Source organism: Duganella caerulea, assembly GCF_040362985.1.
Lineage (GTDB): Bacteria > Pseudomonadota > Gammaproteobacteria > Burkholderiales > Burkholderiaceae_D > Rugamonas > Rugamonas vulcania.
The window spans coordinates 56,481-506,364 of record NZ_BPWJ01000002.1 but is presented as its reverse complement, the minus strand read 5'-3'; the positions used below and the strand labels follow the sequence as shown (position 1 = coordinate 506,364).

416 protein-coding genes, 5 tRNA genes, 1 pseudogene and 1 riboswitch (2 of these 423 only partly in view) are annotated in these 449,884 nt (G+C 64.4%); of the genes and pseudogenes, 124 read left to right on the top strand and 298 right to left on the bottom strand.

Going from position 1 to position 449,884, the window contains the following annotated elements:
* Together selB and ACUJB0_RS07120 are read left to right on the top strand one after the other, a co-directional pair.
* On the top strand, positions 1–215 hold the final stretch of the coding sequence (gene selB / locus ACUJB0_RS07125) for a selenocysteine-specific translation elongation factor (protein WP_444844615.1). The gene continues 1,687 nt to the left of window position 1, outside the view; the window shows 215 of its 1,902 coding nt (coding positions 1,688–1,902); its start codon lies off the left edge, out of view; the stop codon is at positions 213–215.
* Between the two features lie 6 nt (positions 216–221).
* Positions 222–317: transfer RNA gene (locus tag ACUJB0_RS07120), tRNA-Sec, on the top strand.
* Here the strand turns inward: ACUJB0_RS07120 and ACUJB0_RS07115 are convergent.
* The 3 genes from ACUJB0_RS07115 to bla form a co-directional block, all read right to left on the bottom strand.
* Positions 302–565 carry a HigA family addiction module antitoxin gene (locus ACUJB0_RS07115; RefSeq protein WP_161082256.1) on the bottom strand — a complete coding sequence of 88 codons (264 nt, stop codon included), beginning with the start codon at positions 563–565 and terminating at the stop codon, positions 302–304. The genes ACUJB0_RS07120 and ACUJB0_RS07115 overlap by 16 nt on opposite strands.
* 119 nt (positions 566–684) lie before the next feature.
* A complete protein-coding gene (locus tag ACUJB0_RS07110; protein WP_444844614.1) occupies positions 685–1,380 on the bottom strand; it encodes an alpha/beta fold hydrolase in 696 nt (231 codons plus the stop codon).
* Positions 1,377–2,225, bottom strand: a complete 849-nt coding sequence (gene bla / locus ACUJB0_RS07105; RefSeq protein WP_444844613.1) for a subclass B3 metallo-beta-lactamase — start codon at positions 2,223–2,225, stop codon at positions 1,377–1,379. The genes ACUJB0_RS07110 and bla overlap by 4 nt, the downstream gene beginning before the upstream one ends.
* Positions 2,226–2,341: 116 nt before the next feature.
* Here bla and ACUJB0_RS07100 point away from each other — a divergent pair, with 116 nt between their 5' ends.
* Positions 2,342–3,760 carry a PQQ-dependent sugar dehydrogenase gene (locus ACUJB0_RS07100; protein ID WP_444844612.1) on the top strand — a complete coding sequence of 473 codons (1,419 nt, stop codon included), beginning with the start codon at positions 2,342–2,344 and terminating at the stop codon, positions 3,758–3,760.
* Here the strand turns inward: ACUJB0_RS07100 and ACUJB0_RS07095 are convergent.
* From ACUJB0_RS07095 to rpsO, 11 genes are all read right to left on the bottom strand, one after another.
* Complete coding sequence (locus ACUJB0_RS07095) at positions 3,745–4,176, bottom strand: DUF29 domain-containing protein (RefSeq protein ID WP_444844611.1); 432 nt, start codon at positions 4,174–4,176, stop codon at positions 3,745–3,747. The two genes, ACUJB0_RS07100 and ACUJB0_RS07095, sit on opposite strands and share 16 nt — an antisense overlap.
* 84 nt (positions 4,177–4,260) lie before the next feature.
* Entirely contained in the window at positions 4,261–4,797 is a 537-nt protein-coding gene (locus ACUJB0_RS07090; RefSeq protein ID WP_444844610.1) for a hypothetical protein, read from the bottom strand.
* Positions 4,798–4,898: 101 nt separating this feature from the next.
* Positions 4,899–5,918, bottom strand: a complete 1,020-nt coding sequence (locus ACUJB0_RS07085; protein ID WP_444844609.1) for an AAA family ATPase — start codon at positions 5,916–5,918, stop codon at positions 4,899–4,901.
* Positions 5,915–7,282 (bottom strand): AMP-binding protein, encoded by a 1,368-nt coding sequence (locus ACUJB0_RS07080; protein ID WP_444844608.1) that lies wholly within the window; start codon positions 7,280–7,282, stop codon positions 5,915–5,917. Before ACUJB0_RS07080 ends, ACUJB0_RS07085 begins: the two co-directional genes overlap by 4 nt.
* Entirely contained in the window at positions 7,267–7,854 is a 588-nt protein-coding gene (locus ACUJB0_RS07075) for a hypothetical protein (RefSeq protein ID WP_444844607.1), read from the bottom strand. The genes ACUJB0_RS07080 and ACUJB0_RS07075 overlap by 16 nt, the downstream gene beginning before the upstream one ends.
* Entirely contained in the window at positions 7,851–9,632 is a 1,782-nt protein-coding gene (locus ACUJB0_RS07070; RefSeq protein ID WP_444844606.1) for a vWA domain-containing protein, read from the bottom strand. The genes ACUJB0_RS07075 and ACUJB0_RS07070 overlap by 4 nt, the downstream gene beginning before the upstream one ends.
* On the bottom strand, positions 9,629–10,612 hold the full coding sequence (locus ACUJB0_RS07065) for a hypothetical protein (RefSeq protein ID WP_444844605.1): 984 nt from the start codon (positions 10,610–10,612) through the stop codon (positions 9,629–9,631). Before ACUJB0_RS07065 ends, ACUJB0_RS07070 begins: the two co-directional genes overlap by 4 nt.
* Before the next feature lies 1 nt (position 10,613).
* Positions 10,614–12,194 (bottom strand): AAA family ATPase, encoded by a 1,581-nt coding sequence (locus ACUJB0_RS07060; protein ID WP_444844604.1) that lies wholly within the window; start codon positions 12,192–12,194, stop codon positions 10,614–10,616.
* Positions 12,195–12,263: 69 nt separating this feature from the next.
* Positions 12,264–12,695, bottom strand: coding sequence for a DUF29 domain-containing protein (locus ACUJB0_RS07055; protein WP_444844603.1), 432 nt, complete (start codon positions 12,693–12,695; stop codon positions 12,264–12,266).
* Positions 12,696–12,785: 90 nt separating this feature from the next.
* Positions 12,786–14,909: a polyribonucleotide nucleotidyltransferase gene (gene pnp, locus ACUJB0_RS07050; RefSeq protein WP_444844602.1), complete on the bottom strand. Its 2,124-nt coding sequence runs from the start codon at positions 14,907–14,909 to the stop codon at positions 12,786–12,788.
* A gap of 218 nt (positions 14,910–15,127) precedes the next feature.
* On the bottom strand, positions 15,128–15,397 hold the full coding sequence (gene rpsO, locus ACUJB0_RS07045) for a 30S ribosomal protein S15 (protein ID WP_008450438.1): 270 nt from the start codon (positions 15,395–15,397) through the stop codon (positions 15,128–15,130).
* A 168-nt stretch (positions 15,398–15,565) separates the two neighbouring features.
* On the opposite strand from rpsO, the gene ACUJB0_RS07040 reads away from it, so the two are divergent.
* The 3 genes from ACUJB0_RS07040 to ACUJB0_RS07030 all read left to right on the top strand — a co-directional run bounded on the left by ACUJB0_RS07040 (position 15,566) and on the right by ACUJB0_RS07030 (position 18,418).
* Positions 15,566–16,051 carry a putative periplasmic lipoprotein gene (locus ACUJB0_RS07040; RefSeq protein WP_161082269.1) on the top strand — a complete coding sequence of 162 codons (486 nt, stop codon included), beginning with the start codon at positions 15,566–15,568 and terminating at the stop codon, positions 16,049–16,051.
* A 109-nt stretch (positions 16,052–16,160) separates the two neighbouring features.
* Positions 16,161–17,507, top strand: a complete 1,347-nt coding sequence (locus ACUJB0_RS07035) for an MFS transporter (protein WP_444844601.1) — start codon at positions 16,161–16,163, stop codon at positions 17,505–17,507.
* Between the two features lie 98 nt (positions 17,508–17,605).
* Positions 17,606–18,418 carry a porin family protein gene (locus tag ACUJB0_RS07030; protein WP_444844600.1) on the top strand — a complete coding sequence of 271 codons (813 nt, stop codon included), beginning with the start codon at positions 17,606–17,608 and terminating at the stop codon, positions 18,416–18,418.
* On the opposite strand, the gene ACUJB0_RS07025 is transcribed toward ACUJB0_RS07030, so the two are convergent.
* The 4 genes from ACUJB0_RS07025 to ACUJB0_RS07010 form a co-directional block, all read right to left on the bottom strand.
* Positions 18,402–19,100 carry an ArsR/SmtB family transcription factor gene (locus ACUJB0_RS07025; RefSeq protein WP_444844599.1) on the bottom strand — a complete coding sequence of 233 codons (699 nt, stop codon included), beginning with the start codon at positions 19,098–19,100 and terminating at the stop codon, positions 18,402–18,404. The two genes, ACUJB0_RS07030 and ACUJB0_RS07025, sit on opposite strands and share 17 nt — an antisense overlap.
* The gene (locus ACUJB0_RS07020; RefSeq protein ID WP_444844598.1) at positions 19,097–19,444 is read right to left on the bottom strand and encodes an antibiotic biosynthesis monooxygenase family protein; all 348 of its coding nucleotides are present in this window, start codon (positions 19,442–19,444) and stop codon (positions 19,097–19,099) included. The genes ACUJB0_RS07025 and ACUJB0_RS07020 overlap by 4 nt, the downstream gene beginning before the upstream one ends.
* The gene (locus ACUJB0_RS07015; RefSeq protein ID WP_444844597.1) at positions 19,441–20,349 is read right to left on the bottom strand and encodes an alpha/beta fold hydrolase; all 909 of its coding nucleotides are present in this window, start codon (positions 20,347–20,349) and stop codon (positions 19,441–19,443) included. Before ACUJB0_RS07015 ends, ACUJB0_RS07020 begins: the two co-directional genes overlap by 4 nt.
* A gap of 71 nt (positions 20,350–20,420) precedes the next feature.
* Positions 20,421–20,798, bottom strand: coding sequence for a VOC family protein (locus ACUJB0_RS07010; RefSeq protein ID WP_444844596.1), 378 nt, complete (start codon positions 20,796–20,798; stop codon positions 20,421–20,423).
* Between the two features lie 54 nt (positions 20,799–20,852).
* On the opposite strand from ACUJB0_RS07010, the gene ACUJB0_RS07005 reads away from it, so the two are divergent.
* Entirely contained in the window at positions 20,853–21,299 is a 447-nt protein-coding gene (locus ACUJB0_RS07005) for a MarR family winged helix-turn-helix transcriptional regulator (protein WP_444844595.1), read from the top strand.
* Between the two features lie 9 nt (positions 21,300–21,308).
* Here the strand turns inward: ACUJB0_RS07005 and ACUJB0_RS07000 are convergent, their stop codons facing one another.
* The 6 genes from ACUJB0_RS07000 to ACUJB0_RS06975 form a co-directional block, all read right to left on the bottom strand.
* Positions 21,309–21,851 carry a DUF488 domain-containing protein gene (locus ACUJB0_RS07000; protein ID WP_444844594.1) on the bottom strand — a complete coding sequence of 181 codons (543 nt, stop codon included), beginning with the start codon at positions 21,849–21,851 and terminating at the stop codon, positions 21,309–21,311.
* Positions 21,852–22,025: 174 nt separating this feature from the next.
* Complete coding sequence (locus ACUJB0_RS06995; protein ID WP_444844593.1) at positions 22,026–22,430, bottom strand: hypothetical protein; 405 nt, start codon at positions 22,428–22,430, stop codon at positions 22,026–22,028.
* A gap of 6 nt (positions 22,431–22,436) precedes the next feature.
* Positions 22,437–23,984: a 2-isopropylmalate synthase gene (locus ACUJB0_RS06990; RefSeq protein ID WP_444844592.1), complete on the bottom strand. Its 1,548-nt coding sequence runs from the start codon at positions 23,982–23,984 to the stop codon at positions 22,437–22,439.
* A 60-nt stretch (positions 23,985–24,044) separates the two neighbouring features.
* Positions 24,045–24,917, bottom strand: a complete 873-nt coding sequence (pssA, locus tag ACUJB0_RS06985) for a CDP-diacylglycerol--serine O-phosphatidyltransferase (RefSeq protein ID WP_117013442.1) — start codon at positions 24,915–24,917, stop codon at positions 24,045–24,047.
* Between the two features lie 106 nt (positions 24,918–25,023).
* On the bottom strand, positions 25,024–25,791 hold the full coding sequence (locus tag ACUJB0_RS06980; protein WP_444844591.1) for an SIMPL domain-containing protein: 768 nt from the start codon (positions 25,789–25,791) through the stop codon (positions 25,024–25,026).
* 69 nt (positions 25,792–25,860) lie between these two features.
* Positions 25,861–26,625 carry an SIMPL domain-containing protein gene (locus ACUJB0_RS06975; RefSeq protein WP_444844590.1) on the bottom strand — a complete coding sequence of 255 codons (765 nt, stop codon included), beginning with the start codon at positions 26,623–26,625 and terminating at the stop codon, positions 25,861–25,863.
* A gap of 148 nt (positions 26,626–26,773) precedes the next feature.
* On the opposite strand from ACUJB0_RS06975, the gene ACUJB0_RS06970 reads away from it, so the two are divergent.
* Positions 26,774–27,661 carry a prolipoprotein diacylglyceryl transferase gene (locus tag ACUJB0_RS06970; protein WP_444844589.1) on the top strand — a complete coding sequence of 296 codons (888 nt, stop codon included), beginning with the start codon at positions 26,774–26,776 and terminating at the stop codon, positions 27,659–27,661.
* Between the two features lie 97 nt (positions 27,662–27,758).
* Here the strand turns inward: ACUJB0_RS06970 and ACUJB0_RS06965 are convergent, their stop codons facing one another.
* From ACUJB0_RS06965 to ACUJB0_RS06940, 6 genes are all read right to left on the bottom strand, one after another.
* Positions 27,759–28,043: a CopG family ribbon-helix-helix protein gene (locus tag ACUJB0_RS06965; RefSeq protein WP_444844588.1), complete on the bottom strand. Its 285-nt coding sequence runs from the start codon at positions 28,041–28,043 to the stop codon at positions 27,759–27,761.
* A gap of 39 nt (positions 28,044–28,082) precedes the next feature.
* Positions 28,083–28,502: a hypothetical protein gene (locus tag ACUJB0_RS06960; protein ID WP_444844587.1), complete on the bottom strand. Its 420-nt coding sequence runs from the start codon at positions 28,500–28,502 to the stop codon at positions 28,083–28,085.
* A complete protein-coding gene (locus ACUJB0_RS06955) occupies positions 28,495–28,887 on the bottom strand; it encodes a hypothetical protein (protein WP_444844586.1) in 393 nt (130 codons plus the stop codon). The genes ACUJB0_RS06960 and ACUJB0_RS06955 overlap by 8 nt, the downstream gene beginning before the upstream one ends.
* Before the next feature lie 136 nt (positions 28,888–29,023).
* Positions 29,024–30,040: a ketol-acid reductoisomerase gene (gene ilvC / locus ACUJB0_RS06950; RefSeq protein WP_117013435.1), complete on the bottom strand. Its 1,017-nt coding sequence runs from the start codon at positions 30,038–30,040 to the stop codon at positions 29,024–29,026.
* 31 nt (positions 30,041–30,071) lie between these two features.
* Positions 30,072–30,563, bottom strand: coding sequence for an acetolactate synthase small subunit (ilvN, locus tag ACUJB0_RS06945; RefSeq protein ID WP_005666354.1), 492 nt, complete (start codon positions 30,561–30,563; stop codon positions 30,072–30,074).
* A gap of 1 nt (position 30,564) precedes the next feature.
* A complete protein-coding gene (locus ACUJB0_RS06940) occupies positions 30,565–32,307 on the bottom strand; it encodes an acetolactate synthase 3 catalytic subunit (protein WP_444844585.1) in 1,743 nt (580 codons plus the stop codon).
* 510 nt (positions 32,308–32,817) lie between these two features.
* On the opposite strand from ACUJB0_RS06940, the gene ACUJB0_RS06935 reads away from it, so the two are divergent.
* The 6 genes from ACUJB0_RS06935 to ACUJB0_RS06910 are packed head-to-tail and all read left to right on the top strand — an operon-like array spanning position 32,818 to position 36,687.
* Positions 32,818–33,387 carry an RNA polymerase sigma factor gene (locus tag ACUJB0_RS06935; protein ID WP_444844584.1) on the top strand — a complete coding sequence of 190 codons (570 nt, stop codon included), beginning with the start codon at positions 32,818–32,820 and terminating at the stop codon, positions 33,385–33,387.
* A complete protein-coding gene (locus ACUJB0_RS06930; protein ID WP_117013432.1) occupies positions 33,384–33,785 on the top strand; it encodes a DUF3619 family protein in 402 nt (133 codons plus the stop codon). Before ACUJB0_RS06935 ends, ACUJB0_RS06930 begins: the two co-directional genes overlap by 4 nt.
* A 59-nt stretch (positions 33,786–33,844) precedes the next feature.
* Positions 33,845–34,561, top strand: a complete 717-nt coding sequence (locus ACUJB0_RS06925) for a DUF3106 domain-containing protein (protein WP_444844961.1) — start codon at positions 33,845–33,847, stop codon at positions 34,559–34,561.
* Complete coding sequence (locus ACUJB0_RS06920; protein WP_444844583.1) at positions 34,551–35,078, top strand: RDD family protein; 528 nt, start codon at positions 34,551–34,553, stop codon at positions 35,076–35,078. The genes ACUJB0_RS06925 and ACUJB0_RS06920 overlap by 11 nt, the downstream gene beginning before the upstream one ends.
* 50 nt (positions 35,079–35,128) lie before the next feature.
* Complete coding sequence (locus ACUJB0_RS06915) at positions 35,129–35,548, top strand: hypothetical protein (RefSeq protein ID WP_444844582.1); 420 nt, start codon at positions 35,129–35,131, stop codon at positions 35,546–35,548.
* A gap of 44 nt (positions 35,549–35,592) precedes the next feature.
* On the top strand, positions 35,593–36,687 hold the full coding sequence (locus ACUJB0_RS06910; RefSeq protein ID WP_444844581.1) for a prolyl oligopeptidase family serine peptidase: 1,095 nt from the start codon (positions 35,593–35,595) through the stop codon (positions 36,685–36,687).
* Here the strand turns inward: ACUJB0_RS06910 and ACUJB0_RS06905 are convergent, their stop codons facing one another.
* From ACUJB0_RS06905 to ACUJB0_RS06840, 14 genes are all read right to left on the bottom strand, one after another.
* Entirely contained in the window at positions 36,688–37,431 is a 744-nt protein-coding gene (locus ACUJB0_RS06905) for an rRNA pseudouridine synthase (protein WP_444844580.1), read from the bottom strand.
* On the bottom strand, positions 37,428–38,450 hold the full coding sequence (ltaE, locus tag ACUJB0_RS06900; protein ID WP_444844579.1) for a low-specificity L-threonine aldolase: 1,023 nt from the start codon (positions 38,448–38,450) through the stop codon (positions 37,428–37,430). The genes ACUJB0_RS06905 and ltaE overlap by 4 nt, the downstream gene beginning before the upstream one ends.
* 21 nt (positions 38,451–38,471) lie before the next feature.
* On the bottom strand, positions 38,472–39,362 hold the full coding sequence (locus tag ACUJB0_RS06895) for a class I SAM-dependent methyltransferase (protein WP_444844578.1): 891 nt from the start codon (positions 39,360–39,362) through the stop codon (positions 38,472–38,474).
* The gene (gene iscX / locus ACUJB0_RS06890; RefSeq protein ID WP_444844577.1) at positions 39,349–39,543 is read right to left on the bottom strand and encodes a Fe-S cluster assembly protein IscX; all 195 of its coding nucleotides are present in this window, start codon (positions 39,541–39,543) and stop codon (positions 39,349–39,351) included. The genes ACUJB0_RS06895 and iscX overlap by 14 nt, the downstream gene beginning before the upstream one ends.
* Position 39,544: 1 nt before the next feature.
* Positions 39,545–39,886 carry an ISC system 2Fe-2S type ferredoxin gene (gene fdx, locus ACUJB0_RS06885; protein WP_117013424.1) on the bottom strand — a complete coding sequence of 114 codons (342 nt, stop codon included), beginning with the start codon at positions 39,884–39,886 and terminating at the stop codon, positions 39,545–39,547.
* A gap of 19 nt (positions 39,887–39,905) precedes the next feature.
* Positions 39,906–41,786 carry a Fe-S protein assembly chaperone HscA gene (hscA, locus tag ACUJB0_RS06880; protein ID WP_444844576.1) on the bottom strand — a complete coding sequence of 627 codons (1,881 nt, stop codon included), beginning with the start codon at positions 41,784–41,786 and terminating at the stop codon, positions 39,906–39,908.
* Between the two features lie 53 nt (positions 41,787–41,839).
* Positions 41,840–42,355 (bottom strand): Fe-S protein assembly co-chaperone HscB, encoded by a 516-nt coding sequence (hscB, locus tag ACUJB0_RS06875; protein ID WP_444844575.1) that lies wholly within the window; start codon positions 42,353–42,355, stop codon positions 41,840–41,842.
* A gap of 6 nt (positions 42,356–42,361) precedes the next feature.
* Positions 42,362–42,685, bottom strand: coding sequence for an iron-sulfur cluster assembly protein IscA (iscA, locus tag ACUJB0_RS06870; protein WP_117013419.1), 324 nt, complete (start codon positions 42,683–42,685; stop codon positions 42,362–42,364).
* Positions 42,686–42,733: 48 nt separating this feature from the next.
* A complete protein-coding gene (gene iscU, locus ACUJB0_RS06865; RefSeq protein WP_008450509.1) occupies positions 42,734–43,123 on the bottom strand; it encodes a Fe-S cluster assembly scaffold IscU in 390 nt (129 codons plus the stop codon).
* A gap of 24 nt (positions 43,124–43,147) precedes the next feature.
* The gene (locus ACUJB0_RS06860; RefSeq protein ID WP_444844574.1) at positions 43,148–44,404 is read right to left on the bottom strand and encodes an IscS subfamily cysteine desulfurase; all 1,257 of its coding nucleotides are present in this window, start codon (positions 44,402–44,404) and stop codon (positions 43,148–43,150) included.
* Between the two features lie 26 nt (positions 44,405–44,430).
* A complete protein-coding gene (iscR, locus tag ACUJB0_RS06855) occupies positions 44,431–44,907 on the bottom strand; it encodes a Fe-S cluster assembly transcriptional regulator IscR (protein WP_008450513.1) in 477 nt (158 codons plus the stop codon).
* A 143-nt stretch (positions 44,908–45,050) separates the two neighbouring features.
* Positions 45,051–45,827 (bottom strand): uracil-DNA glycosylase, encoded by a 777-nt coding sequence (locus ACUJB0_RS06850; protein WP_444844573.1) that lies wholly within the window; start codon positions 45,825–45,827, stop codon positions 45,051–45,053.
* Between the two features lie 61 nt (positions 45,828–45,888).
* Positions 45,889–46,497, bottom strand: a complete 609-nt coding sequence (locus ACUJB0_RS06845; protein ID WP_444844572.1) for a DUF2306 domain-containing protein — start codon at positions 46,495–46,497, stop codon at positions 45,889–45,891.
* 187 nt (positions 46,498–46,684) lie between these two features.
* Positions 46,685–48,013 (bottom strand): glucoamylase family protein, encoded by a 1,329-nt coding sequence (locus ACUJB0_RS06840; RefSeq protein ID WP_444844960.1) that lies wholly within the window; start codon positions 48,011–48,013, stop codon positions 46,685–46,687.
* 215 nt (positions 48,014–48,228) lie between these two features.
* On the opposite strand from ACUJB0_RS06840, the gene ACUJB0_RS06835 reads away from it, so the two are divergent.
* From ACUJB0_RS06835 to ACUJB0_RS06810, 6 genes are all read left to right on the top strand, one after another.
* Entirely contained in the window at positions 48,229–49,449 is a 1,221-nt protein-coding gene (locus tag ACUJB0_RS06835) for an efflux RND transporter periplasmic adaptor subunit (RefSeq protein WP_444844571.1), read from the top strand.
* A gap of 13 nt (positions 49,450–49,462) precedes the next feature.
* Positions 49,463–50,161, top strand: coding sequence for an ABC transporter ATP-binding protein (locus tag ACUJB0_RS06830; RefSeq protein ID WP_444844570.1), 699 nt, complete (start codon positions 49,463–49,465; stop codon positions 50,159–50,161).
* A 4-nt stretch (positions 50,162–50,165) separates the two neighbouring features.
* Complete coding sequence (locus tag ACUJB0_RS06825) at positions 50,166–51,323, top strand: ABC transporter permease (RefSeq protein WP_444844569.1); 1,158 nt, start codon at positions 50,166–50,168, stop codon at positions 51,321–51,323.
* A gap of 10 nt (positions 51,324–51,333) precedes the next feature.
* Entirely contained in the window at positions 51,334–52,500 is a 1,167-nt protein-coding gene (locus tag ACUJB0_RS06820; RefSeq protein ID WP_444844568.1) for an ABC transporter permease, read from the top strand.
* 74 nt (positions 52,501–52,574) lie between these two features.
* Positions 52,575–54,320: a diguanylate cyclase gene (locus tag ACUJB0_RS06815; protein ID WP_444844567.1), complete on the top strand. Its 1,746-nt coding sequence runs from the start codon at positions 52,575–52,577 to the stop codon at positions 54,318–54,320.
* Positions 54,321–54,439: 119 nt separating this feature from the next.
* Positions 54,440–56,470, top strand: a complete 2,031-nt coding sequence (locus ACUJB0_RS06810) for a TonB-dependent receptor (RefSeq protein ID WP_444844566.1) — start codon at positions 54,440–54,442, stop codon at positions 56,468–56,470.
* 11 nt (positions 56,471–56,481) lie between these two features.
* On the opposite strand, the gene maiA is transcribed toward ACUJB0_RS06810, so the two are convergent.
* From maiA to ACUJB0_RS06790, 4 genes are read right to left on the bottom strand one after another with little or no spacing between them, the layout of a single operon-like run.
* Entirely contained in the window at positions 56,482–57,126 is a 645-nt protein-coding gene (maiA, locus tag ACUJB0_RS06805; protein WP_444844565.1) for a maleylacetoacetate isomerase, read from the bottom strand.
* Positions 57,123–58,460 carry an MFS transporter gene (locus ACUJB0_RS06800; RefSeq protein ID WP_444844564.1) on the bottom strand — a complete coding sequence of 446 codons (1,338 nt, stop codon included), beginning with the start codon at positions 58,458–58,460 and terminating at the stop codon, positions 57,123–57,125. Before ACUJB0_RS06800 ends, maiA begins: the two co-directional genes overlap by 4 nt.
* Before the next feature lie 28 nt (positions 58,461–58,488).
* Positions 58,489–59,511: a fumarylacetoacetate hydrolase family protein gene (locus ACUJB0_RS06795; protein WP_444844563.1), complete on the bottom strand. Its 1,023-nt coding sequence runs from the start codon at positions 59,509–59,511 to the stop codon at positions 58,489–58,491.
* Positions 59,508–60,044 carry a VOC family protein gene (locus tag ACUJB0_RS06790; RefSeq protein ID WP_444844562.1) on the bottom strand — a complete coding sequence of 179 codons (537 nt, stop codon included), beginning with the start codon at positions 60,042–60,044 and terminating at the stop codon, positions 59,508–59,510. Before ACUJB0_RS06790 ends, ACUJB0_RS06795 begins: the two co-directional genes overlap by 4 nt.
* An 89-nt stretch (positions 60,045–60,133) precedes the next feature.
* On the opposite strand from ACUJB0_RS06790, the gene ACUJB0_RS06785 reads away from it, so the two are divergent.
* From ACUJB0_RS06785 to ACUJB0_RS06775, 3 genes are read left to right on the top strand one after another with little or no spacing between them, the layout of a single operon-like run.
* On the top strand, positions 60,134–61,048 hold the full coding sequence (locus tag ACUJB0_RS06785; RefSeq protein WP_444844561.1) for a LysR family transcriptional regulator: 915 nt from the start codon (positions 60,134–60,136) through the stop codon (positions 61,046–61,048).
* 7 nt (positions 61,049–61,055) lie between these two features.
* Positions 61,056–61,631, top strand: coding sequence for a gamma-glutamylcyclotransferase (locus tag ACUJB0_RS06780; protein WP_444844560.1), 576 nt, complete (start codon positions 61,056–61,058; stop codon positions 61,629–61,631).
* 21 nt (positions 61,632–61,652) lie between these two features.
* Positions 61,653–63,872: an alpha-galactosidase gene (locus ACUJB0_RS06775; RefSeq protein WP_444844559.1), complete on the top strand. Its 2,220-nt coding sequence runs from the start codon at positions 61,653–61,655 to the stop codon at positions 63,870–63,872.
* Position 63,873: 1 nt separating this feature from the next.
* Here ACUJB0_RS06775 and ACUJB0_RS06770 read toward each other — a convergent pair whose 3' ends face one another.
* On the bottom strand, positions 63,874–64,500 hold the full coding sequence (locus ACUJB0_RS06770) for a TetR/AcrR family transcriptional regulator (RefSeq protein WP_444844558.1): 627 nt from the start codon (positions 64,498–64,500) through the stop codon (positions 63,874–63,876).
* 79 nt (positions 64,501–64,579) lie between these two features.
* Here ACUJB0_RS06770 and ACUJB0_RS06765 point away from each other — a divergent pair, with 79 nt between their 5' ends.
* Positions 64,580–65,260: an O-methyltransferase gene (locus tag ACUJB0_RS06765; RefSeq protein ID WP_444844557.1), complete on the top strand. Its 681-nt coding sequence runs from the start codon at positions 64,580–64,582 to the stop codon at positions 65,258–65,260.
* Here the strand turns inward: ACUJB0_RS06765 and ACUJB0_RS06760 are convergent.
* A complete protein-coding gene (locus ACUJB0_RS06760; protein WP_444844556.1) occupies positions 65,252–66,412 on the bottom strand; it encodes a PA0069 family radical SAM protein in 1,161 nt (386 codons plus the stop codon). The two genes, ACUJB0_RS06765 and ACUJB0_RS06760, sit on opposite strands and share 9 nt — an antisense overlap.
* A 231-nt stretch (positions 66,413–66,643) precedes the next feature.
* Here ACUJB0_RS06760 and ACUJB0_RS06755 point away from each other — a divergent pair, with 231 nt between their 5' ends.
* The 3 genes from ACUJB0_RS06755 to ACUJB0_RS06745 are packed head-to-tail and all read left to right on the top strand — an operon-like array spanning position 66,644 to position 71,939.
* Positions 66,644–67,219 (top strand): DUF2760 domain-containing protein, encoded by a 576-nt coding sequence (locus tag ACUJB0_RS06755; protein WP_161082319.1) that lies wholly within the window; start codon positions 66,644–66,646, stop codon positions 67,217–67,219.
* Positions 67,216–69,069 (top strand): Hsp70 family protein, encoded by a 1,854-nt coding sequence (locus ACUJB0_RS06750; RefSeq protein WP_444844555.1) that lies wholly within the window; start codon positions 67,216–67,218, stop codon positions 69,067–69,069. The genes ACUJB0_RS06755 and ACUJB0_RS06750 overlap by 4 nt, the downstream gene beginning before the upstream one ends.
* A gap of 2 nt (positions 69,070–69,071) precedes the next feature.
* Positions 69,072–71,939 (top strand): Hsp70 family protein, encoded by a 2,868-nt coding sequence (locus ACUJB0_RS06745; protein WP_444844554.1) that lies wholly within the window; start codon positions 69,072–69,074, stop codon positions 71,937–71,939.
* Here the strand turns inward: ACUJB0_RS06745 and ACUJB0_RS06740 are convergent.
* The 9 genes from ACUJB0_RS06740 to ACUJB0_RS06700 all read right to left on the bottom strand — a co-directional run bounded on the left by ACUJB0_RS06740 (position 71,922) and on the right by ACUJB0_RS06700 (position 81,648).
* Positions 71,922–72,590 (bottom strand): tRNA-uridine aminocarboxypropyltransferase, encoded by a 669-nt coding sequence (locus ACUJB0_RS06740; RefSeq protein WP_444844553.1) that lies wholly within the window; start codon positions 72,588–72,590, stop codon positions 71,922–71,924. The two genes, ACUJB0_RS06745 and ACUJB0_RS06740, sit on opposite strands and share 18 nt — an antisense overlap.
* 36 nt (positions 72,591–72,626) lie before the next feature.
* Positions 72,627–74,333 carry a methyl-accepting chemotaxis protein gene (locus ACUJB0_RS06735; RefSeq protein WP_444844552.1) on the bottom strand — a complete coding sequence of 569 codons (1,707 nt, stop codon included), beginning with the start codon at positions 74,331–74,333 and terminating at the stop codon, positions 72,627–72,629.
* Between the two features lie 97 nt (positions 74,334–74,430).
* The gene (gene tssA, locus ACUJB0_RS06730; RefSeq protein ID WP_444844551.1) at positions 74,431–75,297 is read right to left on the bottom strand and encodes a type VI secretion system protein TssA; all 867 of its coding nucleotides are present in this window, start codon (positions 75,295–75,297) and stop codon (positions 74,431–74,433) included.
* Between the two features lie 15 nt (positions 75,298–75,312).
* A complete protein-coding gene (tssH, locus tag ACUJB0_RS06725; protein ID WP_444844550.1) occupies positions 75,313–77,913 on the bottom strand; it encodes a type VI secretion system ATPase TssH in 2,601 nt (866 codons plus the stop codon).
* Positions 77,914–77,915: 2 nt separating this feature from the next.
* Positions 77,916–78,389 (bottom strand): type VI secretion system baseplate subunit TssE, encoded by a 474-nt coding sequence (gene tssE / locus ACUJB0_RS06720; RefSeq protein ID WP_444844549.1) that lies wholly within the window; start codon positions 78,387–78,389, stop codon positions 77,916–77,918.
* A gap of 106 nt (positions 78,390–78,495) precedes the next feature.
* Positions 78,496–78,987, bottom strand: coding sequence for an Hcp family type VI secretion system effector (locus ACUJB0_RS06715; protein WP_161082327.1), 492 nt, complete (start codon positions 78,985–78,987; stop codon positions 78,496–78,498).
* Between the two features lie 31 nt (positions 78,988–79,018).
* Positions 79,019–80,506 carry a type VI secretion system contractile sheath large subunit gene (tssC, locus tag ACUJB0_RS06710; protein ID WP_444844548.1) on the bottom strand — a complete coding sequence of 496 codons (1,488 nt, stop codon included), beginning with the start codon at positions 80,504–80,506 and terminating at the stop codon, positions 79,019–79,021.
* A gap of 1 nt (position 80,507) precedes the next feature.
* On the bottom strand, positions 80,508–81,008 hold the full coding sequence (gene tssB / locus ACUJB0_RS06705; RefSeq protein ID WP_444844547.1) for a type VI secretion system contractile sheath small subunit: 501 nt from the start codon (positions 81,006–81,008) through the stop codon (positions 80,508–80,510).
* A gap of 37 nt (positions 81,009–81,045) precedes the next feature.
* On the bottom strand, positions 81,046–81,648 hold the full coding sequence (locus ACUJB0_RS06700; protein ID WP_444844546.1) for a tetratricopeptide repeat protein: 603 nt from the start codon (positions 81,646–81,648) through the stop codon (positions 81,046–81,048).
* Between the two features lie 165 nt (positions 81,649–81,813).
* Between ACUJB0_RS06700 and tssJ the strand changes: the two genes are divergently transcribed.
* From tssJ to icmH, 3 genes are read left to right on the top strand one after another with little or no spacing between them, the layout of a single operon-like run.
* Entirely contained in the window at positions 81,814–82,389 is a 576-nt protein-coding gene (gene tssJ / locus ACUJB0_RS06695) for a type VI secretion system lipoprotein TssJ (protein WP_444844545.1), read from the top strand.
* A gap of 13 nt (positions 82,390–82,402) precedes the next feature.
* Entirely contained in the window at positions 82,403–83,746 is a 1,344-nt protein-coding gene (gene tssK / locus ACUJB0_RS06690; protein WP_444844544.1) for a type VI secretion system baseplate subunit TssK, read from the top strand.
* On the top strand, positions 83,743–84,525 hold the full coding sequence (gene icmH / locus ACUJB0_RS06685; RefSeq protein WP_444844543.1) for a type IVB secretion system protein IcmH/DotU: 783 nt from the start codon (positions 83,743–83,745) through the stop codon (positions 84,523–84,525). The genes tssK and icmH overlap by 4 nt, the downstream gene beginning before the upstream one ends.
* A gap of 3 nt (positions 84,526–84,528) precedes the next feature.
* On the opposite strand, the gene ACUJB0_RS06680 is transcribed toward icmH, so the two are convergent.
* From ACUJB0_RS06680 to ACUJB0_RS06665, 4 genes are all read right to left on the bottom strand, one after another.
* Entirely contained in the window at positions 84,529–85,317 is a 789-nt protein-coding gene (locus ACUJB0_RS06680) for an OmpA family protein (protein ID WP_444844542.1), read from the bottom strand.
* 14 nt (positions 85,318–85,331) lie between these two features.
* A complete protein-coding gene (gene tagF, locus ACUJB0_RS06675) occupies positions 85,332–86,300 on the bottom strand; it encodes a type VI secretion system-associated protein TagF (RefSeq protein ID WP_444844541.1) in 969 nt (322 codons plus the stop codon).
* Positions 86,297–89,995: a type VI secretion system membrane subunit TssM gene (gene tssM / locus ACUJB0_RS06670; protein ID WP_444844959.1), complete on the bottom strand. Its 3,699-nt coding sequence runs from the start codon at positions 89,993–89,995 to the stop codon at positions 86,297–86,299. The genes tagF and tssM overlap by 4 nt, the downstream gene beginning before the upstream one ends.
* A 114-nt stretch (positions 89,996–90,109) precedes the next feature.
* A complete protein-coding gene (locus ACUJB0_RS06665; protein ID WP_444844540.1) occupies positions 90,110–90,949 on the bottom strand; it encodes a M15 family metallopeptidase in 840 nt (279 codons plus the stop codon).
* 118 nt (positions 90,950–91,067) lie between these two features.
* On the opposite strand from ACUJB0_RS06665, the gene ACUJB0_RS06660 reads away from it, so the two are divergent.
* Positions 91,068–91,853: a hypothetical protein gene (locus ACUJB0_RS06660; protein ID WP_444844539.1), complete on the top strand. Its 786-nt coding sequence runs from the start codon at positions 91,068–91,070 to the stop codon at positions 91,851–91,853.
* On the opposite strand, the gene ACUJB0_RS06655 is transcribed toward ACUJB0_RS06660, so the two are convergent.
* The gene (locus ACUJB0_RS06655) at positions 91,854–92,303 is read right to left on the bottom strand and encodes an Hsp20/alpha crystallin family protein (RefSeq protein ID WP_444844538.1); all 450 of its coding nucleotides are present in this window, start codon (positions 92,301–92,303) and stop codon (positions 91,854–91,856) included.
* Between the two features lie 66 nt (positions 92,304–92,369).
* A complete protein-coding gene (locus tag ACUJB0_RS06650) occupies positions 92,370–93,560 on the bottom strand; it encodes a hypothetical protein (RefSeq protein WP_444844537.1) in 1,191 nt (396 codons plus the stop codon).
* 187 nt (positions 93,561–93,747) lie between these two features.
* Between ACUJB0_RS06650 and ACUJB0_RS06645 the strand changes: the two genes are divergently transcribed.
* Positions 93,748–94,992, top strand: a complete 1,245-nt coding sequence (locus ACUJB0_RS06645; protein WP_444844536.1) for a hypothetical protein — start codon at positions 93,748–93,750, stop codon at positions 94,990–94,992.
* Between the two features lie 53 nt (positions 94,993–95,045).
* Here the strand turns inward: ACUJB0_RS06645 and ACUJB0_RS06640 are convergent.
* From ACUJB0_RS06640 to ACUJB0_RS06615, 6 genes are all read right to left on the bottom strand, one after another.
* Positions 95,046–95,121: transfer RNA gene (locus tag ACUJB0_RS06640), tRNA-Asn, on the bottom strand.
* A 64-nt stretch (positions 95,122–95,185) separates the two neighbouring features.
* Complete coding sequence (locus ACUJB0_RS06635; protein WP_444844535.1) at positions 95,186–97,372, bottom strand: TonB-dependent receptor; 2,187 nt, start codon at positions 97,370–97,372, stop codon at positions 95,186–95,188.
* A gap of 314 nt (positions 97,373–97,686) precedes the next feature.
* Positions 97,687–98,280 carry a methyl-accepting chemotaxis protein gene (locus tag ACUJB0_RS06630; RefSeq protein WP_444844534.1) on the bottom strand — a complete coding sequence of 198 codons (594 nt, stop codon included), beginning with the start codon at positions 98,278–98,280 and terminating at the stop codon, positions 97,687–97,689.
* Positions 98,229–99,707: a HAMP domain-containing protein gene (locus tag ACUJB0_RS06625; protein ID WP_444844533.1), complete on the bottom strand. Its 1,479-nt coding sequence runs from the start codon at positions 99,705–99,707 to the stop codon at positions 98,229–98,231. Before ACUJB0_RS06625 ends, ACUJB0_RS06630 begins: the two co-directional genes overlap by 52 nt.
* A 131-nt stretch (positions 99,708–99,838) precedes the next feature.
* Positions 99,839–100,534, bottom strand: coding sequence for a DUF3334 family protein (locus ACUJB0_RS06620; RefSeq protein WP_444844532.1), 696 nt, complete (start codon positions 100,532–100,534; stop codon positions 99,839–99,841).
* 9 nt (positions 100,535–100,543) lie between these two features.
* Entirely contained in the window at positions 100,544–100,840 is a 297-nt protein-coding gene (locus ACUJB0_RS06615; RefSeq protein ID WP_444844531.1) for a hypothetical protein, read from the bottom strand.
* 261 nt (positions 100,841–101,101) lie between these two features.
* On the opposite strand from ACUJB0_RS06615, the pseudogene ACUJB0_RS06610 reads away from it, so the two are divergent.
* Positions 101,102–102,260: pseudogene (locus ACUJB0_RS06610) on the top strand (sterol desaturase family protein).
* 57 nt (positions 102,261–102,317) lie between these two features.
* Here the strand turns inward: ACUJB0_RS06610 and ACUJB0_RS06605 are convergent.
* Together ACUJB0_RS06605 and ACUJB0_RS06600 are read right to left on the bottom strand one after the other, a co-directional pair.
* Positions 102,318–102,393 (bottom strand) — tRNA-Asn (locus ACUJB0_RS06605).
* Between the two features lie 93 nt (positions 102,394–102,486).
* The gene (locus ACUJB0_RS06600) at positions 102,487–103,821 is read right to left on the bottom strand and encodes a sensor histidine kinase (RefSeq protein WP_444844530.1); all 1,335 of its coding nucleotides are present in this window, start codon (positions 103,819–103,821) and stop codon (positions 102,487–102,489) included.
* A gap of 274 nt (positions 103,822–104,095) precedes the next feature.
* Between ACUJB0_RS06600 and ACUJB0_RS06595 the strand changes: the two genes are divergently transcribed.
* Positions 104,096–104,560 carry a cache domain-containing protein gene (locus ACUJB0_RS06595; protein ID WP_444844529.1) on the top strand — a complete coding sequence of 155 codons (465 nt, stop codon included), beginning with the start codon at positions 104,096–104,098 and terminating at the stop codon, positions 104,558–104,560.
* Between the two features lie 37 nt (positions 104,561–104,597).
* On the opposite strand, the gene ACUJB0_RS06590 is transcribed toward ACUJB0_RS06595, so the two are convergent.
* From ACUJB0_RS06590 to ACUJB0_RS06580, 3 genes are all read right to left on the bottom strand, one after another.
* Positions 104,598–105,908 carry a helix-turn-helix domain-containing protein gene (locus tag ACUJB0_RS06590; protein WP_444844528.1) on the bottom strand — a complete coding sequence of 437 codons (1,311 nt, stop codon included), beginning with the start codon at positions 105,906–105,908 and terminating at the stop codon, positions 104,598–104,600.
* A 163-nt stretch (positions 105,909–106,071) separates the two neighbouring features.
* Positions 106,072–106,147: transfer RNA gene (locus tag ACUJB0_RS06585), tRNA-Asn, on the bottom strand.
* A 114-nt stretch (positions 106,148–106,261) separates the two neighbouring features.
* Positions 106,262–107,464: an amino acid aminotransferase gene (locus tag ACUJB0_RS06580; protein WP_444844527.1), complete on the bottom strand. Its 1,203-nt coding sequence runs from the start codon at positions 107,462–107,464 to the stop codon at positions 106,262–106,264.
* A 113-nt stretch (positions 107,465–107,577) separates the two neighbouring features.
* Here ACUJB0_RS06580 and uvrB point away from each other — a divergent pair, with 113 nt between their 5' ends.
* Complete coding sequence (uvrB, locus tag ACUJB0_RS06575; protein ID WP_444844526.1) at positions 107,578–109,650, top strand: excinuclease ABC subunit UvrB; 2,073 nt, start codon at positions 107,578–107,580, stop codon at positions 109,648–109,650.
* A gap of 4 nt (positions 109,651–109,654) precedes the next feature.
* On the opposite strand, the gene ACUJB0_RS06570 is transcribed toward uvrB, so the two are convergent.
* The 13 genes from ACUJB0_RS06570 to ACUJB0_RS06510 form a co-directional block, all read right to left on the bottom strand.
* On the bottom strand, positions 109,655–110,599 hold the full coding sequence (locus tag ACUJB0_RS06570; RefSeq protein ID WP_444844525.1) for an alpha/beta hydrolase: 945 nt from the start codon (positions 110,597–110,599) through the stop codon (positions 109,655–109,657).
* 2 nt (positions 110,600–110,601) lie between these two features.
* Positions 110,602–111,249: an SdpI family protein gene (locus ACUJB0_RS06565; RefSeq protein WP_444844524.1), complete on the bottom strand. Its 648-nt coding sequence runs from the start codon at positions 111,247–111,249 to the stop codon at positions 110,602–110,604.
* Positions 111,246–111,533, bottom strand: coding sequence for an autorepressor SdpR family transcription factor (locus ACUJB0_RS06560; RefSeq protein WP_161083479.1), 288 nt, complete (start codon positions 111,531–111,533; stop codon positions 111,246–111,248). Before ACUJB0_RS06560 ends, ACUJB0_RS06565 begins: the two co-directional genes overlap by 4 nt.
* 90 nt (positions 111,534–111,623) lie before the next feature.
* On the bottom strand, positions 111,624–112,703 hold the full coding sequence (locus tag ACUJB0_RS06555; protein ID WP_444844523.1) for an ABC transporter ATP-binding protein: 1,080 nt from the start codon (positions 112,701–112,703) through the stop codon (positions 111,624–111,626).
* A gap of 12 nt (positions 112,704–112,715) precedes the next feature.
* Complete coding sequence (locus tag ACUJB0_RS06550) at positions 112,716–116,516, bottom strand: GH36-type glycosyl hydrolase domain-containing protein (RefSeq protein ID WP_444844522.1); 3,801 nt, start codon at positions 116,514–116,516, stop codon at positions 112,716–112,718.
* 4 nt (positions 116,517–116,520) lie between these two features.
* Entirely contained in the window at positions 116,521–117,879 is a 1,359-nt protein-coding gene (locus tag ACUJB0_RS06545) for a GH1 family beta-glucosidase (protein WP_444844521.1), read from the bottom strand.
* Positions 117,880–117,903: 24 nt separating this feature from the next.
* Positions 117,904–121,113: a discoidin domain-containing protein gene (locus tag ACUJB0_RS06540; RefSeq protein ID WP_444844520.1), complete on the bottom strand. Its 3,210-nt coding sequence runs from the start codon at positions 121,111–121,113 to the stop codon at positions 117,904–117,906.
* Entirely contained in the window at positions 121,110–121,940 is an 831-nt protein-coding gene (locus ACUJB0_RS06535; protein WP_444844519.1) for a carbohydrate ABC transporter permease, read from the bottom strand. Before ACUJB0_RS06535 ends, ACUJB0_RS06540 begins: the two co-directional genes overlap by 4 nt.
* Positions 121,937–122,812, bottom strand: a complete 876-nt coding sequence (locus tag ACUJB0_RS06530; RefSeq protein WP_444844518.1) for a carbohydrate ABC transporter permease — start codon at positions 122,810–122,812, stop codon at positions 121,937–121,939. The genes ACUJB0_RS06535 and ACUJB0_RS06530 overlap by 4 nt, the downstream gene beginning before the upstream one ends.
* Complete coding sequence (locus ACUJB0_RS06525) at positions 122,809–124,071, bottom strand: sugar ABC transporter substrate-binding protein (RefSeq protein ID WP_444844517.1); 1,263 nt, start codon at positions 124,069–124,071, stop codon at positions 122,809–122,811. The genes ACUJB0_RS06530 and ACUJB0_RS06525 overlap by 4 nt, the downstream gene beginning before the upstream one ends.
* 2 nt (positions 124,072–124,073) lie before the next feature.
* Positions 124,074–125,504 (bottom strand): glucoamylase family protein, encoded by a 1,431-nt coding sequence (locus ACUJB0_RS06520; RefSeq protein WP_444844516.1) that lies wholly within the window; start codon positions 125,502–125,504, stop codon positions 124,074–124,076.
* A gap of 99 nt (positions 125,505–125,603) precedes the next feature.
* Positions 125,604–128,459: a TonB-dependent receptor gene (locus ACUJB0_RS06515; protein ID WP_444844515.1), complete on the bottom strand. Its 2,856-nt coding sequence runs from the start codon at positions 128,457–128,459 to the stop codon at positions 125,604–125,606.
* A gap of 53 nt (positions 128,460–128,512) precedes the next feature.
* Positions 128,513–129,526 (bottom strand): LacI family DNA-binding transcriptional regulator, encoded by a 1,014-nt coding sequence (locus ACUJB0_RS06510; RefSeq protein WP_444844514.1) that lies wholly within the window; start codon positions 129,524–129,526, stop codon positions 128,513–128,515.
* Between the two features lie 190 nt (positions 129,527–129,716).
* Here ACUJB0_RS06510 and ACUJB0_RS06505 point away from each other — a divergent pair, with 190 nt between their 5' ends.
* Complete coding sequence (locus ACUJB0_RS06505; protein ID WP_444844513.1) at positions 129,717–131,204, top strand: S41 family peptidase; 1,488 nt, start codon at positions 129,717–129,719, stop codon at positions 131,202–131,204.
* A gap of 53 nt (positions 131,205–131,257) precedes the next feature.
* Here ACUJB0_RS06505 and ACUJB0_RS06500 read toward each other — a convergent pair whose 3' ends face one another.
* From ACUJB0_RS06500 to ndk, 19 genes are all read right to left on the bottom strand, one after another.
* Complete coding sequence (locus tag ACUJB0_RS06500) at positions 131,258–131,854, bottom strand: MarC family protein (protein ID WP_117013366.1); 597 nt, start codon at positions 131,852–131,854, stop codon at positions 131,258–131,260.
* Positions 131,855–131,923: 69 nt separating this feature from the next.
* Positions 131,924–132,571 (bottom strand): choice-of-anchor E domain-containing protein, encoded by a 648-nt coding sequence (locus tag ACUJB0_RS06495; protein WP_444844512.1) that lies wholly within the window; start codon positions 132,569–132,571, stop codon positions 131,924–131,926.
* A gap of 35 nt (positions 132,572–132,606) precedes the next feature.
* Complete coding sequence (locus ACUJB0_RS06490) at positions 132,607–133,275, bottom strand: choice-of-anchor E domain-containing protein (RefSeq protein WP_444844511.1); 669 nt, start codon at positions 133,273–133,275, stop codon at positions 132,607–132,609.
* Positions 133,276–133,490: 215 nt separating this feature from the next.
* Positions 133,491–134,039: a phosphoribosyltransferase gene (locus ACUJB0_RS06485; RefSeq protein ID WP_444844510.1), complete on the bottom strand. Its 549-nt coding sequence runs from the start codon at positions 134,037–134,039 to the stop codon at positions 133,491–133,493.
* Positions 134,040–134,055: 16 nt separating this feature from the next.
* On the bottom strand, positions 134,056–135,366 hold the full coding sequence (locus tag ACUJB0_RS06480; RefSeq protein ID WP_161083465.1) for an adenylosuccinate synthase: 1,311 nt from the start codon (positions 135,364–135,366) through the stop codon (positions 134,056–134,058).
* 4 nt (positions 135,367–135,370) lie between these two features.
* A complete protein-coding gene (locus ACUJB0_RS06475; RefSeq protein ID WP_161083464.1) occupies positions 135,371–136,531 on the bottom strand; it encodes an ATP phosphoribosyltransferase regulatory subunit in 1,161 nt (386 codons plus the stop codon).
* A gap of 153 nt (positions 136,532–136,684) precedes the next feature.
* Positions 136,685–137,596 carry a protease modulator HflC gene (hflC, locus tag ACUJB0_RS06470; RefSeq protein ID WP_444844509.1) on the bottom strand — a complete coding sequence of 304 codons (912 nt, stop codon included), beginning with the start codon at positions 137,594–137,596 and terminating at the stop codon, positions 136,685–136,687.
* Positions 137,596–138,888 carry an FtsH protease activity modulator HflK gene (gene hflK, locus ACUJB0_RS06465; protein WP_444844508.1) on the bottom strand — a complete coding sequence of 431 codons (1,293 nt, stop codon included), beginning with the start codon at positions 138,886–138,888 and terminating at the stop codon, positions 137,596–137,598. The genes hflC and hflK overlap by 1 nt, the downstream gene beginning before the upstream one ends.
* A 17-nt stretch (positions 138,889–138,905) precedes the next feature.
* Positions 138,906–140,090, bottom strand: a complete 1,185-nt coding sequence (hflX, locus tag ACUJB0_RS06460; protein WP_444844507.1) for a GTPase HflX — start codon at positions 140,088–140,090, stop codon at positions 138,906–138,908.
* Between the two features lie 48 nt (positions 140,091–140,138).
* A complete protein-coding gene (gene hfq, locus ACUJB0_RS06455) occupies positions 140,139–140,375 on the bottom strand; it encodes an RNA chaperone Hfq (protein WP_117013357.1) in 237 nt (78 codons plus the stop codon).
* Positions 140,376–140,558: 183 nt separating this feature from the next.
* Positions 140,559–141,905 carry a ribosome biogenesis GTPase Der gene (gene der / locus ACUJB0_RS06450; protein WP_117013356.1) on the bottom strand — a complete coding sequence of 449 codons (1,347 nt, stop codon included), beginning with the start codon at positions 141,903–141,905 and terminating at the stop codon, positions 140,559–140,561.
* 3 nt (positions 141,906–141,908) lie between these two features.
* Positions 141,909–143,045 (bottom strand): outer membrane protein assembly factor BamB, encoded by a 1,137-nt coding sequence (bamB, locus tag ACUJB0_RS06445; RefSeq protein WP_444844506.1) that lies wholly within the window; start codon positions 143,043–143,045, stop codon positions 141,909–141,911.
* A gap of 47 nt (positions 143,046–143,092) precedes the next feature.
* Positions 143,093–143,746, bottom strand: coding sequence for a YfgM family protein (locus ACUJB0_RS06440; protein WP_444844505.1), 654 nt, complete (start codon positions 143,744–143,746; stop codon positions 143,093–143,095).
* A 38-nt stretch (positions 143,747–143,784) separates the two neighbouring features.
* Positions 143,785–145,128, bottom strand: a complete 1,344-nt coding sequence (gene hisS / locus ACUJB0_RS06435; protein WP_444844504.1) for a histidine--tRNA ligase — start codon at positions 145,126–145,128, stop codon at positions 143,785–143,787.
* Entirely contained in the window at positions 145,121–146,386 is a 1,266-nt protein-coding gene (gene ispG, locus ACUJB0_RS06430; RefSeq protein ID WP_444844503.1) for a flavodoxin-dependent (E)-4-hydroxy-3-methylbut-2-enyl-diphosphate synthase, read from the bottom strand. The genes hisS and ispG overlap by 8 nt, the downstream gene beginning before the upstream one ends.
* A gap of 26 nt (positions 146,387–146,412) precedes the next feature.
* Positions 146,413–147,402, bottom strand: a complete 990-nt coding sequence (locus ACUJB0_RS06425) for a helix-turn-helix domain-containing protein (RefSeq protein WP_444844502.1) — start codon at positions 147,400–147,402, stop codon at positions 146,413–146,415.
* Positions 147,403–147,415: 13 nt separating this feature from the next.
* Positions 147,416–148,237, bottom strand: a complete 822-nt coding sequence (pilW, locus tag ACUJB0_RS06420) for a type IV pilus biogenesis/stability protein PilW (protein ID WP_444844501.1) — start codon at positions 148,235–148,237, stop codon at positions 147,416–147,418.
* Positions 148,237–149,409: a dual-specificity RNA methyltransferase RlmN gene (gene rlmN, locus ACUJB0_RS06415; protein WP_444844500.1), complete on the bottom strand. Its 1,173-nt coding sequence runs from the start codon at positions 149,407–149,409 to the stop codon at positions 148,237–148,239. The genes pilW and rlmN overlap by 1 nt, the downstream gene beginning before the upstream one ends.
* A gap of 85 nt (positions 149,410–149,494) precedes the next feature.
* The gene (ndk, locus tag ACUJB0_RS06410; RefSeq protein WP_090314593.1) at positions 149,495–149,902 is read right to left on the bottom strand and encodes a nucleoside-diphosphate kinase; all 408 of its coding nucleotides are present in this window, start codon (positions 149,900–149,902) and stop codon (positions 149,495–149,497) included.
* A gap of 270 nt (positions 149,903–150,172) precedes the next feature.
* Here ndk and ACUJB0_RS06405 point away from each other — a divergent pair, with 270 nt between their 5' ends.
* Positions 150,173–150,853, top strand: a complete 681-nt coding sequence (locus ACUJB0_RS06405; RefSeq protein WP_161091445.1) for a Bax inhibitor-1/YccA family protein — start codon at positions 150,173–150,175, stop codon at positions 150,851–150,853.
* Between the two features lie 65 nt (positions 150,854–150,918).
* On the opposite strand, the gene rlmD is transcribed toward ACUJB0_RS06405, so the two are convergent.
* The 7 genes from rlmD to ACUJB0_RS06370 form a co-directional block, all read right to left on the bottom strand.
* Positions 150,919–152,256 carry a 23S rRNA (uracil(1939)-C(5))-methyltransferase RlmD gene (rlmD, locus tag ACUJB0_RS06400; RefSeq protein ID WP_444844499.1) on the bottom strand — a complete coding sequence of 446 codons (1,338 nt, stop codon included), beginning with the start codon at positions 152,254–152,256 and terminating at the stop codon, positions 150,919–150,921.
* A 78-nt stretch (positions 152,257–152,334) separates the two neighbouring features.
* On the bottom strand, positions 152,335–153,342 hold the full coding sequence (gene rpoS, locus ACUJB0_RS06395; protein ID WP_444844498.1) for an RNA polymerase sigma factor RpoS: 1,008 nt from the start codon (positions 153,340–153,342) through the stop codon (positions 152,335–152,337).
* Positions 153,343–153,349: 7 nt separating this feature from the next.
* Positions 153,350–154,288, bottom strand: a complete 939-nt coding sequence (locus ACUJB0_RS06390) for a peptidoglycan DD-metalloendopeptidase family protein (RefSeq protein WP_444844497.1) — start codon at positions 154,286–154,288, stop codon at positions 153,350–153,352.
* 29 nt (positions 154,289–154,317) lie between these two features.
* Positions 154,318–155,193 (bottom strand): protein-L-isoaspartate(D-aspartate) O-methyltransferase, encoded by an 876-nt coding sequence (locus ACUJB0_RS06385; protein WP_444844496.1) that lies wholly within the window; start codon positions 155,191–155,193, stop codon positions 154,318–154,320.
* Positions 155,190–155,927, bottom strand: a complete 738-nt coding sequence (surE, locus tag ACUJB0_RS06380; RefSeq protein WP_444844495.1) for a 5'/3'-nucleotidase SurE — start codon at positions 155,925–155,927, stop codon at positions 155,190–155,192. Before surE ends, ACUJB0_RS06385 begins: the two co-directional genes overlap by 4 nt.
* A gap of 69 nt (positions 155,928–155,996) precedes the next feature.
* Positions 155,997–157,961, bottom strand: coding sequence for a KGGVGR-motif variant AAA ATPase (locus ACUJB0_RS06375; protein WP_444844494.1), 1,965 nt, complete (start codon positions 157,959–157,961; stop codon positions 155,997–155,999).
* 9 nt (positions 157,962–157,970) lie between these two features.
* Positions 157,971–158,576 (bottom strand): toll/interleukin-1 receptor domain-containing protein, encoded by a 606-nt coding sequence (locus ACUJB0_RS06370; RefSeq protein WP_161083447.1) that lies wholly within the window; start codon positions 158,574–158,576, stop codon positions 157,971–157,973.
* A gap of 177 nt (positions 158,577–158,753) precedes the next feature.
* Between ACUJB0_RS06370 and ACUJB0_RS06365 the strand changes: the two genes are divergently transcribed.
* A complete protein-coding gene (locus ACUJB0_RS06365) occupies positions 158,754–159,728 on the top strand; it encodes an NADPH:quinone oxidoreductase family protein (RefSeq protein ID WP_444844493.1) in 975 nt (324 codons plus the stop codon).
* 58 nt (positions 159,729–159,786) lie between these two features.
* Here the strand turns inward: ACUJB0_RS06365 and yoaA are convergent, their stop codons facing one another.
* Both yoaA and ACUJB0_RS06355 read right to left on the bottom strand, forming a co-directional pair.
* Complete coding sequence (yoaA, locus tag ACUJB0_RS06360; RefSeq protein ID WP_444844492.1) at positions 159,787–161,823, bottom strand: DNA repair helicase YoaA; 2,037 nt, start codon at positions 161,821–161,823, stop codon at positions 159,787–159,789.
* A gap of 30 nt (positions 161,824–161,853) precedes the next feature.
* Positions 161,854–162,054 (bottom strand): YdcH family protein, encoded by a 201-nt coding sequence (locus tag ACUJB0_RS06355; RefSeq protein ID WP_008450659.1) that lies wholly within the window; start codon positions 162,052–162,054, stop codon positions 161,854–161,856.
* Positions 162,055–162,203: 149 nt separating this feature from the next.
* Here ACUJB0_RS06355 and ACUJB0_RS06350 point away from each other — a divergent pair, with 149 nt between their 5' ends.
* Entirely contained in the window at positions 162,204–163,007 is an 804-nt protein-coding gene (locus tag ACUJB0_RS06350; protein WP_444844491.1) for a PP2C family protein-serine/threonine phosphatase, read from the top strand.
* Positions 163,008–163,020: 13 nt separating this feature from the next.
* On the opposite strand, the gene ACUJB0_RS06345 is transcribed toward ACUJB0_RS06350, so the two are convergent.
* From ACUJB0_RS06345 to ACUJB0_RS06320, 6 genes are all read right to left on the bottom strand, one after another.
* Positions 163,021–163,746, bottom strand: a complete 726-nt coding sequence (locus ACUJB0_RS06345; RefSeq protein WP_444844490.1) for a hypothetical protein — start codon at positions 163,744–163,746, stop codon at positions 163,021–163,023.
* Between the two features lie 23 nt (positions 163,747–163,769).
* Entirely contained in the window at positions 163,770–164,867 is a 1,098-nt protein-coding gene (gene zapE, locus ACUJB0_RS06340) for a cell division protein ZapE (RefSeq protein ID WP_444844489.1), read from the bottom strand.
* A 73-nt stretch (positions 164,868–164,940) separates the two neighbouring features.
* Complete coding sequence (lpdA, locus tag ACUJB0_RS06335; RefSeq protein WP_444844488.1) at positions 164,941–166,371, bottom strand: dihydrolipoyl dehydrogenase; 1,431 nt, start codon at positions 166,369–166,371, stop codon at positions 164,941–164,943.
* A gap of 14 nt (positions 166,372–166,385) precedes the next feature.
* Positions 166,386–166,697 carry a PspC domain-containing protein gene (locus tag ACUJB0_RS06330; protein WP_444844487.1) on the bottom strand — a complete coding sequence of 104 codons (312 nt, stop codon included), beginning with the start codon at positions 166,695–166,697 and terminating at the stop codon, positions 166,386–166,388.
* Positions 166,698–166,751: 54 nt separating this feature from the next.
* Positions 166,752–168,011, bottom strand: a complete 1,260-nt coding sequence (gene odhB / locus ACUJB0_RS06325; RefSeq protein WP_444844486.1) for a 2-oxoglutarate dehydrogenase complex dihydrolipoyllysine-residue succinyltransferase — start codon at positions 168,009–168,011, stop codon at positions 166,752–166,754.
* A 73-nt stretch (positions 168,012–168,084) separates the two neighbouring features.
* Positions 168,085–170,940 (bottom strand): 2-oxoglutarate dehydrogenase E1 component, encoded by a 2,856-nt coding sequence (locus tag ACUJB0_RS06320; RefSeq protein WP_444844485.1) that lies wholly within the window; start codon positions 170,938–170,940, stop codon positions 168,085–168,087.
* 330 nt (positions 170,941–171,270) lie between these two features.
* On the opposite strand from ACUJB0_RS06320, the gene ACUJB0_RS06315 reads away from it, so the two are divergent.
* Entirely contained in the window at positions 171,271–172,584 is a 1,314-nt protein-coding gene (locus ACUJB0_RS06315) for a leucine-rich repeat-containing protein kinase family protein (RefSeq protein ID WP_444844484.1), read from the top strand.
* A gap of 115 nt (positions 172,585–172,699) precedes the next feature.
* On the opposite strand, the gene ACUJB0_RS06310 is transcribed toward ACUJB0_RS06315, so the two are convergent.
* Complete coding sequence (locus ACUJB0_RS06310; RefSeq protein ID WP_444844483.1) at positions 172,700–173,617, bottom strand: LysR family transcriptional regulator; 918 nt, start codon at positions 173,615–173,617, stop codon at positions 172,700–172,702.
* A 104-nt stretch (positions 173,618–173,721) separates the two neighbouring features.
* Between ACUJB0_RS06310 and ACUJB0_RS06305 the strand changes: the two genes are divergently transcribed.
* Both ACUJB0_RS06305 and ACUJB0_RS06300 read left to right on the top strand, forming a co-directional pair.
* Positions 173,722–174,585 (top strand): MBL fold metallo-hydrolase, encoded by an 864-nt coding sequence (locus ACUJB0_RS06305; RefSeq protein ID WP_444844482.1) that lies wholly within the window; start codon positions 173,722–173,724, stop codon positions 174,583–174,585.
* A 70-nt stretch (positions 174,586–174,655) separates the two neighbouring features.
* On the top strand, positions 174,656–175,033 hold the full coding sequence (locus ACUJB0_RS06300) for a BlaI/MecI/CopY family transcriptional regulator (RefSeq protein ID WP_444844481.1): 378 nt from the start codon (positions 174,656–174,658) through the stop codon (positions 175,031–175,033).
* A 3-nt stretch (positions 175,034–175,036) separates the two neighbouring features.
* On the opposite strand, the gene ACUJB0_RS06295 is transcribed toward ACUJB0_RS06300, so the two are convergent.
* The gene (locus ACUJB0_RS06295; protein WP_444844480.1) at positions 175,037–175,456 is read right to left on the bottom strand and encodes a hypothetical protein; all 420 of its coding nucleotides are present in this window, start codon (positions 175,454–175,456) and stop codon (positions 175,037–175,039) included.
* 2 nt (positions 175,457–175,458) lie between these two features.
* The gene (locus ACUJB0_RS06290; protein ID WP_444844479.1) at positions 175,459–175,776 is read right to left on the bottom strand and encodes a hypothetical protein; all 318 of its coding nucleotides are present in this window, start codon (positions 175,774–175,776) and stop codon (positions 175,459–175,461) included.
* Positions 175,777–175,871: 95 nt separating this feature from the next.
* Between ACUJB0_RS06290 and ACUJB0_RS06285 the strand changes: the two genes are divergently transcribed.
* Positions 175,872–176,294, top strand: coding sequence for a hypothetical protein (locus ACUJB0_RS06285; protein ID WP_444844478.1), 423 nt, complete (start codon positions 175,872–175,874; stop codon positions 176,292–176,294).
* A gap of 48 nt (positions 176,295–176,342) precedes the next feature.
* Here ACUJB0_RS06285 and ACUJB0_RS06280 read toward each other — a convergent pair whose 3' ends face one another.
* From ACUJB0_RS06280 to ACUJB0_RS06250, 7 genes are all read right to left on the bottom strand, one after another.
* Positions 176,343–177,644 carry a citrate synthase gene (locus tag ACUJB0_RS06280; RefSeq protein ID WP_444844477.1) on the bottom strand — a complete coding sequence of 434 codons (1,302 nt, stop codon included), beginning with the start codon at positions 177,642–177,644 and terminating at the stop codon, positions 176,343–176,345.
* A 62-nt stretch (positions 177,645–177,706) separates the two neighbouring features.
* Positions 177,707–177,988, bottom strand: coding sequence for an FAD assembly factor SdhE (locus ACUJB0_RS06275; protein ID WP_161083432.1), 282 nt, complete (start codon positions 177,986–177,988; stop codon positions 177,707–177,709).
* Between the two features lie 58 nt (positions 177,989–178,046).
* Entirely contained in the window at positions 178,047–178,757 is a 711-nt protein-coding gene (locus ACUJB0_RS06270; RefSeq protein ID WP_090314620.1) for a succinate dehydrogenase iron-sulfur subunit, read from the bottom strand.
* 10 nt (positions 178,758–178,767) lie between these two features.
* Positions 178,768–180,546 carry a succinate dehydrogenase flavoprotein subunit gene (gene sdhA, locus ACUJB0_RS06265; RefSeq protein ID WP_444844476.1) on the bottom strand — a complete coding sequence of 593 codons (1,779 nt, stop codon included), beginning with the start codon at positions 180,544–180,546 and terminating at the stop codon, positions 178,768–178,770.
* A 2-nt stretch (positions 180,547–180,548) separates the two neighbouring features.
* On the bottom strand, positions 180,549–180,914 hold the full coding sequence (sdhD, locus tag ACUJB0_RS06260) for a succinate dehydrogenase, hydrophobic membrane anchor protein (RefSeq protein ID WP_444844475.1): 366 nt from the start codon (positions 180,912–180,914) through the stop codon (positions 180,549–180,551).
* Between the two features lies 1 nt (position 180,915).
* Entirely contained in the window at positions 180,916–181,338 is a 423-nt protein-coding gene (gene sdhC / locus ACUJB0_RS06255) for a succinate dehydrogenase, cytochrome b556 subunit (RefSeq protein WP_444844474.1), read from the bottom strand.
* A 228-nt stretch (positions 181,339–181,566) separates the two neighbouring features.
* Positions 181,567–182,376: a GntR family transcriptional regulator gene (locus ACUJB0_RS06250; protein ID WP_444844473.1), complete on the bottom strand. Its 810-nt coding sequence runs from the start codon at positions 182,374–182,376 to the stop codon at positions 181,567–181,569.
* Positions 182,377–182,612: 236 nt separating this feature from the next.
* On the opposite strand from ACUJB0_RS06250, the gene ACUJB0_RS06245 reads away from it, so the two are divergent.
* The 5 genes from ACUJB0_RS06245 to ACUJB0_RS06225 all read left to right on the top strand — a co-directional run bounded on the left by ACUJB0_RS06245 (position 182,613) and on the right by ACUJB0_RS06225 (position 189,470).
* Positions 182,613–183,605 carry a malate dehydrogenase gene (locus tag ACUJB0_RS06245; RefSeq protein WP_161083427.1) on the top strand — a complete coding sequence of 331 codons (993 nt, stop codon included), beginning with the start codon at positions 182,613–182,615 and terminating at the stop codon, positions 183,603–183,605.
* A gap of 102 nt (positions 183,606–183,707) precedes the next feature.
* Positions 183,708–184,712: an HpcH/HpaI aldolase/citrate lyase family protein gene (locus tag ACUJB0_RS06240; RefSeq protein ID WP_444844472.1), complete on the top strand. Its 1,005-nt coding sequence runs from the start codon at positions 183,708–183,710 to the stop codon at positions 184,710–184,712.
* A complete protein-coding gene (locus ACUJB0_RS06235) occupies positions 184,712–185,218 on the top strand; it encodes a hypothetical protein (protein ID WP_444844958.1) in 507 nt (168 codons plus the stop codon). Before ACUJB0_RS06240 ends, ACUJB0_RS06235 begins: the two co-directional genes overlap by 1 nt.
* Positions 185,219–185,316: 98 nt before the next feature.
* Positions 185,317–188,025: an aconitate hydratase AcnA gene (acnA, locus tag ACUJB0_RS06230; protein WP_444844471.1), complete on the top strand. Its 2,709-nt coding sequence runs from the start codon at positions 185,317–185,319 to the stop codon at positions 188,023–188,025.
* Between the two features lie 176 nt (positions 188,026–188,201).
* Positions 188,202–189,470: a DUF2863 family protein gene (locus ACUJB0_RS06225; protein ID WP_444844470.1), complete on the top strand. Its 1,269-nt coding sequence runs from the start codon at positions 188,202–188,204 to the stop codon at positions 189,468–189,470.
* Positions 189,471–189,496: 26 nt separating this feature from the next.
* Here the strand turns inward: ACUJB0_RS06225 and ACUJB0_RS06220 are convergent, their stop codons facing one another.
* Genes ACUJB0_RS06220 through scpC form a run of 4 tightly spaced genes read right to left on the bottom strand, consistent with a single transcriptional unit; the run spans position 189,497 to position 192,928 of the window.
* The gene (locus tag ACUJB0_RS06220) at positions 189,497–189,784 is read right to left on the bottom strand and encodes a hypothetical protein (RefSeq protein ID WP_444844469.1); all 288 of its coding nucleotides are present in this window, start codon (positions 189,782–189,784) and stop codon (positions 189,497–189,499) included.
* A 28-nt stretch (positions 189,785–189,812) separates the two neighbouring features.
* The gene (locus ACUJB0_RS06215; protein WP_444844468.1) at positions 189,813–190,277 is read right to left on the bottom strand and encodes a CYTH domain-containing protein; all 465 of its coding nucleotides are present in this window, start codon (positions 190,275–190,277) and stop codon (positions 189,813–189,815) included.
* Position 190,278: 1 nt separating this feature from the next.
* The gene (locus ACUJB0_RS06210) at positions 190,279–191,403 is read right to left on the bottom strand and encodes a M14 family metallopeptidase (protein WP_444844467.1); all 1,125 of its coding nucleotides are present in this window, start codon (positions 191,401–191,403) and stop codon (positions 190,279–190,281) included.
* A gap of 31 nt (positions 191,404–191,434) precedes the next feature.
* The gene (gene scpC / locus ACUJB0_RS06205) at positions 191,435–192,928 is read right to left on the bottom strand and encodes a succinyl-CoA:acetate CoA-transferase ScpC (protein ID WP_444844466.1); all 1,494 of its coding nucleotides are present in this window, start codon (positions 192,926–192,928) and stop codon (positions 191,435–191,437) included.
* A gap of 93 nt (positions 192,929–193,021) precedes the next feature.
* Here scpC and ACUJB0_RS06200 point away from each other — a divergent pair, with 93 nt between their 5' ends.
* On the top strand, positions 193,022–193,903 hold the full coding sequence (locus ACUJB0_RS06200) for a LysR family transcriptional regulator (protein ID WP_444844465.1): 882 nt from the start codon (positions 193,022–193,024) through the stop codon (positions 193,901–193,903).
* Between the two features lie 13 nt (positions 193,904–193,916).
* Here the strand turns inward: ACUJB0_RS06200 and ACUJB0_RS06195 are convergent, their stop codons facing one another.
* The 9 genes from ACUJB0_RS06195 to ACUJB0_RS06155 all read right to left on the bottom strand — a co-directional run bounded on the left by ACUJB0_RS06195 (position 193,917) and on the right by ACUJB0_RS06155 (position 209,763).
* Entirely contained in the window at positions 193,917–195,512 is a 1,596-nt protein-coding gene (locus tag ACUJB0_RS06195; RefSeq protein ID WP_444844464.1) for a sialidase family protein, read from the bottom strand.
* Positions 195,513–195,597: 85 nt separating this feature from the next.
* The gene (locus ACUJB0_RS06190) at positions 195,598–196,662 is read right to left on the bottom strand and encodes a patatin-like phospholipase family protein (RefSeq protein WP_444844957.1); all 1,065 of its coding nucleotides are present in this window, start codon (positions 196,660–196,662) and stop codon (positions 195,598–195,600) included.
* Between the two features lie 117 nt (positions 196,663–196,779).
* The gene (locus tag ACUJB0_RS06185) at positions 196,780–198,243 is read right to left on the bottom strand and encodes a catalase (protein WP_444844463.1); all 1,464 of its coding nucleotides are present in this window, start codon (positions 198,241–198,243) and stop codon (positions 196,780–196,782) included.
* A 155-nt stretch (positions 198,244–198,398) separates the two neighbouring features.
* On the bottom strand, positions 198,399–200,435 hold the full coding sequence (locus ACUJB0_RS06180; protein WP_444844462.1) for a T6SS phospholipase effector Tle1-like catalytic domain-containing protein: 2,037 nt from the start codon (positions 200,433–200,435) through the stop codon (positions 198,399–198,401).
* Entirely contained in the window at positions 200,432–201,082 is a 651-nt protein-coding gene (locus tag ACUJB0_RS06175; protein WP_444844461.1) for a DUF3304 domain-containing protein, read from the bottom strand. The genes ACUJB0_RS06180 and ACUJB0_RS06175 overlap by 4 nt, the downstream gene beginning before the upstream one ends.
* 23 nt (positions 201,083–201,105) lie before the next feature.
* The gene (locus ACUJB0_RS06170; RefSeq protein WP_444844460.1) at positions 201,106–201,966 is read right to left on the bottom strand and encodes a DUF4123 domain-containing protein; all 861 of its coding nucleotides are present in this window, start codon (positions 201,964–201,966) and stop codon (positions 201,106–201,108) included.
* Positions 201,967–201,973: 7 nt separating this feature from the next.
* Positions 201,974–204,850 (bottom strand): type VI secretion system Vgr family protein, encoded by a 2,877-nt coding sequence (locus tag ACUJB0_RS06165; RefSeq protein WP_444844956.1) that lies wholly within the window; start codon positions 204,848–204,850, stop codon positions 201,974–201,976.
* Positions 204,851–205,000: 150 nt separating this feature from the next.
* The gene (gene cphA, locus ACUJB0_RS06160) at positions 205,001–207,571 is read right to left on the bottom strand and encodes a cyanophycin synthetase (RefSeq protein WP_444844459.1); all 2,571 of its coding nucleotides are present in this window, start codon (positions 207,569–207,571) and stop codon (positions 205,001–205,003) included.
* A gap of 26 nt (positions 207,572–207,597) precedes the next feature.
* Positions 207,598–209,763, bottom strand: coding sequence for a cyanophycin synthetase (locus tag ACUJB0_RS06155; protein ID WP_444844458.1), 2,166 nt, complete (start codon positions 209,761–209,763; stop codon positions 207,598–207,600).
* A 262-nt stretch (positions 209,764–210,025) separates the two neighbouring features.
* Between ACUJB0_RS06155 and ACUJB0_RS06150 the strand changes: the two genes are divergently transcribed.
* The 3 genes from ACUJB0_RS06150 to ACUJB0_RS06140 all read left to right on the top strand — a co-directional run bounded on the left by ACUJB0_RS06150 (position 210,026) and on the right by ACUJB0_RS06140 (position 213,423).
* A complete protein-coding gene (locus ACUJB0_RS06150) occupies positions 210,026–212,299 on the top strand; it encodes a cyanophycin metabolism-associated ABC transporter (protein WP_444844457.1) in 2,274 nt (757 codons plus the stop codon).
* A gap of 12 nt (positions 212,300–212,311) precedes the next feature.
* Positions 212,312–212,779 carry a cyanophycin metabolism-associated DUF1854 family protein gene (locus ACUJB0_RS06145; RefSeq protein ID WP_444844456.1) on the top strand — a complete coding sequence of 156 codons (468 nt, stop codon included), beginning with the start codon at positions 212,312–212,314 and terminating at the stop codon, positions 212,777–212,779.
* 179 nt (positions 212,780–212,958) lie between these two features.
* On the top strand, positions 212,959–213,423 hold the full coding sequence (locus ACUJB0_RS06140; protein ID WP_161083413.1) for a hypothetical protein: 465 nt from the start codon (positions 212,959–212,961) through the stop codon (positions 213,421–213,423).
* 40 nt (positions 213,424–213,463) lie between these two features.
* Here ACUJB0_RS06140 and ACUJB0_RS06135 read toward each other — a convergent pair whose 3' ends face one another.
* From ACUJB0_RS06135 to ACUJB0_RS06100, 8 genes are all read right to left on the bottom strand, one after another.
* Positions 213,464–215,035, bottom strand: coding sequence for an oleate hydratase (locus tag ACUJB0_RS06135; RefSeq protein WP_444844455.1), 1,572 nt, complete (start codon positions 215,033–215,035; stop codon positions 213,464–213,466).
* Between the two features lie 269 nt (positions 215,036–215,304).
* Complete coding sequence (locus tag ACUJB0_RS06130; protein WP_444844454.1) at positions 215,305–215,487, bottom strand: hypothetical protein; 183 nt, start codon at positions 215,485–215,487, stop codon at positions 215,305–215,307.
* A gap of 160 nt (positions 215,488–215,647) precedes the next feature.
* Complete coding sequence (locus ACUJB0_RS06125; RefSeq protein WP_161083411.1) at positions 215,648–216,937, bottom strand: sugar MFS transporter; 1,290 nt, start codon at positions 216,935–216,937, stop codon at positions 215,648–215,650.
* A 20-nt stretch (positions 216,938–216,957) separates the two neighbouring features.
* Positions 216,958–219,504 (bottom strand): glycoside hydrolase family 3 protein, encoded by a 2,547-nt coding sequence (locus tag ACUJB0_RS06120; protein WP_444844453.1) that lies wholly within the window; start codon positions 219,502–219,504, stop codon positions 216,958–216,960.
* A 63-nt stretch (positions 219,505–219,567) separates the two neighbouring features.
* On the bottom strand, positions 219,568–220,932 hold the full coding sequence (locus ACUJB0_RS06115) for a GH1 family beta-glucosidase (RefSeq protein WP_444844452.1): 1,365 nt from the start codon (positions 220,930–220,932) through the stop codon (positions 219,568–219,570).
* Between the two features lie 87 nt (positions 220,933–221,019).
* Positions 221,020–222,030, bottom strand: a complete 1,011-nt coding sequence (locus ACUJB0_RS06110) for a LacI family DNA-binding transcriptional regulator (protein ID WP_444844451.1) — start codon at positions 222,028–222,030, stop codon at positions 221,020–221,022.
* A gap of 89 nt (positions 222,031–222,119) precedes the next feature.
* Positions 222,120–223,391 (bottom strand): ABC transporter substrate-binding protein, encoded by a 1,272-nt coding sequence (locus ACUJB0_RS06105; RefSeq protein ID WP_444844450.1) that lies wholly within the window; start codon positions 223,389–223,391, stop codon positions 222,120–222,122.
* 149 nt (positions 223,392–223,540) lie between these two features.
* Positions 223,541–223,912: a VOC family protein gene (locus ACUJB0_RS06100; RefSeq protein ID WP_444844449.1), complete on the bottom strand. Its 372-nt coding sequence runs from the start codon at positions 223,910–223,912 to the stop codon at positions 223,541–223,543.
* Between the two features lie 243 nt (positions 223,913–224,155).
* Here ACUJB0_RS06100 and ACUJB0_RS06095 point away from each other — a divergent pair, with 243 nt between their 5' ends.
* Positions 224,156–224,863: a substrate-binding periplasmic protein gene (locus tag ACUJB0_RS06095; RefSeq protein ID WP_444844448.1), complete on the top strand. Its 708-nt coding sequence runs from the start codon at positions 224,156–224,158 to the stop codon at positions 224,861–224,863.
* A 130-nt stretch (positions 224,864–224,993) separates the two neighbouring features.
* On the opposite strand, the gene ACUJB0_RS06090 is transcribed toward ACUJB0_RS06095, so the two are convergent.
* Together ACUJB0_RS06090 and ACUJB0_RS06085 are read right to left on the bottom strand one after the other, a co-directional pair.
* Positions 224,994–227,411 (bottom strand): ABC transporter permease, encoded by a 2,418-nt coding sequence (locus ACUJB0_RS06090; protein ID WP_444844447.1) that lies wholly within the window; start codon positions 227,409–227,411, stop codon positions 224,994–224,996.
* On the bottom strand, positions 227,404–228,213 hold the full coding sequence (locus tag ACUJB0_RS06085) for an ABC transporter ATP-binding protein (protein WP_444844446.1): 810 nt from the start codon (positions 228,211–228,213) through the stop codon (positions 227,404–227,406). The genes ACUJB0_RS06090 and ACUJB0_RS06085 overlap by 8 nt, the downstream gene beginning before the upstream one ends.
* Before the next feature lie 454 nt (positions 228,214–228,667).
* Here ACUJB0_RS06085 and ACUJB0_RS06080 point away from each other — a divergent pair, with 454 nt between their 5' ends.
* Entirely contained in the window at positions 228,668–229,942 is a 1,275-nt protein-coding gene (locus ACUJB0_RS06080) for a cytochrome C (RefSeq protein ID WP_444844445.1), read from the top strand.
* 30 nt (positions 229,943–229,972) lie between these two features.
* Positions 229,973–230,251, top strand: coding sequence for a high-potential iron-sulfur protein (locus tag ACUJB0_RS06075; protein ID WP_444844444.1), 279 nt, complete (start codon positions 229,973–229,975; stop codon positions 230,249–230,251).
* Positions 230,252–230,831: 580 nt separating this feature from the next.
* Here ACUJB0_RS06075 and ACUJB0_RS06070 read toward each other — a convergent pair.
* Positions 230,832–230,908 (bottom strand) — tRNA-Pro (locus ACUJB0_RS06070).
* A gap of 115 nt (positions 230,909–231,023) precedes the next feature.
* Here ACUJB0_RS06070 and ACUJB0_RS06065 point away from each other — a divergent pair.
* Positions 231,024–231,860: an SIR2 family NAD-dependent protein deacylase gene (locus tag ACUJB0_RS06065; protein WP_444844443.1), complete on the top strand. Its 837-nt coding sequence runs from the start codon at positions 231,024–231,026 to the stop codon at positions 231,858–231,860.
* 5 nt (positions 231,861–231,865) lie between these two features.
* Here the strand turns inward: ACUJB0_RS06065 and ACUJB0_RS06060 are convergent, their stop codons facing one another.
* From ACUJB0_RS06060 to ACUJB0_RS06040, 5 genes are all read right to left on the bottom strand, one after another.
* The gene (locus ACUJB0_RS06060; protein ID WP_444844442.1) at positions 231,866–232,573 is read right to left on the bottom strand and encodes a fumarylacetoacetate hydrolase family protein; all 708 of its coding nucleotides are present in this window, start codon (positions 232,571–232,573) and stop codon (positions 231,866–231,868) included.
* A gap of 85 nt (positions 232,574–232,658) precedes the next feature.
* Complete coding sequence (locus ACUJB0_RS06055; protein WP_444844441.1) at positions 232,659–233,273, bottom strand: TetR/AcrR family transcriptional regulator; 615 nt, start codon at positions 233,271–233,273, stop codon at positions 232,659–232,661.
* Positions 233,274–233,405: 132 nt separating this feature from the next.
* Positions 233,406–234,854 carry an AdeC/AdeK/OprM family multidrug efflux complex outer membrane factor gene (gene adeC / locus ACUJB0_RS06050; protein ID WP_444844440.1) on the bottom strand — a complete coding sequence of 483 codons (1,449 nt, stop codon included), beginning with the start codon at positions 234,852–234,854 and terminating at the stop codon, positions 233,406–233,408.
* A 2-nt stretch (positions 234,855–234,856) separates the two neighbouring features.
* Entirely contained in the window at positions 234,857–237,991 is a 3,135-nt protein-coding gene (locus tag ACUJB0_RS06045) for an efflux RND transporter permease subunit (protein WP_444844439.1), read from the bottom strand.
* A gap of 12 nt (positions 237,992–238,003) precedes the next feature.
* A complete protein-coding gene (locus ACUJB0_RS06040; RefSeq protein ID WP_444844438.1) occupies positions 238,004–239,191 on the bottom strand; it encodes an efflux RND transporter periplasmic adaptor subunit in 1,188 nt (395 codons plus the stop codon).
* A 199-nt stretch (positions 239,192–239,390) separates the two neighbouring features.
* Between ACUJB0_RS06040 and ACUJB0_RS06035 the strand changes: the two genes are divergently transcribed.
* From ACUJB0_RS06035 to ACUJB0_RS06025, 3 genes are all read left to right on the top strand, one after another.
* Positions 239,391–241,547 (top strand): diguanylate cyclase domain-containing protein, encoded by a 2,157-nt coding sequence (locus tag ACUJB0_RS06035; protein WP_444844437.1) that lies wholly within the window; start codon positions 239,391–239,393, stop codon positions 241,545–241,547.
* Between the two features lie 132 nt (positions 241,548–241,679).
* On the top strand, positions 241,680–243,167 hold the full coding sequence (locus ACUJB0_RS06030; protein ID WP_444844436.1) for an ATPase domain-containing protein: 1,488 nt from the start codon (positions 241,680–241,682) through the stop codon (positions 243,165–243,167).
* Positions 243,168–243,172: 5 nt separating this feature from the next.
* Complete coding sequence (locus tag ACUJB0_RS06025) at positions 243,173–244,699, top strand: hybrid sensor histidine kinase/response regulator (RefSeq protein ID WP_444844435.1); 1,527 nt, start codon at positions 243,173–243,175, stop codon at positions 244,697–244,699.
* Between the two features lie 6 nt (positions 244,700–244,705).
* Here ACUJB0_RS06025 and ACUJB0_RS06020 read toward each other — a convergent pair whose 3' ends face one another.
* From ACUJB0_RS06020 to ACUJB0_RS06000, 5 genes are all read right to left on the bottom strand, one after another.
* On the bottom strand, positions 244,706–246,598 hold the full coding sequence (locus ACUJB0_RS06020) for an MFS transporter (RefSeq protein WP_444844434.1): 1,893 nt from the start codon (positions 246,596–246,598) through the stop codon (positions 244,706–244,708).
* A gap of 103 nt (positions 246,599–246,701) precedes the next feature.
* Positions 246,702–247,271, bottom strand: a complete 570-nt coding sequence (locus ACUJB0_RS06015; RefSeq protein ID WP_444844433.1) for a PIN domain-containing protein — start codon at positions 247,269–247,271, stop codon at positions 246,702–246,704.
* Positions 247,268–247,495 carry a hypothetical protein gene (locus ACUJB0_RS06010; RefSeq protein ID WP_444844432.1) on the bottom strand — a complete coding sequence of 76 codons (228 nt, stop codon included), beginning with the start codon at positions 247,493–247,495 and terminating at the stop codon, positions 247,268–247,270. Before ACUJB0_RS06010 ends, ACUJB0_RS06015 begins: the two co-directional genes overlap by 4 nt.
* 47 nt (positions 247,496–247,542) lie before the next feature.
* Positions 247,543–248,817 (bottom strand): sensor histidine kinase, encoded by a 1,275-nt coding sequence (locus ACUJB0_RS06005; RefSeq protein ID WP_444844431.1) that lies wholly within the window; start codon positions 248,815–248,817, stop codon positions 247,543–247,545.
* Between the two features lie 3 nt (positions 248,818–248,820).
* Positions 248,821–249,459 carry a response regulator gene (locus ACUJB0_RS06000; RefSeq protein ID WP_444844430.1) on the bottom strand — a complete coding sequence of 213 codons (639 nt, stop codon included), beginning with the start codon at positions 249,457–249,459 and terminating at the stop codon, positions 248,821–248,823.
* A gap of 152 nt (positions 249,460–249,611) precedes the next feature.
* Between ACUJB0_RS06000 and ACUJB0_RS05995 the strand changes: the two genes are divergently transcribed.
* Positions 249,612–250,241 carry an energy transducer TonB gene (locus tag ACUJB0_RS05995; protein ID WP_444844429.1) on the top strand — a complete coding sequence of 210 codons (630 nt, stop codon included), beginning with the start codon at positions 249,612–249,614 and terminating at the stop codon, positions 250,239–250,241.
* Positions 250,242–250,249: 8 nt separating this feature from the next.
* Here the strand turns inward: ACUJB0_RS05995 and ACUJB0_RS05990 are convergent, their stop codons facing one another.
* The gene (locus tag ACUJB0_RS05990; protein ID WP_444844428.1) at positions 250,250–250,984 is read right to left on the bottom strand and encodes a class I SAM-dependent methyltransferase; all 735 of its coding nucleotides are present in this window, start codon (positions 250,982–250,984) and stop codon (positions 250,250–250,252) included.
* A gap of 105 nt (positions 250,985–251,089) precedes the next feature.
* Between ACUJB0_RS05990 and ACUJB0_RS05985 the strand changes: the two genes are divergently transcribed.
* Positions 251,090–251,947 (top strand): polysaccharide deacetylase family protein, encoded by an 858-nt coding sequence (locus tag ACUJB0_RS05985; protein WP_444844427.1) that lies wholly within the window; start codon positions 251,090–251,092, stop codon positions 251,945–251,947.
* Here the strand turns inward: ACUJB0_RS05985 and ACUJB0_RS05980 are convergent, their stop codons facing one another.
* The 21 genes from ACUJB0_RS05980 to ACUJB0_RS05880 are packed head-to-tail and all read right to left on the bottom strand — an operon-like array spanning position 251,948 to position 269,981.
* On the bottom strand, positions 251,948–252,562 hold the full coding sequence (locus ACUJB0_RS05980; protein WP_444844426.1) for a 4'-phosphopantetheinyl transferase family protein: 615 nt from the start codon (positions 252,560–252,562) through the stop codon (positions 251,948–251,950). It lies immediately after the preceding gene.
* Positions 252,562–253,146 (bottom strand): hypothetical protein, encoded by a 585-nt coding sequence (locus ACUJB0_RS05975; RefSeq protein WP_444844425.1) that lies wholly within the window; start codon positions 253,144–253,146, stop codon positions 252,562–252,564. Before ACUJB0_RS05975 ends, ACUJB0_RS05980 begins: the two co-directional genes overlap by 1 nt.
* 48 nt (positions 253,147–253,194) lie before the next feature.
* Positions 253,195–253,638: an excinuclease ATPase subunit gene (locus ACUJB0_RS05970; RefSeq protein ID WP_444844424.1), complete on the bottom strand. Its 444-nt coding sequence runs from the start codon at positions 253,636–253,638 to the stop codon at positions 253,195–253,197.
* Positions 253,639–253,648: 10 nt separating this feature from the next.
* Positions 253,649–254,881, bottom strand: a complete 1,233-nt coding sequence (locus tag ACUJB0_RS05965; RefSeq protein ID WP_444844423.1) for a beta-ketoacyl-ACP synthase — start codon at positions 254,879–254,881, stop codon at positions 253,649–253,651.
* Complete coding sequence (fabG, locus tag ACUJB0_RS05960) at positions 254,878–255,615, bottom strand: 3-oxoacyl-ACP reductase FabG (protein ID WP_444844422.1); 738 nt, start codon at positions 255,613–255,615, stop codon at positions 254,878–254,880. The genes ACUJB0_RS05965 and fabG overlap by 4 nt, the downstream gene beginning before the upstream one ends.
* Positions 255,612–256,073 (bottom strand): hotdog family protein, encoded by a 462-nt coding sequence (locus tag ACUJB0_RS05955; RefSeq protein ID WP_444844421.1) that lies wholly within the window; start codon positions 256,071–256,073, stop codon positions 255,612–255,614. The genes fabG and ACUJB0_RS05955 overlap by 4 nt, the downstream gene beginning before the upstream one ends.
* A complete protein-coding gene (locus tag ACUJB0_RS05950; RefSeq protein ID WP_444844420.1) occupies positions 256,070–257,254 on the bottom strand; it encodes a beta-ketoacyl-ACP synthase in 1,185 nt (394 codons plus the stop codon). The genes ACUJB0_RS05955 and ACUJB0_RS05950 overlap by 4 nt, the downstream gene beginning before the upstream one ends.
* A gap of 9 nt (positions 257,255–257,263) precedes the next feature.
* The gene (locus ACUJB0_RS05945; RefSeq protein WP_444844419.1) at positions 257,264–257,818 is read right to left on the bottom strand and encodes a DUF3261 domain-containing protein; all 555 of its coding nucleotides are present in this window, start codon (positions 257,816–257,818) and stop codon (positions 257,264–257,266) included.
* Positions 257,803–259,041, bottom strand: coding sequence for an NAD(P)/FAD-dependent oxidoreductase (locus tag ACUJB0_RS05940; protein WP_444844955.1), 1,239 nt, complete (start codon positions 259,039–259,041; stop codon positions 257,803–257,805). Before ACUJB0_RS05940 ends, ACUJB0_RS05945 begins: the two co-directional genes overlap by 16 nt.
* 4 nt (positions 259,042–259,045) lie before the next feature.
* The gene (locus tag ACUJB0_RS05935) at positions 259,046–261,397 is read right to left on the bottom strand and encodes an MMPL family transporter (protein ID WP_444844418.1); all 2,352 of its coding nucleotides are present in this window, start codon (positions 261,395–261,397) and stop codon (positions 259,046–259,048) included.
* Positions 261,394–261,993 carry an outer membrane lipoprotein carrier protein LolA gene (locus ACUJB0_RS05930; RefSeq protein ID WP_444844417.1) on the bottom strand — a complete coding sequence of 200 codons (600 nt, stop codon included), beginning with the start codon at positions 261,991–261,993 and terminating at the stop codon, positions 261,394–261,396. Before ACUJB0_RS05930 ends, ACUJB0_RS05935 begins: the two co-directional genes overlap by 4 nt.
* Positions 261,990–262,424, bottom strand: a complete 435-nt coding sequence (locus ACUJB0_RS05925; protein WP_444844416.1) for an acyl-CoA thioesterase — start codon at positions 262,422–262,424, stop codon at positions 261,990–261,992. The genes ACUJB0_RS05930 and ACUJB0_RS05925 overlap by 4 nt, the downstream gene beginning before the upstream one ends.
* Positions 262,411–263,982, bottom strand: coding sequence for an HAL/PAL/TAL family ammonia-lyase (locus ACUJB0_RS05920; protein ID WP_444844415.1), 1,572 nt, complete (start codon positions 263,980–263,982; stop codon positions 262,411–262,413). Before ACUJB0_RS05920 ends, ACUJB0_RS05925 begins: the two co-directional genes overlap by 14 nt.
* Positions 263,969–264,910 carry a lysophospholipid acyltransferase family protein gene (locus tag ACUJB0_RS05915; protein WP_444844414.1) on the bottom strand — a complete coding sequence of 314 codons (942 nt, stop codon included), beginning with the start codon at positions 264,908–264,910 and terminating at the stop codon, positions 263,969–263,971. The genes ACUJB0_RS05920 and ACUJB0_RS05915 overlap by 14 nt, the downstream gene beginning before the upstream one ends.
* A complete protein-coding gene (locus ACUJB0_RS05910) occupies positions 264,907–265,656 on the bottom strand; it encodes a glycosyltransferase family 2 protein (protein WP_444844413.1) in 750 nt (249 codons plus the stop codon). Before ACUJB0_RS05910 ends, ACUJB0_RS05915 begins: the two co-directional genes overlap by 4 nt.
* The gene (locus ACUJB0_RS05905; RefSeq protein ID WP_444844412.1) at positions 265,649–267,400 is read right to left on the bottom strand and encodes an ApeI family dehydratase; all 1,752 of its coding nucleotides are present in this window, start codon (positions 267,398–267,400) and stop codon (positions 265,649–265,651) included. The genes ACUJB0_RS05910 and ACUJB0_RS05905 overlap by 8 nt, the downstream gene beginning before the upstream one ends.
* Complete coding sequence (locus tag ACUJB0_RS05900; RefSeq protein ID WP_444844411.1) at positions 267,393–267,938, bottom strand: COG4648 family protein; 546 nt, start codon at positions 267,936–267,938, stop codon at positions 267,393–267,395. The genes ACUJB0_RS05905 and ACUJB0_RS05900 overlap by 8 nt, the downstream gene beginning before the upstream one ends.
* Positions 267,939–267,943: 5 nt before the next feature.
* Positions 267,944–268,213 carry an acyl carrier protein gene (locus ACUJB0_RS05895; protein WP_444844410.1) on the bottom strand — a complete coding sequence of 90 codons (270 nt, stop codon included), beginning with the start codon at positions 268,211–268,213 and terminating at the stop codon, positions 267,944–267,946.
* Between the two features lie 11 nt (positions 268,214–268,224).
* Positions 268,225–268,479: a phosphopantetheine-binding protein gene (locus ACUJB0_RS05890; protein WP_444844409.1), complete on the bottom strand. Its 255-nt coding sequence runs from the start codon at positions 268,477–268,479 to the stop codon at positions 268,225–268,227.
* Positions 268,472–269,257, bottom strand: a complete 786-nt coding sequence (locus tag ACUJB0_RS05885; protein WP_444844408.1) for a lysophospholipid acyltransferase family protein — start codon at positions 269,255–269,257, stop codon at positions 268,472–268,474. The genes ACUJB0_RS05890 and ACUJB0_RS05885 overlap by 8 nt, the downstream gene beginning before the upstream one ends.
* Positions 269,250–269,981: a beta-ketoacyl synthase chain length factor gene (locus ACUJB0_RS05880; RefSeq protein WP_444844407.1), complete on the bottom strand. Its 732-nt coding sequence runs from the start codon at positions 269,979–269,981 to the stop codon at positions 269,250–269,252. The genes ACUJB0_RS05885 and ACUJB0_RS05880 overlap by 8 nt, the downstream gene beginning before the upstream one ends.
* 382 nt (positions 269,982–270,363) lie before the next feature.
* On the opposite strand from ACUJB0_RS05880, the gene ACUJB0_RS05875 reads away from it, so the two are divergent.
* Positions 270,364–270,921, top strand: coding sequence for an outer membrane beta-barrel protein (locus ACUJB0_RS05875; RefSeq protein ID WP_444844406.1), 558 nt, complete (start codon positions 270,364–270,366; stop codon positions 270,919–270,921).
* Between the two features lie 81 nt (positions 270,922–271,002).
* On the opposite strand, the gene ACUJB0_RS05870 is transcribed toward ACUJB0_RS05875, so the two are convergent.
* From ACUJB0_RS05870 to ACUJB0_RS05850, 5 genes are all read right to left on the bottom strand, one after another.
* Positions 271,003–272,073: an ABC transporter ATP-binding protein gene (locus ACUJB0_RS05870; protein WP_444844954.1), complete on the bottom strand. Its 1,071-nt coding sequence runs from the start codon at positions 272,071–272,073 to the stop codon at positions 271,003–271,005.
* A 29-nt stretch (positions 272,074–272,102) separates the two neighbouring features.
* Complete coding sequence (locus tag ACUJB0_RS05865; protein ID WP_444844405.1) at positions 272,103–273,878, bottom strand: ABC transporter permease; 1,776 nt, start codon at positions 273,876–273,878, stop codon at positions 272,103–272,105.
* Positions 273,879–273,959: 81 nt separating this feature from the next.
* The gene (locus tag ACUJB0_RS05860) at positions 273,960–275,048 is read right to left on the bottom strand and encodes an ABC transporter substrate-binding protein (RefSeq protein ID WP_444844404.1); all 1,089 of its coding nucleotides are present in this window, start codon (positions 275,046–275,048) and stop codon (positions 273,960–273,962) included.
* A 32-nt stretch (positions 275,049–275,080) separates the two neighbouring features.
* A complete protein-coding gene (locus ACUJB0_RS05855; protein WP_444844403.1) occupies positions 275,081–276,052 on the bottom strand; it encodes a Bug family tripartite tricarboxylate transporter substrate binding protein in 972 nt (323 codons plus the stop codon).
* Positions 276,053–276,141: 89 nt separating this feature from the next.
* On the bottom strand, positions 276,142–277,209 hold the full coding sequence (locus ACUJB0_RS05850) for a porin (protein WP_444844402.1): 1,068 nt from the start codon (positions 277,207–277,209) through the stop codon (positions 276,142–276,144).
* 219 nt (positions 277,210–277,428) lie between these two features.
* Here ACUJB0_RS05850 and ACUJB0_RS05845 point away from each other — a divergent pair, with 219 nt between their 5' ends.
* The 4 genes from ACUJB0_RS05845 to ACUJB0_RS05830 all read left to right on the top strand — a co-directional run bounded on the left by ACUJB0_RS05845 (position 277,429) and on the right by ACUJB0_RS05830 (position 280,409).
* Positions 277,429–278,154, top strand: a complete 726-nt coding sequence (locus ACUJB0_RS05845; RefSeq protein ID WP_161085393.1) for a response regulator — start codon at positions 277,429–277,431, stop codon at positions 278,152–278,154.
* A gap of 2 nt (positions 278,155–278,156) precedes the next feature.
* Positions 278,157–279,656, top strand: coding sequence for a sensor histidine kinase (locus tag ACUJB0_RS05840; RefSeq protein WP_444844401.1), 1,500 nt, complete (start codon positions 278,157–278,159; stop codon positions 279,654–279,656).
* A gap of 74 nt (positions 279,657–279,730) precedes the next feature.
* Positions 279,731–280,063: a nucleotidyltransferase domain-containing protein gene (locus ACUJB0_RS05835; protein WP_444844400.1), complete on the top strand. Its 333-nt coding sequence runs from the start codon at positions 279,731–279,733 to the stop codon at positions 280,061–280,063.
* A 4-nt stretch (positions 280,064–280,067) separates the two neighbouring features.
* Complete coding sequence (locus ACUJB0_RS05830) at positions 280,068–280,409, top strand: ribonuclease E inhibitor RraB (protein WP_161085391.1); 342 nt, start codon at positions 280,068–280,070, stop codon at positions 280,407–280,409.
* Here ACUJB0_RS05830 and ACUJB0_RS05825 read toward each other — a convergent pair whose 3' ends face one another.
* Entirely contained in the window at positions 280,410–280,697 is a 288-nt protein-coding gene (locus ACUJB0_RS05825) for a YciI family protein (RefSeq protein WP_161085390.1), read from the bottom strand.
* Positions 280,698–280,878: 181 nt separating this feature from the next.
* On the opposite strand from ACUJB0_RS05825, the gene ACUJB0_RS05820 reads away from it, so the two are divergent.
* Positions 280,879–281,526, top strand: coding sequence for a glutathione S-transferase family protein (locus ACUJB0_RS05820; protein WP_444844399.1), 648 nt, complete (start codon positions 280,879–280,881; stop codon positions 281,524–281,526).
* Between the two features lie 14 nt (positions 281,527–281,540).
* Here the strand turns inward: ACUJB0_RS05820 and modA are convergent, their stop codons facing one another.
* The gene (gene modA, locus ACUJB0_RS05815; protein WP_444844398.1) at positions 281,541–282,332 is read right to left on the bottom strand and encodes a molybdate ABC transporter substrate-binding protein; all 792 of its coding nucleotides are present in this window, start codon (positions 282,330–282,332) and stop codon (positions 281,541–281,543) included.
* Between the two features lies 1 nt (position 282,333).
* Between modA and ACUJB0_RS05810 the strand changes: the two genes are divergently transcribed.
* Positions 282,334–283,092 (top strand): hypothetical protein, encoded by a 759-nt coding sequence (locus ACUJB0_RS05810; protein WP_444844397.1) that lies wholly within the window; start codon positions 282,334–282,336, stop codon positions 283,090–283,092.
* 111 nt (positions 283,093–283,203) lie between these two features.
* Here ACUJB0_RS05810 and ACUJB0_RS05805 read toward each other — a convergent pair whose 3' ends face one another.
* The 3 genes from ACUJB0_RS05805 to ACUJB0_RS05795 all read right to left on the bottom strand — a co-directional run bounded on the left by ACUJB0_RS05805 (position 283,204) and on the right by ACUJB0_RS05795 (position 285,460).
* Complete coding sequence (locus ACUJB0_RS05805; RefSeq protein WP_444844396.1) at positions 283,204–284,067, bottom strand: class I SAM-dependent methyltransferase; 864 nt, start codon at positions 284,065–284,067, stop codon at positions 283,204–283,206.
* Positions 284,068–284,130: 63 nt separating this feature from the next.
* On the bottom strand, positions 284,131–284,502 hold the full coding sequence (locus ACUJB0_RS05800) for an antibiotic biosynthesis monooxygenase family protein (protein ID WP_444844953.1): 372 nt from the start codon (positions 284,500–284,502) through the stop codon (positions 284,131–284,133).
* A gap of 64 nt (positions 284,503–284,566) precedes the next feature.
* Positions 284,567–285,460, bottom strand: a complete 894-nt coding sequence (locus tag ACUJB0_RS05795; RefSeq protein WP_444844395.1) for an NAD(P)/FAD-dependent oxidoreductase — start codon at positions 285,458–285,460, stop codon at positions 284,567–284,569.
* Between the two features lie 114 nt (positions 285,461–285,574).
* Here ACUJB0_RS05795 and ACUJB0_RS05790 point away from each other — a divergent pair, with 114 nt between their 5' ends.
* From ACUJB0_RS05790 to ACUJB0_RS05780, 3 genes are all read left to right on the top strand, one after another.
* Positions 285,575–286,231, top strand: coding sequence for a TetR/AcrR family transcriptional regulator (locus ACUJB0_RS05790; protein ID WP_444844394.1), 657 nt, complete (start codon positions 285,575–285,577; stop codon positions 286,229–286,231).
* Between the two features lie 111 nt (positions 286,232–286,342).
* On the top strand, positions 286,343–286,714 hold the full coding sequence (locus tag ACUJB0_RS05785; protein WP_444844393.1) for a DUF6713 family protein: 372 nt from the start codon (positions 286,343–286,345) through the stop codon (positions 286,712–286,714).
* Positions 286,711–287,265 (top strand): AAA family ATPase, encoded by a 555-nt coding sequence (locus ACUJB0_RS05780; protein WP_444844392.1) that lies wholly within the window; start codon positions 286,711–286,713, stop codon positions 287,263–287,265. The genes ACUJB0_RS05785 and ACUJB0_RS05780 overlap by 4 nt, the downstream gene beginning before the upstream one ends.
* Positions 287,266–287,272: 7 nt before the next feature.
* Here the strand turns inward: ACUJB0_RS05780 and ACUJB0_RS05775 are convergent, their stop codons facing one another.
* Entirely contained in the window at positions 287,273–289,183 is a 1,911-nt protein-coding gene (locus ACUJB0_RS05775) for a methyl-accepting chemotaxis protein (protein ID WP_444844391.1), read from the bottom strand.
* Between the two features lie 156 nt (positions 289,184–289,339).
* Between ACUJB0_RS05775 and ACUJB0_RS05770 the strand changes: the two genes are divergently transcribed.
* On the top strand, positions 289,340–290,797 hold the full coding sequence (locus tag ACUJB0_RS05770; protein ID WP_444844390.1) for a sensor histidine kinase: 1,458 nt from the start codon (positions 289,340–289,342) through the stop codon (positions 290,795–290,797).
* On the opposite strand, the gene ACUJB0_RS05765 is transcribed toward ACUJB0_RS05770, so the two are convergent.
* Positions 290,771–291,817 (bottom strand): RNA-guided endonuclease InsQ/TnpB family protein, encoded by a 1,047-nt coding sequence (locus ACUJB0_RS05765; RefSeq protein WP_444844389.1) that lies wholly within the window; start codon positions 291,815–291,817, stop codon positions 290,771–290,773. The two genes, ACUJB0_RS05770 and ACUJB0_RS05765, sit on opposite strands and share 27 nt — an antisense overlap.
* Before the next feature lie 119 nt (positions 291,818–291,936).
* Here ACUJB0_RS05765 and ACUJB0_RS05760 point away from each other — a divergent pair, with 119 nt between their 5' ends.
* The 3 genes from ACUJB0_RS05760 (at position 291,937) to ACUJB0_RS05750 (ending at position 294,640) form a co-directional block, all read left to right on the top strand.
* Positions 291,937–292,512, top strand: a complete 576-nt coding sequence (locus ACUJB0_RS05760) for a hypothetical protein (RefSeq protein WP_444844388.1) — start codon at positions 291,937–291,939, stop codon at positions 292,510–292,512.
* Entirely contained in the window at positions 292,509–294,080 is a 1,572-nt protein-coding gene (locus ACUJB0_RS05755) for a sigma 54-interacting transcriptional regulator (protein WP_444844387.1), read from the top strand. Before ACUJB0_RS05760 ends, ACUJB0_RS05755 begins: the two co-directional genes overlap by 4 nt.
* Before the next feature lie 227 nt (positions 294,081–294,307).
* Positions 294,308–294,640, top strand: a complete 333-nt coding sequence (locus ACUJB0_RS05750) for a BON domain-containing protein (protein WP_161092822.1) — start codon at positions 294,308–294,310, stop codon at positions 294,638–294,640.
* A gap of 74 nt (positions 294,641–294,714) precedes the next feature.
* On the opposite strand, the gene ACUJB0_RS05745 is transcribed toward ACUJB0_RS05750, so the two are convergent.
* Together ACUJB0_RS05745 and ACUJB0_RS05740 are read right to left on the bottom strand one after the other, a co-directional pair.
* A complete protein-coding gene (locus tag ACUJB0_RS05745) occupies positions 294,715–296,037 on the bottom strand; it encodes a homoserine dehydrogenase (protein WP_444844386.1) in 1,323 nt (440 codons plus the stop codon).
* Positions 296,038–296,058: 21 nt separating this feature from the next.
* Complete coding sequence (locus ACUJB0_RS05740) at positions 296,059–297,291, bottom strand: pyridoxal phosphate-dependent aminotransferase (protein WP_444844385.1); 1,233 nt, start codon at positions 297,289–297,291, stop codon at positions 296,059–296,061.
* A 196-nt stretch (positions 297,292–297,487) separates the two neighbouring features.
* Here ACUJB0_RS05740 and ACUJB0_RS05735 point away from each other — a divergent pair, with 196 nt between their 5' ends.
* From ACUJB0_RS05735 to ACUJB0_RS05690, 10 genes are all read left to right on the top strand, one after another.
* On the top strand, positions 297,488–297,880 hold the full coding sequence (locus ACUJB0_RS05735; protein ID WP_444844384.1) for an Mth938-like domain-containing protein: 393 nt from the start codon (positions 297,488–297,490) through the stop codon (positions 297,878–297,880).
* Entirely contained in the window at positions 297,880–299,541 is a 1,662-nt protein-coding gene (locus ACUJB0_RS05730) for a glycosyltransferase family 39 protein (protein WP_444844383.1), read from the top strand. Before ACUJB0_RS05735 ends, ACUJB0_RS05730 begins: the two co-directional genes overlap by 1 nt.
* A 28-nt stretch (positions 299,542–299,569) precedes the next feature.
* On the top strand, positions 299,570–299,941 hold the full coding sequence (locus ACUJB0_RS05725; RefSeq protein WP_161096086.1) for an SMR family transporter: 372 nt from the start codon (positions 299,570–299,572) through the stop codon (positions 299,939–299,941).
* A gap of 52 nt (positions 299,942–299,993) precedes the next feature.
* On the top strand, positions 299,994–301,133 hold the full coding sequence (locus ACUJB0_RS05720; RefSeq protein WP_161086902.1) for a DegT/DnrJ/EryC1/StrS family aminotransferase: 1,140 nt from the start codon (positions 299,994–299,996) through the stop codon (positions 301,131–301,133).
* An 11-nt stretch (positions 301,134–301,144) separates the two neighbouring features.
* Entirely contained in the window at positions 301,145–302,140 is a 996-nt protein-coding gene (locus ACUJB0_RS05715) for a glycosyltransferase (RefSeq protein ID WP_444844382.1), read from the top strand.
* Positions 302,133–303,077 (top strand): formyltransferase, encoded by a 945-nt coding sequence (locus ACUJB0_RS05710; RefSeq protein WP_444844381.1) that lies wholly within the window; start codon positions 302,133–302,135, stop codon positions 303,075–303,077. Before ACUJB0_RS05715 ends, ACUJB0_RS05710 begins: the two co-directional genes overlap by 8 nt.
* Before the next feature lie 22 nt (positions 303,078–303,099).
* Positions 303,100–304,152, top strand: coding sequence for a bifunctional UDP-4-keto-pentose/UDP-xylose synthase (locus ACUJB0_RS05705; protein WP_161086905.1), 1,053 nt, complete (start codon positions 303,100–303,102; stop codon positions 304,150–304,152).
* 36 nt (positions 304,153–304,188) lie between these two features.
* Complete coding sequence (locus ACUJB0_RS05700) at positions 304,189–305,133, top strand: polysaccharide deacetylase family protein (RefSeq protein ID WP_444844952.1); 945 nt, start codon at positions 304,189–304,191, stop codon at positions 305,131–305,133.
* 24 nt (positions 305,134–305,157) lie between these two features.
* Positions 305,158–305,622 (top strand): peroxiredoxin, encoded by a 465-nt coding sequence (locus tag ACUJB0_RS05695; protein WP_373924966.1) that lies wholly within the window; start codon positions 305,158–305,160, stop codon positions 305,620–305,622.
* Positions 305,623–305,895: 273 nt separating this feature from the next.
* Positions 305,896–307,737 carry a PhoH family protein gene (locus ACUJB0_RS05690; protein WP_444844380.1) on the top strand — a complete coding sequence of 614 codons (1,842 nt, stop codon included), beginning with the start codon at positions 305,896–305,898 and terminating at the stop codon, positions 307,735–307,737.
* Between the two features lie 68 nt (positions 307,738–307,805).
* Here ACUJB0_RS05690 and ACUJB0_RS05685 read toward each other — a convergent pair whose 3' ends face one another.
* Entirely contained in the window at positions 307,806–308,438 is a 633-nt protein-coding gene (locus tag ACUJB0_RS05685; protein WP_444844379.1) for a CCXG family PEP-CTERM protein, read from the bottom strand.
* Between the two features lie 273 nt (positions 308,439–308,711).
* Here ACUJB0_RS05685 and ACUJB0_RS05680 point away from each other — a divergent pair, with 273 nt between their 5' ends.
* From ACUJB0_RS05680 to ACUJB0_RS05665, 4 genes are all read left to right on the top strand, one after another.
* Positions 308,712–308,996 (top strand): type II toxin-antitoxin system HicB family antitoxin, encoded by a 285-nt coding sequence (locus ACUJB0_RS05680; RefSeq protein ID WP_444844378.1) that lies wholly within the window; start codon positions 308,712–308,714, stop codon positions 308,994–308,996.
* Between the two features lie 69 nt (positions 308,997–309,065).
* Positions 309,066–309,353 carry a helix-turn-helix domain-containing protein gene (locus ACUJB0_RS05675; RefSeq protein WP_117014932.1) on the top strand — a complete coding sequence of 96 codons (288 nt, stop codon included), beginning with the start codon at positions 309,066–309,068 and terminating at the stop codon, positions 309,351–309,353.
* Positions 309,350–310,657, top strand: a complete 1,308-nt coding sequence (locus ACUJB0_RS05670) for a type II toxin-antitoxin system HipA family toxin (protein ID WP_444844377.1) — start codon at positions 309,350–309,352, stop codon at positions 310,655–310,657. The genes ACUJB0_RS05675 and ACUJB0_RS05670 overlap by 4 nt, the downstream gene beginning before the upstream one ends.
* A gap of 66 nt (positions 310,658–310,723) precedes the next feature.
* Positions 310,724–310,924, top strand: coding sequence for a heavy-metal-associated domain-containing protein (locus tag ACUJB0_RS05665; protein ID WP_444844376.1), 201 nt, complete (start codon positions 310,724–310,726; stop codon positions 310,922–310,924).
* Here the strand turns inward: ACUJB0_RS05665 and ACUJB0_RS05660 are convergent, their stop codons facing one another.
* Positions 310,925–311,647, bottom strand: coding sequence for a glutathione S-transferase (locus ACUJB0_RS05660; RefSeq protein WP_444844375.1), 723 nt, complete (start codon positions 311,645–311,647; stop codon positions 310,925–310,927).
* Between the two features lie 97 nt (positions 311,648–311,744).
* Here ACUJB0_RS05660 and ACUJB0_RS05655 point away from each other — a divergent pair, with 97 nt between their 5' ends.
* Complete coding sequence (locus ACUJB0_RS05655; protein WP_161092838.1) at positions 311,745–312,509, top strand: sulfite exporter TauE/SafE family protein; 765 nt, start codon at positions 311,745–311,747, stop codon at positions 312,507–312,509.
* On the opposite strand, the gene ACUJB0_RS05650 is transcribed toward ACUJB0_RS05655, so the two are convergent.
* The 8 genes from ACUJB0_RS05650 to ACUJB0_RS05615 all read right to left on the bottom strand — a co-directional run bounded on the left by ACUJB0_RS05650 (position 312,499) and on the right by ACUJB0_RS05615 (position 331,300).
* The gene (locus tag ACUJB0_RS05650) at positions 312,499–314,535 is read right to left on the bottom strand and encodes a TonB-dependent receptor (RefSeq protein ID WP_444844374.1); all 2,037 of its coding nucleotides are present in this window, start codon (positions 314,533–314,535) and stop codon (positions 312,499–312,501) included. The genes ACUJB0_RS05655 and ACUJB0_RS05650 overlap by 11 nt on opposite strands.
* Positions 314,536–314,705: 170 nt before the next feature.
* Positions 314,706–314,925: riboswitch (cobalamin riboswitch) on the bottom strand.
* A gap of 1 nt (position 314,926) precedes the next feature.
* Positions 314,927–315,313 (bottom strand): Cu(I)-responsive transcriptional regulator, encoded by a 387-nt coding sequence (cueR, locus tag ACUJB0_RS05645; RefSeq protein ID WP_444844373.1) that lies wholly within the window; start codon positions 315,311–315,313, stop codon positions 314,927–314,929.
* The gene (locus ACUJB0_RS05640) at positions 315,310–317,634 is read right to left on the bottom strand and encodes a heavy metal translocating P-type ATPase (RefSeq protein ID WP_444844372.1); all 2,325 of its coding nucleotides are present in this window, start codon (positions 317,632–317,634) and stop codon (positions 315,310–315,312) included. Before ACUJB0_RS05640 ends, cueR begins: the two co-directional genes overlap by 4 nt.
* Before the next feature lie 77 nt (positions 317,635–317,711).
* Complete coding sequence (locus tag ACUJB0_RS05635) at positions 317,712–318,578, bottom strand: FecR family protein (RefSeq protein WP_444844371.1); 867 nt, start codon at positions 318,576–318,578, stop codon at positions 317,712–317,714.
* Positions 318,579–318,606: 28 nt separating this feature from the next.
* Positions 318,607–320,196 carry a ShlB/FhaC/HecB family hemolysin secretion/activation protein gene (locus ACUJB0_RS05630; RefSeq protein WP_444844370.1) on the bottom strand — a complete coding sequence of 530 codons (1,590 nt, stop codon included), beginning with the start codon at positions 320,194–320,196 and terminating at the stop codon, positions 318,607–318,609.
* A gap of 205 nt (positions 320,197–320,401) precedes the next feature.
* The gene (locus ACUJB0_RS05625; protein ID WP_444844369.1) at positions 320,402–327,145 is read right to left on the bottom strand and encodes a YDG domain-containing protein; all 6,744 of its coding nucleotides are present in this window, start codon (positions 327,143–327,145) and stop codon (positions 320,402–320,404) included.
* A gap of 246 nt (positions 327,146–327,391) precedes the next feature.
* Positions 327,392–329,671 (bottom strand): CHASE2 domain-containing protein, encoded by a 2,280-nt coding sequence (locus ACUJB0_RS05620; protein WP_444844368.1) that lies wholly within the window; start codon positions 329,669–329,671, stop codon positions 327,392–327,394.
* A gap of 9 nt (positions 329,672–329,680) precedes the next feature.
* Positions 329,681–331,300 (bottom strand): HD domain-containing phosphohydrolase, encoded by a 1,620-nt coding sequence (locus ACUJB0_RS05615; protein ID WP_444844367.1) that lies wholly within the window; start codon positions 331,298–331,300, stop codon positions 329,681–329,683.
* A 194-nt stretch (positions 331,301–331,494) separates the two neighbouring features.
* On the opposite strand from ACUJB0_RS05615, the gene ACUJB0_RS05610 reads away from it, so the two are divergent.
* Complete coding sequence (locus ACUJB0_RS05610; protein WP_444844366.1) at positions 331,495–332,391, top strand: MBL fold metallo-hydrolase; 897 nt, start codon at positions 331,495–331,497, stop codon at positions 332,389–332,391.
* A 10-nt stretch (positions 332,392–332,401) separates the two neighbouring features.
* Positions 332,402–334,759, top strand: a complete 2,358-nt coding sequence (locus ACUJB0_RS05605; RefSeq protein WP_444844365.1) for a GspE/PulE family protein — start codon at positions 332,402–332,404, stop codon at positions 334,757–334,759.
* Here the strand turns inward: ACUJB0_RS05605 and ACUJB0_RS05600 are convergent.
* The 6 genes from ACUJB0_RS05600 to ACUJB0_RS05575 form a co-directional block, all read right to left on the bottom strand.
* On the bottom strand, positions 334,642–335,235 hold the full coding sequence (locus tag ACUJB0_RS05600; protein ID WP_444844364.1) for a hypothetical protein: 594 nt from the start codon (positions 335,233–335,235) through the stop codon (positions 334,642–334,644). The two genes, ACUJB0_RS05605 and ACUJB0_RS05600, sit on opposite strands and share 118 nt — an antisense overlap.
* A 130-nt stretch (positions 335,236–335,365) precedes the next feature.
* The gene (locus tag ACUJB0_RS05595; RefSeq protein WP_444844363.1) at positions 335,366–335,824 is read right to left on the bottom strand and encodes a GNAT family N-acetyltransferase; all 459 of its coding nucleotides are present in this window, start codon (positions 335,822–335,824) and stop codon (positions 335,366–335,368) included.
* A 10-nt stretch (positions 335,825–335,834) separates the two neighbouring features.
* Positions 335,835–336,686 carry a metallophosphoesterase gene (locus ACUJB0_RS05590; RefSeq protein WP_444844362.1) on the bottom strand — a complete coding sequence of 284 codons (852 nt, stop codon included), beginning with the start codon at positions 336,684–336,686 and terminating at the stop codon, positions 335,835–335,837.
* Positions 336,687–336,758: 72 nt separating this feature from the next.
* Positions 336,759–339,254: an MASE4 domain-containing protein gene (locus ACUJB0_RS05585; RefSeq protein ID WP_444844361.1), complete on the bottom strand. Its 2,496-nt coding sequence runs from the start codon at positions 339,252–339,254 to the stop codon at positions 336,759–336,761.
* A gap of 79 nt (positions 339,255–339,333) precedes the next feature.
* A complete protein-coding gene (locus ACUJB0_RS05580; protein ID WP_444844360.1) occupies positions 339,334–340,113 on the bottom strand; it encodes a LytR/AlgR family response regulator transcription factor in 780 nt (259 codons plus the stop codon).
* The gene (locus tag ACUJB0_RS05575; RefSeq protein ID WP_444844359.1) at positions 340,110–341,192 is read right to left on the bottom strand and encodes a sensor histidine kinase; all 1,083 of its coding nucleotides are present in this window, start codon (positions 341,190–341,192) and stop codon (positions 340,110–340,112) included. The genes ACUJB0_RS05580 and ACUJB0_RS05575 overlap by 4 nt, the downstream gene beginning before the upstream one ends.
* Before the next feature lie 201 nt (positions 341,193–341,393).
* On the opposite strand from ACUJB0_RS05575, the gene ACUJB0_RS05570 reads away from it, so the two are divergent.
* The 3 genes from ACUJB0_RS05570 to ACUJB0_RS05560 all read left to right on the top strand — a co-directional run bounded on the left by ACUJB0_RS05570 (position 341,394) and on the right by ACUJB0_RS05560 (position 342,946).
* Entirely contained in the window at positions 341,394–342,242 is an 849-nt protein-coding gene (locus tag ACUJB0_RS05570; RefSeq protein ID WP_444844358.1) for a DUF2306 domain-containing protein, read from the top strand.
* A 148-nt stretch (positions 342,243–342,390) separates the two neighbouring features.
* Positions 342,391–342,609 carry a hypothetical protein gene (locus ACUJB0_RS05565; protein WP_444844357.1) on the top strand — a complete coding sequence of 73 codons (219 nt, stop codon included), beginning with the start codon at positions 342,391–342,393 and terminating at the stop codon, positions 342,607–342,609.
* Between the two features lie 16 nt (positions 342,610–342,625).
* Positions 342,626–342,946 (top strand): TetR-like C-terminal domain-containing protein, encoded by a 321-nt coding sequence (locus tag ACUJB0_RS05560; protein ID WP_444844356.1) that lies wholly within the window; start codon positions 342,626–342,628, stop codon positions 342,944–342,946.
* Here ACUJB0_RS05560 and ACUJB0_RS05555 read toward each other — a convergent pair.
* From ACUJB0_RS05555 to rpsF, 8 genes are all read right to left on the bottom strand, one after another.
* Positions 342,923–343,309, bottom strand: coding sequence for a hypothetical protein (locus tag ACUJB0_RS05555; protein WP_444844355.1), 387 nt, complete (start codon positions 343,307–343,309; stop codon positions 342,923–342,925). The two genes, ACUJB0_RS05560 and ACUJB0_RS05555, sit on opposite strands and share 24 nt — an antisense overlap.
* A gap of 67 nt (positions 343,310–343,376) precedes the next feature.
* Entirely contained in the window at positions 343,377–344,387 is a 1,011-nt protein-coding gene (locus ACUJB0_RS05550) for an inorganic phosphate transporter (RefSeq protein WP_161085826.1), read from the bottom strand.
* 28 nt (positions 344,388–344,415) lie between these two features.
* Positions 344,416–345,042 (bottom strand): DUF47 domain-containing protein, encoded by a 627-nt coding sequence (locus tag ACUJB0_RS05545; protein WP_028819630.1) that lies wholly within the window; start codon positions 345,040–345,042, stop codon positions 344,416–344,418.
* Between the two features lie 73 nt (positions 345,043–345,115).
* Complete coding sequence (locus tag ACUJB0_RS05540; protein ID WP_161085827.1) at positions 345,116–346,501, bottom strand: replicative DNA helicase; 1,386 nt, start codon at positions 346,499–346,501, stop codon at positions 345,116–345,118.
* Between the two features lie 122 nt (positions 346,502–346,623).
* Entirely contained in the window at positions 346,624–347,076 is a 453-nt protein-coding gene (rplI, locus tag ACUJB0_RS05535) for a 50S ribosomal protein L9 (protein ID WP_028819628.1), read from the bottom strand.
* Positions 347,077–347,110: 34 nt separating this feature from the next.
* Complete coding sequence (gene rpsR / locus ACUJB0_RS05530) at positions 347,111–347,401, bottom strand: 30S ribosomal protein S18 (RefSeq protein ID WP_008450941.1); 291 nt, start codon at positions 347,399–347,401, stop codon at positions 347,111–347,113.
* Between the two features lie 15 nt (positions 347,402–347,416).
* Positions 347,417–347,722 (bottom strand): primosomal replication protein N, encoded by a 306-nt coding sequence (gene priB / locus ACUJB0_RS05525; RefSeq protein ID WP_161085840.1) that lies wholly within the window; start codon positions 347,720–347,722, stop codon positions 347,417–347,419.
* An 18-nt stretch (positions 347,723–347,740) separates the two neighbouring features.
* Positions 347,741–348,127, bottom strand: coding sequence for a 30S ribosomal protein S6 (gene rpsF / locus ACUJB0_RS05520; RefSeq protein ID WP_028819549.1), 387 nt, complete (start codon positions 348,125–348,127; stop codon positions 347,741–347,743).
* 211 nt (positions 348,128–348,338) lie between these two features.
* Between rpsF and lexA the strand changes: the two genes are divergently transcribed.
* A complete protein-coding gene (lexA, locus tag ACUJB0_RS05515; protein ID WP_028819547.1) occupies positions 348,339–348,977 on the top strand; it encodes a transcriptional repressor LexA in 639 nt (212 codons plus the stop codon).
* 3 nt (positions 348,978–348,980) lie between these two features.
* On the opposite strand, the gene ACUJB0_RS05510 is transcribed toward lexA, so the two are convergent.
* From ACUJB0_RS05510 to ACUJB0_RS05415, 20 genes are all read right to left on the bottom strand, one after another.
* Positions 348,981–350,096, bottom strand: coding sequence for a serine hydrolase domain-containing protein (locus ACUJB0_RS05510; RefSeq protein ID WP_444844354.1), 1,116 nt, complete (start codon positions 350,094–350,096; stop codon positions 348,981–348,983).
* Between the two features lie 71 nt (positions 350,097–350,167).
* Positions 350,168–350,662, bottom strand: a complete 495-nt coding sequence (locus tag ACUJB0_RS05505) for a hypothetical protein (RefSeq protein WP_444844353.1) — start codon at positions 350,660–350,662, stop codon at positions 350,168–350,170.
* 57 nt (positions 350,663–350,719) lie between these two features.
* Positions 350,720–351,964, bottom strand: coding sequence for a cystathionine gamma-synthase family protein (locus ACUJB0_RS05500; protein WP_444844352.1), 1,245 nt, complete (start codon positions 351,962–351,964; stop codon positions 350,720–350,722).
* Positions 351,965–352,019: 55 nt separating this feature from the next.
* Entirely contained in the window at positions 352,020–353,543 is a 1,524-nt protein-coding gene (gene purF, locus ACUJB0_RS05495) for an amidophosphoribosyltransferase (RefSeq protein ID WP_444844351.1), read from the bottom strand.
* 39 nt (positions 353,544–353,582) lie between these two features.
* On the bottom strand, positions 353,583–354,071 hold the full coding sequence (locus tag ACUJB0_RS05490) for a CvpA family protein (RefSeq protein ID WP_444844350.1): 489 nt from the start codon (positions 354,069–354,071) through the stop codon (positions 353,583–353,585).
* Between the two features lie 17 nt (positions 354,072–354,088).
* Complete coding sequence (locus ACUJB0_RS05485; RefSeq protein WP_444844349.1) at positions 354,089–355,141, bottom strand: SPOR domain-containing protein; 1,053 nt, start codon at positions 355,139–355,141, stop codon at positions 354,089–354,091.
* 22 nt (positions 355,142–355,163) lie between these two features.
* The gene (gene folC / locus ACUJB0_RS05480) at positions 355,164–356,453 is read right to left on the bottom strand and encodes a bifunctional tetrahydrofolate synthase/dihydrofolate synthase (RefSeq protein ID WP_444844348.1); all 1,290 of its coding nucleotides are present in this window, start codon (positions 356,451–356,453) and stop codon (positions 355,164–355,166) included.
* A gap of 84 nt (positions 356,454–356,537) precedes the next feature.
* The gene (gene accD / locus ACUJB0_RS05475; protein ID WP_444844347.1) at positions 356,538–357,410 is read right to left on the bottom strand and encodes an acetyl-CoA carboxylase, carboxyltransferase subunit beta; all 873 of its coding nucleotides are present in this window, start codon (positions 357,408–357,410) and stop codon (positions 356,538–356,540) included.
* Positions 357,411–357,597: 187 nt separating this feature from the next.
* A complete protein-coding gene (gene trpA / locus ACUJB0_RS05470) occupies positions 357,598–358,395 on the bottom strand; it encodes a tryptophan synthase subunit alpha (RefSeq protein WP_444844346.1) in 798 nt (265 codons plus the stop codon).
* 10 nt (positions 358,396–358,405) lie between these two features.
* A complete protein-coding gene (trpB, locus tag ACUJB0_RS05465; protein ID WP_444844345.1) occupies positions 358,406–359,659 on the bottom strand; it encodes a tryptophan synthase subunit beta in 1,254 nt (417 codons plus the stop codon).
* Entirely contained in the window at positions 359,604–360,317 is a 714-nt protein-coding gene (locus ACUJB0_RS05460; protein ID WP_444844951.1) for a phosphoribosylanthranilate isomerase, read from the bottom strand. Before ACUJB0_RS05460 ends, trpB begins: the two co-directional genes overlap by 56 nt.
* Positions 360,318–360,323: 6 nt before the next feature.
* A complete protein-coding gene (gene truA, locus ACUJB0_RS05455; protein ID WP_444844344.1) occupies positions 360,324–361,127 on the bottom strand; it encodes a tRNA pseudouridine(38-40) synthase TruA in 804 nt (267 codons plus the stop codon).
* Between the two features lie 48 nt (positions 361,128–361,175).
* Positions 361,176–363,947, bottom strand: coding sequence for a motility hub landmark protein FimV (locus ACUJB0_RS05450; protein WP_444844343.1), 2,772 nt, complete (start codon positions 363,945–363,947; stop codon positions 361,176–361,178).
* Between the two features lie 216 nt (positions 363,948–364,163).
* Positions 364,164–365,291 (bottom strand): aspartate-semialdehyde dehydrogenase, encoded by a 1,128-nt coding sequence (gene asd, locus ACUJB0_RS05445; protein WP_117014891.1) that lies wholly within the window; start codon positions 365,289–365,291, stop codon positions 364,164–364,166.
* 28 nt (positions 365,292–365,319) lie between these two features.
* The gene (leuB, locus tag ACUJB0_RS05440; RefSeq protein ID WP_444844342.1) at positions 365,320–366,390 is read right to left on the bottom strand and encodes a 3-isopropylmalate dehydrogenase; all 1,071 of its coding nucleotides are present in this window, start codon (positions 366,388–366,390) and stop codon (positions 365,320–365,322) included.
* Between the two features lie 15 nt (positions 366,391–366,405).
* Entirely contained in the window at positions 366,406–367,053 is a 648-nt protein-coding gene (gene leuD / locus ACUJB0_RS05435; RefSeq protein WP_117014888.1) for a 3-isopropylmalate dehydratase small subunit, read from the bottom strand.
* A gap of 54 nt (positions 367,054–367,107) precedes the next feature.
* Positions 367,108–367,233, bottom strand: coding sequence for an entericidin A/B family lipoprotein (locus ACUJB0_RS05430; RefSeq protein WP_008450980.1), 126 nt, complete (start codon positions 367,231–367,233; stop codon positions 367,108–367,110).
* 42 nt (positions 367,234–367,275) lie between these two features.
* Positions 367,276–368,679, bottom strand: coding sequence for a 3-isopropylmalate dehydratase large subunit (gene leuC / locus ACUJB0_RS05425; RefSeq protein WP_444844341.1), 1,404 nt, complete (start codon positions 368,677–368,679; stop codon positions 367,276–367,278).
* Positions 368,680–368,919: 240 nt separating this feature from the next.
* Complete coding sequence (locus ACUJB0_RS05420; protein ID WP_444844340.1) at positions 368,920–370,815, bottom strand: chemotaxis protein CheA; 1,896 nt, start codon at positions 370,813–370,815, stop codon at positions 368,920–368,922.
* Positions 370,815–371,639, bottom strand: a complete 825-nt coding sequence (locus ACUJB0_RS05415; RefSeq protein WP_161090085.1) for a protein phosphatase CheZ — start codon at positions 371,637–371,639, stop codon at positions 370,815–370,817. The genes ACUJB0_RS05420 and ACUJB0_RS05415 overlap by 1 nt, the downstream gene beginning before the upstream one ends.
* 390 nt (positions 371,640–372,029) lie before the next feature.
* Between ACUJB0_RS05415 and ACUJB0_RS05410 the strand changes: the two genes are divergently transcribed.
* The 6 genes from ACUJB0_RS05410 to ACUJB0_RS05385 all read left to right on the top strand — a co-directional run bounded on the left by ACUJB0_RS05410 (position 372,030) and on the right by ACUJB0_RS05385 (position 376,414).
* Complete coding sequence (locus ACUJB0_RS05410; RefSeq protein WP_444844339.1) at positions 372,030–372,497, top strand: universal stress protein; 468 nt, start codon at positions 372,030–372,032, stop codon at positions 372,495–372,497.
* Between the two features lie 90 nt (positions 372,498–372,587).
* Complete coding sequence (locus ACUJB0_RS05405) at positions 372,588–373,232, top strand: response regulator (RefSeq protein ID WP_008450985.1); 645 nt, start codon at positions 372,588–372,590, stop codon at positions 373,230–373,232.
* Between the two features lie 302 nt (positions 373,233–373,534).
* Complete coding sequence (locus ACUJB0_RS05400) at positions 373,535–374,332, top strand: Crp/Fnr family transcriptional regulator (protein WP_444844950.1); 798 nt, start codon at positions 373,535–373,537, stop codon at positions 374,330–374,332.
* Between the two features lie 160 nt (positions 374,333–374,492).
* Complete coding sequence (hemP, locus tag ACUJB0_RS05395) at positions 374,493–374,684, top strand: hemin uptake protein HemP (RefSeq protein WP_161090084.1); 192 nt, start codon at positions 374,493–374,495, stop codon at positions 374,682–374,684.
* 106 nt (positions 374,685–374,790) lie between these two features.
* A complete protein-coding gene (locus tag ACUJB0_RS05390; RefSeq protein ID WP_161087078.1) occupies positions 374,791–375,123 on the top strand; it encodes a hypothetical protein in 333 nt (110 codons plus the stop codon).
* A 13-nt stretch (positions 375,124–375,136) separates the two neighbouring features.
* A complete protein-coding gene (locus ACUJB0_RS05385) occupies positions 375,137–376,414 on the top strand; it encodes a DUF2325 domain-containing protein (RefSeq protein WP_444844338.1) in 1,278 nt (425 codons plus the stop codon).
* A gap of 53 nt (positions 376,415–376,467) precedes the next feature.
* Here the strand turns inward: ACUJB0_RS05385 and ACUJB0_RS05380 are convergent, their stop codons facing one another.
* The 6 genes from ACUJB0_RS05380 to ACUJB0_RS05355 all read right to left on the bottom strand — a co-directional run bounded on the left by ACUJB0_RS05380 (position 376,468) and on the right by ACUJB0_RS05355 (position 384,049).
* A complete protein-coding gene (locus ACUJB0_RS05380; protein ID WP_444844337.1) occupies positions 376,468–379,212 on the bottom strand; it encodes a TonB-dependent receptor in 2,745 nt (914 codons plus the stop codon).
* A 316-nt stretch (positions 379,213–379,528) separates the two neighbouring features.
* Positions 379,529–380,893: a sulfite reductase subunit alpha gene (locus ACUJB0_RS05375; RefSeq protein ID WP_444844336.1), complete on the bottom strand. Its 1,365-nt coding sequence runs from the start codon at positions 380,891–380,893 to the stop codon at positions 379,529–379,531.
* Positions 380,890–382,020: an FAD:protein FMN transferase gene (locus ACUJB0_RS05370; RefSeq protein ID WP_444844335.1), complete on the bottom strand. Its 1,131-nt coding sequence runs from the start codon at positions 382,018–382,020 to the stop codon at positions 380,890–380,892. The genes ACUJB0_RS05375 and ACUJB0_RS05370 overlap by 4 nt, the downstream gene beginning before the upstream one ends.
* Before the next feature lie 16 nt (positions 382,021–382,036).
* Complete coding sequence (locus ACUJB0_RS05365) at positions 382,037–382,858, bottom strand: DUF4198 domain-containing protein (protein ID WP_444844334.1); 822 nt, start codon at positions 382,856–382,858, stop codon at positions 382,037–382,039.
* 9 nt (positions 382,859–382,867) lie between these two features.
* Positions 382,868–383,383, bottom strand: a complete 516-nt coding sequence (locus ACUJB0_RS05360) for a DUF2271 domain-containing protein (protein WP_444844333.1) — start codon at positions 383,381–383,383, stop codon at positions 382,868–382,870.
* Positions 383,384–383,401: 18 nt separating this feature from the next.
* A complete protein-coding gene (locus tag ACUJB0_RS05355; RefSeq protein ID WP_444844332.1) occupies positions 383,402–384,049 on the bottom strand; it encodes a PepSY-associated TM helix domain-containing protein in 648 nt (215 codons plus the stop codon).
* 165 nt (positions 384,050–384,214) lie between these two features.
* On the opposite strand from ACUJB0_RS05355, the gene ACUJB0_RS05350 reads away from it, so the two are divergent.
* Positions 384,215–384,712 carry a pyridoxamine 5'-phosphate oxidase family protein gene (locus ACUJB0_RS05350; RefSeq protein WP_444844331.1) on the top strand — a complete coding sequence of 166 codons (498 nt, stop codon included), beginning with the start codon at positions 384,215–384,217 and terminating at the stop codon, positions 384,710–384,712.
* A 97-nt stretch (positions 384,713–384,809) separates the two neighbouring features.
* Here the strand turns inward: ACUJB0_RS05350 and ACUJB0_RS05345 are convergent, their stop codons facing one another.
* The 3 genes from ACUJB0_RS05345 to ACUJB0_RS05335 form a co-directional block, all read right to left on the bottom strand.
* A complete protein-coding gene (locus ACUJB0_RS05345; protein WP_444844330.1) occupies positions 384,810–385,166 on the bottom strand; it encodes a KGG domain-containing protein in 357 nt (118 codons plus the stop codon).
* Positions 385,167–385,336: 170 nt separating this feature from the next.
* Entirely contained in the window at positions 385,337–385,543 is a 207-nt protein-coding gene (locus tag ACUJB0_RS05340; RefSeq protein ID WP_444844329.1) for a hypothetical protein, read from the bottom strand.
* A gap of 137 nt (positions 385,544–385,680) precedes the next feature.
* Positions 385,681–386,652: an aldo/keto reductase gene (locus ACUJB0_RS05335; protein WP_444844328.1), complete on the bottom strand. Its 972-nt coding sequence runs from the start codon at positions 386,650–386,652 to the stop codon at positions 385,681–385,683.
* 89 nt (positions 386,653–386,741) lie between these two features.
* Between ACUJB0_RS05335 and ACUJB0_RS05330 the strand changes: the two genes are divergently transcribed.
* The 4 genes from ACUJB0_RS05330 to ACUJB0_RS05315 all read left to right on the top strand — a co-directional run bounded on the left by ACUJB0_RS05330 (position 386,742) and on the right by ACUJB0_RS05315 (position 389,734).
* Positions 386,742–387,629, top strand: coding sequence for a LysR family transcriptional regulator (locus tag ACUJB0_RS05330; RefSeq protein ID WP_444844327.1), 888 nt, complete (start codon positions 386,742–386,744; stop codon positions 387,627–387,629).
* A 67-nt stretch (positions 387,630–387,696) separates the two neighbouring features.
* Positions 387,697–388,203: a free L-methionine (R)-S-oxide reductase MsrC gene (gene msrC, locus ACUJB0_RS05325; RefSeq protein ID WP_444844326.1), complete on the top strand. Its 507-nt coding sequence runs from the start codon at positions 387,697–387,699 to the stop codon at positions 388,201–388,203.
* Between the two features lie 74 nt (positions 388,204–388,277).
* Positions 388,278–388,868 carry a TetR/AcrR family transcriptional regulator gene (locus tag ACUJB0_RS05320; RefSeq protein WP_444844325.1) on the top strand — a complete coding sequence of 197 codons (591 nt, stop codon included), beginning with the start codon at positions 388,278–388,280 and terminating at the stop codon, positions 388,866–388,868.
* Positions 388,865–389,734, top strand: coding sequence for an alpha/beta hydrolase family protein (locus ACUJB0_RS05315; RefSeq protein WP_444844324.1), 870 nt, complete (start codon positions 388,865–388,867; stop codon positions 389,732–389,734). The genes ACUJB0_RS05320 and ACUJB0_RS05315 overlap by 4 nt, the downstream gene beginning before the upstream one ends.
* Here the strand turns inward: ACUJB0_RS05315 and ACUJB0_RS05310 are convergent.
* Positions 389,701–390,444 (bottom strand): GntR family transcriptional regulator, encoded by a 744-nt coding sequence (locus tag ACUJB0_RS05310; protein ID WP_444844323.1) that lies wholly within the window; start codon positions 390,442–390,444, stop codon positions 389,701–389,703. The genes ACUJB0_RS05315 and ACUJB0_RS05310 overlap by 34 nt on opposite strands.
* A 285-nt stretch (positions 390,445–390,729) precedes the next feature.
* Here ACUJB0_RS05310 and ACUJB0_RS05305 point away from each other — a divergent pair, with 285 nt between their 5' ends.
* On the top strand, positions 390,730–393,393 hold the full coding sequence (locus ACUJB0_RS05305; protein ID WP_444844322.1) for a TonB-dependent receptor: 2,664 nt from the start codon (positions 390,730–390,732) through the stop codon (positions 393,391–393,393).
* Between the two features lie 70 nt (positions 393,394–393,463).
* Here ACUJB0_RS05305 and ACUJB0_RS05300 read toward each other — a convergent pair whose 3' ends face one another.
* From ACUJB0_RS05300 to ACUJB0_RS05275, 6 genes are all read right to left on the bottom strand, one after another.
* Complete coding sequence (locus ACUJB0_RS05300) at positions 393,464–394,687, bottom strand: RNA polymerase sigma factor (protein ID WP_444844949.1); 1,224 nt, start codon at positions 394,685–394,687, stop codon at positions 393,464–393,466.
* A 31-nt stretch (positions 394,688–394,718) separates the two neighbouring features.
* A complete protein-coding gene (locus ACUJB0_RS05295; RefSeq protein WP_444844321.1) occupies positions 394,719–395,531 on the bottom strand; it encodes a YciI family protein in 813 nt (270 codons plus the stop codon).
* Between the two features lie 33 nt (positions 395,532–395,564).
* Entirely contained in the window at positions 395,565–395,978 is a 414-nt protein-coding gene (locus ACUJB0_RS05290; RefSeq protein WP_444844320.1) for a YciI family protein, read from the bottom strand.
* Positions 395,979–395,990: 12 nt separating this feature from the next.
* A complete protein-coding gene (locus tag ACUJB0_RS05285; protein ID WP_444844319.1) occupies positions 395,991–396,464 on the bottom strand; it encodes a VOC family protein in 474 nt (157 codons plus the stop codon).
* Positions 396,465–396,569: 105 nt separating this feature from the next.
* Positions 396,570–397,961, bottom strand: coding sequence for a heavy metal sensor histidine kinase (locus tag ACUJB0_RS05280; RefSeq protein WP_444844318.1), 1,392 nt, complete (start codon positions 397,959–397,961; stop codon positions 396,570–396,572).
* Positions 397,958–398,629: a heavy metal response regulator transcription factor gene (locus ACUJB0_RS05275; RefSeq protein WP_444844317.1), complete on the bottom strand. Its 672-nt coding sequence runs from the start codon at positions 398,627–398,629 to the stop codon at positions 397,958–397,960. Before ACUJB0_RS05275 ends, ACUJB0_RS05280 begins: the two co-directional genes overlap by 4 nt.
* Before the next feature lie 159 nt (positions 398,630–398,788).
* Here ACUJB0_RS05275 and ACUJB0_RS05270 point away from each other — a divergent pair, with 159 nt between their 5' ends.
* Entirely contained in the window at positions 398,789–399,193 is a 405-nt protein-coding gene (locus ACUJB0_RS05270; RefSeq protein ID WP_444844316.1) for a DUF305 domain-containing protein, read from the top strand.
* On the top strand, positions 399,190–400,554 hold the full coding sequence (locus ACUJB0_RS05265) for a YncE family protein (protein ID WP_444844315.1): 1,365 nt from the start codon (positions 399,190–399,192) through the stop codon (positions 400,552–400,554). The genes ACUJB0_RS05270 and ACUJB0_RS05265 overlap by 4 nt, the downstream gene beginning before the upstream one ends.
* Positions 400,555–400,598: 44 nt before the next feature.
* Here ACUJB0_RS05265 and ACUJB0_RS05260 read toward each other — a convergent pair whose 3' ends face one another.
* Positions 400,599–401,180, bottom strand: a complete 582-nt coding sequence (locus tag ACUJB0_RS05260) for a cohesin domain-containing protein (RefSeq protein ID WP_444844314.1) — start codon at positions 401,178–401,180, stop codon at positions 400,599–400,601.
* A gap of 43 nt (positions 401,181–401,223) precedes the next feature.
* The gene (locus ACUJB0_RS05255) at positions 401,224–404,115 is read right to left on the bottom strand and encodes a reprolysin-like metallopeptidase (RefSeq protein ID WP_444844313.1); all 2,892 of its coding nucleotides are present in this window, start codon (positions 404,113–404,115) and stop codon (positions 401,224–401,226) included.
* Between the two features lie 419 nt (positions 404,116–404,534).
* Here ACUJB0_RS05255 and ACUJB0_RS05250 point away from each other — a divergent pair, with 419 nt between their 5' ends.
* Both ACUJB0_RS05250 and ACUJB0_RS05245 read left to right on the top strand, forming a co-directional pair.
* Positions 404,535–405,296: a CPBP family intramembrane glutamic endopeptidase gene (locus ACUJB0_RS05250; protein ID WP_444844312.1), complete on the top strand. Its 762-nt coding sequence runs from the start codon at positions 404,535–404,537 to the stop codon at positions 405,294–405,296.
* 105 nt (positions 405,297–405,401) lie between these two features.
* On the top strand, positions 405,402–406,772 hold the full coding sequence (locus tag ACUJB0_RS05245) for an MFS transporter (protein WP_444844311.1): 1,371 nt from the start codon (positions 405,402–405,404) through the stop codon (positions 406,770–406,772).
* Here ACUJB0_RS05245 and ACUJB0_RS05240 read toward each other — a convergent pair.
* From ACUJB0_RS05240 to ACUJB0_RS05215, 6 genes are all read right to left on the bottom strand, one after another.
* Positions 406,744–407,646 (bottom strand): LysR family transcriptional regulator, encoded by a 903-nt coding sequence (locus tag ACUJB0_RS05240; RefSeq protein WP_444844310.1) that lies wholly within the window; start codon positions 407,644–407,646, stop codon positions 406,744–406,746. The genes ACUJB0_RS05245 and ACUJB0_RS05240 overlap by 29 nt on opposite strands.
* Before the next feature lie 575 nt (positions 407,647–408,221).
* A complete protein-coding gene (locus ACUJB0_RS05235) occupies positions 408,222–408,731 on the bottom strand; it encodes a cupredoxin domain-containing protein (protein ID WP_444844309.1) in 510 nt (169 codons plus the stop codon).
* 23 nt (positions 408,732–408,754) lie between these two features.
* Positions 408,755–409,123: a copper homeostasis periplasmic binding protein CopC gene (copC, locus tag ACUJB0_RS05230; RefSeq protein WP_444844308.1), complete on the bottom strand. Its 369-nt coding sequence runs from the start codon at positions 409,121–409,123 to the stop codon at positions 408,755–408,757.
* Positions 409,124–409,136: 13 nt separating this feature from the next.
* On the bottom strand, positions 409,137–409,481 hold the full coding sequence (locus ACUJB0_RS05225; RefSeq protein ID WP_444844307.1) for a CzcE family metal-binding protein: 345 nt from the start codon (positions 409,479–409,481) through the stop codon (positions 409,137–409,139).
* A gap of 88 nt (positions 409,482–409,569) precedes the next feature.
* Complete coding sequence (locus tag ACUJB0_RS05220) at positions 409,570–410,976, bottom strand: heavy metal sensor histidine kinase (protein WP_444844306.1); 1,407 nt, start codon at positions 410,974–410,976, stop codon at positions 409,570–409,572.
* Positions 410,973–411,644 (bottom strand): heavy metal response regulator transcription factor, encoded by a 672-nt coding sequence (locus ACUJB0_RS05215; protein WP_444844305.1) that lies wholly within the window; start codon positions 411,642–411,644, stop codon positions 410,973–410,975. Before ACUJB0_RS05215 ends, ACUJB0_RS05220 begins: the two co-directional genes overlap by 4 nt.
* A 249-nt stretch (positions 411,645–411,893) precedes the next feature.
* Here ACUJB0_RS05215 and mutS point away from each other — a divergent pair, with 249 nt between their 5' ends.
* Both mutS and ACUJB0_RS05205 read left to right on the top strand, forming a co-directional pair.
* Positions 411,894–414,584 (top strand): DNA mismatch repair protein MutS, encoded by a 2,691-nt coding sequence (mutS, locus tag ACUJB0_RS05210; protein ID WP_444844304.1) that lies wholly within the window; start codon positions 411,894–411,896, stop codon positions 414,582–414,584.
* An 80-nt stretch (positions 414,585–414,664) separates the two neighbouring features.
* Positions 414,665–415,639, top strand: a complete 975-nt coding sequence (locus tag ACUJB0_RS05205; protein WP_444844948.1) for a hypothetical protein — start codon at positions 414,665–414,667, stop codon at positions 415,637–415,639.
* A gap of 10 nt (positions 415,640–415,649) precedes the next feature.
* Here ACUJB0_RS05205 and ACUJB0_RS05200 read toward each other — a convergent pair whose 3' ends face one another.
* Positions 415,650–416,192 (bottom strand): FKBP-type peptidyl-prolyl cis-trans isomerase, encoded by a 543-nt coding sequence (locus tag ACUJB0_RS05200; RefSeq protein ID WP_444844303.1) that lies wholly within the window; start codon positions 416,190–416,192, stop codon positions 415,650–415,652.
* Positions 416,193–416,295: 103 nt separating this feature from the next.
* On the opposite strand from ACUJB0_RS05200, the gene ACUJB0_RS05195 reads away from it, so the two are divergent.
* The 3 genes from ACUJB0_RS05195 (at position 416,296) to ACUJB0_RS05185 (ending at position 418,448) form a co-directional block, all read left to right on the top strand.
* Positions 416,296–417,417, top strand: coding sequence for a JmjC domain-containing protein (locus ACUJB0_RS05195; RefSeq protein WP_444844302.1), 1,122 nt, complete (start codon positions 416,296–416,298; stop codon positions 417,415–417,417).
* Between the two features lie 15 nt (positions 417,418–417,432).
* A complete protein-coding gene (locus ACUJB0_RS05190) occupies positions 417,433–417,909 on the top strand; it encodes a DUF7931 domain-containing protein (RefSeq protein ID WP_444844301.1) in 477 nt (158 codons plus the stop codon).
* A 296-nt stretch (positions 417,910–418,205) separates the two neighbouring features.
* A complete protein-coding gene (locus ACUJB0_RS05185; protein ID WP_116990225.1) occupies positions 418,206–418,448 on the top strand; it encodes a hypothetical protein in 243 nt (80 codons plus the stop codon).
* Between the two features lie 176 nt (positions 418,449–418,624).
* Here ACUJB0_RS05185 and bamC read toward each other — a convergent pair whose 3' ends face one another.
* The 10 genes from bamC to ACUJB0_RS05135 form a co-directional block, all read right to left on the bottom strand.
* Positions 418,625–419,740 carry an NlpB/DapX family lipoprotein gene (bamC, locus tag ACUJB0_RS05180; RefSeq protein WP_444844300.1) on the bottom strand — a complete coding sequence of 372 codons (1,116 nt, stop codon included), beginning with the start codon at positions 419,738–419,740 and terminating at the stop codon, positions 418,625–418,627.
* A 138-nt stretch (positions 419,741–419,878) separates the two neighbouring features.
* Entirely contained in the window at positions 419,879–420,754 is an 876-nt protein-coding gene (gene dapA / locus ACUJB0_RS05175) for a 4-hydroxy-tetrahydrodipicolinate synthase (protein WP_161083660.1), read from the bottom strand.
* An 87-nt stretch (positions 420,755–420,841) separates the two neighbouring features.
* Complete coding sequence (locus tag ACUJB0_RS05170; RefSeq protein WP_444844299.1) at positions 420,842–421,390, bottom strand: class I SAM-dependent methyltransferase; 549 nt, start codon at positions 421,388–421,390, stop codon at positions 420,842–420,844.
* Complete coding sequence (locus tag ACUJB0_RS05165; protein ID WP_444844298.1) at positions 421,387–422,589, bottom strand: tryptophan--tRNA ligase; 1,203 nt, start codon at positions 422,587–422,589, stop codon at positions 421,387–421,389. Before ACUJB0_RS05165 ends, ACUJB0_RS05170 begins: the two co-directional genes overlap by 4 nt.
* A 6-nt stretch (positions 422,590–422,595) precedes the next feature.
* Entirely contained in the window at positions 422,596–423,273 is a 678-nt protein-coding gene (locus ACUJB0_RS05160) for a site-2 protease family protein (protein ID WP_444844297.1), read from the bottom strand.
* Positions 423,274–423,379: 106 nt separating this feature from the next.
* The gene (locus ACUJB0_RS05155; protein WP_444844296.1) at positions 423,380–424,003 is read right to left on the bottom strand and encodes an L-threonylcarbamoyladenylate synthase; all 624 of its coding nucleotides are present in this window, start codon (positions 424,001–424,003) and stop codon (positions 423,380–423,382) included.
* Positions 424,004–424,046: 43 nt separating this feature from the next.
* Complete coding sequence (htpX, locus tag ACUJB0_RS05150) at positions 424,047–424,931, bottom strand: protease HtpX (RefSeq protein WP_444844295.1); 885 nt, start codon at positions 424,929–424,931, stop codon at positions 424,047–424,049.
* A gap of 110 nt (positions 424,932–425,041) precedes the next feature.
* Positions 425,042–425,875, bottom strand: coding sequence for a 3',5'-nucleoside bisphosphate phosphatase (locus tag ACUJB0_RS05145; RefSeq protein WP_444844294.1), 834 nt, complete (start codon positions 425,873–425,875; stop codon positions 425,042–425,044).
* A 29-nt stretch (positions 425,876–425,904) separates the two neighbouring features.
* Complete coding sequence (locus ACUJB0_RS05140) at positions 425,905–426,945, bottom strand: threonine ammonia-lyase (protein ID WP_444844293.1); 1,041 nt, start codon at positions 426,943–426,945, stop codon at positions 425,905–425,907.
* Between the two features lie 252 nt (positions 426,946–427,197).
* Positions 427,198–428,082, bottom strand: coding sequence for an alpha/beta fold hydrolase (locus ACUJB0_RS05135; RefSeq protein WP_444844292.1), 885 nt, complete (start codon positions 428,080–428,082; stop codon positions 427,198–427,200).
* A 157-nt stretch (positions 428,083–428,239) separates the two neighbouring features.
* Here ACUJB0_RS05135 and ACUJB0_RS05130 point away from each other — a divergent pair, with 157 nt between their 5' ends.
* Positions 428,240–428,764: a gamma carbonic anhydrase family protein gene (locus tag ACUJB0_RS05130; RefSeq protein WP_116990244.1), complete on the top strand. Its 525-nt coding sequence runs from the start codon at positions 428,240–428,242 to the stop codon at positions 428,762–428,764.
* 3 nt (positions 428,765–428,767) lie between these two features.
* The gene (gene hslO, locus ACUJB0_RS05125) at positions 428,768–429,727 is read left to right on the top strand and encodes an Hsp33 family molecular chaperone HslO (protein ID WP_161083650.1); all 960 of its coding nucleotides are present in this window, start codon (positions 428,768–428,770) and stop codon (positions 429,725–429,727) included.
* Between the two features lie 61 nt (positions 429,728–429,788).
* On the opposite strand, the gene ACUJB0_RS05120 is transcribed toward hslO, so the two are convergent.
* The 3 genes from ACUJB0_RS05120 to ACUJB0_RS05110 form a co-directional block, all read right to left on the bottom strand.
* A complete protein-coding gene (locus tag ACUJB0_RS05120) occupies positions 429,789–430,277 on the bottom strand; it encodes an MgtC/SapB family protein (RefSeq protein ID WP_444844291.1) in 489 nt (162 codons plus the stop codon).
* Entirely contained in the window at positions 430,270–430,845 is a 576-nt protein-coding gene (locus ACUJB0_RS05115; RefSeq protein WP_444844290.1) for a GNAT family N-acetyltransferase, read from the bottom strand. The genes ACUJB0_RS05120 and ACUJB0_RS05115 overlap by 8 nt, the downstream gene beginning before the upstream one ends.
* 142 nt (positions 430,846–430,987) lie before the next feature.
* Positions 430,988–431,302 (bottom strand): hypothetical protein, encoded by a 315-nt coding sequence (locus ACUJB0_RS05110; protein WP_444844289.1) that lies wholly within the window; start codon positions 431,300–431,302, stop codon positions 430,988–430,990.
* 118 nt (positions 431,303–431,420) lie between these two features.
* Here ACUJB0_RS05110 and ACUJB0_RS05105 point away from each other — a divergent pair, with 118 nt between their 5' ends.
* Both ACUJB0_RS05105 and ACUJB0_RS05100 read left to right on the top strand, forming a co-directional pair.
* Positions 431,421–433,817, top strand: a complete 2,397-nt coding sequence (locus ACUJB0_RS05105) for a TonB-dependent receptor (protein WP_444844288.1) — start codon at positions 431,421–431,423, stop codon at positions 433,815–433,817.
* Positions 433,817–434,986 (top strand): glycerophosphodiester phosphodiesterase, encoded by a 1,170-nt coding sequence (locus ACUJB0_RS05100; protein WP_444844287.1) that lies wholly within the window; start codon positions 433,817–433,819, stop codon positions 434,984–434,986. The genes ACUJB0_RS05105 and ACUJB0_RS05100 overlap by 1 nt, the downstream gene beginning before the upstream one ends.
* Here ACUJB0_RS05100 and ACUJB0_RS05095 read toward each other — a convergent pair.
* The 4 genes from ACUJB0_RS05095 to ACUJB0_RS05080 form a co-directional block, all read right to left on the bottom strand.
* Positions 434,917–435,723, bottom strand: coding sequence for an SCO family protein (locus ACUJB0_RS05095; RefSeq protein WP_444844286.1), 807 nt, complete (start codon positions 435,721–435,723; stop codon positions 434,917–434,919). The genes ACUJB0_RS05100 and ACUJB0_RS05095 overlap by 70 nt on opposite strands.
* On the bottom strand, positions 435,704–436,990 hold the full coding sequence (mtoX, locus tag ACUJB0_RS05090) for a methanethiol oxidase (RefSeq protein WP_444844285.1): 1,287 nt from the start codon (positions 436,988–436,990) through the stop codon (positions 435,704–435,706). Before mtoX ends, ACUJB0_RS05095 begins: the two co-directional genes overlap by 20 nt.
* Before the next feature lie 112 nt (positions 436,991–437,102).
* Positions 437,103–437,855 (bottom strand): DUF4440 domain-containing protein, encoded by a 753-nt coding sequence (locus ACUJB0_RS05085; protein ID WP_444844284.1) that lies wholly within the window; start codon positions 437,853–437,855, stop codon positions 437,103–437,105.
* A 59-nt stretch (positions 437,856–437,914) separates the two neighbouring features.
* The gene (locus ACUJB0_RS05080; RefSeq protein WP_444844283.1) at positions 437,915–439,087 is read right to left on the bottom strand and encodes a hemin-degrading factor; all 1,173 of its coding nucleotides are present in this window, start codon (positions 439,085–439,087) and stop codon (positions 437,915–437,917) included.
* 119 nt (positions 439,088–439,206) lie between these two features.
* Between ACUJB0_RS05080 and ACUJB0_RS05075 the strand changes: the two genes are divergently transcribed.
* Positions 439,207–440,253: an RNA-guided endonuclease InsQ/TnpB family protein gene (locus ACUJB0_RS05075; RefSeq protein ID WP_444844282.1), complete on the top strand. Its 1,047-nt coding sequence runs from the start codon at positions 439,207–439,209 to the stop codon at positions 440,251–440,253.
* A 26-nt stretch (positions 440,254–440,279) separates the two neighbouring features.
* On the opposite strand, the gene ACUJB0_RS05070 is transcribed toward ACUJB0_RS05075, so the two are convergent.
* The gene (locus ACUJB0_RS05070; protein ID WP_444844281.1) at positions 440,280–442,580 is read right to left on the bottom strand and encodes a TonB-dependent receptor domain-containing protein; all 2,301 of its coding nucleotides are present in this window, start codon (positions 442,578–442,580) and stop codon (positions 440,280–440,282) included.
* A 240-nt stretch (positions 442,581–442,820) separates the two neighbouring features.
* Between ACUJB0_RS05070 and ACUJB0_RS05065 the strand changes: the two genes are divergently transcribed.
* Entirely contained in the window at positions 442,821–443,891 is a 1,071-nt protein-coding gene (locus ACUJB0_RS05065) for an extracellular catalytic domain type 2 short-chain-length polyhydroxyalkanoate depolymerase (protein ID WP_444844280.1), read from the top strand.
* Between the two features lie 22 nt (positions 443,892–443,913).
* A complete protein-coding gene (locus tag ACUJB0_RS05060) occupies positions 443,914–444,381 on the top strand; it encodes a hypothetical protein (protein WP_444844279.1) in 468 nt (155 codons plus the stop codon).
* 5 nt (positions 444,382–444,386) lie between these two features.
* Here the strand turns inward: ACUJB0_RS05060 and ACUJB0_RS05055 are convergent, their stop codons facing one another.
* The 8 genes from ACUJB0_RS05055 to ACUJB0_RS05020 all read right to left on the bottom strand — a co-directional run.
* Positions 444,387–444,917: a gamma carbonic anhydrase family protein gene (locus tag ACUJB0_RS05055; protein ID WP_444844278.1), complete on the bottom strand. Its 531-nt coding sequence runs from the start codon at positions 444,915–444,917 to the stop codon at positions 444,387–444,389.
* A gap of 20 nt (positions 444,918–444,937) precedes the next feature.
* Positions 444,938–445,558, bottom strand: a complete 621-nt coding sequence (locus ACUJB0_RS05050) for a glutathione S-transferase family protein (RefSeq protein WP_444844277.1) — start codon at positions 445,556–445,558, stop codon at positions 444,938–444,940.
* 15 nt (positions 445,559–445,573) lie between these two features.
* Complete coding sequence (locus ACUJB0_RS05045; RefSeq protein ID WP_444844276.1) at positions 445,574–446,266, bottom strand: aspartate/glutamate racemase family protein; 693 nt, start codon at positions 446,264–446,266, stop codon at positions 445,574–445,576.
* Positions 446,267–446,351: 85 nt separating this feature from the next.
* The gene (locus ACUJB0_RS05040; RefSeq protein ID WP_444844275.1) at positions 446,352–446,708 is read right to left on the bottom strand and encodes a VOC family protein; all 357 of its coding nucleotides are present in this window, start codon (positions 446,706–446,708) and stop codon (positions 446,352–446,354) included.
* A gap of 38 nt (positions 446,709–446,746) precedes the next feature.
* Entirely contained in the window at positions 446,747–447,793 is a 1,047-nt protein-coding gene (locus tag ACUJB0_RS05035; protein WP_444844274.1) for an RNA-guided endonuclease InsQ/TnpB family protein, read from the bottom strand.
* Positions 447,794–448,054: 261 nt separating this feature from the next.
* Positions 448,055–448,606: a hypothetical protein gene (locus tag ACUJB0_RS05030; RefSeq protein WP_444844273.1), complete on the bottom strand. Its 552-nt coding sequence runs from the start codon at positions 448,604–448,606 to the stop codon at positions 448,055–448,057.
* Positions 448,607–448,704: 98 nt separating this feature from the next.
* Positions 448,705–449,001 carry a hypothetical protein gene (locus tag ACUJB0_RS05025; RefSeq protein WP_444844272.1) on the bottom strand — a complete coding sequence of 99 codons (297 nt, stop codon included), beginning with the start codon at positions 448,999–449,001 and terminating at the stop codon, positions 448,705–448,707.
* A 554-nt stretch (positions 449,002–449,555) separates the two neighbouring features.
* A protein-coding gene (locus tag ACUJB0_RS05020; RefSeq protein ID WP_444844271.1) for a hypothetical protein crosses the window boundary here: on the bottom strand, positions 449,556–449,884 show its 3' portion. It continues 103 nt past the right edge of the window; only the last 329 of its 432 coding nucleotides appear in the window; the start codon falls outside the window, past its right edge; it ends in the stop codon at positions 449,556–449,558.

Sequence of the window (449,884 nt, the reverse complement as noted above, 5' to 3'; positions counted from 1 at the left end):
ACCTGTTCTACCATCCCAAGCGGCTGGCCGAACTGGCGGCGCTGGCGGCGGCGCTGCCCGAAGTACAGGCGTCGGCGTTCCGCGACGCGACCGGGCTGGGTCGAAAGCGGGCCATACAGATATTGGAGTTCTTCGATCGCGTCGGCTATACTCGGCGCGTAGGCAACATCCACATGATACGACCGAACGCGGTGTGGTCGTACAGTGGCGAGTAGTTCCACGGAAGGCATACTCATCCGGTGATGGGGCCGGGCTTCAAACCCGGTGGGGGGCGTCAGACGCTCCCCTGTAGGTTCGACTCCTACTGCCTTCCGCCATTTTCTTTCATGCCCGCATCGTACGCGGCCTGAAGATTCAGCCAGAACTGAACGCTGACTTTGAAATGAGCAGCCAACGCTCGGGCAAGATTCTGCGTTACCGGTCCCGTCTCGGCGATCAGCGCAATAATGTCTGCACTCGGCACATCAAGCACGGCAACCAGCTCGGCCTCCGACAAGCCTACGGGCTTCATAAATTCTTCCCGCAGTATCTCGCCCGGATGGATTTCCTGAAGATATGCGCTCATATCGTTCTCCTGATTCGTGCTGGCGAAGGAACGTATCATGGTCACGGTATCCTATCCGGGAACGTTTTACAAATGAGTTCCCTCGACAATGGAACGGCATCGCAACCAGCGGATTGATCTTACTTAAGCGTCTCCGCGACCATATCGACGGCGGCGGCGAAGGCGAGCGGGTCTTCTTCCAGCAACGACCAGAGGCGATTGTGTTCGGCGCCCTGTACGATGTGCAGCCGGCTCGATTGCGCGCGCGTCGCCGCGGCGACCAGGCGTTCCGGGATCTCCAGCGGGATCGTGGCGTCGTGTTCGGCCGCGATCACCAGCAGGCGGCCTTCGAAGCGCGACAGGATATCCCAGGCGTCGCTGTCGGACCAGCTGCGCTCGCGCCGTATCACGGCCGAGAATTCGGGGCCGAACGGCACTTCATACGCCGACGGCGTGTACACGCCAGGCACAATCAGCACCAGCGCATCGACACGATGGCTCTGCGTCATGCGGACGGCGTTGTAGGCCCCCATGCTGGCGCCGACGATCGCCAACGGCTCCGGCACGCCGCGCGCCGCCACCACCGTCTGCGCCTGGCGCGTGCGGCTGGCTACCGACGATTGCGCCATCAGGCCACCGGTGTCGCCGTGGCCGATGCAGTCGAAGCAGGTGCTGCCTATGCCGCGCTGCTGCAAGGCGCCGCGCAGCAGGCCATGGCCGCGACGGGTGCTGGCGCCGGCGCCGTGCAGGTACAGCACGCGATTGCTGTCGGCGCCGACGTATTGGTCGCCCTTCAGCACATGACCGTCATAGGCCACATCGAAGTCCACGATCATTTGCCCGCCTCCGATGCCAGACGCAGATTGAGCTTGTCGCGCGCTACCTTGACGTAGGCTTTGCAGCCCTCGCCGCCGTCCAGGAAGGCGTCCGGCTTGCCGCTTTTGCGCTTCTCCCACATGCCGGAGAATTCCGGATGAACGGCGACGATGATGTCGCACGGCGCCCGCTCCAGCGCAGCGTAGCTTTGTTCGAACTGCTTCACCACCTCCGGGTGCTCGGTGAACTTGTAGCCATCGCTGGAAATCGCATTGATGCTGTCCGCGTAGACGATGCTGGCGCAGCGGTCTTGTTCGCACGAGCGCCACGTCCAGCTGGTGCCGCCCTCCGTGTGGCCCGGCGTGAACATGGCGGTCACCGCCAGCGGCCCGACCTTGACGGTCTCTCCATCGCGCACCGTGCGTACCTTGCTCACCTTGGCAAACGGCGTGCTGCCGACGAACTGGGGATCATCCTTCGCCATGCTGCCGCGCTTGAGCCCTGCGGCGGTCGGCGGACTGGCTACCACCGTCGCTCCGGTCATGCGCTGCAGTTCGGCGATACCACCCACGTGGTCGAAGTGATCGTGCGAGCTCAGTATCAGCTTGATATCCCGCACGCGGAAACCCAGCTTGCGGACACTGGCGGCGATGCGCTGCGGCGAATCGGGATAGCCGCCGTCGAGCAGGATGTGGCCTTGAGGCGACGTCACCAGCACCGAGCTGAGGCTGCTCACGCCGACGTAATAGGTGTTGCCGTAAATCTGAAACGGTTCGACCGGTTTGTTCCAGTCGTCATCCGCGGCATGGGCGTCGGCGAAGACGGCAAGGCCACAGAACACTGCGGCCAGCAAGGGTTTGATCATGAAATAGAGGAAGCCAGGGTTGATAAAGAAGGAATATTGTACATCCGCCCACGCCGCCATGGTTATGGCCGGCAGAGACTGGCACAATACCGTGTCGCCATTCAAAGGAACCGTCCATGAAATATTCCGCACTCTGCGCCGCCACCGTGGCCTGCCTGGCCGTTGCCACCCTCGCCGCCCAAGCGGCCGAGCCGAAATCCGGCGCGGCCGAAAAGCTTTACCAGGCCAATTGCGCCGCCTGCCATGGCGTCAAGATGGAGGGCGCTGTCGGGCCGTCGCTGGGCGATCACGCCTGGCTGCACGGCGCGCCCACCAAGGCCAACCTCATCAAAATCATCAGCAAGGGCATGCCGGAAAAGGATATGCCGGCCTGGTCTCCCGCCCTGAGCGCGAGCCAGATCGCCATGCTCGCCGACCTGATCGCCGCCAATGCTGCCGCTACCGGCGCCGCCAAGCCGGCTGTTGCGCTGACGCCCGAGGCCAAGGCACAGCGCGATGTACCCGACCTGGCCGGCTTCAAGCTGCCCAAGGGCTTCCACATCAGCGTCTACGCCAACCAGGTCGCCGCCGCGCGCAGCATGGTGGTGTCGGACAGCGGCATCGTCTATGTCGGCTCGCGCAAGGCGGGCAAGGTGTACGCGCTGGTGCCGCGCGCCGACAAGCAGACGGCCGATGTCGTCACCGTGGCCGAAGGACTGGAAAACCCGATCGGCGTGACGCTGCTCAACGGCGCGCTGTACGTGGGCGAGATCAGCCGCGTGATCCGCTTCGACAATATCGACAAGCGCTATGCGCAGAAGCCTTCGTACGAGGTGGTCAAGGTCAGCCTGCCCAACGACAAATGGCATGGCGAGAAGGTGATCAAGGCCGGGCCGGACGGCAAGCTGTATATCCCGGTCGGCGCGCCGTGCAATGTGTGCGACGTCGAGGACACCAAGAGCGCGAAGATCTACCGCATGAACGCCGACGGCAGCCAGCTGGAGGAATACGCGCGCGGCGTGCGCAACACGGTGGGCTTCGCCTTCCATCCGGTCACCAAAGTGCTGTGGTTCACCGATAACGGCCGCGACGAGATGGGCGACAACACGCCGTCGTGCGAGCTGAACGTGGCGCCCAAGTCGGGCATGCATTTCGGCTTCCCCTACTGCCACGGAGGCGTGGTGCCAGACCCGGCCTTCGCCAAGGGCCGCAGCTGCGAGGAATTTGAGCCGCCGGCCGCCAAGCTGGGGCCGCACGTGGCGCCGCTGGGCTTGACCTTCTACACCGGCAAGCAGTTCCCCGAGGCCTATCGCAACAACGTCTACATCGCCGAGCACGGCTCGTGGAACCGCTCGACCAAGAGCGGCTACAGCGTGCGCTTGATCACGCTGTACAACAGCAAGGTCGTCACCGACACCGCCTTCATCGACGGCTTCCTGCGCGGCGAGGAAGTGGTCGGCCGGCCGGTGGATGTCGCCACGCTGCCGGACGGGTCGATGATCGTGTCGGACGACTACGGCGGCCGGGTGTACCGCGTCACCTACGACGGGAAATAATCGGCCGACAATATCTGCCCGAAGTCCCATTCGCGGGCTTTGGGCAGGCCGGTCAGGTTGGCTTCGCGGCCGGCAAGATCGACCGCATCGTCCCAGACTTCCTGATCCCATTCGGGATCTTCCAGCAAACGGCGCAAGCTGGGCATTTGTGTCAGCAGCTTGCCGATCTTGTCGCGCTGGTTGCGGATGGTGTTCTTCCAGCTGGCGCCGCGCCGGTCCGACTGGTACTTCCACTTCAACAGATGAGCCATCAATATCGCCAGCCGGTGCGCCAGTTGATGGCGGTGGCTGATATTCATGTCCTCGATTTCTTCGGCGATGTGGTCAATATCCAGCAAGCCCCATTGCCCGGCGCGCAGCAACGCCACTTGCTCCAGCGCCCATGCCGCCACGTCGTCTTCATATGCCGTTGTCATCGATACGCCCTCCTCTTACGATGAGACCATCGGCAGGCAGAAAAGTTCATGTCAGATTGGCGATGGGGACAGGACCAGCCTCAGTCAGGGTTTGGCGCAGTGCGCCGCGCGCGGAGGGGATTCGACGGAAAATATCACCGAGTTGATTTTCCAGCCATCCCTGGTATTGACCAACTGCCAGGCTTCTTTACCCAAGGCTTCCTTACAGCCCGAATTGTAGAAGTTGTAGTCGAACCAGACCTGGGCAACCTCGCCATCGGTATCGATGCGCACGTTCTCGAAGGTCTCTTCGATAGGCGCCTTGTCCCGGGCTACCCAATCAATATATTCTTGAGGATTGATGTCCGGGAGCAGTTTTTCCAGAGGCGGCGCCTTGGGATCGTTTCTGCTTGCGACCGCGAGCGCGAGGCTCTTGTCGGTAACCACGCCAATCCACGGTATATCCCGCTTGAGGAACAGCTTCATGAAAGTTGGCGCATCCTTTTTGATGATGGAATCTCGAAAGGTCGCGACAACGTTTTGAATCTGGTCACGATTCTCCTGAATGGTGGCGGCAAAAGAAGGCTGGCTGAAGGCGATGAATGCGCCAATAGCCAGCATTGCAGCGAGTTTGCGTTTCATAGTGTCCTTGGGATGATGGGAAGGACTCCTACATGTACCCGGATAATAAAAAAACAAGCCCCCGGCCTGCACCATGCCTTCAACAGGGTGTGGCGTGTCGCTCAGTGCGGGAAATGATCGGCCGATGACAGATGGGCGATGGCATCGGCCACGCGCCGCTCCAGCGGGCCGCTCAGCAAATGGCAGGAGAGATTGCGGCGGGACAGTTCGTCCTGATACCAGCGGTGCTGCTGCTGGCGGAAGTCCGCGTCGCGGCGGGTGCCGTCCTGGATGAAGTCGAAGTCCGGCGCGCACAGGAAGATGTGGTCGTACCGCGCTTCAGCCATCTCCTCCAGCGCGGGATCGGCGCGGCTGAACATTTCGCGTGAATAGAATAGCGTGGTGAGTGGCGAGGTATCGCAAACCAGGAAGCGCCGGGCCCGCGGACGCGCTTCCGCTTCGCGTTGCAGTTGAACGCCGCCTATACGAGCCATGTCCTCGTAGCGAAGCACGCCGTCCCGGGCTTCCCACAGTTCGCGGCCGTATTCGGGCACCCAGGCCGTATCGAGCCGTTCGGCCAGCGCGGCGGCCAGAGTGGTCTTGCCGCTGGATTCACCACCGAGCAGGCACACTTTCTCGACGAAGCTGGCGTACACGGGATCGGCCAGGAAGTGGCGATACGCATGCGGATCGCTGCGCACCAAGGTGCCGGACACCGGCACGATGCCCCGCGCCTGGTCCACCATCACATGCCGCACCGTCATCCGCCGTCCGGTGCGCGCGCTGAAGCAGCGGCCCAGCTCCTCGGCGAAGCCGTCGCCGTAATCCTCGCTGGTGAAGACCGCTTCCACCGTCGTCCCCAGCTTGTCCAGGCACAGGTTGGCGCAGAATCGGCGGTGTATCAATTCATCGTCGTCGTTGTGTGGCAGGCCGGCATCGACCACCAGCACTACCGCATCAGGAAAGCGCGCCCGCAGCCACAGCTCGCGTTTATGCGCCTCGCAGCCCGGCAGCTCCGGCAGCGAATAGCTGATGATGAAGGTGGCCTCGCACGCGTCCATGGCGCGCCGGATCAGCAGCTCATGGCCCAGGTGCAGTGGGCTGAATTTGCCGACCACCAGGCCGGTCTTGAATTGCTTCATGTATTGGCGCCGTCCAGTGCGGAAGTGTATTGAACGGTTTTGTCGTCGGCGGTCAGCACCTCCAGCAGCACATTGCCGGCGCCGAACAGCAGCTCCAGCGCGGCGCGCGCTTCGGTGCCCAACGCGCTCATCGCCTGCGCCAGCCGCAGCACCACGACGCCGTCCGCGCGCTGGTGCACGCAGAAGTGCGGTATCGGCAGGTGCTTCAAGGCGTGCGTCACGTCGATGTTGTTGATCCACTTGCCGGATGCGAGATAACGCACCGGCGAACGGCCGGACAGCCCGACCAGCACCGGCGCATCGGCGTGGAACGACAGCGATGCGTGGTCGCCGGTCCGGTAGCGCACCAGCGGCAGGCAAAAATTGAAGCCGCCTGTCAGCGTGATCTCGCCGCGTTGCCCCGGTGCGACCGGCCTGCCCTCCGGGTCCAGTATCTCGACGTAGAGCTGCGGCTGCAGCAGCACGTGGCCGCCCGCGTGCGAGTCGAACACCGCCACCGGACCGACTTCGTTGAGCGAGTAGATATCCAGCACCGGACAGGCGAAGCGCTGCTCCAGGCGCGCGCGCAGGGCCGGCAGCAACAGCATCGACACCGACAGCAGCGCGCGCGGCTTCATCGTCACCGGCAGTTCGAGCAGCGCGGCAAACGAAATCGGATCGCCCGCGACGACTTCCGGCGACAGCGCATCCAGGTAGCGCGCGCGGTCGTCGGGATGGCGCCATTCGTCCGGGTACAAATTGATCTTGGCCAGTCCCGACTCGCCCATCGTCGGCGTCACCGACACATAGGTGAAGCAGCGCTGCTGGTGGCCGAGCAGCACCACGCCCACCTGCCCGCTGCCGTGCCGCAGCTCGACGCCGAACCGCTTCAAGGCACGCTTGTGAAACGCCAGGTAGCGCGCGGCTACCACCGGATGCGACGCGATCAGCAAAGGATGGCCGGTGGTGCCGGTGGTGCGGAAGTTGATCATGCGTCCGATGTCGGCGGTGTCCGGCACGAAGGGCGTGATGTCGGCGGCGAAGTCGGCGCGGCTTTGCGTCGGCAGATCCTCGAAGGTCCTGGGCGGCGATCCAAGTTGGCGATAGTACGGCACCGTATCGAGCGTGGCGCGGATAAAGCCGTCCAGCCATTCGGGCTTGCCGCCCACAGGCCAGCCGACCGTGGCCTGCGCGATCTCCGCTTCGAACCGGCGCACCTGCTCCACCTCGTGCGCCAGCAGCTTGTTGCCGCTCTGGTTGCGATAGAACGGCGCCGCCGGATGCTCGCACAGGAAATCGAGCATGCGCCTGCCCCCCGGCGTCAACGTGGGGAAGCGAATCTCCTGTTCCGGCAATGGCGTCAACTCGCTCATTCGCGCGACCATTTGTCGGCCGACTCCTCGGCGGCCTTGCGTGCCAGGGCCTCGCGGATCTCGGCGGCGCGCCGCTCGGCCGCGCGGCTCGCTTCGAGCAGGCGCTTACGCTCCATGCCGCTGATGCCGGACAGACGATCCGTCGCCTGCGCCTCCGTTTCACCGGCGGGCCGATAGCCCAGCCGCGCCAAGACCACGCGCGCCAGCTCCTCGCGCCGTTCGGGATCATGGACGAAGCGGTGTGCCGCCGTGGCCTGCGCCAGTTCGCCGAGGGCGCCGTCGAGCAGCGCCAGCACCTGCTGCTGCGCCGGACGCGCCGACAGGAACCAGTCGTCGGCCAACAGCCAGACGGCGATCATCACCAGCGCCAGCCGGTTGCGGTCGCGCTTCGCGTCCGTGCCGACAAAGCGCTCCAGCGCGGCCGCAGGCGCGCGCCGGCCCTGCATGTGCAGCAGGTCGTTGACCAGCGCGGCCACATGCACCGTGCCGGCGATGCCGATGCGTGGCTCGTCGAGAAATTCGGCCGGCGTATCGGACAGGCGATGCGTCAGCGTTTCGAGGGCGGGACCGGGTTGTTCCATCATGCTTTCTTTTTCTGCTGCGGGGACTTGGGCGCGTAATGCCTGCGGCTGAAGGCCCTCGCGAATTCTACCAAGTCCTCGAACTGCGCGATGGCGTGGATCTCCCACTGCTGGCGCTCCTTTGCCTGCCGCAGCACTTTGTAGGCTTCGCGGCGCCAGTCGTTGTCGCCGGACTGCTCCCAGCCGGTGGGCAGGTTCAGCGCCATGGTGCCGCCGGCATCACCTACCGCCAGCGCGTGCGCGGCCACGTCCCAGCCGCTGTTGCCCCGCTCATCCTTCTCGAACATGGTGGTGATGCCGTCGTCGGAGATGTGCAGGATGTGGGTGCGGCGTGGCCTCGGGCGCTCGTAGGTGTGCCGCAAATGCGGAATCGGGAAGCAGGTCGCGCCGCCGAAGAATCCTGTCAGCACCTTTAGCACGCTGCTGTCGTCGCGCACAAAGCCCTTGGTGGTCATCACGTCGTCCTTGCCGCTCCATAGCGTGACCTGGACGCTTGAGCCGGCGCGCAGTGCGGACAAGGCGATGATGGCGCCGGCCAGCGTCAGGTAGGAGGTCTGCACGCGCGGATTGGGCATGGATCCCGAGCTGTCGACGTAGAGGTCAAGGTCGATGGGCTCGGGCTTGCGCAGCGGCGCGGCCTCGCGCCCGTAGGCGCGCTGCACGGTGGTGACGCCGGGGATCGGGCGCGGGCTCTGGATCACGCTTTGCAGCCAGTCGATCTGGTCGAGCGGGTCGCCGATCTGCCACGGCTCCAGCCCTTCCAGCTGCAGCTGGTCGGACTGCGGGGCCGGCGTCTTCGGGAAGGAGATCAGGTGCGGCAAGGCCCGCTCGCGATAGTAGCGCACCGCGATTTCCTCGTCGCTCAACTTGATGCCGGCGGCTTTGAGGATTTCGCCGTACTCGTACGGCTCGCGCGCCTGGCCGCCCGGGCTGGTCGCCACGGTATCCAGCGGTTGTTCGACGATGCCGTCAAGGCCGGAGATGCGGCTGTCATGCACGGGATGCACGGCCGCCTCCATTTCACCCGCTTCGATCTGCTGGCCGCCTGACGGCTCGCAACCTTCGGCGGCGTCGCGCGTGTCGAACATGCGGCGGAATTCGTCCTCCTGCTTCTGGCTGTCGACCAGGTAAGGCAGCAGCAGCGTGGAGAACTTGCCCGCGCCGTCCATCCAGTCCTTGGCGTAGACGCGGATCAGGCGCGCGCCCAGCCAGGCGTCGGTGTCCATCGCTTCGTCGGCGCCGGCGCCGCCCAGCGCGCCCTTGTTCAGCTGCCACAGGTTCTCGTAGATACGCATGTAGAGCAGCCACACCTTGCTGCGCGATGCCGGTTCGGAGGGCGGGCGGCCCGCCTCGAGGATGCGGTAGATGTCGGCCATGCGCAAGCCGGCCTGCCGTTGCAGGCGGTCGTTGATATACAGGTCGGTGTACAGGTTGGCCACCATGGCGGCGTGCTTTTCCAGCGTCGGCAAAGCGCGGCGGATGCGGGCCAGGAGCCGGAACTGGTCGGTGGCGCTGGCCGGGGCCAGCACATGATGGCCGATCTCGTGCGCCAGGATCTCGACCGCGTAGTCGTCCAGGCCCAGTTCCCGCACGGCCTGCATGTCCACCACCACGCTCTGGTCCATCAGCCGTATCATCGCGAAGCTGCCGCTCAGGCCTTCCCTCGCCGCTTCCACGGTGCTAGCGCACAGCCGGGCGTCGCGCAGGCGCGTGAAGCGGCTCCACGCTTCCAGCGCCTGCGGCCAGGCAGCTTGCCATCGCTCGATGAGTGCGGCCGTCATCGCAGCGGCACCAGCAGGATCGCGTGACTGTACGCCGACGTGACGGCGGCCGTGTGCTGGTTGGCCGTTACCGCGAGGCCTTGCGCCGGCAAGGTCAGTTCGATCTGGCGCTGGCCTATCGTCAGCCGCTGGCCGGACAAGCCGCATGCGCCGCGCGCGGCGGGCACCTGCAGCTGCTCGTACTCGTCGGGGGTGGAGCCGTGGAGCACGGCGCCGCAGGCATCGGCCACCAGCAGGTTGTAGCGATCGCCGCTGCGCACCCAGAAGCCATCTGCGGCCGGACGCACTTGCGGCGGCATCGCGAAGGCGCCGCCGAAACCACTGAAGCTGCCGAACTCCCGCCCTTGCTGCGCGCGCTGCCGTTCGGCTTCATCCGCCGTCCACCAGGGATCGGCCAGCAGCACGGTGCGCAACGCATTCCAGCTGCCCTGGCCGACGCCGAAAGCGGCCAGCGCCAGCGCTTCCGGCAAGGCATCGGCGGCCTCGATCGCGCCGGCGCGGAAGTGCGCCATGCCGGCCCGCCACGCGCAGATCTGTCCGACCACGGCCAGTTGCTGCCAGTCGCCGACCTGCGGGGCCAGCGCAGCCATCAATGCCAGCCATTGTGCGGGCCGCGCGGCGCCGCTGCGCTCCAGGTGCAGCGCGGCGTTGGTCAGCATGCCGAGCAGCCGCGCCGGCTGCGCCAGCAGCAGTGCCGGATAACAGGGCGCCAGCTCGCGCCAGACCCGCACCGCCAGCGGACCGCCCTGCCCTTGTCCGACCAGCTCCAATGCGACATCGTAAATCGCCATGGTCACGCCGCCGGCGCGGTCGGGCGCGCGTTCAAGCGCCAGCTGGACCAGGCCGTCGACGCAGTTTTCCAGCAGTCCGGTGAAGGCGGCCGCGTCGAAGTTGGGATAGCGGCGGCGCGCCTCGGCCGCGCGCCGGTTGAACTCAGGGCGGCCCGAGGCCAGCACTTGGGCAAAGGCGGATGAAATCATGTTATTGCGAACGCACCCAGCTCAGGTAGTTGGTGTAGCGCTGATGCAGATACTTGAGCTTGAGCAGGTCGTCGTACAGATGGCCGTACAGCTTGCGGCCCTTGAGCTGCTCGGCCACCAGCCGTTCGATCTTGGTCAGGCGCGCCAGCGCTTCGCGCTCGGTCAGGCCGTCCAGGCCCTTGGCGAATTCGGCGGCGAAGTCGCCCACCGGATCGCTGCGGTCCAAATCCAGCCGGTCGTAGTCGGCGTTGGAGAGGTCGAACAGCCGGCGCAGCCAGCTCAGGCGGTCGGTGCGGTAGGCGGCGTTTTCCGGCAGGCCGAAGAACGGCGCGTCCAGGTCCGGCTGCAGTTTGTCGTGCAGCACGAAGGGCAGCACCTGGCGCACGTCGTCCAGCTCGACTTCCACGTTGCCGCGGAAGTAGGCCAACGCCTTGGCGTAGATCAGCAGCGTCATCAGGTTGCGCACCGAGATGCCGTTGAGGGTCTGGCAGCCCAGGTCCTTCAGGCGGTCGCGTCCGCTATCGGCGGCCACCACCTGGCTCCAGTCGAAGCCGGACAGGCGCGCGGTGTCCTTGGTCATGTATTCGAACTGGCCGCCGGCCGTCTCCAGCAGCTCGAACTGGCTGGTGAAAAACTCCAGCCGGCGCCGCACCGGTTCCGGCACCAGGATCTCGCGCACCTCGACGCCGATGCGGTCGACCTGCTCCGGCGTGAAGATGATCTCCGGCGGCACCAGCTCCTCGGGCTTGAGGTTTTCCTCGATGCGCACCAGCAGGTCGCCGAGGAAGCGCGGGTTGAACGACAGCGCCTGCACGATCACGTCGATACGGTCGCGCAGCGCCTCGATCACCTCGTAGGTGCCGCCGCCCTGGTCGTCGTTGGCGGTCAGGTACCAGGCGGACTCGGGGCATTCGTAGACGTGGTTAAGCACTTCGGCGTAGTTGTCGCCCATCAGCGTCAACAGCGCGCTCTGGGTGCGAGTGGGGATGCGGTTGTATTCGTCGATGATCTTGACCCGCATGCCCAGCCACGAACGCCAGGCGATGCGGATGTCGTCCATGCTCTGCGCGTTGACCAGGTCGGCCGGCAGCGGATTGCCAAGCAGGTCGGCGATGGTCATCTGCGGATGGCCGTGCTGCATGCCGCGCTTGACCTCCTTGACGGTGGCGCCGGACAGCACGCCCATCAGGATGGCGCTGGCGGTCTTGCCGCGTCCGGGGCCGCCGACGAACAGGCATTTGCGGCGCGTGGCAAAGGTCAGCAGCGGCAGCAGCACGAAGCTGGAGTAGCTCTGCGCCGAGGGCAGGCTCAGCGTGCGTTTACTGTCGCCAACCGTGTACGACTGGGCCGGGCCGTGGTTGTATTCGATGTCGTAGTGCGGGCTGATGATGGCGTTGTTGACGATCCAAAAATACGCCTGCCGCAGCTTCTCGTCCAGCGACTGGGCCGGGGCATCCTCCCCAGCGCCGAGCTTGACCGGGCCCTGGTACAGGTCGGCGACGTCGAACTGGCGCGGCTTGGGCGCGGCCTTGGGATTGGTGGGCGCCTTGGAGACGCGCTGGAACAGATTGAAAGGGGACATCCGCGCTTTCCAGTTGGGAAATTGGCAATACGCAGAGTATAGCCGAGGCGAGTCGGCGTTGTCGGACGGCTAGTCGGGCCAGAAATCGAACGACAGGACTTGTTCCACCCGCCACGGCAGCTCGATGGGAAAGACATCCAGCTGGGTCTGCGCTTGGGCATCCCTTACGGCGCGGCGATAGGTCTTTTCCAGCCATTGAGGATCATCCAACAGCGTTTGCAAACTGGGACAGTCCTCCAATGCGTCATCAATCGCCACCCGCTGGGTGCGCATGGTCTGCACCCAACTTGGACCACGATGCGATGCCAGGAATTGCCACTTCAACAGATGAGCGAGCAATACGGTCAGCCGGCTGCGCAACTCCTTCTTTTCCCGATGGCCCACATCCTCGATCTCCCCGGCGATGTTGTCGTGATCCAGCAATTCCCAGCGGCCGGCGCGCAGCAAGGCCGCCTGTTGCTCGGACCAGGCAATGATGTCGTCGTCGTATAAAGTGCCCATGATCCGGTTAGACCGGGCCAGGCTCTAAAAGTTCGGGACAAAAAAAAGCCGCCGGGGCGCTCCGGCGGCTTTTCTTCAAACTAGCTCGACTTACTGTGCGGCGGCGGCAGCGGCTTCTTCAGCAGCGGCTTTCATCGACAGTTTCAGGCGGCCGCGGTCGTCGGTTTCCAGAACCTTGACGCGAACTGCCTGGCCTTCTTTCAGGTAGTCGGCAACGGCGTTGACGCGCTCGTTGGCGATTTGCGAGATGTGCAGCAGGCCATCCTTGCCTGGCATGACCTGAACGATCGCGCCGAAGTCCAGCAGCTTCAACACCACGCCGTCGTAGGTCTTGCCCACTTCGACCGATGCGGTCAGCTCTTCGATGCGGCGCTTGGCTTCCTGGCCGGCGGCTGCGTCGACGGAAGCGATGGTGACCACGCCTTCGTCGCTGATGTCGATCTGGGTGCCGGTCTCTTCGGTCAGCGCACGGATGACTGCGCCGCCCTTGCCGATCACGTCACGGATCTTCTCTGGATTGATCTTGATGGTGATCAGGCGCGGTGCGAAGTCCGACAGTTCGGTCTTCACGTGCGGCATGGCTTTTTGCATTTCGCCCAGGATGTGCTCGCGGCCTTCCTTGGCTTGCGCCAGTGCCACTTGCATGATTTCCTTGGTGATGCCCATGATCTTGATGTCCATCTGCAGCGCGGTGATACCGTTGCGGGTACCGGCGACCTTGAAGTCCATGTCGCCCAGGTGATCTTCATCGCCCAGGATGTCCGACAGCACGGCGAACTTGCCGCCTTCCTTGATCAGGCCCATCGCGATACCGGCGACGTGCTCTTTCATTGGAACGCCGGCGTCCATCAGCGCCAGGCAGCCGCCGCAGACCGAAGCCATCGACGACGAACCGTTCGACTCGGTGATTTCCGACACCAGGCGCACGGAGTAGCTGAACTCTTCCGGTGCTGGCAGCGCGGCGATCAGCGCGCGCTTGGCCAGGCGGCCGTGGCCGATTTCGCGGCGCTTAGGCGTGCCCACGCGGCCGGTTTCGCCGGTGGCGAACGGTGGCATGTTGTAGTGCAGCATGAAGGAGTCGGTGAACTCGCCCATCAGCGCGTCGATCTTCTGGCTGTCGCGTGCGGTGCCCAGGGTGGCAACCACCAGCGCCTGCGTTTCGCCGCGGGTGAACAGCGCCGAACCGTGGGTGCGTGGCAGCACCGAGGTGCGGATCGAGATCGGACGCACGGTGCGGGTGTCGCGGCCGTCGATGCGTGGCTCGCCGTCCAGGATCTGGGTACGGACGATCTTGGCTTCCATGTCGAACAGGATGTTGTTCACTTCGGCTGCGTCGATTGGCGCGGCGCCAGCGGCGGCGGCTTCAGCGGCCAGGTCGGCCAGCACTTCGCTGGTGGCGGCCTTCAGCTTGGCGGTACGCTCTTGCTTGTCCTTGGTCTGGTAGGCTTCGTTGATCTTGCCGGCGGCGAAATGCGCCACGCGGCCGATCAGCGCTTCGTTCTTCGCAGGCGGGACCCATTCGACTTCCGGCTTGCCGCCGTCGCGCACCAGCTCGTGGATCGCGTCGATGACTGCTTTCATCTGGGTGTGGCCGAACACCACGGCGCCCAGCATGACTTCTTCGGACAGCTGCTGCGCTTCCGATTCCACCATCAGCACGGCGGTTTCGGTACCGGCGACCACCAGATCCATCTGCGAGGTCTTCAGTTGTTCAACGGTAGGGTTCAGGATGTACTGGCCGTTGGCGTAGCCGACGCGCGCTGCGCCGACCGGGCCGTTGAACGGTACGCCCGACACGCACAGGGCGGCCGATGCGCCGATCATGGCGGCGATGTCTGGATCGATTTCCGGGTTGACCGACAGCACGTGAATGATCACTTGCACTTCGTTCAGATAGCCTTCTGGGAACAGAGGACGGATCGGACGGTCGATCAGGCGGGATGTCAGTGTTTCTTTTTCCGAAGGACGACCTTCACGCTTGAAGAAACCGCCCGGGATCTTACCGGCAGCATAGGTTTTCTCAACGTAATCGACGGTCAACGGGAAGAAGTCCTGGCCTGGCTTGGCGTCTTTGCGCGCCACGACAGTGGCCAGCACCACGGTATCTTCAATCGATACCATGACCGCGCCGGAGGCCTGGCGAGCGATCTCGCCAGTTTCCAGCGTCACGGTATGTTGACCGTACTGGAAGGTTTTCGTAACTTTATTAAACATGGGTAATCCCTTTCTATTTGCCGACAGATTTTCAGGGGCTGTCGTTCACCTCACCACAGACGGCATGCCGTCTTTACTGCAACTGCTAAAACCCAGGAATTCCATGTCGCACTGCCAAGACGCTATTCTGCTTGGCAAGTTTTTCGCGGCGAAAATGACAAAATGCCCGCGTCAGCAAACTGGCGCAGGCATTTCGATTAAGCCGGATGACGCAATAATTACTTACGCAGACCCAGTTTAGCGATCAGATCGCGGTAACGGGTAGCATCTTTGCCCTTCAGGTAGGACAGCAGGCTCTTACGACGGTTAACCATCATGATCAGACCACGACGCGAGTGGTGATCCTTGCTGTGTGCCTTGAAGTGGCCGTTCAATTCGTTGATGCGTGCGGTCAGCAGCGCAACTTGAACTTCTGGGGAGCCGGTGTCTTTTTGACCACGGGCGTTGTCCGCGATAATGGCGGCTTTGTTGATGTTTTCTACGGTCATGATATTTACCTTTAACATGCGGTGCGCGGAGTCTGAACCCTGCCCACCGTGAACTTCAAAAAAAACTGATCCGAAGACCAGACCCGGAAGTATAGCGGAAAATCTTCCACATGTATCCTGTGTTGGCTACAATTGTTCTATCTTTCCGGTCCTATAGAGGGGTTTGCGATGAAAAAACTGATATTTCTGGCAATCTTGCCAGCTGCGCTGAGCGCCTGTGCCAGCCTCAACACCCCTCCAGTGGCCGCCGGCGAGCCCGTCGATGCCGTCAAGGCCAAGCTGGGCCAGCCCACCGCCACCTATGCCAACGGCCAGGACATCATGCTGGAGTACGCCGGCGGCCCGTTCGGCCAGTACACCCACATGGCCCGCATCGGCCCGGACGGCAAGCTGATTTCCTTCGAGCAAGTACTCAGCAGCGAGAAGTTCGCCACCATCAAGCCGCGCAAGGATAGCAAGCAAACCGTGCTCAGCACGTTCGGCCGCCCGGCGCAGCAGGTGCACTACGCCAGCGTGGACGGCGATGTGTGGGTGTACCGCTACAAGGAGCAGAACGTGTGGGATTCCGTGATGCATGTGGAATTCGACCGCAACGGCATCGTCCAGGCCATGGTCAACGGGCCGGATCCGGAACGGGAATCGCGTCGCCGCTAAAATGTAGCGAAGATACAAAGGAATTACGCAGTTTTACGCAGGATCTCCGCATTTTGTAGCCAAACTACTTTTTCAAGTAGATAATACGGCGACAAAAACGGAGATCCTCATGCATGCAAACGTGAAATTGGCCGAAACCGGCGGCGCCACCGCGCCCACACCGAAGCCGAAGCTGTCGTTCTGGGCCATCTGGAACATGAGCTTTGGTTTTCTCGGCATCCAGGCCGGCTTCGCCCTCCAGCAAAGCAACGTCCCCCGCATCTTCCAGACCATGGGCGCCGAGCTCGACAAGATCGGCTTCCTGATGACCGCCGCGCCGCTGGCCGGCCTGCTGGTGCAACCCATCATCGGCTACCTGAGCGACCGCACCTGGGGCCGCTGGGGCCGTCGCCGGCCCTACTTCTTCCTCGGCGCCGTGCTCGCCACGCTGGCGATGCTGGGCCTGCCGAACGCCACCCTGCTGTGGACCGCCGCCGCCATGCTGCTGGTGCTCGATGTCGCGATCAATATTTCGATGGAACCGTTCCGCGCGTTTGTCGGCGACCTGCTGCCGAAGGAACAGCTGACCACCGGATATGCGGTGCAAACCTTCTTCATCGGCGTGGGCGCGGTGGGCGCCTCGGCCCTGCCCTGGGTGCTGACGCACTGGTTCGGCGTGGCCAACACCGCCGCCGCCGGCAAGACGCCGGACTCGGTGGTCTATGCCTTCTATATCGGCGGTGCGATCTACCTGGGTGCCGTGCTGTGGACCGTGCTGCGCACCCGCGAATACTCGCCCGAACAGCTGAGCCAGTTCCATCCCGAACAGGAAGCGGAGGCGCACGCGCCGACCGGCCTGCGCGGCTTCGTCAACGACTACCTCAACATGCCGAAGATCATGGTGCAGTTGTCGCTGGTGCAGTTCTTCACGTGGTTCACCTGGTTCTCGATGTGGACCTACGGCACCGCCACGCTGACGCAGCACATCTACCACGCCACCGATCCCACCTCCGCGCTGTACAACGAAGGCGCCAACTGGTGGGGCGTGTGCGGCGCCGTCTACAACGCCGCCTCGATCGCCTTCGCCTTCGTGCTGCCACTGATCGCGACGCGCACCAGCCGCAAGACCGCGCACGCGCTGGCACTGGTCGTCGGCGGACTCAGCTTCGTGTCGATCTACTTCATCACATCACCGATGGTGTTGCTGCTGTCGTTCGCCGGCGTCGGGCTGGCGTGGGCCAGCACCTTGTCGATGCCGTATGCCATCCTCGCCGGGAAGATTCCGGGGAAGAAAATGGGCATGTACATGGGCATGTTCAACACGTCGATCGTGATTCCCCAGGTGGTGTCCGGCGTCAGCCTGGGCTACTTGCTGACGCATGTCTTTCATGGCAGCGCCGTGATGATGCTGGTGTTCGGCGGCGTCTCCATGCTCATCGCGGCGGCGCTGGCCACGCGTATTGAAGAGGACGAGTAGGACCAGTCCCACGGCATACTTGGGAGTGCGCCGACGCTGAACACGGCGGCCGGTTGCTAAGATTCCGGGATTCAATCGCCAGATGATCGGAGTCTTAAATGATCTTACGCACGCCGCCGGCCCGCCATGCCATCTGCACCGCCGCCCTGCTCGCCCTGAGCACCACCACCGCAATTGCTTGGGCCGATCCATCCCCGGCACTGGACCGCGCCAGCGTATCGGTCGGCGCCTACTACGCCAATCCGCGCATCAATTTCGAAGGCGACACCAACTACGGCCACATCGACAGCGGCAGCTACAAGGCCGACCATGTCACGTTGCCGCGCGTGAGGGCGCAACTGCTGCTGGGCGATACGCAGGGCCTGGACTTCGATTACTACAACTACAGCAAGACCTACAACCCCAGCCTGAGCGGCACCACCAACCGCAACGGCATTCCGCTGACCGGCAACGGCAAGCTGGACGCCAAGCTGAAGCTGGACCTGGCCAACCTGGCCTACAAATGGTGGCTGGGCAGCGGCAACGACGTGTTCGGCATCGGCGTCGGCGCCGCCTACTACCGCGCGCGGCTCGACGGCACCGCGAGCGGCGTGCTGAACGGGATCGCCGGCAACGCCAGCTACTCGGAAAATGAAAGCGCCTTCGCCCCCTTGCTGGAGCTGGGCTGGCGCCACGCGTTCTCGCAGAACGTGCGCATGTATGTCGATGCCAATGGCATCAAGAAGAACGGCGGCAGCATCCAAGGCCATATCTACGGCGGCGCCATCGGCGTGGAATGGTATCCGACGCCCGCCGTCGGCGTGGTGGCCGAATACAGCGCGACCAAGATCAGCCTCAATCGCGACCGCGATGCGACCGATGTGAACGTGCGCCTGAACGGTCCGGCGGCCTACGTCAAGTTCCGCTTCTGAGCCACGCGGCCAGCGCGGCCTTGCCGCTGGCCGGCACTTCCAGCGCGCGCGTATCGTCGCCGCGCCGCAGCCAGCCGCGTTCGATGAAATTGTCGAGCAATGCGACCGCCAGCGGCCCGGCGAAATGGTCGCGGCGTTCGGACCAGTCGACGCAGCCATACAACTGGCGCTGCGCCGGCGCGCCCTCGGACAACCGAATGCCCAGCTGGCGCATCTGCGCTTCGCCGGCCGGGGTGAGCGGATATTCGTGGCCGTCGCCCTCCCCCGGCTTCACCCAGCCATTGTCGACAAAGCAGCGGCACAGGTCCACGCCCAGCACACCGGCCAGGTGGCCGTAGCAGCTGCGCGCATGCCGCAGGCCGCGCATGGCCGGCGCCTGCCAACGCGTGGTCTCGGGCAGCGCGCCGTCGGCCACGCGCAGCAGCGCTTCCAGCGCATGGGCGACATTGCCGTCGGCGAGCATGTAGTAGCGGTGGCGGCCTTGCGCGCGCACGCTTGCCAGCCGCTCCTCCACCAGCAGTTTCAGGTGCTGCGACGCGGTCGGCGCGGACACGCCGGCATGCTGCGCCAGATCGGTGGCGGTGTAGAAGCGGCCGTCGAGCAGGCGTGACAGCATCAGCGCGCGGGTCGGATCGCCGATCGCGGCGGCCACGCGGGCGAAGCGCGGTTGCGGGGTGCTCATCGCGCGGCCACCGGTGGATGGAATGGCGGGGCCTCGTCGCGCTCCATCAAACCGTAGTCGCGGATCACGCTAGCCACGCGCAGGCGATAGTTGTCGAACACGCCGGCGCGGCCGGCGCTTTGCGCCTCGCGATGCTGCTCCTGCTCGCGCCAGGCGCGCACCGCCTGCTCGTCCCGCCAGAACGACAGCGACAACAGCTTGCCCGGAGACTTCAGACTTTGAAAACGTTCGATGGAAATGAAGCCGTCCATCTTTTCCAGCAGCGGCGCCAGTTGGGCCGCACGGTCGAGATATTCGGCTCGGCCTTCGGTACTGGGGATGACTTCGAATATCACGGCGATCATGCGGCGCTCCTGAGCAAAAAGTCGTTGACGGCATTGTAAAGGAGCCCGCGCGATGACTCCAGATGCATCAGGTGCGTGGCGCGCGGGAAGGTCTCGCAGCGCTTGATGCCGCTGCCCAGGGCGGCAAGCAGATTGACGGCGTCCGCCTCGGAACATACGCTGTCCCATTTGCCGCGCACCAGCAGCGTGGGCAGGCGAATGCGCGCGGGATCGTACAAGGCCTGGCCGGACCAGAGCGCGCGTACGTCGGCTTGCGGCCCGGAAGGCGTGAGCACGGCAGGCGGAGTACGGGTCGCGGCCTCGGCGTCCGTGGCCAGGAAGGCGATGCTCCATTGCTGGAAGTGCGCCTCATCGAGAACCTGCGGATGGCCGCGCGGGACATCCTCAACGAAGCGCCGGTACTGCGCCCAGGCTGTCAGCGGATAGTGCGAGCCCATGGCGGCGGCCTGCGCCTGGGATGTGTTGGCGGTGCTGGCGCTGTCGCGCCTCACGACAGGCGCGAACAGTGCCAACGCACAGACCTCCTGCGGATGCTCGCCCGCATAACGCGCCGCCACCGAGCCGCCCCATGAATGCCCCAGCAGCATGACGGGCCTGCCGCCATTGCGCTCGCGAACGGCGCGGACCACGCGGTGCAGCTGCGCCTGCACGTCGCTCAGGCCGCCGACGAGAACGCCGTCGTGCGGCGCATAACGTTCGGACGCGCCGTAACCGGCAAAATCAAATCCCCACACATTGAAACCGGCGGCGTTCAATTCATCGGCCCAACTGCGGCCATCGAACGCAAAGAACACCGAAAGATCGGCGCCGAACGTCGAGCCATGCACGTAGATCACGTCGCCCAGATCCTCGGCGGCGCGGCGGACCTGCAGCGCCAGCATCGGCGTTTCCATCAGTTTGATCATAGAAGCCTCCTGTCATCGAATCGACAAGATAGCCGCTGGACATGGCGCTTGCTTCGGTGTGGAACGAAGCGTCAGCTGCGCGCCGTATGGAAGGTGATCGCATAGCCATCGGGATCGGCGGCGGCGAAGAAGCGGCCGAAGGGACCGTCCGCAAGCGGGCTGAGTATCGTGCCGCCCCGCTGGACAATGAGGTCGTGCAGCGCATCAGCGTCGGCGCACGCGATCCAGAGCGCCATCCCCACGCCGAGCGGCCCCGCTTCGGGTAGCGCATGCAGAGGCACCCGCAGCGCCAGCGGGATCGGCTCGGTCTTGAAAATCACCGCGCCGGGAGGACAATGCGACGAGGCTTCGAAACCGAAGACCTCAAGGTAGAACTTGCGGGAGGCGTCGAGATCGCGCACCTGCAAGGCGATGAAGTCGGGGCCGATTGGTGTGGTGATGGTTGTCATGCCGGATCCTTTCAAGTAATATCAGCACCCTGATACTAATGTAAGGCCCCTGATATGTCAACGGAGAATTCGGCGCCCCGCAACGGAACCGACTGGATCGGCTACAACCTGAAGATCACGCAGCATCGATTGCGGCAACGCCTGGATGCAGAACTCGCGCGGCTCGGCATCACGGCGCCCCAGAATGCGGTGCTGCTGGCCATCGCGGGCAATCCGCGCATCTCGAACGCCGACCTGGCCCGCTCGGCCTTTGTGACGCCGCAGACCATGCAGGGGATCCTCGTCAATCTCGAACGCGGGGGGCTGATTGTGCGGAATCCGCATCCGGAACATGGCAGGGTTATCATGACCGAGCTGACGAAGGCCGGCCAGAGGGCCGTGGCCGACGGCGCGAAAGCCGCCGACGCGGTGGAGCGGCAGATGCTATCCAGGCTGTCAGCCGACGAGGCGCGGCAGCTCTGCGACTTGCTCAAGCGTTGCGCCGCCGCTCTGGACGATTAATCGTACCGATCACTGCGGCGACTGCCCCTGCTCCGGTGGATAGGTGATGCGCAATCCGTCGACGCAGGCAAAGGGCGTCAGCTTGTGGGGGCGCCGCTGGCGAGCGTCGATGATCTCGTCGACACGAACGCCACGCACCAGCAAGGCGTCGGCCACCAGCGAGCGGTGGCAGCGCCAGGGCACGGCTTCCGCGCACATCAGCGCGCAGGCCTTGTTGCGGCCCAGCTCAACGACCGCATCGACATTGTCCGCAAACTCATCGGTCTGCATGTAGTCGGCGTACCCGCGAAACGACAGGTTGCGCCAACCACTGTTGGGGGAATCTTTAAGCGGGCGGCGCAGGCCGCCCAGGCCCGGCAGGTAGCGGTATTCGATGCCAACCTCGTCCAGCGAGCCCGCCAGCTGGTCCTGGCCGAATTGCGGGTTGTGGCGCGATTTCGGCACCGTCCGGATATCGAGCACGCAGCCGATACCGTTCTGCCGCAGCAGGTCGATGAAGTCCTCGATCGACCGGTTCGAATGGCCGATGGTGCAGACGAGTTCCGGTGGCATGCGCGTCTTTCACGATCACTGTGCGGCCATTCTGCCACGGACGCGCAGCGCATGGCGCACCGGCCGGCCATGCCGTGCGGATCACTGGGCCATGCATCAACGGTTGATGGCGCTCACCAGTTGATTCGCACGTTTCGCTGATGGCGCATCGTTCGCCGGAAGATGCAGCCCGAACTACAAGACCTTCGGCGGCATGCCGTCGGCCGTGAGGTTCAATTCGTAAAACACCGGCTGCCCATCGCTGGCGGTGGACGCGTACCGGAATTGAACAAACTTCCGCGCCGCGCCTTCATGCGCGGGCACTTCCAGCTTGATGCTCTTCCCGTCCGGCAGCGTCGCGACAGGATGCATCGTCGCAAACCCACCAAGGCTGTCGCCGGCGCGCTTCAAGGTGCGCTCGGCATTTTGCGTTGCCTCCGGCGTGAACATGGCCGCGGCCTCCTTGAAGCGCTGGTGCTGCAGCGCATCCACGAATTGGCCGGCGGCCCGGTCCGGGCTGACGCCGCCATTGGCGGCCGCATGGGAAACGGTCGAGGTGAAAAGCGCAAGCGCGGCCAGGCTGATAACTTTGAATCGCATATTTGCTCAGGGTTGTGGATTGACGCGCTCGATCTTCGAGTGCAGCTTGTTCAACGCCGACAGGTAGGCCTTGGCCGAGGCGACGATGATGTCCGGATCGGCGCCCACGCCGTTGACGATGCGGCCTTCCTTCGACAAGCGCATCGTCACCTCGCCCTGCGACTGGGTGCCGGTGCTGATCGCGTTGACCGAGAACAGCACCAGCTCGGCGCCGCTGCCCACTTCCGATTCGATGGCGTTGACCGTGGCGTCGACCGGACCATCGCCCTTGCCCTCGGAGACGTGTTCCTCGCCGTCGATCATGAACACCACTTTCGCGCTTGGCGTCTGGCCCGAGCTCGATTGCTGGGACAGCGAGACGAAGCGGTAATACTCGCGCTCCTGCGCCTGCTCCTCGTCCGACACCAGCGCCAGGATGTCCTCGTCGAAGATGTCGGCCTTGCGGTCGGCCAGCTCCTTGAAGCGGACGAAGGCGGCGTTGATTTCCGCTTCCGATTCCAGGTCGATGCCCAGCTCCTGCAAGCGCTGCTTGAAGGCGTTGCGGCCCGACAGCTTGCCCAGCACGATCTTGGTGGCGGTCCAGCCGACGTCTTCGGCGCGCATGATCTCGTAGGTCTCGCGCGACTTCAGCATGCCGTCCTGGTGGATGCCGGAAGCGTGCGCGAACGCGTTGGCGCCCACCACCGCCTTGTTGGGCTGCACGGCGAAGCCGGTGATCTGCGACACCATCTTGGAAGCGGCGACGATCTGCGTAGTGTCGATGCCGACGTCGAGGTTGTAGTAGCCCTTGCGCGTGCGCAGCGCCATCACCACTTCCTCCAGCGCAGTGTTGCCGGCGCGTTCGCCCAGGCCGTTGATGGTGCATTCGATCTGGCGCGCGCCGCCGATCATCACTCCGGCCAGCGAGTTGGCCACGGCCAGGCCCAGGTCGTTGTGGCAGTGCACCGACCAGATGGCCTTGTCGGAATTGGGGATGCGCTCGCGCAAGCGGCGGATGGTCTCGCCGAAAATCTCCGGCACCGCGTAGCCCACCGTGTCAGGGAAGTTGATGGTGGTCGCGCCCTCCTCGATCACGCCTTCCAGCACGCGGCACAGGAAATCCTCGTCCGAGCGGCTGCCGTCTTCCGGGCTGAATTCGATGTCGTCGGTGAACTGGCGGGCGAAGCGCACCGCGTTGCGGGCCTGCAGCAGCACCTGGTCGGGCAGCATGCGCAGCTTCATCTCCATGTGCAGCTTGGAGGTGGCGATGAAGGTGTGGATGCGTTTGCGCTCGGCCGGCGCCAGCGCTTCGGCCGCGCGCGAGATGTCGCGGTCGTTGGCGCGCGACAGCGAGCAGATGGTCGATTCGCGCACCACCGAGGCGATCGCCTTGATGGATTCGAAGTCCCCTTGCGAGGCGGCCGCGAAGCCCGCTTCGATGACGTCCACCCGCAGCCGTTCCAGCTGCTTGGCGATGCGGACTTTTTCGTCCCTGGTCATCGAGGCGCCGGGCGATTGCTCGCCGTCGCGCAGGGTGGTGTCAAAGATGATGAGGCGGTTGGATGAGTTACTCATGATGGCTCCGTGGCTGTTGCTTCGTTGCTTGAATTCTCAGGGCCTGCCGCCCCTTGCGGTTTAGCGCCGTTCGCTCGGATCGTTGCTGTCCTCGTCGATCTGGATCAGGCTGACCTTCTTGCCCTTGGCCAGACGCCATGCGGACACCACATAGCCCGACAGGCCGTAGGCGATAAAGATCGGGAACAGCACCTTCGGCGGATCGATCGACACCAGCGCGAACACCAGCGCGATCAGGAACACCGCGATGAACGGCACCGACTTGCGGAAGTTCACGTCCTTGAAACTGTAGAACGGCACATTGGTCACCATGGTCAGGCCGGCGAACACGGCGATGCTCCACGAGACCCAGCTCAACTGGAGGCCAGGCACTTCCTGGTCCACCATCAGCAACACGAAGCCGGCCACCAGCGCGGCGGCCGACGGCGACGGCAGGCCCTGGAAGAAGCGCTTGTCGACCACTTCGATGTTGGTGTTGAAGCGGGCCAGGCGCAGCGCGGCGCCGGCGCAATAGACGAAGGCGGCGATCCAGCCCAGCTTGCCCAGGCCGCGCAGCGACCATTCGTAGATCACCAGCGCCGGCGCGGCGCCGAAGGACACCATGTCCGACAGCGAATCGTACTGGGCGCCGAATTCGCTCTGGGTGTTGGTCAGGCGTGCGACGCGGCCATCGAGGCCGTCGAGCACCATGGCGATGAAGATGGCCCAGGCGGAGTGTTCGAATTTCTGGTTCATCGCCATGACGATGGCGTAGAAGCCGCAGAACAGGGCGGCGGTGGTGAAGGCGTTCGGCAGCAGGTAGATTCCGCGATGGCGCGGCCGGTCGAGGTCCTCGCCCCTGGCGCGGCGTGCGAAGCGGCTAAAGCGCGACATCTGGGGCGTTTTGGCTTGGGCTGCGCCATTCTTGACTCGGCGGCGGGGGAATTTGGCCATAGGGTTCCGTTTCTGTTTAACTGATGATGTTGCTCCGTCATTATAGAGGAGCCGACCACAAAAAAGGGGACGGCGCGCCGTCCGCCCTGTTCTGCCCCGGGTTTGCTTATTTGAAGCGCACCTTGCCGACCAGACGCATTTGCAGCGTGGTTTCGCCCGGCTCGAAGCTCGGTTCGGCCACTTCGCCGCCATAGGCCGGCGGCGCCGGCGCGGCCATCGCGCGCGATGAGCCGGTGACGGTGACGCGGTCGAGGTAGTTGCCCGAGCCTTCGAAATCGATAGTGTCGATCACCGCGTCGCCCACCTTGCGGCCCATCGCATGCGCGATCGAGTTGACGCGCTCGTTCAGGTTGGCGTAGGTGGCGGCGATGCGCTGGTCGTCGAGCTTGCGGGTGGTTTCCGGTGTCAGGCTGAAGTGCAGATTGTTCAGCGCCAGTACGCGCTGTGCGGCGGCGACGGTCTTCGGCAGCCCGGCCAGGTTGGTCGTGATCACCTGCAGGGACTGGCCCACGCGCCAGGCGGTCGGCACGCGCGGCTTGCGCGGCTGGCCGTTGACCGGCGCCGGCTCCTCGGGATACACCGGATAGGTGTAGTAGCCCTGGGTTTTCAGGCTGGCCTGGGGATCTTCCTGCTTGACGATGTCCAGGCCCTGCTTCATTTTCTGGTTGACGCGGGAGGCGGCGGCGGACTTGTCCTTGTCGACTTCCTCGACCGACAGCGTAATCGTGGCCTGGTCGTTGACATGGCGGACTTCGCCGAACGCGGGCACGACGACCAGTGCGCCGCTGGTCGGCAGGGATTCCAGCGGCGCGGCGTGCGCGGACAGCGCGACGGTGGCGGCAACGGCGGCGGCCAGGTGTTTCAGTACGGTCATCACGATCTCCAAAATTAATAGAAAGGCAATCGTAACTGTACCTCAAGGCGCGCCGCCGCGCAGCGGTCCTTACTTGAAGCGGACCTTGCCTACCAGGGTCATTTGCAGCGTGGTCTCGCCGGGTTCGAAGCTGGGTTCGGCCACGTCGGCGGATTCCATTTTGGCCGCGCGCATCATCATTGGCGCCGGGGCGCCAGCCATGCGGTCCTGGGCGTAGTTGCCCGAGCCTTCGAAGTCGACCGTGTCGAGCACGGCGTCGCCGACCTTGCGGCCCATCGCGCTGGCGATCGAGTTGATGCGCTCGTTCAGGTTCTTGTAGGTGGCGGCGATGCGCTGGTCATCAAGCTGACGGGTGGTTTCCGGCGTCAGGCCGAACTGCAGGCCGTTCAGGGTCAAAATCTTCTGGGCGGCGGCCACGGTCTTCGGCAGCTTTTCCAGGTTGGTGGTGGTCACCTGCAGGTACTGGCCCACGCGCCAGGAGGTCGGCACGCGCGGCTTGGATGGCTGGCCGTTGATCGATGGACGCTCTTCGGGATAGACCGGGTAGGTGTAGTAGCCCTGGGTTTTCAGGCTGGCGCTGGGGTCTTCGCGCTTGACGATGTCCAGGCCCTGCTTCATCTTCTGGTTGACGCGCGAGGCGGCGGCGGCCTTGTCCTTGTCCTGCTCTTCGATCGCCAGCGTGGCGATCGCTTGATCGTTGGCGTGCTTGACTTCGCCGAAGGCCGGCACCACGACCAGCGTGCCGGAGGTCGGCAGCGATTCAAGCGGGGCGGCATGCGCGGCGAGCGCGAAGGAGGCGGCAGCGGCTGCGGCGATAGATTTCATGACGGTCATTGCGGGCTCCAAAGTTAAAATTACAACAAGGCGAACTTTACCTGAAATTACCTGTAGTAAATGTAAGACATAGTGAGTGTTTGTAACAACCGCCCTTATGCTACAGTGCGCGAAGTATGCAAGCAGACTCCTCTTTTGAAAGCACTACATGTCGTATCCGTATTTGAGTGATGTGATCAAGGCCTGGACCGGTTACGAACTGCCGCTGCCGTTGGCGACCTTCGGCATGTTCGTGGCGCTGGCTGCGCTGGTGGCCGGCGCGCTGTTCCGGGCCGAGCTCAAACGCCTGTATGAGGCGGGACGGATCGGGCCGGCGCGCGTGCGCGGCGCCGACGTGCCGCCGCAGGACGTGGTCAGCGATTTCATGGTGGTGGTGATGGTGGCCGGCGTGTTCGGCGCGCGGCTGTTCCACATCCTCGAGCACACCGACCAGTTCGCCGCCGATCCGATGGGCATGATCTTCACACGCTCGGGCCTGAGCATCTTCGGCGGGCTGATCCTGGGGACGCTGGCCGGCATGGTGTGCGTGCGGCGCTGGCGTTTGCCGGTACGCCCGCTGCTGGACGCAGCGGCGCCGGCCATGATGCTGGGCTACGCCATCGGCCGCATCGGCTGCCAGGTGTCCGGCGACGGCGACTGGGGCATCGCGGCCAACATGGCGCTCAAGCCGGACTGGTTGCCGGCCTGGTTCTGGGCGCAGACCTACGACAACAACATCTACGGCGAGCTGATCGCCCTGCCCGGCGTGTATCCCACGCCGATGTACGAAACCGCGATGGCCGCGCTGTGCTTCGCGCTGCTGTGGGCGCTGCGCAAACATGCGTTCGGCATCGGCTGGTTGTTCTCGGTGTATCTGATGCTGGCCGGTGTGGAGCGCCTGCTGATCGAGCAGATCCGCGTGAATCCGGTGTTCAATGTGGCCGGCCTGCATGCCACGCAGGCGGAGATGATCGCTGTCGCGCTGATCCTGCTGGGCGCGGTCGGCACCGTGATACTAAGCCTGCGCCCATCGTCGCGCGCCATGTCGAAAGGCTGAGGCCGGAGAATAATTTATATCGTATAAACAGATTTACCGCGCGTAACCTGCTTCGCGCTGACTTCGGATACCGAGCACGTATCGACGCGCGTCATCCTTAATTCCCATTTTTCTTTGCTACAGGCCGCTTCGCCGGAATCCCTGCAACGCGCTCTTCAAGATATCCCCGCATGTCAGCCCAGGGAATGGACTTTCCGGTTTTAAGCAGCTTGGCAAAGCGGGCGTCGGCTTCGGCATCGAAGCTGGCGCGTTGCTCCTCCATCTCAGTCTTTTCGGCGATGGCTTCAAGAATAAAACTGTGGGGTGTCTTGCCTGCGCGCTCGGCGGCGCTGGCTATGCGCGCCTTCAACTCGTCCGGCAAACGTATCGTTGTGGTTGACATGGCGTCCTCCTTTTCAGGCACTAATGTAGCACATGTGTGCTACGCGCCAGCACGCCCCTGCTCCGCCGTGCCGCCGCCGGACTTGAATAGCAGCCAGCCCAGGATCGCAAACGCGGCAAGGACCGTGGCGCCGGCAAAATATGCGCCGAAGTTGGCGAAGGAATCGGGTGGCATCATCCGCCGGAACTCCTCGCTCATCCACATGCACGCCATCGAAAAAATGACGAATCCGTTGAACGCCGACATGGACAACAGCATCAGGCCGGTGTGCTTCTTCCAGTTGCGCAGACCCGTCAGCCCCAGCGCGATGGCAAGCGCGATGAAGGCCGGCACCGAGAATCCGGCCAGCATGGCCGCCTTGGCCAACACCGGAAGTCCGCTCATGAAGGCCAGCATGCTGACCATGTAGAGAAAGAAACCGGCAACGACCTGGCAGACGATACTGATTACTTTACGCATCGTTGGCCGCTACCTGTCCACCGAAGTAGGCATTGGCCTTCGGGCGGTACAGGAAGAAGGCGAAGATCGCCAGCAGGACGGCGCCCGGTATCATCGCCATCTTCATCGGCGACGTCGCCAGCCCGACCACCAGGCCCAATGCGCTCCACGCGAAATAGACCAGCCGTCCCCAGCCCAGCCCCTTCAACATGGCGACGCCGGTCGCCACGGTCACGAGCAGGCCCACAAACATCATGGCGTATTGAACGGAAAGCGGCAGCAGGCTCTTGGACATGAGCTCGCGCACCAGCGGATTGTCCATGCTGACGTAACTGGAAACCAAGGAGATGAGCGAGGTGACTATCAGGAACCAGGCGATGACGGTGACAGAGGTAGGACGTTTCATGGTTTGAAGAGGAAGTGTATTGTTCGTCAATAGTACCTGAAAGACACGCCGGAATATGCGCGCAAACTCACTGCGGTGCGGGCAGACGCAAAAAAGCCGGCAACCAGTGCCGGCTTTTTCGTGGCGAAGATAAAGCTTAGTTCTTCGACTGGTCGACCATCTTGTTCTTGGCGATCCAAGGCATCATGGCGCGCAGCTTGGCGCCGACTTCTTCGATCTGGTGCTCGGCGGTCAGGCGACGGCGCGAGATCAGGGTCGGAGCGCCTGCCTTGTTTTCCAGGATGAAGGACTTGGCGTACTCGCCGGTCTGGATGTCTTTCAGGCACTGACGCATCGCGTCCTTGGTGGCCGAGGTCACAACCTTGGGACCGGTCACGTACTCGCCGTATTCGGCGTTGTTCGAGATCGAGTAGTTCATGTTGGCGATGCCGCCTTCGTAGATCAGGTCGACGATCAGCTTCAGCTCGTGCAGGCATTCGAAGTAAGCCATTTCCGGAGCGTAGCCCGCTTCGGTCAGGGTTTCGAAGCCGGCCTTGATCAGCTCGACCGCGCCGCCGCACAGGACAGCCTGTTCGCCGAACAGGTCGGTTTCGGTCTCTTCGCGGAAGTTGGTTTCGATGATGCCGGCACGGCCGCCGCCGTTGGCCGAGGCGTACGACAGGGCGATGTCACGGGCGATGCCGGACTTGTCCTGGTACACGGCGATCAGGTGCGGCACGCCGCCACCCTGGGTGTAGGTGGCGCGCACGGTGTGGCCCGGGGCCTTCGGTGCGACCATGATCACGTCCAGGTCGGCGCGTGGCACGACTTGGCCGTAGTGCACGTTGAAGCCGTGGGCGAAGGCCAGCACCGCGCCCTGCTTGGCGTATGGCGCGACGTTTTCGTTGTAGACCTGGGCGATGTTCTCGTCCGGCAGCAGGATCATGATGACGTCGGCGGCCTTGACCGCGTCGTTCACTTCCGCCACTTTCAGGCCGGCCTTCTCGACCTTGCTCCACGAGGAGCCGCCCTTGCGCAGGCCGACGGTCACGTTGACGCCGGAGTCGCTCAGGTTTTGCGCGTGGGCGTGGCCCTGCGAGCCGTAGCCGATGATGGCTACGTTTTTGCCCTTGATCAGGGAGAGGTCAGCGTCTTTGTCGTAGAAAACTTTCATGGTATTTCCTTAGTAGTATTTTTGAATTTGATTAAACTTTGAGGATGCGTTCGCCGCGTCCGATGCCGGAACCGCCGGTACGTACCGTTTCCAGGATGGAAGCGCGGTCGATCGAATCGATGAACGCGTCGAGCTTGCTCTTGGCGCCGGTCAGTTCAATCGTGTAAGTCTTCTCGGTGACATCGATGATGCGGCCGCGGAAGATATCCGCCGTGCGCTTCATCTCTTCACGCTCCTTGCCCACCGCGCGCACCTTGATCAACATGAGTTCGCGCTCGATGTGCTGGCCTTCGGTCAGGTCCACCACCTTCACCACCTCGATCAGGCGGTTCAGGTGCTTGGTGATCTGTTCAATGATGTCGTCCGAACCGGAGGTGACGATGGTCATCCGCGACAAGGTCGCGTCTTCGGTCGGCGCCACGGTCAGCGTTTCAATGTTGTAGCCACGGGCCGAGAACAGGCCCACCACGCGCGACAGCGCGCCGGCTTCGTTTTCCAGCAAGACAGAGATAATGTGTCGCATGTTATAAGTCCTCCGAACCCAACAGCATTTCAGAGAGCCCTTTGCCCGCTTTCACCATCGGCCAGACGTTTTCCGATTGATCGGTAATGAAGTTCATGAAGACCAGCTTGTCCTTCATGGCGAAGGCGTCGCGCAGCGCGCCGTCGACGTCGCCCGGCTTCTCGATGCGCATGCCGACGTGGCCGTAGGCTTCCGCCAGCTTCTCGAAGTTCGGCAGCGAATCCATGTAGGACTCGGAATAGCGCGAACCGTAGTCGATCTGCTGCCACTGGCGAACCATGCCCAGGAAGCGGTTGTTCAGCATGATGATCTTCGGCGTCAGATGATATTGCTTGCAGGTCGCGAGCTCCTGGATGCACATCTGGATCGAGCCTTCGCCGGTGATGCAGGCGACGGTGGCGTCCGGGTTGGCCATCTGCACGCCCATGGCGTACGGCAGGCCCACGCCCATCGTGCCCAGGCCGCCCGAGTTGACCCAGCGCTTGGGCTTGTCGAACGGGTAGTACTGCGCAGCCCACATCTGGTGCTGGCCGACGTCGGAGGTGATGAAGGCGTCGCCCTTGGTCACTTCCCACAGCTTCTGCACCACGGCTTGCGGCTTGATCACCAGGTCCGAGGTCGGGAACTTGAGGCAGTCGCGGCCGCGCCATTCGCCGATCTGCTTCCACCAGTCCTTGAGCGCGGGCGCGTTCGGCTTGGCGTCCGCAGCGTCGAGCTGGGCCAGGAATTCGATCAGCACGTCCTTGACGTTGCCGACGATCGGGATGTCGACCTTCACGCGCTTGGAGATCGACGACGGATCGATGTCCACGTGGATGATCTTGCGCGGGTTGGAGGCGAAGTGTTTCGGGTTGCCGATCACGCGGTCGTCGAAGCGGGCGCCGATGGCGATCAGGACGTCGCAGTGCTGCATCGCCATGTTCGCTTCATAGGTGCCGTGCATGCCGGGCATGCCGACGAAGTTCTCGCTCGACGCTTTATAGGCGCCCAGGCCCATCAGCGTGTTGGTGACCGGGAAGCCCAGCTTGTCGACCAGCTTGTTCAGCTCGGGCGAGGCGTTGGCCAGGATCACGCCGCCGCCGGTGTAGATCATCGGACGTTCGGCTTGCAGCAGCAGCTGGACCGCCTTGCGGATCTGGCCGGAGTGGCCCTTGTCGACCGGCTTGTACGAACGCATCTCGACCTCTTTCGGGTACGAGTACGTCGTCTTGTGCATCGAGATATCCTTCGGGATGTCGACCAGCACGGGGCCTGGACGGCCGGTGCGGGCGATGAAGAAGGCTTTCTTGACGGTTTCCGCCAAATCCTTGACGTCTTTGACGAGGAAATTGTGCTTGACCACGGGGCGGGTGATGCCGACCGTGTCGCATTCCTGGAAGGCATCCTGGCCGATGGCGTGGCTAGGCACCTGGCCCGAGATCACGACCATGGGGATGGAATCCATGTAAGCGGTGGAAAGACCTGTCACGGCATTGGTGACGCCCGGACCGGACGTGACCAGCGCGACACCAACCTTGTTCGAGCTGCGCGAGTACGCATCGGCGGCATGCACTGCGGCCTGTTCGTGACGCACGAGGACGTGTTGGAATTTGTCTTGCTTGAAGATGGCGTCGTAGATATACAGTACGGCTCCGCCCGGATAGCCAAAGACGTGTTCGACGCCTTCCTCGGCCAGGCAGCGCACCAGTATTTCAGCGCCTGTGAGCGTGTTCGCTCCGGATGATGCGGTTGCTTCGGTATTCATGAAACATTCCTTTCAAGGTCCATAGGAGATTGATCGGATGCTCTTTCCTAACGAAGTAGGCCCACCTCTACAGCATTGCCCTGCTTCCCTTTTTTTCTGCAGTCACACCTGCCTCTTCCGTCAACCGTAGTGACGTGCAAAGCAGTGCTAGCTGCAAACTCTCGTTTGGCTGGATCTATCTGTAGCGGTTCTGCGTACCTCTCGCGCTTGTGGCACGGGTTAGAGCAAACTGCTGACATATGAAAGCGCGTCTTGTCGATTGCGGCGTTGTGTGCCTGCTGCGACCAGACCATAGAGCTTCGGGGTGTTCAAAGCGTCCCATACGGTACACCGGCGGCATATGTTTGGGCAAGGGAAATATCGCAAAATGCCGCGTTTCAGCGCATTTTTCATCGCCGGGGCTGCAAAAACACTGCAGAAATGGCTAATTTTTGCTAGCATGCGCTCAGTTCACGAGCCGCCATCAAGCGGCCCAGCGCCGGCTTTCCCGGCAGTACCCACACCCGACGCATGGCCACAGACAAAGAATTATCCGACTTTCTCGAAAACGTCGAGCGGCGTGCCTTTAAACAAGCCGTCTACGCAGTGCGCAAGGACGAATCCGCATTGGACATCGTGCAGGACGCGATGATCAAGCTCGCCGAGAAGTACGGCGACAAGCCGGCCGCCGAGCTGCCGATGCTGTTCCAGCGCATTTTGCAAACCACCATCCTCGACTATTTCCGCAGGGAAAAAGTTCGCAACACCTGGGTCAGCCTGTTCTCCGGCATGGGCCCCTCCGGCGACGACCATGAGGACTTCGACATCCTCGAATCCTACGCCGCCGAAGAGGGTTCTGCCGCCGCCGAGTCCAGCGCGGACCAGGTCGAGCGCCAGCAGATGCTGGCCCTGATCGATGCCGAAGTACAAAAGCTTCCAGCGCGTCAACGAGAAGCCTTCCTTATGCGTTATTGGCAGGACATGGATGTAGCTGAAACAGCCGAAGCGATGGGATGTTCCGAGGGGAGCGTGAAGACACATTGCTCACGTGCAACACACACGCTCGCCGAATCGCTCAAAGCCAAGGGAATCAAACTATGAATACCGACGATCTGAATTTCGCTTACAAGGTGCGCCACGCGCTCAACGAGCACCTGGACGATCTGCCCGCATCGACCACCGACCGCCTGGCGCAAGCGCGCAAGATGGCGCTCGCCCGCAAGAAAGCCCACGTGGAGGCGCCGCTGAAGGTGCGCGTGCGCAAGAACGCGCTGGCCGGCGCCGGCACCGGCTTCTTCTCGTTCAGCTGGATGACCCGCATGAGCGTGGCCCTGCCCCTGCTGGTGCTGGTGGGCGGCCTGGCCGGCATCTACCAGTACGAGCAGGAACAGCGCGTGGCCGACCTGGCCGAGCTCGACGCCGCCGTGCTGTCCGACGAATTGCCGCTGTCCGCCTACCTGGACCACGGTTTTAACGCCTATCTGGCTCAAAGCGAGTAAGCGGCATGGCATTGAGCGGTCACGCAACATGGGGCGCTAAAGCGGTAGCGGTATTGACGGTGGCAAGCGCGGCGCTGGTTGGCTGCGGCCGCTCGGACACGCCGGCGCAGCCTGCGGCGCAGAGCGCATCCGCCTCCGCCCCGCAGCCGGGCACGGCGGCGGGCAAGCACGCGCCGGCCAAGTCGGCCGACAAAACCATGTGGAAGGATTTGACGCCCGCGCAACAGCAGGCGCTGGAGCCGCTGGCCCCCGAGTGGGACCAGCTGGAGCCGATCCGCAAGCAAAAATGGCTGGGCATCGTCAAGCGCTACGCCTCGATGAAGCCGGACGAGCAGGCCCGCGTGCAGGAACGCATGCGCGAATGGGTCAAGATGACGCCGGAGGAACGCCGCCAGGTGCGCCAGAACTTCGCGCGCGCGCAGAAGATCGATCCGTCGCAGAAAACCACGCAGTGGGAATCCTACCAGCAGCTTTCCGAAGAACAGAAGAAGGCACTGGCGGCCAAGGCGGCGACCAAGAAGCAGGTCGCCAACCTGCCGACGCCGTCCCAGAGCAAGATGAAAACCGTGGCGCCGATCAAGCCGCCGGTGCCGACCGGCGCCAGCCCCGCCGCGACGCCGATAGTCATGCCTGCCGCCGTCCCGGCACCCGCACCCGCGCCCGGCATCGACCCGGTCACCGGCGCGCCCATTCCCAACGCCTCGAACGTCGCACCCGTGATCGCGCCCGCCGCGCCGGCATCCGTTCCGCCAGCACAGCCCGCCAATGTCAAATAAGCAGCCGCTCACCATCCCCACCGTCAAGCGCCGTCTGATTTCGATGGTCTATGAAACCCTGCTGGGGTTCGCGGTGCTGTTCCTGCCCTTCCTGGTCTTTGAAATCGCCACCCACGGCAGCCACACGCCGACCATGGAGCACATGCGCCAGGCGCTGGCCTTCCTGGTGCTGGGCGCCTACTTCATCCATCAGTGGAGCCGCGACGGCCAGACGCTGGCGATGAAGACCTGGCGCCTGAAACTCGTGCGTCCCGGCCACAGCCACCTGTCGCTGCAGACCGCCGCCGTGCGCTACCTGCTGAGCTGGATGTGGGTGCTGCCGGCGCTGCTGGCGGCGCTGGTGCTGGACCTGCACAAATGGCAGGCGCTGGGCGCGGTCGGCGCCGGCATCCTGTTGTGGTCGCTGACGGCCTTCCTCGACAAGGACCGCCAGTTCCTGCACGACAAACTGACCGGCACCCGCCTGGTCCAGCTGCCGCCGCCGGAAAAGAAAAAGAAGGCCGTGCCGGCGGTGTAATTTTTGCAATCTTCTGTGGCAGAATAAGTCTTTCGCCACAGGGGGTATAAATGACTAAAGTTGTTTGCATGATGTACGGGGCGGTCCTCGCCCTGTCAGTCTCGGCCGCGTTCGCGGCCGACATTCCCGCCGCGCCCGTTGCGCGGGTTGAACCCGTCAGCGACACCTACTTCGGCGAGGCCGTGGTGGACCGCTATCGCTGGATGGAAAACGACAAGGATCCCGAGTGGCTGCCCTACCTCAAGCAGCAGAACGCCCACGCCCGCGCCGTGCTCGACGCGCTGCCGAAACGCGACGTGCTGCTGGCCCGCATCCAGCAACTGTCCGGCGACGTGGCCACGCCGGCACGCGTGCAGAAGGCCGGCGCCCGCCTGTTCTACCAGCAGCGTCCGGCAGGCGCCAACAACTTCAAGCTGTTCGTGCGCGAGGGCGGCTTTCGACCAAGGACCACCCGCGCGGACGCCTGCTGAAAACCTCGGCCAGGGCGCCGTCGCTGGCCAAGGCCACCGAGGTGGTGGCCGAATCCAGGCTGGTCCTGCAAGGCATGGCGCGCGCCAAGGACGGCCTGTACCTGCGGGCGATGGACGGCGGCCCGAACGTGCTGCAACGCCTGGGCAACGACGGCAAGCTGACCACCATCGCCCTGCCCTTCGAAGGCACGCTGCGCGAGATCGAGGCCGATCCGAATACGGCGGGCGCGCTGGCCATGCTGACCGGCTGGCTGGAACCGGCCGGCATCTGGAGCGTGGGCGCCGACGGCAGGATGAGCGACACCGGCATCACGCCGAAACCGGCCATCGACACCAGCGCCTACACCACCGAGCGCCGCTACGCCACCGCAAAGGATGGCACGCAGATCCCGTATAGCCTGATCTACAAAAAGGGGCTGAAGATGGACGGTAAGAATCCGGCCTTCATCTCCGCCTACGGCAGCTATGGCTCGGCCGCGTACACGCCCTCGTTCGCGGGCCGCACGCTGGCACTGGCCGACCAGGGGGCCATCATCGGCTACGCCAATGTGCGCGGCGGCGGCGAGTTCGGACGCCAGTGGCACCGCGCCGGCCAGCTGGAAAACAAACCGAACACCTGGCGCGACCTGATCGCCGTGTGCGAGGACATGAACGCCAAGGGTTACACTTCGCCGGCCAGCATGGCGATCGGCGGCCGTTCGGCCGGCGGCATCACCATGGGCCGCGCGCTGGAGGAGCGGCCGGACTTGTTCGCGGCGGTGGTGTCGGGAGTGGGCTGGCACAATCCGCTGCGCTACGTGGCGGAGCAGAACGGCTATGGCGAGGAGCCTGAATGGGGAGCGATCGCCGATCCCGCCGGCTTCAAGGCGCTGAAGAGCATCGACAGCTATCAGCAGGTGGTGGATGGCACCAAATACCCGGCCATCATGCTGACCACCGGCGTGACCGATCCGCGCGTCGCGCCGTTCCATCCGGCGAAGATGGCGGCGCGCCTGCAGTCGGCGACGGCCAGCGGCAAGCCGGTGATACTGCGGGTGGACTTCGACGCCGGCCACGGCATGGGCTCGACCCGCGCGCAGCAGGATGTGGAAGCGGCCGATACCTACGCCTTCATCCTGTCGCAGACCACCGGGAAGTAATCAGAAGCGCTCGTGATCCTGCAGGTAGCGCCATTCGCCTACTGGCAGGCTCGCCATCGCGATGCGGCCGATGCGGATGCGCTTCATCGACACCACGGTCAGGCCGACCAGCTTGCACATATGTTCGATCTGGCCCGGCTTGGGATTCTTCGGCGCGAAGCGCAGGCGGTTCTCGTTCTGCCAGCTGACCTTCATCGGCGGCAGCGGCTTGCCGTTGAACGGCAGGCCGTGGTTCAGCAGCGCCAGGCCGTTTTCCGCAATGGTGCCGGTCACTTCGGCGATGATCTCGTGTTCGATCTTGGCAGCTTCGTCGACCAGCTTGCGGCTGACGCGGAAGTCCTGCGTGAACACCAGCAGGCCACTGGCCTTGGTCTCCAGCGGCGTGGTCAGGGTCAGGTTGGCCAGGTGGCGCTTGAGGAAGCGCTGGCCCGGCGCGGAGCGCGTCAGCGAGGCTGGATTCAGCAGATGCACGGCCGGGGAACCGTCCTTGCCGATGCCGCCGTTAGCGCCTACCGGTTTGTGTAGCAGGATCGTGACCGGCTGGATCTCCAGCAGCGTGGCGTCCGGCGCGACTTCGATCTGCTGATCCATCGTCACGCGGGCGCCCGCCTCCTCCACCACGACGCCGTCCACGCTGACGAAGCCGCCCTCGATATAGAGTTCGGCTTCGCGGCGCGAGCAGGGGCGCATCTCCGACAGGCGCTTGGCCAGGCGGACGGTGTTATCAGTGGTGCTATCGGTCATCCGAAAAAATCTCCAAAAACGGTAATGGCGCGGTCGATGTCCTCGCGCGATGCATCCATGTGCGTGACGATGCGCAGGTGCGGCGACATCGATACGCGGATGCGGGTCAGTTGCAGCACGTCGTTCAAGCCGCGGCAGGCATCGGCCGGGATATCAACGTAAAAGATATTGGTTTGCGGCGTGCTGACCTTGATGTTCTTCAGCTTGGCCAATTCACTCGCGAAGTAGGCGGCGTTGTCGTGGTCTTCCGCCAGCCGTTCGAAGTTGTGCTGCAGCGCGTACAAGCCGCCGGCCGCGATCATGCCGGCCTGGCGCATGCCCCCGCCCAGCATCTTGCGCCAGCGTTTGGCCTCGGCGATCAACGGCTTGCTGCCGCACAGGACGGAGCCGACCGGCGCGCCCAGTCCTTTCGACAGGCACACCGAGACGGAATCGAAGCCCGCCACCGCAGCGCGCGGGCTCACACCCAGCTTGACGGCGGCATTGCAGACGCGCGCGCCGTCGAGGTGCGTTGCCAGGCCGCGCTCGTGCGCCAGCGTGGTCGCCTGCTTCAGGTAGTCGAGGCCCAGCACGCGGCCGCCGATAGTGTTCTCCAGCGCCAGCAGCTCGGTGCGCGCGAAATGGAAATCGTCCGGCTTGATATAGGCTTCGATATCGGCCAGTGCGATGCTGCCATCCGGCTGGTTGATGATGGGCTGCGGCTGGATACTGCCCAGCACCGCCGCGCCGCCGCCTTCGTAGCGGTAGGTATGGGCTTCCTGCCCGACCAGGTATTCGTCACCACGGCCGCAGTGGGCCAGCAACGCCAGCAGGTTGCTCTGCGTGCCGGACGGCGCGAACAACGCGGCCTCGTAGCCGAACAAATCGGCCGTATATTCCTGCAGACGGTTGACGGTGGGATCATCGCCGTAGACATCGTCGCCGACGTCCGCCGCGTTCATCGCGGCGCGCATCGCCGCGCTGGGGCGGGTGACGGTGTCGCTGCGGAGGTCCAACCATTTTTCGTTCAGCTCACTCATCGTTCCCTGCCCCTTCCTGATTTACTGTTTTGCTACCTGCTCGGTGAAGAAGCGGTTGCCCATCTCCTCCAATCCCAATGTCTCCAGCACTTCCTGCAAACGCTCGGAAGGCCGCTGGCGTGGCAGGTTCTTGTACGTCGCGATGATCAGCTCATTCTTCATCGAGTGCTCCCAGCCCACCAGCTCCGTCACGTTGACCTGGTAGCCGTGGGCTTCCAGTTGCAGGCAGCGCAGCACGTTGGTGATCTGGCTGCCGAATTCGCGCGTGTGGATCGGGTGGCGCCAGATCTCGGTCAGCGCGGACTTGGCCAGCGACTTGCCCTTGTTCTTCTTCAGCACCGACGCGACCTCCGCCTGGCAGCAAGGCACCAGCACCATGTACTTGGCCTTCTTCTTCAGCGCGAAGTGGATGGCGTCGTCGGTCGCCGTGTTGCAGGCGTGGAGCGCGGTGACGACGTCGATCCGGTCCGGCAGCAGCTTCGATTCGGTGGACTCGGCCACCGACAGCGGCAGGAAGGACATGCCGGGGAAGTTGAACTGCTTGGCCAGTTCCTGCGAACGCGCCACCAGCTCTTCGCGGGTTTCGATGCCGTAGATGTGCGAGCTGTCGTTCAGCGCCTTGAAGAACAGGTCATAGATGATGAAGCCGAGGTAGGACTTGCCGGCGCCGTGGTCCACCAGCGACACGCTCTCCTTCTCGGCCAGCACTTCCTTCAGCAGCGGCTCGATGAACTGGTACAGGTGGTAGACCTGTTTCAGCTTGCGGCGGCTGTCCTGGTTCATCTTGCCGTCGCGGGTGAGGATGTGCAGCTCTTGCAGCAGCGCGACGGTTTGGCCTTCGCGGATTTCCGGCATATTGTCCGCGCCGGTGACGGTTGCGCCGATCTTGGCCACTTGCTTACTTGGCTTCATCGATCCACGCCTGCTGTATCGCCTCGAGGACTTTTTCACCACCGCGCGTGTGGTCGTCGTCGAACTCTTCGAGGTCGACGATCCAGTTGTGCAGATCGGTGAAGCGGATAGCCGCCGGATCGACGTCCGGGTGCTTATCGTAGAGCGCTTCCGCAATCGCGGTGATGTCGGTCCACTTCATCTCAGTGCCCGCCTTCGCTTGCGTGATTGATGGTGTATTTCGGGATCTCGACGACCAGGTCCTCGTCCGCCACCACGGCCTGGCACGACAGGCGCGACACGGCTTCCAGGCCCCAGGCCTTGTCCAGCAGGTCTTCCTCGGTCTCGGAGGCTTCGTTCAGCGAGTTGAAACCTTCGCGCACCAGCACGTGGCAGGTGGTGCAGGCGCAGGACTTCTCGCAGGCGTGCTCGATGTGGATGTCATTTTCGAGCATGACGTCGCACAGCGTCTTGCCGGCTTCGGCTTCGATGACGGCGCCGTCCGGGCACAGTTTTGCGTGGGGCAGGAATACGATTTGTGGCACTTGATACCTCTAGGTTTGTTTAAACTACCTGGTCCAGCGTCTTGCCGGCCAGTGCGCTGCGCACGCTGCGATCCATGCGGCGCGATGCGAATTCCTCGGTGCCGTTGGCCAGCGCTTCGACGGCGGACTTCACCGCCGCGTGATCGGCGGCGCCGGTCTGCGATTGCGCGACCACGTCGCGCACCTTGTTCATCAACGCGTCGACCGCCTTGCGCTCTTCGTCGCTCAGCAAGCCCGCGTCTTCATCCAGCGCCGATTGCGTGGCCAGCATGATGCGCTCGGCCTCGACCTGCTCTTCGCGCAGTGCGCGGGCGACCATGTCCACATCGGCCGACTTGTACGAATCCTGCAGCATGCGCGCGACGTCGTCATCACCCAGGCCATAGGCCGGCTTGACGACAATCGACGCTTCCACGCCGGAGCGCAGTTCGCGCGCGGACACCGACAGCAGGCCGTCCGCGTCCACCTGGTAGGTGATGCGGATGCGCGCCGCGCCGGCCACCATTGGCGGAATGCCGCGCAGCTCGAAGCGCGCCAGCGAGCGGCAGTCGGACACCAGCTCACGCTCGCCCTGCAGCACGTGCACCGCCAGCGCGGTCTGGCCATCCTTGAAGGTGGTGAATTCCTGAGCGCGGGCGCATGGGATGGTCGAATTGCGCGGGATGATCTTCTCTACCAGGCCGCCCATCGTCTCGATGCCCAGCGACAGCGGGATCACATCCAGCAGCAGCCAGTCGTCGCCCGGCGCGCGGTTGCCGGCCAACAGGTTGGCCTGCACCGCCGCACCCAGCGCCACCACCTTGTCCGGGTCGATGTTCGCGTGCGGGATGGTGTGGAAGTATTCGCTGACCGCGCGCTGCACGTGCGGCATGCGGGTCGCGCCGCCGACCATGACCACGCCATCGATATCGTCCGCATCGACGTTCGCGTCGCGCAGCGCTTTCTTGATGGCCTTCATGGTCTTCTCGATCAGGTGCTTGGTGATCTCCTGGAAGGTCTCGGCGGTGATCTTCAGATGCACTTCCTCGCCCGAGCCGAGCACCGCGTCCACGGTCACTTCGGACTTGGTCGACAGCAGTTCCTTCGCTTCGCGGGCCTTGACCATCAACACGGCGGTGTCCTCGTCCGACAGCGGCGCCAGTTTTTCCTGCTGGTGGATGTAGCAGAACAAGCGGTGGTCGAAATCGTCGCCGCCCAGCGCGGAGTCGCCGCCGGTGGACAGCACTTCGAACACGCCCTTGCTCAGCTTGAGGATGGAGATATCGAATGTGCCGCCGCCCAGATCGTAGACGGCGTACAGACCTTCCGAACCGTTATCCAGGCCGTAGGCGATGGCGGCGGCGGTCGGCTCGCTCAGCAGGCGCAGCACGTTGATGCCGGCCAGCTGCGCCGCATCCTTGGTGGCCTGGCGCTGCGCGTCATCGAAGTAAGCCGGCACGGTGATGACCGCGCCCACCAGATCGTCGCCCAGCGAATCTTCGGCGCGCTGGCGCAGCGTGGCCAGGATCTGCGCCGATACCTCGACCGGGCTCTTGATGCCGGCGATGGTCTTCAGCTGCACCATGCCAGGGGTGTCCTGGAAATCGTAGGGCATGTTTTCCGCGTAGGCGATATCGGCCAGGCCGCGGCCCATGAAGCGCTTGACGGAAACGATGGTGTTCTTCGGATCGATGGTCTGCGCGGCCTGCGCCTTGTAGCCGATGTTGGCATGGCCATTGGGCAGATAGCGCACCACGGAAGGCAGCAGCGGGCGGCCTTCCTCATCGCTGAGCACTTCTGGAATGCTGTTGCGCACCGTGGCGACCAGCGAATTGGTGGTGCCCAGGTCGATACCGACCGCCAGCCGATGCTGGTGCGGCGCGGTGGACATGCCTGGTTCGGAAATTTGCAGAAGTGCCATGGATGGACCTGTATTCTTATCTTGTCTGCCGAGGCGCGCGCGCGGCGCGGCGCTCAGGCTTCGATTGCTTCGAAGGCGAAGCGGACTTCTTCGCCGAATTTTTCAAGGAACATCAGCGCGCGCACGCCTTGCGCGGCCGCGTGGAAATCGCCGGCATCGATCTGTTTTTCGATCTCGGCCAGGCGCGCCTTGCGTTCGTTGCGCAGCTGCTTGTCCAGCGCTTCCAGCGCGTCGCTGTCCTTGGCGGCGCGGGCGTCGCCCAGCTCTTCGCGCCATTCCATCTGCTGCATCAGGAAGGCCATCGGCATCGCCGTATTCGACTCGGTCTGCAAATCGACGCCGTTCAACTCGCACATATACTGCGCGCGTTTCTGCGGATTCTTCAGGGTCTGGTAGGCTTCGTTGGCGCGCGTGGCCCACTGCATGGCGACGCGCTTTTCGGCGTCGGTGGCATTGACGAATTTGTCGGGATGGACGCGGCCCTGCACGTCGCGGTAGGCGCTGTCCAGCGCCCCCGCGTCCACGGCAAACTGCTGCGGCAGATTGAACAACTCAAAGTGATTTTGCATGGCTTATCAGATGCGGAAGCTTTCGCCGCAACCGCAAGCGTCTTTCTCGTTCGGGTTATGGAACTTGAAGCCTTCGTTCAAGCCTTCGCGCGCGAAATCGAGCTCGGTGCCGTCGATGTAGGGCAGGCTTTTCGGATCGACGAATACTTTGACGCCGTGCGATTCGAACACGCTGTCTTCCGGCGCGACTTCGTCCACGTATTCCAGCTTGTAGGCCAGGCCCGAGCAGCCGGTGGTGCGCACGCCAAAACGCAGGCCGACGCCCTTACCACGGCGTTCGATGTAGCGGTTGATATGCTTGGCTGCTTTTTCGGTCAGGGTGATTGCCATTTGATTCTCCGTGCCGGCGGCGATTGAACGCCGCCGGTTAAAACAGACTTAGGCCGCGACTGGGTGCTTGGTCTGGTAGTCCAGTACCGCTGCCTTGATGGCGTCTTCCGCCAGGATCGAGCAGTGGATTTTCACCGGCGGCAGCGCCAGCTCTTCAGCGATCTGGGTGTTCTTGATGGCCAGCGCCTGGTCCAGCGTCTTGCCCTTGACCCATTCGGTCACCAGCGAGCTCGATGCGATGGCCGAACCGCAGCCGTAGGTCTTGAACTTCGCGTCTTCGATCAGGCCATCGGCGCCGACCTTGATCTGCAGCTTCATCACGTCGCCGCAGGCCGGCGCGCCGACCATGCCGGTGCCGACGGTCTCGTCGCCCTTTTCGAACGCGCCCACGTTGCGTGGATTTTCGTAGTGGTCCAACACTTTTTCCGAGTAAGCCATTTTAATGCTCCTGTATCTGAATAATTAGTGGGCTGCCCATTGGATCGAGCTGATGTCGATGCCGTCTTTGAACATGTCCCACAGTGGCGACAGCTCACGCAGTTTGTGTACCTTGGACTTCATCAGGTTGATGGCGAAGTCGATGTCCTCTTCGGTCGTGAAGCGGCCGATGGTGAAACGGATCGAGCTGTGTGCCAGCTCGTCGCTGCGGCCCAGGGCGCGCAGCACGTACGATGGCTCCAGCGAGGCCGAGGTGCAGGCCGAACCGGACGACACGGCCAGGTCTTTCACGGCCATGATCAGCGACTCGCCTTCGACGTAGTTGAAGCTGACGTTCAGGTTGTGCGGCACGCGGTGTTCCATGTCGCCGTTGATGTAGGTTTCCTCGATCTCCTGCAGGCCCTTGGCCAGGCGGTCGCGCAGGCCCTTGATGCGGGTGATCTCGCTGTCCATTTCCACTTTCGCCAGGCGGAAGGCTTCGCCCATGCCGACGATCTGGTGGGTAGGCAGGGTGCCGGAGCGCAGGCCGCGCTCGTGGCCGCCGCCGTGCATTTGCGCTTCGATGCGCACGCGTGGCTTGCGGCAGACGTACAGCGCGCCGATACCCTTAGGACCGTAGGTCTTGTGAGCGGTGAAGGTCATCAGGTCGCACTTGGTCTTTTGCAGGTCGATCACCACCTTGCCGGTCGCTTGCGCGGCGTCGCAGTGGAAGATGATGCCTTTCGAGCGGCACAGCGCGCCGATCTCGTCGATCGGCTGGATCACGCCGATCTCGTTGTTGACCAGCATGACGGAGACCAGGATGGTGTCCGGGCGGATGGCCGCGGTCAGCTGCTCAATGGTGATCAGGCCGTTGTCCTGCGGTTCCAGGTAGGTCGCCTCGAAGCCCTGGCGTTCCAGTTCGCGCACCGTATCCAGCACTGCCTTGTGCTCGGTCTTGACGGTGATGATGTGCTTGCCCTTGGTCTTGTAGAACTGCGCCGCGCCCTTGATCGCCAGGTTGTTCGATTCGGTGGCGCCGGAGGTCCAGATGATCTCGCGCGGGTCGGCATTAACCAGCGCCGCGACGTGGCCGCGCGCCTCTTCCACCGCTTTCTCCGCGGTCCAGCCGTACATGTGGCTGCGCGAGGCCGGATTGCCGAACTGCTCGCGCAGGTAGGGAATCATCATGTCGGCGACGCGTGGATCGATCGGCGTGGTGGCCGAGTAGTCCATGTAGATCGGGAAATGCGGGGCGGTCTGGAACTTCACTGGCGCGATGTTTTTTTCAGGGGCGTTCATCTGGGTTACTCCGTTAACTAGTTCTCTTAACCAAGCGCGGCGTGGTTACGGTGCATCACGACCACGTTTTGTTCAGCATTCTTTTGCTTCTGTTGATCGACCAGATCCTGCAGGGACACGGAATCCAGGTAATCGACCATCTTTTCATTCAGCGTGGCCCACAGTTCGTGGGTCATGCAGCGTGCGCCGCTGGCGGCGTCCGCGCCGTGGCAATTTTCCTTGCCGCCGCATTGGGTCGCATCGAGCGGCTCATCGACGGCGATGATGATGTCGGCCACGGTGACCTTGTCGGCGCGGCGCGCCAGACTGTAGCCCCCGCCCGGACCACGGATCGATTCGACGATCTCGTGGCGGCGCAGCTTGCCGAACAACTGCTCCAGGTAGGACAGCGAGATGGCCTGGCGCTGGCTGATGCCGGAGAGCGTGACCGGGCCTTTGCCTTGGCGCAAAGCCAGATCGATCATCGCAGTCACAGCAAAACGGCCTTTGGTGGTCAGACGCATCACTACCTCGGTTCAACTAGGTTAAAATATCGACCTCAACGCTCTTCACGGTGTTTCAAAAGAGCTGATTAGTTGATCGATTTAGTCAAGTATACCAAACTTTAACAAAGTTTGCCCGGAGAGCCTTTTGCCAGAAGGGTTACTTACCGTTTCAACAACTGCATGGGCTGGAACAGCTGGTGCATGTCCTGGTTGCCGATGAAACTCAGGTTGTAGGGATGTTCCGCCACGATGCGCGGGAACTCCCGCATGACCGGCAGCTTGCTCAATAGTTCAGCGATTTTTCCCCACAACACCATCGTCGGCGTGGTGGACGCCTGCTCGGCCAGGCCAGCCATCACGGTCTCGAAGAACGGCAGCCAGGCCTTGGCGTCCTTGACGGGCGGCACGTGGCTGCGGAACACCAGCGAGGCGTTCAGCAGCAAAAACCCCTGTTGGATCAATTTCTGCTGCATCTCGGCCAGCGTCTGGATGTGGCTGCCCGACACATTGCGGGCGCGCGCGGCGACGGCGGCCATCGCTTCGCCGGCGGTATTGTCCGGCGCCAGCTGGCCGTCGGCCACCAACAGCATCTTCATGAAATTGCGCAGCGAGGTGGCCTTGTTGACCGGCTTGGACAGCCCGCCGCCCTGCTCGTCCGACCACAGGCTGCCGACCGCGCCGTCCATGAAGCAGACGCCGGTGGCGCTTTCCTCGCGCGGATACGGGCCTTCGCCGACCAATACATAACGCACATCCTGCAACGGCAAGGCAAAGGCCGCAAACAGGCGCTGCCCGGTCGGCAGGTACTGGTCCTGGGCCAGCTGCGGCAGGTAATCGGGGTAGGCCTTCATCATGGCCTCCAGTCCCTTGATCAGCAATGGGCGCCAGGAGGCGTCGGCGCGCGGCAGCGCATCGAGGATGGAAGTGGGGATCGTCATGGGCGGAAAGCGTTGAGGCAAAGGGGCGATTGTATCGCCGAATGCTCCCCGCCCCAATATGTCAGGCCAGGCTCCAGCCGGGTTTTTTCATGCTTGCCAGATCGGCCAGCACCAGCGCGGCCAACGAGGACATCAGGATAAAGCCGGAGTTGCCGCCCACGACGGGGCTGGGGTGGTAGTGCAATACGTCCATCGCCAACCGGCTGACGACGAAGGTGTAGGTCAGCGCGTAACTGCGCATGATCCAGGTCCGGTGCAGGTCGATCTTGCGTTGTATGGCGGCCGCCACCGCCACCAGCGTGGCATACAGCCAGCACCCGGCCTGCGCGCAGGTCATCCAGCGCTCGCTGCCGGGCAGGTGGTCAAGCGCGATCCAGATCGCCGTCGGCGCGCCGATGCAGATCGCCAGCAGGTAGGCGTAGCCGATCGGGCGGTGCAGCCGGCGCGCGCGCCGGTAAGTCAGCAACTGCAGCGGCGCGGCAAACAGCGCCACGCTGCCGGCGGTCGCATGGACATGCAACAGCAGCCGGTAGTCGCTGGTCTTCAGCTCCCAGGCCGGATTCCAGCCCAGCAACATCGGCAGTTCGACCTGCACCATCACCCAGGCCACCAGGCCACCCAGCACAAAAAAGATCATCCACAATTGACGTTGAGAGACCGTATCAAGCATGACACCCTCGATAAAAAAGTCGGCCCCACGTGCAGCAGCGAAGGGCCAAGGTTGGAGGAATCACACGACGATCCTATTTCGTCGATGTTGCCGCACGACAATTAACGCATCCAATCGGGGTGCGCGCGACAAAAAAGATGTAACAGTTGAGCCTGGTTAATTTAACAGACAATATTTCCCGGCTTTTTTACAACAGCCCGGCAACCCAGCCGCCGGTGAAGCCGGCCTTGCGCAAGCCATCCCGCAGATAAGTGTTTTGACGCAGCAGGCTCCAGGGGAAATCGTTCAGGTAATTTTCCACCATGACGACCGTCGGCCCCTCGTTGATGCCGAAGTGGTAAGGCGACACCCAGCGCCGGCAGCCGGCCTCGCACAGGTGGAAGATGGTCGAGAACGAGGCCTTGAAGCCGTAGGGATTGGCCTCGCACAGGTTCAGCCCCTGGAAGTGGGCGATGCTGGGCAGGACGATCTCCGGCGCGAACGGCAGGCTGGCCGCCACCGCCCACGGCGCCAGCGTGCCGTCGTCCGGGCCGTACGGCGCGCTCCGTGCCACGTAGTCATAAAACCTGCGCTGCACGCCGCCGATCTTCCGGCTGGCGGGACCTGGGCCGTCGCTGGCCGTGAAACCCCAGCACAGTTCGCCGTACTCCGGAAAGCCCAGCGGATTCTCGATCGCGTAGCGCTGCTGCACATAGGCGGCGCGGCGGCTGTTCTCGAAATAGTCCAGATCGTGCGCGCGCATGAAGTCGTCGCGGATGCCGCGCAGGTCCAGCCAGAGGTGCGACATCTGATGAATGAACAAGGGGCCGGCATACAGATAGTCGATGCCGTACACCGTCTTCCATTCGTAGGTGCTGGCCCATGCGTCATAGCTGTCGCGGCCGATCGGATGGGTCGGCGACCCGAGCGCCAGGATGTACAGGATCAGCGCCTCGTCGTAGCCTTCCCAGTGCCAGCGCAGGAAACCCTGCTCCGGCTTCCAGCCGTGGCAAAGCAAGCCGTTGCGGCCGCGCATCCATTGCCAGTCCACGCGCCGGTACAACATGTGCGCCAGTTCGCGGATCTCGCGCTCGCCCGGGGAGTCCTCGCTGAAATACGCGGCGGCCGTCAGCATGCCGGCGATCAGCAGCGCGGTGTCGATGCTGGACAGCTCGCACCGCCATGCGCGCGCCCCGCTTTCCATGTCCAGGAAGTGATAATAGAAGCCCTTGTATCCGGTGGCGTCCGGCGCGGTGCCCTGCTCGCTATTGGCAAAGAAGCGCAAGGTGGTCAGCGTGCGCAGCACGGCCTCGCCGCGCGACATGCAGCCGCGCTCGACGCCGATGGTGTAGACGGTCAGCGCCATGCCGACCGCGGCGATGCTGGCCGGCCAGCCCGGCTCGGTCTTGTCGCGGATCAAGCCGTTGGCCGGGTTGGTTTCGTGGATGAAGTACTCAAAGGAATTCCTTTGCATCTCCGTCAGCAGCTTGAGCTTCTCGGCGTCGATGGCGGGTGGAGGACGGTGCATATCAGGCATGGTGGTCATGGCGGGCCCAGCAAATACCAAAGCTCCATGTTGTCACAGCCTTCCGCCAGCGTATGTGGTTCAACGCACGAATGAGGCCCGAGCGGTGGCGCGTCTCCTCCGGCGCGGCCGGCATGTTATCGCGGACCGACTTGCCATGACCGCGATTTTCCCGCACTATTCGCGTGAACTTCTTGCTAATTTTTTGCTTTCTTTACGAGGCATTTGTGGCCACTCCCGACATCTCAAGGTTGAAAATAGAACGCGGCGCTCCCGCACAGGTTCAAGGGCAGCGGTCCAAGCGCCGCCGCTGGATCAAGATCGCGCTGGTGGTGATCGTGGCCGGCATAGGCGGCAAGGTCGCCATGGGCCAGTTCAGCGGCAAGAGCAGCGTGGAAACCGTCACCGTGGCCCAGACCTGGCCGTCGCAGAGCTATACCCTGCTCAACGCCACCGGCTACGTGGTGGCGCAGCGCAAGGCGGCGCTGTCGTCCAAGGCCACCGGCCGGCTGGAGTGGCTGGGCGTCCTTGAAGGCAGCAAGGTCAAGCAGGACGAGGTGATCGCGCGGCTGGAGAACCGCGACGTCAGCGCGACGCTGGGCCAGGCGCAGGCCAACGTCAAGGTGGCGCAGGCCAACCTGGAACAGGGCCAGGCCGAGCTGCTCGACGCCCAGGCCAACTTCAAGCGCACCGCCGAGCTGCTGAACCAGAAGTTCATCACCGCCTCCGCCTACGACACCGCGCAGGCGCGGCTGACCAAGGCCAAGGCCAATATCGCCGGCTACAACGCCGCCATCGCCGCCGCCAAGGCCAACGCGCAGGCGGCGCAGGTGGCGCTGGACCAGACGGTGATACGCGCGCCGTTCGACGGCGTGATCCTGACCAAGAGCGCCAACGTCGGCGACAACATCACGCCCTTCTCCTCCGCCGCCGACAGCAAGGGCGCGGTGGTCACCATCGCCGACATGGACACGCTGGAGGTGGAGGCCGACGTCTCCGAATCGAACCTCAGCAAGATCCGCGTCGACCAGCCGACCGAGATCCTGCTCGACGCCTTCCCCGAGCTGCACCTGGCCGGCAACGTCTCGCGCATGGTGCCGACCATGGACCGCAGCAAGGCCACCTTGCTGGTGAAGGTGCGCTTCGTCGACCACGACCCGCGCGTGCTGCCGGACATGAGCGCCAAGGTGGCCTTCCTGTCGAAACCCGTGCCGCCGGAGGACAGGCAGGCCGTGACCGCCGTGCAGCCGGCCGCCATCGCCACGCGCGACGGCAAGCCGGTGGTGTTCGTGCTCGATGGCGAGAAGGTGAAGCAGGTGCCCGTCACGCAGGGCCGCAAGATCGGCGACCTGACCGAGGTCAAAGGCGTCAAGCCCGGCGACAAGGTGGTGCTGGCGCCGGACGCCAAGCTGCACGACGGCGCCGCCGTCAGCCTGGCGAAAAAATGATCGGGGAACCAGCGTGAGCGAACCACTGGTACTGATCGAACACCTGGTCAAGTCCTACCGCCGCGGCGACCAGGTGGTGGAGGTGCTGCGCGATATCAGCCTGACGATACCGGCCGGCGATTTCACGGCGCTGATGGGCCCTTCCGGCTCCGGCAAGAGCACTCTGCTCAACCTCATCGCCGGCATCGACAAGCCCGATAGCGGCGTGCTGCGCATCGCGGGCCTGGACATCGCCGGCATGAGCGAGAGCGACCTGGCGCACTGGCGCTCGACCAACGTCGGCTTCATCTTCCAGTTCTACAATCTGATGCCGGTGCTGTCGGCGTTCGAGAACGTGGAACTGCCGCTGCTGCTCACGCCCCTGTCGCGGCGCGAACGGCGCGAGCGCGTGGAGCTGACGCTGGAGATGGTCAACCTGGCCGACCGCATGGACCACACGCCGAACGAACTGTCCGGCGGCCAGCAGCAGCGCGTGGCCATCGCCCGTGCCATCGTCACCGACCCGACGCTGATCGTGGCCGACGAGCCGACCGGCGACCTGGATCGCAACTCGGCGGCCGAGATCCTGGTGCTGCTGCAGCAGCTCAACCAGCAGCTGGGCAAGACCATCATCATGGTGACGCACGACGCCAACGCGGCGGCGCAGGCGCGCAACATGATCCACCTCGACAAGGGCGAACTGCTCGCCGGCGAACCGACTGTCCCGGCCTGACACCATGTACACGCTGCGGCTGATCTTCAAGAACGCCATGCGCCACAAGCTGCGCACCTCGCTGACGATACTCGGCCTGGTGGTGGCGATCTTTTCCTTCGGCCTGCTGCAGACCGTGGTCGACGCGTGGTACGCCGGCGCCGAGGGCGCGTCCAACACCACGCTGGTCACGCGCAACAAGACCTCGCTGGTATTCCCGCTGCCGCTGTCCTACCAGGCGCGCATCCGCGCGGTGCCCGGCGTGTCCGGGGTCGGCTTCGCCAACTGGTTCCAGGGCACGTACAAGGATCCGAAGAACTTCTTCGCGCAGTTCGCCGTCTCCGGTGAGAGCTACCTGAACATCTATCCCGACTACCTGCTGCCGCCCGAGCAGCGCGCGGACTTCCTCAAGGACCGCAAGGGCTGCATCGTTGGGCGCAAGCTGGCCGACCAGTATGGATTCAAGGTCGGCGACGTCATTCCGCTCAAGGGCACCATCTACCCCGGCAACTGGGAGCTGACGGTGCGCGGCATCTACGACGGCCGGCAAAGCACCACCAACACCGCCACCCTGTTCTTCCACTGGGACTATGTCAACGAGACGATGAAGAAAGTCATGCCGCGCCGCGCCAACCAGATCGGCGTGTACGTGGTGCAGATCGACCAGCCGGAGAACGCCGCCGCCATCTCCGCCGCCGTCGACAAGGAGTTCGCCAACTCGCTGGCCGAGACGCTGACCGAAACCGAGAAGGCCTTCCAGCTGGGCTTTGTGTCGATGTCGGAGGCGATCGTGGTGGCGATCCGCGTGGTGTCCTTCGTGGTGATCGTCATCATCGGCGCGGTGATGGCCAACACCATGGCCATGAGCGCGCGCGAGCGGCTGGGCGAGTACGCGACGCTTAAAGCGCTCGGCTTCGGCCCCGGCTTCCTGGCGCTGATGATCTTCGGCGAATCGCTGCTGCTGGCGGCGTTCGGCGCGGCCATTGGTATCGCCGTCCTGTTCCCGTTCGCCACTGTCCTCGGCAAGGTGATGGGCACCATGTTCCCGGTGTTCGAGGTGTCGCGGCTGACGGTGCTGCAGCAGGTGTTGGCGGCGCTGGTCATCGGCACCTTGGCCGCCATCGCGCCGACCATCCGCGCGGTGCGCATCAACATCGTCGACGGTTTGAGGAGCATAGGTTGACGCATCCATCATGAAGATCCCTCTCTCCTACGTGGCCCGCAACCTGTGGGCGCGCCGCCTGACCACCACGCTGACCGGCGCCGGCCTGGCGCTGGTGGTGTTCGTGTTCGCCACGGTGCTGATGCTCGACGAGGGCCTGCGCAACACCATGGTCACCACCGGCGAATACGACAACGTGATCCTGATACGCCGCTCGGCCGACACCGAGGTGCAGAGCGGCGTGGACCGCACCCAGGCCAGCATTGCCTCCAGCCATCCGTCCATCGCGCTCGGCGCCGACGGCCAGCCCTTGCTGTCGAAGGAAACGGTGGTGCTCATTTCGCTCAACAAGCGCGGCTCGGCCAAGCCGTCCAACGTGATCATCCGCGGCATCTCGCCGCGCGGCCTGACGCTGCGGCCGCAGGTGAAGCTGACGGCGGGCCGCATGTTCCGTCCTGGCGCTTCCGAGATCATCGCCGGCGCCAGCATCGCGCGCCGCTTCGAGGGCGCCGGCATCGGCGAGACGCTGCGCTTCGGCCAGCGCGAATGGACCGTGGTCGGCCTGTTCGACGCCGGCAACAGCGGCTTCGATTCCGAGATCTGGGGCGATGCCGACCAGCTGATGCCGGCCTTCCGCCGCAACGCCTATTCCGCCATGGTGCTGCGGCTGGCCGACACCTCGCTGTTCGACGGCTTCAAGAAGGACATCGAATCCGACCAGCGCCTGACGCTCGACGCCAAGCGCGAACAGACCTTCTACTCCGACCAGTCGAAGGCGCTGTCGACCTTCATCAGCGTGCTGGGGCTGATCCTGTCGATCATTTTCTCGATCGGCGCGATGATCGGCGCCACCATCACCATGTACGCCTCGGTCGCCAACCGCGTCGGCGAGATCGGCACCTTGCGCGCGCTGGGCTTCCAGCGCCGCAGCATCCTGGCCGCCTTCCTGGCCGAGTCGATGCTGCTGGCGGTGCTGGGCGGCGCGCTGGGCCTGGCCTGCGCCTCGCTGATGCAGTTCCTTTCCTTCTCGACCACCAATTTCCAGTCCTTCTCCGAGCTGGCGTTCGGCTTCCGCCTGACGCCCGCCATCGTGGTCAAAACGCTCATGTTTTCGCTGGCGATGGGCATGGTCGGCGGCTTCCTGCCGGCGCTGCGCGCGGCCCGCATGAAAATCGTCGACGCCTTGCGCGCAGCATGACCGTGTGACCACACAATGGCGCGGGAAAGCGTGCTAGACTTTCCTTAATGCAAACCTCGCCGTAGGCGCCAGTTTTGCCCCAGGACTCAACGCCGACCATGCCGCACAGGGATCATCCATTTGCCGCGCAAGGAATCGGGTCGCGCCAACTCTGGCGCCGGCTGCTGCTGGGCTGCGCGCTGCTGGCGTGGGCGCTGGCGGCGCTGGCCGGGCCGACGTGGGCCACCGGCGAGCGCAAGGTGCTGGTGCTATATTCGCTGGGTTCCGATTCCGCGTCGGCCTGGCAATCACTGATCCACAAGGGACTGTCGGCCGAACTGGCCGACCAACGGCAGACCTCCACGCTGGGCATTTTCGAAGAACGCTTCGACGCCGTGCGCGTCGGCGACGAGCAGGCGCAGGCCGGCATGGAGCAGTACCTGCGCACCAAGTACGCGCACATCCAGTTCGACGCCATCATCACCGAGAACTATGTGGCGGCGCGCTTCCTCAGCGACCGCCCCGACCTGTTCCGCGGCGTGCCGCGCCACTACGTGAACCACGGGCGCCTGAACTGGTCGCCGCACGACGGCATCGCCTATCAGGTACAGGCCAGCTTCGAGCGCGCCATCGGCGTGATCCCGCAGGTGGCGCCGGAGGTGCGGCATGTGGTGGTGATCGGCGACAGCACCGACCGCATGCAGGAATCGGTGAACGGCGTGCGCGCTGCGGCCGGCATCTACGCTCGGCAACTGCGCTTCGAATACTGGGACAGCCTGACCTACGCCGAGATCTTCCGCCGGGCCGCGCTGCTGCGGCCCGGCAGCGCCATCTTCCTGCTGCCCAGCTATCACGACAGCGCCGGGGAGCGCCGCCGGCCGGTGGACATCGCGCGCCAGCTGGTGGCCACCACCCAGGTGCCGATCTTCACCAACTGGGAGGCCATCGTGGTGCCCGGCGTGGTGGGCGGCTACGTGGTCAGCGCGGAACGCATCGGCCGCGCGATCGGCGCCATCCTGTTGCAGCGCAAGCCCGATATCGCCGGCATTCCCGGCTACCTGTTCGACCACGGCGCGGCGCAGCACTTCCACTTGCAGAATATTCCGCCGACGGCGCAATGGGTCAACCGTCCGCGCAGCGTGTTCGAGGAGTACCTTTGGCAGATACTGGCCGGCCTCACGCTGATCGTGCTGGAGGGCGTGTTGATCTCTGCGCTGATCTTCGCGCTGCGCGGCCGGCGCCAGACGCTGCTCGCGCTGCACGATGAGCGCAACCAGCTGGAGGCGCGGGTGACGCGGCGCACGCTGGAGCTGATGGTGGCCAACACCAAGCTCGAACAGCTGGCCACCACCGATCCGCTGACCGGCATCGGCAACCGCCGCCGCATGACGGAGCAGATCAACAAGGAGCTGGAACGCAGCCGGCGCTTCAAGCATTCGCTGTCGCTGCTGATGGTCGACATCGACCACTTCAAGGACGTCAACGACCTCTATGGCCACGAAGCGGGCGACCGCGCCATCGTGGCGGTGGCGCGCGCGCTGGAGGGCGGCATGCGCAATATCGACATGGCGTCGCGCTTCGGCGGCGAGGAGTTCGTGCTGCTGATGCCGGAGACCGGGATCGACGTCGCCAGCGGCGCCGCCGAGCGGCTGCGGGCCGATGTCGCCTTGCTGCGCATCGAGGGCGACAACGGCGAGCGGATCGCGCTCACGGTGAGCATCGGTGTGGCCTCGTCGACGCCGGAGGGGCCGCCGGACAGCGCCTCGTCGCTGATCTCGCGCGCCGACAAGGCGCTCTACCAGGCCAAGCACGAAGGGCGCGACCGGGTGGTCAGCGCCTGATACGGTAGTCTTTTTGACAGCAAACACGAATCATTATCATTTGCATTGACATTTACCTTTGTACAAGATAATGTTTCGCGTTCCTTCCCGGCTACCGCGATCAAACAATGAAAACAGTTTTGAAACCACTTCCCCTGCTGCTGGCAGGCTTCGTTTTTTCCGCGCAGGCGGACGACATCCAAACCATGCAGCAGGTGACCGTGACCGGCACCAGCGACGGCCTGGCCGCCGGCGCCAGCGGCACCAAAGCCCAGGGCAGCCTGCTCGACGCGCCGCAATCGGTCAGCGTGGTGACCCAGGAAAGCCTGCGCAACCGCGCCGCGCTCACCAGCAAGGACGCGCTGGACTACGTCAGCAGCGTGGTGGCCGGCCAGGGCGAAGGCCGCCGCGACGAGTTCTATATCCGCGGCTTCTACTCGCTGCGCGACACCAGCCTCGATGGCGTACGCGACGACACGCTGTATTCGCGCGACCTGGCGACGGTCGAGAAGATTGAAGTGATCAAGGGCGCGGCGGCGGCGCTGTACGGACGCGGCTCGGCCGGTGGCCTGATCAACCGCGTCAGCAAGCAGCCGCGCGCCAGGCAGGAAACCGAAGTCTCCGCCACGCTGGGGTCGGACAACGAACGGCGCGTGAGCGTCGATGCCGGCGGTGCGCTGAGCGATACCGTCAACGGCCGCCTGATCGCCGTGTACGACACCGGCGACAGCTATCGCGACTTGGTCGAACATACGCGCAAGCTGCTGGCGCCCTCGGTGAAGTTTGCGCTGTCGCCGGCCACCTCGCTGCTGCTGCAGGCCGAGGTGCAGCGCGAGGACCGCACGCCGGATCGCGGCGTGCCGTCGCTTGCTGGCCGGCCGGTGGCGGTACCGCCATCGACCTTCTACGGCGAGAGCTACGACTACACCAAGACCGACAGCGACATGGCGAAGGTCAAACTGGAACACCGCTTCAACGACCGGCTGAAGCTGGAGAACACCTTCCAGTACAGCCGCACGGAACTTGAAGGCGTGAACACCCGCAACCGCCGCGTCAACGCGGACAACACCGTGTCGCGCCAGATCACCTACTTCCCGCAGACGCAGCGCAACCTGATCAACCAGACCGAGTTGGCCTACACGCTGGACAAGCACGCGCTGCTGGCCGGTGTGGAGCTGTCGGACCAGAAGCGCGACGTCGTCACCGCGCAAACCGGCATCGGCTTGCCGGTGAACCTGTACGCGCCGTCGCATGTGCTGCCGGCGCCCAGCCTGGGCGCCCTGCCCGTCGCGCTGAACAACGGCTTCACGGCCAAGACGCAGGCGCTTTACCTGCAGGACCAGATCACCATCGCGCCGCAGTGGAAGGCGCTGGCGGGCGTGCGCTTCGACCGCTTCCAGCAGGAGCAGACCAATCGCCTGACCGAGGTGTTCAGCGAGCGCACCGACAATGTGGTCTCGCCGCGCGCGGGCGTGGTGTATCAGCCGCTTGAGGGACAATCGTGGTATCTGAACCTGAGCCGCTCGTCGCAGCCTGGCGGCGGCGACCTGCTTTACACCGGCAGCACGCCGCTATCGCAGGTCAAGCCGCTGCAGACGGATTTGCAGGAAGTGGGCTACAAGCAGGAGTGGCTGGGTGGACGTATCTCCACCACCGCCGCGCTGTTCCGCATCGAACAGCGCAACCAATTGACGCTGGACCCGACCGACCCGGCCGGCCTGCGCCAGCTTCAAGTCGGCAAGCAGCGCAATGAGGGCGTGGAGCTGGAGCTGCAAGGCGCGCTGTGGCAAGGCGGCCGCCTGAACGCGTCCTACACCTACAACCACGCGCGCATCGTGGCGTCCAACGATATCCCGAGCGGCAACCGGGCGGAGATGACGCCGCGCCAGCGCGCGTCGCTGTGGGTGGACCAGGAACTGGGCGGCGCGTGGAGCGCTGGCGTGGGCGCGATTCTCAGCGGCGACCAGTTCGCGCTGTCCGACAATACCGTGCGCCTGCCCGGCTACGTCCGCGTGGACGCGGCGCTCAGCTATCGCGCCAGGCAGTATGAGGTGCGCTTCAAGTTGAACAATGTGGGCAATGCGCGCTTCTACGAATCGGCCATCAACAACGTGCAGATCCAGCCGGGCGCGCCGCGCAACGCCAGCGTGACGCTGACCACCCGCTTCTGATCCTGCCGGCGCTATTCGGCGTCCGGCTGCTGCGACGGGTGCGCCTGCTGGAAGGCGGGCAGCTCGTTGCAGGCGGCATGGATGCGCATGACAGTCGGATATGGCGTCATGTCCACGCCGAAGCGCTGGGCGCTGAACACTTGCGGCACCAGGCAGCAATCGGCCAGCGTCGGCGTGTCGGCGTGGCAGTAGCGGCCGGTGCGCGGGTCGTCGGCCAGCATGCGCTCCAGCGTCGCCAGGCCTAGCTGCAGCCAGTGCTGCTGCCATTCCAGCTTGACCTCCTCGCTTACCTTCAACTGCCCCTTCAGGTACTTCAGCACACGCAGGTTGCCCAGCGGGTGAGTGTCGGCGGCCACCGTCAGCGCCAGCGCGCGCACGCGGGCGCGGTCGGCCGCGCCGGACGGCAGCAACGGCGCTTGCGGGCGCGTCTCCTCGAGATACTCGATGATGGCCAGCGACTGGCCGAGCACGCTGCCGTCGTCGTCCAGCGTCGGCAGCAGCGCCGACGGATTGAGCGCGCGGTAGCTGTCGGTGAGCTGTTCGCCGCCGTCGCGCAGCAGGTGGACAGGCACGGCATCGTAGGCCAGGCCTTTGAGGTTCAGCGCAATCCGCACGCGGTAGGCGGCGGAACTGCGGAAGTAGGTGTAAAGCTTCATGCGAAATCTCGTTCTAGAATTGCGGCCGGCCGCGGTGGCGCCATCAACCACAACATGACGGCCGACAGCAGCGCCGGCACGGCGGCGATCACGAAGATCGTGCTGTTCGGCCAATTCATGCGTATCAGCTCACCGCCCAGCACCGGCCCGATGATGGAGCCGACCCGGCCCACGCCGAGGCTCCAGCCGATGCCGGTGGAGCGCAGCGTGGTCGGATAGTAGTTGGCCGCCAGCGCGTTGACGGCTGGCTGGCCGCCGACGATGCAGAAGCCCGCCACCAGGATCGCCAGGCACAGGAAGGCCAGCGACGCTTCCGGACGGCCGATCAGTACAATCGCCACGCCAGCCACCAGGAAGCCCGGTATCAGCACGCTGCGGAAGCTGGAGCGGTCGATCATTCGCCCCATCATCAGCGTGCCGATGGTGCCGCCGACCGGCAGGATGGTGCCGGCCAATACCGCCATGCTGGTCGACAGGCCGGCGCCCTTGAGGATGGTCGGCAGCCAGTTCGATAAAAAGTACAGGTTGAGCAAATTGAGGAAGTTGACCAGCCAAAGCAGCACGGTGGTGCGCGCGCGACCTTCGCGGAACAGCTCCGCCACCGAGCCGCGTTTGCCGGACTTCTCGTGCACCAGGTAGCGGCTGTCCGCATGCACGGGGGCCGACGGATCGATGCGGCGCAGCCACTGCGCCACGCGCTCGACGCGCTTGCCGCTCAGGACCACGTACTGCATCGATTCGGGCAGCATGAAGATCATCAGCAGGCCAATCGCCAGCGGCATGGCGCCGCCGACGTAGAACACCGACTGCCAGCCGTACGACGGAATCAGCGCGGCCGAAGCCAGGCCGCCGACCACGGCGCCCACGGTGAAGCCGCAGGAGACCAGCATCATCAAGGTGACGCGGCTGCGCACCGGGCTGTACTCGCCGGCCAGCGCCATCACGTTGGGCATGATGGCGCCCAGGCCGATGCCGGTGACGAAGCGCAGCCATTGCAGCTGTTCGAGCGTGGTGCACGATGGCGTGAGCAGCATGCAGACCGAGAAGAACATGGTGGCGCCGATCAGCACCGGGCGGCGGCCGATTTTGTCGGCCATCACGCTGAACACCAGCGAGCCGGCCAGCATGCCAAACAGGCCGGCGCCGAACACCGGCCCGAGACTGGCTTTGCTGACATGCCATTCCTGGATGATGGCCGGCGCCACATAGCCCATCGCCTGCACGTCGAAGCCGTCCATCAGGATGCACAGGCCGCACAGCACATACACGCCGATCTGGAAGGCGCCGATCTTGCTCTTGTCGATGAGCGCGGGGATATCCACTAATTGTTCCATCTTTGTCTCCTCCTGTCTCGCCGGCGCTTTAGCTGCGCTCTTTGTAGTGCGTGACGGTTTGTTCGATGGCGCCGAAGATGCTGGCGCCCTGCTCGTCCTTCATCTCGATCCGCACGCTGTCGCCGAACTTGAGGAAGCCGGTTTGCGGCTTGCCGCTTTCGATGGTCTCGTACATGCGCACTTCGGCCAGGCAGCAGTAGCCCACGCCGCCGTTGGCGATGCTCGATCCATGCAGGCTGCCCTGCTTGTTCGACACGGTGCCGGAACCGATGATGGTGCCTGCCGCCAGTTCACGCGTGGCGGCGGCATGCGCCACCAGTTGCGCGAAGTTGAAGGTCATGTCCTCGCCGGCGTTCGGCTTGCCGAAGGGCTGCTGGTTCAGGTCGACCAGCAGCGGCAGGTGCAGCTTGGTGTCGGCCCAGTGCGCGCCCAGTTCGTCCGGCGTGACCGCCACCGGCGAGAAGGCGCTGGCGGCTTTCGACTGGAAGAAGCCGAAGCCCTTGGCCAGTTCGTTCGGAATCAGGTTGCGCAGCGAGACGTCGTTGACCAGCATGACCAGGCGGATCGCCTTGGCGCAGTCGGCGGCGCTGGCGCCCATGCGCACGTCGCCGGTGACGACGGCCACTTCGGCCTCCAGGTCGATGCCCCACTCTTCGGACAGCGCGAAGATCGGATCGCGCGGGCCGATGAAGCTGTCGGAGCCGCCCTGGTACATCAGCGGATCGGTGTAGAAGGAGGCCGGCACTTCGGCGTTGCGCGCCTTGCGCACCAGCTCAACGTGGTTGATGTAGGCCGAGCCGTCGGCCCATTGGTAGGCGCGCGGCAGCGGCGAGTGGCAGTACTGCTGGTCGAACGGGTGGGTGTCGACCGCGTCGCCGGTGTTGAGCGATGCGTAGACCTGCTCCAGCGCGGGCGACACCAGCTCCCAGTTGTCCAGCGCGTGCTGCAGCGTGGCGGAGATCTTCGGTACGTGCTGGTAGCGCGACAGGTCGCGGCTGACCACCACCAGGCGGCCATCGCGGCTGCCGTCCTTCAGGGTCGCGAGCTTCATTCCTTCACCTCCGGCGCGTGCATCCAGGCGGCGTGCTTGGGCGCCTTGCGGGTCTGCGACCACTCTTCCAGCATCTCCCATTTGACGGCGTCGAGGCGCTGCATCATCTCCGGCGTGCCGGTGTTGACGGCCAGTTCGAGGCGGTGGCCGTTCGGGTCGAAGAAGTAGATCGATTTGAAGATGGTGTGGTTGATCGGGCCGATCACGCTGATGCCGGCGGCCTCCAGGCGCTCCTTGGCGGCCAGCAGTTCTTCCATGCTCTCCACTTCCATCGCCAGGTGCTGGACCCAGGCCGGGGTGTTGTGGTCGCGGTCCATCGGCGCCTGGGTCGGCAGCTCGAAGAAGGCCAGTACGTTGCCATGGCCGGCGTCCAGGAACACGTGCATGTACGGGTCCGGCGCTTTGGTGGATGGGACTTCGTCTTCGGCGATGGCCAGCACGAAGTCCATGTTCAGGTGTTTGACGTACCACTCGACGGTCTGCTTGGCGTCGATGCAGCGGTAGGCCACGTGATGTATTTGCTTGATTTTCATGTTTGTCTCCAACAAGGGCATGGCACATTAAATGCGAATTTCAGATATCATACAAATCGTATTTTTCAGCTCACTTATCAGGTTTCCCAATGAATCCTAGCTTGCGCCAGATGCGCGCCCTGGTGGCGCTCGCCAAGACCGGCAGCTTTACGCTGGCCGCCGAACACCTCAATGTGACGCAATCCGCGCTCAGCGGGCAGATCAAGGAGCTGGAGCAGATGCTGGGGGTGCGCGTGGTCGAGCGTACCACCCGCAAGGCGCAGCTGTCCGAGATCGGCCGCGAGCTCACGCCGCTGTTCGAGAAGATGCTGCAGGACCTGGACCGCGCCATGGCCGACATCGCCAGCCGCAAGGCGCTCAAGCAGGGTTCGGTGCGGGTGGCGGCGCCGCAGATGCTGTCCTGCACGCTCATCCCGGAGGTGATCGCCGCCTACAAGGAGCGCTATCCGGACGTGCAGGTGTGGCTGGCCGACAGTCCGGTGGAGATGGTGTCGGCGCGCGTGTTCAGCGGCGAGGCGGACTTCGGCATCGGCCCGGACCGCGACACCACCGCAGAGATCGAGGCGCAGCCGCTGTTCGAGATGCCGTTCGTGGTGGTGTATCCGCCCGGCCATCCGCTGGAGCGGCGCAAGCGCATCACCTGGGCCGACGTCAACGAGTTTCCGGTGATCTCGCTGCAGGGCCAGTTCACCGAGCGGCTGTTGCGCGACATGCACGCCTCGTTCCGCGAGCAGTCGCTGAATCCGTACAACGAAGTGACTTTCATGACCACGGCGCTGGCCATGGTGCATGCGCGGCTGGGCATCACGGTCTGCCTGCCATACGCGGAAAAGATGGTGCAGCTGTATGGACTGCAGATGCGGACCCTGGAATCGCCAGCGCTGACGCGGCGCTTCTTCGTCTACACGCGCAGCGCGCGGGCGCTGTCCCCCGCCGCCGAGAGCTTTGTCGCCTTCCTGCAGGAGTTTGCCGCTTCGCATCACTGGAATGTGCCGCAGTTATAATTGATCTATGACAGCAGATACCATCGCCATCAATCAACAGATGGACCAATTCGACGGCCACCACAGCGTCTGGCTGTTCGGCTACGGCTCGCTGATTTACAAGGCCGACTTTCCTTATCTTGAACGCCGTCCGGCCAGCATCGCCAACTGGACGCGGCGCTTCTGGCAGGGCTCGCACGACCATCGCGGCACGCCGGAGGCGCCGGGCCGCGTCGTGACCATCATCGAAGAGCCTGGCGCTGTGTGCCACGGCATGGCCTACCTGGTCACGCCGGAAGTGTTCACCCACCTGGACCATCGCGAGAAGAATGGCTACCTGCGGCTGGCGATCCCGATCTCATTTGAGGACGGCAGCAGCGTGGAGGGCCTGGTCTATATCGCCACGCCGGACAACACGGCCTTCCTCGGCGAAGCTTCCGAGCAGGAGATCGCGCGCCACATCGCCCGCTCCGCCGGCCCCAGCGGGCCGAACAGCGACTATCTCAACCACCTGGCCAACGCGCTGCGCGAGCTGGGCCGGCATGACCAGCATGTGTTCGAAATCGAGCGGCATCTGGCCGCGCTGAAAAACCATCAACCGTAACAATAACGAGGGCAACACCATATGACCCAAGTCGACCAGCGCCGCCGCACCCTCTGCATGCAACTACTCGGCGGCCTCGCCGGCATCGCCGTCGACGGTTCGGTCATGGCCCGGCCCTCCGTGGACGAGGCCACCAAGGTCTTCCGGCTCGACGGCGAGGGTGTTACCTACGCCTTCGGCGTCAACAGCGATGGGCAGTTGCAGTCGATGTACTGGGGCAGCGGCTTGTCCAGCGGGGACAGGCTGCCGGCGCCAGTGCCGGTGCCGGAAAACTCCTCCAATGAAATGCCGGTCACGATCACGCCGTTCGAGTTCCCTGGCTTTGGCGGCGGCCTGACCGTGGAACCCGCGCTGAAAGTGACCTTCCCGGACGGCGTTCGCGACCTCGTCTTGCGCTACGTGAGCCACCAGCTCGACAAGGACCGGATCGTGGTGCGGGTGAAAGACGCCAGCCGCGCCGTGCACGTGACCCTGACATATGCCATGGATGCAAGCACCGGCATCCTGGCCCGCTCGGCCGTGGTGGAAAACCGCACGGCCAGCTGGATCCAGCTCGACCAGCTGGCGGCTGCGAGCATCAACCTGCCATACCGAGACGATTACCGCCTTTCCTACCTGACCGGACGCTGGGGTGGGGAGTTCGCCTTGCAGACGCGCCCGATAGAGCCGGGCTCCACGGTGATCGAAAGCCGCAAGGGCGTCACTTCCCACCAAGCCAATCCCTGGATCGCAATCAGCCAGGCCGGCACGGAAGAAGAATCCGGCCCCGTGTGGTTCGGTGCGCTGGGTTGGAGCGGCTCCTGGCGCATCCATGTCGATATGGATGCACTGGGCGGCGTCCGCGCGACCGCCGGCTATAACCCTTTCGACTTCGCCTATCGCCTGAAGCCGGGAGAGAGCCTGGCGTCGCCCGTGTTCCACGCGGGGTATTCGGCGGACGGTTTTGGCGGCGCGTCCCGCATATTCCACCGCTACCAGCGCGAGCGCATCCTGCCCGGCGCGCCGCAGCCGCGCTTGCGCCCTATTCTCTACAATTCATGGGAGGCGACCACTTTCGCCGTGGATGAGGCGGGACAGGTGGCGCTGGCCGAGAAGGCGGCAAGCATCGGCGTCGAACGTTTCGTTGTCGACGATGGCTGGTTCGGCGCGCGCAACAGCGACAAGGCAGGCCTGGGCGACTGGGTCGTCAACCGGCAGAAATTCCCGAACGGACTGGCGCCGCTGATCAAACGGGTCAATGCGCTCGGCATGGAGTTCGGGCTGTGGGTGGAACCGGAAATGGTCAATCCGGACAGCGATCTGTATCGCGCCCATCCGGACTGGGTCATCAACTTCAAGGGCCGGCCGCGCAGCGAGGCACGCAACCAGTTGGTGCTGAACCTGGCGCGCAAGGATGTGTACGATCACCTACTTACCGTGCTCGACAAGCTCCTCGCGGAGCATGACATCGCCTTCCTCAAGTGGGACCACAACCGCGCGTGGTCGGAGCCGGGCTGGCCGGAGGCGGCCGGCGATCAGCAGAGGCTGTATGTCAGCTACGTGGAAAACCTGTACAAGCTGCTGGCGGAACTGCGCCGGCGCCACCCGAAGCTGGAGATCGAATCCTGCGCCAGCGGCGGTGGTCGCGTGGATCTCGGCATCATGGCGCTGACCGACCAGGTGTGGACCTCCGACAATACCGATCCGTTCGACCGGCTGCTGATCCAGGACGGCTTCAGCCACGCCTACGCACCGGGGATCATGATGGCCTGGGTGACCGATGCGCCGAACTACCTCAACAAGCGCGTCACGTCGCTGGAATACCGCTTCCTGTCGTCGATGCAGGGTTCGCTGGGTATCGGCGCCAACCTGAATCACTGGCGGGAAGAGGATTTTGCCACGGCAAAGCGCCTGGTCGCGGAGTACAAGACGATCCGGTCGACGGTGCAGCGAGGGAAGCTGTACCGTCTCGTGTCGCCACAGCGCGGAGCGGCGCGCTCGGCCACGCTGTCCGTGGCGCAGGATGGCAAGCAGGCCGTGCTGTTCGCGTTCCTGCACTCCGGCGGCAGGCGCAATCCGCAGCCAGGCATCCAGCTGCGCGGGCTCGATCCGAAGCGGAATTATTCGCTCCGTGCGATTTCCGGCAGCGCGACGGCGCAGACTCCGCAAGTTGCCAGCGGCGCTTACTGGATGGGGCGCGGTATCGATGTCGTGCTGGAGGGGGACTTCCAGGCTGCCGCCTTTGTGCTGGAAGGCGCTTGAACTAGTTCAGGCTGGCGAGGTAGGCGCACAGCATGTCGGCCAGCGCTTCCGAGTAGGCGTGGATTTCTTTAGCCGTGCGCGGGGTTTCCGAAAACTGTTTGCCGACTGAGCTGAAGGTTGTCATCACGAGGTCGCCGGCCAACACGCGCACGCTGTCCGGCGACTTGGGCAGGGCTTCGCGCATGAATTGTTCGATGATGCGGTCGGCCGCCGCGCGCGTCTCATGCGCTTCGGGCGTGTCGCGGTAGAACGGGGCGGCGTCGTTGAGCGCGGTGCGGATCTCGGCCTCCTCGCACTCCGAGCGCAGGAAGGCGTGGACCAGCAGACGCAGCCGCTCCAGCGGCGGCTTGCGCATGTCCTGCAGGATGGTGATCAGCATCTCGGTCGTCTGCCGCCACTCGTCCGCCTGCAGCCTGAACAGGATGGACGCCTTGTTCGGAAAGTACTGGTACACCGATCCCACGCTCACGCCGGCACGCTCCGCCACCCGCGTGGTGGTAAAGCGGCGCACGCCCTCCTTCGCCAAAACCTGAATAGCCGCTTCGAGTATGGCCGAAACCAGGTCGGCCGAGCGCGCCTGTTTGGGCTTCCTGCGCGAGGAGATAGTGGCTTTTGCAGGTTCTGTCATGGGGTGGTTTCGGAATGCGAATATGAAATGTGAAGGATTATTCATATTATATCCGTACTTCTTTTGAAAGGAATCACCCATGACAACCCTGACCACCAATCCCGTCGCGCCGCTGCTCGACCGCCTGTTTGACGAAGCCGCCAAGGTGCAGATCTCCGCCATCCCGGCTGTCGCCGAATTGTCCAAGGACGAGCGCGACCGCCTGATGCACAGCAAGACGGAATACATCAACCTCTACCATCGGCTGAAGGACGTGCCGCTGCCGGTGTCGCGCCAGACCGGCGAACTGCTATACATGCTGGCGCGCAGCTGCAACGCCCGCAACGTGGTCGAGTTCGGTACGTCGTTCGGCATCTCGACCTTGTACCTGGCCGCCGCGCTGCGCGACAACGGCGGCGGCCATTTGATCACCAGCGAGTTCGAGCCGTCCAAGGTGGCGCGGGCGCGCGGCCATCTGCAGGAAGGCGGCCTGCTCGACCTGGTGGACATCCGCGCCGGCGACGCGCTGGAGACGCTCGCCACCAACCTGCCGGAGCAGATCGACCTGCTGCTGCTCGACGGCGCCAAGGCGCTCTACCCCGAGATCCTCGGCCTGGTGCGCAGCCGCTTGCGGCCGGGCGCGCTCATCATCGCGGACAACGCCGACATGAACCCGGATTATGTGGCGATGGTGCGCTCACCCGCGTCAGGCTATATGTCGCTGCCGTTCGGGGAGGATGTCGAGCTGTCCGTCCTCATTGGTGCGGCGGTCTCAGAATAAATCCATCTGCCCGGCAGCGGCGGCCGCCTTGGCGCGCGCGCCAAGCGGCGGCACCACCAGCGGACGCGTGAACTGTGACGCGTCCATGTTGTGGAAGCGGCTGCCGCGCCCGGTCAGGCCGAGGCGCTCGGTGGCGATCTTGAAGCGCTGCCGTATCAGCTCGGCCCAAACGCCCTCGCCTTTCATGCGGGCGCCAAAGGTGCTGTCGTAGTCTTTACCGCCGCGCATTTCACGCACGCGGTTCATCACGCGTTGTGCCCGCTCGGGGAAGTGCGCCTCCAGCCACTGGTGGAACAGCGGCGCCACTTCCCATGGCAGGCGCAGCACCGTGTAGTGGGCGCTGACGGCGCCGGCCTCCTTCACCGCTTCCAGGATGCGCTCCAGGTCGGGTTCGGTGACGAAGGGGATGATGGGCGCGACGCTGACCGCGACAGGAATGCCGGCGTCGGTCAGCGTGCGTATCGTGCGCAGGCGGCGGGCCGGCGCGGCCGCGCGCGGCTCCAGCGTGCGCGCGATGGCCGGGTCCAGCGTGGTCAGCGTGATGGCGACGCCGGCCTGCTCCTTGGCCGCCATCGCGGACAGGATGTCGATGTCGCGCTCGATCAGCGAGGACTTGGTGATCAAGCCCACCGGATGCTGGCATTCCTGTAGCACCTCCAGCACGCGGCGGGTGAGTTTGCGTTCACGCTCGCAGGGCTGGTAGGCGTCCGTGTTGACGCCGAGCGCGATCGAGGACGGCTCGTAGCTCGGCTTGGCCAGTTCACGCCGCAGCACTTCCGGCGCGTTGACCTTGGCGAAGATCTTGCTCTCGAAATCCATGCCCGGCGACAGGCCCAGATAGCTGTGCGTGGGCCGAGCGAAGCAGTAAATGCAGCCGTGCTCGCACCCACGATACGGATTGAGCGAGACGCTGAACGGCAAATCCGGCGAGGCGTTGCGGCTGAGGATGGACTTGCAGAGTTCGTCCGTGACCACCGTCTTCCACGGCGCTGCTTCCTCCTCCTCCTCGCGCTCCCAGCCGTCGTCGTACACCTCGCGGATGTTGACCTCGAAGCGGCCCTGCAGGTTTGACACCGCGCCACGGCCCTTCTGCGCCTTCAGCGAGGGCGGCGGCAGCATCACATGCTCTTGATTATTTTCATCGTGGGACATCGCGGCACCAAACTACTGTATATATAGACAGTATTCTATGCGCTTGAAATAGCGATATCAAGCTAAATATCAATCGCGCGGGGTTGCTGCCTTGGGGGCAACGTGGTCAAGCTGGTATCATGCAGGACTTCCGGGGGATGGAATTCCCCGCGCCTTGCGCGCCCCCAACCCACACCTCGCCAGGATGCCGCCGATGCGGCGCCCCGGCTCACCCGATACGAGCACACAAACATGAACAATTCGAGTCAACCATTGCCGTCTTTTTTTAGCAGGATATCGATCGCGATCGGCGCCTTTTTCCGCGCCCTGTCCGACGCCGACTACGCAGCGCGCCTGACGCGCATCGACGACGCGCCGCAACCGGCCGCCGCGCCGGTCGCAACGCCTGCTCCGAAGCCAGCGCCGGCCCCCGCGCCGCTGCGCGTGGCCACGCCGGATGCGGCCCTGCAGCTTCTGAGCCTGTTCCAGCGCGAGGCACGCCTGATCGACTTCACCCAGGAGAACCTGAGCGCTTATTCCGACGCCGACATCGGCGCCGCCGCGCGCGTGGTGCATGAAGGATGCAGCAAGGTGCTGCGCGAGCACTTCACCATCGAAGCTGTGCGCAGCGAGGCCGAAGGCAGCCGCATCGTGCTGGAAGAAGGCTTCGACGCCAGCGCCGTGCGCCTGACCGGCAATGTGGTCGGCAGCGCGCCGTTCCGCGGCGCCTTGAGCCATCGCGGCTGGCGCGCCTCCAACGTGCGCCTGCCGAAACTGGCGGAAGCGCATGACGCGTCCATCCTGGCGCCGGCGGAGGTGGAATTATGAGCGATCCACGCTACGCCATCGGCATCGACCTTGGCACCACGCACAGCGCGTTGTCCTATGTGGACCTGGGCGCCAGCGACGGCGAGAAAACCCAGCACGGCGTGCTGGCCATTCCTCAGCTGACCGCACCGGGCACGGTGGAAGAGCTGCCGCTGCTGCCCTCCTTCCTTTACCTGCCGCACGCGGACGAACTGGCGCCGGGCGAATTGAGCCTGCCATGGCCGCAGTCGCCGGAAGAGCAGACCAGCGTGGCCGGCGAGATGGCGCGCAGCCGTGGCGCCACCACGCCGATCCGCCTGGTCTCCAGCGCCAAGAGCTGGTTGAGCCATCCAGGCGTCGACCGCCGCTCCGCGCTGCTGCCGAACGACGCGCCGGAAGAAGTGTCGCGCGTCTCGCCGCTGGAGGCGTCCACGCGCTACCTGACGCACTTGCGCAAGGCATGGGAACAGGCCCACCCCGACGCGCCGTTCGGCGAGCAGGCGGTGACGGTGACGATCCCCGCCTCATTCGATCCAGGCGCGCGCGAACTGACGGCCGATGCGGCGCGCGCCGCCGGCTACACCAATCTGACTTTGCTGGAAGAGCCGCAAGCGGCCCTGTACAGCTGGATCCAGGGCAGCGAAGGCCGCTGGCGCAAGGAGGTTAAGCCGGGCGACATCATCCTGGTGGTGGACGTGGGCGGAGGCACCAGCGACTTTTCGCTGATCGCCGTGCTGGAACGCGACGGCGTGCTGGAACCGCACCGCATCGCGGTGGGCGACCATATCCTGCTGGGCGGCGACAATATGGACCTGGCGCTGGCGCACCTGGTGGCGCGCAAGCTGGCCGCCAATGGCACGCAGCTTGACGCGTGGCAGATGCGCGCGCTGACCTACGGCTGCCGCACCGCCAAGGAAAAGCTGCTGGCCGACGCCAGCGTGGATACCTGGCCTATCGTGGTGCCGAGCCGTGGCTCGAAACTGATCGGCGGTTCGATCCGCACCGAACTGACGCGCGACGAGGTGACCACCTTCATCCTCGACGGCTTCTTCCCGCAGGTGGATGCGGCGGCGCGTCCGGCGGTGCGCACGCGCGCGGGCCTGACGCAGCTTGGCCTGCCGTATGCGCAGGACGCGGGCATCACGCGCCACCTGGCGGCGTTCCTGGCGCGCCAGCTCGGCGCCACCAGCGAACTGGAAGGCTACGCCGGCAAGCAAAACGCCGACGCGACCTTCCTGCATCCGACTGCGGTGCTGTTCAACGGCGGCGTATTCAAGTCGGAGCTGCTGGCGCAGCGCATCATGGGCACCATCAATGACTGGCTGTACATGGAGGGCTCCGAGCCTGCGCGCATGCTGGGCGGCGCGGACTTGGACCTGGCGGTGGCGCGCGGCGCGGCCTACTACAGCTACGTGCGTCGCGGCAGCGGCGTGCGCATTCGCGGTGGTACGGCGCGTGCGTACTACGTGGCGATCGAATCGTCGATGCCGGCCATCCCCGGCATGGAGCCGCCGATCCAGGCGCTGTGCGTGGCGCCGTTCGGCATGGAGGAAGGCAGCGAGATTGAGCTGCCGAACCAGGAGTTCGGCCTGGTGGTCGGCGAGCCGGTGCAGTTCCGCTTCTTCGGGTCATCGGTGCGCCGGCAGGACCAGATCGGCGACCTGCTGGACTTCTGGAGCGCCGATGAACTGATCGAGTTGAACGAGATCCAGGCGACGCTGTCGACCGAAGGCCGCACCGTCAGCGACGTGGTGCAGGTGCGCCTGCATGCGATGGCGACCGAGTCCGGCACGCTGGAACTGCAGGCGGTGGCCAACGACGGCCAGCGCTGGAAGGTGGAGTTCGACGTGCGCGCGGGTGCCCAAGCCTGAGCATGAGCCAATACGTCGTCAGCATCGATCTCGGCACCACCAACACGGTGCTGGCTTATTCGGAACCAGGCAGCGCGCAGATACGCCTGTTCGAAATCGAGCAGTTGGTGGCGCCGGGCGAAGTCGGCGCCGGCGCGCTGCTGCCGTCGATGCGCTATCACCCGGCGCAGGGCGAGCTGGCGGACGGCGACCTGCAACTGCCGTGGCCCTCGGCCGATGTCGCGGGTCTGCCGCAAGTGGTGGTTGGCCGACTGGCGCGTACCTTGGGCGCGCAGGTGCCGGGGCGGCTGGTTTCCAGCGCCAAGAGCTGGCTGTCGCATCCCCAGGTGGACCGCATGGCGCAGATACTGCCGTGGGGCGCCGAGGCCGATGTGGCCAAGGTGTCGCCGGTGGCGGCCAGCGCTTCCTACCTCGCGCATGTGCGAGCGGCGTGGAATGCGCGCTTCCCTGCGCATCCATTGGAACATCAACAGCTGGTGCTGACGATCCCCGCGTCGTTCGACGAAGGCGCGCGGGCGTTGACGCTGGAGGCTGCGCGCATCGCCGGCCTGCCTGACCTGCGCTTGCTGGAGGAACCGCAGGCGGCCTTCTACGACTGGCTGTTCCTCCAGCGCGCCACGTTGGCTGCGGACCTCGCGGCCACGCGCCTGGTGCTGGTCTGCGACGTCGGCGGCGGCACGACCGACTTCAGTCTGATCAAAGTCGAAATAGTCGACGGCCAGCCGCGGATCAGCCGCATCGGCGTGGGCAACCACCTGATACTTGGCGGCGATAATATGGACCTGGCGCTGGCGCATCTGGTGGAGGCGCGCATGGCTGGCGGCGACGCCACGCAAGCACGCCTGTCGGCCAGCCGGCTTTCGCAGCTGGCGGAACGCTGCCGGGCCGCGAAGGAACTGCTGCTCGCGGCCGACGCGCCGGAGCGCACCACCGTCACCCTGCTCGGCTCCGGCTCGCGCCTGATCGGCAGCTCGCGCTCGGCCGAGCTGACGCGCGATGAAGTCGCGGCGCTGGTGGTGGATGGATTCTTCCCGCTCAACGCAGCGCGGGAACCGGCGCAGCGCGGCCGTGGCGCCATCGTCGAATTCGGCCTGCCCTATGCCAGCGATGCGGCCATCACGCGCCACCTGGCCAGCTTCCTGCGCCAGCACGCGGCCGCCGCGCGCGAGGCGCTGGGCATCGCTGCGGACGACTCCATCCCCGTTCCCGATACGCTGCTGCTCAACGGCGGCGTGTTCCGCGCCCACGCGCTGGCCGCGCGGCTTGAGGCCACGCTGGCCAATTGGCGCGGCCAGCCGCTGACCGTTCTGCACAACGACAATCCTGACGTGGCGGTGGCGCGCGGTGGCGTCGCCTACGCGCTGGGCCAGGCGGGGCAAGCGCCGGTGATCGGCGGCGGCTCACCGCGCAGCTACTTCCTGCTGCTGGACGACGAGGCGCGCCACGACAAGCCGCGCCGCGCCATCTGCATCCTGCCACGCGGCAGCGCGGAGAACCGCGAGATCCTGCTGGCCGACCGCACCTTCGCGCTGCGTCTGGGACGGCCGGTACGCTTCCATCTGGCCTCCTCGATTTCCGAAGCCGCGCCGCCGCAAGCGGGTGAGCTGGTCGAGCTGCAAGCCGACGAATACGTCCAGCTGCCGCCTATCGCCACCGTGCTGCGCGACAGCAGCGCCGCCGATGCCCGCAAGGAGATCCCGGTGCAGCTGGCCGCAACGCTGAGCGAGGTGGGCACGCTGGACGTGCATTGCGTCGCCATCGAAGGCGGCCAGCGCTGGCTGCTGGAGTTCCAGCTGCGCGGTGCGGCCGTCGAAGAGGACAGCGATACCGCAGCGCCGAAAGAAGCGCCCATGCCGGCAGGCTTCGACGCGGCCATCGACAAGATTGATCGCATCTTCGGCAGCCGCGCGCAGCAGGTCGACATCAAGGAAGTCAAACAACTGCGCACACAGCTCGAACATCTGCTGGGCAGCCGCGAAAGCTGGGCCACGCCGCTGCTGCGCCGCCTGTTCGACGCGCTGATGCAGCGCGCCAAAGGCCGCCGCCGCTCGTCCGAGCACGAACGCGCGTGGCTGAACCTGAGCGGCTATTGCTTGCGTCCCGGCTTCGGCTACACGCTGGACGAGTGGCGCATCGAGCAGCTGTGGGCCATGTTCGACACCGGTGTCCAGCACCACAAGGACAGCCAGGTCTGCGCGGAATGGTGGACGCTGTGGCGCCGCGTGGCCGGCGGCCTGAGTGTGGAGGCGCAGCTGCGCGTGCTGGACGATTTCGCCTTCAACGTGCAGGCCGACGACCAGGAACGCGGACGCCGTCCGCAGACGCTGGTCAACGGCAGCGAGGAAGACATGCTGCGCTTGGGCGCATCGCTGGAGCGCATCCCCGGCAACTACAAGGCCGAAATCGGCGCCTGGATGCTGGGCCGGCTGGAGGCGGCGACCAAGGCCGCGAGCAAGGCGGCAGCCAACAAGACCCGCAACGGCGCGGCCGATGCCGGCAAGGCCGAAGCGGCGCAGGCGCGCTTCCTGTGGGGTTTGAGCCGGGTCGGCGCGCGCCAGCCTTTCCACGGCAGCGCGCATGATGTGGTGGAGTCGGCGGTTGTCGAACAATGGCTGGCCGTTATCCTGTCGCTGGACTGGAAGAAGGTGGAGCCGGCCGGTTACGCGGCCACCCATCTGGCGCGCATGACGGGCGACCGTTCGCGCGATATCGGCGAAGCGCTGCGGGCGGAAATCCTGCGGCGCCTTGCCGCCGTTGGCGCGCCAGCCAGCTGGAGCGCGATGGTGCGCGAGGTGGTGCAGCTCGACCAGGCGGACGAAAAACGCATGCTGGGCGAGGCCCTGCCTCCTGGCTTAAAGCTGATCGCCTGACGGCGGCCGCGCCACGTAGCTTGCCTGCTGGGCGACGAAACCGTCGAAGGCGTCGATCAGCGGGTTGAATTTGTTTATATCGTTTTCCAGCTGGGCCAGCGCGTAGACCGTGGCCTCCAGCGTGGACAGCTGATCCGGCAGGTGCGCCTTGCGGATCAGGTAGTGCGACGGCGGTGTGTCGCGCAGAGGCAGGCGAGGCAGGCCTTGCAGCGCCGGATTCAGATACAGCATCTTGCGGCTTTTGCGCCAGGTCCCGTCCAGCACCACCAGGCGCAGGAGCTGCGGCTCGCGCAGCCAGTCCGCATCAAATGGCTGCGCGGGCGTCAGGCCCAGCGACTTGTCCTCGGCGGTGTCGGGGTACAGCAACACGCTGCGGCGCTCGGGCGACAACAGCGCCCGCAGGTGCTCCGGCGCGAACGTCTCCCCTACTTCCAGACGGCTATTGGCCAGGCTCAGATGCAGCAGGCGCGCGCTGCCCTTGGCGTTGTTCACTTCCATCGGGTGTTGAAGGATCAGCACCTCCACCGTGTTCGGCAAGCGCGCTACCCAGCGGCAGATGCAGGTCCGCTGCGGGCGCAGGCACGTGGCGCATTGCGCGCGCGTGGGTCGTGGAGTGGCTGGAGCGGCGTCGCCGCCGGTACTGGTCGTCATAGGCCGCCATTGTACCGAAGGCGTGGGCCGCGCTGTTTAGAACTCTTCCCAGTCGGATTCGCTGGAAGCCGCGGTCGTGCGTTTGGGCGCCACTGCCAGGGCTTTCCTGGGCGCGGCGGCCACCGCCGGCGCCGGACGCCGTGGTGGTGGCGCAACGCGCGGCCGCGCAGGCGGCAAGGCGCGCGCCTGCATCGCCATCTGCGAGGCATCCAGCTTGAACACGCCGACCGCCTCCGCCAGCTTGGCCGATTGCTCCTGCATCGATTCCGCCGCCGCCGCGGCCTCCTCCACCAGCGCCGCGTTCTGCTGCGTCACCTGGTCCATTTGCGTGATCGCGTCGTTCACCTGTGCGATGCCGAGGCTCTGCTCTTCGCTGGCGTGGCTGATCTGGCTCATGATCTGCGTGACGCGGCTGATGCTGGTGACGATTTCGCTCATCGTCTGGCCAGCCTTGTCGACCAGGTCAGAACCCAGCGCCACCTTCTGCACCGAATCGTCGATCAGGCCTTTGATGTCCTTGGCGGCTGCGGCCGAGCGCTGTGCGAGGTTGCGCACCTCGGACGCCACGACGGCGAAGCCGCGTCCCTGCTCGCCGGCGCGCGCTGCTTCCACCGCCGCATTCAGGGCCAGGATATTGGTCTGGAAGGCGATGCTGTCGATGACCGAAATGATGTCGACGATCTTGCGCGACGAGTCATTGATCGAGCCCATGGTACTGACCACTTCTCCCACCACGGCGCCGCCACGGCTGGCGATCTCGGAGGCGGTGACGGCCAGCTTGTTGGCCTCGCGGGCGTTTTCGGCGTTGAAGCGCACGGTCGATGTCAGCTCCTCCATCGAGGATGCGGTCTCCTGCAAGGAGCTGGCCTGCTGCTCCGTGCGCGAGGACAGGTCGTGGTTGCCGGCTGCGATCTCGGTCGACGCGGTGGCCATCAAATCGGTGCCGTTGCGTACCTGGGCGACGATGTTGACCAGGTTCGCGTTCATGGTCTTGAGGGCGTTCATCAGCTGGCCGGTTTCGTCGGCGCTGTTGACCTGGATGTCGCTGGTCAGATCGCCCGACGATACCGTCTCCGCCACCTTCACCGCCTCGTTGATCGGCGTCGTGATGGTGCGGGTGATCCACCAGGCGGCGACTACGCCCATCGCAATCGCGGCCAGTCCCAGTATCGTCAACAGCGTGCGGCCGCTGGCGTACTGCTGCTGGATTTCGAGCGCCGCCTTATCCAGCAAGGCGGTCTGCATGTCGGAGAATTTTTTCAGCGCGTCCAGATAGAGGATGCGGTTCCGCGTCATGTCGCCCTCGTAGAGGCTCTTGCCCTTCTCGAGATCACCGGCGCTCTTGGCGGCGAAGACGGCCTTGCGGACGTCTGTGTACGCCTTGCGCGTGTCCAGCACCTTCTTGAAGAGGGGTTTGAGTTCCTCGTCGTCGATGGCGGCGCCGATCTGGTCCTGGATCTGGGTCGCGCGGCCGGAGGATTCGGCCATCATGCCTTCGAGTTTTTTCTGGTCGGCCGGATCGGCCACCATCCACGCACCGGTGGTGCGCGCCGCGTTCACTTCGATGATCTTGCCCCACTCCGCGATCAGCCGCTCGTCGCGGATTTTCACGTTGATCATCTCATCGGTCATTGAGCTTGCACTGCTCAGGCGAAGAATGCCGATGATGGTCATCGCCGTCAGCATCAACAGGATGAGAGAAAAACCGAAACCCAGGCGTGTGCCGATCTTCAGATTGTTCATAGCTGTCCTCAAAGCGTGATGGGGGCCCTTCAGCCCATGCTAGCACTATCTGAGGTCAAACTATAGTCCGAAATGAAATATTTCACAACAGAAATATTCACTCTCCTGCGGGCTTTGCGTCCAGCAGTTCTTCGACGCTGGCGATGGCGGCGGGATCCTTGATGACGGCACGCAGCCAGACGTGCAGCGGCATGTCGCCCCAGCTGGCGGCTTTGTCGGCCAGGTAGGCCACGGGGCTGTGCGGTTCCGTGCGACGGAAGAAGTCCGCCACCATGCGCAACTGCGCCAGCGCCTGGCGGCGGTCCTGCAGCGGTCCAGTGGCGGCGGGCGTGGCCGGGCCGCCGGCCGCATCGCGGCCGGTGGGCGCCGCCTGCATCGAGCCTGCCGGCGCCAGGCTGCGGATGATGGTTTGCAGGCTGTCCTTGGCGGCGCTGAAGCCTGGCCCGTCGGCGCCGAGCCGCTGGTCGACGATGCGTTCCAATTCGGTCAGCGCGGCGAGGCAGTATTCGGCATCCGGCAGCGGCGAGGCGCCCTCCTTCAACGCCGCCTCCTTGACCAGGGCCGGCGTGCGGCTCAGGAGCCAGAACAGATTGCCGATGCGCTGCTCGTAGTCGCCATCCTCGGCGACCGGGTACATGTCGTCCCAGAAGCGTTCACACAAGCCGGTCAGCAGCGCGTAGCCTTCGCCGAGGCCGCGCAGGCCACTCGTTTTGGCGTGCGCCTCCGCCAGCCAGACGGCCAGCCGCATGTCCTTGCTGCGGGTCGCGATCATGCCGGCGCTGCGGCTGGCGACAAAGGGCCAGTCGGCCTCCTTCAGCGCGGCGATCCATTCGCCCTGGTCCAGCGTGGGATCGTCGTACACGCGCGCCTGCGCGATGCCGTCCACTTCCGCGCTGAAGGCGAGATCCTCGCCGCAAGGTTGGGCTGCGCTGATGGGCTGCAGCAGCTGAGCGATATCGAACATGGTCGGCCTCCCGTGCTATTTGATGGTGTATTTGAACTGGCCCTGCTTGCTGGCGCCGACCTTGATCTTGCCGATAACGGCGCCCTCAGACATCCGCTGCAGCACTGCTTCGGCGATTTCCGGCAGCAGGCTGCCATTGAGGATATGGTCGACGTTGCGGGCGCCGGAATCGACCTCGGTGCAGCGCGCCAGCACCGCTTCGACCAGCGCCTGGTCGTAGCTGAACTCCGCATGGTGGTGGTCGCGGATGCGCTGGCCGATGCGGTCGAGTTTTAGCGCGATGATCTGCGCCAGCACCGCGTCCGGTATCGGATAGTACGGCACCACTTTCAGGCGGCCCAGGAAGGCGGGTTTGAAATGCTTGACCAAGTGGGGTCGCAACAGTTCTTCAAGCTCCGCCTCGGCCGGCGGCGTTTCTTTGTTCAGGCAAGCTTGCATGATGGCGGCCGAACCGGCATTGGAGGTGGCGATGATGATGGTGTTGCGGAAGTCGATCTCGCGTCCCTCGGCGTCGTCCATCACGCCTTTGTCGAAGACCTGGAAAAACAGTTCGGTCACGTCGGGGTGCGCTTTTTCGATTTCGTCGAGCAGCACCACGCTGTAGGGATTGCGCCGCACCGCTTCGGTCAGCACCCCGCCCTGCCCGTAGCCGACGTAGCCCGGCGGCGAACCTTTCAGGCCGGAGACGCTGTGCGCTTCCTGGTATTCGCTCATGTTGATGGTCAGGAGCTTGCGTTCGCCGCCGTACAGCAGGTCGGCCAGGGCCAGCGCCGTTTCGGTCTTGCCGACGCCTGACGGGCCGACGAACAGGAATACGCCCTTCGGCTTGTTCGGGTCATCGAGGTTGGCGCGGGCGGTGCGCACGCGTTGGGCCACGGCGGCGATGGCGTGCGCCTGGCCGAGGATGCGGGTCTGCAGCGCGTCCTGCAGTTTGAGCACGGTGCGGATTTCGTCCTTGACCATTTTACCCAACGGGATACCGGTCCAGCCGGAGACGATGGCGGCGACGGTGGAGGCATCCACGTCCACCGGCACCATCGGCGTTTCGCCCTGCAGCGCCGCCAGCTCCTCGCGCAGCGCCTGGACTCTCGCGGCGCCGTCGTGCGCCGCGCGCTCACGGGCAATTGCGGCGACCAGGGATTGCTCGCGCTGCCAATGTTCGCTGTGCCGCGCATGCTCGGCCTGCAGCATGGCATGCGCTTCCTGCCTTTGCCGCAGCCGCGACGCGTGCACCTGCTGGTCCTCCTCGCGCCGCAGGGCGGCAATTTCGGTGCTCAGGCGTTCCATGGCCTTGGCGACGTTCTCCAGCAGCGCAGGCGTTCCGCTTTGCGCCAGTGCCACCCTCGCGCAGGCGGTATCGAGCACGCTGATCGCCTTGTCCGGCAACTGGCGGCCGCTGATGTAGCGATGCGACAGCCGCACCGCCTCGGTCACCGCTTCGTCGCGGATGCGGATGCCGAAGTGCCGTTCCATCAGCGGTGTCATGGCGCGCAGCATGGCGCTGGCGACTTCCTCGGTCGGCTCATCGACCTTGACGACCTGGAAGCGCCGCGCCAGCGCAGCGTCCTTTTCGAAGTACTTCTTGTATTCGCTCCAGGTGGTGGCGGCGATGGTGCGCAGTTCGCCCCGCGCCAGCGCGGGCTTGAGCAGGTTGGCGGCATCGTTCTGGCCGGCCTGGCCGCCCGCGCCTATCATCGTGTGGGCCTCGTCGATGAAAAGGATGATGGCGTGCGGGCTTTGCTTGACTTCGTCGATGACGTTCTTCAGGCGGTTTTCGAACTCGCCCTTGACGCTGGCGCCGGCCTGCAACAGGCCCATATCCAGCGTGCGGATCTCCACGCCTTTCAGCACATCCGGCACGTCGCCGGCGGCGATGCGCAAGGCCAGGCCTTCCACCACGGCGGTCTTGCCGACGCCCGCCTCGCCGGTCAGAATGGGATTGTTCTGCCGGCGGCGCATCAGGATGTCGATCGCCTGGCGTATCTCGGCTTCGCGGCCGATCACCGGATCGAGCTTGCCGTCGCGCGCCAGCTTGGTCAGGCTGGTGGTGTACTGATCGAGCGCCGGAGTGCGCGGGCCGCCTTGCGGCGCCATGTCGGCAAGCGGGGCGACGGGGGCAGCGTCGACTGCGGTCGTTTCTTCCTGCGAGCCATGGGTATATTTCTCCAGCTTGTGCTTGACCTCATCGATGGGAATCCGCGCGAACAGCGGCGAAGCACGCTGCGCCAACTGCGACAGGTCCGGCTCCGTCAGCAGCGCGACCAGCAGGTGTGCGCTGCGGATGCGGTGTGGCTGCGGCGTCGCCAATGAGGCGATCAGCCATGCGTGTTCCAGCAGCAGCGGCAGTTCGCGCGAGAACACCGGCGTGCGGGTGCTGCCGGTCTTGAACTGGCTGACTTCACGGTGCAGGTCCGCCTCCAGCGCCTCGGTGCTGACGCCGCACTGGCGGGCGATCAGCACCACATCGCATCGCTCCTGCTCCAGCAAGGCGAGGAACAGGTGCTCCACTTCCACTTCGTACTGGCCGAGCGCCACGCAGATGCTGGCCGCGCGCGTGGCGGCCAAGCGGGTGGTGTCATTCAGCTTGCCGATCAGGGTTTTCAGATTCAGGTTCATGCTCAGGCTCCGCGAGTGCTGCGGTTGATCGAATAGTGCAGCGATGAGGGTTGAAGGACGGCGTCGAAGCTGACCGCTTCGCGCATGGACGTTCCAGCCAGGGTCGCGCTGATGGCGAAGCTGACGCGGTTGATCGAACCGATCTCGCGCTCCAGGCTCGCACGCACATTGCTCAGCCGCGGCTCGTGGCGCTCGATGGCGGCCTTCAGGCAGGCGCAGATGCGGGTCCGGTCTTCGCTGCTGCTCAGGCACATGCCGGCGAAGTCGATCAGGCCGTAGTTGATGATGGAGTTTTCACATTCGGGATAGGCGCGCAGCAGTTCTTCGGATAGCGCGCAGCGGGTGTTGAGCAGGTCTTCAAGGTCGCGCGCCACCGCGTCCTTCCACTGCTCCAGCGACAGGCCGTTGCCGTTGCGGGCGTGGCCGTCCTGGGCGTCCAGCAGACGGTCGAACAGACCGGGAGTAAAACCGATCATCGCAGGCTCCCAAAAAAAGATGGCCAGGCCAGGCCGGCCTGGCCAGAAAAAGCGCACCGCGACGTATCGCCGCACAATCCGCAGCGGGCGCAGGGGGGAACCAGTTTTAGACGATGCGGTTGCTGGCCAGGTCCCAGCCACCGGAAGTGTTGCCGCCGGCGCCACCGCTGATTTTCTGTTGGGTGTACTTCCACTTGATCTTCGAGAACTTCAGCGCGACGTCCTCGCTCAGGATGTCGCCTTCTTCAACGGACGGAGAGACCGCCCCGATCAGGACATTTTCAATTTCGATTTCGAAGTACTTCACGCGCTCCCCCTGGGCGTCGGCGCGCATGAATTCGAACCTGGCCTTGGGAATGGTGCGCCCGGCGGAGCAGGTCTGCAGCAGGATAGGCGAAGACAAATCGGCCAGCTTGGAGAGCACGATGTCGCGATGCTCGCAGCGTTCCGCCGTGTGGCCGCCGCCGGTGGAGGCGGTGGCCGATTTCGGCTGGTCCACGCCAAAGCTGACCGATTTGCATTCGATCCAATCCTTGTGCCGGTCGTCGGCGGACTCGCCCTTGATACCATCAATGTACAGATAGACGTCGATTGCCATTGCATGCTCCTGTCTCAGGTTGTAGTGGACTTCAGTTATTGGTCGACTGCGGCAACTCCGCGACCAGTCGGAGGGAAACGGACAATTCATCCAACTGGAAGTGCGGCCGCAGGAAGGAGACGGCACGGTACACGCCGGGGCGGCCCGCCACCTCGTGCACCTGCACCGAGGCTTCGCGCAGCGGGAACTGTGCCTTTTGTTCCTGGCTGGCGTTATCGTCCAGCAGGACGTATTTCATCAGCCAGCGGTTGAGGAAGTCCTCGACGTTGGAAGCCGCCGCGAAGCTGCCGATTTTGTCGCGCATCATGGCCTTCATGTAGTGCGCGATGCGCGAGACGGCGAAGATGTATTGCAGCTGCGAGGACAGCACCGCGTTGGCGTTGGCAGCCTCCGAGTTGTACTTCTTGGCCTTCTGCGCCGACTGCGCGCCGAAGAAGGCGGCATAGGCGGTGTTCTTGCAATGGACCAGCGAGATGAAACCGAGGTCGCTCAACTCCTTCTCGCGACGGTCCGTGATGGCGACTTCGGTGGGACATTTGAGCGCCACCTCCCCTTCGTCGGTCTTGAAGGTGTGCGTGGGCAGGTCGTCCACCAGGCCGCCGCCTTCGACGCCGCGAATCGCCGCGCACCAGCCGAAATCGTCGAAGGCCTTGGTCAGCTTGGCGCCGAAGGCGTAGGCGGCGTTACACCACAGGTATTTCTGGTGGTCGGTGCCGTCCACTTCCTCGACGAAGTTGAAGCCTTCCACCGTGGTGCCGTCGACCGGATTGAAAGGCAGGCGCCCCAGGAAGCGCGGCAAGGCCAGGCCGACATAGCGCGAGTCTTCCGATTCGCGGAATGCCTTCCACTTCGCGTATTCCACGGTGTCGAAGACCTTGGACAGGTCGCGCGGCTTGCCAAGGTCGCCGTAGCTCTCCAAGCCAAACAGCTCGGGTGCGGCGGAGGCGATGAACGGCGCATGCGAGGCGGCGGCGACGTGAGACATCTGCTCGATGAAGTACATGTCTTCCGGCTGGCGGGAGATTTCAAAGTCGCCCAGCAGGGCGGCATAGGGCGCGCCGCCGAAGGTGCCGAATTCCTCTTCGTAGACCTTCTTGAACATCGAGCTCTGGTCGAACTCCAGCGCCGACTGGAAGTCCTTTACCAGTTCGCGCTTGGTGGCGTTGAGCATGCGGATTTTCAGGCCCTGGCCGGTGGCGGAGTTCTTGACCAGGTAATGCAGCCCGGTCCAGCTTTGCTCCAGCTTCTGGAAAGCCGGTGCGTGCATGATGGCGCTCAACTGGCTGGAGATCAGCTGGTCCAGTTCCGCCACGCGCGCATCCAGTGTGGCGGACAGACTGTTCGACATCACCACCGTCCCTTCCAGCACCTGGCTGACCAGCTCCGAGATGATGTCCTTGGCGCGCTCGTGCTCCACGTTGGACTTGGCGACCTTGCTTTGTTCGACGATCTGGTCCAGCAGGCTGGCGCCTTCCACAGCCGGTGCGGCTTCCTGCATCAAATTCGCTTGTGCGGACATGTCAGCCTCCCTTGGCCGGTTTCAAGCTGGCCAGCTTGTCGGTGTTGTTCAGGACTTCGCTCAGGATGTCCTCCAGCTTGTCGTTGCCAGCCAACTTGTTACGCAGGTCGGCGAGCTTGCTGCGCGCTTCCAGCAGTTTGCTGAGCGGCTCGACCTGCCGCACCACGGACTCCGGACGAAAATCCGACATCGCCTTGAAACGCAGCTCCACATTGAAGCTGGTGTCGTCGCCGCTGAGCTGATTGGGCACCTGGAAGCGCGCCACAGGTTCCACACCGCTCAGCACCTCGTCGAAATTATCGCTGTCGATGCCGACGAACTTGCGATCCTTCAGGCGCTTCTTTTCGGCGTCCGAGTTGCCACCGAAATCTCCCACTACGCCGACGACAAAGGGCAGCTCCTTGTTTTCCATCGCATCGCCGATCTCCACGTCATACGTCATCTGCACGCGCGGCGGACGTACCTTGGTCAGGCGCTTTTGTACACTGTCTCCGTTAGCCATACACACTCCATCGAAAAGGAAAACAAGGGCGGCGGACCTACTTCAATCCGCCGAAAGGATCGCTGCTGTTGGATTGGCTATTGGATTTGGCATGGTGCGCGGCCGGTGAGGAAGTCTTCCTGCCAGCGGCCGCCGTGGACGACCTATGTGCGCCGGCGTTCGACGTCGGCACCAATACCTCTTCGCCCAGGCTAGTGCGCAGCAGCTTGGCCAAGTCCTGCGCTTCCGACCGCAGCGATCCGTTCAGGTTATTTTGCTGGCTCAGGTCTGTCAGCGCCTTGGTCGACAGGCGCAAACCGCTGACGGCCACGATGCTGTTACCGAGTTTGTCGTTGGGGTCACGCTGCAGGGCCTCCAGCGCGTTCATGATCGCCTCGCCGTAGCTGGCGCGGTCGAATTTGATCTGCGCCATATGCAGCCAGGGTGTCTTGTCGGCCGGGTAGTTGGTCGCCGCGCCTTTCAGGATGCTCTGTGCTTTGTCGCTTTGACCGGATGCGAGGGCGGTGTCGGCATCCGCCAGCGCGCGCTCCAACGTCGACGCTTGCGGCTTGTCGCCGCGGACCGAGTCGCCGTCTGTCGCGCATGCGGTCAGCAACAGCAGACTCGCCATGCAGGGCAACCATGTTCTTGAGGTGACCATCAAAATCTCCTTTGCGTATGCGGACAAGAAGGGACCCATTATTCACGAACACCCAAGCCCGCCATTGCGCTTACTCAAGCACCGCATCGTTTTCGCATTGCTTGCGCCGCCTCAAATTTCCAACGCCTTCCTTTCGTTCTAATGGCGGAATCGCTTGGAGAAAATATGAACGCGCAGAAGACTATCGTGATTGTGGGACTGCTGGCGTTACAGGGCTGCGCCGCCGGTTCCATCGCCAGCGCGGCGATGGAAATCGCAGGCATCCGCAAACCACCCGAACTGCCGGATGCGCAAAAGCCTCCACGCAGTGTGGCGATCCGCTTGCATGCGAGCCAGAACCTCAACGCCGGTGCGGGTTCCCAGCCATTGGCGCTGGCAGCCCGCATCTACAAGCTGCGCCAAACGGCCGCGTTTCAGCAGATGCCGTTCGATGGATTCCTCAGTGCGCACGACGAGCGTGAGCTGCTCGGCAACGATCTGCTGGAGGTCAAGGAGGTGATGCTGATCCCCGGCCAGCGCTACGAGATCGTCGAAAAGGTCACGCGCGAGGCCTACTTCATCGGTGTGGTGGCGCTGTTCCGCTCACCGGCGGAGCAGCGCTGGCGGTTGGCCTTCCCCGCCGGCGACGCGGAAAAATCCGGCATCACAGTCGGCCTGCACGCCTGCGCGATGAGCGTGAGCGGCGGCGCGGCGGCTTCCAGCGAGGCCGCCAAGCCACTGGCCACCATTCGTTGTCCATAAAACTGGAGTCAGCATGAGCATTCCATCCAAAGTTCTTTGGGGTGAAGGATTTTTCCTGCGCCCGCAGCACTTCCAGCAGCAGGACCGGTACCACGAGGCGCGATTGCAGCAGACCGCTCAGGCGTTGCATCCGTATCTATGGGGCGTGCGCAAGCTCGAATGGGACCTCGACGCATTGAAGACCGACCGCCTGCGCCTGGTGTCGTTGTCGGCGATTTTCCATGACGGCGAAATTGTCGATGCTCCGGCCAGCGATCCGCTGCCTGTGGCTATCGATCTGTCCACGCTGCCGCCGGCCCTGCAGGAGCTGACCTTCTACGCTGCCTTGCCGACGATGTCACCAGGCGGTGGCAACGCCGCGACGGCGGACCAGCCAAACGGCGCGCGCTACTGCCAGACCAGCCGCGAAACCGCGGACCTTTACACGCAGGCGGTCGACACGGATGTCTGTTATCTGAAAAAATCGGCGCGGCTGGTGTCGGACCAGGAGCCGTTGGGCGCCTTCGATTGCATCCCTGTGGTCCGGCTGCGGCGCGTGGTCACGGGCGGGTTCGAGCCGGACCCGCAATTCATTCCACCCGCGCTGTCGATCGCCAGCGCGCCCGGCCTGAAGGCGCTGCTGGACCGGCTGATGGATGCCCTGCAGGCGAAGGTGCAATCGCTGCAAGGGCACATGCGGGAGCCTAGCCGCAATGTGATCGAGATCCGCTCGGGCGATGTATCGTCCTTCTGGCTGCTGCACACGGTGAGCACGTCCGCCGCGGCGCTCATGCACTATGTCCGCAATCCCGACCTGCATCCGGAGCGGCTGTTCGAAGCGCTGCTTGTGCTGGCTGGTGCCATGATGACCTACTCCAAGCAGTACACGCTGACGCAACTGCCCGGCTACCGCCACGACGACCTGGCCCAGTGCTTCTCAGGCCTGGACCACATCATCCGCGATTTGCTCGACACCGTCATCTCGACCAAATACTTCTCGATCACGCTGTCCGAGGAAAAGCCCAGCTACCATCTGGGCAAACTCGATTCCGGAAAAATCGACCAACGCACCACGCTGTACCTGGCGGTCAGCGCAGCCCTGCCGGCACTGGAGCTGGTGGAGATCGTGCCGTTGCGCGTCAAGGTCGGCGCGCCGGACGACGTGGAGAAATGCGTGCTGTCCGCCATGCCCGGCGTGAAGATCACACACGCGCCGCAAGTGCCGGCGGCGATACCGGTGCAGCCGGACACCTACTACTTTGCGCTGGAAGGCAAAGGCGTGCTGTATGAGCAGATGTTGAAGGCACAGTCGATATCGATTTACGTCCCGGCGGGCATACGTGACCTGCGCCTCGGCCTCATTGCGGTGACAGCATGACGCCCCCGATCGAACGCCGCGCCATTCCCACGCTGATGGGCGGCCAGCGCCGCCAGCAGCAGCCGGGATACGGCCATGTACAAACGCTGGTGGACTTGCTGCAGGAAGGCTTCTACCTGCTGTTCATGCTGAAGAACGGCAGCGTGCCCCCGGGCGAGGTTCCCTTCCTCGACACCGTCACCGCCTACCTCGCGGAATTCGACCGCGAGGCCCGCAAGCTTCGCGCGCAAGGCGAAGATATCGACGCCGCCAAGTATGCCTTCTGCGCGGCGTTGGACGAGATCATCCTGTCATCGTCCTTCCCGATGCGCTTCGCCTGGGAACGCCGGCCGCTGCAACTGGTGATCTTCGGCGATCAGCTGGCCGGCGAACACTTCTTCGACCGGCTCGAGGCCTTGCGCAGCGGCGGTGGCGCGCGCCTGCCGGCGCTGCAGGTGTTTCATATGTGCTTGTTGATCGGTTTTCGCGGCAAGTACGCGCTGGACGCCGGCGACAAGCTGGCTTACCTGACGGCGCGGGTCGGCGAGGAGATCGCGCATATCCAGGGTAAAAGCAAGGGCTTCTCGCCGCAGGCCGAGCGGCCGGACCAGATCGTCCATAAACTGCGCAGCAATACCCCGTTGTGGGCTACGTCCGCGGTGTTTGCGTTGATCGGCATTAGCGCCTACATCGGGTTGTCGTCGTCGCTGTCGCATTCGACACAGAACACGCTGGCCGGCTACAGCGACCTGGTGAAGCTGGCGCCGCGCCCGGCCTACGTGACGATCACCCTGCCCTGAACCTCACTGGGCGACGCGGAATTCGATGCGCCGGTTGCGCGCACGGCCTTCCGCGTTGCTGTTCTCGGCCACCGGCCGGTCCGGTCCCTGGCCCGACACCATGACCATCTCCGGCGCTATCCCCTTCTCCGCAAGATAGGTACGCACAGCTTCGGCGCGGGCCTGGCTTAATGCGAGGTTGCTCTCTCGCAGACCGATGTTGTCGGTGTGGCCGATCACTTCGACCTTCTTCCCTTTGACCTTTTGCAGCGCGGCCGCCATCTCGTCCAGGATGCCCTTGCCGGACGAGGTCAATGTCGCCTTCCCGCTGTCGAATTCGATGATGCGCTTGGCCAGCGTCTCGTCCAACAGGTTCTGCTCCGCCGCGCTGACGCGCAAACCGTTGTTGACGGTGTAGCTGGGATTGAGGCTTGTCGCGATGTCGCTGGCGATCTGCTGGCGTTGCGCCTCGTTGGCCACTTCGCCGCGCACGGTGACGTTGGTGCCGTCGATTTTCAGCTCGCCCTTGCTGATCAATTTCAGGTTCGGTTGGATCAGCTTTTGCACGTATCCATTCCAGTTGGGCGGCAACGCGACCGGCGAGACCGCAAGCTGGTCGACCACGCGGTCGGCGCCGTACAGGTCACGCAGGCGCTGCAGCATGGCGGCCTTGCTTGCCTCGTCGGGAACGGCGCCGCTGACCAGTATCTGCCCCGGCTTGGGTGTCGCCGGCAGCGGAACCTGCGCGGCACAATGTAGTGACGTAGACAGCAGGGCCGGCATCACCGCCGGCCAGAAGATCGACTGGCGCATCGCATCGCTCCTTATCAGGCAAAGGTTTCGTGGAACAGCGCGTGCGCGGAGCGCAGCGACAACTGGCCTTGTTCCAGGTAGGCCGACAGCTTCTGCACGCTGGCGTCGCCGGCGATCAGTTCATTGACCCAGTCCGCGTCTTCAAACGTGATCTGTTGTTCGATGGCGCAAAGCGGATCGATGAACGCCTGCAGCGTCTCCGGCTCCGCACCGCTGAAGCCAACCACCAGTACCGGTTGCTCCCGTTGCTCGCCGAGGAACAGGCTCAGTTCAAAGTCGGCCTGCTGCAGGAACGGCGTAATCAGGTCGAGCCAGAACGACGCCACCAGGTAGCGCAATCGCGGCGCCGATGGCAGCGGCAACACCAGACTTTTGTCCAGCCGCGCGGCGCCGCTACGGCGCACCGGCTGCAGCAGCAGTCCGACCGCGAGTATCATCTGCCGCACCGAGGCGCTGCCCAGGATCGCCTCCAGGCCGGCGATACTGTGGCGGTCGAGGAAGTCGGTAAACAGCTGTTGGTGCTCGGCGGCGCAGGGCTCGATATCGACCGTGGCGGTGGCCAGCGCCTGCAAGCACTCCTCCGGTTCGGCTGCGTCGAGCACCTTGTTCGCCAGCGGTTCCAACGCATCCCACAACGGCGCCAGCACCAGCGGGCTGAGGGCGACGAAGCTGCGCGGATCGTCAATCTCGACGACGCTCATGCCGAGGAATGGATAGCGCCGCTGCGACAGGTCATGGCTGGCGCGCAGATGGCCAGCAATCGCCCGCCTGCTGCGCGTGCCGACGAAGGCGAACCCCAGCGGCTGCATGGCGTCGTAATTGAGCCTCCACCGGGGATCGGCACTGAGCAGGTTCATGACCTCGGCCAGCCAGCCGTCCAGCAGATTGGCCAGCGCCAGGTTGTCGCCTGCCTTGATAAAGTCACCGCGCGTGGGCAGCTTGCCGAAGTAGCCGATACGCGCGCTTTGCGCCGCCCGCTTCATGGCGCTGCTCCAACTATCGTCTCGGGCAGCTTCATGCCGCGGAAGCCCTGGTCCTGCGGTGTGGTGCCGCTGCTCTCCGGGCTGCTGACGATCTTCAGGCCCATGGTCACGGTGATCGCGCCGCTGGTCCAGCCCAGCTCAAAGATACCGCCCTCGCGCTTTTGCTTGGCCGCCGCGTCGATCATGCGTTTCAGCCCGAACTGGCCCGCCTCGTTGAACACCTCCACGCTGCGGCCATCGAACGCCACCGCCGTGATGCGCGCCCCCGGCGCGCCCTGCGGGCTCGGATGAACCATGTTGGCCCATTGCGCCGGCGTGTTCCGGTAGCGCAGCTGCTGGCCGTCGATATCGACTGTGTATTCCAGCGTGCCGGGGGCCGGCATTGGCTGGATCTGGAAGATGGTCTGCGCGGCGGCCGTGGACGAGGCCACGCCGCCCGCGCCTATCGGCGCTATCCAGCCGGGGAAGCGCGCCACGGTTTGCGGCGACAGCGTAATGCCCATGTCGGCCCAGGTGCGCGGCGCCAGCACGTCGCCGCGCCGCACCACCAGCGGTCCCAGGGCGCCGGTGGCGAATTTGGCGATCAGTCCATCGGGGCCGAAGAACTGTGCGATTTCGGCGTTGCCCGCTTCGATATTGGCGTTCGGCGAGAACGGATACTTGTTGGCCAGCGATTGCTGGAAAGGCTCGTAGACCTGCGCCAGCCAGGTCTTGTTGATTTCCGCCTCGGCAGGACCGACCAGCACCGCGAAGGTCTGCATCAAAGGGCGTACCAGGATGGGACGGATGGATTGCTTCTGCGAGTCGCTCATACCGGTCAGCATCTGCTCGTCGACGTAGCGCAGCGCGTCCGCCAGCTCGGAGCCGCTGCCTTCCAGTGTCTGCTGCATGAACTGGCGCGCGCCCGGGCCGGGGTCGCCCTGGTTCTTCAGCTGGTTCAAGCGGCTGCGCAGTTTGGACAACGTCTCCATGTAGGAGCGCATCAGCGACGCGTCCTTGTCCTTGGGCGCCACCAGCTTGCCAACGCCGGCGAACTCGCGCCCGATGGGGCCCATCGGCTTGTCGGCCCGCACCTGGTCCAGCTGCAGGTTGACGTTGACTTGCGAAGGCCCGCGCCGCAGCACGCTGTTCTTGACCCAGTTGACGAAGCCCGTCTGCGCCTCCTTCAATTCAGCGCTCATGATGGCCGGGTTGTCCCAGGACGTCTGCTGATGGATGGTGGTGAGCAGCTTGGCGATGGGCGAGGACTGCGGATCGCCCAGCCGGTTCATCGCCGTCACCGCCGCGTCGAAGCCATTCAGGTTGGCGATGGTGACACCCTGGACGAACTTCTGCCATTCGCGTGCGTAGTCGGCCTTGTACAAATCGGTCAGGCCCTTCTGGATTTGTTCGGGACTGCCTTCCAGCGTCAGGTCGTCGCGCGCGGCGGTCTTCAGGACCCAGTCCGCGCTTTGCAGTTCATGCGTGGCAGCTTCGCGGAAGGCATCCTGCACGAACTTCTCCCATGCCTCGCGGGTGTAGGCGCCGGCGATGGCGTAGCTGCCGGTGACCAGCGCCTGATCCTGTTCGCCCACCATGCGCGCCACCGTCATCGCCGGGAAGCGCGTGTTGGCGCGGGCGCGGATGTCGGCGTAGACGCGCTCCCTGGCCGGCATGCCGCGCACCACGCGGCGCAGGTTCTCGCGGGCCTGGTCGACCAGCGCCAGCTTCTGTTCGATGCGCGGCCAGGACGGGTCGGCGATCTGCGCGAGATAGAAGGTCATCAACCGTTCGGCGCTGTGTATCATCTGCTCGCGCGGCATGGTGCCGCGATTGTTCTCCAGCCATCCACGCCAGTAGCGGGTCAGCTGGTCGTTCAGGTGACTGGCTTCGGCGTGCGAGATATCGGCCAGCATCAGGTAACTCTTCAAGGCGTTGTAGGCGTCTTCGACGTTGACGGCGGAGGCTTCCTGGAACTGGCGTCCGGGCGCGACGGCCGGCATTGTGGACGTGGCGGCAGCCGCGCCGGGCGCCTGCAGCTGGTCGGCATGCGCGTTCATCTCCGACAGCAGCGTCTCCAGATTGGCGACCACCGGCTTGAGCATCACCTCACGCACACCAGCGAAGTATTCCTCGCGCAGCTTGCGCTCCAACAGATCGCCCTGATACAACCCCATACGCAGCGACCAAGGCCGGTCGGCGTGATATTTATCCAGCTGCTCGATGCGGTCCTGCAGTATCTCCAAGGCCTCCAGCCGCGATTGCAGGTCCAGCCGCTTGGCTTGAAGCTTGATCACCTTGTCCAGGTCCGCCTGCACGTTGCTGACCAGCTGACGGTTGCCCAGATACGACCAGCTCCACCCACCCAGCGACGCGCCCAGCAAAACCGCCGCCGCGAAGAACGCCGCATAGGTCAACTTGACCTTATGTTTGCTGGCGTACTGCGAGACCAGGTCCTTGTCCGCGAAGATCACGTTGCGGAATAAATTCAACAGGAAGAATCCAGACTGGCCGCCACCGGCGGCGGGCGGCGCGTCCGGCAGCGACAAGGCGAAGCGCTTTGCCAGCCGCTGCGACTGTTCGCTCGCCGCCGCGCCCTCCTGAAGGGCGCTGGTGAAGTAGTAGCCGCGAAATACCGGCTTGAACTGGAACGGGTTGTCTTCGAACAGCGTAACCAGGAAGCTGCGCAGCGGAGCGCGTATGGTCGCGAACTCCAGCGGGAAGGTGAATACGCCAGGCTCCATGCGGTCGCGCCGCTGCTGGCTCATGTTGGCCACGCTCAGCTCCTTCAGGCCCGAACACAGTTCATCGAAGCTGTGATCGAAGAAGGCCATCATCTGCTGGCTGCCGGCGTTGCGCTTGTAGGGCATGGTCGCGCCCCACACGCGTTCGCGCTCGGTGCGCTCGGCACGCGCAAAAAATTCAGTGAAGCCCGCGATCAGATCGGCCTTGGTGAAGACCACGTACACCGGCGCGAATACCTCCAGCCGCTCAATCAGATCCTGCACGCGCTTGCGCAGGCTGCGCGCCAGCTTGATGCCAACCTCGGGATCATCGCCGCGCAATTCGGCGATGCTGACGGCGATCAGGATGCCGTTGATGGGCGCGCGACGGCGGTACTTCTTCAGCAGGTCCAGAAAGCCGAACCATTCGGCGCGGTGCTCGTCCTGCACCGAGTAGCGTCCGGCGGTGTCGAGCAGGATGCCGTCGGTGGTGAAGAACCAGTCGCAGTTGCGTGTGCCGCCCACGCCCTGCACAATCTTGCCGTCGGCGAAGGGGAACTGCAGGCCCGAGCTGGTGATGGCTGTGCTTTTGCCGGCGGCGGGATTCCCGATGATCATGTACCACGGCAGCTCGTACAAGGCGCGGGTGCCGGAGACGATGCCCATCTTGGACCCGCGAATGGTCTCGATCGCCTTCAGCATGTCATTGCGGATGGCCTTGACCTCGGCGCCGGACTGGTCAGAGCCTTGCGCCTCCGTGGCGGCCTGGGCGCCAATGGCCGCGCCCAGCTGCTCGGATTCCCGGCTGGCGCGCCGGCGTCGCCACAGCCAGACCAGGCCAGCCAACACCAGCATCAGCGCCGTGGCCGCCAGCGCCCAGATCAGCGCCAGTTCCAGCATCTGCGCGCCGAGGTAGAACAAGGCCGCCATCGCAATCAGCGCAATAATAGTCAGGTGGCGGGTATCGGTGAGGAAGTACCAGATTCTTCGCATCATGGGACGAGGCCGGCGTGAATGATGGCGCCTGAGCTAACAGCGGACCGATCAATGGTGCCACCAACAATGCGGGGATTTCTTGAGGCAGCACAACCATGGCCATGCAGCGTCCTATTTCCGCACAGTCCCCGCCACCCGCAATTCCGTGTGGCCGAAGTCCATCATGGTCCAGCGCCCGCCCCAGTGCAGGCCCACCGATTCGGCCGCCTCGCCGTAGAGCCGGTAGCCGCGCATCGCCCAGGGGTCTTTTTCCGAGATCAGCAGTTTGCCGTCGCGCAGGAAGGCGCAGTCCGCCGCCAGGCCGAACTGGTGATAGCTCTGGAAGGCCTTGGCGTTGGTGACGCTGGGCCCGGCGGCTGCCAGCGTGTTCTGCCGTTCTGGGCTGCGATAGCCTTCCAGGATCGCCATGTCATAGCCATGAGTCTCCTTCATGATCTTGAACACCAGCAGCAGGCGCTGGGCGAAATCGGGATCGAGCAGCTGCCAGTTGCGGTTGGCGCCGTCGAGCATGGGCCGCACCATCGTCACTTCCGCCGTCGTGAACACCAACGGCGGCAACGGTTCCGGCGCCGCCAGCTGCTCGCCCTTCAGCAGATCCGCGACCTGATCGTTGACGGCGTGGTCATCGCTGTCGAAGCCGCCCAACATATTGCGTCCGCTGAGAACCAGCGCCAGCATGGGCGGCACGGTCAGCAGCACCAGCACCGACAACACTAGCAGATAGCGGCGGCGCAGGAAGCTGAGCGCGCGCAGCAGGCCGTCGCCAGCGCTGCGGCCCGCATGGGTGGCCTGCTGGCTGCCCTGCCGGTAGCCGCCGCTCAGTCCCCGCCCGATGCGCCTGCCGATCATCGACATCGACTGCGCCACCACATCCCGCCCGGCTGGAAACAACGCCAGCCAGGCGCCCAGGCAGGCGAAGACAAAAAACAGCAGTACCGAAAAGAGAAACATGGTGCGCTCCGTCAAAGCAAGGTCGCTCCGCAGACTGGACACTGAGGTGCGGGAACGCTTCATCGTAGGCGCTTCAGCAAGCGGCGTGAAAGACCAGATCAAATTCGGAGGAAATACCGTGGATACGTCGAAGCAAAAACCCGACCTGATGAGTTCCAACCGTACCGCCGAAGATGGCGGCAAGCGCATACTGGCGCATCTGGAGCATGGTCCCAAGACGGCGGCAAAGACGCCGCGCGCCAGCGGCTGGAGCGTCGACGGCTGGACCGTCGGCCTGGGACTGCTGGTGGTGACCATGTGTACGGTCGCATGGCTGGTACACGACAACACGCTATCGCCGGATTCCTACGCGCGCAGCCGCGGCAGCGTGACCACGCGCACGTACCAGCAGCCGACGGAACGGCAGATGGCAGCTGCCGTGCCAGAGCAGGCGGCAGCCATCGTGAACGAACCGGTGCTAAAAGAACCTGCAACCAAACCCTTCACGGCAATCGAAGCGCTTGCGGCCAGCAGCGTCGCGCGGCCATCCGTGCACCCCGCGAACGCAGTGGCAAGGACCGAGACATCGCATGCGGCCAGCGCGCCGCAGCACAAGCCTGCTGTGGCCGCAAGCGCCGCCGCCGCGCGCTCACCGGCGCCGCGTGTGGCCACGGCAGCCAGTCCATCAACCATCGGCGATACCGATGTCGCCCTGCTGACCGCGCTGGTCGCGCACTCGGGCAAGCCTGCGCTCGCCCTGCCCGAGCGCAGCCGCGACGTGGTCGAGCGTCAGGACGGCGACAGCACGGCGCAACTGCTGGCGCGCTGCAAGCAGCTGGGGCTGATCGAAGGCATGTTGTGCCGCTCGCGCATCTGCTCCGGCCGCTGGGACGCGGACCTGGCCTGCAACGCCCCGTCGCACTGATTACTGAATGGCCAGCTGCTTGCCACCGGTGCCGACCTTCTTCGGCAACGTCAGGTGCAGCACGCCGTTTTCGTAGCGCGCCTCGGCCTGGTCGTCATCGACCTCCTGCGGCAGCGTGAAGCTGCGCTGCACTTGCCCGTAGTAACGTTCCGTGCGCAGGGAGCCGGTTTTGCCGGCGCTGGCGGGCTGCTCTTCCTTCACTTCCGCGCTCAGCGACACCTGGTTGCCGTTGATGGCGACCTTGATGTCCTCCTTTTGCACGCCGGGGATTTCGGCCTTGACGAGATATTCCTTGTCGGTCTCGCTGACGTCCATCCGCATGCGCGGCGAGACGTCGGCACCGCGCCAGACCGAGGGCGCGAAGTCGCGGAACATTTCGTCCATGTCGCGGAAGGGATCGAAACGGGCGAGATCGCGGAAGGGATCGATACGCATCAGATTGTTAGCCATGGCGGCCTCCTTCAAATGGGTGGACTACCATGATAAGAAGCGCCCCCGCCCCTCCTTTGACGCACATCAAGGTGCGGCCTTGCCTCCGCGCGCGACAAGCGAGTTGATCATCGCCTCGCTGTAGACCTCGCCCTTGCTGTCGGCGGCCGCGATCATGTCGCGCCACAAGGGCACGATATCGACCTTGAGCTTGCTGAAGCGCTCGAAGCCGCAGGCATAAATGCCACGATAAGTATCGAAGCTGTGTTCCAGCTTCTCGCACTCGGCCAGCGTGGCGTCGGCGAACGCCTTGCCCTGTTCAGCGCTCCAGATGCCGCTGCGCAGCAGGCCATCAAGCGCCATCGCCTCGGCCCCGCCCTCGTGTATCCACGGCGGCGACTGCTCGCTGATGCCGCCCTGGCGCACATTGTTCTGCCACAAATGCGCCATCTCATGCGCCACCAGTTCGGCCAGGATCGCGCGCTTTTTGGGGTTGTCGGCGGTCAGCAGGGCCGCGCCGCCAAGACGATAGACGATCTGCCCACCGACCACGCCGCCCTTGATCGACAGGCCCGGCATGGAGGTATCGCTGACGGCCGCCACCAGCAGCAAGGGCTGCCGCAGCTTCTGCTGGTAGGCCGTGCTGTAATAGGCGGACATTCTGGCGGTGGTGTCGAGCAGCGTCTCCTTCGCCCACGCAGACAGTTTGGGATCCAGCAGCACCTGCGCCTCGCCGGCGGCCAGCGGCGACTGCGGACCGAAGTAGGCGTATGGTGTCGTGTCTTTTGTGGGGGTTGCCGGCTTGGCGGGCACCAGCACGGTTTCGTTGCCGAGGCCTTCCAGCGTGAAGGTCGCCGCCATATCGCGCACCAGCTTGCCCTGCTGGGCCTCGCCTTGCAGGAAGCCCAGGTAGATGAGACGGCCGCCATCGGAGAGCTTGTCGGTCGCCAGGTACTGTTTGCCCAGGTCCTGCTCAAAGGCCGAAATCTCCACGCTGACCTGCTGCAGCGGCTTGCCGTCGGCCGCGGCCAGCGCATCATAGGTATCGCTGGCGGTCAGCGCCACGCCGGGCGTCAACACCCTCCACGCGGATTTGCGCAGGCCGCCCACCGACTTGAAGCGCATCGACGCCACCGGCTGCTGAAAGCGATAGTCTGCTCGCCAGGTATCGGGCGCCACATGGATCAGGCGCACCTGCACCGGCAGCGGTTCGTCCGCGCGCGCGGACATCGTCAAACTCATTGCCAAGCCCATCCCCAGCAGCCATTTTCGCGACATTATCATCTCCAGAGCCATTATGGTGTCCAGAATATAACACGGCTATAATGTTATTTTTGCCACATTGCATCTCGGGCAAAGATAATCCACCGCTGCGCATAATATCCCGCTGGCTTGACAGTCCACAATCTCAGGTACTGCCCACTGAGCAACAATTCCTTTTCTTTTAACAGCTGGAGTAAGCGCGATGATCGCAATTTTTTTCAAAAAGAGATGGCAGAGACTGTCCAAACAATCGGAATCCAAACGACTGTCCCTGTTCGCGCTGATCCTGCTATTTGGTCTCGACATCTATATTCTTAGTTTGATTTTCGACGGCATGAACCGAGCTGAGAACATCATCGAACCGCCCGCCCTTGGGATCTCCACAGAGTGCCAGCTGATGTCGGAAGACTTTTTGAAGCTGGATTCGAAGAACCAGGTGGCGAACCTCGAACGCTACATCCCAAAAAATGAGGCAAACCAGGGCGATGCCATGCCCGACAACTGGTATGGGAACACCCAGGCACTGGAAATCTGCACAAAAGTCCACGACCAACTGCCCCTGGTGGCAAAGAATGCCAATTTTGTTTCCTTGTTTAAGGTACGCGACCAGCAGCAACAGAAAATCGAGGAAATCCGCTCGCGTATCAATGAATTAAAGGCCAGCTATGGCGATGCCCTGTTGGAGAAATTGGCCAACCAGAAAAGAAGCGACTCTATTCTTCCGATCGAGGCTACCAAGATCAAGAAAAGCCTGGCGGATATGAATGACGCATTGAACACCATGCTTCAGCAGCAAACGCAGACGCAGGCGGCTTTGGAACACCATCAATTCCTCCAGTCCTATGTCGCATTCCTGCGCGCGCTCCCTATCGACACCGAATTCACTCAAGCCCGCAAGCAATACGATAAGTTAGCATTCTGGTATCCGCTCAAGGAACTCGGCGCACAGGCAGGCTTCCTGTTACCGTTGCTGTTATTGGCGATATTCTGGAATGCGAGGGCAATCAAGAAAGAGAAGGACATTAGCACACTGATCTCCTCCCATTTCATTTTGGTATGCTCGATACCGGTCTTCTTGCGCGGACTCTACTTCGTCTATGAACTCCTGCCCCACCGGTTACTGGCCGACCTGCTGATGTACCTTGATGGACTGAGACTGGGCTTCCTCTGGAGTTACGGCGCCATCTTCTGCGGAATCGGCGGCGGATTGCTGGTGATATTCATCGCCCAACGCACCCTGTTCAATCCGGCGCGCGTTCGCAAGATCCGCTTGCGGAAAAATCAATGTCGGGAATGTGGGGGAAAACTGCACAGGGCTGATCAGGCCTGGTGCGAAGCGTGCGGAGCCCAGCAGTGCGGCAGTTGCACCAACTGCGGCGAAAATTATCGACTCTCGGCCCTGCACTGCGAATGGTGCGGAAGCAAACCGACCACGCCTGCAGCCTGAAGCGCAGGCTGAAATAGAAAAGGGCCATGTTTTCACATGGCCCTTCAAAATTCTGGCTCCCCGACCTGGACTCGAACCAGGGACCTGCGGATTAACAGTCCGTCGCTCTACCGACTGAGCTATCAGGGAAAAGAGGCCGCATTATATACGGCCAATTTCTAGCTGTCTAGGCTAGCTGGCAAATTTCCAAAAATCAGAAGCTGCCCTTGAACTGCACACCGAACTGACGTGGCTCGTTGACGAAGCCGGTCAGGTTGTTGAAGTCGATCGCGCCGATGATACGCTCGGTGTTGGTGATGTTGCGAGCGAAGGCCGCCACTTCATACTTGCCGCCCTGCCAGTTGTAACCCACGCGCAGGCCGCCTTCAACCATCGACTTGCCGGTGAATTCCTTGGCTTCGTACAGGAAGAAGTTGATCTTGCTGCGATACGACCAGTCGGTCAGCACGAACAGGTTGCCGTCGGCCAGCGCCCAGTTGTAGCGCGCGGTGGCGTTCAGGATGACCTTGGGCGCTTGCGGCAGCGGGTTGCCGTCGATGACCACGCGGCCAGCCGCGTTCAGCGGATCGGTCACGGTGCACGAACCGCACTTGGCCACGGACAGCGACGGATCTTCGATCTTCGTGAAGTTGTACGAACCGCCGGCGGTGACTTTGAAGTCAGGCGTGACGAAGGCTTCGAAGTCCGCTTCCAGGCCACGGCCCACGGTCTTGGCTGCATTGATCAGCTTGGTCACGTTGGAGGTGCCGCCGACCACGGTCAGCTGCTGGTTCTTCACGTCGTAGTTGTAGATGCTGACCGATGCGCGCGCGCGGCGGTTGAACAGGTCGGCCTTGATGCCGGCTTCATACGACACGATGGTTTCCGCATCGGCCACGGTGATCGGTACCGATGCCGAAGCGGCGGCGATACTCGGCGCGCGGAAGCCGGTCGCCACGCGGGCGTAGGCGTTGACGTCCGGGTTGATCTTGTAGGTCGCGCTCATGTCCCAGTTGGCTTTGTTCTTGCTCTCGTCAACCGAATCAGGACCGACTTGCTTCACGTTGACGCGCGACGTGGTGGCGAAGTCCTTCTTGTCGTGGGTGTAGCGCAGGCCGCCGCGCAGCACCAGCTGGTCCGACACGTCATAGGTCAGCGAGCCGAACACTGCGGCAGCGGTGTTGTTCTGGTGGCTGGCCAGGTGCGAGGTCTGCTCCTGGGTGTTGCTGTCGAAGTTGTCGCTGTAACCGCTGGCGCTTTCCTTGAAGTAGTAGACGCCGCTCTGCCAGTTCAACGGGCCTGCGTTCTTCGACTCGACGCGGAATTCCTGGGTGTACTGATGCAGGCCGCTCAGGCCCCCACCGGTCTGCACCTGGAACGGAATGAAGCCAGGACCGGCCGGGCTGCCGCCGTCGATGTCGCCGCGGCTGTAGTAGTTGTCCACGGCTTCGTAGCCGGTGATCGAGAACAGCTTGACCGAACCCAGGTCCCAGGTCAGGCGGGCGTTGGCGCCGTTGGTGCTCAGGCTCTGCATGTTCAGGCCGTTGGTGGCGATCTTGGTGAAGTCGTAACCGTCGGCGAAGTCGTTGGTGCCCTTCTTGATCAGGTTGGCGCGGAACAGACGGGCGCTGCCGTCGGTGGTGCGCGAGTGCACGTTGAACAAGGCGCTGAAGGTGGTGCTTGGCGTGTACAGGAACTGCACGCGCTCGGCGTGTTCGTTGTAGCCTTCCAGCGCGTCGTTCTGCTTGGTGAAGGTGTTGTCGACGAAGTTGTCGCGGTGCTGGCGCAGCGTCGAAACGCGCATCGCCCATTCGCTCGACAGCGGCACGTTGACGGCGCCTTCGGCATTGATGGTGTTGTGGGTCGCCCACGACAGGTTGTAGTAACCCTCGATTTTCTTGGTGTTCGGTTTTTCCGATTCAAACTTGACCACGCCAGCCGGGGTGTTGCGGCCGAACAGCGTGCCCTGCGGGCCGCGCAGCACTTCCACACCGGCCACGTCGAAGATAGGGTAGCCCTTCAGGATGCCGTTTTCCTGCACCACGTCGTCATACACCAGCGAGACCGGCTGCGAGGCGAAGGTGCTGAAGTCGGTGTTGCCGTAGCCGCGGATGTAGAAGCGCGGGAAGGTACGGCCGTTCGACGATTCCACGTTCAGCGATGGCACTTTGCCGGCCAGCAGGCGGATGTCCTGGCCGCCGGACAGCAGCACGTCCAGCTTCTCGTCCTTGAGCAGCGTGACCGAAACCGGCACGTCCTTGATGTTCTCGGCGCGGCGCTGGGCCGTGACGGTGACGGTTTCCAGTTGCGGTTCCGCGGCGGTTTGCGCAAGGGCGGTACCGATAGGCATAACGGCGCTCAGCGCCAGCAGGCGCTTGTGCATCTTCGACAGTTTGATCATTCAATATCCCGAGTTGAGGTAATGCAAAGAGTTAAAAACAGTGTCTCCTGTTCTCTCTTTCTGTTGATGTCGCCCGGTCATCTACTGTGTCCGTGGCGGCGCAAGCGGAGGTGAGGCCGTTTTTCGATGTCTAGAATGCACCGTCTTGCAGAAAGGCGGTATTTTCTTTCATTGATACCGTGTATTGCAAGCGCAATATAAGCAAATGGAAATTTACTGATAGAAATTTGGCGCCTCAGGAGGAGCGGCTGAATAATAAAAGGTCAGCCAGCCCCTTGCGAGGTCATGAATGAGCGAACGCTCAAGTTTGCGATTCAGGCATGCCGGATCGCCAAACGTTGTTGCTTTACCACACTTCGTGTCGCCGGCCGAGGCGCCGGCCCGCCTGATACCGCCTCTTCATTGCCCAACACGAAGCGGTCCATCGCGCCCACCAGCGCCTGGGTCTGCTCCTCCAGGCTGGCGGAAGCCGCCGCGGTCTGCTCCACCAGCGCCGCGTTCTGCTGGGTCATATCGTCCATCTGCGTCACCGCGTGGTTGACCTGCTCGATGCCGGCCCCCTGCTCGGCCGAGGCGGTCGCGATGTCCGACATGATCAGCGTGATGCGTTGCACGCTGCCGACGATCTCGCCCATCGCGTCGCCGGCCTGGTCCACCAGGCGGTTGCCGAGTTCGACTTTCTCGACGCTGTGGGAGATCAGCTCCTTGATTTCCTTGGCGGCCGCGGCCGAGCGCTGCGCCAGGTTGCGCACCTCGCTGGCCACCACGGCGAAGCCACGGCCCTGTTCACCCGCGCGCGCCGCCTCGACCGCCGCGTTCAACGCCAGGATATTGGTCTGGAACGCAATGCCGTCGATCACGCTGATAATGTCCACGATCTTGTGCGAACTCTCATTGATCTCGCCCATCGTCTGCACCACCTGCGACACCACCGCCCCGCCCCGCCCCGCGTGGCGACGTCGGCCGCGCTGATCACCAGCTGGTTGGCCTGGCGCGCGTTGTCGGCGTTCTGCTTGACGGTGGAGGTGAGCTGTTCCATCGACGACGCGGTCTCCTCCAGGTTGGATGCCTGCGACTCCAGCCGCGCCGAGACGTCGGCGTTGCCGCTGGCGATATCGCGCGTGGCTGCGCTGATGTGCTCGATGCTGCCGCGCACATCGCCCACCAGATGGCGCAGGCTGCCGCTCATATCCTTCAGCGCGCGCAGCACCTGGCCGGCCTCGTTGGGGACGCCGACATCGAAATCGGTGGCCAGATTGCCGCTGGCGACGCTCTGCGCCACGGCGATCGCATTGCTCAAGGGCCGCGTCACCGACCGCGCAATCAGCATGGCCAAGTAGCCGGCCAGCGCCAGCAATACCAGCATGGCCCCCAGCATCAGCCAGCGGGTGGTGTAGAAGCCGCGGATCTTTTCGTCCAGCAGCGCGTTCAACTCCTTGCTGGCTGCCGCGTTGAGGGCGAACTGCAGATCGATGGCCTGGGTCGCCAGCGTCACATAGTTTTCCGCCGAATAAGTCAGGGCCTCCGGTTGCACGATCTCGTGCATGGCCAGTTCGGTGATCTGGCCGGCGGCCTTGGCGGCGTCGCGCATGGGCGGCCCCAGTTTGGCTTCAAAATCGGCGTTGTAACGGGCGGCCTTGTTGAACGCGGTCAGGGTCTGGTCCAGCCGGTCCGCCACGCGCGCGACGACGGACGACAGCAGCAAACGGTCGGCCTGGCTGGCCTCCTTCTTCGCCAGCAGGCCGGCGCCCTTGGCGCGGGTCTTGCCCAGCTCCTCGGACAAATACGGCAGCTGGTAGAACATGGCCTGGATCAGTTGATATGTGTCGCGGTCAGGGTCAAGGCTGAGGCCGTAGTAGTCGCCGATCAGGTCGTTCACCTTGAGCAGCTTGGGCACCAGCGCCGTGTGGGCTACATAGCTTTGCGGCGCCGTCAGGCTGCGGTTGGAGACCTGGGCACGCAAGGTTTCCCAATCGCCGCGCGCTTGCGACCACGCCGCATCCAGCGTGGAGTCATGCAGCTTCTTTACCAGCGCGTCCACCGCCGCGTAGGCGGTGTCGGCCTCCTTTTGCTTGGCCAGCCGCTTGTCGTCGGCGGTCGCGCCGCCCAGCGCCAGCGCCGCCAGCCCGCGATGCTGCTGGGTCAGCTGCACCATGCGCAAGCCCTCGACCACGGCGGGCAGGCCTTCGCGCTCGTCCACGTAGGCATCGAGCGCCTTGCCTGCTTCGCGCATGTACAACCAGGTTGGAATGCTCGCCAGAATGACGGCGATCAGACTGAGGATCAGGAATTTGTGCCCGAGCTTCAAGGCGCCAAGTGAAGTACGATTGTCCATATCGAGCCTCCATGATTGCCACTCAACGGATCGCCGAAAGTTGCCGTACAGATGCGATCCTCTTGCGTCCCATCATAGTCCCGTGCTGCAAGATTTTGGTGGCTTTAATAGCACAAGCCACCAGGAATGTCTTACATCCCCAACGACTTCAACAACTCATCGTTGGCTTCGTCCTCGGCCGAGGGCGATGGCGCGGTGGAAGTGCCACCTTGGTTGCCGCGCTCCATATCCAGCAGGGCGTCGGGGTCGGCTACTTCGCTGGAGTCGAAATCGTGTAAACGGATGAACTCGGTTCTATCGATAGCGAGCTCCAGATAAAAGATATTACTCTTTTCCGTATAAAACGTGACGCGCCGCATCTCAGGGCGATCAAGGGGGGTGTCCACGCTGAGCATGACCTGCTTGGTCAACACCAGCATCTTCGGCTGGTTCTGGGTGATGTTGGTCTGCAGTTCGCGCCGCACCTTGCCGGTGAAGTCGCCGACGATCTGGTTCATCAGCTCGCCCATGATGTTGGACACCTCGTCCGAGGTATGCGAACTGGCCAGCTCCGACTTCGGCATGCCCATGTGCAGCATGTAGCGTTCGTAGATTTCCATGGCCGTGTCGGCCGCGAAGTTCAGCACTACCAGGCCGGTGAAGCCGCCGTCGAACAGCACGAAGCAGCCGATATCGGGCTTCAGGCCGGTCTTGGTAATCCGCTGCACCATGCCCGAATAGTTGACCTTGCTTTGGGTGGCGACGTTCAAGACCCGGGTCACCGAGTTGCACAGACTCATCAATAAGTCTTCGGTCCCGTACACCACGTCCTTGTTTTCCTCGCTCATGATCTACCTCTATTTATTTTTAAAAGATGAAAGCACAGTTTCCTGGTCCAGCGAGAGACGGAACAAGACCACTTCGCTCAGCAAGCGGACGACCTCATCTTTCCATTCCTGGTTCCTGCCGGCGGCCGGCATGGCGGCCAGGGTGCTGCGCAACAGCGCCACTTCGCGCTCCAGTTCCCGCACCCGCTGCACCTGATCCACCGCCTCGGCTGAGATGACCATCGATTTCCCTTCTGGCCAGAAATAAGATTCAGAATACCGAGGTGCAAGATTCCCGTCCACCGGAATCACGTTTTTTGGTGACATTTGGGCGCCAAAATGCAAAAGCCCAACGCTGGGCAGGCAAGGCGGTGCAGCGCGGCCAAGGCAGCCGAGAGGGGCATGCGGTCAAGACTAGACGGGGACAGGGCAACTTCAGCAAAGGGGCGGATGTGTACTTTCCAGATGTCCCTTGAGGACAGATCTAATGCCGAAGTGGGCCAGCTTCTGCAATTTATCAACACCCTCCTACCCTCACCTCGGATATTATTGCAAGAATTGCAAACTAGCAATGATCGGAGAGCCAGGATGAAGAGCAAAGTCATCGATCAGGTCAGCACTGCGGTACAGGAAACCGGCAACTTGCTGAAACAGGATGGCCCCCTGCCGAAAGGAACGGGACTGGCCAGCGGCGTACTGGCATTAACCCTGGCGGTCTTGTCTTTGTTGGGCGTGGCGGCGTTCCATTACCCGCAATATCTGACCACGCCTGAGCTAAGGCACGCCTATTCTCCCGACCTGATCCGGCATATCATGTTTGCCGCACTGGTGCTGTCGGGCTCGATTAGCCTGCTCAATCTGCTGTTCAAACGCAAGCGCAGCCTGAATACCGTCGCCGCTGCGCTGGTGCTAATCAGCGTAGCCGCCGGCGGTTCACACGTGCCGGTTGCCGATTTCCCCGACCATACACCGTATATCGGCCTCGATTGGTTCATCCTCGACCTCCTGGGATCCACCATTATTTTCGCCGCGCTGGAGAAAATCTTCCCGCTGTACAACGGCCAGCTCCTGTTCCGCAAAGAATGGCAGACTGACATTGTGCACTTCGCGGTTAATCACTTCATTGTGGGCCTAGCGCTCCTGACGGTAAACTTCGCTGTCCACCGCCTGTTTGGCTGGATGCTGAACGATAGGGTGCATGATTTGGTACATGCCATTCCCTTCCTGCCTCAGCTACTGCTGTGCATTCTGGTGGCCGATCTGGCGCAATACTGGCTTCACCGCAGCTATCATGAAGTGCCTTTCCTGTGGCGATTCCATGCAGTGCATCACTCGGCCAAGACCATGGACTGGCTGGCCGGTTCGCGCCAGCACATGCTGGAGCTGATCTGTACCCGTGTCGGCGTGCTGGGTGCGCTGTACGTGCTTGGCTTTGAAAAGAGCGTGATGGATGCCTACATCATCATCGTCGGCTTCCAGGCGGTGTTCAATCATGCCAATGTCCATCTGCCGTGGGGACCGTTGAAGTACCTGGTCGTCACCCCGGACTTCCATCATTGGCACCATGCCTCCGACGATGTGGCGATCGACCGCAACTACGCAGCGCATTACGCCTTCCTGGATCACCTGTTCGGCACGGCCATCAAGGATCAGCAGGGCTTTCCGGAAAAATATGGTGTGCAGGGCGCACTATATGCCGGATGGCTTCCTGAACCAGCTGCGGTTCCCGTTCCGCTCGCAAAAGTAAGCGCTGCACAAGCGGGAAAGCAAAAAGCCCAACCGTAAGGCTGGGCTTTTTTAATTCTGGCTCCCCGACCTGGACTCGAACCAGGGACCTGCGGATTAACAGTCCGTCGCTCTACCGACTGAGCTATCAGGGAAATGAGGCCCGAATTATAGCCGCTCAAAACGGATTTGGCGACCCCATGGCGAATATTTTTTACGCCACCGCCCGAATGGCCGGCGCCGGCGCCCTAGTGCGACGGTGGATCCAGCGGCGCGATCCGTGGCACCCGCAGCGTGAAACGCGCGCCGCGACCCGGTTCGCTCTCCACCTGCACGTCACCGCGCAGGGCGGAGGTGACCTGGTTGTAGACCACATGCAGCCCCAGCCCGCTGCCGCCCTGGCCCAGACGGGTGGTGAAGAACGGGTCAAACACGCGGGCGATATTGGCCTCCGGAATACCCACTCCGTCATCGGCAACGGACACTTCGATCCTGTCATCAGCCAGCCTGCGCGCCGTGATAGTGACATGGCCCTGCCCGCCCTCCGGAAACGCATGCACCAGCGCGTTATTGACCAGGTTCACCAAGACCTGCTCCAGCGGGCCGGGGTAGCTGTCCATGACGAGGCCCTCCTCCACGTCACACACCACCTGGTGCCCGCTCTTGCGGATAGCCGGCCCCAGCGTGGCGAGGATGTCCTTGAATGTCTTCCTCACGTCGAATTCACGCCGGCGCATGCTGGACTGGTCCACCGCGACCTGCTTGAAGCTGGCCACCAGGTCGGCAGCTCTTCCCAGGCTGTGCAGCAGGATATCGGCGCCCTGGTCGACGCCGCTGATGAAATCCTGCATGTGTTTGCGCGTCACGCCCGTCTCCAGCTCCTTGGCGATGGTCACCGCGTTACTTTTGAGCGTGCTGGCCAGCATCAAGCCATTGCCGATCGGCGTGTTGAGCTCGTGCGATATCCCCGCCACCAGGCTGCCCAGCGCCGACATCTTTTCCGCCCGCAGCAGCTCGCCCTGCATGGCGACGATTTTATCGAGCGCGGCCTTCAAGTCCGCGTTGCTGCGCAACAGAGCCTGATTGGCGTCGAGCAGGCTGGCATTGCTGATCATTAATTTCTGCTGTTGCTCGATCACCTGGAAGTCGGCCTCGATCGCCCTTTTGATCTCCCACAATAAATCGACGTAGCGCTGCTGATAGTTGCGCTTTTTGCTGTCGAGCACACAGATGGTGCCGAATACCTCGTCGTTCGGCCATACCAACGGCACACCCAGATAGGAAATCATGTTCAGCGCGACGTCGGGATTGTCCTTCCAGTGCTCGTCCTCCAGCGCGTCGGCCACATGAAGCATGGAGCGCGTGGCCATTACCGTCTCGCAGTACAGGCCGGTGTTCAGATTGGCTTTCTCGTGCGCCTCGTAGGGATTGCCCGGCGTGTGGCTAGACACCAGCACCTCGATCTGCTGCGGCCTGACGCGCATGATCAGGCCAGCAGGCACGTCGAAGACGTCCGCCATGACGTTCGTGGTTTGTTGCCACTTACCGAGGAAATCATCAGACACGACACGTTGTTCAACCATTGCGGCGGGCTCCTTGTTCAGTCGACACGGCCCTTACGGCTGACCGGTAGGCAAGCACGCAGGCATGTAAATGGTAGGCCCATTTGAGGCATCTTTGTGAAAATATCGCTGCAGCAAAGCAAAAATACCAACTTGCGGTGCGCGCCGATGGGAAGCGGGCACTATCGGATTGACATTGCCGTCTGTTGAGGCAGAGAATACTTTTCATGGTTTCTCAGCCATCGAAGGCAATGATGCCTGACTATTAAATGTTCAATAAAGACAGGGGAACAGCATGAAACGCTTTTTCAGGATTGTCGCCATCATCGCCGCCTTTGCGCTGTCCAACGCGGTTTCCGCAGCCGACGCCGAGCGAGGAACGCCCGAGCAGGCGGTCGCCCTGGTCAAGCGGGTCATCGGGGACATCAAGAAATACGGTAAGGACAAGGTTGTCCAGGACGTCCAGAATCAGCTTCCGATATACCGGGAGCGCGACCTCTACGTGACGATCGGCACGATGGAGGGCTACACCCTGGCGAACGGAAACACCCCTAAACTCGCCGGCAAGAACGTCCTCGACATCAAGGACGTGAACGGGAAATTCATCATGCGCGAGCGCATCGAAATCGCCAAGACCAAGAATTCGGGATGGCAGGAATACTCATGGCCCGATCCGGTGACCAAGGAAGTGCAAAAGAAATCGATGTATGTCGAACGCGCCGGGGATTTGGTTGTCGCCTGCGGGGTGTACAAGCTCTGAACCTGGATCGGAGGGCCGCAAGACAGAGCATCCCTTCTTAATTGGTCGGGTCGATCGACTTGAGCACCTTGCCCTGCTCGTCCAGCATCTGGATCTGGGCCTTGCCGTCGGCAGCTACCATCAGCATCAGGCGCGCGCGGCCTTTGGCATCATTCAGTTGCAACACCGAACCTTTATCGCGGGTATTGCCAAGCCAAATGCGATTCTCGCTCAGGCGGCCTTCTTCCGACAATTTTTTCCAGTAGGCCTCCTGTTCGGCGGCAGGCAGCTTGCGGGCTTCCGCACCGAAGCGTGTCATATCCTCCATCGAAGTGATCTTGAAGCTGGGCACATCGTTGATTTTGATCGAGGTCATCTGGTGCGTGCCGCCATCATTGCTCAGGAGCTGAAGGGCCTGGTCCTGGCGGAAACGGTCAAAGGTCAGCGACAGGCCGGCCAATATCTTGCCGTCGGCTGTCATGCCGCCCCGCTGGATCAGGCCACCGTTTTCCGTGCCTTCCTCGTTGATGAATAACATGCCAGCGACGTCGCGGCGGTCAGGCCGGGCTCCCTCCTTGCCTTGCTGGAAATCGCCCGGGAATTGTGCCTTGTTCGAGATAGTGATGCGCTTCGTTCCATCCGGCTCGACGATATTAATCCGTCCCACAGTGATTTCATCAAAAGTTTCCTTCTTCTGGGTCTTGGCGGCGGTCAACGTGCGGTTGCCAGTCGACTGGGCACGCTCGGATTGAACCAAGGCGTAGCGGCGCTCGCCCTGCCCGTCTTTCTCCGTAAAGAAGCTGCCGCGGTTTTCAGGCGTTTCCACTGACACGGGGCTGACACGCTTGGACTTGAATTCAGCCCGCGCCAAGGCAAACTGCTCGTCCGTCATGAGCTTGGCCTGCCGCCGCAGAGACAGGATTTCTTCCTGCGTTTCAAAAATGTTCTGCGGCTCGCCGGCCAGGATCACGCCAGGCGACGAATACTTGTAAATTCTGTTTGAGAAGAAAATGCCGTCGTTCGCCGCCAGCATCAAGGCAAAGCCGACGATCCAGGCCAGCGCCGAGCCGTACAGCCAGCGCTTGAAGCTGTGCTCCTGCACTACCACGGTCCGGGTATTGAACTGGCCGACCGCCGGAATGTGGCTCAGCGTGGTGTCCAGGAGTTCCTGGTCAATATCCCGCAGCATGGCCGCCGCGTCGATTCCCAGGCCGGCCACGATCGTGTTGAACATGTCGGCCGACGGCAATGACTTGTCGTTCTCGAGTTTGGAGAGATACGATTGCTCGATCCCCAGCGCCGCCGCAAACTGTGGCTGAGTTTGGGCACGCTCGGTCCTGATCTGCTTGAGCTTTTCGCCGAAATTCATAACAACCTTTCCAAGAAGTAAATCGAATGACCGTATTCTTAGTCATTCATGCAAGACTTGGAAGGTGAATATTGATGAATTCCCATGAATTTGGGGAATTGCGGCGCTGAAATGCAAAAAAGCCCAACCTTTGCAGGCTGGGCTTTTTTGCCTTACTGAATTCTGGCTCCCCGACCTGGACTCGAACCAGGGACCTGCGGATTAACAGTCCGTCGCTCTACCGACTGAGCTATCAGGGATTAGAGGCAACATTTTATACTGTTTAGATCATTCCATCAAGATTTCTGACAGAACAAGTATTTCATGTCGCCTTACGAGTTAAGCTTAGTCGCTCAACCCGAAGAAGCAAGATTTTAAAGGACTTTCGCGATGGCGTCAATAACGATGTCGATATTGCGGGAATTGAGCGCGGCGACGCAGATGCGGCCGGTATCGACGGCGTAGATCGACTGCGCGCGCAGCTGGTCCACCTGGGCCTTGGTCAGGCCGGAGTACGAGAACATGCCGACCTGGTCGCGCACAAAGGCGAAATCGTGGGCCGGAGCCTTGGCCTTGAGCTTGGCCACGAAGGCTTCGCGCATTTCCTTGATGCGCACGCGCATGCCGGCCAGCTCGTCTTCCCACATCTGACGCAGTTCCGGCGTGGTCAGCACGGTGGCCACCACTTTGCCGCCGTGGACCGGAGGATTCGAGTAGTTGGTGCGCACCACGCGCTTGAGCTGCGACATCAGGCGGCTCGCCTCTTCGCCGCTGGCCGCGACCACGCTCAACGCGCCCACGCGTTCGCCGTACAGCGAGAACGACTTCGAGAACGAATTCGACACCAGCAGCGGACCGCCGGCGGCCGCGAAGCGGCGCACCACGGCGCCGTCTTCGGCGATGCCGGCGCCGAAGCCCTGGTAAGCCATGTCCAGGAACGGCACCAGGCCGCCGTTGGTCACCACGGCGATGATCTCATCCCACTGGGCCGAGGTCAGGTCGGCGCCGGTCGGGTTGTGGCAGCAGGCGTGCAGCAGCACGATGGAGCCGCGCGGCATGGCCTTCAGGTCGGCCAGCATGCCGGCGAAGTTCACGCCGTGGGTAGCCGCATCGTAGTAGGTGTAGTTGTTGACGGTGAAGCCGGCGCTTTCGAACAGCGCGCGGTGGTTCTCCCAGCTAGGATCGCTGATGTAGACCTGCGAATCCGGCGAGAAGCGCTTCAGGAAGTCGGCGCCGATCTTCAGGGCGCCAGTGCCGCCGATGGCCTGCACGGTCACGGCGCGCTTCTCTTGAATAACAGCGCTGTCGGCGCCAAATACCAGTTCCTGCACCGCCTTGTCGTAGGCAGCCAGGCCTTCGATCGGCAGGTAGGTGCGCGGAGCCGGCGCGGCGATCAGGATTTCCTCCGCTTTCTGCACGCACGACAGCAGCGGCACTTTGCCATTGTCGTCATAATAGACGCCCACGCCCAGATTGATTTTGGCCGGATTCTGGTCGGCGTTAAAAGCTTCGGTAATGCCCAGGATAGGGTCGCGTGGTGCCATGTCGATGGCGCTGAACAAGCTAGGATTCGTCATGATAAGATTGGATTCGATTGGAAGCGGTACGCAGCGGTTGAAGGTAGACAGCGCCCCATAAATAACTGCTTCAGGCCGCTGGCAGGCCATTATTTTAACAAAGGTCGGACAAGATGGCTGATTTACCCGTAGTAGACACCCCAAACGCAACGGTTGTGACCTTCCCGGACTCGCCGTTCAAGCTGCACCAACCCTTCCCGCCGGCCGGCGACCAGCCCACCGCGATCGACCAGCTGTGCGAGGGCATCAACGACGGCCTGTTCTTCCAGACCCTGCTCGGCGTGACCGGCTCCGGCAAGACCTACACGATGGCCAACGTGATCGCCCGCCAGGGCCGCCCCGCCATCGTCTTCGCGCCGAACAAGACGCTGGCCGCGCAGCTGTACTCGGAGTTCCGCGAGTTCTTCCCGGAGAACGCGGTCGAGTACTTCGTCTCCTACTACGATTACTATCAGCCGGAAGCCTACGTGCCGCAGCGCGACCTGTTCATCGAAAAGGATTCGTCCATCAATGAGCACATCGAGCAGATGCGCCTGTCCTGCACCAAGTCGCTGATGGAGCGGCGCGACGTCATCATCGTCGCCACCGTGTCGGCGATCTACGGTATCGGTAACCCGACCGAATACCACCAGATGATCCTGACGCTGCGCGCCAAGGACCGCGTCTCGCAGCGCGACATCATCGCGCGCCTGATCCAGATGCAGTACACCCGCAACGAAGTGGATTTCGGCCGCGGCACCTTCCGCGTGCGCGGCGACACGCTCGACATCTTCCCGGCGGAGAATGCGGAGCTGGCGGTGCGCCTGGACCTGTTCGACGACGAGCTGGAATCGATCCAGCTGTTCGACCCGCTGACCGGCCGCGTCAAGCAGAAGATCCCGCGCTTCACCGTCTATCCCGGTTCGCACTACGTCACGCCGCGTTCGACCGTGCTGCGCGCGATCGAGACCATCAAGCTGGAACTGCGCGAGCGCCTGGAGTTCTTCCGCAAGGAGAGCAAGCTGGTGGAAGAACAGCGCCTGGAGCAGCGCACCCGCTTCGACCTGGAGATGATGGCCGAAATCGGCTTCACCAAGGGCATCGAGAACTACTCGCGCCACCTGAGCGGCGCCCTGCCCGGCGAGCCGCCGCCAACGCTGGTCGACTACCTGCCCAAGGACGCGCTGATGTTCCTCGACGAGTCGCATGTGCTGATCGGCCAGTTGAGCGCCATGTACAACGGCGACCGTTCGCGCAAGACCAACCTGGTGGACTACGGCTTCCGCCTGCCGTCCGCGCTGGACAACCGCCCGCTGAAGTTCGAGGAGTTCGAACAGAAGATGCGGCAGACGGTGTTCGTCTCCGCCACGCCGGCCGAATACGAAAAAACCCACGCCGACCAGGTGGTCGAACAGGTGGTGCGCCCCACCGGCCTGGTGGACCCGCAGATCATCGTGCGTCCGGCCAGCTCGCAGGTGGACGACCTGATGTCCGAGATCACGCTGCGCGTCGCCAAGAACGAGCGCGTGCTGGTGACCACGCTGACCAAGCGCATGTCCGAGCAGCTGACCGAATACCTGAGCGACCATGGCATCAAGGTGCGCTACCTGCACAGCGATATCGAGACGGTGGAACGGGTCGAGCTGCTGCGCGACCTGCGCATCGGCACCTTCGACGTGCTGGTGGGGATCAACCTGTTGCGCGAGGGCCTGGACTTGCCGGAGGTGTCGCTGGTGGCTATCCTGGACGCGGACAAGGAAGGCTTCTTGCGTTCGGAACGCTCGCTGATCCAGACCATCGGCCGCGCCGCGCGTAACCTGAACGGCGTGGCGCTGCTGTACGCGGACCGCATGACCGATTCGATGGAACGCGCCATCGGCGAGACGGAGCGCCGCCGCGCCAAGCAGATCGCCTTCAACACCGCCAATGGCATCGTGCCGCGCGGTGTGCACAAGCAGATCCGCGACATGATCGACGGCGTCTACAGCCCGCAGGATGCGAAGGAAGAGCTGCAGGTGGCGCAGGAGACGGCCAAGTACGAATCCATGAGCGAGAAGCAGATCAGCAAGGAGATCAAGCGCCTGGAGAAGGCCATGCTCGATCACGCCAAGAACCTGGAGTTCGAAAAAGCCGCGCAGGTGCGCGACCAGCTGCATCACCTCAAGCAGCAGCTGTTTGGCGCGCCGGGCGCGGACAATATCGCCTGAGCGCTTACGGCGCCTTGACGAAGCTGCTCAAGGCGTCGATCAACTGCGGCGCCACCGGCAGATCGGGGCTGCCGTAGGACTTCATCTGCAAAGCCTCATCGCTGCCGACAATCTTCAGCACGTGGTTCATCCCTTCGACCATCACCAGCCTGGCGCGCGGCGCAGCCGCGGCCAGCGCCTTCGCTTCCGACGTCTGCACCTGGATATCCGACGTGCCTTGCAGGATCAGCACCGGCATCGCCAGCGCCGCAATCGCCGTGCGCGGATCGTGCTTCAGCGACGAGATCAGGTAAGGCTGCACCGACGGGTGGTACAGCATCATCAAGCCCTGCGGCACATCGTCAACCAGCTTGCCCTGCTTCAGCGCAGCCAAGATGCGTTCGTTCTGGTCATTCAGGGCCGGCGGCAGCTTGGACTTCAACTGGTCGCGCAGGATCTCGTCCAGCGGGTGGCCGGCGCCGGCGATCAGCACGCAGGCATCGATGGCCGCTTGCTTGCACGCCTCGGCGGCGATCTGCGCGCCTTCGCTATGCCCAGCCATTACCACGCGCGAGAAACGCGGATCGGCGCGCAGCTTGCGCAGCCATGCGGTGGCGTCGCCGATGTAATCGTCCAGGCGCAGGTCCTGCTCCCTCCACACCGGCAGCGCGCTGGCGCCGATGCCGCGTTTGTCGTAGCGCACCGACGCGATGCCGCGCTTGGCCAGCTCCTCGGCAACCATGCGCAGCGAGTCGTTAGGCCCTGGCAGCAACCTATTATTGCCATCGCGGTCCGTGGGGCCGGAGCCGGCGTGCAGCAGCACCACCGGCACCTTGCCGCCGCCATCCGGCAGCAGTTCCGTTCCATACAGGGTTCCGCCGCCGACATCGAGCGATACCGGCCGTTGGGCCGCGTGAGCCTGGGCAGACACCGATAAAATCAACAACGACAGCAAAAGCTTGAAGCGCATAGCTATTCTCCGATCTGGTGAGGAAGACGTTTATAAAGCAGCAGCGAGTAGGCCACCGCCAGCGGCGCCCATGCCAGCAGCAACGCCAGCAAGGCCCATTTCGGGGCGCCAAGCCAGACAGCGAAAAGGCCCAATACCCCGCTGGCCACCATCAAGCGTGCCGCCAGCCTGTGCGTGGCGTACCAAACGCGCTCGCTCGCCAGCGTCCACGGCGTGCGGATGCCCATGAAGAAGTTGCGGCGCACCTTGCCCAGCGGGTTGCCGGCGAGGATAAGCAACAAGAAGACGCCAACAAAGGATGCGGGCACGATTGGCACGTGTGCGTGCAGCGTGGCGGCCAGCGTCAATGCATAGACGTAGGCGAGCAGGCAGACAACGACGCCGCTCACGTAGTAGTAAGTCGACTCAAAGCCGTTGATTTCGAAGCGGCGTGGCGACATGCCCGGCAGGACCGCGCACAGCAAGGCCACCATCGCCATCATGCCGGGGCCCAGCAGCCACAAGGCCGCGCGGGGACCATAGCCGTTGACATGGCCGGACGCATCCCAGTGTATCGGCACGCTTTCGGGCAGCTGCGGCCAGAAGTACGCGGTGGCCGCGCAGGCGGCGGCGATCAGCGCAAAACAAAACAGCAGATAACGTGTTTTCATTTTTTCCTCGCTTTGGTTTCGGGGCCGGCCAGGTCCATCATCCACGACAGCACGTCCTGGAGCACCGTGGTGTTCAAGCCGTACCAGATGGTCTGTCCTTCGCGCCGGCGGGTGATCAGGTCGGCGTCGGCCAGCACCGCGAAGTGGTGCGACATGGTGGGCTTGCTCATGTCGAAATGCGCCGCCAGGTCGCCGGCCGTCATCTCGCCAGGACGCAGCAGGCGCAGTATCTCGCGCCGGGCCGGGTCGGCGATGGCCTTGAAGGCGTTGTTGGAAGCATTCATAGTGAGACAGACATCTAATTAGACAGTCATCTAACTATAGGCCGATAAAAAACGGCGGTCAAGCGATATCCGCTCCGCCGCCTTGCCAGGCTAGATCGCCAGGCCGTCCCGGTCGAACACGTGCCAGCGCGCCGGTTCCACCCGCACTGTGGCCACTTGCCCGTTCTGCCAGCGCACTTCCGGATCGATGCGCGCGATGAACTGCGTCGTGCCACCGTCCGGCGTCAGGTAGACGTAACTGGTGTCGCCCAACAGCTCGGCCGCCAGTACCGTGACGGCGATGCCCTCGCCGCCGGCACTCTCCAGCGCCATGTGCTCCGCGCGCACGCCCAGCGTGACGCTATCGCCCACACCCAGGCCGGCACGCGGCGCGACCTGCGCCAGCGCGCCGCCGGCCAGGCGCACGGCCATCGTCTGCGGCGCCAACTGCTCCACCGTGCCACTGATGAAGTTCATCGCGGGAGAGCCAAGGAAGCCGGCCACGAACAGGTTGGCGGGACGCTGGTACAAATCCAGCGGCGCCCCCACCTGCTCCACCACGCCGCCGCGCAGCACCACGATGCGGTCGGCCAGCGTCATCGCTTCCACCTGGTCGTGTGTCACGTAGATCATCGTGCTGCGCAGCGTGCGGTGCAGGTTCTTCAACTCGATGCGCATCTGCACCCGCAGCGCCGCGTCCAGGTTGGACAAGGGCTCGTCGAACAGGAACACCTGCGGCTGGCGGACGATGGCGCGGCCGATCGCCACCCGCTGCCGCTGCCCGCCGGAGAGCTCCTTCGGCTTGCGCTGCAACAGCGGTTCGATACGCAGGATGGCCGCCGCCTGCTCCACCTTGGCGCGAATGTCATCCTGCGGCAGGCCCGCCAGCTTCAGCGCGAAAGCCATGTTGTCGTACACCGTCATGTGCGGGTACAGCGCATAGCTCTGGAACACCATCGCGATGCCGCGCGCCGCCGGCGCCACCGTGGTCATGTCCTTACCGCCGATGAGCACCGCGCCTTCGTCGCTGTCTTCCAGTCCGCAGATGGTGCGCAACAGCGTCGATTTGCCGCAGCCGGATGGGCCGACGAACACCACGAACTCGCCGTCGGCGATGCTCAGGTCTATGCCGCGCAGTATCTGCTGCTGGCCAAACCCTTTTTTGATGCCTTGTATTTCCAGTCCAGCCATTCCATTCCCCTGTTAGCCCAGCACCAGTTCGACGCGATGCGCCGCACCGTCGCGCAGCATCGGTATGCGCGCGACACCGCCGTGCACCGCCAGCGACACGCCATCCAGCGCGGCGTGCAGCACGGAGCCCGCGCGGCGCTGCGGATTGCGCACGACGATCTCGTAGCTGCCGCCAGCATCCGGCAGCTGATGGCGGATGGTGAACTCGGGCCACTCGTCCGGAATACGGGGCGCCAGCACGATGGTGTCGCCGCCCTCGATGCGGAAGCCAAGCACCGACTCCAGTCCCACGCGATACATCCATCCCGAAGAGCCGGTGTACCACGTCCAGCCGCCGCGTCCGACGTGCGGCGCTTCGCCGTAGATGTCGGCAGCGATCACGTAGGGCTCGACCTGATACACCGCCACCGCGGCGGGGTCCAGCGCGTGGCTGACGGGGCTGAGCATCTCCAGCAGTGTCGCAGCGCGGTCGCGGCGCCCCGCCTCGGCCATCGCCCGCACGGCCCAGCAGGCAGCGTGCGTGTACTGGCCGCCGTTCTCGCGCACGCCCGCCACGTAGCCCTTGATGTAACCGGGATCGTTCGGCGTGTTGACGAAAGCTGGCGTCAGCAGGCGTATCAGCTTGTCCGGTTCGGACACCAGGCGCTGCTCCATCGCATCGAGCGCCTGGTTGGCGCGCTGCGGCGGCGCCACCTCAGAGATGATGGCCCAGGCCTGGGCCAGCGCATCGATCTGGCATTCGTCGCTCTCCCTGGAGCCGATCACCGCGCCGTTATCGTAAAAGGCGCGGCGGTACCATTCGCCATCCCAGCCATCGGCGTTCAACGCGTGATCCAGATGGTCGTGGTAGGCGCGGTAGAACTTCACGCGCGTGCTGTCGCCACGCTTCTCGCAAATCGGCAGGAAGTCCTTGATGATGCGGGACAGGAAAAAGCCCATCCACACGCTTTCGCCGCGCCCTTCCCGGCCGACGCGATTCATGCCATCGTTCCAGTCGCCCGTGCCCATCAGCGGCAGGCCATGCGCGCCCTGTGTCAGCGAGCGGTCCAACGCACGGCAGCAATGCTCGTAGACGTCGCCGCTGATTCCGGACAGTTCAGGCTTCAGGTACACCTCGTCCTCGCCATCCTTCAGCAGCGGCGCGGTCAGGAACGGCTCCACTTCATCGAGCACGCTCCAATCGCCGGTGGTGTTGATGTAGAAAGCCGTGATGTAGGGCAGCCATAGCAGATCGTCCGAGAAGCGCGTGCGCAGGCCCTGCTCCATCGGCGCAGTGTGCCACCAGTGCAGCACATCGCCTTCCACAAACTGGTGCGCGGCGTGTATGCGGATCTGCTGGCGCGTCAGGTCCGGGCGGGCGTAGATCATCGCGCTGGAATCCTGCAGTTGGTCGCGGTAGCCCAGCGCTCCACCGGATTGGTAGAACGCCGAGCGGCCCCAGATGCGGCAGCTCAGGTTTTGATAGGCCAGCCAGCCGTTCTGCATCAGGTCCACGGCGGGAGCCGGCGTGGTCACCTGCACCGCGCCGACGGTATGGCGCCAGAATGCCGTGATCTCATCGAACGCCTTTTGCACCGCGCCCGGTTCGCGGTAGCGCCGCACCAGATCCAGCGCGGCCTTGCGTTCCACCGTTTCGCCCAGCAGGAATACGCATTCCAGCGTGGCGCCTGGCGCCAGTTCATGCACCGTCTGGAGCGCAGCGCAGGGATCAAGGCCGGCGCCGGTGGCGCCGTCTAGCCGGGGTGCCGCCAGCGCGGCCGGATTCGCCGGGCTGCCGTGACGGCCGATGAAGGCGGCGCGGTCGGCGCTGTGATAGACGGCGGCGCCAGCGCCAGCCAGGGCGGCGGCGAACGTCACGCCGTCGGCGAACTGGCCGGCCAGCGGATTATGAGCCAGCAGCACGCCGCTGGCGTCATGCTCGGTGACGACGAAACGGCTGCTGTCGGCCGGTGTGCCGCCCAGCACCAGGCGCTGGTAGGAGAACAACGACAGCCTGCGGGCAGCACCACCGCGATTGGTCACGCACACGCGCACGATCTTCACCGGATCATGGCGCGGCACGAACATGACGGTTTCCTGCTCGAGCTGGTGGCTGGCGTGACGGAAGCGCGAATAACCAAATCCATGTGCGGCCTCGTAGCCGGCGCCGGCGGGCACCGGGCCGGGAAGCGGCGACCAGAATGCTCCGCTGTCCTCGTCGCGCAGATAGAGCGCTTCGCCGTGAGGATCGCGGATCGGGTCGTTGTACCACGGGGTCAGGCGATGCACACGGCTGTTGCGGCTCCATGTATAGCCTGCGCCGCTCTCGCTGACCAGGAAGCCGAAGCCTTCGTTGGAGATGGCGTTGGTCCACGCCAGCGGTGGCCGGTGCAGGCCGCGCTCCGCATCCCAGTTCATGCGAATCACATACTCGTCGCCCGCCTCGGAGAAGCCGCCATTACCGTTGAAGAAGCGCAGCAGCGGCCTGCCCGGCAGCGCGGAGGGTCCATCGGCCAGCGTCGCCGGCATCCGGGGCGGAGTGTGGGCCGCGCCGTCGACGTCACCCAGCGCGGGCAAGCCTCCGCGTACGATCAGCAAGGCGTTCAGTTCGATGTGCGCCATCTCGGCCGGTGGAATCTCGTCCGGCCTGCGTTGATAGACGCCCTCCTGCTGCGGCACGCGGCCATCGGCCACCAGCAGCACGTTCAGCGGCACGCCCAACGCGGCCCAGTAGCGGCGCGCGCGCAGCATCAGATCGACGCTCGCGTCAACGCGGCCCACACTGCGCAGCAGTATCATCGGGCCAGCCGGCAAATCGGAGCTCCTCGTGCCGGTCGCCTCGGTGGAGCCGCTGACCACCGCGCTGGCGATGGCCGCCGTCGATGCCGGCACGCGCACAGCCGACTGACCGTACAACATGGCGGCCACCAGGCGCTGGCAATACTCGGCCTGTGTATCTGTGAGCCCGATCCGCTGCTGCAACGCGCTGCCTGCGGCGCGCGCGGCGTCGAACAGCGGCTGGCCGCCGGCGTCCATCGCCGATGTCAGCGCCAATGCCTGATCGCGGCCCGGCGCCGCGCCCAGCATGAAGACCAGCCGTACCTGTTCTCCCGGCCGGAGCACAACGCGGCGGCGCAGGCTGAAGGCGGGATCGAGCACATTGCCGACGCTGTCGGACAGCTCGCTGTCCAAGCCCGCCGGCGCGCGCAGATCGCGTCCACGGCCGATAAAGCGGGTGCGGTCCGTCTCGTATCCGGCCGCGGCGCCACCGGCCGCGGCGTGCACCATCCACAGGCCGGCCGCCCCTTCGCCACGGGGTCGGCGCCGCGCCAGCAAGGCGCCGGTGGCGGCGTCGAACTCCGTCTGTACAAACAGTTTGGAGAACGCAGGGTGCGAGGCCTCATCGGACTGGCGATTGAGCACGACCTCCAGGTAGCTGGTCACCTCGATCGTGCGCTCGATGTCCGACAAATTATTCAGCAAGACGCTGCGCAGCTCCACGTTCCGCTGCGGATCGACGGCGATTCCCATGCGCGCCTCGATGCCATGGGCGACCACGCCGATCCAGCAGCTGCCCGCATCGCCGCCTGCCCAACGCCGCACGCCGGCGGCATCCGCCGCGCCGGGCTGCGCGGCCAGCGACCAAAGCTGGCCGCTCGCGGCGTCGCGCAGATAGAAGAAATAGCCCTCCGCATCCTCGATGCGGTCGCCGCTCCAGCGCGACAGCATGGTATCGCCAACGCGACTGAAGCCGGTGCCGGCGCCGGTGATCAATGTAGTAAAGCTGCCGTTGGACAGCAGTTGCGCGTGACGCGACAGTTCAGGAGTAGGCATGGTGTTAACCCGGTTGGTTCAGGCAGGCGCCATTGCTGGCGACGATGTCGGCATACAGCAGCGCGCTGTCCTTCAAGGTACGCTGCTGGGTTTCGAAGTTGACATGGATGATGCCGAAGCGCTTGGAAAATCCCAGCGACCATTCGAGGTTGTCCAGCAGCGACCACACCATGTAGCCGCGCAGGTCCACGCCCAGCTCCAGCGCCGCGTGCAGCGCGCCCATGTTCTTGCGCAGGCAACTCACGCGCAGCGGATCGTGCACCCGCCCATCCTCGGCCTGCGGCGGGTCGTAGAAGGCGGAGCCGTTCTCCATCACATACAGCGGCGTGTCGCCGTAGCGCTGCTTGAAGTTGACCAGTGTGTCGGTCAGGCCTTGCGGGAACACCTCCCAGCCGGTTTCCGTATAGGTGGCCTGCGTCTGGCGAACCGGCGCAACACGCAGCGGCCAGTGCGCCGCCTCGTGGCGCACCACGCTGCGGGTGTAGTAGTTGATGCCGACGAAGTCCAGCTTCTGGCCGATCAGGTCGAAATCGGCGGCGGGCCAGTCAGGCCATGCCTCGCCGAAGATCTCCTTCATCTCCGGCGGATAAGCGCCGAGGAAGATCGGGTCCAGGTATTGGCGGTTCATGTAGGCGTCGGCGCGGCGGGTCGCATCCAGGTCGGCCTGCGACTGGCTGGCCGGATATTTTGGTTCGATGTTGACGACGATGCCGATCTGGTACTTGCCCTCTTCGCGGTAAGCCTTGACGGCGCTGCCGTGCGCGCGCATCAGGTTATGGCTGGCCAGCGCCGCCTCGTGCAGGTTGCGATGGCCGGGAGCGAGCGTGCCATGCAGGTAGCCGCCGTCCGTCACCACCCACGGCTCGTTCAGCGTGGCCCAGGATTTGACGCGCCCATCGAAGGCACGGAACAGCACGCGCGCGTAGTCGGTGAACCAGTCGGCGATATCAGGATTGAGCCAGCCGCCGCGATCATCCAGTGCCGCCGGCAGATCCCAGTGGTACAGCGTCACCATCGGCTCGATGCCGTTGGCGAGGAGCTCGTCGATCAGGCGGCTGTAGAAATCCAGGCCGGCCTGGTTCACCGCGCCGCGGCCTTGAGGCAGGATGCGGCTCCACGATACGCTGAAACGATAGGCCTTCAATCCCAGCTTGACCATCAGCGCCACGTCTTCCTTGTAGCGGTTGTAGTGGTCGCAAGCGATATCGCCGTGGTGGCCGTCGCGCACATTCCCGGGCACCGCGCAGAAACGCTGCCAGATGCTGGCTCCCGCGCCATCGGCCAGCGGCGATCCTTCGATCTGATAGGCCGACGTGGCGCTGCCCCACAGGAAGTTGGCTGGAAATTGAATGGCTTTGTTCATGTAAAAATCCCTTTGAGGCGGAAGTTAAAACGGTGCGGCGTCAATCTGCAAAACCGCTGGAAGACTGTTGATCGTGATCTGCTTGCCCTGCAAGGCCGCAGGCTGCCCGTTCAGGCGCACGGCGCCCGGCGTGCCGGCCCAGGGCCAGTTGTAAATCACGCCGCCGGGCGGCATACGTCGCATGGCTTCTATGCGCAGCGTGAGCTGGCCGCCCTGCGCCGCCAGCGTGTAGCTGAGCGGGCCGTACGGCGTGCGCAGGCCGTGCAGCCCTATGCCGTCGCCTTGCAACCAGGCGTTGGGGATGCCCTCGCCCAGCAGCAGCGCGTGGTCGGATTCACGTTCGTAGGCGAACGAGTCGAGTGCGGCGCGGATGTAATCGGAAGAGATCCATCCGTGCGGCATATCGCCAAGGAAGCGCGGCTGGCGCGCATCGCGGCCGACCACTTCGGCCCACTGGTTCCATGCGGCCGGGCGTTGATCGGCGTAGAAGTAGTCCAACAGCTCGGCGGCGCGCTCGCGCCAGCCCAGGCGGATGAAGGCGCTGACGTTGCGCAGTTCATAGGGCGTGTAGTCGTCCCATGCTTTGCTGCCGTCGCGGCGGGCGCGGAAGAAGTCCCAGTATTTTTCGTAGGTCGCCCGCAGCATCGCCGGCGGCAGTTGCTGCTGTTCGCCGCCTGGCGTCAATGCGATGGTGGACGAGGTGGGATCGAAGTCGCCCAGCTCCGCAGCGCCGGGCATGTAGTTCACTTTGTGCGCGGCGGTGCTGGCGGCCAGCGATGCATACAGGTCGCGGCGGAATTCGTCTCGCTGGGCCGAGAGCCGTTGTGCGGCGGCGCTGTCGCCCAATATCGCCGCCATGTCGGCCGCGTCCTTGTAGCCGCGCAGTGCCCAAAAGTCGTCCCAGTAGGAGTGCATCGGCTTTTCGGAGTAGCCTTCATGGCTGATCGAGGCCGGCATCAGGCCAAAGAGCGAGCGGCGTTCCGCTGTCCGGTTGGCGTCCGTGCGTTCGGACTGGCGCAAAGATTCCATGTAGCGCGCGGCGGCGTCCATGCGCGGCCAGGCTGTTGCCAGCGCGGCTTTGTCCTGCGTGTAGCGATACAGTTCGGCGGCGAGGAAGACCAGTTGGCCGTGGCTGTCGTTTTCCGGTACAGGATCGGCGCCACGGCGGTCGACGCAGCATGGCACTTTGCCGCTGTCGAACTGGTACGGCGCGTACCAGCGCAGGTAGTCGGCGGCGATTTCCGGCTGACCAAGCCGCAGCAGCGCTTCGGACATCATGGCGCCGTCGCGTATCCAGGAGCGGCGGTAGGAGCGTGTGCCCGGCTGCAGCGCCGCGCCTTCGCGGGTCATCAGGATGTGGGCCAGCGATGAACGCAGCGTGTCGGCCATGTGCTGGCCGGCAGGTGGCATGCGGAGCGTGACCTGATTCAGCCTGGTGCGCCATTCGTTCGCCACTCTTTCCTGCTCACTCGACAGCCAGGCGGCGCGCGCGCCTTCCGGTGCGAGGGCATTGGCGCCGCCGGCCATCGGCAGGACGGCTCCCAGCACCACGCTACCGTGCGGCGGCAACGTGATCTCATAGGTCAGCGCGGCCGAGGCCATGCCCGTGTCGTCGTGCGCGGTTCGTGCGATGGCGGTTCGCGCGACGCTGGTTCGCTCGACGGCAGTTGGCCCGATGCTGGTTGACGCGAGGGGCCGGGACTCGAGCGACGCGGCAGCGCCAGCATCGCCCGGCAGCAGGCCGGCATCGAACGAGGCCAGCGCCACGCTGGCAGGACGCTCCAGCGGATAGACCTTGGCGTCGCCGTTGACGGTCAACGCTTTGCCATCCCACGCCAGGTCGTTGATCGCGCTGAAGCCGCCCGGCGTGTTGAGGAACTGGCGTGGCGCGTTCACCTGGAAGGGCCGCACGGCTAGCACCAGTTTCAATTTCCTGCGTGTGCCAGAGCGGTTTTTCAGTTCGTAGCGAGCCAGCAGTTGCGACAATGCCGGCGTGCCTGCCGCCGCTGCGGTCACGTCCAGCGTCCATGAGGGATGCAGCCACCGTACCGTGGGTACGGGCAGATAGCCGTCGCGCAGGCTCTGGGTGACTTTGACGTCGGCCCAGCTCACCAGCTTTCCGCCGTCCTCGACGAAAGGCTCGACCGAGAAGCCGCCCTGGCGCGCCTCGATGGCGCCGTCCTCGGAAATGAGCGCGCTATGATCGCCGCCGCCGTCCACGCCCACCAGCGTCCAGTAAGGCTGCTGGCCCGAGAAGCCGCGCGGATACGTGCCGCGCTGCGCGCTTTGCGCGACTGCGGAAATGAAATCGTTGGGCGTGGCGCCGTAGGCCAGGTCTTTCAGCTCCACTTCAGCCAACGCATAGTTGGCTGCCGGGCCGTCGTGCAGGACGAGGCGGATGTAACGCGCTTCCGATTCCGGCAACCGCAGCGGATCGTCGCCGCCGTTGCCGTCGATGACGCGGCGCACCATGCGCCAACTGGCACCATCGCTGGACAGTTCAATATCGTAGCGGCGCGCATAACGGCGGCCCTGCCAATGCAGCACCAGCCCGCCGAATTCGCGCTCGGCACCAAGGTCGATCACCAGCTGCTGCCGTTTGCCCGCTGCGCTGATCCAGGCTGTCGACGGATTGCCGTCCAATGCCAGCGCCGCCCCGCCCTGCGAAGCCGCCGATGAGGCCTGCGCTGTCGCTTGCGGCCAAGCCTTCGGCGTGGGCGGCAGCTCGCGGATCGCCAACTGGCGGATGTAGACCGAACCGCTACCTCCACCGCTACCCGCGCTGACCACGAATTCAATGCGGTCGGCATGCGTCAATGTGTGGTCCTTGGCCGGCCCCCATGCGAACAGAATCTGGCGCTTCTTGACGCGCACCAGTTGCCACTGTTTTGGAAAAGCGTAGTTCTGCTGCTGGAACCACCAGACGTTGTCGCCACTGGCGTCGGTCAGCTTGAACTCGAAGTGATTGACCGGCGCATCGGCGCGGATGTAGAACGATATCTCGTAGTTCTCCGGCAGATCGAGCGGCAGGCTGCGACGCGCGAAGGCATAGCCGCCACGGCCCGCGAAGTCGAAATCCAGCCGCAGACCGCCGTCGGCGGCGCTGGCCCTGGACAGCACGCCATCCGAAGCCTGCGCCTGCCACAGGGCGATATTCGAAAAATCGTCGAGCACCCCGGCGTGCGCCGCCACCGTGATCCAGAACGCGGCCAATAGTGTGAAGAGACGCATCATCCCTTGACGCTCCCCACCAGCAAGCCCTGTATGTAGTACCGCTGCAGGCCAAGGAACAACAGCAGCACCGGCAGGATGGTCAGCACCGAGCCGGCCATCATCAACTCATTGTCCTGCACGTGCTCACGCGACAGCGACGCCAGCGCCACCGGCAGCGTGTACAAGTCCTTGTCGGTCAGGACGATCAACGGCCACATGAAATCGTTCCACGTGCCGAGGAATGTGAAGATCCCCAGCGTGACCAGGATGGGCGTCAGCAGCGGCAGCACGATGATGCGGAAGATCTGGAACTCGCTGGCGCCGTCCATGCGCGCCGCCTCCAGCAACGCGTCCGGTATCGTCAACGCATACTGCCGCACCAGGAAGATACCGAAGATGCCCGCCATCGCCGGCACCAGCACGGCGCCGTAGCTGTTCACCAGCCCCATATACTTCAGCAGCAAGAACAGCGGCAGCATCGCCACCTGGCTCGGTATCACCAGCGCGCCGAGCATCGCCTTGAAGATGCGGTCCCGCCCCTGGAAGCGCAGTTTGGCGAATGCATAGCCGGCGCTGACATTGAACAGCAATGACAGCAGCGTCGCCGCGCAAGAAAGCAGCACGCTGTTGAGCAGGTACTGGCCGATGCCCGCGTGGCTGAACAACTCGCGATAGTTATGCAAGGTGGCGGAGCGCGGCAGCATGGGCAACGGGAAATTGCTCGATTCGCCCGGCGCCATTAGCGATGTCGACACCATCCACCACAGCGGGAACAGCGTCAACGCGCCTGCACCCAGCATCAGGACGTTGAGCAGCAGCGCGCGCGGCTTATTTTGCAAGGCGCTCATGCATCCACTCCCTTGGCGACGCGCAGCTGCAGCAGCGTGACGCAGAACATGATCGCGAACAGGATGAAGGCCACGGCGGACGCCGCGCCCAGGTTCCACCACTTGAAGCCCTGCTCATACATGAAGTACAACACGCTGACCGTGCTTTGCACCGGTCCGCCCTGCGTCATCACATATGGCTCGGCGAACAGCTGGAAGTAGGCGGACATGCTCAGGATGCTGACCATCAGCAGCGTTGGCCCGAGCATCGGCCAGGTGATGTAGCGGAACTGCTGCCACACGCCCGCGCCGTCCAGGCCCGCCGCCTCGTACAGATCGTCCGGGATGCTTTGCAGCCCGGCCAGGAAGATGATCATGTTGTAGCCGAAGTTCTTCCACAACGCGAACAGGATAATCGCCGGCATCGCCCAGTGCGGATCGTTGAGCCAGTCCACCGGCGAGATGCCCAGCAATTCCAGGCCGTGGTTGACCATGCCGTAGCGCGTGTGCAGCAGGTAGCGCCAGATCACCGCCACCGCCACCAGCGACGTCACTACCGGCGCAAAGAAGGCGGTGCGGAACAGGCCCTTGAAGCGCGTCAGCCGCGAGTGCAGCAGCAGCGCGGCGCCCAGCGAGGCGGCGATCGACAGCGGCACGCCCACCACGACGAAGTACAAGGTATTGCCCAAGGCCTGCCAGAACAGCGGCGTTTGCAGCAGCTCGATGTAATTGCGCAGGCCGACGAAGCGCAGGTTGCGCAGGTCGGCCAGTGCGTAGATATCGAAGTCGGTCAGGCTCATGACCAAGGCCGCCAGCACCGGCAGGAAGAAGAAAACGCCGATGACCAGCAGCGCCGGTCCGGCGAAACACCAGGCAGCGCGCTGCGAGTTCATTTGCCCTCCTTCCGCGCCAGCATCCAGCGGCGCTTTTCGAGGATATGGTCGGCCTTCGCATCCAGTTCGGCGGCGGCCTGGTCGACCGTCAGCTCGCCGTGCGTTACGCGCTCGGTCACCAGGCGCATCTCGGTCGCGATCTGCTCCCACTCCGGTACCTTGGGCGCCGGCTTGACGCGCTCCAGCTGCTCGCCGAATGCTTGGGCGTACTTGTCCTCGGCGAGGCGCGGATGCGACCAGTTGCTGCGGCGTGGCGGCAGGTCGCCGGTCAGCTCATGGAAGCGCGCCATGGTGTCGGTGCGCGACAGGTATTCGATCAGTTGCCAGCCCTCGCGCTGGTGTTTGGACGATGCGGCCAGCACCAGGCTGGAGCCGCCCGCCACCGATGCCGCAGGCCCCGAAGGACCTGGCAGGATGGCCGTCATCCAGCTGTCCTGCTGGTCCGCGGGCAGGCGGCGTTTGAACTCGCCCATATTCCACGGACCGGAAATGTAGAACGACACATAGCCCATGCCGAATTCGTGATACACATTGGTGATGCGGTTCAGCGGCGCCAGCTTCTGCGCATACATGTCCGCATACAGCTGCAGGCTGCGGCGGAATCCCGGCGTGCGGAAATTGCCATACCGGCCGCCGTCGCGCAGCAGCGGCTCGTCCTGCTGCAGGGCCAGCGCCAGCAGCGGTTCGAATTCGTCGCTGGGCAGCAGGATCGCATAGTTGTCCGGGCCGACGATGCGCTTGATCGCGGTCATCGCCTTCATCCAGTCCTCCCAGGTCTGCGGAGGCTTCGCGTAGCCGGCGCGGGCCAGCATGTCGCGGCGGTAGAACATCACGCGCGTGTCGACATACCAGGGCACGCCCCACAGCTTGCCGTCGACGATGTTGGTGTCCCAGATGCCGGGGAAGTAGTCGGCCCGCGTGACATGCTGCGATGTCGCCACCTCGCCGTCCAGCGCGCGCAAGGCGCCGATGGCTTTGAACTCGGGCACCCACGTATTCCCGAGCTGGAAAATGTCCGGCATGACTTCGCCGGCGAACGCGGTCAGCAGCTTTTCATGCGCGGCGGTCCACGGCAGTTGCTGCACTTCGACGCGCACGCCGGGATGGGTGCGTTCGAACTCCGGCATCAGGGCGGTGACCACCTCGCCCTCGCGGCCCATGGCCCAGAACTTCAGCACCACGCCTTCCTCCCGGCGCGGGGCGCAGGAGGACAGCAGCGCGGCAAAGGCCAGCACCAGCAGGACCAGAGAAAAACGCATCTTCATTTCGACAGCCAGCCACCGGTGAAGCCTGCGCGTTCAAGCCCGCGACGGATGGCGGGGTTGCCGCGCATGACGCGCCAAACCAGATCGCTGCGGTAGTTCTCGGTCATGGCGATGATCGGGCCCTGGTCGATGCCGAGGTAGTCGTTGTCCACCCAGCCTTTGCCGGCCACCACGCGGCCCTGCTGCAGCGGCACCTTGTAGTCGAAGCTCGGATTGAACGCGTCCAGGAAGCCATAGCGGTCGTAGATGAAGTCTCCATAGCGCTGCTTCATTTCCAGCACGGCGGGGATGACGATCTCCGGCGCGAACGGCAGCGACGCGGCGGCGGCGGTTGGCGCCAGCGTGCAGTCGTCGTAGGTTTTCAGGCCGCCGATGCCACGCGCCGCGTAGGTGCGGAACGGCAGCTTCTGGCCTTCGTAGTCCAGCGTCTTGTCGACCGGGCCATCGCTGGCGGTGATGCCCCAGACATTGGCGCCGTAGCCTTTGCAGCGCAGCGGATTGCTGATCGCGTAGTCGCGCTGCGCATAGGTGGCGCGGCGGCTGTTTTCGAAGTAGTCGTAGCCGCGTTCGCGCATGTAGTCGTCGCGGATGTTGCGGAAGTCGATCCACACATGGCTGTACTGGTGGATGAACATGGACGGGAAGCCCAGGTGTTCCTTGTCGCCCTTGCCCTCCAGGCTTTTGGCGTAGTTGCTGGTCCATGCCTTCCACGCCTCCGGCTGCACCGGATGCGATGGCGATCCCAGTGCCAGCACGTAGATCAGCATCGCTTCGTTGTAGCCCTTCCAGTCGTAGCCGATGAAGCCCGACTCGGGATGCCAGCCCAGCGCGATGGAAGGCTTGCGCGCCTGCGCCCAAGTCCAGTCCACACGCTCGTAGATTTCCGTCGCCAGCTTGCGGATCTCCTTCTCAGCGGCGTCGTCGCCGTCGAAGTAGGATTGGGAGAACAGGGCACCGGCCAGGAACAGCGCCGTGTCCACGGTGGAGAGTTCCACGTTGTCGTTGTAGCGCAGCCCCGTCTTCATGTCGAGGAAGTGATAGAAGAAACCCTTGTAGCCGCTGGTGCTCGTGCCTTTGGCCGGGCCTTGCGGTGCATTGCGGAAGAAGCGCAGCGTGGCCAGCACACGGTCGCGCGCCTGCTGGCGCGTGATGTAGCCGCGTTCCACGCCGATCGGATACGCGGTCAAACCGAAGCCCACCGCCGCTACACTGGAGAACGACGGCGTCGGATAACGGTCCGGCACCAGGCCGTTGGCGGGGTTGGCGGTGTCCCAGAAAAAGTTGAAGGTCCGCTGTTCCAGTTGATCGAACAGCGGTGGCAGCTGGTTGTCGCGGGCGGCAACGGCGCCTGAGTACAGCGCGGAGAACACCAGGGCCAGACAGGCAAGGACTTGCGGCGTACGGCGTAAAGCAAGGGGCAATGACATGGATCGTTTTCTTCCAATGGCGAGCGCACGTGGCGCGTCAGGAAACCGCCGCTCCCATCTCACAGGGAGCGGCACCACACAACGGAACTACGGCCGGAATCAGAAGGCGTAGCGGGCGCTGAACTTCACAGTGCGCATCGGACCACCGACCGAGTTCGGCGTGCCCAGGTTCTTGTTATCGCCGCCAAACCGGTTCTGCGGGTTACCGGGGCCACCGCCCCAACCATCGTAGCCGCCGTAATTGACGCTGTTGAACAGATTGAGCACGTCGGCACGCAGCGACACTTTGCCGTAGCGGAAACCGACTTCCTTCGACACGCCGACATCGACCTGGTGGAACGCGCTGCCATTGCCCTTGGCCGACACGCAGTGATCGAAGCCGGTCGAACAATCCGTGATACGGTAAGGGAGACCGGAACCCAGCGTCAGCTTCCCGGACAACATCAACCCGAACGGCAGCACGCCGTCGCTCACGCCGGCCACCACCAGTCGATGGCGTTCGACGTCCGTCGACGGATGCCAGCCCGCGGTATTGCGGCCGTAGGTCCAGTTGAAGATATCGTTGGTCCATTCCTTGTTGGTAGTCTCGCCACGGCTGTAGGTGTAGGTCGCGCCCAGGCTCCAGGTGGAGGCCTTGGTGTATGGCTTGTCCATCTTCAGGTAGGCCGAATCGGTCTTCGCCTCGGTGATGAAGTCGCCCAGGATCAGCGTGCTGAATCCAGGCACGGAACCCCACAGCGGATCGATCGGCGACGCCGTGCCCCAGCCGCCCTGGGGATCGCGATTGCCGCCGAACCAGTTGAACTGGTTATGGCTGCGCGAATTGGTGTATCCCGCCTCGCCGTTCCACATGCCCAGCGCCTGGCGCAGGCCAAAGCTGAACTGGTCGGTGTAGGCCATCTTGTGATCGCTCTTGATCATCCAGATTTCGCCGCCGGGCTGCGCGTTCTTCTGCGATTCGTCCAGCGCGTGGTTGGCGATGGTGCGGTCGTACGCCCTGCCCCAACCCGCGAACAGCACCGAGGCGCGGTCGCCCTTGATGTCGTAGGACAGGCCCAGTCGCGGCGCCCACGCGCCCTTGAACGCCTTGCGGTTGCTGCCGGTGCTGATGTAGTCCCTGATGTTGATGCCGCCCTTGGCCAGCGACTGCGCATAGGTCTGGCCTGCGGGCGCGCCATCGCGCGGGTCCTGCTTGTCGAAGATGGCGACACGGTCGGCCGGCGTGACATAGCTGTTGTTCAGCATATTGTCTTCGTAGTCGTAGCGCAGGCCGAGATTGAGCAGCAGCTTGTTGGTGGCCTGCCAGTCGTCCTGGAAGTACAGGCCATACTGGTTGTTGGAGAAGTCCACGCCGCTGGGGGCGATGGCCTTGTCGGTGCGGATGATGCTGGCCAGGCCGGTCACGGTGTCGATGCGTTCATAGATCTGGTCCACCGCGCGGGCCGTGCCGGACAGGTCGTAGCTGATGTGCTTGACCTTGACGCCGCCCTTCATCGTATGGCCGGCCATGCCGTTGTAGGTCAGGTCGTCCTGCAGCAGCGTGCCGCTTTGCTCGCGGAACTGGTTGTTGGGCGAGCCGCCCACGATGATCACGTCGACCACGTTGTTATCGGTATTGCTGGGCGAGACCTGGTAGCGGATATACGGCGTGTTGGCGTTCGAATGCGGATTCCAGGTGTATTTTTCGTAGCCCAGGCGCGCCTCGTTGAGCCAGCGGTCGTTGCTCCACTCATGCTTGAAATCGAAGCGGTCCTCGTCGTTGCTGCGGTTGAGGACATTCTCGGCCACGCTCAATTTGGCGTCTTCCGGAATCAGGTCGGTCTCGCGGCGGATGCGGGCGGTGGCCTCGACGCGCTGGTCGCGGTCGATCTGCGCGTCCACCTTCAACAGGAACAGGTTCTCCTTGAACGACGACACCGACGAACCCTGTTGCGCCAGCAGTCCAGGCACCACGCCGGCGTTGGGCAGCAGGTCGGTGCGTTGCGCCACCACTTGGCGCGGACTGTCGATTTTCTTGCCTTCATACGCGAAGAAGAAGTGCGCCACGTCCTGCTTGATCGGACCGCCCAGCGTCACGCCGTACTGGTCCTGCGACGATGCCGGACGCGATATGCCCTGCCGCTCGGCGGCCTTCTGGAACGGATCGAGCGCGGTCAGGTTGGTGCCGGTGTGGTCCCAGAACACGTCGCCGTGAAGCTGATTGCCGCCGGACTTGGTGACGGCGGTGATCGCCGCGCTGGATACCTGGTCATACTCCGCCTTGTAGTTCTGCGAAATGACCTTGTACTCGGCCACCGCCGATTGCGGGAACGGATTGCCACGGCTGGAATCGAGGCCGGAGACGCCGCCGCGCAGGATGTTGTTCTTCTGGCTGACGCCATCGATGAAGACGTTGACGTTGTCCTGGTTCTGCGCGCCGCTCTGCACCTTGACGTTGCCGCTGTTGTCGACGTTGAAGCGCACGCCCGGCGCCAGGTCGGCGAAGGACAGGAAATTGCGCGTCACCTGCGGCAGCTTCTCGATCTGCTCACGCGAGACCGCGGTGCCGATCTCGGAACCGGCGACATCGCGCCGCGTGGCCGAACCGGTGATCACCACCTGCTGCACGCCGCCCTGCAAGGCCAGGTTGACCTGGCTGGTCTGGCCGACGCTGACGGTGACCAGTTCCGCCTTCTGCTCACCGACCCTGATCTCGTAGGTGCCGGGGGCGACCCCGCTCAACACATAGCTGCCGTCGGCGCGCGTGACGGTGCGGTAGACATAGCCATTGAGCTGGTTGGTGGCGCTGACCGCCGCACCGGCCGACGGCGCCGCGTTGGCGGCCGTGACCTGGCCCTGGATGGTGGCGCTGCTCAGTTGTGCGCCGGCGTAGGGTGCGGCCAGCAAGGCGGCGGCCAGCGAGGCCGCCATGACGGACAGGCGTAAAGCGGGTAGATGTCGTGTGCTTGTTTTCATGTTTGTCTCCTGATTTTTGTTGTGTGAATCTAGGCATGAAGCGGAACTGCGATTTATGTGGGTGTGCTCTCCCCTGTCGACGCGCGGGCCACCAGCTCTGCGCCCAGCGTCTGCGCGCTTGCGGGCACGCTGCCCGGCTGGCCGATCTTGGCGACCAGGCTTTCCAGCGCCCGCACACCCAGATCGGCAATCGGAACTCGAACGGTTGTCAGCGCCGGGCTGACATACCGCGCAATCGGAATATCGTCGAAGCCCGCAAGGGCCATGTCTTGCGGCAGCCGCAGGCCGCCCTGCTTGAGCGTCAGCAGCGCGCCGATGGCCATCATGTCGTTGGCGGCGAACAGCGCGTCGGGGCGCTGGCCAGCGTCCATCTCCAGCAGCGCCTGGCCGACGGCCTGGCCGGACTGCTCGGAGAAGTCGCCTTCGAAGACGTGTTCGGCGGCGCCCGGCGCCAGCTCGGACAGCGCGGCGCGGTAGCCGCGCAAACGCTCCTGCGCCTCGAAGTTCCCGGACGGCCCGGCAAGGAAGGCGATGCGGCGATATCCGCCCTCGATGAGGTGCGCGACCATGGCGTGCGCGCCGCTGTAGTTGTCGACCGAGATGGACGGATACTGGGTGCCGCCGGCGGCGGTGTTCATCAATACGATGGGCAGGTCTTCCGGCAGGTTATCGGACAGGAAGGCGGCGTCGACGTGGGGCGACATCACCAGCAGGCCGTCAACCCGGCCGCGCATGGCGCGGATCGCCAGCGCCGCTTCGTCGGCGTCGCCGTGCAGGCTGGAGACCATCAGATGCAAGCCGCGGCGGCGCGCCGCGCCGTCTATGCCGCGTATCATCTCCGAGAAGAATTCGCCGTACAGGTCCGGCAGCAGCACGCCGATGGTGTTGGTGAAGCTGGTGGTCAGGCTGCGCGCGCCCACGTGCGGCATGTAGCGCATGCGCTTGACCACCGCCAGAATGTGCTTGCGGGTGTCGTCGGTGATGCTGGCATGGCCGTTCAGCGCGCGCGAAACGGATGCGACGGAAACGCCCGCCTCTTGTGCCACATCCTTGATGGTGATCGCCATTGATACCCTTTTGAATTGAATGTAACCGGTTACATTACGATCAAAAAGAAAACCGGCTACGCTTTGAGGAGATGTAACCGGTTACATTTGATGTCGCAAAGTCTACGCGCCTTTTGACGAGCCTGTAAAGAGATTTTTGCAATATTGCTCAAAGCTGCTACGATTAGCTTTTTTGCAAGCACCTCGCCCGATGAAAACTTTTCTGGCCGCAACCCTGTTATTGACCACCGCCACCACCGCTTGCGCCTTCGAGCGCAAGGACTGGCTGGACGACTACGCGGCGCTGAAGACGGCGCTGGAGCAGCGCTACGCCAACCTGGCGTGGTTTGCCTCGCCGCAGGGCGGCGTGGACCTGCCGGCGCTCGACAAGCGCACCCGCCGCCTGCTGGAAACCGCCGAGGACGAGTCCATGACCAAGGCCGCGCTGTCGGCTTTCGTCAGTGGCTTCCATGATGGCCACTTCTCCACCGCCGGTGCCGTGCTGCAGCCGAAGATCGCACAGCCATTGGCGCTGCCCAAGGTCGACTATTCCCGCCTGAACGCCACGCAGGCCTGCGCCGCGCTGGGTTACGGGCCGGCGCGCGGCGCGGCGTTCTCGCTGCCGTTCGAGAGCCTGCCGGGCACCGTGCTGGAGGCCGACGGCCTGACGCGCGCCTTCCGCTCAGGCGTGGTCGCGGCGTCGGATGGGACGCGGTTCGGCGTGGTGCGCATCGCCCGCTTCCGCCAGCAGGACGCTTCCCCCGCCGCCTGCGAGCAGGCATGGTCGGAGCGGCAGGCCAAGGGGACGATGAGCGAGGCCGATGTCAAGCCGGTCAAGGAGGCCGCCAACGCGGCCTGGCTGCGCACGCTGGCGGCGCAGCTGCGCCACTTCCAGGAGCAGAAGGTGGCGGCGGTGATCGTCGATGTCGGCAACAACCCTGGCGGCAACGATACCGGCGACTGGGCGGTGCGCCTGTTCACCGGACGCGATGTGCATTCGGCCCGCATGATGATGAGCGCCGCGCCGCTGGCGGCCATGTATTTCGACGAGCAGCTGGACGGCCTGCGCCAGGCGCAGAAGGAACAGGGCGTGACGCCCGACGCGCAGGCCATGCTGGAGCAGTCGATCGCCGCGTTCGAGGCGCGCAAGGCCGGCATCGCGGCGCGCGGCTGCGACCTGTCGTGGGCGTGGAGCGAGCAGCGGCCATGGCAGCCCAGCGGCTGCAGCCGCCTGATCGACGCCGGCTACGCCAGCGGCCAGGCCAGCTATCTGCCGCCCAAGGCCTTCGGCAACCTGAAGATCGCCTCCAGCATTTACTGGGCGGCCGAGGTGGATGATCTGCGCGGCGCCTGGAACGGGCCGGTGTACGTGCTGACGGACGGCGGCACGGGATCGTCGGCGGAGATGTTTTCCGCGCTGATGCAGGACGCAGCCGGCGCGCGCATCGTCGGCCGTGCCAGCGCTGGCGACGGCTGCGGCTTCATGGCCGACGCGCCGCCGGTGGTGCTGCCGCATTCGCGCCTGCGCTACCGCGTCCCGAACTGCGTGCGCCTGCGGGCCGATGGCAGCGACGAGGTGGCCGGCGTCAAGCCCGACCTGCCCGTCCTGCCGGCCGAAAGCGAAAGCGACCGCGAACGCGCCTGGCGCCTGCTGGACACGGTGGCGGCCGACCTGCGCGCACGAAGCGCCAAGCCTTAGGGCGCCGTGGCGAACTCGCTGGCCGCCGACTTGCGCGCGTGCGGCATCCAGCCTTAGAGGGTCTTCACGAACTCGCGTATGCCGCCCAGCAGCATCTCGATCGACATCGCGGTCAGGATCAGGCCCATCAGGCGCTCGAAGGCGGTCATCACCTGAGGGCCCAGCACTTTCTGCAGGCGCTCGGCGCTGAGGAACACCGCCAGCCACACCACGCCCACGGCCGCCAGCGCGGCCACGTGGACCAGCACCTCGCCGGTGCTCTCGCGCGAGAACAGCAGCACCGTGGCCAGCGCCGACGGTCCGGCCAGCGCGGGGATCGCCAGCGGCACGATGAAGGGCTCACCGCCTTCGGTGCGGCCCAGCACGCCGTCCGGGTGCGGGAAGATCATGCGGATCGAGATCAGCAGCAGGATCACGCTGCCGCCGATGCGCAGCGACACTTCCGACAATTGCAGCGCGGTGAGGAAGTGGCGGCCGAAGAACATGAACACCAGCAGCAGCACGAAGGCGATCGCGCACTCGCGGATGACGATGCGCGAGCGGCGCGCCACCGGCACCGGGTTGAGCACGCTCGCGAACAGCGGCACGTTGCCGAACGGGTCGGTCACCAGCAGCAGCAGGATGAAGGTCTGGAAAAAATTCTGGGTCATGGTGTCTCGGGATTAAAAACAAAAAACGGGAGCCGAAGCTCCCGTTTGCAGTGTACCACCAGATTCAGCTTAAACCGACTTGCGGCGGCGTGCCACCACACCCATCAGGCCCAGGCCAGCCAGCAGCATGGCGTAGGTTTCCGGTTCCGGTACTGGCGCGGCTGTGTAGGTATAGGTCACCTTGGCGTAGCCGTCCATCAGAATGTCGGTACCATACTTGGCATTGCCGCCCGATGTCAGTGCCTGTCCCGAAACACCATCCAGGGTTGCCGAGAAAGTGCCGCTGCCGATGAAGGAGCCCAGGCTCGCAGGCAGGTTGAACGTCAGCGTTTTGCTCGTGCTCACTGGAGCCACGTCGGTGTGCTGGCTGGCGCCCGCGGCCAGCGTAAAGCTCGGGTCGATCCAGTTGGAGGTGGTGATGCTCTGGCCAGCCAGGGTAGCAGTCAGGTCGCCGCCGGTATGGATGACGAAGGTCGAACCGGTCGAAGCCTTGTTCTTGATGTCGATGTCACCGTGGATGGTGTTGAACAGTTCGAACTGCACCGAAGTCAGCGTACCCAGGCTGGCGTTGAACTGTGCGAAGCTCAACGAACCAGGATTGGATTCAACGTCCAGAATGGTGTCGATAACCGGGGTGGCTAGTACGGTGGCAGCCTGCGCGCCAAAAGCGACCGTCATGGCGGCGGCCGCGAACAGGGTTTTCGTGAATTTTTTCATGTTATATCCGCAATCGTTGTCGTGAGAGTCTAGTCTTAAGCCTGGGCCGAGCGCGATTTACGCTTGGCTGCGAAGGCTACAACGCCCATACCCAACAGCAGCATGCCGTAGGTTTCTGGCTCCGGTACCGGGGCCGCATTGAAGGTGTAGGTGACATGACCCTCGCCAATCGCCGAAGTGGTGTAGTCGGCGGTGATGCCGCTCGGGCTGACGGCGCTGCTGACGGCGGTGACGGACAACATGCCGGTAACGTCGCTGGTACCGGTGAACATCGAGAAGTAGTTGCTGCTCAGATCACCGGAAGCCAGCAACACGACGCTGTTATGGCCTGCGGGGACATCGGAGGTTTTCTTGACCGAGGTGACCGTGCTCGAGAACAGGGATTTGGTGTCAGTGCCAACTACCGAGTTGTCCGGCAGTTTCAGGGTCATCGTCGATGACAGGTCGATATCGACGAGCTTGTTGGTGCTCTTGACATTGGTCAGCAGCACATCGCCAGTGACGGTGGTGGAGTACGAAATGCTCACACCGGTCAGTACACCCTTGCTTGGGTCGAACTGCTTGACAGCCAGGGACGTCAGCAGGTCGGTGTAGCTTGGGCCGAAGGCGGCGATGTCGTAGGTGATCGTGTCGGCCATCGCAGGAGCCGCGAACACGCCAGCGGCTACGCAAATTGCTGCGGCGGCAAAGTTTTTCAATTTCATGCAAATTCCTTAAAAATGGTGGCCCAGGTGCGGCGCTGCCGCCACTTGCTAGATGATAGGGATCATAACACAAAATGTCCTATTTGCATTTCTTTTTGCACATGTAAGAGGACATATTTGCAACTTTAATTGCCCAGAAGTATTTATTCGTTGTCCATGGGAGACAAATAAAAAAAGCGGCCGGCGGCCGCTTTTCTGTAGAGCAATACAACGGCTTAGTTGCCGCTCTCGCCCTTCTTGATCCAGGCCGCCAGCTGGTGCGGGCGGATGCCGTCGTAGTCTTCGAACGGCTGGTGGATCCATGGGTTGTGCGGCAGTTCTTCCATCTGGTAGTCCGGCTTGAACACCGAGCTGCCCTTGGTCCAGATCACCGCCGAACGCACTTCGGTCACGCCTTCGAAGTTTTCCTTCAGGTGCTTCATCACCTTGACCAGCGTGACGCCCGAATCGGCCAGGTCGTCGACCAGCAGGATGCGGCCGCTCAGCGGGCCCTTGGTCATCGTCATGTATTTGGCGATGTCCAGGTCGCCGCGCACGGTGCCGGCTTCCTCGCGGTACGAGCTGGTCGACAGGATCGCCAGCGGCACGTCGAAGATGCGCGAGAACACGTCGCCCGGACGCACGCCGCCGCGCGCCAGGCACAGCACCTGGTCGAACTTCCAGCCGGACTCGTGCACCTTGAGCGCCAGGCGCTCGATCAGGCGGTGGTATTCATCCCAGGTGACCCAGAGGTGTTTTTCGTTGCTTTGTGGGGTCGTCGTCATGACTGATTCCTATTTGTTACTCGAATGGATGACGCAGCACGATCGTTTCTTCACGATCCGGACCGGTCGAAACCATGTCGACCGGCACGCCGACCAACTCTTCGATACGTTTGATGTAAGCGCGGGCGGTGGCCGGCAGCGCCGCCAGCGACTTGGCGCCCACGGTGCTTTCGGTCCAACCCGGCATTTCTTCGTACACCGGCACGCAACGGGCGGCTTCTTCAGCGCCGGACGGGAAGATGTCCACGGCCACGCCGTCGATGGTGTAGCCGGTGCACAGCTTCAGCGATTCCAGGCCGTCCAGGACGTCCAGCTTGGTCAGGCACATGCCCGTCACGCCGTTGATCTGCACCGAACGGCGCAGCAGCGCCGCGTCGAACCAGCCGCAGCGGCGGGCGCGGCCCGTCACGGTGCCGAATTCGTGGCCCACTTGCGCCAGGTGATGGCCGACGCCTGCATCGGTAGGCAGTTCCGAAGGGAACGGGCCGGAGCCGACGCGGGTGGTGTAGGCCTTGGTGATGCCCATGATGTAGTGCAGCATGTTCGGACCGACGCCGGCGCCGGCGGCGGCATTGCCGGCCACGCAGTTCGACGAGGTGACGAACGGATAGGTGCCGTGGTCGACGTCCAGCAGCGAGCCCTGCGCGCCTTCGAACAACAGGTTGGCGCCGGCCTTGTGCGCGGCGTACAGCGCGCTCGACACGTCGGTCACCATCGGACGCAGGCGCGGCACGTAGGCCAGCGCGTCTTCCAGCGTCTTCTGATAGTCGACCTTAGGAGCCTTCAGGTAGTTTTCCAGCACGAAGTTGTGGTAGTCCAGGTTCTCGGCCAGTTTCTCGGCGAAGCGCTTTTCGTTCAGCAGGTCGGCGACGCGGATCGCGCGGCGCGCGACCTTGTCTTCGTAGGCCGGGCCGATGCCCTTGCCGGTGGTGCCGATCTTGGCTTCGCCGCGCTTGGCTTCACGGGCCAGGTCCAGCGCCGAGTGGTAAGGCAGGATCACCGGAGCGGCGTCCGACACCTTCAGGCGCGAGGCGACTTCGACGCCGACTTTTTCCAGCTTGTCGATTTCGCGCAGCACGTCCGGCACCGACACCACCACACCGTTGCCGATGTAGCAGGCCACGCCAGGGCGCATGATGCCCGAAGGGATCAGCTGCAGCGCGGTCTTGACGCCGCCGATGACCAGCGTGTGGCCGGCGTTGTGGCCGCCCTGGAAGCGGACCACACCTTGTGCATGATCGGTCAACCAGTCGACGATCTTGCCTTTACCTTCATCGCCCCATTGGGTACCGATGACGACGACGTTTTTTGCGTTTTTCTTTGACATCACACTAACCTAAGTTTTTAAGAATCCAGTTGCTACCATTATCGTCGAGTACCAGAGCGCGGTCGCACTCGAACTCGTCCAGCTCGTTGCTGTGACCCGGCAAACTTTGGATCACGACTTCGCCGGACTTGCGCAGTTCGGCGATTTTTTCCTTCAACTCCGGCGCATTGCCCCACGGCGCGCGGATCGAATGCTTGCGCTCCGCGGTCGGCAACAGGCGCGCCAGTTCGCGCAGGTCGAGCGAGAAGCCGGTGGCGGGACGTGCCCGGCCGAAGGCCTCGCCTACGTGATCGTAACGGCCGCCGCGCGCCACCGCGTTCGGCAAGCCCGGCACATACAGCGCGAACATCGCGCCGCTTTCGTACTGGTAGCCGCGCAGGTCGGCCAGGTCGATCGCGACTTCGGCGCGGTCGATGGCGGATGCCGCCAGCGCGGCCAGCTCGGCCAGCGCCTTGGCGATGCCCGGCAGGTCCGGCAGCACTTCGCGGGCGCGCTTCAAAACTTCAACGTCGCCGTACAGGTTCGGCAGCGCCAGCAGCGCGTCGCGCACGGCCGGCGAATAATCTTGCGTCAGCGCCTGCAGGCCCGGCACGTCTTTGGCGCGCAGCAGCAGGTAGAGCTGGGCTTCGTCCCTCTTGGCGGCGGCGTCGCACTCCAGGATGGCGCGCAGCACGCCGACATGCGTCAGGTCCAGCCGCACTTCGGTGAAGCCGGCCAGGGCCAGCGAGGCCAATGCCAATTCCTGGATCTCGGCGTCCGCTTCCAGGCCGGCGTGACCGTAGATCTCGGCGCCGATCTGCAGCGGCTCGCGGGTGGCGTGCAGGCCCGACGGACGGGTATGCAGCACGCTGCCGGCGTAGCACAGGCGCGTGACCGAGGCGCGGTTCAACAGGTGGGCGTCGATGCGCGCCACCTGGATCGTCATGTCGGCGCGCAGGCCGAGCATGCGGCCCGACAGCTGGTCCACCAGTTTGAAGGTGCGCAGATCGGTGTCCTGGCCGGCGCCGGTCAACAGCGACTCCAGGTACTCCAGCAGCGGCGGCATCACCAGTTCATATCCGTACAGACGGAAATTATCCAGCATCAGACGACGCAACTCTTCGATCTTGCGTGCTTCCGACGGCAAAACGTCGGCGATATTCTCAGGCAAAAGCCAATTCGGCATGGGGAGGCAGTTTAAAAATGAACAATGTGGCGCACGCGCCGAGGCCCGTGAAGCGGAAGGCCGAACCTGATATTTTACGCGAAAATGCGTTGCGGGAGGGGAAAAAGATACGGGAGTAGCCATTCCCGCCCGAGGCGGAAATGGCTATACAACTTATTTTTTGGCGGGAGCCGCGGCAGGACCGGCGGCGCCGGAGCTCTTGAAGTACTTGAAGAAGTCCGAGCTCGAATCCATCACCATCACGTCGCCGTGGTTCTTGAAGGTTTCGCGGTAGGCCTGCAGGCTGCGGTAGAACTTGTAGAACTCCGGGTTCTTGCCGAACGCTTCGGCGTAGATCGCCGACGCCTTGGCATCGCCCTCGCCGCGGATCTGCTCGGCGTCGCGGTAGGCCTCGGCCAGGATCACGGCGCGCTGGCGGTCGGCGTCGGCGCGGATCTTCTCGGATTCGGCGTTACCGGTCGAACGCAGCTCGTTGGCCACGCGGGTGCGCTCGGCCTTCATGCGCTCGTACACCGAGTTGTTGATCTGCTCGACATACTCCACGCGCTTGAGGCGCACGTCGATGATCTCGACGCCGATCTGGGCCGACTCCGCCACCACCTTGGAGCGGATCGCCTCCATCACCTTGCCGCGCTGGCCGGAGATCACCTCGCCCACGGTGCGCTTGGTGATTTCCTCGTTCAGCGCAGCCTTGACGATCTGCGACATGCGGTCGCGGGCACGGCCCTCGTCGCCGCCGAAGGTCACGTAGTACAGCTTGGGCTGGTTCTCGGCACGGCCGATGCGCCACTTGACGAAGCTGTCGACCAGGATGTTCATCTTCTCGGCCGTGATGAAGCGTTCGGCGTCCGGAGGCTCGATGGTCATGATGCGGTTATCGAGGTAGACCACGTTCTGGAACGGCGGCGGCAGCTTGAAATGCAGGCCCGGCTCGCGTATCACTTCCTTGATCTGGCCCAGCGCGAACACGATGGCGTACTTGCGCTGGTCGACCACGAACATGGTCGACGACAGCAGCAGGAACGCGACGAAGGCCGCAATGAGGGTACTGGCTATGCGGTTCATTAACGACCCTCCCGTTCACGTAAGGCATCGCGGGCGCGTGAATCGCGCTGGCGACTGACTTCCACCTGCGGCATCACCTCGGCCGGCAGCGCGGACGACGACGGCGAGGCGGCAGCCTGCGCGGCGGCGCGGGCCGCGGCGGCGGCGCTGTCGGTGGCCGCGGCCTGGGCGATCAATTTATCCAGCGGCAGGTACAGCAGGTTGCTGCCGGACTTGGCGTCCACCATCACCTTGCTGGCGCTGGAGAAGATCTGCTGCATCGTCTCCAGGTACATGCGGTCGCGCGTGACGCCCGGCGCCTTCTGGTACTCGGCCAGCACCTGCTTGAAGCGCGAGGCGTTGCCGGTGGCGTTCTCGGTGATCATGGAGCGATAGCCTTCGGCCTCCTCCAGCAGGCGCGAGGCGCTGCCGCGCGCGCGCGGGATCACGTCGTTGGCGTAGGCCTGGCCTTCGTTCTTCTGGCGCTCGCGGTCCTGCCCTGCCCTGACGGCGTCGTCGAAGGCGATCTGCACCTGCTCCGGCGGCTGCACCGCCTGCAGGGTCACGTTCGAGACCAGCACGCCGGAGGCGTAGCGGTCGAGGATGTGCTGCATCAGCTGCTGGGTTTCGAGGGCGACCTTGTCGCGGCCCTCGTACAGCACGAAGTCCATCTTGTTCTTGCCGACGATTTCGCGGATCGAGGTCTCGGCCACCTGGCGCACGGTTTCCTCTTCGTCGCGGTTGTTCATCAGCCAGGCCACGGGGTCCTTGAGCTTGAACTGCACGGCGAACTGGATGTCGATGATGTTCTCGTCATCGGTGAGCATCAGCGATTCGCGCGGCTGCTTGTTCTTCAGGTCCTTGCGGTAGCCGATTTCCACCATGCGCATCTGCGAGACCCTGACGGTTTCGTCGCTCTGGAACGGATACGGCCAGCGCCAGTTGAAACCGGAACCGGTGGTGTGGCTGACCTTGCCGAAGGTGTAGACCACGCCGGTCTGGCCTTCCTGCACGATGAACGAGCCGCTGGCGAGCCAGATCAGCGCGATCACCGCGCCGATCGCGCCGGCGGTGGCGCGCATGCCGGCCAGGTCGGGACGGCCGCCGCCACTGCCACCGCCGCCACTGCCGTCGGGACGGTTCTTCTGGCCGAAGAAGCTGTTCAGGCGCTGGTTGAAATCGCGCCACAGCTGCTCCATGTCGGGCGGCCCTTCGCCGGGCTTCTTGCCTTCATTGGCTTGCGGCTTGCGGTCCTGCTTGTCCGAGCCCCAGCGGGGATCGTTCAGCGACAGCTTCAAGCCGAGACGTTTCATAAGTGACGAGACACGCATTAGTGTGATCCGACATGAGTAAGGGTGGGACTGCTATCCGGCTCCGCTGCTTCTTCGCCTGCTTCTTGGTCGGTTTCCTCGCCGGTGTCATAGGCCTGGTTGAGCCGGGCACCCGGCGCGCTCTTGGCCCATTCGACGATGGCGCCGCGCAGAAGGTCCAGTCCTTGACCGGTGCGCGCGCTGAGGAAAACGCGGGAAATCTTATCATATTCATCCCGCTCGACCGAGGGCTCCAGCCCCGCGGCGTCGATCTTGTTCCACACCAGGATCTGCGGGATATGATCGGCGCCGATCTCCTTGAGCACCAGGTTGACCTGCTCGATCTGCTCCATGCGCACCGGCGACGAGGCGTCGACGACGTGCAGCAGCAGGTCGGCGTGGATGGTCTCCTCCAGCGTGGCGCGGAACGCCGCCACCAGCTGGTGCGGCAGCTCGCGCACGAAACCGACCGTGTCCGAGATCACCACGTTGCCCACTTCCTGGCCCATGTAGACGCGGCGCGAGGTGGTGTCCAGCGTGGCGAACAATTGATCGGCGACATAAACCCCGGCCTTGGTGACGGCGTTGAACAGCGTCGACTTGCCGGCATTGGTATAGCCGACCAGCGACACCGAGAACGTCTGGCTGCGGCCGCGCGAACGGCGCTGGGTTTCATGCTGCTTGCGCAGCTTGTCCAGGCGCGCGCGCAGGGCCTTGACCCGCTCGCCGATCAGCCGGCGGTCGGTCTCCAGCTGCGTCTCGCCCGGGCCGCGCAAACCGATACCGCCCTTCTGACGCTCAAGGTGGGTCCAGCCGCGGATCAGGCGCGTGGCCAGATGCTGCAGCTGGGCCAACTCCACCTGCAGCTTGCCCTCGTGGGAGGCGGCGCGCTGGGCGAAGATGTCGAGAATCAGGCTGGTGCGGTCCAGCACCCGGATGTTCAGGCGCTTTTCCAGGTTGCGCTGCTGGGCAGGCGACAAGGCGTGGTTGAAGATGACGATTTCGATGCGGTGATCCAGCACGGCAAGACCGATCTCGTCGGCCTTGCCGCTGCCGACGAAATAGGCGGCGTCCGGTGAGGAACGCTTGGCCGTGATCGTCGTCACCGGTTCCGCACCTGCCGAACGGGCCAGCAGGTTCAGTTCCTCGACGCTGGCGGCAAAGTCGCCTTGACCGAAATCGATACCGACTAGGGCTGCGCGCATACGACGGTCAAGGCTGGGTGAGTTGAAAAGAAGCGGTGTTGCAAGCGCTTATTCCGCGTCGGATTCAATGTTGAGGTTGACGGCGCGTGCCGGTACCACGGTGGAGATGGCGTGCTTATAAACCATCTGGGTCACGGTGTTACGCAGCAGTACGACGTATTGGTCGAACGATTCGATATGGCCCTGCAGCTTGATGCCGTTGACCAGGTAGATCGAGACAGGAACATGCTCTTTGCGCAAGGCATTGAGGAATGGGTCTTGTAACAGTTGCCCTTTGTTGCTCATAACAGCTCCATTTTATGTTGTTGTGTTGGAATTGGAGGCGAAACGCTTAATTTCAAGTACGTGGCCCAGCGAAAGTCAAACAATTTTCGCTGAAACACCGTTCGCCAAGCCGGGAATGGTGCTTCTAAGCCACTGTAACCTGTTTTTGCCTTTTTTGCAGGGCGCACCCGCAAAAAAAACCGCTTATTTCGACTGTGTTTTTGCGAATGGATTTTTACCGGTGCGCAGTTCGATGCGCAGCGGCGTGCCCACCAGCTGGAAGGTGTCGCGGAAATGCTTTTCCAGATAGCGCTTGTACGGCTCGCCGACCGCGTCCAGGGCATTGCCGTGGATGACGATCACCGGCGGATTCATGCCGCCCTGGTGCGCATAGCGCAGCTTCGGACGGATCGACCCCTTGCGGCGCGGCTCCTGCTTTTCCACGGCCTCGATCAGGGCGCGGGTCAGCTTCGGCGTCGACAGATTGCACATGGCGGCGGCGTAGGCCGCGTCCACCGATTTCATCAGCGGGCCGATACCCTGCGACTTCAGCGCCGAGATGAAGTGCATCTTGGCGAAGGACAGGAAGTCCAGCTTGCGGTCGATGTCGATCTTGATTTCATCGCGCTCGTCGCTGCGCAGGCCGTCCCACTTGTTGACGGCGATGACCAGCGCGCGGCCGGTCTCCAGCACGAAGCCGGCGATGTGGGCGTCCTGCTCGGAGATGTCCTGCTGCGCGTCGAGCATCAGCACGACCACGTTCGCTTCCGAGATCGATTGCAGCGTCTTGACGACCGAGAATTTCTCGATCGCTTCGAACACCTTGCCGCGGCGGCGGATGCCGGCGGTGTCGATCAGCGTGTACTGCTTGCCTTCGCGCTCGAACGGAATCTCGATCGAGTCGCGGGTGGTGCCCGGCATGTCGAAGGCGATCACGCGCTCTTCGCCCACCAGGGTGTTGATCAGCGTGGACTTGCCGACGTTCGGACGGCCGACCAGCGCGATCTTGATGCCGTGGTCGGTCTTTTCCAGTTCTTCCGGATCTTCCGGACGCTGGGCGAAGGCCAGGTCCAGCGCCTCCTCCACCAGATCGGCGACGCCGTCGCCGTGCGCCGAGGAGATCGAGTATGGCTCGCCCAGTCCCAGCTCGTAGAAGTCGGCGACGACGGCGGTGTAGCGCATGCCTTCCGACTTGTTCACGACCAGCATGACCGGACGGCCGCTTTTACGCAGGAAGTCGGTAATGGTTTTGTCATGCGGCGTCAGGCCCTGGCGGCCGTCGACCAGGAACACGACGATGTCGGCTTCGGCCACGGCCTGCTTGGTCTGCAGCGCCATCTGATGCATGATGCCTTCCTTGGCGACCGGCTCGAAGCCGCCCGTGTCGATGACGAGGAAGGGACGTTCGCCGACACGGCCCTCGCCATAGTGACGATCTCGCGTCAACCCAGGCAAGTCCGCCACCAGCGCATCGCGCGAGCGGGTCAGACGATTGAACAAGGTCGATTTCCCTACATTGGGTCGACCCACTAGTGCGATTACCGGCTTCATTTTTTACTCGACCGCGAGAGCGGTCACTGTCCCTGATTGGGTTTGGAAAATCAAATTCGTGCCGGCGATGACAGGGTCCGATTGAATCGGGCTGCCATCGGTCGCGGCGCGACCTATAAGTGCGCCATCTTCCCGCGAGAGCAGATGGACGTAACCCTGGTAGTCGCCGACGGCCACTGCGCGGCCGTAGGAGACTGGCGTCGACAGGCGGCGGTAGGCCAGCTTGTCGTTCTTCCAGGCGTTGCTGCCGTTTTCACGGCTGTAGGCTGCAACTTCGCCTTTGTCGTCGGAGACGAATACAAAACGCTGGTCCACCGCCACGCCGACGTCGGACGAAGCAGGCTTGCTCCAGTGCGGCGCGCCGGTGATGGCGTCGAAGCAGGCCACGCGGCCCTGGTAGGACACGGCGCAGACATCTTTTTCCATGATCACCGGCGTGCCGGCGATGTCGGTGACGCGTTCCAGCTCGGTGGCGCCGCGCGGTTCGCCGACCACCACTTCAAAGCGCGCCAGGCCGGTGGCCAGGGTCAGCGACAGCAGCTTGCCGCCCGGCTGGGCCACGTACACGTTAGGACCGTTGATGACCATGCCCGGCGCGTTGCGCAGGGTCAGGGCCGGCGTCACGCGGGGCACGGTCCAGCGCTTGACGCCGGTCTTGGCTTCGTACGCGGTGATCTGGTTGTCGACACTGCGCACCACCACCACGCCGCCGCCCACCACCGGCGACGACAGCACTTCGCTGGTCGCCTGGGCTTTCCACAGCGGCTTGCCGTTGGCGTCGAACGCCAGGATGGTGCCCTTGACGCCACCGACCACGGTCACTTCGCCGTCGCTGCCGACACCGGCCGTGAGGTCGGAGCCGGTCTTGACGCGCCATTGCTCCTTGCCGGTGGCGGCATTCAGGCGCGCCAGCGCGCCGTCGGCGTCGGCCACGTACAGGCTGTCGCCCACCAGCGCCGGCGTGAAGACGGCGGTGCCGGCCTTGCCGATCGAGTATTTCCAGACCGTCTTGGGCGTGACGCCGCCCTTCAGTTCAACCAGCGGCGCCGGCTGGTTCTTGGTATCTTTGGACGAGAACAAGGAACAACCGGCCAACATCGCAAACACGCTTGCAGCAATAACTTTTTCGGTAATACGCATTTTTTAACCTTGATCTGGAGGCGCCGGCAGCGGCCGGCGCCGATGAATTACGCTGCGTCCTTGGCGGCCGGCACGGAGCCGCCGATGGCTTCAAGCTTCAGCTGGATCAGCTGGCGGCCCGGGTTCTTCTTGTCAGTCGCTTCCAGCGCGGCCTGGTAGGCGGCGCGGGCTTCGGTCAGCTTGTTCTGCGCGGCCAGCACGTCGCCCTTGCGGTCGGCCACCGAACCGGCGAACTGCGGCGCCACATCGCCGGACAGCACCTTCAGCGCTTCATCGTAGGCTTTCTCGTCCAGCAGCAGGCCGGCCAGGCGCACCTTGGCCACCGCCTTGAATTCGTCGCCGCCGTGTTCCACCGCCCATTGCAACTGGGCCTTGGCCGATTTCACGTCGTTCGCTTCGAAGCTGCTCTTGGCCGCCGTCAGTGCGCTCATCGAGGCATAGGCGGTGCCGCCGAATTTGGTCTCCATGTCGCCGGCGGCGCGCAGCACCTTGGCGTTGTCCTTCGCTTCCACCGCCGATTGCAGCTCGTCGTACAGCGCCGATGCTTGCGCGGCCTGGTTGCGCTGGTAGTAGTTCCAGCCGGTGAAGCCCGAATACGCGGCCAGGCCGGCGATCAGCACCCACGAGGTCAGGTTGCCGTATTTGTCCCACCACGCCTTGAGGGTCGCGATTTGTTCTTGTTCTTCGAGATCGTATGCCATGTCAGTTCGTCTACTCGTTATAGGTTATAAAAAACGGCTTAGTGATTGCAATGCTCGTCGTGCACGTGGTGGTGATGGTCGCCGCTGTCGGTGATCTGGTCGACCACGAAATCGACGACGTCGTCGAACGGCACCGTCGACTGCTGCTGGGCGCCCTCTTCCGCGCGCATCGACTTGACGCTGGCGGTGTGGTTGGCCACTTCGTCCTCGCCGATGATGACGGCGAAGGTCGCGCCGCTGCCGTCGGCTTTCTTCATCTGCGTCTTGAAGCTGCCAGGGCCGTTCGCGGTCGAGGCGTGCATGACCACATCCAGGCCGGCGTCGCGCAGGCGCTCGCCCAGCACGAAGGCTTGCAGCTGCGCGGCCTCGCCCTGGTGCACCAGGTAGACGTCGCACTGGTCGGGCGCGTCCGGCTCGCCGGCTTCCTTCATCAGCTCCAGCAGGCGCTCGATGCCCATCGCGAAACCGACGGCGGGCGTCGGCTTGCCGCCGAAGGAGGCGATCAGCGGATCGTAACGGCCGCCGGCGCACACGGTGCCTTGCGAGCCCAGTGCGTCCGTCACCCACTCGAAGACGGTGCGGTTGTAGTAATCGAGGCCGCGCACCAGGCGCGGGTTGATCACGTACGGGATGTTGTTGTGGTCGAGGATCTTGCGCACGCCGTTGAAGTGGGCCAGCGATTCCTCGCCCAGGTACTCCAGCAGTTTCGGTGCGGCGTTAACCATCTCCTGCATCGCAGGGTTCTTGGTGTCCAGGATGCGCAGCGGGTTGCTGTGCAGGCGGCGCTTGGCTTCGGCGTCGAGGAGGTCCTCGTGCTTTTCCAGGTAGGCGATCAGGTCGACGCGGTGGCGCGCGCGCTCTTCGGCGTCGCCGATCGAGTTCAGTTCGAGGCGGATGTTTTCCAGGCCCAGGTCATCCCACAGGCGGCGGCACATCATGATCATTTCGGCGTCGACGTCCGGGCCGTTGAAGCCGACGGCTTCGCAGCCGAACTGGTAGAACTGGCGATAGCGGCCGCGCTGCGGACGCTCGTGGCGGAACATCGGGCCGGTGTACCACAGGCGCTTCGGACCTTCGTAGACCAGGTTATGCTCGATCACCGCGCGCACCACGCCGGCCGTGCCTTCAGGGCGCAGGGTCAGCTTGTCGCCGTTCATCGAGTCCTCGAACGAATACATTTCCTTTTCCACGATGTCGGTCACGGCGCCGATGGCGCGCGAGAACAGCGCGGTGTTTTCCACGATCGGCGTGCGGACTTGCTGGAAGCCATAGCTCTGCACCACCGATTGCGCGGTGTTCTCGAACAGCTGCCACAGATGGGAGTCGGCCGGCAGGATGTCGTTCATGCCTTTGACGGCGGTGATTTTTTCAGTTTTAGACATATTCTTTACTGTAGTTCTTCTTAACGTAATTCAGCACGATTTCCTGGAACTCCTCGACGATGCGCTCACCGCGCAGCGTGGCGAACTTGGCGCCGTCGACAAACACCGGCGCGGCCGGCGATTCGCCGGTGCCCGGCAGGCTGATGCCGATGTTGGCGTGCTTCGATTCGCCGGGGCCGTTGACGATGCAGCCCATCACGGCCACGTTCATCGCCTCCACGCCCGGATAGGTCTTTTTCCATTCCGGCATCTGGTCGCGCAGATAGGTCTGGATGTTGTCGGCCAGTTCCTGGAAGGTGGTCGAGGTGGTGCGGCCGCAACCCGGGCACGCGATCACCATCGGTGTGAATTTGCGCAGGCCCATGGTCTGCAGGATCTCCTGGCCGACCACCACTTCCTTGGTGCGGTCGCCGCCCGGTTCCGGCGTCAGCGAGATGCGGATGGTGTCGCCGATGCCCTCTTGCAGCAGCACCGACAGCGCGGCCGTCGAGGCGACGATGCCCTTGCTGCCCATGCCGGCCTCGGTCAGGCCCAGGTGCAGCGGATAGTCGCAGCGCCTGGCCAGTTCGCGGTACACGGCGATCAGGTCCTGCACGCCCGAGACTTTGCACGACAGGATGATCTTGTCGCGGCCCAGGCCCAGCTCCTCGGCGCGCACGGCGTTCTCGATGGCGGAGGTGATCAGCGCCTCGTACATCACCGCCTGCGCGGACCACGGCTCGGCGCGGCCGGCGTTTTCGTCCATGATGCGGGCCAGCAGCGCCTGATCCAGGCTGCCCCAGTTGACGCCGATGCGCACCGGCTTGTCGTAGCGCGCGGCCACTTCGATCATCTGAGCGAATTGCGTATCGCGCTTGGCGCCCTTGCCGACGTTGCCCGGATTGATGCGGTACTTCGACAGCGCTTTCGCGCAGTCGGGATACTCGTTGAGCAGCGTGTGGCCGTTGTAGTGGAAGTCGCCGACCAGCGGCACGTCGATGTCCATCTTGTCCAGCTGCTCGCGGATGTACGGCACGGCGGCGGCGGCTTCGGGACGGTCCACCGTCAGGCGCACCAGCTCCGAACCGGCACGCGCCAGTTCCTTGATCTGGATGGCGGTCTCGATCACGTTGGCGGTGTCGGTATTGGTCATCGACTGCACCACCACGGGGGCGTCGCCGCCCACCCAGATCTTGCGCTGGCCGTGCGAAACCAGCACGCTGCGGCTGGCGCGGCGATTCGATGGTCCCGAAGGAATAGCTGTTTGCGTTGAAGACATGATCGTTCTATTCGTACTCGTTTAACTTATTTGATGTTCACGCGCGAGATCGTGCCGCCGGCCACCGGTGGCAGCGCCAGCGGCGCACCGCCCAGCGTCGCTTCCACGCCGGCCGGTTTGCCGACGATCAGCAGCGCCGGGTCCTTGATGTCGAAGGTCTCGGTACTGCCGGCCTTCACCAGGCGCGAAATCAGCGGCGTCGTGCCTGGACGGCGGATCTCAACCCACGAATCCTGCGTCACCTTCAGCACCAGCTGGCTGCCGCTGGCGGCGACCGGCGCGGCGGCCGGCGGCGATACCTGTGCCACCGGCGCGGCCGGAGCAGGTGCCGCTGGTGCCGGCGCTGGCGGCGTCGCTTGAGCGGCGGCTGGCGCGGCGTCGTTGCTGGTCCCGCCAGGCGGCGGCACGGAAATCAGCGGCACGCTTGGCGACTGCAACGGCGCGGTTTCCTGGCCCGGCTTGACCAGCGTGGTCTCGATCGGCGCGACGGCGGCATCGGCCGGCTTGGAGGCCTCGGCGGCCGCGCTGGCCGGCGCTTCCTTGTCGGCGCGCTGGAACAGCGTGGCCGGAATCAGGCCGGCCTGGTAGGCGTACGCGCCGGCGGCGGCAACCACCACCACGGCGGCGGCGCCCACCAGCCATGCGGTAGGCGTGGACGAACGGCCGGTCATCGACGGGAAGCGCGACTCGGTGAAGGTGGCCGCGATTTCCTTGCGCGGCGGCGCCGCTTCATGGCTGGTCGGCGAGATCACTTCGATCATCGCCACCAGCGGCGTGGCGTCGATCTTCACGACCTTGGCGTAGGCGCGCACGAAACCGCGCACCACGGCCATGTTGGGCAGCGCGGCGTAGTCGCCCGCTTCAAGCGCCTTGACCTGGCGCGGCGCCAGTTTCAGCTGGTCGGCAATCTGTTCGACCGTCAGTCCCATCGCTTCGCGCTGGGCCGCCAGTTGTGCTCCGGGCGTGGCCAGGCTGCTGCCCTGGTCCTTTGGCGGTTCTGCCCACTCTGAATTCATTGGTATCCCTGTTTCACTCATCAAACGCCCCACGTTGATAAGCAGCATACTCGGCCGAACCGGGGTGGTGGCGGCGCAATTGCGTCGCCCAGCCAGCTTCCGCACCGGTGTCGCCCAGCTTATGCTGCACCTTAATCCCGAGCCACAGCACATCGGCCGTCAGGCTCTCCATCTTTGCCACCTTGTTCAGACGGGTAATGAAGAAATTGGCGCGGATATAATCGCGCTTTTCAAAATAAACCCGCGCCAGATTGGCGTTGGTGGCCGGCAGGTCGGGCGTCAACTGCAAGGCTTGCAGCAGATAACGCTCCGCGCTGGCGTAATCCTTGATCTTCAATGCGCAGGAACCGGCGTTGTTCGCGGCGTTGGCCGGCGAACGGTAGGCGTGGTTGGCGAGGGCCGCGTCGAACAGCGGCAGCGCCTCGGCCACCCGGCCGGTCTGGCACAGGAAGGACCCGTAATTGTTGGCCAAATCCGGATTGCCCGGCGCCAGTTTGCGGGCCCGCACGAAGTTGTCCTCGGCCAGCGCGTTCTCGCCCATGGCCTGGTAAATCAGGCCACGCATGCCGTAGCCGTCGGCGTAATTCGGATCGGCGGCCAGCGCCAGCTTGACTTCGTCCAGCGCGAACGGGTACTGCCCCTGTTCGTAGTAGCCCACCGCCAGCTGCATGCGGATGTCGACCTTGCGCTGGGCCGCGGTCTGGTCCGACACCGTCGCCAACTCGGCCTGGCCGCTCTTGCCGCGCTCAGGTCCCGGCGACGCGCAGCCAGCCAGCGCCCCTGCCGCGCACAAGGCGGCGAGACTGAGCCGGCTCCGCTGCGCCAGGAAGGTCATCAGGAACGGATCTCCACGATCTTGCCGAAGTTGGCGCCGAATTTTTGCTGGTACTCGGCCATCTTCTCCATGCGCTGGGCCACCTTGGTGCGGTCCTGGACTTCGCCGGCCAGCTGGCCGCAGGCGGCGTCGATGTCGTCGCCGCGCGTCTTGCGGATGGTGGTGACGATGCCGCCGTCGACCAGGATCTGGGCGAAGGCCTTGATGCGCGGGTTCTTGGAGCGCAGCAGGCCCGATTCCGGGAAGGGATTGAACGGAATCAGGTTGAATTTGCAGTTGACGCCGAACTCGCGGTCCTGCACCAGGGCCAGCAGTTCACGGGCGTTCTCGTCGGAGTCGTTGACGCCGTCGAGCATGCAGTACTCGAAGGTGATGAAGTCGCGCGGCGCGAATTCCAGGTAGCGCTTGCAGGCGGCCATCAGCTCCTTGAGCGGATATTTTTTGTTCAGCGGGATCAGGCTGTCGCGCAGCGGGTCGTTCGACGCGTGCAGCGAGACGGCCAATGCCACCGGCACTTCCTGCGACAGCTTGTCCATCATCGGCACCACGCCGGAGGTCGACAGCGTGACGCGGCGGCGCGACAGGCCGTAGGCGTTATCGTCCAACATCAGCTTGAGCGCGGTGGCGGTCGGCTCGAAGTTCAGCAGCGGCTCGCCCATGCCCATCATGACCACGTTGGTGATCTGGCGTTCGCCCTTCGGGCCGGGATCGATGCCCTTGGTGCGGCGCAGTTCGAACTCCGCCATCCACAGCTGGCCGATGATCTCGCCCACCGTGAGGTTGCGCGAGAAGCCCTGCTTGCCGGTCGAGCAGAAGCGGCAGTTGACGGCGCAGCCGGCCTGGGTGGAGATGCACAGCGTGCCGCGGTTCTCTTCCGGGATGTACACGGTTTCGACCGCGTTGCCGTTGCCGACGTCGACCAGCCATTTGCGGGTGCCGTCGGTGGACGTGTGGTCGCTGATGATGGCCGGCGCCGTGACGTGGGCGCGGGTTTTCAGTTTGTCGCGCAGCGACTTGGCCAGATCGGTCATGCTGTCGAAATCCGACGCACCGAATTGGTGGATCCAGCGTTGCAGTTGCTTGGCGCGGAACGGCTTCTCTCCCAACTCGGCGCAATAAGCGATGAGCTGCGCGGGATCGAAGTCCAGCAAGTTGGTCGAAGTAGCGTTCATATTCAGGTTCAAAACAGTTCTAAAAAATTCCGCTTCCGCGCGCTGCGTCGAAACCCGGCGGCGGAAACGGTGGTCTTACAAAAAATTACTTACCGAAGAAGTAAGCGATTTCAACAGCAGCAGCTTCGACAGCGTCGGAACCGTGGACAGCGTTGGCATCGATCGAGTCAGCGAAGTCGGCGCGGATGGTGCCTTTTTCTGCTTTCTTAGGATCGGTGGCGCCCATCAGTTCGCGGTTCTTCAGAACTGCGTTCTCGCCTTCCAGGGCCTGGATCATGACTGGGCCGGAGACCATGAAGTCAACCAGGTCCTTGAAGAAACCGCGCTCTTTGTGAGCGGCGTAGAAGCCTTCGGCCTCTTCACGCGACAGCTGCTTCATCTGAGCGGCAACGATCTTCAGGCCAGCGCCTTCGAAACGGCTGTAGATTTGGCCGATTACGTTTTTAGCGACTGCGTCTGGTTTGATGATCGACAGGGTGCGTTCGATTGCCATTTAAAAAACTCCAATAAAAAGAAAGGTTTAAAACAAAATTGATAACTCAATCAACCTTTGATTTTACCATAGAACACCCCATATACCGAGAATCAGGCATAGATAAGCTTGCAAGACCGGCCATATTTGCCGCCCAGGCGGGTAAATATTGGGAGGATGGCCAGATTAAGCCATCTCTAAGCGGGTATTTGGGGCAATTTTGCGCATTTTTACCCCGGCGTGCTATGCTTTTGGCAAGCGGTATTCGAATCACTCTGAAGGAGGTTCTTTATGAACAACATGCAAAACACCTACGACCTGGCGGGAAGCCGCTCGGTCCAGCACGCTGTGCTGCGCAACACCTACTGGCTGCTCGCGCTGTCCATGGTGCCGACCATCTTTGGCGCGGTGCTGGGCGTAGGCCTGCAGCTGCCGCTGGGCGGCGGGCTGATGACCCTGCTGTTCCTGGCGGTCGCCTTCGGTTTCATCTGGGGCATCGAGAAGAACAAGGATTCCGGCGTGGGCGTGGCCCTGCTGCTGGGCTTCACGTTCTTCATGGGACTGATGCTGACGCCCATCCTGTCGTTCACGCTGCGCGCCTACACCAACGGCGCCTTCCTGATCATGACGGCGTTCGGCGGCACGGCCACTGTGTTCGCGGTGCTGGCCACCGTGGCCACCGTCTCCAAGCGTGACTTCTCGGGCATGGGCACGTGGCTGTTCGCCGGCGTCATCGTCCTGTTGCTGGCGTCGCTGGCCAACATCTTCCTGCACATCCCGGCGATGTCGCTGGTGATTTCGGTGATCGCCGTGGCAATCTTCTCGGCCTACATCCTGTACGACGTGCAGCAGATCATCAACGGCGGCGAGACCAACTACATCCGCGCCACGCTGAACATCTACCTGGACGTGTACAACATCTTCGTCAACCTGTTGCGCCTGCTGGGCATCTTCGGCGGCAGCCGCGACTAAGCGTAGCAGCCTCACCATCGAAAGCCGGCCCAGCGCCGGCTTTTTTTATTGCGCAATCATTGGGATCAAGCGAGGTTGAACACGCCCATCGATTCGACGTGCGAGGTGTGCGGGAACATGTTGACCACGCCAGCCTTGTCGAGCACGTAGCCAGCGTTGACCAGGATGCCGGCGTCGCGCGCCAGCGTGGACGGGCTGCACGAGACGTACACGATGCGCTTGGGCAGCAGGTCGGCGCGGGTCTGGCTCAGGGCCACCAGCGCTTCGCTCAGCGCCATGGCGCCGTCGCGCGGCGGATCGATCAGCATGCGGTCGAACTTGCCCAGCGCAATCAGGTCGTCGGCCGTCACTTCGAACAGGTTGCGGGTGTAGAAGGTGGTCTTGTCGGACAGGCCGTTGGCCTTGGCGTTGTCCAGCGCGCGCTCGGTCAGCGAGGTCGCGCCTTCGATGCCGACCACTTCGCGCGCCTGCGTCGCCAGCGGCAGCGTGAAGTTGCCCAGGCCGCAGAACAGGTCGGCCACGCGGTCTTCCGGCTGCACTTCCAGCAGGCGCAGGGCCTTGGCCACCAGCACGCGGTTGATGTAGTGGTTCACCTGCGTGAAGTCGACCGGCTTGAACGGCATCTTGATGCCGAATTCCGGCAGCAGGTAGTACAGCTCCGGACCCAGCGGGTAATACGGCGCCGCCGTTTCAGGGCCCTTGGTCTGCAGCCAGAACTGCACCTGGTGCTGGTCGGCGAAGGCCTTCAGCTTGGCGTCGTCGCCCGCGCCCAGCGGCGACATGATGCGCAGCACCAGCGCGGTCACGCCTTCGCCGATCGCCACCTCGATTTGCGGGACCTGGTCGAACAGGGTCAGTGAGCCGATCAGCGCGCGCAGCGGCAGCAGCAGGTCCGACACGTGCTTCGGCAGGATCTGGCAGCTCTGGATGTCGGCCACGAAGATCGAGCGCTTTTCCTTGAAGCCGACCAGCACGGTGTTTTTCTTGGCCACGTGGCGCACCGACAGGCGGGCGCGGTAGCGGTAGCCCCAGGTCGGGCCGTACATCGGGCGCATCACCGTCAGCGGGCGCACCTTGCCGATGTGCTGCAGGTTGTCTTCCAGCACGCGCTGCTTGATCGCCACCTGCGCGGTCGGCTCCAGGTGCTGCATGGAGCAGCCGCCGCACATGTCGAAGTGCGGGCACTTGGGCTGCACGCGCATCGGCGATTCGCGCAGCAACTCATCCATGCGCGCCATTTCCCAGTTTTTCTTCTTCTTGAACGTGGTGAAGCGGACCGTCTCTCCCGGCAAGGCGCCTTCGACGAACACTACTTTACCTTGGGAGCCGTCTTCATTTTCCAGATGGCCGACGCCGCGGGCGTCCATGTCGAGCGACTTGATGAAGATAGTATTTTCTTGCATAACGTTCAATTCAAAAAGGGAATGGCTAGCGCCGGCAAGCATGTGCCGGGGCCGACATGATAGCAGAATGGGAAGGGACTACAGCAGGGAATCGCGCACCACGCCGCGCGCGGCCATGGCCCGTTTCAGCTTGACCAGCGCTTCCTGCTGGATCTGGCGCACGCGCTCGCGGGTGACGCCCATTTCCTCGGCCAGCGTTTCCAGCGTGGCAGGATCGTCGTTGTCGAGGCCGAAGCGGCGCATGATGACGATGCGCTGCTTGTCCGGCAGCTTGGTCAGCCAGTCGCGCACCAGCAGCGTCATTTCGTGGTGCTCGGCGCGCGCGTCCGGGCTGTCCTCGGCGTCGCCGGGCAGCATGTCCATCAGCGACGATTGCGGATCGTTGTCCAGCGGCGCATCGAGCGAGGTGGCGTGCTCGGACAGCGCCAAGATGTCCTGCACCTCCTCCACCGGGCGGCCGACCAGCTCGGCGATGTCCTCGGCGGTGGCGTCCTTGCCATTGTGGTGCTGGGCTTCGAGATGGTATTTGCCGCGCAGGATCTGGTTCAGCTCGCGCACCATGTGCACCGGCAGGCGCACCGTGCGGGCCTGGTTCATGATGGCGCGTTCGATGCTCTGGCGTATCCACCAGGTGGCGTAGGTGGAGAAGCGGAAGCCGCGCTCCGGCTCGAACTTGTCGATGGCGCGCATCAGGCCGATGTTGCCCTCCTCGATCATGTCGAGCAGGACCACGCCGCGGTTGATGTAGTGCTTGGCGATGGAGACCACGAGCCGCAGATTGTGCTCGATCATGGTCTGGCGGGCGGAGAAGTCGCCGGCCTTGGCCAGCGTGGCGTAGTGCACCTCCTGCGGCGCCGTCAGCAGCGGACGGGTGCCGATCTGGTTCAGGTAGTGCTGGGTGGTGTCGGTCGACAGCTCGGCCGCCAGCACTTTTTTCAGTTCGTCGACGCTTTCCAGCACCGCGCCCGGCTCGGCGGTTTCGGCCTCGCCATCCGCCGATTCGATGGCGACATCATCATTGCTCTCGTCCGGGAATTCGTCCGGGGCCGAGTCGTCATCCATCGAATCGTGCGGCGTCTGTGTCATGGCTCAGCTACCGGTTAGGCAGGAATCTGGACGGGTCGACCGGTTTGCCCTGCTGCCTGATTTCAAAGTGCAGCTTGACGGAATCGGCATCGGAATCGCCCATCTCGGCAATCATTTGTCCCTTGTTCACGCTCTGGCCTTCCTTGACCACAATGGTGCGATTGTGGGCGTAGGCCGACAACAAGTTATTACTGTGCTTCACAATAACGAGATTACCATAACCACGGATGCCGCTGCCGGCATACATCACTTTTCCGGCGCCGGCAGCCACGACTTGCTGGCCCGCCTTGCCGGCGATGTCCACGCCCTTGTTCTTGCCTTCGTCGAAAGTGGCGACCACGCGGCCTTCGGACGGCCACATCCAGCTCAATTTTTCATCCTCGGCGCTGGCGGCGACCGCGGCCGCGGCAGGTGGCGCGGTGGTCACGGCGGGCGACGGTGCCGGCGCAGGCTTGACGCTGGCTTCAGCCTTGCCGTTGCCATTGCCGTCGGCGCGCTGCAACTCGGCCAGCGCGCTCTCCGAATACGGTTTTTTCTCACCCTTCGGCTCGGTCTTCTTGATCACGGGCGGTGGCGGCGGCGTTTTGTCCACCGGTGGCATGACGATGGCGCCGGTCTGCACGCCGTTGGGCGCGCTGTCCGGCGGCAACACGCGCAGCACCTGGTCGACCTTGATGTCGTTCGGATTGGACAGGTTGTTCCAGGTCACCAGGTCGCGGTAGTTCTGGCCATATTCCAGCGCGATGCGGATCAGCGTGTCGCCTTTTTTTACCGTGTACAGGCCGCGCTCGTCGCGGGCGATCTGCGCCGTTTCGCTGGGGGTGGCGGGCTTGACTGGCGGCGGAGGGCTGCGGTCGACAACCGGCGCCTGATTCGGAGTGGTGGTGCAAGCGCTCAATAAAGCGAGCGCAAAGCTCAATGCGAGCAAGTTACTTTTGTTTGTCATTCTCATCTTAGTCTAAGGGTACGGGCACGTCATATCGTGCCCGGACGCAGCGGGACGAAGTGGCAATCCTCCAGCGTAACGCTGGCCCACTCCGCCTTGCCGGTGCGTGTAATTAATTCCAGGTGCTGCGCGCGGGCGCCCACTGGCGCCACCAGACGGCCGCCTATGGTCAGCTGTTCCAGCAGTGCTTGTGGCACCTCCAGGCCGGCCGCGGCCAGGATGATACCGTCAAACGGCGCCGCTTGCGGCAGGCCAAGCATACCATCTCCGTAATGCAAGCGCAGGTTCGGCACGCGCAGCGGGCGCAGGTTGGCCTTGGCCAGCTCGTGCAACGGCTTGATCCGCTCGATCGAATACACCTCCTGCGCCACGCAGGACAGCACCGCCGCCTGGTAGCCGCAGCCGGTGCCGATCTCCAGCACCCGGTGCAGCTGGCCGCCGTTGCGCATCACCTCGATCATGCGCGCGACGATGTAGGGCTGGGAGATGGTCTGGTGGTGGCCGATCGGCAGCGAGGCGTCGATATAGGCCTGCGAGGCCAGCGCCTCGTCCATGAACATATGGCGCGGCACGCTTTCCATCGCGCCCAGCACCACCGGGTCCTTGACGCCCTGCCTGGCGATGCGCTGCACCATGGCGCGGCGCACCGCGTCCGACACCAGCGGATTGCCGCGCGGCGCCTGGACCGGCACCGGCTGCGCCCGCTCCATGGCGTAGCTGTGCGACTTGGACGGCGCCGCCACCGGGCGCGCAGTGGAATAACCGTGCTGGGGCGGCACATGGCGGGCCGCGTTCTGGGTGGCGGTCTGCGGCGTGGCCACCGGCGCGAACACCGTCGCCTTCTTGGCCCCCTTGTCGACTACCGAGGATAGCGGGAGGGGAAAGCTACGGTTCTTGTCGGTCATGCCAGGGCCTTTGCCAGTGCATCGAGTTGAGTTTTGTGGGTCAGATCGATCTGCAGCGGCGTGATCGAGGTCCGTCCCTGGGCGCAGGCATGGAAATCCGTGCCCTCCCCCGCATCCCTGGTCGCGCCCGGCGGGCCGATCCAGAAGATTTCCTTGCCGCGCGGATCCTTGGCCCGTATCACCGGCTCGGCCTGGTGGCGCCGGCCCAGCCGGGTGGCGACCGGCGCGGTCAGCTGATCATAGGGCCGGTTCGGGATATTGACGTTCAACAGATACGGCGCCGGCAAGGAATCATAATAGCGCTGGATGATGTCGCGCGCATGACGGGCCGCGTCGTCGATGTGCTCCCAGCCGTAGGCGCCCTGCGAGAAGGCGATGGCCGGGATGCCGAACAGATAGCCCTCGGTGGCGGCGGCGACGGTGCCGGAATACAGCGTGTCGTCGCCCATGTTGGGGCCGTTGTTGATGCCGGACACGACCAAGTCCGGCTTGTAGTCCAGCATGCCGGTCAGCGCGACGTGCACGCAGTCGGTCGGTGTGCCGTTGACGAAATAGAAACCATTGGCCGCCTGCTGCACCGACAACGGCCGGTCCAGCGACAGGGAATTGGAGGCACCGGAGCGGTTGCTGTCCGGCGCCACGACCACGATGTCGGCGATGGGTGCAAGGGCCTGCGCCAGCGCGTTGATGCCCGGCGCCAGGTAGCCGTCGTCATTACTGATCAGGATTCTCATACGGAGATTTTACCTGAAGCAATGGCCTCGCTGCGCGTGCCGGCGGCCTCCGAACCAGATAAATTTGCGCTAGCGCGACGGCGGCCTCCCGACGGACAAATGACCGTCCAGCGCCATCAATTCCTCGGTGGCGCGGGTCCACAGATCGCTCGGGTGGCGGCCGCTGCGCGGGCGGGGTTGCCGGGACAAGGCGTCGCCGTAGTCGGCCATGGCGACATCCTGATGCAGCTCGGGCACCAGCACCGGCTCGCCGATCCGGCCGACCACCGGGCCGCCGAGCTGCGCCCGCACATCGGCCAGCTGCGCGCGCGCCTTGCGGGTTTCCGCGTGGTCCGGCCCGAGGCGCCGGAGATGGGCCTGATAGACGGCGTCGAACAGGCTGCTAGCGGCGTCCAGCTCCTGCATCCGCAACAAGGTGCACGCCAGCGCGGTCTTGCTGCGCAAGGTGTCGACGTGCTCCGCACCCAGCAGCCGCTTGCGCGCGGCCAGCACCTGCTCCTGCGCCGCGCGGGCCGGTTCGCTGTCGCCGCGCCGGAACAGGATGTCTGCCCGGTCGGCTTTGCAGGCCAGCGTCAGCAGGTGCTCGGGGCCCAACAGGCGCAGGTAGGCCTCCAGTACCGCGTCCATGATGGTCAATGCCTCGGCCGGACGTCCCTGCTGGGCCAGCGTGGCGGCCAGGTTGGCGCGCGCCGCCAGGGTGTCGAGATGTTCCGGCCCGAGCAGCCGCGTGCGGGCCTCGACGATGCACTCCTCGAGGAATTGCGCTTCGTCCAGCTGCCCTTGCAGGCGCAGCACGCCGGCCAGGTTGCTCTTGCTCGCCAGCGTGTCCGGATGGTCTTCGCTCAGTCCTCGCTGGCGCAAGGTCAGGCTTTCCTCGAAACAAGTCAGCGCCTGACGCAGCCGGCCATCGCGACGATACAGCTCGCCCAGCAGATTGAGGTCGCGCGCCAGCGGTTGCGACAGCGCGCGCACGCCGCCCTCTTCCAGCGCCCGGCGGGCGTCGCCGATGGAGGCCAGCAGGTGGATCTCGCGGCTCGATTGCCACGGGAAGTAGCCGCCGGCCAGCCAGTCGAGCAAGGCTTCGAAGGTGCGCGTCAGCGAGAAGCGGTCGCCGCCCTGGTCGATACGCACCGCCAACTGCTCGCCGTAGGCGAAGGTGCGGGTCTGTTGCAGCTGGACTTCGTCGAAATAGCTGTCCAGCGACATCTGCGGCATGCCGTAGCACGAACTGAGCAACTGTTCGAAGATCGGCTGGTAGCCCTGTATGCGCTGTTGCTGGTCGCCGCGCCGCCACTGGGCGCGCTGCACGCTGTCGCTCATTTCGATGCGTGATGGCAGAGGATAGACCATCAAAGGCCGCTGTTCGTCCTCGTGGCTGCGGCGGTAGGCGGTCGCGCGGGTGACCAGCGCCTGCACGCCCTCCAGGCTCTGCCGGTTTGGCGTGAAGACCACCACCAGCTTGCGCGGCAGCAGGGTTGTGCAGATGCCGGCGCTGTCGGTGCGGCCGGTGCGGGAATCGACCAGCACATAACGAAAATGCCGGGCCAGATTGTCGGCAAAGCAGCGGAACAAGGCCGGGCAACTGTTGAACAGCTCGTCCCAGTGCATCGCGGCCAGCCGCTCGCCGTAGCTGTCGTCGAAGCGGCCGGCACGCATCAGGTACAACTGGCTGCCCTGGTCGACCCGGCTGACATACTGCTCCCAGCCGACGGCGGCCAGCACTTCCCGCGCCAGCTCGTCGCCGTCCAGCGCGGCCGCGCCCTTGCGGCGGCGCGCCAGTTGCTCACGGCAAGCCTCGAACAGCTCCAGCACGCCCGGCTTGTCCTCGTGGTGGTCGAAGTAATGGTGCAAACCCGGCGCCTCCAGGTCCCAATCGATCATCAATACCGGGGTGGTGGCGTTTTGTTGACGCGCCAGCAACACCGCGATATTGGACAGGGCCATGGTGCGCCCGGTCCCGCCCTTGTAGGAATAAAAAGTGATAACTTCGCCGGTTCCAGTCAACGGCGGCAGCGACAAGGCAGTGATGTCCATGGCAAACCTTTAGCGTGGGAAGTGTGGAGGAGGAATGGCACGCCATTCCGGCGGAATGTCCGGCATGACAAAACGTCCACAGTCATGCTCCGGCGGCGTGCATCGTTTTAAGTGGTGGTAATGCTGGGCAATGCGCAACACGATTTTTTCTATGTCTGGAAGAAACTCCGGGTTGGTTTTGAGGTCGCCACTGGCCAGCGTGTAGCGGGAGAAGTCCACGTACATGCCCGGCCCGGCGATTTGCGGCGGCAAGCCGTCCGGGTGGCGGGTCATGACGACCGGGATGATCAGGTGGCTGGGCAGCGCGTACCACTGCTTGCGCTCGCTTTCAATTAGTTGCATTGCTGCAAACTCGCGGCGGGTGTAGGGGTGCGCTTCGTACTTGGGTGTATAAATGACAATCATGCAAGCGCTCTCACACATCGCGCGCGCGATCTTCTGGTCGAGGTCGTCTCCGCCGCCGAGTTGCTCACTATCAACAAAGAGCTCGTTCTCGTTGTCGAAGTGGGGCTCAAGGTAACATTTGAGCGCTTCGATCAAATCGTTCTTGAACTTGCTCATGTACGCGTGATGGCCGTGTGCATAACTGAAAAAGCAGCCGTGACGGATAGTCATGACATCCTCCGTTGCCGCCCTACAGAGGTACGGCCTTTAACCAACTCTAACAATCCCCTCGGCAGACACCTTGAGCGAACGCAAACGTGCGACAGCCCGAACTTTGCGCAAACTGGTGGCGCTTTCGGGTATCATAAAAATCTAACGATCGTTCTATTTATAACCAAGGAGACCACAATGAAAGCTGTCGTATGCCAGGCCTGGGGATTGCCGGACACCCTCGCCGTCCAGGAATTGCCCGACCCGCAAGCCGGTCCGGGACAGGTCGTGATCGATGTCAAAGCGGCCGGCGTCAACTTTCCGGACGTGCTCATCATTCAAGGCAAGTATCAATTCAAGCCGGAATTACCCTTTGTTCCGGGCAGCGAAGTGGCCGGCGTGGTGCGCTCGGTTGCTGACGATGTGACAACTTTCAGGCCGGGCGACAAGGTCATCGCCTTCACCTCGACCGGTGGTTTTGGGCAACAATTAGTGGCGCCCGTGCAAGCCTTGGCACCCATGCCGCCGGCCATGGATTTCGAGACGGCGGCGGCGATCACCCTCACCTACGGCACCTCGCATCACGCGGTGGTGGACCGTGCCGCGCTAAAAGCTGGCGAGACCATGCTAGTACTTGGCGCGGCCGGCGGTGTGGGGCTGGCCGCGATCGAGATAGGCAAAGCCCTTGGAGCCCGCATCATTGCTTGCGCTTCGACCGATGAGAAGCTGGAAGTGTGCAAAGCGCACGGCGCGGACGTGCTGATCAACTACAGCAAGGAAGATTTGCGCGAGGCGATCAAGGCGGCGACCGGCGGCAAGGGTCCGGACGTGATTTACGACCCGGTCGGCGGCGAATACGCGGAGCCGGCGTTCCGCTCGATCGCGTGGCGCGGACGTTACCTGGTGGTGGGGTTCGCCAACGGCGAGATTCCGAAATTGCCGCTCAACCTGACCTTGTTGAAAGGCGCGTCACTGGTCGGCGTTTTCTGGGGCGAGTTCGTCAAGCGCGAGCCGAAGGCCAACCTGGCCGGCATGCGCCAGTTGATGGGGTGGTTGCAGGAGGAAAAGATCAAGCCGCATATTTCGGGCCGGTACAAACTGGAGGAGACGGCGCGGGCGTTGAACGATATGGCGGCCCGGAAGGTCACGGGCAAGGTGGTGATACTGCCCTAGCATCTTGCCAGCCGCCGCTCTCCGAGAAGGTGGCGGCGGCAAGTTTTGATACTGAAAGTTACGAATCGGAATTCTTGTTTTTGAAGAATTCGATGACCTCGGCCTGCTCGCGGGTGCGTTTGAAGGACGGCAAACTCTGCCAAATCCGCTTGCCGTATGGCTTGGAAATCACGCGCGGATCGCACAACATCAGCACGCCGCGGTCGCCTTCATCGCGGATCAGGCGCCCTGCACCTTGCTTCAAGTTAATAATCGCCTCGGGCAAAGTGTGATGCATAAAGCCATTTTTGCCCTGCTTTTCCATCACCTCGATGCGCGCGGCCAGCACCGGATCGTCCGGCGGCGCGAACGGAAGCTTGTCGATAATCACTAAAGACAGCGCATCGCCGCGCACGTCGACGCCTTCCCAGAAGCTTTGCGAGCCGATCAGCACGCCATTTCCGGCCTTGCGGAACTGGTCCAGCAGCTCGGTACGGCCCTTGTCGCCCTGGACAAACAGCGGATACGGCAGGCCGCGCTTCTCGAATTCGTCGCGCAGGCGCTCGGCCGCGCGCTTCACGGCGCGTAAAGTCGTGCATAAAAGGAAGGTTTTTCCGCCCGCAGCCTCGACGATCGGCAGCGCATGGTCCAACACGGCGTCGGTGTACCCCATGGAATTCGGGTCCGGCAAGCCTTGCGGGACGTACAAAATGCCCTGCTGTTCGTAGTTGAACGGGCTCGGCCAAGTCTTCGACGGCTCGCCGTCCAGGCCCATTTGCTCGGAAAAATGGCTGAAATCATTCTTCACCGCCAAGGTCGCGGAGGTGAAAATCCAGCTGCGCGGCACGCCTTCGCGCTGGCCGTTGAAGATCGGCGCGATCGACAACGGCGTCTTGTGCAGCTGCAGGGACGACGCGTACGCCTCGACCCAGAACACCGCTTCGGCGCCCTTTTCCACCCGCGCCTTCGGATCGAATTTCCAATCCGCCAACTTTTGCGCCAGTTCCAGGCCGCGCTGGCGGCATTGTTCCAATGTTTCGGCGCGCGCGGCCTGGGTTTCCAGCACCGCCAGCATGCCGTCCAGCTCGTCTTTTAGCGTCTGCAAGGCAGGGAAAAAGTCGCTCGACGGCGCGATTTGCGGCAGCGACAGGCGGACGATATCTTGCGGGAACGTCAGGCGCAAATCGCGCGCGGCCTTCTCCACCACCATGACGACCTTGCCCCAGTCGGCGCCGTCGCGGGCGTTGGACAGGCCTTCGGCCAGCACATCGCGGCACAATTCCAGCACCTGCGAGGTCGAAAACGTGTCGCCGAAGAACAAGGTGGCGGTGTCGGGCAGCTGGTGCGCCTCATCGAAGATCACGGTATTGGCGGACGGTAGCAGCTCGGCGATGCCGGAATCCTTCAGCGCCACGTCGGCGAAGAACAGGTGGTGGTTCACCACCACCACATCGGCCTGCTGCGCTTCCTTGCGCGCCTTCATCACGAAGCAATCCTGGTAATACTGGCATTCGGCGCCCATGCAATTGTCGCGGGTCGAGGTCACCAGGTTCCAGATCAGCGCGTTTTCCGGCACGCGGGCCAGCTCGGCCTTGTCGCCGGAGCTGGTCATTTTCAAAAACCGCGAGATTTCGCGCAGGTGGCCGACGTCGTCGCGCGAGGTCATGCGGCCGTTCTGCAGCGTACGCTCCAGGTGATAGTGGCAGACGTAGTTCGAACGCCCCTTCAGCAAGGCCACCGACACCGGCGCCTGCAAGGCGGCGCGCACGGTCGGGATGTCGCGCAGGAACAACTGGTCCTGCAAGTTCTTGGTACCGGTGGAAACGATGGTCTTGCCGCCCCACAGCAGCGCCGGCACCAGGTAGGCGAAGGTCTTGCCCGTGCCCGTGCCGGCCTCGGCGATCAGCGTGGTCTGGTTGGCGATGGCATCCGCCACCGCCTTGGCCATCTCGGTCTGCGAGCGGCGCGGGCGGTAGTCGCCAACAGCCGGACCCAACGGCCCGCCCGCGCCAAACAGGCGCTCGACCTCGGCATCGTGTTTTCCGGGGGGCTGATCGGGTGTGGCGCCGACTACGGCGGGGATGGTGTCGACGGGCTTGGGAAGGTGTTCGGTCAAAATAAACTTAGTTGGGGCACTGAGCCGGACTCAGGCCGGAACGTCGGGCACTAATTGCATTTTCAGCAGAGTGATATGGTCTTTTAACTGCAGCTTGCGCTTTTTGAGGCGGCGCAATTGCAGTTGATCGTGATGGCCATCCAGCGTGAGCATGTCGATGACCGCGTCCAGATCGCGGTGTTCGACGTCGAGTTCTATCAGACGACGCTGGATATCTTGTACATCAGTCATAATTCTCGGTCTTTACTCACACAAAATAGTTTCACTGGAACAACAAATATCTTGCAAACAAACTGTGACACAGTGCATAGTTTAATCTACGGCGGCCCCGCCGCCAACATAATGATCGCGCACCCGCCGACTAGGATACAGTGTTGCTTATGAGCGCATACAAAATCGAAGCCGGCACCGCCCAGCACATCGGAAACCGATCCCAGCAAAACGACCGGGTGGGCTTGTACACGGCCGCCCAGGCGCCCGGCTATGTGATGGCTGTGCTGGCCGACGGCAACCACAGCGCCATCGGTTCGGACCAGGCGCTGCTGACCGCCAAGCACCTGTTCGACGAGTTGCGCGTCGGCGACACGCCCAGCATCCCGCGCCTGCAGGACTTGATGCGGGCCATCGCCGAGGAGGCGCACCAGGTCATCAAGATGAATCCGATCGCCAAGACCGTCGAGCCGCAAAGCGCGCTGGCGATGATGGTGCTGACGCCGGCCGGCCAGGTGGTGTGGGGCCATGTCGGCGACGCGCGGGTGTACCGCTTCGCCGGCGAGGCCTGCGCCATGCGCAGCAACGACGGCGCCTACATCGAGCATCTGGTCAACCAGGACAAGCTGCCGCTGGAGGCGGCAAAGAAGCACCGTGGCTCCAAGCTGCTCAACAACGCGCTGGGCAACAGCTTCAAGTCGCCCTTCGTCACGGTCGGCTATCACGAGGGCTTGCAGGCCGGCGATTCGCTCCTGCTGTGCTCGGACGGCCTGTGGCAATTGTTCAAGGATACGGAACTGGCGGCGGCGGTCGCGCGCAACACGCCGCGCCAGGCCGCTGAACGCCTGATCGGCAAGGCCGGCGAACGCGCCCAGGGCAAGGGCGACAACTGCTCGATGGCCATCATCAAGCTGGTCGAGCAGCCCAAGGACATACCGAACTACACCATACAGAAAATGCGCCGCGCGGTCTGACGCGCGGTTCCGCTTACTGCTTCTTGGCGGCCGCGGCAGCGGCGGCCGCGGCTTCGGCGTCGGCCTTCTTCTTCTCCGACGCTTCGTGCGCTGCGCGCTTGGCGTCGCTGTCGGCCTTCTTCTTGGCCACTTGCGCCTTGCGTTTTTCCGACTCGGCCTGCTTCTTCTCGAACGCCGCGACATTGGCCGCGCGATTGCCGGCGTCGGCCGCATCCTGCGCCGCCTGGCGCTGGACCTTGGCCGCGTGTTCGGCCTCGCGGTCCACCACCGGCTTGCCGGCGTTCGGCGCCGGACGCGGCGTGTCGTCCACGACCTTGGCTTCCTTCGGCGGCATGGCGGCGCGCTGCGCTTCCTCTTCCGCGTCCTTGCGGGCGCGCACGGCCAGGTCGGCATCACGCTTCTCGACCGAGTCGGCGCGCTTGAAATGCTCGGCCTCCACCTCGGTGGCTCGCAGCTTGGCCAGCTCGGCGCGGCGTTTTTCCTTGGCCTTGTCCAGGCAGTAGTTGACGAAGAACTTGTCGTAGCACACGCGCTCGCTGGCGGCGAATTCCTCGTGGACCGCCGCGCGGTCCTTGGCCACCTGCTGCAGCGTGGCGTTGGCCTGCTCGACCGAACGGGTCGGCTGCGGCGCGGCGGCCGGCTCGGCGTTCTGCGCCTGCACCGGCGCGGCCAACGCCGCCAGGGCCGCCAAGGCGGCAGCCGCGATCATCTCGCCCAGCGGTTTCAAACTTGGTCTCATATTTTTATCCTGTTGCAGCTCACTTAGGCCAGCGCACCGGCCGCGGCGCGCTGCTCTTTATCCATGTACTCGCGCGATTGCATCTCGACGATGCGCGATACCGTGCGGTGAAATTCGTTGGCCAATGTGCCGTTGGTGTAGAGCTCTTCCGGCTCCACCTCGGCCGACATCAGCAGCTTGACGCCCTGGTCGTAGAACACGTCGATCAGCCAGGTAAAGCGCCGCGCCTCCGAGGACATCGCGGCCGACATCATCGGAATCCCGGACAATATCACGGTATGGAAGCGGCTGGCGATTTCCAGGTAATCGTTCTGCGAGCGGGGACCGCCGCACAGCGTGTTGAAATCGAACCAGATGATGGTGCCGGCGCGGCGCAGCGCGCGGATCTCGCGCGCCTCGATGCGCACCACCGGATCCTCGTCGGCGCTCTCGGCTATGCTGGCATAGGCCTCGCGCAGCAGGCGGTCGGTGTGGGCGTTGAGCGGCGTCAGGTAGGAATCGACCTGCTCCAGCGCGCGCCCGCGGTAGTCGATGCCGGCGTCGATGTTCATCACGTCCAGCTTGTCGTACAGCAGCTGGATGGTCGGCAGGATGCGGTCGCGGTGCAGGCCGTCCGGGTACAGCAGTTTCGGATCGTAGTTCGAGGTCATGATGAAGGACACGCCGTTGTCGAACAGCGCCTTCAGCAGGTTGTACATGATCATGGCGTCGGCCACGTCCGAGATGTGGAACTCGTCGAAGCAGATTAAGCGGTATTTCTTGGCGATGCGCTTGGCCACCTCGTCCAGCGGATTGGCCACGCCGGTCAGCTCGTCGAGCTGGCGGTGCACGCCGCGCATGAACTCGTGGAAGTGCAGGCGCGTCTTGCGCACCAGCGGCACCACGGAATAGAAGGAATCCATCAGGAAGGACTTGCCGCGCCCCACCCCGCCCCACATGTAGACGCCTTTCGGCACGTCGGGACGATTGATCAGCCGCTTGAAGGTGGACGAACGCTGGCCCTTGTAGGCCACCCACTCGTCGTAGCACTGTTGCAGGCGGTCGACCGCGCGGCGCTGGGCTGCATCGGCCTTGAAATTGCGCTCTTGCAGCGCGTGCTGATAAAACTCTTCGACGTTCATGGGGTTCGGTTCTGTGCTGCGCAAATAAAAAGGGCGGACCGCAGTCCGCCCGCAGTCCGCTTACTGGTGCTGCTTAGAAGTTCAGCGTGCGCTTGTCGATCGCCAGCGCGGCTTCCTTGGTCGCTTCCGACAGCGATGGGTGGGCGTGGCAGATGCGCGCGATGTCTTCAGCCGAAGCCTTGAACTCCATCGCCACCACGGCTTCGGAGATCAGCTCGGAAGCCATCGGTCCGATGATGTGGACGCCCAGGATTTCGTCGGTGTTCGCATCGGCCAGGAACTTGACCATGCCCGAGGTATCGCCCAGCGCGCGTGCGCGGCCGTTGGCCAGGAACGGGAAGGTGCCTGCCTTGTAGGCGACGCCGTCGGCCTTCAGTTGCTGCTCGGTGCGGCCGACCCACGCGATTTCCGGCGAGGTGTAGATGACCCAAGGGATGGTGTTGAAGTTGGTGTGGCCGTGCTGGCCAGCCATGCGCTCCGCAACGGCAACGCCTTCTTCTTCCGCCTTGTGCGCCAGCATCGGGCCGCGTACCACGTCGCCCACTGCCCATACGCCTGGCAGGTTGGTCTTGCAGTCGTCGTCGACGGCCACGAAGCCACGCTCGTCCAGCTTCAGGCCGACCTTGTCGGCGGCCAGGCCGTCGGTGTTCGGGGTGCGACCGATCGAGACGATCAGCTTGTCGAACACGGCGGTCTGCGCTTCGCCCTTGGCGTTTTCGTAGGCCACGGTGACGTTGTCGGCACCCTTGGTGATACTGCCGATCTTGCAGCCCAGGTTGATGCTCAGGCCCTGCTTGGCGAACAGCTTGCCGGCCTCCTTGGCGATCTGCTCGTCGACCGCGCCCAGGAACACAGGCAGGCCTTCCAGCACGGTCACTTCGGCACCCAGGCGGCGCCATACGGAACCCATTTCCAGGCCGATCACGCCGGCGCCGATCACGCCCAGCTTCTTCGGCACGTCGCCGATGGTCAGCGCGCCGGTGTTCGACAGGATCAGTTTCTCATCGAACTCGGCGCCTGGCAGCGCGCGTGCGTTGGAGCCGGTGGCGATGATGACTTGCTTGGCGTTGATGGTCTCGTTGGCTGGCGCGGAGATGGTCAGCGGGTAGCCGTCTGCGGTTGCGGCGCCGGCGAACGCAGCGCGGCCGTGGAAGAAGGTGACCTTGTTTTTCTTGAACAGGAACAGGATGCCGTCGTTGTTCTGCTTCACGACGGTGTCTTTACGCTTGATCATTTGCGGCAGGTTCAGCGACAGGCCGGCGACATCGATGCCGTGGTCCTTGAACGCGTGGCCGGCGTGCTCGAAGTGCTCGGACGATTGCAGCAGCGCTTTCGACGGGATGCAACCGACGTTGGTGCAGGTGCCGCCAGGAGCGGGACCGCCCTTTTCATTGACCCATGCGTCAACGCAGGCGACCGAGAAACCCAGTTGTGCCGCGCGGATGGCCGCGATGTAACCGCCAGGACCGGCGCCGATGACTACTACGTCAAATTGTTTACTCATTTTTTATTTTCCAATCAGTTCTCTTCTGGTACGAAAATCCATAGCAGAATGTAGATGGCGAGTCCGAAGCCAAAGGTGATCACGAACAAGACGAACAGCAAGCGCCAGATCCAGGAGTCGACTCCGGTGATCTGGCCCAGCCCGCCACACACGCCACCCAGCCAGCGGTCGGTGTTCGAGCGGCGCAATCGGGTGATGTCGTTGGAGATGCCTGGAGATGCTTCCTTGTCCAGCAGCTTGGCCTTGGCGGAGGCGAACTCTTCGTCCGACAGCGCGCCAGCCTGGTGCAGTTCGTGCAACCGTTTGATTTCTTCAGATACGCTCATTGATGACCCTCTGAAAATTCCCCCGGCCCGGACGGGCCAGGGGATGTGGCGGTATTACAGGTCCAGCAGCAGGCGGGCTGGATCTTCCAGCGCCTCCTTCATGGCGACCAGGCCCAGCACGGCTTCGCGGCCGTCGATGATGCGGTGGTCGTAGGACATCGCCAGGTAGTTCATCGGACGGATCACGATCTGACCGTTTTCAACCACGGCGCGGTCCTTGGTCGCGTGCACGCCCAGGATGGCCGATTGTGGCGGGTTGATGATCGGGGTCGACAGCATGGAGCCGAAGGTGCCGCCGTTCGAGATCGAGAAGGTGCCGCCGGTCAGGTCGTCCAGGGTCAGCTTGCCTTCCTTGGCTTTGGCGCCGAATTCGCCGATTTTCTTCTCGATGTCGGCGATCGACATCTGGTCGGCGTTGCGCAGGATAGGCACGACCAGGCCGCGTGGCGAACCGACCGCGATACCGATGTCGAAGTAGCCGTGGTAGACGATGTCGTTGCCGTCGACCGATGCGTTGATGATCGGGTATTTCTTCAGCGCGGCAACGGCGGCCTTGACGAAGAAGGACATGAAGCCCAGCTTGACGCCGTGCTCTTTCTCGAACTTGTCCTTGTACTTGTTGCGCAGTTCCATGACCGGCGCCATGTTCACTTCATTGAACGTGGTCAGGATGGCGTTGGTCGATTGCGATTGCAGCAGGCGCTCGGCGATACGTGCGCGCAGGCGGCTCATCGGCACGCGCTCTTCCGGACGCTCGCCCAGGCTGGCGATCGCAGGAGCGGCAACTTGCTGCAGCGCTGGCTTGGCAGCTGCTGGCGCCAGAGGCGCAACGGCTGGAGCCTTGGCGCCGGCGGCCAGGGCGTCGCCCTTGGTCACGCGGCCGTCTTTGCCCGAACCGGCGACATCGCCAGCGCTCAGGCCTTTTTCCGACAGGATCTTGGCGGCGGCTGGCATGGCCACGTCGCCTTTCGAACCGCCGGTGGCGGCAGCTGCGGCTGCTGGTGCGGCGGCTGGTGCGGCTGCCGCTGGAGCTGCAGCTGCAGCTGCTGCAGGAGCGGCAACGGCGGCGGCGCCGTCGGTGTCGATGATAGCGATCAGTTCGTCAGCAACCACGGTGCTGCCGTCGCCCTTGATGATCTTGACCAGCACGCCAGCGGCTGGTGCCGGCAGTTCCAGAACAACTTTATCGGTTTCGATGTCAATCAGGTTCTCGTCGCGAGCGACTGCGTCGCCGACTTTTTTATGCCAGGTCAGCATGGTTGCTTCTGCTACCGATTCCGACAGCTGGGGGACTTTGACTTCGATTTGTGCCATGTAAAACTCCGTATATTTTGTTATTGCGGCGCCGCCCCGCGTAGCAAGGCGGCGCTCCGTCAGTAAGTGATGCTTATTTGGTCAGGATAAAACCTTTGAGCTTCGAGAACGCCGTCTCCAGCAGGTCTTTTTGCTGGGCGTAGTGCTTGTCGTAGTAGCCGACAGCCGGCGATGCCGACGCTGGGCGGCCGGCGTATGCCAGGCGCTGACCTGCGTCCATGCTCTCGAAGATGTTGTGCTGAATCTGGAACCATGGACCCTGATTCTGCGGCTCGTCCTGCGCCCACACCACTTCCGCCAGGTTCGGGAACTTCTTCAGTTCGGCGGCGAACGATTTGTGCGGGAACGGATACAGTTGCTCGACGCGGATGATGGCGGTGTCGGTCTGGCCACGGGTCTTGCGTGCGTTGACCAGGTCGTAGTAGACCTTGCCCGAGCAGGCGACCACGCGCTTGACTTTCTTGGCGTCGATTTTCTCGTCGACTTCGCCGATCACGGTCTGGAACGCGCCTTTGGCCAGCTCGTTCAGCGAGGAACCCGCGTCCTTGTTGCGCAGCAGCGACTTAGGAGTCAGGATCACCAGTGGCTTACGGAACTGGCGCACCATCTGACGGCGCAGCACGTGGAAGATCTGCGACGCGGTGGTCGGCTGGACCACTTGCATGTTGTTGTCTGCGCACAGCTGCAGGAAACGTTCCGGACGTGCGGACGAGTGCTCAGGACCCTGGCCTTCGTAACCGTGCGGCAGCATCATGACCAGGCCCGAAGCGCGGCCCCACTTCACTTCGCCGGAGCTGATGAACTGGTCGATGACCACTTGCGCGCCGTTGACGAAGTCGCCGAACTGGGCTTCCCAGATCGTCAGCGTGTTTGGCTCGGCGGTCGAGTAGCCGTATTCGAAGCCCAGTACCGCCTCTTCGGACAGCACGGAGTCGATCACGGTGAACGGCGCCTGGCCTTCGGCGATGTTCTGCAGCGGCACGTAGGTGCCCGCGTCCCAACGCTCGCGGTTCTGGTCGTGCAGCACGGCGTGGCGGTGCACGAAGGTGCCGCGGCCGGCGTCCTGGCCGGTCAGGCGCACTGCGTAGCCCGAAGCGACCAGCGATGCGTAGGCCAGGTGTTCGCCCATGCCCCAGTCCAGATTCAGTTCGCCCTTGCCCATGTTGGCGCGGTCAGCCAGGACCTTCTCGACCAGCGAGTGCACTTTGAAGCCTTCAGGCACGGTGGTGATGCGGCCGGCCAGGCGTTTCAGTTCGGTCATCGGCACGGCGGTGTCGGCCGAGTCGGTCCACTTGCGGTTCAGGAACGGCAGCCAGTCGACCGCGTACTTGTTCTTGAAGTTGGAGATCACTGGATCGATGGTGTGCTTGCCGGCGTCCATCGCGTCGCGATACGCAGCCTGCATCTGCTCGCCGCCATCGGCCGGGATCACGGTCTGCGTCACCAGCTTGTCCGCGTACAGCTTGCGGGTGCCTGGGTGCTGGCCGATTTTCTTGTACATCAGCGGCTGGGTCAGCGCTGGCGTGTCTTGCTCGTTGTGGCCCAGTTTGCGGTAGCAGATGATGTCGACAACGATATCCTTCTGGAACTGCAGACGGTAGTCCATGGCGATCTGCGAAGCCAGTACCACGGCTTCAGGATCGTCGGCGTTCACGTGCAGCACCGGTGCTTCGATCATCTTGACGACGTCCGAGCAGTAGATGGTGGAACGCGCGTCGCGCGGATCCGACGTGGTGAAGCCGATCTGGTTGTTGATGACGATGTGCACCGTGCCGCCCGTGCCGTAGCCGCGGGTCTGCGCCAGGTTCAGGGTTTCCATCACAACGCCCTGGCCTGCGAACGCGGCGTCGCCGTGCACCAGGATAGGCAGCACTTGCTTGCCCAGGTGGTCGCCGCGACGATCCATGCGCGCCTTGACCGAACCTTCAACCACAGGGTTGACGATCTCCAGGTGCGACGGGTTGAACGCCAGCGACAGGTGGACAGGACCGCCGGCGGTCGAGATGTCCGACGAGAAGCCTTGGTGGTATTTGACGTCGCCGGCTGGCAGGTCGTCGCCGTGCTTGCCTTCGAATTCTTCGAACAGTTCCTTCGGTGCCTTGCCCAGGGTGTTGACCAGCACGTTCAGGCGGCCGCGGTGGGCCATGCCGATAACGATCTCCTGCACGCCTTTTTCGCCGGCGCGCTGGATGATTTCATCGATCGAGGCGATGAAGGTTTCGCCGCCCTCCAGCGAGAAGCGCTTCTGGCCGACGTATTTGGTGTGGAGGTAGCGTTCCAGGCCTTCGGCCGCGGTCAGGCGCTCCAGGATGTGCTTTTTCTTCTCTGGCGTGAAGTTCGGGGTCGAGCGGATCGATTCCAGGCGTTCCTGCAGCCAGCGCTTTTCAGCCGGGTCGGAGATGTACATGTACTCCGCGCCGATCGAGCGGGTGTAGGTGTCGCGCAGGAAGTTCAGCAGATCGCGCAGGGTCGCGGTCTCAGGGCCGAAGTAGGTGTTGCTGATGTTGAACACGGTGTCCATGTCCGCATCGGTGAAGCCGTAGAAGGTCGGGTCCAGCTCAGGGATGGTCGGACGTTCCTGACGCTGCAGCGGATCCAGGTTGGCCCAACGGGAACCCAGGTAGCGGTATGCGGCGATCAGCTGGGTAGCGGCGACGCGCTTGCGGCCCATTTCAGCGTCGGCGGAGGCAACCACGGTGCGGATCGGGCCGGCTTTCGCGCGTTCGGCGAAGGAGGCGATGACCGAAGCGTGAGCGACGTCTGGTTTATTGGAACCGTCGACGGCCGGCACGTGTTGCATGGCGTCGAAGTAGGCGCGCCAGTTGTCTGGCACGGAACCTGGGTTGTTGAGGTACGCCTCGTACAGTTCTTCGACGTACGGTGCGTTCCCACCAAACAGGTAGGAATTGGACGTAGATTGTTGCATCATCTTGCTCACCTTTCTTCGCGCTTCGCGAGGAATTAGCGGGTTAATCTAACCTTCCGCGACACGGCCTGACCGGTTAGCGGATTGCACATCAAGTTGTGGGGAAGGGCTATAGTTCTTCAGGTACTACAAAATCGGGTCATTCAGGATAGCACCGGTATTGTATCCCAACAACCATTTATTCGACAGAAACCGTAACAAATCTTACGATATTAATCTTCGCTTAAGCCGCATGACTGCTCGGCTTGCCGGGAATGTTTTCATATTTTTAACGGCTTTTGGCGCCAGCCGCCGAGGCTGTAGAATGGCGCTTTGCCATCCCGCCCCACCTTCATGCACACCCTAGAGCAGCTACGCGCCGGAGCGCTGGCCGGCATCGTCCGCCTGCAATTGTCCTGCGGCCTGACCGAGTTTCCCGACGAGATATTTACGCTGGCCGATACGCTGGAAATCCTCGACCTGTCCAACAACGCCCTGTCCTCGCTGCCGGACGATTTGCCGCGCCTGCACAAGCTGCGGGTGATCTTTTGCTCGGCCAACCGGTTCACGACGCTGCCTTCCGTGCTGGGCGAGTGTCCGGCGTTGACGATGGTAGGCTTCAAAAGCAATCAGATACGCGAGGTTCCCGGCTCCGCGCTGCCGCCGGGGCTGCGCTGGCTGATCCTGACCGACAACCGCGTCGAGGTCCTGCCCGCCGCCATCGGCCGCTGCGGGCAGCTGCAAAAGCTGATGCTGGCAGGGAACCGGCTGAGCGCCCTGCCGCAGGAACTGGCCGCCTGCACGCGGCTGGAACTGCTGCGCATCGCCGCCAACCGGCTGACCGAACTGCCGGTCTGGCTGCTCGACATGCCGCGTCTGTCGTGGCTGGCTTATGCGGGCAATCCATTCTGCGAGGCTGATGAACAGGCGGCCTCCGACGCGTCGGGCATCGCCGGCATCGGCTGGGATCAACTGCAGCTTCAGCAGAAACTGGGCGAAGGCGCTTCGGGTGTGATCCATCAGGCGGTGCTGCGGCAGGCTGGCGGCGAGCAGGCTGTGGCGGTCAAGATGTTCAAGGGCGCCGTCACCAGCGACGGCCTGCCACGCTGCGAGATGACGGCCTGCGTCAGCTCGGGCGACCACCCCAACCTGATTCCGGTGCTGGGCGAGGTGCTGGACCACCCGGACGGCGCCAGCGGCTGCGTCATGCCGCTGATCGATCCCGGCTTCGGCAACCTGGCCGGCCCGCCCAGCCTGGAGAGCTGCACCCGCGACATCTATCAGGAAGGCAAGCGCTTCAGCCCGGCGGAATTGTTCGGCATCGCGGGCGGCATCGCCTCGGCGGCGCGGCACCTGCACGCGCGCGGCGTCATGCACGGCGACCTGTACGGCCACAACATCCTGCATTGCGGCCGGGGCCGCAGCCTGCTGGGCGACTTCGGCGCGGCCTCGCTGTTCGCGCCGGACGCGCCGCACGCTGCAGGGCTGCAGCGGCTGGAAGCGCGCGCCTTCGGCCTGCTGCTGGACGAGCTGATGGAACGTTGCGAACTGCCGGCCGCGCAGCAGGTGGCGCTTGCCGTGCTGCAGACAGCCTGCGTTGCGGAAGATCCCGCCGCCCGGCCATCGCTGGCGGACGTGGAGCGCCGGATCGCCTCGCTCCAGGCCTGATAACGCCACGTGCGCCAGCTGGGCTGGATCGCTTCGCTCCAGGCTAGACGCCGTTCCGCGCGCCACCGCGTGCGCCAGCCGGGCTTGATCTCCTCGCGTCTGGGCTTGACGCCATTTAGCGCGGCGCGGTGTGCGCCAGCCAGGCGGGGTCGCCGGCGAACCAGTCCAGCAAGAAATCCAGCATGGCCCGCAACGCCGGCGACATGTGCTGGCGCGACGTGTAGATGCCGTAGATGCCCATCTGCTGCGGCACAAAGTCCGGCAGCAGCGCCACCAGCCGGCCATCGGCGATCAGCGGCGCCGCGCTGTACAGCGGCTGCAGAGCGATGCCGGCGCCCTCTTCCGCGGCCTTCAGCAAAATCAAATCCTCGTTGGCTGACAGATTGCCGCTGACCGGCACCGAGACCGCCTCGCCGTCGCGGTCCGTGAACTGCCACAGGCTCTTGCCGAAATACGTATAGGTCAGGCAGTTGTGCGCCGCCAGGTCTTCGGCCCGCAACGGCGTGCCTCGCTCGGCCAGGTAAGACGGCGCCGCGCACACCACCGAATCGCACTGCCCCAGCTGGCGCGCGATCAGGTTGGGCTCCAGCGCGTTGGTGATGCGCAGCGCCAGGTCGATGCGCTGCTCGACCAGGTTGACGGCGCGGTTATTCATCTGCAGGTCGACCGACGTGCGCGGATAGCGCTTCAGGAAAGCGGTGACGGCGATCGCCAGCGCCGCCTGCGCCAGCGATTGCGACGAAGTGATGCGCAAAAGACCCTGCGGCGTGTCGGCGTCGGCGCCGCTGGCCACCTCCATCGCCTCGGCCAGTTCCAGCATGCGGCGGCAGCGCGCCAGCGTGACGTCGCCGGCATCGGTCAGGCTCAGCCGGCGCGTGCTCCGGTGCAACAGCCGGGCGCCGGCCCACTCCTCCATCTCAGCCAGATAGCGCGTCACCATGGCGCGCGACATGTCCAGCGCCTCGGCCGCCGCGATCATGCTGCCGCGCTCGGCGATGCTGACGAAAACCTGTGCCGCTGTAATCCTGTCCATCGATTCATCCGTTTTATGCAATTAACAGGTGCAGATTACCCTATTTTTCTATCGGATAAAGAAATTTAAGATGACGTCATTCCAACTCCACACGAAAGACCATCATGATCAAGCAAAGCCTGTTGTCCGCCGCCCTCGCCGCCACCGTTGCCGGCGCCAGCGCCGCCCCGCTGAAACTGGACGTGTTCAATCCGGGCGAGGCCGCCATCTTCCCGGTCGCCTCGGTGATCGTCAGCGGCGCCAAGGATGCCGTGCTGATCGATGCACAGTTCTCGCGCGGCGAAGCGCTCAAGCTGGTCGAGCAGATCCGCGCCACCGGCAAGCACCTGACCACCGTGTACGTCAGCCACAGCGACCCGGACTTCTACTTCGGCCTGGACGTGATCCACGCCGCCTTCCCGGACGCCAAGATCGTCGCCACGCCGCAAACCATCGCCGGCATCGAGAAGAAGAAGGATGCCAAGGTCGCGTTCTGGGGCCCGATCCTGAAGGACAACGCGCCGCAAAGCATCATCGTGCCGCAGCCGCTGCAAGGCGACACCATCAAGCTGGAAGGCCAGACGCTGAAGATCGAAGGCCTGAAGGGCCCGACGCCTGACCGCAGCTATGTGTGGATTCCGTCGATCAAGGCGGTGGTGGGCGGCGTGGTGCTGTTCAACGACCTGCATGTGTGGACCGCCGATACCCAGACCGCCGAATCGCGCAAGCAATGGCTGGCGACGCTGGACGGCGTCGCCGCGCTGAAGCCGGCCACCGTCGTGCCGGGGCACTTCAAGGTCGGCGCCGCGCTGACACCGGACAGCATCGCCTACACCCGCGACTACCTGGTGCGCTTCGAAGCCGAAACCGCCAAGGCCGCCAACTCGGCCGCGCTAATCGCCCGCATGAAGGAGCTGTATCCCAGTGCCGGCCTGAACGCCGCGCTGGACACCAGCGCCAAGGTCGCCAAGGGCGAAATGAAGTGGTAAGACGGTAGAACTAGACAAATGCATCTAGATATTTTATTCTAGATGCATTGTCCCGAAGTCGATCGTCATCATGAGCACAGTCCCACCGAAACCCACTCCGTCCGAACTGGAAATGCTGCGCCTGCTTTGGCAAAGCGGGCCGGCGACCGCCCGGCAGGTGCACGAGGCGGCGGTGGCAACGCGGCCCGACATGAACTACGCCACGGTGCTGCGGCTGCTGCAGGTGATGCACACCAAAGGCCTGCTGACCCGCGACGAAAGCCAGCGCGCGCATGTGTATGCGCCGGCGCAGGAGCAGGATTCGCTACAAACCAATCTGCTGAAAGAGCTGATCCAGAAAGCCTTCTCCGGTTCCGGCAAGGCGCTGGTACTGGCCGCGCTGCGCGGCGGCCACGTCAGCAAAAAAGAGCGGGAAGAAATCCAGGCGCTGCTGGATCAGGAAAAATAAAACCTATCGCTGCCCAATATCGCCTGCTCGCCGACCATGCCGTTTGTCTTGGGCTATAACCTGCTGAGTTCGCCGCTCTGCGGAGCGCGTCGGCAGCTTAAAGTTTAGTATCTGCACCTCAGCGTCTCCATCGGAAAGCATACTTTTGCGTGTGCGCGCCACAACCATTTCGCGCATGAATAGCTTAACCTCAGCTGACGAAGCGCCAGATGTTTTCATCAATTTCAACACGCTCTCACATACCGACACATGTGCAAGCAAGACTTCCGCACGCAACTTCTCGTTGCGCAAGCGCTCAGCATCGCGCCGTTCATCCAAGAACACGATAGAAGAAATACAGCGATGGAAATAGCGACCAATCGGTCGTAGTCCAGCTATCGAGCTGACTACTTTACGGCCAAAAACCAGCCAGGACGCTTCCATAATTAGAGGCTTTCCTGCAGTTCCCTATCGTTTGGAGTGGACTTCAGAAACTCATCTCGAAGCAGACTCGCGACTTCTTGGTTCGTCACCTTCCCCAAAAGCTCCCCGCTCGTCGCTACGCCGTCAAGGCAATCTAGTTCAATACCAAGCCGGATGGCGACTTGCTCCAATAAGCGAATAAAGAGCATGTCGGTTTCAACCGCAGTCAGGCCAACGATGGGTGGCAGCTTGCTGACAGAGACGTCGTCGGGCAACCATTCAGCTGACCTTCTCGCTCTTTCAAGGAATTCTTCCAATTTGGCTATCGACGAGGTATCCATGATGCCAACTTCCTCAGTGAGATCAAAACTAATTAGACTGACGGCACCAAAACAAGTTCAACTACAATGAGGCCCCAGTTATCAGAATCCAGCCCATGATCAGCCGCTTCAACCACTGGCCCGAACGCCCTCACCCCGTCATCGCCGTCATGCTCGCGCTGGCGGTTTGCGCGGTGCCTATCCTGCTGCCGCATTTCCGGCTTCAGGATACGATGGCCAATCTGTTTGCCTATTTCGCCTGCTGCATCGTGGTGTATCCGGTCGCGGCGCTGCTGCGGCGCCGGGTCACCAGCTTGCCGTCGATCTGGGGCATCGCCATGGTGCTCCTGTTCGGCGCGTGCCTGTATCACACCAACATCGTCGCGGAAACCGCCACGCTGCCCTGGCCGCAGCGCCAGCCTGTCGTCATCGACAAATTCCTGTTCAACCTGCCGCAGGCGACGCTGGGCGTGATCGCCTGGTGGCTGCTGGTGGTGCGGCCCGACCGCCGCAGTCCGCATTCCGGAACCGACGCATAAAAAAACGGGCCGAAGCCCGTTTTTTTTGTATGCTGCAACGACCGGCGATTAACGCTGGTCCAGCGGCTTGACTTCGCGCGTGGTCGAACCGACGAACAGCTGGCGTGGACGGCCGATTTTCTGTTCTGGATCGGCGATCATTTCGTTCCACTGGGCGATCCAGCCGATGGTGCGGGCCATGGCGAAGATACCGGTGAACAGCGACACTGGAATGCCCAGCGCCGATTGCACGATGCCCGAGTAGAAGTCGACGTTCGGGTACAGCTTGCGCGAAACGAAGTATTCGTCGTTCAGTGCAATCTTTTCCAGTTCCATCGCCAGCTTGAACAGTGGGTCGTCTTGCAGGCCCAGTTCGTTCAGCACTTCGTAGCAGGTTTCGCGCATCAGTTTTGCACGTGGGTCGAAGTTCTTGTACACGCGGTGACCGAAGCCCATCAGCTTGACGCCGGAGTTCTTGTCTTTCACTTGCGCGATGAAGGCAGGAATGTTCTCGACGGTGCCGATTTCCTTCAGCATGTTCAGTGCGGCTTCGTTGGCGCCGCCGTGGGCAGGGCCCCACAGGCAGGCGATACCGGCAGCGATACAGGCGAACGGGTTGGCGCCCGACGAACCGGCCAGACGCACGGTCGAGGTCGATGCGTTCTGCTCGTGGTCCGCGTGCAGGATCAGGATACGGTCCAGCGCGCGCACCAGCACGTCGTTGACCTTGTATTCTTCGCATGGATTGCCGAACATCATGCGCATGAAGTTGGCGCTGTACGACAGGTCGTTGCGTGGGTACACGAACGGCTGGCCGATCGAGTATTTGTAAGCCATCGCCACCAGGGTAGGCATCTTGGCGATCAGGCGGATGGCCGACACTTCACGGTGCTTGGCATCGTTGATGTCCAGCGAGTCGTGGTAGAACGAGGCCAGCGCGCCGACGGTGCCGACCAGCACCGACATCGGGTGCGCGTCGCGACGGAAACCGCGGAAGAAGAATTGCATCTGCTCGTGGACCATGGTGTGCTTGGTCACGGTTTCGACGAACTGGGCCTTCTCGACCTTGTTCGGCAGTTCGCCGTTCAGCAGCAGGTAGCACGATTCCATGAAATCGGCGTTCACGGCCAGCTGTTCGATCGGGTAGCCGCGGTACAGCAGCTCGCCCTTGTCGCCGTCGATGTAGGTGATCGACGAGTTGCATGCCGCGGTCGACATGAAGCCTGGATCGTAGGTGAACTTGCCGGTGCCGGCGTACAGTTTGCGGATGTCGATCACGTCAGGACCGACGGTGCCTTTGTAGATCGGGAATTCTACCGACGGGCTGCCATCGGAAAACGACAGGGTGGCTTTGTTATCAGAGGTGTTCATGGACTCTTCCTTCTTGGAGAGATGCGACAAATAAAAAAAACGAAACTTTTCTGGGTGTCTCTTTATGCCAGGCGCAGTCGTTGCAGCAGTGCGCGCACGTGCGGCAGATCAACTTCGCCCTCCGGCTCCTTGCGGGCCAGTACCAGATCCATCAGGGCATTGTCCGACAAATCGAGGAGCCGCGTGAACGCGTCCACTTCCTCGTCGGTCAATTCGGTTTCATGCGCATCGAGAAAACGGGTCAGGATAATGTCGTTTTCCAGCAGGCCCCGGCGGGAACGCCACCGCAGGCGCGCTCGGTTGGCGGGGTCGGCCTGATGCGCTGAGCTGTTCGGTTCAGTCATATGGATGTGCTACTTTATATGAAAACGGGCGACGAGGCCGCCGCCCGTGCGGTGCCGCTTAGATCGCGCGGCGGACCATCAATTCCTTGATCTTGCCGATCGCCTTGTTCGGGTTCAGACCTTTAGGGCAAACGTCGACGCAGTTCATGATCGAGTGGCAACGGAACAGGCGGTACGGATCTTCCAGGTTGTCCAGGCGCGCGCCGGTGGCTTCGTCGCGCGAGTCGGCGATGAAGCGGTAGGCTTGCAGCAGGCCGGCAGGACCGACGAACTTGTCCGGATTCCACCAGAACGATGGGCACGACGTCGAGCAGCAGGCGCACAGGATGCACTCGTACAGGCCGTCGAGCTCTTCGCGCTCGGTCGGCGATTGCAGGCGTTCTTTTTCAGGACGGATCGAATCGTTGATCAGGTAAGGCTTGATCGAATCGTACTGCTTGAAGAACTGGGTCATGTCGACGATCAGGTCGCGGATCACCGGCAGGCCTGGCAGCGGACGCAGCACGATAGGCTCGGTCAGCTCGTTCAGGTTGGTGGTGCAGGCCAGGCCGTTCTTGCCGTTGATGTTCATCGCGTCCGAACCGCACACGCCTTCGCGGCACGAGCGGCGCAGGGCCAGCGAGTCGTCGACGTCGGACTTGATGCGCTGCAGTGCGTCGAGCAGCATCTTGTCGGTGTCCTTCAGCTCGACCGTCACGTCCTGCATGTACGGCTTGGCGTCCTGGTCGGGATCGTAACGGTAAATTTTCAGTTTGAGAGTGCGTGCCATGTTCTAGCCCTTAGAAAGTACGTGGTTTCGGTTTGAAGGTATCAACCGTCAATGGCTTGGTAACGACCGCTTTGTAATCGAGTCGGTTGCCTTCCGAGTACCACAGGGTGTGCTTCATCCAGTTGTCGTCGTCGCGGTGCGGATAATCGTTGTGGGCGTGGGCGCCGCGCGATTCCTTGCGGGCCACGGCCGACGTGATCGTCGCTTTCGCGGTTTCGATCAGGTTGTCCAGCTCCAGCGCTTCGACGCGCGCGGTGTTGAACACCTTGGACTTGTCCTTGAACGAGACGTGCTTGCGGCGCTCGTCGAGCACCATGATTTCCTTGGCGCCCTGGGTCATCATCTCTTCGGTACGGAACACGCCGCAGTACTTCTGCATCGTGGCGCGGATGTCGTTGGCGACGCCCTGCACTTTTTCCGAACCGGTCGAGGTTTCCAGCTTGTTCAGGCGGTCCATGGCGAAATCGGCGGCGTCCTTCGGCAGCGGCTTGTTCTCTTTCTGCTTCAGGTTCGAGGCCACCACGTGGTTGCCGGCCGCGCGGCCGAACACCACCAGGTCCAGCAGCGAGTTGGTGCCCAGGCGGTTGGCGCCGTGCACCGAGACGCAGGCGCATTCGCCGATCGCGTACAGGCCGTTGACGACCTTCTGCGTGCCGTCGCCGTTAGGCGTGACGACCTGGCCGTGGATGTTGGTTGGGATACCGCCCATCTGGTAGTGGATGGTCGGCACGACAGGGATCGGTTCCTTGGTGGCGTCGACGTTGGCGAACTTGTGGCCGATTTCCAGGATCGACGGCAGGCGCTTCTGGATGGTGTCGGCGCCGATGTGGCGCAGGTCCAACATCACGTGGTCCTTGTTCGGACCGCAGCCGCGGCCTTCCTTGATCTCCTGGTCCATCGAGCGGGACACGAAGTCGCGCGGCGCCAGATCCTTCAGCGTCGGCGCGTAGCGTTCCATGAAGCGCTCGCCTTCGGAGTTGATCAGGATACCGCCCTCGCCGCGCACACCCTCGGTGATCAGCACGCCCGCGCCGGCGACGCCGGTCGGGTGGAACTGCCAGAATTCCATGTCCTGCAGCGGCAGGCCGGCGCGTGCCGCCATGCCCATGCCGTCGCCGGTGTTGATGAAGGCGTTGGTGGAAGCTGCGAAGATGCGGCCTGCGCCGCCGGTGGCGAAGATGGTGGTCTTCGCTTCCAGGATCATCGTTTCGCCGGTTTCCATTTCCAGGGCCACCACGCCAACCACGTCGCCTTCGGCGTCGCGGATGATGTCGAGGGCCATCCACTCGACGAAGAAGTGGGTGCGGGCGCGGACGTTGCGCTGGTACAGGGTGTGCAGCAGGGCGTGGCCGGTACGGTCGGCCGCGGCGCAGGCGCGCTGCACGGCTTTCTCGCCGAAGTTGGCGGTGTGGCCGCCGAACGGACGCTGGTAGATGGTGCCGTCAGGATTGCGGTCGAACGGCATGCCGAAGTGTTCCAGCTCGTAGACGACCTTCGGTGCTTCGCGGCACATGAATTCGATGGCGTCCTGGTCGCCCAGGTAGTCGCCGCCCTTGACGGTGTCGAACATGTGCCAGAACCAGTTGTCCTCGGCCATGTTGCCCAGCGAGGCGCCGATGCCGCCCTGCGCCGCCACGGTGTGCGAGCGGGTCGGGAAAACTTTCGACAGCACCGCCACGTTCAGACCGGCTTCAGCCAGTTGCAGGGATGCGCGCATGCCGGAGCCGCCGGCGCCGACGATTACCGCGTCAAAGCGGCGGGTAGGGATTGCAGATTTGATAGCTGCCACGATTACACACTCCAGAGTATCTGTACCGACCAAACGGCACAAGCGACCAACCACAGGATGGTGGCGATTTGCAGGGTCAGGCGAAGGCCGACGGCTTTGACGTAGTCCATCCAGATGTCACGCACGCCAACCCAGGCGTGGTAGAACAGGCCGAACAGGGTGACAGCGCTGATCAGCTTGAACCATTGTTGCGCGAACAGGCCGGCCCAGCCTTCATACGTGAAGTTCTGGCCGGTCAGGAAGGAAATCAGCAGGATGGCGGTGTACAGCACCATCATGATGGCGGTCACGCGTTGTGCCAGCCAGTCGCGCATGCCGTAGCCGGCGCCGACGACCAGGCGTTTAGGTCCGATGTTATTGTTTGCCATCTCAGAAAACTCCAAACAGTTTGAGGGCGACGACCGCGGTCAGCACCAGGCTGATGGTCAGCACGGCGGCCGACGATTTGCGGGCCGAATCCTTGTCCAGGCCGATGTGGGCATCCATCACCAGGTGGCGTACGCCAGCGCAGAAGTGATGCATATAGCCCCAGACCAGGGCCAGGATGATCAGTTTGACCAGTGGATAGGACACAATCCCTTGGTAGTAGGCGAAGGAGATCTCGGAGCGCAAGCTCTGCTCCAGCAGATAAAGCACGAAAGGCAGCAACGCAAACATCATGAAGCCGCTGATGCGGTGCAGGATGGAGACGAGGGCAGCCAAAGGCATGCGGTAGTTGGACAATTCGGTAACATGAATGTTACGGAACTCCGGCCGTTCTTTTTTTGGGGCTTCCCTTACGGCTTCTGACATAACAAGACCTCCTAAGCTTAAACAAAAATATCGAGACTGCGATTTTCGCCGATTTTCGCACTCATAACCAATATCTATTGTTACATATAACCAAAATAGTGTTTGGCAACACTATGCGACGGCTACTTTCCGTAGCTCAACGTATTATCAGCGCAACAATGCTACCGGGGTGTGACGGCGCCCTGTTTTCGCTGCCTGAAGCGGTTTTTTATACGCTCCAGGGTCTCCCTAATTCAATTCATTGTGATAGTGATGGCGCTCCGTGGAGTACAGGCCGCGGCGCAGTTCCACCGCCTTGTCGCCATACGTGAATGACACACGCTCGGACGCCAGCAACGGCGTATCGGCGGGAATATGCAGCAATTGGGCGTCTTCGGCGCCAGCGCAGACGGCGCGGATCTTTTCCGTCGCGCGTATCATGCGGGTGCCGAATTCGGACTCGAACAGGCCGTACATCGGCCCCTTGTACTCGACCAGGCGCTCGGCGGTCAGGCCCTTGAAGGTCACGCCGGGCAGCCACAGCTCCTCGACGATGGTCGGCACGCCGTCGAACGATTGCACGCGCTTGATGAAGATGACGGCGTCGCCGGACTTCAGGTCCAGCAGGCGCGCCACGTCGGCCGGCGCGCGCATGCGCTTGACTTCGATGAATTTGCTTTCGGGGTAATGCGGCACGCCCTCGTCGGGCATCAGGCGCAGGAAGCGGAAGTGGGCGCGCGCCTCGTGGTGGGTGGACACGAAGGTGCCCTTGCCCTGCTTGCGCATCACCAGGTTCTCGGCCGCCAGTTCGTCGATCGCCTTGCGCACCGTGCCCTGGCTGACCTTGAAGCGATTGGCCAGCTCGACCTCGCTGGGGATCAACTCGCCCGGCTTCCACTCGCCCGATTGCAGGCTTTGCGTGATGAGCGCCTTGATTTGCTGGTACAGTGGGGAGAAAGTCGGCGACGGCGCGGCCGCAGCGCCCGCGGACGCCCCGGCAACCCCGCCGGTGCTGGCGGCAGTGGAATTACTGTTCAGATTGGGCGGGACGGAATTCATAGACCAAGATTTCACCACAAATGCCCGGTGCCGTCCAGCAAAAACAAGCAATAACTTATCTGTCTTATATAAGACATAAGATAGGATTGACAGATACCTGCCACACGCCTACACTCCCCGGCGAGACGCTTGCGCTGACGCATATAAGCACTCAATTTGCAGTATGATTACGATTTTCCCGGACCGGCACCGGTCCAGCTTAGAGAACGTTTTACTTCCCACTTTGGAGATTCATCATGGCTAAAACCCCAATGCGTGTTGCTGTCACCGGCGCCGCCGGTCAAATCGGTTACGCTCTGCTGTTCCGCATCGCCAATGGCGACATGCTGGGCAAGGACCAACCAGTCATTCTGCAACTGCTGGAAATCGCCGACGAAAAAGCCCAGAAAGCCCTGAAGGGCGTCATGATGGAAATCGACGACTGCGCGTTCCCACTGCTGACCGAGATGACCGCCCACTCCGATCCGATGACCGCCTTCAAGGATGTCGACGTCGCCGTGCTGGTTGGCGCCCGTCCACGCGGCCCAGGCATGGAACGCAAGGACCTGCTGGAAGCGAACGCCCAGATCTTCACCGTGCAAGGCAAGGCGCTGGACGCCGTCGCATCGCGCAACGTCAAGGTCCTGGTGGTCGGCAACCCAGCCAACACCAACGCCTACATCGCCATGAAATCGGCGCCATCGCTGCCGGCCAAGAACTTCACCGCCATGCTGCGCCTGGACCACAACCGCGCGCTGTCGCAAGTGGCCGCCAAGACCGGCACCGCCGTCAAGGACATCGAGAAGCTGTGCGTATGGGGCAACCACTCGCCAACCATGTACGCCGACTACCGTTTCGCCACCGTGAACGGCAAGGCTGTCAAGGAGCTGATCAACGACCAGGAATGGAACGCCAACGTGTTCCTGCCTACCGTCGGCAAGCGCGGCGCGGCGATCATCGAAGCGCGCGGCCTGTCGTCGGCAGCTTCGGCAGCCAACGCGGCGATCGACCACGTGCATGACTGGGTACTGGGCACCGCCGGCAAGTGGACCACCATGGGCGTTCCTTCGGATGGTTCGTACGGCATCCCTGAAGGCACCATGTTCGGCTTCCCAGTCACCACCGAAAACGGCGAATACAAAATCGTCCAGGGCCTGGAAATCGACGCCTTCTCGCAAGAGCGCATCAACATCACCCTGAAAGAACTGACCGAAGAGCGCGAAGGCGTCAAGCACCTGCTGCCTGCCTAAGTTCTGACACCACCGCACGTGGAACCGGTTAATCCACCGATCCGCCGCACCCGCCGCGCTGCCGAGAGCAGCGCGGCGTCCGTTCCTACTGACCTATCCCGCATGCACCCATCCGAGGTTTTATTCCAGGGCAATCGCCAGCCGCTGCTGCTGCCGGCCTGCGACCATTACGCCGGCTCCGAAAAGCTGATGCGCAAATCGATCGCCCTGCAACAAGAGCTTGGCCCCCTGTTCGACATCACCCTCGATTGCGAAGACGGCGCCAGCGCCGGCAACGAGGAAGCCCACGCCCGCCTGGTGGCGGAGCTGCTGCTGTCGGACGAGAACAAATTCAACCGCATCGGCGCCCGCGTGCACGATGTCGCCAGCCCGTACTTCGCGCAGGACGTGGCCATCATCTGCGCCGCCGCGCCGCGCCTGGCCTACCTGGTGCTGCCCAAGGTGCACAGCGCCAAGGAGGTGGCGGCCGCCATCAAGCTGATCAACACCCACGCCGCCAAGGCCGGCCGCAAGGACCTGCCGGTGCACGTGCTGATCGAGACCCACGGCGCGCTGCGCGAGGCCTATGACATCGCCGCCCTGCCCCAGGTGCAGTGCCTGTCGTTCGGGATCATGGATTTCGTCTCGTCGCACTACGGCGCCATTCCGGCCAGCGCGATGCGCACGCCGGGCCAGTTCACGCACCCGCTGGTGGTGCGCGCCAAGCTGGAGATCGCCGCCGCCTGCCACGCGCACGGCAAGGTGCCATCGCATAACGTGACCACCGAGATCAAGGACACGGCGGTCGCCGCCAACGATGCCCAGCGCGCCGCCGCCGAATTCGGCTACACGCGCATGTGGAGCATCCACCCGAACCAGATCAAACCTATTATCAAGACCTTCACGCCGCGCCTGTCCGAGGTCAGCGAGGCGGCCGCCATCCTGCTCGAGGCTGAGGCGGCTCAATGGGGGCCAATTTCCCAAAACGGGCGCTTGCATGACCGTGCAAGCTACAGATACTATTGGACCGTTTTACAGCGCGCCAAGCTGGCCGGGCTGAGCTTGCCCGAGTCCGCCGTCGCGCTGATCAACGGCAGCCCCACCGACCCCACACTGGAAACACCATGATGTCCATCTCCAAACTCCTTATGGCATGCAGCTTCGCGCTGGCTTCCCTGACCCTGGCCGCCGGCGCGCAAGCGCAGAACGCCGCACCCGCCAAGAAATCCGTCAAGAAGGCGGGCAAATCCAAAGCCGCCGCCAAGCCGGCCGCGCCCAAGGCGCCGGACGAAGACGCCGACGAGCCGGCCGTGGCCGATGCCGCGGCGACCGACTTCGACTGCGAGCTGGGCAACAAGATCACGATCTACGCCAACGCCAACGACGAGTCGCACATCGCGCTGCGCTGGAAGAAGCGCCTGCACCGCCTGACCCGTGTGGGCACCACCACCGGCGCGCAGCGCTTTGAAAACAAATTGTACGGCCTGGTCTGGATCGGCATTCCCGCCAAGGCCATGCTGCTGGACTCCAAGCAGAACCGCCAGCTGGCCAATGAGTGCCGCAACGCCGAACAGCTGAAGCCGGTCTCCACCAGCGCGACGGAGCCGACCAGCACCAAGGTCACGATTCAATAACAGGTTTCGATAACACGTTCCAAAAGGGGCGCGCCGGCACGGGCGCCAGCACCACGGTTTTAACTTCAATAATAGACGATACCCACGAAGGAGAGGTCATGTCCCGCAACACTCTGAACACGCTTAAGGATTTCAACATTTCCGGCAAAAAGGGCAAGTTCTACTCGCTGCCTGCCCTGGAAAAGAGCCTGGGCGCCAAAATCTCCCGCCTGCCGGTATCGATCCGCGTTGTGCTGGAATCCGTGCTGCGTAACTGCGACGGCAAAAAAGTCACCGAAGAACACGTCAAGCAGCTGGCCAACTGGGGCGCGACCGCCGACCGTACCGACGAGATCCCGTTCGTGGTCGCCCGCGTGGTGCTGCAGGACTTCACCGGTGTGCCGCTGCTGGCCGACCTGGCCGCGATGCGCAACGTCGCCTACAAGATGGGTGTGAACGCCAAGAAGATCGAACCGCTGGTGCCGGTCGACCTGGTGGTCGACCACTCGGTCACCATCGACCACTTCCGCGAAAAGGGCGCGCTGGACCTGAACATGAAGCTGGAATTCTCGCGCAACAACGAGCGCTACCAGTTCATGAAGTGGGGCATGCAAGCCTTCGACACCTTCGGCGTCGTGCCTCCTGGCTTCGGCATCGTCCACCAGGTCAACCTGGAATACCTGGCGCGCGGCGTGCACAAGACCGCCGACGGCGTGTACTACCCTGACACCCTGGTGGGTACCGACTCGCACACCACCATGATCAACGGCATCGGCGTGGTCGGCTGGGGCGTGGGCGGCATCGAGGCGGAAGCCGGCATGCTGGGCCAGCCAGTCTACTTCCTGACCCCGGACGTGATCGGCGTGAACCTGACCGGCGTGCTGCGCGAAGGCTGCACCGCGACCGACCTGGTGCTGACCATCACCGAACTGCTGCGCAAAGAGAAAGTCGTCGGCAAGTTCGTCGAGTTCTTCGGCGAAGGCACCGAGACGCTGTCGCTGACCGACCGCGCCACCATCGCCAACATGGCGCCTGAATACGGCGCGACCATGGGCTTCTTCCCGGTTGACGACGCCACCGTCGAATACTTCGAAGGCACCGGCCGCACCAAGGATGAAATCGCTGCGTTCGCTTCGTACTTCAAGGCCCAGGGCCTGTACGGCGTGCCGAAAGCCGGCGACATCGACTACACCCGCGTGGTGGAACTGAACCTGACCTCGGTCACGCCTTCGCTGGCTGGTCCTAAGCGTCCACAGGACCGTATCGAAATCGGCAACGTGAAGAACAACTTCACCGAACTGTTCTCGAAACCGACCACCGACAACGGCTTCAACAAAAAAGCCGACGACCTGAACAAGACCTACACCACCACCAACGGCGTGAACGTGAAGAACGGCGACGTGCTGATCGCCGCGATCACCTCGTGCACCAACACCTCGAACCCGAGCGTGCTGCTGGCCGCCGGCCTGCTGGCCAAGAAGGCTGTCGAAGCCGGCCTGACCGTCGCTCCGCACATCAAGACCTCGCTGGCGCCTGGCTCCCGCGTGGTGACCGAGTACCTGACCGCCGCCGGCCTGCTGCCATACCTGGAGCAACTGGGCTTCGGCGTGACCGCCTACGGCTGCACCACCTGCATCGGTAACGCCGGCGACCTGACCCCGGAACTGAACGCCGCCATCTCCGCCAACGACATCGTCGCTTCGGCTGTGCTGTCCGGTAACCGTAACTTCGAAGCGCGTATTCACCCGAACATCCGCTCGAACTTCCTGGCATCGCCACCGCTGGTCGTGGCCTACGCCATCGCCGGCAACATGACCGTCGACCTGATGACCCAGCCGGTTGGCAAGGGCAAGAACGGCAAGGACGTGTACCTGGGCGACATCTGGCCGACCTCGAAAGAGATCGCCAAGCTGATGAAGTTCGCGATGAACTCGAAAGTGTTCAAGTCGAACTACGCCGACGTCAAGGGCAACCCAGGCAAGCTGTGGGAACACGTGTCGTCGACCGAAGGCAATGTCTACAACTGGCCTGCGTCGACCTACATCGCAGAGCCACCGTTCTTCGACGGCTTCGAGATGACCCCGAAAGCGGCCGCCACCGGCATCACCGGCGCGCGCGCACTGGGCGTGTTCGGCGACTCGATCACCACCGACCACATCTCCCCTGCCGGCTCCATCAAGGAAGACGGTCCAGCGGGCAAATGGCTGCTGGCCAACGGCGTACAGAAGGCGGACTTCAACTCCTACGGCTCGCGCCGCGGCAACCACGAGATCATGATGCGCGGCACCTTCGCCAACGTGCGTATCAAGAACAAGATGATCCCTGCCAAGGCGGACGGTTCGGCGGTTGAAGGCGGCATCACGATTCACCAGCCATCGGGCGAACAGCTGTCGATCTACGACGCGGCAATGAAGTATGTGGCCGAAGGCACGCCAACCATGGTGTTCGGCGGCGAAGAGTACGGCACCGGCTCGTCGCGCGACTGGGCAGCCAAGGGCACCCAGCTGCTGGGCGTGAAGGCTGTGATCGTGCGTTCGTTCGAACGTATCCACCGCTCGAACCTGGTCGGCATGGGCGTGCTGCCGCTGCAATTCATCGGCAACGACAGCGTTGAATCGCTGGGCATCACCGGCAAGGAAGTCTACGACCTGAAGGGTCTGGAAGGCGAGATCAAGCCACAACAACTGGCTACCCTGGTCATCCACCGCGAAGGCAAGCCGGCACAGGAAGTGAAAGTGCTGCTGCGTATCGATACCCCGATCGAAGTCGACTACTACAAGCATGGCGGTATCCTGCCGTTCGTGCTGCGCCAGCTGCTGGCCGCGTAATTAGCTGATTCAAGCACGTAAAAACGCCCTGTGGCGATGCGATGGCCTTGGCCATTGCATGCGCACAGGGCGTTTTTTTATGCACGTTTGCCGAATCAACTACAATACGGTTCATAAGGGTTATCATCTGCATGACTGATCCGCTTTATCCACTTTTATGAGACTCTTATTGCGCTATGCGTCGTCCAAACAAAGATTCATCCCATAAGTTGTCTGCCGAGAGCCAACGCCTCGTCACCTATGCCCTCGCAGTCGGGCAGGCGGCCAGCCGTATCGAAGAGCGGGCCTGGGAACACAGCCTCGATGCGCAGCTCCAGAAACTCCTCAAGTCCGGCCACCAGGACACCATCGATTCGACCTTGAACAGCCTGTTCAAGGAAGACCTGAACGCGTACGACGTGTTGATGGATGGCGTGGAAGCGGCCAGCGAATCGGGCACCATCACGGTCGAGACCGACGGCGTCGCCAAGCAGTACGATGTGCTGCTGGTGGCCGCGCCGATCCTGGCCTGGACCCGCTTCGCCATCGCCTCGGGCGCGATCCCGCCGGACCTGCTGACCACGCTGTCGGCGCACTTCTCCGCCCACCTGCTCGCCGACGGCACGCGCATGGCGATGTCGCCGACCTTGTTCTCGATCGACCAGCTGCCGCGCAGCCATGTCGAGACCTACGGCAAGGTGCACAAGCTGGCCCAGGCCGCGCTCAAGGGCACGGTGCTCAAGGCCGACACCAAGGTGCCGGAGACCGCGCCCTTCCTGGCCGATACCCGCTACCTGATGGTGGCCGTGGTGGCGCCGGCCGGCGGCCCGCTGTTCCGCTGGCAGATGCCGGCCAACCAGGCCAACTTCGTGGCCGAGCGCACCAACGCGCTGGAGCAGTGGCGCACGCAGGTCACGCCGACCATCAACCGCCTGCTGCCGGGCTGCGGCGTCGAACTGCTGCTGCCGGAGGCCTACTACATGGCCTGCCGCGAGGCGGACAAGCTGATCCGCCCGGTGTCGATCCGCGCGGCCGTGCACTACCTGACGCACACGCTGGCGGTCGAACCGTCCGAGCTGCGCGCGGTGATCGCCGGCTTCGGCGAGGAAAACTCCGACGGCCAGATCGACGAGTACCGCGTGGCCTTCACGCAGCGTTCGTCGCCGGACGTGATCTACGGCGTGGTGTGGCCGCTGTACGGGCAGGAGGACGAGGAAGGCACGCCGCCGGAAGGTCCGCTGCAAGGCGGTCCGGGCGGCATCCTGCAGAAGCCGGTGACGCCGGTGGAAGAGATCGTCAGCCACCTGAACGCGGCCGGCATCACGCAGATCAAGAAGCATAACGAACGCTATGTGGCCGAGTTCTGCGACGACTGCGGCGCGCCGCTGTTCGCCGACCCGGTCGGCGAGCTGGCCCACGCGGAAATGCCCGAGGACGCGCCCACCGGCACCGAGCACTTCCACTAAGCACAACGCCCTCGATGAGGGCGTTGTTATTTGGGGGATGGCGGCGACAGGTAGATGACGATGGGCTGCGCTGGCGGCGTGGCCGCCTGCACTGTCGCAGGCTGGACTTGCGGCTTCAATATCTGGCTCAGTGTAATACCCAGTCCGCCAAAGCCGATAAACAGACCAATCAAACTGGCAACCATCCATTTGTGCGTATCGGCCGACATCTTGTGCATTTCGGCACGCAAAGCCTCGATGTCCGCCTTCGTCGCTAACGTCGGCAGGATGGCATTGTAGTGCGCCTCAAGCGCGGCAAATCGCTCGTTGTCCATCCGACTAGCTTAGTACAAATCCGGGCGCCTACCAAGCCGAATACGGGCGCTTGATCAGGCTTGAATTGAGATAGCGCAGATCGTCGGTGACTTCCTCGCCCACCCAGTCCGGCTTGTCGAAGGCCTGGTCTTCCGAGGCCAGCTCGATCTCGGCCACGACCAGCCCGGCGTTCGCGCCGAGGAACTCATCCACTTCCCACACATTGCCTGCGTAGGGGATGCGGCGGCGGTATTTTTCGATCAGCGGCTGCTCGCACAAGCGGTCCAGCAGCTCGGCCGCGTCGGCCATCGGGATCGGATACTCCCACTCGCCGCGCGTGGCGCCGACGTTGCGGCCCTTGATCGTCATCACCGCCCGGTCGCCCTCGATGCGCACCCGCACCACGCGGTCCTTGTGCGAGGACAGATAGCCCTGGCGAAAAAACACCGGTTCGCCAAGGCTCTTCCACGCATCGCCGCGCAAGAGGAACTTGCGCTCGATTTCAACGCCCATATCAGGCGTCCAGCGACAGCAGGATCGGTTGCAGGATCGCCGCGCCCAGCGCCGCGCTGCGGGCGCCGTTCCAGCCCACATGCGGGTCCGGCAGGTCGGCGTTGTCCTTGAACGGCATCTCCAGCGTCAGCGCCAGGCAGCCGAAGTGATGGCCGACGTACTTGGAGGCCAGCGTCAGCATGTCTTCCTTGTACTTGCTGGCGGCGTAGCCCACCTTGTCCTGGAAGTCCGGGCTGGCGTCCTTGTAGCGGTTGATGAAGTCCTGCTGCTTGACGCGGCGCTCTTCGCTGAAGTTCTCCAGCATCTCGTTACCGGCCACGAAGTTGTACGGCAGCGCCTCGTCGCCGTGGATATCGAAGAACATGTCGATGCCGGTTTCGTGCATCTTCTGCTTCACGTACAGCACTTCCGGGCTACGCTCGACCGATGGCGTCATCCACTCGCGATTGAGGTTGGCGCCCGAGGCGTTGGTGCGCAGGTTGCCGCGCACCGAGCCGTCCGGGTTCATGTTCGGCACGATGTAGAACACGCAGCGCTGCAGCAGCTTGCGGGCGATAGGATTGGCGTCGTCCAGCAGCGAATCGATCAGGCCTTCGATGAACCATTCGGCCATCGATTCGCCCGGATGCTGGCGCGCGATGAACCAGATCTTCTTTTCCGCTTCCGGCTTGCCGATGACAACCAGGTTCATGTCGCGGCCATCGACGGTATTGCCCAGGTCATGCACGCGGGCCAGCGGATGCTCGGCCACTTCGCCCAGCAGGCGCAGATGGCGCTCGAACGAATACGGCTCGAAGTAGGCGTAGTAGACGCTGTCCGTTTCCGGCGTGTGCTTGATCGTCATGACCTGGCCGTCGAAGGCGGTCGGCACGCGGAACCAGTTTTCGGTGTCGTAGCTGGCCACGGCCTGGTAATCCTCGTAGCCCTTGGCGTAGGTGGCCTGGCCGGCGTTCAGGAAGCGCATGCGCACCTGCTGGCCGCGCGCGCCCTGCAGGCGGAAATGGAACCACTGGTGGATATCGGCATGCGAGTCCTTGCGCAGATTCAGTTCGATGTCCGCCGCGCTGTCCGCGCGCAGCACTTCGATGGCGCCCGAGTCGAAGTTTTGGCTGATTTTGATGGTCATGTTGATCCAGTTTAAATGAATTCCGATGACCCTATTTTACCAGCATGCTCCCTTCGCGTTTGTAGCGGGCATGCCAGGACAAGGCCTGCTCCAGCACATGCGGCGTCTGGCCGCCGCCCTTGAGCGCCTCGGCGTAGTAGGCGCGCAGCTGCGGGCGGTAATCGGGATGGGCGCAGTTCTCGATGATCAGCGGCGCGCGCTCGCGCGGGGCCAGGCCGCGCAGGTCGGCCAGGCCCCATTCGGTCACCAGCACGTCGGCGTCATGCTCGGTGTGGTCGACGTGGGCGGCGAACGGCACCACGCTCGATATCGCGCCGTCCTTGGCCACCGACTTGGTGACGAACATCGAGATCTGGGCGTTGCGCGCGAAGTCGCCCGAGCCGCCGATGCCGTTCATCATATGCGTGCCGCCGACGTGGGTGGAGTTGACGTTGCCGTAGATGTCGAACTCCAGCGCCGTGTTCAGCGCGATGAGGCCCAGACGCCGCACCACCTCGGGATGGTTGCTGATCTCCTGCGGGCGCAGCACGATGCGCTCGCGGTACTGCTCGATATTGCGGATGAACTTCTCGTGCATCGCCGCCGACAGCGTGATCGACGACGCCGACGCCATCGACAGCTGGCCCGAATCAAGCAGCTCGATGGCGCTGTCCTGCAGCACTTCGGAATACATGGTCATGTCGCGGAACGGCGAATCGATCAGGCCATGCAGCACGGCGTTGGCGATGGTGCCGATGCCCGCCTGCAGCGGCCGCAGCTCCGGTCCCATGCGGCCCGCCTTCACCTCCCCCTGGAAGAAGGCGATCACGTGGCGCGCGATGGCGTCGGTCTCGTCGTCCGGCGGCAGCGCGTTGGAGGGGCTGTCCGGACTGTCGGTGATGACGATGGCGGCGATGCGGTCCGGATGCACCGGGATCGAGGTCCAGCCCATGCGCTGCCACGGCGCCAGCAGCGGAATGGCGCCACGGTGCGGACGCGCACCCGGGATGTAGACGTCATGGAAGCCCTCCAGCGCCAGCGGCGCGCTCAGGTTGATCTCGACGATGATCTTGCCCGCCTGCTGGGCGAAGTTGGCCGAGTTCCCGAGCGACATGGTGGGGATGATGCCGCCGTCCGGCGTGATCGCCACCGCTTCGATGACGGCGATATCGACCGGCTTCAGGTCGCCGGAGCGCAGCTGCTCCGCGGTCTCCGACAGGTGCTGGTCGATGAACATCACCTCGCCCGAGTTGATCTTGCGGCGCAGCGCGGCGTCGGCCTGGAAAGGCATGCGGCGCGCGACCACGCCGGCGTTGGCCATCAAGCCATCGCTGTCGTTGCCCAGCGAGGCGCCGGTCAACAGCGTCAGGTTCAGCGGCTCCTGGCGGGCGCGCTCCACCAATGCCAGCGGCAGCGCCTTGGCGTCGCCGGCGCGGGTGAAGCCGCTCATGCCGACGGTCATGCCGTTCTTGAACAGCTGCGCGGCCTGCGCGGCGGTCATTACTTTATCCATCAGCGCCGGGCGGCGGATGCGGTCTTCATGCATTGCGATCTCCTGATTATTCGAATTTGATTTAGTATAGAATTCGGATATCAGTCGCTGCATGACTTAAATTCTCATCTTCCAGTCGTTTTATTCATGGATCTCAGATCGCTGCGCTACTTCGTCGAGACCGTTCGCCTGAACAGCTTCACGCAGGCGGCGGAGTCGCTGCACGTCACGCAATCGACCATCAGCAAGATGGTGCGCCAGCTGGAGCACGAAGTCCGCGCCCAGCTGCTGGTACGCGAGGGCCGCAAGCTGACGCTGACCGACACCGGCAGCGTGGTCTACGCGCGCGGCGAGGAGATGCTGGCCACCATGCGCCAGCTGACCGAGGAAGTGCGCGACACGCAGGCCGCCCAAAGCGGCCACCTGACGATCGGCATCCCGCCGATGATCAACCTGCTGTTCACGCCTGTGCTCAAGGCCTTCCGCCAGCGCCATCCCGACATCGCGCTGACCTTGCGGGAGGATGCCGGCCAGGCGCTGGAGCGCCAAGTGGCGATGGGAGAACTGGAAATCGGCATGACGGTGCTGCCGGCGGATCCGCAACTGGCGCTGCAGACGGCGCCCATCGCCAGCTACCCGATCTGGGCGCTGGCCGCGCGCGGCACCTTCCAGAAGCACCGCACCACGCTCAAGCTGAAGGCGCTGGCGAACATGCCGCTAGTGCTGCTGCAGGACGATTTCGCGCTGACCCGCAGCCTGCGGCACGCCTTCAGCGCGGCCGGATTCGAGCCGCAGATCGCCGCGCAGAGCGGCCAGTGGGACTGGCTGGTGGCGATGGCGTCGGCCGGCATGGGGGTGGCGCTGCTGCCGGAACCGTTCATCCACCGGCTGGCGATCGGCCGGCTGGACGCGGTGCGGCTGGTGGAGCCGGAGCTACAATGGCAGGCCGCGCATGTGTGGCGCGGCCCCTACCTGTCGCACGCGGCGCGCGCCTGGCTGGATGTGTGCCGGGACGTGCTGCGCGCCTGAACGAAGCTGTACCTTATTTGGCGCGCTGCTTCATCAAGGCGTCCAGGTCGAAGGTCGAGTACTCCTGCCGCCAGGTCTTGCCGCTGTCCGCCGAGCTGCGGATGGTGACGAGGCCATTGTAGCCCTCGACGTCCAGCATCAGGCCGGACGGCAGCATCACCGGCGCGCTGGAGAAATCATAATCGGCGTAAGGCGCCCAGGTCTGGCCGCCGTCGCTGCTCATCTGCAGCTCGTGCTTGCCGTACACCTGGCCGGTCATCAGCAGACGGCCATCGTTCAGCGGAATCATCGGCGACACCAGGACCTTGAGCGGCGACACCATCAGCGTCCAGCTCTGTCCCAGGTTCCGCGAGAAATAAGCGTCCGGGAACTTGCCCAGCAATCCGGCCGGCACCAGGATGGTCTCCGTGCCGTCATGCGCATGCAGGAAGCCGAACAGCTTGCCCTTGCCCGGCGGCTTACGTTCGGTCCATTTCCCCGAGCCGTAATCCAGCTGGCCCATGCGGCCGTTCGGCATCGCGAAGCCCATGCCGCGCGCGTCGTGCCAGTCCCAGATGCCGGCATCTTCACGCGACCAGGTGCCAGGCAGGAGTTCCTTGTGCACCGGTTGCCAATCGCCGCCTTCCAGCTGGCGCGCGCGGAAAATGGTCAGGTCGCGGCCCTTCCGGTGCATCACGTACCAGCCGTCCTGGGGATTGCCGCCGATGCGCAGCAGGTTACCCGGCGGCAGATTGCCCACGTCGACCGGCACCAGGCTGTCGCTGCCCGGCGCTTTGCGCAGTATGGTGCTGAACTCGCCCACCGCGACCAGCTCGGTGTCCGGCAGCGCCACAGGCAGCACGCACGACAGCGTTTCGATCTTCGGTGAATTCAGCGTGCTCCACCGCCCTTGCTTCGAACGCATCAGGACCGCGCCCATGCGGCTGGCGGCCGCCACGCGGCCATCGGGCAATTCGGCGGCGCAGTAGGCCCCGAACGGATGGGCGCGCGCAAATTCTTCGACCTTGTCCCGCTCGCTGTGCGGCCGGGTCCAGCCCGCCGCGGCGCCAGCGCCGAACATCTTGCTGTACTCGGGCGCGAAGCGGTTGATCATGTCGGCATTGGAGACGTCATGGGCGCTGCGGCCGAAATCCACACTGAGATTGGCGCGCGTCACGATCAGGCGCCCCAGATCCGTCGGCTTGCCCGATTCGACCTTGAAGGTGCCCACGATGCCGGCCGAATACACCCGCAACAATTTGTTCGAGCTCGTGTCGATGAGTTCGACGAACTCGTATTCGCCAGGCGGCAGCGCGCCGATGAAGAGCGACGTGTCATGCGCCATGCCGGGCGCGACCCGCTTCATGACCAGGTTCTGGGCCACCAGCTTAATGCCCCCAGGCTTCTCGCCCTCCTCCAGGCGCCGGAGCTTGATGGTATTAAAGCCGGAAATTTCGTTGGTATTGGCCGTGATGCTGACGGCGACCGGCACGTCGGTCGATTGCGCGGTCTGCTTCAACGGATCGGACACCGCGGTATTGACGGCGCAGCCGCAGAGCTGCAACACGGCGGCGCCAATGGCCGCCGCGGCCAGCCGACGGGCCGTCAAACAAAGGGATGAGGAGTTCATGAGCTTATAAATGTTTTCCAAGAGGAAATAATTATAAGCTATTTAATTGCCTTAAAGAATTATTTTACCGGCCATGCTGTTGGTGTTATGGCAGCTCGTGGATGGCGATGCCTTCGATCGGATCGATCTCGCGGTCCCACGGGCGCAGGGCGATCATGCGCTGGGTGTCCTCGTAGCCGGCGTGCCAGCGGGCGCGGATGCCGGCGGCGCTGAAGTCGATGTCCTTGGTGTGGTCCTCGCCGCCAATGCGCGGCGCCTTCAGCGACACCACATGCATGGTGGTGCCGCAGCCCCACGAGGCCAGCTCGCGCACCTCGGGCGACATCGCCGCTTCGTCCGACAGGTGCAGCGTCAGTTGGCGAATCACATGGCGCAGCCGGTGCAGCTTGCGCTGCTGCTCGATATTGCTGGCGCGGCTGGCGTATTGGATTTCCTTGTACTTGTCGAGCACCTGCAGCATGCTTTGCGGCTCGCTGCCGTCCGGGTTCCACACCTGCACCGAGAAGATCACCGAGCTGCGGCGCGGCTCGTCGTCCAGCACCGCCTCGATCGGCGTGTTGGAGAAGATGCCGCCATCCCAGTAAGGCTGGCCGTCGATGCGCACGGCGGGAAAGGCCGGCGGCAAGGCGCCGGACGCCATCACGTGCGATGCGCCCAGCGCTTCCCTGCGGCTGTCGAAGTAGCGCATGGCGCCGTTGCGCGCGTTGACCGCGCCGACGGTCAACCGCGTGTGGCGGTCGTTGATGTAGTCGAAATCGACCAGCGTATCGAGCGTGGTGCGCAGCGGCGCGGTTTGATAGAAGGACGCGTGCTCGACGCCGACCTTGGCGTCGGGATTCCACCACGAGGTTGGATTGGGTTCGAAGAAGGCCGGTATGCCCTGCCCCATCGTCACCGCGTTGGCCAGCGCGCGCGGCATGAAGGAAAAGCCCAGCGCGTTCTGCTCCATGCGGTGCCAGAACTGGCGCAGCCGGTCCATGCGGTAGCGCGGCTCGTTACCGGCGATGATGGCGCCGTTGATGGCGCCGATGGAAGTGCCGATCACCCAGTCCGGCTCGACGCCGGCTTCGTGCATCGCCTGGTAGACGCCCACCTGGTAGGCGCCCAACGCGCCGCCTCCCTGCAGCGCCAGCACGACTTGTCCCGGCATCGAAGGCGACGAGAGTTGGGCGGGTTTGCGATTCAAGTGTGACCTCCGGAAGAATACGGGCTGCGCTGCACTGCACCATCCGATTGTAGTGCAATTCAGCGCGGCCCGCAGCTTCCTTTATGCCACTGTCACACCCTTGGCCGCCAGCGCCGCGCGCACGCCGGCGCCGTAGGCCGGGTCGGCCTGGTCGAAGTGGGCCAGCTGGCGGGCGATGATCTCGGCGCTCACCTGGCTCAACGGACCGGCGATGTTGTCGAACAGGTTTTGCTTCTCCTGCGCCGGCATCAGGCGGAACAGATTACCGGCTTGCGTGTAATCGTCTTCCTTGCCGCGGCCGTCGAAGCGCGCCGCGCCGCCTTGCAGCGCCAGCGCCGGTTCGCCGTTGCCCAGGCCCTGCGGATTGCTGCCGTTGGCCTCGGTGGCCGCGTAGTTCTGCGCCGCGCCGCCGTTGGCGATGGCCATCGCGCCGTCGCGTTGCTGGTTGTGGAACGGGCAGCGCGGCGCGTTCACCGGCAGGTGCTGGTGGTTGGTGCCGACGCGGTACAGCTGCGCGTCGTGGTAGGCGAACAGGCGCGCCTGCAGCATCTTGTCCGGCGAGTAGCCCAGGCCCGGAACCACGTTGGCCGGCGACAGCGCGGCCTGTTCCACTTCGGCGTGGTAGTTCAGCGGGTTGCGGTTCAACTCGAACACGCCGACCGGGATCAGCGGGAAATCCTTGTGCGGCCAGACCTTGGTCAAGTCGAACGGATTCCAGCCGGTGCGCGCTTCCCATGCGGCCAGCTCGGCCTCGGTGGCCACCTGCAGCTTGACGTCCCACTGCGGGAAGTCGCCGGCGGCGATGGCGCCGAACAGGTCGCGCTGGGCGTAGTCCGGGTCGGTGCCGGCGATGCGGGTGGCTTCGGCGGCAGGCAGGTTCTTGATGCCTTGTCTGGTTTTCAGGTGCCACTTGACGTAGACGCGTTCACCGGCGGCGTTGATCATGCTGAAGGTGTGGCTGCCGAAACCGTCCATGTGGCGGTAGCCGTCCGGCGTGCCGCGGTCGGAGAACAGCATCGTGACCTGGTGCAGGCTTTCCGGCGTCTTGCTCCAGAAGTCGAACATCATGGTCGGCGATTTCAGGTTGGTCTGCGGATCGCGCTTCTGGGTGTGGATGAAGTCGGGGAACTTGATGCCGTCCTTGATGAAGAACATCGGCGTGTTGTTGCCGACCAGGTCCCAGTTGCCTTCCTCGGTGTAGAAGCGCATGGCGAAGCCGCGCGGATCGCGTTCGGTGTCGGCGCTGCCCTTCTCGCCGCCGACGGTGGAGAAGCGCACGAAGGTGTCGGTCTTCTTGCCGATCTCGGAGAACAGCTTGGCCTTGGTGTATTTGGTGATGTCGTGGGTGACGGTGAAGGTGCCGTAGGCGCCCGAACCTTTGGCGTGCACGACGCGCTCTGGAATGCGCTCGCGGTTGAAGTGCTGGAGCTTCTCGATCAGGTGGAAGTCCTGCAGCAGCAGCGGGCCGCGCGGGCCGGCGCTGGCGGAGTTCTGGTTGTCGGCGACCGGGATGCCCGAGGCGGTGGTGATAGGTGGCTGGCTCATTACTGGTTCCTCATTGGGTGATCAATGGAACCATTGTACGCAGGGAAAGATGTTAGGCAAAGATAATTAAACTCATTAATTCAATAGCCAATTTCTATTGCACATCCAGCGCTCAAGCCAGCCACAGGCAGGAAGAGGTTTGTTATCTGCCACCCTCACGCGTTTTGGTCGGCGACGTGCGCATCCGCTCTGGTGACAGCAGAATTGTTGGTCGCCGGCTTGGCCTGCGCATAGACCGCGCCTTCTGGCTTGAATCGATCCCCGCCCATATAGATTTTTCGATAGCGCAAAAATCCGCCACTCAAGCCCACGCCCTCGCGGCCTTTCGAGACAAAGCCAGCCGCCTCGCATGCCTGAGGAGTATTGCGAGCGGGTTTGTATTTAGTGACGGCATCAAATTCGGCCTTACTCAACGGCGCCGGTTTAGGCCCCACGGGGTTGCGCTGCCACTCGAGAATTTTCTCTTCGCGCATCGCCAGCTGTTCCATCCCTTCCAGCACATCCTCCGAGTTCTTACCGAACGGCTTGAACCAGGCGCGAGAATCATGGACGTAGTTGTCGAACAAGTCGGTGATGGCGGCAGGCGGCGCGGGCTGGTCCCAATAGGTTTCGATAGTGGACCACTCGGAATAGCTGAATGGGGTTTGCGCTTGGCTGTCGGTCGTCATGTCACGCTTCCAGGCGCGCCACGCATTGAACTTCTCCACTTCCTCGGCCAGTTCCTTATCGGCGGCCAGGATGTCCTCGCGGTCGCAGCTGTCGCTGTCGATCACGCTCTGCAAGGCCTTCATATTGCCGATCATTTTCTTACGCCACTGGATGTACAGTTGGTGCTGCTTCGCCATGATCTCGTGCAGCGGCTGGGGGGGAGCTTTGGCGGTGCTCCCGCTGGCAATCACGAAAGCATTAAAGGTTTCGATCAATTTTGGGCTGACGCGGAATCCGCGCTTGACCGTTTCCGGCGCGTCTTCCAGCCTCAACGGCACACCGGCCAAACGTGCTTCGCGATACATCATCGACAAGGGGATCCGCGACAGCATGTCCTCTCCTTGCGCATCCTTGCCACGGCCCTGCTCTTTGGGAAAATAGCCGCCGCCCACATCCGAGTGCACGCCCGGCATCACGATCTCGGTGCAGTTCGCCGGCGACGTGTTCTCACTCATGAGGGAGTCGAGCGGGAACGAGCGGCGAATCTCGTGCGCAGAAACCAGATGCAGGCACTTCGTGGGAGGAACCTCAGGCATCTTCAGCGAATCCGTGGCGTCCGCCCAGCCATAGTGGCCGTGGGCGCCGAGCACCGGTGCGGACGATGCAAGGCCGACCGAGGCAACCGTGTCGAACAGCCCCATGAAGTCGAACGTGACCGGGATAGAACCCAGAGTCGGCCCTGGCTTTTTCGTCAGCGTAGCATCGAGCCTGCATAGCCAAAGAAACCAGTTGGCGAACACGCGCGCTTCCGCCGCGCCACGCGAGAAGCCGAAAATCGAATAGTAGAGATGCTCGACCACCCCCTTGTCCTTCTTCTGGCCTTCGCCGATCGGCAGATAGACCGCGAGTTTTTTATGCAGCTCAGTCAAGGTCTTGGTGAAAGCGGCCGTCAATTTGTCCACCTCGCCGCGACTGAAATTAAACCAGCCGCCTTTGGTGGCGCCGAAGCTGGGGAGGTCCAGAGAATTATATTCTGCTAAAAATGTGCTTGCGTCGACCAGCTCACCATCAAGGTAATATTTATGAACGTTATTGATGGCAGCCACCAGCGCCCAGATAATCCGGTTTTGCCCGCGCTTGGCAAACGCAAGTCCATCCTTCTTCATATCGCCTTCGCCGGTATCGGCCACCGGTTTAAACTTTGTCCCAACGCCCGGGACATAGATGCGGAAGTAATGAGGAGAAGTCTTATCTTTGGGCCATGGTTCGACATCATCACCACCAGGGAAAGCCAAGTAGAGCCTGGCGATGTTACTCTGGTTAAACGTCGGGAAATCTCTCTGGAGATTGTTATTTGTTCCGTCAAAAAAGAAACCAAAGACCATATTAACGTTGCATGGCGGCGGCATGGTGCCGGTCTCCGGGCACTCCCGCGCATTGTGAATTTTGTTGATTTTCACTAATTCTTCAGGCAAGAAGAATTCCCTGGACTTCGACGGATCGGCAGCAGTCAACGGTATTGGGGGCGACAGCATGGAGGTCATGGTTGCTCTTTCTCCAGTTGACGAATTCTATTTTTGGTATTCTCAATGGCCGATTTAAAATCATCGATCTGCTCTTTACTCATGCTCGCCATATCTTTTTTCAAGCCCTGCTCCATAGCCTCCAAAATACCTCGTTGATACTCGAGCCGATCAGCCCTTAGCTTGGTCACATAGGCTTTCGAAGCGATCGGCAGCCCCTTCACCCTTCCCGGCCATTCCGGCCGCGTTGGGCCGAATTGCGACACGACGGCCTCGGCGCGTCCATCCTCGTGCATGGCGAGCCAGATCTCGCCGGCGATCCCCTCTGGATATGGCGGTATATCGACCAATTGTTCATGCCATGCCGGGTCGGGATAGAGGTTGTACTTGACGATTACCTGCAAGCCCGGATGCCATTCCGCCGGAATGGAAAAGCAACAAATTGTTCCACCAGCGCTGTATGGGTTCAACGCGTCCCCGCCGCCGCCATTTTTCTTATCCTTCGGATCGATCACCATCAGCACGACCTCCTTGCCGGAGTAATTGATCGAGCGGACCGCGACACCCAGATTTTTTGGCGGCGCAGCTTCTGCATGCGCGCAGCCTGCGAGCAGCGCAGACACGCCTGCGAGCAGGAGAACAAGCCGGAAGGTAGTTTTCAGATTCATGATTATGTGTGTGACTCCATCTGTTATGACAGCAAGGCGCGGGTTTCATCCAGCGTGCGCGGACCGCCGCCATGTTCCAGCAACGCCAGATAGCGCTTATCCTGCAACAGCCCGGGCCGCTCAATGCCAAACTCGCACAGCGCGAAACGGTCCCGGTTGCCTTCGATCTGGACGCGATCCGCCACCCGCAACCATTGTTCGATCAGCGCATGCGCATCATAGGCCGCGTAGGCGGCCAGTGGTTTGCTGATGTACTGTGCGAACTGGTAGGCGATGCTGTCAGCCTCCGACGCGGCCATCAGCGCCGCCACCTGTTGCGCCGACAGTTGCACCTTATCCGCTGGCGGCGCGGCCTGCTCAGACGGCATCGGTGCAGGCAACGACAGCTCCAGCCAGCTGGCGTCGCGGCCCGTACAACGCCACTGCAGCGCAGGGCCGACGAACTGGCCCCGCTGCTCCGGCGTCAACGCGTCCGCCAACGCCGGCAGGATGCGCGTGTCGGCGAAGGACAGCGCCAGCGTGTAGCCATCCGCATCGACCACGCACCACGGGATCAGCCGTGCCGCCAGCTGTTCGATCGATTCCGGCGTGACGATGATGCTGAGCGCGGGCCTGCCGTCAGTCAGCTCGAGCAACGCGTCCCACTGCTTGCGATGCTCACCGCTGTATTGCACCAGTATCGGCGCCAGACCCAATGTCTCCTCGTCGGCGGCTGGCGCAGTGGCGTACAGCGACAGATAGCGGAAGCCCACGGACTTCTTCAATGTTGGATAGAACAATTCGTTGTGCACACCGTCCACCAGCAGGCAGACATTCCCTTCGCGGTCTTGCAGGCTGGCGTGCAGCGCGTCTTTCCAGCCGGAGGGATGACGGTTGATCAGCATGGCGTCCTCAACCTTCCACCAGCGAGAACGGCGCGCCGGATTTGGCCGCGTTGCGCTTGCATTTCTTGCAGATCGAACGCGGCAGCGGTGGCAGCGCATAGCCGAGCTTATCCGGCCCTGCAAAATTCTTGGCGCCGGCGTGGATCGTGATTTTACCCCGGCACTGCACCGTGATATTGCCGCCTTCGATGGTGATATTGGCCCCGCCCGCCGTCGACAGGCTGATGCGCTTGGCCGCGGCCCAGTCGACATAGGCGTTGGCGCTGACCAGATTGATGTCGTCGCGCGCCTGCACTTTCAACTCATCGGCATGCGCCTGGATATCGACGGCGTCCTTGGCCGCGATCAGCTGCACGCCCACGCCCTGCTCGCCCGCCTTGACGGCGCCGCCCAGCACGCCGATGGCCTGGCCGCTGTGCAGCCGGAACTGGCCGCCGGCCGCGAACTGGGTGTCGTCGCCGCTCATCAGCGTCAGCGTCTCTCCGTTCGCCAATTGCAGGTCCTGCCCGGCCGTCACGCCCAGACCGCCCCTGGCGGAGATGGCGATGATCGGCGAACTGCTGTGCGGCAGCTTGCCGTCGCCGGGGCTGCTGTCCTTGCTCGCGGCGTCGGCCTGCGCCGCATCCAGGCTGGCGTCGCCGACCATGCCGGACACCGCCGCCAGCATCGCCTTCAGCGGCGCCGACTGCCCATCGAGCACGCTGGCATCGGCCTTGGCGCCGCCAAGGTGGCTGGCGTAGGCCACGGTCTCATGCGTCCTGGCCGCCTCGCTGAACGTCTGGCCCAGCTTGACGGCCTGCTTCATCAGCGCGATGCCGGACGTGTTGTCGCCCATTGGTTCGCGCTCGGCGGCATTGTGGCTGACCTGGTAGCTCGTGACGAGCAGGCCCGCGCCGCCGCGCACCACGCCGTAGGCATCGGTGCGCAGTTCGGCCCCCTGCCCGCGCAGGCTGCCGCGATAGTTGTCGGCGCTGTGGATCAGGTGGCCCAGCGTCAGTTCGCTGGCGGCGTGCGTGGAGCGCAGCTGCACGCGTCCCTGCGCGTCGGTGTCGTCGAACAGCAGCTGGTTGTAGCCGGCGCCGCCGAACTCCTTGCTGCGCATGCCCCACTGGGCCGCGCCGTTGCGGTGGCCGGCACTGTCGCCCGAGGCGCCATGCCATGGCGGGCTGTTGCCGCCTGCCAGATTGCCCTGGGCCGATACGCCGTGGTCGTGCGCCGGATCGAACACGCCGGCGCTGTCTCCGCCTGCTTCGCCGCCCGGCGTGCATGGCACGCCGCCCTCGCCCTGGCCGTTGTACAGGGCACCGATGATGATGGGGCGGTCGATGTCGTTCTCGATAAACTGCACCAGCACTTCCTGGCCGATGCGCGGCAGGAACTGGCTGCCCATGCCGCCGCCGGCCGTGCGCTGCGCCACCCTCACCCAGCAGGTGGCGTTGGCGTCGTCCTGCCAGTGGTAGCGGATGCGCACGCGGCCGAACGCATCGCAATACAGTTCGTCGGCCCCGCTGGGCTGGTCGCCGCCATCGGCGCCGACCACGATGGCGCTCTGGCTGCCGTACGCGGTCGGTTTGGCGTGGTGGCGTACGCCGCGTCCATCGACCATCGGCCGCCATGGCAACTCGGCCGGCAGCGCTTCGAAGCAGTTGGCGTAGCCGCTGTCGCGTGCTTGCTGCAACGCCAGCGCGAACTCAGCCGGTAACTGCGCACCCGGCAACTGCGCAGTGCGTTCGACGGCGATTTCCTCCAGCAGCTCGGGGATCGGACCGAACAGCTCGGCCAGGCCGTGCCGCGCCGGCGCGGGCAGGTTGTTGACGCCGACGCTGAGCACGCGCAGCACCACATAAGCGGGACTCTCGCCACCTGCCAGCGGGCCTTGCGTCAGCGTGAAGCGGGTGCCGGCGCGCAGCGTACGCACGGTCGAGCGGGCCTGCCACAAGCGGCCGCCCGCCTCGTGCGCCTCCATTTGCAGGCTGGCGTAGCGTTCCGCCTGCGCAGCGTCGGCGTAGAAATACTGGCCGGGATGGTCGTAACTCTCGACCATCGGCGCCTTGGCGCCTCCGGCCGGCAAAAGCGCCGGCACGCTGGCGGCGGTCGATTTCTTGGCTTTGTAGTCGTAACTCAGCACCGTCATCAGGCTGGCGTGCAGGCGGCGGTTGGCGCGCAGCGCCTGGATGGTGTCCTGGCTTTCGCCGACCCGCGCGGCATGGTAGCGCAAGCCGCCGCCAGCGGCGCTGCTGGCGTCCTCCGGCACGGCGCTGTCCTGCGTGCTGTCGGCAAACAGCACCATGCATGCGCCGTCCGGCGTGTCCTCGAAGCGCCAGCCCAGGCCTTCCTCGCTGAGCAGGCGCAGGATGAAGTCGTAATCGGATTCGCGGTACTGGCAGCAGTAGCTGCGCGGCGCCACCTGCTCCATGAAGGCGGCGACGTCGCCGCTCCAGCGCCACAGCGCGTCCGGGGCGTAGCCGCCCAGTACGGTATCGACAATGTCGGTGACGCTGCTATCCTGCCATACGCGGCTATTGCGCACGTGCCGCAGGCGCCACAGCCATGGCGTCAGGCGCAGGCGATAGCGCGCCAACCCGCCTTCGCTGCCCAGCATGCCCGCCTGGCTGACATGGCCGCTGAAGCGCGCGCGGCTGCCGTCGGCCAGGCTCACTTCCAGCACGGCGCGCTTGCCCAGCAGGCTGGACAGGTCGAGGTAGGCGCTGGGCGAGAGCGCGATGATGTCGCGCTCGCCAACGCCCTGCAGCGGGTCGTCGGCAAAAAAGGCTTCCACCATCAGGGTGTCGGCGGCGGCGCCGTCCACGGTCAGCGCGTACAGGCGACGTTCGCTTGAGAAGCCCGCCAGCAACGCACGCAGCTGCTCCGGCACTAGGGTCATTTGCATCAATCGGTAAGAAGAAAATTGCTGATTAGGCATTATCTCATTGCCTGCGGGAATCCCGCGCCCAATTGCAATGTCACGAAATATCACAGCCGCGGGACGAAAAAAAACCGGCCAGCAGGCCGGTTTTCACGTGGGCGCCGCGCCTCAGGCTTCGGCGATGCGCTTGGCGATGTGCGCCAGCGCTTCTTCCACCTGGTCGACCAGGATCAGGCACAGGTCGCCCTCTTTCAGGCGCGCCAGGGCGGTGTCGATGGCGAGGAATTCGCCGTAGATCTCCTGGATGTGCGTGGTGCGCGGGGCGCCGTTCAGGCCCGAACGCAACAGGCCCACCACTTCGCCGTCCACGCGGCCGCGCTGGCAGGCGTCCTCGTACAGGATCACGTCGTCGAAGGCGCGGCCCAGGATCTGCGTCTGCTGCGTGATGTCCTGGTCGCGGCGGTCGCCGGCGCCGCTGATCACCACCGCGCGGCGCTTGGCCGGCATGGTCTCCACCGCCTGCACCAGCGCCAGGATGGCGTCCGGATTGTGGCCGTAGTCGGCGATCAGCGTGGCGCCCTTGTAGTCGAACACGTTGAAGCGGCCGGGCGCGTTGTCGGAATCGTTGGCGAAGGTTTTCAGGCCGAGGCGGATCGCGTCCCAGCTGATGCCCACGCCCCACGCGGCGGCGACCGATGCCATCACGTTCTCCACCTGGAAGCCGATGGCGCCGTTGCGGGTGATCGGCACTTCCGACAGCGGAATGCGCTGCAGGTTCTTGCCTTCGGCGGCGACGATATGGCCGTCTTCCACGTACACGGTGCGGCTGCCCTGCGCCAGGTGGGTGGCGATCACCGGATGGCCGCGTTCCGCGCCGAAGAAGATCACCTTGCCGCGGCAGGTCGCGGCCATGCCGGCGACGATGGGATCAATCGCGTTCAGCACAGCGAAGCCGCTCTCGGAGACGTTCTGCACGATCACGCGCTTCAGCACGGCCAGGTCTTCCACCGTGGTGATGTAGTTCAGGCCGAGGTGGTCGCCGCTGCCGATGTTGGTGACGACAGCTACCTGGCAACGGTCGAAGGCCAGGCCTTCACGCAGCACGCCGCCGCGCGCGGTCTCGAACACGGCCGCGTCGACGTCGGGGTGCAGCAGCACGTTGCGCGCGCTGCGCGGGCCGCTGCAGTCGCCGCTGTCGGTCTGGCGGCCTTCGATGTAGACGCCGTCGGTGTTGGTCATGCCGGTGCGCAGGCCGCTGGCCGTGAGCAGATGGGCGATCAGGCGCACGGTGGTGGTCTTGCCGTTGGTGCCGGTGACGGCGACCACCGGAATGCGGCCGTTGTCGCCCGGGGCGAACATGGTGTTGACGATGGCTTCACCCACCGCGCGGCCCTTGCCGAACGATGGCGCGATGTGCATGCGCAGGCCGGGCGCGGCGTTCACTTCCACCACGCCGCCGCGCTGGTTCTCGATCGGCTGCAGCACGCCGTCGCAGACCACGTCGACGCCGCAGATATCGAGGCCGATCATCTGCGCCGCTTCCACCGCGCGCGCCGCCACTTCAGGGTGCACGTCGTCGGTGACGTCGGTGGCGGTGCCGCCGGTCGACAGGTTGGCGTTGTTGCGCAGGATGACGCGCTGGCCCTTGGCCGGGATCGAATCGGCGTCCAGGTCCTGCAGCGCCAGGCGCGCCAGCGCGATGTCGTCGAAGCGGATCTTGGTCAGCGAGGTCGAATGGCCGCTGCCTCGGCGCGGGTCGGCATTGACGATGCTGACCAGTTCACGCACGGTATGCGTGCCGTCGCCCACCACTTGCGGCGGGTCGCGGCGCGCGGCGGCCACCAGCTTGTTGCCGATGACGAGCAGGCGGTAATCGTGGCCCGGCAGGTAGCGCTCGACCATGATGTTGTCGCGGAATTCACGCGCGGTGTGGAAGGCTTTGGCCAGGTGCTCCTTGGTCATCACGTTGACGGTGACGCCCTTGCCCTGGTTGCCGTCCTTCGGCTTGACCACCACCGGCAGGCCGATTTCCTGCGCGGCGGCCCAGGCGTCTTCGACGTCTTCCACCGAGCGGCCGTTGGGCACGGGCACGCCGGCCGCGTGCAGCAGCTTCTTGGTCAGTTCCTTGTCCTGCGCGATCGATTCGCCGATGGCGCTGGTGCTGTCCATCTCGGCGGCCTGGATGCGGCGCTGGCGCGAGCCCCAGCCGAACATCACCATGCTGCCTTCGGTCAGGCGGCGGATCGGGATGTCGCGCGCGACGGCGGCGCTGACGATGGCGCCGGTGCTCGGGCCAAGGCGCACGTCTTCATCGAGGTCGCGCAGTTCGTTCAGCGCGCCGGTCAAGTCGAACGGCGTGTCGGCCAGGGCGGCGTTGATCAGGTTGTGCGCCAGCGTGATCGCCAGGCGGCCCACCGCTTCCTCGCTGTACTCGACGACGGTCTGGTAGATGCCCTCTTCCAGCGTGGCGGTGGTGCGGCTGAAGGTGACCGGGCAGCCGGCCTGCGCCTGCAGGCTCAGGGCCGCCACTTCCAGCACGCGCGCCAGCGGCACGGCGTCGGTGTAACCGGCGGTTTGCAGGGCGCCGATGGCGGGGAAGCGGGCGTGCAGGCGCTGCTCGAAGCCGGGCAGCGTGGCGATCGAGCGCTCCTCGGACGGGCACGATACGATCACTTCCACCGCCGTGTGGTGGCTCCAAAGATTCGGTCCGCGCAGCGCGCGGGTGCGGATGACTTCCATAACTCTGCTTGTTCTTTCGTGATGTATCAGTGATGAGTTCGCTTCGGGTTGGCGTCGAAGGTGCGCAGGCCGGCGCCGATCAATTCAGGCGTCAGGCCCAGCGCCCAGCCGGCGGCGATCGCGGCCAGCACGGCTTCCGGCGGCACCAGCGGCGACAGCGGCAGGCTGGCGATGTCCTCGTGGCCCTGCGCCAGCACGATGCGTTCGGCGCGCTGGAACACCACGCGCTTGCCGTCCTGGCGGTGCGCGGCGATGGCGGCCAGGTGTTCGTCGACGCCGTAGAACATCACGTCGCCGTCGCACAGGTCGGCCATGTCGACCACCTGCGGATCGGCGGCGTTGAGCACCGCCACGCCGCTCGGCAGGACCACGTCGACCTGGGTCCGCAGCACGCCGTACAGCTTGTCCAGGCTGGCGATATGGAACTCGGCCACGTCCTCGAAGTCGCTGACGTCGGTCACCACGCCGACCGCGCATTTGTCGTAGGCCAGGCCTTCGGTCAGGATCATATGGGCGCTGGCTTCGAACACGCCGGCTTCGACGTTCTTGTTGAGCAGCAGGCGTTCGCCGCTTTCCCAGTCGCTGAAGCCGTCGCGCGGCAGCAGGCGGCCGTTGACGAACAGCCCGTCCGCGCACGACAGGCCGACCTTCTTGCCGCTGATCTGCAGCAGCCAGGCGATCAGGCGCGAGGCCATGGTGGCGCCGTGCTTGCCGGTGATGCCGACGATGGGCATGCGTCCGTCCTCGTCCGGCGCGAACAGGTGGTCGACAATCGCTTCGCCGACGTTGCGCGGTTCGCCGGCGGCGGGCTTGAGGTGGGCCAGCAGGCCGGGGCTGGCGTTGACTTCGATGACGGCGCCGCCCTGCTCTTCCAGCGGACGCGAGATGTCGGCGGCCACCACGTCGATGCCGGCGATGTCCAGCCCGACCACGCGCGCGGCCAGCGTGGCCATCGCGGCCACTTGCGGGTGCACCTTGTCGGTGACGTCGGTGGCGACGTTGCCGTTGGTCTGGATCAGCACCTTCTGGCCGTCCAGCGGAATCGAGTAGGCGGTCATGCCCTGGCGCTGCAGCTCCAGGATGATCTCGGCGCCGTGCTGCGGCGCGATGACGTTCAGCGGCGCGTCCTCGGTGGTGCCGCGGCGCGGGTCGGTGTTGATCTGGGCGTCGCACAATTCGATGATGTTGGACTTGCCGTCGCCGGTGACCCACAGCGCTTCGCCGGCGGCCGCCGCCACCAGGCGCTTGCCGACCACCAGCAGGCGGTGCTCGTTGCCGGCGATGTAGCGCTCGACGATCACGCTCTTGCTGCCGCCCTTGCGCGCGGCCAGCACGTAGGCTGCGGTGACGTCGGCTTCGGTCATCAGGTTGAGCGAGACGCCGCGGCCATGGTTGCCGTCGTACGGCTTGACCACGACCGGCAGGCCGATGTCCTGCGCCGCTTCCCACGCCGCTTCGGCGCTGGTGACCAGCTCACCTTCCGGCACCGGCACGCCGCACGAGGCCAACAGCGACTTGGTCAAGTCCTTGTCGCTGGCGATGCCTTCGGCGATGGCGCTGGTCTGTTCGGTTTCGGCGGTCCAGATGCGGCGCTGGCGGGCGCCATGGCCCAGCTGCACCAGGTTGCCATCGGTCAGGCGGATCGACGGGATCTTGCGCACGGTGGCGGCATCGACGATGTTGGCGGTGCTCGGGCCGAGGCACAGCGACTCGACCAGGTCGGTCAGCTCGGCCACGGTGGCGGCCAGGTCGTATGGTTGATCGTTGATCATCGCCATCAGCAGGTCGCGGCCGGCGGCCAGCGCGGCGCGTCCCACCTGCTCCTGGCGGGTGCGGAAGGCCATCTTGTACAAGCCGGTGTTCTCGCCGATCTGGCGCGTCTTGCCGAAGCCGGTCTTCATGCCGGCCAGGTTTTGCAGTTCCAGCACAACGTGTTCGAGGATGTGGCCGGCGTAGGTGCCGTCGCGCAGGCGCTCGAGGAAGCCGCCATGCTCGCCCACGCCGCAGCGATGGATGATCAGGCCCGGCAGGATCGCGGTCAGGCGCTCGTACAAGCCAGGCAACAAATTCGAGGGGAAATTCTCCAGTTCGCCGATATCCAGCCACGCCTCGATCACCGGGCGATAGGTCCAGATATTGGGTCCGCGCAAATGGGTGACGCGGAGAACTTCTATGTCTTTCTTCTTGGTCATGTTTCTATTCTTGTATCTTTGTTATCAGCCGTGGCCAGCCCGCGCCGTATTTTAACCTCTGTACCACCGCCGGCGGCCAAATTGCATTTGGCCCACCCTGCGCGTGCGTTATACTTGCCGCCAACAAAACACTGGTTTTCCTTGATATCAGTCAAGGATGTGACCATTGACAGAATACCGTAAATAAAGCGCTTGCATCAGTCGCAACGCCTAACTAGTTCCACCTTTGTTCCACCTTTTCGCCACCGGAGTACGCTGCACGATGACAACAGAACAACTTTCCTCCAACACCAGCCAGAGCGAGCTTCCCGAGCGCTGGCGTTCCGAGGTGCAGGCACAACTTTCCCATGGGGAAAACGCGGTAAGTGCCCTGGAGGTTGACCTGGATGAACAACTTCGTTTTTCCAAGGGCGTGATTGTCGTCACCGAACGCGGCGTGCTGGCGCGCGCGCCGGGCCGCGCGGACTGGCAACATTGGCCTTTCGCTAAGGACCTGGAGCTCAAACACCACGACCACGCGGGCGTCGGCCACCTGGAGCTGGTGAACCACGGCGGCCGGCTTGGCGCCTGGCGCTTCACGCTGGGCCAGAACCTGCAGGCGATCCGCCTGGTCGAACAATTCAACGCGCACCGCGACAGCCATGCGCTGGGCGTGCCGGTGGTGCGCGAGGAAAAGAACGTCTGCCCGAGCTGCAAGGCGCCGCTGGAGCCGGAGCAGGAGGAATGCCCGATCTGCACCAAGGTGGTGTACACGCCGCCGTCCACGTGGACCTTGTTCCGCCTGTGGCGCTTCGCCGGCCCGTACAAGCTGCAGCTGGGCTTTGGCTTCGCGCTGATGCTGCTGTCGACCGGCGCCCACATGATCCCGCCCTACCTGACCATCCCGCTGATGGACAAGGTGCTGATCCCGTACCAGAACGGCGCGCCGGTCGATACCTCGCTGGTGGCGCTGTACATGTCCGGCCTGGTGGGGTCGGCGGTGCTGGCGTGGATACTTGGCTGGGGCAAGACCTATGTGCTGGCGCTGGTGTCGGAGCGCATCGGCGCCGACCTGCGCACCGAGACGTATGACCACTTGCTGCGGCTGTCGCTGGAATACTTCGGTGGCAAGCGCACCGGCGACTTGATGTCGCGCATCGGCAGCGAGAGTGACCGCATCTGCGTGTTCCTGTCGCTGCACCTGCTGGACTTCGCGTCGGACTGCCTGATGATCATCATGACCGGCGTGATCCTGTTCTCGATCGATCCGTGGCTGGCGATCTTCACGCTGCTGCCGCTGCCGTTCATCGCGTGGCTGATCCACGTGGTGCGCGACCGCCTGCGCACCGGCTTCGAGAAGATCGACCGCGTGTGGGGCGAGGTGACCAACGTGCTGGCCGATACCATCCCCGGCATCCGCGTGGTGAAGGCGTTCGCGCAGGAGTCGCGCGAAGCGGCGCGCTTCCGCACCGCCAACAAGCACAATCTGGCGGTCAACGACAAGCTCAATAAAATCTGGTCGCTGTTCTCGCCGACCGTGTCGTTCCTGACGGAGCTTGGGCTGCTGGTGATCTGGGTGTTCGGCATCTACCAGGTGTCCAAGGGCCACATCACGGTCGGCGTGCTGTCGGCCTTCATCGCCTACTCCAGCCGCTTCTACGGCCGCCTGGATTCGATGAGCCGCATCGTCTCGGTGACGCAGAAATCTGCGTCGGCCGCCAAGCGCATCTTCGACATCCTCGACCACGTGTCGTCGGTGCCGGAGCCTGCGAACCCGGTCAAGCCGGCCAAGGTCGATGGCAACATCACCTTGCGCGAAGTGGGCTTCCGTTACGGGAACCGTGCAGTCAACCGCGGCATCTCGCTCGACATCAAGGCCGGCGAGATGATCGGCCTGGTGGGCCATTCGGGTTCGGGCAAGTCGACGCTGGTCAATCTGATCTGCCGCTTCTACGATGTGTCGGAAGGCGCGATCATGCTGGACGGCGTGGACATCCGCTCGTTCGCGGTGTCCGACTACCGCCGCAACATCGGCCTGGTGCTGCAGGAGCCGTTCCTGTTCTTCGGCACCATCGCCGAGAATCTGGCCTACGGCAAACCGGGCGCCACGCGCGCCGAGATCATCGCCGCCGCGCGCGCCGCGCACGCGCACGAGTTCATCCTGCGCCTGCCGCAGGGTTACGATTCGATGGTGGGCGAGCGTGGACAGGGCTTGTCCGGCGGCGAGCGCCAGCGCATCTCGATCGCGCGCGCGCTGCTGATCGATCCGAAGATCCTGATCCTCGACGAGGCCACGTCCTCGGTCGATTCCGAGACCGAGAAGGAGATCCAGCGCGCGCTGGAGAACCTGGTGCAAGGCCGCACCACGATCGCCATCGCGCACCGGCTGTCCACGCTGCAGAAGGCGGACCGCCTGGTGGTGCTGGACCGAGGCGTGGTGGTGGAGGAAGGCGCGCACGACGACCTGATGGCGCGCGAAGGCGCCTACTACCGCCTGTACCAGGCGCAGGCCCGCAACGTCGACACGGATCTCGACGACAGCGGCAGCAAAGATTAAGAGAACAAGAACATGACGACGAATTTTGAATTGACACGCAATCCCTTCGGCCGCCTGGTGCTGACCACGGCCGAGGGTGAAGTGCACGAGAGCGTGGCGCCGGTGCGCGCCTTCCCGGTGCAGGCGCCGGACGACGGCATCGCACTGGTGAGCACCGACGGCAAGGAAGTGGGCTGGATCGACCGCATCGAGGATCTGCCGGCGGCCGTTGGGCAGCTGGTGCGCGAGGAGCTGGCGGGACGCGAGTTCATGCCGGAGATCGCGCGCATCAACAGCGTGACCAGTTTCGCCACGCCGTGCACATGGTCGGTGGCGACCGATCGCGGCGACACCGAGTTCGTGCTGCGCGGCGAGGAAGACATCCGCCGCCTGACGGTGGACACGCTCTTGATCTCGGACATCCACGGCATCCACTACCTGATCCGCGACGTGCGCGAGCTGGACAAGCACAGCAAGAAAATCCTCGACCGGTTCCTGTAAGCGAGCCTTTCGCGGCCGGCAGCGCATGCAGCCTGCCAGCCGCCTCTACACCTTTGACATACCGCAGCGTGTGCTTTCAAGAGCACCGCATGATTGATGTCGTGCGCCCGCCATCGTGGCGCCGCAAGGCATACAATGAAACTGTCCGGCGCATGGACCTTTGAAGAAAAGGAACAGTCATGGATGAGATCAAGGAAGAATTGCAGTTCAATTTGCGCTATGCCCAGCGTCTGTGCCAACGTACCTCGCGCTTTTATCGCCGGATACAGACCATGCTCACCTTCATCAGCCTGCTGGCAGGCAGCAGCGCGGTTGCGGCACTGGCCGCCCAGATGTTGATTCCATCCGCCTGGCTGCTGGGCGTGTTTGCGGTGTTCGGCTGCCTTAATCTGGCGATACGGCCAGCCGATAAAATCGCGGCCAATGATGCGGATGTCCGCAAGTACGGCGCTCTGCTGGCGAAACTCAACGTGCTGGACGCGCCGGTGCTCCAGCAGATGCTGGACGAGGCGCGCCTTTCCGACACCATCGAAGTGGAACCTTTGCGCGCGGTGGCCTATAACGACGTCGTCATGGAAATCGACGAGCCGGACTCGCTGATCGAACTGAGCCCGATGCAGAAGCTGATGGGCGTTCTAGCCTGATGCCGCCAGCCGGCCGCGCCCGGCGTCGTCGCACTTCGTCTTATTGGAAAGCCTTCATGAGGGCTTCCAGTTTCACCTTCATCGACTTGTCGTGATGGCTGACCGGCGGCACCGCGCGCTTGACGTCGAGCAGCTGGTAGACCGCCATCTGCGCCGCGCGCACCGAGTATTCGACGGTGAACACCACGTCCTCCGGCACTTCGACGAACTGGCTGACGAAGGCCAGGTTGCGCGAGTTGGGCGGCACCGGCAGCGGACGGTCGCTCTTAAAGCGCGGCATGAACATGCTGGTGATGTAGGGAATGCGGCATGGGATGCAGTTGGCCTTGGCCATGATCTCCATGTCGAAATTCAGGTGGCCGCACAGCTCGCGCAGGATCTCCTCGCCGGTGCAATCGGCCATGGGCTTGGCGACGAAATTGCCGACGCGGTCCGGATGCAGCGAGTAGCCCCAGAATACCTGCACGCCTTCCGGCTGGCCGGCGAAGTGCGGCTGGTGCGCCAGCACGATGGACATCAGCCAGTTCGAATCCTTGAACGTCACCAGGCCGCCGGTGCCGGCCGCGTTGCCGCTGAACTGTTCCATCTTGTCGAAGAACGCGGGGTCCTTCAGCGTGACGGTGAACGACTCCCACCACGATTCCGGGATGCTGGAATTGAAGACGGCCGGGTTGCCCAACTGCGGACGGTCCACCGCCAGCTTTTCCCACAAGGCCCAGCCCTGGCTGTCGCGCTTGTCCAGCTTGGCCGGTGCGCTGTGCATGCTGCCGAAGCTGGAGGCGTCGGTCATCGAGCCGTTCTGGAAGAACACCAGGTCGTGCGGGGCGACGGCGATGGTGGTGGCCTCGCCGTTGCGGGTGCAGCGCAGCGCCGACGCGGTCAGCACGCCGCCCTCCTCCTGCAGCTCGATGTCGTCGACCTTGCAGTCGCGGATAACCTGCACGCCCTGCTGTTGCAGCCAGTGCTGCAGTGGACGCACGAAGGAGTCGTACTGGTTGTAGACGGTGCGCTTGACGCCGGCCAGCGTTTCAATGCGCGAGAACTCCATCATGAAGCGATGCAGGTAGCGCTTGAATTCCACGGCGCTGTGCCACGGCTGGAAGGCGAAGGTGGTGGCCCACATGTACCAGAATTTGGTGTCGAAGAATTCCGGCGACAGCCAGTCGGTGATGGCGCTGTCGCCCAGTTTGTCCTCGTCGGCTTCGGCCAGCGCCAGCAGCTCGGCGCGGTCCTGCATGCTGAAGCCCATCGAGGTCACGTTGACGCGGAAGCGGTTGCGGTCGACCAGGCGGGCCTGCGAGTGCGATTTGTGCATTTTGTTGAAGGCCACCGTTTCGTCGTAGACGCTCTGGCCTTCGTGTTCCAGCGAGGGGATGCTCTTGAACAGATCCCAGGTGCATTCGTAGTTGTCGGTGGTGAGCATGCGGCCGCCGCGCAGTGTGTAGCCGGTGTCCGCGTTGCCGCCGCCATCGAGGCTGCCGCCGGCCAGCGGCAGCGCTTCGAAGATGGTGATGTTGCGGCCGTCGATGCCGGCGTCGCGGATCATGAAGGCCGCGGCGGACAGCGAGCCGATACCGCCGCCGACCAGATATGCTTTGATGGTGTTGCTCATGGCTCTGTCCTTTGTCTATGTCAGTGCCATGATAGTGCGGATCTTGAGGCGCGATATCCATGCGCCAGATCAAAAAAATCAACAGAGCGGCAGCGCTCAGTCGAAGGCGACGTCCTCAAGACGGAGCCGGAATTTTCTGCGTTCTGGCTCGGTCCAGCCTTGGCCGGGGGCTACGTCGCGGTGCGCCGAAGCGGGGGCCGGCGCGGGCGGCATGGCAGCAGGCGCGTTTGCGGCAGCGGGCGCGGTTGGTGAAGTCGCAACAACGGCAGCTAGCGTGGATGGCGAGGTCGCCGCAGCGGCAACGGTGGCGCGGCCGCCGTGGACGCGAGCCAATGGCGAATCGCGGCATTGACGGCTTCCGCAGGATCGATGGACATGCCGGAATCGCGCAGCCGTTCCATCAGCGCGAACAGGGTGGAGGGGGAGACGTTCACACTCATTGTAGCAACCATGCTGCTCTCCTTACTGAAACCTACTGATTTCTGCTTCCCGTTACTGAGTTAGACAGCGAGAGTACGGTGAAGTTCAATTCAGTAGATTTCAGCAAAGAGTTCAGCAGGTTTGCTAGAAGGAGAATGCGGCTATACCCATGGTGTGTATAGCCGCGGCAAGTTATTTGTCCGAGTACATGTCGGCGTATTTCAGGCCAAAGTACAGGATGAAGGTGTAGCAGGCCGCCGGCACCAGGAAGGACATCTGCAGGCTCATGGTGTCTGCCAGCAGGCCCTGACCGAACGGCACCAGCGCGCCGCCGACAATGGCCATGCACAGCACGCCCGAGCCCTGCCCGGTCAGTGGTCCCAGCTTGTTCAGCGCCATCGAGAAGATGGTCGGGAACATGATGGAGTTGAACAGGCCGACCGCCAGCATCGCCCACATCGCCAGGTGGCCGCCGCTGAAGATCGCGGTGAGCACCAGCGCGATCACCGCCGCCGAGTTGAAGGCCAGCGCCTTGCCCGGACTGACGTAGCGCATCACGGCGAAGCCGATGAAGCGGCCCACCATCGCGCCGCCCCAGTAGTAGCTGACGAAAGGCGCGGCGTCGGCGGCCGACAGGTTCGCCACTTTGGCGTCGCCCATGAAGTTGATCAGGAAGCTGCCGATACTGACTTCGCCGCCCACGTACAGGAAGATCGCCACCGCGCCCAGCACCAGATGGCGGTGCTGCAGCACGGCCGACCAGCCGGCGCTTTCGCCGCCCGCCTGTTCGGCGTCGACGATCTTGGGCAGGCGCGCCAATGCGAACAACACCGCCAGCGCCAGCAGGGCCGCGGCCAGCACCAGGTAAGGGCCTTGCACGCTGGCCGCCTGGGTGGCGTGGTAGGCCGCCAGTTGTTCGGTGGTGAGCTTGGCCATGTCGGCGGAGCTCATCACGCCGCCGGCCAGGATCAACATGCCGCCCAGCGTTGGCGCCACGGTGGTGCCCAGCGAGTTGAAGGCCTGGGTCAGCGTCAGGCGGCTGGAGGCGGTCTGCGGATCGCCCAGCACCGTCACGTAGGGATTGGCCGCCACCTGCAGCACGGTGATGCCGCCCGCCAGCACGAAGAAGGCGATCAGGAACAGCGTGTAGCCGCTGGTGGCCGCCGGGTAGAACAGCGCGCAGCCGGCTGCCGCGATGGTCAGGCCGGCGACGGCGCCGTTCTGGTAGCCGATCTTCTTGATCAGCATACCGGCCGGCAGCGAGACGATGAAGTACGCACCGAAGAAGCAGAACTGCACCAGCATGGCCTGCACGTAGGTCAGCGTGTAGACCGCCTTCAGGTGCGGGATCAGCACGTCGTTCATGGAGGTCAGCAGGCCCCACATGAAGAACAGGATGGTGACGATGATCAGCGGACCGGTGTTGCCGCCGGTCTGGCTCTGGCCACCCGGCACGGGGACGGCTTGGGAATAGGTTTCCATGCTTTGAGAATCTCCTGGGTTTATTTAAAGTCGCCGCACGCCAGCGCATCCTTGTCCCTGGCGGCGCCGCCAACGATCTGGATGTTGGCGAACGTCGCCGCGAACGGCGCGTCGGCGGACACGCTGAACGGCGTGCTCAATGCCGCCAGCGACAGGCCTTTGGCGCTGAAGCAGGCCAGCGGAATCTTCACCGTCTGCTTGCCCTTGCCGGCGAGGCGCTGGAACACGGCGCTGGCGTCCAGCTCCACGGTTTCGATGCCGATGCTGGCCTTGCCCTGCGGCGCAGCCGACACGATAGCATCAAACTGCAGTGCGCCGTCGGCCGAAGCGAACGCCGGCAGCTTCTGCGCGTGCGCGGCTTGCGCTTCCAGCCTGGCCGCGCCGGTCCAGGTGAGGCGCTTGGCGTCCTGCTGGGTGTTGACCTGCGCGGTTTCGACCTTCACGGTGGGCAGGTTGAACACAGCGTTCAGGTCCGCGCCCAGTGCCACGCGCTGGCCGCCGCTGCTGACGTACAGCGCGTAGGTCGAGCGGTCGGCGGGCGCGTACACCGGCACCGAGGTGGCCTTGCCGCAGCCGCCGGCCGGATAGCTTGCGTCCAGCAGCGGCAAGGCGTGCTTGCCGGCCGCCCCCGCGTAGGTCAGGCCGTAGCCGTATTTGAACAGCGGATCGTACGCGGCGTCGCCGACGTTGACCGGCGACTGGCAGGCCGACTTCGGCCACGAGAACGACAGCTTGCCGTGGAAGTCCGCGTTGACCTTGCCGTCCGCTTTGCGGAACAGCACATCGGACACGCCCTTGCCTTCGGTACCCGGCAGCCAGGCCGCGACGAAGCTGTCCGACAGGTTGAGCACATCGTTGACGAACAGCGGACGGCCCGACATCAGCACCGTCACCACCGGCTTGCCCTTGCCCGCCACGGCCTGCAGCACCGCCAGGTCCTCGGGATGGCGGCCGGACAGGCGCAGCGTGCCCGATGGGCCGATGTCGCCGTCGCCTTCCGCGTACGGCGTCTCGCCGATGACGGCGATGACGGCGTCGAACTTGCTGACGTCGACGCCGGCGGCGTTCTCGCTGAAGGTGACGTTGTCCTTGCCGGCGGCGTCCTGGATGCCGGCCAGGATGGTGTCGCTGACGGGGTAGTCGCTGTTCTTGTTGTCGGTGCCCTGCCACGTCAGCGACCAGCCGCCCGACTGGTTGGCCATGTTGTCCGCGCTCTTGCCGACGACGAGGATCTTTTTACCGCGCGCCAGCGGCAGCACGCCGCCATTGTTCTTCAACAGCACCAGCGATTCACGCACCGCCTGGCGCGCCAGCGCGCGCGCCTGCAGCAGCTCCTGCTTTCCGGCGTAGGCGTTCTGCGACGGCTTCTTGCCGTCGAACAGACCGGCGCGCAGCTTCACGCGCAGGATGCGGGTGACCGCGTCGTCGATGCGCGACATCGGGATCTCGCCCTTCTCCACCTGGGCGATGGTGTTGGCGATGAAGGTCTTCCAGTGTTCCGGCACCATCACCATGTCGACGCCGGCGTTGATGGAGGCGGCGCAGCTGTCGTTGGCGCAGCCGGGCACTTCGGCGATGGCGTTCCAGTCGCTGACCACCAGGCCGTCGAAGCCCATTTTGGTTTTCAGCGCGTCGGTCAGCAGCTCTTTACTGCCGTGCATCTTGCCGTGGTCGGAGCCGCCCTTGACGTCGTTCCAGCTGTTGAAGGACGCCATCACCGTCTGCACGCCGGCCTGCAGCGCCGGGTAGTAGCCCTGCGCGTGGATGTTGATCATGTCCGCCATGGTGGACTGGTTCTCGCCGCGGTCCTTGCCTTCGGCCGTGCCGCCGTCGCCGATGAAGTGCTTGGCGGTGGCGACCACCGTGCCATCCGATTTCAAATCGCCCTGCAGGCCCTTGACGTAGGCGCCGGCGTAGTCCCTGACGATGGCCGGGTCTTCCGAGAAGGATTCGTAGGTGCGCCCCCAACGGTCGTCGCGCACCACGGCCAGCGTCGGCGCGAACACCCAGTCGATGCCGGTGGCGCGCACCGCCTTGGCGACCGATTTGGCCATCTCGCCAACCAGCTTGGCGTCGCGCGCGGCGCCCAGGCCTATGTTGTGCGGGAACAGCGTGGCGCCGTACATATTGCTGTTGCCGTGCATGGCGTCGATGCCCCAGATGACCGGCACCTTGACCTTCATGTCGGTGCTCATCGAGGCGTCGTAGTAGGCGTCGGCCAGCTTGACCCAGTCGGCCGCCGTGGCGTACTTGTTCCCCTGCGGCCAGCTGCCGCCGCCGTTCAGCACCGAGCCGACGTAGTATTCGCGCACCTGCTCGGGCGTGATGAATTTGATTTCGGGCTGCGTCATCTGCCCGACCTTCTGCGCCAGCGTCATGCCGGCCACGATCTGCGCGATGCGCGCTTCCATGGCCTTGTCCTGCTTGACGGCGCTGGTGATGTGCGGCCAGTCGGCCAATGGCTTGGCGGTTGGCGCAGCGGTGGTGATGCCGGCGGCGCAGGCGGCGCCCAGCGCCAGCGTGGCGGCCAGCACGGCGCGGCGCAGGATGTGGTTATTGGTCTTCATTCGGTGCTTGTCTCCGTGGTTGATATTGTTATCTCGTCGCTCCCGCGAAGGCGGGAACGACAATCATGCGCCGCGCACGAAGGCGCTGTACCACTGGCCGCTTTGCTTGAGGATGCGGCGCTGTGTCGGGTAGTCGATGTAGGTCAGGCCGAAGCGGCGCAGATAGCCTTCCGCCCATTCGAAGTTGTCCAGCAGGCTCCAGGCGAAATAGCCTTTGATGTCGCCGCCCGCGCCGATGGCGTCGCGCATGGCGGCCAGGTGGCGGATCAGGTAGTCGCGGCGCGCGGTGTCGTTGACGGCGCCGTCGGCGGTCAGCACATCGTCGTAGGACGAGCCGTTCTCGGTCACGTACAAATCGCCGGTCGGATAGTCGCGCGCCACGCGCTCCAGCAGGTCGACCAGTCCTTGCGGCGACACCTCCCAGCCGAAGTCCGTGCGCTGGCGATCCTGCGGATAGACGATGGCCGTGCGCAGCGGGTACTGCTCCGGCGCGTCCCGCACCACCTCGGGGAAGTAGTAGTTCACGCCGAGGAAGTCCATCGGCACGGCGATCGCCTCCATATCGCCCGGCAGCACCCACGGCGCGTCCTGCCCGACCAGTTGCAGCGCCAGTTCCGGATAGCCGCGGCCATACAGCGCGTCGAGGAACCAGCGGTTGCGCAGCGCGTCGTGGCGCACCACGGCCTCGCGGTCGGCGGCGCTGTCGCTGGCCGCCTTGACCGGATGCAGGCTCAATGCGATGCCCACCTTCGCCCCCGGCACGTTGGCGCGGATCAGCGGCACCGCCAGGCCGTGCGACACCAGCACGTTGTGGCACACCTGCAGCGCCAGCGGCAAGCTCTTGTTGCCCGGCGCGTGCATGCCGTCCCAGTTGCCGTGCATGGCCGTGCACCACGGCTCGTTGTGCGTGATCCAGTGCCGCACGCGGTCGCCCAGGTGCTTGCTGATCACGTCCGCGTAGCGCAGGAAGGCGTCCACCGTGGCGCGGTTGGCCCAGCCGCCCTGGTCCTCCAGGTACTGCGGCAGGTCCCAGTGATACAGCGTGCACCACGGCTGCAGGCCGCGCGCCAGCATGCCGTCCACCAGCTTCGAATAGAAGGCCAGCCCCAGCGGGTTCGGCTCCGCGTCCACGCCGTTGAAGATGCGCGGCCAGGCGATCGAGAAGCGGTAGGCGTTCAGGCCCATGGACTGCGCCAGGTCCAGGTCCTCCTCCCAGCGGTGGTAGTGGTCGCAGGCCACCGCGCCGGTCGAGCCGTCGCGCACCTTGCCCGGCGTGGCGCTGAAGGTGTCCCAGATCGACGGCACGCGGCCGTCCACCGCGGCGGCGCCCTCGATCTGGTAGGCCGACGTCGAGACGCCCCACAGGAAGTCGCTGGCAAAGTCGCTACGCTGGATCGCGGTGGGCAGGTCGGTAAGTATCATGGTCATGTTTTTAGGTGGAACTTTTTTAGTGGAATCGTTTCCATTGCACTGCAAAAAAAGAGCATGCGGCCAGCGCATACTCCTCGTTCTTCTTTACTGCCTGGGCGCCGCCAGCGACGCGCGCCGGGTGACGTGCAGGCGGTAGTCCCGCTCCACCGGCCGCTGCAACTCGTAGCAGCGGTTCAGCAGATAATTCAAACCGTTCAGCGTCATCTCGCTCCACGGGATGTGCACGCTCGTCAGGCGCGGCGCGGTGAATTCCGCGCTGTGCGTGTCGTCGTAGCCCAGCACCGAGACCTGCTCCGGCACCGCCACCCCGGCCTGCTGGAAGCAGGACAAGGCCCCCACCGCCATCTCATCGTTGGCGCAGAACACCGCCGTGAATTCGTAACCCGACGCCATCAGCCGCTCGGCGCAGGCCCAGCCGCCCTCCGGCGAGAACTGGCCGTCCTCCATCCACACCGAGGCCGGATCGATGCCGGCCGCCGCCAGCTCGGCCAGGAAACCGGCGATGCGCTGCTGGTTGTCCGGCGCGCTGGCGCGGCCCGCGATCACGGCGATCCGGCGGTGGCCCTGCTCCAGCAGCGTGCGCGCCGCCAACCGGCCGCCGGCCTCGTGGTCGACGGTGAAGCACTGCTCGGCGATGCTGGCGAAGCCGTGGTTGATCACCACCACCCGCGGCTGGAACGGCCCCAGCGCCACAAAATCCTCGTCCTCCAGCGCGTTGCTCATCACGACCAGGCCGTCGCTGCCGCGCTCGATCAGGAAGTTGATGCCCTCGATCGCCTGCTGCCGCGCGTCGCCCTCGCCCACGCCGAACGCCACCACCATGTTCAGGCCGGCCGCCCGCAGCGCGGTGTAGATCGACTGCAGGATGGGCGTGTAGAACGTCCCGCTCAGGTAGGGGATGTACACGCCTATCATCTGCGAGCTGCCCGACAGCAGCGAGCGCGCCGCGTGCGAGGGCCGGAACTCCAGCTCCTCGATCGCCTTGCGCACCTTTTCCAGCGTTGCCTGCGACACCGAGCCCTTGCCGCTGATCACACGCGACGCAGTGCCCAGCCCTACTCCCGCCAGGCGGGCTACGTCCTTGATAGTTGCCACTGGTTCCCTTATCCGTTCAGTCCATGCGGCGGCAAGCATACCGCATGGCGCCCGGCGGTGACAAGCGCGCCGCAGCCCGGCCCTGCCCGTCAGTCGCGCAGCGCGGCGGCGACGCTCTTCTGCGCCTTCTCCACCGGCATGCGGGTGTTCCAGAAGGCCGTCAGCACGTCCTGCAGCGCGCCGTTCTGGTCCGGCGTCAGGTAGACCTCGATCATGCCGACCTGGCGCGACTTGTCCTTCATGATGGCCATGCCGGCCTGGGCGCAGGCGTCCATCGACGACACGTCGATGTCGCTGCGCACCGGCAGCGAGCCTTTGAGCTTGCTGAACTCCAGCTGCGCGGCCGGCGCCAGCATGGTGGTGGCCAGCAGCTTCTGCGCTTTGACCGCGTCGGGGTTGGCGGTTTTCGGGAACACGAAGGCGTCGCCCTGGATCAGGTAGGGCACGGCGGGGCCCAGGCCGGCGATGCAGCCGTAGTCCTTGCCGGCGCTCTGTTTGGCGGCGGCGAATTCGCCCTTGGCCCAGTCGCCCATGATCTGCACCCCGGCCTTGCCGCTGATGAGCATGGCGGTGGCGTCGTTCCAGTTGCGGTTGGGGGAGCCGGCGTCCACATAGCTTTGCAGGCGCTTGAAGGCCGCCAGCACCTTCTTGAACGCCTCGGAGTTGAGCGCCTTGGGGTCGCGGTCGCGCAGCACCTGCAGGTACAGCTGCTTGCCGCCGACGTTGGCCAGCATGGCCTGGAACAGGATGTTCTCCTGCCACGGCTGGCCGCCGTGCGCCAGGCCGACCAGGCCGGCCGCCTTGAGCTTGTCCAGCGCGGCGAACAGCTCGTCCGGCGTGGTGGGCTCGGCGGCGATGCCGGCCTTCTTGAAGGCGGCCTTGGAGTACCAGATCCAGGTCGACATGTGGATGTCCACCGGCAGCGCGTAGTAGTGGCCCTTGACGCGGATGACGTCGAGCATCGGGCCTGGCATCAGCTGGTCCCAGTGGTCGCGCGCGGCGATGTCGTCGACGTTGTTGAGCGAGCCCTGGTCGATCAGGTCGCGGAACTGCTTGGTGGTGTTGAACTGGGCGGCGGTGGGCGGATTGCCGCCGACGATGCGGTTGATCGCCACCGCCTTGGCCTGGTCGGCCCCGGCCACGGCGGTGTCGGCCCAGACGCCGCCGGCGGCGCGGTAGGCGTCGGCGAACTTGCGCACGGCGGCCGACTCGCTGCTGGAGGTCCACCAGTGCATCACTTCGGCGCGCGGCCCGGCCGGCGCGGCCGCGTGGCTGGCGCCGGTGGCGGCCACGGCGCCGAGCGCGAGCGCCAGCGCGGCCAGCGACGGAACGGCCCGGCCGCCCCTGTGGTGCTTGTCCATCCTGTCTCCTTGCGCGCCGATGTGCCCCGGCGCTGTGTTGGTCACGGATTGGAAACGTTCCCAATCGATGCGGACGAATATAGCACCCCTTGATTTTGGGTGTCAACCGGGAATTGGGGCGGCCGGCGCCGGGCCGGCCGCCGCCAGGTTTAATCCCCTTCGCGCACGAACACGCGCAGGCGGTGGCCGTCGCGGTCGATGGCCATGAAAGTGTAGCCGAAGTCCATCGCCACCGGACGCTGGGCGATGGTCACGCCGCGCGCCGACCAGTCGGCATACATGTCGTTGACCACGCTGCGGTCGTCGACGCGGATGCACAGCTCGGCGCCGCCGCCCGAGGCCAGCGCCTTCGGCTCGACCGTGTGGCGCGACCACAGACCCAGCATCAGGCCCGAGGCCAGCGCGAACAGCGAGAAGGTCGGCGACACGTCCACCGGCTGCTGGCCCAGCAGGTCGGCGTAGTAGGCGGCGCTGGCGACCGGATCGTCGACATACAACAGCACATAGTTAGGATTGATCATGGTGTTCTCCTAGTGGGTTGGCGCGGCGCTCTGTGTCGGCACCGCATGACCCTTATGCTAATGGCAAGCTGCGACAGTTTCTGTCAGGAGCGTGCGCCGGCCACGCACCTTTGCGCGTGGACGGAATCCAACGGCCCGGGCGCGCGGCGCGGCGTGGTAGCCGCCGGCTATTGGCGGATCGGCGCGCCAGCGTATATGCTGAGGACATGGCTCTCTGCTGAGCCACGCAGAAAGCCCACGAACATGAAGCGCCGCACCCTCCTCCAGCTTGCCCTGCTGCCCTGGCTGCCCGCCGTGGCGGCGCCGGCCAGGCCCGTCATCAACGTCTCCACGCTGCTGGGCGAGGACCCGGCCACCGATGTCGCCGAGCAGGTGCTGCGCGAGGCCTACAGCCGCCTCGGCTACAAGCTGGAGGTGCACCGCCTGCCGGGCGAGCGCACGCTGCTTTACGCCAACGAGGGACGCATGGATGGCGAGCTGTATCGCAAGCTCGGCATGGACCGCCAATATCCCAACCTGATCATCGTGCCGGTGCCGCTGCTGACCTATGAAATCGTGGTCTTCACGCATGGCACCGATTTCGTGCTCAACGGCTGGGACAGCCTCAAGCCCTACACCATCGGCCATGTGCGCGGGATCAAGATCGTGCAGGAAAACACGGCCGGCATGCGCACCGAGGCCGTACCAACCATGACACAGGCGTTCCAGAAAATGATGGTGGGCCGCACCGACCTGGTGGTCGGCAACCGCCTGTCCGGCATGGCGGTGATCAAGAACCTCAAGCTCGACGAGGTGCGCGTGCTCAACCCGCCGCTGGCCTCCTTCCCGGTGTACCACTACCTGAACAAGCAGCACGAAGCGCTGGTCGTGCAGCTGGCGGCCGTGCTGCGCCAGATGCGCGCAGAAAAGGTGATCGAGGCGATCCAGCAGCGGGTCGCCAACGGCGGCTGACGCGCGCGTCACATGCCGTGCAGGCGCTTGAACAGGCCGACCAGGTCGAGCGAGCGCGCGGCGGCATACAGGCCGATGCCCACGACGATCAAGGCGGCATACACTGCGGATTTTTTCATGGCGTGTCCTTTCAAAGAGTGGCAAGCGATTGATGAATGCTGAGGCGCGAGGCCGACCACGCCGGCACGCCGCTCGCCAGCAAGGCGCCCAGCAAGACCATGGCCAGCCAGGCCAGCGCGCCGGCGGCCGACACGGTCAGCGGAAAGGCCAGCCCGAACAGCAGCTCGCCGAGATAGGCGCCGATGGCGGCCGACAGCGGCAACGACAGGGCCAGCGCCAGCGGGACGCTCATCAGCGCCACCAGCAAGCCCTCGCACAGCACATTGCGCAGCACCACGCCGGAACTGGCGCCGATGCTGCGCATGATGCCGAACTCGCGCCCGCGCTCGGCCACGTTGCTGCCCATCGCCGAGCCCAGGCCGAACAGGCCGACCGCCGCCATCAGCAGCGCGATGAACAGCATGGCCGCGATCAGCAGGTCGAAGTGGCCGTCGACCTCCTTGCGCAGCATGGTCTCCGTCATGCTCATGCGGACCTCGATGCCGGCGCCGGCCAGGGTGCGGCCGATGTCCCGCGCCGCCTGCGCGATGGCCGCCTCGTCGTGCGCGCGCAGCACCACGCGGTAGCTGGACGCCTGCCCCGCGCGGCCGGCCATGCGCGCGTAAGTCGGCGCCGAGACGAACACCGTGGCCGCCGTCATGTCCTGGCGCGCGATGCCGGCCACCCGCAAGGTCAGCGTGCGGCCATGGCCGGCGATGCCGATGCTGCCGCCGACCCGCGCCTGCGGGAAGAACTCCAGCGCGGCGCTGTTCAACACCACCTCGCCGGACTGGCCGTCGGCCAGCCAGCGGCCGGCCAGCATCTCCAGGTGGAGCGTGGCGTTGTGCTCCGGTACCGCCTGCACCGCCAGCGTGCCGTGCGCGCCGTCCGGATAGACCCGCTCGATCTCCAGGTCGTCGGCGCGCTCGCGGGCCACGCTGCTGCGCTCCCACGCCTCAACCCGCGCCACAACGGGCAGCGCGCCGAGCAGCCGCGTGACTTGTTCGACCGGCGCCGGACGGGCCAGCGTGGTCTCGATGTCGTAGTGACGCTCCGACGCCGCCACCACCAGATGCCGCGCCAACGCCGCCCGGATATTCAGGCTGCTCATGTACATGGCGCCGGCCAGCGCCAGCAGGGACAATGTCAGCAGCAGGCGGCCGCGCCGGCGCAGGCTGTTGCGCAGCGCTAGCAGCAGGCTGCGGTCAACCAGCGGCAGGCGGTCCAGCCACGCGGCTGGCGCCGTCGTGGCATAGCGCCGGCCAGAGGTGCCGGTGTCGCTGATGGCCGCCTGCACCGTCGCCGCGCTGGCCTGCATGATCGGCACCGCGGCGATCGCCAGCGGCAGCAGCACGCCGGCCGCGATCAGCAGCAGATACCACCAGTGGGGAATCGCGCCGCTGTGCAGGGTGAAGTTGAGGATCTGGTTGAGCACCACGCGCGAGAACGCGCGGCCGGCCGCGAGTCCGGCCGTCATGCCCAATGCGGTGGCGATGCCGGCCAGCGCCAGCACCAGTGTCAGATACAGGCCGGCGATCTGGCCGCGCCGCGCGCCGATGGTCTTCATCACGCCGATCTGGCGCCGCTGCTGTTGCAGCATGCCGCCCACCACCGTGGCCGTCAGCACCGCCGACAGCAGCAGCGCCACGCCGCTGAACACCAGCAGCATCGCCAGGATCGAGGTCATGACTTTTTGATGCGGATGTTCGCCGGGCGGCGGTATGCGGATGCGCTCCACCGCGTGGCCGTTCTGCCGCAGCCAGAGCGCCAGCCGCGCCACCGTCGCCTCGATGGCATCGACGTTCATCGCTTGCTCGCTGACGGTCAGTTTCAACTGGCGCAGGCCGCCGTCCAGCCCCAGCGCGGCCACGGTGGCCGGCGTGGCGTAGGCGTACACGGTCTGGCCCCGGCTGGCCGGCGGCAGCGCCGGATCGTGCACGGTGCCGGAGATCAGCAGCGATTGCGGCGCGCCGTGGCCGGTGTTGACGGCGATGCGCTGGCCGATGCGTTGGCCGATCAGGCGCAGCGCGTCGCGTTCCAGCAGCAGCGAACCGTCCGGCGGCGGCCACGCGCCCTGCTCGCGATACACGGTATTGATACGCAGCGCATTGAAATCGTCAACCAAGAAAATGGTCAGCGGCAGCGCATCGCCCTGACCCTGGGCCGCCAGCGTGACGCCGACCGTGCCGCTGGCCTGCGCCTGCGCGATGCCGGGGAAGGCGCGGATCGCGGCCAGCAGTGGCGCATCGATGCGTTCCAGCTGCAGCGTGGCCGAGGGCGGATTGGTGTCGAGGTAATTGCGCGTGGTCTCGCGGCTGAGGATCGTGTAGCTGCTCAACATGGTGGCCAGTGCGCACACGCCGGCCGCCATCGCCAGCACCATCAAGGCCACGCGGCCCGGCGTGAGCGCCACATCGCGCAACAGCTTGCGCCAGCGCGGGCTAAGCATGACGCACCCGGTTGGCGGTGTGGTCGACGCGGTCGATGTGGTCGTTGTCGCCGATGCGGTCGTTGCGGTCGTTGTGGTCGTTGTGGCCGATGCCGGCCGCGCCATCGTCCGGCGCGCGGATACGGCCGTCGGCCAGCGTGACCACGCGCGTGAAGTATGGGCCGAAGTCCCGTTCGTGGGTCACCATCAGCACCGTCTTGCCCTGCCCGGCCAAGTCCGCGAACAGCCGCATGATCTGGCGCGTGGTGTCGCTATCGAGATTGCCGGTCGGCTCGTCGGCCACCAGGATGGGCGCATCGTTGGCCAGCGCGCGCGCGATCGCGGCGCGTTGCTGCTGGCCGCCGGACAGCGCCGACGGCAGCTTGTCCGCCTGCGCGGCGATATCGAGTTGCGCCAGCAAAGCCAGCGCGCGCGCACGCCGCTCGCGCGCCGGATAGGTGGCGCAAAAATCCATCGGCAGCATCACATTCTCGGCCACGGTCAGCGTCGGCAGCAGCTGGAAGAACTGGAACACGATGCCCAGATGGCGGCCCCGCCAGCGCGCCAGCTCCGACTGCCGCATGCCATGCACGGCGGCGCCGTCGATCCACACCTCCCCGGAGGACGGCGTATCGATGCCGCTGGCCAGGTTCAGCAAGGTCGACTTGCCGCTGCCGGACTTGCCGACCACCGCGACGAACTCGCCGGCCCGCACCTCCAGGTTGATGCCGTCCAGCGCCATCAGGCTGCCGGCGCTGCTTTCATAACGTTTGCTCAAATCGCGCAAGACCATCAAGGGTCGCGCCGCTGCAGATGCTGTCATGGTGGGTTCCCGTAGGTTTAATTGGTACAGCGACCATTAAACCGGCGGGGGATTGCCGCTTTATCTCCGTTGCGTGAAGATTTGTAAAGCAGCCAACTTTGACCATCGGCACGAAGCAACTGCGGCGCATCGCTTGCGATAGTCCAACTGAAGCCAAGTCCAGGCGCATGGGCTTACGCGGCACCAAGCAGAACAGCTAGCGAAGAAGTTCCACCATGCTCAACTGAGATTGGTACCTCTGCGACGCTGATCAAATCCACGTCAGGTTGGAATGGACCGGTCCCAACCCGCCTGCTACTCTCGAATATGAACGCTCAACATCATCTGCAACGACGGCATGCACGATTGAACCTGGCGAATCCGGCCAAGCATTCACGGTCACGAACCTTAACCCTCACAGAAGCAACACGAGGAGATCATCATGAGGTGCTCCTGCAGATACACATGGCATACATTGTTAGCCATCCTCCTGGCCTTGTGTTCGATCCCTGCGACGGCCGTTCCCAGCTTCGCCCGACAAACCCAACTGGATTGTTTCGCCTGCCACGTAAGCTGGCCTGAGCTGACTCCGACCGGCCGGCAATTCAAGTTGAACGGTTATACACTGGGGCCGCGCCTGAAGTTTCCCGTGGCCGGAATGGTCCAGCTGTCGTACTCGGAAACACGAACTACCGGACCAGATTTCGCGCAAAGTTTTCCGAAGGATCGGAACAAGGTGCTGCAAGCAGCGAGCTTATTTTTCAGCGGAAAGCTGAGCGACCACGTGGGGGTCTTCTCGCAGTTCACCTATGACGGCGTTGAGCACCGCACCAGCATCGATAACGTCGACCTGCGCTACGCAAACCACATCGACATTGGCAAACATGACCTGCTCTATGGTTTCACACTCCACAACAACCCACAGGTTCAAGACGTCTACAACACGGTGAGCACCTGGGGCTTTCCGTTCGCCTCATCGCCAGCCGCGAACGCACCTGCCGCCTCGCCCCTGGTGAGCAACCTGGGCCAGCAAGTGGCCGGCATGGGAGCGGACATTTTATGGCGCAACACGCTATATGCCGAATTGACGGCATACCGCACAAGCAATCACCTGTTCTCGCCATTGCGGCTTGGAGTCCAGCGTGATACGGCAGCGGCCCTCGATGGCTACAACCCCTACTGGCGGCTGGCGTTGCAACATGACTGGGACGGCGGCAAACATTCGGCCATGGTCGGTACCTATGGCTTGGTCGCTGATATCTTCCCGGACAACAAGGTGCTCACTGGCCCGACAGATCACTTCCGCGATATCGGCGTCGATGCGCAATACCAGTACATCACGGACCGACATCGCTTTTCCGGCCAGGTTAACTTTGTGCGTGAATCAGTGAACTGGAACGCCAGCGCCCAGGCCAGCAACACCAAGGACAAGCTATATGAAATCCAGACAAAAGCGACCTACTATTTTGAAAAAAAGTACGGCATAAACCTGTCACGCTTCGCCATCCACGGCAGCGCCGACAGCGGCCTGTACAACACGGGCGATTCGATCACCGGCAGCGCCAGCGGCAGTCCTGACAGTTCCGGCTACATCCTGGAGTTCAACTACCTCCCGCGCCGCGACATCCGCCTGATGCTCCAGTTCACGCACTACGACAAGTTCAACGGAGCGAAGCGAAACTACGACGGCTTCGGCCGCGCCTCAGCCGCGAACGACACCATATATTTGCTGGGCTGGTTCATGTTCTGACCATCCAGCACTTTTCAAGAAGAGATCATCATGAACGCACACGATACGGCCCGACGGCGCTTGCTCGGCGTGTCCGCGGCCACGCTGACAATCAGCGTGCTAGGCGGGTCAACCCTTGCCCGTGCTGGCGCGGCAACCAAGGATGCCTTCCACTACCAGGATCAACCAAAAGACGGCCAGCGCTGCGCAGACTGCGGGCAGTTTATCCCACCGGAGGCAGGCCGTCATTCCGGCAACTGTCGGATCGTCGCTGGCGAGATCAGCGCAAACGGCTGGTGCATGGCATTCACGGCCAAAACACCGGATTGACCACCATTCGGCAATACCCTGGCCGGGTGAAACGTGGCCGCTTGCAGGGTCATGCGTCTTTTAAGGAGCTGAGCCATGAATTTAATACTTACGATGTCAGTGGTGGGGACACTGGCAATGATCACATCCGCAGTCACTGCCGCGCCCACCCGACATGGCGGGGGCCCACTCGCCGCGCCACCAACGGGGGTGTCAACGTTCACGCCAAAAACGCCACTCCTTACTCCCCCGATATCAACTTCGGCACACCCTCAACCATCCCAGCAGACGGGGCAGCCGAACGCCAGCTGCGGTAGTCCGAGTGCACCTTACACACCGGGCAACGCCATGATGGCTCCCGGCTCGGCATTTAATCCAGACGGCAAGGCCGGAACGGTCTATGCGGGGCAGCAACCGCAAAACTCGCAAAATCCGGTCAGCGTTTCCCGATACGATGCCGCCTGCCTGCACCAGTCGCCGCACTAATTCATTGACTTCCAGGGCGTAAATAAAAACGGACGTTGCGATAGCGACGTCCGTTTTGTCCAATATAAAAACAACAAAGGCCAGTCCGAAGACTGGCCTAAGCTGTTGATTCTATTGGTCGGGGCGAGAAGATTCGAACTTCCGACCCCTTGCACCCCATGCAAGTACGCTACCAGGCTGCGCTACGCCCCGACGAATTTGAGATTATAGCAGCCCCTTTAAGTATTTGTCATGTTTGCTTTCGCGTGGCCGCAACACCCCTCCCGGCAGGAGTAAGATAGGAATTTCCGTCCTCCATAGAACCCGCATGCATTCCCCCGCCGACCTCGCCGCCCTCGAACAAGCCGCCGATCTCATCCGCCAGGCCGATGCCCTGATCGTCGCCGCCGGCGCCGGCATGGGCGTCGATTCCGGCCTGCCCGACTTCCGCGGCAACGAGGGCTTCTGGAAAGTCTACCCCGCCCTTGGCCGCGCCGGCATGGAATTCGCCAGCGTCGCCACGCCCTACACCTTCCGCTCCGATCCCGCGCTGGCCTGGGGCTTCTACGGCCACCGCCTGCAGCTCTACCGCGATACCGCGCCGCACGCCGGCTTCGCCCTGCTCAAGGCCTGGGGCGACAAGATGGATGCAGGCTACGGCGTCTTCACCAGCAATGTGGACGGCCATTTCCAGCGCGCCGGCTTCGACCCGCAGCGCATCTACGAATGCCACGGCTCCATCCATCACCTGCAATGCATGGAACCCTGCGGCCCCGATATCTGGAGCGCCGACGCCTTCGCGCCGCAAGTCGACACCGACGCCTGCCGCCTGCTGAACGCCGCGCCCACATGCCCGCACTGCGGCGGCATGGCGCGGCCGAACATCCTGATGTTCGGCGACTGGGGCTGGAACGAGCGCCGCGCGGTGATGCAGGAGGCGCGCCTGCAAGCCGCGCTGCAGGCGGCGCAACGTCCGCTGGTGATCGAACTGGGTGCGGGCGTCGCGATACCGTCGGTGCGCAATTTCAGCCAGCGCGTGGTCGTCAAGCACGGCGGCCGCATGATACGGATTAATCCACGCGAACCGGGCGTCGCCAGTCCGCGCGACGTCGGCCTGGCGATGGGCGCCCTGGCCGCCCTGACGGCCATCGCCGCCTTGCTATAAACGGTTTATACCAATTTGACGGCGATGCCGGACAAGCCGGCCACCTCGCCCACCAGCGTCTGTCCGCGCACCACCGCGCCCACACCCTCCGGCGTGCCGCTGAAGATCAAGTCTCCCGGCGCCAGCGCGAACAGCGTGGACAAATTGGCGATGGTCTCGCTGATCGACCAGATCAGGTGATCGATGGTGGCCGACTGTTTGGTCACTCCATCCACGTCCAGCCGGATCGCAGCGTGGTTGATGTCGCCCGCTTCGGCCGCGCGGTGGATCAGGCCCACCGGCGCCGAGTAGTCGAAGGCCTTGCCGATTTCCCACGGACGGCCGGCGTCGCGCATTTTGAATTGCAAATCGCGCCGCGTCATGTCCAGCCCCACCGCGTAGCCGAAGATATGCCCGGCCGCGTCCACCACGGCGATGTCGCTGCCGCCCTTGCCGATGGCGACCACCAGTTCGCACTCGTAGTGCAGGTTATTGGTCACTTGAGGATACGGCAGCTCCAAAACCGCGCCCGGCGCCACCGGGATGACCGCCTGCGCGTCATTCGGTTTGCAGAAGAAGAACGGCGGCTCGCGGTCAGGGTGGAAGCCCATCTCGCGCGCGTGCGCGGCGTAGTTGCGGCCGACGCAGTAGACGCGGCGTACGGGGAACAGGTCGGAAGTGCCGGCGACCGGCAGGCCGACGATGTCGTGGGCGGGAATAACGTAGGATGGCATGATGCTCCGATAGCTGGAATGGGAGATCAGGCATGGTACAACAGCCTCCGCCCGCGTGCAGCGGACGGAAACAATACGAGACAAATCAGGTCATCAGCAGCGCGCGCATGGCGACGCGGAAGGCGTCCGCCAAGCTGGCGCGGTCCATATTGGGCCGGTACAGCGCGCGTATCGTCAGTCCGTGGAAGTAGGAGATCAGCGTATCGAGGCGGCCGTCCAGCAGCACATCGTCCACCGGCAGGTTGCGCTGCTCGCGCCCGCGCTTGACCAGCCCGCGCAACTGCGCCCGCGAGACTTCCTCGTTCTCGCGCATCTTGGCGGCGATGACCGGATTGCGCGACGCTTCGGCAAACATCTCCAGCGGCACGCTCCACGGCTGCGGGTCGAGCGACTCGTCGATGTGGATGGGCGCATCTTCCAGTATCGCCTCCAGCGGATCCTCGCGCGAGGCCAGGTCGCGCAGCAGGCCCGATACATGCTCGGCCTCGCGCGCCACGAAGGCCATGATGATGGCGTCCTTGCCGTCGAAGTAGTTGTAGATATGGCCCGCGCTCATGCCGGCCTGCTTGGATATCTCGGCCATGCTCGCGCCATGGAAGCCGCTGCGCGCAAAGCAGACGGCGGCCGCTTCCAGCACCTGGTTGCGCCGGTTCTGCGCCCGTTCCGGGTCGGTACGTCGTTTTGCGATGGGTGCGGTCATGGGGTCTTCCTTGGGTAACGATCTTGCCTGAGGCGGTACTGTGGCGAAGGCTGCCACTTTTGTCAATTTATCAGCGACCGGAGGCGGCGGGCGCACAACACTTGATACTTGGCGCCCGCCGCCCCAACCGCCCTAGCCCCGCTGTGGCGCGGCTTCCGGCTGCCAGCCGCCGCCCAGCACCTTGTACAGGGTGACCGCGTTGCTGGACTTGCCCAGCCGTGCGGTGATCAGGCCTTGCTGCGCCGCGTACAGCGCGCGCTGCGACACCAGCGCGTTCAGGTACGAGTCCGCGCCCTTGCGGTAGCGCGCCTCGTGGATGCGGAAGCTCTTGTCAGCAGCGTCGACCAGCGCCTGCTGCGAGGCGATGCGCTCGTCCAGCGTGCCGCGCTGGGCCAGCGCGTCGGCCACCTCGCGGAACGCCACCTGGATCGCCTTCTCGTACTGCGCCACCGAGATGTCGCGATTGGCCTTGGCGATATTCAGGTTGGCGCGATTGACGCCGCCGTCGAAGATCGGCAAATTGATCTGCGGGACGAAGCTCCACGTCGACGATCCCGCCTTGAACAGGCCGGACAAATTGCTGCTCGCGCTGCCGCCCGACGCCGTCAGCGATATGCTGGGGAAGAAGGCGGCACGCGCCACGCCAATGTTGGCGTTGGCGGCGCGCAGCGCGCGTTCGGCCTCCTGCACGTCGGGCCGTGATTGCAGCAGGTCCGATGGCAGGCCGGCCGGAATCGCGGCCAGCTGCGTCACCGCATCCAGCTCGCCCGCTGGCAGCAGGTCCGCCGGCACGCCGCCGCCGACCAGCAGCGTCAGCGCGTTCTGGTCCAGCGCCACCTGCGCGGTGTAGACCGCCATGTCGCTGCGCGCCGATTCCACGCTGGTCTGCGCCTCGTACATGTCCACGCCGGAGGTGACGCCGGAATCGAAGCGCTTCCGACTCAGGTCATAGGAAGTCTGCTGGCTGCGCAGCGTTTCCGCCGCCAGCTTCAGGCGCTGCTGGTCGGCGATCAGCGTCAGGTAGGCGTTGGCCACCTCGGCCACCAGCGTGATCTGCTGCGCGCGGCGCGCCTCCTCGGTGCCGAGGTAGGTCTGCAGGCCAGCCTCCGACAGGTTGCGCACCTTGCCGAAGAAGTCCAGCTCATACGAGGCCATCGCCAACCCGCCGCTGTACTGGCGGTTGATGGCCGCCTCGCCGGTGCCGGTCATGGTTGACGGCGTGCGCGATGCGCTCTGGCTGACGTTGGCCGACAGCTTGGGCAGCAAGGCCGCGCTGTCGATGTTGTACTGCGCCTTGGCCTTCTCGATGTTGAGCACCGATACGCGCAGGTCGCGGTTGTTGGCCAGCGCCAGCTCGATCACCTTGCGCAGGCGCTCGTCGGCGAAATATTCGCGCCACTGGATTTCGGACACCGGCTTGGCGTCGGCCGCCGCTGCAGGCACGCCCTTGTAGGCATCGCCGGCCGGCCAGGCTTGCGCCACCGGCTGCGCCGGACGTTCATACACCGGAGCCAGGCTGCAACCGGCCAAGGTGGTGGCCAGTGCGGCCAGCACCGCCATTGTAAGTAAAGATTTTTTCATGATTAATGCGCCTCCACAGCGGCAACAGGAGCGGCGGCCTTCTTGCTGAAGAAACCGCGCACCAGTACAAAGAACACCGGCACAAAGAAGATGCCCAGGAAGGTGGCGGACAGCATCCCGCCCAACACGCCCACGCCGATCGCGTTCTGGCTGCCGGAACCGGCACCGCTGCTGATCGCCAGCGGCAGCACGCCGAGGCCGAACGCGATGGACGTCATCAGGATGGGACGCAGTCGCAGGCGCACTGCCTGCAGGGTCGCCTGCTTCAGTTCCACGCCCTGCTCCTGCAGCTCCTTCGCGAACTCCACGATCAGGATCGCGTTCTTCGCCGCCAGGCCCACCACGGTCAGCAAGCCGACCTGGAAGTACACGTCGTTCGACAGCTTGAACACGAACGTCGCCAGCACCGTGCCGATCACACCCAGCGGCACGATCAGCAGCACGGAGAATGGAATCGACCAGCTCTCATACAGCGCGGCCAGGCACAGGAACACGATCAGGATCGAGATCGCATACAGCTGCGTGGTTTGCGACCCGGAGTCGCGCTCCTCGGTCGACAGGCCGGTCCACTCGAAGCCTATCCCCGGCGGCAGCTTGGCCGCCATCTTTTCGATCTCCGCCATCGCGGCGCCCGAGCTCTGGCCCGGCGCCGGCATGCCGAGGATCTCGGTCGAAGGCAGGCCGTTGTAGCGCTCCAGTCGCGGCGACGCATAGATCCACTTGCCTGTCGAGAAGGCCGAGAAAGGCACCATCTCGCCGTCGGCATTACGGACAAACCATTTGCCCAAATCTTCCGGCGACATGCGCGAATCGGGCTGGCCCTGCATGTACACCTTCTTCACGCGGCCACGGTCGACGAAGTCGTTGACGTAGGCGCTGCCCCAGGCGGTGCTCAGCACCTTGTTCACATCGGCGATGGACAAGCCCAGCGCGGTGGCCTTTTGCTGGTCGACGGTGATCTTGTACTGCGGCGTATCTTCCTGTCCGTTCGGACGCACCGCCATCAGCACCGGATTCTTGGATGCCATGCCCAGCATCTGGTTACGCGCCGCCATCAGCGCCTCGTGGCCCACGCCACCCTGGTCCTGCAGCTGCAAATCGAAGCCGCTGGCGTTACCCAGTTCCAGCACCGCAGGCGGCGCGAAGGCGAACACCATCGCATCCTTGATCTGCGAGAAGCTGCCCATGGCACGGCCGACAATCGCGTTCACGCGCTGGCCGGCGCCCTTGCGCTCGGACCAGTCCTTCATGCGCACGAAGGCGATACCTGTGTTCTGGCCGTTGCCGCTGAAGCTGAAGCCAGCCACCGCGAACACCGACGCCACCGAATCCTTCTCCTCGTTCAGGAAATGCTGCTCGACTTTTTCGATCACCTTCAGCGTGCGCTGTTGAGTCGCGCCGGTCGGCAGCTGGATCTGCGAGAACAGCACGCCCTGGTCTTCCTCCGGCAGGAAGGAAGTCGGCAGGCGCACGAACACGAAGGCCAGCACCGCCAGAAGCAGCGCGTACATCACCAGCGAGCGTCCGCTGCGGTTCAGCAGCGCGCCCACCCAGCCCTGGTACTTGAAGCTGCCGCGGTCGAAGCTGCGGTTGAACCAGCCGAAGAAGCCGGTGTTGATCGCCGTATGCCCCTTGGCCACGGGCTTGAGCAGGGTCGCGCACAGCGCCGGCGTGAAGATCATCGCCACCAGCACCGACAGCACCATCGCCGACACGATCGTCACCGAGAACTGGCGGTAGATCACGCCGGTCGAGCCGCTGAAGAAGGCCATCGGCACAAACACCGCCGACAGCACCATGGCGATGCCGACCAGCGCGCCGCTGATCTGGCCCATCGATTTGCGCGTCGCCTCGATCGGCGACAAGCCCTCCTCCGTCATCACGCGCTCGACGTTCTCCACCACCACGATGGCGTCATCGACCAGCAGACCGATCGCCAGCACCACCGCGAACATGGTCAGCGTGTTGATCGAGTAGCCCAGCGCCGACAGGATCGCGAAAGTCCCCAGCAGCACCACCGGCACCGCCATCGTCGGGATCAGCGTGGCGCGGAAGTTTTGCAGGAACAGGTACATCACCAGGAACACCAGGATCACCGCCTCCACCAGCGTCTTGACCACTTCCTCGATCGACAGCTTGACGAACGGCGTGGTGTCGAAGGCGATCACCGCCTTCATCCCGGCCGGGAACTGCTTCTCCATGACCGCGATGCGCGCCTTGACGGCGTTGGCGGTATCGAGCGCGTTGGCGCCGGTGGCCAGCTTGATGGCGACACCGGTGGCCGGCTTGCCGTTGTAGCGCGCCAGTACGTTGTAGTTCTCGCTGCCCAGCTCCATGCGGGCCACGTCGCGCAAGTGCACGGTGGCGCCGCTGCTGGCGGTCTTCAGCAGGATCGCGCCGAACTGCTCGGCGGTCTGCAGGCGGCTCTGCGCCGACACGGTGGCGTTGAGCTGCTGGCCCGCGATAGCAGGCGCGCCGCCCAGCTCACCGGCCGAAACCTCGGTGTTCTGCGCGGTGATGGCCGCCGTCACGTCGGCCGGGGTCAGTTGATAGCTTTGCAGCTTGGCCGGATCGAGCCAGATGCGCATCGCGTACTGCGCGCCGAACAGCGTCACGTCGCCCACGCCTTCGATGCGGCTGAGCGGATCGATGACGTTGGCGGCCACGTAGTCGCCCAGGTCGGCCTGCTTCATGCTACCGTCCTCGGAGACGAAGCCCAGCACCATCATGAAGTTCTTGGTGGCCTTGGCCACCACCAGGCCTTGCTGCGTGACGATGGCAGGCAGCAGCGGCGTCGCCAGCTGCAGCTTGTTCTGCACCTGCACCTGGGCGATGTCCGGATTGGTGCCGCTCTTGAAGGTCAGCGTGATGCTGATGCCGCCGGTGCCGTCGCTCGACGAGGACATGTAGCGCAAGCCGTCGATGCCCTTCATCTTCTGTTCGATGACCTGGGTGACGGCGTCTTCCACCGTCTTGGCGGAGGCGCCCGGATACGAGCCGCTGATCGAAATCGACGGCGGGGCGATGCTTGGATACTGCGCGATCGGCAGGCCGAGGATCGCGATCACGCCCGAGAGCATGATGACGATGGCGACAACCCACGCGAAGATCGGGCGGTCAATAAAGAAACGTGACATGGCGATGCTCCTTTACTGGGCGCTCTTGGCGCTGGACGGCATGGCGCCGCCCGCGGCCACGGCGGCTGCGGGCTTGGCGGCGTTGGCCGGCGCGCCAGGCTTCACCTTCTGCACGCCCTCGACGATCAGCAGGTCGCCCGCGTTCAGGCCGGACTTGACCAGCCAGCGGTCGCCCATGGTGCCGCCGGTGACCAGCGTGCGCTGTTCGACCTTGCCTTCCTTGTTCAGCACCAGCGCGGTCGCCTCGCCTTTTGCGTTGCGGGTCACGCCCTGCTGCGGCACGGCGATGGCCTGCTCGTTGACGCCCGATTCCACCACCGCGCGCACGAACATCCCGGGCAGCAGATCGTGCTTAGGGTTGGGGAACAGCGCGCGCAGGGTGACGTTGCCGGTGCCGGTATCGACCGTCACGTCGGAGAACTGCAGCTTGCCGCTTTCGGCGTACTTGCTGCCGTCCGACAGCAGCAGCGTGACCTTGGCCTGGCCGCCGGACTGTTTCAGGCCGCCGCTTTCCAGCTCGCGCTTCAGGCGCAGCAGGTCTTCGCTCGATTGCGTGACGTCGACATAGATCGGATCCAGCTGCTGCACGGTGGTCAGCGCGGTGGACTGGTTGGCCGTCACCAGCGCGCCCGGCGTCACGGCCGAGCGGCTGATACGGCCGCTGATCGGCGCGTCCACGTGCGTGTATTTGAGGTTGATGGCCGCCTGCTCCAGCGCGGCGGCGGCCGACTCCACGTCGGCCTTGGCCTGCTCGTTGGCGGCGACGGCGTCGTCGTAATCCTGCCGGCTCACGCCCTCGATCGCCACCAGGTCCTTGTAGCGCGCCACTTTCGGGCCGCTGGTCATCAGGTTGGCCCTGGCCTTGGCCAGCGCCGCCTTGGCCGAGTTGTAGGCCGCCTGGTAGCTGGCCGCGTCGATCTGGTACAGCGCCACGCCGGCCTTGACGTCAGCGCCCTCGACGAACAGGCGTTTTTGTATCAGGCCGCTGACCTGCGGGCGCACTTCGGCCACCTGGAAGGCGGCGGTGCGGCCCGGCAGTTCGGTCGTGATGTGCAGCGCTTCCGGCGCCACCTTAAAAACGCCCACTTCCGCCACCGGTGCGCTGTGAGCGCCCGGTGCCTCGGTCGTGGATGGGGAGCAGCCGGCGGCGAGCGCGGCTGCGGTGATCAGGGCTGCGGTCCTGCAGAAAAGAGCTTCCATGGTGGGACTTTCTGTATAAAAATTGTGCATAGGTGCGTAGAATGAACGATCATTCTAATTAAGTCAAGCACGTTATTTGTCCATGACACGACAAATCGTGGCGCTGGAAGGGGAATTTCTCCCTCTGGCGGAGGCATGTGCCACGCCCGGTGCTACAATGAATTTAATTTCTTTCGGACATCATTTTTTGGCCCGAACCATGACCTCGCAGCCCACCCCACGCACGGCCCGGCCGCGCCTCACCACGCTGGTGACAGCGGGGGTGGCCGCGACGGTGCTGATGTCGGTGCTGTCGCTGCTGGTGCTGGTCGATCACTTCGCCATCGACTACGCCGAGCGCGAAGCGGGCCTGCGCCTGCAGCAGCTGTCGTGGCAGATGCGCGATGCGCTCAACCGCGTGGTGCAGAAGGCCACCGGCGACGTCCAGCTGCTCACCGAGCTGCCGCAGATCCGCGACGCCCAGTCCCCCGCCGAGATCCGCCAGGTGCTCGAAAGCCTGCAAAAAACCTTCCCCGACTACGCGTGGATCGGCCTGGCCAATCCCGACGGCAGCGTCTACGCCGCCACCCAGGGCCAGCTCGAAGGCCAGGATGTCAGCACGCGCGCCTGGTTCAAGGGCGGGCGCGAAAAACTGTACGCCGGCGACTTCCACCCCGCCACCCTGCTCGGCAAGAAGCTGCCGTACAACGCCGACCCGTGGCGCTTCGTCGACGCGGCCGGCCCGGTGCGGCGCAGCGACGGCGGCTACCGCGGCGTGCTGTGCGTGCATATGAGCTGGAACTGGGCGCGGCGCCTGGCGCTCACCATCCTCACCCCGGCCGACCAGCAGTATTCGGCCGACATCTACGTGGTGCGCGGCGACGGCACCGTGATGCTCGGCCCCAAGGGCACCGAGGAGACCACCATCGCCGCCACCAGCCTGGCGCTGTCGCAAACCGGCGCGCCGGGATCGCTGAAGGAGACCTGGTCCGATGGCCACAGCTACCTGACCGGCTTCTCGCGCACCGGCGACGCCAGCAATCCCGCCACGCTGACCTGGTCGGTGCTGGTGCGCCAGCGCGAGGACGTGGCGCTGGCCGGCGCCCGCGCGCTGGAGCGCCAGATCCTGCTGCTGGGCGCCATCCTCGGCGTGGCCATGGCGCTGGCCGCGTCGGCGGTGGCGCGGCGTCTCACGCGTCCGCTCAATGCGCTCAGCAAGAACATCGAGGAACGCTCGGCCGCGCCGGCCGACACCCCGTCCGACGCGCTGCCGCCCATCCCGCTGGTCGACAGTTTCCACGAGGCGCAGGTGCTGTCGCAGGCGCTGGCCGACCTGGTGCGCAACGAGCAAGGCCACCTGGCCACGCTGCGCCGCATGAACGAGCAGCTGGAAACCACGGTGGGCGAGCGCACCCGCGAGATCGCCCGCAAGGCGCTGCTGCTGGAGCGCGCGCTGTCGCAGGAGCAGAGCACGCAGTTGCTGCTGCAGGAACGCGCGGCCGAGCTGCGCGCCATCCTGGACAACGCGCACGACGCCTTCATCGCGCTCGATCCGGGCGGCGTGGTGCTGGACTGGAACCGCCAGGCCGAAAAGCTGATCGGCTGGAGCCGCGCCGAGGTGATCGGCCAGCCGCTGGCGGCCATGGTGCTGCCGCCGCTGCTGCGCCGCGCCTATGAACGCGACATGCGCCAGCTGGCCGAGTGCGGCGGCGACACGGTGCTCAACCGCCGCATCGAGCTCACGCTGCACAACCGCGCCGGCCAGGAACTGCCGGTGGAGGTGTCGCTGGCCTACGTGCCGCGCAGCAGCGGCCACCTGTTCATCGCCTTCCTGCACGACATCAGTGAGCGCAAGTCGCTGTTCGAATCGATGGAGGCCATGGCGCTGCGCGACACGCTGACCGGCCTGCCCAACCGGCGCGCGCTGATGACCGCGCTGACCGAGGCGATCCAGCGCGCCAACCGGCTGCGCCACAGCTGCGCCGTGTTCTTTCTCGACCTCGACCGCTTCAAGCAGGTCAACGACCAGTACGGCCACGAGGAAGGCGACGAGCTGCTGCGCCAGTTCGCGGCGCGGGTCCAGCACACCGTGCGCAAAACCGACACCGTGGGCCGGCTGGCGGGCGACGAGTTCGTCGTCATCCTGGAGAACCTGCACAGCGACACCGCCGCCCAGGAGACCGCCGACAAGCTGCGCCCGGCGCTGCGGCAGCCGTTCCACCTCAAGACCGCCACCGTCTCGCTGAGCGCGAGCATCGGCATCGCCATCCACCATCCCGACGATCCGCAGGACATCGAGATGCTGCTCAACCGCGCCGACCGCGCCATGTACGCCGACAAGCAGCGCCACGCCGCCCCGGCCCCGACCGTCGTGTAGCCTTCCGGAAATTATGTGCGCCAGCGTACGCACGCTTGCATATCGAAAATCCCGCGGCGCCTGTTTCAGGTAGTATCAGGCCAAAATACGCTGCGGGCGTGCTCCGCGGCGGCAACATTTCGGAGCAAGACCATGCAAGCCCAAAACAGCGTCACCACCCTCTTTCTATCCTCCGGCGTGCCGGGCCTGGACGAGATCCTGGCCGGCGGCCTGACCCGCGACCGCCTGTACCTGGTCGAAGGCGAACCGGGCACCGGCAAGACCACGCTGGCGCTGCAATTCCTCAACGAGGGCGCGCGCCACGGCGAGTCGGTGCTGTACATCACCCTGGCCGAGACCGCCGTCGAACTGCGCAGCGTGGCCGAGTCGCACGGCTGGAGCATGGAGGGCATCCACATCGAGGAGATCCTGCCCAACGAGGACGTGCTCGACCCGGACCAGCAGTACACCATCTTCCACCCGTCCGAGATCGAGCTGGGCACCACCACCCAGCGCATCGTCGCGGCGATCGACAAATACCATCCGCGCCGCGTGGTGCTCGACTCGCTGTCCGAGCTGCAGCTGCTGGCGGAAAGCCCGCTGCGCTACCGCCGCCAGGTGCTCGCGCTCAAGCAGTACCTCACCAGCCGCAACTGCACCACCATCTTCCTCGACGACCGCACCGCCCTCAGCACCGACCTGCAGGTGCGCAGCGTGGCGCACGCGGTGCTCACGCTCGAGCAGGTCGACCAGGCCTACGGCGCAGAGCGGCGCCGGCTGCGGGTGGTCAAGTACCGCGGCATCGCCTTCCACGGCGGCGCCCACGACTACAAGATCGTCAGCGGCGGGCTGAAGGTGTTCCCGCGCCTGGTGGCGGCCGCCACCCGCGCCACCAGCGAGCGGCGCCAGCTCTCCAGCGGCCTGCCGGAACTGGACCAGCTGATAGGCGGCGGCCTGGAGGAAGGCATGAGCACGCTGATCTCGGGCCCGCCCGGCACCGGCAAGTCCACGCTGGCGGCGCAGTTCGTGCACGCCGCCACCGCGCGCGGCGAGCCGTGCGCCATGTTCCTGTTCGAGGAGGCGCGCAACAACATGCTCAACCGCTCCACCGGGCTGGGCATGAAGCTGAACCAGGCCATGGAGCGCGGCCTGCTGACCATCCAGCAGATCGACCCGGCCGAGCTGGCGCCGGGCCAGTTCACGTACGCGGTCACGCAGGCGGTCGAGCGCGGCGCGCGGGTGGTCGTCATCGACAGCCTGAACGGCTACCTGAACGCCGTGCCGGACGAGCGCTTCCTGTCCATCTACCTGCACGAGCTGCTGACCTACCTGGGCCAGCGCGGCGTGGTCAGCATCGTGGTCGGGGTCCAGCAGGGCATGATCGGCAGCGGCATGAGCACCACCATCGACGCCAGCTACATCGCCGACAACGTCATCATGCTGCGCTACTTCGAGGCGCAGGGCGAGGTGCGGCAGGCGATCTCCGTGTTCAAGAAGCGCGGCAGCGCGCACGAGCGCACCATCCGCAGCTTCCAGATCAGCGGCGAGGGCATCCGGGTCGGCCCGGTGCTGCAGGACTTCCACGGCATCCTGACCGGCGTGCCGACCTATGACGGGCCAAAAACCCGCAAAGCCGACTGACCGCGATGGAGACGCGCATCCTGATCTACGCGCCAACCGGCCAGGACGCCCCGCTGGCGGCCAAGGTGCTGGCGATGGCCGACTTCCACAGCCACGTGTGCCGCTCGCTGGCCGAGCTGGCGTCGCAGCTGGAGCTGGGCGCGGGCGTGGTGCTGACGGTGGAGGAAGCACTGGCGCCGGGCGGCTACAAGCTGCTGCAGGAGTTCGTGGCGCGCCAGCCCGACTGGTCCGACCTGCCCATCATCCTGCTGACCCACCGCGGCGCCGATTCGCCGGCGGTGCGCCAGGCCGTCGCCGGTCTGGGCAACCTGAGCCTGATGGAGCGGCCGGTGCGCTCGCTGGCGCTGATCACCGCGCTGCAGGCGATGCTGCGCGCGCGCAAAAAGCAATACCAGGTGTGCGAGGCGGCGCGCCGCAAGGATGAATTCCTGGCCAGCCTCGGGCACGAGCTGCGCAATCCGCTGGCGCCGATCCGCACCTCGGTCTCGCTGCTGACCCACATGTATCCGGATGCGCCGCCGGTGGCGCGCATCCGCGACATGGTCGAGCGCCAGGTGCGGCTGCTGACCCGGCTGGTGGACGACCTGCTGGACGTGGCACGCATCACCAGCGGCAAGATCAAGCTGCAGCGCCAGCAGGTGGGCCTGAACGCGGTGATGAACCACGTCAGCGAACTGTGCCTGCAAGCGGCCGGCGCCAAGCGCATCCACGTGGCCTGGCAGCTGCCGCCCGAGGATATCGTGCTTGACGCCGACTACGCGCGGGTGGTGCAGATCTTCGCCAACATCCTGTCGAACGCGGTCAAGTTCACGCCGCAGGGCGGCAACGTGCTGGTGCGCGCGACGCGCCGCGGCAGCGAGCTGCTGGTGACGGTGCGCGACACCGGCATCGGCCTGGACGCCGACTCGATCACGCGCATCTTCCGCATGTTCGAGCAAAGCAATACGGTGGCCGGGCAGTTCTCCAGCGGGCTGGGGATCGGCTTGAGCCTGGCGCGCCAGTTCGCCGAGATGCATGGCGGCTCGGTCGAGGCGAGCAGCGACGGTCCCGGCCACGGCAGCGAATTCACGATCCGCCTGCCCGTGGTCAGCGGCGCCGCGCGCGACGCCGTGCCGCTGGCGGCGGCCACCAGCGCCGACGGCCGCAAGATGCAGGTGCTGGTGGTGGACGACAACCGCGACGCCGCCGACTCGCTGGCGGCGCTGCTGGAGATAGAAGGCTTCGACGTGCGCCCGGTGTACGACGGCGCCGCCGCCGTCGCCATGGCGGCCGAGCAGCAGCCGGACATGATCATCATGGACCTGGGCATGCCGGGCATGGACGGCTACGAGACCGCGCGGGCGATACGCCAGCGTGCCGGCGCCGAGCGCATTTTGATGATCGCGCTGACCGGCTGGGGCCAGAGCGACGCCCGCCGCCGCACCGGCGAGGCGGGCTTCGACCATCACCTGGTCAAGCCGGTGGAGCTGGAACAGATCCTGCGCCTGGCCGGCGCGCGGCAGAACCGCGAGCAGGTGCAGGCGGCGCGCTGACGCGACTTACTTCCAGTCGCCGCGCAGCTCCAGCACGCGCTCCTTCAAGCCTTCCGGCGTCACGTCCTGCGGCGCCACCGGCGCGCCGACCGCCAGCGCCAGGCGCGAACGCAGGCCGCTGCGGAAGGCGCGCCCGAACACGTTCTCGCCGCTGCGGCTCAGCAGATGGCCCCACAGCCCGCGCAGCGCCATCGGGATCACCGGCACCTTGGAGCGCTCGACGATCTTCGACACGCCGCCCTTGAATTCATTGATCTCGCCGGTGCTGGTCAGGCGGCCCTCCGGGAAGATGCACACCAGGTCGCCCTCGTGCAGCGCCTGCGCGATGTCGACATAGGCCTTCTCCATCAGCCACGGGTCTTCCTTGGCCGGCGCGATCGGGATCGCGCGCGCGGTGCGGAAGATCCAGCCCAGCAGCGGCAGCTTGAAGATGCGGTGGTCCATGACGAAGCGGATCGGCCGCGGACTGGCCGCGCCGATGACGATGGCGTCGACATAGCTGACGTGGTTACACACCAGCACCGCCGCGCCCTCGTCGGGAATGCGGTCGGCGTCGATCAGGCGCACGCGGTGCACGGTGTGGATCAGCATCCAGGCCAGGAAGCGCATCAGGAACTCCGGCACCAGCGAGAAGATGTACAGCGCCACCACGGCGTTGAGCAGCGCCGTCACCAGGAACAGCTGCGGAATGGTGAAGCCCTGCCCCAGCAGCACGATGGCCAGGCCGGCCGCCGCCACCATGAACAGCGCGTTGAGGATGTTCATGCCGGCGATGGTGCGCGACATGTGGGCCGGATCGCAGCGGGTCTGGATCAGCGCGAACAGCGGCACGATGAAGAAGCCGCCGAACATGCCGATCAACAGCACGTCGCACAGGATGCGCCACATCCCGTGCTGCGCCATCAGGGCGAAGGCGTCCAGGTGCGGGCCGGTGGCGGCGGTGATGCCGTGGCTGGCGAAATACAGGTCGGCGCCGAACACCGACAGGCCGATGGAGCCGAACGGCACCAGGCCGATCTCCACCTTGCGGCCGGACAGGCGCTCGCACAGCAGCGAGCCGCTGCCCACGCCCAGCGAGAACACCGTCAGCAGCAGCACGAACACGCTATGGTCGCCGTGCAGGTAGTCCTTGGCGTAGACCGGGAACTGCGCCAGCACCAGCGCGCCGTAGAACCAGAACCACGAGTTGCCCAGCATGGACAGGAACACCACACGGTTCTTGCGCGAGAAGCTCAGGTTGCGGAACGATTCGCCGATGAAGTTCCAGCTCACCTTGAGTTCCGGCGCCGGCGCGGGCGCCAGCGGGATGCGGTAGCTGGCCACCAGGCCAAGCAGCGCCACGGCGATGGTGGCGATGGCCTCGAAGGCGATGCCGTTGGGCTTTTGCACCACCAGCACCGCGCCCAGGATCTCGCCCAGCAGGATGCCGACGAAGGTGCCCATCTCGGTCACGCCGTTGCCGCCGATGAGTTCATCGGGCTTGAGCTGCTGCGGCAGGTAGGCGTATTTGACGGGGCCGAACAGCGTGGAGTGCACGCCCATGCCGACCACCGCGGTCACCAGCAGCCACAGGGTGTGCGTCATCCATCCGAGGCCGGCGATGCACATGATGGCCACCTCCAGCCATTTGACGAAGCGGGTCAGGCCGGACTTCTCGAACTTGTCGGCCAGCTGGCCGGCGGTGGCCGAGAACAGCACGTAGGGCAGGATGAACAGGCCGGGGATCAGGTTGGTGATCAGCGACGGCGACAGCGTGGTCCAGCTCATCGCGTCGAAGGTCAGCATGACCACCAGCGCGGTCTTGAACAGGTTGTCGTTGAAGGCGCCGAGGAACTGGGTCCAGAAAAACGGCGCGAAGCGGCGTTGCGTCAACAGGGAAAACTGATTGGGCTGGCTCATGTCTGCGGCATCCGTTCTGATGGGTGTTACGGAAAGGTTGAACGGATTATAACCTCATGCCGCCGCGCACAAACATGCCAACAAGCAACAACCTAGCGCCAGATCAATCCAGCCATGCGTTCAGGATGTCTTCGGCTCCGCTGCTGGCCAGCGCACCGGCGGCACGCACGGCCGGGCCGCGTATCGCCGTCGCGCGATCCAGTATCTGCTCGGCGTCGGGAATCAGCTGACGGCGCTCTAGGCCGTGCAGGAAGGTCGAAGTCGACAGGATCAAAACGTTATCGGGAATGCGCACCAGGAAGTTGGTCTTGCGGACATCCGAGTCCTCAAACAGCAGCAGGCCGGCATCGATGCCGGCCGCCAGCTCGCGGGCGAGGATTTCGGCCGCCGCCATCTCGCCGCGATTGCGCGTGCGCAGGGCCGGATTCAACGCCAGCAAGGCCGCGAACTCCGCATACTCTTCGGTGTCGCCGATCTCCACCGTATCCCGGTTCATGTCCAGCCAGTCCAGGAATTCCTGGGCGCCCGGCTTTTCGGCATGGCGGGTCACCTCGAAGCACACCATGTCCGGGATGACCACGCGCACGCCCAGCAGGGTCAGCGTATCGAGCGCCCCCGCCACGGCCAGCGTAATGAGCGGACTGGCATCCGTCACGATCAGGGCGATCTTCATCCGAACACCCGTTCGAACAGATCGCGCTGAGCCTGGTTGAAATGCGCCCGCGTGTCGACCCGCGGCAGCGGCAGGCCGCTGCGGGCCAGCCGGTTCAATATCTCGCCGAAACACAGTCCGGTGGATTGCTCCAGTTCTCGGCGCTCCAACTTGCCTTCCGAATACGCCGCCAGCAACTGCTGCAGTTGCTCATTGGCGCTATCGGCAACGACTGCGGTTTCCATGATGAATCTCGCGTTGTAGTCACGGTTTCACTATACACCGATTGGTCTCAGCCCTGCGGGATGAAGATGGCGATGCGGGTGCCGGCGCCGAGGGCGGTGGCGATGTCGATGCGGCCCTCGAACGCGGCCACCCGTTCGCGCATGCCGACGATGCCGATGCCAGCCGACGCCAGCGCCGCGTCGTAGCCGCTGCCGTTGTCGGCGATCTCCATGCGCAGCCCCGCGCCGTCCAGCGACAGCGCCACCGTCACCTGCGTGGCGCGCGCGTGTTTGGCGATGTTGGACAAGGCCTCCTGCACGATGCGGTAGGCCGAGATGCCGATGCCGCTGTCGAGCCGCGCGAAGTCGCCGTCGGCATGGAAGGCGTAGCGGCAGCCGGCGTGTGCGCGGTCGTAGTGGCGCACCATCTCCTCCACCGCGCCGTCCAGTCCCAGCATGTCCAGCACCTCGGGACGCAGGCGCCGCACCAGCGTGCGGCCGCTGTTGTAGAGCCCCAGCGCCAGCTTGATGATGGACTGCGCGCGCTCGCGCACCTCGCCCTCGCCGCTGACGTCGACGATGCGCTGCGCCTCCAGCCGCGCCGCGATCAGCGTCGCGTTCAATTCGTCGTGGATCTCCAGCGCGATGCTCTTGCGCTCATCCTCGACGGCGGTGTTGACCTTGCGGATCAGGCGGCGCTTCTCGGCGTCGGCCGCGCGCAGCGCCTGCATCGACGCCTGCAGCGAGGCGTTCAAGCCGTGCGACAGCTGCCACGCCAGCAGCGCGCACACCAGCAGGCCAAGGCTGGCCACCAGCAGCTCGACATAAAAGCGGCGCGTCTGTTTCACCAGCAGCGCCGACGGCGACATCGTCACCCGCACATAGCCCATGGTCTCGACCGCGCTGCTGCTGCCGGCCGGCTGGTCCTTCTGATACGGCTTGCCGTCGGCCGCCAGCATGGTCACGAACATCAGCCGCTTGAGGACGGGCGCCTCGTAGTAGCGGGCGTCCGGCCGGCCCGGCGCGGGCGCGGAGGCCTGCACCAGCGCATGCCGCTGCGCGTCCAGCACCTCGATGCGGTCGATGCTGGTGTCCGATTGCAGCAGGCCGTTGACGGTCAGCTTGAGGTCATCGTAGCGGTGCGTCAGCAGGCTGAATTCACTGCTCTGCGCCAGCACCTTGGCCACCAGCGGGCCGCGTTCGGCCATCTCCTCGCGCACCTCGGCCAGCCGCGAATGATAGGCGTACCAGACGAAGGTGCAGAACATGTACGCCAGCGGAATGAGCGTGACGCACAGCAGCCGCGCGCGCACGCTCCAGTGGCGCCAGAAGTCGAAGCGCATCCGCTACGGCTCGATCAGGCCGTGCTTGACGGCCAGCCGCGTGATGTAGGCCGGCCGGTGCACGCCCAACTTCTCCTTCACCGCCTGGCTGATATTGCTGATGGTCTTGGTGGAGACGTCGAGCTTCTCGGCGATCTCCGCGTTGGTCAGGCCCTCGGCCATCAACGTGAAGATCTCCAGCGCGCGCTCGTCCAGCTGCGACTGCGGCGACGCGTCGCCGCGCACCGACAAGTTGGCCAGCCGCTCGGCGATGTGCGGCAGGAAGTACAACTCGCCGTCGTGCGCGCGCCGCACCGCCGCCGCAAGGTCGGCCGGATCGCAATCCTTGGTCATGAAGGCGCGGCCGCCGAGGCGGTAGGTCTCCTTGATCAGGCTGTCCTGGTCGAACTGGCTGAGGAAGACGATGGCCGCGTCCGGCGCGTGGGCCAGGATTTGCCTGGCCACGTCCAGCCCGGTCAACTGATCGCCGAAGCGGATATCGAGCACCGCCACGTCCGGCTTGTGGCGCTGGTACTGTTCCAGCGCCTCCTCCGGCGTGCGCGCCTGCGCCACCACATGCAGCCCCTGCCCTTCCAGCGACATCGCGAAACCCGTCATCACGATCGGATGATCGTCCGCCAGCATGACCCGTATCTTTTTCACTTGCTACCTCCAGGAATATTTACTACTCGATGGTGGAAGCATACCACAGCAGTCCGGCGCAAAAATTTCCATAAATCGCCTTTTATTTTGCTAGAACATGGAATAGTATACTTCCAACACATAGCAATACTCACCACCACCAAGGAGCAGTTATGCATCAGAAAAAGAACCTCACCGGCCTGACCGTCGTGGCCGTGCTGCATGTGGCGCTGCTGGCCGCCTTCCTGCATGGCTCCAAATTGACTGTGTTCAGGGTGAAGGAAGCGGTGATCGACCTGACGCCAACCGCGCCCGAACCGCCGCCGAAAGTGTTGCCGCCCGAAGTGCCGCTGCCCAAGCTGGCGCCGCCGGACATCTTCGTGCCGCAAGTGGAAACCCCGGTGCTGCCATCGACTCCGCCGCCGGTGGCGGCGCGTCCGGCGAGCGAGGCGCAGCCGGCCCAGCCCACGCAGGCGGGCATCGCCGAGCCGGGAGCAAAGACCGTGGTGAAAGCCGCGCCGCAGCTGGTGCCGGCGGTGGTGGACGCCAAGGCGTGCACCAAGCCTGACTACCCGAAGTCCGCGCTGCGCAACGGCGACACCGGCACCGTCACGCTGGCACTGCTGATCGGCACCGACGGCCGGGTGGCCGATTCAAAAGTGGAGAAGTCGAGCGGCTTCCGTGAGCTGGACCGCGCCGCGCAAGTCGGGCTGGGACTGTGCCGCTTCAAGCCCGGCACCGTGGACGGCGTGCCGCAGCAATCGTGGACCAAAATGCAGTATGTCTGGAGCCTGGACGAATAAGCCGGGGATTAACTTGGTCGCGGCTTGACCGCGACCAGGTTAATCAGCGTCTCCTCCCGCACGGCGGGCGGCTTGATGCGCAGCGCCGTCTCCATCAGGCCCAGGTCCTCGCGGCTCCACCACAGGAAGGGATAGGACACCGCGCTGTCCGGCACCGAGAACCCGGCGTCGCGCACCATCGCCAGGTATTCCGGCGCGGTCTTCTGCACATCCATCGGATGGCGGAACAGCGCGCGGATGATCCACGAATGGATATAGCGCCTGGTCGACTCGGCGAACAGCAGCACGCCGCCCGGCTTGAGCACGCGATAAAACTCCGCGATCGCGCGTTCCTGGTCGATCAAGTGGTGGAAGGTCTGGTGGCAGAACAGCAGGTCCACCGAGCTGTCCTCCAATTTGATGTTGGAGCTGGAGCAGCAGATAAACTCCGCGTCGATCTTCAACGCCGCCACTTCCCTGGCCGACTCCCGCAGCATCTCGGGATCGATGTCCATGCCGATCAGGCGCCGTGGCGCGTAGCGCCGGTGCAGCTTGCCGAGCGAGCGGCCGAAGCCACAGCCCACGTCCGCCACCACCTCGAAACTGCGCGGCTGGTTCGCCGGCATCAGGCGCTGCAAATCCGCCAGCGCGCGCTCCAGCACATGCACGGTCCACGTCTCGGTGCGCAGAAACCACTTGCCGAACGCCGTCTCCGGCACATGCGGATCCGCTGGTGGCTGTAATAAATCCAGGTTGGCGCTCATAAAACCCTTTGTTGTTCCATAGTTTACAAATTCCCAATACTGCGACCCCGCCGGCAAAAAACCCGTACAATATTCGTCCCGTTCCGTACGCTATGCCGACTGCCCGTGTCCAACCATCTTTACCGCCTGCTGCTTGTACTCTGCTCGATGATGCTGAGCCCTTGCGCCATGGCCCAGGATGCGCCCCCCGCGCCGATACGCTTCCTGCTGACGTTCGACGACGGCCCGGCCGCCGCCGACAGCGGCAATCCCACCGTGCATATCCTCGAAACGCTGGCCAGCAATCCGCTGCAAGACCACATCAAGGCCGTCTTCTTCACCCAGACCCGCGCCTGGCATGGCGGCGGCACGGAGATCGGGCGCGGCCTGATACGCCGCGAATACGACGAAGGCCATGTGGTCGCGCTGCACAGCGCCACCACCTTCCATTCCAACCACCGCTTCATGAGCCGCGCCACGCTGGACGAATCGATGCAGCGCGGCGTCGACGACCTGACCGCCATCACCGGCGTCGCGCCCAAGCTGGTGCGCCCGCCGTTCTGGGCCTACGATGCCGGCACGCTGGAGTCCTACCACCAGCACGGCATGCGCATGCTGCTGACCGACCTGAATGCCAACGACGGCAAGATCTACGGCGTGAACTTCAGCTGGCACAAGCGCTCCAACATGCTCACCCACCTGGCCGAGACCCGCAAACGCTGGGCCGCCGGCACCATGCCCGTGGTCGACGGCAGCACGCCGGTGGTGGTCACCTTCCACGACGTGAACACCTACACCTCGCGCCACATCCAGGAATACCTGGAGATCCTGCTCGATGTCGCGCACGAACTGGACATGCCGCTGGCCGCCAAACCGTTTTACGACGACCGTGAGGAACTGGAGCGCGCCGCGCTGGCGAGCACCGTCGATAGCGTGAGCGTCAAACCGCACCTGCCAGGCCTGTGGAACTGGCTGTGGCAGTGATCACGGCAGCGTCACCAGTTTTATCCGCGGCAGCTCCGTCAGCGGCAAGGCGCTGCACAACACCACCGACAATTCCTCGTGCGGCAGGTCGACGCGATGCGCCCGCGCCGCCGCCCCCAGCTTGAAGCGCGCTTCCTTCCCGCTCCACAAACTGTAAAAGCCGACGACACGGCGCGCCTCGTCCAACGCCATCCACTGCGCCATCTCGTCCGCATCGAAAGCCTGCGCGGCCAAGGCCGCGAGATCGCGCTGCGGATCGCGCATTTCGATATCCAGTCCCAGCGCCGTCTGCGCGCTGACCGCGCACGCCACCCAGCGGCCGCTGTGCGCGATGCTGAAGCCAGGCGCCGGGCCACGCGGCACAGGCGCCTTCAGCAAAGGCGCCGCGCCGGGCCGGTCCTCCAGCTCGACATCGCGCGGCGCCACGCCCTGCAAGGCGCCCAGCGCCATGCGCAACAAGATCCGTCCAGCGACAAACTGGCGTTGCCGCTGGACGCGCACAAACCGCCCACAACGCGCCAGCTCGCTCGCTGACAACCACTCGCGCAGGCGCGGCAGATCCTCGTCCGCCATGCCGTCGATGTCGGCCATCCAGAGCGAGGCGGCGACTGTCATTACTGGGCCACCGCCTTGTCGTCGGCGCCGGTCGGGCCGCCGACAGGAGTGTCGTAGTTGGCCATCACATAACCGGCGGCGAGCTTGCCGACGCGCGTCAGCATCATGTTGTCATGCACGCCGAAGGTGAAGCCGGCACCCATCGCGCCGGCACGCTGGAAGAACTCCGGGTTGGCGATCATGGCGCCGCTGGCGTCGTGTATCGACACATGCATCAGCACACCCGAGCTGCCGGCCAAAGGCCCCAGCAGCACGCGCTTGGCGCCGTGCTTGAACGACAGCTCGTCGATCACCGGCTCGATCACCAGCGTGCGGCCGTTGGCGGGACGCTGGTTCCACCGCTCCAGCGATTCCGCCAGGTCGGCGCGGAAGTTCTCGTCGATCTTGGCCAGGCCGGAGGCGTCGCCGACGTAACCGGCCTTGAACACGACTGGTTTGATTTCGATGCGGCCATAGGTGGCGAAGGCTTCCTTCGGTGGAGGATTCTGGGCGCTGCTGGCCTTGATCCTGGTAGCGCAGCCGGTCGTCAACAGCGCGCCACCCATGGCGGCTACCAGCACGGCGTTACGGAAGTTCTTATTCATGGCTATCTTTCGATGGGTTGGTAAAACAGTGAGGTGCGTTGGCACCGGTTATTTGGCGAACTTGACGAAATCGCCCTTGAGCGCGACGCCGGCCATGATGGCGCCGTCCGCGCATTCGAACTCGGTCTGGCTGGCCATTTCCTTGTCGTTGAAATTGCTGACGATATTGACCACGGCATCGGCGCCCACTTCCTGCGCGCGCTTCTGCAGCGACAGCATCGCCGACAGGAACACCCAGTTGCAGGCCGTTTCGGTCGACTTGCCGAAGCCATTGGTGCGCAGGCTGGTCTTGTCGCTGGTGATCTTGGTTTGCACCTTCGGCGTAGGCTGGTCGGCGAAGTAGAACTTGACGCCAACGTCCAGGCGCTGTTGCGCGTTGTTGGCGGCCATGGCCGCGGCGATCGGCAGCTTGACCATCTTGTCGGCGGCCGAGGCGCACAGCGGCGCGGCGGCCAATACCAGCAGTGCCACCACAGAATGCAGTTTCTTCATTATCGGGTTCCTATTTGACGTACCGTTTGAAAATCAGCGACGTGTTAATGCCGCCGAAAGCGAAGTTATTCGACATCACGTACTCGCATTGCAGTTGCCGCCCTTCGCCGGCGATGTAGTCCAGCGCAGCGCACGCCGGATCGACCGCATCCAGGTTGATGGTCGGCGCAAACCAGCCCTCGCGCATCATCTCGATGCTGATCCAGGCTTCCAGCGCGCCGCACGCGCCCAGCGTGTGGCCCATGTAGCTCTTGAGGGAGCTGATGGGCGTCTTGTCGCCGAACACCGCCAGCGTCGCCTGCGACTCGGCGATGTCGCCCTGGTGGGTGCCGGTGCCGTGCGCGTTGATGTAGCCGATGTCCGACGCCTGCAAGCCGGCGTCCTCCAGGGCCAGCCGCATCGCCTTCTGCATGGTGGCCGCATTCGGCTGGGTGACATGGCAACCGTCGCTGTTGGTGCCAAAGCCCACCAGCTCCGCGTGGATCACGGCGCCGCGCGCCTGCGCGTGGTCCAGGTCTTCCAGGACCAGGCAGCCGGCGCCCTCGCCGATCACCAGGCCATCGCGGCCGCCATCGAACGGACGTGGCGTGGTGTGGCCGGCGTCGTTGCGGGTGCTGGTGGCGAACAGCGTGTCGAACACCGCCGCCTCGGTGGCGCACAACTCCTCGGCGCCGCCGGCCACCATCGCCAGCTGCTTGCCGCCGCGGATAGCCTCGTAGGCGTAGCCTATGCCCTGGCTGCCGGAGGTGCAGGCGCTGGACGTGGTGATCACGCGGCCGGTGATGCCGAAGAAGACCCCGATATTCACCGGCGCCGTATGCGCCATCATCTTGATGTAGGTGGTCGCGTTGATGCCCTTGGTGGTGCGCTCCTCCATCATGCGGCCGAAATCGCCGATGGCGCTCGGCGTGCCCGCCGAGGAACCGAAGGACACGCCCATGTCGCCGCTCTTGAGCAACGGGTGCTCCAACAATCCGGCATCGGCCAGCGCCAGTTCGCTGGCGCGCGTGGCCATCAGCGCGACCCGGCCCATGCTGCGGATCGCCTTGCGGTTATAGCGTTCGGTCAGCGAGAACGGCGCGGCCGGCGCGCCAAGGCGCGTGTTCAGGCCCTCGTAGTCCTCCCACTCCTCCATGCGCACGACGGCGTTGCGGTACTGGCCCAGGCGCTCGCGGATCGCGGCCCAGTCGTTGCCGATCGGGCTGATGCCGGCCATGCCGGTAACGGCGACGCGGCGGCTCATGCCAGCCCACCATTGACGGAAATGACCTGGCGGGTGATGTAGCCCGCCTCTTCGCCGATCAGGAAGCTGACGGCCGCCGCCACCTCCTCCGGCTTGCCGACGCGGCGCGCCGGTATCATCTTCAGCGCTTCCTCCATCGGTACCTCGCTGGTCATGTCGGTCTCGATCAATCCAGGCGCCACGCAGTTGACGGTGATGGCGCGCTTGGCCAGCTCCAGCGCCAGCGCCTTGGTGGCGCCGATGATGCCCGCCTTGGCCGCGCTGTAGTTGACCTGCCCGCGATTGCCGATCAATCCCGACACCGACGCCAGCGTGACGATGCGGCCCGGCTTGCGGCGCTGGACCAGCGGCATCACCAGCGGATTGAGCACGTTGTAGAAACCGTCCAGGTTCGTCTTCAGCACGATGTCCCAGTCCTCGCCGGACATCGCCGGGAAGGCGTTGTCGCGCGCGACGCCGGCGTTGCACACCACGCCGTAGTAGCAGCCATGCTGCTCGATGTCCGCCTCCAGCGCGGCTGCGGTGGCGGCGCGGTCGCCGATATCGAACTGCAGCACGCGTACCGCGCGGCCCATTTCCGCGATCTGTTGGGCGACCGCGTCGGCCTCGGCGCGCTGGCTGCGGCAATGCAGCACCACGTCGTAGCCGTCGCGCGCGAGGCGCAGCGCGATCGCCTTGCCGATGCCGCGCGACGATCCCGTCACCAGCACGCTCATGGACTTATTCTGATTCATACTGCGTTTCCATCTTTGAGAAATTGATTGACATTATCCGGCTGGAACACCGTCACCGTGGCCGTCGCCACCGCGCTTGCACCACCGGCGACGTCGATGCGGCAGTCGAACGCGCCCAAGCCGTTTTCACCTTGCAGCACGCGATGCACATGCACCAGCAGCACGCTGCCCGTGGCGAACAGCGGCACGCCGCACGCATACTTGCGCGCCCCAAGCAGGAAGCCCACCTTGACCGCCTCGCCGCGCCGCAAGGCCAGCCAGCCGGCATGCGCGGCGATTGCCTGCGCCATGTATTCGATGCCGACCCAGGCGCCGACGCCCTTCTCGCCAGCCAGCATGCTGCCGGCGTGGATGCGCACTTCCGCGCACAGGTTGTCGTCGTCCGCGCTCAGCACGCGGTCGAGCAGCACCATCTGGCCGGAATGCGGCACCAGTTCGCGCACGTCGGGCATCGTCATGCGGTCCTCCCCAGCAGCAGCACCGCGTTGGAGCCGCCGAAGGCGAATGAGCTGCTCAACACCCGGCGCAGCGGACGGCCCAGCGCCGCGCCGGGCGCCGCCAGGTTCAGCGCCGGCAGCGCAGGATCGGCCACACCGTCCCACAGGTGCGGCGGCAAGAGGCCTTGCGGGTTATCGTCCTGCATGGCGAGCCAGCACAACGCCGCCTCGATCGCAGCCGCCGCCCCCAGCGTATGACCGGTGAACGGCTTGGTGGAACTGACCGGCACTTCGAGGCCGAACAAGGCCGCGATCGCGCCGGACTCCATCGCGTCGTTCTGCCGCGTCGCCGTGCCGTGCATGTTGATGTAGTCGATCTGCGCCGCCGTGACGCCGGCGCGCTCCAGCGCCTGCGTCATCGCCAGGCGCGCGCCCACGCCTGCAGGGTCAGGCGCCGACATATGATGGCCGTCCGACGATTCGCCCCAGCCCAGTAAAGCCACAGTGGCGGGCTCGCCGCTCATCAGGAACAGCGCCGCGCCCTCGCCGATGTTGATGCCGTCGCGGTTGGCGCTCATTGGATTGCACTGCGCCGCGCTGACCGAATCCAACGCGCCGAAGCCGGCCACCGTGAAGGCGCACAGCGAATCGGCGCCGCCGGTCAGCACGGCATCGCATAAACCCATCTTGATCAGGCGCGCCGCGCCGGCCATCGCCTTGGCGCTCGACGAGCATGCGCTGGAATGCACATAGGCCGGACCGGTCAGGCCCAATTCCCACGCCAGCATTTCGGCGGGCGATCCCATCTCCTGATGGCCATAGTAGAAGTCCGGCGGCAGCGCGCCGTCGGCTACCTGGCGCGCGATGGCCAGCTCCGTCTCGCCGATGCCGGAAGTGCTGGTGCCGATCACCACGCCAACGCGGTCCGCGCCGTAGCGCGCGATGGCCGCATCCACGGCGGGACGGATCTGCGCCAGCGCCGCCAGCGCCAGCGCGTTGTTGCGGCTGCGCTGCGAAGGCGGCAGATGCGCCACGGATGGCAGCTCCGTGCGCACGCGGCCCAACGGCAGCTCGCGGCCGGGCGAACAGCTGTCGGTCGCCGCCACGCCGGTCTCGCCCGCGTACAGGCGTGCCTTCACCTGCGCCGGGCTGTCCCCCATCGCGCACACAATGCCGCAAGCGTTCAGATAAAAATTCAGCATTCGTCGGTCTCAGTCGGTGGGTGCGGCAAACTGTATCGTCAATTTGTAGTGATACCGCAGATTGTCCAGCACCACGGTGCCACTCCAGCGCGGCGTGCCGCTGTAGGATATCTGCATGATCGGCTGCTCGTCCAGGAACAGCGTGCGATGGGCGCCCTGCTCGGTGATGCGCCAGCCCTGCGGCAGCGCGGCGGCGATCGCCTCCGCCGGCCACAGGGTCAGCTGCATGTCTTCCAGCACATCCTCGGCGCGCACCTGCGAAGGCAGCATCACATGCCGCCACGAGGTCAGCTCCTTGCCGTCGTAGTGCAGCGTCAGCACGCGCTGGCTGAACGCCAGGCCGACGACGTCGATCGCGTCCGGCTCCACCTGCAGCGCGACATCCAGATCATCGGTGCGGCCGTTGCGCTCCACCTTCAGGTGCTGCTGCACGCTGATCGACGTGCCCAGCGCCGCCGGCGCCAGCTTCAGGCCCAGGCGGGCCTGCGGTGGCGGCGTGGTGGCGCAGGCGGCCAGCAGCAGCGCAGCAAGCAGCGGTGCGCGGCGAATCAACCCTGTGCGCACAAAGCCTCCAATGCCGCCAGGCGGCGCGGCGTCTCCTTGACGAAGGGATTGGTCAGGTCCCAGGCATAGCCGGCCAGGATCGCCGAAATCATGCGCCGCACTTCCGGTTGCTGTTTGTCGTGGAAGATGATGGTCTGGAAGCCGCCGGCGTACCACGACTCGACAAAAGCGCGGAAGGTGTCCACACCCTTGCGCAACGGCGCGCCGAAGTCGGCCTGCCAATCCACCTTCTCGCCCGCGAACTGGCGCTGCAGCGCGGCCGCGGCCAGGCTGGCCGACTTGAAGGCGATGGTCACGCCCGACGAGAACACCGGATCGAGGAACTCGCCCGCATTACCCAGCAAGGCGTAGCCCTCGCCCCACAGCTTGTCGACGTTGGCCGAGTAGCCGACGATCTGGCGCGCCGGCGTATCCCACTTTGCATTGGCCAGCAGTTCGGACAGCGACGGCTCCTCCGCCACGATGGCTTGCAGGCGCTCGGTGTCGCTGCCCTGGTAGCGGTCGAGGAAGCTGGTCTCCGCCACCACGCCCAGCGAGCAGCGGCCGCCGGCGAACGGGATGGTCCAGAACCACACATTGCAGTGCTTCGGATGCACGGTCACGCGGATCTTGGTGCGATCGAAACCGCCGCCGTGGATGCCGTCTTCGATGTGCGTAAAGATCGCGCCGCGCACCGGGAAGTTGGACGGCGTCTCCAGCTTCAGGAGACGCGGCAGGATGCGGCCAAAACCGCTGGCGTCGAGAATGAAGCCGGCGCGGACCTGGTACTGCGCGCCATCCTCGCCCTTGACGGTGACCAGCGCGGGCGCGCCGTCCTTGCCCAGTTCAATATCCAGCACTTCATGGCGATAGCGCACCTCGGCGCCGAAGCGCTCCGCCTCCTTGGCCAGTACATGATCGAAGACAGCGCGCTGCACCTGGTAGGTGGTGCCCCATCCGGCCGAGTGCTTGTCGCGAAAATCGAAATCGGTATAGCAGCCGTCGCGCATGAACGCCGCGCCATTCTTGAACTGGAAGCCCGCTTCGACCACGGCCTGCAACATGCCGGCCTGCTCCAGGTAGGCCATACTTTGCGGCAGCAGGCTCTCGCCGATGGAAAAGCGCGGGAACTGTTCACGCTCGATCACCAATACCTGGCGTCCCTGCTGGCGCAACAGCGCGGCGGCCACGGAACCCGCGGGACCGGCGCCGACGATCAGGATTTCAACGGCTTCGACGTTCATTGCATCAGTCATTGGAGCTTTCTTTAGTGGAGCCAAAACAAGGGACGATCAACCAGACCAGCGCGGTCCCCAGCAGCATCGTCAGGCCGAACGCCTGCAACGCCGGAGTGGAACTCAGTCCCAGCAAACCGAAGGACAAAATCGTATTCGCCGCCGACATGCCGACCGCCAGCCATGGCGTGCGGTCGCGCCGGTCGGGATGCTCCTGCATGAAGATGCCGTAATCGACGCCGACGCCCAGCAGCAGCATCAGCGCCAGCACGTGGAACAGCTGGAGGTTCTGCGACGCGAAGCCGAGCAAGGCCAGCGTGGCGATGCTGGCCAGCGCGGTCGGCGCCAGCACGCGCCAGGTCCGGCGCCGGTAGCGCGGGAACAGCAGCGCGAACACCACCGCATAAGCGCCCAGCACCACCCAGCTCATATACTCGCGATAGCGGCCCAGCACCGACGAAATCTCGGCCACCTTGTCGACCCATTGCACGCCCTGCAATCCATCGGCGGCCAGCCGCACCTGCGGCACTGCGGCGCCGGACAGGCCGCGCAAGGCGACGATGCTGGCGTAGACGCCGTTCACGTCGCCCAGCCACAGATGGCGCCATGGCTCGCTGGCCGGGGCCTTCAGAAAGGCGTCCAGCGTCAGCGGCGCCGCGGCGGTGCGCAGACCGGCTGCGGTGGCGGCGATCCACTGCGCGTCCTCGCCGGTCTGCGCGGCGACGGCGTGCAGCGGGCCGCCGGCGGCCAGCAGTTTGTCTTCGATCAGTTGGCGGCGCGCCGCCTGCGTGCGCGCGGACGGCACCCAGTTGGACATCGCCTGGTAACCGCCGATGCGCCCCGCTGCCGCCATCAGGTCCAGCCGCGCCTTCAACGCCTCTTCGCGCTGCAGCACCGTCTCGACGGAATCGCCGCGCACCAGGAAGTACTGCACCGGCGTCGGCGCGTCCAGCAGCTTGCTCAATTTGAGCTGGTCGGCGATCAGGTGCTTGGGCGGATTTTGCAGAAGGCGGATATCGTCGTTGGCGCCAAGGCGGCTCACGCCATAGCCGGCCGCCAGCGCGAACGCCACGGCGGCCAGCAGCGTGGCCCCGTTCATGCGCAGCAGCGGCCAGCACCGCAGGGCCGCGCCATAGCCGCGCACCAGCGCCCCGCTCTTCAGCGTGCGGCTGCCGATCAGCGCCGGGAACCAGCACACCACCGTCATCCACGCGAACACCAGGCCAAGCGCGGAGAACACCGCCATCTGGCGCAGCCCGGGGAACGGCGTCAGCGCCAGTCCCATGTAGCCGATCACCGCCGCCAGCAGGGTCAGGCCCAGGCCAGGCAGCAGGCGTCTCAGCAGGGCGGGCGATTCCAGCTTCTCGTCCGCCGCGAGGCGGTTGCACAGGAAGTAGATGCCGTAGTCCTGCGCCACGCCGATCAGGCTTGCGCCGAACACCAATGTCATCAGGTGCACGCGGCCGAAGAGCAGCCAGCACACCGACAGCGCGCCAAGGCAGCCGATGCCGATCGAGAGCAGGATCAGCGAAATCGGCTTGAACGAATGGAAGGCAAACCACATCAGCAGCACAATACCCAGCAGCGAGCCGATGCCGATGGTGGACACCTCGCCGCTGGCCTGGGCGCTGGCGTTGGCCGCGTGCAGGATCACGCCGGCCTGTATCAGTTCCACTTGCGGGGTCGCCTTGCGGGCGGCGTCGCCGGCCTGCTTCAGCAAGGGCAGCACGGTTTCCTGTGCCGTCATCGACAGCGCGGGTACCTTCAGCGTCAGCGGCAGCAGCACGTACTGGCGCTTGGCGTCCGCGACGAACAGATGGCCGTCGCGAGGACGCACCGGCGTTTCCTGCGCGCGCTCCTGCAGCCAACCGGCGAACAGGCCGAAGGGATCGTCGCGCCACGAACCAAGATTGGGGCCGCCAAATGGGCTATACAGTTTGCTGAGCGCCGTCTCAAGCCAGAACTGCGCCGGCTGGGTGCGCAGTTGCGCCTCCTGCTGCGCCGTCAGCAGCACCAGGCGATGGCGTTGGAACAGCGACAGCCAGTCGCTCTGCGTTTGCTCGCCGATCGGCGTCGCCTCGAAGATGTCCTTGCGGGACGCGAGCACCGCGCTGTAGGCGTCGGCCGCGCGCTTGGCGTCCTTCCAGTCCGCCGCGCCGACCAGCACCACCACCCGCTGCTGCGCCGCGTCGACCATGTGGCTGAACGACTGCTGCAGCAGCGGATCGCGCTCCTGCACCGGCAGCAGCGCCATGATGTCGGTGTCCGGCACGATGCGCTGCACCAGCCACAGATAGGCGTTATGCCCCAGCAGCAGGCAGACGGCAAAGGCCCACAGCAGCGCGAATTGGCGGGTACGATTCAAAACAGCGCCGCCTCTTCCTTGCTCATCGCGGCATCGCCGGGCTGGATCGCGGAGAACACGATGGTGGTGCGGTCGCCGCCGGCGTCGCCCATGACGATGGTCTTCACGTAGGCGCCGCCGTCAAGCTTGATGGTGCCGATGGCTTTTTCCAGCGCCGGCTGGCGCGGCTTGAGCATCACGTTCCAGCTGTTGGCGTCAACCGTGCCGTCCACCTCGAACAGCGTCTCCAACTGTGCCAGGTCGCCGGACAGCAGCGAGAACAACACGTTGTTGATCATGCGGACGGTCGGCTCGGTCTTGGCGTCCAGCCGCATCGCCACGCGGTCACCCTGGTAGTTGACGATCTCGTCGCGCGTCAGGCGCAGCGTGCTGGGGAAAGGCTGCAAGGTGCGCCACAACACGCCCTTGCCGGCGACCACGCAAAAGCGGCCGTTGGCGGCCAGCGGTTTCTTCATGCCGGCCAGCTGCTTGCTCTGGTCGAAGCGGCCGCACATCACGGGCGGCTTGGCCAGCATGGCCTGGATCTTCGCCACCGGCACGGCGGCGTGGACTGGTCCCAACGCGGCCAGCGCGACCGCGAACAATATTGTCTTCATACAGGCTCTATCCCCAATTTTTCAAACAGCACAGGAGGCGACACGAAGCACATCTCCTTGGTGGCGATATCGACGGCGACCATGGTGGTGCTGGCGCGGTTAAGGCGCTTGCCGGTGGCGGCGTCGGTGATCAGGTAGTCGATCTTCAAGCGATTCTCCCACTCGACGATGTCGGCGCGCAGCTTGAGGGTCTGGCCGAAGGTGGCCGAGCCGATGTAGCGCAGCTGCATGTCGATCACCGGCCAGATATAGCCGGACTCCTTCATCTGCGGGTAGTTGTAGCCGATCTTGTCCAGCAGCGCGCAACGCACCACTTCCAGATATTTCACGTAGCGGCCGTGCCAGACGATCTCCATTGGATCCAGGTCGAAGAACTGCACCTGCATCTCGACTTCCGCGAACCAGCGGCTTTCCTTGTTAGTTCGGCGCATACAGATCCCATGCCTTGGCGCGGATACGTTCCAGCAGCAGGCGCAAGTCCGGCTCCAGGCGGCGGTCTTCCTCCACCGGCTTGATGTCGGCGCCCAGCGTCTCCTGCATCGCCGCCAGCGCGGCTTGCGGTTGCAGCTCCGGGCTGACCTGGCAGCGCAGCCACACGCCTTGGCGCACGGTGATCAGCAATGCCGCCACCACCTGCTCCGTCAGCTCCAGCACGCGCAGGCAGTCGCGCGCGGCGATGGTGCCCATGCTGACCTTGTCCTGGTTGTGGCACTCGGTCGAGCGCGAGAACACCGAAGCCGGCATGGTCAGCTTGAGCGCTTCCGCCGTCCACGCCGAGGCGCTGATCTGCAAGGCCTTCAGGCCGTGGTTGATCGGCGCGCGCGCACCGGTGGCGCCGGACAGGTTGGCCGGCAGGCCGTGGTTGTAGCGGCTGTCGACCAGCAGCGCCATCTGGCGGTCCAGCAGGTCGGCCAGGTTGGCGACCGCGTTCTTCATGCCGTCCATGGCGAAAGCGATATGGCCGCCGTAGAAATGGCCGCCGTGCAGCACGCGTTCGTTGTCGGCATCGATCAGCGGATTGTCGTTGGCGCTATTGAGTTCATTTTCGATCGACGAACGGAAAAACGGCAGCGCATCGGCCAGCACGCCGATCACGTGCGGCGCGCAGCGGATCGAATAGCGGTCCTGCAGGCGCTTGCCGTTGCGTTCCCACTGGTCGGTCGGCAGGTCACTGCGCAGCCATGCCGCCACCTGCTGCATGCCGCCGTGCGGCTTGACCGAGAACAGCACCTCGTCGAAGTGGTGGGCGTTGCCGTCCATCGCGAACGAGGCCATCGCCGTGATGCGGGTGGTCAGCCGGACCAGGTATTCGGCGCGGTCGTAGGCCATGCAGGCCAGCGCGGTCATGACGGCGGTGCCGTTCATGATCGCCAGCCCCTCCTTCGGCCGCAGGCGCAGCGGCGCGATGCCGGCTTCCTGCAAGGCCTGCGCAGCCGGCACCTGCACGCCGTCGCGCCACACTTCGCGCTCGCCGCACAGCACCGCCGCCAGGTAGGACAACGGCGTGAGGTCGCCGCTGGCGCCGACCGAACCCTCGGAGGGAATCAGCGGCAGCAGGCCGGCGTCGAGCAGGCGTGTGATCTGCAGCAGCAGCTCGACGCTGACGCCGGAATAGCCCTTGCTCAGCGACGCCAGGCGCGAAGCCAGGATCGCCCGCGTCTGCGCCGGCGTGAAGTACTCGCCCAGGCCGACGCCGTGGTAGGTGTACAAGTGATGCGGCAGCTCGGCCACCAGCTCCGGCGGCACCACCACCGTGCAGGAATCGCCGTAGCCGGTGGTGACGCCGTAGACGGTGCCGTCCTCGCGCAGCAGGCGGTCGAGGAAGTCGGCGCCGCGCGCGATGGTGGCGCGGAAGGCCGGATCGTCCGACAGTTCGGCGACGGCGCGGCCTTGCGCGATGTCGACGATGTCCTCGATCGTCAGGCGTTTCTGGTCGAAGCGTACGGCGCGCGGCGCGGTGCGGAGTTGGGCTATGTCAGCGAGGTGCATCGGATCGTTCCAATTGGGGTAAGTGCCAGAAATCGTAAAAATTAAACCACTGCAGCGGCGCGCGCAGGCAGTAATGCTCCAGACGGCGCGCGTAATCGCCGGCCAACTGCTGGAAGGCCGCGTCGCGTCCCTGGCGCGGAATACGCACGGCGTCGCGGAAGGCTTCGAAATACAGCGACGAACGCTGCCCGTCGCGGATGGAGAACAACAGGAACACCGGGCATTGCAGGATATTGGCCAGCACATAGGGGCCAACCGGGAACGGCGCCGGCGCGCCCATGAAGTCGGCCAGCGCCACGCGCGGATTGTGCGACACCGGCACGCGGTCGCCGGCGATGACCACGAACTCGCCGCGCGCCACGCGCTCGGACAGCAGGATGGCGGTGGCCGGCGACATCTCCGTCACCTGCATCAGATTCAGCTGGCTCTCGGGATTGAGGCGGGCGAGCATGTCGTTGAAGGCCTGCGCGTGCTTGGTGTGCACCAGCACCGTCATCTTGATGTCGCGGCGCTGGCGCGACAGCACGCGGCACAACTCCAGGTTGCCCAGATGAGCGCAGATCAGCAGCCCTCCCCGCCCGGCCGCCGCCGCGTCGGTAATCAACTCGCCGCCGTGCAGGTCGACCATATCGAGCTTGAACAAGCCGCCCCACAGCAGCATCTTGTCGAGGATACTCTCGCCGAAGGCGGCGAAGTGGCGCAGCACGCCCGGCACGGCCGTCGACGTGTAACCGGCCACGCGGCGCAGATACGCCTGCGAAGCGCGGCGCGGCCGCGGTTTGCTCAACACGTACCAGCCCAGCACCGGATACAGCACCAAGCGGAACGGCCAGCGACCGAACACGCGGGCGATCCAGAACAACAGGCGCATGCCGCCGACGAAACTGATCTCGTTGATGGAGGCCCAATGCAGGCTACGCGCGGTCATCGAACCCGCCCTTTGCGCGCCAACAGGCGGGGAATGCGCGGCAGCATGCCGAAGAACAGCTTCGTATGCATCCACGAGATCCGCACGTTGTCGCTCCAGACGCGGAAGTGCGATACGCCATCCGACGGATAGCTGACGCGGGTCGGCAAATTCACCACTTGCAGGCCGTCCCAGAACAGCCGCACCAGGATGTCGGTGTCGAAGTTCATGCGCGCGCCGATGGGACTGCGCGCCGCCAGCGCATTGACCGGCGCCACCGGATAGACGCGGAAGCCGCACATCGAATCCTTGATGTCGAACGACAGGGTATTAATCCAGACCCAGATGTGGGTGGCGTAGCGGCCGTACAGGCGCGCCTTCGGCACCGATTCGTCGTAGACCGGATGGCCGGCGATGACGGCGTCCGGACAGGCGGCGGCTTGCGCCAGGAATTTCGGCACGTCGGCGGTTTGGTGCTGGCCGTCGGCGTCGATCTGCAGCACATGCGTATAGCCCAGTTCCGCCGCGCGGTGGAAGCCGCTCAGCACCGCGACGCCCTTTCCCTGGTTCTGCGCCAGCCGCACTAGCGTGACCGCGCCGGCATGCTGCCGCGCCAGCGCGTCCAGCACGCCGGCGCAGGCGGCGCTACTGCCGTCGTCGACCAGGATGCACGGCGCGCCGTGGCACAGCAGCCCGGCCACCACCGCGCCGATCGCGTGTTCGTGGTTATAGACCGGCACCACGATGCAGGGTTTGAAATCACGCATCCGCGTCTCCCAGCATGACGCGGCCACTGGCATGCTGGCCCGCCTCGGACAGGTACCGGAATTGCAGGCAGCCCTTGGCCTCGTCGTGCTGCAGTTCCAGCCGCACCGGGGTCTCCGGCTGTATCACCTGCTGGAACTTGAGCGCGTTGATGCCCTTGAACTGCGGCGGCAGGTCGAAATACTGGCGGCCGTAATGGATCGCCCAGTCGACCTGCACCACGCCCGGCAGGATGGGCGCGACGTCGAAGTGGCCGTCGAAATACAGCAGGTCGGCCGGTGCGCTCACTTCCAGCAGCACGCGCAGCGGCTCCCGTTCCAGCTCGCGCAGCTGCGGCAGGCACGGACGGCGGGCGGCCGCGCCGTCGTCGCCGTCGAGCAGCGCCAGCAAAGCGGCCAGCGTTGTCTTGCCTTGGGCGTTGACCGGCATCTGGTCCAGGTAGCGCCAGCGGCGCGGCAGCGCGACCGCGTCCACCACCGCCGCCAGCACGGCGCGCAGGTGGGCGTTGAAGGCGGGCTTGCCTTCGGCATCCAGCAGTGCGCGGCCCGCCGGCGTCGGCACGATGAACGCGGCCAGCCGCTGGCGTTCGCCGGCGCCCGGCTCGCACAGGACGATGCGGACCTCGGCGGCCATGCCGCACGCCAGCAACGCCTCCTCCATCGCGCTCAGCGAGATCCGCTTTTCCTCAATTTTGACGATGCGGTCGCTGCGGCCCAGCAGCAGGAAGCGCTGCTCGCCGACGCGCGCTGCGCGGTCGGCCAGCGCCAGCCAGTTGTCGTCGGCCAGATGCGGCGAGCGCACCTCCAGCGTGTCGTCCGCCGCGCCGAGGCGCCATGCCACAGTGGGGAAAGGCCGCCAGGCGTCGTCGGTGATACCACTGCGCTGGCGCCAGGCCACGCCGCCCGTCTCCGAGCTGCCGTAGACTTCCACCGGCACGCTGCCCAGCAGGCGTCCCGCGGCCAGCGCGGTATCCGCAGCCAGCGGGCCGCCGGACGAAAACACCGTCCGCAGCATGCCGGCCGCGCCGCGCCAGTCCAGGTGCTCCGGCAACCGCTTCAGGTGCGCCGGGCTGGCCACCAGCACGCAAGGGCCGGCGGCCATGCCGGCCGCCAGTTCTTCAGGATAGGTGATGCTCAGCGCATGGATCGCGCGGCCGGTACTGAGCGGCCAAAGGACCTTGAACAGCAGGCCGTAGATGTGCTGGTGCGAGACGGTCGCCAGCACGGCGGCGTCGCCGGCGGTGGCGCCGAACAGCACATCGAGCGTTTCGACTTCGCTCGCCAGTTGCGACAGTTTTTTAGGAATGGCTTGCGCCGCGCCGGTGCTGCCGGACGTGAACACGACCAGCGCCGGCAAGTCGGCGGACAAGGCGCCGCCCATTTGCGCCGCCGTCGATACCTCGTCCGCTTCGCCGGGCTGCATCGGCCGCAGCTCCTCAGGGAACTGGCCGAGGAAGCCGTCCACCGATGCGCGCAAGGCGGCGCAGCTGGCCTCCAGCGTGTCGGCGCTCAGCCAGATGGTCTTGCCGGCATGCCAGGCACCCAGCAGGGCCGCGCTGAATTCAAGGCTATCGTCCAGGTACAGCGCGAAATCGCTGCCCTGCTGGCCGCGCAGCAGCGCATGCCACGCATGCGCGCGTGCCAGCCAATGCGCGTTGTCAATGGCCGCGCCGGCACGCCAGCCGGCCAAGCCGCCGGCGGGCCGCACCGCGATGGCAGCGTAAAGATTTTCGATCCGGTCAGACATGATGCAGACGCTTGAAACGCAGGCGCACCAGATACTCGCCGCCGAACAGCAACGCCATCAACCCGTACGAGATCACGCCGGTGTACAGCGACCACACGGCCTCCGACATCCACAGCGCGGTGGCGAAGGCGATCAAGCCGTTGACGACAAAGAAGCCGCACCACACCTGCGTCACCTTGCGCATATAGGCTTGCGCCACCGGCGGGAAGTCCTCGCCGCGCAGGCGCGCCATGCGCTCGACCGCCGACATCGGCGTCGCCAGGCTGTAGCCGAAGCCCGCCAGCAGCGCCGCATTAACCAGCACCGGATACAGCTTCAAAGGCAGCAGCAGATTGCTCCAGACCGCGCACGCCATCAGCACCAGCGCGCCCGCCGCCGACCAGCGCGCGACGACGCTCAGCTTGAGCGCGGGCAGGCGCGTGGCCACGGCCAGCAACAGCAGGCCGGCCAGCCAGCGCGGCTCCACCTGTCCATGCCCGAACCAGATCGCCAATGGATACAGCAGCGTCACCGCCACCGTCAGGACAGTCATCGGCATCGTACTTACGCCGCCTGCTCCGTCATGCCTGCCAGCGCGTCGACCACGTCGCCGATGGTGCGGATGGTCTTGAACACTTCCGGCTGCAGGCGCTTGCCGGTCAGCTGCTTGAGCTTCACCGCCAGGTCGACCGCGTCGATGCTGTCGATGTCCAGGTCCGAATACAGGTTCGAGCCGGCGCTCAGGTCAGCCTTGTCGAGTTCAAACATCTCGGCCAGCAGATCCACTACCCAGGTCTGCAACTGGTCTTTGCTCATGTCGTTCAAATCAATCATGTGCCGCTCCCTTATTTTTTTCTATGGCTATCGATCATCGCCGCCAGCGCCTGCACCGAGGCGAAATGGCGCCGGGTGTCCTCCGAATCGGCGGACAGCGAAATCCCGTACTTCTTCTGCAAGGCGACGCCCAGCTCCAGCGCGTCGATCGAATCCAGGCCCAGGCCTTCGACGAACAACGGCGCCGCGCTATCGATATCGGCGGGCGTGATGTCCTCCAGCTGCAGCACATCGATAATCAGTTCTTTGACTTCCTGTTCAAGCATGGTTTTGGCACTTCCCGGTAAAATAGTTCTGTAAAAATTCGGTCAACTGGCGCGCCGCCATCACATCGCTGGCCGCGCCCTCGGTGAATGCTGCCACCGCCAGGTCGTCCTGGACCTCGATGCTGATCAACACGCGGCGCGGCGGCACACGCCACCACTTGTCGCCCTTGCCCAGCGTGGCCGGCTCGCAGCGGATCAGCACCGGCGTCATGTCGCGCGCGCCGCGCACCGCGATGTTGGCCGCGCCGCGCTTCATGCTGATCGCGCCATTGGCCGGCGTGCGCGTCCCTTCCGGGAACACGATCAGGTTATTGCCGCGCCGCAGAGAGGCGATGCAATCGTCCACCAGTTCCGCCCCGCCCTCGTTGTTGATGTAGCCCGCCGCGCGCACAGGTCCGCGCGTGAACGGGTTATTCCACAGCGCTCCCTTGACAATGCAATCGGCGTTCTTCACGAAGGCCATCAGGAACACGGTGTCGATCAACGTCGGATGGTTGGCCAGTATCAGCAGGCCGCCACGATCGAGCTTTTCCACGCCGCGTATATCGTAACGCAGCACGCCCAGCGCGCGCATCAAATCCACATAGCTGCGAAAGGCCCGCCGTATCACCGTGCGCGCCGCCGTTACGCGCCGCTCCGGCTGGCGCACCACCACGTTCAGCGCCGGGAACACCAGCACCCGCAAAACCAATCCGCCAACGCCGAACACCAGAAAACTCAAGCCAGTGGCGAACACGCGCCAGTACCGCGACAGCGCGGCCGGCAACCCGTCACGCATCGCGGCTCCAGCTCCAGCGCAGGCGCCCGTCGCAGCGCTCCAGCCGACGTGCGCCGCGCAGCTGGAAGCGCGCCACTTCCAGGCCGCCCGGCATGCCGGCCGACGGCGGCTCGGCGCTCGCGGTCCAGTTCAACGATATCGCATCGTCCGCCGCAGGCGTCAGCAGCCACGCCCACGCATACGGCTGTTCTTCGCAATCCTGGAACGGCGCAAACAACTCCGGCAAGGGGCAATCGCAGGCCACCAGCAGCACCTCGGACGCGCCGTCCGCCAAAAGGCCGCAGGCCTCGATGACGGCATGCTCGATGGTGGCGGTGCCGGCGGCCAGCGCCAGTTGATTGGCGCGGTCGCCGCGGGCGATGCTCAGCAGCCCGGCAATGGCGTTATGCACCGACATGCTGAACGCCGTCGGCGACAACGGCTCGCCGCGCGCCAGATCGCTCAACAACTCCAGCGAACGCGCGACCTCGCCGTGGCGAGAGCAGAAGACCGTGGGGATATCGGTGCGGCCGTCGAGACATTGGTATGCCACTTCCAGCGCCATCTTACCGAGAAATCCGGCGCGCCGGCGCAGCATCGCAGGCATCGCCTTGACGCCCGGCTCCGCGCCCGCCTCGATCGCAAACGGCGCTTGCGCCCAGCGTTCCCAGGATTCGGGACCGGACAGTCCCGGCGCCCACGCCGCGTGGCGGGAAATAGAAAAACTGACACCGTTCGTACGCATGTTATCAAATAATCCAGAGCTTTGAGATTGAAAAAAGGTACGACCTCATGCTCACATGCCGCAGAAATGCCAGCCGACGTACTTTTCAAATTATAAACGACAGTTCTTGCACCCAGCGCAAACAAATAGACTTAGAGCAACAATTTTATCTATTTCTCCCAACTTTTGTGCAATTGACAGGGTGGATTCTCTCCAAAGATCACTTTTTTTAGCAGAAGAAAGCGGAGACGATAGGAAGCAAAAATGCGGCTCCCAGCCCGTCTGCCCGGCGCAACTTGCAGGATTTAGTATCAAACCGCATAATATTGCCCCTGTGAAACTGAACGGCCGGCGCACGCCAGTTGTTCCGCTTCGCATTTTAGCCACTTCAGGAACAAAAATAATGAAACAAATCACCGTATTCGCAATGATCGCCGCCCTGGCAGCTCCACTGGCAGTTCAGGCTGAAGGCTACTACGTCGGCGGCAACATCGGCCGCGCAGAACAAAAAGCGGATCTGGCCATCGTATCGATCAAGGAAAGCGCCACCGCCTACAAGCTGGTTGGCGGCTACAACTACACCAAAAACTTCGGCGCCGAAATCGGCTACGCAGACCTGCGTGAAGTGTCGGTCTCCGGCAATGGCGCATATGCCACCTCCAAGCCATCGGCATTCTACGTCGCCGCCACCGGCACCCTGCCGCTGAACGAACAGTTCTCGCTGTTCGGCAAACTGGGTATCGCAACCGCCCACGAAAAAGTGAACGCCAGCTATCGTGGCAACTACGTGTCGGGCAGCGAAAACCGCACCACCCCGTACGTCAGCGTCGGCGCAGCTTTCGCGCTGAACCAGAAGGTCAGCTTCGTGGCTGAATACGAAAACTTCGGCAAAGTCGCCAAAGACGGCAACGTCAACGTCAAAGCCGACATGTTCTCGGCCGGCGTGCGTTACAGCTTCTAAGCCCGCGCCAATAAAAAAAGCCCCCAACGGCACTGGTGCCGTTGGGGGCTTTTTTCATTCAGCGTCAGAATACATTCAGCGTCAGAACACCCAGAGTTTATCGGCCGGCATCTGCAGCCAGTATTTGCCTGCCTCCAGCTTGTACTTGGAGTAGGCGCGCAGGCTCATCTCCGGTCCGTCCTCGCTCTTGAACAGGCACTCGAAGCGGTCGCCCAGGTACATGCAGGTCAGCAGCGGCAGCTCGATCGCGTTCTCCACCGGCGTCGCGCTGATCTTCACTTCCTCCACGCGGATGATGGTCGACGGCTCGCCGCCACCGGTACCGCGCGCGGTGCCACGCAGCGGCGTGGAACCGACGGACAGCATCACGTTGGCGCCGTCGCGCTGGACCACCTTGGCCGGCAGGCGGTTGTTACTGCCCATGAATTCGGCGGTGAACAGCGTGTCCGGCGTTTCGTACATACTTTGCGGCGTGCCTTGTTGCTCGATCTTGCCGTTGTTGAGCAACAGGATGCGGTCCGAGATCGCCATCGCCTCCGCCTGGTCGTGCGTGACCATCAGCGCCGACAGGCCCAGTCGCACAATCAGCTCGCGCAGGAAGGCGCGCGCCTCTTCGCGCAGCTTGGCGTCCAGGTTGGAGAGTGGCTCGTCCAGCAGGATCACCGGCGGGTTGTACACCAGCGCACGGGCGATCGCCACGCGCTGCTGCTGGCCGCCCGACAGCTGGTGCGGGAAGCGCTCGGCCAAGTGGCCCAGGCCCAGGTTCTTCAGCACGTCGCTGACCTTGTCCTTGATCTCCGTGGCGCCCATCTTGCGCAGCTTGAGGCCATAGGCGACGTTGTCGAACACCGTCTTGTGCGGCCACAGCGCGTAGGACTGGAACACCAGCCCCAGGTTGCGGTGCTCGGCCGCCATCTCGAAGTGTTTCGAGCCGTCGAACACATTGCGGTCGCCGATGGAGATGGTGCCCTGCTTCGGGCTTTCCAGTCCCGCCACGGCGCGCAGCAGCGTGGTCTTGCCGCTGCCCGAAGGCCCCAGCAGCGCCACCACTTCGCCTTTTTGAAGGTGCATGGACACGCCCTTCAGAATCGGATTGGCGTGGGCGCCGGTACCGTAGTCCAGGTGCAGGTCGTTGACGGTCAGTTCATTCATGATGAGGTCTCGTTTCATTTTATTTTGACTTAATTATGCAGCTTCACGCCAAAGCGCAGGGCCACGCCCAGGCCAATGGCCACCAGCGTAACGTTAATGAACGATAGCGCCGCCACCAGGTCGGTGGAGCCGGTGGCCCACAGCGACACCAGCATCGCGCCTATCACCTCGGTGCCCGGCGACAGCAGGTACACGCCGGTCGAATACTCACGCTCGAAGATCAGGAACACCATCAGCCACGCGCCCAGCAGGCCATATTTGACCAATGGGATGGTGACGTCGCGCGTCACCTGGCCGCGCGATGCGCCGACCGCGCGCGCCGCCTCCTCCAGCTCCGGCCCCACCTGCAGCAGCGCGGTGGAGATCAGGCGCATGCCGTAGGCCAGCCACACCACCGAATACGCCAGCCACAGGGCGAAGATGGTCGAGCGCAGGGAGCGCAGCACCGGTATCGCATGCTCGCTCAGCCACAGGGCCGCGCCGTTGTCCATGCCCTTCAACATGCCATCGAGCCAGCTCGGGACAAACAGGAACACCCACAGGAAGGACAGGCCGGCCAGCAGGCCTGGAATGGCGCGCGGCACCAGCACGCTGTAGTCCAGGAAGCGGGTCACGCCGTCCGGCTTGCGGTGCATGGCCAGCGCGATGGCGCAATAGCAGATCACCGCGAAGCCGCCGCCGATCACGCCGATCAAGACGGTATTGAGGATGCCGCGCATCAGCGCCGGCTGCTCCATGATCTCGCGGAAGTGCTGCAACGTCAGCACGTCGCGCAGGTTGACGCCCTCGCCCCAATACTGCACGAAGGAGCGCAGCACGATACCCGACATCGGCATGATGATGGTGAACATCAGCCAGCCGAAGATCAGCGCGAAGGCCAGCCATTTCCATTTACCGAGCGGCATGGACTTCGAGCGCGCGCCCTTGCCCTTGATCGACACGAACTTGTTGGCCGACTTGAGCAGCCAGCGTTGGATCATCACCAGCGGCATCGTCACCATCACCAGGCAGACGGCGACGGCGGCCATCAGGTGGTAGGACGGCGTGCCCAGTTTGTTGGTCAGCTTGTACAGGTAGGTCGCCAGCACCAGGTGGCCCTCAGGATCGCCCAGCACCAGCACCAGGCCGAACACCTCGAAGCCGAGGAAGAACACCAGCACCGCCGCATACGCCAGCGCCGGGGTGATCATCGGCAGCGAGACGTTGAACATCACCTGCAGCGGCGAGGCGCCGGTCACGCGGGCCGCTTCCTCGACGTCGGAACCCAGGCTTTTCAGCGCGGACGAGGCGTACAGGTAGACGTGCGGCACGTGTGTCAGGCCGGCGATCACCACGATGCTGGTGAAGGAGTAGATATTCCACGGGATGAAGCCGAGGATGTCCTTGGCCCACAGCGAGTAGAAGCCCACGGGGCCCATCGAGACCACGTAGCCGAAGCCCATCACCATCGGCGAGACGAAGATCGGCACCAGCAGCATCGGCGCGATGAAGCCGCGGCCCGGCAGGTCGGTGCGTATCATCAGGAAGGCCAGCATGCCGCCCAGCGGCACGGCGATGGCGGTCAGGCCGGCGGCCAGCAGGAAGGCGTTCTTGAAGGCCACCGAGAAATCGGGATCCTCGAAGATGAAGCGGTACGCGTCCAGGCCCAGTTCCTTGGCGGGCATGAAGAACGGCGCGTTCAAAAAGCTTTGGTAGAAGATCAGCAGCAGCGGCAGGAAGATGGCGGTGGCGGCCAGCGTCACCACCACGCCGCGCGTCCAGTTGATGCCGCGCCGGCCGGAGCCGGAGAGAGTCAGAGTTTGCATAGGAATTCCGTTTTGTACGTACGCGTGCGGGCACCCGGCCCGCTGATCAGCGGGCGGGTTTTACGGCGGGTGAGACGTTGCTTACTTCTTGCCTGCGGTTTCTTTCCACTGCTTGAGGAAGGCCATGCGCTTGGCCGGCCCCAGGAATTGCAGCACGATAGGATGAACCGGCACCGGCTTGATGTTGTCCTTGCCGATCTGCTTGATCAGGTCCGCCGACGTGGTCTCGCCGGTGACGTCGGCGCGGATCGCGAACAGTTTGGAGTCGTTGGCGATGATGGTCTGGCCGCGGTGCGACAGCATGTAGTCCAGCCACAGCTTGGCGGCGTTGACGTTCTTGGCTGCCTTGTTGATGAAGAAGACGCGCGACAGCACCAGCGTGTAATCCTTCGGCAGCACCACGCCGATCGACGGATCGGTCTTGGCGCGCACCAGCGCGTAGGAGCCCAGCACGTTGTAGCCGATCAGGTTCTCGCCCGACGAGATACGCTCCATCATGGTGCCGGTGGACGACTGCACGCGCACCTTGGCTACGCCGAAGGCGTTTTCCAGGTCCAGGAACTTCGGATTCTCGCGCGCGTCCTGGGTCATGAACATGAAGCCGACGCCGGATTTTTCGATATCGTAGGTGGTGACCTTGTCCTTGAACTTCGGCTGCGTAATGAGCTTGGCGAAATCGGCGTGCGTCTGCGGCACTTCCTTGGCGTCCATCAGGCGCTTGTTGTAGACGATGGCGGCCGGCTCGAAGGTGGTGCCGTAGGCCTGGTCGTCCCACACCGCCCAGCCGGGGATCTTGGACGCCTCGACCGATTTGTATTTGAGCGCGTAGCCGTCGGAGGCCAGGCGCATTTGCAGGTCCATCGCGGACGACCACATGGCATCGGCGGTGTTGCCGCCGGCCGCCACTTCGGAGATGAAGCGGTTGTACACCTCGGTGGAGTTCATGTCGTTGTATTCGACGGTGATGCCGGGGTACAGCGCATTGAAGTCCTTGATCAGCGGCTGGGTGGCCTTGCTGTCCGTGGCGCCGTAGATCACCAGCTTGCCCTCTTTCTTGGCACCGTCGATGATCTTCTGGTAGTCGGCGGGATAACCGGCCGGCACCTGTGCGAAAGCGGCGCTTGCAAACAGGGTGGCGCATGCAGCGGCCAAAGTCGTTTTCAACATCATTTTTGTCTCCGTCGTTTTATAGGTATTGGTGTTCAGCGCACCAGACCGAGTTCGGCGGCGCGCCTGCCGTAATCGTCCACGGCCTTTTTTACATATGCTGCCAGCGCATCGCCGGTCAACCCAAACGGGAACAGACCCGACTCCGCGCGCATTTGCGCGAACTGCGGACTGGCCAGCACGCGGTCGAAACTCGCGACCCAGTGCCGATAATCCGCATCCGTCACTTGCGGCCCCATCCAAAGCCCGCGGATGATGGGCCACACCACATCGATGCCCTGCTCGCGCGCCGTCGGCGCATTCGCCAGCACGCCCGGCAGGCGGTGCTCGGCCAGGATCGCCAGCACCCTGGTATTGCCGCCGGCCGCGTACAGCGTCGCTTCGCTGGCGTCGCCGGACACCACCTGCACCAGGTTGGCGTGCATCGCGGCGAAGGCCTCGCCGCCGCCCTCCAGCGCCACGAAACGCAGCACCTTCGGATCGACGCCGGCGGCCTTGACCACCATCGCCATCTTCAGCCAGTCCTGGCTGCCGATGGTTCCGGAGACGCCGATCAGCACCTTCTCCGGATGATCCTTCAGCGCCGTCACCAGCTGCCCCAAATTCTTGTAGGGCGAATCGGCGCGCACCGCGATCATGCCGTAGTCGGCGCCCAGCGCCGCGACCCAGCGTACATCGGACGACGTGGCCTTGCCGAACTTGCCCTGCGCCAGATTGAGCAGCGAGCCGCCCGAAAAAGCCACCAGCGTGTTCGGCTCCGCGCGGCGCTGCGACACCAGCGAATGCCAGGCCACCGCGCCGATCCCGCCCGGCAGATAGCTGATGTGCATATCCGACGGCGGCGGCTTCGGCGTGCCGCTCAAGCCCTGCAAACCCTTTTGCGCCAGCTTGCAGGTGAGGTCCATCGCGCCGCCCGGCTTGGACGGTACGATGCACTCCAGGCCTGCCGCCTGCGCTGCAGCGCTTAGCAAGAGCGCGGCAATCAAAGCCAGCAAAACTTTAGTCATCTTGGTAGTTATCTTAGAACGGTGAAGCTTTCAAAGCGCTTTCAGAACGCGGCATTTTTGGAGAAAAATGCCGCGTTCTTTTCTTCGGCTTAGAAGCGGTGCTGCATGCCGACCACCAGGCCGTGCTGGCTGGTGCCGAAGCCGGCATCGTCGCGCGACAGGCCGGTCAGCTGGCCGTTCTTGGACTTGACGTAGGCCGCCGACACATGCAGGTCGGTGCGCTTGGACAGTGCGTAGCGATAGCGCACCACGTACATGGTTGGATCGGCGTCCTTGCCGGCGGCGACGTTCTTGACGTTGATGTGGTAGACCGCGCCGGTCAACGTGGTGACGGCATTGGCCTTGTAGGCGATACCGGCCCAGGTGGTGGTGGCGTCGACGTCGGCGGTCAGCGCCTTGCCGGCGACCAGTTTATAGTCGCGCACCACGCCAAACAGTTTCACCGGACCGTTCTCGTAGTTCGCGCCCAGGTGCCAGACCGTGCCCTTGTCACGGTTGCCGGTCGCGGGAACGGTGTTGCCGTTGGCGCGCTCCCAGGTCGCCATCAGGTTCGCAGCGCCCAGATGGTAGGCGCCGGAGAAGCCGTATTTTGCGCTGTCCTGCGCTCCGGTGGTCTGCTCGCCGGCCCCGTAGGTGGCGCCGAACTTGAAGTCGCCAACCGTGCCGGCGTACTTGATCAGGTTATCGTAGGCCGTGGTGAAGCCGTATTTGCTAGGGCCGGTCGCGGGACCCGAAGTGGCCCACGAGTAGTAAGGTGCAAAGCCCATCGGATCGTAGGAGATCACGGTGTCGTACACGCTGGTGAACGAGCGGCCGATGACCACGCGGCCGAAGGCGCCTTCCAGGCCGACGTTGGCCTGGCGTTTGAACAGCGTACCGTCCTGCGCGCCGGTGTCCATCAGGATGCCGCCTTCCAGATTGAAGACGGCTTTCAGGCCGCCGCCCAGGTCTTCGGTGCCACGCAGGCCCCAACGCGAAGTGTTCATGCCGCCCGAGATCACGCTGGTTTGGCTGCCGCCGGTTGCCGATTTGTTATTGGCCGATTCAACGCCCATGTCCAGCAGACCGTAAACCTGCACGTTCGATTGGGCGTGAGCGGCGCCGCCAGCGGCTGCCGCCAATGCCATGATAGCGAGGGTCAACGAGGTTTTCTTCATGTATGTCTCCAGAGGGATATAGTTATTTGTGACGCCTGATCGATGCAATCAGGCTGTCACTATAGGAGTCACTTCCTTTCAATTACCTTTCACTGCTACTTCGGCACGGATTCCTGTCGTCCATGCACCACAAAACAGGCGGGGACTTCCCTTTTGAGGCGGCTGCGCCCATGATTCTGGCCTTACACTGAACTTATTTCATATGGTTGGCAAGAATTTATGCGCATTCTGTTAGTTGAAGACCACACCGAGTTATCGCATTGGCTATCCAAAGCCCTGCGTGACGCCAACCTGACGGTGGAATGCGCGGACAACGGCGCCGACGCCGACGCCCTGCTGCACACGCAGGATTACGCGCTGGTGATCCTCGACCTGACCTTGCCGCGCATGGACGGATTGGAAGTGCTCAAGCGCCTGCGCGCGCGCGGCGGCCCGCGCGGCCAGACTCCCGTGCTGATACTGACAGCGCGCGGCGGACTGGAAGACCGCGTGCAGGGCCTGAACCTGGGCGCCGACGATTACCTGGCCAAGCCCTTCGAACTGGCCGAGCTGGAGGCGCGCGTGAAAGCGCTATTGCGCCGCAGTGTCGGCAACGAGTCGCTGGTGCACAGCTGCGGCGCGCTCAGTTTCGACACCGTCACGCGCATGTTCACCTACGCCGGAACCCCGCTGGCGCTGACGCCGCGCGAACACGCGGTGCTGGAGACGCTGATCACGCGCTCCGGCCGCGCGGTTTCGAAGGAGAAGCTGTTCGACGAAGTGTTCGCGCTGGCGGACGACGCCAACCTCGATGCGATCGAGCTGTATATCCACCGCGTGCGCAAGAAGCTCGACATCGCCGCGCCGGATGCCGCCGTCATCACCACGCTGCGCGGCATCGGCTACCTGCTGCAGCCGCGGCCCGCGCCCATTCCCGCGCCGGCCGGCGGCGCCAAGGGCGGCTGACGTTGACCAGGGCAGGCCTCCGCACGCCGTGGCTGTACCGGCTGGCGCGCCGCCTCGGGCCGGGCGCTGCGCTGGGCAGCCTGCGCGGCCAGTTGCTGCGCTGGTTGCTGGGGCCCTTGCTGGTGCTGGTGGCGTTGAACACCCTGTCGGTCTACCACAACGCGCTGGACGCCGCCGATGTCGCCTACGACCGCTCGCTGCTGGCCTCCACGCGCGCGCTGGCGGAGCGCGTCTCCATCGTCGACGGCAAGGTGGTGGCGGACGTGCCCTACGTGGCGCTGGACAGCTTCGAGACCGATACGCTGGGCCGCATCTACTACAAGGTCACCGGCATCAACGGCGAGACCGTGTCCGGCTACGCCGACCTGCCGCCGGTGCCGGCCAACGTGCCGCGCTCGGAGGCCTATCCGGCGCTAGTGCGCTTCTATCACGCCAACTACAACGGCCAGCCGGTGCGCATCGCCGCGCTGCTGCAGCCGGTGTACGACAGCTCGATGCGCGGCATCGCGCTGATCCAGGTGGGCGAAACGCTGGAGGCGCGGCGTGGCCTGTCCAACCAGATCCTGTTCGATACGCTCGCATGGCAAGCCTTGCTGCTGCTGGCGGTGGCGCTGCTGGTGTGGTTCGCGGTGCGGCTGGTTCTGCAGCCGCTGATGCGGCTGAAGATCGCGGTGGAGACGCGCAGCCTCAATGATCCGTCCGACGTCGATCCGACGCTGGTGCACAAGGAAGTGCGGCCGCTGGTGGCGGCGATGAACAGCTCCCGTTCGCGCCTGCACATCCTGATCAGCAGCCAGCGCCGCTTCATCGCCGACGCCTCGCACCAGCTGCGCACACCGCTGACGGTGTTGAAGACCCAGGCCGAACTGGCGCTGCGCGAATGCGACCGGCCCGGCGCAGATCCGCAGGCCACGCGCGCCGCGCTGCGCGAGATCGTCCACAGCATCGCCGCCACCACCGATTCGACCGTCAACCTGGCCAACCGCTTGCTGACGCTGGCGCGCATCGAACATGGCGGCGATGCCGACGGCGCGGTGGCCCAATCGGAGCCGGTCTCGCTGCGCGACGTCGCGCGCCAGGTGGGGCTGGAGATGGCGATGGCGGCGGTGGCCAAGCAAATCGACCTGGCGCTGGAGGCCGACAGCGAATGCGTGGTGCAGGGCCAGTCCTTGCTGCTGCACGAGATGATCGCCAACCTGGTGGACAACGCCTTGCGCTATACGCCGCAGGGCGGCACGGTGACGCTGCGGGTGCTGCCCTACATGAGCGGCGTGATGCTGGAGGTGGAGGACAGCGGCCAGGGCATCGCGCCGGGCGAGCGAGAGCGGGTTTTCGCGCCCTTCTACCGCGCCGCCGCCACGCTGGAACGCAATCCCGGCGGCGCGGGCCTGGGCCTGGCCATCGTGCGCGACATCGCCACGCTGCACGGCGCCGCCATCGCGCTGGACGACGCCACCGGCGGCCAGGGCCTCAAAGTCACCGTCACCTTCTCCCGCGCCTGACCCGCCAGCGCCGCTGCGGTAAAATACATTCATCAATATGGTCGGCCTGCTTTCCACGGCCGTGGGAGTTTGCTATGTCCTCTGAACTGGAGCCCATCCTTTTCGGGCTGAAGGCCAGTGTCGTGCATAGCATCGGCACCGTCTTCTCGGCGCATTCCGAGGTCGAGCAAGCGATACTCTATGGTTCGCGAGCCCAAGGCACTTTCAGGCGCGGCTCGGACATCGACCTATGCCTGACTGGCGCCGGATTGACCATGCCGCTGCTGCTCAAAATAGAGAACGAGCTGGACGACTTGCTGCTGCCGTACAAAATAGACCTGTCGATCCGCGACCGGATCGACAACCCGGAACTACTGGCCCATATCGAGAGAGTGGGCGTGTCGTTCTATCACCGCAAAAAGGATTAAGTACATGATCACCAAAGAAGACATGGTCGAGCTGTTTGCCGACATGAAGCAGAACGCGCCGTGGGATAGTTCCAAGCCGCTGTTGTGGGGCTATTTTTTCGCCGACCCGACCAAGAGCAAACTCGAAAGCGCCTCGGCGCAGTTGAAGGCCAAGGGCTATCAGGTGGTCGGCATCTACGACTCCGAGCCGGAAGGGGAAACGCCGGCGCTGTGGTGGCTGCACGTTGAAAAAGTCGAGAAGCACACCGCCGACACGCTGCACGCCCGCAACCAGGAGTTCTACAAGTTCGCCGAAGAGCACCAGCTCGAATCCTACGACGGCATGGACGTCGGTCCCGCCACCTGATTACAGCAGGGCCGCCAGCGCCGGATGGTGTTTGGTGGCCGTGAACTCCGTCACCTGATAGCTGGCGATCCCGTTCCGCGCGAACGGATCCAGCGCCAGCAGGCCGTCCAGCTCCGCGCGGGACAGCTTTCCACTCGCCAGTATCACACCGCCGTCGCGCGGATTCTTGGGCCCCGAAGCCAGAAACATCTCGCGCGCATACTGCTCGTCGAGGAAGGCGCGATGGGCGGCCAGATGCGCCTCTAGTTCAGCCAGCGGTTTCAGATAAGTCAGATTAACGATATACATGCTCAGGAAGCCTCATTGGGAAACCTGTGCATCTTATCACTGGAGCAGCGCCTGTTCGGCCCCCGCCAGGTTTTGCGGGTAGCATTCCCAAAAAAAAAGATGGCGCGGCATGTCGATTCGGCGACATGCCGTTCGTCGTCATCTCTGAGAAGGCAGGAATTCACCATCACAGGAGACCATCATGACCATCACGATTACCGCTTTTGAACGCTCGCCCGACGGCGGCATGGGACTGGCCCGCGACACGCGCGTTCGCTGGGCGCTTGAGGAAGTCGGGCTGCCCTACGAGGTGCGTCCGGTTTCATTCGCCGCGATGAAGGAGCCCGTGCATCTGGCGCTTCATCCCTTCGGCCAGATCCCGACCTATGAGGAAGGCGACCTGGCGCTGTTCGAGTCCGGCGCCATCATCTTCCATCTCGCTACGCATCATGCGGGTTTGCTGCCGGACGAGGCCAATGCGCGGGCCCGCGCGGTGACGTGGATATTCGCCGCGCTCAACACCGTGGAGCCGCCGATCCTTGAACTCGTCACCGCGAGAATTCTGGAGGGCGACAAGCCATGGAGCAAGGAGCGCATGCCGCTGATCGTCGATCGCATCCGCCAGCGTCTGAACCAGCTTTCCGCGCGCCTGGCGGATGACGAATGGCTGGATGGCGCGTTCAGCGCGGGCGATCTAATGATGGTATCTGTGCTGCTCAGGCTGCGGCCATCGGGTGTTCTGAACGGATTCCCCAGCCTGGCCGCGTATGTCGCGCGCGGAGAAGCGCGCCCTGCCTACCAGCGCGCGTTCGCCGCCCAGTTGGCGTTTAATCGCGGAGGTTCGGACTGAGCTCGTCTCCGTGCTCACCGCACATCCACGCTGCCGGGCGGCGGCTTCATGAAACCCTTGGGGATCAGGATTGCCTGCGCCTGAGGCGTCTTCAGGAATTGAATGAACCGATACGCCAAGGGAGTGTTCGCGCCGTGAACAGTCACGACGGCGGCGTGGCCGGGCAAGGCATCCTTGTAGAAACTCTCGGGGATCAGGTAGTACTTCCCGATGCCTCTCATGGCTGAAGCAAGGACGGTTTCATACGACAAGATCGCCACTTGCGCCTTGCCTGCCTGGACCATTTTTATCGCATCCTGCATGGAGCCGCTATCGGTCCTCAGCGACGCCGACTTATCGAGCAGGCCGACCCTATCGAATACCGCCAGGGTCGGCATCAGGTATGCGCTGCTTGCATCAACGGTGGCGATCTTCTTCACGGCGGGATCGGAAAGCAGGCTGAGGCCTTTTGCCACATCGAAGCGTTTGTCCGCGGTCCACAGCACGAGCCGGCCGGTCGCGTACATTGTCCAACTGTTGTAGACCATCTTCCCATCCGACAGCATCTGGGCTTGGAGGCCCATGTGGGAAGACATGTAGACGTCGATCGGCTCACCCGCCCCGATTTTTTCATACAGGCTGGCACTCGGCGCAATGACGAAGCGCAGACGGTCGCTCTTGTCGCCGGACAGGAAAGCCGACGACAGGGCTTCGACGCAATCGGAGAGTTCCGAGGGAGCGCCAACCACCAGTTCGGCGCAGTGAACGGGCGAACTCGCGACTGCTGCGGCTGCCAGCAACGCTGACAGTGAAGGGAGAAGTCTCATCTTGGTCGAATTTCGTGAATGCGGCTCTGCGGCGACAGGAAAAGGCACAGCGGCGCCAGCTCGATCGATTACAATAAATGCAATCAATCGTATCACGGCCGGCTATTCCACGACGGCGCATTCCTTTGAAATCACAATGCGAATTCTGAATATTTTACTTTCGTGTGCCCTCGTAATTTCTTGCAACCTGGTGAGCGCACACGAGGCCCCTCCAAAAAAATGTGCGTATGATCGCGCGCGTCTTCTCGCTTTGGACGAAAACCAATTTGACCAAGACATGTCTGGAGGATGGCGACAGCTGTCGTCAATACCGGGGTGCGCCCGCGTTGCAGCCGACGTGCTGCACGACTATCGGGAAGCGCATCACATAGAGTCGAGTTTGCTGTTTTGGCACGAGGCCCAGGTGCGGGCCCAGGATGGACAGTATCCGGAAGCTATCGCCCTGATGAAGCGAGCGTACAAAACGCCTGAGGAAGACAAGGCCGGATGGAATCTATACGTCGACGCAACCGTAGCTTTCCTCAGTAGGGATAGGGCAGCGCTAGGGCAGGTAAAATCAAAACTTGCTGCGGTCCCGCCACCACTGGGTGCGGACATACCGCCGGTTGTTAATGGCTACATGGAATTAGATTTTGCTGACGGCTCAAAGAAAAAGCTTCGCTGGCCAATAAACATTGAGGTTGTGGAGGGGCTGGAGAATTGTTTCGACAAACCGTATGCCGAAGCGTACGGCGATGCATGTCGGGAAAACAAACATTGAGGTCACCCAGGTTTACCTTCCAGATACGCGGCGGCAGCAGTCGGCCAATAAGGGCACTTTGTGCCGAGTCTGCCAACGTCGGCTCGCCTTCTCAGCACGGCCCCTGGCCGCTCAGATGGGCGGGTTGCGTGCCGTGACGATCCACGCCGCGCCGTTGATCATCACCGATCGTTCTCCGGGGAGGCCCGCGAAGGCGACACGAACCGCAGCCGAGGCGCGCGCGCGGATGTCGTCAGGCTTATCAGCGAGTGATCGCGACAGCGGGCCAACCTCGAGCGTCATTTTCACCGCGTCGTCGAGCGCAGCGTCCCGCGTCCCTCCCTCGCCAAACGGGACGGAAGCATCGAACGGCGCGATAGCGATATCGGTGAAGCCGGCCACCGTCAGGATGCGTGCCACGCGCCCCTGGTCGCCAAACGAGAATGGACCGGGCGCATCGGGATCAGGCAGCACGCTCGGCGGGAGGATGCCTTTGATCGCTCCCATCGGCAGGCGCACCCAATCGTTCTCGGCAGCGCCGCGCCAGCAGACGAAAGCGACCCGTCCGCCCGGCCGCAGCGCGCGTCGCATATGGGCGAACGCCGCCGTCGGATCGTCGAAGAACATCACGCCGAAACGCGAGAACAGAATGTCGAACGCGCCCTCGGACAGATCGGCGTTGCTAGCGTCGGCCACCCGATAAAGCACTGGCGTATCCGGTGATGCAAGCGCGCGCGCTCGGCCGATCAGCGGTGCGGATATGTCCACGCCTAGCACTTGCCCTCCCGCGCCGACGCGGGCAGCCAGAGCCAGACTCGACGCGCCGGCGCCGCATCCGACGTCCAGCACCCGCTCGCCCGCCACAGGAGCGGCGGCTTCGATCGCGGCCTCACCAAACACCGCCACTATGGCATCGAGCCGGGCTTGGTTGGCGACCCAGCGCTCGCCGCTTTGATCATTCCAATCGCCGACCTGATCAGCATTTTGCTTTGCCATGACATATCCTCGTTCTGATGATTCTTCACTAAGCTGCCGTCGCGCCTTGCCATATCTCCGGAGTCAGGCCGTGCAGAAGCCAGGGACGGCGAACTTCTGGAACAGGTGCGGGCTGGCCACGACGGATGAAGGATATGCTGGAAGTTTCGCGAGGAACTCGGGATCGATGAAGGCGGCGCCGACCGCCTCGGTGGATTCCCACACAACATAGTTCAGGTAAGTCGGGCTATCGCCGATCGCTCGATGCAGTTGCATGGAAATGAAGCCCGGTTGCTTCGTCATGATCTCGGCAGCCGTCTTGAAAGCGTCAAGGAAGCCAGCTTCGTCGGCGGGATCGGCGACCGTGAAGAGGTTGATGAGCACGAGAGGCGCGGCCGCGATACCGAGTTGGCGGTCAAACGGAAATTTCTCGTCCAGAGGTTTGAATAGTTTTATAGCGGCCATGCTGGCGCTCCTGTCTATTGTGAAATTGAACTGGGGTGACCGAGGCTGCTTGCACTCAAGTGAGCATCGACTGCTGAGCGAAGATACCCGCCATAACGCCCTGCCACGTTGCCGTGGTGACCGAGGGGATGCCGGGGTTGGCAAGGTCACCGGCGGCGTAGATGCCTGGCATGCTGGTTTCGCGACGCTCGTCGGTCTTGAGGGCGATGCCGGTTGGCGTATTGATCGTGGCGAGGCCGAGTGCGTCATGAAGGCTTGCGGACGGCCTGGTACGCGGATGCGCGAACAGGACATTGACTGCGACATCAGGGCCGGTATCGATCTTGATGGTGGCACCATGGCTCCCGCGACGTTCGATTTCGGTGATGCGACCATCAACGAGAGCTACCTGGCGCCCCGCCAGATCGGCCCGTATGTCGGGGGGAATGTCGTGACCATCGCCGAAGACAGTCAAGCTGTCGGTCCAATCGTGAAACAGCCTGACCTGATTCATCGACTGCGGGCCAGACCAGACGAGACCCCAATGCTGGTCAGCAACTTCGAAGCCGTCGCAATAAGGACATGGGATGACGGATGTGCCCCAGTTCTCGGCAAAACCCGGAACGTCAGGCATTTTGTCAACAACGCCATAGCTCAGGATCAGGCGGCGTGCCTTTAGCTGTTCGTTATCGTCCGTGACGACGCAAAAATCGTCGATTGCGCCAGACACGCTCTCGGCGCCGGCATTGACCAGTCTGATCGTTGGATAGCGCGCCAGCTGCTTCCGCGCTTCATCCAGAATATCCAGCGGCGGCTTGTGATCATGACCGAGCACGCCATGGGAATGGCCGGCAAAGCGGTTGCGCGGCCGGCAGGTATCGAGAACAACGACCTTGCGGCGGGCACGGCCAAGCTGCAGGGCGGCGGCGAGGCCGGCAAAGCTGCCTCCGATAATGATGACGTCATTCATGGTAATGGGCTCCAAGTTGTGGATGAGGGCTGGGCTGCGGCTGGCTTGTGCATTTCTAGTACTAGATGGTATCATAATTTATGAATTTGAATACTGTCAAGTACTGGAATTATCATGACCAAAATTAGTCAGGGCCGGCGCGGTCGGCCCGCCAACGAGGCGCTTCGCCAAACGATAGTCGACGCCGCCTGCGAACTCTTTGTGGAATTGGGTTTTCAAGCGACGACCATGGACAAAGTCGCCCAGCAGGCGAAGATATCCAAGCTAAGCATCTATCGACACTTCGAGAACAAGGAAGCTCTGTTCAGCGCGGCCATGGTGGCCCACTGCCAACCGTTTGCATCACAGGTCCTTGTTGAAGGTGTCGACGGTTCGGCCGAAGATCAGCTCATGGCGGTGGGATCATCCCTGCTTCGTACGTTGTTGAGCCCGGACGTCCGCAGTGTCGAAGCCATGGTCCTGGCCGACAAGACGAACCAAAAGTCGTTAAGCAAGCTCCATTACGAAGCCGGGCCGGCTCATGTCGTCGCCCAAATCGAGGCCCTGTTGCGTCAGTTGCACGCGAAGGGGGGGCTGAACGTGCCCGATCCCCTCCGATCCGCTCGTTTGTTTGCCGCGCTTTTTAAAGGATCTGATCTTCTGCTTATCGCACGTTTCGATGAAGCGAGAGCAGAGGACGCCAACGAAATCGAATCCTATTGCCGGTCGGCCGTCGCCATGTTCACCGCCGCGCACGGTGCCTCTAACGTTGCTCTATCGCGGCCAATGTAGAATACGCAGCAACTGCACAAGCCTGAGCTCCCAAGTTCAATATTGGCGAAGCAGAGTAAGCTTCGTATTCCGCCCCGGATGTTGAGGAACCCAATGCCGTTAAGCCCGCGCATGCAAGCCGTCTTCTTGTTGAATGCCGCTGTACTCGTCACCCATCAGATTGACGCCGCTTACTGGCATGAGTGGGAGCTCTTCCGCATCCCCGGAGGCAATCAGATCAATCTGCTCCTGAACTTGCCAATCATCGCCCTGGTGCTGCTTGCCCAAGGCCAGGTCCGCGCCAATTCCGGCCATGCGCTACGCTGCTACCAGCTGATGATTTTCCTCGGATTTCTCACCGTTGCGATTCATTCGGCGTTCTTCGCCTTCGGCGCAGAAGCGTTCATGCAGCCGATGTCGATCGCCTTGCTGACAGCGACCTGCGGCCTGTCCGTCCTGCAGTTGCTGATGCTGCGAGAGCGCAACGCAAAGGATCAATCTTGACGGGCTGCGAAAAGTTTTATGTCATCACCGGCGCCTCTGGTGCCGGCAAGTCGACTCTGCTGAACGCGCTTGGCGAACAAGGCTTTTCAGTCGTGACTGAGGCCGCGCTTTCAATCGTTCATGAACAGGAAAGGTTGGGAGGAACACTACTTCCAAAGACCAACTTGCAGGCTTTTATGGATGCGGTCATGGAGCGAAATATCAGAGCCTACGACGCGGCGAAGTCCCTGCCCCCACCCGTGTTTTTTGATCGCGGCATCCCCGAGTGTATAGGGCATATGCAGCTGCTAGGCCTGGACATCGATCCCGCATATGTCGCGGAAGCGAACGCGCGCCGCTACGCGAATACCGTCTTCGTGGCGGAACCCTGGCCCGAGATTTACGTCTGCGATCAATGGCGGCAAGCGCCCTTTGCGCGGGCCGCGCGTTCGTTCGAGCCGACCCTGGCGTCATATGTGCAGGCTGGCTATACGACGTGCGTGCTTCCCAAGGTGTCGGTCGACCAGCGGCTCGCATTCATTCTTGATCAGGTGTCCACACACGGCACGTAGACTGCGTCTAACGCAACGCCAGGCGGCCGGCACCCGCGCGCGGCGCATCCTCCAGCTTGAACACGCTGACCACCTCGGCCAGGTTGGCGGCCTGCTCCTGCAAGGAGCCCGCTGCTGCTGCGGCCTCCTCCACCAGCGCGGCATTCTGCTGCGTAGTGCTGTCGATCTCAGTCACCGCCAGGTTGACCTGCGCGATGCCTTCGCTCTGCTCGTGGCTGGCCGCGACGATCTCGCCCATGATGCTGGTCACCTGCTCCACCGACGATACGATCTTGCTCATCGTGGCGCCCGCTTCATCGACCAGCACACTGCCGGCGTCGACCTTGGTCACCGAGTCGCCGATCAGTTCCTTGATCTCCTTGGCCGCGCCTGCCGAGCGCTGCGCCAGGTTGCGCACCTCGGACGCCACCACCGCGAACCCTCGTCCCTGCTCGCCCGCGCGCGCCGCTTCCACCGCCGCGTTCAAGGCCAGGATGTTGGTCTGGAACGCGATGCCATCGATCACGCCGATGATGTCGACGATCTTGCGCGAGCTGTCCTTGATCGACACCATGGTCTGCACCACGCGCCCCACCACCTCGCCACCCTCGGTCGCGTAGCCGGAGGCCGACTGCACCAGCTGGTTGGCCTGTTTGGCGCTCTCCGCGTTCTGCGTCACGGTGGCCGTCAATTGCTCCATCGCGGAGGCGGTCTCCTCCAGGCTGGACGCCTGCGCCTCTGTGCGCGCCGACAGGTCCAGGTTGCCGCTGGCGATCTCGCTGGACGCGGTGGCGATGGTCTCCGTGCTGTCGCGCACCTTGCGTATCGTGGCGTTCAGCGACGACACGAAGCGATTGAAGCCATCGGCCAGCGCACCGACCTCGTCCTCGCTCTCGACCGTCATGCGGCGGCTCAGGTCGCCATTGCCGTCGGCGATCTCGCCCAGCATCTGCGCGGCGCGCGCCACCGGCGCGGCGATCGCGCGGCTGACCAGATACACCACGAACAGGCCGATGCCGCCGCCCACCAGCCCGCCCACCAGCGCCGAGATCGTCACCGAACGCGTGACCGCGCCCAGCACTTCGGACTCCGGCACTTCGGCGATCACGTACATATTCAACTCCGGCACAAACGAGGATGCCACCAGGCGCTTGCCGCCCGGCGCCGAGTACGCGGCGCTGGTGTAGTTCTGGCCGCCGAGCAGCTTGGTGCTCAGCTCGGCATTGAAGCCCGGCAGGTCCTTCATGAAGTGCTGCCCGTCCGCCAGCGCGGTATCGTGGTGCACGATCAGCATGCCGTTCGGCCGCACCAGGTACACGAAGCCGGACTCGCCGACCTTGTAGCTGCGGATGTTCTCGGCCAGCTTGTTGACCGCCAGGCCCAGGCTGGCCACGCCGATCTTGCCGTCGCCGGTATCGAAGCGCGTGTTGATGAAGACGTTGTAGGTGCTGGCGCCCGGTTCCTTGTCCAGGTTCAGCGAGTACGGCTTGCCGCTGGCGAGGAAGCCATAGAACCACTGGTCGGCCGCCGCGCCCTTGTCCAGCGTGCGGTTGTAGCCCTTGTCGTCGAAGTACTTGCCGGTGCTGGCCGAGACCCACGACACCGCCGCCGCCTTGGCGCTCTTGCGGATGCTGGCCGCGTACGCGGTCCACGCCGGCAGGCCGCTGTCGGGCAGGCCGGCTTTTTCCCAGTCCAGCAGGAAGGTGTTGGCGCCGACCGACAGCGTGGCCGCCAGCGGTTCGCCGATCTGGCGCAGGATATCGTTGCGGATCTCGCCCACCTCGGCCGGCAGCTCCTGGTTCACCACCCGCTCGCGGATGCTGTTGCCCGTCATGACCACGCTCAGCGTCGCCGAGATCGCCAGGAACAGCAGCAGGCAGGCCGCCATGCTGAGCATTAGTTTTTGCTGGATCGACAAACGACGCAGAAGACTAGCCATGACACCCCCTAAAAGTTAAATCAGCGTAATCGAAGAGTGTTGCCATGCGCAACATAAAATTTCCGCTCCGTGCAGGACAACAACGCAACCAATCGAACAGGCTGTAGGGACGCTTTCGCCATATCATTCAGCCAATATAGAGACTATTTAACGACGATGCTTACGAAACTTTCGTTTCGCCAGCTGCTGCTGGGCGTCTTCCTGTTGATCGCCGTGCTGCTGAGCGCCGCTTCGCTGCACGCGCTGTGGACGCTAGACCGGCTCGCCGCCCACAGCCGCGACAGCGGACGCCATGCCCTGGCACTGACCGAAAACACCCAGCAACTGGCCGAGCGCAGCGTGGCGATGACGCGCAGCGCGCGCCAGTTCCTCGTGCTGGACGACCCCGCCTTCCGCAAGCGTTACGCCGACGCTTGGCGCGAGGCGCGCGCGGCGCTGGACGCGGTGGCCGCAGCCCTGCCCTACGCCCCGCCCAGCACCTTCGAGCGCTGGCGCCACGCCGGCGAGCAGGCGTGGGAGCTGTTGCAGGCGCCGGCCCGTCCGCGCTCAAGCGCGCGCCAGCAGGCGCTGGAAAAAGTGCTGGCGCCGCTGCCGGCCGTGAACGCCGAACTGGCCGACGAGGTCAAGCAGGAAGTCGACCGCCGCAACGGCGAGCTGCTCACCGAGCTGGACCAGCGGCGCGGCGTGCTCAAGGGCCAGGTGATCGCCTCCATCGTGCTGGCCGCGCTGCTGGCGAGCGGCTTCGGGCTGTGGCTGTCGCGCCCGCTGGCGCAGATCGAATCGGCCATCGACCGGCTCGGCGAGAACCGCTACGACCAGCCCATCGCCGTGCGCGGCCCGAGCGACCTGCAGCACGTGGGCCAGCAGCTGAACTGGCTGCGCCAGCGGCTGTCGGACCTGGAGGAGGACAAGGCCCGCTTCCTGCGCCACATCTCGCACGAGCTGAAGACGCCGCTGGCCGCGCTGCGCGAAGGCGTGGCGCTGCTGGAGGATGGCGTGGCCGGCGCGCTGTCGCCCAACCAGCGCGAGATCGCCGGCATCCTCAACCAGAACACGGCGGCGCTGCAATCGCAGATCGAGGCGCTGCTGCGCTACAACGCCGCCACCTTCGACGCCCACCGCCTGCAACGCGAGCCGGCCGACATGGCGGCGCTGCTGGCGCAGGCCGTGGCCACGCAGCGCCTGCAATGGCAGGCCGCCGGGCTGAGCGTCGCCATCGAAGGACGCGCCCGTCCCATCGCGGTCGATGCCGAGAAGATGGCGGTCGCCATCGGCAACCTGCTGTCGAACGCGGTGCGCTTCAGCCCGCGCGACGGGCAGGTGACGTTCCGCATCGCCGAGGCCGACGGCAAGCTGCTGCTCGACTGCCTCGACCAAGGGCCGGGCGTGGCGCCGGACGACGCCGCCCGCATCTTCGAACCGTTTTACCAGGGCACGCGCCAGCCTGCCGGCGCGCGCCGGGGCAACGGCATCGGCCTGTCCATCGTCTACGAATACGTCGCCGCCCACGGCGGCGCCTTGCAACTGCTGCCCTCCGACCAGGGCGCGCACTTCCGGATCGAACTGCCTTTTGACGTCCTCTCCGCCCTAAAGAGCGGAGATTCCTACCGCTAGCGTCGCACGTCCGCGACGGAGAATATTGACCGCAGCATTGAGATCACGATCATGTACAGCACCGCAATCGCTACAGCACCACTCTCTTACTCCAAGGTCTGCGATACCCTTCGGCCTCGTGTCGGGCAATGCGCCACAGCACGAGCAGACCTGGGTGGTGAAACGTTCGTCGACTTCCTCGAACCAGGCGCCATGCTTAACAGCCTTGTACGCCAGTTGTGTACGGAAGGACGACCAGCCGGCATCGTAGACCGACTTCGCCATGCTGGTTTTGGCGAGGCCCTGCGCGTTAACGTTGCCGACCACGATATAGTCGAAGGCGGCGATGATCGCGCTAGTATGGGTGTGCAGGAAATTGAACCTGCGGTTGGCGATCTTGGCGTGGATAGCCTTGATCCGTCGCTTTTTTCGCGCGCGCTGGGCACACGCCAGCGCCGCCTCGGCTTCCCGGTAAAAGCGAGGCGCCTCGATGGCGCTGCCGTCGCTCAATGTCGCCAGCATCTTCAGGCCCAGATCGATGCCGACCCCGCGCACGGGGGCGCGGACCGGTGCCGGTTCCACCTCGACGACAATGTTAAGAAACCAGTTGCCGCGCCGATCACGCGAAAAGTTGGTGCCATCGAGGATTTTCCCTTCCGGCAGAGGGCGCGAGTAAAACACACGAAACGTGCGGCCGGCGAACCGGAAGGCCTTGCCTTCACGCTTGAGTTCACGCCCCTTCAACGGTACCCAGCCCATTGCCTTGCGGCCGCGATAGCGCAAGTAAGGCCGATGCGACATGGCGCGCGAGGTGGCGTAGCGCTGACAGACGTCGTTGATCGTGCCCGAATGCAGACCAAGCTCCTTGGAGCAGCCGGTGGTCAGCTTGATCAGGTCAAATCCCGTGTGCCAGCGTCGACCGAAGCGCAACGCATCCTTTTGCCTGTCGTTACAGTAGTTCCAGACGAAATTAACCGCCCGCGCTTGCTGATTCAGCAGGCCGGTCAGGGATTTGACGCGATATCGATAAACAATTTTCATACTTGTTTGACCACTGCGGAACGCATGAGTTCCGTGTTTTATTCCCTTGCATCGACTCCTGCGGAGTCGGTTCCTTTCATTCCTCGCCCTGAAGGACGAGGCTTCTCGGAACAAATCTGATGAAACGCAATTCCCCTTTGCTGTTGCTGCTGCTCAGCTTGTCGCTGGCCGGCTGCACGCTGACCCAACCCCGGCCGCCGCTGCCCACGCCGGCCGAAGTGACGCTGCCGCCGCCACCGGCCATCGTCGAACTGCCGCCGCCACCGCCGCCCGATGAGGTCGGTCCGCTGCTCAGCTACCACCAGCAGCTGCGCAAGATGACGCAGGGCGACATGCTCAAGGAGTTGAGCGGGCTGGGCCTGCAACAGCGCAGCCCGCGCGTGGCGGTCCAGATGGGCATGGTGCTGATGCTCACGCGCGGCAGCGGCGACCTGGCGCGCGCGCAGGCGCTGCTCGACAGCGTGGCCACCGCCACCGAGACCGAGGCGCAACCGTTCAAGGCGCTGGCGCAGCTATTGTCCAGCAATTGCGCGGAGACGCGCCGGCTGGCCGAGCACGCCGACAAGCTGGCCATCCAGCAAAAGGACAGCCAGCGCCGCATCGACCAGCTCAACGAGATGCTGGAAGGCTTGAAGACCATCGAGCGCACGCTGCCGGCCCGTCCGGCGCCGGGCCCGCAGGCGGTGATCAAATGAACGGCCCGCGTGAACGCCTGATGGCCGGCCACGAACCGGCCGACGCGGCAGCGCTCGGCACGGCCGGAGCCCTCGCCGAGGCGGTGGCAACGCAACCCACGGCGAGAGCAAGTGCCGAGGCGGCCACCGCCCGCGAACCCGGCACGCTGACCCGCGCCGGCGACAACGGCGCCCCGCGCAGCGCCGCCGCCGGCCAGGGCGCGCACCTGCTGCTGGTGGACGACGACGCCGACCTGCTGCGCCTGCTGTCGATGCGCCTGAGCGCCAACGGCTATCGCGTGACGGCGGTCGGTAGCGCGGAGGCGGCGCTGGCGCGGCTGTCGATCGAGCTGCCGCGCCTGGTCATCACCGACATCCGCCTGCCGGACCGCGACGGCATGTCGCTGTTCCAGGAGATCCGCAGCAGCTACCCTGCCCTGCCGGTGATCCTGCTGACCGCGCACGGCACCATCCCGGACGCGGTCGAGGCCACCACGCTGGGCGCCTTCGCCTACCTGACCAAGCCGTTCGACGCCAAGACGCTGCTCGAGCGCATCGTGCAGGCGCTGAGCCTGTCCGCGCCCGAGGCCGGCCCCGCCAGCGGCGACCACGCCTGGCGTGCCGGCCTGATCAGCCGCAGCCAGTGCATGGACGAACTGCTGGCCGAAGCGCGGCTGGTGGCGGCCTCGGACGCCAGCATCCTGATCCGCGGCGAAAGCGGCACCGGCAAGGAGCTGCTGGCCAACGCCATCCACCGTGCCAGCCGGCGCAGCAAGGCGCCGTTCATCGCCGTCAACTGCGGCGCGATTCCCGAGGCGCTGCTGGAATCCGAACTGTTCGGCCACATCAAGGGCGCCTACACCGGCGCCGTGTCCAGCCGCGAGGGCCTGCTGCAGGCGGCCGACGGCGGCACGCTATTCCTCGACGAGATCGGCGACATGCCGCTGCTGCTGCAAGTAAAGCTGCTGCGCGTGCTGCAGGAGCGCGTGGTGCGCCAGCTCGGCTCCGACGTCGCGCGGCCGGTGGACGTGCGCATCCTGTCGGCCACGCACCGCGACCTCGACGCGGCCATGCACGAAGGCCAGTTCCGCGAAGACCTGTACTACCGCCTGAACGTCATCACGCTGACCTTGCCGCCACTGTCGCAGCGCCGCGAGGACATCGCGCCGATGGCGACCCAGTTCCTGCAAACGCTGGCCGCCAAGTACGGCAAGACGGTGCGCGGCTACGCGCCCGGCGCACTGGAGGCCCTGACCACGGCGGCCTGGCCGGGCAACGTGCGCCAGCTGTACAACGTGGTCGAGCATGTGTGCGCGCTGGCGACCGCGCCGCTGGTGCCGCTGTCGCTGGTGCAGCGCGCGCTGCGGGTGCCGTCGCTGGAAGTACTGAGCTACACCGAGGCCAAGCAGCGCTTCGAGCGCAACTACCTGGTCCAGCTGCTGAAACTCACGGACGGCAACGTGGCCGACGCCGCCCGCCTGGCCGAACGCAACCGTACCGAGTTCTACCGCCTGCTGCAAAAGCACGACCTGGACGCCAGCCTGTTTCGCAGCGACGGTGCCGCTGTCGCTGCTGAGCGACAGGAATAAAACGCTATAAATCAATCACTTACAAAATTGCGGCAACGACCTGTCGCCATTTCCCGACAAAATCGAGGCAATATGGCCGGGAATGCCATACCGATTCGATTTCCAGTGGGAAAATTCGATATAAGTCTTTGATTTAAATTGATTTATTATAGCTGGCACGGCCTTTGCAAAGGAGAGGATAACGTCACTGACGTTTCACCCCTAAACTTGAACAAAGGAAGCAAATCATGATGACTACCAAACTGATCGCCCGCCTGATGGTTGCCGCAACCCTGACCGCCGCTGCCGCGACCGGCACCGCATTTGCTGCTGGCCAAACCGATGCCGCCATGGCCGGCGCCGCCAAAGCTGGCGCCGCCACCAATGACGAAGCCATCACCAGCAAGATCAAGGCTTCCCTGGCAGATCAAAAGCAAATCGGCGTGACCACCACTGACGGCGTGGTTGTGTTGAGTGGTTCGGTGGCGAGCACCGACATCGGCACCAAAGCGATCCAGGTAGCCTCGGCCGTGCCTGGCGTCAAAGAAGTCAAGAGCGAACTGACCGTCGCATCGAAGTAAGCAGTAGAAGCAACCCCGAGTAAATAGGAGAAACCCTTTACCGGACAGCGCACGTAGGCGCCGTCCGGTTTTTTTTAGCTCAGGTTTTCCAGGCGGATCTTGGTGACTTGGCCGCAGACGGTGGCCAGGCCTTCGATCTTGGCGATGGCCGCCATGACGTTCTTCTCCTGCGTCTGGTGCGTCAGGAAGATGATGTCGGTGCGGGTCTCGCCTTCCGCCGGTTCCTTCTGCATCATCGCGTCGATGGAGATGGTGGCGTCGGCCAGGATGCGGGTCAGGTCGGCCAGCACGCCCGGCTGGTCGCTGACGTTCATGCGCAGGTAGTAGCTGGTGGTGATTTCCGACATCGGCAAAATCTCGATATCGGTCATCGCGTTCGGCTGGAACGCCAGGTGCGGCACGCGATGCTCGGCGTCGGCCGTGGCCAGGCGGGTGATGTCGACCAGGTCGGCGATCACGGCCGATGCGGTAGGCTCGGAACCTGCGCCTTTGCCGTAGTACAGCGTGGCGCCGACGGCGTCGCCCTGCACCAGCACGGCGTTCATCGCGCCTTCGACGTTGGCGATCAGGCGCTTCGACGGGATCAGCGTCGGATGCACGCGCAGCTCCACGCCTTCCACGCCGTTGACCTTGGCGCGCTTGGCGATGCCCAGCAGCTTGATGCGGTAGCCAAGCTGCTCGGCGTAGCGGATGTCGATGGCGTTGAGCTTGGAGATGCCCTCAACGTAAGCCTTGTCGAACTGCACCGGAATGCCGAACGCGATGGCCGACATGATGGTGGCCTTGTGCGCCGCGTCCACGCCTTCGATGTCGAAGGTCGGGTCGGCTTCGGCGTAGCCCAGCTCCTGCGCTTGCTTGAGCACGGTGCCGAAGTCCAGGCCCTTGTCGCGCATCTCGGACAGGATGAAGTTGGTGGTGCCGTTGATGATGCCGGCGAACCATTCGATGCGGTTGGCGGTCAAACCTTCGCGCAGCGCCTTGATGATGGGGATGCCGCCGGCCACGGCCGCTTCGAACGCGACCATCACGCCCTTGGCTTGCGCCGCGGCGAAGATTTCGTTGCCATGCACGGCCAGCAGCGCCTTGTTGGCGGTGACCACGTGCTTGCCGTTGGCGATGGCTTGCAGCACCAGCGCCTTGGCCTGGTCGTAGCCGCCGATCAGTTCGACGACGATATCGACTTCGGGATCGTTGACGATGTCGAATGGATCGGCCACCACCTTGACCTTGCCGCCGGTGCGCTGCTTGGCGCGCTCCAGGTTGCGGGCCGAGACGGCGACGATTTCGATGCCGCGGCCGGCACGGCGGCGGATTTCTTCCTGATTGCGCGCCAACACGTCGAACGTGCCGCCGCCGACGTTACCGACGCCGAGCAAACCTACTTTGATGGGTTTCATATAAATCGTTTCTATTGTTTGTTAGAAGCTGGCGCCGTGACGTTTCCGGTAGCCTTCCATGAACTTGGCGATACGGCCGAAGGCTTCCGTCATGTCGTCCGAGTTCGGCAGGAACACGACGCGGAAGTGATCCGGCGCGATCCAGTTGAAGCCGCTGCCCTGGACGATCAGCACTTTGGTTTCGGCCAGCAGCTCGTAAGCGAACTGCTGGTCGTCCGAGATCGGGTAGATCTTCGGATCGAGGCGTGGGAACATATACAGCGCAGCTTTCGGCTTGACGCACGTTACGCCTGGAATATCGGTGAGCAGCTTGTGCGCCAGGTCGCGCTGCTTGAGCAGGCGTCCGCCCGGCCCCACCAGGTCCTGGATGGACTGGTAGCCGCCAAGCGCGGTCTGGATCGCAAACTGGCCCGGCGCGTTGGCGCACAGGCGCATCGAGGCCAGCATGTTCAGGCCTTCGATGTAGTCTTTCGCATGATTTTTTTCGCCCGACACCACCATCCAGCCGGCGCGGTAGCCGCAGGCGCGATAGTTCTTCGACAGGCCGTTGAAGGTGACGAACAGCACGTCGTCGGCCAGCGAGGCGATCGAGACGTGCTCGGCGCCGTCGTACAGCACCTTGTCGTAGATTTCGTCGGCGTAGATGATCAGCTGGTGCTGGCGCGCCAGTTCGATGATCTGCAGCAGCAGCTCGACCGGGTACAGCGCGCCGGTCGGATTGTTCGGGTTGATGACGACGATGGCGCGCGTGTTGGAATTGATCTTGCGGCGCATGTCCTCGATGTCCGGGAACCAGTCCTGCATCTCGTCGCACACATAGTGCACCGGCGTGCCGCCCGACAGCGACACCGCGGCGGTCCACAGCGGATAGTCGGGCGCCGGCACCAGCACCTCGTCGCCGGTGTTGAGCAGCGCGTTCATCGACATGACGATCAGCTCGGACGCGCCGTTGCCCAGGTAGACGTCCTCGATGGTCACGCCGGGAATATTCTTGCCCTGGGTGTAGTGCACCACGGCCTTGCGCGGCGCGAACATGCCCTTGGAATCGGTGTAGCCCGCCGCGTTCGGCAGGTTGATTTTCATGTCCTGGACGATTTCATCCGGCGGATCGAAACCGAACACGGCTAAGTTGCCAATATTCAACTTCGTGATCTTGTGGCCTTCTTCTTCCATTTGCCGGGCTTTTTCCGGCACCGGGCCGCGGATCTCGTAGCAGACTTCCGCTAATTTGTTCGATTTTTGAATCGGTCGCAAAATAAAATCCTGTCTTGGTGAGGCAAACCGCTCAGGACTGCCAAAACGCCCCGGCGGCCCGTGCTGCAATGCGAAAAGAACCATTCTGCCGAAAGCCTCCCATTTAATCAACCTGTAAGGAGTGGAAAGCGCAGGAACACCCCGGAAAAACGCTACAATGGCGCTTCTTTTGCCGACTAAAACCGCGATTTCCGTCATGAAGCTCCACGCCAGCGATACCCAGAAATACCAGACCGTCACCGGTTACGATGAAACCGGGGTCGAAATCAACGCCCAACGCTACAACTACAGCCTGATCGTGCTGCCGGAAGTCCCGCCGCGCGCCTGGGATGCCCCCAGCTTCGACGCTATTACCGCAGAGCATTTCGACATCATCGGCGCCGACAGCCCGGACGTCGTCATCCTGGGCACCGGCGCCCGCCAGCGCTTCATCCACCCACGCCTGACCGCCGCGCTGACCATGCGCCGCATCGGCGTCGAATGCATGGACAGCCAGGCCGCCTGCCGCACCTACAACATCCTGATGGGCGAAGGCCGCAAGGTCACGCTCGCTCTGATCATCGACCACAACGAGGGCACCACCGCCTGATGAACGACCTGTACAACTCCAAGAAAATCGTCTGGTCGCTGCTGGCCGCGTTCATCATCGTCTGGCTGTATGTGTTGGGCGTGCGCTCGCTGGTGCCGCCCGACGAGGGCCGCTACGCCGAGATGGCGCGCGAAATGTTCACCACCGGCGACTGGATCACCACCCGCCTGAACGGCATCAAGTACTTTGAAAAGCCGCCGCTGCAGACCTGGATGAACGCGGCCTCGTTCGCCGTGTTCGGCCTGGGCGAATGGCAGGCGCGCCTGTGGACCGGCCTGTGCGGCCTGGGCGGCGTGATCCTGACCGGCTACGCCGGCAACCGCGTGTTCGGCGCCCGCGCCGGCTTTTACGCCGCGCTGGCGCTCGGCTCCAGCCTGTTCTGGGTGGCCTCCGGCCAGATCGATTCGCTCGACATGAGCCTGTCGGGCATGATGACCATCGTGCTGTGCGCGGTCGTACTGGCCCAGCGCGACGGCGCCACCGATGCCGCGCGCCGCAACTGGATGCTGGTCTGCTGGGCCGGCATGGCGCTGGCGGTGCTGGCCAAGGGCCTGATCGGCCTGGTGCTGCCGGGCGCGGTACTGGTGCTGTACTCGGCGCTGTCGGGCGACCTCGCCATCTGGAAGCGCCTGCACCTGGGCAAGGGCCTGCTGCTGTTCTTCGCCGTCGCCACGCCATGGTTCGTGCTGGTGGCCCAGCGCAATCCCGAGCAGCCCTACTTCTTCTTCGTGCACGAGCACTGGGAGCGCTTCTTCCTCAAGACCCACCACCGCGAAGGCGCGTGGTACTACTTCTTCGTGATGCTGGTGCCGGGCATCGTGCCGTGGCTGGGCGTGCTGCCGCAGGCCCTGTGGGGCGCCGTGCGCCGCGAGCGCAACGGTGTGTTCCAGCCCAAGCTGATGCTCTTGATCTGGGCCGTGTTTATTTTCTTCTTCTTCAGCTATTCCAGCTCCAAGCTGCCCGGCTATATCCTGCCGATCTTCCCGGCGCTGGCCCTGCTGATCGGCGTCTACCTGGAAACCGCCTCGCGCAGCAGCCGCATGATCGCCGCCGGCCTGCTGGTGCTGATCGGCGTGGCCGGCGTGGCCGCCGTGCCGCAGATGGTCAGCATGGCGGTGCGCCACCGCGAGGAAACCGCGCTGCTGGAAGCCTACCAGCCGTGGGTGCTGATGGCCGGCATCGTGGCCGCGGCCGGCGGCGCGCTGGCGCTGCTGCACGCGCGCCACCTGCGCCGCGACCTGACCGTGCTCACCATGGCCTTGGCCGGCTTCGCCGCGACCCAGCTGATCCTGGCCGGCTTCGAGCCGTATGGCAAAATGCGCTCCGGCAAAGCCGTGGCGCTGAAGATGCTGCCCGAGCTCAAGCCGGACACCAAGATCTATTCGGTCACCACCTACGAGCAGTCGATGACCTTCTACCTGCGCCGCACCGTGGTGCTGGTCGATTACTGGGATGAGTTCACCTTCGGCCTGCGCCAGCAGCCGGAGCTGTCCATCCCGACGGTCGACGAGTTCGTCGTCCAGTGGAACGCGCAGACCAAGCAAGGCGTCAAGGCGCTGGCCATCCTCAGCCCGGAGAAGTACCAGGACCTGAAGGACGACGGCCTGCCGATGCGCGTGGTGGCCGAGGATACGCGCCGCGTCGTGGTGGCCAACCTGTAATCCATAAAAATAACTTATAAAAAAACACATGAATATCGCAACTTTCAGTTTTATCGTTTTCGGCGTGCTGTTGAACGCCATCGCCCAGCTGCTGCTCAAGGCCGGCGCCAAGAACGTTGGCGAAATCCACCTGACGCTGAGCAACCTGTTCTCAGTCGGCCTCAAGGTGGCGACGCAGCTGCCCATCATCGGCGGCCTGACCTGCTACGTGCTGTCGGTGGTGCTGTGGATCATCGCGCTGTCCCGCGTGGACGTGTCGATCGCCTACCCGATGCTGTCGCTGGGCTACGTGGTCACCGCCATCGGCGCCTGGTACCTGTTCGGCGAAGCGCTGACGGTGCAGCGCCTGGTCGCCATCGGCATCATCCTGGTTGGCGTCGCCTTGCTGGCGCGGACCTGACGAACAATTTAGAATGCGGCCATAAGCCAAATCAATACGAGAGCGACACCCAATGACCTCCGCCTTACCTTTCTTGCCTTTTTCGAAACCTACCATCGATGAGGCAACCATCGCCGCCGTCAGCGACGTGCTGCGTTCCGGCTGGATCACCAGCGGCCCCAAAGTGGCCGCCTTCGAAGCCCAGATGTCCGAATACTTCGGCGGCCGCCCTGTGCGCACCTTCAATTCCGGCACCTGCACGATGGAGATCGCGCTGCGCATCGCCGGCATCGGCGCCGGCGACGAAGTCATCACCACCTCGATCTCCTGGGTCGCCACGGCCAACGTCATCATCGAAGTGGGCGCCACGCCGGTGTTCGCCGACATCGACCCGGTCACCCGCAACATCGACCTGGACAAGGTCGAAGCCGCGATCACCCCGCGCACCAAGGCCATCATCCCGGTCTATCTGTCCGGCCTGCCGGTCGACATGGACCGCCTGTACGCCATCGCCAAAAAGCACAATCTGCGCGTGATCGAGGATGCTGCCCAGGCCTTCGGCTCCGAGTGGAACGGCAAGCGCATCGGCTCGTTCGGCGATTTCGTCTCGTTCAGCTTCCAGGCCAACAAGAACATCACCACCGGCGAAGGCGGCGCGCTGGTGCTGAACAACCTGGAAGAAGCCAGGCTGGCCGAGAAGTACCGCCTGCAGGGCGTGACCCGCAGCGGCGTCGACGGCATCGATGTCGACGTCCTCGGCGGCAAGTACAACATGAGCGACATCATGGCCGCCATCGGCCTGGGCCAGTTCGCCAACATCGACAACATCACCGCGCACCGCCGCAACCTGGCGCGCCACTACTACCAGGCCTTCGGCCCGGAATTCGAAGCGCAGTCCGGCGCCCAGCTGCCGGTGCAGGCCTTCGAGACCAGCAATTACCACCTGTTCCAGATCGTGCTGCCCGATAACGGCCCCACCACCCGCGCCGACTTCATGCGCGCGATGCAGGAGCGCTTCAACATCGGCACCGGCTACCACTACGCGCCCATCCACCTGTTCACCATGTACCGCGAGCGCGGCTTCAAGGAGGGCATGTTCCCCGTGTCGGAAAAAATCGGCCGCCTGACGGTGACCTTGCCGATGTTCTATGCCATGACCACGGCCGATGTCGACCGTGCCGTCGCAGCCGTGAAAGCGATCCTGATCAAATGAGCGTGTCGTTGATGAAGCCAGAAATTTCCGTCGTTATCCCGATCTACAACGAGCAGGCCGGACTGCAAGCCTTGTTCGACCGCCTGTACCCGGCGCTCGACAAGCTCGGCACCACCTACGAGATCGTGTTCGTCAACGACGGCAGCCGCGACAACTCGGTCTCCATCCTGGCCGAGCAGTTCCGCAACCGTCCCGACGTCACCCGCGTGGTGCTGTTCAACGGTAACTACGGCCAGCACATGGCCATCCTGGCCGGCTTCGAAGCCTCGCGCGGCGACATCATGATCACGCTGGACGCCGACCTGCAGAACCCGCCCGAGGAAATCGGCAACCTGGTGGCCAAGATCCGCGAAGGCTACGACTACGTCGGCTCGATCCGCCGCAAGCGCCAGGATTCGGCGTGGCGCACCTACGCGTCCAAGGCCATGAACCACCTGCGCGAGCGCATCACCAACATCAAGATCACCGACCAGGGCAATATGCTGCGCGCCTACGGCCGCAACGTGATCGACCTGGTCAACCAGTGCGGCGAGGTCAACACCTTCGTGCCGGCGCTGGCCTACCGCTTCGCCCGCAAGCCGACCGAGATCGTCGTCGAGCACGAGGAACGCGCGGCCGGCGAATCGAAGTACTCCTTGTACAGCCTGATCCGCCTGAACTTCGACCTGGTCACCGGCTTCTCGCTGGTGCCGCTGCAGTTCTTCTCGATGTTCGGCATCCTGCTGTCGATCGCCTCCGGCCTGCTGGTGCTGGTGCTGCTGGTGCGCCGCCTGTTCCTGGGCGCCGAGGCGGAAGGCCTGTTCACGCTGTTCGCGATCGCCTTCTTCTTCATGGGGACTATCCTGTTTGGTATCGGCCTGCTGGGCGAGTACGTGGGCCGCATCTTCCAGCAAGTGCGCGCACGTCCGCGCTACGTCGTGCAAACGATCCTTGAACAAAAGCCCGGCCAGTCGCTTGAAGCACCGGCCGGTGTGGAAAAACGAACCGTAGGCCGAGGCCATGAGTGAATCCAATAAGCGTCAACGCGCCGTCGTCTTCGGCTACCACAATGTCGGCGTACGCTGCCTGAAGGTCCTGCTGGCCGGCGGCGTCGACGTCGCGCTGGTGGTCACGCACGAGGACAGCAGCGACGAGAACATCTGGTTCGAGTCGGTGATCTCGCTGTGCCAGGCCGAGGGCATCCCCTACATCACGCCGGCCGACGCCAAATCGCCCGAGCTGCTGGCGCAGGTGCGGGAGATCGCGCCGGACCTGATGTTCAGCTTCTACTACCGCAACATGCTGCCGGCCGAGCTGCTGGCGGTGGCGCCCGCGTTCAACATGCACGGCTCGCTTCTACCGGAATTCCGCGGCCGCGCGCCGGTCAACTGGGCTGTACTGAACGGCGCCACCGTCACCGGCGCCACGCTGCATGAGATGACCGTCAAGCCGGACGCCGGCGACATCGTCTCGCAGATGGAAGTGCCGATCCTGCCCGACGACACCGCCTTCGAGGTGTTCGGCAAGGTCACCGTGGCGGCCGAGCAGGCGCTGTGGATGGTGCTGCCGTCGCTGCTGGACGGCACGGCGCCGCGCATCAAGAACGACCTGAGCAAGGGCGGCTACTTCGGCGGCCGCAAGCCCGAGGACGGCCGCATCAACTGGCTGCTGCCGGCCCAGGACGTCTACAACCTGCACCGCGCCGTGGCGCCGCCCTACCCCGGCGCCTTCACCGATATCGGCGGTGTGCGCTACGTGCTGCAACGGGCCCGATTGTCTGGCAATTTCGGCAATGTTGTGTCGCTAAGTTTGCCACCTGGCTTGACAGTAGTGGATAATTGCATCTTTGGCGTGTGCGGCGATGGCCGCATGCTGACGATTTCCGCCTTGACGGCCGACGGGATACCCGTGACGGCCGAGCAGTTGCGATCCCGCCTGGCGGAGCTGTCCGCTGGCGGACAATGAACATTACCTGGGTAACTATCAAATGAAAAAAGTCCTCATCCTCGGCGTCAACGGCTTCATCGGCCATCACCTGTCGAAGCGCATCCTGGAAACGACCGACTGGCATGTCTACGGCATGGACATGAGCACCGACCGTATCACCGACGTCCTGGAGAATGAGGCGTACAAGTCGCGCATGCACTTCTTCGAAGGCGACATCACCATCAACAAGGAATGGGTCGAGTACCACGTCAAGAAGTGCGACGTGATCCTGCCTTTGGTCGCCATTGCGACCCCTTCGACCTATGTGAAAGCGCCGCTGCGCGTGTTCGAGCTGGACTTCGAAGCCAACCTGCCTATCGTGCGCTCGGCCGCCAAGTACGGCAAGCACCTGGTGTTCCCGTCGACGTCGGAAGTGTACGGCATGTGCCACGACGAAGAGTTCGATCCGGAGAACTCCGAACTGATCTGCGGCCCGATCAACAAGCCGCGCTGGATCTACTCCAACGCCAAGCAGCTGATGGACCGCGTGATCTGGGGCTACGGCATGGAAGGCCTGAACTTCACCCTGTTCCGTCCGTTCAACTGGATCGGCGCCGGCCTCGACTCCATCCACACGCCGAAAGAAGGCTCGTCGCGCGTGGTGACCCAGTTCTTCGGCCACATCGTCCGTGGCGAGAACATCTCGCTGGTGGACGGCGGCGCGCAGAAACGCGCGTTCACCGACATCGACGACGGCATCGACGCGCTGATGAAGATCATCGAGAACAAGAACGGCGCCGCCACCGGCAAGATCTACAACATCGGCAACCCGGTCAACAACTACTCGATCCGCGAGCTGGCCGGCATGATGCTGGAACTGGCGCCGCAGTACCCCGAGTACGCCGAAGGCGCGGCCAAGGTCAAGATCGTCGAGACCACCTCGGGCGCCTACTACGGCGCGGGCTACCAGGACGTGCAGAACCGCGTGCCGAAGATCACCAACACCTGCGAAGAGCTGGGCTGGAAACCGACCACCACCATGGCTGAAGCGCTGAAGAAGATCTTCGACGCCTACCGCAGCCAGGTGGCCGAAGCACAAAAACTGATGGACTAAGATTTGACCGAGACTTTGCAACCGCAAGCGCCGCTGATGGTGTTGAAGATCGATGTCGACACCTACCGCGGCACCCGTGAAGGCACCCTGAACCTGGTGCGCATGCTGAAGGCGCACAACGCCCAGGCCACTTTCCTGTTTTCGCTGGGGCCGGACCACACCGGCTGGGCGCTGCGCCGCGCGCTGCGTCCGGGGTTCTTCAGCAAAGTCTCGCGCACGTCCGTGGTCGAGCATTACGGCCTCAAGACGCTGATGTACGGCACCCTGCTGCCGGGCCCGGACATCGGCAAGGAATGCGCGCAGCAGCTGCGCTCGGTGCGCGACGCCGGCTTCGAATGCGGCATCCACACCTGGGACCACGTGCTGTGGCAGGACAACGTCGCCAAGCGCGACGGCAAATGGTCCACCGCCATGATGCGCAAGGCCGCCGCCCGTTTCACGCAGGTGTTCGGCACCGCGCCGCGCACCCACGGCGCGGCCGGCTGGCAGATGAACAACGCCGCCTTCGCCGAGCATGACACCGCCGGTTACGCCTACGCGTCCGATGGCCGCTGCGTGCTCAACGAGAACGGCACGCTGGCCAATCCGGCCGACGGACCGCACCGCCTGTCCGACGGCGACAAGGTGCTGTCCCACATCCAGCTGCCGACCACGCTGCCGACGCTGGACGAGCTGCTGGGCCGCGAGATCGACGGCGTCGTCATCGGCACCGGCAACATCGCCGCCTTCCTGCTGAAGCTGACGGCCGGCGCCACGCGCGACCACGTATATACTTTGCACTCCGAACTTGAAGGGCAAAAACTCGCCCCCATATTCGAGCAGTTATTGGCTGGCTGGAAGGCGCAAGGCTACACATTGGCGTCGATGGCCGATTACCATCAGAAGGTCCGGCACCAGACCATGCCGGTTTGCCCGATCACCTGGGGCGAGCTGCCCGGTCGCTCGGGCCAGCTGATTGTGCAGGGCGCCGCCCGTTCTTAATGCGTACCGTTCAGGAGATAGCCTGTGGCTGATAGCCCTTCCGTAGTGACCGATTTTTCCGCCGCCATGACCGGCGGCCAGACCTTCCAGCTGTCGGGCCGGCCGGCGCGCCATACCGTGCTGTTCTTCTACCCCAAGGACAACACGCCGGGCTGCACCACCGAGAACATGGCGTTCCGCGACCTGTACGAGCAGTTCCAGGCGGCCGGCACCGAAATCTACGGCATCAGCCGCGATTCGCTGCGCTCGCACGAGAGCTTCAAGACCAAGCTGGGCCTGCCCTTCGAGCTCATTTCCGATCCCGACGAGGCGCTCTGCCAGCAGTTCGGCGTCATGAAGATGAAGCAAATGTACGGCAAGACGGTGCGTGGCATCGAACGCAGTACGTTTGTGATTGACGCTACCGGGCAATTGGTGAAAGAATGGAGAGGCGTGAAAGTAGCGGGTCACGTCGATGAAGTGCTGGAATTTGTAGCGCGTCAGGCCTGATTGTTGTACGCGTTGCGGCTTCCAGAGTTGCTCAACCGTAGCAGAACCATGCGTAACAGCCCTTGAGTCATCACTGTAATTCACACCACCACCCTACATGGTGGCCAGCCGGCCACCACGCGGTACTTTCTCCGGGCATGATGAGCGCCCGTCGGCAGTCTTATAACCCAGTTTTACCCAGCATCCACCCCATACGGTCCCAACGCTTCCACGACCAGGAAGCGTGCTGCGCCATGGGCGGATTCCTCCAGATATTTTTCAAATGAGATCCTGATGCCACTGCCAAAATTACCTAGTAAGCCAGCGACTATACTTCTGGCCAAAGATTACCCCAAAGCGACAGGGCCGCGCCCAGTCCCCGCCATCGCAGCGGTGGCTGAAGTCGCGCCCGCGCCGAAGAAAGCGGCGCCTGTCAAAGCAGTGCCTGTAGCAAAAGCCAAAGCAGAAACCCCGAAAACCACCACCAAGTCAAAAGCCGTGGCCGCCGTACTCAAGGCCGCGCCCGCTGTATTGAAGAACGCCGCCGCCGGCATTGCGCCTGCCGCCGTGGTTGCCCCCCCTGCGGTCAAGCCGGCCGCCAAGGCCAAGCCGGCTCCGGCCGCACGCAGCAAGGTCACGCCGATCACCGCCGAGGCGCCGCATCCGGCCAAGCACAAGCCGCATGAAGTGGCGATCAAGTCCTCGACCAGCCGTCACGCCGACCAGACCGGCACCACCAAGCTGTTCGTGCTGGACACCAACGTGCTGATGCACGATCCATCGTCGCTGTTCCGCTTCGAGGAGCACGACGTCTACCTGCCGATGATGACGCTGGAAGAGCTGGACAACCACAAGAAGGGCATGACCGAGGTGGCGCGCAACGCCCGCCAGGTGTCGCGCACTTTGGACGCGTTGGTTTCCAACACCGACGACGACGCCATCGAGAACGGCATCCCGCTGTCCAAGCTGGGCAACAAGGACGCCAAGGGCCGCCTGTACTTCCAGACGCGCCTGCAAACGGCGGACCTGCCGGTCGGCCTGCCGGTCGGCAAGGCCGACAACCAGATCCTGTCCGTGGTCCGCTCGCTGGAAGCGGAACAGGAAGGCCGCCCGGTGGTGCTGGTGTCCAAGGACATCAACATGCGCATCAAGGCGCGCGCGCTGGGCCTGCCGGCCGAGGACTACTTCAACGACCACGTGATGGAAGATACCGACCTGCTGTACTCGGGCATCGTCCAGCTGCCGGACGATTTCTGGACCAAGCACGGCAAGGACCTGGAATCCTGGCAGGAGAACAAGAACGGCCAGAGCGCGACGTTCTACCGCGTCACCGGCCCGTTCGTGCCGTCGCTGCTGGTCAACCAGTTCATCTTCCTGGAGCCGAAGAATGGCGAAGCGCCGTTCTATGGCCAGGTCAAGCAGATCAACGGCAAGACCGCCGTGCTGCAGACCCTGCGCGACTTCAGCCACAACAAGAACAATGTGTGGGGTGTGACCGCCCGCAACCGCGAGCAGAACTTCGCCTTGAACTTGCTGATGAATCCGGAATGCGACTTCGTCACCCTGCTGGGCCAGGCCGGTACCGGCAAGACCCTGCTGGCCCTGGCCGCCGGCCTGGCGCAGGTGCTGGAGACCAAGCTCTACAACGAAATCATCGTCACCCGCGTGACGGTGCCGGTCGGTGAGGACATCGGTTTCCTGCCTGGTACGGAAGAAGAGAAGATGTCGCCATGGATGGGCGCGTTCGACGACAACCTGGAAGTGCTCAACAAGTCCGACTCGGACGGTGGCGAATGGGGCCGTGCGGCGACGCAGGACCTGATCCGCTCGCGCATCAAGATCAAGTCGCTCAACTTCATGCGCGGCCGCACCTTCGTCAACAAGTTCCTGATCATCGACGAAGCGCAGAACTTGACGCCGAAACAGGTCAAGACGCTGGTGACGCGCGCCGGTCCCGGCACGAAGATCCTGTGCCTGGGTAACATCGCGCAGATCGACACGCCTTACCTGACCGAGGGTTCAAGCGGCCTGACGTATGTGGTGGATCGCTTCAAGGGATGGTCGCACAGCGGTCACGTGACCCTGGCGCGCGGCGAACGCTCGCGCCTGGCGGACCACGCCAGCGACGTGCTGTAAATGTAGTAGAATAAACCCGTACCTGTTAGCCCCGCCCGCAGCAATGCCGGCGGGGCTTCTTTTTGCTATCAGGCTTTGTTGTTGCGGCGACGGGCGTAGCCGCCGACCAGCGCCAGGCCGCCCAGCAGCATGGCGTAGGTTTCCGGTTCAGGCACAGGCGCCAGCGTGTTGGCGCTGAAGCTCTGGAAATTGCCGTTGCCAGCCGCGTACTGCACCTGCTGGCCGCCATCGCAGCAGCCTTCCAGGCCGTAGATGGTCAGCGTGTGGTTGCCGGCCGACAGGGCCTGGCTGCCGATCAGGAAGGCGCCGTTGGGGGTGTTGTAGTTGAAATTCCACCACATGTCGTTGCTGTTCACCGCGACGGCCTGGCCGTCCAGGAACACGGCGCCGCCTCGGCCGAAGTCCACACCGGCGCGGAACGAGTAGGTGCCGGCGGCGCTCAGGCCGAAATCGATGGTGGACTTGAAGGCGATGTCCGAGTTGCCGGTGCCGAACACCGCGTTATTCGATACGTTGTCGTAGCTGCTCAAGAGGGTCGACTTGCCGCCAACAACGGCGGCGTCAACCACGCTGCGGTAATCTTGCGCGTTAAGCTGCGAGCCGGCGCCGGAACTGCCGGTCTGGAAAGTGATGACGGCGGCGTTGGCATTGCCGATGGCGGCCAAAGCGAGTGCAACTGCGGCGAATTTGATGGATTTCATGCTGGTCCCTGTGCGGAGGTTTTAACGGAAAAATGCAAACCTGGCGCAGGGGTTGGGAGCCGGGTAGAAATGTTTCTAAAAAAGAATTTATAATGCAACTAAGCATTATTTAAATGGTATCGTAAGAAAATTCCGATGTCAATCTTTAATGCGGTGCACAATAAAGACAGCGTCAACCACGAAAGTGCTTGAAACCGGCAGCAACCTGTATGACACTAGACACTGCAAGTCATTGATTTCGCCAGACTTTCGGACCACCGCCGAGACAAGACCATGGACATCCCTATCCTGATCCGAAAAAAAGGCAACACCAAGTATGGTGTCACCGTGCCGGACATTCCCGGCTGCGTCACCACCGGCGAAACGGTGGACAAGGCCATGAGCAACGCCACCAAGGCCATCTACGGCCACGTCGGCCAACTGGTCGAGCAAGGCAAGGCCTTCGAAATCAAACCCTCCGAAGTGGAATACCTGTCGCGCGAGCCGGACTACGCCGGCGGCATCTGGGCGCTCGTCAGCCTGGACCTGGCCAAGCTGGACGATCCGCCGGAGGATTGAGCACACGCAACGCACGGACATTTATGTTTTCACGTAAAATTAGCACCATAATTTACATGAAAGAATAAAATGTCTGTGTTCGAGCAACTACAACATCGCCGCATCCAATTGGGAAAAACGCTGCAGAACCTTGCGGATGTCAGCGGAATGAACGTCCCTCAAGTCAGCAACGTACTGAGCGGGAAACTGGATTCCCGCCTCAGCACCTACGAAGCGCTGGCCGGCGCGATGGATGCCACCCTGGTCCTGATCCCCAAGCATCTGCTGCCTGAGGTCGCGCGGCTGTTGTCCGGCAAAGCCATCGGGCCGGACGACGTTCCATCGACGGTCGACCGGCTGCTGGGCGGGCTCAATTGAACCACGCGCTGGTCCCCCGCTATCTGGAAGTATGGCTACGCGGCCGGCACGTGGGCTGGCTGTGCGAGGCGGGCCGCGCGACGCGCTTCCTCGCGACTGAGCAATACCAGGCCGATACGCGGCGCGCCACGCTCTCCCTGTCGATGACGCTGCCCGGCGCCGAGCAGGTGACGCGGGAGACGCTGAAGAACCATTTCGACCCGGCGGTGTACCGCGAACGCGGCGAACTGCCGCCCTTCTTCGCGGGCCTGCTGCCGGAGGGCGCCCTGCGCCGCCGCCTGGCCGCCACGCGCAAGAGCGACCGCGACATGGACGACTTCGGTATCCTGGCCGCCGCCGGCGAGGACCTGCCGGGCGCCGTGACCGTGCTGCCCGCCAACCTCGACAACCTGACGGCGGCGGCCCGCGCCTACGGCGTCACCGGCGGCGCCGACAATCTAGAGATCAGCGTGCCCGAGCAGGCCGCCGAAGGGGCCGCCTCGCTGTCCGGCGTGCAGGACAAGGTGGCGCTGTCCCACGCCAGGGACGGCAAGCGGTACCGCATGCCGGTCAAGGGCACGCCGTCCGACCTCATCGCCAAGCTGCCCCTGGCCGGCGACGACTCGCAGGTGATGAACGAGCACGCCTGCATGCAGCTGGCCGGCCTGGCCGGAGTCGATGTCGCGGCATGCCGGCCAGCGCCCATGAGCACAATGGACGACCACCCGGACCTGGTGGCCGCGCTGGGCGCCGGCACGCGCTTCCTGGCGGTGGAGCGCTTCGACCGCGGTCCCGCCGGCGCGGTGCACATGGAGGACGCCTGCCAGCTGCTCACCCTCATGCCGGCCCAGAAGTATTCCGGCGTAAGGGAGTTCGTCAAGCTGGTGCAGGTGCTGGATCGCCTTGGCACGCGCGGCATCGAGGATGTCCGCCAGTTCTTCATCCGGCAGGCCGTCAACACACTGATCGGGAATTCGGATGCGCACCTGAAGAACTTCAGCGTGCTGTATCGCGATGGCGTCCGCCCAGAGCTTGCGCCGGCCTACGACATCGTCTGCGTCGCGGCGCTGGCCGGTTTCCGGGGCTTCGCCACCAACGTCGCCATCGACCGGTTGCAGCGGCAGGAAACGTTGGACACCTATGCCGCCATCGCCAGGCAGGCGGGCATCTCGGAGCGCATCGTCAAGACGGCCGTCACGCAAACGGTCGCCCGCGCCAAGGACCTTTGGCCCAAGGCGCTGCACGAAATGGAGATGCCGGACGCCGTGCGCCTTGAAATCGCGGACCGCCTGGATACGCTGCCGCTCGCCCGCGGTGCGCGATAACGCTTGACCTTCCCACGACGGGAAGGCCTACAGTATGATCATCGAAACTGTTCAAGGAGTGCGATGATGTATCAACTACAAGTGGAAAACATGAGCTGCGGCCATTGCGTGGGCGCCGTGACCAAGGCGGTGCAGGCTGTCGATGCGGCGGCGAAGGTGGAGATCGACCTGGCCTCCAAGACCGTCAAGATCGACAGCGCCACCCCATTGGCGCCGCTGAAATCAGCCATCGCCGACGCGGGCTATCCCGTCACCGGCGCGGCCTGATTATTTGTCCAGCTCCGGATAGCGGCGGAAGATGCCGTCCTCATTGAACGGTATCCGCCGCTTCGACGCGACGTAGGCGGCGACGTTGGGCCGCACCGCCACCTTGTCGCGCAAGGCGATCAGCGCCGGATAGGACGGCTCCAGCCGCGCCATCGTCTTCGGAAACGCATACCGCAAACCCTCGATCAGCTGGAACAGCGACAGGTCCACATACGTCAGCCGCGAGCCGACCGCATACCCTCCCCGTCCCGGATTGCGCGTCACCACGCCCTCGAAGTAATCGAGGAACTTCGGTATGCGCTCCTCACGGAAGCTCCTGGCGCGCGCCCTGGCCTCCTTCTTCTGGTCCTCGTAGTACTTGCCGACCGAGATCGGATGATGGGTCTCGTGCACCTCGCCGACGATATCGGCGATAGTCAATTGCAGCTGGTTGGTCCACAGCCGCCCCGCCTCCGCGCGCGGCGCAAGGCCATGGCGGGCGCCGATGAACATCAGGATATTGGCGGTCTGCCCGATCAGCAGCTCGCCCGCGCGCAGCACTGGCGGCGCGAACGAAGGATGATCGACCTGGCCGCCATCGAGGCTGGCCAGCAGCGCCGGCATGCCCTTCTTCTGTCGCGCCACGTCCACATACGGCACCGCCGCCTCCTCCAGCGCCAGGCGCACGAATTCACCGCGGCCCTGCAGGCCGTCCCAATAATAAAGTTGGTAGGGTGTCGTCATGCGAAGATGGTAGCACCGACAACGCCGGGGCAGCGCCCGGAACGATATTCAGTACACGGTTATAATCGATTGTTGACCCGACCACTTCCCAGATCCCATGCCACCAGTCCCGCCACTTGAACTCCCGATTGTCCTGATGGTCGCCGCCGCCGGTTTCCTGGCCGGCGTGCAGAACGCCCTGGCCGGCGGAGGCTCGTTCATCACCTTCCCCGCGCTGCTGCTGGCCGGCCTGAATCCACTGGCCGCCAACATGACCTCCACCATCGCGCTGTTCCCGAGCCAGATCACCTCCGCCTACGCCGGCCGCAAACTGGCGGGCGACGTCGGGCCGCTGACATTCAAGCAGATGCTGATCATCAGCGCCATCGGCGGCATCTTCGGCGCTATCCTGCTGTTGAATACACCGCCGTCCTTCTTCGCACGGCTGGTGCCCTGGCTGGTGCTGTTCGCCACCAGCGTGTTCGCGTGGGGCAGCTTCCGCAAGAAGCCATTGCACGCGGCGGGCAGCATGCCGCCTTGGACGCTGATGCTGGTGCAAAGCTGCATCGCCATCTACGGCGGCTACTTCGGCGGCGGCATCGGCTTCCTGATGCTGGCCGCATTGACCATCGCCGGCCAGCAGGTGCGCGCCGCGGCCGCCACCAAGAACGTGCTGGCGATGGCGATGAACGCCGCCGCCACGCTGATCTTCGCCACCTCCAGCTTGATCAGCTGGCCGGCCGCGCTGGCGCTGTGCGTGGGCGGCATCGCCGGCGGCTTGTGCGGCGGATGGCTGATCCACCGCCTGCCGGAAAAAGTCATGCGCGGCTTCGTGGTGCTGGTCGGCGCCGCGCTGACCGTGTGGATGTTCGTCAGAACGTAGCCTTCAACGTCAGGCGGAAGGTGCGCGGCTCCACCGGATGGAAGTGGATGTCGTTGACGCCTTCGGCCGGCTCGCCCTGCAGGCGCGAGGCGTAGTAGTAGTCCACGTCGCTGGCCTTGCGGTCGAACAGGTTGAAGGCGTCCAGCGACACGGCCCAGCGCCGGTCGATCTTGTACCCCACCCGCGCATACGCAATGGCGGTCGTCGCCGAACGCTGGCTGTTATCCTCGATCAGCGGACGCGGTCCGAAGTAACGCATCTGGAACGCGCCGGACCACGGACCGAGATCGGTGACGGTGGCGCCGAACGAGGCCACCTTGCCGACCGCGCCGGGGATGTAATCGCCCGCCGCGTCATGCTCGGTGTAGTGCGCCCGCGAGTAAGCCAGGTCAAGATCGAACAGCAGCCACGGTGCGGCGATGTAGTGGTTGTTCCACTCGATGCCGGAACGGTAGCTGCCACGGCTTGCCGCCGTATCGCCCGCGTCGCCGGAGAACACCAGCTCGGAGGCCGAGCGCAGCTTCCACAAGGCCATCGAACTTTGCAGGCCCGGCACGAACTCGGTGCGCACGCCCAGTTCCGCGCCGCGCGTCTTGACCAGCGGCGTGACCGGATCGATAGGCTCGCGCTCTTTCGGCGTCAGGTGTACTGTGGTGCCGCGCGCGTCGTTGCTGTGGAAGCCCTCGCCGTAGTTGATGAAGAACTCCGTCTTCGCCCAAGGCCCCAGCACCACCGCCAGCTTCGGCGACGTCATGCCGTCGCTGACCTTGCCCGTGTTCTCGGCGATATTGCTGCTCACATCGAAGTGGTAGCGGTCATGGCGCAAACCGGCCGTGGTGCGCAGCCACTCGCGCCACTGCACCGTGTTCTCGAAATAGACCGCCGCATTGGCTTCCTTGACCTTCGACTCCGTGATGACGCCGGTGATCCGGCGCTTGACGGTGCTGTACAGCGCCAGCGGCGACATGTAGTCGTAACGTCCCTGCAGGCCGACCTTGTTGTTCACTTCCAGCCCGCCCCACTTGCCGAACCACGTCTGCGCCACGTCGAAGCCCGTCATGCGGCGCTTCTCGGTCTGGCGCGACTGGTCGCCGTTGACCGGATCGTCGAGGAAGTAGGTGAAGTCGTTGTACAGGTCCAGGCTCGATTGCACGAGGTAGGCGTTGGCCTGCAACAGCGTGTCGCTGCCGCGGCGGCGCAACGTGGCGGACAGGCTATAACGCGAGGTGATGCCGCCGTCGCTGGTGTCGATCGCGCCGTACGAACCGATCTCGCCGCTTTGCACCGCGCGCAGCGGGATCTGGTTGCTGGCGTACCAGCCGCCCTTGTAGGCCATGCCGGTCACGCTGAACTGGTTGTCGCTGCCGCCCTGGCTGTAGCGCAGCACGCCCAAGCTTTTGTGGAAGGCCTCCGGGCTGACCCACGGGCCGTTGTTGTGGCCCAGCTCCGCGCCGTAGACCAGGTTGCCCTCGCCCAGCGGCGTCGATCCGGTCAGGTTGGCGCGGTAGTACTGGTGCTCGCCGACCGTGATGCTGGCGGTGTTCTCTTTCAGCTTGTTCGCCAATCCCATGTGCGCCGCGCCGGCCGAGGCGAAGTCGCCTTCGTCCGCGTAGTACGGGCCTTTTTTGTAGTTGATGCGGTCGACCAGCTCCGGCATCAGGAAATTCAGATCGGTGTAGCCCTGGCCGTGCGCGTGGGCGCGCATGTTGACCGGCATGCCGTCGACGAAGGTGGCGAAGTCGGTGCCGTGATCGAGGTTGAAGCCGCGCAGGAAGTACTGGTTGGCCTTGCCGTCGCCGCTGTGCTGCGTGACGATCACGCCGGGCACGAACTCCAGCAGCTCGCCGGGCCGCAGCGCCGGACGGTTGGCGATCAGCGCCGCCGTCACCGAACCCTGGCTGGCGGCGCTGGTCGTACCGACGCCGTTGTCATAGTGGCCGCGCACCTCCACCGCCTCCATCACAGGTTCGCCGTTGGTCGTTACCGGAACCGTCGCCGCCAGCGCGGCTATCGAAAGCAAAATCATGGATGCTCCTTCAATGAACAGTCGGAGCACAGGGGTGAGCGAACGGCGCGTGCGCAAGGCACGGCCGCCAGACGGCAAAGCCGTGGCGAGCAAAATAGATGCATAGATGTAGATCGAAACAGATGCAATCCCCTCACCTCCCCGTGAGCGGATTGAACAGAAATGCCTGGGCATTTCCACCTGTCTGGCCGGTATCCGGGCTGGCAAGCGACACCGCCTGACCTTCCCATGCGGCTGCACAGTGGTCTGAAGAGGCGGATTTGTCGTCAACGACGACGCTTGTTTACCGTTGCGGGGGCAGCACATGTTGGCTGGCGTGGCCAGCTCCATGTTTCCCGTTTAACTGCGCGTCTGGACAGACGCGCGAGCACCAAAACGGGCCGATTATACGTTAATCGGCCAGCGATTGGAGAATGGGGCAATCGGGACGATGATCGCCGTGGCAGCAGCTGGCCAGCGTCTGCAGGGTGTCGCGCATTTCGGTCAGTTCGGCGATGCGCTGGTTCAGTTCCGCCACGTGGCCCATGGCGATGGTCTTGACGTCGGCGCTGGCGCGCTCCTTGTTCTGCCACAGCGACAGCAGGTCGCGGATCTGGTCGAGCGAGAAGCCCAGCGAGCGTCCGCGCTTGACGAAGCGCAGCGCGTGCAGGTCGTTCTCGCCGTAGATGCGGTAGCCGGCGTCGCTGCGCCGCCCCGGCGGGATCAGGGCGATGCTTTCGTAGTAGCGGATCATCTTGGTCGATACGCCGCTGGCCGCTGCGGCTTGTCCGATGTTCATGCTTGTCCTTTCAGGTGGTCGGGCTTCCAGCGGCGCAGCAGCAGGGCGTTGCTGATCACGCTGACGGAGCTGAGCGCCATCGCGGCGCCGGCAACCATGGGGTTGAGCAGGCCGAAGGCGGCCAGCGGGATGCCCACCAGGTTGTAGATGAAGGCCCAGAACAGGTTCTGTCGTATCTTGCTGTAGCTGCGGCGCGAGATCGAGATGGCGGCGGCCACCAGCGCGGGATCGCCGCGCATCAGCGTGATGCCGGCGGCGTGCATGGCGACGTCGGTGCCGCTGGACATGGCGATGCCGACATCGGCGGCGGCCAGCGCGGGCGCGTCGTTGATGCCGTCGCCGACCATAGCGATGCAGGCGTCGCCGGTCTTCAGGCCGGCCACGGTGCTGGCTTTATCGGCGGGGAGCATGTTGGCTACGATGCGGTCGATGCCCAGTTCCTTGCCGACGGCGTCGGCGCTGCCCTGGTTGTCGCCGGTGAGCAGGATGGTCTGGATGTGCAGGGCGCGCAGGGCTTGCAGCGCGGCGCGGGCTTGCGGTTTGACGCGGTCGCCGAAGGCCAGCAGGCCGAGTAGCTGCGCGGCCTGCGGCGCGTTCGAGGCGGCCAGCCAGGAGATCGTCAGGCCCTGTTGTTCCAGCGCGGTGGCGCGGGCGCTCAACGCATCCAGCGCGACGCCCTCCTCCTGCATCAGCCGCGTGCTGCCCAGGATCAGGCGCGTGCCGTCGACGGTGGCGGCGACGCCGCGGCCGGGCAAGGCGGTGACGTTGGCGGCGGTCGGCATGGCGGCGATGGCGCCTTCGCCTGCGCCGGCATGCGTGGCCTCGGGCGCTGCGGCGGCACCGGGGGCGGCTGGCGTGGCGGCACGTGCGGCGGCGACGGCTGGCGCGATGGCGCGTGCGGCGGCAGCGTCGGTCACGGCGCGGGCCAAGGCGTGCTCGCTGCCGCGCTGGATGGCGGCGGCCAGTTGCAGCAGGCGTTCTTCAGTTATGCCAACCGGCTCCAACGCCGCCAGCGATGGCTTGCCTTCGGTGAGCGTGCCGGTCTTGTCGAACGCCACGGTCGTGATGCGGTGCGCCAGCTCCAGCGCCTCCGCGTCCTTGATCAGTATTCCGTAGCGCGCCGCCACGCCGGTGCCGGCCATGATGGCGGCCGGTGTCGCCAGGCCCAGCGCGCACGGGCAGGCGATCACCATCACCGCCACCGCGTTGATGATGGCCCGCTCAGCGTCGCCGGTCGCCAGCCACCAGGCCACAAAGGTCAGCGCCGCCAGCACCAGCACCACCGGCACGAACACCGCACTGACGCGGTCCACCAGATGCTGCACCGGCGCCTTGGCCGCCTGCGCGTCCTCCACCAGCCGGATGATGCGCGCCAGCGTGCTCTCCGCGCCCACCGCCGTCACCCGCACCAGCAGCAGGCCCTCGCCGTTGATGGCGCCACCGGTCACACGGTCGCCGGCATGGCGCGCCACGGGCAGGCTTTCGCCGGTGATGAGCGCCTCGTCGACATGACTGGCGCCCTCCACCACCTCGCCGTCCGCCGCCACGCGCTCGCCGGGACGCACCACCACCAACTCCCCCGGCCGCACATCTGCGATCGGCACTTCGACATCCTGCTCGCCGCGCCGCACGCGCGCGGACTCGGGCCGCAGCACCTGCAAGGCGCGGATGGCCGACGTGGTCTGGCGCTTGGCCCGCGCCTCCAGCCATTTGCCCAGCAAGATCAGCGTGATCACCACGGCCGACGCTTCGAAATACAGATGCGGCATGGCGGACGCCGACGCAAACAATTGATACACGCTCAGGCCATACGCGGCGCTGGTGCCCAGCGCCACCAGCAGGTCCATATTGCCGCTGCGGGCGCGCAGCGCCAGCCAGCCGGCGCGATAGAAGCGCGCGCCGAGCCAGAACTGCACCGGCGTCGCCAGCAGCATCTGCACGCGGCCATCCAGCATCCAGTGGACGCCGGCCAGTTCCAGCAGCATCGGCAGCAGCAAGGGCAGCGACAGCAAGGCCGCCAGCAGCACCGCGCGGCCGCCGGTGGGATGGGCCAGCGTCGGCGCGGGCGGCGCGGGTGCAGGGGCGGATGGGGGCAGTTCCGGCGTGGCGTGGTAGCCGGCCTTGTCGATCGCCTGCGCCAGCAGCGAGAAATCCAGCGGCTGCGACGACTCGACCCGCGCCGACTCGGTGGCCAGGTTGACGCTGACCTTGTCCACGCCCGGCACCGCCGCCAGCACGCGTTCGACGCGGCCCACGCAGGAGGCGCAGGTCATGCCCTCGATGTTGATCGATAAACTTGAAGGTGAGGCGGAGGCAGACATGGCGATCCCGGTGGAATACTCGATACTGACATCATCAAGTATCCCACGATGGGAAGGTCAAGTCCAAATTGCGGCGATCAGCGCACTTCGCAGTCGATGACGTTCGACTTGCCGGCCGTGTTACGCGCCGACGGGGCCGTGCTCTGGTTGAACGCCGGCGGTGGCATGAACTGGATGCCCGGATTGACCGGCAGGATCACCGGCGGCTGCTGGAAGTTGGGCGTGTAACCGAACTGGCCGGCGGCGAAATTGCTGGCGCCCCCGGCGTTGGTCACATGGATCAGGCCGTCGATCACGTGCACATACAGGCCCGGCGCCATCAGCCCCGGCGGCGACGGCAGCGGCGACGACGGCGACTGCGGCACCGCTTGCGCCAGCATCAGCGGCTGCACCGGCGCGGCCAGCGGATCCAGCGCGGCGGTGCTGGCCAGGTTGTAGGCCAGGCGTGCCGCGACCGCCTGCTCGCTCGGCTCGACCAGGTCGGCGATGAAGGTGGTGCCGCGGATGCCGATGGTGGCGCTCGGCGTCTTCATGGCGAACTTTTCCTTGTTGCGCTTGCCCAGCAGGCCGGTGACCGAGCGCAGCCCGCCCTTGACCAGGCTGAACGAGGCGTTGTCGGCCTCGGGCTTGCCGGCGTCGTAGCTGAAGTTCTCGACCTTGAAGGTGGTGGCCGGCTTGAGCGTGATCTCGCTGTTGTCGATGAACTTGACCAGCGCATAGGTGTTCTTCTCGGTCACCAGCGTGTCGCCGCTCTCGACCTCGGAACGCATCGACAGGATGCGCACCACGCCATCGGCCTTCTTGGACAGCAGCGGCCCGCTCAGCTGGACCACCGTGCCCACCACTTGCGCGGCCCAGCCGGCGCCCGCCGCGCCGCACAACGCCAGCAACAGCAGGCCCTTGAGCAAGGCCCGGACCACGAGAGAGTTTTTAGGCTGTGACATATTCATTTCCAATACATTCAAGGGACGCTCAGTACGCCAGTCCCAGGCGCAGGTGCAGGCGGCTGGCGTTGTCGCGGCCGGTGTTGCCGGCGCGGACCACGTGGCCGAAATCGAGTTGCAGGTTGGCGTAGGTCGACAGCACGAAGCGCGCGCCGACGCCGGCGCTGGCGATGCTGGTGCTGGTCAGTTCGCCCGGCAGCGCATGGTTGCGCTTGACGTAGGCCGCGTCATAAAAGCCCAGCAGGCGGCAGTTCCAGCCCGCGTGACTGCAGACGTTGGGCGTGTAGGCCTCGAGGTTGACGCCCAGGCCGGAGTCGTTGGAAATCTCGCGCTCGATGAAGCCGCGCACCGAGGTCGCGCCGCCGGCGCCGAACTGCTCGCCGGGGATCAGCGCGTCGGTGGTGTACTGGCCGTTGACGATGGCGCGCAGTTGCCAGTCGTTGGCCAGCGCCCGGGTCACGCTGCCGGCCAGGCGCAGCATGGTGTAGTCGGCCTTGGCGCCGTCGCGCGCCAGCGTAAACGCGTGCTGGTCACCCTTGGACCCGCCGGAGACATTGCGCAGCAGCGTCAGCTGGCCGCTGACCTCGCCCTGCTTGAGCGGCAGCGTGGCCTGGTAGCTCACGCTGAGCGGATGCACGGTGACGTCGTTGCCCAGTTCCTGGCCCAACAGCTGCACGCTGTTCTTGAAGGCCTTGTAGTCGACACCGTAGCTGAGTTTGGCTTCGAGTTCGCCGCGCTTGGCCAGGCTCTGGTTGTAGCGCGCGCCGTACACCGCGCCCTTGCCGCTGACGGCCAGGTTGACCGCGCCGGCCGACACGGTGCCGGAATCGACGTTGGAATAGCTGGCGAAGAAGTCCAGCGAATCGCCCAGCGCGTACAGCGGAATATGGTAGCCGGCGCCGTACACCTTGACGCGGCCCGGTTCCTCGGCCGAGGTGGTGTACTGCAGCGAGGCCAGGTGGTCGCGGTTGAACAGGTTGGCATTCTGCAGGATGAAGCCGACATGGGTCTTGCCGGTCTGCTGGGTGCCGGTGTTGTCGATGTTGACCATGCCCTTCCACGGGGTCTGGTCCTTGACGTCCAGGATGGCGTCAACCTCGTCGTCCAGCTCGCCGCTTTGCAGCTTCAGCGTGACTTCCTTGGCGGGGCTCTCGTTGCCCTGCTTCAGGTTGGCCGAGACCGCCTTCAGGTCCGGCGTGCGGCCCTCCTGCAGGGCGGGCAGGCTGTGACGGATGTTGTTTTCGTCGAAGTAGCGATTATTCTTGACCTGGATGCGGCCGATGCGCGTCTCCACCACGCGCAGCTGCACCACTCCCCGGTTGAGTTCCTGCTCCGGCAGCTCGATCGTCACCACGTTGTAGCCGCGCTGGTGATACACGGCCTCCAGCGCCTCCAGCGCGCGCTGCACGTCGCCGAAGTCGCGCTCCTTGCCGGTGAACTTGGCCAGCAGCGCGTCGACCTGCGCCTGCGGCAGCAAGGTGTTGCCCTTGACTTCGAAACGGGCGATCTCGAAACGGATGGGGGTGCCCTCGGCGGGCGGCTGGTCCGCGGCCCAGGCCGACGCCACAGCGGCGCTTAAAAGAGAACCTGCCAGCAAGCGGGTTAAGCTATTTCTCATGGGGTCGCTCGTAGTTTTTGTCGCGTGTATTTTTTCAACTTTGAAAACCTCTCGTCAACGCCGGCGGACTCCGCAAACGCTCTTCCGATGCTAGCATAGCCGCCATATTCAATGCCTATTTGAAATACCGAATTGGCAAGCCCCGGCGCCGAGTGTTGGATTTCAGTTCACTCCCGGCGCCCGGACCTGCGCAAATCGCGTTTCCTCAGTTGCAGTACATCTTCTTGGCCGGCTCGGACTTGCTGGCGAGTACATCGACCTTGCCGCTGGCCTTGTCCTTTTCGTCCGGCACCTTGTCATCCGGCTTGGCGGGACCGGCGCTGCCGCCGCCCGATCCGCTCGACGCCGTGCTGGTCTCCGCCGGCAACGACATCGCCGGGTTCTTGGCAATATTAAGCAGGGTGACCGTGTTGATGATGTTGACCGTGGTGCTCACCGCCTGCGAGGCCGGCGTCGGCGGCTGGCCGCCCGCGCTTCCCGCCGCGGCTGCTGCCGCAGCGGCTGCGGCATCGGCTGCGGCCTTGATATCGGCGGCGGCCTTCGCTGCTGCCGCATCGGCGGCTGCCTTGGCGGCCGCTTCGGCGGCGGCCCTGGCGGCGGCTTCGGCTGCCGCCTGCGCGGCTACCGCATCGGCGGCCGCCTTGGCAGCGGCTTCCTCCGCGGCCTTGGCGGCGGCGTCGGCGGCTGCTTTGGCGGCCGCGTCGGCGGCGGCCTTGGCGGCTGCTTCGGCTGCTGCCTTGGCGGCCGCGTCGGCGGCGGCCTTGGCGGCGGCGTCGGCTGCTGCCTTGGCGGCGGCATCGGCGGCGGCCTTGGCGGCGGCGTCGGCGGCCGCCTTGGCGATCGCATCGGCGGCGGCCTTGGCGGCTGCTTCGGCGGCGGCCTGGGCGGCGGCGGTGCCCGAACCGGAATCGATGACCGGCGCCGTGCCGCTGCCCAGCGAGACCGAACCCGCGCTCACCGAGCCGAACGGCGCGGCCAGCGACACCGGCGCGCCGTTGCTATTGATGGTGGTGGCGCTGCCGACGCTGATGCTGCCGTTGCTGGCCAGCGCCGAGATGCCGCCGGTCGGCGAGCTCACACTGAGCAGGCCGCCCAGCACGATGTTATTGGTCGCCGCCAATTTGATCGTATTGGTCGCCTGCAGCTGCGAGCCCGACTGCAAGGTGATGTCGGTGCTGGCCGACAGCGCGATATCGTCGCCGATCACCTGGTCGCTGATGGTGATCGGGCTGTGCGCGGTGATCGACACCCCGCCGTTGGAGGCATGTATGGTGCCGCCGGTGTGGATGCCGCCGTGGTTGTCGATGACGATATTGCCGTTGGTGGTGGTCAAGGCGCCCAGCGCCAGCTCGCCGCTGGAAACGGTGTTGGTGAGCGCGACGTTGCCGTGCCCATTGCTGGCGGAGAAGGCGTTCACGTGATTGCCGCTGTTGCTCAGGTCGATGCCGCTGGTGGCGGTCGTGTGCAGGCTGTCGGTCTGCAAGGCGCCGGTCTGGCTGATGGCGCCGCTGCCCTCGCCCGCGACCAGCGTGATGCCGCTCTGCGCCCGCGCGTTGCCGATCACGAGGTTGCCGGTGCTGTAGACGGTGAGCGACCCGCTCATGTCGATGCTGCCGTTGGTTTGCGCCAGGTTGGAGGTGATCACGCTGGCTGCACTGTTGGTGCCGCTCAGCACGCCGCTGGCCAGCGTCAGGTTGGAGACCGACATTGCGCCGTTCTGCACCATATTGCCGCCGTTGAGGTTGAGCGTGGCACCGGTCAGGGCGGAGGTGTTGTTGACGATCAGCGTGCCGGCGGTCAGCGCCAGCTGGCTGCCGCTGCCGACCGTGAGCGTATCCAGCTTGACGTTGCCGGCGCTGGCGTCATACGTGATGGTGCCGGCGCTGCTGCCGATGACGGCGTTCAGCACGTTGGCGCCGTCCGGTGCGATGCTGTCGGCCCAGTTGCCGGCCGCGCTCCACAGGCCGCCGCCGCTGCCGGTCCAGGTCGACGTCGGACGCGCCGTGATCGTGCCCCGGGCGCCGGCATTGAGCGTGTAGTTGCCGGCGGCGGAGCCGACGATGGACGGCTGGTTGCCGGTGACGGTGACGACCTTGTTGACGCCGACGTTCTTGTCGGCATAGCTGAGGGTGCTGCCCTCGCCGATCAGCAACGACACCGCGTCGAGCGGGCCTTCCGGCATGCCCAGCAGGCCGCTCAGCGTGGCGCCGGAGTACGTGGCGTTGGTGGTGTTGTCGTACTGGCGGCTGAGCAGGGTGAGCGTCAGCGGCGCCGGCGTGATGTTGGCGGTCAGGCCGCTCGGCATGCCGGTCACCACGTAGTTGCCGCCGTCGGCGCCGCCCAGCACGAAGCCGGTGGCCGTCACGCTCTTGCCGGTGCCGACGTTGCGGTCGGAGAAGGTGCCGCTGCCGGCCGACAGCGTGACCACGTCGCTGCCGATCACGCCGCCGAGGGTGCCGCCGGCGACATTCAGCGTGGCCGCCGTGCCGTACTGGCTGGCGGCCGGATTCCAGTCCATATTGTAGACGCGGTTGTTGGCGGTGACGCCGCTCACGCTCAGCTGCGCGGGCGCGATCTCCGTCATCAGGCCGGACGGCTGCACCAGCGTGTAGTTGCCGGCGTCGCCGCCGGACAGGCTGTAGCTATTCAGGTCCAGCAGCACCAGCTTGCTGGCGCCGGCGTTCTTGTTCTGCAGCTTGGCGCTGTTGGAACCGCTCAGCGTCACGACGTCGCCGTAGATGGGGGTGACCGACGCGGTGCCGTTCACCGTGATGTCGGTGGTGCCGTCGTAGGTGCGGCCGGGCGCGCTCAGGCCGCTGATCTGCAGCTGGGCCTTGTTGATCGTGCCGGTGCCGGTCACGGCGCCGTCCAGCACGTAGTTGTTGTACGGGTTGTTGGTCAGCGCCGGGCTGGCGACCGTGACGGTCTTGCCGGTGCCGGCGGTCTTGTCGGCGAAGCTCAGGGTGCCGCTGATGCCGGGCTTGTCGGTGCCGACGACGTTGGCGTAGCTGAAGTCGTAGGTGCCGTCGGAAGTGCCCGACACCAGGTCGGTCAGGCGGTCATACGTCTTGCTGGCGCCGGTGACGGTGGCGGTGATGTGGCGCGGCGTGATGACCATCTGCGGCGCGGCATCGTAGCTGATGTCGTAGCGGTGCGAATACAGGCCGCCGAGGCTGTAGGTGCCGGTGTTGATCGCGCCGTCGAAACCCAGCGTGCCGCTGACATCCGCGTGCGTGTAGGTCTGGCCGAACGTCGCTGCCGTACCGTCGTAGACCTTGGTGCCGCCGGTGCCGGTCACATGCACCGACAGCGGCGCCAGGAAGCCTCGCAGAAGCGGCGTCGTGTGGCCCTCGTAGATGCGCCACACCGACGTGCCGCCGGTGAAGTCGAACCCGCTGAAGCTGGCCTGCTGCATCATCTGCGCCGACGTCAGGCCGGCCGCGCCGGCGCTGTCGCTGCCGGTGGCCGCCGCGCTGTAGTAGCTGGACGTGACGGTGCCGCCACCGGCGCCGGCGCCGACCAGCGCATGGACGACGTCGTTGGTGCTGGTCTTGACGTCGCCGCTGCTGTAGGTGCTGCTCAAGGTCCCGGACGCGCCGTTACCGCCCAGCAGCCCGCCGGTGCTGCCGACGCTGTAGGCGTTCTTGCCGATCACGTTGCCAACCACGTAGGAAGTGCCGATGGTGCCATTGGAGTAGCCCGCCAACCCGCCGAGGTTGGTGCCGTTGCCGTAGACGTTGGATTCGATCGCCACGCCGCTGACGGTGCCGCTCTGGATGCTGCCCGCCAAGACGCCGGTGTAGCTGTTGCCCTCGACCGTCGCGCCGGCGATGCGGACGTCGCGGATCGTGCCGCCGTCCAGCTCCGAGAACAGGCCGACCTTGTCGGTGGTGGGCAGGTTGATGTAGAGGCCGCTGATGCTCTTGTGGTTGCCATCGAACACGCCGATATAGGGGGTAGTGGCACTAGCGATCGGCTTGAAGCCCTGGTAGTTGCTGCCGCCCATGGAATTCCAGTGCGCGGTCTGGCTGGCGTCGATGTCGTTGTCGAGCACGTAGGAGCGGCTGACGGGCAAGGAGCCGATTCCTTGCAAGCCGTAGACATCCACCAGATGGTAAGGCGCGGTTGCGCCGTCGCCGCTGGCGGCGCGCACAAAGGTGCCGCCGGCGATGCGAAAATCGGTGGCGGTGAAGTTCGGCAGCGTGCCGACCTGGTTCCAGGCGCCGGCTTGCAGGTTGAAGATGCCATTGACGGTCACGCTGTCGGTGGCGGTGATGTTGGAACTGGCGCCGGCGCTCAGCGTCAGGCCGCCGGTGGTGACGGGCGCCTGCAGCGCGATGCTGCCGGTGGCGGTCAGGGCCAGGCTGTTGGTCAGCATCAGCGGCTGGCTGACAACGATGTTGCCGGCCGCGCTCTGGTTGTTGTTGTCGATCGTCAGCCAGCTGGCGTTGGCGCTGGCCAGGTCGGCGTTGGTCAGCGCCAGCACGTTGGACGGATTGCCGGTCGCGCCGATCTCGACGGCGTTGGTCGAACCCAGGCTGACCGAGGTGCTGTTGAGCGAGCCGCCGGCCAGCGTCATCTTGCCTGCGTACAGGTTGATGCCGGAGCTGGACGTGAGGCTGCCGGCGTTGGTGATGCGGTAGTCGCCGCTCGAATGCGTGACCAGGCTGAGCGCGCCGGTGTTCTTGACGGCCGCGCCGCTGGCGACGCTGATGTTGCCGCCCTGGCTGTACAAGGTCAGCGTGCCGGCGTTCTGGCCGCCCGTCAAATCCAGGTTGCCGACCACGGACAGGTTGCCGGTATTGCTGCCATAGCCGCTGCCGCCGGCGGCGTCGCCGATGCTCAGCCAGCCGTTGACCGGCAGCTGGACGTGCGTCAGTTCGGCATCGGTCAGGCCCAGCACGCCGGCGGCGTCGGTGGCGCCGGCGCCGACCTGGATGGCGGTGGCGTTGGAATACGGCGTCAACCGCACGCCGTGCGCGGTGGTCGCGGACAGCGTACCGTTGAGCGTCATGTTATCGGCCTGCACCACGACATTGCCGGATGAGGACAACACGGACATGCCGCTGTCGATCGTCGCCACGCCGTTGGTCTTGGCCGAGGTCAGCGTCATGTTGCCGGTGCTGGTCACGTTGCCGCTGACGCGGACATCGCCATTTTGGGCCGTGGCCGTCAGCGAGCCGCCCGCGAGGCTGTTGGCCAGGTTGATGCTGGTCCCGGTCAGCACGATATTGCCGTTGGTGGCATGCAGCGACTCGTAGCCGCCGATGGCGTTGCTGTCGTTGGCCAGCGTGATGTTGGTGACCGCCATCGCGTTGATGTTGTGGACCGTGAGCGCCGAGATCGGCTCCGTGGTCTGCACGATGGAGCGGCCCGAGGTCAGCACCAGGTCGCTGTTGCCGCCGGTGATGGCGGCCTTCAGGTTGATGTCGCGGTCGGCCGTCAGCGACAGCGTGCGGCCCGATGGCAGCAGGATCTCGCTCAGCACCGAAATATCGCCGCCGCCGCTGCCGTTGGGATTGCCCGTGCTGACCGTCACGTTATTGGCAAGCAGCGCGGTGTGCAGCGTATCGGTCAGCAGCAGCGAATCCTGCACAGTGCCCGATTCCAGGAAGGTCGAGCCGCCGCTCACCAGGTTGAGGTTGCCCACCGAGCTGGGCACGCCGGACACGCCGCTGTTGTCGGCGATGTAGACATCGCTTGGATCGAGCAGCAGCTTGCCGGTGGCGCCCTTGGGCGCGAGGGTGTCAACCGTGCCCTGCATGTTCAGGTAGTGGCCGGAGGTTTCGACGAAGCCGCCGTTGCCGCCGTTGGCGCCGCCGCGCGCGGAGATGGCGCCGAACATCTGCGTGGCCTGGTCGCTCCAGACGATGACCTTGCCGCCGTCGCCGTTGGCGGTGGCGTCGGCCCGGATCACGCTGTCCTTGCCCACGTACGATTGCTGCGCGTTTTGCACCGCCGGGTTCTTGCCCTGGTAGTCGCCGCCCACCAGCACCGTGCCGCCGCCGGCCGCGCCGCTGGCGTCGACCACGGCGTTGCCGGTCAGGCCCACCCGGTCGCCCAGCAGACGGATATCGCCGCCAGTGTTGAGGTTGCTGCCGGTGGCGGTGGTCGTGCTGCCCGCCTCCAGCAGCGTGGTGCCGCTCGCCTTGAGGATGATCTGGCCGTTGGCGCCGCGCACCGCGCTGTTGGCGTTGATGCCGCCGCGCTGGTTGACCAACGCGCCATACACGCCGACCCGCCCGCCCTGCGCCACGATCTGGCCCAGGTTGAGCGCCTGGTCGGCCGGGGCCGACACCACCACCTGCACGTTCGGGTCCTTGGAGTCGAACAGCTGCACGCTGTGGCCGGCCGCCAGCACCACGTCGCCGTTGGGCGCCGAGATCACGCCGCTATTTTCAACCGCCGGCGCCACCAGGAAGATCTGGCCGCCGGACGGCGTGGTGATCGTGCCCGCGTTGCTGACCTTGCCCGCCGTGGCGTCGCCGCTGAAGTTGTTTTTGCCGGCCAGGAAGTCGGCGTTGGAGATCGCCAGGCTCGACGCCACCAGGCCGTTGACATCCACCCGCGAGCCGGCGCCGAAGATCACGCCGTTCGGGTTAATCAGGAACACCTTGCCGTTCGATTGCAGCGAGCCGAGGATCTGGGTCGGGTTCTGGCCGGTGATGCGGTTCAATACCTTGCTGTCCGCGCTTTGCTGGATGAAGCGGGTGATCTCGTCCGGCGCCACCGAAAAACTCTGCCAGTTGATGATGGTGTTGGGCGTGTTGGTGATCGAGTAGGTCTTGCCCTGCAGGTTGAAGCTGGCCTGGCCCGCCACCACGGTCGGGTTGGCCGGCCCCGCCTGCGCGCCCGAATAGCAGGCGGCCACCATGACGGCGATCAGTTTGCGGCGCAAGGGCGCGGCGTGCGCGCGGCGTTGCGTGGAGCGGCTGGTGTCGGCTTTCATAACGGCATCCTCTATCCGGTGGGGAGTGACGTCCGCGCGCCCCGGAATGCCGCGAACCAGTTATTCGGAGTGTGATCGGGAGGAGAATCGGGCCCGCAAAGCATATCCACAAGGAAACTAATATTCCTCTAAGTGTAGCCTTCTTTGCCGAGGCCGCCACGTCTTTTTCCTGCCGGGCGACAGATTTTTCCCGCGTGTGGCGAGATTGCGCCGAGTTATTTCACCGTCATGTTTACGCTTTTTCCACTATTTGGTCTCGAATGTGGTCACGCCATCCCAGTCCGCGCCGGGAGGATGAGCTCGATAATAAGTGATGCGCTCAGTATATAGCGAGTAGAGGCTGCGCTCAGGAAATATTGCACGTAATTCAACGATAATCTGCATCGCCAGATCCCACTGTTGCATACGAACAGCAGCGAGCGCGGCGTGCCAGCGTTCCAGCTCGTCGCGCGTGGCCGGATCGACATCTTTGTCCAGAACAATCGGCTCGAAAATCGCCACCGGCTCGTGCTTGCCCTTGACCCGCACCAGGTCCAGCTCGCGGTAGGCGTATTCCGGCGCGGCCGCGCGGGTGGCCTCGCCCACCGCGATGCCGACGCCGTAGACCTTGGTGATGCCCTCCAGCCGCGAGCCCAGGTTCACGGCGTCGCCCATGACGGTGTAGGCGCGGCGGATCTTCGAGCCCATGTCGCCCACGTGCATCAGGCCGGTGTTCAGGCCGATGCCGATCTTCAGCGGCGGCCAGCCGCGCGCGATGAAGTCCTCGTTGAGCCGGCGCGCGCTGGCCTGCATCAGCAGCGAGGTGGCGACCGCGCGGCTGGCGTGGTCCGGGAAGGCCACCGGCGCGCCCCAGAAGGCCATGACGGCGTCGCCGATATACTTGTCGAGCGTGCCGCGGTGGCTGTCGCGGATGTCCTCCGACATCGCCGTCAGGTACAGGTTGATGTACTCGCGCAGCTGCTTGGGCGTCAGCCCTTCCGAGATGGTGGTGAAGCCGCGCACGTCGACGAACAGCACGGTCAGCTCGCGGCTCTCGCCGTCCATATTGTATTTTTCCGGATCGTCGGCCATCTCGGCCACCAGCTCGGGCGCCACGTATTCGCCGAAGCGCGACACTAGCGCCTGCCCTTTCCTCACCTCGAAGAAATAGCCCCACGCCACGTTGAGCACGAACACCGAGGCGATCACGATCAGCTGCATGGCCAGGTTGTAGATCAGGTCGAGCGAGGTGTATTCGTAGTAGTTCAGGCCGAAGCTGGCGGCCAGCACCAGCACGCCCAGCAGGATGGAACGCAGCGGCGACAGCGCGGCCAGCGCAAAGCTCAGCAGCAGGCCGATCGCCAGGATCTGCCCGGCCTCGATCACGAACGCCGCGTAGGGGCGCGACTTGAAGCGGTTGTCGAGGATGGACTTGATGATGTTGGCGTGGATCTCCACGCCCGGATACTCGGCCTTGACCGGCGTGGCGCGCAAGTCGACCAGGCCGGGCGCGGTGGTGCCGATCAGCACGGCCGTGCCCTTCAGCAGCGCGACCGGCGCGCGCCCGGTCAGCACGTCGGCCGCCGACACGTAGCGGAAGGCGCCGCCCGCGCGGCCGCCGGTGCCGCGGAACTGCACCACCGTCGACATCGCCTCGCCGACCGGGATCACGCGCTGCTTGTGGTCCGGCAGCAGGATGGTCAGCGCGTCGTAGCCGCCGCTCTCCAGCTGGCTCTGCGACAACTGGTCGACCGATTCGGTCAGCAGCGGCTTGACCGCCAGCGCGCCCAGGTACAGCCCGGCCGTGGCCACCGACAGCGAGGGATAGTAGTTGTCGCCCACTTGCTGGATCAGGTAGGCCGAGCGCACGATGCCGTCCGGATCGGTGGACACGGAAAAACTGCCGCCGCCGGCCGCCGCCCGCTGCAGCACCGGCACGTTGGCCTCGAAGCCGGGGGCGTTGTAGGCGGTCAGTTCGCGTCCGTTCAGGTCGCGCTCGGAAAACAGCGGCTTGGGCAGCTCGCCCTTGACCTGGTCCGGCGACAGGTTGAAGCCCAGGATCACCGGCTGCCCTTTCAGCGCGGCGGCGAACAGGCCGTCGTAGTCCAGCGAGGGTTTGAGTTGCTCCAGCTTCTGTTTCAATGCCGGCACGTCGCTCAGCTCCTTGTTGGACAGCTTCTCCAGCACGCCGTAGCCGGAGCTGGTGTCCGGCTCGGGGAAGGAGATATCGTAGCCGACCGCCTTGACCTGGTAGTGCCCGGTCAGCTGCGAGATCAGCCGCGCCTGCACGTTGCGGCTCCACGGGAAGCGGCCGAATTCGGTCAGCGCCTGGCCGTCGATGTCGACGATGACGATGCGCGGGTCCAGCACCGGCGCGGCCAGCTTCATGCGCTCGCCGGCCAGCAGGTTGTCGAAGCGGGCCACCGCCTCGCTCTCCCAGATGTTGAGCGAGTACAGCACGCCGGCCGCCGTGATCAGCACGCCCAGCAGCCAGCGCGGTCCGTACTTCAGCAGGACCTTGGTCCACTTAGCGGGGATCAGGCGCACGCGCGCTCCTTACGGTGTGTAGCCGGGAATGAGGGACTCGTCGATGACGTCGATCTGCTTCTCGTCCATGTTCTTGTGGGCGAACTGCAGATAGATCTTGCTGCGGATGAAGATGTCGAACAGGTCGGGATCGATGTGGCCGTTGAGCGAGAAGTTGCCCAGGATGCGCAGCGACTCGGACAGCATCTTGCCTTTTTTGTACGGCCTATCCTTGGCGGTGAGCGCCTCGAAGATGTCGGCGATCGCCATCAGCCGCGCCGGCACCGACATCTGGTCCTTGGTCAGCCCGCGCGGATAACCCTTGCCGTCCATGCGCTCGTGGTGGCCGCCGGCGTATTCCGGCACGTTCTTCAGGTGCTTGGGCCACGGCAGCGCCTCCAGCATGCGGATCGTCATCGAGATGTGGTTGTTGATCTGCTTTCGCTCGGGCTCGGTCAAGGTGCCGAACTTGATGGTCAAATTCATCACCTCGTCGGCATCGAGGAAGTCGCGCTCGATGCCGTCCGGGCCGGTCCAGCGGTACTGGGCGATGGCGCGCACGCGGTCCTGGTCGGCCGTCGCCATGCCTTCGCCGCCGACGTTGGCGGCGCGGATGAAGTCGCGGTCGGCGCGCAGCGCGGCCTGTTGCGCGGCCAGCTCGGCGTCGATGGCGGCGTGGTCGCTGCCCGGCGCCAGCTTGCGCTTCAGCGCGGCGATCTCGGCCTCGCGCAGCAGCACCTCGAAGCGGGTGTCGATCAGGGCGATGCGGTCGAAAATGGTTTCCAGCTTGGTGGCCTTGTCCACCACGTGCACCGGCGTGGTGATCTTGCCGCAATCGTGCAGCAGGCCGGCCAGCCACAGTTCCTTGCGGTCGGCGTCGGTCATGCGGAACTCGGCCATCGGACCGGTCTCGGTGGCGTGCACGGCCTCGGCCAGCATCATCGTCAGCTCCGGCACGAACTGGCAGTGGCGGCCGGTGTACGGCGATTTTTCATCGATGCCGATGTTGATCAGGTTGACCAGGGCTTCCAGCAGCTCTTCCAACTGGGCGATCAGGCGCTGGTGCGTGAGCGCCACCGCGCCCTGCGCCGCCAGCGCCTCGATGAAGCGCTGGTCGGTCTGGGTGAAGGCGCGGATGGCGCCGGTGTCCTTGTCCTTGGCGTTGATCAGCTGCAGCACGCCGACCAGTTCGCCCTCATGGTCGCTCATCGGCACCGTCAGGAACGATTGCGAATGGTAGTGGCGCAGCTGGTCGAACTTGACCATGCCGGAAAAGTTGAAGACGTCGGCCTTGTACACGTCCTCGATGTTGACCGACAGGCCGAAGTGCGCGGCGTAGGCCGCCACCGAGGCCAGGTTCTTTTCGCCGTTGTCGTCGAACAGCGGCACGCCCGGCGCCGAGATCGGCTGGCCGCTGACGCCGCCCTGGTGGGTCTGCAGCGTGTCGTTGATCAGGATGGCGAAATCGAGGTGACGCTTGTCCTCGCTGGGGCGGTACAAGGTGCCGCCGTCGGCGTTGGTCATGCTCTTGGCAACGATCAGGATGCGCTCCAACAGCGTATCGGTGTCGTGGCTGCTGCCCAGCTGGACGCTCAGCTCGGTCAACTGGTCGAGCCGCTGTGCGATCTGGGTTTGATTCAACTCTTGCATGGTTGCTTTTTCACTAGCGGTTGAATGGACTGGCGTCAAGCGCACTAACAAAGTGTAGCCGCAGCGCAAGCTGTTGTACATCAACAATTGATAGGGACGACAAAATTACCATGGGCAGTGTCGGGTTTTTCCCTGTTGCAGGGAAAAAAAGTTATCATCAATCGGCGTATCGAGCTAAAAAACAGGGATTGCGTATGAAATTTATTTTTTGGGGAGTGCGCGGTTCCATTCCCTCCCCCGGACCGCGCACCGCGCGCTACGGCGGCAACACCACGTGTATCGAGGTACGCACCGATGACAACACCCTGATCGTCATCGACGGCGGCACCGGCATTTTTTCGCTGGCGCAATCGCTGTTGCAAAACAAGACCACGCCGATCCACGCCAACATCTTCATCACCCACAGCCACTGGGACCACATCCACGGCCTGCCCTTCTTCACGCCGCTGTTCGTGCGCGACAGCCGCGTGCGCCTGCACGGCGTGACCGACCCGGTGACCGGCAACGGCATCGAGCACGTGATGGGCGTGCAGCTGCAAAACAGTTATTTCCCGGTCAGCGAAACGCAGATGGACGCCACCATCGAATACCGCACGCTCACCGTCGGCGAGCCGATCCAGGTGGGCGACGCCACCGTGCACAACGTGGTGATGAACCATCCGGTGACCGACCTCGGCTATCGTATCGTATGCAACGGCAAGTCGGTGTTCTTCACCGGCGACCACGAGCCGCACTACAACATCCACCCGCCCGGCCACCCGGAGCACGACGCCTACCAGCAGTGGATGGACGAGCGCAACGCCGCCATCGACGCCACCGTGCAAGGGGTGGACGCGCTGATCGTCGACTGCTCCTACACCCGCGAGGAATATCCGGCCAAGCAGGGCTGGGGCCACGGCACCTTCGATTCGGCGTTCTCGCTGGCGCTGCGCACCGGTGCCAAAGCGCTATACTGCACCCATCATGAACCGACCCGCAGCGACGACGAACTCGAAGCCGTGTTCGCCGAGGTGATGGCGCGCCATGCGCCGCTGCTGGGCGACCTGAAAGTCTTCCTCGCTTACGAAGGCATGGAAGTCCATCTGACCTAGCGAGGGCACCATGAACGACGCCGGCCTCCCCAGTCCACACCCCAGCGATGTCGACCTGCGGCTGGCGTTCTTCCAGAAGCTGCAAACCGTCACCACCAAGATCCACGCCACCAGCAACCTGGACGAGATCATGCTCGACCTGGGCATGGAATTCTGCGACCTGTTCAATTGCGACCGCTTCACGCTGTACGCGATGGACCACGAGAAGGACTACATCGTCTCCAAGGTCAAGACCGGGCTGACGTCGTTCCGCGACCTCAAGCTGGCGGTCACGCCCGCCTCCATCGCCGGCTACGTCGCGCTGACCCGCAAGACCGTCAACATCGCCGACGTCTACGACCAGGCCGAGCTGGCGCGCTATTCGCCGGAGCTGCGCTTCCAGCAGGGCGTGGACCAGCGCACCGGCTACCGCACCAAGCAGATGCTGGTGGCGCCGCTGATCGCGGTGCAGTCGCGCGAGCTGCTGGGGGTAGTCCAATTCATCAACAACCGCGACCGCGCGCCCTTCTCCGCCATCGCCGAGGCCGGCGTGAAGGAGTTGTGCGAGACGCTGTCGGTGGCCTTCAGCCAGCGCATGAAGCCGCCGCAAATGGTAAGGACCAAATATGACGGGCTGGTGACGGACGCGGTGCTGTCGGCGCCCGAGCTGGAGCTGGCCACGCGCGCTGCTCGCAAGAAGGACGTCGATGTCGAGGAAGTGCTGATCGACGAATTCCAGGTCAAGCCGGCGGCCATCGGCGCCTCGCTGGAACGCCACTTCGGCGTGCCGTACGAGCACTTCCGCGCGGACCGCATCAAGCCGGTGGAACTGCTGCGCAACCTCAAGCGCCAGTACATCGAGGAATCGGGCTGGATGCCGCTGGAGGACAACAAGGACGGCATGCTGGTGGTGGCGCTGGATCCCGAACGCGTGGCCAACACCCACATCGTCAACCAGATCTTCCCCAAGGCCAAGCCTGTGTTCCGCGTGACAAGCAACCGCGAGTTCCGCCAGATGATCGAGCACTTCTTTGGCGCGGCCGGCGACAGCGGCAGCGTCGGGGAGCTGCTGTCGGGCATGGACGACGACGACGGCGATGCCGAGGGCGGTTCGGGCGAGGTGTCGGAGGCGGTCGAGAACGAGCTGGTCAAGCTGCTCAACAAGATCATCGTCGACGCCTACCGCCAGGGCGTGTCGGACATCCACATCGAGCCGCTGCCGGGCAAGGGCAAGACCGGCATCCGCTTCCGCAAGGACGGCACGCTGGTGCCGTACATCGAGATCCCGGCCGCCTACCGCAGCGCGCTGGTGGCGCGCGTGAAGATCATGTGCGACCTCGACATCTCCGAACGGCGCAAGCCGCAGGACGGCAAGATCAAGTTCAAGAAATACGGCCCGCTCGACATCGAACTGCGCGTGGCCACCATTCCCTCCGCCGGCGGCGTCGAGGATATCGTGATGCGCATCCTGGCGGCCGGCGAGCCGATCCCGCTCGACAAGCTGGGCGTGCTGCCGTTCAACCTGGAGCGGCTGCGCGCCACCATCGAGAAACCGTATGGTTTGTTTTTCGTCTGCGGCCCGACCGGCTCCGGCAAGACCACCACGCTGCACTCGGTGCTGAACTACCTGAACACGCCGGACACCAAGATCTGGACCGCCGAGGATCCGGTCGAGATCACGCAGAAAGGCCTGCGCCAGGTGCAGGTCAACCGCAAGGCCGGGCTGGACTTCGCCACCGTGATGCGCGCCTTCCTGCGTGCCGATCCGGACATCATCATGGTCGGCGAGATGCGCGACAAGGAAACCGTCGGCATGGGCATCGAGGCCTCATTGACGGGCCACCTGGTATTCGCCACGCTGCACACCAACAGCGCGCCGGAATCGATCGTGCGGCTGCTGGACATGGGCATGGACCCGTTCAACTTCGCCGACGCGCTGCTGGGCATCCTGGCGCAGCGGCTGGCCAAGCGCCTGTGCGGCAAATGCAAGCAGGCCTACCAGCCCAGCGAAGAGGAATTGAACCTGCTGCTGACGGAGTTCTGCGAAGAGCTGCAAAGCACGGAGAGTTTCCGCAAAGATGCCGCCGCCGGCCGCGCCGCCGTGCTGGCCGGCTGGCGCCAGCGCTACGCCAGGGACGGCAAGTTCACGCTGTACCGCGCCATTGGCTGCGACGAGTGCAACAAGGGCTACAAGGGACGCGTCGGCCTGCACGAGCTGATGATCGGCACCGACAAGGTCAAGAAGCTGCTACAGGAGCATGCGCGCGTGGCTCAGCTGCTGGCGGCCGCGCTGGAGGACGGCATGCTGACGTTGAAGATGGACGGCATCGAGAAGGTCTTGCTGGGCATCACCGACATCAAGATGGTGCGGGCGGTCTGCATCAAGTAGGCCCGCTTGCCGTTGCGCGGCGTGGCGCGGCGGTCGGCCAGCGCGCGCAGGCGCGACAGGCCTGCCTTCAGGTTGAACGAGCGGCCGGCCAGCAGCGCGTCCACCAGCTGCGTGGCCATCGACAATGCCGGCGCAACGGCGCCCCTGGCCGAATACGGCAACACCAGGCGGTAGCGGTCGCGCATGCGCGGCACCACGCCGACAAATCCCAGCGTCACCTCGTTGCAGGCCAGCCGGCGCAATTCCAGCGCCACCTGCTGCACCAGCGGGACTAATGGCGGCAGGTCGTCGCAACGCTTGCCCACCAGGCCGCGCTGGCGCCGCAGGCCCGGCAGGGCCGCCAGCAAACGGCGCTCCAGCGCCTTCATGGCGGCGGGGGTGGGCGGTTCGCGGTCCAGTTCGAGAATGCCAAGCAGGCAGGGTTGGGAGGAATAACGGTTGCCGCTGGCAAGGTAGCGCTGATCGATGATACGCATAATCGGCTATCTCCTTTTTATGAAACGAGCAACATGATGGCAAACTTCGCGCCGACGCGGAAGCGGCGCACCCGCCATCCGCATGTAAGACCATGCCGACAGCTAACGTGCGCTTAAGCCGTTCGTGTTATTACAGTTGTTTTTCGAAGCAGACGGCCAGCGGGTTGCCGATGTATTTGCCGTAGTTGGCGATGCGGTGGTAGCCGCGCGCTTCGTAGAAGTCGACGGCGCGGCGGTTGACCAGGCGCGTCTCCAGCCACAGGGCCTGGTAGCCCAGCGCCTGTGCCTGCTCTTCCAGGAAACGCAGCACGGCGCTGCCGACGCCGCTGGTGCCGTGGCGCGCGTACATGCGCTTGATCTCGGCCACGCCCGGTTCCAGCGGCCTCAGCGCGCCGCAGCCGAGCGCCATGCCGGCGCCGTCGCGCGCCACCACGAAGCAGCCCGCCGGGCCGCACACGTCTTCGATGCTGAACGAGGCGTTGCCGCTGTCGCCGGTGATCGCTTCCAGCGCGGTCGACAATTCCTGCATCAGCAGCAGCGAGTCGCGGGCGGTGGGGTCTTCGGTCTGGAGTTGGATGTCGGTATGCATGGTGTGCAGATTATTGCACAGTACAGATCACCAGTTCGGGATCGGCGTTGATGCGCACCGGAATCCGGCTGCAACCCACGCCGCGACTGACGATGAGGTCGCCGTTGTCGCGCACCGGGAAGCGTCCATAATGGTAGGGACGCGACAGCGGACCGTCCGGCAGCACCAGCGGCGTGCCGCCGGGCAGCGCGATCTGGCCGCCGTGCGTGTGGCCGGCGAAGGCCACGTCGTAGCGCCCGCCGTCCAGGTACAGCAGGCCGTCCGGCGCGTGCATCAGCAGCACGCGCACCGCATCGGCGCCGGCGAAGGTGGCGGCGCCGTCGGGCTCGCCGGTCCAGGGATCGTCCATGCCACAGATGGCGACATTGCCGAACGGCGCCGGCAGCGCCAGCGCGCGGTTGACCAGCATCCGCACGCCGGCCGCCTCGAAGCGGCGGCAGATGTCGCCGTCGTCGGTGGACAGGTCATGATTGCCCAGCACGGCGAACTTGCCCAGCGGCGGCCGGCACGCCGCCAGCGCTGGACTCAGCACCGCCGCGTTGGCGGCCGGGCCGGACACGTAGTCGCCGCCCATCAGCAGCACATCCGGCTGCTCGGCGGCGATGCGCTCGAACAGATCGCGGAAGATGCCGGCATGGGTCGGCGGGCCGGCGTGGAAATCGGAAGCAAACGCGATCTTGAGCGGGCGCGGCAGGCGCTTGGCGGCCGGCAGCGCGACCGCGTGGCGGGTCACGCCCAGGCGGCCATGCAGGCGGCAATGGTAGCTCAGCGCGCTCACCACGCCGCCCATCAGGACGACGTTGACCAGCGCTTCCAGCTTGCTCCGGTGCGGTGAGAAATGCTTGCTGCGGGGGACTATCATGGAAAAAAGGATCAAACGGGTAAAGAGGCGGCATGATAGCCTATTTGCGGCCCGGCCCGCATCGCCGCCGCGTCAGACCGGTGCGCTTCCGGGCAAGGCCGCCCGCGGCGCCACGCTGCGCAGCGCCGTGTCCAGCGCGGCGTTGAACTCGTCCACGCTCAAGGGCTTGGTCAGATAGCACAGGAAGCCCTCCTGCCGGCTGCGCGCGACGTCGTGCGGCATGGCGTTGGCCGACAGCGCGATGACCGGGATGTCGCGCGTGGCGGGGTCGGCGCGCAGCAGCGCCATGGCTTCATTGCCGCTCATGCCGGGCAGGTTGATGTCCATCAGGATCACGTCCGGCCGCCGCTCGCGCGCCAGCCGCAGGCCGGTGGCCGCCTCGCTGGCGCTCAGCAGCGTGAGGCCGCCGCGCAGACCGACCAGCTCCCGGACCAGGGTCAGGTTGGCCGGGTTGTCCTCCACGTACAGCAGGGTGCGTGCCCCGTCCTGCGGGGCCAGCGCCGGCAAGGCCGGCTGCGGCTGGCCGAACGCGGGCAGCCCGGCGCGCGCCGCCGTGTTCAGCTCGATCCAGAACATGCTGCCCACGCCCACCGTGCTGCTCACGCCGATGGTGCCGCCCATCATTTCCACCAGGCGCCGCGTCATCACCAGGCCGATGCCGGTGCCCTCCTCGCTGAGCGCCTCGCGCCCCAGCCGGTTGAAGGGCTGGAACAGCTGGCCCAGCTGGGCCTGGGTCAGGCCTTCGCCGCCGTCCTGGATCGCGATCTGCGTGCGCTCGGGCGAGAGCGCGAGGCAGGTCACGCTGACCAGCCCGCCCTTGCGGTTGTACTTGACGGCGTTGGTCAGCAAGTTCAGCAGCACCTGCTTGAGCCGCGTGTGGTCGGCTTGCACGTACATGCCGGGGTCGGCCACGAAGCGCAGGCGCAGCTCGCGGCTGTCGGCCAGCGGGGCGATCATCTGCTGGCAGGCGACCATCATGCCCTGCAGCTCGACCGGCTCCAGCGACAGCGACAACGTGCCCGACTCGACCTTGGCCAGGTCCAGCACCTCGTTAATCAGCACCAGCAGGTGCTTGCCGGCCGTGAGGATGTGCTGGGTGAATTCGCGGCGCTTTTCCGGCGTCACCGGCATCTTGTCCGTCAGCAGGATCTGCGCGAAGCCGAGGATGGCGTTGAGCGGCGTGCGCAGCTCGTGGCTCATGTTGGCCAGGAAGGTCGACTTGGCCTGGTTGGCCTGCTCGGCCTTGACCTGCGCGCGCCGCAGCTCGGCCACGAACTGCTTGCGCTCGCTGATGTCGGCCAGCACCACCACCGAGCGCCGCGCGCCATGCATTTCGAAATCGTTCATCGCCAGTTCCAGCGGCAGCTGGCGGCCGTCGCGGTGCAGGCCGCCGACCTCGCCGTCGCGGATGAAGGCGCGCTCGCTGTCGGCCGCCAGCTCCGGGATCAGCAGCGAGATGTGCTGCCCCACCACCTCCGCCGGGGTGTAGCCGAACACCTTGCCCAGCGCGGGATTGGCGCTGCGGACCACGCCGGCGGCGTCGGTGGTGAGCACGCAGTCGGCGATGTTGTGCACCACCGCGCGGATTTCCTCTTCCTTGAAATGCAGTTCCTCCAGCGCGTTCGCGTACTGCATGGCGCGCTGCTCGTTTTGAAGATTCAGGCGATGCAGGTCGGCGCCGCGCTGCAGCGCGTGCTCGTGCGACGCCACCAGGCGGGCGAACAGCTTGTTGCTCTCCAACAGAAGCACGATGAGCACGCAGCTGGCCGCCACCAGGCCGTAGATGCGGCCGGCGTAGAAGCCGACGTCGTAGCGCCCGGCGTTGAGCACCGCCGACAGGCCGATGTCGCACAGCCAGGCCCCCATGACCACGCCCAGCCACATGTCCAGCAGCGAGCGGCTGGAGTAGCGCCACAGCACGACCAGCGCGACCAGGCTGCAAGCCCAGGTGCTCCCCAGCGCGACGCGGCCGGCCTGCGTGTAGCGGCCGCCCTCCAGGATCGGCGGCAGCAGTTCGTGGCCTGCCGTGGCCAATGCGGTGAAGGCGCCGGCGGCCAGCAGCGCGGCGACGATCGCCCACAGCACGGCGCGCGCCGGCAGCGCCTGGGCGTGCGGCCGCTGCCGCTCGCGATGGCCCAGCAGCGCGTGGGCGATCACGCACAGGGGGAAACCGGCGTGCCAGAACACATACACCCAGGCGGTGGCCTGGCTGTGCCCGCCCAGCAGGCCGGCCGGCGAAAACAAGCCGGGGAAGGTCAGCATGTGCGGCACGGTCAGCAGCGCGGTGAACAGGTAGCCGCCGGCCAGCACCAGCAGCGACCTGGAGCGCAGCACGCTGAAATGCCCGAACAGCATCGCGGCGGTGATCAGGTCGTTGAGCAGCAGGCTCGATTCGTAGATGGGGATGAAGGCGGCCAGCGGCGCCAGCGGTACCTGGGTGTACGGCAGCAGCGCGCAGAACACCAACGCCGATACCAGCGTCAGCGCCAGCGCGCGCCTGCGCGACTGCCGGTCCGCCGCCATCAATGGCAACAGTGGCAAGCTTGCTGCCGGCGATCTGTCTGTCATGCTTCCTCCGCCGTGGTCGCGGGCCTTGCAGCCTGCAATCCATTGTAGCATCTGCGGATACGCTCGCCAGCCTGCCGTCTCACATCTGCCGGAACAGGTGCAGGTAGCTGCGGCTGACCGCCAGCACGTCCCCGCGATGTTTTAGATGGATCTGGGCGGTTTCGTTTTCGCCACGGATCACGCGGCTGACCGCGCCCAGGTTGACCACCACCGAGCGGTGCACCTGCGCGAAACGCTCGCCATCCAGCTGCGCCAGCAGTTCCTTCAGCGGCGTGCGGATCAGGGCCTCGGCCGGCTGGCCCCGGTCGCCGCGCCAGGCCACCAGGGTGTATTTGTCGTCGGCGCGCAGGAAATCGATCTCGTCGACGGCGATCATGCACAGCGCCTGTCCCACCTGGGCGCGGATCCAGCGCAGCGGCGGCGGCGCCTCCGGCCTGGCCAGCCGCGCCGACAACTGCTCCAGCAGGCGCGCCATGTCCGGCGCCGGTTCGCTGTGGCGGCGCTGCAGGCGCGCCACCGTTTCCGCCAGCCGCGTCGCCTCGACCGGCTTGACCAGGTAGTCGAGCGCGCCCTGCTCGAAGGCCTGGACCGCGTACTCGGTGTAGGCGGTGACGAACACCAGGTGCGCGCGGCCGCCGATCCGCATCGCCGCGTCGACGCCGGACAGGCCCGGCATGTGCACGTCGAGAAAACAGATGTCGGGCCGCAGCGCCTCGAACTGCTCGACCGCCTCGCGGCCGTTGCGCGCCTGCGCCACCACGTTCAGCGCGGGCCACGCTTGCGCCAGCATGCGCGTGAGCGACTGGCGCAGCAGTGGCTCGTCGTCGGCGACCAGCGCGGTCGGGGCGCGGGCCGTCATGGCTTGCCCTCCGGCGCGGGGAGGTCCAGCTCGGCGCACACGCCGTGCGGTTGCACCGCGCTCAGGCGCAGGGAGGCGCCGGCGCCGAACACCAGCAGCAGACGCTCGCGCAGCGTCGCCAGGCCGGTGCCCAGGCCGTTGCCGGCCGCCTGCAGGCCGACGCCGGTGTCGACCACCTGCGCCTGGCAGCGGCTGCCGCGCAGGCGCACGCTGACGTCGATGCGGCCGCCCTCCTCGCTCGGGTCGATGCCGTGGCGGATCGCGTTTTCGACCAGCGTCAACAGCGTGGTCGGCGGACAGGGCAGCGCGAGTGCGGCGTCGTCGGCGGACAGCGTGAACCGCAGGCGGTCGGGCATGCGCATGTGCATCAGCTCGAGGTAGGCGCGCACCAGCTGCAGCTCCTGCTCCATCGTGGTGGTGGCTTCATGCAGGCGCGGCACCGCCGCACGCAGGTAGGCGATCAGGCTGCCCAGCACGGGCGAGGCCTGCGGCGAACCGGAATCGACCAGCTCGCGCACATTGGCCAGTGTGTTGAACAGGAAGTGCGGCTCGACCTGCGCTTGCAGCAGGCGCAGGCGCGCGTCCAGCGCCTGGCGTTCCAGCTCGCTGCGCTGCAGTTCGAAGCTCAGCGCCTGGTGGCGGGCCAGCGCGTCCTTTTGCCGCACCAGCGCACCCAGCGCCATCCACGGCGCCAGCAGCATGCCGATGACGGTGAGCATCCAGAAGCCGCTCAGGCGTTCGGAGTCCTGCCAGAACGCCGGCGCGCCGGGCTCGGTGGACCACACATAGATCGCGAACACGGCGGCGGGCATGATGAAGGCCACGCCCATCACCTGCAAGGCCCAGCGCGCCAGCCACGACGGCAGGCGGCGCGGCCATTGCTCGAACAGGCCGAACATCAGCATCGCCAGCAGGCCCAGCGTCACGACGCGCACCATCAGCGACAGGAAGCCCGAATGCCAGCCGAGCGCGATCGGGAAGCCGATCACGAAGGAGGCGCACAGCGTGAAGCGCAGGCGCCTCCAACCCAGCAGCAAGGCGAAACCGCGCGGTGGCGCGGCGGTCAAAGTAGTAGACATGCAGCGATTATAGCCACGGATTTGCCGGAAATCGTGGCGCGATGGCGGCGAATTTTCCGCGGTCGCCGTTCGTCGGCGCCGGCCGTGCTTCGCGCCAAAAAGGCCGTCGTTCGTCGGATCGTGCTGGCGCGCGGTGCGGCGCGCGGCCATATTCGCGATGCGGCGCCGGCGTGCGGCGTCCCACAACCTTGGAGGAGTCCGATGTCCGATACCCTGTTGATGAACGGCGCCCTGCCCCGCGCGCCCTCGATGCGCATGCGCGCAGGCCAGGCGCTGAAGGCCGCCGCCACGTTCTGGTTCGCGGTGGCGGTCGCCGGCCAGGCGGTGTTTGTGACGTATATCGTGTCGTTCTACGGCGGCGCGGCCGCCGCGGGCGACTGGCTGCGCTTGAACAAGGTGCTACCGGTAGGCTACATTCCCGGCGACCGCGCGGGCAACGCCGCGCTGGCCGCGCACCTTGCGATCGCCGCCTTCGTCACGCTGGCCGGACCGCTGCAGCTGATCCCGGCGGTACGCGGCCGCTTCCCCGCGCTGCACCGCTGGAGCGGGCGCGTCTACGTTGTGGTGGCCGTCGTCACCGCCATCGCCGGCATCTACATGATCTGGACCCGCAACGCGGGCGGCGACATGACCCAGCATTGGGGTACCACGCTGAACGGCGTGCTGATCGTGCTGTGCGCCTTCATCGCGGTGCGCCACGCGATGGCGCGCCGGCTGGATCCGCACCGGCGCTGGGCGCTGCGGCTGTTCCTGGTGGTCAGCGGCAGTTGGTTCTTCCGCGTGGGTCTGCTGTTCTGGATACTGGTCAACGGCGGCCCGGTGGGCTTCGATCCCAAGACCTTCACCGGGCCGGCGCTCAACGTGCTGGTGTTCGGCGAATCGCTGCTGCCGCTGGCGATGCTGGAACTCTACCTGCGCGCCCGCGACGCCGGCGGCGCCCGCCACAAACTGGCCGTGGCGGGCGGCCTGGCGCTGCTGACGCTGGCGATGGGCGTGGGCATCTTCGGCGCCAGCATGGCGATGTGGCTGCCGCATATCCACGGCAACTAGGCCATCTGGATGGCGTCGCTGATCGGCGCTGCGGCAGTAGCTTTCCAGTTTGGCCGTGTCGCAGTGGACCTCCAGCTTGTGCACGCGGCCCCAGCGCAATTCGAATTCATGCACACCCTGGTTGCAGCCGGTACTGCCGTCAGGCAGCGTGAAGCGGTCCTTCCACGTCACGGTGGCGACCGTGCGCCACGGCCAGCCGGTGACGGCCACGGCATCGATCTCGAAACGCAATCCCGGCAGCAGCCGCGCCAGCCGCGCATACCACTGCGCGGTCGACGCCATGGTGCGGCGCTCGCCGGCCAGCGGATGGTGGCCGTGCATCACATGCCGGTGCGAGGCCGCGAACTGCGGCAGCACCCGCTCGTAGGCGCGACATCTGCGAGGTGTATGTGGAATTTGCGCGCGCGCGGCCGGCGCAGTTCCGCCTGATGTTCGGCCCGATGCTGGCGCAGAAGTCCCGCTATCCGGATCTGAAGCAGGCGGCCGAGGGCGCGTTCCATGTGCTGGTCACGGCGGCCACCGCCTTCGACGCGGCGCGCGGACCGGAACTGGCGCTGACCGGATGGAGCCTGGCGCATGGGCTGGCGAACCTGGCGATCGATGAGGCGCTCACGGATCTGCCGATCGCCGTGCCCGAACCGTCCGTGCTGGCGCGCGCGATGGCGGCGCGGATGCTGAGTCTACAGGGCGGCGTCGACCAGTAGCTGCGGCTGCAATGCGCGGATGCGCAGCTCGGTGAAGTAGCCGCCCGCCTCGTTGTAGCGCAGGTAGTGGCGGCCGCAGTTCAAACAGCGCGCGACCTGACTCAGGTTGCATGGATAGTGGCGCGGCGAGATCGGCGCGTCGTCGCTCTCGTAGCGCGTGCCGTGCGGATGGTATTCGGCGAAGGTGGGCTCATCGTAAGGATCGTCCATCAACGTGCCGACTTCCTCGAAGCGGTCGAGCTCCAGCGTGGCCGGCAAGCGCTGCCACGCCGCCAGCGAAACGGTACAGCAACTACAAGGCACAACCACATCGGCAGAGGCCCGCGCCAACAACATCAACTGCGCAAAATCGATTTTCTGCATGCCACGTCCATCAAGAGAATTTCCGATTCTAACGCATTAAAAAAGGGAGCCGAAGCTCCCTTGTTTCTTACATGATGTGGTGACCAACCCACCAGGCCAGCGCGGCCACGAACGCCGAGGCCGGGATGGTGAACACCCAGGCCCACACGATATTGCCCGCCACACCCCAGCGCACCGCCGACATCTTCTGCGCCGAGCCGACGCCGACGATCGCGCCGGTGATGGTGTGCGTGGTCGAGACCGGCACGCCGAAGTGCGAGGCGATCAGCAGGGTCAGCGCACCGCCGGTTTCGGCGCAGAAGCCGCCCACCGGTTTGAGCTTGGTGATCTTCTGGCCCATGGTCTTGACGATGCGCCAGCCGCCGAACAGCGTGCCGAACGAGATCGCCGTGTAGCACGAGATCACCACCCACAGCGGCGGCGAGGCGTCGCCGGCCGGCACCTGGCCAACCGCGATCAGCAGCATCCAGATGATGCCGATGGTCTTTTGCGCGTCATTGCCGCCGTGGCCCAGGCTGTACGACGCGGCCGACACCAGCTGCAAACGGCGGAACCATTTGTCGACCCGGCGCGGCGTCGAGCGCACGAAGATCCACGATACGATCAGCATGATGATGGAGCCGAACACAAAGCCCATCAGCGGCGACAGGATGATCCACTGCACCGTCTTGAGCAGGCCGCCGCCGACCAGCGCGCCGGTGCCGGACTTGGCCACCGCGGCGCCGACCAGGCCGCCGATCAGCGCGTGCGAGGACGACGAGGGAATGCCGTAGTACCAGGTGAACAGGTTCCACACGATGGCGCCGACCAGCGCGCCGAAGATCACGTACTGGTCGACGATGCCGGGATCGATGGTGCCCTTGCCCACCGTGGACGCCACGTGCAGACCGACCACGAAGATGGCGGTGAAGTTGAACAGCGCGGCCATGGCCACCGCCGTCTGCGGCTTGAGCACGCCGGTCGACACCACGGTCGCGATCGCGTTGGCGGCGTCGTGGAAGCCGTTCATGAAGTCAAACACCAGCGCCAGGGCGATCAGGACGCCCAGCACGTAGATGCTGATTTGTAGGGTATGCATATTGGACGTTTCTTTTTGTAGTTATGCGTTATGCGTTTTCGACGATGATGCCTTCGATGATGTTGGCCACATCTTCGCAACGGTCGGTCACGGTTTCCAGGATCTCGTAGATGGCCTTCATCTTGATCAGGTTGCGCACGTCCGGTTCGTCGCGGAACAGCTTGGACATGGCGGCGCGCATCACGTGGTCGGCGTCCGATTCCAGGCGGTCGATCTCTTCGCAGATGGCGACGATCTGGCGCGAGTTGTCCATGTTGTGCAGCAGGGCCACAGCGTCGCGGACCTTCTCGGTGCAGGCCAGCACCAGCTCGGCCAGGCGCTTGGCTTCCGGCGTGACCGAGTGCAGGTCGTACAGCGAGACGGTCTGGGCCGCGTCTTCCAGCAGGTCGAGGATGTCGTCCATGCGGGTGATCAGCTTGTGGATGTCGTCGCGGTCGATCGGCGTGATGAAGGTCTTGTGCAACAGGTCGACGGTGGCGTAGGTGATCTTGTCGGCCTGCTTTTCGATGCTCTCGATCGCGTGCACGCGATTTTCCAGATCGTCGAAATTGGACATCAGGCCCAGCATTTCTTTTGCACCTTTGACGCACAGATCGGCGTGTTGGTTAAACAGGTCAAAAAATTTGCCCTCGGTGGGCATCAAACGTCCAAACATTTTATTCTCCGGTTCATGTTTACTGCAGATCGCCGCCCAGGATAAGGACGGCTTAAAGATTAATCGCCCTGGCTTAATCGCCTTGATACAGCGCCAGGTTACCGACGTAGTTGCCAAACTTGGTGTACTGGCCGATCCAGGTCAGGCGTACCGAGCCGATCGGGCCGTTACGCTGCTTACCGATAATGATCTCGGCCGTTCCCTTATCGGGCGAGTCCGGGTTGTAGACCTCGTCGCGATACAGGAAGATGATCACGTCCGCGTCCTGCTCGATAGCGCCGGATTCGCGCAGGTCGGACATGACGGGACGTTTGTTGGGGCGTTGCTCCAGCGAGCGGTTCAGCTGCGACAGCGCGATCACCGGGCACTGCAGCTCCTTGGCCAGGCCTTTCAGCGATCGGGAAATCTCGGAAATCTCCGAGGCGCGGTTGTCGCCCGGGGTGGAGCCCTGCATCAGCTGCAGGTAGTCGACCACGATCAGGCCCAGCTTGCCGCACTGGCGCGACAGGCGGCGCGCGCGGGCGCGCATCTCGATCGGGTTCAGCGCCGGGGTCTCGTCGATGTAGACCTGGGCGTCGTTCATTTTCTGGATGGCGTGCGTCAGGCGCGGCCAATCCTCGTCGTTCAATTTACCGGTACGCAGGCGGTGCTGGTCCAGCTGGCCAACCGAGCCCAGCATACGCATGGCCAGCTGCACGCCGCCCATCTCCATCGAGAACACGGCCACCGGCAGGCCTTCTTCCACCGCGACGTTCTCGGCGATGTTCATCGAGAACGCGGTCTTGCCCATCGACGGACGGCCCGCCACCACCACCATGTCGCCCGGCTGCAGGCCGGAGGTCATGCGGTCGAGGTCGATCCAGCCGGTCGGCACGCCGGTGATCTCGGAGCCGGAATCGCGCGAGTACAGCTCGTCGATGCGCTCGACCACCTGGGTCAGCAGCGGCTGCACCGGCAGCCAGCCAGCCGCGCCGCGCGCGCCCTGCTCGGCGATGGCGAAGATCTTGGACTCGGCCTCGTCGAGCATCTGCTTGACTTCCTTGCCCTGAGGCGTGAACGCCTGGCCGGAAATTTCGTCGGCCACCGTGATCAGCTGGCGCAGGATGGAGCGATCGCGCACGATCTCGGCGTAACGGCGGATGTTGGCGGCAGATGGCGTGTTTTGCGCCATCGCGTTCAGGTAGGCCAGGCCGCCCACGTCTTCCGCTTTGCCCAGCTGAGTCAGGGTCTCGAACACCGTGATGACGTCGGCCGGCTTCGAGCCATTGATCATCTTGACGATCTGCTCGTAGATGATGCGGTGGTCGTAGCGGTAGAAGTCTTCGGGGTGCATCATGTCCGCAATGCGGTCGAACGCCGCATTATCGCGCAGCAGGCCGCCGATGACGGACTGTTCTGCTTCGATGGAATGCGGCGGGACGCGGAGTGAATCGACTTGCGGATCGGAGGGGGCGTTCATGGCGCGAATTATACCTGCTTGCTTGAGCCGTATTACAAATTTATGACGAGAAAAAAGCCGGGCAAGCCCGGCTTTTTCAAAGGTGTTGCAACACTGATCAGACGTTTCCGCCTGAAAAAGTATTAGGCAGCTTCGCCCACGACAGCAACGGTCACTTCCACCACCACGTCGGTGTGCAGAGCAACGCTGACTGGGTGCTCGCCAACGGTCTTCAGAGGACCGGTAGGCATGCGCACGGCAGCTTTTTCAACAGCGAAACCAGCTTTGCTCAGGGCTTCAGCGATGTCGAAGTTGGTCACGGAACCGAACAGACGGCCGTCAACACCAGCTTTTTGCGAAACGTTCACGGTCATGCCGTTCAGTTTCTCGCCTTGGGCTTGAGCGGCAGCCAGCTTTTCAGCAGCGGCTTTTTCCAGTTCAGCGCGCTTGACTTCGAATTCAGCAACGGCGGACGCGGTAGCGCGGCGAGCCATTTTTTGCGGAATCAGGAAGTTACGTGCGTAACCGTCTTTGACTTTAACGACTTCACCCAGGTTGCCCAGGTTGACGACTTTTTCTAACAGAATGATTTGCATAGTTCTTCTCCAGGATCTTATCTAGACGACGCAATTAAGCGTGGTGCAGATCGGTGTAAGGCAGCAGCGCGAGGTAGCGAGCGCGCTTGATTGCGGTGTCAACTTGACGCTGGTAGTGCGCCTTGGTACCGGTCAGACGTGCTGGCATGATTTTGCCGTTTTCCTGGACGAAGTCTTTCAGGGTGTCGACGTCTTTGTAGTCAACTTGTTCTACGTTTGCTGCGGTGAAGCGGCAGAATTTCTTACGCTTGAACAGTGGGTTTTGTTGCTTGCGCTTTTCTTTCAGCTTGAGCTTGTTTTTGTCGAACTTTTTACCGAATGCCATTTTAGGCTCCTGTATCTAAATTGAGCTGTCTGGGACAGCACTAAAATCAATGATGTGAAACACCAGGCTTTTGCTATTGCGATTCTTCTTGTTCAGGAAACCGGTGAACTGATACATGCCTGCCAGTGGCGCCTGACTGAAGCGGCCTGAAATCTCGCCCGCGGCAACCGCGGCAACTTCAAACTCGCTCAATCGGGCGATGCCTGCCTCGACCTGCTGCGACCGGTGCTGGAGTACAGCGTTCACGATCGGCATGCCGGCCGGGGTGTAGCGCAAGGCGTCCCGTTCGGCGATCAAGGCAATCAACTGGAGCTGATTCAGCTCGGTTCCCGGTAACAATTAGGCCGCAGGAGCAGCAGCGGCTGCTGGAGCTTCGGTGCGATGCGATTTCGCCGCATCTTCACGTTGTACCGACTTCATCATCGGCGAAGGAGCGGTTTCCGCTTTCTTCATCTTGACGGTCAGGTGACGCAGCACGGCATCATTGAATTTGAAGGCGGTTTCCAGCTCGACCAGGGTCTCGTTGTCGCATTCGATGTTCAGGCAGATGTAGTGTGCTTTAGCCAGTTTCTGGATCGAGTAAGCCATCTGACGACGGCCCCAATCTTCAACACGGTGCACGGCGCCGCCGCGGGTCGTTACGGTGGTTTTGTAACGCTCGATCATGGCGGGCACTTGCTCGCTCTGGTCCGGGTGGACGATAAATACTATTTCATAGTGACGCATGCAAACTCCCTTAAGGACTGTGAATATAGCCCACCCTGGCGTCAAGACAGGTGTGGGAAGAGGTAAGCCCGCGACTATATCAGCTTTCCCGGCAAAAGACAATCCGCCCGCTCCATGAATTTATTTCGCTCAAAGCAACAAATTCCCTTGCTTTTCGCTTCACACTGTACAAAAATACAGACTGTCTATATACACAGGCCTAAAGCACTCTATGATCAAGCTCACCGCAAGACAGGAACAAATTCTCAATCTGATCAAGGATGCCATCGAGAACACCGGCTTCCCGCCGACCCGAGCCGAGATCGCCAATGAACTGGGCTTCAAGTCCGCCAACGCGGCCGAGGAGCATTTGCAGGCGCTGGCGCGCAAGGGCGCGATCGAGATCGCCGCCGGCACCTCGCGCGGCATCCGCCTGCTGGGCGTGCATGCCGAGCCAGCCACGCCCAAGGTACCGGTGTCGCTGATGATGTCGCTGCCGCTGATCGGCCGCGTGGCCGCCGGCTCGCCCATCCTGGCGCAGGAAAACCTGGAGACCAGCTACAGCGTCGATCCGGCCATGTTCTCCTCCAAGCCGGACTACCTGCTGAAGGTGCGCGGCGAGTCGATGCGCGACGCCGGCATCATGGACGGCGACCTGCTGGCGGTCAAGAAGGTGGACAGCGCCAAGAACGGCCAGATCGTCGTGGCCCGCATCGGCAACGATGTCACGGTCAAGCGCTATCGCAAGACCGGCTCCACCGTCGAGCTGCTGCCGGAAAACCCGGACTTCAAGATCATCAAGGTCGATCCCGAAGCCGACGAGTTCGCGCTGGAAGGCCTGGCGGTCGGCCTGATGCGCAGCTGGCACTAAGTATTACATCGACATCGGCTTCGGCACGATGAGCGGGAACGCGCTATTGAGCGCGCGCCTGGCGATATCGTCCGAGCCCATGTGCGAGTTCGACATCAGCACCACGCCCCGCTGCGTGCTGGTGTCGAAGCCGATGTAGGTGCGGTAGCCGCCCGTGCCGCCGTTGTGCCAGACGATGTGCGAGCCGTGCTGCTCCAGCACATGCCATCCCAGCCCCACCGATAATTCAGGCTTGCCTTCGACCGTATGACGCGGTTGATGCGCCGCCTGCATCGCACCGTACAGCGGCGTCTTCCGCAGTCCCATATTCGCTCCCACAAACTTCAGCATGTCCGCCGTCGACGAGCGCAGCGCGCCCATGCCTGCCAGCGCCGGCATGTCCCAGTTGGCCGCCACCCTGCCCGGCATGTCGTAGCCGGTGGCCAGATGCTGGCGCATGGACGGCGTCAACGCGATGGCCGTGCTGGACATGCCCAGCGGGCCGGTGATGCGCTGGCGCACCAGGGTTTCGTAGTCCACGCCAGCGCGCAGCGTCAGCGCATGGCCCAGCAGGCCGACGCCGGCATTCGAATACTCGTAGCGTTCGCCCGCCGCGCGCGTGGGCGTGTAGCCGTGCACGAACTCGTACAACTGCGGCACCGTGTAGTCGGCAAAGGGGTTGTTCTCGTCCCTGGGCGCGATGTTGCCCGGAATGCTGGGGATGCCGGACACTTGCGACGACAGGTCGGTCAGCGTGATCTGCCGTCCGCCGAAGGCCGGCGGCGCCGCGGCGGCCGGCAGGTAGCGCGCCACTGGATCGGCCAGGCTCACTTCGCCACGCAGGGCCATATCGCTGAGGATGGTGGCGGTGAACACCTTGGTGATGGAGCCGATCTCGTAGACTGTGTCCGCATCGACCGGCGCCCCGCCCTCGCTCAGGCTGCCGTAGGCCAGCACATGGCTGCCCTTGGCGTCGATGATGCCGACCACCATGCCGGTACCGGCGTGGTCGATATCGACGCGGGTTTTCATCATGGCGAGCAGTTCGGCGTCGCTGGCCGGTGCGGCGTGGACGACAGTGGCAAGGAATGCGCCGCCCAGCAGCGCCAGCATTTGTTTCGAACGGAATGGTGTAGTCATGCCACGCAGACTACCAAACATCAGCATGTATTGAACAGACAATCTTGCATCAATTTCCGCCATTCGGCCGGCTAGCGCTTGCCGGCGGTCTCGGGCTGATGCGACAGGTCGCGCGCGCTCAGGGCGAGATCGCCTTGCCTGCCCTCCAACGCGCTCTGCGCCAGGGTGACCGCGTCAGCCTGGCGCTTGGCCTCGTCCGCCACTTGCACGAACACCTGGCTCATCAAGGCTTGGGCGGCGCCCATCTCATCGTCCGTCATCAGGTCGGCCAGGTCGGCGGGGATGCTCTTGCCGACCGGGAGCGCGGCGTTGTAGTTGGCCAGGAATCGATCGTAGCAGTCATGCCAGGCGGCCAGCGCCTGCGTGAGCGCCGGTCCGCCGGCCGTGGCCGGACGCATCGGGATGTTGGGCGCCTTGCAGTTGAAACGGGCCAGCGCGATGTCGGCGCCGTCGTAGTGGCTGGTGTAGTACTCGATCTCGGCCTGCCGCGCCTGGCGGCTGGCCTGGTCGCCCGCGAAGGCGCTACTCGACAGCACGGTCAATGCCAGAACCCATGCTGCCTTCATATCGCCTCCGCGCTTAGCAAAATTGAAAGCTTAGATTATCACAACTTGAGGCTGCGCTCAGCAAGCTTCCAGCGCGCAGGTGAAATCGTCCAGCAGATCGTCGGTATCCTCGATGCCGACCGATACCCGTATCAGCGACTCGGCGATGCCCATCGAGGCGCGGCGCTCGGCCCCCATCTCGTAGAAAATCGTGTGCGCCACCGGGATGATCAGCGTGCGCGTGTCGCCCAGGTTGGAGGCCGGGATCGCCAGCTTCAGGCGGTTGAGGAAGTCGAAGCAGTCGATGCCGTCTTTCAGCTCAAAGCTCAGCAGGGAGCCGAAGCTGCGGAACAGCTCGGCGGAGATCGCGTGCTGCGGGTGCGATGCCAGGCCGGGATAGTAGACGGCGGCCACGCGCTCGTCGCTTTCCAGCAGGCGGGCCAAGGCCAGCGCATTGGCGCTGGTGCGCTCCATGCGCAGCGCCAGCGTTTCGGCGCCGACGGCGATGTGATGCGCCGCTTCCGGCGCCAGCGAGGCGCCAAAGTCGCGCAGGCCCTTGGCGCGGATCTGCGCCAAGCCCCATTGCAGCGGCGCGGCTTTCTTGTAGTTCTCGTAGATGTTGGCGAACCGGGTCCAGTCGTAGACGCCGGTGTCGGTCAGGCTGCCGCCCAGCGCGTTGCCGTGACCGCCGATCGACTTGGTCAGCGCGTTGACCACCAGCCCGGCGCCCACCGCTTTCGGACGGAACAGGTAAGGCGTGGTCATCGTGTTGTCGACGATGTAGAGGATGCCGCGTTCCTTGCACAGCTCGCCGATGCGCTTCAGGTCCGCCACTTGCGTGCGCGGGTTGGCGATGGTTTCGACGAACACCACGCGCGTCTGGTCGGTGATGGCGGCTGCCACGTTGGCGACGTCGGTGGCGTCGACGAACGACACGCCCACGCCCTGCGCCATGGTGGTCTGCCACAGGCTGTTGGTGTTACCGAACAAGAACGACGAGGACACCACATGGTCGCCCGCGCGCAGCAGCGACTGGAACACGGCGCCGATCGCGCCCATGCCGGTGGCGAAGCAGATCGTGCCGACGCCCTGCTCCATCTTGGTGACCTTGTCTTCCAGCGCGGAGATGGTCGGGTTGCCCTGGCGGCCGTAGCGGAAGCCCGGCTCCTTGCCCTGGAAGACAGACGCCAGCTGGCGCGCGTCGCCATAGCCGAACGCGACCGAGGTGTGGATGGGCTTGTGCAGCGAACCGTGCTCGATGCCCTTCTGGCGATCGTTGTGCAGGATGGTGGTGGTGAAGCCGTAATTCTTCTTGTCGTTCATATTCGCGTATTCAAAAAAAAAGCCCGGTGCGGCGTGAACCGCACCGGGCGCGACATCAGCCTTCGGCGGTCGCGAGATTCAGGTTCAATTGCGAGCGGCCCGCGTCCTCGGGGGCGGAGGCCTTCGGATGGTGGCGCGCGTACTCCAGCTTGTCCAGGTAGTCCTTGGAGATGTCGCCGGTGACGTACACGCCGTCGAAACACGAAGCCTCGAAGTTCTTCAACGCCGGATTGACGTCGGAGATGGCGCGCTTCAACGCGTCGATGTCCTGGTAGACCAGGTGATCGGCGGTGATCTCGCGGCACACTTCCTCGGTGCTGCGGCCGTAGGCGATCAGCTCGTCGCGGGTAGGCATGTCGATGCCGTACACGTTAGGGAAGATCACCGGTGGCGCCGCCGAAGCGAAGATCACTTTCTTGGCGCCGGCTTCGCGCGCCATCTGCACGATCTCGCGGCTGGTGGTGCCGCGCACGATGGAGTCATCCACCAGCAGCACGACCTTGTCCTTGAACTCGGAAGCGATGGCGTTCAGCTTCTGGCGCACGGACTTCTTGCGCGCGGCCTGGCCCGGCATGATGAAGGTGCGGCCGATGTAGCGGTTCTTGATGAAGCCTTCGCGGTATTCCACGTTCAGCGCCAGCGCCAGCTGGATCGCGGCGGGACGCGACGAATCCGGAATCGGCATGACGACGTCGATCTCGCCATCCTTGAATTCGCGCTTGATCTTCTCGGCCAGGTACTCGCCCATTTTCAGGCGGGTGGCGTACACGGAGGCGCCGTCGATGACGGAATCCGGACGGGCCAGGTAGACGAACTCGAACACGCAAGGATTGAGCGATGGATTGTCGGCGCACTGGCGCGAGTGCAACTGCTTGTCGGCGTCGATGAAGACGGCCTCGCCCGGCGCGATGTCGCGCACGAAGCGGAAGCCCATGCCTTCCAGCGCCACGGACTCGGAGGCGATCAGGTACTCGGTGCCCTGCTCGCTCTCGTTGATGCCCAGGCACAGCGGACGGATGCCGAACGGATCGCGGAAGGCCAGCAGGCCGACGCCGGCGATCTGCGCCACGGCAGCGTAGCCGCCGCGCACGCGGCGATGCAGCACGGTCACGGCGTCGAAGATGGTGTCGGCGTCGATCGAGATGCCGGTGGTGGCTTTCTGGATCTCGTGGGCCAGCACGTTCAGCAGCACTTCCGAATCGGAATCGGTGTTGATGTGGCGGCGGTCGTTCTGGAACATTTCCTTCTTGAGCTGTTCCCAGTTGGTCAGGTTGCCGTTATGCGCCAGCGTGATGCCGAACGGCGCGTTGACGTAGAACGGCTGCGCCTCTTCCTCGCTCGACGAGCCGGCGGTTGGATAGCGGCAGTGACCGATGCCGGAATTGCCTTGCAGCGTACGCATGTTACGGGTACGGAAAACGTCACGAACGAGGCCGTTGGCCTTGTGCATGGCGAACATGCTGCTGTGATTGGTCGCGATACCTGCCGCATCCTGGCCGCGATGCTGCAGCAGCAGCAATGCGTCATACAGCAGTTGGTTGACAGGTTGATGAGAAACGACGCCGACGATGCCACACATGATGTTGCTCCTGGACTGGGTGCTACTGATTTAAAGAATTCAAAAATTCACATGCTGCGCCATGGCAGCGGGAAGAAAGGCTTTCACCCTATGCGCTCCGGTCTCCGCGAGCGGACTCAGTCGCGCATCCTTCCAGAATGCTTGTTGCGGTATCGACGTCATCCCACACAGGATGACACCGGCCAGCACAATTACAAGGCCGCGGCCGAAGCCGAACACCATGCCCAGCGCGCGGTCCACGATGCTGAGGCCGCCGGCATCGAGCAAGGCGCCCAGCGCCATGCCTAGCAGGCCCGTCAAAATCTTCACACCGATAAACAGTGCGATAAAGGCCAGGATCAGGCGCAGCACCTCGCCCGGCACCACCGGCGGCAGCATGGGCGCCAGCGCGGCGGCGTAGGCGTTGGCGACCACGAAGGCCACCACCCACCCCGCCAGCGACAACACTTCCTTCACCAGGCCGCGCATCATGCTGATGATGACCGACGCGACCAATACAAAAATCACCAGATAATCGAAGATCGTCACGTCGCGCGCCTGCCGGATCAGACGGTTTCGAGGCGGCCGTTCAGGCCCATGGCGCTCAGCTTGGCCCGCACTTTTTCGGCCTCATCCTTGTTGGTGAACGGGCCCACGCGCACGCGGGTGATGTCACCGGACGGCGTCTTTTGCGTGTAGGAGCTAATGCCGGCTTTTTTCAGTTTTTCGCGCAGCTCGTCCACCTTTCCCTGGTCGCTCAGCGCGGCCACCTGCAGCACGAACTTCTGGCCCGATTCGGCGGCAGGCTTGGCGGCGGGCTTGCCCTCTAGGATGGCCAGCGCGCGCGCGTCTTCCGAGGTTGCGGCCGGCTTGGCGCTGTCGGCCTGCTTGGCGGCCTTGGCTTCGGCCAGCTTGCGCTCGGCTTCCGCCTTGGCCTTGGCTTCGGCTTTCACCTCGGCCTGCTTGCGTTCGACTTCCTGCTTGTAGTCGGCGTCCTGGCGGGCCTTGGCTTCGTTGTCGGCTTTGTTCTTGGCGATGGCGTCCGCCTTGGCCTTGGCTTCGGCCTTCAGTTCGGCTTCGCGCTTGGCGGTGTCGACCTTGACGGGGGCAACGGGCGGCGGCGTGACGGGCGCGGCGGCCACAGGCGCGGGGGCGGCTGGCTTCGGTGCGGCTGCCACAGGCGCGGCAGGCTTGGACGGCTTGACGTCGTCGACGATTTCTTCGCGGCTGTCCAGCGCGGCGCTCTGGGGCACCGGCGCGGCTGGCGCGGGCGCAGGTGCGGCCTCGGCCGGCTTGTCCTTGGCCGGGATCTTGATATCGATGTCGGACGCCAGCGGCTTCGGCTCGGAATCGAGCACCATCGGCAGGCCGATGGCCACGCCCAGCGCCAGTGCGATGGCGCCGACCAGGCGGCGACGCGCGCGTTTCTTTTCCGGCAATACAGGATCGTCCGCTTCGCGGTCCTTGCCGCGGCGGGATTTGGCGGAACCATCCGCCGACGAGGCGCGTTTGGAGCGTGCGCGCTCCGTCGCGGCCTGGTCATCTGCGCTGGTGTAATAGCCGCTGTCCTGACCGGCGGCCTCTTGCTTGTTTTTACCGAGTTTCGAGAACAAGCCCATGCGTGATTTCAGTCCTGTGCGTTCAATGGAATGCGGATTTTCGCGCCGCCATGACGCCGGCGACCGTGAGGAAAGATCCAAAGACCACAATTCTATCATTCTCCCCGGCTCGGCTGATCGCATTTGCGTACGCCGCGGCCGGATCGTCGAAGATATTGATGGTGCGCTCGGCCTTTTCGGGCTGGACGATCTGCACCTTGGCCGCCAGTTCCGAGGCGCTGGCCGAGCGCGGCGACGGCAGCGTGGCCAGGCACCAGTGGTCCACGTGCTCGGACATGGCGGCGATCACGCCGTCGATATCCTTGTCGTGCATGGAGCCGAACACGGCGTAGGTGTAGGGATGGAAGCCCATATTGCCCAGGTTCTGGTTCAGCGCCGAGGCCGCGTGCGGATTGTGCGCCACGTCCAGGATCACGGTCGGGCGGCCAGGCAGCACCTGGAAGCGGCCCGGCAGCTCCACCGTCACCAGGCCGGTGCGCACTTCCTGCGCGCCGACCGGCAGTTCCAGCTTCAACGCTTCCAGCGCGGCCAGCACGGCGCAGGCGTTGAGGATCTGGTTGGCGCCGCGCAGGCTCGGGTAAGCCAGCGAGTTGCGGCGCTGCGAGCGGCCGCCGTAGTTCCACTGCTGCTTGTCGCCGGAATAGTTGAAGTCGCGGCCCATCAGCCACAGGTCGGCGCCGATGGCGTTGGCGTGGTCGATCAGCGATTGCGGCGGCACCGGATCCGAGCAGATCGCGGTTTTGCCGGCGCGGAAAATGCCGGCCTTCTCGAAGCCGATCGCCTCGCGGGTGTCGCCCAGGTAGTCGGTGTGGTCGATATCAACGCTGGTGACGATGGACACGTCGGCATCGACGATATTGACCGCGTCCAGGCGACCGCCCAGGCCCACCTCCAGGATCACGACATCCATGCCGGCGCCGCTCAGCAGATGCATGATGGCCAGCGTGGTGAATTCGAAATACGTCAGCGGCGTATCGCCGCGCACCGCTTCGACCGCGTTGAAGGCGGCCACCAGCACGTCGTCGCTGGCCAGTTCGCCGTTGACGCGGGCGCGCTCGTTAAAGTCGAGGAAGTGGGGCTTGATGTACAGGCCCACCTTGTAGCCGGCGCGCATCAGCACCGATTCCAGCATGGCGCAGGTCGAACCCTTGCCATTGGTGCCGGCCACCATGATGACGGGGCAGCTGAAGGCCAGCTTCAGGCTCTCCTTGACGGCGAGCACGCGGTCCAGGCCCATGTTGATGACGGTTTCGGCGTGGCGCGATTCAAGCAGCGCAAGCCAGGCGGGCAAAGTAGTTGGGAGGTTCGACATAATGATGGCTCAGAAATGGAAAACGGCGCGCAGGCCGGCATGATAGCCGATTGCGCGCCGTAGCGTGAGGGCGTGGCTGCTTTTTTAGGCCAGCACTTCCACCGCCTGATTTTGCAGCAGTGCCATCAGACGGGCGATTTCTTCGCGCATCTTGCGGCGGTCGACGATCATGTCGACGGCGCCCTTGGTGACCAGGAACTCGGCGCGCTGGAAGCCTTCCGGCAGTTTCTCGCGCACGGTGTTTTCGATCACGCGCGGACCGGCGAAGCCGATCAGCGCTTTCGGCTCGGCGATGACCACGTCGCCCATGAAGGCGAACGAGGCGGACACGCCGCCCATGGTCGGATCGGTCAGCACGCTGATGAACGGCAGCTTCTTCTCCGACAGCTTGGTCAGCATGGCGGTGGTTTTCGCCATTTGCATCAGCGACAACAAGCCTTCCTGCATGCGGGCGCCGCCGGTGGCGGTGATGCAGATGAACGGTACTTTCTGTTCCAGGGCCACTTGCGCGCCGCGCACGAAGCGCTCGCCGACCACGGAGCCCATCGAGCCGCCCATGAATTCGAATTCGAAGCAAGCCACCACGCATGGCAGGCTCATGATGGCGCCGCCCATGACGATCAGCGCATCGGTCTCGCCGGTGGCTTCCATGGCTTGTTTGAGGCGGTCGGGGTATTTCTTGCTGTCTTTGAACTTCAGCGTATCGACCGGCAGGGTGTCCATGCCGACTTCATAGCGGCCGCCGGCGTCGAGCAGGCTGTCGAGGCGTTCGCGTGCGCGGATGCGCATGTGGTGGTCGCACTTGGGGCAAACGTGCAGGTTCGATTCCAGATCGGTGCGGTACAGGACGGCTTCGCAGGATGGGCATTTGACCCACAGGCCCTCGGGCATGGTCTTGCGTGCGGCAGCGTCGGAACGCTGGATTCGTGGGGGCAGCAGTTTTTCCAACCAACTCATAAATTCTCCTTGCAGCTAACTCGTGGCCGAAGTGTAGCCGTTTCTCGCCCCCCTGTCGAACTTTGCTGTACAACAATTTTTAAACTTCGTCATGGAATTGGCGGGTTTTTAGAGGTAAACCACTAGCAGAATCACGCCTGCGCCGCCTTTTTCATCCGGACAAAAAAGGCGACGCATTTGAGGTAAATCAGGCGTCGAGCGCGTTTCTAATGCCAGAAACGAAAGATTGCACTGCTACCACGGCGCCATCCTTGCCGGCGCTTTCGATTTCCTGGATGACGCGGCTGCCGATGACGACCGCGTCAGCCACCTCGGCCACGGCGCGCGCGGTGGCGCCGTCGCGGATGCCGAAGCCTACGCCGATCGGCAACTGCACGTGCCTGCGGATGGCCGTCAGACGCTCCGCCACTTCCACCGTGTCGATATTGCCGGCGCCCGTCACGCCCTTCAGCGAGACGTAGTAGCTGAAGCCGCCACCCACCTTGGCCACCTGCGCGATGCGCTGCTCGGTCGAGGTCGGCGCCAGCAGGAAGATCAGGTCCAGCTCGGCGGCGCGCATGGCGGCCGCGAACTCTTCACACTCTTCCGGCGGGTAATCGACCACGATGGCGCCGTCCGCCCCAACCGCCTTGGATTCGGCGATGAACGCAGAAGCACCAATGCGCTCGATCGGATTGGCATAGCCCATCAGCACCACCGGCGTGGTCTGGTTGGTCTTGCGGAATTCCGCCACGTAGCCGAACACATCATGGATGCCGACGCCGTTGGCCAGCGCCCGCTCGCAGGCGCGCTGGATCACCGGGCCTTCGGCCATCGGATCGGAAAACGGCACGCCGAGTTCCAGGATGTCGGCACCACCCGCCACCAAGGCGTGCATCAGCGGCACCGTCAGTTCCGGCGACGGATCGCCGGCCGTGATGAAAGTGATGAGCGCGGTTTTTTTGTGCGCTTTCAGGGCGCTGAAAGTTGCTGCGATTTTGGACATGTCGTTTCCCTTAGTTGAAGTTCAAACCCATACGTTCTGCAACCGTATGCATGTCCTTGTCGCCCCGGCCCGACAGGTTGGCCAAAATGATTTTATCCTTGGGCAGGGTCGCCGCCAGCTTGGCCGCGAACGCCAGCGCGTGCGACGACTCCAGCGCCGGAATGATGCCTTCGATATGGCAGCAGTCGTGGAAGGCCTTGAGCGCCTCCTCGTCCGTGATCGAGACGTACTCGGCCCGGCCGCTGTCCTTCAGGTAGGCATGCTCCGGCCCGACGCCCGGATAGTCCAGGCCGGCCGACACCGAATGCGTCTCGATGATCTGGCCATTCTGGTCCTGCAGCAGATAGGTCCGGTTGCCATGCAAAACACCAGGATAGCCCTTGGTCAGCGACGCAGCGTGCTTGTCGCCGTCCAGCCCCTCGCCCGCCGCCTCGACGCCGATCAGGCGCACCTGCTTCTGGTCGATGTAGGGATAGAAAATGCCCATGGCGTTGGAACCGCCGCCGATGCAGGCCACCACGCAGTCCGGCTGGCGGCCGGTCATCTCGGGCATCTGCACCAGGCATTCCTCGCCGATCACCGACTGGAAGTCGCGCACCAGCATCGGATACGGATGCGGGCCGGCCACGGTGCCGATGATGTAGAAGGTGTTTTCAATGTTGGTGACCCAGTCGCGCATCGCCTCGTTGAGCGCATCCTTCAAGGTCTTGGAGCCGGACTCCACCGGCACCACGGTCGCGCCCAGCAGCTTCATGCGGTAGACGTTCTGCGCCTGGCGCTTGACGTCCTCGCTGCCCATGTAGACCACGCACTCCAGCCCGAAACGGGCGCAGATGGTGGCGGTGGCGACGCCGTGCTGGCCGGCGCCGGTCTCGGCGATGATGCGCGGCTTGCCCATGCGCTTGGCCAGCAGGGCCTGGCCGATGACGTTGTTGATCTTGTGGGCGCCGGTGTGGTTCAGGTCTTCGCGCTTGAAGTAGATCTGCGCGCCGCCTGCCAGGTCGGACCAGCGCTTGGCATGGTAGATCGGCGACGGCCGGCCGACAAAGTGCTTGAGCTCGTAACGGAACTCGTCGAGGAACTCGGGATCCTTGCTGTAGCGCTCGTAGGCCGCGTTGAGCTCGGCCAGCGCGTAGGTCAGGGTTTCGGCGACGAAGGAGCCGCCGTAGGGGCCGAAATGGCCCTTGGTGTCAGGAAGGTTGTAGTCTTTAGCGTGGAACAGCGGCTTCGCCGGGGCGTTCATCATGGTGGGTCTCGCTTTCATTCATGGTATCTCCAGCCCGCACCGCCGCGACAAAGTCGGCGATCTTGCGGGCGTCCTTGATGCCCTTGGCCGCTTCGACACCACTGCTGATGTCCACGGCGTAGGGGCGTACACGTGCCACCGCGTCAGTCGCGTTGTGTACGCTCAAGCCACCACTTAAAACGACCCGAGGCGCGAGATCTTTTGGAATGAGAGACCAATCAAAACCCTTTCCTGCACCGCCATAGGCATCCACATAGGTATCCAGCAACAGGCTGGTGAACAAGGGACTGGCGGCGCGGTATCGCTGCTCGTATTCTAGCAAATCGGACGGCTGTGTGTCAGGTTTGACGCGGAACACGCGCATGAACTGTCGTCCGGCCGCCGCGGCGATGGCGGCGGACTGCTCCACCGTCTCGTCGCCGTGCAGCTGGATCAGCGAAATCGGCGCCACCTTGCACGTGGCCGCCACCTCTTCCGGCGAGGCGTTGACGAACAGGCCGGTGCAGGTGACGAAGGGCGGCACGGCGCGGATCAGCTCGGCTGCCTGCTCGGGCGTCACGTAGCGCGGGCTCTTGGGGTAGAACACGAAGCCGATCGCGTCGGCGCCGGCCGCGACGGCGGCTTGCACATCTTCCACACGGGTCAGGCCGCAGATTTTGATACGGGTGCGCATGATGCTCCTTTAGAACCAGGGGAGCGCGCTGGTCGTTTCCAGCGGCAGTTCCCATTTGAGGTCGTAGTCGATCTTGGCCAGGTACAGGCCGTCCGGCATGAAGGTCGGCGCGGCGGCGTGGCGGTCCCTGGTTTCCAGCAGATGGCCCAGCCACTCCGGCTTCTCGCGGCCGGTGCCGATGTAGACCAGCGAGCCGACCAGGTTGCGCACCATGTGGTGCAGGAAGGCGTTGGCGGTGATGGTGAACACCACCAGTTCGCCGTGGCGCTTGATCTGGATGTCGTGCATCAGCTTGACCGGCGACTTGGCCTGGCACTGCGCGGCACGGAAGGCGGTGAAGTCGTGCCAGCCGATCAGCGGCGGAATGGCCTGCCGCATCAGCTCCACGTCCAGCGGACGGAAGCAGAAGCCGGCGCGCCCTTCCAGCAGCGGCGAGCGGGTCGGATTGTTGTACAGCACGTAGTGATAGGTGCGGGCGCGGGCGCTGAAGCGGGCGTGGAAGAAATCATTGACGCTGGGGTCGCCCTCCAGCTCCTTGGCCCAGCGCACGGCGATCGACGGCGGCAGGAAGGCATTGACGCCGCGCACCCAGGAATGGGTATCGCGGTTCAGGTCGGTGTCGAAGTGGACCACTTGCTCCAGCGCATGCACGCCGGTGTCGGTGCGGCCGGCGCATGTGGTGGCCAGCGGCACCCTGGCGAATTTCTCCAGCGCCTGTTCCAGCTTGTCCTGAACCGTGTGGCCGTCCGCCTGCTTCTGGTAGCCGTTCCACGCGGTTCCGTCGTACTGGACGCCGATTGCTATCCGTTTCAATTGCTGCCCGATGTAATGTCAGAGTCAGCCATTATATACGGAGCGGGATTACCCCAATTGAGCGCGCATCGCGTTGGCCTTGGCGATCTGGTCGTCGCTGCCGCCGCGCAGCACTTCGTCCAGCAATTCGCGCGCGCCTTCCTTGTCGCCGATTTCCTGGTAGGCCACCGCCAGGTCCAGCTTGGTGTCCATTTCCATGTGATGGGCCGACAGGGTGTCGTCGCGCACGTGGCTCGGGGTCGTATCGGCAGCGGCGGCGGTTGCGCCGGTGCCGCCCAGCGCGCTGTCCAGGTCGAGGTCGATGCCGGACAGGTCGAATTCCTGCGCGGCCGGGGCCGGCGCCGGGGTGACTTCTTCCGTGGCGTGCAGTGCGTCGGCGAAGTCGCCGGCGTCCAGTTCAGCCTCCGGCGCCGGCGCGGGGACGGCCGGCACTTCGGGAATTTCAAAATTCATCAGGTCGAGGTCCAGCGGGTCGCTGCTGGCCGACGGCGGTGTTGGTGCGACCGCTTCGGCTGGCAGGTCCAGGCCGAAGTCCATGCTCAGGTCCTCCGCCGGAGCTGGAGCTGGCGCGGCAACCGGGGCCGGCGCGGCGGGCGCGTCGAAGGCCAGGTTGAAGTCGTCTTCCGGCATCGCTGCCGGCTCGGCAGGGGCTGGGGCTGGCGCGGCGGCGGCCGGCTCGAAGCTCAGGCCGCCCAGGTCGAAGTCCATCAGGTTGTCGGATTCCGCCGCCACCGAGGCTGGCGACACGGCGGCGTCGGCCGCTTGCGGCAAGGCCGTTTCCATGTCGCTGCCGAAGTCTATCAGATTGCTGTCGCCGGCCGCAGCGGCAGGCGCATCGAAGCCCAGGTCCAGGTCCAGGCCGCCGGAAGCGGGAGCTGGTGCGGGCGCCGGCGCAGGTGCGTTGAAGTCGCTGACAAAGTCCGCCGCACTGAACGCGGCGGCGCCGGCTGCGGCCGCCGCAACGGCAGGCGCGGCGGCGAAGGAGGATGCAGCTTCGGCCTCGCCCGAGGACGCGTGGCCTTCGGCGTACAGCGGATTACCCGGATCCAGCGTCTGGCCCATGGCGGCCGCTTGCGCCCACTCGTCGCCCTGGCCGCGCGTCATCGAATACAGCTCGGATGCCTGGCTTTCGAACGAGCGCGCGTCCTTGCGGGCGACGTAGATTTCCAGCAGCTTCAGGCGCACGGCATGGCGCTCCGGATGGCTGCGCAGCGCTTCCTTGAGGATTTCTTCGGCCTGGGCGTCGCGGCCGTAGGCGATGTAGACATCGGCTTCCGCCACCGGATCGACCTCATTGGTGTCGAGCTGGCTGGCCGATGGCGCGAAGTTGGAATTGAATACGCTGTTGTTGGTGTCGACGCTCTGGCCGCCGGCTTCGGCGATCAGCGCCTGCGACGGAATCGCGGTGTCGCCGAGGATGCTGGTCTCTTCCTTCGGCACGGCGAACTGCTTGCGGCGGCGCGAGGCGATCCAGGCGCCGGCGCCCGCCAGCAGGGCCGCGGCGGCCAGACCGACGTATTGCAGGTTGTCCATCAGCGTTTCGAACAGGCTCGGCTCGAGTCTCTTCGGCGGAATCACCAGCGTGCGTTTGGGCTTGGGCGGCGCCGACGCCTCGACCGGGGTCGACGCGGGCAGCGATGCCGCAGCCGATGCCGAGGCTTTTTCCGTCTGCGCAGCCGCCTTGTTCTTGACCGCCATCAGGTTTTCCAGGTCGCGGGTGTTCTTCTCCAGCTCCTTGATGCGGGCCGCGGATTCTTCCTGCTCCTTCTGGCGCGCGATCTTGTCCTCCACCGCCATGCCGGTCTTGCCTTCGACCGGCGTGCTGGCGGTCGATTTCGACAGCGTCAGCTTGTCCTTGGCGGTGTTGGCCGCGTTCGGCTTTTCCTCGACCTTGGCGGTGATCTTGCCCGACGCGTTCTGGGCGACTTCCGGCTCCTTGGCCGGCGTGCTGTTGGCCACCTGCCCGGCCAGCTTGGCGCGGTAGGCGTTGAAGTCGATCGCGTGCGCCACCACCACGCCGCGCGCCTCGCCTTCCGGCGCGGTGTTGCGGATGGTGTCGGCGTCCGGCACGGCCAGGATGTGGCCCGACTTCAGGCGGTTCATATTATTGCCGGAGAAGGCTTCCGGATTGGCGCGGTACAGCGCCACCAGCATCATGTCCAGCGACACGTCGACCGGCTTGACCTGGCTGGCGATGCGGGTCAGGTTGTCGCCGGCCTTGACGGTGTATTCGCTGGCGGCCTGCCGGGCCGGCGCGCGCTGCGCCACCGGTGCGGACGGTGCAACCGGCGCGGCGGGCGCGACAGTCGGCGCGACCGATGCGGCCGCCGGGGCCGGGGCGGTGCCGCGGCCCAGGTCCACCGGCGGGGGCCCCCGCGGCGCTTGCGTCGCGCGCATGTCGGCCGGGTCCAGCAGGAAGGTGTATTCGCGGACCATGCGTCCGCCGGTCCAGGTCAACTCCAGCAGCATGTCGACGAAAGGTTCGTTGACCGGCTGGGTCGATGTCACGCGGATCACCTGGCGGCCGTTGCGCTGCTCGACGTCGAAGCGCAGCGACAGCAGGGTGGGATTGAAATCGATGTTGGCGGTGCGGAAGGCTTCAGCCGGCGCCAGCTTGGCGACCAGGCCGCCAGCCTCTTCCGCCGATACCGCCGTCAGCTCGATCTCCGCCCGCAGCGGCTGCCCCAGCGACGACTGGACGGTCAGCTTGCCAAGCCCGGCGGCGTTGGCCGTGGCCGCCACCAACACCGCGCTGGCGACAGCTCCCGTGAGTGTCTTCAACGTGAAGGAAACAATGCTGGAGCGAGTTGGTACGTGCATAGTGGGCGGCATCAGGTTGTCAGAGGGAAAATGTTACTTTCCCAGATATACCAACATATCATCATGCTCCAGAGCATGCAAGCTTTGCACGATGTTTCTCTAGTGGTACATGAAGATGTGTAACGTCTATGCCTACTTTAAACCAAAAAAAGGGGTTTTCCCTATGAGAGCTCATAGAGAAAACCCCTTCTGCTTTAACAATCGCGGGACGGCGTGTTACTTGTCCAGCACGATGCGCAGCATGCGGCGCAGCGGTTCGGCCGCGCCCCACAGCAGCTGGTCGCCCACGGTGAAGGCCGACAGGTAATCGTCGCCCATGCTCATCTTGCGCAGGCGGCCGACCGGGATCGTCAGGCTGCCGGTGGCGGCGGCCGGCGACAGGTCCTTGACCGAGGCTTCACGCGTGTTCGGCACCACTTTGACCCACTGGTTGTTGGCAGCGATGATGTCGTGGATCTCGTCGATCGGCACATCCTTCTTCAGCTTGATGGTCAGCGCCTGCGAGTGGCTGCGCATGGCGCCGATGCGCACGCACAGGCCGTCCACAGGGATGGCTTTGGAACCGAAGTCCGCGCCCAGGCCCAGGATCTTGTTGGTCTCGGCGCCGCCCTTCCATTCTTCCTTCGACTGGCCGTTGCCCAGGTCCTTGTCGATCCAAGGGATCAGGTTGCCGGCCAGCGGCGCGCCGAACTGCTTGGTCTCCTCGGCCGACAGGCCGTGCTGGGTGGCCAGCACCTGGCGGTCGATTTCCAGGATGGCGGAGGCGGGATTATCCAGCAGCGCCTTGACCGACGAGTTGATGGTGCCGAACTGGGTCAGCAGCTCGCGCATGTGCTGGGCGCCGCCGCCCGATGCCGCCTGGTAGGTCATGGAGGTCATCCACTCGACCAGGTTGTGCTGGAACAGGCCGCCCAAGCCCATCAGCATGCACGACACGGTGCAGTTGCCGCCGATGTAGTTCTTCACGCCCTTGCCCAGCGCGTCCTTGATCACGTGCAGGTTGACCGGGTCCAGCACGATGACGGCGTCCTTCTCCATGCGCAGCGTGGAGGCGGCGTCGATCCAGTAGCCGTTCCAGCCGGCCGCGCGCAGCTTGGGGAACACCTCGGTGGTGTAGTCGCCGCCCTGGCACGAGATGATGATCTCGCACTTTTTCAGTTCGTCGATGTCGGTGGCGCTTTTCAGTTTGGTTTCATTCTTCGCCATCGCCGGGGCGTCGCCGCCCGGGTTCGAGGTGGTGAAGAACACCGGTTCGATGTGGGCGAAATCGCCCTCTTCCTGCATGCGCTGCATCAGGACCGAACCGACCATGCCGCGCCAACCTACCAAGCCTACGAGTTTCATTTTCATTCCCTCTAATAATTTATACTATTTATACCAAAGCCTTGACCACCGCGTTGCCCATCTCTTCCGTGCCCACCTTGGTGGTGCCGGCTTCGAAGATGTCGGCGGTGCGCAGGCCTTGCGACAGCACATGCTTGACGGCGTTCTCGATGCGGTCGGCCTGTTCGGCCTTGTTCAGCGAATAGCGCAGCATCATCGCGGCCGACAGAATCGTCGCCAGCGGATTGGCGATGCCCTTGCCGGCGATGTCGGGAGCGGAACCGTGCGACGGCTCGTACAGGCCCTTGTTGTTGGCGTCCAGCGAGGCCGACGGCAGCATGCCGATCGAGCCGGTCAGCATGGCGGCCTGGTCGCTCAGGATGTCGCCGAACATATTGCCGGTGACGATCACGTCGAACTTCTTCGGCGCGCGCACCAGCTGCATCGCGGCGTTGTCGACGTACATGTGCTCCAGCGCGACGTCCGGGTATTCCTTGTGCACGTCGGTGACGATGTCTTTCCAGAACTGGAAGGTCTCCAGCACGTTGGCCTTGTCGACGCTGGTCAGGCGCTTGCTGCGCTTTTGCGCGGCCTGGAACGCCACGTGGGCGATGCGGCGGATCTCGCCTTCGGCGTAGCGCATGGTGTCGAAGCCCTCGCGCTGGCCCTTGAAGGCGCCGTCCGGGCACTCGCGCACGCCGCGCGGCTGGCCGAAGTAGATGTCGCCGGTCAGTTCGCGGATGATCAGGATGTCCAGGCCGGACACCACTTCAGGCTTGAGCGTCGAGGCGTTGGCCAGTTGCGGGTACAGGATGGCCGGACGCAGGTTGGCGAACAGGCCCAGGTTCTTGCGCAGGCCGAGGATCGCCTGTTCCGGACGCAGCGCGCGCTCCAGCGTGTCGTACTGGTAGTCGCCGACGGCGCCGAACAGCACCGCGTCGGCCGCCTTGGCCAGCGCCAGCGTGCCTTCGGGCAGCGGGTGGCCGTGGGCGGCGTAGCCGGCGCCGCCGACCGGCGCGCTTTCCAGCTCAAATTTTTCGCCCAGCACGTTGAGGACTTTGACGGCTTGCGCGATGATTTCCGGGCCGATACCGTCGCCCGGGAGGATAGCGATTTTCATGAGTAGTTTTCGAGATTAGATGACGTTGGCCAACCAAGGTTGGGTTGCCAGATGGCGCTCTTCGAAGCCGCGGATAGCGTCGGCGTGACGCAGCGTCAGGCCGATATCGTCGAGCCCGTTCATCAGGCAGTATTTGCGGAAGGCGTCGATCTCGAAGGGATAGGAGACGCTGCCATTGCTGGTGGAGATGCGCTGCTGTTCAAGGTCGACCACCAGACGGTAACCGGGGAAGGCCTTGACTTCATTGAACAGGTGATCAACCTGCGCTTCAGGCAATACGATCGGCAACAAGCCGCTCTTGTAGCAGTTGTTGAAGAAGATGTCGGCGAACGAGGGCGCGATGATCGCGCGGAAGCCGTACTGGTCCAGCGCCCACGGCGCGTGCTCGCGCGAGGAGCCGCAGCCGAAGTTCTTGCGGGTCAGCAGGATCGAGGCGCCCTGGTAGCGCGGCTCGTTGAGCACGAACTCCGGATTGAGCGGACGCTTGCTGTTGTCCTGGCCGGGCTCGCCGTGGTCCAGGTAACGCCATTCGTCGAACAGGTTCGGGCCGAAGCCGGTGCGATGAATCGACTTCAAAAATTGCTTCGGAATGATGGCGTCGGTGTCGACATTGGCGCGGTCCAGCGGGGCCACCAGTCCTTCGTAGATCGTAAATTTATCCATGATTCTCGTTCGGGTTGTGCGACGGCGGACCGTCGCGGCCCGCCGTGCTGCGGTTTATTTTTTGGTCGAGGCGCCTTCGAGCGACTCACCGACCTTCTTGACGTCCTTGCCGAAGCCGTTGACGGTGTTGCAACCGGTCAGGATCAGCGCGATGATGGACAGGGCGAATAGTTTTTTCATGTTGGTGTACTCGTAGTATCAAAAGGAAAAATCAACGCAAGCTCAGCGTAAAGCGCGTACGTCGACGAAGTGGCCGGCGATACCGGCGGCGGCCGCCATCGCGGGAGACACCAGATGGGTGCGTCCGCCCTGGCCTTGGCGTCCTTCAAAATTGCGGTTGGAGGTGGAGGCGCAGCGCTCGCCCGGTTCCAGGCGGTCGGCGTTCATCGCCAGGCACATCGAGCAGCCCGGATCGCGCCATTCGAAGCCGGCGTCCTTGAAGATGCGGTCCAGGCCTTCCTTCTCGGCCTGGTCCTTGACCAGTCCGGAGCCCGGCACCACCATCGCCAGCTTGACGTTGGAGGCGCGCTGCTTGCCGCGCACCACCTCGGCGGCGGCGCGCAAGTCCTCGATGCGCGAGTTGGTGCACGAGCCGATGAAGACCTTGTCGATGCGGATGTCCTCGATCGCCATGTTGGGCTTGAGGTTCATGTACACCAGCGCCTTTTCGATGGCGTCGCGCTTGACGCTGTCCTTTTCCAGGTCCGGGTCCGGCACGCGGCCGTCGATCGAGGTCACCATTTCCGGCGACGTGCCCCAGGTCACCTGCGGCTTGATCTCGGCGGCGTTGAGCGTGACCACCAGGTCGAACCTGGCGCCGGCGTCGCTGTGGAGCGTGCGCCAGTAGTCGACCGCGCGGTCCCAGTGCGGGCCGACCGGCGAGAACGGGCGGCCCTTGACGTAGTTGATGGTGACGTCGTCGACGCCGATGATGCCGGCGCGCGCGCCCGCCTCGATCGCCATGTTACAGACCGTCATCCGGCCTTCCATCGACAGCGCGCGGATGGTCGATCCGCCGAACTCGATGCAGTAGCCGGTGCCGCCGGCGGTGCCGATCTTGCCGATGATGGCCAGCACCACGTCCTTGGCGGTGACGCCGGCCGGCAGCGCGCCGTCGACCTGCACCAGCATGGCCTTGGATTTCTTCTGCAGCAGCGTCTGGGTGGCCAGCACGTGCTCCACTTCCGAGGTGCCGATGCCGTGCGCCAGCGCGCCGAACGCGCCGTGGGTGGAGGTGTGCGAGTCGCCGCAGACCACGGTCATGCCCGGCAGGGTGGCGCCCTGCTCCGGCCCGATCACGTGGACGATGCCCTGGCGCTTGTCGTTCATGTTGAAGTACGTCAGGCCGTAGGACTTGGCGTTCTTGTCCAGCGTTTCCACCTGCAGGCGCGAGACCGGGTCGGCGATGCCGTCGGCGCGGCCGGTGGTCGGCACGTTATGGTCGGCCACCGCCAGGTTGGCGGACACGCGCCACGGCGCGCGGCCGGCGGCGCGCAGGCCGTCGAAGGCCTGCGGGCTGGTGACTTCGTGCACCAGATGGCGGTCGATGTAGAGGATGGTGGTGCCGTCTTCCTCGGCCTTGACCACGTGGGATTCCCAGAGTTTGTCGTAAAGCGTCTTCATCATGATTTATGCGTACCCGTTATGAGTACAACTGCGGCCTGTGTGAGTGATCCACTTCGATTATGCCATATTGTGCAATGCGGTAGCGGCCGCCGCTGCCCGGCCTCGTGAGCCGATGCGGTTCCGCCTACTGATACACTTTTTATGACTCCTTTTAAAAAATCTTGTATTGCGTATAAAAATGCGAATAAAAAAAAGCCTGCGTGGACGCAGGCTTTGGGTCTATCTGGCCTAGTGCTGAGACTAAGCCGCCATGCGTACACTACCTCGACATCCGTCCATTAGGAACGATAGGCCCACCACTAGCACCAGTTCGCCTTCGGCCGAACGCGCGGTGCCGGTGATGCCCTCGACGCTAATCGCGGTCATCGGTTTAATCACCAGGTCGGCGGTACCGTCGACCGCTTCCACCGCCAGGATGTACGGCTGTGGTGCGGAGACAACAATACCCACCTTCTCGCGGCAGCTCTCGTAGCCCAGCGAATCGGCCAGCGAACGCACCGGCAGCGGACGTCCCTGGTCCTTGAGCACCGGCGCGCCGCCCACTTCCATGAACACTTCCGGCAGCTCGACCACGCGCTGCACCACGGCCATCGGCAGCGCCAGCGCGGCGCCCGAGGTCGACACCAGCATGGTCGGCACGATCGACAGCTCGATCGGCAGGCGAATGGCGAACTTGGTGCCCTTGCCCAGCGACGATTCGATGTGGATGGCGCCGCGGTTCTTCTCCACGGCGGTCTTCACCACGTCCATGCCGACGCCGCGTCCGGACACGCTGGACGCGACTTCCTTGGTCGAGAAGCCCGGCAAGAATACCAGCTGGAAGCATTCGTCGTTGGTCAGCTGCACCGATTCGGAGATCAGGCCTTTTTGCTGGGCCTTGGTGCGCAGCACCACCGGATCCATGCCCTTGCCGTCGTCCTGAAGCACAATCATAACGCTATTTGCTTCCTGCCATGCTTTAAGCGAGATATACGACTTGGCCGGCTTGCCCGCCGCCAGCCGGTCTTCCGGCGATTCGACGCCGTGGTCCAGCGAGTTGCGCAGCATGTGCACCAGCGGATCGTACAGGCTGTCCACCACCACGCGGTCGACTTCGGTCTCCGCGCCTTCAATGGTCAGCTCGACGTCCTTGCCCAGGTCCTTGGCCAGCTCGCGCACCAGGCGCGGGAATTTCTGGAACAGGCGACCAACCGGCTGCATGCGGGTCGCCAGCGTGGCGCGCTGCAGCTCGGTGGAGTAGCGCGAGGCGCGTTCCAGCGTTTCGGCCAGCGTCGCCATCAGCGTCTGGGCCTGGCCTTCGAACTTGAACTGCAGCAGGCGTTCCAGCAGCACGGCGGCCTGGTTGGCGGCCTGCACCGATTCGCCGGCCACTTCCAGCAGCGCGTCCAGCTTGACGGCGTCGACCCGGATCGATTCTTCCTTGGCCGGCGCGGCGTGCGGACGCTCTTCGCGTTTCTCGGCCGCTTCGCGCTTGGCCGGCGACGAGGCCGGGTTGGCGACCTGCACGGCGGCCACGACGGCGGCCAGCTCGGCGGCAGGGATCGGCGCCGACGGGGCGGACTGCGCCGGCGCGGCGGCTGCCGCAGGCTTGGTGTAGCTACCTGGCGGCATCACGGCTTCGTACATGCCTTCCCAGTCCAGGCCGTCGGCGGATGGCGCGGCGGCTGGAGCCGACGGTGCGGCAACCGGCGCGGCGGCTACCGGCGCGGCCGCAGGGGCTGGGGCGGCGGCCTTAGGCGGCGCGGCGGTGGTCTTGCCTTCGATGGCGTCGGTCAGGATGACTTCCAGGTCCTTGGGCATGGCTGGCAGGCTGTCCGGCTCGGCGCCGTTGTTCAGCTCAGCGAGCTGGTCGGCCACGAAGCCCGAGGCCTGCAGCGCCGCCTCGATCGCGATCGGCGTCACCGGCGCGGCGCCGGTGCGCAGCGCGTCGAACAGGTTCTCGGTCAGGTGGCAGGCCGCCACCAGCGCCGGCAGGCCCATGAAACCGGCCCCGCCCTTGATGGTGTGGAAGGAGCGAAACACCGCGTTCAGCGTTTCCTTATTGTCCGGGTCGCGTTCGAGCCGCAGCAGATGCTCTTCAACGTTGACCGCAAGATCCATCGCCTCGACGACGAAATCCTTGAGCATATCGTCCATTAGAATCCCAGATCAGCAAGCAGGTCGTCGACATTGTCCTGGTTCAGGGCAACGGCCGGAGCCGAAGGGCCTTGCATCAGGCTCACCTCTTTTTGCGCGATTTTCTCGCGTACCGCCGGCGGCGCGTTGTCGCGCAGCAGTTCTGCCAGTTCGTGCTCCACCGTCTTGGTGATGTTCACGACTTTCTTGATCAGTTGGCCGGTGATGTCCTGGAAGTCCTGGGCCATCATGATTTCCAGCAGGCGGGCTTTCTCGGCCTCGGTGGCGGCCGACACGGCCACGGCGAACGCTTGCGAGTCGCCGGCCAGTTGCTTGAACTGGTCCAGGCTCAGCTTGCCGGCGAACAGGTCCGCCCAGCGGGTTTCCATTTCCTTGGATTTCTTCGACAGCGTGTCCTGCTCCGGCATGCCCTCGTCCAGGGTGTTGAGCACCTTGTTGGCGGCTTGCTCGGTCAGCGTGGCGACGTATTCGAGGCGGTCCTGGGCATCGTTGATCTGCGACGACGCTTCGGTCAGCGCCTTGTCGTAGCCCAGTTCGCGCAGCGAATCGTGCAGCAGGCGCACGATGCCGCCCAGGCGTTCGAACATGGGCTTGTCTTCGCCGTCGACCGCGCCATCGGCCGGCGCGGCGGCTGCCGCAGCTGCCGGGGCCGGCGCGGGGGCGGCTGCCACCACGTCCGCCGGACGGGCCGACGCCACTTCGTCGAACAGGCTTTCCAAATCGTCTTCCGCAGCGGCAGCAGGCGCTGGAGCAGGCGCTGCGGTCTTGCTCTGGGCAGACACCTCGTCAAATAGTGCGTCGAAATCGTCAGCGGCGTTGGTCATAATCCCTGCTTCTCCATAATTTGTAAAATTGCTGCCCTAAAATTGCTTGCTTGTGATGACGCTCGGCAATATAACGCACTTACCCGAGTGTATCAGGGCACAGCCAGATTATTCAATCCCAGAGTGAGGTCGCCTGCCCTGCGCTCCGGGTCAAAGCCAAGTTCCGTTGTATTTGGTGATACTAACATTGGTTAGATAGGCAAAACACGCTTTGAGACACAAAAGTAGTGCCGCCGTGCAAAAAAAGCGGGTAAAAAGTGGGAAAGACCACAAGCGCGCCCCAGCGTAAAGGGCTTTTATTTGATAAGCATCAAGTCTTTCCATACTAACAATAATGTAAATCGGGACTACAATTAAGAGCAGCCAGCTGGTTTTAAAAGGAGGTTCATCATGTACCGCAAAATCCTGATCACCACCGACGGTTCCGCCGTTTCCAGTAAAACCGCCTGCGCCGGGGTGGCCTTCGCCGAGCAGATGAAGGCCGAGGTGCTGGTGCTGTTCGTGGCGCCGGAATACCAGTATCCGATCTATGTCGAGATCATCCCGCCCAGCTACCCCAGCGAGGACGAATACCGCGCCGCGATGCTGCGGGCCGGCAAGGAGCACACGCAGGACGTGGTCGATTCCTGCGCCAAACGCGGCGTGCCGTGCGAGGCGCTGACCGCGTTCGCGGAAAGCGCGGCGCTGCAGATCGTCGATGTGGCGGAAAAACACCATTGCGACCTGATCTTCATGGGTTCGCACGGCCGCAGCGGCTGGGGCCAGCTGTTGCTGGGCAGTGTGACCAACAAGGTGTTGTCGCATGCGAAAACACCGGTGCTGGTGCATCGCCTGATCAAGGAACCCGGCAGCAAATAAAAAGCGGGTTTGATGCTTTTTATAGTAAGATCACAAGATTATTTCAAAAATAATAAAACTTACTTTTAGTCACTTTTTTTAAGCATCTCTATGATCCGAATTGTCATCGCCGACGACCACACCATCATGCGCGAGGGTCTCAAGCGCATCCTCGACGGCGCGCCCGACATCGACATCGTAGGCGAGGCCATCGACGGCTTCGAGGTCCTGGGCCACGTACGCCAGGGCGGGTTCGACCTGCTGCTGCTGGACTTGTCCATGCCCGGCCGCAGCGGGGTCGACCTGATCCGCCAGATCAAGGCGGAGGCGCCCAAGCTCGCCATCCTGATCCTCACCATGCACGAGGAGGAACAGTACGCGGTGCGCGCCATCCGCGCCGGCGCCCAGGGCTACCTGACCAAGGAAAGCGCCGGCACCCAGCTGGTCGGCGCCATCCGCAAGGTCGCCTCCGGCCGCCCCTACATCAGCACCGAGGTGGCCGAGCAATTGGCGCTCAACATCATGATGCCCAACGAGAGCCTGTTGCATAAACAGCTGTCGGACCGCGAATTCGAGGTTTTTTCGCTACTCGTGGCCGGAAAATCGATCACGGAAATCGCCAACAGCTTGCATCTTAGCGTCAAGACCGTCAGCACCCACAAGACCCGCATCATGCAGAAAATGGGCATGAGTTCCCTCTCAGAAATGGTGCAATATGCCGTCGCGCACCGTTTGTTATCTCCCTTCAAGACCTGATCCGGCCGTCCGCCATTAGGACAACTCCTACAATGCTGCGCCCTCTCCTACGCGCAGATTCAGCCATTGCTGATATCTATCTCCCCCCCGCGTTGGCATACTGAAACCATACGATTCATGCTGCATGGCTACACATCGCAGCATGATGCCGTGGCACACCACAACAGGAAACCAAGCAGCGCGGCCTCGTCCAGTTCCCGTCCTTTCTCAAAGCCATACCCTGTACACAGGAGATCAACATGCTGTCTACGCAAGCGTCTGAAATTCGCCCGGCTACCACTGCCACCATGCAGTCCTCCTCGATGGAGGCCGGCCGTCAGCGCCAGGGGCGGCTCTGGTCCAACCTGAAGGAAGTGTGCGACCTGCTGCACATCCCGGCGGCCTGCTCGATCAGCAACGAGGAGCTGCTGTTCCAGCACGTGCAGTTCAAGACCGGCCAGCGCATCCACACCATCGGCCAGCCGTTCGACACGCTGTACATCGTCAACTCCGGCTTCCTGAAGACGGTGCTCATCGACGAGTTCGGCAACGAGCAGGTGCTCAGCTTCCCGATGAAGGGCGACATGCTGGGCGTGGACGGCATCCACACCCGCCATTATTCCTCCGAGGCCGTGGCATTGTCCGACTGCGACCTGATCCTGCTGCCGTTCAAGAAGCTGACGGCGCTGGGCCGGGTCCACCTGGAACTGGAAAACATGATGTACGGCGTCATGAGCCGCGAGCTGGTGCGCGAGCAGGCCATGATCGGCATGCTGGGCGCGCTCAGCGCCGAGGCGCGCGTGGCGCGCTTCCTGGTGTCGCTGGCCGAGCGCTTCGCGCAGATGGGCTATTCCAGCAAGCTGTTCAACCTGCGCATGACGCGCCACGAGATCGGCAGCTACCTCGGCCTGACGCTGGAAACGGTCAGCCGCACGTTGTCGGCCTTCAACGAGATCGGCCTGATCAGCGTGGACCAGCGCACCATCGGCATCAAGGATCCGGAGGCGCTCAAAACCCTGCGCCGCCTGCCGCCCTCACGCACCCGCGCCAAGCAACAGGCCGCCGCCAAGGCCAAGGGCGAAGAGGCCGCCGCGCCCGCCCAGTTGCTGGCCGCGCTGTAGCCAGCTCCCGTACCCAGCTTGGGCCCGGTTTCTCCTGCCGGGCCTTTTTTTATTTGCGGCGGCCCGGCAGGCAATAACTCCCAAATAACGCTTGCATTCCTTCCGTGCTTCCACAATAATGAATGCAAATACGAATCATTCTTATTAAGGAGCCCTGAAGATGACCACGACCCTGCCAGCCACCCCACCCGCCATCCACGCCGCCGTCGTGGCAGCGCCGGCCGCCGTGCCGACCAAGCGCATCACCAGCGCCAGCCTGATGGGCGATGGCCGAGAAGTCGAGATCGAACATTCGGGCCGCATTTACCGCCTGCGCATCACCCAGCTCAACAAGCTGATCCTGACCGCGTGACGGACACGGTTCACTGTGCGTGAACCAGGGCGCCAGCGCGCCCTCCCCCTCCCCGAGTAGCCAGCCGTACGCCAGCCAGACTCTCCACTGATCCCAGGAGCGTTTGATGGCCATAGACCGTAGCAATCCGATTTTTCTCGCCCCGTCGCACGGCGGACACAATCCAGAACTGATGCTGTCCGCCGTGCTGCATCTGATGTCGCACTACACCGCCGGCAGCGACGACGCCGGCGGCTGCGTCAAGCTCGCCTCGGTGATCGAACGCCATCTGAAGGCGCTGGCCGGCCTGCCCGACCTGGCGCCGGTGCTCAGCGCCACCTGCCAGCAGCTGTCCGAGCAGTGGGCCGCCGTGGTCGAGCGCAACCTGCACGCCCAGGAAAAAAGCAATTTCCTCAGCCGCATCATGGCGCGCGCCCGCACCGCGCCGGCCGCCGCGTAAGGAGCGCGCGCCCATGTGCGAAAAACACGATCCGCTGGCGGCCATCATCGCCGCCGCCATGCCGCAGGTGGCCGGCACGCTGGCACCGCCGCGCCACGCCGAACAGCAGGTGGTCAAGCCCGTCATCGTCAACGTGGCGCAGGCGCTGGACCAGGCCCACGCCTCGCGCCGCCGCCGGCTGTGGGAGCTCGGCCATGCCTGCCACTGCCCGCTGGTCGGCGTCGGCTTCCCGCTGGGCGTGCTGCGCAAGCTGGTGGACAAAGTCACGTCGGGCAAAGTGCTGGCTGACGACTACGAAGTGCATGTCGGCGCCGTCACCGAATGTGGCAGCCGCAACCGCCTGTCGGAGGCGCTGCAGAAAGAACTGGAGCGGCGCTACGCCGCCGTGCTGCTGCGCTTCCGCGCCGCCAAAAGCACCGCTGACGTGGCCGCGCTGTGGCGCACCGCCGTGGCCAACGGCGACGTAGCCGGCGCCTTCTGGGCCGGCCTGACGCATCCGCGCTGCAACGCCGAGCTGGAAGAACAGATGTGCCGCGACCTGCACATGGTGCAGCACCAGGCCGGCGCCTGCGTGCGCGCCGACATCAACAAATTCAACGCCACGCTGGCCGAGAACGCGCGCCTGGCACACGACCTGTCCAAGGCCCAGCAGCGAGCCGCCGCCCTGCTGGCCGACAAGAGCGCGGACGGCGAACGGCACGCGGCGCAGCTGATGCAGTTGCGCGCGCAGTCGGTCGGCAAGGACAGCATGATCGATTCGCTCAAGGCCGAGCTGGAACAGTTGCGCGAGTCCATCCCCGGCCTGGAAAGCCGCGCCCGGCTGGCCGAGCGTTTGATGCAGATGGAGGAACGCGAACGCGGCATGCGCAACCAGGTCGCCGAGCTCAAGCTGGAGCTGGCGAAGGCGCGCGCGGCGGCCGAGCCGGCGCCGGCGCAGGAGGAGCCGCGCGAAGTCGTCGAACACGTGATGCGAATGCCGCTGAGCCTGAACGACCGCGCGGTGCTGTGCGTGGGCGGACGCAGCGGCAACGTCGCCACCTACCGCGAGCTGATCGAGCGCGAAGGCGCGCAGTTCGCCCACCACGACGGCGGCCTGGAGGACAACGCCAACCGCCTCGACGCCAGCCTGGCCGCGGCCGACCTGGTGATCTGCCAGACCGGCTGCATCAGCCACAGCGCCTACTGGCGGGTCAAGGACTACTGCAAGCGCAACGGCAAGCGCTGCGTGTTCATCGACAACCCCAGCATCTCCAGCCTGGCGCGCGGCCTCGAACAAGCGAACGCCGAATAAAAAAAGCCCTGACCGATACAACCGGTCAGGGCTCTCCCACTTACTTCAACAACTTAGAACGCCAGCGTGCCGGTCAGGTAGACCGTGCGGCCGATCTGGTCGGTGTAGCGTGGATCGAAGCCGACCTGGTGGCCCGACGAGGCGCGCAGCGACAGCGGCGGTTCGCGGTCCAGCAGGTTCTTCACGCCCATGCGGATCGAGGCGGTCTTGGTCAGCGCCAGCTTGCCCTGCCAGTCGATCGTCAGGTACGACGGCACCCACAGACGGATGCTCTCGTCCTTGCCGCTGTCGACGTTACGCACGGTCGCTTGCGCGTCGCGGTAGCCGTTGCGGTAGTTGGCGCTCAGCGTGTTGCTCAGCTTGCCGGTGTCCAGCGTCAAGCCGGCGCGCACGATGTGGCGGAAAGCTACCTTGTTGTCGACGCCGAAGAAGTTCAGGTCGCTGGTCCAGTCGCCGTCGGTGCCCGGACGGGTGTAGTCCGACTTCATCAGGTAGGTGCCGTTCAGGTTGGCGGTCAGCTGACCGAACGAGAACTTTTGGCGGCCCACCAGGTCATAGTCGATACCTTGGTTGTGGGTCTTGCCGATGTTGATCGACAGGCTCTTCATCGCCCAGTAGGTGTTGCCGGTCGATGGCTCGGTGAAGGTGCTGAACAGGTCGCGGAACTTGGCCGGGTTGGCGAAGATCTGCTGCTCGCTGATCGACGACACGGCGTCGGTGATCTTCACGTCCCACAGGTCGGCGCCGAACGAGAACGACGGGCTAGGCTCGACGCGGAAACCGATCGAGTACTGCTTGGAACGCTCAGGCTTCAGCTGCTCGTTACCGCCGGACAGCACGTTGTACTGCACATTGCCAGGACGGCACATGTCGGTGCCTGGGAATGGGCAGGCGTAGCTGTTGGACGTCACGCCGGCGCTGACCAGCGGCTGGCCGATGTCGAGCATGCTGGGCGCCTTGAAGCCGGTGCCGTAGGAGCCGCGGAACAGCAGGGTCTTGGTAGGCTGCCAGCGGGCCGACACCTTGTAGGTGCTGGCCGACTGGGTCTCGCCCATCTTGCGGTGCGCCAGCAGGTTGTCGACGCCGTCGATGCTGTCGTAGCGGCCGGCCAGGGTCACTTCCAGCTCCTTGGTCAGCGGCGCCAGCAGCTCGCCGAACACGCCGTACGAGGCGCGCTTCATGTCGTACGCGGCTGGCGCGCTCAGGTTGTAGACCATGCCGCTGGCCGCGGCGGCCGATGGGGTCTGCTGGTAGGCGTACTCGCGGTAGTCGGCGCCGATACCCAGGTTGGCGGCGCCGCCTGGCAGCGTGAACACTTCGCGCGAACCGTGCGCGTCCACGCCCTTGAGCGTGGTCGACGCTTCGCGGATCGAACCGTGGAAGATCGAGTTGGCGATCTGGGCCTTGGTGGCGTCGCTCTGGTTGCCGATCGGCGCGAACGGATTGAAGGCGTTGGTGGCCAACATGTCCTTGAATTCCTTGGTCAGCGCGTAGCCGCCCACATAGCGCTCGTCGAGCTTGTTGCGCGACCAGGTCAGGCCGGTGCCGAAGCTCCAGGCGCCGATCTCGCCGTCCGCGCCGATGACCAGGTGCTGGGCGTCGGTCACGGTCTGGCTGTCGCGGGTGCCCCAGTCGTAGGTGCGGTAGCTGCCCGACACTTGCTTGACGTTGGCGGCTTGGTCGGCGGTCAGGTATGGCAGCACGTAGGTGTTGTAGCGGTCCGAACCCGGCGCGATGGTGAACGGCGCGATGTTCTGCGCGATGCGCGCGGTCAGGTCCAGGCGCGACAGCGCCATCTCGGCGAACACGGTGATGTCGTCGCTGGCCTTGTACTGGGCCTTGGTGAAGAAGCTGTCACGCTTGTTCTGCGGCGAGATTTCCACCGCCGGGGTGGAGTCGAACGAGCAGTTGCGGGTGTCGGCCGTGTTGTTCAGGCTCACGTAGGTCTGCTTCGGGCAGCTGCCGTTCTGCGCCAGGTAAGGGCTGAAGCCGATCGGCGCCAGGCCCTTGTTGAAGGTCACGCCGACGTTGGCCGGGGCGGCCGCGGGGCTGGTGCGGTCGTAGATGTAGTTGTGGCCGTTGTAGTTGAACGGGATGTACGAGGTCGACGCGAACGAACGGTCGGTGGCCTTGACCGGGCTCTGCTCGTCGTGGCGGTAGGTCGCCAGGATGTTGAAGCGGTCTTCCTGCAGATCGCCGAAGCCGTAGGTCAGGTTGGTGTTGTACGACTGGCCTGGACGGCCGCTGGTCGGCTGCGACCAGGTGGCGTCGATGGTGCCGCCCTGGGCGTTTTTCTTCAGGATGAAGTTGATCACGCCGGCGATCGCGTCCGAACCGTACAGGGCGGAGGCGCCGTCGGTCAGGATCTCGACGCGCTCAACCGCGCTCATCGGGATGGAGTTCAGGTTGATGGTGCTGCCCGAGCCGGTCGGCGCAATGCGGCGGCCATCCAGCAGGACCAGGGTGTAGCTCTCGCCGATGTTGTGGATCGAGGCGGACACGATGCCGCCCGAGTTGGAACCGGCGGCGGTGGCGGCGATGCTGAAGCCCTGCATCGCGGGCAGCGATTGGATCAGGTCGGCAACGGTGGTGGCGCCGGTCTTGGCGATTTGTTCTTGCGACAGGCGCTGCACTGGCAACGCGCCTTCGACGGCGATGCGCTTGATGCTCGAGCCGGTGATTTCAACTTTCTGGATAGCCTCGTCTGCGAAGGCCTGGCCAGCGATCAGTACCGTACCGGTCAGCACGCTCAGGGCGATACGCACGGAGCGCACGCCGATTTTTTCTTGCAATACCATTCAAACTCCCGATTAAAAACGTAAAAACCGAGAGCAATGCCATACCGCTGTGTTACGACTGCAAACCGAAGATGCACCGAAAGTCAGGGAGTCGAAGTGACCAACATTGCTCTTCGATAACAGAATTATCGGGCCTGCCGGTACATTTTGATACATTGTTGAAGCAAATTTAGAACAAACCTCACAAGTTTGCTCTGCGCGGCTTATGACAAAATTAAATTTCAATATTTGTTCGATGATATATGGATAAAACGTAATATTTTGATATTCTCAGAATGTTCAAATACGCACCATTGCGGTGCGTTGTAATGAAACGTCAATAAACGTCGCGCCGGTAGCGGCCGGCGGCGGCCAGCTGGTCCAGCGCTTCGCGGCCCAGCGCGGTGGCCAGCGCGGCGTCGACGCCGGCCGCCATGCCGTCCAGGCTGCCGCACACGTAGATGGCGGCGCCGGCCGCGATCCAGGCGCGCAGCTCGTCCGCCTGCTCGGCCAGGCAGTGCTGCACGTAGCGCCGCTGCGGCTGGTCGCGCGAGTACACCAGGTCCAGCTTTTCCAGCTTGCCGTGCAGCTGCCAGGCCGCCAGTTCGTCGCGATAGTGGGCGTCGTGGGCGGCGTTGCGCTCGCCGAACAGCAGCCAGTTGCGAGCCCGTCCGGACGCCACGCGCGCCTTCAAGTGGCCGCGCAGGCCGGCGATGCCGCTGCCGTTGCCGATCAGGATCAGCGGGCGTTGCGCGTTGTCCTCCAGGCGGAAGCGGCGATGCTGGCGCAGGCGCAGCTGGATGGTCTGGCCGGGCTCGACCTGCCGCGTCAGCCAGCCGGAGGCGGCGCCGTGGCTGCCGTCCGCGTGCGTGTGCAGGCGCACCAGCAGGTGCACGCGGCCGTCGGCCGGAATCGAGGCGATCGAGTATTCGCGGGCGCGCTCGGGATCGGCGGGCGCGCAGACCTGCACCAGGTCGCCCGACTCCCAGGCCGGCAATACGCCGTTCGCGGGCTCCAGCTCCAGGTGGTACAGCGGCGCGCCGGCGCTGCCCGGATTGAGCAGCACGCGCCCGGCCAGGCGCCAGGATTCGAAGGCCGGCGCGCTCCAGTCCGGCGCGTCGCTGGTGCCGGCAAGATGGCTGAGCTGCTGGCGCCAGGCGTCGATGGCTTCGGCCGAACTGCGGTTCACCTCGATGCGCGGGAACAGGCTTTGCGCGCCCTGCTCCCGCAGCCACTGGTCCAACGCGCGGCCGAAGCCGCAGAACTGGGCGTAGGCGCTGTCGCCCAGCGCCAGCACGGCGTAGTGCAACTGCGGCAGTGGCAGGCCGTTGGTCATCAGGCGCCCTGCGAAGGCGGCGGCGGCGTCCGGCGCGTCGCCCTCGCCGTAGGTGCTGACCAGGAACAGGATGCGCTCGGCGCGTTGCAGGTCGTCCGCTTGCAGCTCGGACAGCTCGCTCAGTTGCGCCGGGATGCCGGCCAGGCGCAGCGTCGCCAGCGTCTGGCCGGCCAGTTCCTCGGCGTTGCCTGTCTGGCTGGCGTAGGCCACGATCCAGCCCGGGTTGGCGGCCGCGTCGGCCTTGGCGCGCTGCGCGGCCAGGCGCTTGCGCCGCGTGCGCAGGTAAGGCGCCAGGCAGACCAGCGCGTAGCTCATCGCCAGGCTGGCTACCAGCATCAATCGGGTGGGGTCGTTGGTCCAGATCATTCGTCGAGCATGCTGCGTAGATGGGTGGTCATGTGTTCGGTGTAGCCGCCGTCCGGTTGGCGGACGACGAAGCGGGCGGCCAGGCCCTGCCGCTCGGCCAGGCGCAGGCCGTGCTCGCAGCCCAGCACCGTCAGCGCGGTGGACCAGGCGTCGGCGGCCATGCATTGGGGATGCACCACGGTGACGGAGGCCAGGTCGTTGGCGATCGGCATGCCGTTGCGCGGGTCGATGGTGTGGGAGTAGCGCCGGCCGTCCAGCTCGAAATAGCGGCGGTAGTCGCCCGAGGTCGCCACCGACAAGCCATGCAGCGCCAGCACCAGCTCGTCCGGCTGCCGTGCGTCGACGTCGGCCGCCAGCTGCAGCGCCAGTTCATCCGGCCGCCCGGCGCCGCCCTCGTCCGGCTGCGGCGAGCCGGCGTCGCTCACCGTCTCCAGCGCCGATTCGTCTGGCCGCCGCGCGCCGGTATCGATCACCTGCTCCAGCGCCACCCACCACGGCTGGCCGTCCGGCTTGACGCCGGCGCCGCGCAGCTCGCCGCCGACTTCGACCAGGCAGTGCGCGTAACCTTGCGACTTCAGGTAATACGCCAGCCGGTCCACGCTGTAGCCCTTGGCCACGGACGACAGATCGAGCTGCACACCGCCCGGCTGCCAGGCGCGTCGGCTTTCACGGTCCAGCAGCGCTGGCTGCAAGGCCAACGCCGCACCGATCTGCTCGGCCGACGGCGGCACGAAGTCCGGCTGGCCGAACCTGCCGTGCGGGCCGAAGCCCCACAGGTTGACCAGCGCGCCGGCGCAGGGATCGCAGGCGCGGCCGGACTCGCGGGCCACGTCCAGCGCAAACGCCAGCACGTCGAAAAAGGCCGGCGGCAGCTGCTGCCAGCTGCCCGCTTCCGCGCGGTTGAAACGGCCCAGGTCGGAATCGACTTCCCAGTGGCTCATCTCGGCCACCACGGCATCGAGCTGTTGCTGCAAGCCTTGCCGCACATGGGCGCAGGCGTCGTCCGGCGCGGCCACCAGCCGCGCCGACCAGCTGGTGCCCATGCTGTGGCCGGCGAAATCGCGGATCACGCCGCCGGCGGGCGCCGGTTCTTCGGACACGACATGAGGCAGCAAGACCCGGCGCATGGTGAGCGTACGCGCCTTATTGCGGCAGGATTTCCACCGTCGCCGCGTAGCTGACGCGGCGCGGCGGCATCTGCGGCGGCTGGCCCGGCACCTGCGGCGCGGCGGCCGGCCAGGCGCTGCTGACCAGGTACATGCCCGCCGCCGGCAGCTCGAATGTGGCCTCGCCGTTGGCGTCGGTGTTCTTGCGCAGCTCGCCCAGCGTGCCGCGATAGCGCACGCCGCCCGGGATCAGGCTGAAGCCCTGGTTGGCCGCAGGCTTGCCGTCCAACAGGAAGCGCCACGTGGCCTTCTCGCCCGCCCGCATGTCGTTCGGATGCGTCACCGGCACCAGCTCCAGTCCCACGCCGGTCGGCTTGAACACCGCCATGTCCGGCGTACCGGTGGACACGAAGGTCTCCAGCCGGCTCTGCACGCGCGTCAGCTTGACGTCGGTCACGTCGGCCGGCACATCCTTGGCCAGCGATTCCTCGCTGCCACGGAAGCGCTTCATCTCGCCTTCCTTGTTCTTGTAGCTGCCCATCACGCCCTGCGACACCAGCGCGATGCGGTAGGTGCCGGGCTTGGGCAGCTTGAGGTCGAAGGTGTTGCGCAGCTTGCCGTTGTTGACGTTCTCCATGTTCAGCTTGCCGCCGTCCGGGCCGGTGATGACGATGCCGTCCAGCTTGAGCGGCTGGTGGTCGATGTCGAACAGGCCTTCGGAAATGGCGGCGTCCACCGTCACCCAGGCTTCCTTGCCTTCGACGATGGTGGACGACGGCAGCAGCCACGGCTTGTGCGCCTGCGCGCTCAGCGACAGGCCAGCCAGCGCCAAAGCAATAAACGATTTATACAGTTTCATGAGCAAGCCTTAAGGTTTGAGTTGAACCACCACGGCGCCCAGCTCTTCCTTGCCCTGGCCGCTCACGTTCTGCGCCGACTTCGGAGGCCATTGCAGCGGCACCTTGACCGCCTCGCGGCCGCCGGCTTCGCGCGCCGCCTCCACCACCAGCGTGTACTGGCCGGCCGGCAGCTTGTCCAGCGTGGCCTTGGCGCCCGGGAAGGTCAGCGACTGCTCGCCCGGCGCCCTGGTCGCGCCGCTCACGCCGTCCATCGGCATCGCCAGGTCGCGGCCGCTCTTGCGCCACCATTGACGGACATCCTTGAGCCACTTGGTGCCGGCGTTGTCCTTCTTCTTGGTGTCGTACAGCACGGCCAGGTTGGCCACCACTTTCTGGTCGGCGTTTTCCAGCCACGCGGCGATGTAGGGACGGTGGTATTCGGCCACATTCAGTTGCGGCACTTCGAGCTTGAGCGCGAGCTCGGCGCCCATGGCCGAGGCACTGGCCAGCGGCAGGCTGAGTGCGATGGAGTAGCGTAATTTCATGGAGAACCTGTCGTGAGATTAATGAATGAACAGCAGTGCGATAACAAACGGAATCAGGATGCCCAGGCCCACCATCGGCCAGGTGAACGGCCGGTTGGCCGCATGGAATTTCAAGATCAGCAGGCCGGTGATGCAGAACACCAGGCAGGCGCCGGCGAAAATGTCGATGAACCAGTTCCAGGCCGTGCCGGTGTTGCGGCCCTTGTGGACGTCGTTAAGCCAGGAGATCCAGCCACGGTCGGTGTTCTCGAATTCGGCCGCGCCGTCCTCCAGCGCGATGCGCACCCAGGCGTCGCCGCCGGCCTTGGGCAACGGCAGATAGACTTCATCGGCGGCCCACTCGGCCACGCGGCCACCAGCCTGCACCTTCCAGGTGTCGCGCAGCCATTGCTCGGCGGCGGCCGGCAACGGTTCCTTGGCGCCGTCGTGGCCGGCGGCGTAGGCGCGCAGTTGCGCGGTCAGCGCGGCCGGCACGGTGGCCTGCTGGCGCACCACGGTCGGCTTGGCCTCGATCTGCGACGCGTGGTTCAGCGTGATGCCGGTGATGGCGAACAAAAACATGCCCAACAGGCACATCGCCGAACTGACCCAGTGCCATTGATGCAGATGCTTGAGCCATACGGCACGGCTGGCGTTGCGGGCGGAGGCTGCGGCTTGGGCGCTCAAGGACTGTCCTTCTTCATTAGGATAATTTTAGATGATAATGATTATCATTTGCAAAGTCAATTGCCAGCATGTATCGCTAATGTAAAACAACGTGAAGTCACGCACGGTGCGCGCGCCCGGGGACGGCTATGGTGGAGGGACCGTCCACTATCATGGAGGCGCATCATGCCGCTCTACAATCAGGAACAGATCCATGCCCTCGCGGCGCGGATCAAGGATGTGCCGGTCGGCATGTTCACCACATCGGGTGACCAGAACGTGCTCACCTGCCGCCCGCTGCCCACGCAGCAGATCGACAACGAGGGCAACCTCTGGTTCTTCACGGCGGACGACGCCGACTTCACCGCCGACCTGAAACAGCATCCCGACGTCAACATCAGTTTTTCCAATCCGAAGGAGAACCTGTACCTGTCGGTGTCCGGTCATGCCTGCATGCTGAAGGACCGCGCCAAGGCGCGCGAGCTGTGGCACCCGACGGTGCGGGGCTGGTTTCCCGGCGGGCTGGACGATCCGCACCTGGCGCTGATACGGGTGCGCGTGCAGACCGCCGAATATTGGGATGCCGGCGCCGGCAAGATGAAGCAGCTGTTGCAGTTGGCCCGCACCGCCATCAGCGGCCGCACGCCGTTGCAGATGGGCCGGCACACCACGATCTGCCTGTAATCCTCGCGCGCACGCGAAAACCCGCCGGCATTGGGCGCGCTGCAAACGCGTCCAGTGCCAGCGGGTTGTTTAGCTGACGGCGCTTACGCGCTCACGCCTAGGACTTGGAGCCCGAGCTGCCCGACGATCCCGAACGGCTGGAACCGCCCCGGCTGCCCTTGCCGTTCTCCTCATCGTCCTCCTTGCCGCCCTTGGATGCGCTGCCGGGCGTGCTGCTCTGGCTGCTGCGGGCGTCGTTCTTGTGGCTCATGCTGCCGGCGCGGCGCGCCTCCTCCGAAGTGAATTCGTGCGCCGTGCCTTTCTCGTGGGCCGCGCGGCCGCCTTCCGCCGCGATCTCACGTTGCTGTTCCGGGTCCATGGAAGCGAAGCCGCGCTTGCTGGTGTCCTTCTGCTGGCTGCCGGATTTGTCGCCCTGCTTGCTGCCTTGGTCGTGGTCCTGATTGGATGTGGCCATGATAGTCTCCTTGAAATCTGCTGCTGTCCGATCCTGCTTGTCGCACAGGAGCAGCCATCGTAGTTCACGGCCCAGCCACACAATATAGGACGCGTGCAGGCAGCCACGTAGGACCATTCCGTGTACCGGTAAGCATGGCTAACTGAATGTCCCTCAGCGTGCGCTGCCGTTCAGATGGAATCGATCAGTTCCGCCATGAAGCCGGTGTTGTCGTTCACCTCTTGATTGATGATGACGTGTTCCTCGCCCACCATCAGCATCGCCTCGATTTCCGGCGACAGCCTTGGCGGCCCGTATGGCACTGCGCTTTCTCCCTTGGACGATGTGCTCTGCTTCCCCTGACGCGGTAGGACGGCGTTCTTTTTTCTGGTCGACATATGTAATCCGTTTTCGATGGTCAACAAACACGCGCGCCATACCGGCCGCAACGCACTGCCCTCCAGAGTATCGCGGGTGGCGCGCGCGCGCCATCGGAGGCTGCCTAGAACGAGCGTAGGACAGTCACGGAAAACGGCTAGGAGTTGAGGCCTTTCATGCCTTCCTGCGGATAGCGTTCGCCGGCGGCCATGCCGGGCGGCAGCGCCGCGCCGATGCGCGCCAGCTCCTCGCCGCTGAGCCGCACCTGCAGCGCGCCCAGGTTCTCCAGCAAATAAGGGATGCGCTTGGTGCCGGGGATGGGCACGATATCGACGCCGTACTCCCCGCCCTGCGCCAGCAACCACGCCAGTGCCAGCTGGGCCGGCGTGCAACCCTTGGCGGCGGCGATCTCGCGCACGATGTCGACGATGCGCTGGTTGGCCGCCATATTGTCCTCGGCGAAGCGCGGGCTGATCTTGCGGAAGTCGCCCTCCTCCAGCGGCGCGACCTTGCCGGTCAGGAAGCCGCGCCCCAGCGGGCTGTAGGCGCAGAACGCGGCGCCCACCTCGCGGCAGGCCTGCAGCACGCCGTCCTCCGGGTCGCGCGTCCACAGCGAGTATTCGCTTTGCACGGCGGCCACCGGATGCACGGCGGCCGCGCGCCGCAAGGTGGCCGGCGAGACTTCGCACAGGCCGATGGCGCCGATCTTGCCTTCGCGGACCAGGCCCGCCAGCGCCTCCATCGATTCCTCCAGCGGCGTCTCGGCCAGGTTCAAACGGTGTATATAGTATAAATCGATATGCTCGATGTTGAGCCGGCGCAGCGAGGCCTCGCACGCCGCGCGGATGTAGGCCGGGGAGTTGTCGACGCGGCGCTCATAGTTGCCGGCCTTGCGCACCAGGCCGAACTTGGTGGCCAGCGTGACATGCTCGCGCTTGCCTTGCAGGAAGCGGCCCAGCAGCTCCTCGTTGTGGCCGACGCCGTAGGAATCCGCCGTATCGTACAGCGTGACGCCGGCCTCATACGCGGCCTCCAGCGTCGCCAGCGATTGCGCGTCGTCGGTGGCGCCGTAGAATTCCGACATGCCCATGCAGCCCAGACCGATACCCGATAACGATAATTTCTTCATGCCGACCTCCATTGATGGTTGATGAAGCCGAGTCTAGCGGGCGCGGGCGGCGTGCGGAATGTGCAAAATCGTGATACCTTTTCAGTATCATGAGAACACTCGATACGCATGCACTACAAATGTTCGTGGCCGTGGCCCAGTGCCTGAACTTCCGCCAGGCCGCCGAGCAGCTGCACATGACGCAGCCGCCGCTGAGCCGCGCCGTGCGCCAGCTGGAGGAACGCCTGGGCGTCAAGCTGTTCGAGCGCGACACCCAGCACGTGGCGCTGACGCCGGCCGCCGCCGAGCTGCTGCCGCGCGCGCTGCGCATCCTGGCCCTGCTGGACGAGGCCGAACAGGCGCTGCAGGCGCGCCAGCCGGCCATGCGGCTGCGGCTGGGCATGACGTCGTCGATGGAGTCCGACCTGTACCGCGCCTTCACCGACGGCATTCCGGCCGTGATCGGCGGCGGCGCCGGCGCGCTGGAGACGGTGTTCGACACCTCGCCGCGCCTGGTCGCCCGCCTGCGCGCGCGGCGGCTGGACGCGGCCATCATCGCGCTGCCGACCAAGACCTTCGACCTGCCGGTGCAACCGCTGGGCAAGCAGCCGACGCTGGTGGCGCTGTCGAGCCGCCATCCGCTGGCCAGGCGCCGCAGCCTGTCGCTGGCCGACCTGCAGGACCAGCCGGTGTACTGGTTCGAGCGGGCGCGCCAGCCGGCCTTCTTCGACCACAGCCACGCCGTGTTCCGCAAGCACGGCTTCGCGCCGCGCTTCCTGCTGGAACCGCACGACCATCACGTGTTGCTCAGCGACGTGGCGGCCGGCAAGGGCATGGCGCTGCTGCCCACCTCGTTCGCGGCGATCAGCCGGACCGGCGTGGCCTACCGCAAGCTCAAGGAAGGCGACGAGCTGGCCGCCGGCCTGGGCCTGATCGTGGCCGACGGCCACCCGGCCGAGGCCCAGCTGCGGCGCCTGGCGGCCGAGACGTTGGGTTGAACCGCTGCGGTCAAGCGCGGAAACGGCTACCATACCGTCCTGACTCATTTTCACATCCAAAGACATCATGACTTTCACCCTCAGCGACACCGCCTACGGCACCGACACTCCCGAAGCCAAGCGCGCCATGTTCGACGACCTGCGCTCGCAGTTGACCGGCCTGGTGCACGGCGAAAGCGATCTGATCGCCAACACCGCCAACTTCAGCTCGCTGGTCTTCAACAGCATGCCGGGCCTGAACTGGGCCGGCTTCTACTTCCTCAAGGGCGATGAGCTGGTGCTCGGACCGTTCCAGGGCAAGCCGGCCTGCATCCGCATCAAGAAAGGCCGCGGCGTCTGCGGCACCACCGTGGTGGAGGGCAAGTCCATCGTCGTGCCGGACGTGCACGCCTTCCCCGGCCACATCGCCTGCGACGTCAACTCGCGCTCGGAGCTGGTGGTGCCGGTGCGCGGCGCCGATGGCACGATCGTCGGCGTATTCGACCTCGACAGCCCGCTGCCGAACCGTTTCGACCAGACCGACGCCGACGGCATCGAGGCGCTGGTCAAGATCCTCGAAGCCACGCTGGCCTAAGCGAACAAGGTCCCGGCTCGCCGGGACTGTTTTTTTCGCTTGCCAACAGACCGACCGGTCTGTACAGTAAACCCATGACGACAATACCTACCCGAGACCGGCTGATCCACGCCATGGGCCACGCCCTGCAGCACAAAGGCCTGTACGGCGTCGGCCTGAGCGAAATCCTGGCCGCCGCCGGTACCCCTAAAGGCGGCCTGTACCACCACTTCCCCGGCGGAAAATCCGAGCTGGCGGTGGCGGCCATCGAACAGCAAGTGGCCGACCTGTGCGCCGTGCTCGACAAGCTGCTGCCCGGCGCCGATCCGGTGGACGCGCTGGAAAAATGGATCGGCCGCGCCCAGCAGCGCCTGGCCGCCAGCGGCTTCCAGCGCGGCTGTCCGCTGGCCACGGTGGCGCTGGAATCGGCGGCCGAGGACATCGCCATCCGCCGGGCGCTGGCCGACGGCTTCGCGGCCATCCGCGCCCGGCTGGCGTACGCCTTCGAAGCCTCGGGCCGCACCACGAACGCCGACGGCCTGGCCGGGCTGATCGTGGCCGCCTACGAAGGCGCGCTGCTGCAAGCCCGCGTGGCCGGCAGCGTGGCGCCGATGGAGCAGGCCGGCGCCGCCCTGTTCGCGCTGCTGCGCGCCACCAGCGCCACCACCCACGGGAAGCGTCCATGACCAAGCAAGTACTCAACCTCCAGGCCGCCGACGGCTATCCGCTCGTCGCCACGCTCTACCCGGCCGCCGGCGAGCCGCGCGCCCACCTGGTCGTGGCCAGCGCCACCGGCGTGCCACAGGGCTACTACCGCCGCTTCGCCGAGTTCGCCGCCGCGCGCGGCTACCGCGTGCTCACGCTGGACTACCGCGGCATCGGCCTGTCGCGCCCGGCCACGCTGAAGGGTTTCAAGGTGGACTTCCTGGACTGGGGCCGGCTCGACCTGGCCGCCGCCATCGAGCACATGGCCAGCGACGCGCTGCCGCTGCTGATGGTCGGGCATTCCTACGGCGGCCACGCGCTGGGGCTGCTGCCCAACCAGCACAAGGTCGCGGCCTGTTACCTGTTCGGCGTCAGCGCCGGCTGGCACGGCTGGATGCCGCCGCTGGAACGCGTCAAGGTCTGGCTGACCTGGAACCTGTTCGGCCCGCTGCTGACGCGCTGGAAAGGCTATCTGGCCTGGAGCAAGCTGGGCATGGGAGAGGATTTGCCGCTGACGGTCTACCACCAGTGGAAACGCTGGTGCCGCTACCCGCACTACTTCTTCGACGATCCCAAGATGAGCGGGATCCGCGCCAGCTACGACCGCGTGCGCATGCCGGTGCTGGCGGCCAACTCGGTGGACGACCTGTGGGCCGGCCCGGCCTCGCGCGACGCCTTCATGGCCGGCTACCGCAATGCCGACGTCACCGCCGTCACCATCGATCCGGCGCGGGCCGGCTTCGGCCCCATCGGCCACATGGGCTACTTCAAGGCCCAGGCGCAGCCGCTGTGGGAAGAGGCGCTGGCCTGGTTTCAGACCGAGCTGAGCTCCGCCACGAAGTCGTAGGCGTCGCCGCGAAAATACGAGCGGCAAAACTCCACCACCCGGCCGTCGGCCAGGAAGCCCAGCCGCTCGACCGCCAGGCCGGCGGCGGCCTCGCTGGCGTCCAGCAGGCGCGCCTGCTCGGCGTTGAGCAGCAGCGCCGACAGCCGCTGCAGCGCCCGCACCGGCCGGTTGCCGCAGCGGTTCAGCGCCTCGTACATCGATTTATCCACCGCCTCCAGCGACGGCAGGCAACTGCCCGGCACGGTCGCATATTCCACGCACATCGGCGTGCCGTCGGCGTAGCGGATGCGGTGGAAGCGGTACACCGTCTCGCCCGGACTCAGGCGCAGCCGCACCGCCTCCTCGCAGGTGGCGATGCCGGTGGCGCGGTGCAGCCAGGTGCTGCTGGGCTGGCGTCCGCGCGCGCGCATGTCCTCGGAAAATGAACTGAGCTTGGAAAAACTCTGCTCGATACGGGTGTGGTTGATGAAGTTGCCCGAGCCGGGGCGCCGCACCAGCAAGCCCTCCGCCACCAGCCCGTCGAGCGCCTTGCGCACCGTCAGCCGCGACACATTCAGGTCGCTGGCCAGCTTGCGCTCGGGCGGCAGCGCGTCGTCCGGCAGCAACACGCGCTGGGCGATGGCCTCGCGCAAGGCGCGCTGCAATTGGTGATACAGCGGCAGGCTGCTGCTCTCGGCAAGCACCTTCACGATGTTGGTCAACGTCATCATATGATACCCCCGCCACAAATATAGTACCAATTAAGTACCAGAATCCCGCTTAAATCTTGATGTAATTTCAATATTTCGCACCAAACAGGTGAATATTAAGCGATTTTTTGTCTAAAAAACACCACATTTCGTATTTTTTTACAACTGGTAGCGCTCTGGTATCATTGTTTACAGTATATTGGCATCGAACTGGTTTTGTTGTTTGGTTTGCAAGGGGGAATCTTGCGAGAGATTCATCATCACAAGAAGTGAACAGGCTCGCTCGGGCCATACTGGAGATTTGCAATGACGTTTCAACAGCACGCAACACGCAGCACCACGCCGGCCCGCACCGGCCTGACCCCGATCGCCGTGGCGGTCGGCCTGATGATCGCCTGCGCCACGCCGGCGATGGCGCAGACCACCCAGGCCGGCGACGCACCGGCCGTGGTGACCGTCTCGGGCGTACGCGCCGCCCTGGAACAATCGCTCAAGCAAAAACGCAATGCCGATTCCGTGGTCGAGGTGGTGACCGCCGAAGACATCGGCAAAATGCCCGACAAGAACGTGGCCGACGCCATCCAGCGCCTGCCCGGCGTGAACATCCAGTCGTCGGCCGGCGGCGAAGGCGGCTTCGGCGAGAACGACCGCGTCAGCCTGCGCGGCACCAGCCCGTCGCTGCAGCAGACCCTGTTCAACGGCCACGCCATCAGCACCGGCGACTGGTTCGTGCTGAACCAGTTCGGCGGCAACGTCGGCCGCTCCAGCAGCTTCTCGCTGCTGCCTTCCGAGCTGGTCAGCTCGATCATCGTGCACAAGTCGCAGACCGCCGACCTGGTCGAGGGCGGCGTATCCGGCGCCATCGACGTCATCACCCGCCGTCCGCTGGACTTCAAGAAATCGCTGACGCTGGAAGGCTCGGTGCAGGCCGTGTACAACGATTTGTCCAGCAAGACCGAGCCGCAGTTCTCCGGCCTGTTCGCGTGGAAGAACGACACCAACACCGCCGGCGTGCTGGTGCAGGCATTCTCCGAGAAAACCAGCGTGCGCCGCGATGGCCAGGAAGTACTGGGCTACGCCAAGGTGGCCGCCGACAGCGCGGCCGCCAAGGCCAATCCGGCGCTGGCCGGCCTGAACGTGCCGACCTTCATCGGCGCCTCGCTGTTCGAGCAAAAGAAAAAACGTGAAGGCGGCTCCTTCGATGTCGAAGTCAAGCCGTCGAAAGAGCTGACGCTGGACCTGAACGGCTTCTACTCCAAGCTCAGCGCGCCGCACCAGAACACCAACTGGCTGGCCGCGCCCGCCAACTCCTTCAACCGCGACAACCTGGTGCCGACCAATGTCACCACCAAGAACGGCACCATCACCGGCGCCACCTTCGCCAGCAATTCGGGCGAGGTCGACAACATCTACCGTCCCGACGCGGGGGGCGAATCCTACTACGTCGACTTCAACTTCCGCTACCGCGCCACGCAAGACCTGACCTTCAGCGGCAAGGCCGGCCTGACCCACGGCGAAGGCTGGGACCACGGCGACGTCTACTACCAGAACAACGTCAACGGCGGCATGACCTACCAGTTGAACGGCCTGAGCCCGGCCAACGTCTCCTACCCCGGCGGCGTGACCACCAAGCCAGGCAGCACCGCCTGGGCCGGCGGCGGCGAGGCGCAGTCGATCGACAAGGAACACTACGCCCAGCTGGACGGCGACCTGCGCATCAGCGAAGGCGTGTTCGACTCGGTCAAGTTCGGCGTGCGCTTCACCGACCACAAGCGCAGCGCCGAGCATCCGCTGGAAACCCGCCCGGGCCCGCTGGGCTTCAGCAATCCCGGCCCGACCTGGAACGGCGAGCAGTATCCGAGCGACTTCGCCTCCAACCTGGGCGGCAACCTGTCGTCGGCTTACTTCCGCTACAGCGGCGCGGCGCTGGGCGCCTGGGGCGCGGTGCCGGGCAACCGCCTGCTGGACTTCGTGGTGCGCCACAACTGGACCGATGAATTCAAGGTCAACGAGAAGACCACCGCGCTGTACGGCATGGCCAACCTGACCGGCGACAACTGGAGCGGCAACGTCGGCCTGCGCGGCGTACGCACCCAGCAGACTTCGATCGTCAACCTGGCCGGCGGCACGGCGCCGATCACCGGCTCGGCCTTCGGTCCCTACACCCCGACCTCGTTCGAGCGCACCTACAACGATGTGCTGCCAAGCGCGAACATCAAGTACGACGTCAACAAGGACCTGGTGGTGCGCGGTGCGCTGGCGCGGGCGATGTCGCGTCCCGACTACAGCGCGCTGGGCGGCTCGGTCTCGCTGAACGACGACGCGCTCAGCGGCAGCGGCGGCAACGCCAAGCTCGATCCGATCCGCTCCAACAACGCGGAAGTCAGCGCCGAATGGTACTTCGCGCCGAAGTCGTCGGTGTCGGCCGGCCTGTTCTACATGGACCTGGTGTCGGTGGTGGCGCAAGGCACCACGAGCGGCACCTACTTCAACAACAAGCAGAACAAGCAGACCGTGTACCAGATCACGTCGCCGTTCAACACCAGCGGCAAGAACAAGGGCGTGGAGCTGAGCTACCAGCAGCCGCTGTTCAACAGCTTCGGCGTGCTGGCCAACTACACCTACGCGGACGGCAAGCTGGACGACGGCAGCGAGCTGCTGAACTCCTCGAAGAGCACCTACAACATCACCGGCTTCTACGAGGACGCCAAGTTCAGCGCGCGCCTGGCGTACAACTACCGCTCCAGCTACAAGGCCGGCGTGGACCGCGGTGCCAGCCAGCACGTGAAGGGCGCGGGCAACCTGGCCGCTTCGTTGAACTACAAGATCAACGAGCAGCTGACCATCACCTTCGACGCGCTGAACCTGACCAACACCACCATCAAGATGTACGCGGAGACGCCTGACCAGCCGCGTGCGTTTTACTCGAACGGCCGCACTTTCTACCTGGGCCTGCGCGCCAAGCTGTAAGGCGTAGTTTGTAAAGAGGTAGTGGTACCAAGGTTTGCTGGCCCCTAACTCCCGTGGGGGCCAGCTTTTTTTATTGGGCGGCGGCGCGCGCCAGCAGCAGGGTGCGTTCGCGCTCGTTCTGCGTCAGCTGCGCCGCGCGTTCGAATTCGTTCCGCGCCTCGTCGTGCCGTCCCAGCTTGGACAGGAAATCGCCGCGCACGCTCGGCAACAGGTGATAGTGCTTCAGCGCCGCCACATCCATCAAGCCATCCACCACCTCCAGCCCGGCCGCCGGCCCGAAGGCCATGGCCAGCGCCACCGCGCGGTTCAGCTCCACCACCGGCGACGGCGCCAGCTGCGCCAGCGCGTCGTACAGCGCGGCGATGCGCTGCCAGTCGGTGTCGGCCGCCAGCCGCGCGCGCGCATGGCAGGCCGCGATGGCCGCCTGCACGCCGTACGAACCCAGGCCGCGCCCGGTGCGTTCGGCGCGCTCCAGCGCCGCCAGGCCGCGCCGTATCAGCAGCTGGTCCCAGCGCGCGCGGTCCTGCTCCAGCAAGAGAATGGGCTCGCCCTTGGGGCCGACGCGGGCGCGGGCGCGCGAGGACTGAATCTCCATCAGCGCCACCAGGCCGTGCACTTCCGGCTCGTCCGGCGCCAGCTCGGCCAGGATGCGGCCCAGCCGCAGCGCTTCCTCGCACAGGGCCGGGCGCATCCAGTCGGCGCCGGCGCTGGCGGAATAGCCTTCGTTGTAGATCAGGTAGACCACCTGCAGCACCGAGGCCAGCCGCTCGGCCAGCTCGTGCGCGCGCGGCGCCTCGAACGGCACCTTGGCCTCGGCCAGCGTGCGCTTGGCGCGCACGATGCGCTGCGCCACGGTCGCTTCCGGCACCAGGAAGGCGCGGGCGATTTCGCCGGTGTCCAGGCCGCCCAGCATGCGCAGGGTCAGCGCCACCCGGCCGTCGGTCGGCAGCACCGGATGGCAGGCCACGAACACCAGCCGCAGCAGGTCGTCGCCGATGTCGTTCTCCAGCGCGTCGGCCACCGCCGCGTCGAGGTCGGGCGCGGCATCCTGCAGCACGCCTTCGAGTTCGTAGGTGAGCTCCCCTTCCTTTTCCTGGTGCAGCTGGCGGCGCCGCAGCACGTCCAGCGCGCGGTTCTTGGCGACGGTGGTCAGCCAAGCGGCCGGCTGGTCCGGCACGCCGGTGTCGGGCCAGCGTTCCAGCGCCATCACCAGCGCATCCTGCGCCAGCTCCTCGGCCTGACCGACGTCGCGCAACATGCGCGCCAGCACGGCGATGATCTTGGCGGACTCCATCCGCCATACCGCCTCGACGATCTTGTGGACGTCAGCCGCCACGGGCTTTTTTCCTGAAGGCGTCGCGCAGGCCGGCCTCCAGCAGTTCGGCGCGCAGGCGTTCCTCGGCCGCGCGCATCTCGGGTGTGAATTCCTGGTGGGCGATGCGCTCGCACGCTTCGCGTATCTCCAGCGTCAGGTCGCCGGGGCTGGGATAGGGATAGGTCTTGGCCCAGGCGATGGCGTCGTCCAGCGAGGCCGCCTGCAGCATCCAGTAGCCGGCGATCAGTTCCTTGACCTCGGTGAACGGACCGTCGACCACCGAGGTTTTCGAATTGGCGAAGTGGACGCGGGTGGCGGAGGCGCTGGCCTTCAGGCCCTCCCCCGCCAGCAGCACGCCCTGCTGCACGCCCGCCTCGTTGTAGGCGTTCATCACGTCGATGACTTCCGGCGGCGGCACCGCGTTGGCCTCGGCGTCCTCGTCGGAGCGGATGAAGACCACGTAGCGCGTGAGCGCCTCGTCACGGCGGGGGATGGTGCCCGCCGCCGTGCCGCGTTCGTCGAAGCCGATGCAGTTGCCGGGGCAGCCCGCATCGCGGATTTCATACACGGCGCCGCTGTCGAACAGCGGCCACCAGCGCACCTGCTCGATGGCGTCCTCTTTCGATTCCGCCTCGATCAGGGTGAAGCCGGCCACCAGCTCCCTGGGCGCGAACGGCCCGTGCTGCCGGCTCCAGACGCCGTCGCGCCGCAGCAGCCGCACCGCCTCCGTGCTGGGCTTGAGAAAAGTTCCCGGCTCCAGCGCCGGCGGCTGTTGGCCGCGTTCGGTGCTCTGGTTGGCGCGGCGCAGTACCATGTATTCCATCGCTTGCTCCTTTTTTCCGCTAAGGTAGCAGCATCACAGGCGCGCGCGCAAGGCTTCTTCCTGCGCGACCAGCTCCGGCGTGGCCGCTGCGCCGAAATCCTCCATCTCGAACACCTGGCGGATTTCGATTTCCGACGGCGTGTCGAACGGGTTCGGGCAGCGCTTCATCCACTCGATGGCCTCCTCCTTCGACTTCACCTGCAGCAGCCAGAAGCCGGCGATCAGCTCCTTGGTCTCGGCGAACGGGCCGTCGATGACGGTGCGCTTGGTGCCTTCGTAGCGGATGCGCGCGCCCTTGGAGCTGGGATGCACGCCCTCGCCGGCCAGCAGCACGCCGGCGCTCACCAGTTCCTCGTTGAACTTGCCCATCGCGGTCAGCAGCTCGGTGCTCGGCATCTTGCCCGCCTCGGAATCCTCGGTGGCTTTAACGATAATCATGAAACGCATAGTGTTCTCCGCTTAGCCGCAATCGGGCATTTGTTGCTTCATGGCCGCGTCCATTTCCTCACGCGTCATGTCCCTGGTGTGGGTGGCGATCGACCAGACGTGGCCGAACGGGTCGGTGACCTGGCCATAGCGGTCGCCCCAGAACATGTCGGCCGGCGGCATCTTCTCGGCGGCGCCGGCGGCGATCGCCTGGGCGTAGGTGGCGTCGGCGTCCGGCACGTAGATGTGCAGCGTGACCGGGCTGCCCTTCAGCGCCTTGGGGCCGAGGTTGCCGAAGTCGCGGAACTCGTCCACCAGCATGACGGTGGAGTCGCCGATGCGGACGGCGGCGTGTATCAGCTTGCCTTCCTTGCCGGGGATGCGCGCGGTTTCGACGGCATTGAACGCTTTTTTATAGAACTCGATGGCGTTCGCCGCACCGTCGACGACCAGGTGCGGGGTGACGCTGTGCATGCCTTCCGGGATAGGATTTACTTTTGCAGTCATGATGCTCTCCTTTAAGTGAAAGTAGGACCGAGTGAAACGCTCACTCTACCTCTACGACGAAGCAGCACACATCAAATCGACAAATATTTTTAAATTTTTTTAAAATTATTTAAACAACAGGAAAAACGTGGTGTTTCCTCCCTCTTCGCTCTCGACCCGGACGCTACCACCATGCAATGCCATGATGGCGCGCACGATGGATAGCCCCAGCCCGGCCGACTGGGCCTGTCCGGAGCGGGCGGCGTCTGCGCGGTAGTAACGGTTGAAGATGTGCGGCAAGTGTTCGCGCGCGATGCCGGGGCCGGTGTTGGCGACCGCCAACTCAATGCCCTGCGCGCAGCGCCGCGCCGTCAGCCGTATCGCGCCCCCGGCCGGCGTGTAGCGGATCGCGTTCGAGACCAGGTTGCCGACCGCGCGTTGCAGCAACACGGGATCGAGCTGCGCTTCGATCGCCTGGCTGTCCACCCCCAGCCTCACGCCGACGTCATCGGCCAGGATCTCGAAGTAGTCATGGATGCGCAGCAGCTCGGCGCGCAGGTCCAGCGGTTCGCGCCGCACGGCCAGCTGGGCGTTGTCCACCCGCGCCAGGAACAGCGTGTTTTCGATCAGGCGCGCAAGCCGTTCATATTCCTCCGAGTTGGAGGCGAGCAGCGCCTGGTACTCCTCCGCCGTGCGCGGCCGCGCCAGCGCCACCTGGGTTTCCATCATCAGCGTATTGACCGGCGTGCGCAGGTCGTGGGCCAGGTCGGCGGCAAAGCCGGACAGGCGCTGCACGCCGTCTTCCAGCCGGTCCAGCATGGCGTTGAAGGCGCCGCCCACCTCGCGCAGTTCGACCGGCGCGTCCTGCACCGACAGGCGGGTGTTGAGGCGGTTGGCGTTGATGTCGTTGGCCTTGGCGATCACGCTGCGCAGCTGGCGCATGCTGTGGCGGACGATGGCATAGCCGAGCAGGATGGCCAGCAGCGCGCCGCCGCACAGCGCCACCAGCAGATCGGCGATGAAGCCGCGCAGGATCTTGAGCCGGTCGGAGCGCTCGCGCGCCAGCGTGATGCGCACCGTCTCGCCGCCGCCCACCTGCCCGGCCGCGCTCACCATGCGGCCGATGCCGGTCTCCGGCGTCCAGTCGTGGATGTCGTCCAGCGTCAGCGCGCGCTGGGCCGGCACGCTGTCGATGGGCGGCAGCGGCCGCGAGGTGCGCGCCGATTGCAGCAGCGCCGCGCCATCCGGCCCGTTCACGCGCAGCATGAAGTCATCGTGGCCGGACAGGGTTTCCATCAGCTGCCGCCGGTCCTGGGCGATCGCCTGCGGCGATGGCAGGCCGGCGATGATGCGGCGGATCTGCGTCACCTTGTTGATCAGCTCCACGTCGTCGCGGCTGGCCATCTGCCGCGCCAGCGTCGTGTACAGGTAGACGCCGGCCATCAGGAAGATCGCCACGGCGACCGCCGACAGCAGCAGCGCCACCCGCAAGGTCAGCGACAGCGGGCGCCGCCTCACGACCGCACTTCCAGCAGGTAGCCCATGCCGCGCACGGTCTGCACCAGTTTGTCGGCGTAGGGATCGTCGATCTTGGCGCGCAGGCGGCGGATCGCCACGTCGACCACGTTGGTGTCGGAGTCGAAGTTCATGTCCCACACCATCGACGCGATCTGCGTGCGCGACAGCACCTCGCCCTGGCGCTTGGCCAGCAGGTGCAGCAGCGCGAATTCCTTGGCGGTGAGTTCGATGCGGTCGCCGTGGCGCGTGACGCGCCGGCGCAGCACATCGATCTCCAGGCCGGCGATGCGGATCAGCTCCATCTCGCGCACCGGTCCGCGCCGCATCAGCGTCTTGATGCGGGCCAGCAGCTCGGCGAAGGCGAAGGGTTTGACCAGGTAGTCGTCGGCGCCCAGTTCAAGGCCCTTGACGCGGTCGGCCACCTCGTCGCGCGCGGTCAGGAACAGCACCGGGGTCTGTTTGCGTTCGCGCAGCCTGCCCAGCACCGCCCAGCCGTCCAGCTGCGGCAGCATCACATCCAGCACGATCAGGTCGTAGTCGTGTTCCAGCGCCAGCGCCAGGCCGTCGACGCCATTGCGCGCCAGGTCGGCCACGTAGCCCGACTCCCGCAAACCCTTGACCAGATAGTCGCCCGCCTTGGGCTCGTCCTCGACAACCAGTATCTTCATGATGTTCTCCAGATGGGCATTGTCGGCCTTTTGCATGGCCGGTTGGATTACAAATCTGTCATTTGCGCGTCATCCTGCCGTCAGCGGCGCGTCCCTAGACTGGCGCCATCGATACAGCCCATGCATCGATAGCCCGGATAACCATACAAGGAGTACGCCATGTTCAACCCGATCCGCACCGTTGCCGCCTGCTTGCTGGCGCTGGCGGCGCTGCGTGCCGGCGCACAGGAGCATCAGCATCACCACGGCGGCGACAGCGCCGCCGCGCCGCCGGCATTCGTCGCCAGCACCGCCAAGTCGTTCGACGCCTTGATGGACGACGCGATGGCGGTCATGGATGCCGGCATGAAGCGGGCGCCGATGAACGGCGTCAGCGAGCATGACTTTGTCACCATGATGATCCCGCACCACCAGGGCGCGGTCGACATGGCCAAAGCCCTGCTGCTCTACACCGGTGACCCTGAACTGCGCAACCTGGCGCTCGGCATCATCGCCGAGCAGCAGAACGAAATCAAGGTGATGCAGGCCTGGCTGCAACGCCACACCACTGAGGAGAAAAAATGAAGACCATCGCCTGGGCGATTGCCGCGCTGCTGCCTGCAGCCGCCATCGCCGCGCCATCGGCGCAGGACCGCGTCTACACGGCGGACCAGAACACCAACACGATTTCCGTGTTCAGCCCCGCCACCAATACGCTGCTGGGCCAGATCAGGCTGGGCAACGCGCGGCCGGACGTGCTGTCGCCGCTGTATCGCGGCGAGATCAATGTGCACGGCCTGGGCTTCTCGCCAGACCACAAGACGCTGATCGCCATCTCCAACGGCTCCAACTCGGTCACCTTCATCGATACCGCGACCAACAAGGTCAAAGGCAAGACCTACGTGGGACGCTCGCCACACGAAGGCTTCTTCAGCGCCGACGGCAAGGAGGTGTGGGTGGTGGTGCGCGGCGAGGATTATATCTCCGTCATCGACCCGGCCACGTTCAGGGAAACGCGCCGCATCCAGACCGACCTCGGTCCAGGCATGGTGCAGTTCCACCCGGACGGCAAGCTGGCTTTCGTGGTCTCCAGCTTCACGCCGACGGTCGACGTGATCGACGTCGCCACGCACGCCGTCATCAAGCGCATCGCCGTGGCCAGCCCGTTCTCGCCCTTCCTGCAGTTCACGCCGGACTTCAGCGAGATATGGATGACGCACAAGGACGTCGGCAAGGTCACGCGCATCAGCACCAGGACGCTGGAGGTGACGGGCGTGATCGACACGGGATTCATCACCAACCACCTGGCCTTCGCCACCGTCGGCGGCGCGGTGCGCGCCTACGTGACGATAGGCGGCGAGAACCTGGTCAAGGTCTACAGCACCGGCAAGGAAGCAAGCCTGCTGGCGACCATCGCCACCGGCGCGCTGCCGCACGGGATCTGGACTTCGGACGACAGCAGCCGCCTGTACGTCGGGCTGGAAAACGGCGATGGCGTGCAGGTGATCGACAGCGCCAGCAACCAGGTCATCGCCACCATCCCTGGCGGGCAGGCGCCGCAGGCGCTGGTGTACCTGTCAAAGGTGGCTCCGTCGGCGGACGACCGCGCCAACCTGGTGCCGCGCGTGAACCAGGATGCGCACAGCATCCCGTTCAAGGCGACAAGCGGGAACGGCAAGGGTTTCGCCGTGGTACGCAACCTGGGCGTGGTCGACGCGATGGAGGTGTTCCTGTACAAGCTGAAGCCGAATACGGTTTATAACGTTACCGTCGGCAGCCAAGCCGCGCCGCTGGGCAGCTTCCGCACCAACGATGCGGGCATGGCCAACGGGACGATGATAGGACCGGTGCGCACGCAGGCCGCCAGCGATGTCGCGGTGCGCGCCGACCGTCTCTCCGTGACGGAAGCCGGCGCCGACGCCGCGGTGCTGGTCAGCGCGCTGTAGTTAGCATGAAGCGCTGCCGCGCGGGGCGGCAGCGCGGTGCAACATCAGCCGGCTTTACGGCGGCGCAGCGCCGCCAGCCCCACCAGGCCGGCACCCAGCATCAGGTAGGCCGACGGTTCCGGCACGCTCGTGACCAGCGTCCGCGTACCCAGTTTCGTGGTGATGTCCCCCAGGTTGGAGTTGACGAACAAGGCGTCGGTGAAGCTCAGCGTGCTGGTGCCGGCACCGATCACGTTGAACTTCAGGTGCGCCAGGCTGCCGCCGCCGCTCACGCCCGGCACCTGGCCGAACTTGCTGCCATACACATAGGACACCAGCCCCGGCGTGCCGGTCGCATCGGCCACGCCGAAGTCGGTGGCGCCGCCGTCCGAACCCAGGAAGGCGCCTTCGCTGTTGCCAGCCACTTGCAGGTAGGCCGGATTGAACAACAGCGAGAAATTGTAGCCATACAGGTCCGTCACGCCGGCGATGCGGATGTCCAGCTCGATGGTCGAGCCCACCACGCCGCTGGACGGCGTGGCGACGATGCTCAACGCCGGGTCGGCGGCATAGGCCGACGGCGCGCCGAAGGCGGCGGCCAGCAGCACGGCGCCGGCCTGGTATTTCCATTTTTTCAAACTCAACATATTGTTTTTTCCTTTTGCCCAACGGGCTTCAATTGTGGGAGGCTTACAGGCGGCAACCGCCTGGTATGCGTTGCGTCTCGGCCGACAGGTCGCGCGCATCCACCACGCCATCCTTGTTCAGGTCGGCGCGCGCGTCGAAGCCGGCTTGGCCGGTGCGCTTGCCCAGCGCGGCCTTGATGACGGCCAGGTCGTCGCAGTTGACCGCGCCGTCGCCGTTGACGTCGCCCACCAGGCGGATCGTGAAGTTGGCGTTCGACACGTCGAAGAAGACGTTGTCGACCGCTTCCACCTTGATGCGCGCCGTGGCGCTGCCCACCATCGGCAGCGTGACCGCCTTGCTGCCGGTGTTGGGCGTGCTGGCCGCCAGCGTGTACGGATAGGTCTTGCCGCCGTCGGTGGACAGCGTGATCTTCACGTTGGCGGTGTTGACCGGCGCCACGTTGGTGTTGGCCACGCTCCAGGTCACGGTCTGGGTCGAGCCGGCGTCCAGCGATACCGCGGTGTTCGGCGACGTCACCAGGAACGGCCCGGCATTGGGCGCCAGCACCAGCTTGGTGCTGGCATTGCCCACGCCGCCACGGCCGTCACGCGCCGTCAGGCGGAAGTTCAGCGAGGCCGGCTTGGCGTTGGCGCCGAAGCCCACGTAGTCGGCCGTCGGCAGGAACTCCGAGAAGCACTCGATATCGGCCGGGGTCGGCGTCGTCGCGGCGGCCGGGCAGCTGCCGGTTTCGGCGTTGGTGTTGTTGGCCAGGATCTGCGCCATGTCCGGGAACACGCGGGTCGGATCGGTGCTGACGTGGTTCTCGCCCGGCGAGCCGTACTTGATGGTGTCGTCGTTGCTGACCACGGCGCGCACGCCGAACTGGCGGAACAGCGGCCCGTTGGTCTTGTTATTGCTGATCAAGCCGGTGCCGTCGTCGTTGCCGCGGTCGTTCTGCTCCCACAGGTAGGTCAAGGTGTCGGCCTCGCCGTCGGTGGCGCTGCCGGTCAGCGCGAACGGCGTGCGGACCGGAATGGTGTAGCCCGCCGGCACCGTCACCACCGGCGTGGTATTGCCGGTGAACGACAAGGCGCCGCGACGGTTGGTGGGTCCGCCGGCGACGACCTCGCCGACATAGCCGCTGCAACCGCCGCTGCAACCGACCAGCTGCAGCAACGGCACCTTGGTGCCGGCCAGCGCGCCTTTGAAGGTCAGCGTGACGGCGCTGTCGCTCACCGCGGTGACGGACACGGTGCCGCCCGCCGGCCAGCCGTCGATGTCTTCGATGGCGTGCTTGATGCCGCTGCTGGTGAAGTTGCTGCCGCGGACGATGGGCGCCGAATCGTGGCCGTTGTAGCGCAGCTTGAACTGCTGGGTGCCGCCGAAGTTGGTCAGCGCCACCATCTGCTGTTCGTTGACCTTGCTCTCCGCGCCGGAGGTGTAGGCGACGATTTCATCGAAGCTGCGCTGCGACCAATAGGCGTCGCTGTGAGTCTGCAGGTTGTCGGTGCCGCAAATGCCGGCGTAGGCCATGATCGACGAGCCGCTGCCCGGCTCCACCGAGGTGCCGGCGTTGCGGTTGCCCCCCGAGCAATTGCTGATCACGCCGTTGAAGGTGTGGTTGCCGGAGAACTGGTGGCCCATTTCGTGCGCCACATAATCAACGGCGTAGAAGTCGCCGACCGGCGTGGGAATGCCGGTGCAGCCCTGCGCCTTGCCGCTGCCGCCGACCACGCCCAGGCTGGCGATGCCGCCGCCGTTGAGGCCGAGCGCGATGTGGCCGACATCGAAGTTGCCGGCGCCGGCCAGCAGGCCCGCCACCACGCGGTTGCGCGACAAGGTGTCGCCGCTGCAGGAACCCGCCTGATCAGCCGTGAAACAGGCCGCGCCGCCGCAGGGGCCGTTGGCGCCGGTCATTTGCGCGGCGGTGTCCAGGTTCAGCGCGTCGGTGTTATTGATCAGCATGAGGCGGATCGCGGTCTCGTCCTCGTAGACCTGGGTGACGCGGTTGATCAGCGTGACCTTGGCCGCCGTGACGTTGGCCGGGCCGCCGAAATAGGTGGCGTAGGACGGATCGGTGACCAGCGCCAGGCGGTAGGTGCGCAGCTGGTTGCCCGAGGTCGGGCCGGCCACGACCTGGTCGTCCACCACGTGGTAGGCCACGGTGCTGGTCGACTTGCCGTCGGTGGCGCTCACTTCGAAGGCGCCGGTGTTGCGCGACGGGTCGGCCACCAGCGTGGTGTTGATCACGCCTTCGGCGTCGGCGTTGACGACCACGCTCTGGCGCGTGGCGCTGTCGTCCTCGTTGCGCACCGAGACCGTGACCGAGGCGCCCGGCGCGAAGCCGGCGCCGCGCACTTCGACCTTGTCGTCGGCGTGGTAGAAGCCCTGCGACAGCGCGATCTGCGCCTCGGCCAGCGGGGCTTCGCGCAGCGCGCCGTGGCTGTTGGCCAGGTCGCGGCTGTGATAGCTGTTGTAGACACTATCGTCCAGCGCGGTCTGCGGATCGACGTACCAGGCGCCGGCCGGCGTGCGCACCGAGGCGTGCAGGCCCAGCGGCGTAATGTCCATACGCAGGCTGGCGTTCGGATCGTCGATGCCCTTGCCGGCATAGGTCCGGATTTCAGGGTGCTTGGCGGCCAGGCCCGCTTCCATGATCGGCGAGTCGACGATGGCGAAGCGCTGGTAGCCGCCGTCCGGATGCGGCAGCGAAATGATCAGCGGGCTGACGGCGGCGGCCTCGGTGCGCTCCAGCGGCGCCGACTGGGCCAGCTGCTTCAGGCCGTTGCGGTTCAGGCTGGCGGCGTGGAAGCGGCGCGGGCCCGACGTGCCGGCCGCTTGCGCGCTGCGTCCGCCCCCAGGGCCGACGTCCTGCCAGAATTCGCCGGTCGGCTGGCTCGGGGTGGCGGCGGAGCTGGAGATGGTCCAGCCCAATGCCATGAAAGCAATTAACATGCGTCCAGCGGTGGGACGCAGCGTTGCCCTCGCCTTTTTGAGGCGGGGAGTCGGGTTCACTGAAAGTTTCATGCCTGCTATACCCTTAATTTTATTGTTGATCCGAAATGTCCGTTTTCCCTATGAAAATATGCACCATGAAACCCGCACGCATTGCGTACAAGGCATGCAAAAGTTTCAACTTAAGTATCACTTAATTAATTTTTAGTCACAACTGTTCGCTTGAATTTTTTTCTTGCGGCGGCAAAACGTGAGCGTTTAAGCCATAAGCGCAAAAAATCACTGTTGTCGTTAATACACAGCTTTGGTTTGTATGTTAGGCAAAGCGAAGATGGCGGATGGCGGTGGCTTTCGTTTGTTCACCGCTGAAATTTCACTGCTGTATTATTGCTTGGTAGATAAACCGAGAAGACCACCGCATGAAACGACTCCACATTACTTTCCCGCTGGCGCTTGCCGCGCTGGCGGTCTGGCTGGGCCTGACATTGGGCACCGGCAGATTGCTCGGTCGCGGCCAGCTATCGTTGGTTGAATCGGTGGCCGGCGGCATCGGCCCCGGGTGGGTGTTGGCGGCCGTGTTTGCGCTGGTGGTGGCGCTGGCTTCGGCCGACCGCCGCGCCGCCGGCCTGCATGCCCCCGAATCGTGGAAATCGCTGCGGCTGGTCTTGCCGCCCCTGCTCTTTTCGCTGCTGATGCTGCTTGTGGCGTGGGCGGACGGATGGCCGCCGGCAAAAGTGCTGCTGGTCGTCGGCTGCAATACGGCGCTGGTGGCCGTGTCGGAAGAGTTGATGTTCCGCTCGGTATTGCTGCAAGGCCTGCTGGACCGGCACGGGGTCTGGCCTGCGGTGCTGGCCTCGTCGCTGTTGTTCGGCGTGGTCCACACGGTCAATGGTTGGGCGAGCGGCGACTTCGGCGGCGCGCTGTGGCAGTCGCTCGCGGCGTCCCTGCAGGGCGTGGGCTACGCCGCCATTTGCCTGCGCACGCGCTCGGTGTGGCCGATGGTGGTGGTGCACTGTCTGTGGGACTTCGCATTGGTGACGTCGGCACTCGCGGCGACCAGCACCGGCGAGGGTTCGGTGCTGCCGTTTGCCGCGGTGCTGGCGGTGCTGCCGCTGTGCCTGTATGGCGTGTTCCTGCTGCGCGGCGCCAGCGGTGAAACGATCGGAGCCCGCGCTCCGTGATTGTTTAACGCCGCTGCAAACTGTTTTCAGGGATAGGTTCTTTACGGCGCGATCGACCAGGCACTACGATCGACGCCTTGCCTTACGCAACAGGAGAACCTCATCATGTCCACGCCAACCGGGAAGCGGCTCGCGCTCCTGTCATCCTGCCTCGCCTTCGTCATCGTCATACTCGACGTCAGCGTGGTCAACGTCGCGCTGCGCAGCCTGCGCGCCGAATTCACCGGCACCATGTCGCATCTTGAATGGGTGGTCAGCGGCTACACGCTGACCTTCGCCGCCTTCCTGCTGACGGCCGGCGCGCTGGGCGACCGCTTCGGTCCCCGCAAGGTCTTCCTCACCGGTTTCGTGTTGTTCGCGCTGGCCTCCCTGCTGTGCGGCGTCGCCGGCAGCCTGGCCGCGTTGATCGTCTACCGCCTGCTGCAAGGCCTGGGCGCGGCGCTGGTGGTGCCGGCCTCGCTGGCCATCGTCAACCAGACCTTCCCGGACAGGGATGCGCGCAGCCGGGCGATCAGCCTGTGGGCCGCGGCGGGCGGCATGGCGCTGGCGCTCGGTCCGGTGTTCGGCGGCGTGCTGATCTCCCTGACCGGCTGGCGATCGATCTTCTACGTCAACGTGCCCATCGCGCTGGTGGGCAGCCTGATCGCCTGGCGCTGGGTGAAGGACGCCGCCAGCACGGCCGGCCGCGCGATCGACATTCCGGGACAACTGCTGGCCGCCCTGGCGCTGGGCGGCTTCACGCTGGCCTTGATCCAGGTGAATTCGTCCGGTCCCTATTCTCCGCTGGTGGTAGGCGGGATGCTGGTGTTCCTGCTGTCCGGCGCGGCGTTTGTCGCGGCCGAGAAAAACACGGCGCAGCCCATGCTGCCGCTGCACTTGTTCAGGGCCGGCCATTTCGCCTCGTCGGCGCTGGCGGGCATCCTGGTCAACTTCGCGTTCTACGGGCAGATCTTTTTGTTCAGCCTGTTCTTCCAATATGCGTGGGCCTACTCGCCGCTCGATACCGGCCTGGCCTTCCTGCCGATGACCGGCTCCATCATGGCCGCCAACCTGTTGTGCGGAAAGCTGATGGTCAGGCATGGCTACAGGACGGTGCTTGTGTCCGGCATCTCGCTGGCCGCGCTGGGCTACCTGGCGATGCTGCCGTTTGTCGGCGATGGGCACTACGCGCACATCGGCGTCCAGTTCGTCGTGGCCGGGCTGGGTATCGGACTGGCGGTGCCGGCGCTGACCAATGCGATGGTGTCGTCAACCGAACAGCGTTACATCGGCGTCGCGTCCGGCGTGCTGAACGCCTCGCGCCAGATCGGCGGCCTGATCGGCGTCGCCACGATGGGCTTGATTGTCGGCGACGTCACGGCCGCGCGCCTGGCCGGCGGCATGGTCCCCGCGCTGTTGTGTGCGATCGCCGCGCTGGCCGTCGGCGCGTTGATCGTGGCGCCGGGTGTCAGGAAAACTCGTCCAGCAGAAATTTGACCAGGGCCTTCAGCGTCGATGGCATGTGGTCCATTTTCCGGTAGACCAGGTGCATGGCGCGGTCGGGTATGCGGTAGTCCGGCAGCAGGCGCACCAGCTGGCCGTTTTGCAGCCACGGTTGCGCCAGCAGGTCCGGGATCAGCGCGATGCCTGCGCCCTTCAGGACCAGCGCGCAGGCGCCCTGCGCGTCGTTCACCTGCATCTTGAAGGGGACGTTCACTTTGTGGATCACGTCGCCGTTGCCGATGAATTCCCACGTGGTTTGCAGGCGGTTCCAGACGGTCTTGTGATCGAAGTAGGTGGCGATGCACGGATGCCGGGCCAGGTCCTCGGGCGAGGACGGCGGCGGATGGCCGGCCAGGTAATCCGGCGAGGCGCACAGCACCACGGAATACGGCCGCAGCGGCCGCGCCACCAGGTTCGAATCGGACAGCGGGCCGAGCCGGATGGCGGCGTCGTAATCGGTTGTGGTCATGTCGACGATGTCGTCGCTGATCGAGACGTCGACACGGATCTTCGGGTACTGCGCGTAGAACTCGCCCAGCCGCGGCAGCAGCGCGGCGACGCCGAAGGTGCGGGGCGCGGCCAGGTTCAGCGTGCCTTCGGGATTGACGGTGAAATGGGAGGCGACCTCCCCGCTCTCCCGTATCATCGCCAGCACGTTCTGGCAGACGCCGTAATAGTAGGTGCCGAAATCGGTGATCGACAGGTTGCGGGTGGTGCGGGCCACCAGCGCGGTGCCCAGGTCGTCCTCGAGATACTTGAGGTAGTTGCTGACCATCGAAACGGATAGATTGGAATTCTGCGCTGCGACCGTCAGGCTTTTCTTGTCCACGACCTTGACGAAAATTTGCATCGCCTTCAATTTATCCATTGCCGCCCGCCTTCTGACTATTTCTGCAATATTACCCCGCAAGCTGGAAGGACGCCAGAAAGCATCATGGCTTGTAGCGTTGGGATGCGACGAAGTCATCAAGGACTTGCCAGGCTATCTCATGCAGGACTTTGCCGTTTTCGACTTCAGTCTGCCATGCAGGGCTGGAGGAGATATATTCCTTCGCCTCCCCAAGCGAATAAAATCCGGAGTTCCGCAGCGCCAGAATTGCATCGCTAATAGACAGCCCTCGCCGCTTCAGCTCCAACAGGACCTCTTCTCGCTCAACATCATCGGCCTGTTGTCATTTCGATTTTACGAGCTCGGCACCAAGTTCAGATTTGTTCATTTCCCCCTCCTACGTCTGATATCTACGATCTTTCCTACATTCGCAGAACTACTACCAGCAGTGCGCTTTCCACGCACAGTCATTGCATCATATCCAAGGGCATTGCCAGCTTCAAGCAAGGAGGGCCGGTTGAGCGTTTGCAAAACCGGCCCCATCGCACCACCAAAAAAACCAATAGCCATCGTCCCGAACGAAATCAACGACGCGGTCAAGAACAGCACTAAGACTACATTTTCCCTTCAACCGCCACGATGCCCTTCATCCCGGCTTCAAAATGCCCAGGTTGCAAACACGCGAACTCGACTTTTCCGGCACTGTCGAACTGCCAGACCAGATTGCCGCTCGTGCCTGGCGCCAGGGTCACCTGATTGGCCTCGGCGTGCTCCATTTCCGGGAACTTCGCCATCATCTGCGCATGCTCCTTCAGTTCGCTGGCAGAGCCAATCACCATCTCATGCTTCAGTTTTCCCGAATTCTTCACCACAAACCGCACCACTTCGCCTTGTTTGACCGTGATGGTCGACGGCGAAAACCGCATCGTGTCGTTCATGTCGACAACGACGGTACGTGTCGCCTTGGCTAGGTCCCCCGGCTTTCCGACCAGCGATGCGCCGTGATCGTGAGCGCCATGCTGATGCGCGGCGCCTTGCATCTGGTCGCCGCTTGCGGCTGCCGCGGCCAGCGACCACATCGAAGTGAATAAAGCGAGTGAAATCGCGGCGCCAATATTCTTCATTTGTTTCTCCAAAATTTAAGCGTTCATTTCACCGTGAACTTGAAGTCGCCCTTGCGACGATGGCCGTCATGCCCCGCAACGGCCCAGCTGACCGTATAGGTTCCCGCCGACAGGCCAGCCACGGCAAGATGCAGGATGGCAGGATTGGCCTCGTCCACCCTGGCTTTTTCGGTTGCGAGCTCTTTACCGGCACCGTCCGCGACGGTGATGTTGCTGAATGCCGGTTCGACTGCCTCATTGAAGGTGAGCGCGATTTCCTTCGGTGCCGCCTCCACGACCGAGCCCGCTGCCGGGGTGGCGTTTTTCAGCGTCGCATGCGCCATCGCCAGCGGACTGGCCAGGACGGCGGCGGCAACGGTCGCCGCCGCGACGATGTTGGACAGTGCTTTCATGTGCGTTCTTCCCTCAGTTCACGTACAGCGGATTTGGCGCGACGTAGACCCACACGCCGTGGGTGTTGATGCCGGCCGGCGCGATCGCGGCCAGTGCGAAGCGGTCGCTGTCGCGCAGCGTGTCGAACTGCCAGGTGAACGATTTGCCGTCCACATCGATCGTCACCACATCGCCGTTTTCAACGTTGATGAACTTGGTGGCGGCGGAGACCACGATCGTGCGCGTGGCCGCTTGCGCCGGCGCCGCGCGGCCGAGCGCAGGACCGGTTACGGCGTTGTCCTGGTGTGCGATGCCAGCCAACGGCGCCATGGCGGCGGCGAAAATGATGGAGGCGATTGCGGCTTTAACGTTTTTCATGCTTACCCTTTCAAGGTGGTGTGTTGTGAAGTCGATGAGGCTATTCTAAGGAGCCGACTCGCACACCCGCATGACCGAAAAATTACATTTACATTGCAGAATCTGGAAAGAACAAGGCGAAGCGCGTCGTGCCATTGACCTCGCTCGTCACGCTCGCGTGGCCGCCATGCAAGGCCATGATCGACTTCACGATGGCCAGGCCCAAGCCAGCCGAACTCGATTGCGAGGAGCGTGATTGATCGGAGCGGTAGTAGCGGTCGAACACCCGTGGCAGATGCGCCGGGTCGATCCCTGGGCCGGAATTGGTCACGGAAATCGTCGTGCCGGCACCGCCGCTGGCCGCCTCCAGCACAATGGCGCAGCCTGGCGGTGTGTAGCGCACGGCATTGGCCACCAGGTTGCTGACCGCCCTGCGCAACAGATGTGCGTCAGCCCATATCTCCCCCGATGCCTCGATATTCAGGCTGACACCGGCGTCCGACGCCAAGCCTTCAAAGTATTCGGCGACCATGCCCAGCTCCTCGGCCGCGCTCAGGCGTTCGGTGCTGAGGGCGACCTGGTCGTGATCCGCGCGCGCCAGAAACAGCATGCTTTCCACCATTCTGGCCAGCCTGCCGAATTCCTCATGGTTTGAGGACAGTAGATTCTGGTACTCCTCGATGTCGCGCGGCTGCGAAAACACCACCTCGGTCTGCACCATCAGATTGTTCAAGGGCGTGCGCAAGTCATGCGCCAGGTCATCGGCGAATTGCGAGAGCCTGTTGAAGCTGTCTTGCAAGCGGTCCAGCACCCGGTTGAAGGAATCCGCCAACAGGCGCAGCTCGGCGGGCGCGGCGTCGGCGTCCAGCCGTTTGTCGAGGTTGTGCGCCGTGACCTCTTGCGCCTGCGCGGCCAGCGCACGTACACGCGCCAAGCCCCGGTGCACCAGAAGATAGCCGGTCGCGGCGGTCAACATGGCGCCGGCGAGCGCCGCGATCCAGACTTTCAAGCGGTAGGCCCGGAGTACCTCCTGGCGTTCATGAGCGGTGCGTGCCACCGAGATACGCACCACATCGCCGCCGGCGCCGACCAGCCCCATCGCAGTCAACGCTTGCAACGCGCTGCCGTCGGCCGCGACAGTGTGGCGGGTATCGCCGGTGGACGGCGTGGCATCGGCCGCCACGGCGCCGCCGGGAAACGTAAAGCCGCGTTCCGCCGTGTTTTGGGCCAGCACCTGTCCGCCAGGAGTCTGGATGACCAGGAAAAATCCGTGGCCGGCATCGACAGCATCAAGGAAGCGGTGCGGCTCACTTTGTATTGAACCTGCATCCGGGGTTTCAGCGAGCAGGTGCCGCACTTGCAATACGCGCTCCACGAGTTCCGCCTCGTCCCGCTCCTGTAACTGGACGGCCAGTGCCCGGTAGAGATAGAAGCCGACCGCCGAGAAAACGATGACCGCCACAATGGCAAACAACGCGCCCAGCTGCGCGGTCAGCGAATAGCCGGGCCTGTTCATCCGCGGTCTTCCAGCACGTATCCCATGCTGCGGATGGTGTGGATCAGCTTGACCGTGTAGGGATCGTCGATCTTGGCGCGCAGCCGGCGCACCGCCACGTCCACCACATTGGTGTCGCTGTCGAAATTCATGTCCCATACCTGCGAGGCGATCAATGGCCGGGACAGCACCTGCCCTACGCGCTTGGACATCAGGTGCAGCAACGCGAATTCCTTCGCCGTGAGATCGATACGCTGGCCCGCGCGCGTCACGCGGCGCTTGGGCACGTCCAGTTCCAGGTCGGCTATCTGGAACAGCTCGGGCTCCTTGATCGGCCCGCGCCGCAGCAAGGTGCGAATCCGGACCAGCAGTTCGGCAAAGGCGAACGGCTTGACCAGGTAGTCATCGGCGCCCAGCTCCAGGCCCTTGATGCGATCGTTCAGCGCGTCGCGCGCGGTCAGGAACAGCACCGGAGTGTCGACCGTCTTGCGCAATTCCGCGACGATCTGCCAGCCGTCCATGCCCGGCAGCATGACATCAAGCACGATCAGGTCGTAGTGGCTGGTGGTCGCCGCATGCAAGCCCTCCGGCCCGTTATTGGCCCAGTCCACGACAAAGCCGGACTCGGTAAGGCCCTTCTGGAGGTACTCCCCGGCCTTTTGTTCATCCTCCACCACGAGCAAGCGCATATCTGTCCTTTGCAGTCTCCGCGGAGCTTCCCGCCCTCGCGGCCGTGAGTTTACCGCAGCAACATGACGCCAACATGGCTGAAGCATTACAAATTGTCAGAAACGGCGCCATTGCATGGCCAGGGACCGGTTTGATAACAAACACAATCTTGGGGGCGCGCGCCCGAAAGCGGTAGAATGATGGGTTACGCGCCGGGGCCGATTTTACCCCTGCAAAACCAGACTCATCGCACCGCCGAAAAAGAACCAATGACCACCGTCCCGACCGAAATCAACGCCGCCGCCGTCAAGAACAGCCCTACCGAAAAAGTCACCCCCATGATGCAGCAGTACCTGAGCATCAAGGCCGAATACCCGGACATGCTGGTGTTCTACCGCATGGGCGACTTCTATGAGCTGTTCCACTCGGACGCGGAAAAGGCGGCGCGCGTGCTGGGCATCACGCTGACCGCGCGCGGTAGCTCGGGCGGCCAGCCGATCAAGATGTGCGGCGTGCCTTTCCATTCGCTCGAAGGCTATCTGGCCAAGCTGGTCAAGATCGGCGAGTCGTGCGCGATCTGCGAGCAGATCGGCGATCCTGCCACCAGCAAGGGCCCGGTCGAACGCAAGGTGATGCGCGTGGTGACGCCGGGCACGCTGACCGATGCCGACCTGCTGCCGGAAAAGGCCGAACGTCCGCTGCTGGCGATGTGCATCATCAGCCAGCGCAAGGTGGCCACGGCCGGCCTGGCGTGGCTGTCGCTGGCCAGCGGCGCGCTCAAGCTGATGGAGTTCTCCGGCGACACCCGCACCGTCACCGCCCGCATGCAGCAGGAGCTGGAGCGCATCGCGCCGGCCGAGGTGCTGCGCGGCGATAACGCCGACCTGTTCGAGGAAGACGTCCACTGCCACGTGAACCGTGTGCCGGACTGGCACTTCGACGTGGTCAGCGGCCATAAGTCCCTGCTCGATCAACTCGGCGTGGCGACGCTGACCGGCTTCGGCGCCGATGGCCTGGGCGCGGCGTTCGGCGCGGCCGGCGCGCTGCTGCGCTATGCGCAGTCGACGCAGGGACGCGGCCTGCAGCACGTGCGCTCGCTGGCCACCGAGACCGAGAATGAATTCATCGGCCTCGATGCCGCCACCCGCCGCAACCTGGAGCTGACCGAGACCATACGCGGCCAGGAGTCGCCGACCCTGTTCTCGCTGCTGGACCACTGCCGCACGGCGATGGGTTCGCGCCTGCTGCGCCACTGGCTGCACCACGCGCGCCGCGACCAGGCCATCGCCCGTTCGCGCCACGAAGCCATCGCCGCGCTGGGCCACGCCGACGCCACCGGCGCGCTGTCGCACACGCTGGCGCAGGTGCCGGATATCGAACGCATCACCACCCGCATCGCGCTGCTGTCGGCGCGTCCACGCGACCTGGCCAGCCTGCGCGATGGCTTGCAGCAGCTGCCGTCGCTGCGCCAGGCGATGCAGCGCGCGCTGACCGATCCGGACGGCCTGCTGGCCGCCGTCCACGCCGACATGGCCACGCCGGCCGCCTGCCTCGACCTGCTGCAACGCGCGGTGGCGCTGGAGCCGGCGGCGATGGTGCGCGACGGCGGCGTGTTCGCGCGCGGCTTCGACGCGGAGCTCGACGAGTTGCGCGCGCTGTCGGAGAACGCCGGCCAGTTCCTGGTCGATCTCGAAACGCGCGAGCGCGCCCGCACCGGCATCGCCAACCTGCGCGTGGAGTACAACAAGGTGCATGGCTTCTACATCGAGGTCACGCACGGCCAGACCACCAAGGTGCCGGACGACTATCGCCGCCGCCAGACGCTGAAGAACGCGGAGCGCTACATCACGCCGGAACTGAAGGCCTTCGAGGACAAGGCGCTGTCGGCGCAGGACAAGGCGCTGGCGCGCGAGAAGATGCTGTACGACCAGCTGCTGGGCGACCTGGCGCCGTACATCGGCACGCTGCAGACCATCTCGAAGGCGCTGGCGCAGCTCGATGCCCTGACCTCGCTGACCGACCACGCGCTGCGCCACAACTGGTGCGCGCCGCAACTGGTCGATACGCCGTGCATCAACATCGTCGAAGGCCGCCATCCGGTGGTGGAGAACCAGATCGAACGCTTCATCGCCAACGATTGCCGCTTCGTCGAAGACCGCCGCCTGCTGCTGATCACCGGTCCTAACATGGGCGGTAAATCGACCTTCATGCGCCAGGTGGCGCTGATCACGCTGCTGGCCTACGTGGGCAGCTACGTGCCGGCCGCCAGCGCGACGATCGGCCCGATCGACCGCATCTTCACCCGCATCGGCGCCACCGACGACCTGGCCGGCGGGCGCTCGACCTTCATGGTGGAGATGACCGAATCGGCAGCGATCCTGAACGGCGCCACCGAGCATTCGCTGGTGCTGATGGATGAAGTGGGACGCGGCACCTCGACCTTCGACGGCCTGGCGCTGGCGTGGGCCATCGCGCGCCACCTGATCGACACCAGCCGCAGCTTCTCGCTGTTCGCCACCCACTACTTCGAACTGACGCAGCTGCCGGAGAGCCATCCGACGGCGGCCAATGTGCACCTGTCGGCGGTCGAGCACAAGGACAGCATCGTGTTCCTGCATGCGGTGCAGGATGGTCCGGCGTCGCAGAGCTATGGCTTGCAGGTGGCGCAGCTGGCTGGCGTGCCGCAGCCGGTGATCAAGGCCGCGCGCAAGCATCTGGCGCGTTTGGAGGCGCAGGCGCTGGATGCCACGCCGCAGCTGGACCTGTTCGCCGCGCCGACCACCGATGCGGACGACGAGGTGCTCGACGCGCCGGCGCACAGCGCGCCCGCAGCGGCCAGCCCGGCGATGCGCGAGCTGCTCGATGCGCTCGACGATCTCGATCCCGATGCGCTGACCCCGCGCGAGGCGCTGGAACGCCTGTATCAGCTCAAGCGCCTGACGGAGACGGCGCAGGCATGATGTCGCTGCGCGTCCCTGGCACGGCCACTGCCGCGGCGCCGTTGCGCCGCCTGGGCGCGATCGCGGCTGGCGCGGCCGGCATGGCCGATGTCGCAGGCGCCGCCGATGCCGCCGGTGCGGTCGCACTGGTGACGCTGGTCGCGCTGGCGGCGCTGGCCGCGTGCCCGGCGCAGGCCGCGCAACCGGCGACGCGCGGCTTCCAGTTCGGCGTGATCGGCCATTCGTTCAAGAGCGGCCCGGATGAATCGGTGCTCAAGCGCGCCATCGCCGACGTGACGCAGGTCGCTCCTGCCTTCATCGTCGCCACCGGTATCAAGTCCAGCACGGAGCCTTGCAGCGACAGGCTGTATGCCCAGCGCCGCGCGCTGCTGAACGACGCGGCGGCACCGATGATCGTCTCGCTGGCCGGCAGCGACTGGAGCGGCTGCGTCAATTCCATCGGCCGCTCGAACGCCATCGAGCGCCTGAACCGCCTGCGTGAACTGTTCTACGCCGACGGCGAGTCGCTGGGCGAGCGCCGCTTGCCGCTGACGCGCTTGTCGGCCAGCGCCAAGTTCCGCAGCTACGCGGAGAACGCGCACTGGGAATACGGCAAGGTGCTGTTCGCCACCATCAATCTGCCGGCCAACAACAACCACTTCCGCGCCGAGGCGGGCCGCAACAGCGAGTACGAGGACCGGCTGGTGGCCAACCGCGCCTGGCTGCATCGCCTGTTCACGCTGGCCGAGCGGCAGAAGATGCAGGGCCTGGTGCTGTTCTCGGACGGCGACGTCGGCGTGCAGGCGGAGCAAGGCTTCTCGCTGCTGCCGAGTTTTCAATCGAAACAGGATGGCTTCGCCGAACCGCGCCGGCAGATACGGGCGATGGCGGAAAAATTCAAAGGGAAGGTGCTGCTGGTCGATACCCAGGGCGGCGCCGGGACCGAGCCGTCCATCGTCTGGCGCGGCAATGTGGGACATCTGAGCCTGGCCGCGGAATGGGCCGAGGTGCGCGTCGCGCCCGGCAGCGCCGCCCTGTTCACGCTCAAGGGCGGCGCCGCCGAGGCGACGCAATAACTTCTACAGCTTAGTGGATCGGGTGGATGGCGACGTGATCGCCCTCTTCACCTTCGTCGTCCTCGTCACCGTGGTGGTGGCCGTGGGCGCCGTGCACGTGGCCGTGGGCGATTTCTTCGTCCGAGGCTTCACGCACTTCGGCCACGCTCAACGAGAAGCGCAGCGCCATGCCGGCCAGCGGGTGATTGCCGTCCAGGACCACTTTATCGTCAGCGATATCGGTGACGGTGAAGATCATCGCTTCTTCGCCATCGTCGCCGTCCGGCATGCCTTCGAACTGCATGCCCACTTCCAGCGGCTCTGGCAGGCGGTTGCGTGGCTCGACCTTGACCAGCGCGGCGTCGTAGTCGCCGAACGCATCTTCCGGTTCGATCTGGATGATGGAGGAATAACCGACTTCCTTGCCGTCCAGCTCTTCTTCGATCTTCGGCAGGGTGTTCTCGTAGCCGCCGTGCAGGTAGACCATAGGCTGACGGCCGTCTTCGATCAGATTGTCCTGGGCATCGGACAGCTTGTAATTCACAGTCACGACCGTGTTCTTGGCAATCTTCATTTTGTAATTCCTTTCTGTATATAAGCCCCGGAATTATACCTTGGATCGCCTGCCGGGCCGCCGCCAGCCCGACAATCGGCGCGGCCATGGTTATAATGAGCGCATGAAAAAATTACCTCTCCTCGGCGACATCACGCCGGCGCAGTTCCTGCGCGACTACTGGCACAAAAAGCCCCTGCTGATCCGTAACGCCATCCCCGGCTTCAAGCCGCTGCTGAGCATGGAGGCGCTGACCAAGCTGGCCTCGACCAACCACGCGGAATCGCGCCTGGTGACGAACGTCGACGGCCAGTGGAATATGCAGCACGGCCCGCTGGAAAGCCTGCCGCCAATGGACCAGAAGGAATGGACCGTGCTGGTCCAGGGCGTCAACCTGTTCGACGCCAAGGCCGACGCGCTGCTGCGCCAGTTCCGCTTCCTGCCGGATGCGCGCCTGGACGACCTGATGGTCAGCTTCGCCACCGATGGCGGCGGCGTCGGTCCGCACTTCGATTCCTACGACGTGTTCCTGCTGCAGGCGCAGGGCCAGCGCCGCTGGCAGATCGGCCCGCAGAAGGACCTGAGCCTGGTCGAAGGCCTGCCGCTGAAGATCCTGGCCAATTTCAAGCCGCAGGAGGAGTTCGTGCTCAATCCGGGCGACATGCTGTACCTGCCGCCGCACTACGCGCACGACGGCGTCGCCATCGGCGATTGCCAGACCTATTCGATCGGCTTCCGTTCGCCGTCCTACCAGGAGCTGGGCGAGGCCTTCCTGCAGTTCATGGCCGATTCGATCGACCTGCCGGGCCGCTACGCCGACCCCGACTTGGAGGCGACCTCCAAGCCGGCCGAGATCCCGCGCAATATGCTGAACACGATCGCCGAGGAAATCAACAAGGTCAGCTTCACCGAGGAGGACATCACCATCTTCCTGGGCGAGTACATGTCCGAGCCCAAGCACAATGTGTTCTTCACCGGCCCGGCCAAGCCGCTGACGTTTGGCAAGTTCGGCGAAGCGGTGGCGAAGAAGGGCCTGTCGCTGTCGCGCAAGTCGCAGATGCTGTACCGCGGCAAGCACGTGTTCATCAACGGCGAATCGTTCGGCGTCAGCCGCGCCGACAAGATCACGCTGGAGCTGCTGGCCAACAATCGCGCGCTGACCGGCGCGGAGGCGGTCCAGGCGTCGGACGACGTCATGGACGCTTTGTACACCTGGTATCAGGACGGCTGGATCGAGTTGGGCTAATCACGGGGAGGCGGCATGGACAGGCAGAGTTTTCCATTCACCACCAGGGCGGAATTTCTTGAGCACCTGGCCAGCTGCTTCACCCGCGCCGAGCGCACGCTGACGCTGTTCGATCCGAATTTCGCCATCTGGGAGCTGGGCAGCAGCGCCACCGACGCCCTGCTGCGCCGATTCCTGCACAATGGCGGCCAGCTGCAACTGGCCGGGCATGACGGCCATCACATCGAGCGCGACGCGCCGCGCTTTCTGCGCTTGATCAAGGATTACAGCCATCTGGTGGAAGTGCGCCGCACCAGCCAGCAATTGCGCCAGCTGACGGACTCTTTTTGCATCGCCGACGAGCGCCATATTGTGCGGCGATTTCACGCGGATCATTTCCGTGGCGAAGCAGTTTTTGACGGGCCGGAAGATACGCAAACCAGTGGTGACCGTTTTATTACGATTTGGTTAGAATCCGCACCCAGTTTGTTCGCAAACTCAACTGGATTATGATCCAGTTCAAGGTAAAATGCCGGTGTTCGATGCGAACACTGGTATTCTGTGGCGAATCTGCTAAAGTGGAGTCGAAACGGAAAAGTTGCGATATCGCAAAATAGTTGTGGAAACGGCTGTTTCTCCTATTGCGACGCACTAAAAATCGCTATAATATTCGGTTAGGAAGTTTCCGTTGTCTGGCAGGCACCATTTCCGGTACGAAAGCCTTCGAAGACGACCTAATGAGCGATAATTACCGGTAATTATTAATCGCAACAATTGTGTTTAATTTTGAATTAATTAAGGAAAACCCCATGAAAAAATCCCTGCTGATCGTTTCCCTGCTGGCTGTTGCTCTGGCTGCTTGCTCGAAAAAAGAAGAAGCTCCTGCTGCTCCAGCTCCAGTAGCTGCTCCAGAAGCCGCTGCTCCAGCTGCTGCTCCAGCACCTGCTCCAGCTGCTGACGCTGCTGCTCCAGCCGCTGCTGCTCCTGCTGCTTCGGACGCTGCTGCTGCTCCAGCCGCTTCGGCTGCTGCTGCTCCTGCTGCTTCGAAGTAATCAGCTTGTGGAAAAGCCGGCCTTCGGGCCGGTTTTTTTACGCCTGATGCTTTTGCATCCAAGGGGAAAGTTCCATTTGGATGCAGATATAAAAAAAACCCGCCAGCACTGAGCGCGATCTTGAGCGCGTTCAGGCTGGCGGGTTTTTTAATAACCGGCAATTGCCGGTCATCTCTTTATTTCAATTGCTCGTGCAGCAGAGTCAGGATCTTTTCGGCGACCGGAGTGGCTTCCGCTTTGCCGGCATTGCTCAACACGGTAACGGTGCTGCTATTGCCCGCGCCGGCTTTCACCGAAATGCGATAGCGCTGCGCTTCCTTATCGGCTTCCGACGACGAGCCCCAGCTGAACAGCTTGCTGAAGAAGCCCTTGGTTTCGGTGGCGTCGTCGACGTAGCGAACGAAGTACATGCCCTGGGTGCGGTCGCGGTCTTCCACGGTGAAGCCGGCGCGGTCCAGCGCCAGGCCCACACGGCGCCAGGCGCGGTCGAAGCCCTCGTCCACCTGCACGGCGCGGTCGGCGCCCGAGCCCACCAGCGACGCATGCTGCGGCTGCACAATCGCGGTATCCACGGCGGACTTGGCTTGCGCCACTTCCGAGCCGTTGCCCAGCTTGGTCATCAGGCGCGCCAGGAATTCAGCTTCCAGGCCCGGATCGTTCGGACGCGGCATCCAGGTGGTCGATTCCTTCTGGGCGCCGGTTACCACTTCCTGGGCGCCGCGATGGCTGATGTAGATCTCGCTGGCGCCGTCGGCGCGGCGTTCGATGCGGGTGCGGAACTTGTCGCGCTCGCCGCTCGAATAGACCGAGTCAAATACCTTGCCGATGGTGTTGCGGATGAAATCCTGCGGAATCTTCGCGCGGTTTTCGTTCCATTCGGTTTCCATGGTGCCGGCGGTGGCGTTTTCCTTGGCCAGCACGAAGCCCGAATCTTCCCAGAATTGCTTCAGCTGCGGCCACAGTTGCTCAGGCGTCTGCTTGATCACCAGCCAGCGCTGGTTGCCGTCGCGCTCGACCTTGATGTCGTTGATGCTGGTCGGCACCACGGTACCGGCGGCAGGCGTGCCCGGCACGATGGCGGCCGGGCCGGTGGCAATGCCCTTGGAGGCGTTGTAACCCGAGGCGGTGGCGATGCCGTTGTTCGAATCCGGCAGCGAGTAGCGGTTATCTTTCTGCAATTGCGTCAGATCCGGCGGCACGTCCAGCGTGCTGGCCTTCTTGGCGGACTTGTAGTCCACCTTATCGTTGCCGACCACGGAGCTGATCATGCCGCAACCGGTCAAACTGGCCATCAATGCGCCAACTACAACGGCGCGCTGCGAGGAAATAGAAGCTGTCTTGCGAATAGTCATGTCGTTACTGTTTAAGAAGCTGAAAAGCAGCAAATCAGGGATGATCCGAACCGAAGTCGGGGCTTGTGGCTAAGGTTTTTACAGTACGCCGGCTTCTCGCAGGGCCGCGCGTACCGCGTCGTGGCATTCGGCCGCCAGCGGCACCAGCGGCAGGCGGATGCCCGCAGGCATTTTGCCCATTTCCGCCAGCGCCCATTTGACCGGCACCGGATTCGGCTCGATGAACAGTTTCTGGTGCAGCGGGAACATTTTATTGTTCAGCTCAACCGCCTTGGCGATGTTGCCGGCGATCGCCGCTTCGCACATGTCGGCCATGTCGCGCGGGGCGACGTTGGCGGTGACGGAGATGTTGCCCGCGCCGCCGGCCAGCATCAGGGCCATCGCGGTCGGATCGTCGCCCGAGTACACGGCGAACGATTTAGGCGCCAGGCGCAGCAGGTCGTAGCCGCGGCCGATGTTGCCGGTCGCGTCCTTGACGCCGACGATGTTCGGGATTTGCGCCAGGCGCAGGATGGTCTCGTTGCTCATGTCGGCAACGGTGCGGCCCGGCACGTTGTACAGGATGACCGGCAGGTCCACCGCTTCGGCGATGGCCTTGAAGTGCTGGTACATGCCTTCCTGCGTAGGACGGTTGTAGTAAGGAACCACTTGCAGCGTGGCGTCCGCACCGGCTTCCTTGGCGAAACGGGTCAGCTTGATCGCCTCGGCGGTGGAGTTGGCGCCGGCACCGGCGATGATGGGGATGCGGCCCTTGGCATGGGCAACCGTCGCCTTGATCAGCGCGCAATGCTCTTCCACGCTCACGGTGGCCGATTCGCCGGTGGTGCCGGCGATGACGATGCTGTCCGTACCTTCGGCGATGTGCCAGTCGATCAGCTGATTCAGACCCTCGAAGTCCAGACTGCCGTCTGCGTTCATCGGGGTGACGATTGCTACTATGCTGCCCTTAATCATAGGTAACCACTGCCTGCATAAAGTATAAAACAACGATTGTAGACGATAGCCTGCCCGTATGGTGCATTCGGGGAGACAAATCGGCCCTCAAAATGGCGGTAAAAGCGCCGCCACTCGCGGGAAATCAGGCTTCACGGCGCATAGACGTTGCACCATGGCAGCTTTTGGCGTGTCGATGACGCCGTCCTCGAAGGCCACCACGCGCAAGCCGTGGTTGCGCGCCCAGTCCAGCAGCTCGCCGGCCTGCAGCAAAAAGGCTGGATTCGAGGGCTTGCCGAACTGCGCGTTGCCATCCGAGAAGGTTTCGTAGATCAACACGCCGTTCGGCGCCAGGCTGGCCAGCATGTCGGCAATTAGCGGCCGATGCAGGTAGTTTGTGACCACGATGCCCGCAAATCTATCCGGACCAAAGGGCCAGGTCGCGCCCGCCTCTTCCAGGTCGATGGCGGTGGTAGTGATTTCAGGTCCTGCCGCGGCGGCCAGCGCCTCGGGATCGCGGTCCACCGCGACCACGGCGTGACCCAGCGAGGCCAGGTGGCGCGCATGACGTCCGCTGCCGCAGGCCAAGTCCAGCACTTCGCCGCCGGGGATCAGCGGGGCGTAGCGCCGCACCCAGGGGGAAACGACGTCGCTCATGAGTACGCCAGCCCCATCGCTTCGCGCACGTCGCGCATGGTTTCCAGCGCCATCTTGCGGGCCGCGTCGTTGCCGTCGGCGACGATGGCGCGCACCAGCGACGGGTCGTCCAGATACTGCTGGGCGCGCTCGTGCATGGGTTCCTGTTCCTTGATGATGGCGTCGATTACCGGCTGTTTGCATTCGATGCAGCCGATGCCGGCGGATTTACATCCTTTTACCACCCATTCCTGGGTCGCGTTGTCGGAGTACACTTGGTGGAACTGCCAGACCGGGCAGCGGGCCGGGTCGCCGGCGTCGGTGCGGCGCACGCGGGCCGGATCGGTCGGCATGGTGCGGATCTTCTTTTCCACGGTGGCCTTGTCCTCGCGCAGCGCGATGGAATTGCCATAACTCTTGGACATCTTGCGGCCGTCCAGGCCCGGCAGGCGCGAGGCGGCCGTCAGGCGGGCCTGCGGCTCGACCAGGATCAGCTTGCGGCTGCCTTCCAGGTAGCCGAACAGGCGCTCGCGGTCGCCCATCGACAGGCTCTGGGCGTCGTCCAGCATGGCCTTGGCCTGCTCGAGCGCCTCTTCCTTGCCGTCCTGCTGGTATTCGGTGCGCAGTTCGTTGTAGAGCTTGGCGCGCTTGCTGCCCAGCTTCTTGACCGCTTCCTGCGCCTTTTCCTCGAAGCCTTTTTCCTTGCCGTACAGGTGGTTAAAGCGCCGCGCGATCTCGCGCATCATCTCGATGTGCGGCACCTGGTCGTCGCCCACCGGCACCTGGCTGGCGCGGTAGATCAGCACGTCGGCCGCCTGCAGCAGCGGGTAGCCGAGGAAGCCGTAGGTGGCCAGGTCCTTGTTGGACAGGTTGTCGATCTGGTCCTTGTAGGTGGGCACGCGTTCCAGCCAGCCCAGCGGCGTGGCCATCGACAGCAGCAGGTGCAGCTCGGCATGCTCGGGCACGCGGGACTGGATGAACAGCGTGGACTGCGACGGATCGACGCCGGCGGCCAGCCAGTCGACCAGCATTTCCCAGGTGCTGCGCTCGATGATGGACGGGTCGTCGTAGTGCGTGGTCAGCGCGTGCCAGTCGGCCACGAAGAACAGGCATGGCAGCTCGGACTGCATCTTGATCCAGTTCTTCAAGGCGCCGTGGTAGTGGCCCAGGTGCATGGCCCCTGTCGGGCGCATGCCGGATACAACACGATCGGGATACATAGTCGCTCAGCTCAGAAGGAAAATAAGGGGGTACAACAGCACGTGGAACATGCCCTGCAAAATGTGCATGCCGCCGATCAGGAAGCCGGTGAGCAGGCCGAACTGCATCATCAGGATCAGGCCGATGAACACGTACATGCCATAACGTTCGATCTGCGCGTACTTGCGCGCCAGCGGCAGCGGCAGGATGCCGGTGACGATGCGGCCGCCATCCAGCGGTGGTAGCGGAATCAGGTTGAACACGCACATGGCCGAATTGACGCCGATGCCGGCCTTGCTCATCTCGATGAAGAAGTCGTCCTGCTGGACGCCCAGCGCATAGGTCAGCACCACCCACAGCGCCATCCAGCCCAGGCCCATGGCGAAGTTGGCCGCAGGGCCGGCCGCCGCCACCAGCGCCATCTGCTTTTTTGGATTGCGCAGGCGGCCGTAGTCGACCGGCACCGGCTTGGCATAGCCGAGCGCGGGCAGGTGCAGCAGGCTCAGGATCAGCGGCAGGATCACCGTGCCGAAGGGGTCGATGTGGCGCAGCGGATTGAGACTCAGGCGGCCTTCGTTGGCTGCGGTGGGGTCGCCGAAATAGCGGGCGACGTATCCGTGTGCGGCTTCATGCAGGGAAATTGCAAAAAGAACAGGGATCAGGTAGACCGCGATGGTCTGGATAATACTATCGGTTTCGTTCATGAAGGGATTTTACCAGAGGCCGGAGCGTGCTCTTGCTGCGCCGTCAAGGGCCGGCGCGCTTGCCCAGTTAAAAGCCTGACATTGACAGCCCAGGCTTAGGCCAGGCTTACAGGCCGAACATCGCCGCGTCGCCCCTGCCCTGGCGCACCAGCTCGGCGCCCGAACCGCTGAGGTCGATCACCGTGGTCGGCTCCAGGCTGCAGGCGCCGCCGTCGATGACCAGCTCGATCTGCTTGCCCAGCCGGTCGCAAATGGCGTCGGCGTCGTTCAGCGCGTCCTCCTCGCCTGGCATGATCAGCGTGGTGCCCAGCAGCGGCTGCTGCAGCTCTTCCAGCAGCGCGTGGACGATGGCGTCCTCCGGCACCCGCAAGCCGATGGTCTTGCGCGACGGATGGCTGAGCCGGCGCGGCACGCACTTGGTCGCTTCCAGGATGAAGGTGAACGGGCCCGGCGTGGCCGCCTTGAGCAGGCGGAACTGGCGGTTGTCGACCCGCGCGTACACGCCGATCTCGCTCAGGTCGCGGCACAGCAGGGTCAGGTGGTGTTTTTCATCGATGCCGCGGATGCGCCGCAGGCGCTCGACCGCCGCCTTGTCGTCCAGATGGCAGACCAGGGCGTAACAGGAATCCGTTGGCACGGCGACGATGCCGCCGTCGTGCACGATCTGCGCCGCCTGCTTGATCAGGCGCGGCTGCGGATTGACGGGATGGACCTGGAAAAATTGACTCATATGGGCGCTGCCGGTGCATGGTCCCGGCCGCTGTTATTCACGGTTAAGATTGTACGCTACGCAAGGCCGCAATACGCTGCTCGAAAGGTGGATGGGTGGAAAACAGCGCGGTCCAGCCACCGGCGGCGGTGATGCCTGCGGCCGCGATCGACTGCGGCAAGGCGCCCGGCTCCATGCCGTTCAGGCGGGCCAGCGCGTGCTGCATCGGCACGCTGCTGCCCAGCAGGCGGGCGGAACCGGCGTCGGCGCGGAACTCGCGCTGGCGCGAGAACCAGGCCACGATCAGCGAGGCGGCCAGGCCGAAGATGATCTCGCACACAAACACCGTGACCATGTAGCCGATGCCGGGGCCGCGCCGTTCGCTGTCGTTGTTCTTCAGCAGCACGTTGTCGACGAAGAAGCCCACCACCCGCGCCAGGAACACCACGAAAGTGTTGACCACGCCCTGGATCAGGGTCATGGTGACCATGTCGCCGTTGGCGACGTGGGCGACTTCGTGGCCCAGCACGGCTTCCACCTCGTCGCGGTTCATGTTTTCCAGCAGGCCGGTGGAGACCGCCACCAGCGCCGAATTCTTGAAGGCGCCGGTGGCGAAGGCGTTCGGCTCGCCGTCGTAGACCGCCACTTCCGGCATGGCGATGCCGGCGCGCTCGGACAGCGCCTTGACCGTGTTGACCAGCCACAGCTCGGTGGACGACGACGGCGTGGCGATCACGCGGGCGCCGGTCGACCACTTGGCCATCGGCTTGCTGATCAGCAGGGAAAAGATCGCGCCGGTAAAGCCGACCACCAGCGAGAACGCCAGCAGGCTGCCCAGTTGAAGCGTGTTGCCCGATCCCGGACGGCCGATGCCCAGCAGCGACAGAACGATGGACAGCACCAGCATCACAGCGAGGTTGGTGGCGATAAACAGGACGATGCGTTTCATAAGAGGTCTCCAGTACGGACAGCAATATGTCCAAACATTAAGGTGCGACCGCGCGAAATCAAGATACAAGCTCTTACAACGCGCCGGTAATCGGCGCGGTAAATTACCGATCAGAACCAGTCGTGCCAGACCGGGGTGACGTTGGCCGGCAGCGGCGGCAGCAGCGCGAAGTCGACGCGGGATTCGCCCGGCGCGTGGAAATCGGTACCGCGCGAGGCCAGGAAGCCGTAGCTGTTGGCCAGCTGCGCGTAGACCGGGTATTGCTCCGGCGTGTGGCTGCCGGTGACCACCTCGATGGCCGCGCCGCCCAGCTGCTTAAACTCGTCGAACAGCTGCCCTTGCGCCAGTTGGCTGAACTTGTAGCGCCCAGGATGGGCGATCACGGCGATGCCGCCGGCGCCGCGTATCCAGTTGACCGAATCGGCCAGCGTGGCCCAGCAATGCGGCACGTATCCCGGCTTGCCCTCGGACAGGTATTTCTTGAACACTTCGGGAATGTTGGCGCACACGCCGATTTCCACCAGGTAGCGGGCAAAGTGCGTGCGCGACATCAGGTCGGGATTGCCGACGTACTTGAGCGCGCCCTCGTAGGCGCCTTCGATGCCGACCTTGGCCAGCTGGTTGGCGATCTCGCGGCCACGGTTGTCGCGGCCGGAGCGGGTGCAGGCCAGGCCGTTGACCAGGCCTGCATTGTTCTCATCGATCTGCAGGCCGACGATGTGCACGGTTTCGTTGGCCCAGGTGATCGAGATCTCGACCCCGGTGACGAAACGCATGCCCTGCTCCTGCGCGGCGGCGCGGGCGGCGGGGATGCCGCCCACTTCGTCGTGGTCGGTCAGCGCCCACACGTCCACGCCCGCCTTGCGCGCGTGCTGCGCCACGGCGGCCGGCGCGAGGACGCCGTCGGAAACGCTGGAATGGCAGTGCAGATCGACTTTCAACATATGGCTCAATAATTACGGCAATGAAGGCTTCATTGTACGCTGCCTGAGCAAAGTCCATCCATGGCTGTATCAAGACCGGCGCCGCGCACGCGCGCGCCACGCGCCAGCAGTTCGGCGAAGCGCACCGGATCGATGTTCGAGCCGCACACCAGCACGCCCACACGCTTGCCCGCCAGCCGCTCGCGCAGCGGCCCGAACAGCGCGGCGGTCGCCACGGCAGCCGCAGGCTCCGCCACCAGCTTGGCGTCGCGGAACAGGTTCAGCATCGCCAGGCAGATTTCGTCGTCCGTCACCCGCACCACCTCGTCGACGAAGCGGCGGCAGACGCCGAAGCTGTAGGGCATCGCGTACGGCGCGCCCAGGCTGTCGGCCACGGTGTCGACCCGCTCCAGCGCTTCCGGCTGGCCCGAGGCGAAGCTGCGATACAACGCATCGGCGCCGAACGGCTCCGCGCCATACACCGCGCAAGCCGGATTGATCTGCTTGACGGCGGCGGCGATGCCCGCGCACAGGCCGCCTCCCCCTACCGGCACCACCACCGCGTCCAGATGCGGCACCTGCGCCATCAGTTCCAGGCCCACCGTGGCTGTGCCTTGCGCGGTCAGCGGTCCCTCATAAGGATGCAGCATGGTGCGCGCCTCGTCGCGCTCGATCTCGCGGCCGCGCGCGAAAGCCTGGTGTACGTCGGGCATCAGCAGCACTTCGGCGCCCAACTCGCGGCAGGCGGCGATGCGGGCCGGGCTGGCGTGCTGCGGCATCACCACCTTGGCGCTACAGCCGGCCAGCTTGGCCGCGTAGGCAGCGGCGATCGCGTGGTTGCCGGCGCTGACGGCGACGATGCCGCGCCGCCGCGCCGCCTCGTCCAGCGCTTCGACGCAGTTGAGGGCGCCGCGCAGCTTGAAGGTGCCGGTCTTCTGGAACAGTTCCAGCTTGAGCCAGACCTCGCCGCCGGCAAACTGTTCTTCGGCCACGCCGGTCTGCCAGCGCCACACTGGCGTTTCAAGGATCTTGCCTTGCAGGCGGCGGGCGGTATCGCGGACTTCGGCCAGCGAGGGATAGGATGGTGTCATGGTGCAGCTCCATAAAATATTCGAGGGAATGCGGCATCGCCGCGTGGAGTCTGGGGGCGCCGAGCACCGGCGCAGCCGCAGCTCAGCGACCCTGAATAATTCGAATAATGGAGACGGCGGACAGATTCCGACCGGCCAACGCGGCAGCACCAGCGTCGGAGGCGACGTGGCGGCGGGTTGGCTGAGTGGTCGGATGGGAGTTCATGCGTTCAATCATGCCAAAACCGCAAAGTCTTGGCAAGCTTTTCGTTTTTAGCGCTGCAGGAAAGCCTCGATCAGGTGCGCCAGTTCCTCCGGCTGGTCGTGATGCAGCATGTGGCCCGCATCGGCCAGCACCTTGCATTCAACGTCGCGCAAATAGCCGAGGCGGCGCACCAGCTCGGCACGCCCTTCCTGCTCGCCGCCCATCCAGGTCCACATATTGGTCTGGTCCGCCTCGACCCACAGCACCGGCGCGCTGATCGCGCTCCAGCACGCCATGATGTCCTCGACGTGGTAAGGCAGCGGGCCCGGCTGCTTATGGGCCGGATCTCCGAGGATCTCCCACTCTCCTGCGTCGTTCTGCGCCGACCAGTGCTGCGCCAGGAAGGCGGCGCGCTCGTCGCTGAGGCGCGGATTGGTCTTTTGCAGCCGCGCGGCGACGGCGGCCTGCGTCGGATAGTTGCGCAACTCCGGCTGCTCCAGCAGCGCGTCCATCCACTTGGCGTAGCGGCCGGGCGCCTGCTCCGGCTTGCTCGAGCGCAGGCCGCCGCCTTCCAGATTGATCAGCTTGCGGATGCGCTCCGGCCGCGCGCCGGCGTAGATGCCGACCACGTTGCCGCCCATGCTGTGGCCCAGCAGGTTGACCGCCTCATCCGGGGAGTAGTGGCGCAGGATGGCGTCCAGGTCGGCCAGGTAGTCGGGGAACCAGTAGGTATCTGTACCGCAGCGCTGCGACAGGCCGAAGCCGCGCCAGTCCGGCGCGATCACATGCCAGTCGCCCTGCAGGGCGTCCACCACGAACTGGAACGAGGCGCCCACGTCCATCCAGCCGTGCAGCATGAAAATCTTGGGCGCGCCCTCCCGCCCCCAGTGGCGCACGTGGCAGCGCAGGCCGCGGATGGTCAGGAACTCGGAGCGGGACGAAGTGAAGGTCATGGGTGGTCCTTGAAATTACGTAAGCCGGCGCAATATCGGTTGCTTGCTGGCGATGAAGTAAAATAATAGCACGACCGTTCGATAGCCGCTCAAGCGTAAAATAGCGCCATCCCACCGCTCATCAGCGCTGTATTCAGCACTCAACCTAAGGTTTCCAATGTCTATATATCAACTGGGCGAACATGCGCCCGAGATCGATGCATCGTCATTTGTAGCCGACACTGCCACAGTGATCGGCAAAGTCAGCCTGCACGCCAACACGTCGGTGTGGTTCGGTGCGACGCTGCGCGGCGATAACGAACGCATCACCATCGGCGAAAACAGCAATGTACAGGAAGGCACGGTCATGCACACCGACATGGGCTATCCGCTCACGGTGGGCAAGAACGTCACCATCGGCCACCAGGCCATGCTGCACGGCTGCACCATCGGCGACGGCGCCTTGATCGGCATCCAGGCCGTGATCCTCAACGGCGCCAGGATCGGCAAGGGCTGCCTGGTCGGCGCCGGCGCGCTGGTCACCGAGGGCAAGGAATTCCCGGACAACTCGCTGATCATCGGCTCGCCGGCCAAGGCCGTGCGCACGCTGACCGACGAGGACGCCGCGCGCCTGCTCGCCAGCGCCGACAGCTACGTCAAGCGCGGCCAACTGTTCAAGACGCAACTCAAAAAGATTGGATAACACATGAGCATTACCCCCATCATCGGCCAGGACACCCTGCAGAAATTCATCTTCGACAACGCCGCCGTGCGTGGCGAGTTCATCGACATCTCCGCCACCTGGCGCGAGGTGCTGTCGCGCCACGCCTACCCTGCCCCGGTCAAGAAGCTGCTGGGCGAGATGGTGGCCGCCGCCGCGCTGCTGTCGGCCAATCTGAAGTTCAACGGTTCGATCATCATGCAGATCCACGGCGATGGTCCGGTGCGCCTGCTGGTGGTCGAGTGCGATGCCGACCTGCACCTGCGCGCCACCGCCAAGATCGATCCCGAAGCCGTGATCGCCGACGACGCCAAACTGCCGGCGCTGCTGAACGCGCACGGCAAGGGCCGCTTCATCATCACGCTCGATCCGGCCGACAAGATGCCGGGCCAGCAGCCGTACCAAGGCATCGTGCCGCTGGATGGCGATGACGTCGGCACCGTGATTGAAAACTATATGCTGCGCTCGGAACAGCTGGACACCAAGCTGTGGCTGGCGGCGGACGACAACGTCTCGCGCGGCCTGCTGCTGCAGAAGCTGCCCTACAACGGCGGCAAGACCGAAGCGGCGCCGCTGACCGAGGACGAAGCGCTGGAAACCTGGAACCGCGCCGTGATCCTCGGCTCGACCTTGAAGGAAGAGGAACTGCTGTCGACCACCATCGACGTGCTGATGCAGCGCCTGTTCTGGGAAGAGACCATCCGCGTGTTCGACCCGCTGCATCCGGCCTTCCACTGCACCTGCACGCGCGAGAAGGTCGGCAACATGCTGAAGATGCTGGGCCGCGCCGAGGTCGACAGCGTGCTGGAAGAGCAAGGCCACGTCGGCGTCAATTGCGACTTCTGCGGCCAGCGCTACGACTACGACAAGGTTGATTGCGCGCAGCTGTTCGCCAGCGACGCGCCGGTCGAAGCGCTGATCCCGGCGGGCGAAGTGAAGCACTAAGCACGCACCGCCCTGGTAAAAAACGCGCCCGACGTTCGAGTCCGGCGCGTTTTTTTATTGTCTAGTCGTCGTGCAGATTGATGTCGGCCCGTTCCTTCTCGCTCTTGCCCAGCCAGCGCCGGTGCAGCATGCGCTCCAGCGGATGGCCGACCAGAAATAGCAGCAGCACCAGCACCAAGCCGATGCCGGCGATCCGCCACGCGCCCATGCCGCAGACGATGCCGATGCCCGCCGTCATCCAGATCGAGGCCGCCGTGGTCAACCCCTTCACCTTGGACGACTGGTTGTTCAGCACGATGACGCCGGCGCCAAGAAAACCGATGCCCGTCACCACGCCCTGAATCGCGCGGCTCAGCGCATCGTGGCTGTAGGCGCCATCGAGCGGGGCGAACTCCATGCCGGCCATCGTCACCAGCGCCGCGCCCATCGCGACCAAGCCCAGCGTATTCATGCCGGTGGGTTTGCCATGCAAATTGCGTTCGATGCCGATGATGCAGCCGAACAGCAGCGCTATCACGAGCCGGCCCGCGATATCCCAATAATCAATCATCTTTTGCTTCCACAGGGTTGATCAGGGACGTGAGCACATGGTCGGCCCAACGTCCGTTTATCTTCAGGTATTTTCTGGCCAGGCCCTCGCGCTCGAAACCCAGGCGGCGCAGCAGTTTCTCGCTGCTGGTGTTGGAAGGCTGGTGGTTGGCCATGATGCGATGCAGGCCGTGCACTTCAAACATGTGCGCAATCGCCGCTGTCAAAGCCTCGTGCATCAGGCCCTTGCCCGTGTGCCGGCTGTCCAGCGAGAAGCCAAGGTGGCACGCCTGGAACGGTCCGCGGACGATATTGGTGAAGGCACACTCGCCGACCACTTCATCGCTGTCGGGAAATTGCAGAAGCCAAAAGAGCGCAGACTTTTCCTCGACCAGCCGTTCCATCCGGCCGAGTTGTTCCTCAACCGCCTGCAAGGTGTAGAACTGCCCGGTGCGCTTGGGCTCCCATGGTGCAAGATGGTCGCGGTTCCGTTCGCGATATGCGAGGAGCCTGGCGCCGTCGCCAGCGGCCGGGCGCTTGAGCAGCAGACGACCGGTAGCCATCTGCGCGACCTGGATCGGCGAGGTCATGCAGGCACCACCCCGCCACGGCAGAGGCCGTGTCCGAATGTCAGACTTGACCCCACCTTGGTACGGTAGAGACCGTGTCCGAATGTCAGACTTGACCCCATCATAGTGTAGAGGCCGTGTCCGAATGTCAGACTTGACCCCATCATAGTTTTGCGCAACGGGTTTCCATGACGTCGATCGTGCCCAGCGTTTGCGTCGAGGTGGCGCTGCGCACCAGGTCGACCCGCTCCACACACGAGCCGCGCAGGAAGCGCTCTTGGTTGCGGGTGCAGATCGTTACCGTGCCGCCGGTGCTGGTGTTGCAGTAGAAGCCTTCGGCGCGCATGCGTACCAGCGCCTGCTCCAGCGGCATGCCCGGCTGTACCGTCTGCGTGATGAAATTGCCCAACGCCGCCTGATTCACCGTGTAGCAGCCGGCCAGTGGCATGACCAGCGCCAGCATCCAAAGTTTGCGCATCGCGATCCTCTCGTTATTTCCAGCCAGCAGTGTAGCGCACGGCGTCATCACCCGGTAACACTCGGTGCCTATCATGCGCAAAGTTTACATTTCCTCCAACTGGTATCCAAGGCTGATCATGAACAAGAAATTATCCGCAGTGTGCTTCGCCGCGCTGAGCTTCCCTATGCTGGCGATGGCCGCCAATGTCGCCGCCGCCGTTGCCGACATGGCCGCCGATGCGCCCGCAGCGGCCGCCGGACACGCCACGGAAGCCGAGGCGGCCGCCGCCGCGCCAGTGGCCACGATTGAGATCGCCACCCGCAAGACCCGCTCCTCGGTCGCGCTGACCAAGGGCGATATGCAAAAAATCCTGCCGGGGATTAACCCGCTGAAGGCGCTGGAGACCCTGCCGGGCGTGAGCTTCCAGACCGCCGACCCTTGGGGCAACAATGAACAGAACCTGTCGCTGTTCGTGCACGGCTTCAGCGGCCAGCAACTGGGCTACACCATGGACGGCGTGCCGCTCGGCGACCAGCAGTACGGCAACTACAACGGCCTGTCGCCGCAGCGCGCCGTCATCAGCGAGAACGTCGGCAGCGTGATCCTGTCGTCCGGCGCGGGCGATCTGTCGACCGCGTCCACCAGCAACCTGGGCGGCACCATCGAGACCTTCTCCAGCGATCCGCAGCGCAGCCGCAACCTGGCCGTGCAGCAGACCGTCGGCAGCCACAGCACTTCGCGCACCTTCCTGCGCTACGACACGGGCGATTTCGGCAACGGCAACAGCGCCTACATCTCGGCCATCCACCACGAGCAGAAGGCCTGGGATTTCAACGGCCGCCAGGGCGGCGACCAGATCAACGCCAAGTACATCAACCAGGGCAACGCCGGCAAGCTGACGCTGTACTTCAACTATTCGGACAAGATCGAGCCGAACGAAGATGCCACCGTGCGCTCGGCCAGCGAGAAGTTCCAGCCCTATACTCGCCCGTTCACGTATCCGGACTTCCAGGCCGCGCTGGCCTACCTGTCGCCGACCGGCGCCACGCCTGCGGCCGAGGGCAACAACTACCGCAACTATTACAGCGACGCCCAGCGCAAGGATTACCTGACCTACGCCAAGTACGACCTGAACATCAACGAGTCGACCACCTGGTCCAACCAGGTCTACTACCACAACGACGACGGCGTCGGCGTGGTGGCCGGCCCGATCGGCGTGGCCGGCCTGCCGGGCCTGTTCGCGGTCTACTTCCCCGGCCAGAATTTGAAGCAGGTGTTCGGCAACTCCGGCTACGCCACCCGCACCACCGAATACGCGATCAACCGCAACGGCTGGCTGTCGACCTTGACCAGCGAGTTCGGCAACCACAAGCTGCAAGGCGGCCTGTGGCTGGAACATAACCGCTCGTCGGCCTATCGCCGCTGGTACGCGCTGGACGTCAACAACCCGAGCTCGCCATACGACCGTCCAAGCAATCCGCTGATCACGCAGTACGGCAGCGAGATCGACAACAAGGTCGCCCAGATCCACCTGCAGGACGAATGGCGCGTGCGCGACGATCTGGCGGTGCAGGCTGGCTTCAAGTCCAGCCTGCAATTTGCCGACGGCCAGTTCCCGGTGCAGCCGGCCAAGGGCGCGATCGCCAACGGTTCGCTGGCGCTGCCGGTGGGCGAGATCATCACCAAGAAATGGTTCTTGCCGCAGCTGGGCGCGCGCTGGGACATCACGCCGCAGGACCAGATGTTCGTCAACGTGCAGAAGAACATGCGCCAGTTCGTCACCTACGGCGGCGGCGGTGCTTCGCCGTGGAGCCTGGCGAGCCAGGCCGCGTTCGACCTGTTCAAGAGCAGCGCCAAGCCTGAGACCTCGATCACCTACGAGCTGGGCCTGCGCACCAGCCACCAGCTGGACCTCGGTCCACTGCAGGCCATCGACGGCCAGGTCAACCTGTATCACGTGGACTTCAAGGACCGCCTGCTGACCATCAGCCCGACGCCGGTGATCACCTCCATCATCGGCGGCAATCCGGTGCTGGCCAACGTCGGCGGCGTCAAGACCGACGGCATCGACATCTCCGGCACGCTGCACTTCGGCCGCATGTTCTCATTCTACGACGCGCTGTCGTTCAACCGCTCGACCTACTCGGACAACTACAACAACGGCAAGGACGTGGTGCAGACTTCCGGCAAGTCGGTGCCGGGCAGCCCCGAGTGGATGAACAAGTTCGTCGCCACGATGACCGTGGCCGACACCGAGTTCCAGCTGATCGGCGACTACGTCGGCAAGCGCTACGCCACCTACACCAACGACCTGGACGTGCCGAGCTACTTCCTGATGAGCCTGGGCGTGTCGGGCAAGCTGCCGATGTTGAACAATAGCTGGATCAAGAACGCGCGCTACCGCCTCAACGTCAGCAACCTGGCCAACCGCGAAGGCAGCCTGAACGTGGTGGTCGGCGCGGCCAGCGGAACGTACAATACCTATCCGATCGCACCGCGCCAGGGATTCCTGACTTTGATGGCTGACTTCTGATGAACAATCTTTATTTGCCCAAGCGCCTGTCCCGGCGCGGCTTTATCCAGACCGCCGCTGCCGCCACGGCCTCGGCGCTGATCCTGCCCGGCTCGGTGCTGGCGGCCGCCACGCCCGACCTGTCCGGCATGCCGGGCGTCGCCCCGGTCGGCGCGGGACCGAAGACCCCGCTGGTGTTCGGCCACCGCGGCGCCAGCGCGCTGCGTCCCGAACACACGCTGGGCTCGTACGCCAAGGCCATCGCCGACGGCGCCGACTATATCGAGCCGGACCTGTGCAGCACCAAGGACGGCGTGCTGGTGGCGCGCCATGAGGCCTTCCTCAGCGAGACCACCGACGTCGCCAACCACCCCGAGTTCGCCAGCCGCAAGACGCGCAAGACCATCGACGGCGAAACCCACGAAGGCTGGTTCGTCGACGACTTCACGCTGGCCGAGCTGAAGACGCTGCGCGCGGTGGAGCGCCTGCCGCAATTCCGTCCCGGCAGCGTGCAGTACAACGGCATGTTCCAGGTGCTGACGTTCGAGGAGATCATCGACTTCACGGCGGCCGAGGCAGCGGCGCGCGGGCGCATCATCGGCCTGGTGCCGGAGCTGAAGCACTCGACCTACTTCGCCAGCGTCGGCCTGCCGCTGGAGGACCGTTTCCTGTCCATCCTGGCCGCGCACGACTACACGCGCCGCAACCCGGTCGAGATCCAATCGTTCGAAGTGGCCAACCTGAAGTACATGCGCGGCAAGCTGGGCCAGCGCGCCAACCTGCGCCTGATGCAATTGGTGATCGGCGAGAACGTGCGGCCGATGGACGTGGCCAAGGCCGGCGGCACGCTGACCTTCGCGCAGATGTGCACGCCGGCCGGCCTGCGCGACATCGCGCAGTACGCCGACGTGGTGGCGCCGCCGACGCGCTCGCTGATTCCGCTGAAGAAGGACGGCAGCCTGGACCAGCCAAGCTCGCTGGTGGAAGACGCGCACAAGGCGGGCCTGCGGGTGGAGCCGTGGACCTTCCGTCCGGAGAACCATTTCCTGGCGGCGGACTTCCGCAACAACGCCGGCGACGCCGCGCGCAACGAGGCCGGCTCGATCGCCGAAATCAAGCGCTACATCGCCACCGGCATGGACGGCTTCTTCACCGACGACCCTGCGCTGGGCCGGGCTGCGCTGAGCTGATGTCGCCGGTCAGCCGGCACGGCGGCGTGGGTTTGCGCCGTGTCGGCTTCAAGCAGCAGGGTCTGGATATCGCGGTAGATCAGCTCCGGCTGCAGGAAGGCAGGACTGTAGATCTCGCGCACCCGCCCGCGCTGGTCGAACAGGAACAGCTTGACCTGATGGTAGTAGAGGCGCGTCGGCCTGCCCTGCTTGTCGAGCTGGACCGAGGTGCTCTGTCCCAGTTCATCGAGGATGGGCTGCAGGCGTTCCACCGAGCGCGATGTCAGGAAATGCCAGCGCAGCGACTGGCTGGGCTGCGCCAGCGCGCCGCCGTAGTTCTTCATGGCCTCGGGCGTATCGTTGACCGGGTCGAACGACATGCTGACCAGCCGCACGCGGTGCGCCAGCGCGGGCGCGTTGAGCAGCCGTTCGCGCAAGACGTTCAGCGTGGAGAACAGCGCCGGGCACGCGGTCGCGTCGGTGCAATAGGTGTACATGAAACTGAGCAGCGTGACGCGGCCGGTGGTGTACCGTTCCAGCGGCATGTCGCGGCCGTCGCTGTCGAGCACCATGCCGCGCGGGCCGGGCTGTATCACCGGCAGGCGGTAGCTGCCGGCCACCGGCACGATCAGCTGCGACGGTGCGGGCGCCGGTTGTGGGGCCGCGCCTGCTGTCGGCACGTTCTCCGTTCCGCTCAACAGCAGGAACAGCAGCAGGACCGCCAGCAGCGGCCAGTGGTCAACGCAGCGACGCCACATTGGGGGCCGGCTTCGCGCTGAACTTCATGTGATGCGGACGGCCCAGTTTCTCCTTGTAGAAATCGATCTTCCATTGCTCGCTCAGCTCGTGGCCATCCCAGTGGTAGAGCTTGATGAAATGGTCGTCGTTGCCCAGGTCCCAGTGCTCCAGCAGGCTGGTGGTGATGTACAGGCGCTTGCCGTCCCAGCTCTGGCTGATCATGTTGACGTGCTTGCCCGTGACCTTCTCATAGACCTGGCGCGGCGCTTCCGGATTGCTCAGGTCGAACAGCCGCGTCTTGCCGTCCATGAAGGTGTTGACCCACAAGCCCTTGCCGTCGGCCCTGATCGACATGTCGACCGGCAGCGGCGTGCTGGCCGGATCGCCGATCGGGCCGACGTCGCGCGCCTGCCAGCGGCCGTTGGCGTCGGGCCGGACCAGCCACAGCTTGGAGGTCAGCGCGGTGGCCGTGATCGCCCAGTTGTCGCCGGGAGACTGCGACCAGCGCACTTCCAGCGGCGCGCCCGGCGTGCTGAAGATCTGCAGCGGCTTCATGGCTTTGAAATCCCACAGCACCATGGTGTTGCCGAATCTTTGCATGGCCGCCGGGTCCTTGATCAGCTTGTCGAGGTCGGTGCGGTAGTTGTCGTAGCCGGTGAAGCTGGACGTAAGCATGGCGTTGCGGGCGGGGTTGATCGCCACGTCGTAGCCGTAGCCGTCGCCCTGCACGTCGCCGATCTTGCCGGTGGGGTTGGGATAGCTGGCCACCACGTCGCCCTTGTTGTTGTACACCGCGATGCCGGTGGCGCCGCCCTTGTCGCGCGGGTTGGACAGGAAGCCGACCAGCATCCGGCCCGGCAGCGCGTAGAAAGTATGCGGGCCGACGAAGCCGGTCTTGGCGGGCACGTTGTCGATGGTCTTGACCAGCTTGGGATGGGCCGGATCGGTGCCGACATCGAACACGAAGATCTTGCTGTCCTCCAGGCGTCCGGCCCACAGGTATTTGCGGTCCTCGGTGAAGCCGAAGTGGTGCGCGTCGCCGTGCCCTTGCACCGACAGCGAGTTGATCACCTTGCCGTACTTGGGCGAGGCCGGGTTGACGTCGATGGTGACGAGCTTGTCCCGGCCGTCGCCGATGCCCTTGATGCCCAGCGTCCAGACATGGACGTAGTCTTCCTGGCCCTTGATCAGGTTGGCCATGTAGGGAGAATTGCAGGTCTCGTCGGCGCGGACCGGACAGGCCAGCAACACCGACAAGCACAAACTTGCGACAGGCAGAAATTTCATTTCAGGCTCCGTGCGTATTTGTCAACCTATACAATCTGACATCGCCGGCTCGAAAAATCAACCGATACTTTTCACGCGAACGAAAAACAACATGCGGCCTTAACCATGCAAGTCAATGCACCGGGCTGCTGTGGACCACCACCAGTTGCCACTGGCCGTCGTCCGCCTGCCGCCAGATGCGCGTAAAGCGCAGCAAGGCTTCGAAGCTTTGTCCGCCGTAGGTGCCGTCGAGCTTGACGCAGATCGACGTCATCGGCAGCGCGGCGTTGCCCAGCACTTGCAGTTCAACCGTCTCGACGCTGCGGAAACGCAGCGTGCCGGTGCGGTGCAGCTCCAGGTCCTGCGCCTTGCTGACGATCTGGCCCATGTGGTTGGTGAACAGCAGGTCGTCCGCCAGGATCCGGTCCAGCGCCTGCACGTCCGAGGCCTGCATCGCCAGCCGCAAGCGTTCCTCGGCGGCGGGGATTTCCAGATGGCGCTTCAGCGCGGCCAGCACGTCGGGGAAGTCGCCCACCACCATCGGGCCGAACTCGGCTTCCTGCGGCCCCGTGATCTCGGTGCTGTAGCTGATGCGGCTGCCACCGGACGGCAAGGCTTCAATGCGGTGGAACACCAGCACGCGGTTGTCGTCGATGACGGTTTCGTCGGTGAACTCCTCGTTCCCGCGCACCGCCCGCAAGGTGCTGACGAAAGTGTCGCCGCCCGGCACCTGCATGGTGAAGCGCGTGCCTTCGGCGAAGGGACCGTGCAGCTCGATGTTGACGATGCCGGCGTTCCAGCGCTTCCAGCCGGCGACGTCCACAAACTTTGCCCACACCTGCGCCGGCGAGGCGCTGGTTTCTATGCTCGATACATGGGTCCACATGGCATTCCTCCCTTTTTCAATGAGGGGCTCAGCATAGCGAAACATTAGTATTAAAGCAATCAGCGGCGCGCTATGGTGTCGGGCTTGGGCAGCGCGGCCGTCATGTCGACCCAGCTTTGCGGCTGCGGCTTGTTCCGCTCGCGCACGCCGAAGAAACTCACCACCAGCTCGCCGTTCTTGTCGAAGAATTCCACCGACGTCACGCCGGCGCGCTTGATGACGTAGCCGCTGTTGAAGGCGCTGTCGCGCAGGTGCAGGTTGAAGTCCGGGTCCAGCACGTTGAACCAGCCGCCCGCCTCCTGCACCTTGCTGACCTTGCCGCTGTAGATCTGGATCGTCGACTCGTTGCCGAGGAAGGCCATGATGTCCAGCTTTTGTTTGGCCGACTCTTCCAGCAGCTGGCGCACCGCCAGCGGCGTGATGCGCTGCACGGCGCCGGCCGGGGCCAGGCGCATCGCCTGCTCGCGCGACACACCGAACTCGCTCAGCAGGCGGTTGAACTGGTGCACGTCGCTCAGCTCGTTCCACGCCATTTGCAATTCCTTGACGTCGATGGCGCTGTCAGGTTTCTCGGCGGCCTTGACTGGAATTGCCGCAACATTCAGCTCGGCACTTTGCACCGGGTTGCGGAACTCGGCCACCAGCTTGTCGAACACCGGCACGCCGGCATCGCTCTTCACGTAGATCTTGTGCGCGGCGTTGCCGTGCGTGTCGAAGAATTGCAGGCTGCGCGATACCACGCCATCCTTGCCCGGCTGGACCACGGCGAACGCGTACTTCCAGTTCTTGAACGTGAAGCGCAGATCGATCTCGCCGCCCAGGTAGCCTCCGGCGATGTTGCGCATGCGGGCTTCGCGCTCCTTTTCCTTGTCGGCGTCGAGGCCGGTGATTTCTTCCTGCGGCTTGAGGCGCGTGGCGATGCCGGTGCGCTCCAGCACGCCGTTGTCGTTGCGGGTCAGCGCCATCACGGTGCCCAGGTCCAGCGCGCGGCGCATGATTTCGCGCGGCACGTTCTCGCCTTCCTTCAGGCGGGTGACGGTCTTGCCGATGCCGGTGGCCAGCAGCTCGGCTTCGGAGACGTTGAGCGTTTTGGCGGCATCGCGCAGTTGCAGCCTGGGTTGTTCGGCGCGCAGCGCGTCATAGCGCCCGGACAGGCTGGCGGCGTGGGCCGGCAGATTGGCCAGCATCAGGGCGCCGGTCAGCGCCAGGGCAAAACGGTGATGTGCTTTCATCAGAATTATTCCGAAAAAACTCGTCCTTCAGGGCGAGGAGTGAAAGGAAACGACTCAGCAGGAGTCGATGCGAAGGAAGAAAACACGGAACTCATGCGTTCCGCAGTGGTCAAACAAATATGAAACTGGTTTACCGATATCGCGTCAAATCCTTGACCGGCCTGCTGAACCAGCAAGCACGGACGGTGAATTTCGTCTGGAACTACTGCAACGACCGGCAAAAGGATGCGTTGCGTTTCGGTCGGCGCTGGCACACGGGATTTGACCTGATCAAGCTGACCACTGGCTGTTCGAAGGAGCTTGGCCTGCATTCCGGTACGATCAACGACGTCTGCCAGCGCTATGCCACCTCGCGCGCTATATCGCGCCGGCCTTACTTGCGCTATCGGGGCCGCAAGGCGATGGGCTGGGTGCCGTTGAAGGGGCGTGAACTCAAGCGTGAAGGTAATTCCTTCCGGTTCGCCGGTCGCACGTTCCGCGTGTTTTACTCGCGCCCTCTGCCGGACGGAAAAATCCTCGATGGCACCAATTTTTCCCGCGATCGGCGCGGTAACTGGTTCCTTAACATTGTCGTCGAGGTGGAACCGGCTCCGGCCCGCGCCCCCGTGCGCGGGGTAGGCATCGATCTCGGTCTGAAGACGCTGGCGACATTGAGCGACGGCAGCGCCATCGAGGCGCCTCGCTTTTACCGGGACGCCGAGGTGGCGCTGGCGTGTGCCCAGCGCGCGCGCAAAAAGGGGCGGATCAAGGCCATCCACGCCAAGATCGCCAACCGCAGACACAATTTTCTGCATACCCGTACCAGCGCGATCATCGCCGCCTTCGACTATATCGTGGTCGGCAACGTCAACGCCCAGGGTCTCGCCAAAACCAGCATGGCGAAGTCGGTCTACGATGTCGGCTGGTCGTCCTTCCGTACACAACTGGCGTACAAGGCTGTTAAGCATGGCGTCTGGTTCGAGGAAGTCGACGAACGTTTCACCACCCAAGTCTGCTCGCATTGTGGCGCCTTGCCAGATACGAGGCCGAAGGGTATCGCAGACCTTGGAGTAAGGGAGTGGTGCTGTAGCGATTGCGGTGCTGTACATGATCGTGATCTTAATGCTGCAGTCAATATTCTCCGTCGCGGACGTGCGACGCTGGCAGTAGGAATCTCCGCTCTTTAGGACGGAGAGGACGTCAAGAGGACTCCTTAGTAGATCACTTTGAGGTTGACCGCGTAGTTGCGGCCTGGACGGACGTAGCGTTCGATATCGGCCAGGGTCGCGGCGTTGGTGCCGGCCGGCAGGCTGCGCGCCGAGGCGTAATCCCAGTATTTCTTGTCGCCGAGGTTGTAGATGCCGGCGTTGAGCACGGCATGCTTGCCGATGTTCCAGTAGGCGGTGACATCCATCACCGTAGAACCCGGCACGGCGAAGCGCGCGGCGCTGGTGTCGGAGATCACGTCGTCGGCCGCCTGCTTGCCGCGCACGGTGCTGACCACGAAGGCCGCGCCGCCGCGCAGGGCCGGATCGTCATAGGCGAAGGTGGCGTTGGCCTTATAGGGCTGGATCGACGGCAGGTCGGCCTTCTTGCCGGTCAGGCGGTTCTCCGCCGTGCCCTGCGAGATGCCGCCGGCCAGCGCCACGCTGTAGCCCTTCATTGCCTCGGCCCACTGGCCCAGCAGGAAGCGGCTGCTGACTTCGATGCCCCTGGTGTTGGCCTTGCCGACGTTTTCCGGACGATACAGGCCGAAGGTGATGGTCGGATAGTTGACCGGGTCCAGCGGCTGCGCGGCGTATTCGATCAGGTTGCTGTAGCGGGTGTAGAACGCCGACGCGCTCAGTTCCACGCCGTTGGCCGGCGCGCCCTTCACGCCGATTTCAACCGCGTTGCTGGTTTCCTTCTGCAGGTTCGGATTGCCCAGCACGGCGTAGGCGTTGCCGGCCGCCGTGTAGCTGAACGAATCGTAGGTGCCGGTGCGCTCGGCCGCCGTCGGCAGGCGCGTGCCGCGGCTGTACTGCGCGTAGGTGCTGAAGCCGGGCGCCAGTTCGACCGACAGGTTCAGGCTGGGCGTGAGGAAGGAATCGGTCTCCTCGCGAATTTCCTTCGCGGCGCTGGGCACGGCGATCAGGTAGGCGGCCAGGTTCTTCGGCGTCAGCTTGCGGCGTTCGGCGCGCAGGCCCGGCGTCAGCGTGGCCTGATGGCCCAGCAGCGTGAAACCGAACTCGCCGCGCAGGTAGGCGGCCAGCTTGTCGGTGTCCATGTCGGCCATGCGGTTCTTCATGGTGATCTGGTGCGCGCCGGTCTTGAGCACCGTGCGGTCTTCCAGCCACGGGCGGCGCGATTCCTGCTGCTCGTAGCTGATGCCGTAGCTCAGCATGCTCAACGGATCGAGCTGCTTGGTGGCGTCCAGCGCCAGGCCCTTGCTGTTGTTGTAGAAGCCGGTCGAGATGTTGCGCAGGTAGGGCTGGCCGCCGGTGATGTAGCTGGCGCGGGTCTGGTCCACCACCGACGCGTTCTGCGTGTAGGCGCGGGTGTCCAGGGTGTCGAACAGCAGGCCGGCGCCCGGCGTGTAATGGTGTTCGATGCTGTAGCGGGTGCGCTCGGTGCGCGCATCCTGCGTCGCGCCTTCCGGGTAGGACGCGGCCAGCTTGTTGGCGAACACCAGGTCGTGCTGGGCCTTGTAATTGTCGACGGTGAAGTTGAGCTTCTGCTCGCGCGCCAGCGTCCAGTTCAGCTTGGCCAGCACGGCGTCGGAGCTCCAGTCGTCCGGGTTCTGCGGCGTGCTGCCCTTGCTCTTGCCTTGTTCGCCGTCGCGGTGCACGCCGACGATCAGCCCCTGCAGACGATCGTTGAGCTGGGCGGCGGCGGTCACCGCGTGCATGCGCTGCGCGTGGTCGGAGGTGTAGCCGAACTTGTAGTCGGCGTAGAGCTTGCGGGTGGCCAGGTACTCTTCCGGCGTCTTGGTGATGAACGAGACCGCGCCGCCGATGCCCGGCGTGCCGGCGCCGGCCGGGCTGGTGCCGGAACCGATACGCACTTCGCGAAACGTCTCGGGATCGAAGTAGTCGCGGCCGATGCCGAAGGCGTTGGTGGAGTTGGCGTCCGGCTTGGGCGCGGCGTCGGGCAGCGCGATGCCGTCCAGTTCCAGGCTGACGCGGTTGCCTTCTGCGCCACGGATGTTGATGCCGGTATTGCCGGCGCCATCCCAGATATTGCCCGAGCCGCTGGCGGCGGACGGCACGCTGACCAGTGGCGAGTAGCGCGCGATGTTGGCCAGGTCGATGGCGTTGTTCTTGCCGATCTGCTCGGCGTCGACGATGGTGGTGGCGCCGTTGCGGGTATTGCCGCTGTCGTCGCGTTTGGCCTTGACCAGGATCTCGCCCAGCGCGGGCGTGGCGGGCGCGTCGGCGGCGTGGGCTGGCAACAGCGAGGTGAGCACCGCCAGCGTGACGGCGTGAAGGGTGAAAGGCGCGGCCGTATGCCGGGCGCGCGAAGTGGTAGCAGCCATAGAGTTCCAGGAGTTGGGTGACGGCTGGCTCTCGGACCTACGGCGATTGCTGGCAAAACCACATCTTAACAATAGTGATTCTCATTTACAAGCATGTGGGAGTAATTATTTTTCTTGCATCAAATTGTTCTTCGCTTATGTTGATGAACCTCAAAGGCCAAGCGCGAGGCGCCCGCAAAATACCGCTTCCAGTCAGTTCCCCCCGGAAAATTCATCCCCAGCTCAAACAGGAGGTCCACGATGACAGCCAGTGGCAAAATTGTTCAACTCGGATCGTATGCGGCGTCGAAGCAGAAAAATTCCATCTCCGGGCTTTCGTCCGGCGCCTTCATGACCGTGCAGCTGCACCTGGCGCGCTCGGCCAGCTTCGCGGGCGCCGGCATCATCGCAGGCGGGCCGTTCCGCTGCGCCGAGACCTACCAGGCCGGCGGCATGGTGACGCCGCAGGATTCCCGCATCGAGAATTCGCTGTACATCTGCATGAACCCGCTGATTCCGGCCACCAGCCCGGATGCGCAACGGCTGGTGGGCATGGCGCGCGAAACGGCCCAGGCCGGCCTGATCGACGACATCGCCAACCTGGCGGACGACCGGCTCTACATCTTCACCGGCAGCGAGGACGACGTGGTCTACTCCGACGTGGTGCAGCGCACCCGCGAGTTCTACGAGATGCTGGGCGTGAAGCAGGAGAACATCGCCTATCACGACAACATTCCCGCCGGCCACAGCATCATCACCGACAACCCGGAAGACTCGGAGCTGGCGACCAACCAGCCGCCGTACATCAACAACGGCGGCTTCATGCAATCGCACGACATCCTGCGCCACATCTACGGCCCGCTGAAGCCGCCCGCCGGGCAGCTCACCGGCCAGCTGCAGTGCTTCGACCAGACCGAATTCCTGGGCGACGACGCGCCGTGGGCCAGCATGAGCAAGTTCGGCTACGCCTACATTCCGTCGAAGGTGCTGGCGGGCGAAGTGGCCGAGCCGCGCGTGCACATCGCCCTGCACGGCTGCAAGCAGGGCTACAACTACACCGACTACGTCAACGGCCGCGCGGACATCGCCAACCAGCCGCCGTACGGCAACCGCTACTTCACCACCACCGGCTACAACCACATCGCCGAAAGCAACGACATCATCGTGCTGTATCCGCAGGCCGAAGGCACGGACAACGGCGAGATCCAGAACCCGGATGGCTGCTGGGACTGGTGGGGATACAGCAACCGCTACGCGGAGTCGCCCTATTATTCACGCGAGGCGGTGCAGATCAAGGCCATCCACAAAATGCTGGACCGACTTTGCGCCTGAGCGCCCATTCATGGAGAACGTAATGAACAAATTTCCCGCCACTGTCAGATTGAATCCGATCCAAAACGAGAACGTCGTGGCCGAATCCGCCGCGTTTGCCACCGGCACGGTGGCGCCGCTGGCGCACGCGATGACCGCGCAAAGGCTGATCCAAAAGGACACCAGCCACCTGATGAACAATGGCGCCTTGTCGATGGCGCTGGCGGCGCGCCTGTGGGATCCGTCGGTGTGGAGCGAGTTGACGCAGATGCAGGCGGCGATAGCGCAGCGCCTTCAGCTGCAGAACCAGAACTGGCGCAAGGGGTTTGCGATCCTGGCCGAGGACTACGCGCAGCTGCGGCAAGCCAACACCATGTCCAAGCTGCTGGAGAAGCAGGGTAACCTGATCTCGCAATCGGCCGACCTGATGACCAGCCAGGCCACGGATTTCGTGGCGCTGCTGGAAAACATCGACGTCGATTTCGGCTACTGGGCCAGCCAGAAACTATAGGACGGTCAACCCGCCAGGTAGTTGTTTTTGACGCGCACGTAGTGCTCCGCCGAGTACTTCAAATAAGCGATCTCCTCGGCGGTGAGCGCCCTCACCTTCTGCGCCGGGCGGCCAACGTACAGGTGGCCGCTCTCCAGCACCTTGCCCGGCGGGACCAGGCTGCCGGCGCCCACCATCACGCGGTCCTGCACGACGACGTCGTCCATGATGATGGTGCCCATGCCGATCAGGCATTCGTTGCCGATGGTGCAGCCGTGCAGCAGCACCGAGTGGCCGATGGTGACGTAGTCGCCGATGATCAGCGGCGAGCCCTCGGGCTTGCCGGGGTGCTTGTGCGAGACGTGGCACATGGCGAAGTCCTGCACGTTGCTGCACTCGCCGACGACGATGCGGTTGACGTCGCCACGCAGCACGGTGTTGCACCAGATCGAGCTGTCGCGGCCGACGCGCACGTCGCCGATCACTTGCGCCGAGGCGTGCAGGTAGATGTTCTCGCCGAAGTAGGGGCTGGTGTTGAGGTAGCTGGAGATAGGCATGGTTTCCTGGTGTGGGTAGTTTAAGCGGTGTAAGTACTGTCGCCATGCGGCGCGGCGCGGAAGGCTGGCAACGCCTCGGCCTGGCGCGAGAACTCGGCCTGCAGCGGATAACGCGACGCGTCCACCACTTGCGGCAGCATCTGCTGCATGAAGTGCCAGGTCACGGCGGTCATCACGCCGGCGTGGTCCAGCGCCTCCACCGACAGCGGATGCGCGCGCAGCTCCGCCTCCAGCGCATCGAACGCCGCCAGCAGCTGCACGGTCACGCGCTCGGCCCACGGCTGGTGCGCGGTCGGGCGCACCATGCCTTCATACACCAGCTGCACGCCCTTGTCGCAGGCGGCCAGCGCCAGCCCCAGCACGCGCAGCGAGCGCAGCAGCTCTGTCGGCATCGACGGCGTCAGGCGGCTGGACGGCATGGCCAGCGCTTCCGCGTATTGCACAATCAGCGTCGAATCCATCAGCACGGTGCCGTCGTCGGCCAGGAAGGTCGGGGCCTTGACCACCGGATTGATCTGGCGGAATTGATCGAAGGTGCTGAACACCGACAGCGACTGGTGCTCGAAGGGCACGCCCATCAATTGCAAGGTCACCGCCACGCGGCGGACATAGGGTGAATCGAGCATGCCGATCAGTTTCATATTTTCTCCAATGAGTTAAGCCAGCGCCCACTCGGCGGCCTGGCGCGCGTGGATGGCGGTGGTGTCGAACAGCGGCACGTCCGCATCCTGCGGCGCGACCAGCAACGAGATTTCGGTACAACCCAGGATGATAGCCTGTGCGCCCTGCTCCACCAAGCCGGCGATGATGCGGCGGTACTCCACGCGCGAGGCGTCGACAATGCGGCCCAGGCACAGCTCTTCATAGATGATGCGGTGGACGATGTCGCGGTCGTGCTGGCCGGGCACGATCACGTCGAGGCCGTGGCGCTCGCGCAGACGGTCCTTGTAGAAGGCCTGCTCCATCGTGAAGCGCGTGCCCAGCAGGCCCACCTTGGTGTGGCCGGCCTGCTTGATGGCGGCTGCCGTGGGGTCGGCGATGTGGAACAGGGGGATGTCGACCGCCGCCTCGATGGCGGGCGCGACCTTGTGCATGGTGTTGGTACACAGCACCAGGAAGTCGGCGCCGGCGGCGCGCAGCGAACGGGCCGCATCGGCCAGCATGGCGCCGGCCGCGTCCCAGTCGCCGGCATGCTGCAAGCGCTCGATTTCATGGAAGTCCACGCTGTACAGCACCACCTTGGCCGAGTGCAGGCCGCCCAGGTGTTCCTTCACCGTCTCGTTGACCTGACGGTAGTAAGGCACCGTCGATTCCCAGCTCATGCCGCCTATCAGCCCTATTGTTTTCACCTGCGCCCCCTCAAGAAGTCCGGAACGCAAGCATACACGGCGCCGCGCATTTGCGCAGCGGCCGCTGGTGCGCACGGCGCACTCCTCAAGTGTCGGCCCGGGCGTAGCTGACGGTCAGGATCTCCCACTGATGGCCGCCGGGCTCGTTCCAGTAGACGATGCGGCCGCCGTTGTAGCTGCCGACCTGATAGTCGACATCGGCATGGACCGAGCTGCGGTAAGGAATGCCGGCGGCCTTGATGCGGCCGAGGATGGCGTCGAAGTCCGCCTGCTCCACCCGGAAGCAGTAGTGCTGCAGCGGGATGGGTTCGGGCCACTGGTCGAAGTCAATGGTCAGGCCGTCGTTGACGAACACCGGCGCGAACGGGCCGACGCCGGTGGGGGACCAGGGCACGTCCAGCAATTTCGCCAGCTGCTTTGCGGACGCGAGCTTGTCGCTCACCGGCACCAACAAATGATCAAGTTGACGTCCTCCCCGCCCTAAAGAGCGGAGATTCCTACTGCCAGCGTCGCACGTCCGCGACGGAGAATATTGTCCGCAGCATTGAGATCACGATCATGTACAGCACCGCAATCGCTACAGCACCATTCTCTTACTCCAAGGTCTGCGATACCTTTCGGCCTCGTGTCGGGCAATGCGCCACAGCACGAGCAGACCTGGGTGGTGAAACGTTCATCGACCTCCTCGAACCAGGCGCCATGCTTAACAGCCTTGTACGCCAGTTGTGTACGGAAGGACGACCAGCCGACATCGTAGACCGACTTCGCCATGCTGGTTTTGGAGAGGGCCTGCGCGTTGATATTGCCGACCACGATATAGTCGAAGGCGGCGATGATCGCGCTGGTACGGGTATGCAGGAAATTGAGCCTCCGGTTGGCAATCTTGGCGTGGATGGCCTTGATCCGCCGTTTCTTGCGCGCGCGCTGGGCACGCGCCAGCGCCACCTCGGCTTCCCGGTAAAAATGCGGCGCCTCGATGGCGCTGCCGTCGCTCAATGTCGCCAGCGTCTTCAGGCCCAGATCGATGCCGACCCCGCGCACGGGGGCGCGGACCGGTGCCGGTTCCACCTCAACGACAATATTGAGAAACCAGTTGCCGCGCCGGTCGCGCGAAAAGTTGGTGCCATCGAGGATTTTCCCTTCCGGCAGAGGGCGCGAGTAAAACACACGAAACGTGCGGCCAGCGAACCGGAAGGCGTTGCCTTCACGCTTGAGTTCACGCCCCTTCAACGGCACCCAGCCCATCGCCTTGCGGCCGCGATAGCGCAAGTAAGGCCGGTGTGACATGGCGCGCGAGGCGGCGTAGCGCTGGCAGACGTCGTTGATCGTGCCCGAATGCAGACCAAGCTCTTTGGAGCAACCGGTGGTCAGCTTGATCAGGTCAAATCCCGTGTGCCAGCGCCGACCGAAGCGCAACGCATCCTTTTGCCGGTCATTGCAGTAGTTCCAGACGACATTGACCGCCCGTGCTTGCTGGTTCAGCAGGCCGGTCAAGGATTTGATGCGATATCGGTAAACCAGCTTCATACATGTTAGACCACTGCGGGACGCATGAGTTCCGTGTTTTCTTCCCTCGCATCGACTCGTGCGGAGTCGGTTTCTTTCACTCCTCGCCCTGAAGGACGAGGTTTCTCGGAACAATTCTGATGAATAGCCAAAATAGTCATATGCCCCCCGCTGTCATTTTAGAGCAGGAACGCGGAGATGGTCAGACCGCTTGCGCCCCATAGCCGCCGGTCAATCATTGACAATTGGCGTAGCGTTCTTTAATTCGCCGACATAGCATCCCTAGGATTTAACTGGTTCTTGGTGTTTTAATACAAATCGGCTCCCCATATCCGTGAGATAGAAATCTCCCATAATCGTGTAATCGAGTAGCCCCCATTTGTATAAATTAGATGCTGCGACCTTGGCCGCAATCGGATCAGGGGCATTGCTATCTCTCTCAAATTGTCGATGCTCTTCAAGACGCCGCAAATCCAAAAAACCTCCCGCCGCTGATGTAAATCCTAGGAGGTACTTTTCATACTTGTTCAACTGTTGGATACGAACAGGAAAAATTGCCTTCCAAGCCGCCGAGGCAGCTCTCCTAAGAAACCTGCCGGCAGCACTGATGCTCCACCATAAACACTGGCAACCCGTAAAAACCATAATGCCAAAAGCAAGCCACCGCCATCCCTCCGGCAAATCAGGAATCCAAACCGCGTAATCGTGACCGAAACAAAGAGTGATTGATGCGATTAACAGGCAGGCGCTCGATAATTTAGATGCCAAGAAATGTTTAAAAAGTTCAGCCCAACCTTCCATATTTGTTCCCAGTGTGACTTGCCAGAATGCCAACTCGCTTGGACGTCAAAATTGTCAAACTCGTCTACTTCCGGATTGTATCATTCGTGACCATCGGCTTCTGGCCGGCATCGGCAAGGCCGAACAGGTCGCTATTCCAGCTTCAGCAGAGCGGCCCCCGCTGCTAAATACGTGCCAAGATTGCCAAGGCCGAAGAGATATTCGGCAGCGCTGGCGCCACGACCACGAGCATCACCAACTGCCTCGTCCCCCCCTATCTTCCCCGACTGCCCGACGCAGGCGACAGCATAAAGCTCACCTAACTCGTCTTGGCCCAAGCAGTCGATAGAATCAAACAATTCGACATTGCCTGCCTCTGAAAGACCTCTATCTTGCCTCGAAAGTGCCAAATCTCTTATATGCTCAATAGTTCCAACGGTGATTCTCATCTATTCTCGCATTCTGCATGTGTTCACATGGTTTCCAATCCGTCGACCTTCCGCTCTTGGCCGACTACTGCCTGCCGCTAGCCCCCCTTGCAAAAAGAGAAACTTGGACATTCGAGTTGTCCGTGCAAACAGAACTCCTGCACTCGTTGTAGCTGTTCCAAGAGCTCATCGACTGTATCAACCGACGTTACCGAATACTGATCGCAATCCCGCTCGCACCAAACTTCAAGGTCCGGAAATAGAGTCAATATGCTAATAATCGAGAAAGCATAGTCATCTGCATTTGGCCAGGGATAATTTCTCAGATGGTCAAGGGTGGGCAGCAACTTCGCGAACCTCGATTTGTCCTTGCTCGTCATTTGTCCGAATAAGATGTCGTCCCAATAGCAAAGTATTTCGTCTGTAATACCCCAAGGAGATTCAAACGCCTGAATTCTCAAACGCGTGCTGTTCTCGGGAAGCTCCAAAAAAAACACATCCGGCCTGTATCTAAAGGGAAAGGCTATGTCGTGTACGTTAGCGTTTTTCATACGTTCTGGGTATCTAAAGGCCGATTAGACGGATAGTGTACAGGAGCCCAGCTGCCCACCCGGCAAATCTTGTATCGGTATATTGGCTTCGATAAGAACCTCCCGAATAGTTTTAACCAACACTGACGCCATGTTAAAGGACGGCTTATCGCGCCCGAACATCTTACGAGCGTAACGACGCAAGGATAGCCGCCAAACATCATCTTTTCCATCGACGTTACCGCAATGAATTGCAAACTCGGAACCGTCGCTGGATGCATAATCTAGATACCAGCCCCAATCCTCATATTCAGGATAGCTGGTGACTATGCCTCGAGACGCCAACTTTTGCGCAAGCCAGAAAGCGAGTTCAG

Bases quoted from the DNA above. Each gene is read 5' to 3' on its own strand.
- ACUJB0_RS07115 (WP_161082256.1), bottom strand. From the start codon at position 565: ATGAGCGCATATCTTCAGGAAATCCATCCGGGCGAGATACTGCGGGAA.
- ACUJB0_RS07110 (WP_444844614.1), bottom strand. From the start codon at position 1,380: ATGATCGTGGACTTCGATGTGGCCTATGACGGTCATGTGCTGAAGGGC.
- bla (WP_444844613.1), bottom strand. From the start codon at position 2,225: ATGATCAAACCCTTGCTGGCCGCAGTGTTCTGTGGCCTTGCCGTCTTC.
- ACUJB0_RS07100 (WP_444844612.1), top strand. From the start codon at position 2,342: ATGAAATATTCCGCACTCTGCGCCGCCACCGTGGCCTGCCTGGCCGTT.
- ACUJB0_RS07095 (WP_444844611.1), bottom strand. From the start codon at position 4,176: ATGACAACGGCATATGAAGACGACGTGGCGGCATGGGCGCTGGAGCAA.
- ACUJB0_RS07090 (WP_444844610.1), bottom strand. From the start codon at position 4,797: ATGAAACGCAAACTCGCTGCAATGCTGGCTATTGGCGCATTCATCGCC.
- ACUJB0_RS07085 (WP_444844609.1), bottom strand. From the start codon at position 5,918: ATGAAGCAATTCAAGACCGGCCTGGTGGTCGGCAAATTCAGCCCACTG.
- ACUJB0_RS07080 (WP_444844608.1), bottom strand. From the start codon at position 7,282: ATGGTCGCGCGAATGAGCGAGTTGACGCCATTGCCGGAACAGGAGATT.
- ACUJB0_RS07075 (WP_444844607.1), bottom strand. From the start codon at position 7,854: ATGATGGAACAACCCGGTCCCGCCCTCGAAACGCTGACGCATCGCCTG.
- ACUJB0_RS07070 (WP_444844606.1), bottom strand. From the start codon at position 9,632: ATGACGGCCGCACTCATCGAGCGATGGCAAGCTGCCTGGCCGCAGGCG.
- ACUJB0_RS07065 (WP_444844605.1), bottom strand. From the start codon at position 10,612: ATGATTTCATCCGCCTTTGCCCAAGTGCTGGCCTCGGGCCGCCCTGAG.
- ACUJB0_RS07060 (WP_444844604.1), bottom strand. From the start codon at position 12,194: ATGTCCCCTTTCAATCTGTTCCAGCGCGTCTCCAAGGCGCCCACCAAT.
- ACUJB0_RS07055 (WP_444844603.1), bottom strand. From the start codon at position 12,695: ATGGGCACTTTATACGACGACGACATCATTGCCTGGTCCGAGCAACAG.
- pnp (WP_444844602.1), bottom strand. From the start codon at position 14,909: ATGTTTAATAAAGTTACGAAAACCTTCCAGTACGGTCAACATACCGTG.
- rpsO (WP_008450438.1), bottom strand. From the start codon at position 15,397: ATGACCGTAGAAAACATCAACAAAGCCGCCATTATCGCGGACAACGCC.
- ACUJB0_RS07040 (WP_161082269.1), top strand. From the start codon at position 15,566: ATGAAAAAACTGATATTTCTGGCAATCTTGCCAGCTGCGCTGAGCGCC.
- ACUJB0_RS07035 (WP_444844601.1), top strand. From the start codon at position 16,161: ATGCATGCAAACGTGAAATTGGCCGAAACCGGCGGCGCCACCGCGCCC.
- ACUJB0_RS07030 (WP_444844600.1), top strand. From the start codon at position 17,606: ATGATCTTACGCACGCCGCCGGCCCGCCATGCCATCTGCACCGCCGCC.
- ACUJB0_RS07025 (WP_444844599.1), bottom strand. From the start codon at position 19,100: ATGAGCACCCCGCAACCGCGCTTCGCCCGCGTGGCCGCCGCGATCGGC.
- ACUJB0_RS07020 (WP_444844598.1), bottom strand. From the start codon at position 19,444: ATGATCGCCGTGATATTCGAAGTCATCCCCAGTACCGAAGGCCGAGCC.
- ACUJB0_RS07015 (WP_444844597.1), bottom strand. From the start codon at position 20,349: ATGATCAAACTGATGGAAACGCCGATGCTGGCGCTGCAGGTCCGCCGC.
- ACUJB0_RS07010 (WP_444844596.1), bottom strand. From the start codon at position 20,798: ATGACAACCATCACCACACCAATCGGCCCCGACTTCATCGCCTTGCAG.
- ACUJB0_RS07005 (WP_444844595.1), top strand. From the start codon at position 20,853: ATGTCAACGGAGAATTCGGCGCCCCGCAACGGAACCGACTGGATCGGC.
- ACUJB0_RS07000 (WP_444844594.1), bottom strand. From the start codon at position 21,851: ATGCCACCGGAACTCGTCTGCACCATCGGCCATTCGAACCGGTCGATC.
- ACUJB0_RS06995 (WP_444844593.1), bottom strand. From the start codon at position 22,430: ATGCGATTCAAAGTTATCAGCCTGGCCGCGCTTGCGCTTTTCACCTCG.
- ACUJB0_RS06990 (WP_444844592.1), bottom strand. From the start codon at position 23,984: ATGAGTAACTCATCCAACCGCCTCATCATCTTTGACACCACCCTGCGC.
- pssA (WP_117013442.1), bottom strand. From the start codon at position 24,917: ATGGCCAAATTCCCCCGCCGCCGAGTCAAGAATGGCGCAGCCCAAGCC.
- ACUJB0_RS06980 (WP_444844591.1), bottom strand. From the start codon at position 25,791: ATGACCGTACTGAAACACCTGGCCGCCGCCGTTGCCGCCACCGTCGCG.
- ACUJB0_RS06975 (WP_444844590.1), bottom strand. From the start codon at position 26,625: ATGACCGTCATGAAATCTATCGCCGCAGCCGCTGCCGCCTCCTTCGCG.
- ACUJB0_RS06970 (WP_444844589.1), top strand. From the start codon at position 26,774: ATGTCGTATCCGTATTTGAGTGATGTGATCAAGGCCTGGACCGGTTAC.
- ACUJB0_RS06965 (WP_444844588.1), bottom strand. From the start codon at position 28,043: ATGTCAACCACAACGATACGTTTGCCGGACGAGTTGAAGGCGCGCATA.
- ACUJB0_RS06960 (WP_444844587.1), bottom strand. From the start codon at position 28,502: ATGCGTAAAGTAATCAGTATCGTCTGCCAGGTCGTTGCCGGTTTCTTT.
- ACUJB0_RS06955 (WP_444844586.1), bottom strand. From the start codon at position 28,887: ATGAAACGTCCTACCTCTGTCACCGTCATCGCCTGGTTCCTGATAGTC.
- ilvC (WP_117013435.1), bottom strand. From the start codon at position 30,040: ATGAAAGTTTTCTACGACAAAGACGCTGACCTCTCCCTGATCAAGGGC.
- ilvN (WP_005666354.1), bottom strand. From the start codon at position 30,563: ATGCGACACATTATCTCTGTCTTGCTGGAAAACGAAGCCGGCGCGCTG.
- ACUJB0_RS06940 (WP_444844585.1), bottom strand. From the start codon at position 32,307: ATGAATACCGAAGCAACCGCATCATCCGGAGCGAACACGCTCACAGGC.
- ACUJB0_RS06935 (WP_444844584.1), top strand. From the start codon at position 32,818: ATGGCCACAGACAAAGAATTATCCGACTTTCTCGAAAACGTCGAGCGG.
- ACUJB0_RS06930 (WP_117013432.1), top strand. From the start codon at position 33,384: ATGAATACCGACGATCTGAATTTCGCTTACAAGGTGCGCCACGCGCTC.
- ACUJB0_RS06920 (WP_444844583.1), top strand. From the start codon at position 34,551: ATGTCAAATAAGCAGCCGCTCACCATCCCCACCGTCAAGCGCCGTCTG.
- ACUJB0_RS06915 (WP_444844582.1), top strand. From the start codon at position 35,129: ATGACTAAAGTTGTTTGCATGATGTACGGGGCGGTCCTCGCCCTGTCA.
- ACUJB0_RS06905 (WP_444844580.1), bottom strand. From the start codon at position 37,431: ATGACCGATAGCACCACTGATAACACCGTCCGCCTGGCCAAGCGCCTG.
- ltaE (WP_444844579.1), bottom strand. From the start codon at position 38,450: ATGAGTGAGCTGAACGAAAAATGGTTGGACCTCCGCAGCGACACCGTC.
- ACUJB0_RS06895 (WP_444844578.1), bottom strand. From the start codon at position 39,362: ATGAAGCCAAGTAAGCAAGTGGCCAAGATCGGCGCAACCGTCACCGGC.
- iscX (WP_444844577.1), bottom strand. From the start codon at position 39,543: ATGAAGTGGACCGACATCACCGCGATTGCGGAAGCGCTCTACGATAAG.
- hscA (WP_444844576.1), bottom strand. From the start codon at position 41,786: ATGGCACTTCTGCAAATTTCCGAACCAGGCATGTCCACCGCGCCGCAC.
- hscB (WP_444844575.1), bottom strand. From the start codon at position 42,355: ATGCAAAATCACTTTGAGTTGTTCAATCTGCCGCAGCAGTTTGCCGTG.
- iscA (WP_117013419.1), bottom strand. From the start codon at position 42,685: ATGGCAATCACCCTGACCGAAAAAGCAGCCAAGCATATCAACCGCTAC.
- iscU (WP_008450509.1), bottom strand. From the start codon at position 43,123: ATGGCTTACTCGGAAAAAGTGTTGGACCACTACGAAAATCCACGCAAC.
- ACUJB0_RS06860 (WP_444844574.1), bottom strand. From the start codon at position 44,404: ATGAACGCCCCTGAAAAAAACATCGCGCCAGTGAAGTTCCAGACCGCC.
- iscR (WP_008450513.1), bottom strand. From the start codon at position 44,907: ATGCGTCTGACCACCAAAGGCCGTTTTGCTGTGACTGCGATGATCGAT.
- ACUJB0_RS06850 (WP_444844573.1), bottom strand. From the start codon at position 45,827: ATGACGATCCCCACTTCCATCCTCGATGCGCTGCCGCGCGCCGACGCC.
- ACUJB0_RS06845 (WP_444844572.1), bottom strand. From the start codon at position 46,497: ATGCTTGATACGGTCTCTCAACGTCAATTGTGGATGATCTTTTTTGTG.
- ACUJB0_RS06840 (WP_444844960.1), bottom strand. From the start codon at position 48,013: ATGCCTGATATGCACCGTCCTCCACCCGCCATCGACGCCGAGAAGCTC.
- ACUJB0_RS06825 (WP_444844569.1), top strand. From the start codon at position 50,166: ATGTACACGCTGCGGCTGATCTTCAAGAACGCCATGCGCCACAAGCTG.
- ACUJB0_RS06820 (WP_444844568.1), top strand. From the start codon at position 51,334: ATGAAGATCCCTCTCTCCTACGTGGCCCGCAACCTGTGGGCGCGCCGC.
- maiA (WP_444844565.1), bottom strand. From the start codon at position 57,126: ATGAAGCTTTACACCTACTTCCGCAGTTCCGCCGCCTACCGCGTGCGG.
- ACUJB0_RS06800 (WP_444844564.1), bottom strand. From the start codon at position 58,460: ATGGAACAATTAGTGGATATCCCCGCGCTCATCGACAAGAGCAAGATC.
- ACUJB0_RS06795 (WP_444844563.1), bottom strand. From the start codon at position 59,511: ATGAAGCTCGCGACCCTGAAGGACGGCAGCCGCGATGGCCGCCTGGTG.
- ACUJB0_RS06790 (WP_444844562.1), bottom strand. From the start codon at position 60,044: ATGAAAATCAAGCAAATACATCACGTGGCCTACCGCTGCATCGACGCC.
- ACUJB0_RS06785 (WP_444844561.1), top strand. From the start codon at position 60,134: ATGAATCCTAGCTTGCGCCAGATGCGCGCCCTGGTGGCGCTCGCCAAG.
- ACUJB0_RS06780 (WP_444844560.1), top strand. From the start codon at position 61,056: ATGACAGCAGATACCATCGCCATCAATCAACAGATGGACCAATTCGAC.
- ACUJB0_RS06775 (WP_444844559.1), top strand. From the start codon at position 61,653: ATGACCCAAGTCGACCAGCGCCGCCGCACCCTCTGCATGCAACTACTC.
- ACUJB0_RS06770 (WP_444844558.1), bottom strand. From the start codon at position 64,500: ATGACAGAACCTGCAAAAGCCACTATCTCCTCGCGCAGGAAGCCCAAA.
- ACUJB0_RS06765 (WP_444844557.1), top strand. From the start codon at position 64,580: ATGACAACCCTGACCACCAATCCCGTCGCGCCGCTGCTCGACCGCCTG.
- ACUJB0_RS06760 (WP_444844556.1), bottom strand. From the start codon at position 66,412: ATGTCCCACGATGAAAATAATCAAGAGCATGTGATGCTGCCGCCGCCC.
- ACUJB0_RS06755 (WP_161082319.1), top strand. From the start codon at position 66,644: ATGAACAATTCGAGTCAACCATTGCCGTCTTTTTTTAGCAGGATATCG.
- ACUJB0_RS06750 (WP_444844555.1), top strand. From the start codon at position 67,216: ATGAGCGATCCACGCTACGCCATCGGCATCGACCTTGGCACCACGCAC.
- ACUJB0_RS06745 (WP_444844554.1), top strand. From the start codon at position 69,072: ATGAGCCAATACGTCGTCAGCATCGATCTCGGCACCACCAACACGGTG.
- ACUJB0_RS06740 (WP_444844553.1), bottom strand. From the start codon at position 72,590: ATGACGACCAGTACCGGCGGCGACGCCGCTCCAGCCACTCCACGACCC.
- ACUJB0_RS06735 (WP_444844552.1), bottom strand. From the start codon at position 74,333: ATGAACAATCTGAAGATCGGCACACGCCTGGGTTTCGGTTTTTCTCTC.
- tssA (WP_444844551.1), bottom strand. From the start codon at position 75,297: ATGTTCGATATCGCTCAGCTGCTGCAGCCCATCAGCGCAGCCCAACCT.
- tssH (WP_444844550.1), bottom strand. From the start codon at position 77,913: ATGAACCTGAATCTGAAAACCCTGATCGGCAAGCTGAATGACACCACC.
- tssE (WP_444844549.1), bottom strand. From the start codon at position 78,389: ATGATCGGTTTTACTCCCGGTCTGTTCGACCGTCTGCTGGACGCCCAG.
- ACUJB0_RS06715 (WP_161082327.1), bottom strand. From the start codon at position 78,987: ATGGCAATCGACGTCTATCTGTACATTGATGGTATCAAGGGCGAGTCC.
- tssC (WP_444844548.1), bottom strand. From the start codon at position 80,506: ATGTCCGCACAAGCGAATTTGATGCAGGAAGCCGCACCGGCTGTGGAA.
- tssB (WP_444844547.1), bottom strand. From the start codon at position 81,008: ATGGCTAACGGAGACAGTGTACAAAAGCGCCTGACCAAGGTACGTCCG.
- ACUJB0_RS06700 (WP_444844546.1), bottom strand. From the start codon at position 81,648: ATGGTCACCTCAAGAACATGGTTGCCCTGCATGGCGAGTCTGCTGTTG.
- tssJ (WP_444844545.1), top strand. From the start codon at position 81,814: ATGAACGCGCAGAAGACTATCGTGATTGTGGGACTGCTGGCGTTACAG.
- tssK (WP_444844544.1), top strand. From the start codon at position 82,403: ATGAGCATTCCATCCAAAGTTCTTTGGGGTGAAGGATTTTTCCTGCGC.
- icmH (WP_444844543.1), top strand. From the start codon at position 83,743: ATGACGCCCCCGATCGAACGCCGCGCCATTCCCACGCTGATGGGCGGC.
- ACUJB0_RS06680 (WP_444844542.1), bottom strand. From the start codon at position 85,317: ATGCGCCAGTCGATCTTCTGGCCGGCGGTGATGCCGGCCCTGCTGTCT.
- tagF (WP_444844541.1), bottom strand. From the start codon at position 86,300: ATGAAGCGGGCGGCGCAAAGCGCGCGTATCGGCTACTTCGGCAAGCTG.
- tssM (WP_444844959.1), bottom strand. From the start codon at position 89,995: ATGCGAAGAATCTGGTACTTCCTCACCGATACCCGCCACCTGACTATT.
- ACUJB0_RS06665 (WP_444844540.1), bottom strand. From the start codon at position 90,949: ATGTTTCTCTTTTCGGTACTGCTGTTTTTTGTCTTCGCCTGCCTGGGC.
- ACUJB0_RS06655 (WP_444844538.1), bottom strand. From the start codon at position 92,303: ATGGCTAACAATCTGATGCGTATCGATCCCTTCCGCGATCTCGCCCGT.
- ACUJB0_RS06650 (WP_444844537.1), bottom strand. From the start codon at position 93,560: ATGTCGCGAAAATGGCTGCTGGGGATGGGCTTGGCAATGAGTTTGACG.
- ACUJB0_RS06645 (WP_444844536.1), top strand. From the start codon at position 93,748: ATGATCGCAATTTTTTTCAAAAAGAGATGGCAGAGACTGTCCAAACAA.
- ACUJB0_RS06635 (WP_444844535.1), bottom strand. From the start codon at position 97,372: ATGATCAAACTGTCGAAGATGCACAAGCGCCTGCTGGCGCTGAGCGCC.
- ACUJB0_RS06630 (WP_444844534.1), bottom strand. From the start codon at position 98,280: ATGGGCGAGATCAATGAGAGTTCGCACAAGATCGTGGACATTATCAGC.
- ACUJB0_RS06625 (WP_444844533.1), bottom strand. From the start codon at position 99,707: ATGGACAATCGTACTTCACTTGGCGCCTTGAAGCTCGGGCACAAATTC.
- ACUJB0_RS06620 (WP_444844532.1), bottom strand. From the start codon at position 100,534: ATGAGCGAGGAAAACAAGGACGTGGTGTACGGGACCGAAGACTTATTG.
- ACUJB0_RS06615 (WP_444844531.1), bottom strand. From the start codon at position 100,840: ATGTCACCAAAAAACGTGATTCCGGTGGACGGGAATCTTGCACCTCGG.
- ACUJB0_RS06600 (WP_444844530.1), bottom strand. From the start codon at position 103,821: ATGGTTGAACAACGTGTCGTGTCTGATGATTTCCTCGGTAAGTGGCAA.
- ACUJB0_RS06595 (WP_444844529.1), top strand. From the start codon at position 104,096: ATGAAACGCTTTTTCAGGATTGTCGCCATCATCGCCGCCTTTGCGCTG.
- ACUJB0_RS06590 (WP_444844528.1), bottom strand. From the start codon at position 105,908: ATGAATTTCGGCGAAAAGCTCAAGCAGATCAGGACCGAGCGTGCCCAA.
- ACUJB0_RS06580 (WP_444844527.1), bottom strand. From the start codon at position 107,464: ATGACGAATCCTAGCTTGTTCAGCGCCATCGACATGGCACCACGCGAC.
- uvrB (WP_444844526.1), top strand. From the start codon at position 107,578: ATGGCTGATTTACCCGTAGTAGACACCCCAAACGCAACGGTTGTGACC.
- ACUJB0_RS06570 (WP_444844525.1), bottom strand. From the start codon at position 110,599: ATGCGCTTCAAGCTTTTGCTGTCGTTGTTGATTTTATCGGTGTCTGCC.
- ACUJB0_RS06565 (WP_444844524.1), bottom strand. From the start codon at position 111,249: ATGAAAACACGTTATCTGCTGTTTTGTTTTGCGCTGATCGCCGCCGCC.
- ACUJB0_RS06560 (WP_161083479.1), bottom strand. From the start codon at position 111,533: ATGAATGCTTCCAACAACGCCTTCAAGGCCATCGCCGACCCGGCCCGG.
- ACUJB0_RS06555 (WP_444844523.1), bottom strand. From the start codon at position 112,703: ATGGCTGGACTGGAAATACAAGGCATCAAAAAAGGGTTTGGCCAGCAG.
- ACUJB0_RS06550 (WP_444844522.1), bottom strand. From the start codon at position 116,516: ATGCCTACTCCTGAACTGTCGCGTCACGCGCAACTGCTGTCCAACGGC.
- ACUJB0_RS06545 (WP_444844521.1), bottom strand. From the start codon at position 117,879: ATGAACAAAGCCATTCAATTTCCAGCCAACTTCCTGTGGGGCAGCGCC.
- ACUJB0_RS06540 (WP_444844520.1), bottom strand. From the start codon at position 121,113: ATGATGCGTCTCTTCACACTATTGGCCGCGTTCTGGATCACGGTGGCG.
- ACUJB0_RS06535 (WP_444844519.1), bottom strand. From the start codon at position 121,940: ATGAGCGCCTTGCAAAATAAGCCGCGCGCGCTGCTGCTCAACGTCCTG.
- ACUJB0_RS06530 (WP_444844518.1), bottom strand. From the start codon at position 122,812: ATGAACTCGCAGCGCGCTGCCTGGTGTTTCGCCGGACCGGCGCTGCTG.
- ACUJB0_RS06525 (WP_444844517.1), bottom strand. From the start codon at position 124,071: ATGCGTTTTTCTCTGGTCCTGCTGGTGCTGGCCTTTGCCGCGCTGCTG.
- ACUJB0_RS06520 (WP_444844516.1), bottom strand. From the start codon at position 125,504: ATGTCATTGCCCCTTGCTTTACGCCGTACGCCGCAAGTCCTTGCCTGT.
- ACUJB0_RS06515 (WP_444844515.1), bottom strand. From the start codon at position 128,459: ATGAAAACAAGCACACGACATCTACCCGCTTTACGCCTGTCCGTCATG.
- ACUJB0_RS06510 (WP_444844514.1), bottom strand. From the start codon at position 129,526: ATGGCGATCACCATCAAGGATGTGGCACAAGAGGCGGGCGTTTCCGTC.
- ACUJB0_RS06505 (WP_444844513.1), top strand. From the start codon at position 129,717: ATGAAAACTTTTCTGGCCGCAACCCTGTTATTGACCACCGCCACCACC.
- ACUJB0_RS06500 (WP_117013366.1), bottom strand. From the start codon at position 131,854: ATGACCCAGAATTTTTTCCAGACCTTCATCCTGCTGCTGCTGGTGACC.
- ACUJB0_RS06495 (WP_444844512.1), bottom strand. From the start codon at position 132,571: ATGAAAAAATTCACGAAAACCCTGTTCGCGGCCGCCGCCATGACGGTC.
- ACUJB0_RS06490 (WP_444844511.1), bottom strand. From the start codon at position 133,275: ATGAAATTGAAAAACTTTGCCGCCGCAGCAATTTGCGTAGCCGCTGGC.
- ACUJB0_RS06485 (WP_444844510.1), bottom strand. From the start codon at position 134,039: ATGACGACGACCCCACAAAGCAACGAAAAACACCTCTGGGTCACCTGG.
- ACUJB0_RS06480 (WP_161083465.1), bottom strand. From the start codon at position 135,366: ATGTCAAAGAAAAACGCAAAAAACGTCGTCGTCATCGGTACCCAATGG.
- ACUJB0_RS06475 (WP_161083464.1), bottom strand. From the start codon at position 136,531: ATGCCGAATTGGCTTTTGCCTGAGAATATCGCCGACGTTTTGCCGTCG.
- hflC (WP_444844509.1), bottom strand. From the start codon at position 137,596: ATGAACCGCATAGCCAGTACCCTCATTGCGGCCTTCGTCGCGTTCCTG.
- hflK (WP_444844508.1), bottom strand. From the start codon at position 138,888: ATGAAACGTCTCGGCTTGAAGCTGTCGCTGAACGATCCCCGCTGGGGC.
- hflX (WP_444844507.1), bottom strand. From the start codon at position 140,090: ATGCGCGCAGCCCTAGTCGGTATCGATTTCGGTCAAGGCGACTTTGCC.
- hfq (WP_117013357.1), bottom strand. From the start codon at position 140,375: ATGAGCAACAAAGGGCAACTGTTACAAGACCCATTCCTCAATGCCTTG.
- der (WP_117013356.1), bottom strand. From the start codon at position 141,905: ATGAAGCCGGTAATCGCACTAGTGGGTCGACCCAATGTAGGGAAATCG.
- bamB (WP_444844506.1), bottom strand. From the start codon at position 143,045: ATGCGTATTACCGAAAAAGTTATTGCTGCAAGCGTGTTTGCGATGTTG.
- ACUJB0_RS06440 (WP_444844505.1), bottom strand. From the start codon at position 143,746: ATGGCATACGATCTCGAAGAACAAGAACAAATCGCGACCCTCAAGGCG.
- hisS (WP_444844504.1), bottom strand. From the start codon at position 145,128: ATGTCTAAAACTGAAAAAATCACCGCCGTCAAAGGCATGAACGACATC.
- ispG (WP_444844503.1), bottom strand. From the start codon at position 146,386: ATGTCTTCAACGCAAACAGCTATTCCTTCGGGACCATCGAATCGCCGC.
- ACUJB0_RS06425 (WP_444844502.1), bottom strand. From the start codon at position 147,402: ATGAATTCAGAGTGGGCAGAACCGCCAAAGGACCAGGGCAGCAGCCTG.
- pilW (WP_444844501.1), bottom strand. From the start codon at position 148,237: ATGACCTTCCTGGCGCAGCGGAGCCGGCTCAGTCTCGCCGCCTTGTGC.
- rlmN (WP_444844500.1), bottom strand. From the start codon at position 149,409: ATGAACGCTACTTCGACCAACTTGCTGGACTTCGATCCCGCGCAGCTC.
- ndk (WP_090314593.1), bottom strand. From the start codon at position 149,902: ATGGCAATCGAACGCACCCTGTCGATCATCAAACCAGACGCAGTCGCT.
- ACUJB0_RS06405 (WP_161091445.1), top strand. From the start codon at position 150,173: ATGAACAACATGCAAAACACCTACGACCTGGCGGGAAGCCGCTCGGTC.
- rlmD (WP_444844499.1), bottom strand. From the start codon at position 152,256: ATGCAAGAAAATACTATCTTCATCAAGTCGCTCGACATGGACGCCCGC.
- rpoS (WP_444844498.1), bottom strand. From the start codon at position 153,342: ATGACACAGACGCCGCACGATTCGATGGATGACGACTCGGCCCCGGAC.
- ACUJB0_RS06390 (WP_444844497.1), bottom strand. From the start codon at position 154,288: ATGACAAACAAAAGTAACTTGCTCGCATTGAGCTTTGCGCTCGCTTTA.
- ACUJB0_RS06385 (WP_444844496.1), bottom strand. From the start codon at position 155,193: ATGACCGACAAGAACCGTAGCTTTCCCCTCCCGCTATCCTCGGTAGTC.
- surE (WP_444844495.1), bottom strand. From the start codon at position 155,927: ATGAGAATCCTGATCAGTAATGACGACGGCTACCTGGCGCCGGGCATC.
- ACUJB0_RS06375 (WP_444844494.1), bottom strand. From the start codon at position 157,961: ATGGACATCACTGCCTTGTCGCTGCCGCCGTTGACTGGAACCGGCGAA.
- ACUJB0_RS06370 (WP_161083447.1), bottom strand. From the start codon at position 158,576: ATGACTATCCGTCACGGCTGCTTTTTCAGTTATGCACACGGCCATCAC.
- ACUJB0_RS06365 (WP_444844493.1), top strand. From the start codon at position 158,754: ATGAAAGCTGTCGTATGCCAGGCCTGGGGATTGCCGGACACCCTCGCC.
- ACUJB0_RS06355 (WP_008450659.1), bottom strand. From the start codon at position 162,054: ATGACTGATGTACAAGATATCCAGCGTCGTCTGATAGAACTCGACGTC.
- ACUJB0_RS06350 (WP_444844491.1), top strand. From the start codon at position 162,204: ATGAGCGCATACAAAATCGAAGCCGGCACCGCCCAGCACATCGGAAAC.
- ACUJB0_RS06345 (WP_444844490.1), bottom strand. From the start codon at position 163,746: ATGAGACCAAGTTTGAAACCGCTGGGCGAGATGATCGCGGCTGCCGCC.
- zapE (WP_444844489.1), bottom strand. From the start codon at position 164,867: ATGAACGTCGAAGAGTTTTATCAGCACGCGCTGCAAGAGCGCAATTTC.
- lpdA (WP_444844488.1), bottom strand. From the start codon at position 166,371: ATGAGTAAACAATTTGACGTAGTAGTCATCGGCGCCGGTCCTGGCGGT.
- ACUJB0_RS06330 (WP_444844487.1), bottom strand. From the start codon at position 166,697: ATGAGCGTATCTGAAGAAATCAAACGGTTGCACGAACTGCACCAGGCT.
- odhB (WP_444844486.1), bottom strand. From the start codon at position 168,011: ATGGCACAAATCGAAGTCAAAGTCCCCCAGCTGTCGGAATCGGTAGCA.
- ACUJB0_RS06320 (WP_444844485.1), bottom strand. From the start codon at position 170,940: ATGATGCAACAATCTACGTCCAATTCCTACCTGTTTGGTGGGAACGCA.
- ACUJB0_RS06315 (WP_444844484.1), top strand. From the start codon at position 171,271: ATGCACACCCTAGAGCAGCTACGCGCCGGAGCGCTGGCCGGCATCGTC.
- ACUJB0_RS06310 (WP_444844483.1), bottom strand. From the start codon at position 173,617: ATGGACAGGATTACAGCGGCACAGGTTTTCGTCAGCATCGCCGAGCGC.
- ACUJB0_RS06305 (WP_444844482.1), top strand. From the start codon at position 173,722: ATGATCAAGCAAAGCCTGTTGTCCGCCGCCCTCGCCGCCACCGTTGCC.
- ACUJB0_RS06300 (WP_444844481.1), top strand. From the start codon at position 174,656: ATGAGCACAGTCCCACCGAAACCCACTCCGTCCGAACTGGAAATGCTG.
- ACUJB0_RS06295 (WP_444844480.1), bottom strand. From the start codon at position 175,456: ATGGAAGCGTCCTGGCTGGTTTTTGGCCGTAAAGTAGTCAGCTCGATA.
- ACUJB0_RS06290 (WP_444844479.1), bottom strand. From the start codon at position 175,776: ATGGATACCTCGTCGATAGCCAAATTGGAAGAATTCCTTGAAAGAGCG.
- ACUJB0_RS06285 (WP_444844478.1), top strand. From the start codon at position 175,872: ATGATCAGCCGCTTCAACCACTGGCCCGAACGCCCTCACCCCGTCATC.
- ACUJB0_RS06280 (WP_444844477.1), bottom strand. From the start codon at position 177,644: ATGAACACCTCTGATAACAAAGCCACCCTGTCGTTTTCCGATGGCAGC.
- ACUJB0_RS06275 (WP_161083432.1), bottom strand. From the start codon at position 177,988: ATGACTGAACCGAACAGCTCAGCGCATCAGGCCGACCCCGCCAACCGA.
- ACUJB0_RS06270 (WP_090314620.1), bottom strand. From the start codon at position 178,757: ATGGCACGCACTCTCAAACTGAAAATTTACCGTTACGATCCCGACCAG.
- sdhD (WP_444844475.1), bottom strand. From the start codon at position 180,914: ATGGCAAACAATAACATCGGACCTAAACGCCTGGTCGTCGGCGCCGGC.
- sdhC (WP_444844474.1), bottom strand. From the start codon at position 181,338: ATGTCAGAAGCCGTAAGGGAAGCCCCAAAAAAAGAACGGCCGGAGTTC.
- ACUJB0_RS06250 (WP_444844473.1), bottom strand. From the start codon at position 182,376: ATGAATTCCGTCCCGCCCAATCTGAACAGTAATTCCACTGCCGCCAGC.
- ACUJB0_RS06245 (WP_161083427.1), top strand. From the start codon at position 182,613: ATGGCTAAAACCCCAATGCGTGTTGCTGTCACCGGCGCCGCCGGTCAA.
- ACUJB0_RS06240 (WP_444844472.1), top strand. From the start codon at position 183,708: ATGCACCCATCCGAGGTTTTATTCCAGGGCAATCGCCAGCCGCTGCTG.
- ACUJB0_RS06235 (WP_444844958.1), top strand. From the start codon at position 184,712: ATGTCCATCTCCAAACTCCTTATGGCATGCAGCTTCGCGCTGGCTTCC.
- acnA (WP_444844471.1), top strand. From the start codon at position 185,317: ATGTCCCGCAACACTCTGAACACGCTTAAGGATTTCAACATTTCCGGC.
- ACUJB0_RS06225 (WP_444844470.1), top strand. From the start codon at position 188,202: ATGCGTCGTCCAAACAAAGATTCATCCCATAAGTTGTCTGCCGAGAGC.
- ACUJB0_RS06220 (WP_444844469.1), bottom strand. From the start codon at position 189,784: ATGGACAACGAGCGATTTGCCGCGCTTGAGGCGCACTACAATGCCATC.
- ACUJB0_RS06215 (WP_444844468.1), bottom strand. From the start codon at position 190,277: ATGGGCGTTGAAATCGAGCGCAAGTTCCTCTTGCGCGGCGATGCGTGG.
- ACUJB0_RS06210 (WP_444844467.1), bottom strand. From the start codon at position 191,403: ATGACCATCAAAATCAGCCAAAACTTCGACTCGGGCGCCATCGAAGTG.
- scpC (WP_444844466.1), bottom strand. From the start codon at position 192,928: ATGCATGAAGACCGCATCCGCCGCCCGGCGCTGATGGATAAAGTAATG.
- ACUJB0_RS06200 (WP_444844465.1), top strand. From the start codon at position 193,022: ATGGATCTCAGATCGCTGCGCTACTTCGTCGAGACCGTTCGCCTGAAC.
- ACUJB0_RS06195 (WP_444844464.1), bottom strand. From the start codon at position 195,512: ATGAACTCCTCATCCCTTTGTTTGACGGCCCGTCGGCTGGCCGCGGCG.
- ACUJB0_RS06190 (WP_444844957.1), bottom strand. From the start codon at position 196,662: ATGCCGGGACAAGTCGTGCTGGCGCTGCAGGGAGGCGGCGCGTTGGGC.
- ACUJB0_RS06185 (WP_444844463.1), bottom strand. From the start codon at position 198,243: ATGAGCCAGCCACCTATCACCACCGCCTCGGGCATCCCGGTCGCCGAC.
- ACUJB0_RS06180 (WP_444844462.1), bottom strand. From the start codon at position 200,435: ATGACCTCCATGCTGTCGCCCCCAATACCGTTGACTGCTGCCGATCCG.
- ACUJB0_RS06175 (WP_444844461.1), bottom strand. From the start codon at position 201,082: ATGAATCTGAAAACTACCTTCCGGCTTGTTCTCCTGCTCGCAGGCGTG.
- ACUJB0_RS06170 (WP_444844460.1), bottom strand. From the start codon at position 201,966: ATGCTGATCAACCGTCATCCCTCCGGCTGGAAAGACGCGCTGCACGCC.
- ACUJB0_RS06165 (WP_444844956.1), bottom strand. From the start codon at position 204,850: ATGACCCTAGTGCCGGAGCAGCTGCGTGCGTTGCTGGCGGGCTTCTCA.
- cphA (WP_444844459.1), bottom strand. From the start codon at position 207,571: ATGGAAGTCATCCGCACCCGCGCGCTGCGCGGACCGAATCTTTGGAGC.
- ACUJB0_RS06155 (WP_444844458.1), bottom strand. From the start codon at position 209,763: ATGACCAAGAAGAAAGACATAGAAGTTCTCCGCGTCACCCATTTGCGC.
- ACUJB0_RS06150 (WP_444844457.1), top strand. From the start codon at position 210,026: ATGACAACAGAACAACTTTCCTCCAACACCAGCCAGAGCGAGCTTCCC.
- ACUJB0_RS06145 (WP_444844456.1), top strand. From the start codon at position 212,312: ATGACGACGAATTTTGAATTGACACGCAATCCCTTCGGCCGCCTGGTG.
- ACUJB0_RS06140 (WP_161083413.1), top strand. From the start codon at position 212,959: ATGGATGAGATCAAGGAAGAATTGCAGTTCAATTTGCGCTATGCCCAG.
- ACUJB0_RS06135 (WP_444844455.1), bottom strand. From the start codon at position 215,035: ATGAGCAACACCATCAAAGCATATCTGGTCGGCGGCGGTATCGGCTCG.
- ACUJB0_RS06130 (WP_444844454.1), bottom strand. From the start codon at position 215,487: ATGGTTGCTACAATGAGTGTGAACGTCTCCCCCTCCACCCTGTTCGCG.
- ACUJB0_RS06125 (WP_161083411.1), bottom strand. From the start codon at position 216,937: ATGGAAACCTATTCCCAAGCCGTCCCCGTGCCGGGTGGCCAGAGCCAG.
- ACUJB0_RS06120 (WP_444844453.1), bottom strand. From the start codon at position 219,504: ATGAAGACCAATAACCACATCCTGCGCCGCGCCGTGCTGGCCGCCACG.
- ACUJB0_RS06115 (WP_444844452.1), bottom strand. From the start codon at position 220,932: ATGACCATGATACTTACCGACCTGCCCACCGCGATCCAGCGTAGCGAC.
- ACUJB0_RS06105 (WP_444844450.1), bottom strand. From the start codon at position 223,391: ATGGACAAGCACCACAGGGGCGGCCGGGCCGTTCCGTCGCTGGCCGCG.
- ACUJB0_RS06100 (WP_444844449.1), bottom strand. From the start codon at position 223,912: ATGATCAATCCTAACTATGTGCTGTTGTATGTCGACGATCCGGTCGCC.
- ACUJB0_RS06095 (WP_444844448.1), top strand. From the start codon at position 224,156: ATGAAGCGCCGCACCCTCCTCCAGCTTGCCCTGCTGCCCTGGCTGCCC.
- ACUJB0_RS06090 (WP_444844447.1), bottom strand. From the start codon at position 227,411: ATGCTTAGCCCGCGCTGGCGCAAGCTGTTGCGCGATGTGGCGCTCACG.
- ACUJB0_RS06085 (WP_444844446.1), bottom strand. From the start codon at position 228,213: ATGACAGCATCTGCAGCGGCGCGACCCTTGATGGTCTTGCGCGATTTG.
- ACUJB0_RS06075 (WP_444844444.1), top strand. From the start codon at position 229,973: ATGAACGCACACGATACGGCCCGACGGCGCTTGCTCGGCGTGTCCGCG.
- ACUJB0_RS06065 (WP_444844443.1), top strand. From the start codon at position 231,024: ATGCATTCCCCCGCCGACCTCGCCGCCCTCGAACAAGCCGCCGATCTC.
- ACUJB0_RS06060 (WP_444844442.1), bottom strand. From the start codon at position 232,573: ATGCCATCCTACGTTATTCCCGCCCACGACATCGTCGGCCTGCCGGTC.
- ACUJB0_RS06055 (WP_444844441.1), bottom strand. From the start codon at position 233,273: ATGACCGCACCCATCGCAAAACGACGTACCGACCCGGAACGGGCGCAG.
- adeC (WP_444844440.1), bottom strand. From the start codon at position 234,854: ATGAAAAAATCTTTACTTACAATGGCGGTGCTGGCCGCACTGGCCACC.
- ACUJB0_RS06045 (WP_444844439.1), bottom strand. From the start codon at position 237,991: ATGTCACGTTTCTTTATTGACCGCCCGATCTTCGCGTGGGTTGTCGCC.
- ACUJB0_RS06040 (WP_444844438.1), bottom strand. From the start codon at position 239,191: ATGGAAGCTCTTTTCTGCAGGACCGCAGCCCTGATCACCGCAGCCGCG.
- ACUJB0_RS06035 (WP_444844437.1), top strand. From the start codon at position 239,391: ATGACCTCGCAGCCCACCCCACGCACGGCCCGGCCGCGCCTCACCACG.
- ACUJB0_RS06030 (WP_444844436.1), top strand. From the start codon at position 241,680: ATGCAAGCCCAAAACAGCGTCACCACCCTCTTTCTATCCTCCGGCGTG.
- ACUJB0_RS06025 (WP_444844435.1), top strand. From the start codon at position 243,173: ATGGAGACGCGCATCCTGATCTACGCGCCAACCGGCCAGGACGCCCCG.
- ACUJB0_RS06020 (WP_444844434.1), bottom strand. From the start codon at position 246,598: ATGAGCCAGCCCAATCAGTTTTCCCTGTTGACGCAACGCCGCTTCGCG.
- ACUJB0_RS06015 (WP_444844433.1), bottom strand. From the start codon at position 247,271: ATGAAGATCGCCCTGATCGTGACGGATGCCAGTCCGCTCATTACGCTG.
- ACUJB0_RS06010 (WP_444844432.1), bottom strand. From the start codon at position 247,495: ATGGAAACCGCAGTCGTTGCCGATAGCGCCAATGAGCAACTGCAGCAG.
- ACUJB0_RS06005 (WP_444844431.1), bottom strand. From the start codon at position 248,817: ATGCGCTTCGACTTCTGGCGCCACTGGAGCGTGCGCGCGCGGCTGCTG.
- ACUJB0_RS05995 (WP_444844429.1), top strand. From the start codon at position 249,612: ATGCATCAGAAAAAGAACCTCACCGGCCTGACCGTCGTGGCCGTGCTG.
- ACUJB0_RS05990 (WP_444844428.1), bottom strand. From the start codon at position 250,984: ATGAGCGCCAACCTGGATTTATTACAGCCACCAGCGGATCCGCATGTG.
- ACUJB0_RS05980 (WP_444844426.1), bottom strand. From the start codon at position 252,562: ATGACAGTCGCCGCCTCGCTCTGGATGGCCGACATCGACGGCATGGCG.
- ACUJB0_RS05975 (WP_444844425.1), bottom strand. From the start codon at position 253,146: ATGAATAAGAACTTCCGTAACGCCGTGCTGGTAGCCGCCATGGGTGGC.
- ACUJB0_RS05970 (WP_444844424.1), bottom strand. From the start codon at position 253,638: ATGAAGAAACTGCATTCTGTGGTGGCACTGCTGGTATTGGCCGCCGCG.
- ACUJB0_RS05965 (WP_444844423.1), bottom strand. From the start codon at position 254,881: ATGAGCCGCCGCGTCGCCGTTACCGGCATGGCCGGCATCAGCCCGATC.
- fabG (WP_444844422.1), bottom strand. From the start codon at position 255,615: ATGAATCAGAATAAGTCCATGAGCGTGCTGGTGACGGGATCGTCGCGC.
- ACUJB0_RS05955 (WP_444844421.1), bottom strand. From the start codon at position 256,073: ATGACGATGCCCGACGTGCGCGAACTGGTGCCGCATTCCGGCCAGATG.
- ACUJB0_RS05950 (WP_444844420.1), bottom strand. From the start codon at position 257,254: ATGCTGAATTTTTATCTGAACGCTTGCGGCATTGTGTGCGCGATGGGG.
- ACUJB0_RS05940 (WP_444844955.1), bottom strand. From the start codon at position 259,041: ATGAACGTCGAAGCCGTTGAAATCCTGATCGTCGGCGCCGGTCCCGCG.
- ACUJB0_RS05930 (WP_444844417.1), bottom strand. From the start codon at position 261,993: ATGAAGACAATATTGTTCGCGGTCGCGCTGGCCGCGTTGGGACCAGTC.
- ACUJB0_RS05925 (WP_444844416.1), bottom strand. From the start codon at position 262,424: ATGCGCCGAACTAACAAGGAAAGCCGCTGGTTCGCGGAAGTCGAGATG.
- ACUJB0_RS05920 (WP_444844415.1), bottom strand. From the start codon at position 263,982: ATGCACCTCGCTGACATAGCCCAACTCCGCACCGCGCCGCGCGCCGTA.
- ACUJB0_RS05915 (WP_444844414.1), bottom strand. From the start codon at position 264,910: ATGACCGCGCGTAGCCTGCATTGGGCCTCCATCAACGAGATCAGTTTC.
- ACUJB0_RS05910 (WP_444844413.1), bottom strand. From the start codon at position 265,656: ATGCGTGATTTCAAACCCTGCATCGTGGTGCCGGTCTATAACCACGAA.
- ACUJB0_RS05905 (WP_444844412.1), bottom strand. From the start codon at position 267,400: ATGTCTGACCGGATCGAAAATCTTTACGCTGCCATCGCGGTGCGGCCC.
- ACUJB0_RS05900 (WP_444844411.1), bottom strand. From the start codon at position 267,938: ATGCCGATGACTGTCCTGACGGTGGCGGTGACGCTGCTGTATCCATTG.
- ACUJB0_RS05895 (WP_444844410.1), bottom strand. From the start codon at position 268,213: ATGATTGATTTGAACGACATGAGCAAAGACCAGTTGCAGACCTGGGTA.
- ACUJB0_RS05890 (WP_444844409.1), bottom strand. From the start codon at position 268,479: ATGCTTGAACAGGAAGTCAAAGAACTGATTATCGATGTGCTGCAGCTG.
- ACUJB0_RS05885 (WP_444844408.1), bottom strand. From the start codon at position 269,257: ATGCGTGACGGGTTGCCGGCCGCGCTGTCGCGGTACTGGCGCGTGTTC.
- ACUJB0_RS05880 (WP_444844407.1), bottom strand. From the start codon at position 269,981: ATGCGTACGAACGGTGTCAGTTTTTCTATTTCCCGCCACGCGGCGTGG.
- ACUJB0_RS05875 (WP_444844406.1), top strand. From the start codon at position 270,364: ATGAAACAAATCACCGTATTCGCAATGATCGCCGCCCTGGCAGCTCCA.
- ACUJB0_RS05870 (WP_444844954.1), bottom strand. From the start codon at position 272,073: ATGAATGAACTGACCGTCAACGACCTGCACCTGGACTACGGTACCGGC.
- ACUJB0_RS05865 (WP_444844405.1), bottom strand. From the start codon at position 273,878: ATGCAAACTCTGACTCTCTCCGGCTCCGGCCGGCGCGGCATCAACTGG.
- ACUJB0_RS05860 (WP_444844404.1), bottom strand. From the start codon at position 275,048: ATGATGTTGAAAACGACTTTGGCCGCTGCATGCGCCACCCTGTTTGCA.
- ACUJB0_RS05855 (WP_444844403.1), bottom strand. From the start codon at position 276,052: ATGACTAAAGTTTTGCTGGCTTTGATTGCCGCGCTCTTGCTAAGCGCT.
- ACUJB0_RS05850 (WP_444844402.1), bottom strand. From the start codon at position 277,209: ATGAAGAAAACCTCGTTGACCCTCGCTATCATGGCATTGGCGGCAGCC.
- ACUJB0_RS05845 (WP_161085393.1), top strand. From the start codon at position 277,429: ATGCGCATTCTGTTAGTTGAAGACCACACCGAGTTATCGCATTGGCTA.
- ACUJB0_RS05835 (WP_444844400.1), top strand. From the start codon at position 279,731: ATGTCCTCTGAACTGGAGCCCATCCTTTTCGGGCTGAAGGCCAGTGTC.
- ACUJB0_RS05830 (WP_161085391.1), top strand. From the start codon at position 280,068: ATGATCACCAAAGAAGACATGGTCGAGCTGTTTGCCGACATGAAGCAG.
- ACUJB0_RS05825 (WP_161085390.1), bottom strand. From the start codon at position 280,697: ATGTATATCGTTAATCTGACTTATCTGAAACCGCTGGCTGAACTAGAG.
- ACUJB0_RS05820 (WP_444844399.1), top strand. From the start codon at position 280,879: ATGACCATCACGATTACCGCTTTTGAACGCTCGCCCGACGGCGGCATG.
- modA (WP_444844398.1), bottom strand. From the start codon at position 282,332: ATGAGACTTCTCCCTTCACTGTCAGCGTTGCTGGCAGCCGCAGCAGTC.
- ACUJB0_RS05805 (WP_444844396.1), bottom strand. From the start codon at position 284,067: ATGGCAAAGCAAAATGCTGATCAGGTCGGCGATTGGAATGATCAAAGC.
- ACUJB0_RS05795 (WP_444844395.1), bottom strand. From the start codon at position 285,460: ATGAATGACGTCATCATTATCGGAGGCAGCTTTGCCGGCCTCGCCGCC.
- ACUJB0_RS05790 (WP_444844394.1), top strand. From the start codon at position 285,575: ATGACCAAAATTAGTCAGGGCCGGCGCGGTCGGCCCGCCAACGAGGCG.
- ACUJB0_RS05785 (WP_444844393.1), top strand. From the start codon at position 286,343: ATGCAAGCCGTCTTCTTGTTGAATGCCGCTGTACTCGTCACCCATCAG.
- ACUJB0_RS05775 (WP_444844391.1), bottom strand. From the start codon at position 289,183: ATGGCTAGTCTTCTGCGTCGTTTGTCGATCCAGCAAAAACTAATGCTC.
- ACUJB0_RS05770 (WP_444844390.1), top strand. From the start codon at position 289,340: ATGCTTACGAAACTTTCGTTTCGCCAGCTGCTGCTGGGCGTCTTCCTG.
- ACUJB0_RS05765 (WP_444844389.1), bottom strand. From the start codon at position 291,817: ATGAAAATTGTTTATCGATATCGCGTCAAATCCCTGACCGGCCTGCTG.
- ACUJB0_RS05760 (WP_444844388.1), top strand. From the start codon at position 291,937: ATGAAACGCAATTCCCCTTTGCTGTTGCTGCTGCTCAGCTTGTCGCTG.
- ACUJB0_RS05755 (WP_444844387.1), top strand. From the start codon at position 292,509: ATGAACGGCCCGCGTGAACGCCTGATGGCCGGCCACGAACCGGCCGAC.
- ACUJB0_RS05750 (WP_161092822.1), top strand. From the start codon at position 294,308: ATGATGACTACCAAACTGATCGCCCGCCTGATGGTTGCCGCAACCCTG.
- ACUJB0_RS05745 (WP_444844386.1), bottom strand. From the start codon at position 296,037: ATGAAACCCATCAAAGTAGGTTTGCTCGGCGTCGGTAACGTCGGCGGC.
- ACUJB0_RS05735 (WP_444844384.1), top strand. From the start codon at position 297,488: ATGAAGCTCCACGCCAGCGATACCCAGAAATACCAGACCGTCACCGGT.
- ACUJB0_RS05730 (WP_444844383.1), top strand. From the start codon at position 297,880: ATGAACGACCTGTACAACTCCAAGAAAATCGTCTGGTCGCTGCTGGCC.
- ACUJB0_RS05725 (WP_161096086.1), top strand. From the start codon at position 299,570: ATGAATATCGCAACTTTCAGTTTTATCGTTTTCGGCGTGCTGTTGAAC.
- ACUJB0_RS05720 (WP_161086902.1), top strand. From the start codon at position 299,994: ATGACCTCCGCCTTACCTTTCTTGCCTTTTTCGAAACCTACCATCGAT.
- ACUJB0_RS05715 (WP_444844382.1), top strand. From the start codon at position 301,145: ATGAAGCCAGAAATTTCCGTCGTTATCCCGATCTACAACGAGCAGGCC.
- ACUJB0_RS05710 (WP_444844381.1), top strand. From the start codon at position 302,133: ATGAGTGAATCCAATAAGCGTCAACGCGCCGTCGTCTTCGGCTACCAC.
- ACUJB0_RS05705 (WP_161086905.1), top strand. From the start codon at position 303,100: ATGAAAAAAGTCCTCATCCTCGGCGTCAACGGCTTCATCGGCCATCAC.
- ACUJB0_RS05700 (WP_444844952.1), top strand. From the start codon at position 304,189: ATGGTGTTGAAGATCGATGTCGACACCTACCGCGGCACCCGTGAAGGC.
- ACUJB0_RS05690 (WP_444844380.1), top strand. From the start codon at position 305,896: ATGCCACTGCCAAAATTACCTAGTAAGCCAGCGACTATACTTCTGGCC.
- ACUJB0_RS05685 (WP_444844379.1), bottom strand. From the start codon at position 308,438: ATGAAATCCATCAAATTCGCCGCAGTTGCACTCGCTTTGGCCGCCATC.
- ACUJB0_RS05680 (WP_444844378.1), top strand. From the start codon at position 308,712: ATGGACATCCCTATCCTGATCCGAAAAAAAGGCAACACCAAGTATGGT.
- ACUJB0_RS05675 (WP_117014932.1), top strand. From the start codon at position 309,066: ATGTCTGTGTTCGAGCAACTACAACATCGCCGCATCCAATTGGGAAAA.
- ACUJB0_RS05665 (WP_444844376.1), top strand. From the start codon at position 310,724: ATGTATCAACTACAAGTGGAAAACATGAGCTGCGGCCATTGCGTGGGC.
- ACUJB0_RS05660 (WP_444844375.1), bottom strand. From the start codon at position 311,647: ATGACGACACCCTACCAACTTTATTATTGGGACGGCCTGCAGGGCCGC.
- ACUJB0_RS05655 (WP_161092838.1), top strand. From the start codon at position 311,745: ATGCCACCAGTCCCGCCACTTGAACTCCCGATTGTCCTGATGGTCGCC.
- ACUJB0_RS05650 (WP_444844374.1), bottom strand. From the start codon at position 314,535: ATGATTTTGCTTTCGATAGCCGCGCTGGCGGCGACGGTTCCGGTAACG.
- cueR (WP_444844373.1), bottom strand. From the start codon at position 315,313: ATGAACATCGGACAAGCCGCAGCGGCCAGCGGCGTATCGACCAAGATG.
- ACUJB0_RS05640 (WP_444844372.1), bottom strand. From the start codon at position 317,634: ATGTCTGCCTCCGCCTCACCTTCAAGTTTATCGATCAACATCGAGGGC.
- ACUJB0_RS05635 (WP_444844371.1), bottom strand. From the start codon at position 318,578: ATGTCACAGCCTAAAAACTCTCTCGTGGTCCGGGCCTTGCTCAAGGGC.
- ACUJB0_RS05630 (WP_444844370.1), bottom strand. From the start codon at position 320,196: ATGAGAAATAGCTTAACCCGCTTGCTGGCAGGTTCTCTTTTAAGCGCC.
- ACUJB0_RS05625 (WP_444844369.1), bottom strand. From the start codon at position 327,145: ATGAAAGCCGACACCAGCCGCTCCACGCAACGCCGCGCGCACGCCGCG.
- ACUJB0_RS05615 (WP_444844367.1), bottom strand. From the start codon at position 331,300: ATGCAAGAGTTGAATCAAACCCAGATCGCACAGCGGCTCGACCAGTTG.
- ACUJB0_RS05610 (WP_444844366.1), top strand. From the start codon at position 331,495: ATGAAATTTATTTTTTGGGGAGTGCGCGGTTCCATTCCCTCCCCCGGA.
- ACUJB0_RS05605 (WP_444844365.1), top strand. From the start codon at position 332,402: ATGAACGACGCCGGCCTCCCCAGTCCACACCCCAGCGATGTCGACCTG.
- ACUJB0_RS05600 (WP_444844364.1), bottom strand. From the start codon at position 335,235: ATGCGTATCATCGATCAGCGCTACCTTGCCAGCGGCAACCGTTATTCC.
- ACUJB0_RS05595 (WP_444844363.1), bottom strand. From the start codon at position 335,824: ATGCATACCGACATCCAACTCCAGACCGAAGACCCCACCGCCCGCGAC.
- ACUJB0_RS05590 (WP_444844362.1), bottom strand. From the start codon at position 336,686: ATGATAGTCCCCCGCAGCAAGCATTTCTCACCGCACCGGAGCAAGCTG.
- ACUJB0_RS05585 (WP_444844361.1), bottom strand. From the start codon at position 339,254: ATGACAGACAGATCGCCGGCAGCAAGCTTGCCACTGTTGCCATTGATG.
- ACUJB0_RS05580 (WP_444844360.1), bottom strand. From the start codon at position 340,113: ATGACGGCCCGCGCCCCGACCGCGCTGGTCGCCGACGACGAGCCACTG.
- ACUJB0_RS05575 (WP_444844359.1), bottom strand. From the start codon at position 341,192: ATGTCTACTACTTTGACCGCCGCGCCACCGCGCGGTTTCGCCTTGCTG.
- ACUJB0_RS05570 (WP_444844358.1), top strand. From the start codon at position 341,394: ATGTCCGATACCCTGTTGATGAACGGCGCCCTGCCCCGCGCGCCCTCG.
- ACUJB0_RS05555 (WP_444844355.1), bottom strand. From the start codon at position 343,309: ATGCAGAAAATCGATTTTGCGCAGTTGATGTTGTTGGCGCGGGCCTCT.
- ACUJB0_RS05550 (WP_161085826.1), bottom strand. From the start codon at position 344,387: ATGCATACCCTACAAATCAGCATCTACGTGCTGGGCGTCCTGATCGCC.
- ACUJB0_RS05545 (WP_028819630.1), bottom strand. From the start codon at position 345,042: ATGTTTGGACGTTTGATGCCCACCGAGGGCAAATTTTTTGACCTGTTT.
- ACUJB0_RS05540 (WP_161085827.1), bottom strand. From the start codon at position 346,501: ATGAACGCCCCCTCCGATCCGCAAGTCGATTCACTCCGCGTCCCGCCG.
- rplI (WP_028819628.1), bottom strand. From the start codon at position 347,076: ATGCAAATCATTCTGTTAGAAAAAGTCGTCAACCTGGGCAACCTGGGT.
- rpsR (WP_008450941.1), bottom strand. From the start codon at position 347,401: ATGGCATTCGGTAAAAAGTTCGACAAAAACAAGCTCAAGCTGAAAGAA.
- rpsF (WP_028819549.1), bottom strand. From the start codon at position 348,127: ATGCGTCACTATGAAATAGTATTTATCGTCCACCCGGACCAGAGCGAG.
- lexA (WP_028819547.1), top strand. From the start codon at position 348,339: ATGATCAAGCTCACCGCAAGACAGGAACAAATTCTCAATCTGATCAAG.
- ACUJB0_RS05510 (WP_444844354.1), bottom strand. From the start codon at position 350,096: ATGACTACACCATTCCGTTCGAAACAAATGCTGGCGCTGCTGGGCGGC.
- ACUJB0_RS05505 (WP_444844353.1), bottom strand. From the start codon at position 350,662: ATGAAGGCAGCATGGGTTCTGGCATTGACCGTGCTGTCGAGTAGCGCC.
- ACUJB0_RS05500 (WP_444844352.1), bottom strand. From the start codon at position 351,964: ATGAACGACAAGAAGAATTACGGCTTCACCACCACCATCCTGCACAAC.
- purF (WP_444844351.1), bottom strand. From the start codon at position 353,543: ATGTGTGGCATCGTCGGCGTCGTTTCTCATCAACCTGTCAACCAACTG.
- ACUJB0_RS05485 (WP_444844349.1), bottom strand. From the start codon at position 355,141: ATGGGCTTGTTCTCGAAACTCGGTAAAAACAAGCAAGAGGCCGCCGGT.
- folC (WP_444844348.1), bottom strand. From the start codon at position 356,453: ATGTCGAACCTCCCAACTACTTTGCCCGCCTGGCTTGCGCTGCTTGAA.
- accD (WP_444844347.1), bottom strand. From the start codon at position 357,410: ATGAGTTGGTTGGAAAAACTGCTGCCCCCACGAATCCAGCGTTCCGAC.
- trpA (WP_444844346.1), bottom strand. From the start codon at position 358,395: ATGTCCAAAATCGCAGCAACTTTCAGCGCCCTGAAAGCGCACAAAAAA.
- trpB (WP_444844345.1), bottom strand. From the start codon at position 359,659: ATGAAAGCGAGACCCACCATGATGAACGCCCCGGCGAAGCCGCTGTTC.
- ACUJB0_RS05450 (WP_444844343.1), bottom strand. From the start codon at position 363,947: ATGCACGTACCAACTCGCTCCAGCATTGTTTCCTTCACGTTGAAGACA.
- asd (WP_117014891.1), bottom strand. From the start codon at position 365,291: ATGAAACTCGTAGGCTTGGTAGGTTGGCGCGGCATGGTCGGTTCGGTC.
- leuB (WP_444844342.1), bottom strand. From the start codon at position 366,390: ATGAAAATCGCTATCCTCCCGGGCGACGGTATCGGCCCGGAAATCATC.
- leuD (WP_117014888.1), bottom strand. From the start codon at position 367,053: ATGGATAAATTTACGATCTACGAAGGACTGGTGGCCCCGCTGGACCGC.
- ACUJB0_RS05430 (WP_008450980.1), bottom strand. From the start codon at position 367,233: ATGAAAAAACTATTCGCCCTGTCCATCATCGCGCTGATCCTGACCGGT.
- leuC (WP_444844341.1), bottom strand. From the start codon at position 368,679: ATGATGAAGACGCTTTACGACAAACTCTGGGAATCCCACGTGGTCAAG.
- ACUJB0_RS05420 (WP_444844340.1), bottom strand. From the start codon at position 370,815: ATGGACGATATGCTCAAGGATTTCGTCGTCGAGGCGATGGATCTTGCG.
- ACUJB0_RS05415 (WP_161090085.1), bottom strand. From the start codon at position 371,639: ATGACCAACGCCGCTGACGATTTCGACGCACTATTTGACGAGGTGTCT.
- ACUJB0_RS05410 (WP_444844339.1), top strand. From the start codon at position 372,030: ATGTACCGCAAAATCCTGATCACCACCGACGGTTCCGCCGTTTCCAGT.
- ACUJB0_RS05405 (WP_008450985.1), top strand. From the start codon at position 372,588: ATGATCCGAATTGTCATCGCCGACGACCACACCATCATGCGCGAGGGT.
- ACUJB0_RS05400 (WP_444844950.1), top strand. From the start codon at position 373,535: ATGGAGGCCGGCCGTCAGCGCCAGGGGCGGCTCTGGTCCAACCTGAAG.
- hemP (WP_161090084.1), top strand. From the start codon at position 374,493: ATGACCACGACCCTGCCAGCCACCCCACCCGCCATCCACGCCGCCGTC.
- ACUJB0_RS05390 (WP_161087078.1), top strand. From the start codon at position 374,791: ATGGCCATAGACCGTAGCAATCCGATTTTTCTCGCCCCGTCGCACGGC.
- ACUJB0_RS05385 (WP_444844338.1), top strand. From the start codon at position 375,137: ATGTGCGAAAAACACGATCCGCTGGCGGCCATCATCGCCGCCGCCATG.
- ACUJB0_RS05380 (WP_444844337.1), bottom strand. From the start codon at position 379,212: ATGGTATTGCAAGAAAAAATCGGCGTGCGCTCCGTGCGTATCGCCCTG.
- ACUJB0_RS05375 (WP_444844336.1), bottom strand. From the start codon at position 380,893: ATGATCTGGACCAACGACCCCACCCGATTGATGCTGGTAGCCAGCCTG.
- ACUJB0_RS05370 (WP_444844335.1), bottom strand. From the start codon at position 382,020: ATGCGCCGGGTCTTGCTGCCTCATGTCGTGTCCGAAGAACCGGCGCCC.
- ACUJB0_RS05365 (WP_444844334.1), bottom strand. From the start codon at position 382,858: ATGAAACTGTATAAATCGTTTATTGCTTTGGCGCTGGCTGGCCTGTCG.
- ACUJB0_RS05360 (WP_444844333.1), bottom strand. From the start codon at position 383,383: ATGAAATTACGCTACTCCATCGCACTCAGCCTGCCGCTGGCCAGTGCC.
- ACUJB0_RS05350 (WP_444844331.1), top strand. From the start codon at position 384,215: ATGCCGCTCTACAATCAGGAACAGATCCATGCCCTCGCGGCGCGGATC.
- ACUJB0_RS05345 (WP_444844330.1), bottom strand. From the start codon at position 385,166: ATGGCCACATCCAATCAGGACCACGACCAAGGCAGCAAGCAGGGCGAC.
- ACUJB0_RS05340 (WP_444844329.1), bottom strand. From the start codon at position 385,543: ATGTCGACCAGAAAAAAGAACGCCGTCCTACCGCGTCAGGGGAAGCAG.
- ACUJB0_RS05335 (WP_444844328.1), bottom strand. From the start codon at position 386,652: ATGAAGAAATTATCGTTATCGGGTATCGGTCTGGGCTGCATGGGCATG.
- ACUJB0_RS05330 (WP_444844327.1), top strand. From the start codon at position 386,742: ATGAGAACACTCGATACGCATGCACTACAAATGTTCGTGGCCGTGGCC.
- msrC (WP_444844326.1), top strand. From the start codon at position 387,697: ATGACTTTCACCCTCAGCGACACCGCCTACGGCACCGACACTCCCGAA.
- ACUJB0_RS05320 (WP_444844325.1), top strand. From the start codon at position 388,278: ATGACGACAATACCTACCCGAGACCGGCTGATCCACGCCATGGGCCAC.
- ACUJB0_RS05315 (WP_444844324.1), top strand. From the start codon at position 388,865: ATGACCAAGCAAGTACTCAACCTCCAGGCCGCCGACGGCTATCCGCTC.
- ACUJB0_RS05310 (WP_444844323.1), bottom strand. From the start codon at position 390,444: ATGATGACGTTGACCAACATCGTGAAGGTGCTTGCCGAGAGCAGCAGC.
- ACUJB0_RS05305 (WP_444844322.1), top strand. From the start codon at position 390,730: ATGACGTTTCAACAGCACGCAACACGCAGCACCACGCCGGCCCGCACC.
- ACUJB0_RS05300 (WP_444844949.1), bottom strand. From the start codon at position 394,687: ATGGAGTCCGCCAAGATCATCGCCGTGCTGGCGCGCATGTTGCGCGAC.
- ACUJB0_RS05295 (WP_444844321.1), bottom strand. From the start codon at position 395,531: ATGGAATACATGGTACTGCGCCGCGCCAACCAGAGCACCGAACGCGGC.
- ACUJB0_RS05290 (WP_444844320.1), bottom strand. From the start codon at position 395,978: ATGCGTTTCATGATTATCGTTAAAGCCACCGAGGATTCCGAGGCGGGC.
- ACUJB0_RS05285 (WP_444844319.1), bottom strand. From the start codon at position 396,464: ATGACTGCAAAAGTAAATCCTATCCCGGAAGGCATGCACAGCGTCACC.
- ACUJB0_RS05275 (WP_444844317.1), bottom strand. From the start codon at position 398,629: ATGAAGATACTGGTTGTCGAGGACGAGCCCAAGGCGGGCGACTATCTG.
- ACUJB0_RS05270 (WP_444844316.1), top strand. From the start codon at position 398,789: ATGTTCAACCCGATCCGCACCGTTGCCGCCTGCTTGCTGGCGCTGGCG.
- ACUJB0_RS05265 (WP_444844315.1), top strand. From the start codon at position 399,190: ATGAAGACCATCGCCTGGGCGATTGCCGCGCTGCTGCCTGCAGCCGCC.
- ACUJB0_RS05260 (WP_444844314.1), bottom strand. From the start codon at position 401,180: ATGTTGAGTTTGAAAAAATGGAAATACCAGGCCGGCGCCGTGCTGCTG.
- ACUJB0_RS05255 (WP_444844313.1), bottom strand. From the start codon at position 404,115: ATGTTAATTGCTTTCATGGCATTGGGCTGGACCATCTCCAGCTCCGCC.
- ACUJB0_RS05250 (WP_444844312.1), top strand. From the start codon at position 404,535: ATGAAACGACTCCACATTACTTTCCCGCTGGCGCTTGCCGCGCTGGCG.
- ACUJB0_RS05245 (WP_444844311.1), top strand. From the start codon at position 405,402: ATGTCCACGCCAACCGGGAAGCGGCTCGCGCTCCTGTCATCCTGCCTC.
- ACUJB0_RS05240 (WP_444844310.1), bottom strand. From the start codon at position 407,646: ATGGATAAATTGAAGGCGATGCAAATTTTCGTCAAGGTCGTGGACAAG.
- ACUJB0_RS05235 (WP_444844309.1), bottom strand. From the start codon at position 408,731: ATGAAGAATATTGGCGCCGCGATTTCACTCGCTTTATTCACTTCGATG.
- copC (WP_444844308.1), bottom strand. From the start codon at position 409,123: ATGAAAGCACTGTCCAACATCGTCGCGGCGGCGACCGTTGCCGCCGCC.
- ACUJB0_RS05225 (WP_444844307.1), bottom strand. From the start codon at position 409,481: ATGAAAAACGTTAAAGCCGCAATCGCCTCCATCATTTTCGCCGCCGCC.
- ACUJB0_RS05220 (WP_444844306.1), bottom strand. From the start codon at position 410,976: ATGAACAGGCCCGGCTATTCGCTGACCGCGCAGCTGGGCGCGTTGTTT.
- ACUJB0_RS05215 (WP_444844305.1), bottom strand. From the start codon at position 411,644: ATGCGCTTGCTCGTGGTGGAGGATGAACAAAAGGCCGGGGAGTACCTC.
- mutS (WP_444844304.1), top strand. From the start codon at position 411,894: ATGACCACCGTCCCGACCGAAATCAACGCCGCCGCCGTCAAGAACAGC.
- ACUJB0_RS05205 (WP_444844948.1), top strand. From the start codon at position 414,665: ATGGCCGATGTCGCAGGCGCCGCCGATGCCGCCGGTGCGGTCGCACTG.
- ACUJB0_RS05200 (WP_444844303.1), bottom strand. From the start codon at position 416,192: ATGAAGATTGCCAAGAACACGGTCGTGACTGTGAATTACAAGCTGTCC.
- ACUJB0_RS05195 (WP_444844302.1), top strand. From the start codon at position 416,296: ATGAAAAAATTACCTCTCCTCGGCGACATCACGCCGGCGCAGTTCCTG.
- ACUJB0_RS05190 (WP_444844301.1), top strand. From the start codon at position 417,433: ATGGACAGGCAGAGTTTTCCATTCACCACCAGGGCGGAATTTCTTGAG.
- ACUJB0_RS05185 (WP_116990225.1), top strand. From the start codon at position 418,206: ATGAAAAAATCCCTGCTGATCGTTTCCCTGCTGGCTGTTGCTCTGGCT.
- bamC (WP_444844300.1), bottom strand. From the start codon at position 419,740: ATGGCCAGTTTGACCGGTTGCGGCATGATCAGCTCCGTGGTCGGCAAC.
- dapA (WP_161083660.1), bottom strand. From the start codon at position 420,754: ATGATTAAGGGCAGCATAGTAGCAATCGTCACCCCGATGAACGCAGAC.
- ACUJB0_RS05170 (WP_444844299.1), bottom strand. From the start codon at position 421,390: ATGAGCGACGTCGTTTCCCCCTGGGTGCGGCGCTACGCCCCGCTGATC.
- ACUJB0_RS05165 (WP_444844298.1), bottom strand. From the start codon at position 422,589: ATGTATCCCGATCGTGTTGTATCCGGCATGCGCCCGACAGGGGCCATG.
- ACUJB0_RS05160 (WP_444844297.1), bottom strand. From the start codon at position 423,273: ATGAACGAAACCGATAGTATTATCCAGACCATCGCGGTCTACCTGATC.
- ACUJB0_RS05155 (WP_444844296.1), bottom strand. From the start codon at position 424,003: ATGAGTCAATTTTTCCAGGTCCATCCCGTCAATCCGCAGCCGCGCCTG.
- htpX (WP_444844295.1), bottom strand. From the start codon at position 424,931: ATGAAACGCATCGTCCTGTTTATCGCCACCAACCTCGCTGTGATGCTG.
- ACUJB0_RS05145 (WP_444844294.1), bottom strand. From the start codon at position 425,875: ATGTTGAAAGTCGATCTGCACTGCCATTCCAGCGTTTCCGACGGCGTC.
- ACUJB0_RS05140 (WP_444844293.1), bottom strand. From the start codon at position 426,945: ATGACACCATCCTATCCCTCGCTGGCCGAAGTCCGCGATACCGCCCGC.
- ACUJB0_RS05135 (WP_444844292.1), bottom strand. From the start codon at position 428,082: ATGACCTTCACTTCGTCCCGCTCCGAGTTCCTGACCATCCGCGGCCTG.
- ACUJB0_RS05130 (WP_116990244.1), top strand. From the start codon at position 428,240: ATGTCTATATATCAACTGGGCGAACATGCGCCCGAGATCGATGCATCG.
- hslO (WP_161083650.1), top strand. From the start codon at position 428,768: ATGAGCATTACCCCCATCATCGGCCAGGACACCCTGCAGAAATTCATC.
- ACUJB0_RS05120 (WP_444844291.1), bottom strand. From the start codon at position 430,277: ATGATTGATTATTGGGATATCGCGGGCCGGCTCGTGATAGCGCTGCTG.
- ACUJB0_RS05115 (WP_444844290.1), bottom strand. From the start codon at position 430,845: ATGACCTCGCCGATCCAGGTCGCGCAGATGGCTACCGGTCGTCTGCTG.
- ACUJB0_RS05110 (WP_444844289.1), bottom strand. From the start codon at position 431,302: ATGCGCAAACTTTGGATGCTGGCGCTGGTCATGCCACTGGCCGGCTGC.
- ACUJB0_RS05105 (WP_444844288.1), top strand. From the start codon at position 431,421: ATGAACAAGAAATTATCCGCAGTGTGCTTCGCCGCGCTGAGCTTCCCT.
- ACUJB0_RS05100 (WP_444844287.1), top strand. From the start codon at position 433,817: ATGAACAATCTTTATTTGCCCAAGCGCCTGTCCCGGCGCGGCTTTATC.
- ACUJB0_RS05095 (WP_444844286.1), bottom strand. From the start codon at position 435,723: ATGTGGCGTCGCTGCGTTGACCACTGGCCGCTGCTGGCGGTCCTGCTG.
- mtoX (WP_444844285.1), bottom strand. From the start codon at position 436,990: ATGAAATTTCTGCCTGTCGCAAGTTTGTGCTTGTCGGTGTTGCTGGCC.
- ACUJB0_RS05085 (WP_444844284.1), bottom strand. From the start codon at position 437,855: ATGTGGACCCATGTATCGAGCATAGAAACCAGCGCCTCGCCGGCGCAG.
- ACUJB0_RS05080 (WP_444844283.1), bottom strand. From the start codon at position 439,087: ATGAAAGCACATCACCGTTTTGCCCTGGCGCTGACCGGCGCCCTGATG.
- ACUJB0_RS05075 (WP_444844282.1), top strand. From the start codon at position 439,207: ATGAAACTGGTTTACCGATATCGCGTCAAATCCTTGACCGGCCTGCTG.
- ACUJB0_RS05070 (WP_444844281.1), bottom strand. From the start codon at position 442,580: ATGGCTGCTACCACTTCGCGCGCCCGGCATACGGCCGCGCCTTTCACC.
- ACUJB0_RS05065 (WP_444844280.1), top strand. From the start codon at position 442,821: ATGACAGCCAGTGGCAAAATTGTTCAACTCGGATCGTATGCGGCGTCG.
- ACUJB0_RS05060 (WP_444844279.1), top strand. From the start codon at position 443,914: ATGAACAAATTTCCCGCCACTGTCAGATTGAATCCGATCCAAAACGAG.
- ACUJB0_RS05055 (WP_444844278.1), bottom strand. From the start codon at position 444,917: ATGCCTATCTCCAGCTACCTCAACACCAGCCCCTACTTCGGCGAGAAC.
- ACUJB0_RS05050 (WP_444844277.1), bottom strand. From the start codon at position 445,558: ATGAAACTGATCGGCATGCTCGATTCACCCTATGTCCGCCGCGTGGCG.
- ACUJB0_RS05035 (WP_444844274.1), bottom strand. From the start codon at position 447,793: ATGAAGCTGGTTTACCGATATCGCATCAAATCCTTGACCGGCCTGCTG.
- ACUJB0_RS05025 (WP_444844272.1), bottom strand. From the start codon at position 449,001: ATGAGAATCACCGTTGGAACTATTGAGCATATAAGAGATTTGGCACTT.